The following is a 461,373-nucleotide window of genomic DNA, read 5'->3' as shown; positions in this document are numbered from 1 at the left end:
TCGCGCTCGATGTGGATCTCTTGCAGGATACCACCGTCGATATAAGCAACTCGCGTTTCAGACGGTGTGATATTAACCAGTAGCTCAGCTGTCATGTTTTCTCCTCAGAGCCGGTCGATAATGCCTGCCTCTGCCTCTTTCAAGCAAGTCTATTGGCCGGTTCTTACATCTCGTAATGCGACAAAATGACTGAGCAGCTCATGTGTTTCGACCAGCGGCAAACCCATTACCGCGTGATAACTCCCGGTTATCGTTCTGACGAAACAACCACCCTTTCCTTGAATTCCATAGGCGCCCGCTTTATCCATCGGTTCGCCTGTTGCAATATAGTCGCGAATATCCTGTGATGACAGGCTGCGGAATACGACATCCGTCACCACCAACTGGCGCAAGACATCATGCCGATCGGCGATCGCCACGGCGGTCATCACCTGATGCCGTTTGCCGGACAAGGCTGCCAGCATCTGTGCGGCATCCTCTTTGTCTCGCGGCTTTTCCAATATCTGGCCATTCAGCACCACAATGGTATCCGCCCCCAGCACCGGCCAATCCTGCGCTGCCAGCGCCACTCCCGCCACGGCTTTTTCCTGCGCCAGACGGCAGACATAGTTTTCCGCTCCCTCACCGCTCCGGCGTTGCTCTTCGGTATGCGTCAGAAGGATTTCAAACGGAACGCCTAACAGGGTCAGTAATTCATGTCGACGTGGGGAACCGGATGCAAGATAAAGCGAAATCATTGATATATCTCTCATCCTTCAAGCAGCAACTTGAAATTCATTGGGTATATCCTTGTTATTGTACGGCAAACTGGCGGCGAATCTTGCGCATCAGCAGGAACAGCCACGGCCAGAGCACACCGTTTACCACACTACTCCAGAATACCTCGGGGCGGAAAGAGACGTTGATCACTAAAAACTCAGCCCAGAAGACCACCACGTCCATCGCCAACGACAGCAGCACCACGATTAAAGCCTGCTGCCACAGCGCCATATTACGGAACAGTTGGAATTTAAAGGCCACCAGATAGGCAATGATCCCCATCGCCAGCGCACGTACGCCAAGGGTTGAACCCAGGATCAGATCCATCACCAGCCCCAGAATAAAGCCGGTACCGACGTTAACCCGATGCGGCAGCGCCATCACCCAGTAGGTCAGGATCAACAGCAACCAGGATGGCCGGAACATGTAGATTTGCTCCGGCCACGGCATAATCTGCAACACCAATGCCACAAGAAATGACAGCCAGATTATCCAACGCCCGTTGCTGCGATAGCGGTTCATCGTGTTGCTCCAGAGCCCGTAGTTGCCCCCGTAGCAGCCGGTGGCACGGTGTTACTGGTGGCCGGTAATGGCGCTGGCGGGCCCATGGCATCCGCTGGCGGCAGCACCTGCGGCATCATCTGCATCAGGCGTTCGTTCGCGACGCGATGAACTTCGTCTGGCGGTAGCGGCAAGGTGCCGTTACGATCGGCACCCCACAGTAGCAACAGATAACGCAGGCGTTGCAGACCGGCCGTTGGCCGCGCCTGAATCACCGTATAGGCACGCTGGTTATCCACTTTTACCGAGGAAACCACCGCCACCGGATAACCTTCAGGGAAGCGGCCGCCCAAGCCTGAGGTGACCAACACATCGCCGACGCGAATATCGGTATTGCCTGGCAGATGCTCCAGTTGCAGATCGTCAGCACAGCCGCTACCTGCGGCAATCACGCGGATGTCATTACGCAACACCTGAATCGGCAACGCATGCGAGGCATCACAAATCAGCAAGACGCGGCTGGTCATTTTGGCCACCGCCACCACTTGACCAACCACACCTTTATCGCTGATCACCGGCTGGCCTTCATAAACGCCGTTATCGGAACCTTTGTCGATCACCACCTGATCGCTGTAAGGATCGGAACCGGTCGACATCACCTGGGTGACCATTTTGTGTTCGTCTTGACGCAACGGCGAACCTAACAGTTCCCGCAAGCGAGCATTTTCCTGCTTGAATTGGCCAAGAAGAAGGATATCGCTGTTTTTCAGCAGCAGTTCCTGCCGCAGAGCACGGTTTTCCAGCTCAAGCTGTTGGCGGGTAGCCAGCGTTTCTGAAACGCTGTCCAAAACTTTACGCGGCCCATTGGCCAAAAAATAAAAAGGACTGACGGCGGTATCCATGTAGTTTCGTATTTTAGCGAACGTACCGAGCCGGCTGTCGGCAACGATCAGGGCAATGGCCGCGATCACTGCCAAAAAAAGTCGTAGTTGCAGGGAAGGCCCCCTGCTAAAAATGGGCTTCATAAATTATGCGAGTTCCTCGACAACAGAAAGGGGGATCGCACCTGATACCATGCGACTACCGTTATCCGATACGATCCCACCGATCTGGGGCTGACTATTCTTCGCTGAACAAATCGCCGCCATGCATGTCGATCATTTCCAACGCCTTACCACCACCGCGTGCCACACAGGTCAACGGATCTTCTGCAACCACTACCGGGATGCCGGTTTCTTCCATCAACAGGCGATCCAGGTTACGCAACAGCGCACCACCACCGGTCAGCACCATACCGCGCTCGGAAATATCAGAAGCCAGTTCTGGCGGGCACTGTTCCAGCGCGACCATGACCGCGCTGACGATACCGGTCAACGGTTCCTGCAAGGCTTCAAGGATTTCATTGGAGTTCATGGTGAAGCCACGCGGCACACCTTCGGCCAGGTTACGGCCACGAACTTCAATTTCGCGCACTTCATCATCCGGATAGGCTGAACCGATGCCGTGTTTGATACGTTCTGCGGTGGCTTCACCGATCAGTGAACCGTAGTTACGACGCACATAATTAATGATGGCTTCGTCGAAACGATCGCCGCCGATACGTACAGAAGAGGAGTACACCACGCCGTTCAGCGAGATCACCGCCACTTCAGTGGTACCGCCACCGATATCGACCACCATGGAACCGGTTGCTTCCGATACTGGCAAGCCAGCACCGATAGCCGCAGCCATAGGTTCTTCAATCAGGAACACTTCGCGAGCGCCTGCACCCTGAGCGGACTCACGGATCGCACGGCGTTCCACCTGAGTTGCCCCAACGGGAACGCAAACCAGCACACGCGGGCTTGGGCGCATGAAGCTGTTGCTGTGAACCTGTTTGATAAAATGCTGCAACATCTTTTCAGTCACAAAGAAGTCGGCAATAACGCCGTCTTTCATTGGACGAATCGCTGCGATATTGCCAGGCGTACGCCCCAGCATCTGTTTGGCGTCATGGCCCACGGCCGCAACGCTCTTGGGTGAACCGGCACGATCCTGGCGAATGGCAACCACCGACGGTTCATTCAATACAATGCCTTGTCCTTTAACATAAATCAGGGTATTGGCGGTACCCAAGTCGATGGACAAGTCATTAGAAAACATGCCACGAAATTTCTTAAACATAACGAAAGGATAATCCTGCAAGCTGGGGGCGGAAAATAAAATCCGCCTACTTTACCAACCACACGAAGCAGCGACAAGGCGCAAAAATGTTCTGCTTCGGTGAAAAATAGTCTGTGTTGTTTCTAACCGAATGCACGGAAAACGAATGGAGGCTGAAATCCCTCAATAAAGGCTCAGTTTCCCACCAAATCAACGTAGCAGGCGGCGTAACACAGCTCATAAAATCTAACATTTTTCCTGATTGTCATCGGTGTTAAGCACCTATTGACGCCCACAGGAAAAGACGGGCCATTCTACGTTAATTTTTGCCCGGTCATCAGGTTAAACACGATAACGACGCGAATATTTTTTACGACTGACATCGATCGGCTCAGGCGAGGCAAAAAAATCGCCCTGCCCGCCAAGAATTCCACACTCTTTCAGCGTCTGCCATTCATTGCGCGTACGCACGCCCACGGCGAAAACCTGCGTATGGGTCCCTTCACAGGCTCCGGTCAGGCTCTGAGCAAACAACTGGTTCTCATCCCGCCGATCAATACTCCTCACCAAACCCGGGTGAAGCTTGACGATCTCCACCGGTAACGACTTGATATAAGAGGTACTTACCACGGTCAACCCTGCCTGAGAAACCACCAAACGGCAGCCCAAACCCGAGAACAAACGTAACACCGGACGCAAACGGTCGATATGTTGACACACTTCTGCCTCAGCAAGTTCAATCAGAATTCGTCGGCGAGAACTTTTTTCACACTGTAGCAGGATATCACGCACCCAACGCTGAAAACTGCGCTGTAATAATGAATCGACACACAGCGGAAATGCCAGCGTCTCTTCAGGCCAAAGGGACAATAACGGAATTATCCGACTCATATGCTGGCGATCGTAGCTTTCTGCCAGCCCGAACTGCTTGATCAGGGGTAAATATTCGGCGGGCAACAGTTCCTGCACACCATCATGGATCCGGCTCATCACCTTACGATGATGCACTTCGCCTTCCACCGTGATCACCGGTTGTAAATAAAGGCGCGGCCCACCGCGAGCCAATACCTGTTCGAGCAAGGTACGCCATTTGACATTACCGCGCCCCTTTTCCGGCACTTCGCTGTCATAGATATACCAACTATTTTCCCCTTGGAGCGCAGCATTACGGGTGGCCTGCTCGGCGTTATCAATAATCTGCTCGGTGGTTTGCCCGCTACGATAGGCAACAATACCAATATGCAGGAAGGCCTCACGATCGATAAGCGTCGTGGAAGGTAATGAATCAATAGCGTTAATCAGCTGCGCAGCAATGCCGTCGGCTTCTTTCAGGGTACGGTGCGGCAGCAATACGGTAAAGTCGCTGTGAAAATAGCGGGCCAGCAATGCGTCGGAGTAACGCATGACAAACGTGGATAGCAGGTTCACCAGCGAGTACATCAACTCTTGTACCGCTGCGTTACCGTGAATTTCACGCAGCGTGTCGAAATCAGGCAGGCGCACCATCATGACGATGCCATGTGCTCCCCCTTCTTCCAATTGCGTCGTCAGCTGATTATCAAAAAACAGACGGTTGTTAAGGCCGGTTTTCGCATCCTGTGCGGCAAAGGCGCGGATCAGGGTATCGACACGGTTGCGCTCCTCACGCGCCTCGGCCAGATCAGCCAGTAGACGATCAAGAGCACCACTGACGTTGGCTGGCCACTCGCGCACATCCCCCTTGAGCACTTCTTCACGTTCACCATTGAGAATACGCCGGGCACGGCGCTCAAGACGATCTTCACCGTCGGCCTGTTCACGTAGCCAGCGCAGGCTGAACAGCAGGATGATCACCATGATGATGATCGACAGGGTAACTGCCACCGTAGACTGTAGTGAGCGAATGTCGCTGGCAAGAGGATCGAGATAGGTGATATTCAGCGTGGTTCCAGGGTGGTGCATCATCATCAGCGAAGTCTGCCGATAACCATTGAGCGATTCCCAGGGCATTTTTACCGTTGGCAGGCGGTAGGCAAAAAGATTGCTTTTCCCGGCATCCACGCTGATGGCCACAATACCGAGTGGCCGCATGACCAGCGGTAGCCAGTGATCCTGTGCCTGAGGAGCATCATGCAACATCGCCTGATCGAGAGAAGTCGCCAATGCATCGAAACGGCGCTCAAGACGCTCTTGAGTCACGTAAAAGAAACTGTAAGAGCACCCCATCAGCATGAGAAACATAGCCAAGGCAACGAGCAGGGTGATCAATGCAGAGAGTTTAGTGGTAAATCTCATCCCCGAGCCTTGTCCGCAATAGTTAAACGAAAATCATCCTTTAATCGATAAAGGCCCGTAACTGCTCGAATCAATACAACGCAATAGCCTGATTTTAAAAAAATTAAGAAAGTGTTTTTTTTCCTTACCCAGCATTAGGTTACCCTTACCAACCTATCAAGCATAGCTGACGAAGAAAACTATTAAGCACCATTTTTTTGTCCTTTGTCAGGACACGTATTTTTATTATGCATATAGTCAAACCCAATCGGTTCAAACATTCATATCAAATATGAAACCAAGAGGAAGAGTGACATGCGAGCATTGTTATTGGAACAGCAAGACGATCAAACCCTGGCGCAGGTCAAAGATATCGACAGTGCTCGGTTGCCAGAAGGCGATGTGACGGTCGACGTCAACTGGTCCAGCCTGAATTATAAGGATGCTCTGGCGATCACCGGCAAGGGCAAGATTATTCGCCACTTCCCGATGATACCCGGTATTGACTTTGCTGGCCGGGTGCATAGCAGTAAAGATCAACGATTTAAAGCAGGCCAGAGCGTGGTGCTCACCGGCTGGGGAGTCGGTGAAAACCACTGGGGCGGCTTGGCCGAACAGGCCCGAGTCTGCGGCGAATGGCTGGTCCCCTTGCCAGCAGGGTTGAATGAGCGTAAAGCGATGATCCTCGGCACTGCGGGTTTCACCGCTATGCTTTGCGTGATGGCGCTGGAAGAAGGTGGGGTAAAACCCGCAGACGGTGACATTCTGGTTACCGGTGCCAGCGGCGGCGTGGGCAGCACCGCCATCGCTCTGCTCGCGGCGTTGGGCTACAGCGTAACGGCAATCAGTGGCCGCGACAGTAATACTGGCTATTTGAAAGCGCTCGGGGCCAAAGAAGTATTACCGCGCAGCGATTATCTCGACACACCACGCCCGCTGGAAAAACAGCTGTGGGCCGGGGCAATTGATACGGTGGGCGACAAATTGCTGGCCCGCGTTCTGGCCCAGATGAACTACAACGGTACGGTTGCCGCCTGCGGTCTGGCGGGTGGCTATCAGTTACCCACCACGGTAATGCCTTTTATTCTGCGCAACGTGCGTTTACAGGGGATTGACTCGGTGCATACTCCCTTCCCGCGCCGTCAGGCGGCCTGGGAACGCCTGGCCAGCATTCTGCCAGACAGCTTCTATGAGCAAGCTACGCAGGAGATCTTGCTCGAAGAAGTGCCCGCCGCTGCCGCTGCGCTGATGAACAATCAAATCACCGGCCGTACGCTGGTGAAAGTCCGCTGAAAACAGTGTCGAACCTATTCCCTTTTTGGTGCTAAACCATCCAGGGGCTCTCTCTATCGTGGCCCCTTAAATTTTCGAATTCGACAATCTCCTTACACTGCCACATCAGCCAGGGACTGGATTGGAATATCTCTCCCAACCACCAGACATAACGGGCTCGTTGATACCACGAATTAACGACAGCGGTCAGGAACTGAAAAATTGTATTTTGAGGTTCCTTGTATATATATTTGGTAAAGCGTAATCTCTTTTCTTGACATCATTTTCAGCGCGCTCACATAACCGCCATAAAAATAGGGATATTAGTTTATATTTTATGAAAAAGATATTATTGACTTTATTTATGCCATTTTTTTTACTCAACGGATGTAATGACTCACAAATACTCTCCACTCCACCGGCAAGCAATGCGATTGTCTTAGGGATTGATCAACCCCAAGTTTATGGACCATTGTTATCAGGTAAGCGGGTGGGGTTAATGGTTAATCAAAGTTCCATTGATTCATCAGGGCAGCATGCGATTGAGAAATTAATAACGCTACAGGCTAAATATAACTTTACCGTCACCACGCTATTCTCGGTGGAGCATGGGTTACGAGGTAATGAAGAGGCTGGATTTGGCGATAAAGATTATATCGATCCCGCAACTGGCTTACAGGTCTGGTCGCTGTATGGCAATGATGCGAATGGCAAACGGTTGGCACACCCTTCCGAAGAGAAATTAGCTAACGTCGATGTGGTTATTTTTGATCTACAGGATGTCGGGGTGCGATTCTTCACCTATACCATCTCAATGCATTGGATGATGGAAAGTATTCAGGCTTATGGCAAAGAGTTTATGGTGTTTGATCGCCCCAATCCTAATGGGGACTCTATTTATGGCCCGTTACTGGAACAGGATAATGTCTCTAATATCGGTATCGCCCCGGTTCCTATGGTTCATGGTTTAACCTCCGGTGAATTCGCTCAGATGATTGCCGGTCAAGGGTGGCTAAAAGGAGTCGACAATGCCGATAATCGTTGGGATTTGTTTGGGCTGCCGGAATATCGTCTTCCTGCCGACCGGTTGCATGTGATTACCATGAGGAATTATACCCATGCCACTCCTTATTCATTGCCTAAACCTCCATCGCCTAATTTAAGAACCGACATGGCTATCCGTATGTATCCCTCATTGGCGCTGTTTGAATCCACCAGCGTGAATATGGGGCGCGGCTCTGACTATCCACATGAGCAAACGGGATATCCTGATAGCCAATTTTATATCAATGCTGAGTATCAAATTGAACCAGGGCTGACAGCATTTGGCTGGCCCCAGGGTGGGGAATATGTTTGGGGTCAGACCTATCGCCAAGAGGCAACAGGGATTTCCCCTCAACAGAGAACCCCATCAATTCGGCCATTTGTGCAATGGTGGTTCAACATGGAAAAATATGGCTACAAAACCGATGTGAGCTATGAGCAGGAAAGACAATATTTACAGAATGCGGATCGTTACTATGTGATACGCCCTGCATGGTTGGCAAAACTGGTGGGGAGCAAATCATTTCTGGAGGAGTTAAAAGCCGCCAGTGAGAATAATCTCACTGAAGAAGAGACTATCCAGAAAATAGAAACTGGCTGGCAATCAGGTTTACAGACTTATAAGGCTATGCGTCAGAAATATAGGCTATATCAAGATGAGCTTTAATTTTTGGTGATTGATCTTTAGTTTGCCATGCTCGCCGACCATGATAGGGGCTGCTTTAGCCCCTATACCCTAATAACTTGAGTTTCAGCAAGCGAAAAATCCAGCGCCCACCATGACTCATTCTGGATCACCGCAACAGCACTACTGGTACAGGGAGAGTGCGGATTGTCACAGGATTCAAGATATTTAGCGGCCGAAATAAATACTCTCCCCCTATCTCTCGCATTACGTTGGCTTTCACGCCATGCTTAGGCCGTCACCTGCGGAGAACAAATAATGGACAAACGACGAAAACTCACCGAAGCCGATGTCACGCCGGAGAGCGTGTTCTACCAGCGGCGCAAAGTGCTCCAGGCATTGGGCATCACCGCCGCCTCTCTGGCTTTACCCACCAATGCGCAAGCCGATTTGCTGTCATGGTTTAAAGGTAACGATCGGCCCAAAGCCCCGCCGGGCAAAGCGCTGGAATTCAGCAAACCGGAGATCTGGCAGGCTGACCTGCCGCTGACGCCAGAAGAAAAAGTCACCGGCTACAACAATTTCTATGAATTTGGGCTGGATAAAGCCGATCCGGCGGCTAACGCTGGCGATCTGAAAACCGCAGGCTGGAAGGTGAAGATCGACGGTGAGGTCGGCAAACCGATCACGCTGGATATCGACGATCTGATGAAGCGTTTCCCGCTCGAACAGCGTATTTATCGCATGCGCTGCGTAGAAGCCTGGTCGATGGTGGTGCCCTGGATCGGCTTTGAGCTGGGTAAGCTGCTTAAACTGGCGGAGCCTAACAGCAACGCGCGCTATGTGGCATTTCAAACGCTGTACGACCCTGAGCAGATGCCCGGCCAGAAAGATCGCTTTATCGGCGGCGGCCTGAAATACCCTTATGTGGAAGGATTGCGGCTCGACGAAGCCATGCATCCGCTGGCCCTGCTGACCGTGGGCGTGTATGGCAAAGCCTTGCCGCCGCAGAATGGAGCCCCATTGCGGCTGATCGCTCCGTGGAAATACGGCTTCAAGGGCATCAAATCAATCGTGCAGATCAGCCTGACCCGCGAACAGCCACCGACCACCTGGAATCTGTCGGCCCCCAATGAATACGGCTTTTACGCCAACGTGAACCCGCATGTCGATCATCCGCGCTGGTCGCAGGCTACCGAGCGTTTCATCGGCTCCGGCGGTATTCTGGACGTTCAGCGCCAGCCAACGCTGCTGTTCAATGGCTATGCCGATCAGGTGGCCTCGCTGTATCGCGGCCTGGATTTACGGGAGAACTTCTGAGTGCGCTTAACCCCAACGCATATCCGCTGGCTGAAGGTGGTGATCACTTTGGCGGCTTTTCTGCCGTTCCTGTGGCTGATCCTGGCGGTCGATCAGGGCTGGTTCAGCGCCGATCCGGCCAAAGATATCCAGCATTTTACCGGCAGAATGGCGCTGAAATTGCTGCTGGCGACCTTATGCGTCACGCCTCTTGCCCGTTATACGCGCCAGCCGATGCTGATCCGCTGCCGCCGTCTGCTGGGTTTGTGGTGTTTTGCCTGGGCTACTTTACATTTGATCAGCTATTCGACGCTGGAACTGGGGCTGAACCATATCAACCTGCTGGGGCGCGAACTGGTTACCCGCCCGTACCTGACGCTCGGTATCATCAGTTGGCTGCTGCTGTTGGCGCTAGCCGCCACTTCAACGCTTTGGGCACAGCGCAAGTTGGGAGCAAAATGGCAGAAGTTGCATAACTTCGTCTATCTGATCGTTATTCTGGTCCCAATTCACTATCTGTGGTCGGTAAAAACCTTTTCGCCGCAGCCCTTTATTTACGCTCTGCTGGCGCTGCTGTTACTGGTCCTGCGTTACAAGAAATTCCGTCGGGGTGGCCATCAATCCAGCCGGAACAGCGTCGATTGACGGCGAAAATCAGCGCTTTCGGCACGGAACTTTTCTGTGTTCTATCCCTCATAATCCGATAATGAGGTTATCTGTTTGTCAATTCAGGGTTGAATATCTTCGCTGATAAGACCAGTATTTAGCTGCGAATTGCTACGATATCGTTATAATGCCCGCCCTTGCACCTGCTGACAGCGTGAAATCGTCACCTGGCAGGTGACAAATCGGTGACATCGGGTTATTTTCTTCAATGATGGTTTTATTGCCGGAGATACCAGCACAATGGCGGATAAGTTTCACATTTTGCTCTTGAACGGCCCCAATCTGAATCTGCTGGGGACGCGTGAGCCGGAGAAGTACGGCAGCACGACGTTAACCGAGATTGTTAGCGGGTTGGAAAACCAGGCGTTCGCGCTGAATACTACCCTGAGCCATCTGCAATCCAACGCCGAACATGCGCTCATCGATCGCATTCATCAGGCACGCGGTAATACGGATTTTATTCTGATTAACCCTGCCGCGTTCACGCATACCAGCGTGGCGCTGCGCGATGCGCTGTTGGCGGTGCAGATCCCGTTTATCGAGATCCACCTGTCCAACGTGCATGCCCGCGAGCCTTTCCGTCATCACTCTTACCTCTCTGATATTGCGGTAGGCGTGATTTGCGGTCTCGGCGCGGATGGCTACACATTTGCTTTACAGGCAGCGGTTCGCCGTTTGTCAAAATCCAACTAAAAAAGAGTCGGAATCACACTCATGGATATTCGTAAAATCAAGAAACTGATCGAACTGGTTGAAGAATCAGGCATTTCTGAACTGGAAATCTCTGAAGGCGAAGAGTCAGTTCGCATCAGCCGTGCCGCACCGGTGCAGGCTTACCCGATGATGCAGCAGTACGCCATGCCAGCCCAGCAGCAACCCGCTCTGGCTACTGCCGTTGCCCCAACTGCCGCAGAAGCCCCAGCAGCACCCGCGGCCGTGAGTGGCCACATCGTTCGTTCCCCAATGGTCGGTACTTTCTACCGCACACCAAGCCCGGATGCGAAATCCTTCGTGGAAGTGGGCCAGAAAGTGAACGTTGGCGACACCCTGTGCATCGTTGAAGCAATGAAAATGATGAACCAAATCGAAGCCGATAAATCAGGCGTGGTGAAAGCCATTCTGGTAGAAAACGGCCAGCCGGTTGAATATGACGAGCCATTGGTCGTCATCGAATAACGAGGCGCATCATGCTTGATAAAATTGTTATCGCCAACCGTGGCGAGATTGCGCTTCGCATTCTGCGTGCCTGTAAAGAGCTGGGCATCAAGACCGTGGCCGTTCACTCTGCCGCCGATCGCGATCTGAAACACGTACTGTTGGCCGACGAGACCGTGTGTATCGGTCCTGCGCCTTCGGTTAAAAGCTATCTGAACATCCCGGCCATCATCTCTGCGGCAGAAATCACCGGCGCAGTGGCGATCCACCCCGGTTATGGCTTCCTGTCCGAGAACGCCGATTTCGCCGAGCAGGTTGAACGCTCCGGCTTTATCTTCATCGGCCCGCGCGCTGAAACCATCCGCCTGATGGGTGACAAGGTTTCGGCTATCAGCGCGATGAAAAAAGCCGGTGTGCCTTGCGTACCAGGCTCTGACGGCCCGCTGACCGACGACATGGATAAAAACCGTGCCTTCGCCAAGCGCATCGGTTATCCGGTGATCATCAAGGCTTCTGGCGGCGGCGGCGGCCGTGGCATGCGCGTTGTGCGCAGCGACAAAGATCTTGAGCAATCCATTTCCATGACCAAAGCGGAAGCCAAAGCGGCTTTCAACAACGACATGGTTTATATGGAAAAATACCTGGAAAACCCGCGCCACATCGAAATTCAGGTGTTGGCAGACGGCCAGGGCAATGCCATCTATCTGGCGGAGCGTGACTGCTCAATGCAGCGCCGCCACCAGAAAGTGGTTGAAGAAGCGCCAGCACCGGGGATCACCCCGGAACTGCGCCGTTACATCGGCGAGCGCTGCTCGAAAGCCTGTGTGGAGATCGGCTACCGCGGTGCCGGTACCTTTGAGTTCCTGTACGAAAACGGCGAGTTCTATTTCATTGAAATGAACACCCGTATTCAGGTAGAGCACCCGGTAACGGAAATGATCACCGGCGTGGATCTGATCAAAGAGCAGCTGCGTATCGCTGCCGGTCAGCCGCTGTCGATCAAACAGGACGAAGTGAAGATCCAGGGCCACGCGGTGGAATGCCGTATCAATGCCGAAGATCCAAACACCTTCCTGCCAAGCCCAGGCAAGATCACCCGCTTCCATGCGCCAGGTGGTTTTGGGGTGCGTTGGGAATCTCATATCTACGCCGGTTATACCGTACCGCCGTACTATGACTCCATGATCGGCAAACTGATCACTTACGGTGAAAACCGCGATGTGGCGATTGCCCGCATGAAGAACGCGCTGGCTGAACTGATCATCGATGGCATCAAAACCAACGTTGAGCTGCAACAAAAGATCATGAATGACGAAAACTTCCAGCACGGTGGCACCAACATCCACTATCTGGAGAAAAAGCTGGGTCTGCAAGAGACCTAAGCCCGCAGGTTGTAGATTATCTGACCAAGGCCGATGATTCATCGGCCTTTTTCTTTGTGGCGGCCGCCAACTTAACGCTGGGCAAATGCCGATCTTGTCGTAAAATCCCCTCCTTTGCCAATCCATCACCGTAAACCCCCTGGAGGCACGGATGGAACAACGCTTTGTTCAAGCTCATCGCGAGGCGCGCTGGGCGCTAGGTCTGACGCTGCTTTATCTGTTGGCATGGTCATTGGCGGCCTACCTGCCGGATAACACCACGGGCATCACCGGCCTGCCGCACTGGTTCGAAATGGCCTGCCTGTTGGTACCGCTGCTGTTTATCGGCCTGTGCTGGCTGATGGTGCGCAGCGTTTTCCGCGATATTCCCCTGGAGGATAGCGATGCAAATTGAAGTGATCTTGCCGCTGATTGCCTACCTGCTGCTGGTTTTCGGCCTGTCGCTCTATGCCTACAGCCGCCGCCAGACCGGCAACTTCCTCAGCGAATATTTCCTCGGCAACCGCTCAATGGGCGGCTTTGTGCTGGCCATGACGCTCACCGCCACCTATATCAGCGCCAGTTCGTTTATCGGCGGGCCGGGAGCCGCTTATAAATATGGCCTCGGCTGGGTGCTGCTGGCGATGATCCAACTGCCCGCCGTATGGCTTTCGCTCGGGGTGCTGGGCAAAAAATTCGCCATTCTAGCGCGCCGCTACAATGCCATTACCCTGAACGACATGCTGTTCGCCCGCTACCAAAGCCGCCTGTTGGTATGGCTGGCCAGTCTTAGCCTGTTGGTGGCCTTTCTAGGGGCCATGACGGTGCAATTTATCGGTGGGGCGCGCCTGTTGGAAACCGCAGCGGGCATCCCTTACGATACCGGCCTGCTGATTTTTGGCATCAGCATTGCACTGTACACCGCGTTCGGCGGGTTCCGCGCCAGCGTGCTCAACGACGCCATGCAAGGATTGGTAATGCTGCTGGGCACCGTGTTGCTGCTGGTGGCGGTGATCCATGCGGCGGGCGGCTTGCACAGCGCGGTGGATAAACTACAGCAGATCGATCCGGCGCTGGTGACACCGCAGGGCGGCGAGCAGATCCTCAGCCTGCCGTTTATGGCTTCGTTCTGGATCCTGGTGTGCTTCGGCGTGATCGGCCTGCCGCACACCGCCGTGCGCTGCATTTCCTACAAAGACAGCAAAGCGGTGCACCGTGGGATCATCCTCGGCACCATCGTGGTGGCAATTCTGATGTTCGGTATGCATCTGGCCGGAGCCTTGGGGCGTGCGGTGATCCCGGATCTGAAGATCCCCGATCAGGTGATCCCGACGCTGATGATCACCGTGCTACCACCTTACGCCGCCGGGATCTTCCTGGCAGCCCCCATGGCGGCGATCATGTCAACCATCAATGCCCAACTGCTGCAATCCTCCGCCACCATCATCAAAGATCTTTATCTGGGTGTGCGACCGCAGCAGATGGGCAACGAGAAGATGATCAAACGCTTCTCCAGCCTGACCACGCTGATCCTTGGGCTGCTGGTGTTGCTGGCCGCCTGGCGGCCGCCGGAAATGATTATCTGGCTGAACCTGCTGGCCTTCGGCGGCCTGGAAGCCGTGTTCCTGTGGCCGCTGGTACTGGGCCTGTACTGGGAGCGCGCCAACGCGCAGGGAGCGCTTAGCTCAATGGTCACAGGTGCGTTATGCTATACGCTATTGGCCAGTTTCAAGCTGCAACTGGCAGGGCTGCACCCGATTGTGCCTGCGCTGCTGCTCAGCCTGTCGGCGTTTTATATCGGTAACCTGTGCGGCGAAAAGCGTCGGCTGGCGTCATCCTTACCCTCTTGAAGAGAATTGTTATGCCTTGGATCCAACTAAAACTGAACACCACCGGCAAGCAGGCAGAAGACCTGAGCGATGCACTGGTTGAAAGCGGTGCCGTGTCGGTGACCTTTCAGGACACCCACGATAATCCGGTATTTGAACCTTTGCCGGGCGAAACCCTGCTGTGGGGCGATACCGATGTAATTGGCCTGTACGACGCCGAAACCGACATGGCTAACGTGGTCGCCATGCTGGAACAGCACCCGCTGCTGGGCACCGGTTTCCGCCACAAAATCGAGCAGTTGGAAGATAAAGACTGGGAACGTGAATGGATGGATAACTTCCACCCGATGCGTTTCGGCGAGCGGCTGTGGATCTGCCCAAGCTGGCGCGATGTGCCGGACCCGGATGCGGTTAATGTGATGCTCGATCCGGGCCTGGCGTTCGGCACTGGCACCCACCCCACCACGGCGCTGTGCCTGCAATGGCTCGATGGCCTGGATCTCGCGGGCAAAACCCTCATCGACTTTGGCTGTGGCTCCGGCATTCTGGCGATTGCCGCCCTGAAACTCGGTGCCGCACGCGCGATTGGCATTGATATCGATCCCCAAGCCATTCAGGCCAGCCGCGACAACGCGCAGCGTAACGGCGTTTCTGAGCGCTTGGAGCTGTATCTGCCAAAAGACCAACCGGCCGATCTGCTGGCCGACGTCGTGGTCGCCAACATTCTGGCAGGCCCGCTGCGTGAACTGGCTCCGCTCATCGGTTGCCTGCCAAAAGCCGGTGGCTATCTCGGCCTCTCCGGCGTTCTGGCCACGCAGGCCCAGAGCGTGGCTGACGCTTACGCGGATAAATTCGATCTCGACCCGGTTGCCGAACGCGAAGAATGGTGTCGCATTACCGGCCAACGTAAATAGTTACATTTTTCCTTACCGACAAAAACCACCAGAAATTTAATCACTTCCGGTGGTTTTGTTTATTTTCGTCTTAAATCCCTAGTTTATACTGATAAATCGCGAGCGTATTCTCCTGCGCGAGCGATGGCAACCCGTGCGTTGCACGCCAAGGGTTATTCACACTTTTGTTTTGAAAGGATTGAAAATGAAAAGAAAATTATTGCTGGCCGCCATGCTGGTGGCCAGTTTCTCAATCGGTGCAGCCGAACAACATCAGCATTGGAGTTATGAAGGTCAGGAAGATCCGGCACATTGGGGTAAACTCTCACCCGATTTCTCACTGTGTGAAACCGGCAAGAACCAGTCACCGGTCAATATCCAGGGTGCATTGAAGACCCATCACGGCAAGCTCGAACTGGCTTTCCAGCCGGGTAAGCAGCAAATCATCAATAACGGCCACACCATTCAGGTCAACGTCAGCGAAGGCAATACCCTGCGTTTGGATAACGATACCTTTACGTTGCAGCAGTTCCACTTCCACGCTCCGAGCGAAAACGAGATCGACGGCAAGCAGTTCCCGCTGGAAGCGCACTTCGTCTTTAAAGACAAAGACGGTGCTCTGGCAGTATCGGCGCTGATGTTCAAGGAAGGCAAAGCCAACCCGCAGCTGGCGCAGGCTTGGCAGCAGATGCCCGCTCAGGTTGATCAGACCGCAGTATTGACCAAGCCGGTGGATATCAAGGCGCTGTTGCCTAAAGAGTTCAACTTCTACCGCTTCAGTGGTTCACTGACCACGCCACCTTGCTCTGAAGGTGTTAGCTGGATGGTGCTGGATCAGCCTGTAAACGCTTCTGCCGAGCAGATCAGCCAATTCCGTTCAGTTGTCCACCATGCCAATAATCGTCCGGTACAGCCGCTGAATGGCCGCGTTATCGTTGATTGATGTCTAAGGCATGCTCACCGCTGCCCCCTCTGGGGAGGCGGTGGGCCGCTAAAACGATTCAATCACAGGTTTCCGACTGGAATTTTTAACGTATTGTCAAAGCATTACCCTGATAATTCTGCTGTACACCTGATGTTGCATGCTCAAATTCGTACTGTTTAAAGATAAAATCCTGTTGTGCCGGGAATATTTTATTGCACACAAATCAAGCATAAAACGTCAAGCCTTTGTTAAATAACTATAATATTTTCATAAATCGCTGTGAGCCGCGTTTTCATTGGTAAATAGCAGCAAATTGGTCAAAGTTTGGCCTTTCATCTCAGCGAAAAAATGCGTAATATACGCGCCCTTGCGGACACAGTATGGTCAGTCTTTGTCTATGCGCATTGGAAACCACCAGTTAACAAATTGCTTGATTGCGGCCCCGATGGCCGGGATCACCGATCGCCCGTTCAGAACCTTATGTCATGCAATGGGTGCTGGGATGGCTGTATCTGAAATGCTCTCCTCCAATCCGGAGGTGTGGCGCACGGATAAGTCACGTCTGCGTATGGTACATAGCGATGAACCAGGGATCCGTTCCGTGCAGATTGCCGGATGTGATCCTGATGATATGGCTGCCGCGGCGCGCATTAATGTGGCCAGCGGCGCACAGATCATCGATATCAATATGGGATGCCCGGCCAAGAAAGTGAACCGGAAGCTTGCAGGGTCTGCGCTGTTGCAGTACCCGGATCTGGTTAAACAGATCCTCCACGCGGTGGTTAACGCGGTGGATGTGCCGGTAACACTTAAGATTCGTACCGGCTGGGCACCAGAACACCGTAACTGTGTAGAGATTGCCCAACTGGCCGAAGACTGTGGTATACAGGCCCTGACGATTCATGGCCGAACCCGTGCCTGCCTGTTCAACGGCGACGCGGAGTACAACAGCATTCGGGCAGTTAAGCAGAGTGTTTCCATTCCGATTATCGCGAATGGCGACATTACTGACCCGCATAAAGCCAGAGCAGTGCTTGACTACACCGGGGCCGATGCCCTGATGATAGGCCGTGCTGCTCAGGGGAGACCCTGGATCTTCCGGGAAATCCAGCATTATCTGGACACAGGGGAGCTGCTGCCACCGATGCCACTGGGCGAAGTGAAGCGCTTGTTGATAGAGCATATTCGGGAATTGCACGGCTTTTACGGCCAAGGCAAGGGATTCCGGATTGCTCGTAAGCACGTATCCTGGTACCTACAGGAGCACGCCCCAAATGACCAGTTTCGGCGCACATTCAACGCCATAGAGGATGCCAGCGAACAGCTGGAGGCGTTGGAGGCATATTTCGAAAATCTAGCGTAAAAAAAGAGCTGACAGAACTATGTTCGAACAACGCGTAAATTCTGACGTACTGACCGTTTCAACCGTGAACTCACAGGATCAAGTAACTCAAAAGCCTCTGCGTGACTCGGTTAAGCAAGCACTGAAGAACTATTTTGCTCAACTGAATGGTCAGGATGTGAGTGACCTGTATGAGCTGGTATTGGCTGAAGTTGAACAGCCATTGTTGGACATGGTGATGCAATACACCCGTGGCAACCAGACCCGTGCAGCCCTGATGATGGGTATCAACCGCGGTACGCTGCGCAAGAAATTGAAAAAATACGGCATGAACTGATACTAATCAGTTAACGTATTGATAAAAGGCGCTTTTCCTCATTGAGGTAAGCGCCTTTTTCTTTGCTTGTGATACACCACGTGATACACAGACAAATGTCATCCTCTAAACAGCAGTAAACAGAAAGCAAGCCGTGCTTACCTACTCCATAAAAAATCGTGGGCATTTCCGCAAGAGAGAAAGTGCCCCGGCTCTCCTGGCGGGTTTATCAATTTTGCTCAATACGATCGGAAGAACTGGCCCAGTTAGCGGTAAGTGCGCTGGATCAGTTCAGAGATGCGTAGATATCGACATGAACTAAAAACGTGTCGAATTAAGTGATTTTTATCGACATATAAAGAGGACATGTTTATGGTATCAACATATGCGCTAGACGTGTCGAAATAAAGAGTTTTTATCGACACATTATTGAAATATGTCTATGGCACGCCATGAACCAAAAGCGTGTCAATAAAACAGGAGGACAAACCTATACAATGGGATCCTGAAAAACCTTTTAACCAACTCCCCCCCCCCTTCATACCCCGATATTGTATGCTACAATACCCGTTCCAAGAGCCCCTTCCGCTGGCAAGCAGCCGTTCTTTGAAACCTGATAGCAGTGCGAATTGCCCTTCGAATATAAATACTTTGCTAATGCTACAATTTGGCTAAACGATCACCATGACTGGTTGTCTGAACCTTGTACCGCTATCGAGTCGCTTCTTTATGCGTTACAGGTTTTCGTACCCAATCGCATAATGAGTTAATGATGAAGCCCCCGCAAAAATTCCAACGTGCTTTTCTGCACCCACGCTATTGGCTGACCTGGTTTGGCTTGGGTGTTCTATTCCTGCTGGTGCAACTCCCCTATCCGTTACTGCACAAGCTCGGTATGTGGATGGGCCGCACCTCGATGCGTTTCCTGAAGCGCCGCGTCACCATTGCTCGCCGTAATCTTGAACTGTGCTTCCCTGATATGGACGCAGAACAACGTGAGCGCCAGGTGGTCGGTAATTTCGAATCCCTCGGCATGGGCCTGATGGAAACCGGTATGGCCTGGTTCTGGCCCGACCAACGCGTCAAGCGCTGGTTTAGCGTTTCCGGCCTCGAACACCTGCAAGCGGCGCAGCAGAACAATCGCGGCGTGTTGGTCATTGGTGTGCATTTTATGTCGCTGGAACTCGGTGGCCGAGCGATGGGCCTGTGCCAGCCGATGATGGCGATGTACCGCCCACACAACAATAAAGCCATGGAATGGGCCCAGACCAAAGGCCGTATGCGCTCCAACAAGGCAATGCTGGATCGCAAAGACCTGCGTGGTATGGTGAATGCCCTGAAACGCGGCGAAGCCGTCTGGTTCGCGCCAGACCAGGATTACGGCCCGCGCGGCAGCGTATTTGCTCCACTGTTTGCGGTCGAGCAGGCCGCCACCACCAGCGGTACTTTTATGCTGATGCGCTTGGCCAAGCCAGCACTGCTGCCGGTAGTGCTGATTCGTCGCCCTGAGGGCCGTGGCTACGATCTGCTGATCCAACCCGCGCTGGAAGACTACCCCATCAGCGATGAAATTGCCGCCGCAACCTACATTAACAAAGTGGTGGAAAAAGAGATCATGCGCGCGCCAGAGCAGTATCTGTGGCTGCACCGCCGTTTCAAGACCCGCCCGGCAGGCTCACCTTCGCTGTATTGAGCATCACATTCTGGGGTGCAGCCAACTGTGCCCCAATCTATTCTCCCTCTCAGGCATTTTGTGCTCCCCGTCGAAAAACCCACTGAACAGATTTTAACTTTGCTGTAACCTCCTTTTTTACCCGCACAGGAAAAGGAAATGATGAAAACTCAGGTTCGTCTTGCTCTGGTCGGTGATTACAAACCAGCCGCTGTCTCCCACCAAGCTATCCCCGTCGCTCTGCAACTTACTGCCTCACACCTCAATATCGATCTTCAGTTCCAGTGGCTTGCCACAGAAACCCTTACCGAAACCTCGGTATTACAGGGTTATGATGCAATCTGGGTGGTTCCCGGTAGCCCCTATCACTCTGATGATGGCGCTTTTATGGCCATCCGCTACGCGCGTGAACAGAACGTGCCGTTTCTGGGATCTTGCGGCGGCTTTCAGTACGCGATTGTGGAATATGCCCGCAATGTGATGGGCTGGCACGATGCCGGACATGCGGAAACCGATCAAGGTGGCCGGTTGGTGATCGCCCCGCTAAGCTGTTCGCTGGTTGAACAAACCGGCACCATCCTGTTCCAGCCGGAAACGCTGATCGCCCGCGCCTATGGCAAACTGGAAACGTACGAAGGCTACCACTGTAACTTTGGCGTAAACCCTGAGTTTGTTGCGGACTTGGAGCAGCACCCGCTGATCGTCAGCGGCCATGACACCGAAGGGGATGTGCGTTCGATAGAACTGCCGGGGCACCGTTTTTATGCCGCTACGCTGTTCCAGTCGGAACGCGCGGCGCTGCGTGGCGAACTGTCACCGCTGGTGGTGGCCCTGATCCAGGCCGCGCGCTGAGCCCATGCAGGGGCAGAACTGCCGCAACAAAATTAAGCAAACAGCCTGTTACGCCAAGGAATTCACCTCAAAATCGCCTGCTATACTTCGGCTAAAGGTTGCAGAAAGCACCTAGAAATACGCTGGCTGTCTCTTCCCTGCCTGTTACCAGCCAATGGAAGAGACAGCCTGACGTCAGCGTTCCCATTCTTATGCCTGATGGAAAATATATGCAGTGGAAATCCGTCCAGAATCTGACTCCCGGCTTGATGAATCTGCTCGCTTATGAGCGTAGTTGGCTGAAACCTGATATTCGCGCTGGCCTGTCCGTCGCGGCGGTGGCGTTGCCGGTGGCGATTGCCTACGCCGAATTGGCCGGTGTGAGCGCGATCGTCGGGCTTTATTCCTGCATTCTGCCGATGATCGCCTACGCCATCTTTGGATCGTCACGGCAACTGATCGTCGGCCCTGATGCGGCAACCTGCGCGGTGATTGCCGCCGTGGTCACGCCGCTGGCCGCTGGCAACACCGAACTTCACTGGCAGTTAACCATCGTGATGACCCTGATGATGGGCACATGGTGTCTGATCGCCAGCCGTTTCAGGCTGGGAGCGATTGCGGATCTGCTGTCTCGCCCGATATTGAATGGGTTGCTGAACGGCGTTGCCCTGACGATTATCGTCAACCAGATCAGCAAAGTGTTTGGCTATACATCGCCTTCCAGTGAGCTGATTGAGCGCATTCTGGCGCTGCCGGAAAACCTGCTCAACAGCCACTTGCCCACCGTAGGTATCTCGCTGCTGACGCTGTTGATCCTGCTTGGTGTGCATTATGCCCGGCCTAATTGGCCAGCACCGCTGTTCGCCGTGGTGTTGACGACGGCATTGACCTGGGCGACGAATTTACCGCGCTTTGGCATCGAAACGGTATCGGGCTATACCGGTGGCGGTTTGCCCATGGTGTCATGGCCTGATTTTAAACCAGGGCTGCTGCGCGATCTGGTGATCCCCGCGTTAAACCTGGCGGTAGTCAGTTTTGTCAGCATGATGCTCACCACACGCAGCTTTGCGGCCAAAAATGGCTACGAGGTGGATGCCGACAGTGAGTTTCGTGCGCTGGGGTTGGTCAATATCGTCTCTGGGCTTTCGCAGGGGTTTGCTATCAGCGGGGCCAATTCCCGTACCGCGGTTAACGATGCCAACGGCGGCAAAAGCCAGTTGGTTTCAGTGATTGCCGCGCTGGCGATCGCTCTGGTGGTGCTGTTCTTCAGCGAGCCGCTGCAATTTATTCCTATACCGGTGCTGGGCGTGGTGCTGATTTACGCGTCCTGGTCGTTACTGGACATGCGCAGTATTTTCCGGCTGCGCAAGCGCAATCGTTCCGCATTCAATCTGGCGCTGTTTACTTTTCTGAGCGTTCTGCTGGTGGGGATCATTCCCGGCATCGGGCTGGCGGTTCTGCTGGGCCTGCTGCAATTTCTACAAACGGTGTTCCGGCCTACCGAACAACTGCTCGGGGTAAATGATGACGGAATGATCCATTCGATTGCTGATGGTAACGGCATTAAGCCGGTCGACGGGGTGATTATGTATCGCTTTAACTCACCGTTGACCTATTTTAATGTGGCCTATTTTAAGCGGCGGATCACCAATCTGGTGGATAGCAGCTCTGCAAAACCGCGCTGGGTGGTGATTGACGCGGTGGCCAGCTTCACCCATGCGGATATCAGCGTGCTCGCAGCGATCAACGAATTGAAGCAGGAGCTTAAACTGCGTGGTATCAGCCTGGTACTCGCGGGCAGACGTACCGAGTTGACTCGCTGGTTTCGTCTGCATCGCGCTGGCAGTGATGAGCGCGATCTGATCCTGGTTCCCGACCTGTATCTGGCATTGAGGCTGATTCAAAGTAAAGAATTCAAGGCTGAAGGAATGCGAGATGCCGAAGCACTGCTGAAAGTTTAGCTACATAAAGGGCCGCGCGCGGCCCTTCCAACCCGCTCTAACCTTCCCGCTCTACCAGCAAGGCTTCGAGCAAATCGAGATCGTGCAGCAACTTTTGCAGCGTCTCATTACTGATTTTCTGCGTGGCGCGCAGGTGATAAAGCTCACCCCGTTCGGCCCGCAATGCGGTCAGGCGGAAACGTCGCTCCAGGTTTTCCAGCGCCAGCGCATTCTCGATATCATCTTTATTGGCAATGCGCCGCCGCAGCGCACCAATCACCCGCGAGCTGACCTCTTTCAGAATCTGTGGATCGAAGTTTTCTTCGGTGTCAGCGGCCAAGCGCTCTTCCATCTTGTTGATACTTTCGATCGCCACTTCCGCCACGATGGCAATGGCCATACGCTCCTCATCTTTGCTGACGCTTTTGTCAGCCATCTGCACACCACGCAGCAGCAATGGCAACACCAGCACACCGATAATCAACGACAGCAGAATCACGCCAGTGGCAATAAACACCAGTTGATAACGGGCAGGGAAAGCAGTGCCGTCGCTGAGTAACAGAGGGATAGAAAGCACACCCGCCAGCGTGATCGCCCCGCGAACCCCGGCAAATGACGCCACCCACAGATCACGCGTGCTGTAGTCACCAAATTGCAGCGGGCGTTTTTTCATAAAGCGTTTGCTGGCGTTTTTCATCAACCACAGCCAGGTGAAACGCAGCATCAGTAGCGCAGCGTAGATAATCGCCACGTCGGTAAACAGATACCAGGTCTCAATGGTGGGATCCAACTCAGCCTGCAAAATGGAGGTTTCTATAATACCCGGCAGTTGCAGCCCCAACATGATGAACACCGTGCCGTTGAACACAAATTCCAACATTGCCCAAACGCTGTTAGCTCGCAGGCGCATCGCCAGCGGAGCATTACGGATCACGCCAGACTGGCTGATGGTCATCCCGGCCGCCACCGCCGCCAAAATGCCGGAAACACCGATATGTTCGGCGATCAGATAAGAAGCGAACGGCAACAACAGCAGGAAGACGATCTGCGTTGCCGGATCATCACCGCTCCAGCGGCTCATCACCCGCAGTGATTTACTGTAAACCCAGGTCACCGCCACCCCGGCCAACAGGCCACCGATAGCCACCTTCAAAAACTCCATGGTGGCACCGCCCACGGTAAACACCATGGTGCCCATGGCTACCGCGATGGCAAACTTCAGCGATACCAGACCGGAAGCGTCGTTCATCAGCGCTTCACCTTCCAGCACGCCCATGATCGACTTCGGGATCCGCCCTTTGCCGACAATCCCCCCCAACGCCACCGCATCGGTTGGCGACAATACCGCCGCCAGCGCAAACGCCGCCACCAGCGGGATCCCTGGCACCATCAGGTAAATGAGATAACCCACCCCGACCACGGTAATCAGCACCAGAACCAGCGCTAATCCGAGGATTTCGCGCCCATGATGCAAAAACTCACGCAGAGGGGTTTTCCAGCCATCAGCAAACAGCAATGGCGGGATAAACAGCACCAGAAACAGTTCAGGATCAAAATCAACATGCAGGCCGAAATGCGGCCAGGCCAGCAAAGCCCCGATGAGGATCTGCATTAACGGCAGTGGCACCTGGAACGGCAACATACGCGTCACCACCCCAGAAAGGGAAACCACCAGGACCAAAATGAGGATTGTAAAAAAGATTTCCATGCTTTCCCTAGACTCTATGGTTTAGAACAGTGCCAAGATATGCCGAATAATAGATCACTTTTTTCGCCGTAGGAAAAGCTTGTTATGCCTTTTAAAACAATGCGCAGGAAGAAGGAGACTTATCTGAAGAGGAATGCCCTCTCACGCAAGAGAGGGCATATAAATGATTAAATAGCCCAGCCACCGGCATAAAACGCCACCAGCGCGACAGCAATCAACACGGTCCCGAGGTTCAGCCTGCGCCACTCGCCCGAGAAGATGCGGCCAATCACCAGGGAGCTGAAGCCCAGCATAATGCCGGTCACAATGTTACAGGTCAGCACGATAAACACCGCACACAACAAGCCCGCCATCGCATCAACAAAATCGTCGAAATCCAGCTTGCTGACGTTGCTGAGCATCAGCAAACCCACGTACATCAATGCAGGTGCGGTAGCATACACCGGCACCAGATAAGACAACGGTGACAGGAACAGGATCAGCAGGAACAGGATCCCGACCACGGTGGCCGTCAGGCCGGTTTTACCGCCTGCCGCCGTACCGGCCGCAGATTCGATATACACCGCCGCAGGAGCCGCCCCAACCAGCCCAGAGAAAATGCTGCTCAGGGAATCTGACGTCAGCGCCTTGCCACCATTAATAATCTGGCCGTCTTTATCCAACAGGTTGGCCTGCCCGGCCACCGCACGGATGGTACCTGTGGCATCGAACACCGCAGTCATCACCAACGCCAATACACTCGGCAACACCACAGGCTGCAAAGCCCCCATGATATCCAGGCTGAAAATCAGGGATTTGCCGTCAGCATCCGCCAGGCTAGGCATGGCGAACAACCCTTGATACTTCACCGCCGGGTCAAAAATCAGGCCGATCACGGAAATGGCGATAATCACCAGCAGAATGCCACCCGGCACGCGCAACTTTTCCAAACCGAAAATCACGGCCAGCCCCAGCAGCGTCATCACCACCGGGAAGGAAGTGAACGCCCCCAGCGCCACCGGCAGGCCATCCAGCGGGTTCTTCACCACCAGACCGACACCGTTGGCGGCGATCAACAGCAGGAACAGGCCGATACCAATCCCGGTGCCGTGCGCAACGCCCATCGGCAGATTACGCAAGATCCAGGAACGAATACCGGTCACGGAGATAATGGTGAACAGTATCCCCATCAGGAATACCGCACCTAACGCCACAGGAATACTGATGTGCTGGCCCAACACCAGGCTAAAAGCGGTAAAGGCCGTCAGGGAAATCGCACAGCCAATCGCCATCGGCAGGTTGGCCCACAACCCCATCAGCAGAGAACCCAAACCCGCCACCAGGCAAGTGGCCACAAACACGGCGGTCGGCGGGAAGCCTGCTTTGCCCAACATGCTGGGCACCACGATCACCGAATAGACCATCGCCAGGAAAGTGGTTAAACCCGCCACCACTTCCTGCCGCACGTTGGTGCCTCGTTCTGAAAGTTTAAAATATGCATCAAGCCCGCCTTTAGGTTTCGCGGCGTTGTTCGCTTGAGAATTCGACATGTTGCTATCCCCTGTGTTTCATTGACATCTGGTATAAATATGGCTGGTTATTCCACTCATGCATGGCCATTACGAAACCGTTTCCGTCACGTTCGCTGCTATACCCTTCTTGAACGCCACAAAAGACGCCGTGTAAAAAAGCAAACGTTTAACTCTTATTGCATGAAGTGGGTGATTTATGGCGGTTTTTGCCCAACAGATCCCAAGTAAAGCCAGCAGGGCTAAGGCTTGAAATGTGGAGGCTCTATGTGAAGCAAACGATTATCCAGCCTTCCATGCCGTCTGATCAACTAAAGATCGCGACAATTTATACAAAAAGGCATCGGGTACTCACTCAAGTATGTTCAATGGCCCGCCCTGTTCCAGCGCCCGCTGATAGGCTGGCCGAGCGTGGATACGTTGCAGATAGTCCTGCAATTTCGGGCAACCTTCCAGCCCACCGCGTGCCGCCATTGCCTCCACCGGGAAGCTCATCTGAATATCCGCAGCGCTGAATTCATTACCGGCAAACCACAGGCTTTTATTTAAATGCTGCTCCAGATAAGCCCGATGGGTAGCGATCTGCTTATCCAGATATTCCTTTTGCACCCCTTTACCGATCGCTCCGGCTACCGGGCGAATCAGCCACGGGATCGGCGGATGCCCTAAACGGCTGAACACCAGTTTCATCACCAGCAGCGGCATCAGCGAACCTTCGGCATAATGCAGCCAATAACGATACTCCTGACGGGCATGAAAATCGGTAGGGGTGAATAATCCGTGCGCATCATAAACCTCTTGCAGGTATTCGATAATGGCGGCAGATTCCGCCAAAGCTAGATCGCCATCGACAAGCACCGGTGATTTCCCCAACGGGTGAATTTTTTTCAGTTCCGGTGGTGCCAGCATCGTAGCTTTATCACGCGCATAGTGTTGTACCTGATAGGGTACGCCTAGCTCTTCGAGGAACCACAAAATACGCTGCGAGCGCGAGTTTTCCAGGTGATGGACGATTAGCATGCGTTTTCTCCGGTAATAGTTCCGTTAAAGGTAGCGGTGATCTCAACCTCTCGCCAATTAGGGGCTAGACGTGGCACATCATTTTCGGGGGATCGACTTCGATTGAAGGAGGTTTAACAGAGTAGTTATTTCATATGAAAAATAGGGAGTTGGTACAATCCCAAGTAAAACGCGACAGTGTGTAGATTACAATAAATGGCGTTTATGATTCATCTGTTGGTGCAAAATACGCGCAATCAGAATCTCTCTATCACGAACAGTATAAAAAATAGTATTTCGCTGAAATTCAATGTGCATTACGCCAGAGACAGCATGGTAGTTCCGCCCCATATTCGGCATTCCAGACAGCGTTTCAAAGAATGCCTCAAGGGCATCTGTATAGTAGTCTGCCTGAGCTTCACCGAATTGAAGAAACGTATAGTCATAAATTCCGATGAAGTCTTCTACGGCGAGTTCACTCAGTTTATACACGATGTTTCAGCTTTCTTTGTGCTGCAATATCCCGCAGTGACAACGGGCTCTCAGCGCTTTCCAACCCGGCAATAACAGCCTGACGGACAACTTCATCATTGGCTTCCTGCTGTTCCAGCAAGCGCAATGCAGAACGCATCACTTCACTCGCAGAGCCGTAACGGCCGCTCTCTATCAATCGACTGATAAACGAATCGAGTTGCTCACCAATCGTAACACTTGTTGTTCTGGCCATAACGCCTCCTGTGTTAACTATCAACACAATAATAAGAACACTTATTCTTAGTGTCAATGAAGGCATCTAACGGGATTTTGCCCTCTTCACCGGATTAGCACTAACAGTATAAAACCCCGAAAAATCGGGGTTTTATATCAAATACTTTAACAATATTGCCTAAGTTCAATCCTAGAACGGAATATCGTCATCAAAATCCATTGGTGGTTCATTGCTGCTGGCTGGCGCACTATTCTGTGCCGGACGAGCCGGAGCCGCCTGCTGGCCACCGCTGAACTGGTTGCCGCCCTGTGGCTGCTGAGGCTGGCCCCAACCGCCCTGTTGGCCGCCTGCTGGCTGACCACCGCCTGCCGGAGCACCGCCGCCCTGACGGCCACCGAGCATCTGCATGGTGCCACCCACGTTAACCACGATTTCGGTGGTGTATTTTTCTACGCCAGCCTGATCGGTCCACTTGCGAGTCTGCAAAGCACCTTCGATATAAACCTGAGAACCTTTACGCAGGTATTCACCCGCCACTTCTGCCAGCTTGCCGAACAGCACCACGCGGTGCCATTCCGTTTTTTCTTTCTGCTCGCCAGTCGCCTTGTCACGCCAGCTTTCAGAGGTCGCCAGGGTAATGTTGGCAACCGCGCCGCCATTAGGCATGTAACGGACCTCAGGGTCTTGGCCCAGATTCCCGACCAGAATTACTTTGTTTACGCCTCTGCTGGCCATGTTAGATCTCCTGATGAATCATTAAGTGGGTTTAAACCACATTTTGCGTAGTCTAAACCACAAATTGTAGCATGCCACCTGCTTAGATTATACCTGCGAAGCACCTTGCAAAATTGTCTCCGCACTCGACCTTGTTGCATACCTATACTGGATATTCATTCAGGTTATTTTGTGTCATAATTATGCGTTTCGTACTGACCGTGCCGGTTTTTTGCGCGTTAGATCACATAATTTCCCGCGAAAGAACCCAGACAAGCACGGTGTATCATCATGACGGGAAGTGTAAATGGACAATATTGAAGTTCGTGGTGCTCGAACCCATAATCTCAAAAACATTAGCCTGACTATCCCGCGCGACAAGCTGATTGTCGTCACCGGTCTGTCGGGTTCCGGCAAGTCTTCACTGGCTTTTGATACGCTGTATGCCGAAGGGCAGCGGCGTTACGTTGAGTCGCTTTCCGCCTACGCACGCCAGTTTCTTTCGCTGATGGAAAAACCGGACGTCGACCATATTGAAGGTCTGTCACCGGCGATCTCCATTGAGCAGAAATCTACCTCGCATAACCCGCGTTCCACCGTCGGGACCATTACCGAGATCCACGATTACCTGCGCCTGCTGTTTGCCCGCGTTGGCGAACCACGCTGCCCGGATCATCACGTTCCGCTGGCGGCGCAGACGGTCAGCCAAATGGTGGATAACGTACTCAACCAGCCTGAAGGCAAGCGCCTGATGCTGCTGGCACCGGTGGTGAAAGATCGTAAGGGCGAGCACACCAAAACGCTGGAAAACCTGGCTACCCAGGGTTACATCCGCGCGCGCATCGACGGCGAAGTGTGCGATCTCTCCGATCCACCGAAGCTGGAACTGCAAAAAAAGCACACCATTGAAGTGGTGGTGGATCGTTTCAAGGTGCGTGACGATCTGGCACAACGCCTGGCGGAGTCGTTTGAAACCGCGCTGGAGCTTTCCGGTGGCACCGCGGTGGTGGCCGATATGGACGATGCTAAAGCCGAAGAGCTGTTGTTCTCTGCCAACTTCGCCTGCCCGATCTGTGGCTACAGCATGCGCGAGCTGGAACCGCGCCTGTTCTCGTTCAACAACCCGGCGGGTGCCTGCCCCACCTGTGACGGGTTAGGCGTACAACAGTTCTTCGATACGGAACGCGTGGTGCAGAACCCCGAGCTTTCGCTGGCTGGCGGTGCGATCCGTGGCTGGGATCGCCGCAATTTCTATTACTTCCAGATGCTGCGCTCGCTGGCGGAGCATTATCAATTCGACGTGGAAGCGCCATTCAACAGCCTGAGTGCCAGCGTACAGAAAGCAGTGCTCAGCGGTTCCGGCAAAGAAACTATCGAATTCAAATATATCAACGATCGCGGTGACACCACCGTGCGCCGCCATCCGTTTGAAGGCGTGCTGCACAATATGGAACGCCGTTACAAAGAAACGGAATCCAGCGCGGTGCGCGAAGAACTGGCGAAGTTTATCAGCAATCGCCCTTGCGCCTCGTGCAGCGGCACCCGCCTGCGCGAAGAAGCGCGTAACGTGTTCGTGGAAGACACCACTCTGCCGCAAATCTCCGATCTCAGCATCGGCCATGCCATGACGTTCTTCCAGAATATGAAGCTGAGCGGGCAACGCGCCAAGATCGCCGAGAAAATCTTGAAAGAGATCGGCGATCGCCTGAAATTCCTGGTCAACGTCGGGCTGAACTATCTGTCACTGTCGCGCTCGGCAGAAACGCTGTCCGGTGGTGAAGCGCAGCGTATCCGCTTGGCCAGCCAGATCGGCGCGGGCCTGGTGGGCGTAATGTACGTGCTGGACGAGCCTTCCATCGGCCTGCATCAGCGCGATAACGAACGCCTGCTGGAAACGTTGATCCACTTGCGCAACCTGGGCAACACGGTGATCGTGGTCGAGCACGACGAAGATGCGATCCGCGCGGCCGACCATGTGATCGATATCGGCCCCGGTGCCGGTGTACACGGCGGCCATGTGGTGGCAGAAGGCACCGTTGACGACATCATGGCCGAGCCAGAATCGCTGACCGGCCAGTTCCTCAGCGGCAAGCGTGAGATTGCTATCCCGGCGGAACGCGTGCCTGCGGATCCGAGCAAGGTGCTGAAACTGAGCGGTGCGCGCGGTAACAACCTGAAAGATGTGACGCTGACGCTGCCGGTCGGGTTGTTTACCTGCATCACCGGGGTTTCCGGCTCCGGTAAGTCCACGCTGATCAACGATACCCTGTTCCCGATCGCCCAGCGCCAACTGAATGGTGCCACCATTGCCGAGCCGGCACCTTATCGCGAAGTCACCGGGCTGGAGCATTTTGATAAGGTGATCGATATCGATCAGAGCCCGATTGGCCGCACACCGCGTTCTAACCCAGCGACCTATACCGGCATCTTTACGCCGGTGCGTGAGCTGTTTGCGGGCGTGCCGGAATCGCGCACGCGCGGTTATACGCCAGGCCGTTTCAGCTTTAACGTGAAAGGCGGCCGCTGCGAAGCCTGCCAGGGCGATGGGGTGATCAAAGTAGAAATGCACTTCCTGCCGGATATCTACGTGCCTTGCGATCAATGCCGGGGCAAGCGTTATAACCGCGAAACGCTGGAAGTGAAGTACAAAGGCAAAAGCATTCACGAAGTGTTGGAAATGACCATTGAAGAAGCCCGTGATTTCTTCGATGCGGTACCGGCGCTGGCGCGCAAGCTGCAAACGCTGATGGACGTGGGGCTGTCTTACATTCGCCTCGGCCAGTCGGCCACCACCCTTTCCGGCGGTGAAGCGCAGCGCGTGAAGCTGGCGCGTGAGCTGTCGAAACGCGGCACCGGTCAGACGCTGTATATCCTCGATGAGCCCACCACCGGCCTGCACTTTGCGGATATCCAGCAGTTGCTGGCGGTGCTGCATCAGTTACGCGATCAGGGCAACACCATCGTGGTGATTGAGCACAACCTGGACGTGATTAAAACCGCAGACTGGATTGTCGATTTAGGCCCGGAAGGCGGCAGCGGCGGCGGTGAGATCCTGGTCTCCGGCACGCCAGAGACCGTGGCGAACTGCAAAGAATCGCACACCGCCCGTTTCCTGAAGCCAATACTGAATAAAAAGTGATGTGTTGCCGCTCCTGTAGCCAGCAGGAGCGGTTTTTACTCTCAGATCCCCAGTTCCTGGCGCTTCTTGTTCGTTAATCCGGCCACCACCAGTTGATATGAAATATCGATCAGCTGATAAAACTGTGAGTCCGGCAAGGCACCATCCAGATAGACACTGTTCCAATGCGCTTTATTCAAATAGTAACCGGGGATAATTTCCGCATGTTGCTCACGCAACTGCTCCGCCAGCTCTATGCCGCACTTTAACGAGATCACCGGCCGACCATAGGCTTCACCAATGAGTGCAAACATTTTGTCAGCGACTTTGACCCGATCGGCCTGCCAGTCACTCTGATAATCCTGTTCACTACCCGGTTTGGCCAAGCAGTAATCCAGCAGTTGCTGTTTGTTCACGGTTATCTCCTCTGATAAAGCCCCAGATCTCATTTACTGCACGGCGGCAAATGCCTCAGCGACCTGACGAACGTTATGGTGATTCAGCCCCGCCACGCACATGCGGCCACTGTGGATCAGATAAACGCCGAACTCTTCGCGCAGGCGATCAACCTGTTCCGCAGTGAAACCGGTGTAGCTGAACATGCCACGCTGTTCCAGCAGATAGTCAAAGTTACGCTGCGGCAACGCGCTTTTCAGTGACTCCACCAGCACCTGACGCATCTCAAGGATGCGGGTACGCATCGTTTCCACTTCCGCCAGCCACTGTGCGTTCAGTTGTGCATCATTCAGTACCTTGGCGACCACCTGCGCACCAAAGTTCGGCGGGCTAGAGTAGTTACGGCGCACGGTCGCTTTCAATTGGCCCAGCACGCGCTCGGCAGCTTCGCTGCTTTCACACACCACTGAAAGCCCACCGACACGCTCACCGTACAGCGAGAAAATTTTCGAGAACGAGTTGCTCACCAGGCATGGCAAGCCCGCAGCAGCGATGGCGCGAATGGCGTAAGCATCCTGATCTATCCCACCGCCGAACCCCTGATAGGCGATATCCAGGAACGGGATCAAATCACGTTCAGCAACGACTTTGACCACTTCATCCCACTGTGCCGCCGTGAGATCGGAACCGGTCGGGTTATGGCAGCAAGGGTGCAATAGCGCGATGCTCTTGGCGGGCAGTTTTTTCAGCGCGCTCAGCATGGCATCAAACTTCACACCCAGGCTTTCGCCGTCAAAATACGGATAGGTATTGACCGTGAAACCAGCACCACCAAAGATGGCGACGTGGTTTTCCCAGGTCGGATCGCTGACCCATACCTGCGAATCTGGGAAATAACGCTTGAGGAAATCGGCACCCACCTTCAACGCGCCGGAACCGCCCACGGTCTGAATAGTCGCAATGCGCCCCTGCTGCAACATTGGGTGTTCGGCACCGAACAGCAGTTGCTGGATCGCACTGCGGTAGGGTTGCAAGCCTTCCATCGGCAGATAGACCGATGCGCCGTGCTCAACGCTGTTGAGCTGCGCCTCTGCGGCGGCCACGGCCTGCATCTGTGGTATGATGCCCTGCTCGTTGTAGTAAAGGCCGATACTCAGGTTTACCTTGTGCGCACGGGGGTCTTTCTTGAATTTTTCCATCAGCGACAGGATCGGGTCACCGGCATAGGCATCAACATTCTGGAACACGGGTTGGTTCTCCTGATTTTAGGGGGTCAAGGTACAATATATACTCTTCGTCTTGTAAACAGCAGTATCGCGCTTAGAAGCCAGCGCTTTATTTCGCCAACGGCAGTAAACCGTTCTCTTTAATGCGATTGAGCACCACCGCCGTTTTAATCCGCGCCACGCTGTTATGCCGCGAGAGCGTCTGGCTGATGAAATCACTGAGCGCAGGCAGATCGGCCACGGCCACTTTCAACAGATAGTCGGCATCACCGGTGGTTTTATAAGCGTCAAGAATAGCATCCACGTCTTCCAGCATCTGATGAAAGCTGTCGATCTGTTCCTGCGTGTGGGTCAGCAGGCTCACCTCAATCAGGCTCACCAGCCCAAGCCCGACCGCTTCTGGAGCCAGCCGTGCGTGATATCCCCTGATCAGCTGTGCCTGCTCCAGGCTGATCCGCCGACGTGAACATTGCGAGGCCGAAAGCCCGACCAGTTCGCTCAGTTCCTGATTGGTCAAGCGGCCATTGGCCTGTAACAGCGTCAGGATTTTCATATCAAAATCGTCAATGTTGTACATAACCACCTGTAAACTGTGTTAATAAATGTTGACGTTACAGCCTATCAGTTTTTTTAGCGTTGAAACCATCGCCCCTGGCGGGTTGTGAGATGCACAGCAGCAAAGCCGAGATCTCCACTCATCGATGGCATAAAAAACGGGTAAATCACGCAAACCAACAACAATTAACGGCTAAATAGCGCATAAAACCATTAATATAAGGATGTTTATGAAGAGAATACTCCCCTTCGTTTTGCTGGTTGCCACCGGGAGCGCCAGCGCTCAATCGTATCTGGATAAGGTGCTACAGCAAAAAACCCTCAACGTTTGCACCACCGGTGATTACAAGCCCTATACCTTCCTGAAGGAAGATGGCAGCTATGAAGGTATTGATATCGCCATGGCAGAATCGCTGGCCAAAAGCCTGGATGCCAAAGTGAAATGGGTGAAAACCAGTTGGAAAACCCTGATGCCTGACTTTGTCTCTGGCAAATGTGACATCGCCATGGGCGGCATCTCGGTGACGTTACCGCGCCAAAGACAGGTGTTTTTCGCCGAACGCCTGGATACCGACGGCAAGATCCCGCTGGTGCGTTGTACCGACGTGAAGAAATATCGCACCGTTGAGCAGATCAACAAGGCTTCGGTACGGGTGATCGAACCGGCTGGCGGCACCAACGAAGCCTTTGTCCGCGCTCATTTGCCGAAGGCCAGCCTGACGCTGTCGCACGACAATATGGGGATTTTCCAGCAGTTGGTGGATCGCAAGGCCGACGTGATGATTACCGATGCCTCAGAAGCGCTGTATCAGCAGAAACGCTACCCGAAACTCTGTGCCGTGAACCCAGACAAACCGATGCAGTACGGCGAGAAGGCTTACATGCTGCCGCGCGATGATATGAGTTGGAAGCTGTATGTGGATCAGTGGTTGCACTTGAGCAAAGCGACTGGGGAATATCAGCAGATTATCGATCAGTGGCTGGCAGTGAAGAAGTAAGCTGACGAATGCCCCCTCACCCTAACCCTCTCCCACAGGGAGAGCAGCTGTGTTTAAAGTCAACGGGTGATGATTAATTTGTCACCCATTTTTTATTATCCCGCAACATCGCATTCAGGATGGTTAGCAGCTTTCTCACGCAGGCGGTCACCGCCACCTTGAACGGTTTGCCACGCCCTGTCAGGCGCTCGTAGAACTCCCGGATTGTCGGGTTGTACCGCACCGCTGACAAGGTCCCCATGTATAGCGCTGAACGCACCGCGCTTCGCCCTCCCCAGATACTTCGCTTCCCTTTCATTTTTCCACTGTCATGGGCATAGGGACACACGCCAACCAACGCGCTTATCTTGTGCCGATTCAGCTTCCCCAGCTCCGGCAACATCGCAAGAAGCACCGCCATCGTTGTCGGCCCGATACCTTTGACTTCCTCCAACAACGTCGCCTTTTCCTGCCACAGTGGCATTACTTTTATTTGCCTGTCGATGTCGTCATCGGCATCCCGGATTTCAGCGGTCAGCCAGTCGATATGCCGTTTGATGCCCGCTGAGACCACCACGTCATCGCAGCTTTTATAGCGGTTTATCTCCATGGTCCGGTTATCGACCAGTTGGCGACGGCGGGTCACCATCCCGGCCAGACGCTGCGTCTGTTCGTCCGGTGTGGCGCGGGCTTCGGGCTCCATTCTCCGGCCAAACTCGCAGATGATACGCGCATCATTCGGGTCGGTTTTGTACAGGGTCCCTAGCGCACGAGCGAAGTTCTTCACCTGGCGTGGATTGACCACGGCCACAGGTAACCCAGCCAACTCAAGCGTGGCGGCCAGTAATGAGTGATATCTGCCTGTCGCCTCCATCACGACAAGCTTGACGGTGATGGCAGAGAGCGAACTCAGCAGCTGTTGATGGCCTTCCGGTGTGTTATCCAGATGCAGAAGCTGACGAGTTGGGTCGATGTATACGTCAAAAGTGTCTTTGGCAATGTCGATACCGACGGTTGCATGTTCAGTCATTTCAAGTCTCCCGGCCTTGTAAGATACGGGCTGGCTGATGCCGCCCTGGCAGCTGTTCGGGTTAACAGGAAAACTGACGCCACGCCATAAGCTCTCCCACGGGCTTGTTGTCCCAGAGGGAAATCGGGCTGTAGCGTCAGGTACAACTCGGTTAAAGTCTATCCGCCTTTGGGCGGCTAACTAACTTAAGTGCCTTTAAACATACAAGGGAACCGATCGAACGCGCTATCAGTCAGGAAACTTACCTGATCACGGCATTCAATCAGCCTTATTTGCAAAGGGATACAGATCGAGTCGGACTGAAAGTCTAGGGATTCATCCTGAGCACCGACTATCTCATCTTAGGTTGCCAAGATTATCTGATTACTACCAAAAGAGCAGAGGCTATCAGCTCCCTCTCCCTGTGGGAGAGGGCTGGGGTGAGGGGACCTTACTCGCCGATATATTCCATCTCGACGCGCTGGGTAAGTTTGGTGATCAACTCATAGGCGCTGATGCCGCTACAGGCCGCAACCCGTTCAACCGGCAACGGGTTGCCCCACAGCACCACTTCGTCGCCCACTTTATCGGTAGCATCCGGCCCTAAATCCACCGAAACCATATCCATCGATACGCGGCCAACGATCGGCACTTCGCGGCCATTCAGCCAGACCGGCGTGCCAGAAGGCGCACTGCGCGGATAACCGTCGCCGTATCCAATCGCCACCACGCCCAAACGGGTGTCACGCTCGCTTACCCAGATGCCGCCGTAACCCACCGGTTCACCGGCTTTATGCTCGCGCACCGCAATCAGGCTGGATTTCAGCGTCATTGCCGGTTGGAAACCAAAGTCAGCAGCACGCGAGTTATCCATCGGCGAAGCGCCATACAGGATAATGCCCGGCCGCACCCAGTCACGATGCGCCTGCGGCCACAGTAAGATCCCGCCAGACGCGGCGATCGACTTCTGGCCCGGTTTATCATTGGCAAAACGTTCGAAACAGCTGATTTGCTTCGGTGTAGCGTCCACCTGCGGCTCATCGGAACGGCTGAAGTGGCTCATGATATTGACCGGCTGTACCACATTGCGGCAGGCGCACAAACGCTGATAAAACGCCTCGGCCTGTTCTGGGCGCACCCCCAAACGATGCATACCGCTATCAAGTTTCATCCACACCGGCACCGGATGCGCCAGTTCGGCCTGCTCCAACGCTTCAAGCTGTTCAATACAATGCACGGCGGTTTCGATGTTATTCGCCACCAGCACCGGTAAATCTTCGGCACAGAAGAACCCTTCCAGCAGCAGGATCGGCTTGACGATACCGCCGGAGCGCAGCATCAGGGCTTCGCCGATACGGGCTACGCCGTAGCAGTCGGCATCTTGCAGGGTATGCGCCGTTTCCAGCAGGCCATGTCCATAAGCGTTGGCTTTCACCACGGCAATCAGGCGGCTTTGCGGCGCCAGGCGGCGCACCTGTTGCAGATTATGTCGCAGAGCGCGGCGGTCAATAACCGCAGTTGCCGCTTTCATTGCAATTCCTTAGCTGATTATTCGTCGTCATATTGTGGCCCCGCGTAGTTATCAAAACGCGACCACTGGCCGTTAAAGGTCAGGCGCACCGAGCCAATCGGGCCGTTACGCTGCTTACCCAAAATAATTTCAGCCACCCCTTTCAGATCGCTGTTCTCGTGATAAACCTCATCACGGTAGATGAACATAATCAGGTCAGCATCCTGTTCGATGGAGCCGGATTCACGCAGGTCGGAGTTAACCGGGCGTTTATCGGCGCGCTGCTCCAGACTACGGTTCAACTGCGACAGCGCCACTACCGGCACCTGCAACTCTTTCGCCAACGCTTTCAGAGAACGGGAAATTTCAGCAATTTCCAGCGTGCGATTGTCGGACAATGCCGGTACGCGCATCAGTTGCAGATAGTCGATCATGATCAGGCTCAACCCATCATGCTCACGGAAGACGCGGCGCGCGCGGGAGCGCACTTCGGTAGGCGTCAGGCCGGAGGAGTCGTCGATATACATATTGCGCTTCTCCAGCAGGATCCCCATGGTGCTGGAAATCCGCGCCCAATCCTCATCGTCGAGCTGGCCAGTACGGATACGGGTTTGATCCACGCGCGACAGCGAAGCCAGCATACGCATCATGATCTGGTTGCCGGGCATCTCAAGGCTGAAGATCAGCACCGGTTTTTCCTGCGTCATCGCGGCATGTTCACACAGGTTCATCGCAAAGGTGGTTTTCCCCATCGACGGACGGGCGGCCACGATAATCAGGTCAGACTTTTGCAGGCCCGCCGTTTTCTTATTGAGATCGTGATAGCCGGTGTCCACCCCGGTCACGCCGTCATGCGGCTGCTGATAAAGCTGCTCAATACGTGCAACGGTATCTTCCAGAATACGCTCAATACCTTTCGGGCCTTCATCTTTGCTGGCACGGTTTTCAGCAATCTGGAAGACACGGGATTCGGCCAGATCGAGCAGATCCTCGCTGCTGCGCCCTTGCGGATCGTAACCGGCGTCGGCGATCTCGTTAGCCACGGAGATCATCTCACGTACCACCGCACGTTCGCGCACGATGTCGGCATAAGCGCCGATGTTGGCAGCACTTGGGGTGTTTTTCGACAGTTCAGCCAAGTAAGCAAAGCCACCGACCGATTCCAGTTCCCCCTTCTGTTCCAGCGACTCGGACAGGGTGATCAGATCGATCGGCCGGTTCATCTCCAGCAGGCGCTGCATCTCGGTAAAGATCAGGCGGTGCGGGCGGCTGAAGAAGTCATTGGAAACCACGCGTTCTGCCACGTTGTCCCAGCGTTCGTTATCCAGCATCAAACCGCCCAACACGGACTGTTCTGCCTCCAGCGAATGCGGCGGCATCTTCAGCCCTTCCATCTGGCGATCTCTGGGTTCGTTCGCGAATGTTTTGTTGGTTGGTTTTTTTCCTGCCATGAAGCGTATTCTTTATCCAGTGGCGAATGGAGGATCCTGACGCGAGAGTATACGTGATTTTTATCCATGATTCTTGCGCCATCACCATGGCACAAAACGATTAATCACTGCGCTACAGGCTGGATAGCCGATACGGGAAAGAGTAGGGTGGAGTCAGACATCTAGACGAGGTAATGACATGGCAAAGCGTATTCAATTCTCCGCCACCGGCGGCCCAGAAGTGATGCAGTATGTTGATTTTACGCCTGTCGATCCGGCAGCCGGTGAAGTTCAGGTTGAGAACCGAGCTATCGGCATCAACTTTATCGATACTTACGTGCGCAGCGGTTTGTATCCACCGGCCACCTTGCCGAGTGGCCTGGGCACTGAAGCTGCCGGGGTGGTGATCAAAGTCGGAGCGGGCGTCAGCGCGCTGAAACCGGGCGATCGCGTGGTTTATGCTCAGTCTGCACTCGGCGCTTACAGCGAGATCCACAACATCCCGCTGGAAAGGCTGGCGATCCTGCCGGATAACCTGAGCTTTGAACAAGGTGCCGCCGCCTTCCTCAAGGGCCTGACCGTGCACTATCTGCTGCGCCAGACCTATGAGATCCAGCCCGGTGAAGTCTTCCTGTTCCATGCCGCCGCCGGTGGCGTTGGGCTGATCGCCTGCCAGTGGGCCAAAGCCTTGGGTGCCAGACTGATCGGCAGTGTAGGCTCTGATGAAAAGGCGGAACTGGCCAAGCGCGCCGGAGCTTGGGCCACTATCAACTACCATCAGGAAAACATTGCCCAGCGCGTAGCGGAACTGACCAACGGCGAAAAAGTCGGCGTGGTGTACGATTCCGTCGGTAAAAGCACCTGGCAGGATTCCCTGAACAGCCTAAAACGCCGCGGATTGATGGTCAGCTTCGGTAATGCCTCCGGCCCGGTGACCGGGGTCGATCTGGGGTTGTTGAACCAGAAAGGTTCGCTGTATGTTACCCGCCCTTCGCTCTACGGCTATATCACCAACCGTCAGGAGTTGCAGTTTGCCAGTAATGAACTGTTCTCCTTGATCGGCAGCGGTGCGATCAAGATCGAGGTGAAGGAAGAACAGAAATTTGCGCTGGCAGAGGCACAACGGGCTCATCAGGTGCTGGAAAGCCGCAAAACCAGCGGCTCTTGCCTGTTGATTCCAGGGCGTTAAAACAAAAGAAAAGGGTTCCGCGAGGAACCCTTTCAGATTGATGACAAAGTCCTGGCCGTGAGGCCAGGACTTTGATCTAATAAGGTCAGTGCAAAAAATGGACTGACTGCCATGCTCAAAACACCCTCTCCCCAGCAATATCAGTTTGAAACCATCACCCTGGATGAGTTGGTCCCTGAAGACCATCTGGTTCGCCAAATCGATGCCGCCATCGATTTTGAATTTATCCGCGATGCCGTTGCTCATCTCTATTGTCCTGATAACGGCAGACCCGCTATTGACCCCGTTCGCCTGATTAAAATGATGCTGCTGGGTTATCTCTTCGGTATCCCCAGCGAGCGCCGTCTGGTCAAGGAAATACAGGTCAATGTCGCTTATCGCTGGTTCCTGCGTATGGCCCTCACCGAAAAAGTCCCTGACGCCTCGACCCTGAGCCAGAACCGCCTCCGCCGCTTCAACCACAGCGACGTCTTCCAGCAGATTTTTGACCACATCGTGGAACAGGCTCTCAGCCGCGGCATGGCCAACGGGCGTGTTCTTTACACTGACAGCACGCACTTGAAAGCCGACGCCAACCCTCGCAGAGCGGTGAATGAAGAACGTCCGGTGGGCATCAGTGAATATCTGGAGCAGCTTGATGCTGCTGTAGAGGCCGACAGGAAGAAGCACGAAAAAAAGCCGCTGCCCGCCGTAAAAAAGACACCCGAAAACGCCGTCGCCGTTAAGAACACCAAAGTCAGCACCACTGACCCGGAAAGCGGCTTTATGCACCGGGACAACAAACCGAAGGGCTTCTTCTATCTGGACCACCGCACGGTGGACGGGAAGCACGGCATCATCCTGGATACGCATGTGACACCGGGTAATGTCCATGACAGCCAGCCCTTTATCGGGCGACTTGAGCGGCAGGTAGAGCGCTTCGGTCTGGAGCCGGTGGCGGTGGGCGTGGACGCGGGTTACTTCACCGCCGCGGTGTGCCATCTGACACAGGAAATGGGTATCGCGCTGGTTCCCGGCTATCGGCGGCCGCACAAAGGTCAGAATGACTTCCAGAAAAAGCACTTCAGGTACGATGAGAAGCGTGATGTGTATGTGTGCCCGGCAGACACGTTGCTGGTCTACAGCACGACAGACCGTAACGGTTATCGGCATTACCGTTCACCCCCGGCAGTGTGCCAGCGGTGTGAGCAGAGGCAGCAATGTACGCAGAACAGCAAGGCACAGAAAACGATAACGCGGCATGTGTGGGAAGAGGCGAAAGAGGAAGCCAACAGGTTACGGCTGACGAAATGGGGCAAGAAAATCTACGCGCGGCGCAAAGAGACAGTGGAGAGAAGCTTCGCGGATGCGAAACAGCACCATGGCCATCGATATGCGCGGTTCCGTGGCCTGTCAAAAGTGCAGATGCAGTGCCTGCTGGCGGCCACAGCGCAGAATATGAAAAAGATGGCGCTGCTGGCGCTTCTTTATTGTCTTTACCGGTGGTGGAAAGCGTCTTGGGAAGGCCAGAAAGGTGCCTTGGGCGAACAGAAGTTGCCAATGACGGGGTTATGGAAAAATATCGCGATCGCGACCTGCGGTCGCTAAAAAAGAAGAACCCCACCTGAAGAAGTGGGGTTAGTCAGCAGTCTGAAAGGGTTCCGCGAGGAACCCTTTCTGTTACTGCGTTTTGTAGGGGTAGAGCAGAGTCCACAAGAAACACGAGGGGTTGCTTAAGCAACACTATTATTGTCTCTCGCGGTGATGAAATCATCGGCATCACTGCTGTTGGGAAGTATCCTAACAGCCGCTGAAAGTAAAACATACGCTTAACGTGCCGTATTCATCTCTAAAACATCAAGGTGTGATCTCTGCCGCATCGTGCAAGCAAACTGCCACGTAATTTTCAGTGTGACTGACTGATAAATCAGCAAAAAATGTTAATAGCGGCGTATCTGCGGTTTTTGCATTGAACGGTATAGCCACACGCCAATCACCGCCAAAATCAGCCACGGCAGCAGTTTAATCACCATGGCGAACAACCCGCCCAGCAGCATAAAGGCCATAGCCACGAACAGCGCCGCGATAACACCCAGCAGAGAAATACCGGTTACCAGCAGCATGACCACAAAACCGACAATAAAGAAAAGTTCTAGCATAGGTTGCTCCTTGGCAAAACAATGTGTCTACATTGCTATTTACAAGAAGCATGCCAACTTGGCGGGAAATTTAACTGATTGAAATACAGGGAGATGAGCGCCAGAGCCTATGGCGCTCTTAGTCAAAAAAACCAAATCTTGGTCAAATTAATTAACGATTACGCCATTTCGGTACGTGGTGAGCGCACCAGAGCTAGCGCCTGCTCAACCACTCGGGCATCAGCGCCCGGTTTATGGGCGTTTTCACTCAGATGACGACGCCACTGGCGCGCCCCCGGCACGCCCTGGAACAGGCCCAGAATATGGCGGGTGATATGGCCAAGATAAGTCCCGTTGGCCAGTTCACGTTCGATGTACGGGTACAGCGATTCGATAATCTCCACGCTGCTGAGCACACTGGCCGCAGAGCCAAAAATTTCGCTGTCGACACGCGCCAGAATATCCGGATTCTGATACGCCTCGCGGCCCATCATCACGCCATCCAGATGCTGCAAATGCTGTTGCGCCTCTTCCAGCGTTTTCACCCCGCCGTTAATCGCGATAGTGAGCTGCGGGAAATCACGTTTTAGCTGATAAACGCGCGGATAGTCCAGCGGCGGCACTTCGCGGTTCTCCTTCGGGCTGAGCCCAGAAAGCCAGGCTTTGCGCGCATGAATGGTGAACATCTCGCACTCACCGCGCCCGGCAACCGTGCCGATAAAATCACACAAAAAAGCATAGCTGTCCTGATCGTCGATACCGATGCGGGTTTTCACCGTCACCGGGATCGAAACCACATCACGCATCGCCTTGATACAGTCAGCAACCAGCGTCGCCTGCCCCATCAGGCAGGCACCAAACATCCCGTTCTGCACCCGATCGGACGGGCAACCGACGTTAAGATTGATCTCATCATAACCACGCTGCTCCGCCAGCTTGGCGCAGTGCGCTAATGCTGCCGGATCGCTGCCGCCCAGTTGCAACGCCACCGGATGCTCTTCTTCGCTATAGGCAAGATAGTCGCCTTTGCCATGGATAATCGCGCCGGTGGTCACCATCTCGGTGTACAGCAGCGTTTGCTTGGTCAGCAGACGGTGAAAGTAGCGGCAATGACGATCGGTCCAGTCGAGCATTGGCGCGATGGAGAAACGATTGGCGGCGTATTGAGAGGCGTGGTTGTCTGTCGTCATGCTGAATTACTGGCTACCTGAAATGTCTGGAGTTCAACAACCGGCGGTCTGTGCCAGTGTCGCAAACGGCTATTATAACGACAATCGGCGGTCTTGGGAAAACTGCCTAAAAAGAAATGAATAAATCGGCGTTCACAGGTGTTCTCTCCCTAACGGCATAACACAGAACGCCTTACCCCACCGAGGAACACACCATGAACCGTTTCATCAAAAACCTGTTGCTGCCTGCCATCGCCAGCGCTCTGTTGTTTTCCGGCTTTACCCATGCCATGGGCGACAACAGCCAGAGCACGCCAACCTGCCCGAAAGGCCAAATCTACGACAGTAAAACCAAAACCTGCACGGTGGAAAAAAGCAGCATGCTTAGCGACGGCGATCGAACTAACTATGCCTACATGCTGGCGAAAAGCGGCCATTATCAGGAGGCTCTTGATGTCCTCAACACGTTACAGGATCCCAACACCGCCGTAGCGCTGAATTATCGCGGTTATGCCACCCGCAAACTCGGCCGCACCGATGAAGGTATCAGCTACTATTTAAAATCAGTGGCGTTGGATCCGAACTACCCGAAAGTCCGCGAATATCTGGGTGAAGCCTACATGATTAAAGGCCGCCCGGATCTGGCAAAACAGCAGTTAGCGGTGATCAAATCACTGTGCGGAACCGGTTGTGAAGAGTATCGCGATCTGGCTGCGGCTATCGACCATCACCCTGAATCATGAGGTTGCACCCCGGAGGCCGCTATCAGCAACGACGCGATCCGCAACGATATCGGGCAATACCTTTCCCGCCTGTGGCGCTATGGTTTGGTGCTTTGCCACCGGCGGGATCTTGCCGACGATTTGGTTCAGGCCACCTGCGTGCGGGCGCTTGAGCGTGCCGCACAGTTTACCGTGGGTACGCGCATGGATCGCTGGCTGTTCTCGATCCTGCACTCCATTTGGCTCAATGAAATGCGGGCGCAGCATATTCGCCAGGGGCAAGGCTTTGTCGATGCGGATGAATTTGCTGATTCGGCTAGCAACAACGATCCGATCTGGGCCAATCAGGTGATGCAGCGCGTTAATCGGCTGCCAGAGGCCCAGCGTAATACGGTCTTTCTGGTGTATGTGGAGGAGCTTTCCTACCGGGAAGCAGCGGAAATGCTTGGTGTGCCAGTCGGCACCATCATGAGCCGCCTGGCTGCCGCACGCCTGAGGCTGGCGAACGACGGTGCGTTGCAAAGCACACCTGCGCGGTCAAAAGGAGAACGATCATGAGCGCTCATCGCGATCTTGACGAACTGCTGGTCGCTTATCTGGATGACCAGTTGGAGCGTTCACAACGGCATAATCTGGAACAACGGCTCACCAAAGAACCAGAACTGGCCGCTCGTCTGGCCTGGCTGGCTGGCAGTAACCTGCCGTTCAAAGCCGCTTTCCAGCCACTGCTCGACGAAGCGCCGAAGAAGCGGCTACAGGCGGGTCTGCAAACTCTCTTGCAACCTGCACCACCCAGGATCACCCGCCGCAAGCTGATCGCCGCCGCGATGGGCTTACTGGCTTTAGGGGTAGCAGGCGATCGCGCCTTCCTGCGCTTCAACCAACCGGAAGAGAACTGGCGCGGCCTAGTGGCACAATACATGGCGCTGTATACGTCTGAAACGCTGGCTGGCAATCCCCCTTCCCCTCAGGAGCTCGCCGCTCAGTTGCAACATACCGGCGAACAGCTCGGCATCACCTTACTGCCACAGTTGCTGGCATTACCGGGAGCGACGCTGAAAAATGCCCGGATCTTGGCCTACGATGGCAAACGCATCGCCCAGTTGACCTATCTTGATGAACAATATGGGCCACTGGCCTTGTGCATTATTCAACAGCCCGGTGAAGATTCACCAGAGAATGAACAGCGCATGGGCATGAACCTGGTGTTCTGGACTGGCGGCGATCACAGCTTTATGCTGATTGGTCATAATCCGCCCCAGCAGATGAGCACGCTTGCCGAACAACTACGGCAAGCGCTGGCAGGCTAAAACGGTTATTCCAGCTCGCGGATCACCCGGCACGGCTGCCCCAGCGCCAATACGTTGGCCGGGATATCCTCGGTAACCACGCTGCCTGCGCCAATGGTGGTGCCATCGCCGATAGTTACGCCCGGCAGGATCACCACGTTCCCGCCGATCCAGACGTTACTGCCGATAACTACCGGTTTAGCCGAGGTTTGAAATGGGAAATCAGGATTGCCGCTAAAGCGTTCGCTGGCCTTGAGCGGATGGCTTGGCGTGTAGATTTGCGCATTCGGGCCGATCAGCGTGTTATCGCCAATGGTAATGGTATTGCAGTCAAGAAACACCGCATTGACGTTGATAAAGCAGTTTTTACCGATGCTGATATGTTGGCCGTAGTCACACCAGAACGGCAATTCGATCCAGCTTTCATCCCCCCAAGCAGAGAACAGTTCACGCAGCAGGCTTTTCTTCTCTTCGGCCTGATGCGAATCCAGCGCAGCAAGCTGTTTGGTCAGGCCGCGCGCCCGGTGATACAGGGCAATCAGTTCTTCATCACGGCTGTTATAGACTTCGCCGCGCAGCAATTTTTCTCTTTCTGTCATGCTAAAGCTCCTGAGAAGTATCGTTCTTGCTGCGCGTTATACCGCTCCCCCATGCCAGAACCTACCCCAGAAGGCAGTAAAAGTGGCCTGTTCAGGTAGAACAGCGGTAAATCGTGATCTGCTTCTCACTTTAAGCCTAATGGTCGCCCAGATGTTGTCGATTAATACCGCATTATGTGGGGAAAAGGGCACAACCCTCGGCGATTCCACTGAAACATGTTAAAATCAGCTTCTTTGCGTACCGGAATATTTGCTATGAACTCAACCAACCAGGAAAAGCTGCTCGCGCAGGCTGAACGACTCTGTCAGCAGCGTAACGTGCGACTGACCCCGCAACGGCTGGAAGTGTTACGCCTGATGGCGGAGCAACCCGGTGCCATCAGCGCCTACGATCTGCTCGACTTGCTGCGTGTGGCTGAACCCCAGGCTAAACCCCCCACCGTGTACCGTGCGCTGGATTTTCTGTTAGAACAGGGATTTATCCACCGCGTCGAATCCGCCAACAGCTATGTGCTGTGCCATCACTTCGAACAGCCGATGCACACCTCTGCGCTGTTTATCTGCGATCGTTGCGGGCAGGTTACCGAACGCACGACGGAAGGCGTGGAAGAAATGTTGCAGAAACTGGCAACAGAATCAGGATTTGCGCTGCGCCACAGCGTGGTTGAAGCCCATGGCCTGTGTTCTGGCTGCGTTGAGGTAGAAGCCTGCGAAAACAAGCATAATTGCGATCACGACCACAGTATTGTGATCAAGAAGAAATAAGCGGTGCGGTAGCAATACCGCAGCGCCGCGCTCATCTATTTTCAGACGTTATAGCTAGCCGGAAACCAGGTGCCGCGCACCCGGTGGCGGTGCCAAATCCAACCCAGTGCCGCCCCGCGCAAGGCCAGAAACACCATCAGAGCCAACCATAAACCATGGTTACCCAATACCGGCAGTGTGAATAACGTCAGCCCATAACCGGCAGCGGCCACCGCCATGCTGTTGCGCATTTCTGCCCCGCGAGTCGCGCCGATAAACATGCCGTCCAGCAGATAACACCAGACACCCACCAAAGGCAGCACTACTTGCCAAGGCAGATAATGATTCGCCAACGCACGTAATTCGGGCAGCGAGGTTAACGCCGCCACGATGTGCTGCCCGGCAAACACATAAATCAGGGCAAAACCGAGCGCCACCAGGCACGCTTGCCTGCAAGCCGCACGCCATACTGTATGCAGTTGGCGATCGTCCCGCGCCCCGTAGGCATGGCCGGAATGTGCTTCAACCGCATAGGCAAAACCATCCAGCGCGTAAGCGGTGAACGTCAGCAGGTTCATCAGCACCGCGTTAACCGCCACGATTTCACTACCCATGCGCGCACCCAGAATGGTCAGCGAGGCAAAACACAGTTGCAGCAATAACGAACGCAGCATGATGTCGCGGTTGAGCGCCAGCAAACGGCGCAGATTGCCGCGCCAGGCGTGGTGCAGCATCGCCAGAGTAATCCCGCGCATTCGTAACACCCGCCACGACAGCCACAGACCCAGCAACAGCGTGGCATACTCGGCAATCGCCGTCGCAGCCGCGGCGCCCTGCACATTCCAGCCCAGCCCCATCACCAGCCAGATATCCAACACAATATTCAGCAGGTTACCGACGATCAGCAAGATCACCGGTGCCCGCACATACTGCACGCCCAACAGCCAGCCAAGCAGCACCATATTGGCTAATGCCGCTGGCGCGCTTAACCAGCGGATCTCCAGAAACAACCGCGCCTGCGCCAAGACTTCTTTATCGCCCCCGACAATCTGCAGGGCCAGTGCGATCAGCGGCGCTCGCAGCAGCACAATCGCCACCCCGGCCACCAGCGCCAATAGCAGCGGTTGCATAAAAGCCTTGGCCAGCCGTTGCGGATCCTGCGCGCCCAATGCCTGCGCTGCCAGCCCGGTGGTACTCATACGCAGGAACAGTAGCAACATGAACAGGAAACTGGTCGCCATTGAGCCCACGGCAACCCCGCCGAGATAAGTCGGGCTATCGAGATGGCCGATAACGGCGGTATCCACCAGGCCAAGCAAGGGAACGGTGATATTGGAAAAGATCATCGGCAACGCCAGGCGCCACAACGCTTTATCGGTGTCGCTGGTAAAAGCAGAAATCAGGCGCATAGTGAAATGTCCCGTGGCCGTGCGGTGGTTTAGAAAAGGTATCGCCCCAGAGTTGGGGCGATATAATTCTTATTAATTGAAATATCAATCAGGGGTATAACGCTTAGATCCAGTCGCCGTTGCGGATCACACCGACGGCTAAGCCTTCGATAGTGAAATTCTGCTCGCGCAGATCGACCACGATCGGCTGGAAATCGCTGTTTTCCGGCAGCAGTTCAACCATGTTGCCATGCTTTTTCAGGCGTTTGACCGTCACTTCATCTTCGATGCGTGCAACCACCACTTGGCCGTTACGCACGTCCTGAGTTTTATGCACCGCCAGCAGATCGCCGTCGAGGATACCGATATCACGCATCGACATACCGCTAACGCGCAGCAGGAAATCAGCGTTGGGTTTAAACAAAGAAGGATCAACTTTGTAATGCCCTTCAATGTGTTGCTCGGCCAGCAAAGGTTCACCGGCAGCAACGCGGCCAACCAGAGGTAACCCTTCTTCATCTTCCATCAGCAGACGGATACCGCGCGAAGCACCGGAGATGATTTCAATCACCCCTTTGCGGGCCAGCGCTTTCAAATGCTCTTCGGCGGCATTAGGCGAACGGAATCCCAGACGCATGGCGATCTCGGCACGTGTTGGTGGCATGCCCGTTTGCGCAATATGATCGCGAATCAGGTCGTAGACCTCTTGCTGTCTGGTAGTTAGTGCTTTCATTCCGCCCCCCTGTTTGTTTATACAGTCTTGCTGTGAGTATATACAGGTAAGACGAGATTGGGAACCGAAGAATAAATAAAAATCAGGGATTAGCGAAGCGGTTCGCAACATTGCGCCCCTTTTCAACGTCAGCTGAAATGCTGCCACAGCACCGAACCCCAGACGAACAGCGCCAGAATAATCGTCAGCGAAACCGCCGCCGATCCCATGTCTTTTGCCCGGCCAGACAGCTCATGGTAATCCGTCCCTACGCGATCGACGATGGCCTCAATCGCGCTGTTGAGGATTTCGACAATCATCACCAGCAGCACCGATCCGATCAATAAAATGCGCGCTATCGCACCCACATCCAGCCAAATCGCCAGTATGATAGCCACGATGACCGCGATCGCTTCCTGGCGGAATGCGGCTTCGTTCTGCCAGGCTGCGGTTAAGCCTTTATATGAATAGCCTGCCGCCTTAATGATGCGTGTCAGGCCCGTTGCTTTATTTGCCATGTTAAGAGCACCTTTCTCTAAGGTGAGTCATAATTTACCTATGTGTTTCCAGAGCCGTTAACGGCTTTGGAATTCCCAACACCACAGATCTGCTACCTGGTTTCTGGTATGCTTGCGGCGCATTGCTAACAAGAGGCTTTATGTTGTTATGTTAGGTTGGCGTAAAATATATTATAAACTATTGAATTTACCACTGAAAATGTTGGTAAGAAGTAAGGTTATCCCTTCGGATCCGGTCACGGAGTTAGGGTTAGATCCCTCACGGCCAATTCTGTATGTTTTACCTTATAATTCCAAGGCAGATTTGCTCACCTTGCGCACCCAGTGCCTGGCGCAGGATCTGCCCGACCCCCTTAACTCGCTGGAGATCGACGGCGCCGTTCTGCCAAGCCACGTGTTTATCCATGAAGGCCCGCGCGTCTTCCGCTATTACACGCCAAAAGAAGAATCGGTAAAACTGTTCCACGACTATCTGGATCTGCACCGCAGCAATCCGGATCTCGACATTCAGATGCTCCCGGTATCAGTGATGTTCGGCCGCTCGCCGGGGCGTGAAGGGCACGGAACACCGCATCTGCGCCTGCTGAATGGCGTACAGAAATTCTTCGCCATACTGTGGTTAGGGCGTGACAGTTTTGTCCGCTTCTCCAATACCGTTTCTCTGCGGCGCATGGCCACCGAGCACGGTACTGATAAAACCATCGCGCAGAAACTGGCGCGTGTCGCGCGCATGCACTTCTCGCGTCAGCGCTTGGCCGCCGTTGGGCCAAGCCTGCCAGCCCGCCAGGATCTGTTCAACAAATTGCTGGCTTCCAAAGCAATTGAGAAAGCGGTCGAAGACGAAGCGCGCAGCAAAAAGATCACTCACGAAAAAGCCCAGCAGAATGCGATCGCGCTGATGGAAGAGATTGCCGCCGACTTCTCTTATGAAGCCGTGCGCCTTTCCGATCGCGTGCTGAGCTGGACCTGGAACCGGTTGTATCAGGGCATCAACGTCACCAAAGCCGAGCGAGTGCGCCAACTGGCGCAAGACGGCCACGAGATCGTCTACGTGCCCTGCCACCGCAGCCACATGGATTATCTGTTGCTGTCTTACGTGCTTTACCATCAGGGGCTGGTGCCGCCACATATCGCCGCGGGCATCAACCTGAACTTCTGGCCCGCCGGGCCGATTTTCCGCCGTTTGGGTGCGTTCTTTATCCGCCGTACCTTCAAGGGTAACAAGCTCTATTCCACCGTGTTCCGTGAATATCTTGGTGAGCTGTTCACCCGCGGCTATTCGGTAGAATATTTTGTGGAAGGTGGCCGTTCTCGTACCGGGCGCTTGTTGGAACCGAAAACTGGCACCTTGTCGATGACCATTCAGGCGATGCTGCGCGGCGGGACTCGTCCAATCACCTTAGTGCCGGTTTACATCGGTTATGAGCATGTGATGGAGGTAGGAACCTACGCCAAAGAGCTGCGCGGTGCAACCAAAGAGAAAGAGAGCCTGTTGCAGATGCTGCGCGGCCTGCGCAAACTGCGCAACCTCGGCCAGGGCTACGTCAACTTTGGCGAACCTCTGTCGTTGACCTCTTACCTCAATCACCATGTGCCACAGTGGCGCGAGTCTATCGATCCGATCGAAGCCCAGCGCCCAAGCTGGCTGACGCCAGCCGTCAACGATCTGGCTGCCCGGATCATGGTGCGTATCAACAATGCGGCGGCGGCCAACGCCATGAATCTGTGTGTTACCGCCTTATTGGCCTCGCGCCAGCGTGCACTGACCCGTGAACAGTTGATTGAGCAGTTGGATTGTTACTTGCAGTTGATGCGTAATGCGCCTTATGCGCCCGATGCCACCGCGCCAGCACAAACGCCGGAGCAGTTGCTGGATCACGCGTTGAACATGAACAAGTTCGAGGTGGAAAAAGACAGCATCGGTGACATCATCATCCTGCCGCGTGAGCAGGCGGTGCTGATGACCTATTACCGCAACAACATTCACCACATGCTGGTTTTGCCTTCGCTGATTGCCACTATCGTGATGCATCACCGCCGCGTCTCACGCGATGAGTTGCTGCGCCAGGTCAGCCTGATCTATCCAATGCTGAAAGCCGAACTGTTCCTGCGCTACGAAAAGGAACAGTTACCGGAGGTTCTGCAACCGCTGATCGACGAACTGGCCCGCCAACAGTTGATTTGCAACAAAGGTGACGAACTGGTGCTGAACCCGGCGCGCATTCGCCCGCTGCAACTGCTGGCGGCCGGTGTACGCGAAACCTTGCAGCGCTACGCGATTACCATGTCGATCCTCAGTGCCAACCCAAGCATCAACCGCGGAGCGCTGGAGAAAGAGAGCCGCATCATGGCTCAGCGCCTGTCGGTGCTGCACGGTATCAACGCGCCGGAATTCTTCGACAAGGCGGTTTTCTCCACCCTGGTGGCGACGCTGCGTGAAGAAGGCTATATCAACGACATCGGCGATGCGATCCGTGAGCACACCATGGAGGTTTACACCATGCTGAGCGATCTGATCACGCCGGAAATCAAGCTGACCATCGAAAGCGTCAGCACGCCGGAAGAGACCGACGATGTGCCGGAAACGGTAGAGGCGGCAAGAGAAGACGAGTAATTTCAGCATGTTATAGAAAAAGGCACCGCACGGTGCCTTTTTTGTCTCCACAGCTGAGCCATCAGAGATAGCTCAGCGCAATGCCGATAAACAGCACCAAACCAACGTAATTGTTGTTCAGGAAGGCAGTAAAGCAGGCATCGCGATCGCGGCTGGCAATCTGTTTCTGCTGATGGATAAACAGCGCTCCGGCCAGCAGCAACGACCAATAATAAGCTCCGCCAAGCTGCATCAGGTAGCCCACCCACAGCATCAGCAACAGCGTGGCAAACTGCAATAACCCGACGATCAGCTTGTCATGGCGGCCAAACAGCACGGCGGTGGACTTAATGCCGATTTTCACATCATCATCACGATCCACCATGGCATACAACGTATCGTAAGCCACCGTCCAGCAGATATTCGCCAGGAACAACAACCAGCAGCTCAGCGGCAATGATTCACTGACGGCGGCATAGGCCATCGGGATCGACCAGCCGAATGCGGCCCCCAACACCACCTGCGGCAGGTTGGTCACCCGCTTCATAAACGGATAAACCCAGGCCAGAGCCAGGGCCGCCAGCGAGAGCCAAATGGTCATGGCATTCAACGTCAGCACCAGGGCAAAGGAGATCAGCACCAGCGCAACAAACAGAATTTTGGCTTCTTTTTCACTGACCCGACCACTCGGCAACGGGCGGCCAGCGGTGCGCTTTACATGCCCGTCAAAGGCACGATCGGCATAGTCATTGACCACACAGCCAGCGGCACGCATCAGGAATACGCCAAGCACGAACACCAGCAATACAGACAGCGACGGCACCCCTTGCCCGGCCAGCCACAATGCCCACAGCGTCGGCCACAGCAGCAACAGCGTACCAATCGGTTTATCGATGCGCATCAGGTGGCTATAGGCCTGCCATTTGCTTTGAGTCACGCTTCCTTCCAAGATCCTTTTCTCCCCTATTTTGCCGAAATACCGTTCTACACCGCATACAACGGAGAAGACGGTAAAAACAGTTCAGTCAGCAACAGCGGTTTATCCGCCAGGCGTAAGCGGGAACGCCGCGCCCACAATTCGCCCTGCTGGCCAACATAAATATAATCGCGAGTTAACGTATTGTTGCTGAACAGATAGCGGCCCAGCGGCAAGGTGCCCAGATCGACCAGCGCCTGATCCGGGCCGGTCAGCGTTTCCTGCGGGATCACCGTTCGCCCCAACAGCCAGGGCTGACCATCCCCCAACAGCACTATCTCACGCAGCCAATAACGCTCGCTGTAGGGTAAATGTTCTGCTTCTTCGCCCAACTGCTCGCAGGTCACGAAGCATTCGCGCTGGGGCTCAACCTGCACCAGGCCACAATGGCGCTCAAAACGGCGGGTCATGGAGCCCAACTCCATCAGCCAATCGCTAATGGCGGCGGGTATCGGGGAGTTTTCAGGCAACCACGCAATGGGCGGCAGGATGGAATCCCTATTGCCAGACATGTTCTACTCCATGGCAGAAACCACACTGAACGAGCAGTTCCTGATCCTACAAATCGTTAACAGATCGCCATTGTAACGCAGAAACCCGAAAGCGGCAGGTGGATTCGCAGTGAAATCAGTAGAGTTTTTAACAGGAAGGGAACGGGTAAAACAGAAGAACAGCCATTGGAAAAGCCCCTGCCATGCAGGAAAAAAGGTGCGCTGGAGGCGCACCAATCATCAAGCCAGCATCAGCAGCGTGGGGATTACCCCTTGCCTTTCACACTGCCAATAAACGTTTCACGTGCGGTGGTAGAACCCAGTTTTTCGGCCTCATTCATCAGTTTCAAGGCCTTATCGATATCACCAGCCTTAACCGCCTGTTTGATACCTTTATTGAAGTAGGCTTCGGTGTCATTGAGCATCGGTTCTGCTGGAGCAGCAGGTGCCGGGGCGGCGACAGGTGCAGCAGGTGCTGGAGCCGTTGAACCCACCACCACCGGCGCAGGTGCTGAAGAGTTTGTCAGCGGTAAGCCAATCATGACACTGCCCATATTTTGCTCTGAGCGAACTTTCAGGTTCAGCTCACCCGTTGGGCTGTGGCGGGCGATGGGGTCTGGAATATCCGGGACCGCATTCCCCACCCCCATGGCGTAAGCTTTGGCAGGGTCAAGGAGTTGGGTGGTAGCCGCTAAATCCTGGCGGGTGGTGTACACCAATACGTAGATCTGCTTCTGCCCCAGAGCGGGCGTCAGCTTCATCGTGCCTTCCAAGCGATCGCTAGACATCACGCCAGCGCGTTCATACGGGAAATAACTGCTGGGATAAAACGCGGCGGGCCGCATTTGCTCATCCAGAACCAGCACGCTCGGTGCAAAAACGCTACGATCGTTCACCAGGCTACTGAGGGTAATTTCCAGCGAACCGCGATCCGCTGGCAACGTAAATGCGGCTACCTGACCCTGAATATCGCCTTGGCTAACCTGCGGGTTGGCCTCGGTGATCTTAAAACTTTCGCTGGCTGGTGGCACTACCGGTTTCCAAGGGAGCTTTTGCAGCGTGTCATGGGAAATCGCCGGGGCAACCGAGACATCGGCCTGCGCGTTAAACGCTGTGGCGTGCGCCATCAATGGCAGTGCGGAACCACAGACCAGTGACAGATAAAAAGCGAGTAGATTTTTTTTCATTGTGATGGCCCTTTCGAAAAGAGGCGAGGAAGCTGACGCGCAACTGGCAAGAAGAACGCGTCAGCCAAACAGATTAACGAAAAGTTGATGCAGCCGAACTTACGTTCGGCTGCGAGATTGCTTACCACCAGGCTTCGAATTGCGCACCGAAGGTCACTTCACTGTCGCTACCGCGGCCGCCGTTATTGACCGCAGCTCCATTGTTGTCATAGCCCCACTTCTCATCCCAGTTGGCATAGGTGGCGAAAACGCGCAGTGCCGGACGTGACCAGATGCTGTCGCCAGCCTGCCACTGTTGGGCTAAGGTCAGTTTGTACTGGCTGTTACGATCGTCGGTTCTCTGCGATTTGACGTTGTCATAGCCCGCTTCAAACAGGGTGCTCATGATAGGAGTCCACTTGTACATAGGGCGGATACCGACGGTATACCAGGTAGTACCGTTGTTGTTGTCCAGATTGATGTTCTGGTACATACCAACGTACATCATTTCCCAATCGTCGCTCAGCTTCACCGCACCATGATCCAACAAGCGCAGCAGATGGCCGTCGTTATTGACGCTGGCACCTTGGCTGTGACCCGTATTCCATGAGGTCATAGAGTCGGTAGCGTACTGTACAACAAACTTGTTAAAACCGCCGAGCATGCTCTGAGTGTGTTCCGCCGTGGCCATTACGCCGTTTTTCGAAGCGCCTGGTTGCAGTTCAACACCATCTTTAGTGTTGGCATTGCCATAATCAACGCCGAACTCCAGCGTACCGCCAGGGTTGGTTTCCATGCCTGCCAAACGCACGTCATAGACATCATTGTAAACGTCGGCTGTATTTCTGACCTCCCGACGTTGTAAAGTCGATTGGGTCGGATCAACGTAGTACTCAATTCGAGTATCACCAAAGGCCGCTGAACCACCGGCCTCGGTATTACGAGTCACGGCAAACGACAGTTTACCAAAGCCCAGATCGACGTTTTCCAGACCTGCACCTGGGCCGGAGATATCCCAGTAGTAGAAGTCGATCATGTGAACGTCATGGCGTTGATAAAAACGCTTACCTGCCCACATATTGGCACCAGGCAATGCGGCAATCAGGTTTTTACCCTGTACGTTCATTTCACGGAAGGCCGGACTGGTAGCTTCCCAATCATTGGCCTGATTGACGCTATAGGCAACGTTTGAGTCCAGGTAAAAGCTTTTATCACCGTCTTTCCACAGTTCCTGACCCAGCTTTATTTCCGCATAAGTCTCACATTCGTTACCAAGACGGTACTTGCTTTGAGCACCGGTAGCCTGGAAACACTGCTGTGCGCCACCGCTGCCGGTCCAACCAATACCAGAACGTGCGTAACCATGAAAATCCACTGCCATTGCTTGCGTAGATAAAACTCCCGCGGCGACAGCTAGTGCCAAAGGAAGTTTGCGCAGAGTAGTCATCATTATTCTCCTGTTATAGTTGCCTGTCGGCATGCGTGCTTAAACGCCCGGTTCCTGATGCAGCCTGCGGCATGCCGTACCGTCCTCACGGAACAGATGGCAGCGGTGAGGCGGCAACCCGATAGCGAATGTTGCACCTTCTTCTACCAGCACTACGTCATTCTGGCGGTACACCAGGTTCTGACGAATTTCTGGAATTTGAATATGAATCTGGGTTTCGTTGCCCAGTTGCTCTACGACCTGCACTTCGCCCATCAGCGCTACCGCAGATTCGGAGCTCGGTAACAGATGTTCAGGGCGAATGCCCAACGACAGGTTGGCCCCAACCACGACGCCCTCAGACTCAACCGGTAACCACACCAGTTGGCGATTAGGCATCGGCAGTTCAACCTGCACGTTATTGTGTTCAACGGCCGTGACTTTAACTGGCAGGAAGTTCATCTTCGGCGAGCCGATAAAACCGGCGACAAAACGGTTGGCCGGGTAGTGATACAGCTCCAGCGGCTTGCCGATCTGAGCGACACGCCCGGCATCCAGCACCACGATTTTGTCTGCCAGCGTCATCGCTTCGACCTGATCGTGGGTGACGTAAATCATGGTGCGCTGCAAGCGCTTGTGCAGGCGCGAGATCTCGATGCGCATCTGCACACGCAGGGCGGCATCCAGGTTAGAAAGCGGCTCATCGAGCAGGAACACATCCGGTTCAGCAACCAGAGTACGACCGATCGCGACCCTCTGGCGCTGGCCGCCTGACAGGGCTTTTGGCCGCCGATCAAGCAAATGCGCCAGTTGCAGCACTTCTGAAACCTGGTTGACCCGCTGGGTAATTTCCGCTTTTTTCGCCCCGGCCAGTTTCAGACCGAACGACATGTTGTCGGCCACCGACAGGTGCGGATACAACGCATAGGACTGGAACACCATGCCGATACCGCGTTCGGCAGGCGGCACTTCGTTCATGCGTTTTTCACCAATGAACAGATCGCCGGAGGTAATATCCTCAAGCCCGGCAATCATGCGCAACAGCGTCGATTTACCACAGCCCGATGGCCCGACAAACACCACAAATTCACCGTCATCGATGGTCAGATTAACGTCCCTGGAAATCACGGCCTCACCGAAGGCCTTATAAACGCTGCGCAGTGTGACGCTAGCCATGCGTTACTCCCCTGCTTTCGCAGTTAACATTTCGTGTAAAAATGGCAGATGCAAAACCCGCCAAAACCCATTGCTGATCCTCTTGCTGCGCACCGTGCTGCCAAGCCAAAGGAATAGTTGCCTCAGACGGCACGGCCGGCTGAGTATATGGCTGCAGGTTGATTAGCGCTTCAAGGCATTGATCCTGATGGGTAATGAGTAAACGAATTACGCCATCCTGCTGGCTGACCGAACTCAGTTCACCGTGCTGAATCACCGGCAACTGGCGCAAAGCCAACAAAGCCTGGCAGTAACGTAACGTTGAGTTGTTGTCATGCTGCTGGCGGCTGATCGCCAACGCACGATGTTCGATAGCCACCTGCTGATACCAGTGGATTTCACCGGCAGTCACCTGCTCCGGGGCTTCGTGCCAGGGCATTGGCGTTTGTGCGCCGTGCGGCTCTTGCAAACCGGCTGCGTGCGGCAGGCCAAGTTCTTCCCCCTGATACAGGCAGATAGGGGCTGGCAGCAACGCTAGCAACGTCAGAAAAGCCTGGGCGGAACGCAGGTCACCCTGCCCCCAGTGGCTGACCACGCGCGGCTGATCGGCTTCACCGGTACTCCAGACGTTTTCCGCCAGCCGGTGACGGTGGGTATTAAGGACCGCCACCAGTTTCTCAACGCTGAATGGCATCACCTCCAGCGCCAGCACACCACGGGCATAGTGCTGATCGGGTGCTGCGCTACGGCAGATACGGTTTGGCCCTTCGCTGTGCCAGAGCGCCAACCCGTGCCCCGCTACTTCCGCACCGGCCTCTGGTGGCAACGCCTGCGGCAGCAACAAGCCATCCACGGCCAGCATCTTCAGATAGGGCAACGCCGCCATCATGCCGGGTACATCACCAACGCCATCGCCGTTTCCATCGCGGAAACTGACCGGATGGATCCGGTACAACGTCGGGTGAGTGGCAGTACGCATTAACGACATAAGTCTGGGTTCCTGCTGTACATGGCGAAAAAATCAATGTTGCTGATAGTGAGGTAATGGCAGGAAGGGGTAATCATCCGTAACAGGATTTTTCATGGGGGAGGAGATGGGAGGATGAGGGAACTACGGTTCCCGGTCAAAGTTCCCGGTATAAGGCAAATCTGTGATCCTCCTTGCAAAAATCGCCCCCCCTTTCTGTGCCTGACACCACAGAATAGGGCGCAATGTTAGCTGGATCACACTACTCAACCATGGGGCGTAGACGGGGGGAGGATGAGAAAGTATCCGGTTGTGACCCACTATGAGCGCGAAATTGCTCTCCTTATCGCAGTGCCTACATGAAGGATGGAATTATGAATCTCAGAATGAAAAAAAGCGCACGCATACTGGCGCTTTCGGCCTTAACCACGCTGGTGCTGTCTTCTTCTGCCTTTGCCAAGATCGAAGAAGGCAAACTGGTTATCTGGATTAACGGTGATAAAGGCTATAACGGCCTGGCCGAAGTCGGCAAAAAGTTCGAGAAAGACACCGGCATTAAAGTGACTATTGAGCACCCGGACAAACTGGAAGAGAAATTCCCGCAGGTTGCCGCTACCGGTGACGGCCCGGACATCATCTTCTGGGCACACGACCGTTTTGGCGGTTACGCACAGTCTGGCCTACTGGCAGAAATCCATCCTTCCAAAGCCTTCCAGGAAAAAATCTATCCTTTCACCTGGGATGCAGTTCGCTTTGACGGCAAGCTGATCGGTTACCCAATCGCAGTTGAAGCCCTGTCACTGATTTATAACAAAGATCTGGTCAAAGACGCACCAAAGACCTGGGAAGAGATCCCGGCACTGGATAAAGAGCTGCGCGCCAAAGGCAAGAGCGCCATCATGTGGAACCTGCAGGAACCCTACTTCACTTGGCCAATTATCTCAGCCAACGGCGGTTATGCCTTTAAATTTGAAAACGGCAAATACAATGTTAAAGACGTGGGCGTAGCCAACGCAGGTTCACAGGCCGGTTTGCAGTTCATCGTCGATCTGGTGAAGAACAAGCACATCAACGCCGATACCGATTACTCGATTGCTGAAGGCGCGTTCAATAAAGGCCAGACCGCCATGACCATCAACGGCCCGTGGGCCTGGTCAAACATCGAACAGAGTAAAATCAATTATGGTGTGACTCTGCTGCCAACCTTCCAAGGTAAACCGTCTAAACCGTTCGTCGGTGTACTGACCGCAGGCATCAACGCCGCCAGCCCGAACAAAGAACTGGCCACCGAATTCCTGGAAAACTATCTGATCACCGATCAGGGCCTGGCTGACGTCAACAAAGACAAACCGCTGGGTGCCGTGGCGCTGAAATCGTTCCAAGAGCAACTGGCGAAAGATCCACGCATTGCTGCCACCATGAAGAACGCGCAAAACGGCGAAATCATGCCAAACATCCCACAGATGAGCACCTTCTGGTATGCGATGCGCAGTGCCGTGATCAACGCCATTACCGGGCGCCAGACGGTGAAAGCCGCACTGGAAGATGCGCACACCCGTATCATCAAGTAATACCCGGCAACCGGTGGGCTCTGTGCCCACCTTGCCCTTAAGCTGTGCGGGATGCAGCAGCATCCCGCTGTAATACCCCAGAAAGGAATGCCCTATGCAATTAGCTCACGCCGGTTCGCCCGCGCGAAAAAAATCGAAGTGGTGGCAAAGTGACATTCTGAAATGGCTGTTCGTCGGCCTGTTCAGCCTGGTGACTTGCTATCTGATTGTGTTGATGTATGCACAGGGAGAATACCTGTTCGCGATTCTGACGCTGGTGCTGGTCAGTGCCGGGCTGTATGTGTTCGCCAATCGTCGTGCCTATGCCTGGCGCTATGTGTACCCAGGCGTTGCCGGGATGGGGCTGTTCGTCCTGTTCCCGCTGATTTGTACCATCGCCATCGCGTTTACCAACTACAGCAGTACCAACCAGTTAACCTTTGAGCGGGCCCAGTCAGTACTGATGCAACGCCAATTCCAGACCGGTAAAACCTTTACTTTCGAGCTTTATCCAACGGCAAATCAACAGTGGTTGATGCAGTTAACCCACCCGGATAGTGGCCAGTTACTGATTTCTGAGCCGTTCAGCCTGAATGGCAACGAACCGCAGACGCTGAAACTGAGCGCTGAAAGTGCTGCCCCTGCCAGCGAGCGCGCTACGCTGCGGGTGATTACTCAAAACCGCCAGGCGATGAGCCTGATCGTTGCGAAATTACCGGACGGCGGTGAGCTGCGCATGAGTTCCCTGCGTCAGTTCTCAGGCACCAGCCCTTTATATACACTGGGTAAAGACGGCAAAACGCTGACCGATAATCAGACCCGGATCCAATATCGCCCTAATCCGCAGGTCGGTTTCTACCAGGCGATTAATGCCGACGGCAGTTGGGCGAAAGATACCCTTAGCCCAGGTTATACCGTCACCACCGGCTGGAAAAACTTCCTGCGCGTGCTGAACGATGAAGGCATTCAGAAACCTTTCGTCTCGATCTTCGTCTGGACCATTATTTTTTCGGTGCTAACCGTGATTTTCACCGTCGCAGTCGGCATGGTGCTGGCCTGCGTGGTGCAGTGGGAAGCGCTGAAAGGTAAAGCCGTCTACCGCGTGCTGCTGATCCTGCCTTACGCCGTACCGTCGTTTATCTCGATCCTGATCTTCAAAGGGTTGTTCAACCAGAGCTTCGGGGAGATCAACCTGATGCTCAGCGCGCTGTTTGGCATCAAACCCGCCTGGTTCACCGATCCGATCACCGCCAAGAGTATGATCCTGATCGTCAACACCTGGCTGGGCTATCCGTACATGATGATCCTGTGCATGGGGCTGCTGAAAGCCATTCCTGACGACTTGTACGAAGCCTCGGCGATGGACGGTGCCACCCCGATGCAGAACTTCTTCCGCATTACGTTGCCGCTGCTGATCAAACCGCTGACGCCGCTGATGATCGCCAGCTTTGCCTTTAACTTTAACAACTTTGTCCTGATCCAACTGCTGACCCGTGGCGGGCCGGACATGATTGGCACCACTACGCCAGCCGGTTATACCGATCTGTTGGTGAGCTACACCTATCGCATCGCCTTTGAAGGCGGCGGCGGGCAGGACTTTGGCTTGGCAGCGGCCATTGCTACGTTGATCTTCCTGTTGGTAGGCGCATTGGCGATCTTGAACCTGAAAGCCAGCAAGATGAATTTTGATTAAGGGAGAACGATAATAATGGCCATGGTACAACCCAAATCCCAGCGCGTGCGTCTGTTGATCACCCATATTCTGATGCTGAGCTTTATCGCTCTGATCATGTTCCCGCTGTTGATGGTTATCGCGATATCGCTGCGTTCTGGGAACTTCGCTACCGGCAGCCTGATTCCGGATCAGATCTCCTGGGATCACTGGCGGTTGGCGCTCGGTATGAGCGTGACCCATGCTGACGGCAGTATCACCCCACCGCCTTTCCCGGTGCTGCTGTGGCTGTGGAACTCGGTTAAAGTGGCGGCGATCACCGCCGTGGGTATTGTGACGCTCTCTACCACCTGCGCCTACGCCTTTGCCCGCATGCGCTTTCGCGGCAAGAGCACCCTGCTGAAAAGTATGCTGATTTTCCAGATGTTCCCGGCCGTCCTGTCCTTGGTGGCGCTGTATGCCCTGTTCGATCGCTTGGGCCAATACATTCCGTTTATCGGCCTGAATACCCATGGCGGCGTGATTTTTGCCTATATGGGCGGCATAGCGCTGCATGTCTGGACGATTAAGGGCTACTTCGAAACCATCGATAACTCGTTGGAAGAAGCGGCTGCGTTGGATGGGGCAACTCCGTGGCAGGCATTCCGCCTGGTGCTGTTGCCGCTTTCAGTGCCGATTCTGGCAGTGGTGTTTATTCTGTCATTTATTGCGGCGATCACCGAAGTTCCGGTCGCTTCTCTGTTGTTGCGTGATGTAAACAGCTACACGCTGGCCGTCGGTATGCAGCAATACCTGAACCCGCAAAACTACCTGTGGGGCGACTTTGCCGCCGCTGCCGTACTGTCAGCTATTCCGATCACCGCGGTGTTCCTGCTGGCACAACGCTGGTTGGTGGGTGGCCTGACTTCCGGTGGTGTGAAGGGGTAATTTTTACCGAGTTCGGTGAATTCCGGGCTCGGTGAGTGTTAAATCCTGTGTTTTGTCTACTGCAATACGTTTGATGTACTTTGCTTTATCTGATCAATACCTGTGTCTTGGGCGGCCTGCGCTAGGCCGCCATTTTTATGTCTGTGATTTCAGGCTGAAGCCAGAGGACAGTTGAATTCATCTGCAAAGGCAAAACGAGTGAGTAGAATGAACGATGGGTGAAGCAGATAGGTTTGGGGGATTAGCAATCCCCCAAATTGAGAAGCGACCAACGATTAACGGAAGCGAACATCCCGATCGGACGTCAAACCATACAGTTGATATTTGCGGCCCAGCATTTGCCCGCCATCGCGGGTGAGCGGAGTCCAGCCAACCTGCATACGACTGCGGGAAGGTGAAGTGGTCATCAACTCCAGCGGGATGGAAATGTAGAAGCCCTTGGTAAATGAACCCTCACCATATTCTTCCCGAGTAGCATCCGTAAACGTAGCATACACACCCGCCACAACTCCGCTGTCGAAACGTTTAGCCAGATCGATCGTCGCACCTTTGTCTTTAGCCAGATACTGACCCACGCTCAAAGCCACCAGCACGCCATCAGCAAAAGGCGGTTTCCAGTAACCGGTGATATGCCCGGTAACGACATCGTAATCAGCGAAACGCATCATATCGTCCCAGTCACGCTGTTTAACCCAGTTGGCATTAACCCCTACCGCCCAGTCAGTGTCTAGCGGACGATACAGCATTTCCGCACCGACGCCACCGAACATGCTTTCCAGATATCCGCCATACACCTGACCATAGATACCATCACCAAATGATTGGAAGTAATTGGCTTGGAGATCGTTGAGGTACACATCATTCTGAACATACTCGCGAATATGCGTACGAACCCGTGGCAGTTGGGAATCAGGAGGTGGTGCCGTATAGTTGAATCGATCGTAGTTGTTCGCCAGGTTAGCAAAGACGCTGCCGCTGGTTAATAAATGGTCGGTCACCCACAAATTAGCGCTGCCCAACAGGCCAATCTGGTACATATAAAATGATTCTGCACCGCCCACCGACTGGGTTAACGTCGGCGCAAAGCTGAAACTAAGTCTATCGTCGTCAATGTGATAGCCTTGCTCAGTATTTTCTGGCAACAGGGGCTCAAGGCGTTGTTGCTGCAACGTTTGTTCGTGCCCCAGTGGATAGCCTTCCAACTGCGCACGTAAACTGCTTACATCCGTCTTGGTTGTCACCTGCGGTAAATTATAACGGGTCTCGGTCACCGCCAGCGTATCAACACCTTCTGGAAGATGATTCATCAGAATAATGTTGGCCCGCTCGACCCCATCTTCGCTATAGCGATACTTGGACTGCGTTCCCGTCATGTACAGCGTATTATCTTTCACCTGAATATTAGGCGCAGAGAAACCCGCCTGACTTTCAAGCTCGGAAAGCTGGTTAGCCACCACATCCTGCTGTAACTGCTTACCCTGAGGCTCAGGCTGATAAGCTGGCTTTGACTGATCAACATGAGAAGGCTGTAATTCATTGAAGTTAGTGCGTAAGGTAAACCCTGCCATCAAGGTATTACCGCGCTCATAACTCATATTGACGTCGGCCCAATTTGTTACGCGATAAACCGCGCCGAAATTGAATTTACTGTCTTGCTTGAGCCTACCGGCAAAATCGCCCTGATAATCGTTCCCTTCGTATTCCAGCTTCAGACGTAGCGGTTGCCAAGGGGTTTGATATTCCACACCGCCGAAGATCGCCGCAGGCCCGCGGAAAGACTCGCCAAGATCGACAGTCCCCCCTGTCGTCGTATGACCGTTATCACGCTTACAGAAGCGATCGCTGGCATCACAGAATGGGTTCCTGACATTGCCACTGTTACCCAGATAGCCCCATCCCATGCCTAGTGTAAAATCGAGAGGCCCCCACGCTTTACTGGCCACCAGATATTCACCATCGAACAGCCCGGTACCACCGATATCACGCACCCCAACAGACATCTCAGGCAGCCAATACCCTTCTTCCCAAAGACGTAATTTCACATCAAAAGATTTGTCTTTATAGGTTTGATCGCCGCTGAACGTGGGGTCATGACTGTATTTACGCGTTCGCACATCGGTATAACGGATAGTGGTTTCCAACCATGGTATCGGCTGAACAGAAATCGAATAAAAGCGGTATTGGTCGTTATCACGGTAGTTAAAACTGAATTCGCCCTCTTTTGCCATGCGCGCAGTCGGGGTTTGCAGCAAGCCAGCGCCACCGAAGTCAGTCTGAGAGGGCCCCAGAGGGGCAGGATATGAAGCCGCCTGGCAAGCGTTCGCGACAGACAGCGCAACCAAGCTAAATAAGTAACGTTTTTTCATCAGTCTGGGATCCGGTGCGTCAATAACGAAATAATTTGCTCGTTGATGTCTTTGAAATCGTCAGGCAATGCGGAAACAGCAAACCCCAGAAATAAAAGACTCCCTGGCGTCATTTCATTATGCCGCCGGTTCCAGTAAGCGATAGGGACAGGCTGCACCTCACCCTGAGGAGTGATAATCCAGGCGGTATCATGTTCAGCCCCCTCAAGACGCTGAAGCCCGGTAAAATAGTCACTGACATCTTTTCCCGGTAAGAAATCACGTTTGCCATGCGGTGCCAATGCGCCCACCAACCTGACATTTTTCGGCTCTGGTGCGACATAGAGCTGATATTCACCCAGCAACCGACGATCAAGCACTGGATCTAATCGGATCATGTCAGGATCAAGCGGTACAAACTGGCGACCGATGACTTTAAGCTCAGCAAGCTGTGCATGCACGCTGTCTACCGTTGCTGCCAAAGACGTATCATCCTCCTGCCGCAAAGCCGAACTCAGTGCGGTCAAACGTGCTAACAATTGCTGCTGCTTCTGTTGTTGGGTCCGGGTCGCACTTTGCTCCGCAATCGCCGCGCCCGGCCACCAAATTTTACCTTGTAGAGCCGGGTTCACCACCAGGCTCTCTAACGTAGGCACATTTTCGAGTGTGACTGACGCCTTATCCGGATAAAAAACGGTGATCCGATTTTCTGCATAGGCAGAATTCAGCGAAAGGCACAGGAATGCACTCAAAAGCAGATTAATTTTTTTCATTATGCCTCTGCTTCAATAATGTAATTTCAATCGGGAAATAGTCCGCGCCCATGGATTGCACTGATTTCACTACCGTGCCCGTTTGCGGATCCAACCAGAAGCGGTTCACCCAGCTTTTACCCAAGTCATCGACATTAACCGTCTCTTCAATGACGTGATAATTCTGGCTCTTACCGCCAATAACAAGAGGTTTATCTTCTAATCGATGAAATACGGATTCAGCATAACCAGAGCGAACCTGGCCTTCTTCCGTCCAGGAGATCAGAGATGACCAGCGTGCTCCATCAACCAATCGCCGTGAATCTGCCAAAGGATCCTGCTCAAGATTAGACATGCTGAGCAAATTATCCTTCCACCCCAGTGTTTTAACTACGCGCCCGTTTCTTAACGTCATCAGAGTACGGTCCTGACTCACCCATTTCTCTTCGCCGTTTTCAAACGCCCCAAGCACCATCAAAATCTGTAGCTGATCGTTAATACGGACATACGCACTAGGGCTGGATAGGCTCTGGACTTCTTGGTCTGTCAGTTCAACGTCCGATGACTCAAACACCAAATGATAAATTGAATCGTTAACGTTTTTTTGGGCTGACGTACAGGCCTGGAGGGATAAGCATATGATTAACAAAGGTAGATAGCGCAATTGAGCAATCCCGGCACGTAGATAAAAAAAAGAATAACCGCTGTTATACCCTTGGTACCGGAAGCCGCAGCACAAGTGTTGACTCGACTAAACTCATCAAGCTCTACTCAATCCTCTGCAACACCAAGTACTGTAGCTATATGCGGTTATTCTTTTACCATTTATTTCGTTCTGGTGGTGGTGGTAGTGGTTTGGTTAATTGAGAGACCATCATCATCACCACCACGGTTCTCTGCAACTAATGCGCACGCGGCAGCAACCGCAACAGCGCTGGTCCCTGCAGCAACCGCCTTACCTTTTGCCCCGAGAGCAACAAAAGGAGCCCCCCAAGAATTGGAAGCGCCGAACAAAGCAAGCGCGACTAATACCGGACACAATACCTTTTTCATACACAACCCTCTTAATAGTAGTAAATCAAGTGCTTAAAGAACACTTTCTTAAACTTATAGTACACCCTTCGAACTTGTAGCCGTAACGATCCCATTGAGGCTACGCCACCGATAGGTCGATTACAACTAACACCCTACAGCTTTAAAGGAAAAGGGTATATACCCGATTAACTTGAAGACGCTTGCTTTAGCACCTGAAAATTGTCATTCAGCCGGGACGATAATGAACCCGCCATCTCAGGGAGCGTTGTCGTAAAAAAGTTAAATATAGCCGTTCGGAAATCAGGCTTACTGGCAAAGTAACGGTTGTTCCTTGCACATTCGTGCATCAGCTTCCATAACCGTTCTATGGGATTCAAGTTGGGGCTGTAAGGTGGCAGGGAATGCAATTTTATATTGCAGACAAATGCCCAATCTTTGACCAGGTTTGTTTTGTTATACCCCGCGCCATCCAGAATAATATGAATTGGCTGCTTATAGTCGGGATAACATGTTCTTATCTCATTGAAAAATTGACAGATAGTGTATTCATTAATCGTTTCGTAATCATGAATGACTGGATGGGCAGCATCATTCAGATCCAGCGCGCCCAGAATGTTCATCCGAGTACGGCTTCCTGTTGTTTCAACAGTCTTTTTTTCCCCTTTTTTTATCCAGCCGAAGCTCAGTTTTGTCGCCTGAGTCGGATGCACTGCATCCAGAAAAAGGATCGGTTCACCTCTCGTGGCAACTTTTAATTCTTCATAATATTCAATGAACTGTTGCTGTTTCTCTTCACTGAATTTATGGGGTACGCCTGAGGGTTTCTTATAGCTGAAGCCATGCCGGTGCAGCCATTTGTTCATTCCTGGGACGCTGTATATGACACCCCATTTTTGTGCCACGTAGGCCACAATCTGGACAGTATGATGGAATAAATGTTGAGTTAAGTGGCTGATAAGCTGTTCGGTTTTTTCTGTGCTGAGCATGCCATCAGAGCCACCATTTTCGGGTTTCAACTTCCCTTTATTCAGATATTCGCTGATATGGTGGTCAACAGTGGTCTGATGCAGGCGCAGAGCCTGAGCAATCATGACCGAACTCCAACCTTCGGAGGCGAGAAGTACGGCTTTAATACGATCGCAAACGTGTTTGTCCCGGCTGGAATCATGCCGGCGTTCGAGTTCGATTTTTTGCTCAGCGGTGATAAATATCTTCATGGGATGAAAGCATGATCCTCTTCATCAACAAAATCAAGCATCTTCAATGATCACGGGTATAGCCAGTAAACTTAATTTTTATAACATAATAAATAATAAAAACAAACTTCGTATGAAATTTAGGAAAAAGCTCACCACTATAATAAATCTTATATTTCTGACGAAATATATTTATTACGCATTAAATATATAAACCAACTATAGCCGGAGTATTTCATATCGCAACTGTATGGCAACTGAAAGAATCTTCTATACCCTTCATACTTCAAGTTGCATGGACATTGACTTTGTTACTCAGGCCATCTGTAGCCTCGCTGCGTCGTCAGCTTGCTACTGCTCGAATTGTTCAGAATATAGAATCTAGTCAAACTAGCGTTCAGAGTATCTCATTTGCCAATTTACTTCTGTTGGGAAGGATGAGCCTCATTACTGGGGCTCATCCTTTAGGCTAGCGCAGGCTGGTTTTAAGCAACACGCTTAACGCCACGCTTTAAAACGATTGATCAGGCCGTTGGTTGAACTATCGTGGCTCGCCACGGCCTCTTTACCTGCCAGTTCTGGCAGAATACGGTTTGCCAGTTGTTTACCCAACTCCACACCCCATTGATCGAAGGTGAAGATGTTGAGGATAACGCCTTGGGTAAAGATCTTGTGCTCATACAGAGCAATCAGGCTGCCCAGGCTGAACGGCGTGATTTCACGCAGCAAGATGGAGTTGGTCGGGCGGTTGCCTTCAAACACCTTGAATGGCGCAACGTGCTTGACCTCTTCAGGCTTTTTACCCTGTACCGCAAACTCTTCTTCTACCACTGCCAGCGATTTGCCAAACGCCAGCGCTTCCGTCTGGGCAAAGAAGTTCGATAGCAACTTGGCGTGGTGATCGCTTAACGGATTATGGCTGATAGCCGGAGCGATAAAATCACAAGGAACCAGCTTAGTGCCTTGGTGAATCAGCTGATAGAACGCGTGCTGGCCGTTGGTGCCTGGTTCACCCCAGATAATTGGGCCAGTCTGGTAATCCACCGGATTGCCGTTGCGATCGACATATTTACCGTTGGATTCCATGTTGCCCTGCTGGAAATAAGCAGCAAAACGGTGCATGTATTGATCGTACGGCAAAATGGCTTCGGTTTCTGCGCCGAAGAAGTTGTTGTACCAGATGCCGATCAAGGCCAGCAGCACCGGCAGATTGTTCTCGGCAGGCGTCTGCGCAAAATGCTGATCCATCTCGTGCGCACCGCTCAGCAGTTGCTCGAAGTGGTCAAAGCCAAGCGACAGTGCGATAGACAAACCGATCGCCGACCACAGAGAGTAGCGGCCGCCCACCCAGTCCCAGAACTCGAACATATTGTCGGTATCAATACCAAACTCAGCCACCGCTTTACCGTTGGTGGACAGCGCGGCAAAGTGCTTCGCCACGTGTTTCTGGTCACCGGCGGTTTTCAGGAACCAGTCACGCGCGCTGTGGGCATTGGTCATGGTTTCCTGAGTGGTAAAGGTTTTAGAAGCCACCAGGAACAGCGTAGTGGCAGGATCCAGCGGCTTCAGCGTTTCGGCAATGTGGGTGCCATCCACGTTAGAAACGAAGTGCATATTCAGATGGTTTTTATACGGACGCAGCGCTTCGGTCGCCATATAAGGGCCGAGATCAGAGCCACCGATGCCGATATTCACTACATCGGTAATCGGCTTGCCGGTGTAACCTTTCCAATCACCGCCAATCACGCGGTCACAGAACTGTTTCATTTTTGCCAGCACCGCATTCACTTCCGGCATTACGTCTTTGCCGTCAACGAGGATTGGCGTGTTGCTGCGGTTGCGCAGTGCGACATGCAGCACGGCGCGATCTTCGGTACGGTTGATTTTCTCACCGGCGAACATCGATTTGATCGCGCTTTGCAGATCGGTTTCTTTCGCCAGCGCCTGAAGTTTTTCCAGGGTTTCTGCGGTGATGCGGTTTTTGGAATAATCCACCAGCATCTGATCGTTGAAGGTGGCAGAGAACGTGGAGAAACGCTCGCTATCCTGAGCAAACAGATCGCGGATCTGGACGTCTTTCATCTGTTCAAAATGTTGCTGCAAGGCTTGCCAAGCAGCGGTTTGACTAGGATTGATATTTTTCATAGCAACGCTCTTATGCTTGAGAATAAAAAGGGAGGTGATTGGCCGATTGTAGCCTGTTCACCTGTGATTACGATCTCTTTTCTTGCGATAGGGATTAACGGGCAAACGGGAACGCTCTCTTTTTACCTTTCCACAACAAACCCTCTGTCCTTCAGGTAACAACCTGTTATCACCACGATAAAAGTGGGGCTAAACACCCACAGTTTTGCCCTCGCTCAGCACGCAAGAGGCCCCGCACGCTGACAAGATGAATATCCCTCAACGTTTGCTCGTTGACAGCGGCACATAAACCCGTTATTCCTAACATCCTACTTGCGCACCCGGTGCGCAAGCCAGAAGAGGCGCGTCGCCCAGGTAGAGTGTCAGAGGAGCCGTTATCCGATGACGACATTTGAGGGGGAGCGACGCCGAGGCGCGGTGAATGCGGCAATCATCACGTCGGCTACAGGGGCTGAATCCCCTGAGTTGTCACCATGGGTCACCCTGCACGGGTGGTTCAGCAAGGTGGGGCGCTTCTGGGTGTACCGTAGTCTTAACCTCTACGCTTGCTCCCTGTTTACCGCTCTTCCCTTGTGCCAAGGCTATGGAAATAAATTGCCATCTGAAATGGCATCCCTGACACGAGGTTTTACATGATTCAAGCAGCATCCCTGAACAATACCGTAGTGGCAAAATTCGGCGGTACCAGCGTGGCCGATTTCGACGCGATGAACCGCAGTGCCGATGTCGTGCTGTCCAACTCTAACGTGCGTCTGGTGGTCCTTTCCGCCTCTGCTGGCATTACCAACCTGCTGGTGGCCTTGGCTGAAGGCTGCAACACCGAAAAACGCACCTACCAGCTCGATGAAATTCGCCGTATTCAATATGCCATCCTCGATCGCCTCGACAATCCGGCGGTGATCCGTGATGAAATCGACCGTATGCTGGAAAATATCGCCATGCTGTCGGAAGCCGCTGCGCTGGCCACGTCCCTGGCACTGACCGACGAACTGGTCAGCCATGGCGAACTGATGTCCACCCTGCTGTTTGTTGAGATCCTGCGCCAGCGCCGCGTACAGGCGGAGTGGTTCGACGTGCGCAAAGTGATGCGCACTGACGATCATTTCGGCCGTGCGGTACCAGACAATGCAGCCTTGACTGAACTGGCCCAGACGCTGTTGAAACCGCGCCTGCGGGAAGCCCTGGTTGTTACCCAAGGCTTTATCGGCAGCGAAGCGAAAGGCCGCACCACCACACTGGGCCGTGGCGGCAGCGACTACACCGCCGCCCTGCTGGGGGAAGCGCTGAGCGTCAGCCGCGTGGATATCTGGACCGACGTGCCAGGCATTTACACCACCGATCCGCGCGTGGTGCCTGCTGCCAAGCGCATCGATAAGATCGCCTTCGAAGAGGCGGCAGAAATGGCCACCTTTGGCGCGAAAGTGCTGCATCCGGCAACGCTGTTACCCGCCGTGCGCAGTGATATCCCGGTGTTTGTCGGCTCGAGCAAAGATCCTGCCGCAGGTGGCACGCTGGTGTGCAACACCACCGAAAACCCACCGCTGTTCCGTGCTCTGGCACTGCGCCGCAAGCAAACGCTGCTGACGTTGCACAGCCTGAACATGTTGCACGCACGCGGTTTCTTGGCGGAAGTGTTTAACATCTTGGCGCGCCACAATATTTCCGTCGATCTGATCACCACCTCCGAAGTCAGCATTGCGCTGACCATGGATACCACCGGTTCTACCTCAACCGGCGGCAGCCTGCTGACCACGTCTCTGCTCACCGAGCTGTCTTCGCTGTGCCGGGTTGAGGTGGAAGAGAATCTGGCGTTGGTTGCCTTAATCGGCAACAAACTTTCTCAGGCCTGCGGCGTGGGCAAAGAGGTGTTTGGCGTGCTGGATCCGTTTAATATCCGCATGATCTGCTACGGGGCCAGCAGCTATAATCTGTGCTTCCTGGTACCGGGTGACGATGCAGAGCAAGTGGTAAGAACGCTGCACCGCAACCTGTTTGAATAACGCGAAATGCCTTGTGAAGGGAAACACTATCAATGCTGGCAAAAATAACCCGTTTGTTCCCGCTGTGGGCCGTGCTGCTTTCCGTTGCGGCTTATTACACACCAGCCACCTTCACGGGCATCAGCCCCTATATCAGCCCGCTGCTGATGCTGATCATGTTTGCCATGGGCGTGACGCTGCGTCTGGATGATTTCAAACGCGTGCTATCGCGCCCCGGCCCGGTCGCCGCAGGGATCTTCCTGCATTACCTAATTATGCCGCTGGCGGCGTGGCTCCTGGCAATACTGTTCCGTATGCCGCCGGACCTTTCCGCCGGTATGGTGCTGGTGGGCAGCGTCGCCAGCGGTACGGCGTCCAACGTCATCATTTATTTGGCGAAGGGCGATGTCGCTTTGTCGGTAACCATTTCTGCGGTTTCTACGCTGGTTGGCGTATTTGCTACGCCACTGCTGACGCACCTGTACGTCGACGCCAAAATCAGCGTCGATATTATGGGGATGTTGTTAAGCATTCTGCAGATCGTGGTGATCCCAATCGGCCTTGGCCTGGTCATCCACCATACTTTTACCAAAACGGTGAAACGCGTCGAACCCTTCCTACCAGCGCTGTCGATGGTTTGTATCGTGACCATCATCAGCGCGGTGGTGGCGGGCAGCCAGAGCCATATTGCTTCGGTTGGGCTGGTGGTGATTGTAGCGGTGATCCTGCATAACGGCATCGGGTTACTGAGTGGTTACTGGGGCGGTAAACTGTTCGGCTTCGATGAGTCCACCTGCCGCACGCTGGCGATTGAAGTGGGTATGCAGAACTCCGGGCTGGCAGCCACGCTGGGTAAGATTTACTTCTCGCCGCTGGCGGCGTTGCCCGGCGCGCTGTTCTCGGTGTGGCATAACCTTTCCGGTTCCCTGCTGGCCGGTTACTGGTCTGGCCGCCCCACCAAGAAAGAGTGATCGCCACAAAGTCATGCCACTTCGCGTAATGTCACGGTTTCTAACCGTAGCCCGATTTCACTGCCATCAGCGTGCAGGTCGGCCATGGAACGGTTGAGCACGTCCACCCACAGCTCAACGCCATGGGCCTGCACGCGGTAACGCACGACATTGCCCAACAGGCTGTGGCGGAGAATGGTGGCGGCAATGCCTTGCCCAGCGGGCAGTAATTGGATCGATTCTGGGCGGATCGCCACCTGCCCCAAGTAGGTTTGCCCGGTTAGAGCCTGCGCCTGTTCAGCGCTCAGCAGGTTGTAACTGCCAATAAACCCGGCGGCAAAGGCATTGGCCGGTTGGGTATACAGCGTTTCTGCGTTGCCGCTTTGCACAATCTCCCCCTTGTTCATCAACACGATGCGATCGGAAAGCGTTAACGCTTCTTCCTGATCGTGGGTGACAAAAATCGCCGTCAGGTTCAGTTCCCGCTGGATACGGCGGATTTGCTCACGCAGATGCTTACGAATGCGGGCGTCTAATGCCGACAGCGGTTCATCCAGCAGCAGCAGGCGTGGCCGCGTCACCAGCGAGCGAGCCAGCGCCACGCGTTGGCACTGGCCACCAGAGAGCTGATGCGGGTAGCGCTTCACCAGTTCGGTTAACTCTACCAGCGCCAGCGCTTCCTGTACCCGCAGGCGGATCTGCTCGGCGGGCAACTTCTGCATCTTCAGGCCAAAGGCCACGTTACCTTCCACTGTCATATTAGGGAACAGCGCGTAGCTCTGGAATACCATACCGATACCGCGCTTTTGCGGCGGCAGAGGCACCAGATCCTGCCCTTGCAGCAGGATCTGCCCACTATCCACCGGGGTCAGCCCTGCCAGGCAACGCAGCAATGTCGATTTACCGCAACCGCTTGGCCCAAGCAGGGTGACAAACTCACCCTCTTCGGCGCTGAAATCGATATTGTGAAACACCTGGGTATGGCCATAATGTTTGTTAAGGCGGGTGACGTTGAGATAAGCCATGCGATTACCCTTTGGTTTTATTCAGCAGATTTGCCAGCCAGGTGACGAGCAGCACCACGGCAAAATAAGAGATGACCAATGCGCTGGTGAAATGGCCGCTGCCATTACGCATATTGAACAGGTAAACCTGCAGCGTTTCATACTGGCTGCCCACCAGCAGGTTAGCGAATACAAACTCACCAATCAGAAATGAGAACGACAGCAACACTGCGATCATCCCACCTTTGCGCAAGTTTGGCAGCACCACCAGCAGCGCAGCCTGCCATGTACTGGCCCCCAGCAGATGCGCGGCATCCATCAGATCGTGCAGGTTGATCGCCTGCATATTGTTGCTGATGGCGCGGTAGATAAACGGCAGAGCGATAGTGAAATAGCAGCCAATCAGGATCCAGGGTGTGCCCAGCAGCGGCAGCGGATCGGCAGCGAACAGTTGCATCAGGCCCACAGAGGACACCACCGGCGGCACGGCAAACGGCAGCAGGATCAGTACGTTCATCACCGCATCGAGCTTAAGAAAATAGTAAGCAATCACAAACATCAGCGGCAGGATCACCACCACCGCCAGCACCAGCGTGCCAAAACAGATCAGCAGCGAGTGCCACAGCGCTTGTAGAAAGCGCGGATCGCTCCATAACGCCACCAGCCACTTCAGGGTAAAACCCTGCGGCAGAATGGTCGCGCCCCACTGCGTCGCTAAGGCATACACCAGCGTCGCCGCCAAGGGCAGCAACAGGATCAGAAATAACAGGGTCACCACCAGCCGGTGATAAACCCTTTCAAAACGCCGCATAGACATCCCCTGCCAACTCACGAGCGTGCATTCAGGTAACTCCTGCGCAGCAGCCATTGATGCATCACCGTGATCAACCCCATCATCACCACCAGCATCATGGCTAACGCGCTGGCCAGGTTCGGATCGAGAGCAATATCCCCGGCCACCAGCGCTGAAATACGAATCGGGATCACGTTGAAATTACCGGTGGTCAGCGCATACACCGTGGCGTAAGCCCCCAGCGCGTTGGCCAGCAGAATGACAAAAGTGCCCATCAGCGCCGGTGCCAATACCGGCAGGCCGATATAGCGCCAAAAGTGCCATGGCCCTGCCCCCAGCAACGCCGCAGACTCACGCCAGTCCTCACGCAGCGCATCAAACGCCGGGTACAGCAGCAACACGCCGAGCGGGATCTGGAAGTAGGTGTAAAGCACAATCAGCCCGCTTTTCGAATAGAGGTTAAAACTGTCTATCAGGCCACACTTGTGCAGCAATAGGGTCAGGCAACCATTCAGCCCCAGCAGAATGACAAACGCGAACGCCAGCGGCACTCCGGCAAAGTTGCTGGTCATATTGGTAAATGACATCACAAAATCATGCAGCCGGGTTGGGCCAAGCTGGCGAAGTGAGTAACTGCCTACTAACGCAATCAGCAGGCCGTAAACGCTTGACCACCATGAGATCTCCAGCGAGAACAGGAATGCCTGTAGGTAAAACGGCGAGGTCAGCACATCAACATAGTTACCCCAGCCCCAGCCGCTGCTTTCACTGAAAAAGCTGCTGACCGCAATCCATATCAGCGGGGCAATCTGAAACGCGCCAAACAGCGCGATAAACGGCAGCAGGCACAGCGCAGCAATCCACTTGGCTTTCATCTCTTCACCTTCATGCCAGCAACGCCCGGCAGCGAGGCTTGTCGTGTACCACCTGCAACAGTTCACACAGGGTGCCACACAGCTCGGTCTGTTGCGGATTGGCATCGTTCTGGCTGAAGGCCTCACCAAACACAAACAGCGGTACCTGCCGCTCTTCCGGCAATACCCCGCCGTGGCTATGATCGTCATTCATGCCGTGATCGGCAGTGATCATCACCTGATAACCCGCGGCCAGCCAATCCGCCAGATAGCGTGCCAACAGGCCGTCGGCATTGCGGGCCGCATTGCGATACTGGGGGGAAGACAGCCCATGGCGGTGCCCGGCATCATCAATATTCATCGGATGGATCAGCAGAAAATCAGGATGGTAACGGCGGCGCAGATTTTCCGCATCGTCAAACAGATGTGAATCCGGGTAGCGGTCGTCGTAATAGAAATGGCCATGCTGGATCGGCAATGCCGGGTCATCGGTATGGCGATCGCGGGCGGCATCGAACGGCGTGCGGTTATACAGTTCACTGAACCAGTGATAGGCCGCCGCCGCAGTGGCCAACCCGGCAGCACGCGCATAATGAAATACGCTTTTCTCACACGACAGCCGTGCTACCTGATTGTGTACCACACCGCTTTCCACCGGCGTTACGCCGGTGAGAATACATTCATACAATGGCCGGGAGAGCGAGGGCAACTCGCTCTCCATCAGATACAACCGCCCGCGCCCTGCCACACATTCCGCCTGTAGGTAGCCCATAGCATCATGCGCTACCTGATAGTTGAGGCCGTCCAGTAGGACGAGGATCGTCTTCATCGTGCGTTAACTCACTGCTGCATCAGCATAATGACGTTTTCCTGCCACAGGCGTGGTAGCTGTTTGGCGCTCTTTTCCCAAGCGGCCGGATCGGCAATCGGGTGGGCGTTGTTATACTGTTCCGCCGGTAGCAGCTTGGCCTTCACGTCGTCCGGCAGCGTAATGTGTTCAGCGCGGATCGGGCGGGCATAGCCGCGCGCCAGGTTGATCTGGCCTGCATCAGAGAAGATATATTCACGCGCCAGTTTGGCGGCATTCGGGTGTTTGGCGTATTTATTGATGACGGTGGTATAGCCGGAGGTGATCGAGCCATCAGACGGGATCAGCACTTCGAAACGGGTTTTGTCGATCTGATCGCGGTAGTTCAGGCCGTTAAAGTCCCACACCACGCCCACCTGCACTTCACCTTTCTCCAATGATGCAATCACCGGGTTGGTCATGCTCAAACGCCCGGCTTTGGCCAGCTTGCCGAAGAACTCCAGCCCCGGTTTGAGGTTTTTCTCGTCGCCGCCCATGGCATAGGTTGCCGCCAATACGCCGCTGGCCGCCTGCGAGGCGGTGCCCACATCACCGATGGTGACGTGGTAATTGCCTTTCAGCAGATCGGCCCAACTGCGCGGAATATCCGGCACCTGCTGTTTGTTGACGATAAAGGCGATAGTGCCGGTATAGGCCAATGCCCAATGGCCGTCTTGGTCTTTCGCCCAATCGGGAATCTGCGCCCAAGTGGTGGGTTTATACGGCTGGGTTACCCCTTTTTGTACCGCGATCGGGCCGAAAGCCGCTCCCACATCGCCAATATCTGCCGTGGCATTGCCTTTTTCAGCATCAAACTTGGCGATCTCCTGCGCTGAACTCATGTCGGTATCTATATGCTTAAGATCGTATTGGCTCAGCAGATCGGCCCAGGTTCCTTTCCAGTTAGCCCAACTGTCCGGCATGCCGACGCTGTTGACTTCCCCTTCCTTCTTGGCCGCCTGAATCAGCGCGGCCAGATCGCTGTCAGCGGCCCAGCTCATCTGGCTGGTCAGCACAATGGCACTGGTTAACACGCAAGCGCACAAACGTTTCATAACTGATGCTCCAGGTGGTGTGAGATAAACCGGATATATACCCAAGGCTGTAACATCGGGTAAGAAGGGTATAGCGAACAATTGTGATCGTTATATGTCAGTGGAAAAATCCGCGGCTTTATTACATTTCAAACTTGCTGATTCTTCACTTGTGGGAACGATCGGCCCCAATCGCGCAGAAACTGTGCAGAATCAATAAAGCCGTGGCAGCAGGTGTTATTCTGACGAGCTTACTCGCTAAATGCAGGAGCTAGCGACAATGTTCGACGTCAACGGCTCGGCGCCCTCCCCACTGCACAAACTGCTGTGGCGGCATGCGCGCCGTATTGGCCTGAGGCACTTGCTGAAAGATACCGTCAATGGAATGCGTAGTTTATGAACAAACCCGATCTGAGTCACAATCACTATCGGGTGGATAATACCCGACCGCACATTATTCTGGCCGGTGCACACGATCGCAAAATGCTGATGCGTTTGGTGATTGCCTGCCCGGCCGGGCTGTTCCAGCTCCAACCGGACGGCAGTCTGTTCTTCGATGTGCAGGGTTGCCTGGAATGTGGCACCTGCCGTCTGCTGTGCGGGGAGGAGACCATTGCCCGTTGGTGCTATCCCGATGCGGGCTACGGCATTGAGTTCCGTTTTGGCTGAAGAACGTTGGCCAATTCATTCATCACCACTGGCAGGATACGCTGCCCGCCGCTGAGGCCTATCACAACATGTGGTTGATGGGCTCCCTGATGGTGTTCACCTTTTTGCTGTTCAACAGTAGACAAGGTGTTCCCCTGAAAAACAACCCGCGGTGATGCATGCCGGTCAGTTAATGAGAAACCCCTTTCCCAAAGGAAAAGGGGCTTTTGCCTTAAGCGATCTAAATCCTGTTAATCCGCGTCGTATCCTAGGTTAGGAGCCAACCAACGCTCAACTTCGCTGACTTTCATCCCTTTGCGCGCCGCGTAATCTTCTACCTGATCGCGCTGGATTTGCGCCACGGCAAAATATTTGCTCTGCGGATGGCTGAAGTACCAACCGGAAACCGCCGCCCCCGGCCACATGGCAAAGGATTCGGTCAGTTGCATACCGGTATGGCGGTTAACGTCCAGCAACTGCCAGATCTCGGCTTTTTCGGTATGTTCCGGGCAGGCCGGATAACCCGGTGCCGGGCGGATACCCTGATAATTTTCCCGGATCAGCTCTTCGTTACTCAGGTTTTCATCTGCCGCAAAGCCCCAATGCAGCTTACGCACCTGTTCATGCAGGTATTCGGCAAAGGCTTCCGCCAGGCGATCCGACAAGGCTTTGACCATGATCTTGTTGTAATCATCGTGCTTAGCGTCATAGGCGGCCGCCAGCGCATCCTCTTCCAGCCCACCGGTGACGGCGAACGCGCCAAAGTAATCGGCCTTGCCGCTGCTTTTCGGTGCTACGAAATCCGCCAGACAGTAGTTCGGGAAGTCGGTTTTTTCAGTTTGCTGACGCAGATGACGGCTCACCACCAGCACCTCGTCGCGGCTTTCATCGCGATAAACTTCTACATCGTCGCCCACGCGGTTGGCCGGGAACAGGCCATAAACGCCGCGCGGATTGAGGCTGCCGCTTTCCGCCAGCCTATCCAGCATCTGGTTAGCATCCTGGAGCAGGCGTTTGGCTTCTTCACCCACCACTTCATCTTCCAGAATGCGTGGGTATTTACCCGCTAGCGACCAGGTCATAAAGAACGGCGTCCAGTCGATATAGTGGCGCAACTGGTTAATACTCGCCGTCACCGGGAATACGCCCAGCTTGTTTGGCACCGGCGGCTGGTAGTTTTCCCAATCCAACGCCATGGCGTTATCCCGCGCCTGCTGCAAACTGACCGGCGGGGTGCGCGGCTTTTTGCGTCCGTGCTGGATGCGCACGGTTTCATACTCTTTGCGCGTACGGGCGACAAACTCGTCACGCTGGGTATCCGACAGCAGTGCCGACACCACGCCAACGGTGCGTGAGGCGTTTTGCACGTAGGTGGTCGGGCCGCTGTAGTTCTGCTCGATCTTCACTGCGGTATGCGCTTTGGAGGTGGTCGCGCCGCCGATCAGCAACGGCAAGGTAAAGCCCTGGCGCTCCATCTCCTTCGCCACGTTGACCATCTCATCCAGCGACGGGGTGATCAGGCCCGACAGGCCGATAATATCCACCTTCTGTTCGCGTGCGGTCTTGAGGATTTTGTCCGTCGGCACCATCACGCCCAGATCGATAATTTCGTAGTTATTACATTGCAGCACCACGCCGACAATATTCTTGCCGATGTCATGCACATCGCCCTTCACCGTCGCCAGCAGGATCTTGCCTGCGGTGGTGCCTTTCTGCTTGCTGGCCTCAATGTAGGGTTCGAGGTAAGCCACCGCCTGCTTCATCACGCGGGCAGATTTCACCACCTGCGGCAGGAACATTTTCCCTTCGCCGAACAGATCGCCCACCACGTTCATCCCAGACATCAGCGGGCCTTCGATCACTTCGATCGGGCGATCCGCTTGCTGGCGCGCCTCTTCGGTGTCGAGTTCAATAAACTCGGTAATGCCCTTAACCAGGGAATATTCCAGGCGCTTTGCCACCGGCCAGCCGCGCCATTCCGCCTGTTGCACCGCCACTTCATTGTCTTTGCTGCCCCGGTATTTTTCTGCCAAATCCAGCAAGCGTTCGGTGCCGTCCGGGCGGCGGTTGAGCACCACATCCTCTACGGCTTCACGCAGTTCGGTACTCAGATCGTCGTAGATCGCCAGTTGCCCGGCGTTGACGATCCCCATATCCATGCCGTTACGGATGGCGTGATACAGGAACACCGCGTGGATCGCCTCGCGCACCGGATCGTTGCCACGGAACGAGAACGACACGTTGGAGACGCCACCGGAGATCATCGCGTGCGGCAGATGGGTTTTGATGTCGCCGCAGGCTTCGATAAAGTCGACGGCATAGTTGTTATGCTCTTCGATCCCGGTCGCGACGGCAAAAATGTTCGGGTCAAAAATGATGTCTTCCGGCGGGAAGCCAACGCGTTCGGTAAGGATCTTATAGGCTCGGCGGCAGATCTCGAACTTGCGCTCGCGGGTATCGGCCTGGCCGACTTCGTCAAACGCCATCACCACCACCGCCGCTCCGTAGCGGCGCACCAGTTTGGCATGGTGAATAAAGGCTTCTTCGCCCTCTTTCATCGAGATCGAGTTAACGATGCCTTTACCCTGAATGCATTTCAGGCCTTTTTCGATCACGCTCCATTTAGAGGAGTCGATCATGATCGGCACGCGGGCAATATCCGGTTCACCGGCAATCAAGCTGAGAAAGCGCACCATCGCCGCTTCGGCGTCGAGCATGCCCTCATCCATGTTGATGTCGATGATCTGCGCGCCGCTTTCCACCTGCTGGCGCGCCACCGCTAGCGCCTCACTGTATTTCTCTTCTTTGATCAAGCGTTTGAAGCGGGCCGAACCGGTAACGTTAGTGCGTTCACCCACGTTGACGAACAGCGATTTGGCATCAATATTCAGCGGTTCCAGGCCGGACAACCGGCAGGCCACCGGCAACTCTGGCAGCTTGCGTGGCGGCACACCGGCTACCGCTTTCGCCATCGCGGCGATATGGGCTGGCGTGGTGCCACAGCAACCGCCGATGATATTCAGGAAACCGGCCTGCGCCCATTCGCCGACCTGTTTGGCCATCTCTTCGGCATCCAGATCGTATTCACCAAAGGCGTTGGGCAAACCGGCGTTGGGGTGCGCGGTCACGTAGCTTTCAGAAATACGCGCAAGTTCCGCCACGTATTGGCGCAGCTCATCCGGGCCGAGCGCACAGTTCAGGCCAAAGGTCAGCGGTTTAACGTGGCGCAGCGAGTTGTAAAAGGCTTCGGTGGTCTGGCCGGACAGGGTGCGACCGGAAGCATCGGTAATGGTGCCAGAAATCATGATCGGCAACGCCACGCCCAAGGCTTCAAATTCGGTTTCTACCGCAAAAGCAGCGGCTTTGGCATTCAACGTGTCGAAGATGGTTTCGATCATGATCAGATCGACGCCGCCCGCTACCAGCGCGCGGGTCGATTCGCGGTAGGCTTCCACCAACTGATCGAAAGAGACATTACGGAATGCCGGATCGTTAACATCGGGTGAGATCGAAGCGGTACGGTTGGTCGGACCCAGCACCCCGGCAACATAACGCGGTTGTTCCGGGGTACGCGCGCTCCATTCATCGGCACAGGCGCGCGCCAGCAACGCCGCCTGATAGTTAATCTCGGCAGACAGCGACTCCATATGGTAGTCGGCCATGGCAATAGTGGTGGAGTTGAAGGTGTTGGTTTCCAGGATGTCGGCACCGGCCTCCAGGTAGCCGTTGTGGATCGCCGTGATCACCTCCGGCTTGGTCAGCACCAGCAGATCGTTGTTGCCTTTCAGATCGCTTTGCCAATCAGCAAAACGTTCACCGCGGTAATCCTGCTCCTCTAGCCGATAGCTCTGGATCATGGTGCCCATACCGCCGTCCAACACTAAAATACGCTGCGCTAACTGCTCACGCAGTTGTTCTACTCGATTCGTCACTGTCACCCCTTATACCCGCCGACGTTTAAATTGCTCTTAAAATCTACCGGATATAGATAATCGCCATCGCCCAAATGCCATAAAAATAAACGAGCCATCCTAGCACAGGTTATGCGGGCAAAGGTGTGAGCGGGCATTGAGAGTTTTTCATGCTCATTGGGCAACAGATCCGATGAGCAAAGATGCGCCTTGCAATTCATACTCAAAAAACGAAAATGAATTCCACCATACGGAAAATAGAAGGTGAATCATGGCCACACCCGTACCCGCCAAGCGAGGCAAGAAGCCGCGCACCGCAGCACCCGCCGCCAGTGCCGCAACCGGCCAGGTTCAGTCACTGACTCGTGGCCTGAAATTACTGGAATATATTGCCGAAGCGCACGGTAACGTAGCGCTGACCGATCTGGCCCAGCAGGCTGGATTGCCTAATTCCACCACTCATCGCCTGCTCACCACCATGCAACAGCAGGGGTTTGTACGCCAAGTGGGCGATCTTGGCCTGTGGACCATGGGCGCGCACGCGTTTGTGGTCGGCAGCAGCTTCCTGCAAAGCCGCAATCTGCTGGCGATGGTACACCCGACGCTGCGCCGCCTGATGGAGGAATCGGGCGAAACGGTTAACCTGGCGGTACTGGATACCAGCGAATATCAGGCGGTGATTATCGATCAGGTGCAGTGTACCGCGCTGATGCGCATGTCGGCCCCGATTGGCGGCAAGCTGCCGATGCACGCTTCCGGCGCGGGCAAAGCGTTTCTGGCCACGCTTTCAGACGCTCAGGTCACCAAGTTACTGCATAAAAAAGGCATGCACACCTATACCGCGCACACGCTGACACCGCATAACCTGAAAGAAGGGCTGGCGCTGATCCGCAAACAGGGTTTTTCATTTGACGACGAAGAACATGCGCTCGGCCTGCGCTGCGTGGCGGCCTGTATTTTTGATGAGCATCGCGAGGCCTTTGCGGCGATCTCCATCTCTGGCCCGGTTTCACGCATCACCGACGATCGCGTAACGGAACTCGGGGCGCTGGTGATACACGCAGCCAAAGAGATCAGCCTCGAATATGGTGGCGTGCGTTAACGTTCTCACCTCCTACCCCCGTCTTAGCCAGCAGGCCGAGATGGGGCCAGCTTCCTCTGTTGTATTTCTGTGACCACCTGTAGAGATCTTGTTTCCCTGCTCACTAAAACCATGAAGCCGATCACAGTTAGCGATCCTGCCTGCTGAAGCCGATTGCCTCCGGTAAAATTCTCCTCGATATTGTTACCGATAACATGTTACCGGTAACTTCAATCAACAGTAACAACATAACCGGCCCTCAGCAATCGCGTATCAGGGCTGCCATGCGAGGACGGAATGATTAACCACAGCCTATCGCGCGTAACACAGCGCATCATCGAACGTTCAAAACAGAGCCGCTCTGCCTATCTGGCGCGCATCGCCGAGGCCCGATCGCAGACCGTACACCGCTCGCAGTTAGCCTGCGGTAATCTGGCGCACGGCTTTGCCGCCTGCCAGCCCAGCGATAAAGCCGCGCTGAAAAATAGGGTGCGTAGCGATATCGCCATCATCACTGCCTATAACGATATGCTTTCTGCCCATCAGCCTTATGAAAATTACCCGCAGCGGCTGAAACAGGCGCTGCACAGCGTGGGGGCGGTTGGCCAGGTGGCCGGTGGCGTGCCCGCCATGTGCGATGGCGTGACGCAGGGGCAGGATGGCATGGAGCTTTCGCTGATGAGCCGTGATGTGATTGCTATGTCCGCCGCCATCGGGCTGGCGCATAACATGTTTGATGGTGTGCTGTTCCTGGGGATCTGCGACAAGATCGTACCGGGGCTGGTGATGTCTGCCCTATCTTTCGGCCATCTGCCTGCGGTATTTGTGCCTGCCGGACCGATGAGCAGCGGCCTGCCGAACAAAGAGAAAGTGCGGGTGCGCCAGCTCTATGCCGAAGGCAAGGCCGACCGTCACGCGCTGTTGGAAGCCGAAGCAGCGTCTTATCACGGTATCGGCACCTGCACCTTCTACGGCACCGCCAACACCAACCAGATGATGATGGAAGTGATGGGCCTGCATCTGCCGGGAGCCTCCTTTGTGCACCCAGACACGCCGCTGCGTGATGCACTGACCGACGCCGCCGCACGCCAGGTAACCCGGCTGACCGAAACCAGCGGCCATTATTTACCGATCGGCCAGTTGATTGATGAAAAAGTGGTGGTTAACGGCATTGTTGCTCTGTTGGCCACCGGCGGTTCAACCAACCTGACCATGCATATGGTCGCCATGGCGCGGGCTGCGGGCATTATCATCAACTGGGATGATTTTTCTGAACTTTCTGACGCCGTACCGCTGCTATGCCGTATCTATCCCAATGGCCCGGCCGATATCAACCAGTTCCAGGCCGCCGGAGGCGTACCATTGGTGATCCGTGAACTGCTGAAAAACGGCCTGCTGCATCAGGATGTTCACACCGTTGCCGGTTTCGGCCTGGAGCGTTACACCCAGGAGCCGTGGCTGGATAATGGCCAACTAGCCTGGCGCGCTGGGGCGCAAAGCTCACTGGATAACAACGTGATTGCCAGCATCGCCGCACCGTTCGAGCACCACGGCGGTACCAAAGTGCTTTCCGGCAATCTGGGGCGCGCGGTGATGAAAACCTCGGCGGTGCCCGCTGATAACCAGATTATCGAAGCACCGGCGATAGTATTTGAAAGCCAGCACGATATCGTACCCGCATTTGAAACCGGCAAGCTGAATCAGGACTGTGTAGTGGTGGTGCGCTTTCAAGGGCCGCAGGCCAACGGTATGCCGGAGTTGCATAAACTGATGCCACCGCTCGGCGTACTGATGGATCGCGGCTTTAAGGTGGCGCTGGTGACCGATGGCCGCCTGTCGGGGGCCTCCGGTAAAGTACCTTCGGCGATCCACGTCACGCCGGAAGCCTATACCGGCGGGATGTTGGCAAAAGTACAAAACGGCGATCTGATCCGCGTTAATGGCCAGACCGGCGAATTGCAGTTGCTGGTTGATGCCGCCGAACTGGCCCAGCGCGCCGCTTACCAACCGGATCTGAACGCCGGGCGTGTTGGCTGTGGCCGTGAACTGTTCAGCGCATTACGCAGCCAGCTTTCCGGCGCGGAACAAGGGGCCTGCTGCATCCCGTTTTAAGGCTCAAAAATCAGCCAGCCCGGCCAATGACTTCAGCCTGCGGAACCTCTGCATAACCTGAAGTCAGCCGCTGGCTGAAACGGCGCTTTTTACGATAGGCAAACACGTCTTCTACATGCCCATCTTTGATTCTTTGCTGAAGCCCGCGCCAGTAATCCGCTTCGAACAGATCGCTGTGCATCTCTTCGAATACCTGGCGAATGCGCCGATCGCCACACAGGAAATGGCGAAACTCTTCTGGAAAGACATCGTTCGGTGAAACGCTGTACCAGGGCTCACTGGCCATTTCGTCTTCCGGGTAACGCGGCGGTGGAATATCGCGGAAATTCACCTCGGTCATATAGCAAATTTCGTCATAGTCGTAGAACACCACGCGCCCGTGGCGCGTCACGCCGAAGTTTTTAAACAGCATGTCGCCGGGGAAGATATTCGCCGCCGCTAACTGTTTGATCGCATTGCCATATTCTTCTATCGCATCATGCAGTTGCTGGTCGTTGGCCTGTTCCAGATACAGATTCAGCGGCGTCATCTTACGTTCCATGTACAGATGCTTAATGACCACGCGATCGCCGAGATCTTCCAGCTTTTCCGGCACTTCCAGCTGTAGTTCCGCCCACAGTTCCGGGCTAAGGCGCGCTTTATCGACCACGAAGTTCTCATACTCCTGCGTATCCGCCATGCGGCCCACGCGATCGTGTTCTTTAACCAACTGATAGCAGGCCATCACCTGAGCTTGCGTGACCTCTTTCTGCGGGGCGAATTCGTCTTTAATCACTTTGAACACCCGATCAAAAGACGGCAGAGTAAACACCAGCATCACCATGCCTTTCACGCCCGGAGCAATAATGAACTGCTCCTGAGATTGCGCTATAAAGGTCAGATACTCGCGGTAACATTCGGTTTTACCGTGCTTCTGGCAGCCGATCGCCATATACAGCTCGGCGGTGGTTTTGCCCGGCAGGATCTCACGCAGCCATTCCACCATCGCCGCCGGTAATGGCGCATAAACCATAAAGTAGGAACGGGCAAAGCCAAACACGATGCTGGCCTCGGCTTTGCTGGTCAGGCAGGTATCAATAAACAAAGCGCCGGAATCGCTGCGGTGGATCGGCAGCAGGAACGGATAAACGCCGTCTGCCAGCCGCAGTTTGCCCACCAACCAGGCGGCTTTATTACGGTAAAACAGCTCATTGGCCACCTGAAGCGTCGCTCCGGTCAGTTGCTCGAGGTTGAAGCCCCGCTGCAATGCCTGAGTGATATAACCGATATCACGCGGCAGATCTTCCCACGGCAGCCGCAGCGGCAGATCGGTCAGCAGGCTGTGCAGCATCGCCGCCATATCGCCATTAGGCAGGAAATTGCGCGACAGCGGCCGTGGAATATCACGAAAACGCCGTTCGGGCTGCGAGCTGAAAACAAACAGTTTGTCCGGGGTTAAATCACGGTGTTTAAACAAACGGCAGTAAACCGAATTGAAAAAACTCTCGGCAATTTCAAAGCGTGGATAATCTGGCAGTAATTCGGTGTACACCGCCTTTACCCGGCTGGGGAAATCCGCATCGTAATAGCGTTGCCCGGTGATGCATTTCAACTGCTCCACCACCAGGCCCACATGGTGATCGTAAAGATGGATACGCTTTTTCATCGCCTGCTGTACGGCGGGCCAGTCGGCCTGCTCAAAACGCTGCTGCGCCCCGGCGGTGACCTCTAGAAAGCGACCATATTGTGCATCAAATCCCTGCAAGATCGTCTGTGCGATCAACAACTCCCGTTTTGCCACCATCTTTACCCCTCCCTGCCCACGAGGCAGAGCCTGCAAATGCAGGCCCTGAATAACGCATTGTTACGGTGGTGAGATTAGAACTGCTGTTCTTCGGTCGAACCGGTCAGCGCCGTGACGGAAGAGGCCCCGCCCTGAATAACGGTGGTGACTTTGTCGAAGTAGCCAGTACCCACTTCCTGCTGATGCGAGGCAAAGGTATAGCCACGTTCGACGGCCGCAAACTCCGGCTGCTGCACTTTTTCAACATAGTGCTTCATGCCTTCGCCGCGAGCATAGGCATGTGCCAGATCGAACATGTTGAACCACATGCTGTGAATACCGGCCAGGGTGATGAACTGGTATTTGTAACCCATGGCAGACAGCTCATCCTGGAAGCGGGCGATGGTCTGATCGTCCAGGTTCTTCTGCCAGTTGAAGGACGGTGAACAGTTGTAGGCTAACAGCTTGCCAGGGAATTTGGCATGAATGGCGTCGGCAAAACGCTTCGCTGCGGCCAGATCTGGGGTTGAGGTTTCGCACCACACCAGATCGGCGTAGGGAGCATAAGCCAAGCCACGGCTAATCGCCTGTTCAATGCCAGCATGGGTACGGAAGAAACCTTCTGCCGTGCGCTCACCCGACACAAAGGCGCTGTCGTACGGATCGCAATCGGAAGTCAGCAGATCTGCCGCATCGGCATCAGTACGCGCAATCAACAGGGTTGGCACACCGAGCACGTCGGCAGCCAGACGCGCAGCGACCAGTTTCTGGATCGCTTCCTGGGTCGGCACCAGAACTTTACCGCCCATATGGCCGCATTTTTTCACTGCCGCCAGTTGGTCTTCAAAGTGTACCCCTGCGGCACCGGCTTCAATCATCGCCTTCATCAGTTCGAATGCGTTCAGCACGCCGCCAAAACCGGCTTCTGCATCAGCCACGATCGGCAGGAAATAGTCGGTATAACCTTTGCTGCCCGGTTCAATCTGGTTCGCCCATTGGATCTGATCGGCGCGGCGGAAGGTATTATTGATACGCTCGACCACCGCTGGAACAGAATCTACCGGGTAGAGTGACTGGTCTGGGTACATGGCAGAGGCGGTATTCGCATCCGCAGCCACCTGCCAGCCAGACAGATAAATCGCTTCTACGCCCGCTTTCGCCTGCTGTAACGCCTGGCCACCGGTTAGCGCACCTAAGCTGTTAACGTACCCTTTGCGGGATTTACCGTGCAGCAACTCCCACAGTTTGGCCGCACCGTTTTGCGCCAGCGTGCAGACCGGATTGACCGAACCGCGCAGGTTGATCACGTCTGCGGCACTGTATGGGCGGGTGATGCCTTCCCAACGTGCTGATTTCCATTCCTGTTCCAGCTGTTGGATCTGTTGGGTACGAGAGGTTGTCATATTTTTATCCTTTGCGATTAATGTAGGGTTAATAGTCAGGAACGGTTTATCAGGCCAGTAATTCGTAGCCGGGTAAGGTCAGGAAATCGATCAGCTCATCTTGCGTAGTGATACGCTCCATCAGGCGCGTCGCTTCTTCAAACCGGCCAGCGTTGTAACGCGCCTCACCCAATTCTTCACGTACTACCAACATTTCTTCTTTCAGCATTTGGCGAAAGAGCACTTTGGTCACCAGTTGGCCGTTGCTGAGGCTCTTTTCATGGTGGATCCACTGCCAGATAGAGGTACGGGAGATCTCGGCGGTGGCGGCATCTTCCATCAGGCCATAAATCGGCACGCAGCCATTGCCGGAGATCCAGGCCTCAATGTATTGCACCGCGACACGGATATTGGCGCGCATCCCCGCTTCTGTACGCTCGCCGTCACAAGGCTCCAGCAACTGGGCTGCGGTGATCGGTGCGTCCTGCTCACGCAGCACTTCTAACTGGTTGCGGCGATCGCCCAGAATGCGGTTAAACACTTCCATCACCGTATCGGCCAACCCCGGATGCGCCACCCAGGTGCCGTCGTGGCCGTTAGTGGCCTCCAGCTCTTTGTCTGCACGCACTTTGCCGAGCACGATGGCATTCTGCTCTGCATCTTTGCTCGGGATAAATGCTGCCATGCCGCCCATAGCAAAAGCACCGCGCTTGTGGCAGGTCTTGATCAGCAAGCGTGAATAAGCGCTGAGGAAAGGTTGGGTCATGGTGACGGATTGGCGATCCGGCAGTACCCGCTCACCGTGGTTCTTCAACGTTTTGATATAGCTGAAAATGTAATCCCAGCGGCCGCAGTTCAGCCCGACGATATGATCGCGCAGGTGATACAGGATTTCGTCCATCTGGAATACGGCGGGCAAAGTCTCGATCAGCACGGTCGCTTTGATCGTCCCACGCGGCAGTTCGAAGCGATCTTCGGTAAAGCTGAATACTTCACTCCACCAGGCTGCTTCCTGCCAGGATTGTGTTTTTGGCAGATAGAAATACGGGCCGCTGCCTTTTGCCAGCAACTGGCGGTAGTTATGGAAGAAGTAGAGGGCAAAATCGAATAACCCACCGGGAATGGCTTCGCCTTGCCACTGCACATGTTTCTCTGGCAGGTGCAGGCCACGAACGCGGGCGATCAATACCGCCGGGTTCGGTTTGAGCTGGTAAATCTTGCCCGCTTCGTTGGTATAGGAAATGGTGCCGTTCACCGCATCGTGCAGGTTGATTTGCCCTTCGATCACTTTGTCCCAGCTTGGGGCCAGCGAATCTTCGAAGTCGGCCATAAACACTTTGACGTTGGCGTTCAGCGCGTTGATCACCATCTTGCGCTCAACCGGGCCGGTAATCTCAACCCGACGATCGCGTAAATCGTCAGGAATGCCGCGGATTTTCCAACTTCCATTACGAATGGAATCAGTTTCCGAAATAAAATCCGGCAGACCGCCACGATCGATGTTTTCCTGCCAGCAGGCGCGCGCGGCCAATAGCTTGTTGCGTTGTGGAGTAAACTTCGCCACCAGTTCCGCCAGGAATTCGACGGCATCATCCGTTAACACCTGTCGCTCAGCCGCACTGAAACCCCGCGTAAACGTTAACTCCGTGCCTGCTATCTGTTGCATCATTGTCTTGCTCCTTCCCATCATCCCGCTCCGTCATTGCTGACTGAACAAAGTATTATTGTCGGAAACCACGGCAACTCAGGGTGAAAACACAACCGCTAATTGGTTAGATATCAGCCCTTTTGCATCTTAGAATAACCAACAAAAACCAAAAATCAAAAACGATTTCCATTTTTTTATTAAATATTTTATTAACCTTTTATTATCAATAAATTACAGAATTTATCATTGATAACAAACCAGGAACCCGATTCCGTTAAGACGTTCCAAGTGGTGTAATGAGTTGTTTTAAAAGGAATTATTGATGATAAAGCGTTGAAAAATAGAGGGGGAAATTGCAGAACAGACCATGGCGGCCTCGATTCAGCCACCATATGCCAGGAAGAAATGTTACTCGAGGGTAGGATTCATGTGACGCAGATCGAACGGAGTAATCTGATAGACGTAGTAATTCAACCAGTTGGCAAACAGTAAGTGGCCATGGCTGCGCCATGAAGCTTTGGGGGGGAGTTCAGGGTTGTCGTTAGGGAAGTAATTCAGCGGAACGCTCGGATTAAGGCCTGCATCGTTATCGCGACAATACTCACCCGCAAGCGTCAGGGTGTCGTATTCAGGGTGTCCGGTAACAAATGCCAAGCGCTTGTCACGACTGGCGAACAGGTAGGCACCGGCCAGCTCCGATTCGGCCAGAATATCCAGATCCGTATACTGGCGGATAACGTCGGCAGGGAAGTCGGCATAGCGCGAATGTGGAGCCAGGAAGGTTTCATCAAAACCACGGGTCAGCAAGGCGTGCTGTTGCAGCGTCTGATGTTGATACACCCCAGAGAGCTTCACCTCGCGGGTCATCTTCGGAATGCCGTACAAGATGTTTAACGCTGCCTGGACCGCCCAGCAGACAAACAGCGTGGAGGTTACGTGGTGCTTGGCCCAGTCGATCACACGTTCGATCTGCGGCCAATAGGCCACATCGCAGAAATCAACTAGGCCCAAAGGCGCGCCGGTGACGATCAGGCCGTCGAAATTCTCATCCTGAATATCTTCAAAGTTGCAGTAGAAATTGTTCAGGTGCTCAGCAGGCGTGTTCTTCGATTCACGGCTGTCGATACGCAGCAGTTGGATATCGATTTGCAGTGGAGAGTTGGAGAGCAAGCGCAGAAACTGGTTCTCAGTCTCGATTTTTTTTGGCATCAGATTGAGGATAAGCACTTTTAACGGCCTGATTTCCTGTGTTTTTGCTCGTGAAGATGTCATTACAAAGACATTCTCATTGCGCAAAAAACTCACCGCAGGTAACTCATCAGGAACACGAATCGGCATTGCCAAACCCTCACATATCCATTTATACGTTTAGACTTCTAGATGCCTGAAGATAGCGTTTTTTTAGCACCATGTCGAGTCTTCAACAGGAAGGTGAAAATGTTTCATTGCCAGAGAGGAAAAGGAGGATTTGGTAGACTAGAAAAGCAAAAAGGCCATCCTTGCGGATGGCCTCTCGGCTTAATTGATGCTTGGCAGTGTCCTACTCTCGCATGGGGAGGCCCCACACTACCATCGGCGCTACGGCGTTTCACTTCTGAGTTCGGCATGGGGTCAGGTGGGACCACCGCGCTATTGCCGCCAAGCAAATTCTTTTAATTTTTTTCTGCCGAACTTCTAAACCACTTCAATAAAGTGGTGCTGATACCCAGAGTCGAACTGGGGACCTCACCCTTACCAAGGGTGCGCTCTACCAACTGAGCCATATCAGCACACAAATTTGATGCCTGGCAGTGTCCTACTCTCGCATGGGGAGACCCCACACTACCATCGGCGCTACGGCGTTTCACTTCTGAGTTCGGCATGGGGTCAGGTGGGACCACCGCGCTATTGCCGCCAGGCAAATTCTGTTTCATTCCAAGCCGTCACATGTCTTCACACGCAACCACCGGAACCAATCTAGGAACATCGCTGAAAATTAAAACTTCAATATTTCGTCTCTAAAAACACCTTCGGTGTTGTAAGGTTAAGCCTCACGGTTCATTAGTACTGGTTAGCTCAATGCATCGCTGCACTTACACACCCAGCCTATCAACGTCTTAGTCTTAAACGTTCCTTCAGGAGCCTTAAAGGCCCAGGGAAGACTCATCTCGAGGCTAGTTTCGCGCTTAGATGCTTTCAGCGCTTATCTGTTCCGCACTTAGCTACCGGGCAGTGCCATTGGCATGACAACCCGAACACCAGTGGTGCGTTCACTCCGGTCCTCTCGTACTAGGAGCAACCCCTCTCAATCTTCCAACGCCCACGGCAGATAGGGACCGAACTGTCTCACGACGTTCTAAACCCAGCTCGCGTACCACTTTAAATGGCGAACAGCCATACCCTTGGGACCTACTTCAGCCCCAGGATGTGATGAGCCGACATCGAGGTGCCAAACACCGCCGTCGATATGAACTCTTGGGCGGTATCAGCCTGTTATCCCCGGAGTACCTTTTATCCGTTGAGCGATGGCCCTTCCATTCAGAACCACCGGATCACTAAGACCTACTTTCGTACCTGCTCGAGCCGTCACTCTCGCAGTCAAGCTAGCTTATGCCTTTGCACTAACCTCACGATGTCCGACCGTGATTAGCTAACCTTCGTGCTCCTCCGTTACTCTTTGGGAGGAGACCGCCCCAGTCAAACTACCCACCAGACACTGTCCTCACCCCCGATTAGGGGGCCGAGTTAGAACATCAAACATTAAAGGGTGGTATTTCAAGGTTGGCTCCATGCAGACTGGCGTCTACACTTCATTGCCTCCCACCTATCCTACACATCAAGGCTCAATGTTCAGTGTCAAGCTATAGTAAAGGTTCACGGGGTCTTTCCGTCTTGCCGCGGGTACACTGCATCTTCACAGCGAGTTCAATTTCACTGAGTCTCGGGTGGAGACAGCCTGGCCATCATTACGCCATTCGTGCAGGTCGGAACTTACCCGACAAGGAATTTCGCTACCTTAGGACCGTTATAGTTACGGCCGCCGTTTACTGGGGCTTCGATCAAGAGCTTCGCCTTGCGGCTAACCCCATCAATTAACCTTCCAGCACCGGGCAGGCGTCACACCGTATACGTCCACTTTCGTGTTTGCACAGTGCTGTGTTTTTATTAAACAGTTGCAGCCAGCTGGTATCTGCGACTGGCTTCAGCTCCATCCGCAAGGGACTTCACCTACGCGCCAGCGTGCCTTCTCCCGAAGTTACGGCACCATTTTGCCTAGTTCCTTCACCCGAGTTCTCTCAAGCGCCTGGGTATTCTCTACCTGACCACCTGTGTCGGTTTGGGGTACGATTCTGTGTTACCTGGAGCTTAGAGGCTTTTCCTGGAAGCTTGGCATCAACTGCTTCTGCACCGTAGTGCATCGTCATCACGCCTCAGGGTTGAATAAGAGAACGGATTTACCAATTCTCTCCCCCTACACGCTTAAACCGGGACAACCGTCGCCCGGCCAGCCTAGCCTTCTCCGTCCCCCCTTCGCAGTAACACCGAGTACGGGAATATTAACCCGTTTCCCATCGACTACGCCTTTCGGCCTCGCCTTAGGGGTCGACTCACCCTGCCCCGATTAACGTTGGACAGGAACCCTTGGTCTTCCGGCGAGCGGGTTTTTCACCCGCTTTATCGTTACTTATGTCAGCATTCGCACTTCTGATACCTCCAGCAGCCCTCACAGACCACCTTCAACGGCTTACAGAACGCTCCCCTACCCAACAACGCCTAAGCGTCGCTGCCGCAGCTTCGGTGCATGGTTTAGCCCCGTTACATCTTCCGCGCAGGCCGACTCGACCAGTGAGCTATTACGCTTTCTTTAAATGATGGCTGCTTCTAAGCCAACATCCTGGCTGTCTATGCCTTCCCACATCGTTTCCCACTTAACCATGACTTTGGGACCTTAGCTGGCGGTCTGGGTTGTTTCCCTCTTCACGACGGACGTTAGCACCCGCCGTGTGTCTCCCGTGATAACATTCTTCGGTATTCGGAGTTTGCATCGGGTTGGTAAGCCGGGATGGCCCCCTAGCCGAAACAGTGCTCTACCCCCGAAGATGAGTTCACGAGGCGCTACCTAAATAGCTTTCGGGGAGAACCAGCTATCTCCCGGTTTGATTGGCCTTTCACCCCCAGCCACAAGTCATCCGCTAATTTTTCAACATTAGTCGGTTCGGTCCTCCAGTTAGTGTTACCCAACCTTCAACCTGCCCATGGCTAGATCACCGGGTTTCGGGTCTATACCTTGCAACTAGACGCCCAGTTAAGACTCGGTTTCCCTACGGCTCCCCTATACGGTTAACCTTGCTACAAAATATAAGTCGCTGACCCATTATACAAAAGGTACGCAGTCACCCCATAAAAGAGGCTCCCACTGCTTGTACGTACACGGTTTCAGGTTCTGTTTCACTCCCCTCGCCGGGGTTCTTTTCGCCTTTCCCTCACGGTACTGGTTCACTATCGGTCAGTCAGGAGTATTTAGCCTTGGAGGATGGTCCCCCCATATTCAGACAGGATGTCACGTGTCCCGCCCTACTCATCGAACTCACAGCTGATGCATTTTAGTGTACGGGGCTATCACCCTTTGCTGCGCGACTTTCCAGACGCTTCCACTAACACACCAACTGATTCAGGTTCTGGGCTCTTCCCCGTTCGCTCGCCGCTACTGGGGGAATCTCGGTTGATTTCTTTTCCTCGGGGTACTTAGATGTTTCAGTTCCCCCGGTTCGCCTCATGCCACTATGTATTCATGACATGATAGTGCAACGGATTGCACTGGGTTTCCCCATTCGGGTATTGCCGGTTATAACGGTTCATATCACCTTACCGACACTTTTCGCAGATTAGCACGCCCTTCATCGCCTCTGACTGCCTAGGCATCCACCGTGTACGCTTAGTCACTTAACCTCACAACCCGAAGGTGTTTCCTGTAAACAGAAGACAACAGTCGTGCTGTAAATCATTGAGAGACTCTCTGACAGGGTACTTCTTACCCCAATAACGCTACGGAGGGATAAGGTTCTGCTGTCAGGTTTCAATTTTCAGCTTGTTCCAGATTGTTAAAGAGCAATATCGTAAACACGACTCGTGAGAGTCATCTTTACGATTTTTTCGGTTTAAATAACCGGTGATAATGTCTTTCACGCATTATCGGATGGCGTCCCCAAGGGGATTCGAACCCCTGTTACAGCCGTGAAAGGGCAGTGTCCTAGGCCTCTAGACGATGGGGACACAAAATCCGATTAAACCCAGGGTTTAACCGTTTCTCGTATCAGCATGAGTCCAGGACTCATTACCTCAACAGGTCGCGCTTTTGCTCGTTACTTTTTCATCAGACAATCTGTTGTGAACACTCACTCAATCAATATCGTTCGGTAAGGAGGTGATCCAACCGCAGGTTCCCCTACGGTTACCTTGTTACGACTTCACCCCAGTCATGAATCACAAAGTGGTAAGCGCCCTCCCGAAGGTTAAGCTACCTACTTCTTTTGCAACCCACTCCCATGGTGTGACGGGCGGTGTGTACAAGGCCCGGGAACGTATTCACCGTAGCATTCTGATCTACGATTACTAGCGATTCCGACTTCATGGAGTCGAGTTGCAGACTCCAATCCGGACTACGACATACTTTATGAGGTCCGCTGGCTCTCGCGAGTTTGCTTCTCTTTGTATATGCCATTGTAGCACGTGTGTAGCCCTACTCGTAAGGGCCATGATGACTTGACGTCATCCCCACCTTCCTCCGGTTTATCACCGGCAGTCTCCTTTGAGTTCCCACCATTACGTGCTGGCAACAAAGGATAAGGGTTGCGCTCGTTGCGGGACTTAACCCAACATTTCACAACACGAGCTGACGACAGCCATGCAGCACCTGTCTCACGGTTCCCGAAGGCACCAAGGTATCTCTACCAAGTTCCGTGGATGTCAAGAGTAGGTAAGGTTCTTCGCGTTGCATCGAATTAAACCACATGCTCCACCGCTTGTGCGGGCCCCCGTCAATTCATTTGAGTTTTAACCTTGCGGCCGTACTCCCCAGGCGGTCGACTTAACGCGTTAGCTCCGGAAGCCACGCCTCAAGGGCACAACCTCCAAGTCGACATCGTTTACAGCGTGGACTACCAGGGTATCTAATCCTGTTTGCTCCCCACGCTTTCGCACCTGAGCGTCAGTCTTTGTCCAGGGGGCCGCCTTCGCCACCGGTATTCCTCCAGATCTCTACGCATTTCACCGCTACACCTGGAATTCTACCCCCCTCTACAAGACTCTAGCTTGCCAGTTTCAAATGCAGTTCCCACGTTAAGCGCGGGGATTTCACATCTGACTTAACAAACCGCCTGCGTGCGCTTTACGCCCAGTAATTCCGATTAACGCTTGCACCCTCCGTATTACCGCGGCTGCTGGCACGGAGTTAGCCGGTGCTTCTTCTGCGAGTAACGTCAATGCATGGCGCTATTAACACCACACCCTTCCTCCTCGCTGAAAGTGCTTTACAACCCGAAGGCCTTCTTCACACACGCGGCATGGCTGCATCAGGCTTGCGCCCATTGTGCAATATTCCCCACTGCTGCCTCCCGTAGGAGTCTGGACCGTGTCTCAGTTCCAGTGTGGCTGGTCATCCTCTCAGACCAGCTAGGGATCGTCGCCTAGGTGAGCCATTACCCCACCTACTAGCTAATCCCATCTGGGCACATCCGATGGTGTGAGGCCCGAAGGTCCCCCACTTTGGTCCGAAGACGTTATGCGGTATTAGCTACCGTTTCCAGTAGTTATCCCCCTCCATCGGGCAGTTTCCCAGACATTACTCACCCGTCCGCCGCTCGTCACCCAGGAGCAAGCTCCCTGTGCTACCGCTCGACTTGCATGTGTTAGGCCTGCCGCCAGCGTTCAATCTGAGCCATGATCAAACTCTTCAATTAAAAGTTCGATTTGCTTAAACCAGTTAAGCGATGCTCAAAGATTACTTTCTGCAAATAGACATTTGAACCGAAGTTCAAATGCTTACTGCTTTGGTCACTCTTCAAGACTTGATATTTTTTTGCTGCCGAAGCAGCTGGATATCGTCTTGTGAGTGCCCACACAGATTGTCTGATAAATTGTTAAAGAGCAGTGAGTTACGCGCTTTCGCTTGCTAACTCGAGGTGGCGTATATTACGCGTTCCTCTTTCAGAGTCAACCTTAATTTTCAGGTTTTTTCCTTGCGACCCTGGAGACTCTGTGAAGTTGTTCACATGTTCCTGGTCGATGGAGGCGCATTATAGGGATCCTCGTTTTTTCCACAAGCCCTTTTTAGATCTTTTCTTTCTGACTGCGTACTTTTCAGCCCTTTAGCGTGGATCTTATCCGATCCGGGCTGTTTTCCACAGGATCCGGCGTGTTACCTGGTTGTAATTCCATCATCAAAGTCTAGTATTGCCGGTAAATATGATCCTGACGCGAGGCTATACCATGTCCGATACAGTACGTTCTTATCTTCATTATTCTCCCCAGTTCGGTCAGCGTGTGATGATCGATCCTTCCAGCGTCGTGATCGGTAACGTTGAACTGGCCGATGACGTCAGTATCTGGCCGTTGGTTTCCATCCGCGGAGATGTAAATGCCGTGAGGATTGGTGCACGTAGTAACATCCAGGATGGCAGCGTCCTGCATGTGACACATCAATCCGACTACAATCCAGCAGGTTACCCTCTATTGATTGGTGAAGATGTCACCGTCGGGCATAAAACCATGCTGCATGGCTGTATTATCGGCAACCGGGTTTTAGTAGGGATGGGTTCGATCCTGTTGGACGGGGCAGTCATAGAAGATGATGTGATGATTGGCGCTGGCAGTTTGGTTGCCCCGGGCAAACGTCTAGAGAGCGGTTATCTCTATGTCGGCAGCCCAGCACGACAGGTAAGGCCATTAACGCTGGCTGAACGGGAAGGGTTAGTCTACTCATCCAACAATTATGTACGCTGGAAAGACGAATACCTTTCCAAAGATATCTAATCCAATATTAAACGCCCCACTCCAATTCCCTAGAGCGGGGCCGTTATTTAAACCGCCATTTCTCTGCGCAACGTGAATAGCACTGGCTCGATCTCCGGCATAACACCATGCCATAACAGGAAAGCATGTGCTGCCTGCCCCACCAGCATCCCCAAGCCGTCGGCATAATGTTTCACCCCCTGTTTTTTTGCCCAAGCAAGAAATGGTGTCTCTCCTTGCTGATAGAACATGTCGTAACAACGGGTTGTGCTATTCACAATACTTGCTGGCAGCGCCGGGATCTCACCACTGATCCCTGAAGCGGTTGCATTGATCACCAAGTTAAAGTGTGGTTGATCGAGTTGATCCATCGGCAATGACACGATCTCACCCAAATGTTGAAAGAGCATCACCAATTCTTGTGCGCGGCTGGGGGTACGGTTGGTAAGCACCACTTCACAGCCAAAAGAGAGTAATGGCAGGATAACTCCCCGTGCAGCACCACCCGCCCCCACCAGCAGAATACGATCGCCGGGCTGGATCAGTTGTTGACGTTCAAGATCGGTCAACAGGCCAATACCGTCGGTGTTATCACCTAACAAACGGCCATCCGGCAATACCTTGAGCGTATTCACCGCACCCGCTATTGCCGCCCTGTCACTTAACTCACTTGATGCTTCGTAGGCACGCTCTTTAAAAGGGACGGTGACATTGGCTCCCTTTCCCCCCTCAGTAATAAACTGTTGTAGCACTGACTCAAATCCATCCAACGGTGCCAGCACGGCCCCATAGGGATGATCTATCTGGGTTTGTTCGGCAAACAGCGCATGAATGCGGGGAGATTTGCTATGAGCAATGGGATTACCGAATACCGCGAACTTCTCCATTAACATGACCTCTATCCCTGACGGATTTGCTCGCCCGTCAAAGCATTTCTGATTTCAGAAGGATTCAGGCGCCCGCCAACGTGGCCAGCCAGCACCGGGAAAGATTCGCCAAACTGCAGCTTCACTGCTGCAACAGTACGGCACGGCTCCTGACCGCTTAAGTTGGCACTGGTTGAGACCAGCGGTTTACCAAACTGACGGCAGAGCTGTTGCACCAGGGGATGAGCGCTAACGCGAACCGCCAGCGAGTTGAAGCGGCCGGTCAGGAATCGCGGCGTTTGCTGCTTGGCGGGGATCACCCAAGTCACCGGGCCAGGCCAACTGGCAAAAATCGCCGCACGCTGCTGTTCACTCAATACGTGTTCATCAATATAAGGCGTTAATTGCGAATAATCAGCAGCAACCAGGATCAAGCCTTTTTCCCAAGGGCGCTGCTTCAATGCCAGCAACTCACTGACAGCCCGTTCACTGTCTGGGTCACACCCCAAACCGAATACAGCCTCTGTTGGATAAGCAATGACCAGCTGATTTTTCAGCGCTTCTATAATAGGCGCAAATGCGGAAGTTTGTTCTGAGCTCATAGCGTGATTATTCTGTGGTAACGACGGGTTTTCCGCACAATTTACTGGCGCAAAAGAGGGTTGGGCCTTTTGCCGTACGCTTTTCCATCAGCAACGGATAGTGGCAAAAAGCACACTCACCGGCGATAGGCTTAAAGTTGAGGGCAAATTGGCAGGCCGGATAGCGATCGCAAGAGTGGAACACCTTGCCATAACGTGATTTGCGTTGCAGCAATTTACCCTGACCGCATTGTGGGCAGGCAATGCTGGTTTCATCCGGTTTATCGATCACTTCGGTATGATCGCACTCGGGATAGTTTCCGCAACCGATGAACATGCCATAACGCCCCTGGCGTAACACCAGCGTCGCCTGACATTTTGGGCACGCCTGCCCCTCCAGAACCTTGACAATATGGCCGTCAGCCTGCGCTTTCAACGGCCGGATATATTGGCATTCAGGATAGTGGGAACAGCCAAGAAAGGGGCCGTGGCGACCACTACGGATCACCAATTCGGCCCCGCATTCCGGACAGGGTTCATTTTGCCTGGTGGCAAAAATCGCTGGTTTTGTCATAACTTCTTTCTATGCTTGTTATCGGCTCAGTGCAGATAACCTTCGTTTACTTCAAATAACAGTTCTTCCATTTGCTGATAAGCACTTTCATATCCGGGGATATTAAACAGCACCATCAACACCACCCATTTCAGATCTTCGAGATCAAATTCCGTGTTATCCAAAGCCATAACACGATCGATGACCATTTCACGGGTTTCGAGGTTCAATACTTGAATCTGTTCTAGGAACAAGAGGAAACCACGGCAACCGGCATCCAAACGCACACTTTCCTCTTCGGTGTAGATCCGCATTGCCAGCGGATCGGCATCCATAAAGTAGGGCGCATTCTCACCTTCCTGGAGGTCTGCAAGCTTCTCGAGCCAATTCAACGCGTTGTAGATATCATCCCGATCGAATCCTGCTTCGGCAAGATCGGCGGTCAAGGTATCCTGATCAACAGACATCTCTGGCTCATTGTGGATATACGTTTCAAACAAGTACATGAGTACGTCGAACATGGCCTGCCCTCCTTAATCGGACATAGCCGCCGGGTACAGCTGCGATCCACCCTGCTAACTCCAGATCGAGTAACTTGATTACCACCTCTGGCACAGGTTGGCCGGCACGTTCAGCGACGACGTCAACAGGTGTCACCTCATCTCCTACGTTAGCCAACACATCGGCAAATGGCAATTCAACTTGGGCCTCAGATGCAGAAATAGTTGTATTTTCGTTCACGGACAACCAATGCAGGCCACTTCCCAGTTGTTCAGCGATATCTTTCGGGCCGGTAACCAAGCTCGCTCCCTGCTGAATCAACCAGTGTGTCCCCTCACTCATCGGGTTACCCAGCGCTCCCGGCAGGGCGAAGACTTCACGCCCCTGATCCAACGCACAACGTGCGGTAATCAAGGAACCGCTGCGCAATGAAGCTTCAATGACCACCACTCCCATGCTCAAGCCACTGATAATTCGGTTACGACGGGGAAAATGGTCGGCCAGAGGTAAATCCGTAGCCAGATGTTCAGAAACCACCGCACCGCCCTGCTCAACAATTTGTTCAGCAAGATGCCGGTGGCGGCGCGGATAGATATTGGCCAGGCCACTGCCCAATACGGCAATCGTCACTCCTTGAGCTGCCAAGGCTGCACGGTGGCAAATACCGTCAATGCCGATGGCTAATCCGCTGGTGATGGCGAAACCACAATGCACCAACCCGGTGGCAAAGTGATTTCCCCAATGCTCGCCATAGTGGCTGAACTGGCGGCTGCCCACCATGGCGATTTGCGGTAACTGTAAGGCTGTGGGATTTCCTTTCACCATCAGCAATAGCGGCACATCGGCAATATGAGTCAAAAGCTCAGGGAAACCAGGCTCACCGTAAATCATCATCTGATTTCCTGCCTGCTCCAACCATTTGAGCGTTACCCGCAGATAATGCGCGGGGACATGACGGAATTGCTCCTGTTGTTTATTATTCAAACCCAGCGGCTTTAATAGCGGGTAAGGATCGCTACCTTCTGCGATCAACTGAACGATAACTTGGCTGGCTTGCTGCGCACTTATCCCCGTCACAGCATGCATACGTAGAGCGATTTCCTCTGGCTGCATCGCGCATTCCCTCGCTGAAAATGTGGTATTGCCCATGGGTGCAATTGGTCAACGATGCTGTCAATCAGGCCAGGAAATGTCTAGAATAGAAGCTAACTACCTTTTATCACTCGGATACAGATCTAAAGATATATGTCAGTCTTGCAAGTATTACATTTCCCAGACGAGCGGCTGCGCAAAGTTGCAACCCCGGTAAAAGAATTCAATGCAGATATCCAGCGCATCGTGGATGATATGTTTGAAACCATGTACGCAGAGGAAGGTATTGGCCTCGCTGCAACACAGGTAGATATTCATCAGCGCATTATCGTCATTGATATTTCTGAGAACCGCGACGAACCGCTGGTGCTGATCAACCCGGAACTGCTGGAAAAACACGGTGAAACCGGGATCGAAGAAGGTTGTCTTTCCGTTCCTGAGCATCGCGCTCTGGTGCCACGGGCAGAGAAAGTAAAGGTCCGTGCGCTTAACCGCGAAGGGCAATCTTTTGAGCTCGAAGCCGATGAGCTATTGGCTATTTGTATCCAGCATGAAATGGATCATCTGGTCGGTAAGCTGTTTGTCGATTACCTTTCTCCGCTTAAACGCCAGCGTATCCGTCAGAAACTGGAAAAAATGGCCAAGCTTAACGCCCGTGCCTAACCGATCAGGAAACTAACGTGTCTGACTCTTTACGGATTATTTTCACCGGAACTCCAGACTTCGCAGCGCGTCACCTCGACGCGCTGCTGTCATCTGAGCACCAGATTGTTGGCGTTTTCACTCAGCCCGATCGCCCAGCGGGCCGTGGTAACAAACTGACGCCAAGCCCGGTCAAAGTGTTGGCGGAACAGCATCAGATCCCGGTGTTTCAGCCTAAATCACTGCGCCTGGAAGAGAATCAGCACCTGGTTGCCGATCTCAACGCCGATATCATGGTGGTGGTTGCTTATGGCTTGATACTGCCGAAAGCCGTTCTGGAGATGCCGCGCTTGGGTTGCATCAATGTTCACGGTTCCCTGCTTCCACGCTGGCGTGGCGCGGCACCGATCCAACGTGCTTTGTGGGCTGGCGACAACGAAACTGGCGTAACGATCATGCAGATGGATGTGGGTCTTGATACCGGTGATATGATGCACAAGATCAGTTGCCCGATCGAAACCACTGATACCAGCGCCAGCCTGTACAACAAGTTGGCGGAGCTGGGGCCACAAGGGTTGCTGGCAACGCTGCAACAATTGGCTTCCGGTACGGTGAAACGCGAGGTGCAAGATGAAACGCGGGTCACCTACGCTGAAAAGCTGAGCAAGGAAGAAGCACGACTGGACTGGAGCCTGTCAGCGGCACAGCTTGAGCGCTGCATTCGTGCTTTCAACCCATGGCCAGTCAGCTATTTCACCATCGAAGATCAACCGGTGAAAGTCTGGCAAGCGACGGTTTTGGCCGAAACATCCGGCGCGCAGCCAGGTACTATCGTTCATGCCGACAAACAAGGCATTCAAGTTGCCACCGCTGACGGTATTCTGAACCTGACACAATTGCAGCCAGCAGGTAAAAAGCCGATGTCGGCGCAGGATTTGTTAAATTCACGCCGCGAATGGTTCACTCCGGGTAACCGGTTATAAAAACGCCCCTTGCCCGGTTACCGTTGCCGGGCTGTTTCTCTCTTAACGCCGATCGTTATCAGCTTCAGCCTATGAAAAACAATTACAATCTCCGAAGCCACGCAGCCAAAGCCATCGGCCAAGTGCTGGATCAAGGGCAGTCACTCAGCACGATTCTGCCAGCATTACAAAAGAACATTTCCGACAAGGATCGTGCGCTGTTGCAGGAACTTTGTTTCGGCACGCTGCGGGTACTGCCGCAGCTCGAATGGTGCATTCAGCAATTAATGGCCAAACCGATGACTGGCAAGCAGCGTACGCTGCATTATTTGCTGATGGTCGGCCTGTATCAGTTACTGTATACCCGCATTCCACCCCATGCAGTGCTGGCGGAGACCGTAGAAGGCGCAGTTGCCCTGAAACGCCCGCAGTTGAAAGGCCTGATAAATGGCGTTCTGCGTCAGTTTCAGCGCCAACAGGAAGAGTTACTGCAACGCGCCGCCAATAACGAAAGCCGTTACCTGCACCCAAGCTGGCTGCTCAAGCGTATCAAACAGGCCTATCCTGCCAACTGGGAACAGATCGTTGATGCCAACAATCAGAAACCCCCAATGTGGTTGCGCGTTAATCGCCTACACCATAGCCGTGAAGAATACCTACAGTTGATGCAACAGGCAGGCATCGCCGCTGAGCCACATAATGAATATCGCGATGCGGTACGTTTGCTGGTTCCTTGCGCCGTGACGGATCTGCCGGGTTTTGCTGACGGTTGGGTCACCGTGCAGGATGCTTCCGCTCAGGGCTGTGTCGATCTACTGGATCCACAAGACGGCGAACAGATCCTCGATCTATGTGCTGCGCCGGGTGGCAAAACCACCCATATTTTGGAAGCCGCACCGAAAGCCCATGTAATGGCCGTCGATATTGATGAGCAACGTTTGGGCCGGGTAAAAGAAAACCTGCAACGCTTGCGTCTTCATGCTGAAGTAAAAGTGGGCGATGGCCGTACGCCCGCGGAATGGTGCGGCGATAAGCAGTTCGACCGCATTTTGTTGGATGCCCCCTGTTCCGCTACCGGCGTCATTCGCCGCCACCCAGATATCAAATGGCTACGCCGGGACAGCGATATCGCCGAGTTAGCCAGCCTACAGGGCGAAATTCTGGAGGCTATCTGGCCACATTTAAAATCAGGTGGCGTGATGGTATATGCGACCTGTTCTATTCTGCCGCAGGAGAACAGTGAACAGATAGCCGCTTTCCTACAGCGCCATAGCGATGCCAAATTGGTAGAAACGGGTGATAATCAATCACCAGGCAGGCAAAATCTTCCTCATCCTGAGGATGGTGATGGCTTCTTTTACGCTAAGCTGATTAAAATGTAACTATCAGGGCGCACTTCAGTGCGCCTACAAATAGCGGCCACGGCCGTTGCAGTGTGAAGCAGAGAACCCGATGAAAATAATTATTCTTGGCGCTGGTCAGGTCGGCGGGACACTGGCAGAAAACCTGGTTGGTGAAAACAACGATATCACCGTAGTCGATACCGACTCTGGGCGTTTGCGTCAGCTACAGGATAAATTCGACCTGCGCGTCGTTCAGGGGCATGGCTCTCATCCGCGCGTCTTGCGCGAAGCCGGGGCAGAAGATGCCGACATGCTGGTTGCTGTCACCAACTCTGACGAAACCAATATGGTTGCCTGCCAGATAGCCTATTCACTGTTTAATACCCCAAACCGTATCGCCCGCATCCGTGCGCCGGAATATATTCGTGAGTCCGAGAAGTTATTCCATCCAGAAGCAGTTCCAATCGATCATCTGATCTCACCGGAACAGTTGGTTATTGATTACATCTATAAACTGATTGAATACCCTGGCGCATTGCAGGTGGTGAATTTCGCCGCCGGTAAAGTCAGCATCGCAGCGGTGAAAGCCTATTATGGTGGCCCACTGGTCGGTAATGCCTTATCTTCCATGCGCGAGCATATGCCGCACATTGATACCCGCGTTGCCGCTATCTTCCGCCAGGACCGTCCGATACGCCCGCAAGGCTCAACCATCATCGAGGCTGGTGATGAAGTGTTCTTTGTGGCCGCTTCCCAGCATATCCGCGCGGTAATGAGTGAGTTACAGCGGCTGGAAAAGCCCTACAAGCGCATCATGATTGTTGGCGGGGGCAATGTGGGAGCAGGACTGGCGCAGCGGTTGGAAAAATCATACAACGTGAAGCTGATTGAACGTAATCAACAGCGCGCCGCTGAACTGGCAGAACACCTGCACGATACTATTGTGTTTTACGGTGATGCTTCCGACCAGGAACTGCTTGCCGAAGAACATGTGGATCAGGTAGACGTATTTATCGCCATCACCAATGATGATGAAGCCAATATCATGTCTGCCATGCTGGCCAAGCGCATGGGTGCCAAAAAAGTCATGGTGTTGATCCAGCGCCGTGCCTATGTTGATTTAGTGCAAGGCAGCGTAATTGATATTGCTATTTCACCACAGCAGGCGACGATCTCAGCATTGCTAGGACACGTGCGTAAAGCCGATATCGTCAGCGTTTCTTCGCTGCGCCGTGGTGTCGCAGAAGCCATCGAAGCCATTGCCCACGGAGATGAAAGCACCTCTAAAGTGGTTGGCCGTATGGTAGAAGAGATTAAATTGCCACCAGGAACCACCATTGGCGCTATTGTGCGTGGGGATGATGTCATTATTGCTAACGGCAATAGCAAAATTCAGCAAGGCGACCACATAATCATGTTTATTACCGATAAGAAATTCGTGCCGGACGTTGAACGCCTGTTCCAACCAAGCCCGTTCTTCTTATAGAAACATTGACTATGTGAATGTTTCCCCACTGTGTTGGCGTGGGAAAACCATAAACTTTTCTATACTCATTGTGGCGAAAGGAAATCGCTTTGTTAAACTTGTACCACTAGTTTTTAAGGAGTGTTTTTATGGGTATCTTGAAAGAGTTTCGCGAGTTTGCCATGCGTGGCAACGTGGTCGACTTGGCGGTGGGTGTCATTATCGGTGCCGCATTTGGCAGAATTGTTTCTTCACTGGTTTCCGATATTATCATGCCACCTTTAGGCATGCTGCTCGGAGGTGTCGATTTCAAACAATTCCATCTGGTATTACGCGAAGCTGAGGGTAGTATCCCCGCCATTGTCATGAATTATGGTTCGTTTCTGCAGAACATTTTTGACTTTATCATTGTTGCCTTCGCTATCTTTATGGCCATCAAATTAATGAACAAAATGCGCCGTAAAGAAGTAGAAGAACCAGCAGCTCCGCCAGCACCTACTGCTGAAGAGAAATTGCTGACGGAAATCCGTGATTTACTGAGCCAACAGCAGCACCCCAAACAATAAACCAAGCTCTTCACTACGATAGAAGCCACCTTATCCCGGTGGCTTTTTTATGCCTCAAAACCAGAAGGCCAGTGGTAAGTTGTTATTGAATAACTTACCACTGGCCTCCCAGTTACCACCTTTTGCGTGCTTATCTTTACGCCGGTAACTGCCTTTTCCTTTGATATTCTTTTCTACGCGCTGACGGAAAAGAGGGTCATGCAGCAACGCCTCAATGGCGTTTTCCTGTATTTGGCCTTTAGTGTGCCGATATTTAGTCATCATAGTACTCCTTGTAAATTATATGGGCTTAAAACGGGCTGATGATACTGCTGCACAGATAAAAATTAAAGTACCGCGAAGCATTCAGCCTGATTTTTTACTCTTCTCTTCACTCGCGCCTTGCTCCAAAGCCTCCAGAATAGAGCAGTAGTTCGTGGTGTGAGCACTGCCACAGCAGGCATCGCTGAGCCTTTTGAGTGACTCACGCATTCTCGTCAGTTCCATCAGCTTGTTTTCTACTTCAAGCAACCTGGCATCAACGATGGACTTAGACTCTTGGCAGGTATGATGTTCTGGATCTACACGGATCGACAATAATTCCGCAATGGTTTCCAGCGTGAAGCCCAATTGCTTGGCATAGCGGATAAAGCGTAAACGCTGCAGATCCCGATCGCTGTACAAACGATAGCCACCCTCGGTACGGACATTATGGTCCATCATGCCTTGCTTCTCGTAATAGCGGACAGTATCTGGTGTAACATCAGCAAGCTTTGCCAGTTGGCCGATTTTAAACATCTCTACTCCTCGGGCTTTCCACCCATAGCGTTCGGTATTCCCAACTCGGGCATCAAGCCACCGTATAGCAAGAATCCTCAGTCCCAATTAACCTGATTGATAGTATTAGCATAACGGATAAAAAGAAGGAGCTTAAGATGTGCGGTGTCAGTTCTGGGGAATATTTTCGTGCTGATAATGGGCGTAAAAAAACCGGGCAAGCCCGGTTTTTTTACGCTCTCACAGATATTACTCTGCAGTTGCTACTTCTGCTTGAGACTCAGCACGATCAACCAGCTCGATGTATGCCATCGGCGCGTTGTCGCCTGCGCGGAAGCCACACTTCAGAATGCGAGTGTAACCACCGGCACGGCTCGCAAAACGCGGGCCTAGCTCGTTAAACAGTTTTGCCACGATCTCGTTATCACGAGTGCGGGCGAATGCCAGACGACGATTAGCTACGCTGTCGGTCTTGGCAAGAGTAATCAGCGGCTCAACAACGCGACGCAGCTCTTTCGCTTTTGGCAAGGTCGTCTTGATGATCTCATGACGAACCAAAGAGCCGGCCATGTTACGGAACATAGCCTGGCGATGGCTGCTGTTACGGTTCAGTTGACGACCACTCTTACGATGGCGCATGACCTTATCCTTCTCAGTAAAACCTTAACCTGTGATCCGGTTACTCGTCAGCAATGCTTGCCGGTGGCCAGTTTTCCAGGCGCATGCCCAGAGACAAACCACGCGAAGCCAGCACGTCTTTAATCTCAGTAAGAGATTTTTTACCCAGGTTAGGCGTTTTCAGCAGCTCAACCTCGGTACGCTGTACCAGATCACCGATGTAGTGGATAGCTTCTGCCTTGAGGCAGTTAGCAGAGCGGACAGTCAATTCCAGATCGTCAACAGGGCGCAGCAGGATCGGATCGAATTCTGGTTTCTCTTCTTTTACTTCCGGCTGACGAACATCACGTAAGTCAACGAAAGCTTCCAGTTGTTCTGCCAGAATGGTTGCCGCACGGCGGATCGCCTCTTCAGGATCGATCGTGCCATTGGTTTCCATTTCGATTACCAGCTTGTCCAGGTCAGTACGCTGTTCTACACGCGCTGCTTCAACATTGTAGGCAATACGCTCTACAGGGCTATAGCAGGCGTCAACCAACAGACGACCAATCGGGCGCTCATCTTCTTCCGAATGAATTCGGGCAGAAGCCGGCACATAACCACGACCGCGCTGAACTTTGATACGCATACTGATAGCAGCGTTCTCATCGGTCAGGTGGCAGATCACGTGCTGCGGCTTGACGATTTCGACATCACCATCATGGGTAATGTCGGCAGCGGTCACAGGGCCAATGCCAGATTTATTCAGGGTAAGAATAACTTCATCTTTGCCTTGAACTCTCACCGCCAGCCCTTTCAGGTTGAGCAGGATCTCCAGGATATCTTCCTGTACGCCTTCTTTGGTGCTGTACTCATGTAGTACACCATCAATCTCAACCTCGGTCACCGCGCAACCCGGCATAGATGAAAGCAGAATACGGCGCAGTGCGTTGCCAAGAGTATGGCCAAAGCCACGCTCTAAAGGCTCAAGGGTCACCTTGGCGTGCGTCGAACTGACTTGCTCGATATCTACCAGGCGCGGTTTTAGAAACTCTGTCACAGAACCCTGCATTGTGTCCTCTCTTTGAAACTCAAGCTTTACTTGGAGTAAAGCTCGACGATCAGGTGTTCGTTAATGTCGGCGGACAGATCAGTACGTTCAGGAATACGTTTGAACACACCCTCCATCTTCGCAGCATCAACTTCCAGCCAAGTCGGCTTTTCACGCTGCTCAGCCAGCTCCAGAGAAGCCTTAACACGAGACTGCTTTTTAGCTTTCTCGCGGATGCTGACTACGTCATTCGGAGATACCTGATAAGAAGCGATGTTAACAACGCGACCATTTACCATAACTGCTTTGTGGCTAACCAACTGACGTGATTCTGCACGAGTGGCGCCAAAGCCCATACGATAAACTACGTTGTCCAAACGGCCTTCCAGCAGTTGCAACAGGTTTGCACCAGTGTTGCCTTTCAGACGTGCTGCTTCTTTGTAATAGTTACGGAACTGGCGCTCCAGAACACCGTACATACGGCGAACTTTTTGCTTCTCACGTAACTGTACACCATAGTCAGACAGACGCGGTTTACGCGCACCATGTTGACCAGGCGGTTGCTCAATTTTGCACTTTGAATCTATCGCGCGAACGCCAGACTTCAGGAACAGGTCTGTGCCCTCGCGGCGGCTAAGCTTGAGCTTAGGACCCAAATATCTTGCCATTTTCTTTCTCCAACAATCCGAAAAGCAGGGGCGTTACACGCGACGCTTTTTCGGCGGACGACAACCGTTATGAGGAATCGGAGTCACATCAGTAATATTAGTGATGCGGAAACCAGCCGCGTTAAGAGCGCGGATAGTAGACTCACGACCAGGACCAGGTCCTTTAACCATAACTTCCAGGTTCTTGATACCGTATTCTTTTACTGCGTCAGCACAACGTTCGGCTGCAACCTGAGCTGCAAACGGAGTTGACTTACGAGAACCACGGAAACCGGAACCACCGGCAGTTGCCCAACCCAAAGCATTACCCTGACGATCGGTAATAGTTACAATGGTGTTGTTGAAAGAAGCATGGATATGAGCCACGCCGTCAGAGACTTGTTTTCTTACACGCTTGCGTGTACGAACAGGTGCCTTTGCCATTATTCAATCACCCCGATTATTTCTTGATCGGTTTACGCGGACCCTTACGGGTACGTGCGTTGGTCTTAGTACGCTGACCGCGCACTGGCAGACCACGACGATGGCGTAAACCACGGTATGTACCAAGATCCATCAGACGCTTGATGCTCAGGGTAACTTCACGACGCAAATCACCTTCAACAGTGAATTTGGCAACTGCTTCACGCAATTGTTCAATTTGCTCTTCAGACAGCTCACTGATCTTAACATTTTCAGCAATACCCGTAGCAGCACAGATGGACTGTGAACGAGTTTTGCCGATTCCGAAGATCGACGTTAACGCGATAACGGTATGTTTATGATCAGGAATGTTAATGCCTGCTATACGGGCCACTATGCACTCCTACTTATTTTTACGGCAACACCATTCTGAAAAGCCCGTTTTCAGGATACTCAAATAATGTTGCAGCTACATACAAAAGATTGGCTGGCTAATCTAGCCAGCTCAACCCAACTTTGCAAGAAAAATATGCGAGATAATCAGCCTTGACGCTGTTTATGCTTCGGCTCGGCACTGCAAATCACACGAACGACACCGTCACGCTTAACGATTTTGCAGTTACGACATAATTTCTTGACGGAAGCACGAACTTTCATTTTTACTCTCCGTAACTTCTCAAACGCGCCTGATTAGCGGTTATAGCCTTTCAGGTTTGCTTTCTTCAATGCAGACTCGTACTGACTTGACATCATCAGAGTTTGCACTTGAGCCATAAAGTCCATGATGACGACAACCACGATCAGTAGCGAGGTACCACCAAAGTAGAATGGTACTTTCATTGCATCACGCATGAACTCCGGGATCAGGCAGATGAAAGTAATGTACATCGCGCCCACCAGGGTTAAACGCGTCATTACTTTATCGATATACTTCGCCGTTTGCTCTCCCGGACGAATTCCTGGTACGAAGGCACCGGACTTCTTCAGGTTATCTGCTGTTTCACGCGGGTTGAAAACCAACGCCGTGTAGAAGAAACAGAAGAAGATGATTGCAGACGCATAGAGTAACACATAAAGCGGTTGTCCAGGCTGCAAATACAGCGAAATCGTTGTCAGCCAGTTCCAACCGGTACCGCCCCCAAACCATGATGCAATCGTGGCAGGGAACAGAATAATACTGGAAGCGAAGATTGCAGGTATTACCCCTGCCATATTCACTTTCAGTGGTAAGTGTGTGCTCTGTGCTGCGTAAACACGACGACCTTGTTGACGTTTTGCATAGTTAACGACGATACGACGCTGACCACGTTCAATGAAAACAACGAAGAAGGTTACTGCAAACACTAATACTGCAACCAACAGCAACAGGAGGAAGTGCAGGTCGCCTTGCCGAGCTTGCTCAATAGTATGGCCAACTGCCGGCGGTAAACCCGCCACAATACCCGCGAAGATAATGATCGAAATACCGTTACCGATACCACGTTCAGTAATTTGCTCACCCAGCCACATCAGGAACATAGTCCCGGTAACCAGACTCACCACCGCAGTAAAGTAGAATGCAAAGCCTGGGTTTAACACCAGGCCCTGCATACCAGGCATATTCGGCAGACCGGTAGCAATACCGATCGACTGGAATATGGCTAATACCAGCGTACCGTAACGGGTGTACTGGCTAATCTTGCGACGGCCAGCCTCCCCTTCTTTCTTGATCTCCGCTAACGTTGGATGAACCACCGTCAACAGTTGGATAATGATCGATGCCGAAATATACGGCATGATCCCCAGAGCAAAGATAGAAGCACGGCTGAGAGCACCACCAGAGAACATATTAAACATTTCAATGATGGTGCCTCTTTGCTGCTCAAGCAATTTGGCAAGCACAGTGGCATCGATACCAGGAATCGGAATGAAAGAGCCGATGCGGAAAACAATCAGCGCGCCGATAACAAACAAAAGTCTGCGCTTCAGCTCGCCGAGTCCGCCTTTAGCACTTTGAAAATCTAATCCTGGTTGCTTAGCCATCTGCTACTTATTCCTCAATTTTACCGCCAGCAGCTTCGATAGCAGCACGAGCGCCTTTGGTGACACGCAGACCACGCAGGGTAACCGGACGAGCGATTTCGCCAGAAAGCATAACTTTCGCGAATTCGATCTGGGTACCAACAACGTTAGCGGCTTTCAGCGTGTTCAGGTCGATTACGTCGCCTTCAATCAGAGCTAGTTCAGACAGACGAACTTCTGCCGTAATCATAGCTTTGCGAGAGGTGAAGCCGAATTTCGGCAAACGACGATATAAAGGCATCTGACCACCTTCAAAACCACGACGTACGCCACCGCCAGAACGAGACTTCTGACCTTTGTGACCACGGCCGCCGGTTTTACCCAGGCCAGAACCAATACCACGACCTACACGCTTCGGCGCATGCTTGGCACCTTCAGCCGGAGACAGAGTATTTAAACGCATCTGTTACTCCTCAACTTTAACCATGTAGGAAACCAGGTTGATCATACCGCGTACAGCAGGAGTATCCTCGCGCTCTACGGTGTGACCAATACGACGCAGACCCAGACCGAGCAGTGTAGCTTTATGCTTCGGCAGACGGCCAATGGAGCTGCGAACTTGTGTTACTTTGATAGTCTTAGCCATGGTCAATTACCCCAGAATGTCTGCAACGGATTTACCACGCTTGGCAGCGACCATTTCAGGGGACTTCATATTTGCCAAAGCATCGATAGTTGCACGAACCACGTTAATCGGGTTAGTGGAACCATAAGCTTTAGCCAATACGTTGTGCACCCCAGCGACTTCCAGGACGGCGCGCATTGCACCACCGGCGATAATACCGGTACCCTCGGAAGCCGGCTGCATGAACACACGGGAACCCGTATGAGCACCTTTAACAGGATGCTGCAGGGTGCCGCTGTTCAGCGCGACATTCATCATGTTGCGACGGGCTTTTTCCATCGCTTTCTGGATCGCTGCTGGAACTTCGCGTGCTTTGCCGTAGCCAAAACCAACGCGACCGTTACCATCACCAACAACTGTCAGTGCGGTAAAGCTGAAAATACGGCCACCTTTTACGGTTTTAGATACGCGGTTTACCGCGATCAGCTTTTCCTGCAGTTCGCCAGCTTGTTTTTCGATGTGAGCCATCTTAAACCTCTTCCTTAGAACTGAAGGCCAGCTTCACGGGCAGCATCTGCCAGTGCCTGGACTCGACCATGATATTGGAAACCGGAACGGTCAAAGGATACTTTCGCAATCCCTTTTTCCAACGCGCGCTCAGCCAGAGCTTTACCTACGGCTGCTGCTGCGTCTTTGTTACCGGAATACTTCAATTGCTCAGAAATAGCTTTTTCTACAGTAGAAGCGGCTACCAGTACTTCAGAACCATTAGGAGCAATTACCTGTGCGTAAATATGACGCGGGGTACGATGTACCACCAGGCGGGTTGCCCCCAGTTCTTTAATTTTACGGCGTGCGCGGGTCGCACGACGGATACGAGCAGATTTCTTATCCATAGTGTTACCTTACTTCTTCTTAGCCTCTTTGGTACGCACGACTTCGTCGGCGTAACGGACACCCTTGCCTTTGTAAGGCTCAGGACGGCGGTAGGCACGCAGATCTGCAGCAACCTGGCCAATAACTTGTTTATCAGCGCCTTTCAGCACGATTTCAGTTTGGCTTGGGCATTCAGCAGTAATACCTGCTGGCAGCTGATGATCGATTGGGTGAGAAAAGCCGAGGGCTAAATTCACCACATTACCTTTAACGGCAGCACGATAACCAACACCTACCAGTTGAAGCTTCTTGGTGAAGCCTTCGGTAACACCGACAACCATTGCGTTCAGCAAAGCGCGCGTAGTACCCGCTAAGGCCCATGCGTTGGCAAAACCTTCGCGCGGAGCGAAAGTCAGTGCGTTAGCTTCTTGCGTAACGATAACGGCGTCGTGGACTGTACGAGTCAGCTCGCCGTTCTTACCCTTAATCGAAATAACCTGACCGTTGAGTTTTACCTCTACGCCGGCAGGAATGACGACGGGTGCTTTTGCAACACGAGACATTCTTTCCTCCCGAATTAAGCTACGTAGCAGATAATCTCGCCACCAAGACCAGCTTGGCGAGCTGCACGATCGGTCATAACACCTTTAGAGGTAGAAATAACAGCGATACCCAAACCGGCCATAACTTTTGGCAGCTCATCTTTTTTCTTATAGATGCGCAGACCTGGACGACTGATACGCTGAATGCTTTCTACCACTGCCGCGCCCTGGAAGTACTTCAGTACCAGTTCCAGAACAGGCTTGGTATCGCCTTCGATTTTGAAATCTTCAATAAAACCTTCTTCCTTCAGCACGTTGGCAATTGCCACTTTCAGCTTGGAGGAAGGCATGGTGACCGCAACTTTGTTCGCGGCTTGACCGTTACGGATACGGGTCAGCATATCCGCGATCGGATCTTGCATGCTCATCTGTCTTTACTCCCGTGATTCAATTGGTAATTACCAGCTAGCCTTTTTCAAGCCTGGTACTTCACCGCGCATGGCGGCTTCACGTAGCTTGATACGGCTCAACCCGAATTTGCCCACATAACCATGTGGACGGCCAGTTTGGCGGCAGCGTTTACGCTGACGAGACGGGCTGGAATCACGCGGCAGACTTTGCAGCTTGAGAACAGCATCCCAACGATCTTCGTCGGAAGAGTTCACACCAGAAATGATAGCTTTCAATTCCTCGCGCTTAGCGCGGTACTTGTTAGCCAGTTTCACGCGAACAACTTCGCGTGCTTTCATTGATTGTTTAGCCATCAGTAACCCTGCCTTACTTGCGGAACGGGAATTTGAAAGCAGCCAACAGCGCGCGGCCTTCATCATCAGATTTCGCAGTAGTGGTAATGGTAATATCCAAACCACGAACGCGATCGACTTTGTCGTAGTCGATTTCTGGGAAGATGATTTGCTCACGCACACCCATGCTGTAGTTTCCACGACCATCGAATGACTTAGCGGACAAGCCACGGAAGTCACGGATACGTGGAACAGCAATGGAAATCAGACGCTCAAAGAACTCCCACATGCGTTCGCCACGCAGAGTTACTTTACAGCCGATCGGATAGCCCTGGCGGATTTTGAAGCCTGCAACAGATTTGCGTGCTTTGGTGATGAACGGTTTTTGACCGGAGATTGCTGCCAAATCAGCTGCTGCATTATCCAGCAGTTTCTTGTCGGCGATCGCTTCACCAACACCCATATTCAGGGTGATCTTCTCGACCCGAGGGACTTGCATGACAGAGTTGTAATCAAACTGAGACATCAGTTGTTTGACTACCTCGTCTTTGTAGTAATCATGCAGTTTCGCCATCGTCATACTCCAAATTACTTGATAGTTTCGCTATTTGACTTGAAGAAACGGACTTTTTTGCCGTCTTCGAATCTAAAGCCTACACGGTCAGCCTTACCAGTAGCCGTGTTAAAGAGCGCAATGTTAGAAACTTGAATAGCAGCTTCTTTTTCAACAATGCCACCTGGTTGGTTCAGGGCCGGAACAGGCTTCTGATGTTTCTTAACCAGGTTAATCCCTTCAACAATGACCTTACTAGCAGACAGGACATTTTTTACTTTACCGCGTTTACCTTTGTCTTTCCCGGTAATCACGATAACTTCGTCATCACGACGGATTTTCGCTGCCATGGTTCGCTCCTTAGAGTACTTCTGGTGCCAGAGAGATAATTTTCATGAACTTCTCATTACGCAGTTCACGAGTTACCGGCCCAAAAATACGCGTACCGATAGGCTGCTCGCTGTTATTGTTTAAAATAACGCATGCATTACCATCGAAGCGAATGACAGAACCGTCCGGGCGACGTACACCCTTCTTGGTGCGCACCACTACCGCCTTCAGCACATCGCCTTTCTTCACCTTACCGCGAGGAATTGCTTCCTTGATGGTAATTTTGATGACGTCGCCGATGCCTGCGTAGCGACGGTGCGAGCCACCTAGAACCTTGATACACATTACGCGACGTGCACCGGAGTTGTCGGCCACGTTCAGCATAGTCTGTTCTTGGATCATGTTAGTGCTCCGCTAATGTCAACTACAACTTTAGGACCTATTACTAGGTCGTTGAAAAGCCCCATAACTGAGGGCGCAGCATTATAACACCGCTTCCAAAGTATGGGTAGAAAAAATAAACGGCTCACTTTCTGAGCCGTTTATTAAGTTAGAGCCAGCTACTCTATTACAGAATCGCTTTCTCTACAACGCGAACCAACGTCCAAGACTTAGTCTTAGACAGTGGACGGCATTCGCGGATTTCTACCACGTCGCCGATCACACATTCGTTGTTCTCGTCATGTACATGCAGCTTAGTCGTACGCTTGATGAACTTCCCGTAAATTGGGTGTTTCACCGTACGTTCGATAGCAACAACCATGGATTTCTCCATTTTGTCACTAACAACACGACCTTGCAGAGTACGGATAATATCAGTCATTTACGCACCCGCCTTTTCAGTCAGTAAAGTCTTAACACGTGCGACATTACGACGCACTTGCTTCAACAGGTGAGTTTGTTGCAGTTGGCCACTCGCCGCCTGCATGCGTAAGTTAAATTGCTCACGCAGCAGGTTGAGCAGCTCAGTGTTCAGCTCTTCAACACTTTTTTGACGCAGCTCTTGTGCTTTCATTACATCACCGTCTTAGTTACAAAGGTGGTTTTGATCGGCAGTTTCGCTGCTGCCAGCTTGAACGCTTCACGGGCGATTTCTTCCGGCACACCGTCCATTTCGTACAGGACCTTACCAGGTTGGATCAGGGCAACCCAATACTCCACGTTACCCTTACCTTTACCCATACGCACTTCAAGCGGCTTCTCGGTGATCGGTTTGTCCGGGAATACACGGATCCAGATCTTACCTTGACGCTTAACTGCACGAGTCATTGCACGACGAGCTGCTTCGATTTGACGAGCAGTCAGACGGCCACGGCCAACAGCTTTCAGACCGAAAGTGCCGAAGCTAACATCCGTACCTTGCGCCAGACCACGGTTGCGGCCCTTGTGCACCTTACGGAATTTTGTACGCTTTGGTTGTAACATCAGCGACTCTCCTTACTTGCGGCCTTTACGCTGCTGCTTTTTAGGTTGAGCAGCCGGTTCCGGTTGTTCAACTGCAGCCATACCACCCAGGATCTCACCTTTGAAGATCCATACCTTAACGCCGATTACACCATAAGTGGTGTGCGCTTCAGATGTGTTGTAATCGATATCCGCACGCAGTGTATGCAACGGAACACGACCTTCACGGTACCATTCGGTACGCGCGATTTCAGCACCGCCAAGACGGCCGCTTACTTCAACTTTGATACCTTTAGCGCCAAGACGCATTGCGTTCTGTACAGCACGCTTCATAGCACGACGGAACATAACGCGACGTTCCAGCTGTGAAGTGATGCTGTCAGCAACCAATTTAGCGTCAAGTTCCGGTTTACGGACTTCGGCGATGTTAATTTGCGCAGGAACGCCAGCGATATCCGCTACGACCTTACGCAGTTTTTCGACATCTTCACCTTTCTTGCCGATAACGATGCCTGGACGAGCGGTGTGAATAGTCACACGGATGCTCTTCGCAGGACGCTCGATAACGATGCGCGAAACGGAAGCTTTCGCCAGTTCTTTAGTCAAGAATTGGCGAACTTTAAAGTCGCTGTCCAGGTTGTCAGCGAATTCTTTGGTATTCGCATACCAAGTAGAGTTCCAAGGTTTGACAATACCCAGGCGAATACCATTAGGATGTACTTTCTGACCCATTGCTAGTCTCCAGAGTCTCAGCGATCGGACACAACCACAGTAATGTGGCTGGTGCGCTTCAGGATGCGATCTGCACGACCTTTTGCACGCGGCATAATGCGCTTCATGCTTGGGCCTTCGTCGACGAAGATTTTCGTGACTTTCAGATCATCGATGTCAGCGCCATCGTTGTGTTCTGCGTTAGCAATGGCAGACTCCAGCACTTTCTTAACCAGACCAGCAGCTTTCTTGTTGGTGTAGGTCAGAGTTTCCAGAGCTTGCGACACTTTCTTACCGCGGATCAGGTCTGCAACAAGGCGAACCTTCTGAGCAGAAGAACGAGCGTGGCGATGTTTAGCGATAGTTTCCATCTCTTCCTCCTACCTTAGCGCTTTTTAGCTTTTTTATCAGCCGCATGGCCGCGATAAGTACGAGTCGGCGCGAATTCACCCAGTTTGTGACCGACCATTTCATCGGAAACGAACACTGGTACGTGCTGACGACCATTATGGACAGCGATGGTCAAACCGATCATGTTAGGAAAGATCGTTGAACGACGGGACCAAGTGCGCAAAGGCTTCTTGTCACCGCTTTCCACCGCTTTCTCTACCTTCTTCAGCAAGTGCAGGTCAATAAAAGGACCTTTCTTGAGAGAACGTGGCATGGCTTATCCTCTAATTATTTTTTACTACGGCGACGTACGATGAACTTGTCAGTACGCTTGTTGCTACGGGTCTTCTTACCTTTGGTCTGAACGCCCCACGGAGTTACCGGGTGCTTACCAAAGTTACGACCTTCACCACCACCGTGCGGGTGATCGACTGGGTTCATCGCCGTACCGCGAACGGTAGGACGAACACCACGCCAACGTGCAGCACCTGCTTTACCCAGAACGCGAAGCATATGTTCAGCGTTACCGACTTCACCCAGGGTGGCGCGGCAATCAACTGGAACTTTACGCATTTCGCCAGAGCGCAGACGCAGAGTTACGTAGGAACCATCACGTGCAACGATCTGAACGTAAGCACCAGCAGAACGAGCCAACTGGCCGCCTTTACCTGGTTTCATTTCTACGTTATGAACCGTTGAACCGACTGGAATGTTGCGCATCGGCAGGGTGTTACCCGCTTTGATTGCAGCATCAACACCAGATTGGATCTGGTCACCAGCTTTCAGGCCTTTCGGCGCCAGGATGTAACGGCGTTCGCCGTCTTTGTACAGAACCAGCGCGATATTCGCGGAACGGTTCGGATCGTACTCCAGACGCTCAACCACAGCAGGGATACCATCTTTGTTGCGTTTGAAGTCAACCAGACGATAGTGTTGCTTGTGGCCACCACCGATATGACGGGTGGTGATACGACCATTGTTGTTACGGCCACCGCTTTTGCTCAATTTCTCGAGCAACGGGGCGTAAGGTTTACCCTTGTGCAGCTCAGGGTTAACCACTTTAACAACATGGCGACGACCCGGAGATGTAGGTTTACATTTAACAATTGCCATTGTTCTTACTCCTCCGACTTACTCTGCGCCGCCGATGAAGTCCAGATTCTGGCCTTCTTTCAGGGTGACGTAAGCTTTTTTCCAGTCGCTACGACGACCAACACGCTGACCGTGACGCTTCACTTTCCCTTTAACGACCAGGGTGTTAACGTCTTCGACTTCGACTTCAAACAGTTTCTGCACTGCAGCTTTGATTTCTGCTTTGGTCGCGTCTTTGGCAACTTTGAGAACGATGGTGTTACTTTTTTCCATCGCAGCGGATGCTTTTTCAGATACGTGCGGTGCACGCAGCACTTTCAGCAAACGTTCTTCACGAATCATGCCAGCATCTCCTCAACTTGCTTCACAGCATCAGCAGTCATAACCACTTTGTCGAAGGCGATCAGGCTAACTGGGTCGATACCTGCTACATCGCGCACGTCAACCTTGTACAGGTTACGCGCAGCCAGGAACAGATTCTCATCCAGTTCACCGGTCACGATCAGCACATCTTCCAGAGCCATATCTTTCAGTTTCTGTGCCAGCAGCTTAGTTTTAGGTGCTTCTACAGAGAACTTCTCGACAACGATCAGACGATCTTGACGTACCAGTTCGGACAGGATGCTTTTCAGCGCGCCGCGGTACATCTTTTTGTTTACTTTCTGACTGTGGTCCTGTGGCTTGGCAGCGAAGGTCACACCACCGGAACGCCAGATCGGGCTCTTTACAGAACCTGAACGCGCACGGCCGGTACCTTTCTGACGCCACGGTTTTTTACCGGAACCAGTTACTTCAGCACGGGTCTTCTGAGCACGAGTACCTTGACGGGCACCTGCTGCATAAGCAACAACAACCTGGTGTACCAGCGCTTCGTTGAAATCACGACCGAAGGTAGTTTCGGAAACAGTCAGCGCGCTTTGCGCGTCTTTCAATACTAATTCCATTGCTATCCCCTTACGCCTTCACAGCTGGTTTAACGATCAGGTTACCACCGGTTGCGCCCGGTACAGCACCCTTAACCAGCAGCAGGTTGCGCTCAGCGTCAACACGTACTACGTCCAGGCTTTGAACGGTTACACGCTCGTCACCCAGGTGGCCAGCCATTTTCTTGCCTTTGAACACTTTGCCCGGAGTCTGGTTCTGACCGATAGAACCCGGAACGCGGTGAGACAAGGAGTTACCGTGGGTAGCATCTTGGGTACGGAAGTTCCAGCGCTTTACAGTGCCAGCAAAACCTTTACCTTTAGAAGTACCGGTAACGTCGACTTTTTTAACATCAGAGAAAATCTCAACGCTAATTTCTTGACCTGCAGCGAACTCTTGACCTTCTTCAAGGCGGAATTCCCACAGACCACGGCCAGCTTCAACGCCAGCTTTAGCGAAATGACCTGCTTCCGGTTTGGTCACACGGTTAGCTTTTTTGCTACCGGTAGTGACCTGAATGGCACGGTACCCGTCGCTCGCCAGGTCTTTAACCTGAGTCACGCGGTTCGCTTCAATTTCAATTACGGTTACTGGGATAGAAACGCCATCTTCAGTGAAGATACGGGTCATGCCCACTTTTTTACCGACTAAACCAATCATTGTTTCAACCTCTCAATCGCTCAATGACCTGATTAACCCAGGCTGATCTGCACGTCTACACCGGCAGCCAGATCCAGACGCATCAGAGCATCAACGGTTTTCTCGGTTGGCTCAACGATGTCAACCAGACGCTTGTGAGTGCGAATCTCGTACTGATCGCGCGCATCTTTGTTGACGTGCGGAGAGATCAGAACAGTAAAGCGCTCTTTGCGAGTTGGCAGCGGGATCGGACCACGAACTTGCGCACCAGTGCGCTTGGCAGTCTCGACGATTTCCGCAGTTGATTGATCGATCAGACGATGATCAAACGCTTTCAGGCGGATACGGATTCTTTGGTTCTGCATGAGACCAGAGCTCCAATTATTTATAAACGTAAATAATTACTCCTCGCACCCATTTCGATTGATGGGGGAGTGTAATCGTCAACATATAACCCCCATATCGGGAGTATTGTTCGAAAGGCAAAACGGACTTGCCAATCGACTGATTCGCTAAAATCAGGCCTACCTTGATTAGGTAAGCCCGCGCATTATACGCAAAACGCGCCAGGTTGCAAGTAACAGATGGAAATATGCTCAGGATTACGGCGATTCTGGCAGATTGGGATTTGCAGCGGTGAACTAGGGCAAAAGAAGGATCACACAATGATAGTGATTAGTTGCTCCCCTTACCTGGCCTGCCAGCTTTGAAACACGAACCAAATGGGGAGCAATAAAAAAGATGAACAATCAATCTTTACGTTCGAGCACCTGTGCTTGGGCATAATTTTGGATGCCAAGGCGTTCAATCAGACTCAACTCGGTTTCCAGCCAGTCGATATGCCCTTCTTCATCAGCCAACACATCCCTCATCAGGTCACGGCTGACATAATCATGGATGGAGTCGGCATAAGCGATACCTTCACGCAGGTTCTTGGCACCTTCCAACTCCAACGCCAGATCAGACCTCAACATCTCTTCAATATCTTCGCCAATATTCAACTTGCCGAGATCTTGAAGATTAGGTAACCCCTCAAGGAATAAAATACGCTCGATATAACGATCGGCATGTTTCATTTCGTCGATAGACTCGTGATATTCCTTATCATTGAGGCGCATCAGCCCCCAGTTTTTGAACATTCGTGCGTGCAGGAAGTATTGATTGATGGCAACCAACTCGTTACCGAGCAGTTTGTTAAGATGAGCAATGAGTTTTTTATCGCCTTTCATAGGTATGTCCTCCTGGGCAGTTCTAGAAGTGTAGAACCTGCTAACCAAGAGTCAAAAAATAACCTGACCTTTTCTTCGATTAAGCGACTTCGTGCATATGAATAATGATCGCCCGTTCCTCCACCATAATTTGTCTTGCCTGACGAATGCACTTCCCACAGTCGGTACCAATCGGCACCAAATCACATAATTGCTTCATGGTATGGGGATTATGCTGACGAACCGCTTTACGGATCGCTTTATCAGTCACGGCATTACACAGGCATACGTACATAGAAACACTCACTTCTTAAGCAATGAGTTAATTCTAAATAGGAATCATTTTTATTTCAATTAAGATTTGAAAAAATTGTATAAAAAAAGGGCACCGAAGTGCCCTCAGACTGCTGACTAACCCCACTTCTTCAGGTGGAGTTCTTCTTTTTTAGCGACCGCAGGTCGCGATCGCGATATTTTTCCATAACCCCGTCATTGGCGACTTCTGTTCGCCCAAGGCACCTTTCTGGCCTTCCCAAGACGCTTTCCACCACCGGTAAAGACAATAAAGAAGCGCCAGCAGCGCCATCTTTTTCATATTCTGCGCTGTGGCCGCCAGCAGGCACTGCATCTGCACTTTTGACAGGCCACGGAACCGCGCATATCGATGGCCATGGTGCTGTTTCGCATCCGCGAAGCTTCTCTCCACTGTCTCTTTGCGCCGCGCGTAGATTTTCTTGCCCCATTTCGTCAGCCGTAACCTGTTCGCTTCTTCTTTCGACGCCTCCCAGACGTGCCGCGTTATCGTTTTCTGCGCCTTGCTGTTCTGCGTACACTGTCCTCTCTGCTCACACCCTTGGCACACTGCCGGGTCTGAACGGTAATGCTGATAACCGTTACGGTCTGTCGTGCTATATATCAGCAATTCGCCTGCCGGGCACACATACACTTCCCGTGCCTCATCATACCTGAAGTGCTTTTTCTGGAAGTCATTCTGACCTTTGTGCGGTCTGCGATAGCCGGGAACCAACGCGAGACCCATTTCCTGTGTCAGATGGCACACCGCAGCGGTGAAGTAACCCGCGTCCACGCCCACCGCCACCGGCTCCAGACCGAAGCGCTCGACCTGCCGCTCAAGCCGTCCGATAAAGGGCTGGCTGTCGTGCACATTGCCCGGTGTCACATGCGTATCCAGGATGATGCCGTGCTTCCCGTCCACCGTGCGGTGGTCCAGATAGAAGAAGCCCTTCGGTTTGTTATCCCGGTGCATGAAGCCGCTTTCCGGGTCGGTGGTGCTGACTTTGGTGTTCTTAACGGCGACGCTTTCTGGCATCTTTTTTACGACGGGCAGCGGCTTTTTTTCGTGCTTCTTCCTGTCGGCCTCTACAGCAGCATCAAGCTGCTCCAGATATTCACTGACGCCCACCGGACGTTCTTCATTCACTGCCTTGCGAGGGTTGGCGTCAGCTTTCAGGTGGGTACTGTCGGTGTAAAGAACACGCCCGTTGGCCATGCCGCGGCTGAGAGCCTGTTCCACGATGTGGTCAAAAATCTGCTGGAAGACATCGCTGTGGTTGAAGCGGCGGAGGCGGTTCTGGCTCAGGGTCGAGGCGTCAGGGACTTTTTCGGTGAGGGCCATACGCAGGAACCAGCGATAAGCGACATTGACCTGTATTTCCTTGACCAGACGGCGCTCACTGGGGATACCGAAGAGATAACCCAGCAGCATCATTTTAATCAGGCGAACGGGGTCAATAGCGGGTCTGCCGTTATCAGGACAATAGAGATGAGCAACGGCGTCGCGGATAAATTCAAAATCGATGGCGGCATCGATTTGGCGAACCAGATGGTCTTCGGGGACCAACTCATCCAGGGTGATGGTTTCAAACTGATATTGCTGGGGAGAGGGTGTTTTGAGCATGGCAGTCAGTCCATTTTTTGCACTGACCTTATTAGATCAAAGTCCTGGCCTCACGGCCAGGACTTTGTCATCAATCTGAGGGCACCGAAGTGCCCTCTTTTCGTGCTTATAAGTTACTGGCTATTAAGCGAGAACTTTAGCAACCACGCCCGCACCTACAGTACGGCCACCTTCACGGATTGCGAAACGCAGGCCGTCATCCATTGCGATTGGGTGAATCAGGGTAACAACCATGTTCACGTTATCACCTGGCATTACCATCTCTATGCCTTCTGGCAGTTCGATGGTACCGGTCACGTCAGTCGTACGGAAGTAGAACTGTGGACGGTAGCCTTTGAAGAATGGCGTATGACGACCACCTTCTTCTTTGCTCAGGATATACACTTCTGAGTCAAATTTGGTGTGTGGCTTGATAGAACCTGGTTTAGCCAGAACCTGACCACGTTCGATATCTTCACGCTTGATACCACGCAGCAGAACACCTACGTTCTCGCCTGCACGGCCTTCGTCCAGCAGTTTGCGGAACATTTCAACGCCGGTACAGGTAGACTTAACGGTGTCTTTGATACCAACGATTTCAACTTCTTCGCCAACTTTAACGATACCGCGCTCAACACGACCGGTAACTACGGTACCACGACCAGAGATGGAGAATACGTCTTCGATTGGCAGCAGGAACGGCTTGTCAATCGCACGCTCTGGTTCTGGGATGTAAGAATCCAGGTGACCAGCCAGCTCAATGATCTTCGCTTCCCACTCTGGCACGCCATTCAGCGCTTGCAGAGCTGAACCGCGAACGACCGGCAGATCATCACCAGGGAAATCATAAGCAGACAGAAGTTCACGCACTTCCATTTCTACCAGTTCCAGCAGCTCTTCATCATCAACCATGTCACATTTGTTCATGAATACGATGATGTAAGGAACGCCAACCTGGCGACCCAGCAGGATGTGCTCACGGGTCTGCGGCATTGGGCCGTCAGTCGCAGCAACAACCAGGATTGCGCCGTCCATCTGAGCAGCACCGGTGATCATGTTTTTCACGTAGTCGGCGTGCCCTGGGCAGTCAACGTGCGCGTAGTGGCGGCTCGGGGTGTCATATTCAACGTGAGAAGTGTTGATGGTGATACCACGGGCTTTTTCTTCTGGCGCGTTATCGATCTGGTCGAAAGCACGTGCGTTACCGCCGTAGGTTTTAGCCAGTACGGTGGTGATTGCAGCAGTCAGGGTAGTTTTACCGTGGTCAACGTGGCCGATAGTACCAACGTTAACGTGCGGTTTGGAACGTTCAAATTTTTCTTTAGACACGGCTATATTCCTTACTCTTATGCTCCCCCCTCATGGAGAGAGCACTGATCAATGTGTTAAACCCGAAAGCTTATTTACCACGGGCTTCAATAACGGCCTGAGCGACGTTGTTCGGCGCATCATCGTACTTCAGAAACTCCATGGAGTAAGAAGCACGGCCTTTGGTCAGAGAACGCAGTTGAGTCGCGTATCCAAACATCTCGGACAACGGAACTTCAGCGTGAATCTGAACGCCAGTAGCGTTGGATTCCTGACCTTTCAGTTGACCACGACGACGGCTAAGGTCACCGATGACGTCACCAGTGTTCTCTTCCGGCGTTTCAACTTCAACCTTCATGATAGGCTCAAGCAAAACGGGTTTCGCTTTCTTAAAGCCATCTTTAAAGGCGATAGAAGCGGCCAGTTTAAACGCCAATTCGGAGGAGTCAACATCGTGGAAAGAACCGAAATGCAGACGCACACCGAGATCGACTACCGGATAACCGGCCAGTGGACCAGACTTAAGCTGCTCCTGGAGACCCTTATCAATGGCAGGGATGTATTCCGTTGGGATCACACCACCTTTAATGTCATTGATGAACTCGTAGCCTTTCGGATTTGAGCCCGGCTCCAGCGGGTACATGTCGATCACGACATGACCATACTGACCACGACCACCAGACTGCTTGGCGTGTTTACCTTCGATATCGGTAACTTTCGCGCGAATCGCTTCACGGTAAGCAACCTGTGGTTTACCGACGTTAGCTTCAACGTTAAATTCGCGGCGCATACGGTCAACCAAGATATCCAGGTGAAGTTCACCCATACCTGCGATGATGGTCTGACCTGATTCTTCGTCAGTCCACACGCGGAATGATGGGTCTTCTTTCGCCAGACGGCCCAGAGCCAGACCCATTTTTTCCTGGTCAGCTTTGGTTTTTGGTTCTACCGCAACGGAGATTACCGGTTCAGGGAACTCCATACGCTCCAAAATGATCACGTTGTTCGGATCACACAGAGTGTCACCGGTAGTAACGTCTTTAAGACCGATAGCCGCAGCGATATCGCCTGCACGAACTTCTTTAATCTCTTCACGCTTGTTAGCGTGCATCTGAACGATACGGCCCAAGCGCTCACGCGCGGCCTTCACGGAGTTCAGAACGGTGTCGCCGGAGTTAACTACGCCAGAGTACACACGGAAGAACGTCAGGTTACCCACGAATGGGTCGGTAGCGATTTTGAACGCCAGTGCAGAGAACGGCTCGGCGTCGTCAGAATGACGCACAGCCGGCGTGTCTTTACCGTCATCCAAAATACCGTTGATAGCTTCAACGTCATCTGGTGCTGGCAGGTATTCGATAACCGCATCCAGCATTGCCTGTACGCCTTTGTTTTTAAACGCAGAACCACAGGTTACCAGAATCACTTCGTTGTTCAGTACGCGGCTTCGCAGGGCTTTCTTGATTTCTTCCTCGGTCAGCTCTTCGCCGCCCAGGTATTTGTCCATCAGCTCATCTGACGCTTCAGCAGCGGATTCAACCAGATTCTGGTGCCACTCGGCAGCCAGTTCTTGCATATCGGCTGGGATCTCTTCGTATTCGAAGGTCACACCCTGATCTGCTTCGCTCCAGTTGATGGCTTTCATTTTCACCAGGTCAACAACACCGGTGAATTTCTCTTCTGCGCCGATCGCCAATTGCAATGGAACTGGATTCGCACCCAGACGAGATTTGAGCTGACCGACAACTTTCAGGAAGTTGGCACCCATACGGTCCATTTTGTTAACGAACGCGATGCGTGGCACTTTGTATTTGTTAGCCTGACGCCATACGGTTTCAGACTGTGGCTGAACACCACCAACCGCACAGTAAACCATTACCGCGCCATCAAGCACACGCATGGAACGTTCTACTTCGATGGTGAAGTCAACGTGCCCTGGGGTGTCGATGATGTTTACACGGTGTGGCTCAAACTGCTTGGCCATACCAGACCAGAAAGCAGTCGTCGCTGCAGAAGTAATGGTAATACCACGCTCCTGCTCCTGCTCCATCCAGTCCATGGTCGCGGTGCCTTCGTGCGTTTCACCAATTTTATGGTTTACACCGGTATAGAACAGAATACGTTCAGTGGTAGTGGTCTTACCAGCGTCAATGTGCGCACTGATACCGATGTTCCGGTAGCGCGAAATGGGTGTTGTACGAGCCATTTGATTCCTCTATTACCTTAGGCGGTTCGGTGAAACCAAGCGGGTTGGCTTCTTGAAGCGCCCACTTGGTTAGCAAAACTACTGCATGGATTACCAGCGGTAGTGGGCGAACGCCTTGTTGGCTTCTGCCATACGGTGAACGTCTTCACGCTTCTTAACAGCAGAACCTTTGTTCTCTGCTGCGTCAGACAGTTCGTTCGCTAGGCGCAGAGCCATGGATTTATCACCACGTTTACGAGCAGCATCAACGATCCAACGCATTGCCAGGGCATTACGGCGAACCGGGCGAACTTCAACTGGAACCTGATAAGTAGAGCCACCAACACGGCGAGACTTAACTTCTACAGTCGGGCGAACGTTGTCGAGAGCGACTTCGAAAGCTTCCAGGTGGCCTTTACCAGAACGCTGGGCCAGGGTTTCCAGCGCGGTATAGACGATTGCTTCTGCAGTAGATTTTTTACCATCTACCATCAGGATATTGACAAATTTGGCCAACAGCTCGGATCCGAACTTAGGATCTGGCAGGATTTTACGTTGACCAATAACGCGACGACGTGGCATGGAAATACTCCGTTGTTAATTCAGGATTGTCCAAAACTCTATGAGTTTATTTTGACATTTAAAGTGAAAATGTTTGGCCTTACTTAACGAAGAACCATTAAGCCTTTGGCTTCTTCACGCCGTACTTGGAACGAGCTTGCTTACGGTCTTTAACACCGGAGCAGTCAAGTGCGCCGCGAACGGTGTGGTAACGCACACCTGGCAGGTCTTTAACACGACCGCCGCGGATCAGGATCACGGAGTGTTCCTGCAAGTTATGGCCTTCACCACCGATGTAGGAAGACACTTCGAAACCGTTAGTCAAACGCACACGGCATACTTTACGCAGTGCGGAGTTTGGTTTTTTCGGGGTAGTAGTATACACGCGGGTACATACACCACGTTTCTGCGGGCAGGCTTCCAGCGCTGGAACGTTGCTTTTAGCAGCCTTCACAGAGCGTGGTTTGCGAACCAGCTGATTAATTGTTGCCATTAAAAAGCTCCTGGTTTTTGCTTCGTTTGTTGCTTCGTAAACATGTGATAAATCCCCTCGTATGCACTACTGGCAAAGTACGAGGACGCAGAATTTTATGGCTGACCAGTAGAGGTGTCAAGAAATATACAACATCCTGTTCATTACCAGGCTATTTGACTACGGTGCCTTTCGGTTAATTCAACGAAGTGAGTATAGCTGATGAGCGTGATATTGTGCGAAATATGACCAGATAGTCCTCTGGCATCCACATCGTCCTGCAGCGCATAAAGGGATATGGAGGCATTGAGCAGCAAATCAAAGTGGCTGCTGCCGGTGAGGCCCGCCAACACGCCATCCTGCAGCAGCAGCAAGGCATCCTCTGGCGTGGTGAGTCGTAACAAGGCAGGCAAATCGCAATGATTCGGAGAGTGGCTCAGGGTATACAACATCAGAATATCCTACTAAAAAGTCATCACCACATCATAACTGGCCAACTTCTGGCGCAGCATATCGGCGGGCAGAATCTCAGCCTCCAGCACCCAATCGGTGACCTGCTGCAACCCACGCTCCCGCAACGCGGTTTCGCAGAGATAACAGTTTTCAACGTCGTACAGCGGCAACACACCGAAAGTGGCGATGTAATTACGGGCCAGAATCTTTTCAGGCTGCTGACCCGGCAAAAGCTGTAGCACGCCGTCGCCGATAAAGAATACGCCGATCTCCTCGCTCAGTGCCGAAGTCGCCAGCAGCGCATCCAGCCCCTCTCTACCGGCGGAACTACCATGGGGCCCATGGGTAAAAACAAACGCCACTCGCTTCATTTTACTCTCTTAAAACTGCACCAGGCGATCGCAACTCAGCGCGGCTTCCGCCAGCGATCCCAAACCACTGAGGGTGAACCCCTCCTGCAAATTAGCCGAACTCAGCCCAAGCTGTGCAGCTTCCTGCTCATCGGTGATACCTCGCCGCAAAGCGGCAGCCACGCAGACGTTAAGTTCAATGCAGTGCTGTTTGGATAACGTTGTCCAAGCCCGTACCAAATCAAACTCATCGCTCGCCGGAGAAATCAGCTGATTGGCGTTCAATACGCCCTCACGATAAAAAAACACGCTGGAGATCTCGTGCCCGGCAGCCAGCAGCGCCTGAGCAAACTGCCAGGCACTGCTGGCCTGCTGAGTCCCATAAGCCGGGCCGGTGACCAACAGGCAATAATTCAGCATCAACGCTCATTTCCCAGCAGATCGCCGCTTTTAAACTGGCGAATATACAGATACACGGTATGTTTGGAGATATTCAGGCGATCGGCAACCTGGTTAATCGCGTCCTTGATATCAAAGATGCCTTTTTCGTAGAGATTGAGCACTATCTGGCGATTTTTGGCGTTATTGGACACGTTGCGATCGACATTCACCTCTTCAATGGTGAATTCCAACGTTTGCGCGACCAGATCGTCAACCGAAGAGGCGAAGTTGACTGAAGAGGCCACTTCTTGCATTTCTGGTGGCATAAACGTCTGTATCACCTGCGAGAACGGCACATCGAGATTCATGTTGATACACAGTAAGCCAATCACGCGTTGCTCGCGATTGCGGATAGCGATAGTCACCGACTTCATCAGCACGCCGCTTTTGGCGCGAGTGAAATAGGCGTTGGAGACGCTGCTGTCGGCACCCGCCATATCGTGCAGCATACGCAGCGCCAGGTCGGTAATAGGCGAACCGATTTTACGCCCGGTATGTTCACCATTGGCAATACGCACCGCTGAACATTTCAGGTCTTCCAACGAATGCAGCACAATTTCACAGTGGGCACCGATCAGCATCGCCAGACCGTCGACCACGGCTTCGTACGATTTCAGGATTTCATGATCCGTCTGGCTAAACGGACGCTCATTCAGCAAATCAAGTTCGCTGGCTTCGCCGGATAAAAGCGAATTAGACATTGAAGATACCACCCTCATAGATCGCCTGAGCCAGGGGACGCAGCTAAAACTGCTCGTGCAGATTCCGTTCCATCAGCGGGAGGCCAGAAACAGCTTTAGATACACGCCCTAAGGGGCAGACGCATGATTCATAAATCCAGACCCTGAGTCTAGCAAAACTGCCAGATCAAAATCCTTGCATTTGCGCGTGATAGTGACGTTAAGCCCGATGCCCGGCAGGCGTCAAGCGATCAGTAAGGGGAGAAATAAAAAGTTGCAGGGAATTTTGCATTATTCGGTGAGGCGGAAATGACAACCGCCGCGAAGGGCATGCGCGGCGGTTGGGGGAAAAATACGCTTATTTTGCTTTAGCGTCTGCTGCTGGCTCTTCAGCCCCTTTCTCTGCTGCTTTTTCCTCTACGGCTTTCTCTTCTACGGCTTTTTCGTCCGCTTTAGCCGCTGGTTTCACATCCAGCAACTCAACGTCAAAGACCAGAGTAGAGTTAGCCGGGATGCCCGGGACGCCCGTTTTACCGTAGGCCAGCGCCGGTGGGATAACCAACTTGATTTTGCCGCCTTTCTTGATCTGCTTCAGACCTTCGGTCCAGCCAGGGATCACACCGTCCAGACGGAACGACAGCGGCTCACCGCGGGTATAAGAGTTGTCAAACTCAGTACCGTCGGTCAAAGTCCCTTTGTAGTTCACTACCACGGTATCGCTGTCTTTCGGTGCTTCACCGGTACCTTCTTTCTCTACCAGGTACAGCAAGCCAGACTCAGTTTTCTTCACGCCTTTCTCTTTGGCGAAGGCTTCACTGTATTTAGCGCCTTTTGCTTCGTTTTCTTTCGCGTCCTGTTCCATCTTCGCCTGAGCAGAAGCCTTCACGCGCGCTTCAAAACTCTGCAGAGTTTTCTCGATATCTGCATCGTTCAGTTTGCTCTTGTTGGCAAATGCATCCTGAACACCGGAGATCAACTGGTCTTTGTCCAGTGCGATACCCAGTTTTTCCTGCTCTTTCAGCGAGTTTTCCATGTAGCGGCCCAGTGAGGCACCCAGCGCGTAAGCAGCCTGTTCATCATCATTTTTGAACTTGCCAGTGCTCGGTGCTTCTGCTGGTTTAGCGGCTTCAGCAGCGGGTGCAGCCGCAGTGTCAACGGGTTTAGCGGCATCAGCAGCCATTACCTGAGTGGTACCCAGAGCGAAAGCCATGGTAGTTGCCAGAAGCGTGACTTTAAACAAAGATTTCATCCATTTCTCCAGTGTTTGAAGCAGTGCCTCAAACGATCATTAAGTAAGTTAACCGGGTTACTATAGCTGCCTGAAACAAAACAAAACAGTCACACAGCTAACCAATCGAGTCAAGGTGTGACCCTAGATTTGCCTATAAGTTTCCAGCGCCTGCCTAGCTGGCTGATAATTCAGAACTTTCGCCTATGGCAGACACGCTGAATTATCAACCTTACGGCTTGAAGCGCCCTTTATTCTCAGCACATCCTAGAGAGGCGGCGGGAGCGACAAACACCACGTTCACAAATAGCGCAGCGCAAAGCTGGCAGCTGCTGTTAACATAGCGCCAGTATCCCAGATTGAACAGTGCCAGAGGTAATATCATGCACAATGCCGACAACGAGAGTCTGTTAAAACGGCTGGAAGAGTTGGAAAGCCGTCAGGCTTTTCAGGAAGTCACGATTGAAGAACTTAATCAAACCGTCGTACAGCATCAGCTTGAAATGCTGAAGCTGCAAGAGCATCTGCGTTTACTCACCGATAAACTGCGCGCGACACAGCCTTCAATGATCGCCTCGCAGTCAGAAGAAACGCCGCCGCCACATTACTAAAAAAGGCCGCCGAAGCGACCTTTCTTTGCAGTGACGATGCCAGGATTAATGGCAACCGCAACCACCGTTACCACCACAACCGCCTTTCTTGCCATGGTCATGGCCTTCATGATCATGACCATGGCCACCGCAGCAACCGTCACCGTGTTCGTGGTGATGGTCATGTTCGCCGTGCACGTGCCCATGAGCCAGTTCTTCTTCAGTGGCTTCGCGGATCGCAACCACTTCTACGTGGAAGTTCAGGTTCTGGCCAGCCAGCATATGGTTACCATCAACCACCACGTGATCGCCATCCACTTCGGTGATCTCAACCGGAACCGGGCCCTGATCGGTATCAGCCAGGAAGCGCATGCCTACCTGCAGTTCGTCAACGCCCATAAAGACGTCTTTCGGCACGCGCTGCACCAGGTTTTCGTCATAGTCGCCGTAAGCTTCGTTCGCGCCGACATGTACATCAAAACTATCGCCCGCATCGTGGCCTTCGAGTGCTTTTTCCAGACCTGCGATCAGAGAACCATGCCCGTGCAGATAGTCCAGCGGTGCACTCACCGGAGACTCATCAACCAAAACACCGTCTTCTGTACGTACCTGGTAAGCCAAACTGACCACCAAGTCTTTTGCTACTTTCATGATATCTCCTACCGTTGGAAACTAAAATCGGTGAAGATTGTATAGGAAATCTGCACCGCTGTACCCTCCAGCATAAAAAATCACGGCAGATAACGCTACTCGGGATGGAAAATACCGATCACCTGTTCCTGCGGGCGAACGTGCTTTTCCACCTGCTGTTCGGTTTGGCGCTGATGGTGACCACATTTGACGCATTCCACCGCTTCAACCTGATCTTCGCGCCAAACCGCCAGCGTATCCATTGCGTTACAGCTTGGGCAAACTGCCCCGGCGATAAATCTTTTACGTGTTGCAGACATCATTGCGCTCCCAGTTATTCATGCTCATCCCAACCATCATACTGCCGTTTTTCTTTTTGCATTTCTCGATGGAACAGCTCTTCCAGTTCACGCCGGGCTTCCTTCACGCGGGAAATCTGCGCCACGTCGCCCTGGTGAGGCGGCATCAGCTCACGCAGCATCCGCATGTCCAAGCGGCGGAAATGCTGCTGCGCACGATAAGCCTGATGCGGATGCATGCCGAGCTCCGTCAACGCTTTGCGCCCCAACTCCAAGGCGCTGGAGAAGGTTTCGCGGCTGAATTGCTTCACACCAGCCTGTAATAGCTCATGCGCTTCCACACGGCCACGGGCGCGCGCCAACAGGGTGAGATTAGGGAAATGTTTCTGGCACAGATGAACAATCGCCATCGTGTCTTCCGGTTCATTACAGGTAATCACGATAGATTTGGCTTTCTCTGCCCCGGCGGCGCGCAGCAGTTCCAGTTCCGTCGCATCACCATAATAGACCTTATAACCATAGCGGCGCAGCACACCGACCGCGCTGACATCGCGCTCCAGCACGGTGATACGCATCTTGTTGGCCATCAGCAGGCGGCCGATCACCTGGCCAAAACGCCCGAAACCGACGATGATCACCTGCGGATTGTCATCTGCAACGTACGGTGCTTCTTCACCCTCATCTTTTTTGGCGTTGTAGCGGCGCACCAGAATGTGGTCAATAACCTGCATCAGCAGCGGCGTGGTCATCATCGATATCGTCACCACCACCATCAACAACGCAAGCTGCTCGCTATCCAGCACGTGCAGGGTCGAAGCAGCGGAGAACAGCACAAAGGCAAATTCCCCCCCTTGGCTCAACACGCCAGCAAATTGCAGGCGAACCGAACTCCGCAAACCGAAAATACGCGCCAACCCGTACAGCACGCCTGATTTAACCGTCACCAACATCAGCACGCCCAGCAGCACTTCCGCCAGGTGGGTATACAGCACACCAATATTGAGTACCATCCCCACCGAGATAAAGAACAGCCCAAGCAACAGCCCCTTGAACGGCTCAATAGCGATTTCCAGTTCGTGGCGATACTCACTTTCGGCCAACAGTACGCCAGCGATAAAGGTCCCGAGCGCCATGGAAAGACCGAGAGTTTCCATGAACAGCGCCGCCCCCAGCACCACCAGCAACGCTGCGGCAGTGAAGATTTCACGCACGCCAGAAGAAGCGATATAGCGGAACAACGGGCGCAGCAGAAAGCGGCCACCGATCAGCATGCCGCCAAACGCCGCCACCTTAATAGCGATTTTTGCCCAATCATCGCTGGTGCCACCGCCACCGGCCAGAATCGGGATCAGGGCTAATGCGGGGATCACCGCCATATCTTGGAACAGCAGCACCGAGAACCCCAACTGCCCCCCTTCGTTGCGATTCATGCCTTTTTCGCGCATCAGTTGCAGTGCCATAGCGGTGGAGGACATCGCCAGACCAATCCCGCCAATCACTGCCGCCTGCCAGGCAAAGTGGCTAAAATGCAGCAACGCTCCCAGTATCGCCGCAGTGAGCAACACCTGCCCGGCACCCACCCCGAAGATCGAACGGCGCAGTTCCCACAGCTTGGCCGGGTTCAGCTCCAGCCCGATGATAAACATCAGGAATACCACGCCCAGCTCAGAAAAGTGCAGGATCTCATCCACATCGCGGATGAACCCTAATCCCCAAGGGCCAATCGCGATACCGGCGATCAGATAGCCCAATACCGCCCCGATCCCCAAACGGCGGGCGATGGGCACGGTCACTACGGCAGCGAACAGGAACAGCAGTATCGCTGTCAATAAAGACGACCCCTCCATCACACTCTCCCTGTATGCGGTAACGGGTTACGCAGCCAATCACCGTAAGCGGTGGCATGACTTTTCAATACTTCAGGTTTTTGCCGACGCGCCCAATAGACAACCATCGGTGTCAGCCAGTGCATATGGCACATGGCGGCAGTCAGCTCAAACGGGCGCAGGATATCTTCGATCGAATAACGGTTATAACCCTCGGTACGATAAGCACCTTCCGGTTCGCCGGTGGTGACCACCGAACGCCAGTATTTACCTGCCAGCACATTACCGCCCACGCCGCTGGCAAAGCCACGCGACAGCACGCGATCCAGCCACTCTTTCAGCAAAGCCGGGCAGCTATAAGTGTAGATAGGGTGTTGAAAAACAATAACCTGATGTTCGCGCAGCAGTTGTTGTTCATGGTGGATATCAATAAAAAAATCGGGATAGTGCGCGTAGAGATCGTGCACGGTGACATGTTCCAACTGCTGTGCCGGTTGTAACAAAACCCGGTTTGCTACCGAGTCCTGGGATTCCGGATGGGCATACAGCAGCAAAACCTTGAGCGGCTGCGACATCATTCCCCTCCAAAGCGTCGTCAGGGTAGCGGATTTCCGTTACCATGCAGCGCAAAGACCAAAAAGGCTAATAATAGGACAGCAAGCGTCCTGTTAACTTACAATCATCCCAATTTAACATACTCTGAACATACGGCGCTTTATGATTGTTTTCTCCTCGCTACAAATCCGACGCGGCACTCGCGTCCTGTTGGACAACGCCACGGCGACGGTTAATCCCGGTCAGAAAGTCGGCTTGGTGGGTAAAAATGGCTGTGGAAAATCCACGCTGCTGGCCATGCTGAAAGGCGAAATCGCCGCAGACGGCGGCAGCTACACCTTCCCTGGCAACTGGGCGCTGGCCTGGGTGAATCAGGAAACGCCCGCGCTGGATGTTCCCGCCATTGAGTATGTGATCGATGGTGATCGGGAGTTTCGTCAGCTCGAAGCCGAATTACAGCTGGCAAACGATGTCAATGACGGCCATGCCATTGCCACGCTGCACGGCAAACTTGATGCCATTGATGCCTGGACCATCCGTTCCCGCGCCGCCAGCCTGCTGCACGGTTTGGGCTTCTCCAACGAACAGTTGCAAAGCCCGGTACGCGCCTTTTCGGGCGGCTGGCGTATGCGCCTTAATCTGGCGCAGGCGTTGGTTTGCCGCTCCGATCTGCTGCTGCTCGACGAACCGACCAACCACCTGGATTTAGACGCGGTGATCTGGCTGGAGCGCTGGCTGAAAAGCTATTCAGGCACCTTGGTGCTGATTTCGCACGATCGCGACTTCCTCGATCCGATCGTCGATAAAATCCTGCATATCGAAAATCAGACCATCAACGAATACACCGGTAACTACTCCTCGTTCGAGCGCCAGCGCGTCACCAAACTGGCCCAACAGCAGTCGCTTTATCAGAGCCAGCAGGAAAAAGTGGCACATCTGCAAAGCTACATCGATCGCTTCCGCGCCCAGGCCACCAAAGCCAAACAGGCGCAAAGCCGCATCAAAATGCTGGAACGCATGGAGCTGATCGCCCCGGCGCACGTCGATAACCCGTTCAGCTTCAGCTTCCGCCAGCCCGAAAGCCTGCCGAACCCGTTGCTGCGGATGGAAAAAGTCAGCGCCGGTTATGGCGATAAAGTGATCCTGCAATCGATCAAACTCAATCTGGTGCCTGGCTCACGCATCGGCCTGCTGGGGCGTAACGGCGCCGGTAAATCGACGCTGATCAAGCTGCTGGCCGGTACGCTCGACCCGCTGAGCGGTGAGATTGGCTTGGCAAAAGGCATCAAGCTCGGGTATTTCGCCCAGCATCAGTTGGAATTCCTGCGTGCCGATGAATCGCCGCTGCAACATCTGAGCCGCATTGCGCCACGGGTGTTAGAACAGCAGTTGCGTGATTACCTCGGCGGCTTCGGCTTCCAGGGCGACAAAGTCACCGAAGTGACCGAGCGTTTTTCCGGTGGCGAAAAGGCGCGGCTGGTACTGGCGCTGATCGTCTGGCAGCGCCCTAACCTGCTGCTGCTCGATGAACCGACCAACCACCTGGATCTGGATATGCGTCAGGCGCTGACCGAAGCGCTGATCGATTTCGAAGGCGCACTGGTGGTGGTTTCGCACGATCGCCACCTGCTGCGCTCCACCACGGACGATCTGTATCTGGTACACGATGGCCAGGTGGAGCAATTCGCCGGGGATTTGGACGATTACCAGCAGTGGCTGAGTGATTTGCAAAAGCAGCAGGCCCAGCAGGATGCCGCGCCTAAACAAGATAACGGCAACAGCGCGCAGGCGCGTAAAGACCAAAAGCGCCGTGAAGCCGAATTCCGCACGCAAACCCAGCCGCTGCGCAAGCAGATCGCCAAGCTGGAACAGCAAATGGAAAAATTGGGCGCCGAATTGGCGGCGGTGGAAGAACAACTGGCAGACTCGGCGCTGTATGACATCAGCCGTAAAGCCGATCTAACCGAATGCCTGCAAAAGCAGAGCCAGGCTAAATCCGCGTTGGAAGAGACCGAAATGACCTGGCTGGACGCACAAGAACAGCTAGAGAGTCTGACTCAGCTATTTGAATCAGAGAGTTAGTCATCCCTTTATGAAATAAAATGCCACAGAACGCGGGAGTTCACCTTGCAGAGCAGGGTGAACGGGTTATTTAAAGTTGAGTAGGCCAAATAACCCGGAAAATACGCTTAAATCTCTCTCGCAATATACCCACATCAGACTTCAACTCGCCTATGTACTGGTTTTGATGCAATTCATATTATTTAATATATATTTTTTGATACTCAATTTTTTTGAATATCATGCTCAATCTTATGGCTGGTGTTCTCATTGAAAATAGTCTAAAAACACATTTTCACTCACCTCCAGGTAAATAAAATAATGCAATTAACGAAAGTAATATTTCTTGCTGCCATTGTCGCCTCAAGCTCTTTTAATTTATACGCCCAAGAAAATAAGGGAAATGTTGATTTATCAAAATTCAGATTTAGTTACGCAGAAATGCAACAGATTGCCAACCCTACATTACTGTCGCACCGTATTTTCTATGAGAAAGCCTCTGTAGGTCCAGATGCTGCCTGGTTCGATGCGGTTAAACAAGGCCATTTAGCCACGGTTAAAAAGATGGTCGCTGCGGGGCAAAATCTTGAAGCCAAAGATGAAGCCTCCTTGGGGCAAACCGCATTAGGCTGGGCCGCGTTCATCGGTTATTTCGATATCGTTCAATATCTGACGGAACAAGGGGCTGATATTCGCGCCACCGATAGAGCCGATGTTTACAATACGGTTAAATCTGCCGTTATGGGTAACAATGTAGAGGTAGTTAAATATCTGCATGAGCGTTTAAAGAACGAAGTAAACTGGGATGCTAAAGAGCAAGACGGTGAAACATTATTTATGGTCGCCGCTGTGGATGGGAGACTCGACACCGTCAAATACATTCTGCAATTTAGCCCTGATTTAAATGTCGTCGCGGTAAACGAGAATCCTAAAATTAACGCCAGCCCTCTCAGCGGTGCCTGCGAACACGGCTTTACCGATGTAGCAAACCTGTTGATAGAAAAAGGGGCGATCAACCATAAAACGGGTAAATCAAGCTGCAACTAATGTATTCATATCATTGACCCACCGAGCGGCAACAGGCGCACGCAAAGTGCGCCTGTACCGTTATCCTCAAGCCCGATAAAACGGCTTATCCCCCAAGATGGTCGCACGGTGCATAATGCGCCGCTGCGGCAGATAATCCGCGTTGGCGTAATGCTGCGTCACGCGGTTATCCCAAATCGCAATGTCATTGGCCTGCCAGCGCCAGCGCACCTGGAATTCCGGCTTGGTGATATGTGCAAACAGGAAATTCAATAACGCGTCACTCTCTTTTGCGGCCAAACCGACAATGCGCGTAGTGAACCCTTCATTGACGAACAACGCCTGCTTATCCGTGACCGGATGGGTGCGGATCACCGGGTGCCGCAGCGGCGGGTTATTCTGCACCGCCAACTGCCAGCGTTGATGCTCTTCTTCGCTACCACGATGCTTGTACTCCGGGAATGACTTGGTGAAATCATGTTCCGCCTGCAAACCGGCCAGCAACTGCTTAACCGGCTCGGACAGCGCCTCATAAGCGGCAATACCGCTGGCCCACAGGGTATCACCACCGGTCGTCGGTAATTGTTTAGCGGCTAAAATCGCCCCCAGCGGCGGGTTGGCAATAAAGGTCACATCGGTATGCCAGTTATCGTTGTCAGGGGGATTATCGTCATGAGTATCCAGCACGATAATTTCTTCTACATCGACAGCATGCGGATAAACCGGGTGAATATGCAGATCGCCAAAGCGAGCGGCCAGCCCGCGCTGTTGTAACGGCGTAATCGGCTGGTTACGCAAGAACAACACCTGATGCTTCAATAACGCATGGTAAAGCTGCTCAAACTGGCCATCGCCCAACGGCCGCGCCAGGTTAACGTTTTCCACCAACGCGCCGATATACGGCCCCAAAGGGGTGATCGCCAGACGTTCGTTCATTGTTGTACTCCATACCACGGAGTTAAGCGGCGCTGCAACGCGCGTAGCCCTAACTCCAGACCAAATGCGATTATCGCAATCACGCTGATACCGGCGACCACCACGTCGGTCGCCAGAAACTCACCGGCGGATTGCACCATAAATCCTAAGCCGCGCGTGGCGGCAATCAACTCAGCAGCCACCAGCGTTGACCAGCCAACACCCAGCCCAATGCGGATACCGGTGAGAATTTCTGGCAGCGCACTTGGCAGCACCACAAAGCGCAGCACCTGCCAATGGCTGGCCCCCAGCGCCTGCGCGGCGCGAATGCGTACCTGTTCTACGCTGCGCACCCCCGCCACGGCGGAAAGCGCCACCGGGGCAAAAATAGCCAAATAAATCAGCAGGATTTTTGAAGTTTCACCGATGCCGAACCAGATCACCATCAATGGCAAATAGGCCAACGGCGGCACCGGGCGATAAATCTCAATCAACGGATCGAGGATGGCACGCACCTTCTCGTTCAGCCCCATCGCGATACCAACCGGAATACCGATCATCACCGCCGCCAGCAGCGCCACCAGAATGCGCCCCAGGCTGGCCGCCAAATGCTGCCATAAGGTGGCACCCATAAAGCCCTGCGGGCTGGCGATGATCATCAGCTGATGTAATACCTGCTGCGGTGCAGGCAGGAACAACGGGCTGATAAGCTGCAAAGCGGTAACTGCCCACCACAACAGCAGGATCCCCAGCAATGTAGCAACACTCAGCCAAAGATTACCTGGCCAGTTAAGGTAAAATCGCCGCAAAATTAACGGTTTTACCGTGGTTTTCAGGGTTGAATGCAGGCTCATAGCAATGCCTCACGTTGCTGGAAGACTTTGCCCAGCACATATTCACGTTGGGCGATAAATTCAGGGTCGGATTTGATCGCACGGCACGCTTCACCGGCGGCATAACGTTGACCAAAGTTCAGCGTCAACCGCTCCATCACCTGCCCCGGTCCCGGTGAAAGCAGCAAGAGTTCGCTGGCGAGAAACACTGCCTCTTCAATATCATGCGTAATCAGCAACACCTGTTTGCCAGTATCGCGCCAGATCGTCAGCAACAGTTCCTGCATCTGTTCGCGAGTGAAAGCATCCAGCGCGCCGAAGGGTTCGTCCAGCAACAGCAGGCGCGGATCGGCCGCCAGCGCACGCGCAATGCCCACGCGCTGGCGCATACCGCCGGACAGCTGCCAGATAAAATGTTGTCCGTAACCCGCCAGCCCAACGCGTTGCAGCATCTGCTGCGCAACCTGATGGCGCTCCGCTTTGCCCACCCCGGCCAGTTGCAGGCCGAATGCCACGTTATCCACCACGTTGCACCACGGCAGTAATCCCTCATGCTGGAACACCACGCCGCGCTCAGCCCCTGGCCCCTGCACCGGAACGCCATCCAGCGTAATGCTGCCTGCGGAAGGCGCGATAAACCCGGCCAAAAGATTCAACAACGTGGTTTTGCCGCAGCCCGAAGGCCCAAGAACCACCACCAGTTGCCCGGCAGCAATCTGGAACGAGACATCATGCAGCGCTGGCCGCCCTTGGTACTCGGCTGAAAGGTGGCTGACGTTTAGCATCTGGGCCCCTTACGACTGCGGCGCAGCCTGTAGTTGTTTAACAAAGCGATCGGTCACGTAAGCGCTGTAATCGCTGTCAACCTGCGGGATTTTGCCTTGCAGCTTAAGAAACTCGGCGGTATCGCGAATGGCTTTATTCACCGGTTGCCCAAGCTGAGTAATTTGATCCGCAACCGGCAGATAGCGGTTACCTTTCACCAGTATCGGCACCTGATCCTCCGCTACTCCGCTCAAGCGAGCCAACGTACTGAGATGATGTTTATCCTGTAGCCACTGTTCCGGTTGTGCCAGATAGGCTTTTTGCGCCTTGAGCGCACTGGCGGCAAAGGCGGTGACAACTTCTGGATGTTGTTTGGCGAAATCTTTGCGCACTACCCACACATCCAGCGTCGGCGCGCCCCATTCACCCACCTGCTCAGAATCAGCCAGCACTTTGCCCTGCTTGGCGAGTTCATTCACCACCGGTGCCCAAACGTAAGCACCATCGATATCACCGCGTTGCCAGGCGGCAGCAATCGCCGGGGGTTGCAGGTTAAGGATCTGCACCTGTTCCGGTTTGATACCCCAATGTTTCAAGGAAGCCAACAGGCTGTAATGGGTGGTGGAAATGAAGGGTACTGCGATGCGTTTGCCGATCAGATCCTGGGGGGATTTGATCTCCTTTTTCACCACCAAGGCTTCGGAGCTACCGAGTTGCGAGGCGATCAGGAATACTTCAATCGGGAGTTTCTGGCTGGCGGCAACCGCCAATGGGCTGGAGCCGATATTGCCGATCTGCACGTCGCCGGAGGCCAACGCACGCAGCACGCCGGAGCCGCTGTCAAACTTGCGCCAATCAACGGTCGCACCAGACTGCTTGGCGAAACTGTTTTCCGCCTGCGCCACTTTGGCCGGTTCGGCGGAAGTCTGGTATGCCACGGTCACATCCACCGCTTGAGCACTGGCCGCACCAAGCGATAAAACCAGCAGCGCCACGCTGCGTAATGAAAAGAGTTTGCCCGCCATATTTCCGCTCCGTTGATAAACTGCTGTTCAGTGGCTGACAGTTTTATCCGAGCAGTAACAAGCAACAAAGGAATAAAAAAATATTCTTTATTTCTTATGGGAATATAAATGCGGGCTATAACACCATCAGAGGCTGATTTCTCCCCGCAGGAAAATACGCGCATAGCCACCCAGCATTGTACGTTCCTCTTTCAACTCGCAGAACAGCTCGCCGCCGCGCGATGAGATCTGTTTGGCGTGTAGCACATGGCGGCCAAGACGCGCGGTCCAGTAAGGCATCAGCGTGCAATGGGCGGAGCCGGTGACCGGGTCTTCGCTGCGATCCAGCGAGAAATAGCGCGAGACAAAATCCACCTCATCGCCCGGCGCAGTGACAATCACGCCACGGCCAAGCTGAGCGATCAGCGCCGGAATATCCGGCTGTAACGCCCGCACCTGTGATTCATTCTCCAGCACCACCAACAGCGCGGTGGCCTGCCACACTTCCAGCGGTTGAGCGCCCAGCAACGCTGCCAGTTGCGCAGGTTCAGCCACCTTCTGCGGCGACCGGGATGGGAAATTCAGAATCAAACGTTCGTGATCCTCAGCATCCCTTGTGACATGCAGTTCGCCGCTGGCAGAGCGAAAGCGAATATCACGCAATGCCGGATTCACCACGCTTAACAGCACATGCGCCGTTGCCAACGTGGCATGCCCGCACAGATCCACCTCTCGCGTGGGGGTGAACCAGCGGATCCCATGCATATCGCCATCTTCCCAAACAAAGCTGGTTTCCGGCAGGTACAGCTCATTGGCAATGGCCTGCATCTGTGCGGTTTCTAGCGGGTGTTTCAGCAGGCAAACGCCTGCCGGGTTGCCGCGCAGGCCTGCGCCGATAAACGCATCAACATGGAAATAATTTTCGCTCATCCCTCTTCCTCAGTGCCAGATCAGTAACACACAGGCTGCGGTTAACAACCCCATGGAAACGTTAAAAATAATCCAGGCCTTCTTACTGCGCAGCAGGCGGCCAATCACCGTACCGAAACCCAGCCAAATCACCCCGGCAATCATATTCACCACAAACAGACCAAAAGCGATCGCCAAGATGGAATGATTGTATTTTTCCCCTTCCAGGCTGAAGCTCGCCACCGCTCCCAAGCCCATCAACCAGGCTTTCGGGTTGAGGAACTGCAACAGCCAGCCCTGATACAAACGAATCGGCTTGGGCGGTGCCACATCGGTTTCCAGTTTTTCATAAGCGGCGGTGGCGACTTTCCACGCCAGCCACAGCAGATACAGGCTACCGAGGATCTTCAAAATCAGGTGCAACGAAGGATAAATCAGGATCAGACCACCCACGCCAAACGCCACTAACAGCATGATACTTTGCATGCCAAGCATGATGCCGATCATCAGCCACAACGAACGCATAAAGCCGAAATTGGCCCCGGAAGTGGTGAGCAGCATGTTGTTTGGGCCAGGTGTAATTGCGGCAACCCACAGGAAGCCTAACATCGAAAGAAATAAACTCAGTTCCATGAAGCGGGTGCTCCTCACCCAAATGATTTTTTGCAGTATTATTGTTAATACATGACATTGAAGCTAACAGTGCGGTATTGATCACACAATAGCCGCCAACAAGATTTTTATTCAACTATGCATGAATCCTTTCGCCCTTTGACCGGGGCCAGTAATCCACATCTGCAAACCCTGCTGCCACGGCTGGTACGTCGCCATGTGTTGCTAAAGCCCCACTGGCAACGGCTGGAGTTGCCCGACGGCGATTTTGTCGATCTCGCCTGGAGCGAAGATCCGCAGCTCGCCCGCGAAAAACCGCGCGTGGTGCTGTTCCACGGATTGGAGGGGAATTTCTACAGCCCGTACGCACACGGCCTGCTCAACGCCTGGCGCGAGAAAGGCTGGCTGGGCGTGGTGATGCATTTTCGTGGTTGCAGCGGCGTGCCCAACCGCAAGCACCGCATCTATCATTCCGGCGAAACCGAAGATGCCCGCTTCTTTCTGCGCTGGCTGCGTAGCAGCTTTGGCGAAGTGCCCACGGCGGCGGTGGGTATTTCTCTTGGCGGTAATATGCTGGCGTACTATCTGGCGCAGCAAGGCAATGACAGTCTGCTGCAAGCGGCGGTAGTGGTATCGGCCCCGCTGATGCTGGAGCCCTGTTCCCTGCGCATGGAACAAGGTTTTTCGCGCGTTTATCAACACTATTTGCTGGGCCAGTTGAAGCAGAACGCCATGCGCAAGCTGCTGTATTACCCCGGTACCTTGCCGCTGAATCTGCCGCAGTTGAACAACCTGCGCCGCATCCGTGAGTTTGACGAGGTGATTACCTCGCGCTTGCACGGCTTCGACGGCGCGATCGATTATTATCGCCGTTGCAGCGCCCTGCCCCTGCTGCCGCAGATCACCACACCCCTGCTGATCATCCACGCCAAGGACGATCCGTTCATGACCGACGAAGTGATCCCCGATCTCACCCAGCTACCCGCCAATATCGAATATCAACTGACTGAGTGTGGCGGCCACGTCGGCTTTGTCGGCGGCACTTTGAACAAACCGCAAATGTGGCTGGAATATCGTATTCCTGCCTGGCTTTCCCCTTTTCTGGAATCAACAACGTGATTATCCCTTGGCAAGAACTGGAACCAGCAACCCTGAGCAGCCTGATCGAATCCTTCGTGCTGCGCGAAGGCACCGACTACGGCGAGCACGAACGATCGCTGGAACAGAAGGTGGATGACGTGCGCCGCCAGTTGAAAAGCGGTGAGATCGTGCTGGTGTGGTCGGAGCTGCACGAAACCATCAATATCATGCCGCGCGGGCAGATCCGCGCGGGGCAGGAAGAGATGTAGTCGCCATTCTGCCGACACGGTTCTTCGCTATCTTGAAAGGCAGCGGGTCACGGCGACAATCTCTAAGCGATCGCCTACTTTGCTTTGCTCTTTTGGCGACGGATTGCCGTCAAGAGTAAACGTCGGAACTTCGGACATTCAAGATGTGACGGTGCCGGGCAGTCGGCAACATGACGCAGAGCGTTTTTCAAGACCGTGAGATTGTCGATCTGGCGTTCTAACTCGTCTGCTTTGAGATGCAGGCTGGCGCGCGGTAGTTCCGGCAGGCCGTCTTTGCCAAACATGCCAGAAATCTCAACCAGTGAGAAACCTGCGGACTTACCGAGCGCCACCAATGAGAGCCGCAGCAGAACGTCCGCCTCAAACTGCCGCCGCAACCCATGCCGCCCAACGGATGCGATCAATCCTATTTCTTCGTAATAGCGCAATGTCGAAGGCGATACGCCGGATTGTTGCACTACCTCGCCGATATCCAGAATTTTCATGCTTGACCTCAAGTTGACTTGAGTTTGTAAGATGCATCAACACACAAACTCTTGCAATAGGAATACAGAGCATGAAACAAGATCCGGCCCATCTCAAAACAGCCGTCTGGCGAGATCCAAGAGCCATCGCTCTTTTGATGGCGGCGAGTTTGACCGTGATGGCGAATGCAACGATCAGCCCCGCGCTGGCGGGGCTTGAGGCCGCCTTTTCCGACACCCCAAACGCGGGCATACTGACGCGCCTGCTAGTGCCAGCCCCTTCCTTAAGCGTGGTTCTCTGCGCTCCGCTTGCGGGTATTTTCTCTGACCGTTTTGGGCGACGCTGGATGCTGCTGGTCGGCGTGATCCTGTTCATCATCACAGGCAGTGCCGGTCTCTATCTTCCCAGCCTGCCTGCAATTTTTGCCAGCCGCCTGGCGCTGGGTGTTGCCGTGGCGATCATCATGACAGCGGGAACGGCCCTGATCGGTGACTACTTCACCGGCGACCAACGCAGCGATTTTGTGGGGCTACAGGTATCGGCACGAAATTTCGGCGGTTTTCTGTTTATCTCTCTGGCGGGATACGTGGCAGCCATCTCACCCCGGCTCCCCTTCGCGATCTATGGCCTGCCGGCCCTTTTCCTGCCACTGATGTGGGTGGCCATTACCGAGCCAGCCAAACCCGCCCCACGTGCCAAAATATCCGGGGATAACGGAGCTCCCGCATGGAAACTCCTCACTGTAGCTTTAGCGTGCTTGCAAATGATGACAAACATGATCTTCTTCGTTATGCCGACGCAGTTGCCCTTTTTCTTCAATGCACAAGGTGGCAACAGCGCCGTGATGACCGGTTCGGCTCTGGGCGTATTAACGCTAACGGGTGGCTGTACAGCCTTGCTCTATGCCCGGATGAAACGTGCGATCGGCTTTTTTGGCAATTACACCTTGGGTTATGCCATGATGGCCCTTGGGTTTACGCTCATCGGCACGGGGAGAAATCCCTGGATCATCTTTGCTGGCGCAGCGGCAATCGGTGCAGGTTATGCCACGGTTTCGCCGAATTTCGTCGCCATTGCGCTCAGCCTGGTGCCAGAACGGCGCAGGGGCTTCGCTGGGGGAATCTTGACCACATCAATATTTCTTGGTCAGTTCCTTTCCCCTTTGTGCAGCACTCCGTTGATTTCCGCATTCGGATATGATGCAACATTTTCTAACCTCTCACTGCTGCTTGGTGCGATGGCGGTGGTTACGGGTATCGCCGGGGGCCGCAAATTCCTGCGCCTCTCCATTTGAAATTAGACTTAATGGCAAACTGGGTATCTGCAACGTCAAGAAATAGAGGTATATTTCGTCGAGGACGAATCGAAGCCTTCTACCCTCGCACACTTAATGGAGTTTTCCACTTATGTCTGCCAAACATCCCGTCATTGCGGTGACCGGCTCCAGCGGTGCCGGTACCACTACCACCAGCCTGGCGTTTCGCAAGATTTTCCAGCAGTTGAATATTCGCGCCGCCCAGTTGGAAGGGGACAGTTTTCATAACTACACCCGGCCGGAAATGGATGCGGCCATCCGTAAGGCGCGCGATCTTGGCCGCCATATCAGCTATTTTGGCCCAGAAGCCAATAACTTCGGCCTGCTGGAACAAAGCTTTATCCAGTACGGCGAAAATGGCACCGGTCGTTCGCGCAAATATCTGCACACCTACGATGAAGCCGTACCCTACGATCAGGTGCCAGGCACCTTCACGCCGTGGGAGCCGCTGCCAGCCCCTACCGATGTGTTGTTCTACGAAGGGCTGCACGGCGGCGTAGTCGCCGATAAGGTCGACGTGGCCAAGCATGTCGATCTGCTGGTGGGTGTGGTGCCGATCGTCAACCTGGAGTGGATCCAGAAATTGGTCCGCGATACCGGCGAGCGTGGCCATTCCCGCGAAGCGGTGATGGATTCCGTCGTGCGTTCAATGGAGGATTACATCAGCTACATCACACCACAGTTCTCGCGCACCCATATCAACTTCCAGCGGGTACCGACGGTCGATACATCCAATCCATTTGCCGCCAAAGCCATCCCCTCGCTGGATGAAAGCTTTGTGGTGATCCACTTCCGCGGTCTGGATCAGATTGATTACCCTTATCTGCTGGCCATGCTGCAAGGCTCTTTTATCTCGCACATCAATACGCTGGTGGTGCCGGGCGGCAAAATGGGGCTGGCGATGGAGCTGATCATGGCACCGTTGGTGCAACGGCTGCTCGAAGGCAAAAAAATCGAATAACTCTTTTGGGCGCGGCCAATCACCGCGCTTAACCCTCTGTCATCCTGCACCAGCCACTCCCTCACAAACGACAAAAAATCATTAATGAATGATTTCTCATCGCCGATATTCCTTCTGCGGGCAAGGTGAAATTATCGTTTTAAGCGATTAAGGAGAGGCACAAATGCGCCAATTACCAAAGTTGCAGCAGCTAAAAGCCTTTCAGCAAGTGATACGCTGCGGCAGTATTCGTGGCGCTGCGCGCGCCTTGGCACAGTCTCAACCGGCGGTCAGCCGCTCTATCCAAGAACTGGAACAGACGCTGAAAACCCAGTTGATCGTGCGCAGCAGCAAGGGGATGACGTTGACCGAAACCGGCCACACTTTTGCTGTACGAATGCAATTAGTGATTGAGGAATTACAGCGCGCCACCGAGGAGATCCAACAGTTGCACCAGCATTCGCAGGGCAGCGTGGCGATAGGCTGCTCCTCGCTACTGGCCGTGACGGTACTCCCAGAACTGGTCGATCTCTTCAAGGCTTCCGCCCCGCAGGCCAATCTGCTGATCCGTGAAGCACAGCTCTCCACTCTGTTGCCAGCCTTGCACACAGGCCAACTGGATTTTGCCATCGGCACGGTGACCCCAGACATGCCGCTGCAACATTTAATCTGCACCCCACTGTTCACAGCCCCGTTTTGCATTATTGCGCGCCGCGGGCATCCTCTGGCACAGGCGACATCACTGGATGAACTGTACGGAGCCAAATGGCTGCTGCCAGAAACCGACATGGGTTATTATCAACAGCTGCAATCGGTACTCGGCAGCTTTTATCAGCAATTGACCAATAGGCCCATTCGTTCGGATTCGGCGGTATGCGGATTGAATATGGTGTTGGAGGCAGACTATCTGACCATTGTCGCGCGGGCGATGAACACGCCTTTCCATTTGCAGCAAAAACTGGTGACGTTGCCGATCGACAGCCTGCCGCAGGCGCAGTACTGCGTGCTGTACTCACAAAAATCGCCGCTAACCATCACGGCGCGGCGATTTTTGCATTTATTGAGCAACCACTGCCACAGTTACCTCTGGTAGCTTCAGGCAACGTCGCAGATTTCAAAGCTGTGGGTCACGCTGGCGGCCTTGCTCAGCATCAGCGAGACCGAGCAATACTTCTCGGCAGAGAGGTTAACCGCACGCTCAACAATCTTGTCGGTCAGCCCTTTGCCGGTGACGATAAAATGCAGGTTGATATGGGTAAACAGACGCGGTGCTTCTTCACGGCGCTCCGAGGTCAGTTTTACCTCACAGTCACGAACATCGTTACGGCCTTTTTGCAGGATGGCGACGACATCAATGGCGCTACAGCCGCCAACCGACATCAAGACCATTTCCATCGGGCTTGGCGCTTTATCGCCCGCGTTACCGTCCATTAATACCTGATGGCCGGACGCAGACTCACCCAAGAATGTCAGTCCTTCTACCCACTTAACTCTTGCCTGCATTTTGTACACTCCCGTTAATTTCTCAAAATCAGGGTACGCTTTCGCATAGAAACTGGCAACGGAACCTGATGCTAATCATGCTGAAGCGAGACAACACAAGACACCCGCTTCACTCTGTGCTACAAACAGAGCCGCAAGAACTCTTTCCAGGTCACCGATTTCAGGGAAATGTCCGAGGAAAGGACCCTATATTGGTATGTTAACAGAATGTAGCTTGCAGCACTTGGCGCAAGTTAATATGCTAAGGCACAAGCGTATTTCTATAACATGCCTCAAAACCTGTTGATAGCCACTCTATAAAACACCGGGCTATAAGCACGTTTTACAGGGAACTCTGACCCCTGTGATACAAGGCAGCGATAACAACAGAGGATAACAGCGAATGGTTCTCGGCAAACCGCAAACAGACCCGACTCTTGAATGGTTCCTGTCTCATTGCCATATCCACAAATATCCATCAAAGAGTACGCTGATTCACCAAGGTGAAAAGGCCGAAACGCTCTACTACATCGTGAAAGGCTCCGTGGCGGTGCTGATCAAGGATGAAGAAGGCAAAGAGATGATTCTGTCCTACCTTAACCAGGGGGATTTCATCGGCGAGCTTGGATTATTTGAAGAAGGCCAGGAGCGCAGTGCCTGGGTTAGAGCGAAAACAGCCTGTGAAGTGGCTGAAATTTCCTATAAGAAATTCCGCCAGTTGATTCAGGTTAATCCGGATATCCTGATGCGCCTGTCTGCGCAGATGGCAAACCGCCTGCAAATCACCTCAGAGAAAGTGGGTAACCTCGCCTTCCTTGACGTTACCGGCCGCATTGCACAAACCCTGCTGAACCTGGCGAAACAACCCGACGCCATGACTCACCCGGATGGCATGCAAATCAAGATTACCCGCCAGGAAATTGGTCAAATCGTCGGTTGCTCACGTGAAACCGTCGGTCGTATTCTGAAAATGCTTGAAGATCAAAACCTGATTTCTGCCCACGGCAAAACTATTGTCGTTTACGGCACGCGTTAATTATTGAAGAAACGGCGTAGCGATACGCCGTTTTTTTTAACTCCCCCCATTCATCATGTGGCGGCGCCTGATCTACCACCCGGAAGTCAACTATGCACTGCGGCAAACGCTGGTGCTGTGCCTGCCGGTGGTTTTCTTCCTGCTGATGGGCAACCTGCAACTCGGCCTGCTGTTCTCTCTGGTACCTGCCTGCTGCAACATCGCCGGGTTGGATACGCCGCACAAACGCTTTTTCAAACGTCTGGCCGTTGGCGGCTCCCTGTTTGCTCTCAGCAGTTTGCTGCTGCAACAGGCGCTGCTGTGGCATATCCCGTTACCCTTACTGATGCTGGCAATGGCGCTGTTGCTGGGCGTCAGCGGTGAAATCAGCCCGCTGCACGCACGTCTGCTGCCCGCCGCGCTGGTCGCCGCCATCTTTTCTCTCAGCATGGCCGGACACGTGCCGATCTGGCATGCGCCGCTGCTGTATCTGGTCGGCACCGCCTGGTACGGGCTGTTCACCTGGTTCTGGTTCAAACTGTGGAAAGAGCAACCGATGCGCGAATCCCTGAGCCAGCTCTATATCCAGTTGGCAGACTATTTCGAAGCCAAATATTCGCTGCTGACCCAGCACATCGATCCAGAAACTGCACTGCCGCCGCTGCTGCAACGCCAGCAAAAAGTGATGGATCTGATCAGCCTGTTATATCAGCAGTTGAACTTTCTGCCCCATGCCAATAATCAGGAGCAAAAACGCCTGCAACGCACTTTTCAGGTGGCACTCGATCTGCAAGAACACATTACCGTCAGCCTGCATCAGCCAGAAGAAGTGCAAAAACTGGTGGAACAGAGCCAGGCCGAAGCGATTATCCGCCGCAACGCTCAGGTAATTGCCGGGCGTTTGCGCATCGTGGCCAACGATATTCTCTATCACCGGCGTTCAGCGCGTTTCAGTATGAAGAATGAGCTGGCGGCGCTGGAAAAGGTGGCCACGCAGCATGCCGAAAACCCGGTGGGACAGTTCTGTTTTTACCACTTCAGCCGCATCGCCCGCCTGTTACGCAGCCAGCGTCCACTGTATCAGCGCGATCTGATGGCCAACCAGGCGCGATTACCGTTCTGGCCCGCGGTGGTGAGCTATCTGTCGTTGAAGTCCAACGCCCTGCGCAATGCCGCCCGGCTGGGCATCATACTGGCGGTGGGCAGCAGCCTGGGTATGATTTTCAACCTGCCGAAGCCCTATTGGATCCTGCTAACCATTATGCTGGTCAGCCAGAACGGCTATAACGCCACGCGCGTCAGGATCCAACATCGTGCCCTCGGCACGCTGGCCGGGTTAGCGATCGCCGCCGGGCTCTTACAACTGCAACTGCCGGAGCACCTGACGCTGAGCATCATGCTGGCGATCACGCTGGCTGCCTACCTGATATTACGCAAAAACTATGGGCTGGCGGTGATGGGGTTTACCGTCACCGCGGTGTATACCCTGCAATTGTTGGCGCTTAACGGCACCCATTTTCTGGTACCGCGCCTGCTCGATACGCTGATTGGCTGCGTGCTGGTGTTTGGCGGGAGTATCTGGCTGTGGCCGCAATGGCAGAGCGGTCTGCTGCGTAAGAACGCCCATCAGGCGCTGGAGCAGGATCAAACGGCATTACGCCTGCTGCTGCAAGAACAGGAGGCGGATCCTGCTACGCTGGCCTACGCGCGGATGCAGGTCAATCAGGCGCACAATGCGCTGTTCACCTCGCTCAATCAGGCGATGCAGGAACCAGGGTTTGAGTCGGATTATCTGGCGGATATGCGCTTATGGATCACGCACAGCCAGTTTATTGTTGAACACCTGAATGCGCTGACCATTCTGGCGCGCGAGCACGACACCTTGACGCCAGAGATGGCGAAAGAGTATCTGCAAAGTTGCGAAATTGCCCTGCAAAGCTGCCAACAAAGGCTGGAGTATGATGGCCCAAGCACCAGCAAGATCGTTATGCAGCCCCCAACGCTGCATAACGATCGACCGCCAAGCGAGATGGAACGCCACCTGCTGCGTATTCTTTCGCACCTGAGCGTGATGCACACCATTTCGTCGCTGGCCTGGCGCCAGCGCCCACATCACGGTATCTGGCTGAAACGGAAACTGCGGGAAAGCTGATGTTGCAGGGGCCAACACCCCTGCAAATGGCTTAAGCGTTAATCACATCCTGCACTGCCAGTTCGAAGCGCGCCATACCTTCATCGATATCTTTCAGTTCCACCACCAGCGAAGGCGCAAAGCGAATCACGTTTGGCCCGGCGTTGAGGATCATCAAACCCCGAGCCGCCGCAGCGGTCAGGAAGTCCCGCGCCTTGCCGTGATATTCCGGCGTCAACTCCGCGCCGATCAGCAGGCCCATGCCGCGAATGTCGCTGAAAACGCAGTATTTCTCACCGATTTTCTGCAATGCCTTCACATATAAATCATGACGCAGCTCAATACCGCTCAATACTTCCGGCGTATTGATCACGTCCAGCGCCGCTTCTGCCACCGCGCAGGCCAGCGGGTTGCCACCATAGGTGGTGCCGTGAGTGCCCACATGCATCACCGAAGCGATCTCTTCCGTGGTCAGCATCGCGCTCACCGGGAAGCCGCCGCCCAGCGCTTTAGCGGTGGTGAGGATGTCCGGCGTAATACCGTAGTGCATATAGGTAAACAGCTTACCAGTGCGGCCCATACCGCTTTGCACCTCATCAAACACCAGTAGCGCCTGATGTTTGTCGCACAGTTCACGCACCCCTTGCAGGAAAGCCGCATCCGCTGAAGTAATCCCGCCCTCGCCTTGGATCGGCTCCATCACCACGGCGCAGGTGTGATCGTCCATCACCGCTTTCACCGCCGCCAGATCGTTGAACGGCACATGTACAATATCAGCCGGTTTCGGCCCGAAACCGTCGGAATACTTAGCCTGACCGCCAACGGAAACCGTGAACAGCGTGCGGCCATGGAAGGCGTTATTGAACGCAATAATCTTGGTTTTGTAAGGGCTGTGGCGGCTGATGGCATAATGACGCGCCAGCTTGAATGCGGCTTCGTTAGCCTCCGCCCCCGAGTTGGCAAAGAACACGCGGTCGGCAAACGTGGCGTTGATCAGCTTGGTTGCCAGGCGCAGCGCAGGCTCATTGGTAAAGACGTTGCTGGTATGCCACAGGGTTTCACCCTGCTGTTTCAACGCGGCGACCAACGCAGGATGGCAGTGCCCCAGCGCGGTTACGGCAATGCCGCCAGAGAAGTCGATATATTCTTTTCCCTGCTGATCCCATACCCGGCTGCCCTTGCCCTTCACCGGCACGAATTGAGCCGGTGCATAAATAGGTAGGATAACCTGATCAAAGGTGCTGCGGTCGACTGCGATTTTTTCGCTCATTATGGGCTCCATCCTGAAATTGGCTCAGTGTTATTGTTGCAAACAATTGAAAATATAATCACAAAATATGCATAAAAAACCAATCAAGGGCAAACCAAAATCACCAATAGCAGCAAAAAAATCCTAACCTGCTAACTTTTAAGGAAATTATCCAGCAGTTGATGACCTTGTTCGCTCAGGATGCTTTCTGGGTGGAATTGTACCCCTTCCAGCGCCAGCGTCCGGTGGCGAATGCCCATAATCTCATCCCGCTCACCGTTGCGTTCGCTCCAGGCGGTCACCTCAAAACAGTTTGGCAAGGTCGCGGCGTCCAGCACTAACGAATGGTAACGAGTGACGGTTAGCGGGTTATTCAGGCCGCTAAATACGCCCTGATGATTATGGCGAATGGCGGAGGTTTTGCCGTGCATCACCTCACGGGCACGAACCACATCGGCACCCAATGCCTGACCAATCGCCTGATGCCCAAGGCAAACTCCGAGGATCGGCAGTTTGCCAGCAAAATGACGGATCGCCGCCAGCGAAATACCCGCCTCGTTCGGCGTGCAGGGGCCAGGGGAGATCACTAAACGCTGCGGAGCCAGCCGCTCAATATCGGCCAGTTGCAGCTCATCATTGCGCTTTACCAGCACTTCTGCACCCAGTTCGCAGAAGTACTGATAAAGGTTATAGGTAAAAGAGTCGTAGTTATCGATCAGCAGCAGCATGTTTAAATTAACTTAGTGATTAAAAAAACCGTATCAAATATAACGCTTGAACCTATAACTCAGGCCTTAGCGGAGTTTAGCGAACCTTCTTTGCCACGCCCATAGCTGCGCTCGAACTATCTAACGATAGTTGCTTAAAAAGCAGGCCCGTCTTACAGACTTGACGCACTTTGAATCGGCTAAAAAAGGGAGTAAGCTAGCACTAAGTGCTATAGTTAAGGTAACAGGATGTCAGCCTGATGCGCGTATTTAAAACCAAATGGTTTGCCAAAACGGCCAAATCTCATGGCATCAAAGATAGGGAATTATGTCAGGCAATTGATGCATTGTTAGAAGGAAAGGCCGACGACCTAGGGGGCGGGGTATACAAAAAACGCCTGAGTGAGAACCGTGATAGAGCCGTAATATTAGCCAAAGGTGGTATACATTGGTTTTACACATTCCTGTATGCCAAACAGGATATGGCGAACATTGACGATCGCGAACTGGCCGCATTTCGCGAATTGGCAAAGCACTACGCTGCTCTTGCAGATGAAAAGATTACGGCATTAATTAAGAGTAAAGAACTGGTGGAGATTTGCCATGACCACAAAAAATAAATTCAAAAGTCCTGCATTTGAAGCCATCCATAGCGCGGCTTCCGGATTATTCAGCGTTGATGCCATCCCGCAGGAAACAATGCGTAGCTTCGATCAAGCCTGCATCAGTAGCGTTAATGAGCTGCAACCAATTGAAATTAAGGCACTACGTGAGAAGTTGAATGTCAGCCAGCCGGTTTTCGCCCGCTATCTAAATACCAGTGTTTCAACGGTGCAGAAATGGGAAAGCGGTGTAAAACGCCCGAGTGGATTGTCACTAAAGTTGCTTACTGTAGTACAGAAGCATGGGCTTAATATATTGATTTAACGAACTTAAAACTCATAAAAATCGCTTAAATAATACGAAAACACCAAGAAACCTAACTGGCAGCCTTAATAAAGGCTGCCAGTTAATATTAATGCAGGGTCTACTTTTTGCGGCCACCCATAATCGAACCCAAGACGCCACGCAGGATCTGGCGGCCCAGATCGCGCGCCATGCTTTTGGCGGCAGTCTGGACGATACCATCGCGTTTACCCCCGCGCGGGCCAGTGGAGCCAAACAGGATGTCATTCAAGCCGCCCATCAACCCGCCACCGCTCTCCTGCCCGGCGGCAGATTGTTGCTCAGGCTGGCCCGGCTGCGGTTTGCCCATGGTGGCAAAACCTCCGGCAGAAAGCTTCTCATAGGCAGATTCACGATCCACCCCATCTTCGTAGCGCCCGTAGAGCGGCGACTTATTGATGGCGCTGTTCAGCCCTTCGGCCCCCAGCATGCCCATTTTCGATTCAGGCGCGATCACCATCGCACGCTCCACCACATTCGGCCGCCCTTTCTCATCCAGGAAGGACACCAACGCCTCCCCCACGCCTAATTCGGTAATCGCCGTTTCTGCATCAAAAGCCGGATTGGCACGCATAGTTTGTGCTGCTGCCTTCACCGCTTTCTGATCGCGCGGTGTAAAGGCTCGCAACGCGTGCTGAACGCGGTTACCTAGCTGGCCCAGCACGCTGTCTGGGATATCCAGCGGGTTCTGGGTAACAAAGTAGATCCCCACCCCTTTCGAGCGGATCAGCCGCACCACCTGCTCGATTTTGGTCAGCAGAGCCGGTGGGGCATCGTTAAACAGCAGGTGGGCCTCGTCGAAGAAAAACACCAGTTTTGGCTGTTCGGGGTCGCCCACTTCGGGTAAATGCTCAAACAGTTCAGCCAGCAGCCACAACAGGAACACCGAATAGAGTTTCGGTTGGTTAATCAACTTATCCGCCGCCAGCAGGTTGATGATGCCGCGCCCATCGCCGTCGGTTTTCATCAGATCGTTGATATCCAACATCGGTTCACCAAAAAACTGATTGGCGCCCTGCTCTTCCAGAGTCAGCAAACCACGTTGGATCGCGCCAACCGAGGCAGAAGAGATATTGCCATACTGGGTCTGGAACTGTTTGGCGTTATCCCCCACAAACTGCACCATCGCCCGCAAATCTTTCATATCCAGCAGCAGTAGCGCATTGTCGTCGGCGATTTTAAATACCAGTTGTAACACGCCGCTTTGCACATCGTTCAGATCCAGCAGGCGGCCAAGCAGCAGCGGGCCAAGATCGGAAATGGTGGCACGGATCGGGTGGCCCTTTTCGCCAAAAATATCCCACGGGATCATCGGGCAGGCCTGCGGTTGCCAGTCGGTAACGCCAATGGCCGCCAAGCGCGCCTGGAGTTTTTCGGAAGGCACACCTTCAGCCGCAATGCCTGACAGATCCCCCTTAACATCGGCCAGAAACACCGGAATACCGATGCGCGAAAACTGCTCCGCCATCTTTTGTAGCGTCACCGTTTTACCGGTTCCGGTCGCCCCGGTGATCAAGCCGTGGCGGTTGGCCAAGGCGGGTAAAATCACCAGTTCCTGTCCTGGCTTACCATCGTGCATTGCTTTGGCAATAATCCGTGCTTCGCTCATGTGCTTTTCCTTTGATCTTATGCGGCGCAAAAACACCCGTTGATGCTATTAAAGCTATAAGCATGACGAAATACCGTCAAGGCGCGTTAACCGCGCAGCCCCAACTCTTCCTTCAGCGATTTCAGGTAGCGGCGGCTGACCGGCACTGGATCGCCTACCGGCATAATCATCTCCGCCGCGCCGCTTTCTTCAAAACGGATCTCCCTGACCTGTTCGAAATTGACCAGATACTGCCGATGACAGCGCACCAGCGGCGTGCGGCTTTCCAGCGTGCGCAGCGTCAATTCGGTGAAGCACTCCATCCCATCATTGCGCACCACATACACCCCGGTGGAACGCGAACGGATCGCGATCACCTCATCAAAACGCAGTAGATAAATACGGCTATGGCCGGTACAGGGAATATATTTCAGATAGCCCGCGCTCTCTTCCAGCGCAGCAACATTCTGCGGGGTTCGACGCTGATGCAGACGCTGCAACGTCTTGTTCAGCCGTTTCGCGTCGGTCGGCTTCAGCAGATAATCGAAAGCGTGTTCCTCAAAGGCCTGCACCGCGTATTCGTCATACGCGGTCAGAAACACGATATACGGCATACGGTTGGGATCGAGCATCCCCACCATTTCCAGCCCGCTGATGCGCGGCATCTGGATATCCAAAAACACCACGTCCGGTTGCAGGCGGTGGATCTGGCTGATGGCTTCAATCGCATTGGCGCATTCGCCGATAATGGTGACGCCCTCTTCCTCTTCCAACAGATGGCGCAGGTTATCGCGGGCGGACGGCTCATCGTCAACAATCAATATGGTTAACATTATGCAGCCCTCGCCAACGGCACGCTCAGGGTAATGCAGGTAAACGCTTCCGGTTCGCAGGCCACTTGCACCCCATAACCTTCACCGTAGCGCACGCGAATGCGCCTATCCACCAGATTCATTCCCAGCCCGCTGCCACCCACCTGTTGGCGGAACAACCCGGCATTATCGGTAACCTGCAACAGCAGATTGTCCCCTTCCCGCCGCGCGCCGATATCGATCCGGCCAATCCCCAGCAGGTGCGAAGTGCCATGCTTGATGGCATTTTCCACGATCGGTTGCAGCGAAAAGGCGGGCAATCTCACTGCCAATAGCTCTTCCGGTAGCGACACGGCGATTTCCAGCCGATCGGCAAAGCGTGCTTGTTCTATCTGCAAATAGGCATTCACATGCTCAATTTCATCTGCCAGGCTCACTTCGTCATCAGAGCGCTTGAGGTTTTTGCGGAAAAAGGTGGAAAGGTACTGCACCAGTTCGCAGGCCCGTTCGCCGTCGCGGCGGATCACCGCCACCAGCGTATTCAGCGCATTAAACAGGAAGTGCGGGTTCACCTGCGCGTGCAGCAGCTTGATTTCCGACTGTGCCAACAGCTGTTTGTGCCGCTCATATTGCCCGGCCATGATTTGTGCCGACAGCAGGCTGGCGATCCCTTCCCCCAGCGTGCGATTGATGGTGCTGAACAGTTTGGTTTTCGGTTCGTACAGTTTGATAGTGCCGATCACCCGATGATTTTCACCGCGCAGCGGGATCACCAGCGTCGAACCCAGCTTGCAACTGGCGTTGATCGAACAGCAGTAAGAAAGCTCGTTACCATCGGCATACACCACCTCGTTATGATCGATGGCGCGATGGGAATGCACCGAAGAGATCGGCGTACCCGGCAAGTGGTGATCGTCGCCAATGCCGATAAAGGCCAGCAGTTTGTCGCGATCGGTGATCGCCACTGCGCCAATACCCAACTCCTGATAAATGACGCGCGCCACCTTCATGCTGTTTTCCTGATCGAACCCCTGCCGCAGGATGCCTTCGGTGCGCTCGGCAATCTTCAACGCTTTGGAGGAGAATGCGCTGGTGTATTTCTCAAACATCGCCCGCCGATCCAGCAGGATCTGCATAAACATCGCCGCACCGAGCGTATTGGCGATCAGCATCGGTAAGGCGATATATTCCACCAGCCGCAGCGCCTCTGGGAACGGCCGGGCGATCGCCAGGATGATGGCCATTTGCAGCACTTCCGTGACCAAGGTAATCCCCGCCACAAATAGCGGGTTGAACAGCAGATCGATGCGCCCACGCCGCATGGCGATACTGTGTACGATACCGCCCACCAGCCCTTCAGCCACCGTCGACACCGCGCAGGCCACATCGGTCATGCCCCCCAGCGTGTAGCGGTGCAAACCGCCGGTCAAACCGACCAGAAAGCCAACCGAAGGCCCCCCGAGCAATCCGCCCAGCACGGCACCGATCGCACGGGTATTGGCAATCGAATCCTGAATATGCAGGCCGAAATAAGTACCCATGATGCAGAATACGGAGAAAATGACGTAGCACAGTAACTTGTGTGGCAGGCGAATGGTCACCTGCGTCAGCGGAATAAACAGCGGCGTTTTGCTTAATAAATAGGCGATAACAAGATAAACACACATCTGCTGTAACAGCAGCAAAACCTGGTTAAATTCGTACATAAACAGCAGCTCATCATAACAACAAAGGCAAACAAAAGGGTCTGGTTATGGGCGCTGATTAAAACATGCCAGTGGGTATAAAACAGTGATGCAGGCAAAGCTTCGGCAGGAAGAAAGCGCGCCAGCCCCCAAGCAGAGGCCGGCACATATCCCACACGCTCGGAGTGGCAGCCAACAGCGCTACAGCTTCAAGCAATAAAGAGCAGGCCGGTTTATTGCAGCACTTTGGCCGACAGGATCACGATCGGTTTGCTTGGCACGTTCTGATATGGCCCAACGTTGCTGGTTGGCACCTGGGAAATCTTATCCACTACGTCCATCCCCTTCACCACTTTACCGAATACCGCATAACCAAAGTCACGCTGGCCGTGATCGAGGAACGCATTATCCGCCACGTTGAGGAAGAACTGGCTGGTCGCGCTGTCTTTATCGGCAGTGCGCGCCATAGAAATAGTGCCACGCAGGTTGCGCAAGCCGTTGTCAGCTTCGTTTTTGATCGCAGCACCGGTGGCCTTCTGCTGCATGTCCGCCGTGAAACCGCCGCCCTGAACCATAAAGCCAGGGATCACGCGGTGGAAAACGGTGTTGTTGTAATAACCTCTGTTCACGTAGTCAATGAAGTTCTTGGTGGAAACTGGAGCCTTCTGGCTGTCGAGCGCTAATTCGATATTCCCTGCTGAGGTAGTCAGCATGACGTGAGTTTCACCGGCGGCCAGTGCGGCGGGGGCCATTGCGGTCAGGGAACACAGCGCAACAAAGGTCACTAAAGTACGTTTGAACATGAACGGGTCCTTTCTCTGAGAGACAAACAACGGAAAAGCGCTTTGATTCTAAAGAGCTACCCCTGATAGCGCCAGCCATTTACCAATATTTAAGTAATTGCCGGATATTTCTTACAGGTACTAATTTTTTCTTGCCGACAGTATGATCGCCGTACTCATTTTTGCCAAGCCGATCACGCATTATTCATCCGTTTTCTCTCCTCCTCATTTTTTGCGACCTAACTCCCGGTTTGATTCTGCAATCTCGCTAGGCTGCGCAAATGAGAGCGCTCTCATTTGCGCTTAAAGCCACAATAATAACGGGGGAGCAAGAATGATAAAGATTGTGCTGTGTTGTGCCGCAGGAATGTCCACCAGCATGCTGGTCAAACGCATGCAGACCGAAGCGCAGAAACGTGAACTGAACGTGGAGATCGTCGCAATACCTGCTGCCGATTTTGCAGCCGAACTGCTAACCGCCAACGTTGTGCTGCTGGGGCCGCAGGTGAAATACGAACTGGCGCGCTTCACCAAACTCGCTGAACCCCACGGCCTGCCGGTGGCCGTCATCGACATGATGGATTACGGCACTATGCGTGGTGATAAGGTGCTGGACAAAGCCCTCAGCCTGATTGCCTGACTCTGCGGAGAGAATCATGAGCCTTTACGCTTCCCTGATGCGCGTGGTGGAAAACCATGTCGCCCCGTTGGCTGGCCGGATCGGCAGCCAGCGCCATATTATTGCCATCCGCGATGGTTTTATTTCCGCCATGCCGTTCCTGATTGTCGGCAGTATTATGCTGATCGTCGCTAACCCGCCGTTTGATGCCACTACCACCTCCCGTTTCGGCCAAGCCTGGCTGAGTTTTGCCAGAACCCACTGGAACACTATCACCATGCCGTTCTTCATGACCATGGGCCTGATGGGCGTCTTCGTTGCCATTGGCACCGCCTACAGCCTGGCAAAGCATTACGGTTTGGATGCCCTGACCGCCGGATTACTGTCGCTGATGGCATTTCTGCTGGCCGCAGCACCGCAGGTGGATAACAAGATGTCGCTCGATTTTCTGGGTGGCCAAGGGGTATTTACCGCCCTGATCTGCGCGATCTGGTCGGTCGAACTGATCCGCCTGCTGAAGAAATACCACATCACTATTCGGATGCCGGAACAGGTACCACCGGCGATTGCCCGCTCGTTCGAACTGCTGTATCCGGTGGTGGGTATTCTGCTGACGGTGTATCCCATCAGCATTCTGATGCAGAGTGAATTTCAGCTCCTGCTGCCTGATGCCATCATGCACCTGTTCCAGCCGCTGATTTCTGCGGGGGATACCCTGCCTGCCATCCTGCTGGCGGTGCTGATCGCCAACCTGCTGTGGTTTGCCGGTATTCACGGTGACAACATCGTGACCGGCCTGCTCAACCCGATCTTTATGGCCAACCTGGCGACCAACGCCGCTCTGGTGGCGCAGGGTGCGGCCAGCACGCAAACCCTCACCGCGCCATTCTGGTCGTTCTATGTCTGCATCGGCGGTTCCGGCTCCACGCTGGTGCTGGCCTTCCTGTATATGCGCAGCCGCTCCATTCACCTGCGCACCATCGGCAAGCTGAGCGTGGTGCCCGCGGCCTTTAACATCAACGAACCTTTGTTGTTCGGTTCGCCGGTGGTGATGAACCCCACGCTGTTTATCCCGCTGATCGTCGTTCCGATGGTCAACGCTACGCTGGCCTACTTCGCGCTGAACTGGGAGTTGGTGGAAAAAATGGTGGCCATGGCCCCCTGGACCGCACCGGCACCGCTGGGGGCGATGATCTCGGCCTCCTGGGATGTCCGTGCCGCGTTACTGGTGCTGGTTTTGATGGTGATCGATCTGGCGATCTGGCTGCCGTTCTTCAAAGTATATGAAAAGCAATTATTGGCGCAGGAACAGCAGCAGGCCGACACCGAACGCGAAACGGCCGATGCCGCTACCGCGCAGTAACGGGAGAATTGACGTGACAGAACGGATGGCTGATATCAGCCCGGATTTTGAAAGCACCATTATGGAGCTGTTGGTATTCGCCGGTAGCGCACGCAGCAGCGCACTGATGGCGTTGCAACAGGCACGAGCCGGTGATTTTACCGCCTCGGCTGAGCATATGGCTGAATCACAGCTGGCGGTGAAACACGCGCACCATATCCAGACCCAACTTATCGGGCTGGACGAAGGCTGCGGCAAACTGCCTATCAACCTGATCACCGTGCATGCGCAGGATCACCTGATGAATGCGATGGTCATTCAGGACTTGGCAGGCGACATGATTGAACTTTACCGCCGTCAGGCACAGCAGGAGGCCCGTTCATGAGTTCGTTGAAAATCGCCATTATCGGCGGTGGCAGCAGCTACACGCCGGAGCTGGTGGAAGGGCTGATCCAGCGCATTGAAGAACTCCCCGTCACCGAACTGGCGTTGGTGGACGTCGAGCCCGGCCGCGAAAAAGTGGCGATCATTGCCGCCTTGACCCGGCGTATGCTGGCACGCAACGGTTTGGAACAGGTAAAGGTCAGCGTGCATTTCGATCTGGACGAAGCCATTCGCGGTGCCCAATTTGTGCTGACCCAACTGCGCGTCGGGCAGTTGCCGGCACGCGCCGCCGATGAGCGCTTGGGCCTGAAATACCGGTTAATCGGCCAGGAAACCACCGGCATCGGCGGTTTTGCCAAAGCACTGCGCACCATCCCGGTGATGCTGAACATCGCCCGTAAAGTAGAACGGTTGGCACCAAGTGCCTGGATCATCAACTTCACCAACCCGGCGGGTATCGTCACCGAGGCAGTTTCGCGTTATACCCAAGCGAAAATCATCGGCCTGTGCAACGTGCCTATCAGCATGCACCATATGATTGCCAATATGCTGCAAGCCCCTTACGACCAGGTGCAGTTGCAGTTTGCCGGGCTGAACCACATGGTCTGGGTACATCAGGTACTGCACAACGGCCAGAACGTCACCAATAAGGTGATCGATATGCTGTGTGACGGCGCGACGTTAACCATGAACAACATCAAAGAAGAGCCGTGGCCGCCGGAATTCCTGCGGGCGGTCGGTGCTATTCCCTGCCCCTATCATCGTTATTTCTACCAGACTCAGCAGATGCTGGCAGAAGAAACGGCCGCCGCTGCCGAGCGCGGCACCCGCGCCGAACAGGTGATGAACGTGGAGAAAGAGCTGTTCGAACTGTATGCCGACCCGCATCTGGACAGCAAACCCGAGCAGCTCAGCTTCCGTGGTGGTTCTTTCTATTCAGAGGTCGCTCTGGAGCTGATTCGTGCGATTCACAATAATCTCGGGTCGCAATTAGTCGTAAATACCGAAAACCGTGGCGCTATTCGCGGTTTACCGGACGATGCTGTGATAGAAACCAACTGTATCGTCGATGCCCAAGGGGCGCACCCGCTCGCTTTCGGTCAGCTACCGGAATCGATGCACGCACTGACTCAACAGGTAAAAACCTACGAGCGCCTGACGATCGAAGCCGCCGTACATGGCGATCGCCGCAGCGCGCTGCTGGCGCTGGTGACCAACCCATTGATCGCCAATGCCCAGATTGCCCAACCGTTGCTGGAAGAGGTGTTGGAGGTCAACCGGGCCTATTTGCCGCAGTTTAAATAAACGTCGTACACCACACTGAGAAGACGAGCCAACACAGCCCTCAACGCTGTATGCAGCTTGAAAAACCAAGGGGGGATACGTAATCAGGAGCAGAATAATGGTGACACTGGAAGATGTCGCAGCGTTAGCCGGAGTATCCCGAGCCACCGTGTCGCGCGTGGTGAATGGTGACAGCAACGTTAAACCCCTCACCCGTGAGAAAGTGGCCAAAGCCGTGGCCGCACTGGGTTATACACCTAATCCGGCGGCCAGAGCGCTGGCCTCCAGCCACAGCAACACGCTGGGCCTGGTCACCACCTCTTACCGCGGTGGTTTTTTTGGTGCGCTGATGGATTTTGTGCAAACCGAGGCGGAATCACAGGGTAAACAACTGCTGGTGACCCAAGGCCGCAACAGCGCAGAGAACGAACTGTTGGCGATTCGGCGCCTGTTCAGCCTGCGCTGCGATGGCGTGATCCTGCACGTGCGTTTTCTTTCTGACGAGCAACTCCGCCAGTTAGCCGCAGAACAGCGCCACTTTGTGCTGCTGGATCGCCTGGTGCCGGGTTTGGAAGATCGCTGCATTACGTTTGATCACGTACGCGCCAGCCAGATGGCGACACAAGAGCTGATCGATGCCGGTCATCGGCGCATCGCCTGCATCAGCGGCCCACCGCAGCGCGCCTCGAGCCAGCTGCGGTTACAAGGGTTTCTTAACGCCATGCAGGCCGCCAATCTGCCACCGGTGGATTGCCTGACAGGGGTTTACGATCTGCAAAGCGGTTATGACTGTGCCGACCAGCTACTGCGCCGTGAAACACTGCCGAGCGCCCTCTATTGCTGTAACGAAGAGATGGCCATCGGTGCCCTGCTGGCGATTAATGAGCACCACCTGCGCGTGCCACAGGATATCGCGCTGATTTGCTATGACAGCGGCGAGCGTGCGCCTTTTGTGCGCCCGGCCCTGACCAGCGTGCATTTCCCGATTACCGAGATGGCGCAATATGCCACTCGCCGGTTGATCGATCCGCTCACGCCTGCGGTTACCTTTGAGCCAACGATCGTGCGCCGTGATTCGATCGTGCCGGTTGCCGGTTAGATCACAAGGAAATTTATTAACTTTCATTCTTTGCATCATAAAGCAGATGTTCATCACAAAAACTCCCGTTGGCTATGCTAGGATCCGCTCCCTGGTGGCCTGAACGGGATTTTTCTGTCTTGCCAGAAAAAATCTGCGGCCTTATGCCAGTTGTGCACCTCAACCGAAACAGTCATCAATCAGGCCTATACAATGAATGACAGCAACCGCATCCGGCTAACATGGATCAGCTTCTTTTCTTACGCGCTGACCGGAGCTTTAGTGATCGTCACAGGGATGGTGATGGGCAACATTGCAGAATATTTCAATCTGCCAGTTTCCAGCATGAGTAACACCTTTACCTTTCTTAACGCCGGTATTCTGATTTCGATCTTCCTCAATGCCTGGCTGATGGAAATCATCCCGTTGAAACGTCAGTTGCTGTTTGGTTTTGTCCTGATGCTGCTGGCGGTTGCCGGGCTGATGGTCAGCAAAAGCCTGGCCCTGTTCTCACTGTGCATGTTTGTGCTTGGCGTGGTCAGCGGCATTACCATGTCGATCGGCACCTTCCTGATCACCCATATGTACGCTGGCCGCCAGCGCGGTTCACGCCTGCTGTTCACCGATTCGTTCTTCAGCATGGCCGGGATGATTTTCCCGATCGTCGCCGCCATGTTGCTGGCCCGCAGCATTGGCTGGTATTGGGTTTATGCCTGCATTGGCCTGCTGTACGTTGCGATCTTCGTGCTGACCCTGTGCTCTGAGTTCCCGGTGCTGGGCAACAAAGGGCCGAAAAGCGCTGAACCGGTCGTGAAAGAGAAATGGGGTATCGGCGTGCTGTTCCTGTCGATCGCCGCACTGTGCTATATCCTCGGCCAGTTGGGCTTTATTCAGTGGGTGCCGGAATACGCCACCAAATCCTTCGGCATGGATATCGGCCAGGCGGGTAAGCTGGTGAGCGATTTCTGGACCTCTTATATGATCGGCATGTGGGTGTTCAGCTTTATCCTGCGCTTCTTTGATCTGCAACGCATCGTGACCGTGCTGGCAGCGCTGGCCACCGGCGCGATGTACCTGTTCGTCAGTAGCGACAATCCACAACATCTGAGCTACTTCATTATGGCTTTAGGTTTTGTTTCCAGCGCTATCTACACCACGCTGATCACCCTTGGCTCGCTGCAAACCAAGGTTTCTTCACCGAAGCTGGTCAATTTTATCCTGACCTGCGGCACCATCGGCACCATGCTGACCTTTGTGGTTACCGGCCCGCTGGTGGCCAAAGGCGGCGCACATGCGGCGCTGACCGCCGCTAACGGCCTGTATCTGGCGGTGTTTGTGATGTGTCTGCTGCTGGGTTTTGTCACCAAGCACCGCAGCCATGGGCATGTCACACACTAAGTTCTGCTGACTGCATATAAGGGTTCTGCCACCGCAGAACCCTTTTTCATGACATCTAGCGCCGGAAATCCACCTTCTCTTCAGCTTGCAGATACAGCGTGGTGGTGGCTGGTTGGGTTGCAGCAATCACCGCGCCGTGGCGAATGGAATAGCGTACCGGCGTTTGGCGGCGTACCGCATCAAAACCGTTTTCCGCAGGCAGGATCACCAGATTGGCGCTGTTGCCTACTTTCAGACCATAATCCTGCAAGTGCATGGTTCGCGCGCTGTGGCTGGTGATCAGGTTCAGCCCGTCGTTGATTTGGCCGTACCCCATCAGTTGGCAGACGTGCAGCCCCATATGCAGCACCTGCAACATATTGGCGGTGCCGAGCGGATACCAGGGATCGAACACGTCGTCATGACCAAAACAGACGTTGATGCCCGCCTCCAGCATCTCTTTCACCCGCGTAATGCCACGCCGTTTCGGGTAAGTATCGAAACGCCCTTGCAGATGAATATTCACCAGTGGATTGGCAACAAAGTTAATCCCAGACATCTTCAACAAGCGGAACAGGCGCGAAGTGTAAGCTCCGTTGTAGGAATGCATCGCCGTGGTATGGCTGGCGGTGACCTTGCTGCCCATTTCCAGCTTCAGCGCCAACGCCGCCACGGTTTCGACGAAGCGCGATTGCTCATCGTCGATCTCATCGCAATGCACATCCACTAGCCGATCGTACTTCTGCGCCAGAGCAAAAGCCTTATGCAGTGATTCCACGCCGTATTCGCGGGTGAATTCAAAATGCGGGATCGCCCCAACCACGTCGGCACCCAGGCGCAACGCCTCTTCCATCAGCGCTTCGCCATTGGGATAAGACAGGATCCCTTCCTGTGGGAAAGCCACAATTTGCAGCGTCACCCAAGGCGCAACTTCCTGCTTCACCTCCAGCATGGCGCGCAGTGCGGTCAAGGTGGGATCGGAAACATCGACGTGAGTACGCACATACTGCACGCCGTTGGCGATTTGCCATTTTAGCGTCTGCCAGGCGCGCTGCTTCACGTCCTCGTGGGTCAGCAGTGCCTTGCGCTCGGCCCAACGTTCAATGCCTTCAAACAGCGTGCCGGACTGATTCCAGGCGGGTTGCCCGGCGGTTTGGGTGGTATCCAGATGAATATGCGGTTCGACAAACGCGGGCAGTGCCAAACCGCCCTCGGCATCCAGAGCATCGCTGCGCCGCTCCAACCCACTCGGTTGCGGAATGATATGAGTAATACGCCCCTGCTCAAACGCCAGTTGCCACAACCCTTCCTGCCCACTCAGGCGCAGGTTATCGATAAACTTCACGGGATGATTTGCCACCTTGCTACCTCTGTTCTGCCAAACGTTCTATTCATCATACGGGTGGCGGTAGTGGCTGACAAAGCGGCGGAATGTTCATAACCTCGCCAACGGTTAGCAAATTGCTCATTCCGTCATTAACTGGCTCGATTCAGCTAAAGTTGAATAAAAACCACAACTTAACAAATATTTATAAAAATCATGTATATACCACATTAGAGGTATATGGAAGGCGAATTGATTTGTATCAATAAACGGATGTCAGGGAAGAATAAGGTACGCCTAGGAAATCAGAATTTTGAGGCAATAATGAGCAGAGTTAAACTCGCTGTCATCGGCAACGGCATGGTCGGCCACCGATTTATCGAAGATCTGCTGGAGAAGGCAGACAAAGACCAGTTTGAAATCACCATCTTTTGTGAAGAACCCCGTATCGCCTACGATCGCGTGCATCTCTCCTCCTACTTTTCTCACCATACTGCCGAAGAACTTTCGCTGGTGCGCGAAGGCTTTTACGAAAAACAGGGCGTGAAAGTGCTGCTGGGCGAACGCGCCATCACCATTAACCGGGCGGAGAAGGTGATCCACTCCAATACCGGCCGCACGGTGTATTACGACAAACTGGTCATGGCCACTGGCTCCTACCCGTGGGTTCCGCCAATCAAAGGCTCCGAAAGCCAGGATTGCTTCGTTTACCGCACCATTGAAGATTTGAACGCTATCGAATCCTGCGCGCGCCGCAGCAAACGCGGCGCGGTGGTTGGCGGTGGCCTGCTCGGCCTGGAAGCCGCCGGAGCACTGAAAAGCCTGGGCGTGGAAACTCACGTGATCGAATTCGCCCCGATGCTGATGGCCGAACAGCTCGATCCGATGGGGGGCGATCAGCTGCGCCGCAAGATCGAACGGATGGGCGTTAAAGTCCATACCGGTAAAAACACCACCGAGATCGTCAACGGCGGGCAGAACGCGCGCAAAACCATGCACTTTGCCGACGGCAGCGAGCTGCAAGTCGATTTCATCGTTTTCTCCACCGGCATCCGCCCACAGGACAAGCTGGCGCACCAATGCGGGCTAGCAACGGCTCCGCGCGGCGGCATTGCGATTAACGATAGCTGCCAGACCTCTGATCCGGACGTCTACGCCATCGGCGAATGCGCCTCATGGCGCGAGCGTACCTTCGGGCTGGTCGCTCCAGGTTACAAGATGGCGCAGGTCACTACCGATCATCTGCTAAGCCGCGAAAACGCCTTCCAAGGTGCCGATATGAGCGCCAAGCTGAAGCTGCTGGGCGTTGACGTTGGCGGGATCGGCGATGCCCATGCGCGTACCGCTGGCGCACGCAGCTACGTCTATCTGGACGAGAGCAAAGAGGTCTACAAACGTCTGGTGGTCAGCGCAGACAACAAAACCCTGCTCGGCGCGGTATTGGTCGGTGACACCAGCGACTACGGCAACCTGCTGCAACTGGCGCTGAACAACATCGAACTGCCGGAAAACCCGGACAGCCTGATCCTGCCAGCCCATGCGGGCAGTAAACCGGCGATCGGTGTCGATTCGCTGCCGGAAACCGCGCAGATCTGTTCATGCTTTGACGTCACTAAAGGCGACATTATCAAAGCGGTGAACCTGGGTTGCCACACCGTAGCGGCCATCAAGTCTGAAACCAAAGCCGGGACCGGCTGCGGCGGCTGCGTTCCGCTGATCACCCAAGTGCTGAACGCCGAGCTGAGCAAACAGGGCATCGAGGTGAATAACCACCTGTGCGAACACTTTGCCTATTCACGCCAGGAGCTGTACCACCTGATCCGCGTCGAAGGCATTAAAACCTTTGCGGAGCTGCTGGCAAAATATGGCAAAGGTTACGGCTGCGAAGTGTGTAAACCCACCGTTGGTTCGCTGCTAGCATCCTGCTGGAATGAGTATGTGCTCAAGCCGCAGCACACGCCGCTGCAAGACACCAACGATAACTTCCTGGGCAACATCCAGAAAGACGGCACCTATTCGGTGATCCCACGCTCTGCCGGGGGTGAAATCACGCCGGAAGGTCTGATCGCCGTCGGCCAGATCGCTAAAGACTATAACCTGTACACCAAGATGACCGGTTCAATGCGTATCGGCATGTTCGGCGCGCAGAAGGACGACCTACCAGCCATCTGGAGCAGGCTGATCGCCGCCGGTTTCGAAACCGGTCATGCCTATGCCAAAGCGCTGCGCATGGCGAAAACCTGCGTTGGCAGCACCTGGTGCCGTTTCGGCGTCGGCGACAGCGTCGGCTTCGGCGTACAGCTTGAACACCGCTACAAAGGCATCCGCACCCCGCACAAAATGAAGTTCGGCGTTTCCGGCTGCACCCGTGAATGTGCCGAAGCGCAGGGGAAAGACGTGGGCATTATTGCCACCGAAAACGGCTGGAACCTGTATGTATGCGGCAATGGCGGAATGAAGCCGCGCCATGCCGATCTGCTGGCGGCAGATCTCGACAGCGATACGCTGATGCGCTACCTCGACCGCTTTATGATGTTCTACATCCGCACCGGCGATAAACTGCAGCGCACGTCGGTCTGGTTGGAAAGCCTGGAAGGCGGCATCGATTATCTGCGCAAGGTGATCATCGACGACAAACTGGGGATCAACCAGCAGTTAGAAAGCGAAATCGCCCGCCTGCGCAGCGCGGTGATCTGCGAGTGGAAAGCCACCGTCGAGGATCCTGCTGCTCAAGTGCGTTTTTCTCACTTCATCAACAGCAGCCAGCGCGACCCGAACGTGCAAGTGGTGCCTGAACGCGAACAGCACCGCCCGGCGCGCCCGGATGAGCGCATCCCCGTCGTCTTGCTTGAAACCGAGGAGAGCAACGCATGAGCCAGTGGATTTCCGTTTGCCCGATCGCCGATATCCTGCCCGGCACTGGCGTGTGTGCATTGATTGGCGAACAACAGGTGGCCATCTTCCGCCCCCGCGCCGATGAACAACTGTATGCCATCAGCAATATCGACCCGTTCGCTCAGGCCAGCGTGCTGTCACGCGGCCTGATTGCCGAGCATCAGGGTGAACTGTGGGTAGCCAGCCCGCTGAAGAAACAGCATTTCCGCCTGCACGATGGGTTGTGCATGGAAGACGAAAGCCGTTCCGTGGCCAGTTTCACCCACCGAATCGTCGATGGCATGGTGCAAGTAGCAGCTCAGTAATACTCCCCCCTCTCCTCGAAAGAGAGGAGAGGGGTTACCGCTTATTGCCTTTACACTTTTTGTTTTTAATTTCCAGGGAAATCTATGTTTACCGATACCATCAATAAATCTGCCGCCAATGCGGCGCGCATCGTCAAATTGGCGCAAGAGAGCCCGCTCGGCTTCTGGATCAGTTCAGCCATGGCCGGAGCCTATGTCGGCCTTGGCATCATCCTGATCTTCACCCTGGGTAATCTGGTGGATCCGTCGATCCGCCCATTGGTAATGGGAGCCACCTTCGGTATCGCGCTAACGCTGGTGATCATCGCCGGTTCCGAACTGTTCACCGGCCACACCATGTTTCTGACGCTCGGCGTGAAGGCGGGCACCATCAAACAGAGCCAGATGTGGGCCGTGTTACCGCAAACCTGGCTGGGCAACCTGCTCGGCTCGGTGCTGGTGGCGCTGATGTATTACTACGGCGGCGGCAGCCTGTTGCCGGTCGACACCAGCCTGGTCCATACCGCAGCGCTGGCGAAAACCACTGCCTCGGCAGAAGTGTTGTTCTTTAAAGGGGTGCTGTGTAACTGGCTGGTTTGTTTGGCGATCTGGATGGCGCTGCGCGTTGAAGGTGCTGCCAAGTTCATTGCCATCTGGTGGTGTTTACTGGCGTTTATCGCTTCTGGCTACGAACACTCGATTGCCAACATGACGCTGTTTGCCCTCTCCTGGTTCGGTAATCATAGCGAAGCCTATACCCTGAGCGGTATCGGCCATAACCTGCTGTGGGTAACGCTGGGGAATACGCTGTCTGGCGCGGTCCTGATGGGCCTCGGTTACTGGTATGCCACACCGCGTGCGCAACGCCCGCAGGCTGCAAGCGCCGCCGTTCGCCAAACCGCTTAATCAAGCAGGGGCGAGTTATCGCCCCGTTAGCCACTTCCCCAAGGATTGCCGATGGATTACTTACCGATTTTCTGCCAACTGCAACATAAAGCCTGCCTGCTGGTCGGCGGTGGGGAAGTCGCCGAACGCAAGGCGCGCCTGCTGCTGGATGCCGGTGCCCGGCTGACGGTCAATGCCTGTCAGTTCAATGAACAATTTCTGGCCTGGGCCGCACAGGGGCAAGTGACGCTGGTGGAAGGTGAGTTCTATGCCGAACTGCTGGCAGAAAAATGGCTGGTGATTGCCGCCACCGATCGGTTAGAAATGAACGCTTTGGTCTATCAGTGCGCCAATCAGCAGCGGGTATTCTGCAACGTGGTGGACGATCCGAAACGCGCCAGCTTTATTATGCCTTCGATTATCGATCGCTCTCCGCTAATGGTCGCCGTCTCTTCCGGCGGCAAAGCCCCGGTGCTGGCGCGCCTGCTGCGGGAAAAGTTGGAGGCAATGCTGCCGCAGCACCTCGGCAAGCTGGCTCAGTTGGGCGGTTCGCTGCGCCAACGGGTGAAACAGCAGTTTAGCGGCATCGGTGCGCGCCGCCGTTTCTGGGAAAAGCTGTTCGCCCACGATCGGCTGGCGCAATCGCTGGCTAACAATGATGTTGCTTTGGTTGATCAACAGGTTGAGCAGCTATTTGCGCATCAGCCGGAAGAACATGGCGAAGTGGTATTGGTGGGTGCCGGGCCGGGCGATCCCGGGTTACTGACGCTGAAAGGCTTGCAGCAGATCCAGCAGGCCGACGTGGTGGTTTACGATCGCCTGGTTTCTGACGAGGTGATGGCGCTGGTGCGCCGTGATGCGCAGCTAATCTTCGTAGGCAAACGTGCCGGGCATCACTGCGTGCCGCAAGAGCACATCAATCAGATCCTGCTAGAACAGGCTCAACAGGGCAAACGCGTGGTCAGGCTGAAAGGCGGCGATCCGTTTATCTTCGGTCGCGGCGGTGAAGAACTGGAAACCTTGGCCGAAGCGGGTATTCCGTTCTCGGTGGTGCCAGGGATTACCGCCGCGTCCGGCTGTTCCGCCTACAGCGGTATTCCCCTTACCCATCGCGATCACGCCCAGAGCGTGCGGCTGGTCACCGGCCACGCCAAGGCCGATGGCGGGCTGGATTGGGCCACGCTGGCCGCCGGGCAACAAACTCTGGTGTTCTATATGGGCCTGGCACAGGCAGCAGAGATCGAGCAGCAACTGATAGCACATGGTATGGCAGCGAGTACACCGATCGCGTTGGTGGAAAATGGCACATCCCCCCGCCAGCGGGTGATTGAAGGGGAACTGGATCGGTTGGGAGTGCTTGCGCAACAGGCCGCCAGCCCAAGCCTGATTATCGTTGGCAGCGTAGTCAGCCTGCGCAGTAAACTGAACTGGTTCTCCAGCCGGGAACTGCCGGAAAACCTTAGCAAAATGGCATAAAAAAGCGGCCATTCACTGAATGTTAACGCCCCGAAAAAGCCGGTGTGATGGATTTGTAGCACGGTTATACCCCTCACCCTAGCCCTCTCCCCAAGGAGAGGGAATGGGTGAGCGACTACGGATGTGGCACAAAACCCACCGCTTCATACACTTTCGCCAGCGTTTCCTGCGCACGAGCACGGGCTTTTGTCGCACCATCGCGCATCACCTGTTGCAGGAATGCCTCATCATTGCGGAAGCTGTGATAACGCTCTTGCAGTTCACTCAGCATACCGGACACCGCCTCTGCCACCGCACCCTTCAGGTGGCCATACATCTGGCCTGCAAATTCCGCTTCCAACTGGGCAATACTCTTGCCGGTGACACCAGACAAGATATCCAGCAGGTTGGAAACGCCCGCTTTGTTCGCCACGTCGTAACGGATAACCGGTGGCTCTTCCGAATCGGTCATCGCACGTTTGATTTTTTTGGTCACCGCGCTCGGATCTTCCAGCAGGCCGATCACGTTGTTGCGGTTATCATCCGACTTGGACATCTTCTTAGTCGGTTCTTGCAGTGACATCACGCGCGCGCCAGACTTGGGAATAAAAGGTTCTGGTACTTTGAACACGTCGCCGTACAGGGCGTTGAAGCGCTGGCCAATATCGCGGCTCAGTTCCAGATGCTGTTTCTGATCTTCACCCACCGGCACCTGATTGGTCTGATACAGTAAGATGTCCGCTGCCATCAGCACCGGATAGCTGAATAGACCAGCGTTGATGTTTTCGGCATAGCGTGCCGATTTGTCTTTAAACTGGGTCATACGGCTCAGTTCGCCGAAATAGGTATAGCAGTTGAGCACCCAGCTCAGTTGCGAGTGTTCTGGCACATGGGACTGAACAAAAATGGTGCTTTTTGCCGGGTCAATACCGCAGGCCAGGTACAGCGCCAGCGTATCCAGCGTGGCTTTACGCAGTTTTTCCGCATCCTGACGCGCGGTAATCGCGTGCAGGTCAACGATGCAGTAAATGCAGTCATAATCGTCCTGCATTTGAACCCACTGACGCAGCGCACCCATGTAGTTGCCAATGGTCAGTTCACCAGACGGCTGCGCGCCGCTAAATACGATGGGCTTAATCATGATTAAATTCCTGATTCTCTAAAGATGACAGCCCGAGAGCGGGCAACAAATCGGCAAAGCGCTCCAACACGCGATCGGGATGGCTCAGGGCGATCGCTTCACCGTAGTTATATCCGTAAGTCAGGCCAACGCTCAGGCAACCTGCCGCCTGCGCCGCCTGAATATCGTTGCGTGAATCACCGACGAACAACACCTCGCCAGCCCGCAGGCCGAGCTTGCCGAATACCAGATACAGTGGCGCAGGGTGTGGTTTTTTCGCCACCACGTCATCGCCACCGATGATCAGCGAGAAAGTATCGATAATACCGAGTTCAGTCAGCAACGGAGCCACAAAGGGCGTCGGCTTATTGGTCACCAGCGCCATCGGGTAGCCCAGTTCCACCAAACGGCAGAGGGTGGCTTTCACCTGCGGGAACAGGCGGCTGCCGCTGCTCACGGTTTGTGCGTAAAAATGGTCGAAACGCTCACGCATCTGCTGGCAATGTTCCGGTGTGGCGTCCACTTCCGCCCAGCGCAGCGCACGTTGCACGAGAACGTCCGCGCCATTACCGATCCAGGTGCCGACACGCGCCTCACCGGCCTGCGGTAAGCCCATTTCTGCCAGCGCCAGATCGATAGCCGCCGCCAGCCCTGGAGCACTGTCAACCAGCGTGCCGTCCAGATCAAAAGCCAAACCGCGAATGGCGCTAAAATCAGCCATGACTCACCTTCGCCAGTTCACGACGCATTTCATCAATCACTGCGCGGTAATCCGGCTTGCCAAAAATAGCGGAACCGGCGACGAACATGTCAGCACCCGCGGCGGCGATCTCGGCAATATTGTCCACCTTAACCCCACCGTCGACTTCCAGACGAATATCAAACCCGCTGTCGTCGATCAGCTTGCGCACCTGACGCAGCTTATCCAGCGTGCCTGGGATAAACGACTGGCCACCAAAACCGGGGTTAACCGACATCAGCAGGATCACATCAAGTTTATCCATCACATAATCGAGATAGCTCAGCGACGTGGCCGGGTTAAACACCAAACCGGCCTTACAGCCGTGCTCTTTGATCAGTTGGATAGTGCGGTCAACGTGTTCGGAGGCTTCGGGATGAAAAGAGATGTACGTCGCACCGGCTTTAGCGAAGTCTGGCACGATACGATCGACCGGTTTAACCATCAGATGAACGTCGATGGGAGCAGTGATACCGTAATTGCGCAGCGCTTCACAGACCATTGGCCCAATCGTCAGGTTGGGAACATAGTGGTTATCCATGACGTCAAAGTGCACCACGTCGCTACCGGCGGCCAGCACCTTGGCAGTATCTTCACCTAACCGGGCAAAATCTGCCGACAGAATGGACGGGGCAATCAAAAACTTTTTCATCCGCTTCTCCAAACGTAGGGTTCGAGTTGTTATACGTCGGGGCGCAACCCCGGCTTAGCGATATATAGAGCCAAAAGTTCGTTCACTTTACTGCGGCCGAGGATATTACGGCTGATCGTCCGGCGTGCCGACACTTCAAAGAATTCAGCATGCTGATACCAGTCACGCGTCAGTTCGGTATCATGATTGGAAATCAATACCGGCACCTGGCTTTCTACCGACAGTTGATGCGCCAGCTGCGCCAGCCCTTGCTGATCGGCCAGGCTGAAGCTGTTGGTATGATAGGCGGTAAAATTCGCCGTCGCCGAAAGCGGCGCATAAGGCGGATCGCAATACACTACCGCGCCACGCGTTGCCTTGGCCATGGTATCGCGGTAATGCTCGCAGACGAAAGTGGCATTGCGGGATTTTTCAGCAAACCAGTACAGTTCATCTTCCGGAAAGTACGGCTTCTTGTAACGCCCAAACGGGACGTTAAACTCACCACGCAGGTTATACCGGCACAGGCCGTTATAGCAGTGGCGGTTCAGATAGAGGAACAGTTGCGCCCGACGATAAGCATCGTCGCTAGCATTAAACTCTTCGCGCAGCAGATAAAACTGTTCCGAGACATTGTATTCATCGGCGAACAGAATGTGGGCATCACGCACGAAGTCATCCGTGCGCAGCTTAACGATGTTATACAGATTAATAAGATCGCTGTTGATATCGGCGAGAATATAGGCGTCGTATTCCGTGTTCAAAAAGACTGAACCCGCACCCACGAAGGGCTCAATTAAGCAGTCACCCGCTGGCAGATGACGACGGATCTCGTCAACCAGCGGGTATTTTCCACCAGCCCATTTTAAAAAAGCGCGGTTTTTCTTCATGCCGTCAGTTAGCTACTTATACAATTCAGAGCGGCGGATTGTACTCTGTTTCAGACAGCACATCAGCGCACAAAATTAAATGGTTTATTTTTTAAGGTCTTGCTGTACTTGATGTACAGGTCGGACCCATGGTTTTTTCGCCTGAACCTCTGCCGGTAACGTCGCCACTGCGCGCTTCGCGTCCGCCGAAGAAGCATAGTTCCCGCTCACCAACACGAACCACGGCTTACCGTCGCGCTTGGTTTCATACACGGTAAAATTCTGTAGATTCTGCTGTTTAGCGAAAGCCTTCAGCGTATCGGAACGAGAAGCACTGCTCAGTTGCAGTGTGTAATGGCTGCCCGGTGCCGCTGCAACTGAGCCAGCGCTACCGCTCACCACACCGCTTTTTACCGTTGCAGGTGGTGTATAAACCGTGGTGGTGGTTGCAGAAGGTTTAGCTGACGTCGCCGGTTTAACTGCGGTTTTGGCCGGTGTTTTATGCTGCTGGGCCGCTGGAGTGGCACTGTTATGCACCGGACGCGTGGTTTCTCGCGCACCGGCACCGCTCATCACGGTCGCTGGCGCGGTTGGCAACCCGGAAACCGAGCTGTTCATACTCTGTGCGGCAGCATCAACCTGATTCTGCTGCGATGACAAGGCGTCAGTCATGTTGCCCGGCAGATCGACACGCTGCTGCGCACCGCCCTGTGGCGGCAGTGGCTGTGCTTCGCTCGGCGTGCTGGAAATAGGCGGAACACTGATGTTCTGCGGCTGCTGCTGACCAACACCGTTGTTATCGTGGGTATCGGTCGTCCCTCCCGGAACACCATTGTTACTGGTGGTCAGCGACGAAGAACCCGACAGGTTGATATCACGGGCTGCACCCTGCTGCGCCGTCTCATGCTGGGTCGGTGCTTTCAACGCCGATCCGATACCCAGGATCAGCACCAGCAGAACCAGAATACCGACACCAATCATCAAATGCTGACGCGATAAGGAAAAACTCGGCCCTGTTGCTGGCCGCCGCGAACGTGAAGGACGACGATCGCTAGCATCAGGTCTGAGATCGTCTTCCGGTTTAAACTCGTCCATCTGAAATCCTCCAACTAGAGGCAAAAGCCCGCCACCCTGAACCCGGTATGGTTCGAGACTATTAACCCGATGATGGCAAAGCGATGCTCGTATTGCTTTGCACATTAATTAATAACAGATGCAAACAGCGGCGAAGCCACTGTCAGTTATTCCGATTGACTCACGCGTGCTGCAACGGCAGGCAATCCGCAATTGCAGCCAGCACTATATCATGTGCCACACCGCCGCGAACTTCCGCTTCACCCAGCGCCTTCGGTAATACCAAGCGTAGCTCCCCTGCCAGTACTTTCTTGTCGCGCATCATGTGCGGCAAATAGGCGTCAGGTGTCATTTCCTGCGGCCCGCACACGGGCAACCCGGCACGCAGCAACAGCGCTTTAATACGTTCAATATCGGCGGCAGAAAACTGGCCCAGGCGGCGCGCGGTGTGCGCAGCCATCATCATGCCAGCAGCCACGGCTTCACCGTGCAACCATACACCGTAGCCCATTTCAGCTTCAATGGCATGACCGTAAGTATGGCCCAGATTGAGCAGCGCACGCAGACCGCTTTCGCGTTCATCGGCAGCGACCACCTCGGCCTTCAATTCGCAACAGCGGCGGATGCAGTACGCCAACGCGTCCATATCCAATGCCACCAGCGCATCAATATTGTTTTCCAGCCAGACGAAGAAATCACCATCGAGAATAATCCCGTACTTGATCACTTCCGCCAGACCAGAGGAAAGTTCACGCGCCGGTAAGGTTCGCAGGCAGTCGAGATCTACCACCACCGCAGCGGGTTGGTAGAAAGCGCCGATCATGTTTTTACCGAGCGGGTGATTGACGGCGGTTTTACCGCCAACGGAAGAGTCCACCTGCGAGAGCAGCGTGGTAGGAACCTGGATAAAACGCACACCGCGTTGATAGCACGCCGCGGCAAAGCCAGTCAGATCGCCAACCACACCACCGCCAAGGGCGATAAGCGTGGTGTCGCGACCGTGTGGCTTTTCCAGCAGCGCTGAGAACACTTGCTCAAGTACGGCAAGAGATTTGTACTGTTCGCCATCAGGCAGTATCACCTGATCCACCACTACACCACCTTGCTCCAGCACCTTGCGGACAGGCTCCAGATACAGCGGAGCCAGGGTCTGGTTGGTGACCAGCATGACCTGTTCACCCGCCTTGAGCGGCATAAAAGAAGCCGGATCGTTAAACAATCCGGCGGCTATGGTAATCGGGTAGCTACGCTCCCCAAGCGTTACGGTAATTCTCTCCATGTCGCGCTCAGTTCTCGGTGTGGTTTATCCCCGCCAACGCGGGGAACACAATCAGAATTTCCGCATTTGCCCGTAGCCAACACGGAAACCGCTAATCAGTTACTTTCCAGCATGTTAATTATCTGGTTGGCAACCACTTTAGCGCTTTGATCGTCTGTGCGGATAGTGACATCTGCAATTTCTTCGTATAGCGGATTGCGCTCTTTAGCCAGCGCTTCCAGCACTTCACGCGGAGGAGAATCAACCTGCAACAGCGGACGCTTTTTGTCACGCTGGGTACGGGCCAATTGCTTCTCGATAGTGGTTTCCAAATAGACCACAACACCACGCGCCGACAGGCGGTTACGCGTTTCACGCGACTTAACCGAGCCCCCGCCGGTAGCCAGCACGATCCCCTGCTTTTCCGTCAGTTCATTAATGACTTTTTCTTCACGATCGCGGAAGCCTTCTTCCCCTTCCACGTCGAATACCCAGCCCACGTCAGCTCCGGTACGTCGCTCAATTTCTTGATCGGAGTCGAAAAACTCCATATTGAGTTGCTGAGCTAACTGACGGCCAATAGTGCTTTTGCCGGCACCCATAGGCCCAACCAGAAAGATATTGCGTTTCTCTGCCATGTTTTTCGGTATTACTAAGACAATTCGTTAATGATAACCCGCCCCGCCAATCAAATTAGCGGCGGGACCTAAACTGAAACCTCATAAGCGATAGTGCGAGATCAGACGGAAAATTATCTCAACACTCTTGGTAGTTTGGCAACCGAATAAATCGCTATCCACGCCGCAGGAGGGAAACCATACGTTTTTAACGGCGTCTTAATACCCTATGGATTTCGAGTTACAGCCAGACAACAAGCGTAGACACCTCAGAGGCTTACCACGATAAGTGACTGGGGGATTACGTGCAGCCTACAACACTGTAGCTTGAAAGACGCCGGGTATAGCATTAACAAAAAAACCTCGGAGCCTAATTCGGTAACCCTTGTAAGCTAAATCGGCCGCAGCGTCAAACGCAGATGCCCCTAAGGCGAGAAAAAAAGTCTATCTGACCATTAACTTTCGCCTTTTCTGCTAGCCGCGGCCCCGGTAAATCAGACCTTGATCAGCGTTGGAGTAATAAATATCACCAGCTCACGCCTTTTATGCTGTTTGCTGCTGTGTTTGAACAACGATCCCAGCCATGGCACGTCCCCCACGCCTGGAACTTTGTTAGCGCCATTCACGTTCTGCTGCTGAAATATACCACCCAATACAATGGTTTCACCGTTTTTTACCGTCACTTGAGTTTTGATTTCCTGCTTGTCGATAGCCAACGCCTCCCCAGCCCCCTGTTTTATCGAACGGCCAGGCATGTTCTGGCTGATTTGCAGCGTTAACGTAATACGGCCATTGGGCAGGATTTTAGGGGTGACCTCCATCCCCAATACCGCCTCTTTAAACTCCACCGAGGTCGCACCACTGGTGCCGCTCGCAACCTCATAGGGGATTTCAGTGCCCTGTTTAATACTGGCCGTTTGCTGATGTGCCGTCAGCAGGCGTGGGCTGGCGATGATTTCCACCTCATTTTCCTGTTCCAGCGCCGACAGTTCCAGATCCAGAATACGCCCACTGATGCGCGCCAGATGAAAACCAGCCGCGACGGCGTTGTTCTCTACCGGCAAACCCACGCTGAAATTATCTATCCGCAGAGACTGCGGCGGTTTTTCATCCGCTAACAACCCCCAGCGCACACCAAGCTCACGCAGATTCTCGCTGCTGATGGTGACAATATGTGCCGCCAGTTGCACCTGCTCCAGCGGTGTATCCATATCCGCCACCCAGGCTTTCATCTGAGCAAGCGCCGGTGCGGTATCACGCAGTAATAACGCATTGGTACGCTTATCTACCACCACGCTGCCGCGTTCGGTCAGCAACTTGCCGCGCTGGCTATCCAGGCTCTGGGCAATCTCTCCGGCATCGGCATTTTGCAGCGAGATCGTCAGGTTCTCCAATGGCAGTTGTTGCGCCAGTGCCTGCTGCCGACGCTGTTGTTCCTGCTCGTCCGGCTCGGGGAAAACCAGCATCACATTACCATCGAGAGTCATCGTCAGTTTCCCTATGCGCAACACCACCGCCAGCGCCTGCCGCCAAGGGACATTATCCAAACGCAGCGTCAGATTGCCATCCACACCCTCGGCGGCAACCAGATTCAGTTGCTGATATTCCGCCAAGGCCTGTAAAACCAGGCTGACCGGCGTATCGTGAAACTCTAGAGAGATCGGTTTTTCCTGCTGCACTTCCTGCTGTACTTCCCCCATCACCATGAAGGGAAACGCCAGCAGCAGCGCCACAAGCCAGTGACATTTTTTCATTCCCATTTCCTTATGGTTTGCCCAACGTCAGAACAATGTTGCCCTTGGCTGGGGGGCAAACGCGCTCTGTGCCAACTTCACTGAACTCAAGCTGTCGCGCCTGGATTTGCGCCACCTGCCAAAGCCCATCCAGCAACGTTTGCTGTGGTTGCAACCTTAACCACTGCCCTTGCGGCGTCATCAGCCAGCCATGGCGCGAACCAGGTTCACCAATAGTGCCTTTTAGCTGCCAATTGGCCGGTGAAACGGCTGGCGCAATGCAGGGCGCTACCAAAGGCTGTTGGAACGGATCACGATCTTGTGCCGCCCAAACCGGGGTGGTGAGCATCAGCCACAGCCAATATCTTTTCCTCATTCACTTCTCCCTTCAGGTGCGAGCAAAATCAGTTGGGTAATCAACCCTTCCGCTTGCTTTTCGATCGCCATCTGGCCAATGCGCTGCGTGGGCGACAAACCTTCCAGCAAGCGCAGTAGCCCAGGGTAATCCACCTGTAACTTCACGATTTGCTGGGCGGGCTGCTCCTGTTGTTGCCAGCGCAGCAACACACCGCCCACCCGATAGAGCCTGCTGCCAAAGCTCTCCGGCTTTGTGGGTAACGCCAAGGTTTGCTCCTGCAAACGCCTTTCCAGCTCCTCCAGCGCCGGTAGGTGGGCCAGTTGTTGCTGGCGTTCGGTAATCTGTAATTCCAACTGCTGCTGTTGCGTACGCAACTGCTCCAGCTGTTGCCATTCGCCGTAGACCAGCAACGCGCTGGTCAGCAGTATCAGGCCGACCAAAAGCAGCCATTGAGCCACCAGCAACTGCCAGCCGGGCCGATTGAGCCAGGGTTTAATCCAATTCGGCAGCGGCTTATCCATCTTTCCCCCAGCGTGCCGTCAGGGTGAAAGCCAATATCCCGTTTTTATGCTGTGTCACCTCCGCCAAGCGATGACTTTCCAACAAAGGCGAGGCAGCCAAGCGCTGTTCAAACAGGGTAATCGCTGCGTACTGCCCGCTAAAACCGCGCAAAGAGATGCCCTGTGCATTCTCTTCCAGCGCCGTCAGCCATAGCTCATCAGGTATCACTGCCGAGAGTTGTTGTAGTAAATACAGGTAACGTCGGTTATGTATTTCATTCTGCTGGCGACGTGTCTCTTCAGCGGTTAACCGTGCCAGCGTTGCCATCACCTGCTGCGTCTGCTGGATCCGCCCAGCCAGCACTTGGTGCTGTTGCGTCAGCGTCTGCAAAGCGCTCTGCTGCTGTTCCTGTTGATAACGCAGCAGGAGGAAAGCCGTGGCTGGAAGGGCTAAGGCAACCAACAGCTGGATGCTGAACACTCGCAGCCAAAACCCGTAGCGTTGCCGTTGTGCCCTGAGGCGCCAAGGCAAAAGATTGACCTGATACATCAGCGATCCTCACGGCGTAAGGCAAGCCCAGCGGCCAGAACAAAAGCCATAGGCTGTGCTGGCAACGGAGGATGCAAATAGCTGAAGGCGGTGAAAGGTGACCAAGACACAACTCCGGCAGGCAAGGCTTCGTCTAAGACGCTGCTGTAATACACCGGTTGGTCGCCCAGATCCAGGCAGGCCATACGCATGGCTTCCAGCGCCTGTTGCGCGCTCTCGATCTCCCCAACAGGCATTACGCCGTAGGCAAATGGCGTACTGCGCGGAGCCACCCACAGCCACTCCTGTTCCAGACGATGCAACAGGCCCGCGTCGCGTGTCAGGCCTGCAAAAGCCGCCATGGCACACAAAACGCTGGGAGTAATATCAATAACCTGCGGCTGAAGATCGGCTTCTTGCAGGCAATGCAACCACTGCTGGAGTTCTTGTTGGCGAGCGGCGGTGAGCAGCAGTTGGTTGGTATTCGGCGGGGCGATACGGTAATCCATCGCCAAAGTCTGGCTGTCGAGCGGGAATTGTTTCAGCCCCTGGGTGGTGATGTAGTCATGGCGAATCGGTTCTCGCAAACGATAATCCGGTAACGGTAACCGGTGCTGTAAAACCCGTTGCGCAGGCAAAGCAATGCGTAAGGAAATATGTCTTGGTAACCGAATACGCCACTGCTTTAGCAGGGTGATCAACATTTCGGATTTCTCAATATAACCGTCGCGTAACACCGGCTGCGGCAGCGCCTGTTGCCACCAATGACGCAGTTGCCAACCGCTGCGGCGAGGCTGTGCCGCCAATGCCCTCACACAGTTGCTCTGTATATCCAGGCCTACCTGCCATGCTTGAGAGAACATATTTCACCCCGCCTCCGTATCGTCAAATGATAAAAGAACATATCCATGTCGCAGGCTTGCCTTTATACTACCGCGCGGTTGTTTATAAACTGCCCAAATGACATGAAATGGGAAATCTCAGGTGAAGTTCGTAAAGTATTTTCTAATCCTTGCAGTGTGTTGCATCTTGCTGGGAGCAGCCTCGATTTTTGGCTTGTACAAATATGTTGAGCCACAGCTGCCCGACGTCGCAACGCTGAAAGACGTGCGGCTACAAATCCCAATGCAGGTTTACAGTGCCGATGGCGAACTGATCGCTCAATTCGGTGAGAAACGTCGTATTCCGCTTAAGTTGGAACAAATTCCACCGGTGATGATGCATGCCTTCATCGCGACAGAAGACAGCCGTTTCTATGAACACCATGGTGTTGACCCGGTCGGTATCTTCCGTGCCGCGTCTGTCGCCCTGGTTTCTGGCCGAGCGTCACAAGGTGCCAGCACCATCACCCAACAGTTGGCAAGAAACTTCTTCTTGAGCCCGGAACGCACCCTGATGCGTAAGCTCAAAGAGGTTTTCCTGGCGATACGCATTGAACAGATGCTGTCCAAAGACGAAATTCTTGAGTTGTATCTGAACAAAATCTACTTGGGCTACCGCGCTTATGGCGTCGGGGCGGCCGCACAGGTTTACTTCGGCAAGGATGTCAGCCAGCTCAGCTTAAGCGAAATGGCCACCATCGCCGGTCTGCCTAAGGCACCGTCGACCTTCAACCCGCTGTACTCGCACGATCGTGCCGTTGCGCGCCGTAACGTGGTGCTGTCGCGTATGTTGGATGAAAATTACATCACGCAGGCGCAATACGATCAGGCCCGCAGTGAGGAACTGGTTGCCCACTACCATGCGCCGGAAATCAGCTTCTCTGCGCCCTATCTTGCGGAGATGGTGCGCCAGGAAATGATCGCCCGTTACGGTGAGAACGCCTATACCGACGGTTACAAGGTTTACACCACCATCACCAAGAAACTGCAGTTGGCAGCGCAGGAGGCGGTGCGTAACAACGTACTGGACTACGACATGCGCCACGGTTATCGCGGCCCGTCGAACGTGCTGTGGAAAGTGGGTGAAGCAGCTTGGGATCAGAAACAGATTGTTGATTCGCTGAAAAACCTGCCGAGCTACGGCCCGCTGGCGCCTGCGGTAATCACCCAGGCCGATGTCAACCAGGCCACCGCGATGTTGGCCGATGGCAGCAACATTGCGCTGACGATGTCCGGTATGCGCTGGGCACGCCCGTTCAAATCCGACACCCAGCAGGGCCCAACGCCGAAGCGCGTCACCGACGTGGTTCAGGCTGGCCAGCAGGTGTGGGTACGCAAAGTGAATGATAACTGGTGGCTGTCGCAGGTGCCGGATGTCAACTCGGCGCTGGTTTCTATCGATCCGAACAACGGTGCCGTCAAAGCGCTGGTCGGCGGTTTCGATTTTAACCAGAGCAAGTTCAATCGCGTAACTCAGGCGTTGCGTCAGGTCGGTTCCAACATCAAACCCTTCCTGTATACCGCCGCGATGGATAAAGGCCTGACGCTGGCGACCATCCTCAACGATCTGCCCATCACCCGCTGGGATGCCGGTGCCGGTACTGATTGGCGGCCGAAAAACTCACCGCCTACCTATGACGGCCCAATCCGTTTACGTCAGGGTTTGGGGCAATCGAAAAACGTGGTGATGGTACGTGCAATGCGCGCGATGGGCGTTGATTACGCGGCGGAATATTTGCAGCGTTTCGGCTTCCCGGCACAGAACATTGTGCATTCAGAATCGCTGGCGCTGGGTTCGGCCTCCTTCACTCCATTGCAGGTGGTGCGTGGTTACGCAGTGCTGGCCAATGGCGGTTATCTGGTTGATCCCTACTTCATTACCAAGATTGAAGACGACAGCGGCAAGGCCCTGTTTGAAACCAAGCCGAAAGTGGTGTGTGAAAGCTGCAATCTGCCGGTGATCTATGGCGATACCCAGCGTGCGGCCATGCTTTCTGATGATAACGTTGAGAACGTGGCGGTATCGCAGGAAAACAGCAACGCCAATGTGCCGATGCCACAATTGGAGCAGGTAACACCAACCCAGGTACAGCAGGATAACGATCAGCAGTATGCACCGCACGTAATCAGCACACCTCTGGCGTTCCTGATGCGCGATGCACTGAATAGCAACATCTTTGGTGAGCCAGGTTGGATGGGCACCGGCTGGCGTGCGGGGCGCGATCTGAAACGCCGTGATATCGGGGGTAAAACCGGGACTACCAACAGTTCAAAAGACGCCTGGTTCTCCGGTTATGGCCCGGATACCGTGACGTCGGTCTGGATCGGTTTCGACGATCATCGCCGCGATCTGGGGCGTGCAACCGCTTCTGGGGCGATTGAGGATCAGATCTCCGGCGGCGAAGGCGGTGCGAAGAGTGCGCAACCGGCGTGGGATGACTTTATGAAAGTGGCACTGGACGGCGTTCCAGAACAGAAAGTCACACCACCAGCGGGCGTTGTCAGCGTGACCATCGACAAGAGCACCGGCAAGCTGTCCAATGGCGGCGGTGGTAGCCGTTCCGAGTTCTTTATCGACGGTACCCAGCCGACAGGATTCTCGGTGCATGATGCCGGTACTACCTTGACGGATCCCGGCGGTGAAAGCCACGAGCTGTTCTAAACATGACAATGGCCAGAGCAATCTGGCCATTTTTTTAGCTGAAAGTTATCTGGAAATGTTAACGCGAGTGACGCAAAAAGGCTGCGGCCAGGAATAGCGCACTGACGTTACGGGCCTCACGGAAATCTGGCTCATCCAATAACGCCATCATGTTGGCAATTGGCCAACGCACCTGCACCAACGGCTCCGGTTCATCGCCTTCCAAGCTTTGCGGGTAAAGATCGTGCGCCAGCACGATATTCATCTGGCTGGAAAAATAAGAGGGGGCCATCGTCAGTTTGCTCAGGAAATCAAAGCGTTTCGCGCCAAAACCCACTTCTTCCATCAATTCACGATTGGCCGCTTCCAGCACCCCTTCACCGAGATCGATCAGGCCCTTCGGAAACCCTAACTCGTAAGATTCGGTGCCCACCGCATACTCGTGGATCAGCAGCAGATCGTCCCCCACCACCGGTACAATCATCACCGCTTCACGCTCCGAAGGCCGCATACGCTCGTACACCCGCCGGACACCATTACTGAACTCCAGATCGACCGACTCCACGTTGAATAAACGCGAGCGCGCGACCGTTTCTACTTTCAGAATTTTAGGTTTTTGCAGGTGTTTATGCATGATTGCCTCAAATGGGCTACCCGCTCAGAAAGCAGGCAACCAGGATAATGATGGGCGTGCTGCACCAAACTGGGGCGCACAAACTCGATCTTGATCACATTGTGCGTTAATGAGAACCCCTGTCGCAACGAACTTAAGCGTTAATTTACTTTTTTTTAACAAGCGTAGCCAGTACGAAGCCATTTTCCCAAAAAACCCACTAAAAACTGAATAATAAAATAGGATAAAGCCGATATCAGGTCCGTGGCATGGTTGCTATCATCATATAAGTTATGGGTTACAGGGTTCATCCCTGTGGTATGTCCATGATTCTGTATCCAAGTTGCCGCCTATCAGCAGCTTCAAACATGAAGGGTATACATATCCCTTGGAAGCTAACTCCGTATAATAGGCAGCAGATGATGAGTGAGGTTGGCAGGTTTCATGGGTTCACGATGAGGGCAGCATGAGCACAATAGCGTTAATATTGGTCTTGGTGCTAGCTTGCCTGATCGCTGCTGGCCTTTATTGCTGGTTTAAATTCCGCAAACAGCCTGTGTTGGCGCGCTCCCTACCGTTCATTAAACCAACGCACCGCAAACTGACTGCGGATGAACGTGCGGCTGTTGAATATTACTTCAATCAGCAGAACAGGCTGGGTAACAAATTTTTGCCCGCCTCCCCGGCGCTGCCTTCCGTCAGGCTGGCACTCATACCACAGAGCGACAAGGTTTACCCCATCACCCATGCCATTACCCGCTATGGCTTGGCTAACGATGAACCCAATAACTACCGCTATTATCTCGATTCCGAAGAAATACATCTGCCGCCATTCTGGGAACAATACATCAGCGCCGATAATCATGTGGAAGTGATCCGAACCCAGACGCTGCCACTGGTTATCTCACTCAATGGCCATTCGCTGCTCGATCATATTCACGAGCGCCCACAACCGCCAGTAGTGACGACTGCGATGCCAGTAAAGAACGCCTCTATCCGCCAGGAAGAGAGTGAACATATTGAACTGGTCAATATCCGTAAGGAAACCCCTCAGGAACATGCGCTGAATCGCCCGAACGGTATCAAGGAAGCGGCCACCATTTCCGCCGCCCTGTTGCTGCTGTTCTTCAGCCTGATCAGCCCGGTGATGGTCATCCCCTGGATGATCTTTGTTGCGGTATTGATGATCATCTGGGGCTGCTGGAACCTGCTGCGCCACCCGACCGAAAGTGAACTGAAAGAAGTCCACTGCCTGCGCGGCACGCCAAAACGCTGGGGGTTGTTCGACGAAACCGATCAGGGGCAGCTCAGCAATATCTCGCTGGGGGTGATCGATTTGACTTACCCGCCACACTGGCAGCCTTACCTCACGTCCGATCTGGGCAAAGTCACCAATGTGGATATCTACCTCAACCGGCAAGTGGTGCGCCAAGGGCGTTATCTCTCCCTGCACGATGAGGTGAAAAATTTCCCTTTGCAGCCATGGGGGAAGCACGCCGTGCTGGCCGCCAGTGCCTTAGTAACGATGCTGTTGCTACTGACCTACGTACCGCTCAGCCTGCCGGTCAAACTGAGCAGCGCGTGGCTACAGGGCGCACAGAAAACCGATGTCACCAGCGTACAGGCGCTGGAGGCCACCCCATTGCGCATTGGTGATACCCTGAAAATCCAGGGCTACGGCATGTGTTATGTGCCATCAGGCAACGGGAGTGCTGCGCAGCCCGGCTTTATGCCTTTCGATTGCTCTGGAGTCTACTGGAACAATGCCGCCCCGTTGCCACAGCCGGAGTCGGAGGTGATCGACAAGGCCTCCGCCCTGCTGGCCACGATTAACCGACAGTTACACCCCAGCGGAGCTGATCAGAAACTGAACCCGCAACTGGCCAGTGCCATTGAGAAATCCGGTATGATCCTGTTGGATGATTTCTCGGATATCGTGCTGAAAACCCAGGATCTCTGCGACATGGAAAACGACTGTGTCCGGCTGAAAAACGCCCTGGTCAATCTGGGGAACGCCAAAAACTGGGCCAGCCTGGTGAAACGCGCCAAATCAGGCACTCTTCAGGGCGTTAACGTCCTGCTGCGGCCAGTCAGTGCAGAATCGCTGGAAAGCCTGAGCAACGCAGCCACCTCGTCGTTTGTCACTAATGAAACCCGCCAGGCCGCTGCCGCACTCAACAGCCCACCACCGGGTGGCTTTCTGATCACCAGCGATGAAGGCAAACAACTGGTCGATCATCCGCTGCCCACTCAACCACTGAACGAATACAATGCGCTCGACCAGTGGAGCGAACTGCAACGTCTCTCCAGCCTGCTACTGCATACGCCGTTCCGCGCTCAGGGGGTCATCACCAATATCTCTGTTGATGCCAATGGCACCCGCCATATCGCCTTACACAGCGAACCCGATATGATCACCCTGTGGCGTTACCTTGGCACCAGCCTGTTACTGCTGGCGCTGGTGGCCAGCCTTGGCTATAACACCTGGCGGCTGGTACAGCGCTGGCGCAAAAATCAGCATCGTCTTGCTGACATCCAGCGCTACTATGAAAGCTGCTTCAACCCTCAGCTCACTCCGGTTGCCATACGCCCGGTGGTTTAGGCTGTATCCCACCATTACGCGTGCACTCCCCAGACTCTGCTTATGCTACGCTAACACTATTGGCCGCCACTGGCCTGCCTATGGAGTTTTTTCATGGTTCCTGAATTCGACTGGCGCGATATTGATACCGTGCTGCTGGATATGGACGGTACTCTGATCGATCTGGAGTTCGACAGCCATTTCTGGCTAACGCTAGTTCCGCAAGCGCTGAGTGAACAGCGCGCCATCCCGTTTGATGACGCCCGTAAAATCATTCATGCCGAATATCTCGCCGTGCAGCACACCATGAATTGGTATTGCTTTGATTACTGGAGCCATCGGCTGGAGCTGGATATCTACCGCATGACCAGCGAAGTGGGTAGCCGCGCGCGGTTGCGTGAAGATACCGAGCCGTTTCTACAGGCTTTGCGCCATGCAGGCCGCAGGACCATTCTGCTGACCAATGCGCATCCGCATAGCCTGGCGGTAAAAATTGAGCACACCGGGTTGGATCAGCACCTTGATTTATTGCTTTCTACCCACACATTTGGTTATCCAAAAGAAGATCAGCGCCTGTGGCAGGCGGTGCAGCAGCAAACCGGTTTTGATCCACAGCGTACGCTGTTTGTTGATGACAATGAGCCCATTCTGGATGCTGCCCAAACCTTTGGTATCCGCCACTGTCTGGGGGTGCAAAACCCGGACTCCAGCATGGTGAGTAAAACTTTCCAGCGTTATCCATCAATGAGCGACTATCGCCAGTTGATACCGGCGCTGCAACAGGGGGAGCAATGAATGAAAGCCAAGGCAACGCAGGATGATGCTGCCGTCCGTCTGGACAAATGGCTGTGGGCGGCACGTTTTTATAAAACCCGTGCGATGGCGCGCGAAATGATCGACGGCGGTAAGGTGCATTACAATGGGCAGCGCGGCAAGCCGAGCAAAATCGTTGAGATTAATGCCGAGATCAAACTGCGCCAGGGCAATGAAGAACGTACCGTGGTGGTACTGGCCGTCACCGGCCAGCGGCGAGGAGCCAGCGAGGCCCAACAGATCTATCAGGAAACCGAGGTCAGCATCGCCAACCGCGAAAAAGTGGCGCTGGCCCGCAAGATGAACTCACTGACCATGCCGCATCCAGATCGCCGTCCAGACAAAAAAGAGCGGCGTGATTTGATTAAATTCAAGAGCCAGCCCCAGTAGGGCTGCACATAAGATAGCCTGGTGAGCCGGAATCATCCCTCACTTTAATGAGAGAAAACTATGTCCAACCATGACCAATTACACCGTTACCTGTTCGAAAACTACGCGGTGCGCGGTGAGCTGGTTACCGTCAATGAAACCTATCAGCAGATTCTGACCAATCATGACTACCCGGCACCGGTACAACAACTGCTCGGTGAACTGCTGGTTGCCACCAGTCTGCTGACTGCCACGCTGAAATTCGACGGTGACATCACCGTGCAGCTACAGGGTGACGGCCCGCTCAAGCTGGCCGTTATCAACGGTAACAACCGCCAGGAAATGCGCGGCGTAGCCCGTGTAGAAGGCCCGATCGTTGAAGGCAACACGCTGCATCAGATGCTCGGCAACGGTATTATGGTGATCACCATCAGCCCGACCGAAGGCGAGCGCTATCAGGGCGTCGTCGGGTTGGAAGGTGAAACCCTGGCAGCCTGCCTGGAAGGTTATTTCCGCCAGTCTGAGCAGTTACCGACCCGCTTGTTTATCCGTACCGGCGAATCGGCAGGTAAGCCCGTGGCGAGCGGCATGCTGCTGCAAGTGCTACCGGCACAGGACGGCAGTGCCGATGACTTCGATCACCTGGTACAACTGACCGCCACCATCAAGAATGAAGAGTTGTTCAACCTGCCAGCCAACGAAGTGCTCTATCGCCTGTATCACCAGGAAGAAGTGACGCTCTACGAACCGCAGGATGTCACCTTCCGCTGTACCTGTTCGCGCCAGCGCTGTGCTGATGCGCTGATCACGCTGCCAGCGGAGGAAGTGACCAATATGCTGGAGCAGGACGGTAACATCGACATGCATTGCGACTATTGTGGCAACCATTACCTGTTCGATGCCGTGGACATTGCCGCACTTTATAGTGGTAATACCGACAGCAGCCCACAGTTACACTAAGTTGCACCACGCTCTGGCGAGCGCGTTCTGGCGCTCGCCAAGCTTCACCGTTTGCACGCTTGCTTTTTTCCGTGTGCTATATCTCATAACGTAGCTAAAAAACGTTTAAAACGTTAAATATTTGATAGCTATCGCGGTTACTCCCTGCTGAATCCCTACAATTGTTGCCAGAAATTCTGTGATCAAGGAGCAGTGACATGCGTGTTAAAGGTATAACCCACCAGGATCTTGCCGCTTATGGTATTCATAACGCTGGTGAAATCGTTCACAATCCGAGTTATGAATTACTGTTTAAGGAAGAAACCGATCCTTCACTGAAAGGATTTGAGCGTGGCGTCGTAACCAGCCTGGGAGCCGTTGCCGTTGATACCGGCATCTTCACCGGCCGTTCTCCAAAAGATAAATACATCGTCCGCGACGATATCACCCGGAACACCGTCTGGTGGGCCGATCAGGGTAAAGGCAAGAACGATAACAAACCTCTCAGCCCCGAAGTCTGGGCAGACCTGAAACAGCTGGTCACCGAGCAACTCTCTGGCAAACGCCTGTTTGTGGTTGATACCTTCTGTGGTGCCAACGCAGATTCCCGTCTGAAAGTCCGCTTCATCACCGAAGTCGCCTGGCAGGCACACTTTGTGAAAAACATGTTCATCCGCCCAAGCGAAGAAGAGTTGCAGGATTTCGAGCCTGACTTTGTGGTGATGAACGGTGCCAAATGCACCAACCCGAACTGGCAGCAACAGGGGCTGAACTCGGAAAACTTCGTGGCGTTCAACCTGACCGAACGTATGCAGTTGATCGGCGGTACCTGGTACGGCGGCGAAATGAAGAAAGGGATGTTCTCGATGATGAACTACCTGCTGCCGCTAAAAGGCATTGCCTCTATGCACTGCTCGGCCAACGTGGGCGAGAAAGGCGATGTGGCAGTATTCTTTGGTCTGTCCGGCACCGGTAAAACCACGCTCTCTACCGATCCGAAACGCCAGTTGATCGGCGATGACGAACACGGCTGGGACGACGATGGGGTGTTCAACTTCGAAGGTGGCTGCTACGCCAAAACCATCAAGCTTTCCGAAGAGGCTGAGCCGGATATCTATCACGCCATCAAGCGCGATGCGCTGCTGGAAAACGTCACCGTACTGGCCGATGGCACCGTGGATTTCAACGACGGTTCGAAAACCGAGAACACCCGCGTTTCCTATCCGATCTACCATATCCACAACATCGTTAAGCCGGTTTCAAAAGCGGGCCATGCCACCAAGGTGATCTTCCTGACCGCCGATGCCTTTGGCGTACTGCCACCGGTATCACGTCTGACGGCCAACCAGACCCAGTACCACTTCTTGTCCGGTTTCACCGCGAAGCTGGCCGGTACCGAGCGCGGTGTTACCGAGCCAACGCCGACCTTCTCCGCCTGCTTTGGTGCCGCCTTCCTGTCGCTGCACCCAACCCAATACGCCGAAGTCTTGGTTAAACGCATGCAGGCGGCCGGGGCGCAGGCTTATTTGGTGAATACCGGTTGGAACGGCACGGGTAAACGTATCTCGATCAAAGATACCCGCGGCATTATCGACGCCATCCTGAACGGTGAGATCGATAAAGCAGAAACCATCACGCTGCCGATTTTCGATCTGGCGATGCCTACCGCCTTACCGGGCGTTGATCCGGCGATCCTCGACCCACGCGCCACCTACGCCAAGGTAGAGCAATGGGAAGAAAAAGCGCACGACCTGGCGAATCGCTTTATCACCAACTTCGATAAATATACCGATACACCGGCTGGCGCAGCACTGGTCAGTGTAGGGCCGAAGCTGTAATACCCTCTTGTAGGGGGTGTTGTCTCGATGTTTAGCCCCCTACACTTTCTACCTTAAGGCGCGATTTCGCGCCTTTTTTCATTTCAGTAGCTTGTTTTTTAATCAGCCCGATAGGATAATCATGCAATGCAATCATTGCTAGCAAAGGGGGGATCAATGGCTACCATAACCGTCAGGAATCTGGATGATGAAATAAAAGAATTGCTGCGTATCTCAGCGGCTAAAAATGGCCATTCCATGGAGGAGGAAGCACGCATGATTTTAAAACAGGCACTGGTGAAAAAACCACCGCGCTATGGGTTGGGAACGCGCCTACAGCAGCATTTTGCTGAATTCGGCGGCGTTGAACTGGAAATCCCACCGCGCGATGCAACACCGCCACGCATTATTAATTTTGACGATGATGATGACCAAGCATGATCATTCTCGATACCAATGTCGTTTCAGAGTTACTGCGCCCAGCCCCTCATTACACCGTTTTGAGGTGGCTGGATGAGCAGGACACTTATCAATTTTATTTAAGTGCGATCGTAGTTGCAGAACTCTATACCGGTATCACCTGTATGCCCGCAGGGAAAAGGCAGCTCGAACTGCGGAACCGTTTAGATGTGATGCTACAGGAAGAGTTTCCTGAGAGGATTTTACCTTTTGACGTTGACTGCGCCATACAACATGCAGAACTAATGGGTGCCAATCGCCGTCGCGGTACTCTTGTCAGCATGGCAGACAATCAAATCGCCGCAACTTGCCTGCATTATGGTGCCGCATTGGCAACGCGTAACACCAAGGATTTCATTCATAGTGGTGTTACCCTTATCGACCCTTGGCAGGCCACCACCGGCAGGCGTTTGCATGAAGATGCAGCAGAATATTACGTGATGAGCAGAAAGCCCTGACCGAGCCGCGGCCCGGTCAGGAAGCTATGCCGTGTCTTTCACCGTTTGATGGCCGTTGGCCGATTCTCTCTTTTCCATCGGCAGCGGAATATAGGCGCGGATGCGCAACCCACCGCGTTCACTGGTGCCGATATCCAACACCCCAGCATGAGCATCAATAATGCGTTGCACAATCGCCAACCCTAGCCCGGTGCCGCTGGTGCTGCGCGCGCTATCGCCGCGCACAAAGGGTTGGAACAGGTGTTTGAGCTCTTCCGGCTTGATCCCTGGACCGTCGTCTTCCACCTGGAACCAGCCGCGCTGCAACTCGCGCCCGCTGCTGACCTTGATCCAGCCATTGCCATAGCGGGCAGCATTCACCACCATGTTGGCCGCCGCGCGCTTGATTGATAACGGATGCACATTCATCATTAATTCGCCCGGTAGGATGTCCGTTTCAATGACCCGCTCATAACCACTTTCTGCCGCTACCACTTCGCCCAGAATGGCGTTCAGATCGCTAATCTCGGTCTGCATTTCCTGGCCAGTGCGCAGGTAATCAATAAACTGCTCGATGATGGCATTACACTCTTCGATATCTTTATTGATCGACTCCGCCAGATAGCCATCTTCGGTGCTCATCATTTCGGTCGCCAGCCGGATACGCGTCAACGGCGTGCGCAGATCGTGACTCACCCCGGCCATCAGCAGCGTACGATCGTCGGCAAGTTGCTTCACGCCAGCCGCCATCTGGTTAAAGGCCCGGGTCACGGAACGCACCTCAGAGGCACCATATTCGCGCAACGGCGGCGGAATAATCCCTTTTCCCACCTGCAAAGCCGCGTGTTCAAGCTCAACCAGGGGGCGATTCTGGATACGGATAAACAGCCAGGCACCGCCAATCGCCAGCAGCATGATCGCCAAGGTGTAACGGAACAGCGGTGAGAAATCACCCTGATGAATTTCGGTCAGCGGAACGCGCACCCAGATGTCCGGTTGCAGCCAGGTTTTCAGCCAAACCACCGGCGAGTTTTTGTTCACCTCAACGCGGACGTCAGTCGGCCCACCCAGTTGCTGCGCCATCTGCTGGCTGAGGAATTGATAGTGCTGCGCCCAGCGCAAGCCACTCTCCTCCGCCGCAGCGTTGGTATACAGGGAAATACCCAGCTCACGGTAGATTTCACGGCGGAACGCCGGTGGCACTTCCAGCAGCGTGCCATCCTCCAGTTGCAGCCGATCGGTCATCAGCATACGGACTTCATAGGCCAAAACCTTGTTGAACTGCTGCAAACTTGGCAGGATGGCGAAGTTGAGCACCACCAGATAGGTCGTCACCAGGCTGACGAACAGCAAGGTGACAATCAACAGTAAAGTTCTGGCAAACGAGCTACGCGGTGAAAAGCGCAATCGCTTCATGCCTTAGTGCCGTCCGGCACGAAGACGTAACCCAGGCCCCAAACGGTCTGAATATAACGAGGATGGGCCGGATCTTCCTCGACCATGCGGCGCAGGCGAGAAATTTGCACGTCGATGGAGCGCTCCATCGCGCTGTATTCGCGGCCACGAGCCAGGTTCATCAGCTTATCGCGTGATAACGGTTCGCGCGGATGGCTGACCAACGCCTTCAACACCGCAAACTCACCGCTGGTGAGCGGCATAGGTTCATCTTCGCGGAACATTTCGCGCGTGCCCAGGTTCAGTTTGAATTTGCCGAAGGCGATCACCGCTTCTTCTTGCGAAGGCGCACCAGGCAGTTCATTGGCCTGACGGCGCAGCACCGCACGAATACGGGCCAACAGTTCACGCGGGTTGAACGGTTTAGGAATGTAGTCATCGGCACCGATTTCAAGCCCGACAATGCGATCCACTTCTTCACCCTTGGCGGTGACCATGATGATCGGCATCGGGTTGCTTTGGCTGCGCAAGCGGCGGCAGATAGAAAGCCCGTCTTCACCCGGCAGCATCAGATCCAACACCATCAGATGGAAAGATTCGCGCGTCAGCAAGCGATCCATTTGCTCAGCGTTGGCCACGCTACGAACCTGAAAGCCCTGCTCCGTTAAATAACGTTCTAAAAGCGCACGCAGGCGCATGTCGTCATCGACGACCAGAATCTTATGATTTTCTTGCATTGTGTTACTCCCAAAGGCTGTATTGCCTGATTCTAGGCTGTGGCCGGCACAGATGTGTAAGCACTGCTGGCGACGGTTTGGCAACAGCCTTGTATTGTTAAAAAACCCCGTCATTACTGACAGCATTTAATGGTATACATTCTAGCCGAAATTGTTACAAAGCTTATTCTTTTGCTCAGATATCAACTGTTTTCACTTAAGTATCGGGCCAGGGCTCATCAAAAAAACCCTTGCTTGCGCTTGTTTACACCGGCAGCAGAAAATCCCAAAGCAGTGGTTTTGGCAGTGTACCGTAGAGATACCGATAAAAAACTCACCCAATGACCCGTTTATGCGAGAATCCCCAGATTAACGGCTGACTGCAAGGTGGATAACGATGAAAACATTGCTGATTACCCGTGAGGGGTACGACAAGCTGAAGCAAGAACTGGACTTTCTTTGGCGTGAAGATCGCCCGGAAGTGACCAAGAAAGTCACCTGGGCCGCCAGCCTGGGTGACAGAAGTGAAAACGCCGATTACCAGTACAACAAAAAGCGGCTGCGTGAAATCGATCGCCGCGTGCGCTACCTCACCAAATGCCTCGAGCAGTTGAAAATCGTTGATTATTCGCCGCAGCAGGAAGGCCGGGTGTTTTTTGGTGCCTGGGTGGAGATCGAAAACGATGAGGGTGAGATCAAGCGCTTTCGTATCGTCGGTTACGATGAGATTTTCGGCCGTAAAGACTACATCTCCATCGATTCACCGATGGCCCGCGCGCTGCTGAAAAAGGAAGTGGGCGATAGCGCCACGGTGCAAACGCCTGCCGGTGAAGCGTTTTGGTCGGTCAATGAGATCACCTATGTGAAAGAGTAAAGGAGCATGTCAGCCCGCTGCGCTGGCATTTTATCCCTGCAAACCGTATAACTATCCCCCTCTTGATTATCGTGCTGAACAGATACCCGACTTATGAATGACCCACTGAGCCGCATTATTGCAACAGAATTGCAGGCCCGGCCGGAGCAAGTTGACTCCGCCATCCGCCTGCTGGATGAAGGTAATACCGTGCCGTTTATCGCACGCTATCGTAAGGAAGTCACCGGAGGCCTGGACGACACCCAACTGCGCCAGTTGGAAACCCGCCTGGGTTACCTGCGTGAACTGGAAGATCGCCGCCAGACCATCCTCAAGTCCATCGACGAGCAAGGTAAACTGACCGAACAACTGGCCGGGGCAATTAACGCCACCCAGAGCAAAACCGAACTCGAAGACCTCTACCTGCCGTATAAACCCAAACGCCGCACCCGTGGCCAGATCGCTATTGAAGCCGGTCTGGAGCCGCTGGCCGACTTGCTGTGGCAAGATCCGCAGCAACAGCCAGAACAGGCGGCCGAACGTTATGTCGATGCCGACAAGGGCGTTGCCGATGTCAAAGCGGCGCTAGACGGTGCGCGCTATATCCTGATGGAGCGCTTCGCCGAAGATGCCACGCTGCTGGCTAAAGTGCGCGACTACCTGTGGAAAAACGCCCATCTGGTGTCCAAGGTGGTGGAAGGCAAAGAAGAGGAAGGCGCGAAATTCCGCGACTACTTCGATCACCACGAACCGATTTCACAAGTGCCTTCTCACCGTGCGCTGGCGATGTTCCGTGGCCGCAATGAAGGGGTACTGCAACTGGCGCTGAATGCCGACCCGCAGTTTGAAGAAGCACCGCGCGAAAGCCAGGGCGAGTTGATCATCATCAACCACCTGAACCTGCGGCTGAATAACGCACTGGCCGATGCTTGGCGCAAAGCGGTGGTTAACTGGACCTGGCGCATCAAGGTGCTGTTGCACTTGGAAACCGAACTGATGGGCACCCTGCGTGAGCGTGCGGAAGACGAAGCGATCAACGTTTTCGCCCGCAATATGCACGATCTGCTGATGGCCGCCCCGGCCGGTATGCGCGCCACCATGGGCCTGGATCCAGGCCTGCGTACCGGTGTCAAAGTGGCGGTGGTCGATGCCACCGGCAAGCTGGTGGCGACCGATACCGTCTATCCACACACCGGCCAGGCCGCCAAAGCGGCTGCGGTGGTTGCCGCATTGTGCATTAAGCATAAAGTGGAACTGGTGGCGATCGGCAACGGCACCGCCTCCCGTGAAACCGAGCGTTTCTTTGCCGAACTGCAACAGCAGTTCCCAGAGGTCAAAGCGCAGAAAGTGATCGTCAGCGAGGCCGGTGCTTCGGTGTATTCCGCCTCCGAACTGGCGGCGCTGGAATTCCCGAATCTCGATGTTTCGCTGCGCGGTGCAGTGTCTATTGCTCGCCGCTTGCAGGATCCGCTGGCCGAACTGGTGAAGATTGACCCTAAATCCATCGGCGTTGGCCAATACCAGCATGACGTCAGCCAAAGCCAGTTGGCGAAGAAGCTGGATTCAGTGGTGGAAGACTGCGTAAACGCCGTGGGTGTTGATCTGAATACCGCGTCCGTGCCTTTATTGACCCGCGTGGCCGGTTTGACGCGCATGATGGCGCAGAACATCGTCACCTGGCGTGATGAGAACGGCCGTTTCAGCAACCGTGAACAGCTGCTGAAAGTCAGCCGTCTGGGGCCAAAGGCCTTTGAACAGTGCGCGGGCTTCTTGCGTATCAACCACGGTGATAACCCGCTGGATGCCTCAACCGTTCACCCGGAAACCTACCCGGTGGTGGAACGCATTCTGGCCGCCACCCAGCAGGCGTTGCAGGATCTGATGGGCAACTCGAACGCCATCCGCAACCTGAAAGCCAGCGATTTTACCGATGAGAAATTCGGTGTGCCAACGGTGACCGACATCCTGAAAGAGCTGGAAAAACCGGGCCGCGATCCGCGCCCAGAATTCAAAACCGCCACCTTTGCTGAAGGCGTGGAAACGCTGAACGATCTGCAAGTCGGGATGATTCTGGAAGGTTCGGTCACCAACGTCACCAACTTCGGCGCGTTTGTGGATATCGGCGTGCATCAGGATGGCCTGGTGCATATCTCCTCGCTGGCAGATAAATTTGTGCAGGATCCACACACCGTGGTGAAAGCCGGTGATATCGTCAAAGTGAAGGTGATGGAGGTCGATCTGCAACGCAAGCGTATTGCACTCAGCATGCGCCTGGATGAGCAGCCGGGCGAAGGTTCATCGCGCCGTGGCAGCAACAGCGCTCCAGCACGCGACAACGCTTCACGCGCGCCTGCCAATAAAGCCGCGAAACCACGCAGCACCAGCACCACACCGGCCAACAACAGCGCCATGGGTGACGCTCTGGCTGCCGCATTCGGCAAAAAACGCTAAGCCTAACGGCAGAGGGTGGCGCTCACTCCGCCCTCTGCCACACAATATTTCCACTAATTTTTGATACACCGCAAGAAAGTAGTACAATTAGCGGTCAATAACCCTGTTTTTTGTATTGATTACGATAATCGTTCTCACTATTATTGTGTTGCGTGTTTATTGGGCCATGCCATGGCTCAGCTGTTTTGGCTCTATTTACCTCCTCGGGTAGCCTGGGCAAAACTGTTCTGAAAGTGCGTTCCAACGGGAACGCTTTGATCACCAAGAAGGTAATATGCATCTTCTTCCTAAACAGACTTATAAAATTACCGGTTTCTCCAGTGAAATCAGCCCCGCTTACCGGCAGAAGCTGCTGTCGCTCGGGATGCTGCCCGGCTCATTATTTGAAGTAGTCCGCATTGCACCACTCGGCGATCCAATAGAAATAAAAACCCGCCGCGTCAGCCTGGTGCTGCGGAAAAAAGATTTGGACCTGATCCTGCTCGACGGCCAGTAATCACACGCCGCCCCCCGCCTCAGGCTTTTGCCGTGCTTCTGCGCATGGCCGGTACTTAATTTACTGATATCACGTTGGATTATGAAAAAAATCACCATTGGCTTGATAGGTAATCCGAACTCAGGGAAAACCACACTGTTCAACCAGCTTACCGGTGCGCGCCAGCGGGTCGGTAACTGGGCCGGGGTTACGGTTGAACGCAAGGAAGGCCAGTTTGCTACAGCGCAATCGCAGGTCACTCTGGTCGATTTGCCCGGCACTTATTCGCTCACCACCATCTCCGAACAGACTTCTCTTGACGAGCAAATCGCCTGCCATTACATCCTGAGTGGCGATGCAGACTTGTTGATCAACGTGGTAGACGCGTCAAACCTGGAGCGCAACCTTTACCTGACGCTGCAACTGCTGGAGCTGGGCATTCCCTGCATCGTGGCGCTGAACATGCTGGATATCGCCAGAAGCCAGCGTATCGAGATTGATCTTGCGGCCCTGTCTGAGCGCTTGGGTTGCCCGGTCGTACCGCTGGTTTCCACCAAAGCCGACGGCATTGGCGTGCTGAAACAGATGATCGACGGTCATCGGTTCAATCAGCTCAAAGCGTTGGTGAATTACCCGCCGCTGCTGCTGCATGAAATCAATCGGCTGACCGATGCCATGCCGCAGAACTTGCCCACCGAACAGCGCCGCTGGCTGGCGCTGCAAATGCTGGAAGGGGATATTTATAGCCACCAGTTGGCCGGAGATGCCGTCGCTTTACTGCCGGATGCCAGGCAAGCGCTGCAACAGCAGCAGCAGGAAGATCCGGCACTGGTGATTGCCGATGCCCGCTATCAGTCGATCGCCACCCTTTGCGATGCCGTCAGCAACGCGCAGCAAGCCCTGCCGAACCGCCTGACCGAAATGCTGGATAAAGTGATCCTCAACCGCTGGCTCGGCGTGCCGATTTTTCTGCTGGTGATGTACCTGATGTTTCTGCTGGCGATTAACATCGGTGGTGCGCTGCAACCGATCTTCGATCTCGGTTCGGCGGCCATCTTTATTCAGGGGATCCAATGGATCGGTTATACCCTGCATTTCCCAGAATGGCTGACCATTTTCCTGGCGCAGGGCGTCGGCGGCGGTATCAATACCGTGCTGCCGCTGGTGCCGCAGATCGGCATGATGTACCTGTTCCTGTCCTTTCTGGAAGACTCCGGCTACATGGCACGCGCCGCCTTTGTGATGGATCGCCTAATGCAGGCGCTCGGCTTGCCGGGGAAATCCTTCGTGCCGCTGATCGTCGGTTTCGGCTGCAACGTACCGTCGATCATGGGGGCACGCACGCTGGATGCCCAGCGTGAACGCCTGATCACCATCATGATGGCTCCGTTTATGTCCTGCGGTGCGCGGTTGGCGATCTTCGCCGTATTCGCTGCGGCGTTCTTCGGCCAAGATGGCGCTGGCGTGGTGTTCTCGCTGTATATGCTGGGTATCGTGGTCGCTATTCTTACCGGTCTGGTGCTGAAATACACCATCATGCGCGGTGAAGCGTCACCGTTCGTCATGGAGTTACCGGTCTATCACGTACCCCACCTGAAAAGCCTGCTGTTGCAGACCTGGCAACGCCTGAAAGGTTTTGTGCTGCGCGCCGGGAAAGTGATCGTCATCGCCAGTATCTTTATTGGCGGCCTGAACAGCTTCTCGTTCAGCGGCAAGCCGGTAGACAGCATCAATGATTCAGCGCTGGCCTCGGTTTCCAAAGTGCTCACACCGCTGCTGCAACCGATGGGCGTGCATAGCGATAACTGGCAGGCGACCGTCGGCCTGGTCACCGGAGCAATGGCCAAAGAAGTGGTGGTGGGCACGCTCAACACGCTGTACACCGCCGAACACATCACCAATCAGCCGTTCGACGCCGCCAATTTCAACCTGCTGGATGAATTGGCGGCCGCCCTAGATGAAACCTGGCAGGGTCTGAAGGGCACTTTCAGCCTCAGCGTACTTGCCAACCCGATCGAAGCCAGCAAGGGCGATGGTGAAATGGGCGCAGGCTCCATGGGGGTAATGAGCAGCAAATTCGGCACCTCAATTTCTGCTTACAGCTATCTGATCTTCGTGCTGCTGTACGTGCCGTGCGTTTCGGTGATGGGTGCGATTGCCCGCGAATCGAGCCGGGGTTGGATGACCTTCTCCATCCTGTGGGGGCTGAATGTGGCCTACTCGCTGGCCACCCTGTTCTACCAGGCAGCAACCTTTAGCCAGCATCCGCAATACAGCCTGGTGGTGATCCTGTCGGTACTGGCCTTCAATGCCCTGCTGTTGCTGGCATTACGTAAGGCTCGTAGCCGCGTGACCATCCGCCTGCGCAACGCAACGCCTGCCGCCTGCTGTCAAAACCCGCAAGGTGATTGCCACTGATGGCCAGCCTGTTACAGATCCGTGATGCGCTCGCCTTGCAGGGCAGCGCTCAGGCGCAGCAGTTGAGCCACCAATTGGCAACGCCGCTGCCGCTGGTTGAAGCCATGCTGGAGCGTTTAACCGATCTGGGTAAAGTGGAGCGTATCGAGCAGGATAACAGCGAATGCCTGAGCGGCAGCTGCAAGCGCTGCCCGGAAAGATGCAGTACGGTAGTTTATCGCTTGAAAAACTAGAGACAAAAAACAGGGGCGCACGCTATGCGCCCCTCGTTAGCAGATTATTTCTTATCTTTGTACACTTCGGCGGCCGCACTGAACTTGCCGTGCTCGCGAGCAGCCACAACCACGTAGTACTGCCCACCTTTCTCGTCAGCCAGTTTGGACAATTCCTCTTTCAAGTCCATTGGATCGGTGGCTTGGGCAGTTGAAGTGATCATGCCAATTTTCTCGTACTTGCCTGGTGCCTTATCCAAATCTTCCTGAGTGAGCAATGTTGCCGCCATTGTGCTGAAAGACGCGAAACCCACAACCAATGCTGCAACCGTCATCTTCAATGATTTCATGACCATACCTCTAAGCGGATAAATGAGTTGTTATGAAAGCCGTTAACAATAAATAAAGGATCGATACGCCACGACATGCAACAACCCCAGTGAAAAATACATGCAGTTTTCTCACCGTTCGCCACACATCTAGCCCTTCATATATCGAATCAGCCTGCTTTTTTATCCGCCAATTAGTTGACCTTGTAGCGCTATTTTGTGCCTTTTTTAGCCGCAATCAGGGTGATATCAGCGCGAAGCCGCGCGCCTACCGGGTTGCAGCAAATTGATTAATAATGCTGGTGAATTCTTCAGGGTGAGAGATAAAAGGCGCATGGGCCGCTTTAGGGATCACCACCGAAGATGACTGTGGCCACCACTCATCCAGCAGTGCTGCCACCTTGCGTGGCACCAAACCATCCAGGTAACCATAAATGCGCAGCACCGGCATCGCTGGTTTGGCCAATTGCTGCCGCTGATCCACGGTACGCAGCATATCAAGCCCGCTATTGAGCACCGCGACACCCGGTGTCGGTTGATTGAGCACCACGGCTTTTAACAGGCGCGCATCCTGGCGGGCACTTTCGGTCCCCAAGGTTTGCAGCGCCAGAAAGCGCTCTACGGTACGGTTGAAATCCTCGCTGAGCTGCTGCTTGAAACCGCTCAGCACTTCTGGGCGGATCCCCGGCCAGTCATCCTGCGCAGCAAAGCAGGGCGAAGAGGCCACGGTAATCAACCCTGCTACCCGCTCAGGCTGCATCAGTGTAATCTGCCCGGCCACCAGCCCGCCCAATGACCAGCCCAGCCAATACGCGCGCGCGGGGGCTGCCGCCAGCAGGATTTCCGCCATCTGTTGCAGCGATAACGCGCCATAACCCTGGCTGCGGCCATAACCCGGCAGATCGACCAGGTGAACCCGAAAATGCGGCGTCAATCGCGCCAATGTGCAACCCCATACTTCAGCGTTCAATCCCCATCCGTGCAGCAGCACAAGATCGCAATCGCCCTCGCCCATTGTTTGCCAATACAGCGCTGTCATCAGTTATTGTCCTTCTGAACTCGTTCCGTCACGGAGGACGGCTATGCTATCAATCTACAGCCGCTGTTGGCTATGTCGGCAACCATTACGGCTGATGCAGCAGGGCATTTGCAGTTACTGCCTGCGCGAACTGCCCGCCAAACCCATCAGTTGCCCACGCTGTGGTTTACCTAGCGGCGATCCGCACCAGCCTTGTGGCCGCTGCCTGCAACGGCCACCGCCCTGGCAGGCACTGGTTTTTGCCACCGACTATCGCCTGCCTATCAGTAGCTTAATCAAGCGTTTCAAATTCCAGCGCACGCCGGAACTGGCCCCAACGCTGGCGCGGTTGCTCCTGCTGCATTGGCTGCAAGCGCACCGAGAGCAACATCTGAACAAACCGGACATCATTTTAGCGGTACCCTTACAGGATCGGCGTTGTTGGCGCAGGGGTTACAATCAGAGCGATCTGCTGGCCCGGCCACTGGCACACTGGTTAGGGTGTGAATATCGGCCCGCCGCGCTGCGCCGGATCAGGGCTACCTCGCCACAGCAGCAATTAATCGCCCGCGCGCGGCGGCGCAATTTACGCGGCGCATTCCGTTGTGATGAAAATCTGGCAGGAAGGCATATAGCGCTGCTGGATGATGTGGTGACCACCGGTAGCACGGTGGCAGAAATCGCTAAATTATTGCAGAAACAGGGCGTCGCATCATTGCAGATCTGGTGCGTCTGCCGCACATTGTAGTACCACCGCAATGGGCGTATTATATCCTACTATAGCAGTCAACTATTGAGTCAATGCCATGATCCGTATAACAGATGCAGCACAGGAACATTTTGCCAAACTGTTGGCAAACCAAGAAGAAGGCACCCAAATCCGCGTATTCGTGATTAATCCGGGTACACCAACGGCTGAATGCGGTGTCTCTTATTGCCCGCCCGATGCGGTAGAAGCGACAGACACCGAACTGAAGTTCGAAAAGCTGTCTGCCTACGTCGATGAATTAAGCACGCCGTATCTGGAAGACGCCGAAATCGACTTTGTCACCGATCAACTCGGTTCCCAGCTCACGCTGAAAGCGCCAAACGCCAAAATGCGCAAAGTCGACGACAATGCCCCGTTGATGGAACGTGTGGAATACGTGCTGCAATCGCAGATCAACCCGCAGTTGGCGGGCCACGGCGGCCGCGTTACGCTGATGGAAATCACCGATGACGGGCTGGCTATCCTACAGTTTGGCGGCGGTTGCAACGGTTGTTCGATGGTCGACGTGACGCTGAAAGAAGGGATCGAGAAAGAGCTATTGCAGAAGTTCCCAGAACTGAAAGGGGTACGCGATCTCACCGAGCATCAGCGTGGCGAACACTCCTATTATTGATGTGTATAGGGCGCCAATACGGCGCCCTAACTTAATACATTATCCAGCCGACACCTTCTTGCGCCGTTTATCCAAATCCTTCAGTAAACGATTCACATGCCGATCGGCAAACATCTCTTCCAGCGTATGGCTCAGCTTGCGCCGCCAGTTTGGATATTCATTGCTGGTGCCTGGGATATTGACCGGATCGGCCATATCCAGCCAATCCTCCGGTTGCAGGCCCAGCAGCGCGCTGGCGCTGTCCGCTACGTAGCGCTGCAACCCGCGGTTCAGCAACGGACTCATCGCCAACAAGGAGGCCTTTTTACCCACCTTCTGCGGCACACAGCCGTAACGGTGCAACCCATCCAGCAAGCCCTGCTTGGCGCGTTCACGATCGGCAAACAGCGTTTTGAGCACCTCGGCATCCGGGTATAGCCCCAGCGTTTTCCCCAGCGTCAAATCACCGCTTTGCCAGTAGCCGCGCAGCGTGGGCAGATCGTGCGTGGTAATGGTGGCCATCGCCTGCACCGGATAAGACTGCGGCGCACGGAACTGGCTTTCGCTATCACGTTCGAAATACAGCACCTTGTAGGAGTAAACCCCGCTGTCACGCAGCTTGCCGACGATCTCCACCGGTACGGTGCCGAGATCTTCACCAATCACCATGCAGCGATGACGCTGGCTTTCCAGCGCCAACAGCGCCAGCAGATCGTCAACCGGATATTTGACGTAAGCCCCGTGATCGGCGGTTTCACCGTAAGGGATCCACCATAAACGCAACAGCGCCATGACGTGGTCGATGCGCAAAGCGCCACAGCTGGTCATGTTGGCGCGCAGCAAATCGATAAACGGCTGATAGCCGCGCGCCACCATCACATGGGGATCCATCGGCGGCAGACCCCAGTTTTGCCCCAGCGGGCCAAGGATATCCGGCGGAGCCCCGACAGACGCCCCCAGGCAATACAGCTCACGTTCACACCAGGTTTCAGCGCCGCCTTCTGCCACGCCCACCGCCAGATCGCGATAGAGGCCGATCGGCATCTGCTGCGCCTGGCTCTGGCCAAAACACTCAGCAAACTGGCTGGCGGCCAGCCATTGCAGCCACAGATAGAAGGTCACTTCATCCGTGTGCTGTTGGCAGAAAGCCGCTACCGCGGCCCCATTGCCCTGCCGGTATTCTTCCGGCCAAGCTGGCCAGCCCCACATGCTGTTATCGTTGGCAGAAAGATGCGCATGCAGCGCATCATAGGCCGCCTGTTGGTACAGGCTGCTGCCTCCTTCACTCACGAAACGTTCAAACGCCTGCTTCAACGCATCGCTGGCTTTGCGGGCCTGAAACTGTGGAAAAGCCAGCTTCAGCGCCGCCAGCTTCAACTGGGTGACCGCGCTGTAATCCACTTGCTCACTGCTGCGCGCTTTCGCCAGCAGCTTCTGTGTCGCCGCCTTCTGCCACCATTTCTGCGCGGCTGTGCTGTGCTGGAAATCCTCCACCGCGTTGACGTCGATATACACCACGTTCAACCAACGCCGTGAAGAGGGGCTGTAAGGGCTGGCACTTTCCGGATTGGCCGGATACAGCGCATGGATCGGGTTCAGCCCAACAAAGGCACCGCCGCGTTCCCCCACTTCGCTGACCATCACACGCAGATCGCCAAAGTCACCGATGCCCCAGTTACGATCGGAACGCAACGTGTAGAGCTGCACACAGGCACCCCACAGTTTTTTTCCGGTCAGCAAGGCCTTAGGTTCATAGCAGCGTTTCGGCGCGACAATCAACCGACACTGCCATTGTTGCTCGCCCTGCGTCAGTTGGAGCTGGTGATAGCCCTGCGGCAGTTTCCCCGCCAGGGTCAAGGTTTTGCGCGCGCTGGCACGGCCCTGTTGCTGGCTACCGTCCTCGCATTGCAGCACCCAGTGGTACTCACCGCTGCCGCCCAGCGGCAAAGCCACCGGGTTGCCGTGATAAAACACTTTCACTACCGGTAACGGCACTTCCTCCGGGCGAAGCGAGGCGTTGCTCATGGCATCCAGCAGCTTACGCTTGGTTTCCGGCGAGATAGCCTGCTGTTTACCATGGGTATTGATGTAATCAGCCGCAATCCCTGCCTGAGAGGCCGCCTGATCGATACCTTTACTCATTCGTACTCCTTAACGCTTGGCTTGCCAGATGCGCTGCTGGTAGTCACGGATCGAACGATCGGAACTGAACATGCCCACGCGCGCGGTGTTAAGGATGGTACGGCGCGTCCATTCGTCGCGGTCACGATACAGTTGGTCTACCTGCCGTTGAGCTTCACAGTAGGAAGCGAAGTCTGCCAGCACCAGATACGGATCGCCACCTTCCAGCAGGCTGTGCAGCATCAGATCGAAGGCGTGCTTGTCGCCATGGCTAAAGGCACCGCTGGCCAGTTCATCCAGAATCGCTTTCAGGTGTTTGTCTTTCTTACGGTAACTCAGCGGATCATAACCCTTCTTCAGCAACGCTTTAACCTGTTCCACGGTATTGCCGAAAATAAAGATATTGTCTTCGCCCACCTGCTCGGCGATCTCGACGTTGGCACCGTCCAGCGTCCCAACGGTCAAGGCTCCGTTCAGCGCCAGCTTCATATTGCCGGTGCCGGAAGCCTCTTTACCGGCGGTGGAGATCTGCTCAGAGACATCGGCCGCCGGGATCATCAGCTCTGCAACCGAAACGCGATAGTCAGGAATAAACACCACTTTCAGACGATCCTTCACGATCGGATCGTTGTTGATCTTCTCCGCTGCCTGGTTGATCGCATAGATGATATTTTTTGCCAGGTAGTAACCCGGAGCCGCTTTGGCACCGAACAGGAACACGCGCGGCGCGATATCCAGATGCGGGTTATCGCGCAGTTGGCGATACAGCGACAGGATATGCAGCAAGTTCAGGTGCTGACGTTTGTATTCATGCAGACGTTTGATCTGCACGTCGAAGATGGCATCCGGGTTGAGCGTCAGGCCCATCACGCTATGCACGTAATTGGCCAGAGCCACCTTGTTATCGCGTTTAATCTGCTGATACTGCTGGCGGAACGCCGCATCGTCAGCATACTTTTCCAGGCCTTTCAGCGTATCCAGATCGTTGGCCCACTCCACTTTCAACGTGTTGTCGATCAGGCCGGACAACGCCGGGTTGCACTGCTTCAACCAGCGGCGCGGCGTGATACCGTTGGTGACGTTGTGGAATTTGTTCGGCCACAACTGGTGATATTCCGGAAACAGATCCTTCACCACCAGATCCGAGTGCAGCTGCGCTACACCGTTAACCGCAAAACCGCTCACCACGCACAGGTTCGCCATGCGTACCTGCTTGTTGTGGTGTACCGCCAGTTTGGCCCAAACGGCGTCATCGCCCGGCCAATGTTGGTCCACCAGCTTTTTAAAGTTGGCGTTGATCTGCTTGATGATGGTGAAATGGCGTGGCAGCAGGCTGCGCACCAGTTTTTCGTCCCAGCACTCCAGGGCTTCCGGCATCAGCGTATGGTTGGTATAGGCAAAGGTCTTGCTGGTGATCGCCCAGGCCGCATCCCAATCCATCTGATGTTCATCCAGCAGGATGCGCAGCATTTCCGGAATGGCGATAGTGGGGTGGGTGTCGTTCAACTGGATCACTTCGTACTTCGGCAGATCGGCAATCTTGCGGCCCGCCTGATGGTGTTTACGCAGGATATCCGCCACCGAACAGGCGCACTGGAAATACTGCTGCATCAGGCGCAGGCGTTTGCCAGCCTGATGATTATCATTCGGATAGAGCACTTTAGTCAGCTTGGCCGCTTCAACGCCCTGCTTTTCTGCCTGCAAGAATTTGCCATCGTTGAAATCATTCAGATCGAACGGATGCGCGTGCGTTGCCTGCCACAGGCGCAGCGGCTGAGTCACCCCGTTGCGGAACCCCAATACCGGCAGATCCCAGGCTTCGCCGCGCAGGGTGAACTCCGGGTGCCACAGTTCGCGGCCATCGGCCAGTTTTTCCACCTTACCGCCGATACCAACATCCACCGCCAGCGCCGCATTATGGCGGAACCACGGATAGCTTTCGCGCTGCCAGTTGTCTGGCGCTTCCTGCTGGTGGCCCTCTTTGAACGACTGGCGAAACAGCCCGTACTGATAGTTCAGGCCATAACCGGTGGCCGGTTGTTCTACCGTCGCCATCGAATCGAGGAAGCAGGCCGCCAAGCGCCCTAACCCGCCGTTACCCAGCGCCGGATCGGTTTCCTGCTCCAGTAAATCCGCCAGTTTGACGTCCTGCTCGGCCAGCGCCGCTTCAACCGTATCGTACCAGCCGAGGTTGATCAGGTTATTGGCGGTCAGGCGGCCAATCAGGAATTCCATCGAGATATAATTCACGTGGCGCAGCGATTTGCTGCTTTTACGCGGTGCAGGCTGTGCCGCCAGTTGCTCGGCAAGCGCAGCACTGACGGCCTCCCACCACTGATGTTGGGTCATCTGCTGTGCGGAACTGAGGCCAAAACGCTGCCACTGACGAGTCAGCGCAGCCAGAAAAACGTCCTTTTTAAGCATAGACTGTGACATAGGGAAAACTCTCTATCCGATAAATGGGCCAATTTTTCGCTATCGTGCCGGGGAGAACGCGCAACGGCATCATCCCGCCTGGGGATTAGCGAGGGAGGAGGGTTGGGGCGTAGTCGGAATTGTGATCTCGGGCACTTTTTACCCCCCGAAAAGGGGGCCAACATCGCCTATCAGGGCTACCGTTGCGCACAAAAACAGCGGCAGGATGCTGTGCTATGACGTTAACATAGTGACTTCGGCCGTTGAAGTTTTGTACTGACCTCGTCATGCGACAACATTGCCACTACAGTTACCCAGTGCCATTAAACGTCTCGATAAAAAACGTCTTGGTTGCGGGGCATAAAAAAGTGTGACCGATAGCAACTTAACTCCAAGCCAAAGCGTAAGCTTGTTGCAATACGTTTGGCGATGTTCGAAGTTATTGAGGGGGATTAATTACGAGCCACAAAATAATTAATTGCCACCCCGGTCCCGAAGAAGATTCGCGACAAAAAACCTTCGGGCAGTCCTTCGGCGGCGGGAACCGCACTTTACATCTGGAATATTATGCTGATCCCATCAAAACTGAGCCGTCCGGTACGGCTGCAAAATACCGTGATACGCGATCGCCTGCTGGTCAAATTAGCCAGCGCTGCAAATTATCGCCTGACATTGGTCAATTGCCCGGCAGGATATGGAAAGACCACGCTGGTTGCCCAATGGGCGGCGGGCAAATCGGATCTGGGGTGGTACTCACTGGATGAAAGCGACAACCAGCCAGAGCGCTTCGCCAGTTACCTGATCGCCGCATTGCAGCAGGCCACCGGCGGGCACTGCGTGAAAAGCGAGGCGCTAAGCCAAAAACACCAGTACGCCAGCCTGTCTGCGCTGTTCGCTCAGCTGTTTATCGAGCTTTCCGACTGGCATCACCCCCTGTATCTGGTGATTGATGATTATCATCTGATCACCAACGATGTGATCCACGAAGCGATGCGCTTTTTCCTGCGCCATCAGCCAGAAAACCTGACGCTGATCCTGCTGTCGCGCACGCTGCCCGCTCTCGGCATCGCCAACCTGCGGGTGCGCGATCAACTGCTGGAATTAAGCACGCAGCAGTTGGCCTTTACCCACCAGGAAGCCAAGCAGTTCTTTGACTACCGCTTGAGTTCACCGCTTGAACACCACGACAGCAGCCGCCTGTGCGACGAAGTGGAAGGATGGGCCACCGCATTGCAGTTGATCGCGCTGTCTGCCCGCCAGTCCACCTCTTCCGCTCAGCAATCCGCCAAGCGTTTAGCCGGGCTGAATGCCAGCCATCTTTCCGATTATCTGGTGGATGAGGTGCTGGATCGCGTCGATGCCGATGCCCGCGCCTTCCTGTTGCGCTGCTCGGTTTTGCGCTCGATGAACGACGCGCTGATCGTGCGCCTGACCGGCGAAGATAACGGCCAACAGCGCCTCGAAGAGTTGGAACGCCAAGGGCTGTTTATCCACCGCATGGACGATACCGGTGAGTGGTTCTGTTTCCACCCGTTATTCGCCTCATTCCTGCGCCAGCGCTGCCAGTGGGAACTGGCGTTGGAGCTGCCGGGCCTGCATCGTGCCGCCGCCGAAGGCTGGCTGGCGCTCGGTTACCCAGCAGAGGCCATCCACCATGCGCTGGCGGCCAGCGACGTCAGCATGTTGCGCGATATCCTGCTGCAACATGCCTGGTCGTTGTTCCACCACAGTGAGTTGGCGCTGCTGGAAGAGTGCCTAAAGGCACTGCCGTATGAACGGTTGATCCAAAGCCCGAAACTGGCGTTGTTGCAGGCTTGGCTGGCACAAAGCCAGCACCGCTACAGCGAGGTCAACACCCAGTTGGAACGTGCCGAACAGGCCATGCACGAACAGAAAATCGCTATCGATCAAACCCTGCATGCCGAATTTGATGCATTGCGCGCGCAGGTGGCGATCAACGCTGGCAAGCCGGAAGAGGCCGAACGGTTGGCCACCGAGGCGCTGAAGTTCCTACCGCTTTCCAGCTATTACAGCCGCATCGTGACCACCTCGGTCACTGGCGAAGTTCACCACTGCAAAGGCGAGTTGGCGCGCGCGCTGCCGATGATGCAGCAGACCGAACAGATGGCACGCCGCCATCAGGCTTATCATTACGCGCTGTGGGCGCTGTTGCAGCAAAGCGAAATTCTGATCGCCCAAGGCTTCTTGCAGGCCGCTTACGAAACGCAGGAAAAAGCCTTTGAGCTGGTGCGCGAACAGCATCTGGAGCAGTTGCCAATGCATGAGTTCCTGCTGCGTATCCGCTCGCAGGTGCTCTGGTCGTGGTCACGGCTGGATGAAGCCGAAGATGCGGCGCGTGAAGGGTTGAAGGTGCTGGCCAACTACCAGCCACAGCAGCAGTTGCAATGCCTGGCGATGCTGGCGAAATGTTCACTGGCACGCGGCGATCTGGATAATGCCAATAGCCACCTGCTGCGTTGCGAAGTCCTGCTGCACGGCTCGCAATATCACCGCGATTGGCTGACCAACGCCGATAAACCCCGGGTGATCCATTGGCAGATGACCGGAGACACCGCCGCGGCCGCCAACTGGCTGCGCCATACCGAAAAACCGGGCATGGCGAACAACCACTTTATGCAGGGCCAGTGGCGCAATATTGCTCGCGTGCAGATTATGCTCGGCCAGTTCGAAGAAGCCGAAGTGGTGCTGGACGAATTGAATGAAAACGCCCGCCGCCTGCGGCTGGTGAGCGATCTCAATCGCAACCTGCTGCTCAGCAATCAGCTTTACTGGCAGATGGAGCGCAAAGGCGACGCGCAACGGGTGCTGATCGAAGCGCTGGCGCTGGCAAACCGCACCGGGTTTATCAGCCACTTTGTGATTGAAGGGGAAACCATGGCGCAGCAACTGCGCCAGTTAATCCAACTCAATACGCTGCCCGAGCTGGAGCAGCACCGCGCGCAACGCATTTTGCGTGATATCAACCAGCACCATCGCCACAAATTTGCCCATTTTGACGAGAGTTTCGTTGATAAACTGCTAACCCACCCGCAGGTGCCAGAGCTGATCCGCACCAGCCCGCTGACCCAACGCGAATGGCAGGTGCTCGGCCTGATTTATTCCGGTTACAGCAACGAGCAGATCGCCGGTGAACTGGCGGTAGCCGCCACCACCATTAAAACCCATATTCGTAATCTGTATCAGAAACTGGGGGTTGCCCATCGGCAGGAAGCGGTGCAGCAAGCACAGCAACTGCTAAAAATGATGGGCTATGGGGCATAACGGGGAATTAACGGCATTCGGTGTTCAGCCGCTTTGTGAGCTGAACACCGCCGCTTGAAAATTGACGGGTATATAGCCAAAATAATCCGTGTTGCTTGTAAGCAGCGGCCCCGAAGGGGCAAGGCCCAGCATGCGCTGAGTCACGCAGCCAACACCCAAACAACTTGAAATATGACGGGTGTCTTCTTATTTTGTAACATACCCAATGACATTAGCTCTTGCTCTAAGTAATATTGCCTAATATTTTCCATAAGGAGTTGGAATAATGGCAATAACCAGGATGTTTCTAATTACCGCTGGCCTTTCTTGCGCTATTTCCCCAGCAATAGCCAGTGAAGATACGACCACCGATTATAGCTATCGCGCCGATGCAGGTACTTATCTGGGTAATCAGATAGCCGCACGCTCATTATTTTCCCAAACCTTGCACCAACGGAAAACATCACCAGGCAGCGATCAGTTATGGTTACGTGCCTCCACTTACCACACCAAAAACCTGAGCGCAGCCGATGATAATCTGCCGATCGATATGAATCGCCAGGTGTTCCAGTTAGGTGGGGATATTTTCGCGTTACAGCAGGAAAACGAAGAGTGGACCTTGGGCCTCATGACGGGATATGGCCGCGCTGATACCGAATCGCACTTCGCAAACTCCACATCTGACGGCCGAGTAAACGGTTATTCTGTCGGGATTTATAGCACTTGGTATCAAGACAGTAAAAACCATGACGGCGCTTATATTGACTCGTGGCTACAGTATTCCTGGTTTAACAATAGTGCGGGGCAAGAGGATTACAACAGCAACAATTTTAGTCTCTCTTTAGAAACTGGTTATGCTTTCCAACCTTTCTCTGAGTGGGAATTGATTGTCGAGCCCCAGCTTCAGCTTATCTATAATGATTTCCGTACCGATAATTATCGTGATGCCACAGACACATTCATTCGGCAGAGTGATGCACCAGATTTCACTTCGCGGGCAGGCATCCGTTGGTATAGCAACCAAGACGACAATATTACCGCCTATCTGGCCACCAACTGGTGGCACAATAATGGCAGCAATGCGGTCTATTTTAATGACTCGCGAGTAGAAGCCGGTTCCCTTAATAATCTATTCGAAGCGAAAGTCGGCATAAAAACACCAACTTCCAGTCAATTCCAGCTCTGGATGGAAGGGGGCACCACCATGGGCAGCAACAGTTATCAGGATTACGGCGCCTCATTGGGCCTAAGCTATCGCTGGTAACCTGCCTGCCGGAAAACCCACAGGGTTGCTCTGGTCATAAATGGGGTGGATTTGGTTACACTAATCAGATCCCCCCAATTACGAGGCAGTCTGAAGTCATGGAACAGTTTGAAGCGATCGGCGTTGAGCAGGCCCATACCCGCTGGAAAGAAGGCAGCGCAGCGCTGGTCGATATCCGCGATCCGCAAAGTTTTGCCGCTGGGCACACGCCGGGCGCATTTCATCTTACCAACGCCAGCCTGCCGCTTTTTATGCAGCAAAATGAGTTCGAGCGCCCGGTGATGGTGATGTGTTACCACGGCAACAGCAGCCGCAGCGCGGCGCAGTACCTGCTGCACCAGGGGTTTGACGCGGTTTACAGCATCGACGGTGGCTTTGAAGCCTGGGCACGCCAGTTCCCGCAGGATGTCGAAACCTCCGCGTGATTCTTTACAGGCCGTTCATGTGGGCGGCCTGCTCAATTCTCCGCTGTTTTTATCGCTGCGTTCAGTATTTCAACGGTATAATCTGCCATCAATGCCGCAGAGGGTTAAACTCGCGGATAAAATCATCTACTTAGACGGAAAATCCATGGTTCGAGTGATCGCCGTATCCAACCCTCGTCTGGCACAAGCCTTTGTTGATTACATGGCAACGCAAAATATCCCGCTTGAGATCCGCAATACCGGCGAAGCGGCAGAAATCTGGCTGGCGGACGACGGCCACTTGGAACAGGTGCAACATGAGTTGCAGCAGTTTCTGCTCGACCCTTTGAATAGCCGCTATCAGGCGGCCAGTTGGCAGGCGGGCAGTACCGACGCCGGTTTGCACTACCAACAATTCTCTTACCTGCAAATTATCCGCAGCAAAGCCGGGCCGCTGACGCTCACGGTCATGTCACTGTGTATTCTGGTGTATATTCTGATGCAGATACTGGGGGATGACACCGTGATGTACTGGCTCTCCTGGCCGCAGAACAGCTCGCAATACAGCCAACTGTGGCGCTGGTTCAGCCATGCGTTCCTGCACTTCTCGCTGTTGCACATTACCTTTAACCTGCTCTGGTGGTGGTATCTTGGCGGCCCGGTAGAAAAACGCCTCGGCGCGGGAAAGCTGTTTGTGATCGCCGTGGTTTCGGCCTTTTTCAGCGGCTGGGCGCAATCTTTGTTCAGCGGTGCGCTGTTTGGTGGGCTTTCCGGCGTCGTTTACGCGCTGATGGGCTACGTCTGGCTGAGCGGTGAACGCAATCCGGAAGGCGGCCTCAATCTGCCACGCGGTTTGATGGTGTTTTCCGTGCTGTGGCTGGTCGCTGGCTATTTCGATATTTTAGGAATGTCGATCGCCAATGCGGCACACGTAGCCGGTTTAGTGTTAGGGTTATTAATGGCATTCTGGGATACGCGTCATCGCACGCATAACGAAAAATAATTTACTCTGCGGATTTCGGGCGGCAGCCGATAAGTCGGCGGCTTGAAAGACACCGGGCGTTTTAGGGGATTATCGTGAAGCAGACACAGCGTCATGACGCCATTATCGAATTGGTGCGTCAGCAGGGTTACGTCAGTACGGAAGAGTTGGTCGAGCATTTTGCCGTCAGCCCGCAAACTATTCGCCGTGATTTGAATGACCTGGCCGATCAGAACAAGATACAACGCCATCACGGCGGCGCGGCGCTACCGTCCAGCTCGGTCAATGCCGCCTACCACGATCGCAAAGTGATGTGGTCCGAAGAGAAAGCGCGCATCGCCCAACGCGTCGCCAGCCAGATCCCCGATGGCGCCACGCTGTTTATCGATATCGGCACCACCCCGGAAGCGGTGGCCCATGCGCTGATGAATCATAAAAACCTGCGTGTCGTGACCAACAATCTGAACGTCGCCACCCTGCTCACCGCCAAAGAGGATTTCCGTCTGATCCTGGCCGGTGGCGAAGTGCGTACCCGCGACGGCGGTATTATGGGTGAGGCCACGCTGGACTTTATTTCCCAATTCCGCCTGGATTACGGCATTCTCGGCATCAGTGGGATCGATATGGACGGCTCGCTGCTCGAGTTCGATTATCATGAAGTACGCACCAAACGCGCAATTATCGAAAACTCCCGCTGCGTGATGCTGGTGACTGACCACTCCAAGTTCGGCCGTAATGCGATGGTTAACCTGGGCAATATGAACCTGATTGATTACCTGTTTACCGACCAGGCTCCGCCGCCGAGCGTAATGAAGATCATCGAGCAGTACGACGTGCAGTTGGAACTCTGCTAACCCCCTCCCCTATCCACCCTCTCCACCGTGGAGAGGGAACTGAAGCGTTCTCCTAAAAGAGGCAGAGCGGCACAGCGATACCCCTTCAGTTTGTATACCTATCATCACTGAATCGTTACCTCTATCACGCAAAAATGTTTTTGTTTGGTTAACTCTTGGCTTGTTTGTTGGTTTCTGATTACAATGATGAGCGAAAACGAACATTAAAGAGCTATTCCGAACATCTGGAGGAAGTTAACGTGGAAACCAAAGACTTGATCGTGATCGGTGGCGGCATTAACGGTGCTGGCATCGCGGCAGATGCGGCCGGGCGTGGGCTGTCCGTTCTGCTACTGGAAGCGCAAGATTTGGCCTGTGCGACATCTTCCGCCAGTTCAAAACTGATCCACGGTGGCCTGCGCTACCTGGAGCACTACGAATTCCGCCTGGTGAGCGAAGCACTGGCCGAGCGTGAGGTCCTGCTCAAACTGGCACCGCACATCGCCTTTCCAATGCGCTTCCGCCTGCCGCACCAACCGCATTTACGCCCAGCCTGGATGATCCGCACCGGCCTGTTCCTGTACGATCACTTGGGTAAACGCACCAGCCTGCCAGGCAGTAAAGGTTTGCGTTTTGGACCAGAATCGGTACTGAAGCCGGAATTAACGCGCGGTTTCGAATATTCAGACTGCTGGGTAGACGATGCACGCCTAGTGGTATTGAACGCGCAGGAAGTGGTTGAACGTGGCGGCGAGGTGCGTACCCGCACTAAAGTCACCCGCGCCTGGCGTGAAAATGGCCTGTGGATGGTGGAAGCCACCGATATCGACAGCGGCAAAACCTTGACCTGGCGCGCCAAAGGGTTGGTCAATGCCACCGGCCCGTGGGTGAAGCATTTCTTCGACGACGGCCTGAAACTCAAATCCCCTTACGGTATCCGCCTGATCAAAGGCAGCCACATTGTGGTACCGAAGGCGCATAACCAGCCGCAGTCTTACATTCTGCAAAACGAAGATCACCGCATTGTGTTCGTGATTCCATGGCTGGATGACTTCTCCATCATCGGCACCACCGACGTGGAATACCACGGCGATCCGAAAGACGTGAAGATCGACGACAACGAAATCGACTATCTGTTGAAGGTATATAACGATCACTTCAAGAAACAACTGGGCCGTGACGATATCGTCTGGACCTACTCTGGCGTGCGCCCGCTGTGTGATGATGAATCGGATTCGCCGCAGGCGGTCACCCGCGACTACACGCTGGATGTCCACGACGATCAGGGCAAGGCTCCCCTGCTTTCCGTGTTCGGCGGCAAACTCACCACCTACCGTAAGCTGGCTGAGCATGCGATGGAAAAACTGGCGCATTACTACCCTGGCGCTGGCCCGGCGTGGACCAAAAATGGCGCGCTGCCCGGTGGCGACATCGGCGGCGATCGTGACAGCTATGCCGCCAAACTGCGCCGCCAGCACAGTTGGCTGCCAGAGTCGCTGGCGCGCCGCTACGCCCGCACTTATGGCAGCCACAGCGAACTGATCCTGGCGAACGCCGGTAGCCTGAGCGAACTGGGCGAAGACTTCGGTCATGGTCTGTATGAGGCGGAACTGAACTATCTGGTGGAGAAAGAGTGGGTGGTTGAGTTGGATGATGCCATCTGGCGCCGCACCAAGCTGGGCATGTGGCTCGATCAAGCACAGCAGGCGCGGGTGAAAACCTGGCTGGCAGAACACGCGAAACCGAAAGCGCTGTCGCTGGCCTCTTAATCTCAAGAAAAAAAGAGAGGCCCAGCACGCTGAGCCTCTCTCTCTTTTCACTTACAACTTGATCGGCTTGATGTTCCAGATCTCATCCGCGTACTCCTGAATAGTACGGTCAGAAGAGAAATAGCCCATATTGGCGATATTCAGTATCGCACGCCGCGTCCAGTCGTCCTGATTGAGATACACCTCATCCACTTTGTCCTGCGTATCCACATAGCTGCGGTAATCCGCCAGCAGCTGATAGTGATCGCCCAGATTAACCAGTGAATCAAACAGGTTGCTGTAGCGCTGTGGCTCTTCCGGGCTGAACGCACCGGTGGCAATCTGCGTCAGTGCCTGATGCAACTCGGCATCCTGCTCATAATATTGACGCGGGTTATAGCCAGCACGGCGCAGATCTTCCACCTGATCGGCGGTATTACCGAAAATGAAGATATTCTCTTCCCCGACATGCTCCAGCATTTCGACGTTAGCGCCGTCCAGCGTGCCGATGGTCAACGCGCCGTTGAGGGCAAACTTCATGTTACTGGTGCCTGAGGCTTCCGTACCCGCCAGCGAGATCTGCTCGGAAAGATCCGCCGCCGGAATGATCATCTGCGCCAGACTTACGCCATAGTTCGGAATGAACACCACTTTCAAATCGTCATGCACACGCGGATCGTTGTTGATCACCTTCGCCACATCGTTGATCAAACGAATGATCTGCTTGGCCGCGTAATAAGCCGAAGCCGCTTTACCGGCAAAAATCACCACGCGTGGCACACGTTTGGTTTCCGGATCCTGCAACAGACGGTTATAGCGAGTGATCACATGCAGCACGTTAAGCAGTTGACGCTTATATTCGTGAATACGTTTGATCTGCACGTCAAACAACGCATCCGGGTTCACCACCACGTTGAGTTTCTTAGCAATGTAGCTCGCCAAACGCTCTTTGTTCTGGCGCTTAGCCGCCTGTACCGCTTGCAAGAAACTCGGGTAATCCACGTTAGGTTTGATGTCACTGAGTTGGCTGAGATCGGTACGCCAGTTGTGGCCAATGCTGTCATCCAGCACTTCCGACAGTGGCCGGTTAGCCAGGCCCAGCCAGCGGCGCGGCGTTACCCCGTTGGTTTTATTGCAGAAACGATCGGGGAATACGCGGGCGAAATCAGCAAACAGCGACTGCACCATCAGCTCAGAGTGCAATGCGGAAACGCCGTTGACTTTATGGCTGGCCACCACCGCCAACCATGCCATACGCACCCGGCGGCCATTGGTTTCGTCAATGATAGAGACACGCGCCAACAGTTTGTTGTCATTTGGAACCACTTCCTGAACATGCTTAAGGAAATGATCGTTGATTTCGAAAATAATCTGCAAGTGACGCGGCAGGATCTTACCCAGCATATCGACCGGCCAGGTCTCCAACGCTTCGCTCATCAGCGTGTGGTTGGTATAAGAGAACACCTTCTCCACCACCGCCCAGGCATCCAGCCAACTGAATTTATGCTCATCAATCAGCAGATGCATCAGTTCAGGAATGGACAATACCGGGTGGGTATCATTGAGGTGGATAGCGATCTTATCGGCCAGATTGTCGAAGGTTTTGTGCATCGTCCAATGGCGGCTGAGAATATCCTGCACCGTTGCCGACACCAGAAAATACTCCTGCCGCAGACGCAATTCACGACCAGAATAGGTGGAATCATCAGGATAGAGCACGCGCGATACGTTCTCGGAGTGGTTTTTGTCCTCCACTGCGGCGAAGTAGTCGCCCTGGTTGAATTTACCCAGGTTGATTTCGTTACTGGCCTGGGCACTCCACAAGCGCAGCGTGTTGGTGGCGTCGGTATCAAAACCTGGGATCACCTGATCGTAAGCAATGGCCACGATCTCTTCGGTTTCTACCCAGCGCGCTTTCGCGCCCTCATGCTGGATACGCCCGCCAAAACGGATTTTATAACGGGTATTGTGGCGCGGAAACTCCCATGGGTTACCGTATTCCAACCAGTAATCCGGTGATTCCATCTGCTGGCCATTAATGATGTTCTGCTTGAACATGCCGTATTCATAGCGAATACCATAGCCCCGCCCTGGCAACGCCAGCGTGGCGAGCGAGTCAAGGAAACAGGCCGCCAAACGCCCCAGGCCACCATTACCCAGACCAGGATCGTTTTCCTCTTCGAGCAACTCACTCAGGTTCAGGCCCATTTCATCCAGAGCGTTTTCAATATCCTGATAAATCCCCATGGATAACAATGAGTTTGATAGCGTACGGCCGAGCAGGAACTCCATCGACAGGTAATAGACCTGCCGCACATCCTGCGAAAGCTGGGCGCGGTTCGAGCGCAGAAAGCGCTCCACCATCCTGTCGCGCACCGCAAACAGCACGGCGTTCAGCCAATCGTGCTGGGTGGCGATCGCCGGATCTTTGCCGATAATAAACATCAGTTTATAGGCAATAGAGTGTTTCAGCGCTTCCACACTGACCGTAGGTGAGGTGTAACTAAACGGTGAAGTCATAATGATTCGATCCCAAGTGCGTAATTACAACAAGCGTTGATAAAGCGACAGATAATCCTTTGCCGCAACCTGCCAACCAAAGTCCAGGCCCATGGCGTGGCGTTGTACGTGGCGCCAGTGTTTCGGCCTGCTCCACAGTACCAAGGCGCGTCGGATCGCGTTACTCAAGGCAACGGCGTCACAATCATCAAACACAAATCCGCTGGCAGTGCCGTCGGCCAGATTCTCCAGCGCGCAGTCCACTACCGTATCCGCAAGCCCGCCAGTGCGACGCACCAGCGGCAACGTTCCATATTTCAAACCATAAAGCTGAGTCAAGCCGCAAGGCTCGAAACGGCTCGGCACCAAAATCACATCCGCCCCGCCGATAATCCGGTGAGAGAACGCCTCATGATAGCCAATCTGTACACCGACCTGCTCTGGATAATCGGCCGCAGCCGCCAGAAAAGCCTGCTGCAACACCGCATCACCGGCTCCCAGCAACGCCAGTTGCCCTCCTTGATCAAGCAGCGCGGGCAAGGCATCCAGCACCAGATCCAACCCCTTTTGGCTGGTCAGGCGGCTGACCACGGCAAACAGCGGCAAAGACTCATCCACCTGCAAACCCATGGCCTTTTGCAGGTGAATCTTGTTCTTCGCTTTGTCTTTCAAGCGATCGGCGTCATAACGGGCGGTCAGACGTGCGTCGTGGGACGGATCCCAGATCTTGTCATCCACACCGTTAAGAATGCCGCTCAACCGGCCTTGCCGCTGACGATCCTGCAACAACCCTTCCATGCCGTAACCAAACTCCGCGCGGGTGATTTCACGCGCATAGGTCGGGCTGACGGTAGTGATATGATCGGCATAAAACAGCCCGGCTTTAAGGAATGAGATCTGACCGTAGAACTCTAAACCGTAAAGATTAAGGAACGACGGTGGCAACCACAGCTCCGCCATATGATGGGCAGAGAACAACCCCTGATAGGCCAGGTTATGCACGGTGAAGATAGAGCGTGCAGGATAACCATTGGCCGCCAGATAGGCGCAGGCCAACCCGGCATGCCAATCATGCGCATGCACTACCTTTGGCCGCCAGTAATGATCCAGCCCTTTCGCCAGTTCGCAGGCAATCCACCCCAGCAACGCAAAGCGGCGATGGTTATCCGGATAAGCGTTCATTGACTGATCGTGATACGGGCTACCCGGCCGGTCATACAGCCAAGGCGCATCAATCAGGTAAACCCCGACGCCGTGATAGGTGCCATACCGCAAACCCACCCGCCCGGCGAAAGAGTCGATCTCCGCCACCAGTACGGTGTCCGGAATACCGTTACGGATATCAGGAAAAGCCGGTAACAACACCCGAACGTCCGCACCTGCGGCAATTTGTGCCGCCGGTAATGCACCAACAACGTCTGCAAGACCACCCGTTTTAAGCAGAGGGAACATTTCAGAACATACGTGTAAAACCTGCATTCTCACTCCTGAAATTCGGCAAAAACTTCTTTGCAGAGATAGAGGGCGCAGCGAGCGCCCACGGGTTCAGCCAATGCCTACAGCTTTGACAGCATTTCACGCGTCACCAGCACAATGCCTTCTTCTGAACGATAAAAACGTCTGCTGTCATCTTCAGCGTTCTCGCCGATCACCATCCCTTCCGGAATTTGGCAGGCACGGTCGACAATGCAGCGACGCAGGCGGCAAGAGCGGCCAACGTTCACATCAGGCAGTAATACTGAAGAGTCAATGGTGCAGAAAGAGTTCACTCGCGCACGCGAGAACAGCACCGAATGCACGACCACCGAACCGGAAACAATACAGCCGCCAGCCACCAGCGAGTTCATGGTCATACCGTGGCTGCCGGAACGATCCTGCACAAACTTGGCAGGCGGCAATGGCTCCATATAGGTGCGAATTGGCCAGGCGCGATCGTACATATCCAGCTCCGGCGTTACCGATGCCAGATCAAGGTTAGCACGCCAATAGGCATCCAGCGTCCCGACATCACGCCAATACGGCGGTGCATCCGGGCTGGAAGTGACGCAGGACATGGTGAATGGATGCGCCCAGGCTTCCCCTTGTGCGGTGATTTTCGGGATCAGATCCTTGCCGAAATCGTTAGTGGAATCCGGCGTCGCCATATCCTCTTCCAGTAACCGGAACAGATATTTCGCATTGAAGACATAAATCCCCATGCTGGCTAACGCCATCTCCGGATTACCCGGCATGGCGGGCGGATTTTCCGGCTTCTCAAGAAACTCCAGGATCTGGTCGTTATCGGCCACCTTCATCACACCAAACTCGCTGGCCTGGCTGATCGGCACCGGAATACAGGCCACGGTACACTGCGCCCCTTTCTCCACGTGGTCGATCAGCATGCGCGAGTAATCCATTTTATAAATATGGTCACCGGCCAGGATCACCACGTATTCCGCATCGTAACGGCGGATAATATCCAGGTTCTGGTACACCGCATCGGCGGTGCCTTTGTACCAGTGATCGGAACTCTGGCGCTGCTGGGCAGGCAGCAGATCGACAAACTCATTCATCTCTTCATTGAGGAACGACCAGCCACGCTGAATATGCTGCACCAGCGTGTGGGAATGATATTGGGTGATCACGCCCATCCGGCGGATCCCCGAATTCAGACAGTTCGACATGGCAAAATCAATGATGCGAAACTTACCGCCAAAATGCACGGCCGGTTTGGCACGGGTAGAGGTCAAATCTTTCAAACGCGAGCCACGGCCACCAGCCAATATCAGGGCAACGGTTTTATTCGGCAGTTGGCGCGCCAACATCAGGGGGTCTTTACTCTCAAACCTAACCATAGCTGACTCCTTTTAATTTTTCTTTTCTGCCAGCACGCAAAGCGAATGCGCAGCCTGGCACCAGGCGGGTAACTCCGCCCGTGAATCTTCTTCCTGCGTAAAGGGGGCAACAACCTGCCAATCCCCTTCAGGTAACGTCATCTCAACGGCTTGCGGCGTGGCATTGATCACCAGCAGCCAGCCTTGTGACAGGCGGATCTGTAACAGCCGATCGCCCTGTTCCCACTCCTGCGCACTGAGCGGTTGCCCATGCACATTCAGCCACTGCACGCTGCCGTCTCCCTCTTGCCACCAGCAATCTTGCTGCAAAGCAGGGATTTGCTGGCGCAGGCGGATCAGCGCGGCGGTGTATGCGGTGAGGGAATCATCCGCCTTGGCCCAGTTGAGCCAGGTGGTTTCGTTATCCTGACAATAGGCATTGTTGTTGCCTTGCTGGCTGTGTCCATGTTCATCGCCGGCCAGCAACATCGGCGTTCCCTGAGCCAGCAGCAACGTGGCAAGCAGCGCCCGCTGACTGACCCTACGGTGTTGCACAATGGCGTCGTCAGCGACTGGGCCTTCAACACCGTGGTTGTAGCTAAAGTTATGGTCACTGCCATCACGGTTTCCTTCGCCGTTCGGCTGGTTGTGCTTCTGGTTGAAACTCACTACATCCTGCAGGGTAAATCCGTCGTGGGCCGCCAGCATATTGATGCTGGCATAAGGCGCGCGCCCACGTTGGTTGAACACATCGCTGGAGGCAGCAAAACGCCGGGCGAACTGACCGAGTGACAGATGCCCTTGCAGCCAGAAGCTGCGGATATCATCACGGAAATGGTCATTCCATTCGGCAAAACGACCGGGAAACGCCCCAACCTGATAGCCGCCGGAACCAATGTCCCAAGGTTCGGCAATCAGTTTGCAACGCCCCAGCGTATCGTCCGCCAGCATCGCCTGAAACAGCGGTGCGTCGCGGTCAAACGCCGGTGTACGGCCTAACACGGTGCCAAGATCGAAACGGAAACCGTCAACATGGCACTCACGTACCCAAAAACGCAGGCAATCCATCACCCACGCCACTCCTGCTGGCTGATCCAACCGCAGCGTATTGCCACAGCCGGTGGCGTTAACGTAGTCGCCATCGGGTTCAAGCCAGTAATAACTCGGATTATCGATGCCGCGCAGTGACAGCGTCGGCCCGTCGAGATCCAATTCTGCGCTGTGGTTGAACACCACATCGAGAATCACTTCAATCCCCGCCTTATGCAGCGCCTTTACCGCATCACGAAACTCACGCAGCGGCGTCATCTCGGTTCTCAGGCTGGAATAGCGATTATCCGGCGCATAGGGCGCCAGTACGTTGTAGCCCCAGTAGTTGATCAACCCCAGGCGCTGCAAACGCGGCTCCGTGGTGTGCTGCTGCACCGGCAGCAGTTCAAGCGCGGTAATCCCCAGCCGCTTGAAGTAGGCGATCATCACCGGATGCCCGAGGGCGGCGAAGCTGCCGCGCAACACCGGCGGGATTTCCGGGTGCAGCAACGTCAAGCCACGCACGTGGGCTTCGTAGAGCACCGTTTTACGCCACGGCGTTGCCGGTGGGCGATCGTCTTCCCAATCGTAGCGTTCATCGATCACAATGCATTTTGGCATCAGCGACGCGCTGTCCTGCGGATCCGGCTGGTCATAACCGCCATGCAGATGCAGGTGATCGGCCACCGGCCCTTCTACCGCGCGGGCGGCAGGGTCGAGCAGCAGCTTATTGGGGTTAAACCGCAGCCCCTGCTGCGGTTCGAACGGGCCATACACCCGGAAACCATAACGCAACCCCGGCTCACCACCCGGCAAATAACCATGCCAGATGTCACCGCTGCGTGCCGGTAACGGCAAACGTGTTTCCCGCAGCTCGGCGTCGAACAGGCATAATTCCACCTGCGTGGCGTGGGCAGAAAACAGCGTAAAGTTGATGCCATTACCATCGTAATAAGCCCCTAAAGGCGCAGCGAGGCCGGGGGTCAGTGCAATCATTGCACCTCCCGCAGCAAATACACCGTTGCCAACGGCGGCACCATGATGCTGATCGAATACTCACGGCCATGGCTGCCGATCGATTCCGCAATCACCCGCCCCTGATTACCGGCATTACTGCCGTGGTAATGGTGCGAATCGGTATTGAGGATTTCACGGTATTCACCGGGGCGAGAAACGCCGATGCGATAATGATGGCGCGGCACCGGGGTAAAGTTGCTGATGGCAATCAGTTCATTGCCATGCGAGTCGTAACGCGTAAAAGCAAACACCGAGTTTTCATGATCATCCACCACCAACCACTCAAAACCACCGGCTTGATAATCACGCTCATACAGCGGCGCATGGTTCTGGTAACAGTGGTTGAGATCGCGCACCAGGCGCTGTACACCGTTGTGCCAACCATCCGTTCCTTCCAGCAGGTGCCAATCAAGGCTGGTATCGAAATTCCATTCCCGGCCCTGAGCAAACTCGCAGCCCATAAACAGCAGCTTTTTGCCCGGATGTGCCCACATGAAGCCGTAGTACGCCCGCAGGTTAGCGAATTTTTGCCACGCATCGCCCGGCATACGGTCCAGAATAGAACGTTTACCGTGCACCACTTCATCGTGCGATATCGGTAACACAAAGTTCTCGGTGTGGGAGTAGAGCATGCCGAACGTCATCATGTTGTGATGATATTTACGGTGTACCGGATCGCATTTCATGTAATCCAGCGTGTCATGCATCCAGCCCAGATCCCACTTGTAATGGAACCCCAAACCGTTGGCCTCCGGCGGCAGCGTTACCCCCGGATAGTCGGTAGACTCTTCCGCCAGCGTCACCGCCCCTGGCCGCTCTTTGCCCAACGTCTGGTTGGTGTAGCGCAGGAAGGAGATGGCCTCCAGGTTTTCATTACCGCCGTAATAGTTCGGCACCCACTCGCCGTCGGCACGGCTGTAATCGCGGTAGATCATCGAAGCAACGGCATCCACACGCAGCCCATCGATGCCAAAACGTTCCAACCAATAAAACGCATTGCCCGCCAAATAGTTACGCACTTCGTGGCGGCCATAGTTGTAAATCAGGGTATTCCAGTCTTGATGGAACCCTTCGCGCGGATCGGCATATTCATACAGCGCCGTGCCGTCGAAGTTCGCCAACCCATGGGCGTCGCTTGGGAAATGCCCCGGCACCCAATCGAGTATCACGTTAATCCCGGCTTTATGCGCCGCAGCCACAAAGGCTTTGAACTCCGCAGGAGTACCGAAACGACGCGTCGGCGCATACAGCCCTAACGGCTGATAACCCCAACTGCCGTCAAACGGATGTTCGTTGAGCGGCAGCAGTTCAATATGGGTAAAACCCATCTCTTTGACGTAAGGGATCAGCTGATCGGCCAGTTCCTGGTAACTGAGCCAGAAATTGTTGTCGGTATGACGCCGCCATGAGCCAAGGTGCACTTCGTAAATTGAAATGGGGCGATCAAAATCATTGGCCCGCCGCCGCTCGGGGGTATTTTCCACCACGGCGGGCAGAGGGGTAATCAGCGACGCCGTATCCGGCCGCATCTGCGCTTCAAAAGCATAAGGATCGGCTTTCAGTTGGACATTGCCGTAGCAGTCAATAATCTCGTATTTATACAATTGCCCGGCCTTGACGCCCGGCAGGAACAGTTCCCAAATCCCATTCTCTCTGCGCAGGCGCATTGGGTGGCGTCGGCCGTCCCAGAAGTTAAACTCGCCAACCACAGAAACGCGCTGCGCATTCGGTGCCCACACGGCAAAGCTGACACCTTCTACGCTATCGAGTTCGCCGGGGTGAGCCCCCAATCGTTCATAGGGCCGCAGATGGGTGCCCTCTGCCAGCAACCAACTGTCGATATCCTGCAACAGAGTGCCAAAACGGTAAGGGTCTTCGATAATTTGCTGGTGATCGCGCCAACTGGCTTCGAGCTGATAGCGGAAAGGGGTTTTACGGCGCGGTACGATGGCACTGAAAAAGCCGCGCGCATCGTCACAATTGAGCTGAACCAAACGGTTACCGGTTTTGCTCTCCACCAGCCACACGGAACCTGCGTCCGGTAATAGAGCGCAAATTTGCAACCCGCGCTCTGTAACATGCATACCCAGCAGGGCAAAAGGATCGGCATAGTGGCCGGAAATTATCTGATTGATCACGTCACGATCGGGAAGTACAGGCATGGCATTCTTCCTTAGATTAAGAGCATGACTCTTAAGGGGCTACACCTAAAAGCAGCCGTTGTGTCTATCATGCAATTCATTCAGAACCTAAAGCGTGATTTCGGTCGGTTATTGATTAATTTGCATCCTTAAAAGCCGAAATAACGCTCTTTATGTCTACTTTTCAGACAAATACTCACCGTTAATCGGTATGAATTCGCCAGCCTAACAAGCATAGCCAAAGTCTGTTGAAGCATTGATGATTACAAAGGAAAATTTTGCATTGGAAAAACGGCAGATCGGGTAGCCTCTTTGCGCTGCTACCGGCTTTGTGACATGCATGTTACGGCAGTGTTTCATTCCCTCTTTCAGCGATTTTTCCATGTCCCCTTGCACCAGAAACGACAAAGGGTGGGTTGCATGTACAGAGAACAGACATTGTTGAAAACAGGGTGTTAAAGGGCCGAAAGAGACCAGCCCTCAGGAAGTTCAGCTTATCCCACTGGACCTCAGGATACAGTGCATCCTGAGGTCTGTTGGGCAAAGGTTTACAGCAGAATACGGATTGAGACTTTAAGCCCTTACACGAAGCGGGCGGCAACTTCATCTAGGTAAATTGGGTACAAATAGGGGTACACATCAAAACAGAGTACCTCCTAGTTGGCTTATTCCGATTCTGTCAAACAGACTAAAACCTCACTCCCCCACCTTACCAAAAGTGATTGCTGTTAATCTAATCAAACAGCATCTTTTTATGCCTCAGCATGTTGGTATTGATAAACATTCGCCCGCTGGTGGATCATTAATTCCAGCGCCAGCAGGTCAAAGCCGATTACCTGGATAGGGTAAGAGCTACACTTATCTGATTACACCAGCGCAGTGACGGCAGTCATAACCCTAACAGTTCATGGGTGATTGTGCCGCTGATTTCAAAAAGCAAAATCGCCAGCCAAGAGAAACCTTCCTAGCTGGCGGTGGCTTGGCTAATTACAGGCTTACCAGCACACTTCTGAGGTAGGCAGGAAGGTCACCGCTTTAACCCGATCATCCAAATCGTAAGTAATACGCATGCTGGTAGGTATCCGAAAATCCATCATGGTGAACAGGTCTTTCCATCCGAATTGTCTTTTCATGATGATTTGCGGCGGATGTGATTTATCTGGCGATCCAAACTGCTCATGCACCCATAAACGCGTCATTTCAGGCACCAACGGCGATGGTAGTTCATTGGGGAATCTGTATTTTGGCTTTTTCTCATCAAGCAAAGTGAGCGTCATTTCTGTAAAGACTTTATCACTTCGATTAAATGACAGGTAAAGCCCTTCCCTTGCCATGTCTATACTCAAGTCTGGGTCACCGGAAAAACCCGTTGGCTTTGTTTTGTAAGGTATAAGCCCTACTTCAAAAATTTCCTGATAGGTTTTACCTAGGCTGTTGATTAGCGCTTCAATATTGACGGTCATTCGTATAACCCCTGCTCCTGGTTAAGTTTGTGCATCTTGACCTTGGACTCGTCGATCTGCTCATCCGTTACACCATACTCTTTCAGAGCTGGGCGGATGGTTTCAATGTCGCGTTCCAGTGCCGCCCGTAAGTCTCTGGAGTCCTGATCTATCTGCTCTGGGGTATTCCTGCCGCCATACGTGGCACTCAGCTTTTGATGAATATCAGCAGGGATAACTATCGCGGCAACGTCTTTCGCCATGACGTCATATTCTTTTTTGTCCAGCCCTGGATATTTACGCTTTAGATGCGCCTTAACCGCTGCCGCCGATGGCATATGATCCGCATGTGTACCCTGCCGCGGTCGTCCATTCAGATTGCTGTATAGATCCACGTCTAGCAAGTTCACTGGCGGCTTGCTCAGGTAGATATAAACCGGCGGCATATCCGGTATAGGCAATATCAGGATGTAATCCCGAAAATCCCTCTCTTCCGGGGCCGGGTAAACTTCGATATCACTCCCCACCTTCTCCGGGATCGGCAACACCGTGATTGTCGTCGGTAGATACGGTTCATCCTGATGGCCGGTGTGCGGCGGAACCTCAAAATCCAGCTTGGCCGGGTTCCAGTAGATGGTGATCGCGCCCGGGCCGTCCGTGGTGAACTCATAGTTCCCGCTGTAGCTGTTGAACGTCATTTCGCGTACTGGCACCTGATCTAACCCGCTGCCCTCGCGGGTATGATACCCCTTCGGCTGCATACGGCCATTACCCGCATCTTCCCAGGCAAAACGCACCCGCGTCGGGGCAACTCCTTTCATGCTCGCAATCTGCGACAGCCGCATCTTGTCGATAAAGTCCTGCTCCCCCTCGTTCAGCTTGCCCGGCATCATGCCGACCACGGCAGCGGCGACCGGCGCCCCCACTCCCGCAGCCGCCACTTCTCCAAACGCTGTCGCCGCACGAATGGCCCAACTGCCCTGCGTCGCAAAGCGGCCGCCCAGCCACTCCAGCGCCGCCGAACCGGACGGAAACACCTTACTGGCTGGCACTGCGACCGCAGCCGCAGCCACGTTCTCACCCTCACCAAACAGCCAGGTATACCAGCCCGGTTTCGCTTTCTTCGCCGCCACTGGTGCGGGTTTGACACGCTTCGCCGCCTGTGCATTCTGTTCAGGCTCAGGAAGCGGCACCGCCCGGAAATAGCCTACTGGCGCAAAGTTGGTATGCGGTTCTTGCTGCTCTCCGGCATCAGTACAACCATCTCCACGCTCACAGGACTTGGCAAACACTCGGCTACGCTCTCGCGTTTCCACCAATTGCTTTTCCTCTGCCGCCTGTCGCTCGACCAGCAGCGCGGCCTGCTTTTCCCGTGCCACCTTCTCGGGCGACGGTCCTGGCCCCAACCAACTCCCCAGTGGGGCAATTATCCGGTTGCTACCATCCGGACAACCACAAATCACCTTGCACCCATCTACCGCAATATTAATCCCCATGAAAGAACGATTTCTTTTGGCAGTCTCCACTATCCGCCCGGTTTTCCCGCATTTCGGGCAGGGGGTCGTCCGGTCATCCTTCCTTATGATGCTACGACCATTGATATTCACCCGACTAAGGGGGATCGACGAGATAAGACGGGCACCCGTCGTCGTTTTATCATCACCCAGCGCCTGCCCCAGCCCGTCTATATCAGGACGGTAGCCCATCATTCACCCCCTGGCACACGCAGAAAATCCTCCGGCATCGCCACACCAGCATGACGGGCTAGCAGACCTAAAGACTGTGGTGTACTGATGATCTCATCTCCGTTATCGAGCACACTGCCAACCAACGCGACACCAAGCCCTCCTATCGAATGCGCACTCCCGGCGCTGCTGACAATCCGCGCCGTCGTCCCATCTGGATAGCTGACGGTGCAGCCTTCCGTTAGAATGCTCGTCAACGGCCCATTATCCCTCGCGATCTTGCATCCCTCTCCCGGTTCCGGGTTGAATTCATCGGCCACACCGCCCTGCCGCGTCAGACTCCCCGCGATTGCGATCCGGTAAATGGTCGTCACCGGATGCTGCTGACGAAATGTGATCTGCTCGTCAATCACGGCGCGGTATTCCTCGCTCATCTCGGCCAGTTCCGCCGCAGTGAACGGGGAGGTGTCCAGGCTACTCAAAATCTCCGGTGTCAGTGCGTTGGTGTGCTGCTTTTCCATGCCATATCCTTGTTTATGAGAGAGCAAAAATCCGTTAATCACAGATCTCCATCCGTGAAGCATAGAAACGCTTAACATGCTCAAGCGTCCTTACGGTAAGACTACATCAAGATATGTCGAGTTATTAAGCGCAACTTAATTAAACAGAAGCGACCGGCGCGGTGCTGGCTTCTTCAACTGATAGAGCGGTGCGGTCATGCGCTGCTTGTGGCGTTCCTTAGTGGCCAGTAATGCTGCTACGCTGGTGCGGATCTCCAGCAAGTATTTGCCGTCCAGGGTGAAACCTTTTTGGTAGGCTGCACTGATTAGCGTCTGATCTACGGCTTGGTGGTCTAACATGGCATTGCTCCGGCAGGTACAAACTAAATGTGCGCTTTGGTGAGGGCCATAATGCCATGCACATAAAAAAGCCCGCTATATGTGCGGGCTATTGAGTTTTTTGTGGCTTAGTGATTATTCATGCAATGCAACTAAATATCCTACAACAGAATACGCAACATGCGGCGCAGCGGTTCAGCAGCCCCCCACAGCAACTGATCGCCGACGGTGAACGCAGAAAGATATTCCGGGCCCATATTCAGCTTACGCAGACGGCCGACCGGTGTGTTCAGCGTACCGGTCACCGCCGCAGGCGTCAGTTCACGCATGGTCAGTTCGCGGTCGTTCGGGATCACGCGCACCCAGTCGTTGTGCGTTGCCAGCATCTGTTCGATTTCCGCCAGCGGCACATCTTTTTTCAGCTTCAGGGTGAATGCCTGGCTGTGGCAGCGCAGCGCGCCGACGCGGACACACAGACCATCGACAGGAATAATCGCCGAAGTATTGAGGATCTTGTTGGTTTCCGCCTGGCCTTTCCACTCTTCGCGGCTCTGGCCGTTATCCAACTGTTTGTCGATCCACGGGATCAGGCTGCCAGCCAAAGGCACGCCAAAGTTATCGGTCGGCAACTTGCCGGAACGGGTGGCTTCAGTGACCTTACGCTCGATGTCCAGAATGGCCGAAGCCGGGCTTTGCAGCTCTTTTGCGACGTCGGCGTGCAGCATGCCCATTTGCATCAGCAGTTCACGCATATGACGTGCGCCACCGCCGGATGCCGCCTGATAGGTGGCTACCGACGCCCACTCCACCAGGTTGTTGGCAAACAGGCCACCCAGTGACATCAGCATCAGGCTGACCGTGCAATTACCCCCAACAAAGGTCTTGATGCCTTTATTCAGCCCTTCCTGGATCACGTCGTGGTTCACCGGGTCAAGGATGATAATGGCATCATCTTTCATGCGCAGAGAGGAAGCAGCGTCGATCCAGTAACCTTTCCAACCGGTTGCACGCAGCTTTGGATAGATTTCGTTGGTGTAATCACCGCCCTGGCAGGTGATAATAATGTCGAGTGCGCTCAGCGCCTCAACATCATACGCATCTTGCAGCGTACCCTGTTGGCCGCCGAAAACCGGGGCGGCAGCGCCGTGCTGCGAGGTGGTAAAGAATACCGGGCGAATGGCGTCAAAATCGCGCTCTTCTGTCATGCGTTGCATAAGTACAGAGCCGACCATACCGCGCCAACCGATGAAACCAACGTTTTTCATAATTTACAGTCCTGCCTTGGGGATAAACGACACTGTCGTAAGTGGTGTGCAATATCTACCCACCTTACAAAATGTCGACGCAGGCGCAAAGTGAATTTATTCGATGACTGAGCGATTCTCAGCAATGCTTCTTATATATCTGCCATTCTTCTAAGAGATGGGGATGTAGAGACCAGGGTGCTGCCGGAGCCATCGGTGCATTTTTCAGATTTTGAGGTAATGATGACAGAGATGATTTCGGCCACGGTGCTGCTGTTTTTAATCATGGATCCGCTGGGTAACCTGCCGATTTTTATGTCGGTGCTCAAGCACCTGGAGCCCCGTCGCCGCCGGGTGGTGCTGATCCGCGAACTGCTGATCGCCTTGCTGCTGATGTTGGTCTTTCTGTTTGCCGGTGAGCGTATTCTGGCGTTTCTCAACCTGCGTACCGAAACCGTATCGATCTCCGGCGGGATTATCCTGTTCCTGATTGCCATCAAGATGATTTTCCCGTCTCAGGAGGGCAACAGTACCGGCCTTTCTGCCGGTGAAGAACCTTTCTTGGTGCCGCTCGCCATTCCGCTGGTGGCCGGGCCGTCGATTCTGGCGGCGCTGATGCTGCTTTCGCATCAGTATCCTAACCAGTTATCACATCTGGTGGTGGCGCTGTTGATTGCCTGGGGGTTGTCGGCGGCGATCCTGCTGATGTCGAGCCTGTTCCTGCGCCTGCTGGGCAGCAAAGGGGTGAACGCGCTGGAAAGGTTGATGGGGTTGATTCTGGTGATGCTCTCCACCCAAATGTTTCTGGACGGTATCCGAGCCTATATGAAGCTGTAGCCACGCTAGGGCGCTGCTGCGCCCTAGCGTTAAAGCGTTAAATCACCATCGCCAACAGCAGGCAGCCGATCAGGCCGCAAACTGAGATGATAGTTTCCAGCACCGACCAGGACTTGATGGTTTCCATAATGGTCAGGTTGAAGTATTCCTTGAACAGCCAGAAGCCTGGGTCGTTAACGTGCGAGAAGATCACGCTGCCTGAACCCACGGCGATCACCATCAGCTCCGGGCTGACCCCGGTGGTAGCGATCAACGGTGCAACGATACCGCCTGCGGTAATCGCCGCGACGGTGGCAGAACCCAGCGCAATACGCAGTATCGCCGCAATCGACCAGGCCATCAGGATCGGCGAAACGCCGCTGCTCTGCATCATGCTGGCGATGTACTTATCCACCCCGCTATCCACCAGCACCTGCTTGAACGCACCGCCACCGCCGATGATCAACAGCATCATGGCAATGATTTTGATGGATTCCGTCACGGTCGCCATCACTTCATCCATGCTACGGCCACGGTTCAGGCCGAAGGTGAAGATCGCGATCAACACCGCAATCAGCGTCGCCATTACCGGATCGCCGAAGAACTCAGCATAAGGCAGAACGGCATGGCCTTTTGGCAGCACCATTTCCGCCACCGCACGCAGTGCCATCAGGATCACCGGCACCAGCGAGGTTGCCACGCTGACGGCAAAGCCAGGCATCTCTTCTTCGGTAAAGGTTTTCGGGTTGTACAAACCTTCAGGGATCGGTTTATCGATGCCTTTCAGGAAGCGGGCATACACCGGGCCCGCCAGAATCACGGTTGGGATCGCCAGCAAGGTACCGAACAGCAGGGTTTTACCCATGTCCGCATGGAAAATGGTGGCGATAGCGGTTGGACCAGGGTGCGGCGGCAGGAAACCGTGGGTCACGGACAGCGCCGCAGCCATTGGCACCCCCACATACAGCAGCGGAATACGCGCAGAAGCGGCGATGGTGAACACCAGCGGCAGCAGCAACACGAAACCCACTTCGTAGAATAACGCAAAACCAACGGTAAAACCGGTGAGCACAATCGCCCATTGAATATGCTGTTTGCCGAATTTGTCGATCAGAGTGGTAGCGATGCGCTGTGCTCCGCCGCAGTCCGCCAACAGTTTGCCGAGCATGGCACCAAAGCCCATGATCAGCGCCAAACCACCCAACGTACCGCCAACGCCGGCCTTGATGGAACCAATCACCTTATCCACCGGCATGCCCTGCATGATCCCAACCGCTAGCGCGACCAGAATCAGCGAGATAAAGCCGTTCAGTTTAAAGCGGATCATCAGTAGCAGTAGCATGGCTACGCCGACTGCAACAATCACTAATGGCATAATTTTTCTCCAACTCTTTTATCACTTAGCCTCTTCGCAAAACGGCAGCGAAAGAGGGTGTTTGGTTTTAGTTTTACGGCCCTTTCCTGGTGTTATTGGGCCACTTGAGTGCGATTGAGTACAGACGACTGCCCCTGGTTCTATCCTTTGTGATGATAGTCACATCTCCATTTGTTACCCGTATCATGATACCGGTAACATGATAAGATTCGGAACCATCAACCTAGGCAAAATTGTTATTCTGAGATAGAGATCAAACTTATGGCGGGAAAAAGCATCATCCTGATGGGCGTCTCCGGTAGCGGTAAATCCACGATTGGCGCGGCTGTCGCACGGGAAATCCAGGCAAAATTCATTGATGGCGACGATCTGCATCCGCGCGCCAATATCCAGAAAATGGCCAGCGGGCAACCGTTGAATGACGATGACCGTGTTCCTTGGTTGCAGCGCCTTAATGATGCGGCGTACAGCCTGAATCACAAAAATGAAAATGGGATCATCGTCTGCTCCGCGCTAAAGCGCCGCTACCGCGATCTGCTGCGCAAAGATAACGAAAACATGGTGTTTATTTATCTGAAAGGCAGCTTCGATGTGATTCTGGCGCGCCTGAAAGCGCGTTCCGGGCACTTTATGCCGACCGACCTGCTGAAAAGCCAGTTTGACGCTTTGGAAGAACCCACAATCGACGAGCAAGATGTGATCTGCATTGATATCGACACCGATATCGAAGGCGTGGTCAGCCGTTGCGTGGCCGAACTACAGAAATAAATGGGCTAAGGGCGCAGATGTGCGCCCTGGTTCAGATACTGCCGCCGGGGATCACGGTGAAACCGACGTCAACCATACGCGGGCCAACCGTTTCACCACGCAGACGGGCCAGCAGGCGTTCCGCGCCGATCTGCCCCATACTCTCACGCGGCGTCAGCACACTCGCCAGCTTCGGCACCATCACCTGGCCGATATCGTGGCCGTGGAAACCGGCAATCGCCATATCCTGCGGGATCGACAGCCCCTGACGCTGGCATTCAAACGCCGCGCCAATCGCCAAGTCATCGTTGGTGCAAAAAATACTGTCGATCTGCGGGTAATCACGCTGTGCCTCAAGCAACAGTTCGCCACCGGCAGAATAGGAAGACGAGCGCGCGGTCATGATACTGTGCGGTTCAAGGCCGGATTCACGCATCGCCTGTTCATAGCCCTGCTGTTTGATCAGAGTACGCTCATCCTGCCGCGCGCCGAAATACACCACATGGCGATGGCCGCGCGCGATAATTTGCTGCGTCATCTGCCGGGCGGCCTCAAAGTTGTTGAACCCTACCGCCAAATCGATGCATGGCGATACGCAGTCCATCAATTCGACCACCGGGATCCCGGCGACTTCGATCATTTTCAAGGTGCGCGGGGTATGATTACGCTCGGACAGGATCAGCCCGTCAATGTTGTAAGACAGCAAAGACGTCAGGCGTTCTTCTTCACGCTCCGGCAGATAGCCATAGTGCGCCAGCATGGTCTGATAATTATGCGCATCGGTCACGCTCTCAATGCCACGCAGCACTTCGGCGAACACCTGGTTGGTCAGCGACGGCAGCAGCACACCAATCGCGCGGCTGGTGGAATTGGAAAGAATATCTGGAGCACGGTTGGGGATGTAGCCAAGATCGTCCAGCGCGATCGCAATTTTCTGCTGTAAAGCCGCAGAAACCTGATCGGGGTTACGCAAATAGCGGCTCACCGTCATCTTGGTGACGCCAACCTGATCTGCGACATCTTGGAGCACCGGCCGTTTTTTCTTCATTATCAATGAACTGGCTTACCGTGAATGGGTGGCCATTCTAGCAAAAAAAACGGCAGGCCGATATTGTTGGTTACGCGGCCTGCGGGCAAGAAAAAGGGGCCAACACGCTGGCCCCTACTCCATTATACCGGTGGCAGATCGAACAGCAGTATCTCGCTGTCTTCGTCGGCATGAATCGATAATGCGACTTCATCCCACACGGCCAGCGCATCGCTGGTGCCCGCTTTGTGGCCGTTGATGGTGACATTACCGCGCACCACCTGGATCCAGACTCGGCGCCCAGCCTGAATCTGGTAGACCGACTGCTCCTCTTTTTTCAGCGCCCAGCGCGATAGCGTCATATCTTGGAACACTTTCAATGAGCCTTCGCGAGCATCCGGTGACAGTACCAGTTGGCGGCCTTGCGGCGCGTCAAACATGCGCTGCTCATAACGCGGTGCCAACCCGACCTGATTTGGGATAATCCAGATCTGATAAAGATGCAGCGGCCGATCGTTATTGGCGTTGTACTCAGAGTGACGTACCCCGGTACCGGCACTCATAATCTGAAACTCACCGGCATGGATCTGCTCTTTATTCCCCATGCTGTCCTGATGCTCCACCGTACCGCTCAGGATGTAGGTGAGGATCTCCATATCTTTATGGGGATGGGTACCAAAACCCTGACCGGCGTCGATCACATCTTCATTGATCACCCTCAGTGCCGAGAACCCCATAAAATTAGGATCATAGTAGTCAGCAAATGAGAAGCTGTGCCAGCTATCCAGCCAACCATGATTGGCATGACCGCGATCTTCTGCTTTACGTAAATAGATCATATTCAACTCTCCTCAACGTTTTCTACAGTCTAGCCCTGGCGGCAGAATAAGAAAGCGTAAAAATCTCACTCCTCTCTTCAAAAAATTAGATGGAGTGTTCAACGGAGTGGCAAATAAATTGACGAGTCGGCAGGCAGGGAAATTTGGGCAAAAAAAAAGCCAGCACCCGAGCTGGCTAAATAAACACTGGAAGCAATGTGAGCAATGTCGTGCCTTCAAGCGACAGTATCAAAGGTTGATGCTTTCCCCTGAACGCGAGTTAATAATAATCATTATCATTCGCACTTGTAAAGCGTTTTTTTTGAACAGTGAATAAGAATATTGACTCCCTAGGGTAAACAGATAATTTTAGAGGTTATTCAATAAGGTAAACTCACAGGAGAAGCAATAATGCGCGAGATTGTGGTTCGTCACGTAGAAAATAAAGATGCCGAAGCGTTGCATCAACTGTTCTCGCACCCTGCCGTTTACCGTGACACGCTACAACTGCCGCTACCGTCAAAAGCCCACTGGCAACAGCGCATTGCCGACCTGAAACCAGGGACTTACAGCCTGGTGGCCTGTATTGATGAGCGGGTGGTCGGCCAGCTGACGGTAGAACTTATCCAGCGCATCCGCCGCCGCCATGTGGCCACTTTTGGCCTTTGCGTCGATGCCAGTTACCACGGCCAGGGCATTGGCAGCGCGCTGATGAAAGCGATGCTCGATATTTGCGACAACTGGGGTGCCATCGAACGCATTGAGCTAACGGTGTTCACCGATAATCAGAGCGCGATCGCGCTGTACCGCAAATTCGGTTTCGAGATTGAAGGCACCAGCCGCCACTTTGCCTTCCGCGACGGCGAACTGGTTGATGCCTACCATATGGCACGGTTACGTTCGGTTTGAGATCATCACGGGGCGCGATGATGCGCCCCGTCGAGCTTAAAGACCCGCAGTTTCACGCAGATAGCGCCGTGCCTTAAGCGCATATTCAAATGGGTTAGCAAGCGCCGGATCCTGCTCGGCCTCGACCACCAGCCAACCTCGGTAATCACCTTCGTCCAACAGCTTAAACACCGGGCGGAAGTCGATCACCCCATCTCCCGGCACGGTAAAGGTGCCTTTCTTCACGCCATCGAGGAAGCTCAGCCTGTTGGCTTTCACTGCGGCAACCACGTCATCACGTACGTCTTTCAAATGCACATGGTTGATGCGCGGCAGGTATTTTTCCAGGATCGCCAACATCGCGCTTTGGCTGCCCTCAGAATAGTAGGCGTGCCCAGTATCAAACAGCAGATAAACATCATCGTTCACCATACTCATATAGTGGTCGATCTCTTCCGCCGTCTGAATGCCGGTGCCCATATGGTGATGCAGGCACACCTGCATACCTTTGCTGGCAGCAATGTTCGCCAGTTCGTTATAGCCTGCGGCGACGCGTTGCCACTCTTGGTCGCTGAAAGAAGGTTTTTCTTCAAACACCCCTTTGCTGGTGCCCTGAATGCTGCGGCTCTGTTCAGAACAACCGATCACTTTCGCCCCCATGGCATGCAGGAAATTCATATGGTTCACAAATTCATCGATGGTTTTCTCTTTTAAACCCTCGGCAAAGAAGGTGCTGAACCAGGCATTGCAGACTTGGATGCCACGGATATCCAGCATCGGTTTCAGCACTTTTGGGTCGCGCGGGTATTTACTGCCCACCTCACAACCGGTGAACCCCGCCAGCGCCATTTCGCTGATGCACTGCTGGAAGGTGTTTTCTTGCCCTAACTCGGGCAGATCGTCATTGGTCCAGCCAATCGGGGCGATGGCTAACTTCACATGTTCTTGATTCATTTTCAGCCTCGGTAATCGGTTAATGCCAGCCACTTGCGGTAATGCCGGTCAGTTAAGGCTAACCAGTTCCCTCTCCCACAGGGCTGTCTCTTATACACATCTCAAATTGCGGTCAAATAGCCGCAATTTGAGAAACATAGCAGGCTGATTTTAAAGATAATTTTTTCGAGCGGAAAATTGACAGGCTTAAAATAATTACATTAAAAAACAGCAAGATGCCGAGTTGTGTATAAGAGACAGCCCACAGGGAGAGCAGCTGTGTTTAAAGTCAATGGGTGATGATTAATTTGTCACCCATTGCCTATTATCTCGCAGCATCGCGTTTAATATCGTTAACAGCTTTCTGATGCATGCTGTTAACGCCACTTTCTTCGCTTTACCCCGTGCAACCAGCCTGTCATAGAACTCTTTTATCGTCTTATTGCTACGCGTTGCCGACAACGTTGCCATGTAAAGCGCCGCTCTCACCGCTGAACGCCCGCCCCAGATCGTTCGCTGCCCTTTCATTTTCCCACTCTCATGGGCGTACGGGCACACGCCAACCAAGGCACTGATTTCTCGCCGTGTCAGCTTACCTAGCTCCGGTAACAACGCCAGTAACGTCGACACCGTCACTTTACCTAACCCTTTCACCTCTTCGAGCAACCTGGCTTTCTCCTGCCAGACTGGCATCACCTTCAGTTGTCGGTGTATATCATCGTCAATATCGCTAATCTGCTGATTCAGCCAATTAACATGGGCATGTATCGATTGGCTGGCCTCGTATAACGCACCCTCAAGCCTGTTAAGCTCCGCTGTGCGGATCTCTATCAACTGACGCCGCCGCGTTACCACTCCCGCCAGACGTTGAGTTTGAACATCGTTTTGTTCCCTCACTGGCGGCTCTATCGCCTGGGCAAAGCGGCATAACACTGCAGCATCTATCGTATCTGTTTTCGCCCGTTTTCCCAACGCACGGGCAAAATTCTTGACCTGCCGAGGATTAACGACCGCTACGGGCAATGTCTTCAACGTGAGCGCTGCGCAAAGTGGCCCATGATATTTACCTGTAGCCTCCATGGCGATCAGCTCCACCTCATAGGTCTCAAGCAAGGTGATTAACGCCTGATGCCCAGAGGGCGTATTGTCAAATTGAGCAATACGATGGTCTGTGTTGATAAACACGTCGAACTTCTCTTTGGCGATATCAATACCGACGTAAGTCTTTTGCTTCATCTCATGTCTCCCAGCCTTGCGTGATACGGACTGACAGCATCGTCGTCCAGGCAGCTGTTCGGGCTCATCATGAAACCGACGTGGCGCAATAAGCTCTCCCACGGGCTTGGTGTCCCAGAGGGCGTACGTGCTGCCACGCCGGGTAAGAACACGGTACAACCTATCTTTTTACATCAACTACAAACATACAAGGGGGCGACTCCTTTAGCAATTGCGCATGATTATACAGTTTTGCGCTTAACTGACCGGCATTACGCCACCCTCGGCCCATTTATTTACCGTAAAAATCAGGGCGGGCAGGCAACCTGATCGGCACAATTTCGCCGCTGAGCTGGGCGGCAATACAGGCATCGGCAGCAACCGCTGCGGCATAGCCATCCCAGGCGGAAGGGCCGGTCAGCCTGCCGGTTTGCACGTCGTTGATAAAAGCTTGCAGCTCAACGTCATAGGCATCGATAAAGCGCTCTTTCCAGTCGGTCAGAATCTCGGTGGAAAGCCTGGCACCACTGCGCATTTGCACCGAAGAAGGCTCCGGTAACTTGGCAATGCCGCTTTCACCGACGATTTCGCACTGAATGTCGTAGCCGTACTGGCAGTTCACAAAGATTTCCACATCGATGCGGGTGCCTTTGGCCGTTTCAAGCAGCACAACCTGCGGATCTTTAAGGTGTGAATAGGCTTTGGAGGATTTACGAGGGAACACCACCTGCACAGAGACGTAATCATCGTCCAACAACCAGCGCAGCACGTCGATCTCGTGGATCAGAGTATCGGTAATCGCCATATCGGTGGTGTAGGCTTCGCCGACCGTCGGGTTACGGTGCGCACAATGCAGTATCAAGGGTTCGCCAATCTGGCCGCTGGTCAGCACCTGCTTCAGCGCACGGTAGCCTTGATCGTAAGGGCGCATAAAACCGACCTGCACCAATCGCTTGCCCTGTTTGGCTTCGGCTTCCACGATGTTTTTACAGCCCTGCGCGGTAACCGCCAGCGGCTTCTCGCAGAACACCGGTTTACCCGCCGCAATCGCCGCCAGCACAAACTCTTCATGGCTTGGGCCCCATGAAGTGACCAACACCGCCTGCACATCGGCAGCGCGGATCAGATCGTGGCCGTTGTCGTACACCTGCGCATCCAGCTTTAGCTCACTGACCACCTTGGCTGCGCTATCACGGTTAATATCATTCACCGCCACAATCCGGCTGCCCTGCAACACCTTGCTGCAACGGCGAATATGATCTCTGCCGATGGCTCCAGTACCAATCACCCCAATATTCAATGTCATTCTCGCTCTCCTCGCCTATGTACGGCAGATGTAATGTCTGGCAATTAGTAGTCTCGGGCTTTATCGATGTTCTCTTGCTGCCTGCGGACAGCGGCGGCAATCTCTTCATTTTCGGCCACCTGAGCCCCGCCGACGCGCCACCAACTGAGATAGTTATGCACCATGGTTTTGGGCAGCACTTTGATATCCAGCAGGGTAGAAACCTGTTGCTTGCGCGCCTCCGCCAGCGCGTCGATCAGTTGCTGCTCGTTGGTAACGCTATAGGTTTTGCAGCCGTAGGCTGCCGCCAGCATGGCGAAGTTGACCGGCACCAGTTCGCCATCCAACTTGCCGCCCTGCGGGTTGCGGAAGCGGAATTCGGTGGTGTAACTGCCCATGCCGTTGCCCATTTGTAGATTGTTGATGCAGCCGTTGGTCATGTTATCGAACAGCAGCACGTTGATTTTGCAGCCTTCCTGGATCGAGGTGACCAGTTCGGAATGCAGCATCATGAACGCGCCATCACCCACCATGGCATACACTTCACGCTGCGGTTCGGCGAGCTTGACGCCCAGCGCGGCGTTAACTTCGTAACCCATGCAGGAGTAACCGTATTCCACGTGATAACCGTGCTCACTGCGGTTTTGCCAGACGCGCTGTAGGTCACCCGGCAGGCTACCGGCAGCGGCCACAATGATGCTGTCTGGCGGCAGGTGCTGATTCAACACGCCCAGCACCCGGCTTTGGGTCAGCACAGAGTCGGTTTTTTCGATAAATTCGGCAAATACGCGTTCACGATCAAGGGCATCTTCGATTTCCGGCACAAAGTCGGCACCGGTATAGGTCGCCTGATAGACGCGCCTAGTTTCTTGCTGCTGTTCGTTGAGTGCGTTGCGGATAGCATCGCCCCAGCCGGAACGGTAATCCGTCTGCGCCAGTGCGTTGCTCAGGGCAGCCAGCGCTTCACGCGCATCCGCCAGCACCTGCACTGCGTCCAGCTTCCCGGCATCAAACGCGCTGACGTTGATATTGAGGAAAGCCACCTGCGGATTCTGGAACAGCCACTTTGATGAGGTGGTGAAATCGCTATAACGGGTGCCGACGCCAATCACCACATCGGCCTGTTTTGCCAACATGTTGGCCGCCAGGCAGCCGGTTTCACCGATACCGCCAAGGTTATAAGGGTGATCGGAAGGTATGGTGCCTTTCCCGGCCTGGGTTTCTGCAAACGGAATATGAAACTGCTCGGCAAACTGCTTCAGCGCCTGCCCAGCTTGGGAATACTTTGCGCCACCGCCGCAGATCAGCAGCGGTTTGCGTTTGCCTGCCAGCAATGCCAACGCATCAGCCAACATGCCTGTGCTGGCCGGGCGGCGATCGAGGCGATGCACCTGTTTCTGGAAGAAGTAATCCGGGTAGTCGTAGGCTTCACCCTGCACGTCCTGCGGTAAACACAGCGTAACGGCACCGGTTTCGGCCGGATCGGTGAGCACCCGCATGGCATTGATGCAGGCGCTCATCAATTGCTCTGGGCGCACAATACGATCCCAATATTTGCTGACGGCGCGGAAAGCATCGTTGGTGCTGATGCTGAGATCGTAAGGCTGCTCAATCTGCTGCAATACCGGGTCCGGCTGACGCGAGGCAAACACATCGCCCGGCAGCAGCAGTAGCGGAATACGATTGGCCGTGGCAGTAGCCGCAGCGGTGATCATATTGGCTGCGCCGGGGCCGACGGACGAGGTGCAGGCATAGATCTGCCGCCGCAGTTTCTGTTTGGCAAAGCCGGTGGCAGCATGCGCCATGCCCTGCTCGTTGCGCCCCTGATGCACCCGCAGATCGCCACAATCCTGCTCCAGCGCCTGCCCCAGACCGAGCACGTTACCGTGGCCAAAGATCGCGAAAATGCCTTTGACGAACTTGGTTTCTACGCCGTCTGCCAACAGGTACTGGTTATCGAGAAATCTGACCAGCGCCTGTGCCATGGTTAACCTGATCTTCCCCATTTACTCACCCTTTCGATTCGTTATCCGTAGGTGCCCTGCAACGGGATGCCATGCCTGGGCCTGAGAAACCGTGCGATATCGAACAATCTGAAACGCCATCGATTATAAACAAATATATTTTCCATAAAATTTAATAACAGAAAAAATATTTCATTTTGCGATAAGGATCGCAGAACCAGTGAATCAGAAAGCCTATTTATAGTTGTAATTCATAAGGTTATTAATTTTCTTTATCGTGAGGATGCAAAAAACGCCAATCTATTACCACCAAATTGTCCAGCAACCCCCGTCAGGCTTGGGTTTGTTCAGCGATCGCCGTAGGCCAGCAATAGCGCGGTCTAGCTGCCGCTCCGCCCGGTTTTACGCCATTGTCAGCCATCTCATACTTTCGGGGTTTAAATTTCATTCAATATTGAAATTGAAATTTTTATTCCTCATAATTTACTCATCGCTTTGACCGGATCGCAGTCGGGCTTCGCTTAATACAGAAGGAAACGGGTATGGCTACACAACACAAGCAGCTTGATGTCATCTGCCTGGGGCGCATCGCTGTCGATTTCTATGCGCAACAAATTGGCGCACGCCTGGAAGATGCCAGCACCTTTGCCAAATACCTTGGCGGCTCGTCCGGCAACGTGGCATACGGTACGGCGATTCAAGGGCTCAGGTCCGGCATGCTGGCCCGCGTGGGGGATGAGCACATGGGCCGTTTCCTGCGTGAAGAACTGCAACGCGTTGGGGCCGATACGCAATACCTGATCACCGACCCACAGCGCCTGACCGGGTTGGTGATCCTCGGCATCAAGGATCAGGAAACCTTTCCGCTGATTTTTTACCGCGAAAACTGCGCCGATATGGCCCTAACGCCCGAGGATATCGATGAAAGCTACCTCGCCTCGTCCAGAGCGCTGGCGATCACCGGCACCCACCTTTCGCACCCCAATACCCGCGCGGCGGTGCTGAAAGCACTGGAGTATGCGCGCTACCACGGGTTGCGCACCGCGCTGGACATCGATTACCGCCCGGTGCTGTGGGGGCTGACCTCGTTGGGGGACGGTGAAACCCGCTTTGTCGAATCAGAAAAAGTTACCCGCGAACTGCAAGAGGTGCTGCATCATTTCGATCTGATCGTCGGCACCGAAGAAGAGTTCCATATTGCCGGTGGCAGCACCGATACCCTGACCGCCCTGCAAAACGTGCGTAAAACCACCCAGGCCACGCTGGTGTGCAAACGCGGGGCACAGGGTTGTTCAGTCTTTGAAGGGACGATCGCCGAAGATTGGCAGCAGGTGAAACTGCACTCCGGCGTGCGGGTCGAGGTGCTCAACGTGCTGGGCGCGGGTGATGCCTTTATGTCCGGCCTGCTGCGCGGCTACCTGAATGACGAAGGTTGGGATCAGGCCTGCCGCTACGCCAATGCCTGCGGCGCGCTGGTGGTGTCGCGCCATGGCTGCGCACCGGCGATGCCCACCAAGCTGGAGCTGGATGACTATTTGCAGCGTGAACAGCAAGTGCCGCGCCCGGATCGCGATGTGCGCCTGAATCATCTGCACCGGGTGACCACGCGTAAGCAGCAATGGCCCGAGCTGTGCGTATTTGCCTTCGACCACCGTAAGCAGTTGGCGGATATGGCAGATCAGGCAGGTGTTGATCACGATCGTATTCCCCGTTTGAAAACCCTGCTATTAACCGCGGCGCAGGCAGCGGCGGCAGAAGGCGGTCTTAAGGGCAACAGCGGCATTCTGGCAGATACCACCTACGGCCAGGCGGTGCTGAACGAAATCACCGGCCAAGGCTGGTGGATTGGCCGCCCGGTTGAGCAACCAGGTTCGCGCCCATTGCGGCTGGAACACGGCAATATCGGCTCACAGTTGCTCGATTGGCCGCAGGAACATGTGGTGAAATGCCTGGTGTTCTATCATCCGCAGGATGCGGCGGAACTGCGCCGTGAGCAGGATGAATGGATTAGCGAGGTGTATCGCGGCTGCTGCAAATCCGGCCACGAACTGTTGCTGGAGGTGATTTTACCGGAGAACAGCGCCGATAAAGACCAGCGCCACTATCTGACTATGCTGGAACATTTCTACCGCTTGGAGATCAAGCCCGACTGGTGGAAACTGCCTCCGCTGAGCGCCGCCCACTGGCAGCAAGCAGGCGCACTGATTGAGGCTCAGGATCCGTTCTGCCGAGGGGTACTGATCCTGGGGCTGGATGCGCCGGAAGCCACGCTGCAAGCCGGTTTTGCCGCCGCCGCAGACGCCCGCTGGGTGAAAGGGTTCGCGGTTGGCCGCACCATCTTTGGCCCCCCTTCCCGTCTCTGGCTACAGGGGGAGATCGACGATGCCGCCTTAATCGAACAGGTGAAACAGAAATACCTGAGGCTGATCGGCCTATGGCGGCAGTATCGCCCGCAGCCTGATGGAAAAACCGTTCCTCGCTAGATCCCATTTTTCCCCTTAAGGTGCTTTTCGCCGCTTTAAGGGGGTTTTTTGCCGATTTTCTGTGAGGCAACGCAGCTTGCGATGGAATAAATCGCTTTTTGATGAAATGAAATTTCCGCTCCATCTGTTAGAATGGCCTGCCGATAATTCAGGCGTATACACCGATACGCTTCCTCCCCCTACTGCGAGCCGAATGGATGAATAACCCAACTCAACTTTCGCTGTTACAAGATGAGATCCGCCGCCGTTATGAAACGCTCAGCAAGCGTTTAAAACAGGTGGCGCGCTATATTCTGGATAACAGTAACAGCATTGCTTTCGATACCGTTGCCTCCATCGCCGCACAGGCCAGTGTCCCGCCGTCTACCCTGATCCGTTTCGCCAGCGCCTTTGGCTTCAGCGGCTTTAACGAAATGAAACAGGTTTTTCGCCAGCATCTGATGGAAGAAACGGTTAACTATACCGAACGCGCACGGCTGTTCCGCCAAACCTCTTCCGATGACAGCGTCGCGCCAGAAAAACCCGCCGAAATCCTCAACGTCTTCACCATGGTTAACGCGCAGGCGCTGCAACAGCTCGCGATGCAAACCAGCGCCGAGCAGTTGGATCGGGCGGTAGAGCTGTTGAATAACGCGGAAAATATCTATGTGATTGGCCTGCGCCGCTCGTTCAGCGTGGCGTCTTACCTCACCTACGCGCTGCGCCACCTGGAAAGGCGCGCATTCCTGATCGACGGGTTAGGCGGGATGTTTACCGAGCAACTCAGCATGGTGAAGCCCAAAGACGTGGTGATCGCCATCAGCTACTCGCCGTACGCCAAAGAGGCGATCGAACTGGTGGAGTTGGGGGCCAAGCAGGGTGCATTGCAGATCGCCATTACCGACAGCCAGGTCAGCCCGCTGGCCGCCTTCAGCGATGTCTGCTTTGTGGTGCGCGAAGCACAGGTTGATGGGTTCCGCTCACAGGTAGCCTCGATGTGCCTGGCACAAACGCTGGCGGTGTCGCTGGCGCTGAATAACGCTAAGGAGTTGTAGGGGGTAGTTTTAGCCCGAGACTCTATCAATACAGCCCTTACGGCGGGCGATCCCCTGTAGATAACGTTTTGGTGTCACTGGCCGCGAATCCCCTAAACGGCCATTGCAGGGCTCAAGGCAGAGCCCTGCAAACCGTCCTTGCCACATCTGCTGTTATTTATCGTGAATTGAGTTAAATTATTTAGCAATAAACCCGATAAGGAAAACGGTAAATGAGTGACGCGATAAAGGATCCATCAGCTACGAACGAGAGTGAATACATTTCCTATCACCTCCCGAAATGGACAGATAACGGAAAAGTATTTTGGGATGATATTCAGACTCAGCCTAAATCTAAAAACGCCATCGCCAGGAGCATCGTGCCGCCAACCAAGATTATTCCGGTGATCTTTATCCCTGGAGTGATGGGGACGAATTTGATGTCTACTGATGATACGTCCAAACTTCCTATTTGGCGAGGAGACAGCCCGGCAGGTACATATTTAGAATGGGCAAATAAAAATGGTAAAGAACGGCGGGAACTATTAAATCCTGAGACAACAAAGGTAGATGGGCGGGGGCAAATTAGTCAGAACCTCTATTCTGAATTTTCGGATGACGGCAAGCTGTTCCCAACGCGAGCAAAAAGGCACTGGGGTGATGTTTTATTTTTTAGCTACGGTCAGTTTTTAAGTGTATTCCAGGGCGCATTGCTGGACGACTGGCAAAAAATGTTGCGTCATGCGGTGGATAAATCAAAAGATAAACAAGGTGTGCTAAATCATTTAGCAGGGGAAACATTAGGGGCAGATAACGAATCTGCAATGACCCCAGAAGAATTACTGCACTTCGGCAAGTTTCTATTTCCGGTTCATGTGTTTGGCTATAACTGGCTTCAGGATAATAAAAAGTCGGCAGAAGAGTTGGCCAAATATATTAATGATATCTTCAGCATATACAAACATGAACATGGCCATGGGCTGGCATTTCCGGCAGGTCAAGAAAAAGTCATCATAGTCACGCATTCAATGGGCGGGCTGATTGCGCGTTACGCCTCTCAGGTTTTGGGTTGCAAAGACAAAATACTGGGGATTGTGCATGGGGTAATACCCGATCTCGGCTCTCCGGCTGCCTACCGGCGTATGAAAATCGGCGCGAAACAAGAAGGACTCGCTGGAAAAGTACTAGGCGCGACGGCCAAGGAGCTGATGCCGGTGCTGGCGCGGGCACCGGCGGCGCTACAGTTATTACCTTCACCGAAATATATGAACGGTAACTCCTGGTTGACGATAAAGGGTGGCGATACCGAAGGTAAAGATTTAAAACTGCCGAAGACTGGCGATCCGTTCAGCGAGATTTATTTATCGACGAATGAATTATATCGGCTTTACGAGCCAGATATTATTGATAACGATAAGCCGGTTATTGACGGTAATTGGAATTATTTTGTGAGGTTAGTTGATAGACCTGTTCGCAAATTTATTGCTGAGCTAGAGAAAGGTCAATACCATCCTAATAGCTATGTTTTTTATGGTAAAGAGATCAAGTCGGATGGTGCATTGGCATGGAATAAAACCATGTCACCGATCAACAGTGGAGAATTGCCCAATACCCATAAGGAAATTAAATTACCCTATAACCGCTCCCAGAAATACGAACTAGTCTCGTCGAAAACCGCAGGCGATGGCACCGTCCCGGTAGAGTCGTTAGCAATTATTAAAACACATAGTGCAATTAAAAGCGTGTTGGCAACCAACGTTGATCATCAGAATGCGTATGCGGTTAAGGATATGAACTATGCCAATTTCAGCCCTGCGATTAAGTTTACGCTAAGGGCAATTGTAAAAATGGTTCAGGAGATCCCTTCTCCATGTTAATCAAACTCCGAATGAAGAATCTATGCAATCTGCTAGCTATTGTCGTAGTGGGTATGGTTTTTTCTACTCAGCAAGCACAGGCAGCATATAAACAAAAGGAAAATCCGGTGATAGACGCATTATTTACAAACACAAAACCACAATGTATTGGTCGGTACCTTATTGATGTCCCTGAATCATTCAACAACCAACTTAAGGATATGGTCTTTATTGATGATTTTAAAATTGAGAGTAAACCGATTTATGCACCTGCCTTCCGGCAGAGGGTAATGCTGCGGGAAAAGGAGTTACGGGAAGCCATTAATAAACCGGGTAATTCCCCTGAGAATGCCCCATTTTTAAAAGAAGTGATCCCCCTACCTAACGATAAAGGTGTTATTTTCGATAGAAATATATCAGGGGATGATGATTTAGGCAGGGTATTAGAAGCTCATGTTTATGTGAATAGCGTGGCATTCATTATTACAACGGAAATTTTGGATTTGTCTTCCCCTAAATACATAGAAAGGAAAAAAACGTATGTGAATGCTGGCTTTACAGAAGCAGAAATGAATACAAAACCGGCTAAACTGGCCGCATTGCAATCGTTAATTACGAGATTAAGTGGTCGTAAGGACGAAGAGATCCCGACAGATAAAGGCCTCTGTATTCCAAATGGGTTTATCAAGGATGATGGTGGACAACATAGTGAAAAGCTGACTTTCAGATATGAAAATGAGGATTTTACTTTTGGCGTCCGTACTGATACGACCTTTTCAGGTTCAAATGATACCCTACTAAGTCGAAGTGCTAAGATTGACGAGGCTTTAGTGGGGTCTAACAAACACACGATCAAAAAGGGAAAACTGTCACCCGGAGGAATACCGTCACAAGAATGGCTATTTGGCGGCAAGAAAGAGTTCAACAATCCGGAGACGGGTAAAGAAGAAACGATTTCTATCTATGATTTTACATTTTACGCTAACGAAGAAATTGCTACTTCAACTAAACCCTGGCTCAAGATTGGGTTAAACAGTGAATATAATAGAACCCAATACAGCGAGTCCCAGATGATTGAAATCTGGGATAGATTAGTGGGTTCACTGCGATACCGCCCTAATGCATTTTGATATGCTGTTCGTTAAGCTAGAAAAATGCCCCTGTGCGGCTTCAGGGGCTTGTTTAAACGATCGTCCAACTTATTTTTTATAAAACGAGCAGGACCACATCCCAGGGGATAAAAATGGTTCAGGAGGAACCTTCACCATGCTAATTGGGAAAAGGATATATAATAGATTCAAAACGTTAACCATCATCATAGCCAGTATGGTCTTTTTTGCTCAGGGAATGCAAGCATCAGCATTAGCTCAGAAAAATGATAAAATGATAGAGGCATTATTTACAAACACAAAACCGCACTGTATTGGTCGATACCTTATTGATGTCCCTGAATCATTCAATAACCAACTCAGGGATATGGTCTTTATTGATGATTTTAAAATTGAGAGTAAACCGATTTATGCACCTGCCTTCCGGCAGAGGGTAATGCTGCGGGAAAAGGAGTTACGGGAAGCCATTAATAAACCGGGTAATTCCCCTGAGAATGCCCCATTTTTAAAAGAAGCGATCCCCCTACCTAATGATAAAGGCATTATTTTTGATAGTAACAAATCAGGTTCTGATGATTCATTTCGAAAATTAGAGGCTCATGTTTATGTGGATAGTATAGCGTTCATTATTACGACGGAAATTTTGGACTTGTCTGCACAGAAATATATTGAGGAAAAAAAATCTTATTTAAATTCTGGATTTACAGAGTCAGACACCAATACAAAACCCGCCAAGCTGGCCGCGATGCAATCGTTAATTGCAAGATTAAATGGTCGTAAAGATGAAGAGATCCCGACAGATAAAGGCCTCTGTATTCCAAATGGGTTTATCAAGGATGATGGGGGACAACATAGTGAAAAGCTGACTTTCAGATATGAAAATAGCGACTTTATTTTTGGCGCTGAGATGAACAATACTATGTTAGGTTCAAAGGACACACTATTGAGTCGAAGCGCACAGATCAATGAAGCTCTCGTTGGTTCTAAAAAATATACGATTAAAAAAGGTGAACTGTCTCCCGGAGGAATACCCTCACAGGAATGGTTATTCGGTGGAAAACAGGAGTTTGAAGGTACAGATACGAGCAAAAATGAAACGGCTCCTATCTACGATTTCACTTTCTACGCGAATGAAGCTAGCGCAACATCAACAAAGCCGTGGTTAAATATAGAGCTAAGCAGTGCGTATAAAAACACTCGTTATACTGATGCTCAGATGATTGAAATCTGGGATAGATTAGTGGGTTCACTGCGATATCGCACCAATGCTTTTTGATATGCTGTTCGTTAGGCTAGAAAAATGCCCCTGTGCGGCTTCAGGGGCTTGTTTAAACGATCGTCCAACTTATTCGAGCAGGACCACATCTCAGGGGATAAAAATGGTTCAGGAGGAACCTTCACCATGTTAATTGGGAAAAGGATATATAATAGATTCAAAACGTTAGCCATCATCATGGCCAGTATGATCTTTTTTGCTCAGGGAATGCAAGCATCAGCATTAGCTCAGAAAAATGATAAAATGATAGAGGCATTATTTACAAACACAAAACCGCAGTGTATTGGTCGATACCTTATTGATGTTCCTGAGTCATTCAATAACCAACTCAGGGATATGGTCTTTATTGATGACTTTAAAATTGAGAGTAAGCTGATTTATGCGCCTGCCTTCCGGCAGAGGATAACACTTCGGGAACAGGCACTACGTGAGGCAATCAATAATCCAGGGAACAACGCTGAGTACGCTCCATTTTTAAAAGAAGTAATTCATCTCCCAGAAAACAAAGGGGTTATTTTCGACCATAACGAGCCTGGCTCTCCTGATATATATCGACAACTGGAAGCGCACGTTTATGTAAACGGGGTAGCATTTATCATAACAACAGATATACGCGACTTTTCAGATCCCAAACATCAGGAGAAAAAAGCCAAATACTTGAGTAGAGGATTCACGGAGGCAGACACCAATACAAAACCCACTAAACTGGCCGCATTGCAATCGTTAATTACGAGATTAAGTGGTCGTAAGGACGAAGAGATCCCGACAGATAAAGGCCTCTGTATTCCAAATGGGTTTATCAAGGATGATGGGGGGAAACATAGCGAAAAAATCACATTCCGTTATGAAAATGAGGATTTTACTTTTGGCGCTGAGATGGACAATACTATGTTAGGTTCAAAGGACACACTATTGAGTCGAAGCGCACAGATCAATGAAGCTCTCGTTGGTTCTAAAAAATATACGATTAAAAAAGGTGAACTGTCTCCCGGAGGAATACCCTCACAGGAATGGTTATTCGGTGGAAAACAGGAGTTTGAAGGTACAGATACGAGCAAAAATGAAACGGCTCCTATCTACGATTTCACTTTCTACGCGAATGAAGCTAGCGCAACATCAACAGAGCCGTGGTTAAATATAGAGCTAAGCAGTGCGTATAAAAACACTCGTTATACTGATGCTCAGATGATTGAAATCTGGGATAGATTAGTGGGCTCACTGCGATACCGCCCTAATGCATTTTGATATGCTGTTTGTTAAGCTAGAAAAATGCCCCTGTGCGGCTTCAGGGGCTTGTTTAAACGATCGTCCAACTTATTTTTTATAAAACGAGCAGGACCACATCTCAGGGGGTAAAAATGGTTCAGGAGGAACCTTCATCATGCTAATTGGGAAAAGGATATATAATAGATTCAAAACGTTAGCCATCATCATAGCCAGTATGGTCTTTTTTGCTCAGGGAATGCAGGCATCAGCATTAGCTCAGAAAAATGATAAAATGATAGAGGCATTATTTACAAACACAAAACCGCAGTGTATTGGTCGGTACCTTATTGATGTCCCTGAATCATTCAATAACCAACTCAGGGATATGGTCTTTATTGATGATTTTAAAATTGAGAGTAAACCGATTTATGCACCTGCCTTCCGGCAGAGGGTAATGCTGCGGGAAAAGGAGTTACGGGAAGCCATTAATAAACCGGGTAATTCCCCTGAGAATGCCCCATTTTTAAAAGAAGTGATCCCCCTACCTAACGATAAAGGTGTTATTTTCGATAGAAATATATCAGGGGATGATGATTTAGGCAGGGTATTAGAAGCTCATGTTTATGTGAATAGCGTGGCATTCATTATTACAACGGAAATTTTGGATTTGTCTTCCCCTAAATACATAGAAAGGAAAAAAACGTATGTGAATGCTGGCTTTACAGAAGCAGAAATGAATACAAAACCGGCTAAACTGGCCGCATTGCAATCGTTAATTACGAGATTAAGTGGTCGTAAGGACGAAGAGATCCCGACAGATAAGGGTCTCTGTATTCCAAATGGGTTTATCAAGGATGATGGGGGGAAACATAGCGAAAAAATCACATTCCGTTATGAAAATGAGGATTTTACTTTTGGCGTCCGTACTGATACGACCTTTTCAGGTTCAAATGATACCCTACTAAGTCGAAGTGCTAAGATTGACGAGGCTTTAGTGGGGTCTAACAAACACACGATCAAAAAGGGAAAACTGTCACCCGGAGGAATACCGTCACAAGAATGGCTATTTGGCGGCAAGAAAGAGTTCAACAATCCGGAGACGGGTAAAGAAGAAACGATTTCTATCTATGATTTTACATTTTACGCTAACGAAGAAATTGCTACTTCAACTAAACCCTGGCTCAAGATTGGGTTAAACAGTGAATATAATAGAACCCAATACAGCGAGTCCCAGATGATTGAAATCTGGGATAGATTAGTGGGTTCACTGCGATATCGCACCAATGCTTTTTGATATTTTGCTCGTTAAGCTAGAAAAATGCCCCTGCATGGTTTCAGGGGCTTATTTACACATCTGCTATAAACTGCCTCAGGGCACCTTTAAGAACGGTTAGATGAAAGCGTATGTACTAACCTATCTACCCCCATTCCTACAACGAATAACTCTCGCTATTAATCCAGGCGTGATCCTTTTCCCAGGTGAATTTCCACTGGCGCACCGGCCCGGCCATCACGTTGAGATAGTAACTGTCATAACCCGCTAACGTCGCCACCGGGTGATAACCGCGCGGTACTTTCACCACATCACGGTTATAGACCGGCATGCATTCATCCAGCGCACGATCGTCGGTATACACCCGTTGCAGGCAAAAGCCCTGCTCGGGGTTAAGGCGGTGGTAATAGGTTTCTTCCAGATAGGTTTCATCTGGCGAATCTTCCAGATCGTGCTTGTGGCTCGGGTAGGAACTGGTATTACCTTCATCGGTATAGACTTCAACCACCAGCAGGCTGTCGGCAGGGGCGCTATCGGGCAGGATATTATGCACCAACCGCTGATTACGGCCCTTGCCCCGCCGCTCAACGCCGACGTCTGCCGGGGTGATTAAGCGTGAAGGTAAATGCCCGTTGCCCGGTGCGCTGCAAACGGCCAGTTCCAGATCGCTTTCAGCCCGGATTTCTACACGATCCTGATGCGGAACATACACCGCATAAGGCGGGGTGCGTTCAAACGGGCTCATGCGTTTGCCGATGTGCGGATATTCCGCATGCTGGGTCACTACCGAGGCAATACCCGCCACCAGCACCAGGCACAGTTCTTGATCCGCACTTGCCAGTTGTAGCGATTGCCCGGCCTGCAAGCGATAAACCTCAAACCCGACATAACGCCAGCCTGCGTTCTCTGGCGTCACCGCTTGGATGCGCCCCTGCGCATCCGGCGGCTGGCATTTGGCCAGTAATAAAGACATGGTGATTATCCTCTCAATTACCCCAGCGTGGGCATGCTGTATTCAGACAGCGTCTGCTGGCCGGTTGGCCAACGGGCGGTGGCGGTTTTCATACGAGTATAGAATCGCACGCCGTCGGTGCCGTGTACGTTAAGCGCGCCGAATACCGAGCGCTTCCAGCCGCCAAAGCTATGAAAAGCCATCGGCACCGGTACTGGCACGTTGACCCCCACCATTCCGGCCTGCACTTCTTGCACAAACTGGCGGGCATAGTGGCCGCTGCTGGTAAAAATCGCGCTGCCGTTACCGAATTCATGGCTGTTTACCGTGTCGATGGCGGTCTGATAATCCGGTACGCGCACAATGCCCAGCACCGGCCCGAAGATCTCTTCACGGTAGATACGCATGTTCGGCGTGACATGGTCGAACAACGTGCCACCCACGTAATACCCCTGCGGATAGCCTGGCACCTGATAATTGCGGCCATCGGCCACCAGCGTGGCCCCCTCTTGCACACCGAGATCGATATACCCCAGCACTTTTTTCTGGTGAGCCGATGAAACCAGCGGCCCCATTTCGTTTTCTTCTCCGCCCTGCTGCATGCCTGGGCCAACGCGCAACTGGGTAATCAGCGGTTTGAGCCTGGCGATCAGCTTATCGGCGGTGCTATCGCCGACCACCACTGCCACCGGTAGGGCCATACAACGCTCACCAGCAGAGCCAAATGCGCCGCCCATCAGGGCATTGACCGTGGCATCCAGATCGGCATCCGGCATCACGATGGCCTGATTCTTCGCCGCACCAAACGCCTGCACGCGTTTGCCGTGGGCGCTGGCGGTGGTGTAAACCTGTTCAGCCACGGTGGACGACCCGACAAAACTCACCGCCTGAATACGCGGCTCGGTACACAACTGCGCAGCTTCTTCGTTAGCACAGTGCACCACGTTGAATACCCCATCCGGCAGCCCGGCTTCTTGCAGCAGTTGCGCCAGGCGAACCGAGGCGGAAGGCACCAGCGCAGGCGGTTTCAGTATAAAGGTGTTGCCGCAAACCAGCGCGATCGGGAACATCCACATCGGCACCATCGCCGGGAAGTTGAACGGGGTGATCCCCGCCACCACGCCCAGCGGCTGCATCAGTGAAAAACTGTCGACGCCGGTTCCTACATCCGCTGAATATTCCCCTTTGATCAGATGCGGAATACCGCAGGCAAACTCCACCACCTCGATCCCGCGCGTCAGTTCACCCTGCGCATCGGAGTAGACCTTGCCGTGTTCGCTGACGATCATCTGCGCCAACTCTTCACGATGTTGCTCCAGCAAGGTTTTGAAATTGAACATGATGCGCGCCCGGCGCAGCGGCGTGGTGCGCGACCAATCACTGAATGCCTGATGAGCGACATCAATCGCCAGTTTCACCTCGGCGGCGGTGCTTTGCGTAACGCGGCGTTCAACCTGACCGGTGGCCGGGTTGTGTACGTCCGCGGTTTGGCTACTGCTGCTCAGGCACACCTGCCCGCCAATAAAGTTACCTACAGTTTTCATCTCCCCACCCTCTTTAAGTCCGCGCTGCGACAGACAGGCGAAATCCTACCCATATGCTAAGGACTCTATTTCAATGAAAAATATATTTCAAATAAATTATTTTAGAAAATTTAATTTTAGCGCGGAGCATCGCAAATCTTAGTCACCCCTTCGGTTAAAGCTCGTTTTACCCGCTAGTGTCTTGCTGATTTCTTGAACCCGATCAAACAATAAAATTTCAAATTAATATAAATATGAAATAAATATTCTTTTTAAAGATTGGATAGAAGCCCGGAGTGCAGCAGCAAGTTGCGCGAATCCCCGTTACATACAGGAGTAAAACAGGATGGCCATTGCCTTAGAACGTTTTTGCATCAACCGTAAGATTGCCCCCAAGCTCAACCTGGAAAGTTTCTTCCGCCTGGTAAAAAGGTGCGGGCTCAACAAGGTTGAGTTGCGCAACGATATGCCGAGCGGCAGCGTCACCGACCATCTGAGCTATGAGCAGACCAACGCGCTAGCCGCCGAATACGGGATTGAGATCGTCACCATCAACGCCCTTGGGCAATTCAACCTGTTGGCAGATAAAGCTGCGCTGTTGGCCAGAACCGAAACCCTATTGGCGCAGGCAAAAACCCTCCACTGCCGGGCAGTGGTGCTGTGCCCCAACTGCAACGCGGGCGATCGCCGCAGCGAGGCACAAAAGCGCGAAGATACGCTGGAATCACTGCAACTGCTGGCACCGCTGTTCAAGCAATACGATGTTGCGGGTTACGTCGAACCCTTGGGTTTCGGCATCAGTTCTCTGCGCTCTTCGCTACTGACCCAGGCGCTAATCCGCGATTCTGCTGCCCCCTATAAAATGGTGCTGGACACCTTTCATCACTACCTGAGCGAGGTGAGTCAGGCGGACTTCGATACGCAGGTTCAGGTCGAGCAAATTGGTCTGGTGCATCTTTCCGGTGTGGAAGATCCGATGAACAAAAGTGCGTTGAGCGATGAGCAACGCATTATGCTGAGTAATAAGGATCGCTTGAAGAGTAAAACGCAGGTGCAGAACCTGGAGCGTTTGGGTTATCGCGGGCTCTATGCTTTCGAACCCTTCTCTTCGCAGTTGGATACATGGACGGAACAGGATATTGAGCGCGAGATCCGCCAAAGTATTGCGCTGTTGCAGGATTGATATGGGCAATTCTGGACTGCAAAGAGACTCTGAACTCGCCATTGGTTCGACCAATGCAACCGTGCAAGTTCAGCGTGATGTACAATTTAGTCGCCGAAAACCGAGCATCAAGGTGTAGTTAGAACGCAAACCGCATTACTCTGTTTTGATGGCTGGCATATCTGTAGATATCACAGCCATCTGCGCTCCCTTTATTTCAACCGCTCCACCAGCAATTGCTTACGCGAATTGTAGAACTTCCGATACGCCAAATAGCAGGCAATGATGGTCGACAGGCTGGCGGTGGAAAGCAGCATAAAGGTCACCATAATCTGGTATTTGATCGCCTTTACCGGATCGATACCGGCAAAGATCAGCCCCGACATCATCCCCGGCAGGCTCACCAGACCGACGGTTTTGGCCGAATCCACCGTGGGGATCAGCGAAGCACGGATGCTGTCACGGATCAGCGCCGCAGAGGCAAACTTGGGGGAGGCCCCCAGGCTGAGCATTTCCTGGATTTTCTGCTGCTCGCTGTTAAAACGCTGCCCCAGATTGTTGTAACACAGCCCTACGGCCACCATGGCGTTACCGGCGATCATGCCGGAGATGGGGATCACCTGCATCGGCGTAAAGGTGATGGCGCGGGTTAACACCAACACCACCAGCGTCAGCACCGCCCCAGTGGTAATGGCAATCAACGAGATGGCAAACGCGTGATCGATATATTTGCTGCGCTTTTGCGCGTTGTAAGCCGCATTGAAGCAGATAAACAACACCATCAGCACAGTCAGGATTTCATTATTTAAATCAAAAAGATACTTCAGCACATAACCGACGATGATCAGTTGCACCACCGCGCGGCACATGCTCCAGATAATCTCTTTTTCTAACGCCAGCTTTTCTCTGTGGCTGATCAAAATGGTGACAACCACCAAAACCATCGAAAGCCCCAATGACTCATTGGTAATGCTAGGCTGATTCATCGGTGCTCTCCTGAGTATTAGCGCGGTTTACCGGCAGGGTAATCACATCGTCTGCGTGGCTGATTTCATCTCGATCGTGCGTTACCCACAGCACGGTCAGCCCCTGCTCAGCCACCAACTGGTGGATCAGTGTATTGACGTTACGCTTGTTATCCTCATCCAACGCGCTGGTGATTTCATCCAGCAGCAATACCTTGGGCATAAACTGCAGGTTACGAATCAGGGAAATACGCTGTTTCTCACCGCCAGATAACTCGTTAATCCCTTTTTTCAACATACTGCCAGGCAAAGCAAGGCGCTCAAGATCCCGCTGCATTTTCTGTTCATCCGGCTTCAGTTTACGAATTTGGTAAGGCAGCGCGAGGTTGTCATAGACCGTGGCACCGAACAGCGATGGCGTCTGGAAACAGTAAGACACCTGTTTGCGATACTCTTCTGGCGCAATATCATTGATCGATTGACCGTCAAACAGAATGCAGCCGCGAGTCGGGCTGATTAAAGAAGAGACAATTTTTAGCAGCGTACTTTTCCCACACCCTGAAGGCCCGGCAATCAGCTTGAATTCGCTCGGTTTCAGCGTGAAAGAGACGGAATCCAGAATAGTCACATTCCCAATTTGATAATGGATATCATCCAATACCAGTATGTCGTTACTGCCCTGCATGGTGGCTCCAGTTTTTTACAGGATTACCCATTATACCTTTCATCTTGCAAGCGACAGCCAAGCTATACCCTAAATAATTCGAGTTGCTGGCTCCGAAGGGGCGAGGCCCAGACTTGGGCCGAGTAACGCGACAAACTTAAGAAGCCCTAGGAGCATAGATAACTATGTGATCAGCGTGAGCAAGTGCAGCTAACGCACATGCAACTTGAAGTATGACGGGTATATCACTTTCTATTCAGTGCAAATGTACCAACGCAATGAGTTATTGATGCTGCGATGAGTGCAGTGAACCTTGCCCTCTTTCTCTAGCGCCAGGAGCAGCGTGCGCGCCACATAGATGTTCTCGCCACACCGGTCTGCCAGTTCCCGCGTTTTCGGCCACAGTTCCGGCGGCGGCAGAGCTTGCAACTCTCCTGGCGCCATGTGCAGCGAACACAAATCTTGTAACACCTTTAGCATATGCCGTTTTTTGAGTTCATATTTGATGGCTGTTTTCCCCATAGTGTTCTCCCAATCGTGACTTTTAAGCATCTCTATGCGGCACCCATACGCAGGCTATCGATGAAATCCTCTCTTGCTCGGCAACAGCTGGTTACCACCTTCATCAATAGTGACATAACGGTTCTCTCAATTGGCTAAACGGTGGTGACCCACTGCTCTCTCTCAATACAGAGACCGCATTCCCGAACGTTTTACCGACTAATACCGCTCAGAAACCCGACTCTATTTATAGAAGCATAATCCGCACGCCTCACCGACTCATTAACTGAGAGTTTTCTGTGATTTTTTTTGCACAGATTATTATCCATCGTGGTTAATTAAATTAATTCACACTTTTTTAATGGTTATTAAAACGATGCTAAACGCACGTACCAAGCCTAAGTTCACGAATTTATCACCCATAATAAAAGAGCATTCCCATTGAATTAATAACGACAGAGAACCCCTAAATAAGGGGTTGAGAAATAGCATAATTACAGAAAAATCCTAAACCTGAAAATGGTTAAAAAACAGCTTTTTATGACAAAAATCAGAATAACAAAAACCACCATTACAAATGTTAGTTTATTGTTAAAACACCGCCAGGCCACAATCTATTATCATATATAATCAACATTATAAAAAACAAAATATTGCCATAAAAAACATAAAGTTAAAAATCATCACCCCATTATAAAAACCAGAATAAAACCACCTGAACAAAGCGATTTAAGCAAATAAATCGTGTTGATTATATGGAAAATCAAACCATTTTCGATCTTAAAATCCAAAATATTAACACAACTAAGTTAATTATTCTAATATGTACTTCTATACGATCTATTGGTTTTGAACGGCATATTTTTTTAATCGTTTTTGGTTTTATATTCTGAATTTACTGAAATACAGTAAAACCTATTTTCAATGACGTCACTTATTTGCAAGAATATTCCCAGCAGGAAGCTATGGTGATATTCATATTTTTATATTTTATGATGGCGATTTTAAGCGTCTCTCAAGCCTTGCGGAGTTTACATTTGGTTGCGCAAGGTGGTGTATTGCCCGAGCTAAAGGAATTGGCTCCGACTGTAGCAGCCATGACATGACGTTGTGGCTGATACAGGTGATTTAGATGTGTTCTTCTTTTTATTTAAATATACCTATCGTCTTTCAAGATGCAGGGGTGTTGGCTGCCTATCTGCATTTGAAATCCATTGGGTATACCTCTCTACAGGAAATTGAGAAATGAAACTGAATAAATTAATGCTGGCAACCGTGATTGCTTTCTCTACGGCATCTGTTGCCCAGGCCGCATCTAACCAGGGCAGCGGTACCGTAACCTTCACCGGTGACATTATTGATGCACCTTGCAGCGTCGCGCCGGAATCCGTCGATCAGACGGTCAAAATGGGCCAGATCAGCAGCCGTGTGCTGGCTAACCAGGGCAAATCCCAGTCTGAGAAGTTCAGCATTCTGTTGAAAGATTGTGATATCGCCGTCAAGAAAAGCGTGAAAGTGGCTTTCACTGGCCAAACCGCTGAAGGTAACAGCGAGTTGCTCGGGCTGGCAGGTACGGCAAACGGTGCCGGTATCCAGTTGATCGACGGCGCGGGCAAGAAAGTAAACCTGAACGGCACACCAACCGATGCCATCGCCCTGCTGACCGGTGATAACACCCTGCAATTTGCCGCTTATCTGCAAGGCAGCACCGCCGCTGGCGAGGTAGAGCCTGGTGATTTCACCAGCGTGGCGAACTTCACGCTGGCTTATCAGTAATGCCCCTGGGGATGCCTGCCGGGCATCCCCACACTTGATGCTCGCTGGCAATGAGTGAAGGAACAAGCCGCAACAGGGAGAGGCCAACATGACAACCCGGTTCTTGGGCGCACTGCTTGCTACGCTCAGCGTCTTCAGTGTATCAGCAGCAGAAAACCAAGACTCTGGCAGGGTCCATCTGGGGGGCGAGATCGTGGAAGCCCCTTGCGGTATCGCTAGCGACAGTCTGGATCAAACCATTGATTTTGGCCTGGCGTCGATGATCAACGCCACACCGGGTTCACAGCCCTTGCTCATCAGTAGCCGCCGTGATTTTCACATCAAACTGGTGAATTGCCTCTTGGCAAGTTCGACCAAACCCGGTTTTGGCTACCGCACGATGAACGTCACTTTTGACGGGGTGGCAGACGAAGAAGAACCCGAGTTATTGGCCATTAGCGGGGAAGCCAAAGGGGTTGCTATTGAATTGCTCACCGGAGCCGGTAACAGGCTGCCATTGGGCAACAGCACGGCGGATTATCTGCTGCTTGACGATCGCAATGTGCTGAACTTCAGCGCGCAGTTAAAGCTCCACCCCGACTCTGCGCACGCTGGCGAATTCAATTCTCTGGTGAAATTCACCCTGTCTTATCTTTAGCTTTATTTTCTGCCAGTGCCAGCTTAATACACTGAATAACAATAATAATTCACATATCCAGATCGTACGGATGACCTGTTGTAAGGCGCGGATTTGCCATGAGTGATTATTCTATGACGTCATTAATGACCAGGAAAAAAACACAAACCATCGTCATGCTCTCTTTCCTCTGTGGACATCCGGTGTTTGCCGACACGGAGTTCAATACCGACGTGCTGGATGTCGGCGATCGCAGCAAAGTGGATTTATCACGTTTCTCTGACGCCAATTACGTGATGCCCGGCACTTATCTGCTGGATATCAAGATCAATCAGAAGACATTGCCGCAGCGCAGCATTCAGTATCTGGCAATATCAGACCGGAAGAGCCAGGCCTGCCTGCCGCCGGATCTGATTGAAAAGATGGCGCTGAAAGCCGATGTCACCAACAAGGTCAGGCTGTGGCACGACAATCAGTGCGCCGATATCAGCGCCATTCAAGGTGCCGCCGTTTCCAACCGCATCAATGACGGTGTGCTGGCGATCACCATTCCACAGGCCTGGATGAAATATTCCGATCCGAACTGGACGCCACCGGAACAGTGGGACGACGGCATCCCCGGCCTGTTGCTGGACTACAGCGTCAGCGGCCAGCTCGGCAGACAGAGCCACAACGGCACCACGTCGCAAAACTTCAGCAGCTACGGCACGTTAGGGGCCAACCTGAGTTCCTGGCGGTTGCGGGCCGATTATCAGGCCAACGCCAGCCAACAAGACGACCAGCACAACAGCAATTTCGACTGGAACCAGATCTATGCCTATCGCGCTCTGCCAATGCAGGCCGCCAAGCTGACCGTCGGTGAAATCTTCCTCGACTCCAACGTGTTCGACTCGTTCCGCTTCACCGGGGTCAATCTGGCCAGCGACGAACGCATGCTGCCGCCCAGCCTGCAAGGCTATGCGCCGGAAGTGCGGGGGATCGCCAGAAGCAACGCCAAGGTCACCGTCTTGCAGGAAGGCCGCACGCTGTATCAAACCACGGTGCCCGCCGGGCCGTTTGTGATCCAGGATCTCAACAGTTCGGTACGCGGCAGGCTGGACGTGCGGGTGGAAGAGCAGGACGGCAGCGTCTCCACCTTTCAGGTCGACACCGCCACCATCCCCTATCTGACGCGCCCCGGCTATGTGCGCTACAACACCGCGCTGGGTCGGCCTTCGACTTACAACCATAGTCTGCAAGGGCCGCTTTTTTCTGCCAATGATTTCTCTTGGGGGATCACCAACGCCTGGTCACTGTATGGCGGTGCCCTTCTGGCCGGGAACTATAACGCCTGGGCGCTGGGCCTGGGCCGCGATCTGAACGCCTTTGGTGCGATGTCGGTGGATGTGACGCAGTCCTTCGCTCGTCTGCCGGATGAGCCAACGACGTCTGGCATGTCGTTCCAGGTTAACTACGCCAAGCGGTTTGATGAGTACAACAGCCAAATCACCTTCGCCGGTTACCGCTTCTCGCAACGCAAGTTTATGAGCATGGCGCAGTACCTGCAGGCGCGCTACAACGACTACGACGATCGCTACAGCGGGCGGGAAAAAGAGCTGTATACCCTCACCGCCAGCAAAACCTTTATGGCACAGGACAGCGTCAAAGCCATCACGGCCTATCTGAGCTATTCGCACCAGACCTATTGGGATGCGCGGGCGCAGAACCGCTATGGGCTTTCCGCCAGTAAAATGTTCAACATGGCCGATATCAATAATATCACTGCCTCCCTGGCGGCGTTCCGTACCACCTACCTCGGCAAAACTGATGACAGCATTATGCTGAGCTTTACCCTGCCGATTGGCGATCGCCGCCGCGTGGGCTACTCGCTGCAAACCAACAACAGCGACGTCACTCAAACCGCCTCTTATACCGATTACACCAACCCGAACCAGACCTGGCAGGTCAGCAGCGGCGTCAATCAGGATGGCAAACCCTTGGCGCGTGGGTTTTACACCTACGACGCCCCTTACGGATCGCTCAACGCCAACGTCTCTTATCAGCAGGATAACTACTCCTCGGTGGGCGGAACCTTCCGCAGCGGGATCACCGCCACTCAACACGGTGTTGCCGCGCACCAGAACGCCAGCAACGGCGGTAGCCGGATGATGCTGGATACCGGCGGCGTTGCCGGGGTGCCGATCAACAACGGCCGCGCCTACAGCAACGGTTTGGGCCTGGCGGTGATTTCCGATATCACCAGCTACTACAACACCGATACGCGGATTGACGTCAACCAACTGGCAGACGACGTCGAAGCCACCCGCGCCGTGGTACAGGGCACGCTGACCGAAGGCGCGATTGGCTATCGCCGCTTTGAGGTGGTGAAAGGCAGCAAGTTGCTGGCGGTAATCAAGCTGGCGGACGGCAGCGAACCGCCGTTTGGTGCCACGATCCTCAATCAGCAAGGCCGTGAAATGGCGGTGGTGAGCGACGAAGGTTCGGTGTTCCTGACCGGCATACAGCCGGAGGAACAGCTAGATGTGGCTTGGGAAGGCCAGCGTCAATGCCGCATCGCGATTCCAAGTACCGCCAAGCCGCTGGATCAACTGCTGCTGCCGTGCACGAAACTTTAATCCATCACACAGAGCCTGCTGACGTGGGCTCCAATGAGAATTGATCAGTATGAATAACAAACTGTTAGTCACCATGGCCTCGGCCAGCCTGATGCTGGTGACCGCCACCCCTGCCGCTCACGCAGCGATAGCGCTGGATCGTACCAGGGCGATTTATATCAGCGATGCGAACTCCATCAGCCTTAACATTATTAATGAAAACAAAGAACTGCCATTCCTGGCCCAGTCGTGGTTGGAGGATGAGCAACACCAGAAAATCACCGCACCGCTGGTCGTGCTGCCGCCGTTGCAGCGGGTAGAAGCCGATGAACGTAGTGTGGTGCGGGTGACCAAAACGGCAGGGGCCGATCGTTTGCCGCAGGATCGGGAATCGCTGTTCTATTTCAACCTGCGCGAAATCCCACCCAAAAGCAGCAAAACCAACGTGATGCAGTTGGCCTTGCAGACCCAGATCAAACTGTTCTACCGGCCAAAGGCGATTGTGGCCCCCAAAGGCCAGATCTGGCAGGAGAAACTGGTGTTCCGCAGAAATGGCAGCGGGATGACGATTGAAAACCCGACGCCGTTTTACATCACCCTTGCAGGCATGACGCGCAATAGCCAGAAACAGGGGGGCGGCACGATAGACGACTTCCAGGCACTGATGTTGGCCCCCAAATCCAGCGAAACGGTGACACTACGTGACACTAACTTCAGCAGCTTTGTCGTGACCTATATCAATGACTACGGTGGCCACCCGGAGCTGCGCTTCGTGTGTAACGGCAATCTCTGCCACGCCGCGCCAGACGCCAAAAAATAGGGAGCAACGGTATGGAAAAATTCACCAACGGCCGTGTAGCGAAGCGCTTCATGCCTAGATTATTGACGGGTAAAACGCTCACCCTGCTGGCCTGCCTGAGTGCCTCTTTCAGCGCGCAGGCGCTGGAATGCCACTTGAACACCGAAAACGGCATTACTGAAGAATCGGAAGACATTGGCCAACTGAAAATCCCAGCCACGCTGGAGATTGGCAGCAGGCTGTGGACCTCACAACCAATGAACCGCAGCGTAGTGTGCTGGGGGTATAGCAGCGTACCGGAGGGAGAATGGGTTTATTTCTATCCTAATCCCGCCAACACGCAAATCGCTGCCGGTGTTTCCATGGGGGTCATTTATAACGGCGTCGACCTGGGGATCCTGAATACCAAAGCGCAGACCGATATGTTCCGCTACCCAAACAGGCCACAGTTGGGCAATGTCCGCTATCAGGTCTATCTGCAAAAAACCGGAGACATTGTTCCCGGCGGTGCCAGTCAGATCTCGGTATTCCAACTCGACGGAGTTCTCGGCATCAACAATAAGCCAGGAAAAAACTACCGCTTCACCCTGACCGGGCTGGATAAAATCCAGGTGATCCAATGCTCCGCGTCGGTTGAACTGACCACGCCGGAAGGGGTGGACTTTGGTGAGATCCCATCCTGGCAGGCTGGCGCAGGTACGGTGGCCAGCAAAGACTTCACCGTTGTCATCCGCAAAAACGGTTGCAGCGACAATTTCAGCCTGAACGCCAACTTTATGGTGAAAAACGGTTCACTGGTGGATCTGACCGGCTTGAATATGGATAACGGCTCGACCATGCGTATTTACGACAACTCGAACCCAAAATGGATTAAATATAATCAATTTGACAGTTTTGCCGATATGAATGGTAAGGACGTAGTGCAGAAATCCTATACCGCATCATTGCAGGCGTCGGGCGAAGGCCAGGAAGGCGATTTTAAAAAGACCCTGATCCTGCTGATTAACTATATCTAGGAGCAAAGATGAAGATATCAATACTCCTGACAACACTTTGCAGCGTTCTGAGTTTCTTTTGCACGCAATCTAGGGCCGATAATAAAGAAATTGATTTTTTCGGCACCGTGGTTAATCGCCCCTGCAATATTGCACCGCAATCGGTCGATCAGCGGGTGGAGATGGGCACAGTCATTATCAAGACCCTGTATCGCTATCAGCACACACCACCGGTGCCGTTCAACATTAAATTAACCGACTGTAAAACCACCGTATTCAATGCAGTGACTGTCACCTTCAGTGGTACGGAAGACCCTATTCTGCCGGGTAAGTTGGCCATTAATCATGGCACCCAGGGTGTAGCCATTGCCTTATTCGACAGCAAAGGGGCAGGGATTAATTTAAACCAGCCGACGGAGGCGAGCGTCTTACAAACCGGAGCCACCACCCTGTCGTTTTCTGCTTATGTTCAGGGGCATCCGTCCGCTATCAATAATAGAACTATTACCGAAGGTGAATTCAGCTCCGTCGCCAATTTTGTACTGGCTTACCAATAAAGATATTAGCTAGCCGATTATTACAGCAGCCGCAACGAGCCATTGCTTTATGACTGAAAGCCCGGCGGCTGTTTCCGGAAGACATACGCTTTAAGGAAGAATGATGCTTAATATTCAATTCACTCTGTTCGACAGCGATAACTTCTATCAGCAGGGGCTACGGTATGTATTGCAGGATTATGTTCATTCCCTGAACGAGCGTTATCGCCGTTCCCCACAGTTGATGCCGGTGGAGCTCGATGCCCTGAACAACATGGAGATTATTTTCCGTTCTCAGGAAGACAGCCTGGGCTGTGCCAGTTGCTATAAAAGCGCGCATCGTACACCCCGTCATCGGCAAATAACGGTAATGATTGTCGACACCCCAGAGACGTACTGTTCAGCAAAACACCCGGCACCGTTCAGTATCACCCGGCAAGACTCGGTTTCGCTGGTGCACCAGAAGCTGCAACTGGTACTGGAACGTTTCTGCCATCACCCCTGGACGGTAATGCACGCCAGCAGCCTGCATAAATGCCAGAAATGCCGTCTCGCGGCGTTGAGCGCCTGCGAAAAGCAAATACTCAAACTGATGAGCACTGGCATGTCCGCCTCAACCATCGCCGACATGCTGCAACGCAGCCAGAAAACCATCAGTTCCCACAAACGCTCAGCCATGCGCAAGCTCAACGTCAACAAGAGCAGCGAGTTGCATAAAGTCTTGCTGAGCCAGATAAGGTTAGGGTAACTGCACGCATAAAATAACGGTGGCTACCTAAGCGGCCACCGTTATTAAGCACAGTGGTAATTCAGAGCCTGAACTCTAATCACTTCAGATAGCGCTGGACGGGATCTCGAATAACATAACCAGGTCACCCATATAAAGGCCTTGCGTGGCCCCCCGATCGGCGGTGGTGGGAGAATTGGCTTTGATTTTCAAGTGATAGACGCTTTGGTAGCCGTTGCCTACTCTTATCTTCTGAACAAACGTCTGAGAGCCATTGCCAGCGTTGAGGTCTTTGCCTGCACCAGCATCACCAAACTTAACGTTAACCTGTTCCATTTTGTAGGCCGCATCAGTGCGAGTGAGATCAAGAGGGTGAACCAGAGAGACATCAACACCTGGCGTGCTGGTCCACACTTGAACCGGGATATCGGCCGCGAACGATTTCTGCGTACCGTCCGTGGCCGCCAGGCTTACCGTGCCGTACCATCCACCGCCGTCTGGCCGTGAAACAAAAATACTGTCACTGATATTCGCGGTGATCTTGATGGTTTTCATCACGCCGGGGTGCGTTTCTTGTGCATAACTCATTCCTGAGAAAAATACGAGTCCGCCGACTATCGCCAGTAATGGTTTGTTAATACGCATATTTGATTACCCATTAAAATACATTAAGTATTACCGACATGGCCGCAGACGATTCAATTCATCAGCATTAAATGCAATTTGCTACTGAAATATCGTTTACAGACATATGGCTGGGGTCCAACCCTTCCAAAAAATCCTATTAAATAAATAACTCGAACGGCAGGAAAACTGACGCATATGTCACTTGAAGTGCGGTGAATCTAGCAGTTGATATTAAACTGATATTGTAAGGGGTTGATTTATTAAATATTTACCTGCACAAAATAGATTATAGATGAATTTATAGCTTTTACTTGAATTACCCCTATATGATTTTGCTATCACCGATAAATAAAACACATACCGTGCTGAGTTCTGCTCACTGCAAAATAGTGGGATAACCTTAACGGTGTTCTCATTTTTTACGGCAATTATTGGGGGGAGTGCTCCTGTTATTCTTCAGGAATATACGCCGCCAGAGAAACACGGCACATGCCCAGTAACCCGCTAATCGGTACAATTTGCCTATCTGTAAGCTTTGTTACTCGGCGCTTCGGGGCGAAAGAGCCGATTGGCAGTGTTACTTCGCCAAAACAGCGGCCACCGCCTGCGCGCAGGCCCAGGCGGAACTCCAGGCCCACTGGAAGTTATATCCCCCTAACCACCCTGTCACATCTACCACTTCGCCGATAAAGTACAGGCCCGGCACGCTGTTCGCCTCCATGGTTTTGGAAGAAAGCGCTTTGGTATCCACGCCGCCCAATGTCACTTCTGCGGTGCGATAGCCTTCGGTGCCGTTCGGCTGTACCCGCCAGTTTTGCAGGCTCTCGACCAATGTGGCCTGCTGGGCTGGGGTGAGCTGTTTCAATGTCGCTTCCGGCAGTTGCCCCAGCGTTTGCAAAAACTCAACCAGGCGTTTTGGCAGGTGCAGCGCCAGGGTGTTTTTCAGGCTTTGGTTAGGATGGGCCTGCCGCTGCTCATTCAGAAAGCCCATCAGGTCTAGCGTAGGCAGTAAGTTAATACTCACAAACTCACCCGGTTGCCAATAGCTAGAAATCTGCAAAACCGCTGGGCCAGAAAGGCCGCGATGGGTAAACAGAATGCTTTCGCGGAAGCTGGTGCCATTTTCCGCTGTGACCACCGCAGGCACCGAAACGCCGGAAAGCGTCTGGGATTGCTCTAACAACGGTTTGTGCAGGGTAAACGGCACCAATGCGGCACGGGTGGGCAAGACTTTCAGGCCAAACTGCTCCGCCAGCTTGTAACCGAAGGGCGATGCCCCCAAGCCCGGCATTGAAAGCCCACCGCAGGCGACAACAAGTGAGCGAGCACTCACTTTTTCACCATTCAGCGCCAGCTCGAACCCACCGTCGGTTTTTTCTACGCTCAGCACTTCGCTGCGCAAACGCATCGTCACCTGGCCGAGTTCGCACTCCTTCACCAGCAGATCAACCACCTGTTGCGCCGACTCATCGCAGAACAACTGCCCCAGCGTTTTTTCGTGGTAAGCAATGCCGTGGCGATTAATCAGATCGATAAAGTCCCACTGGGTATAACGCGCCAGCGCAGATTTACAGAAATGTGGGTTGTTCGAGAGATAAGCCGCCGGTTCGGTATACAGATTGGTAAAATTACAGCGCCCACCGCCGGACATCAGGATCTTGCGGCCCGGTTTTTTGCCGTTGTCGAGCAGCAGCACCCGGCAGCCGAGAAGCCCAGCCTGCGCAGCACAAAACATCCCCGCGGCACCCGCACCTATCACTACGACATCAAACTGTTCCACCTGAGCCTCTCTGAGCAAAAAAATCACCATCGCGGTAAAAGCGCGCTATTTTACGCCGTTTCGCTGCCTGCAACCGTTAAATCTGCGGCGGAGGATTGTAAAGGCATCAGACCACCAACGCTACCGTAAGAAAATGTTAGCAGGCGTAAATATCGGTAATATGCTGATAGTTATTCGATTAGTCAGGCCGCTAACGTTCTTTTGTCACATTGAAATCAAAAAAACGTCATATTTTCCTTTTCCCCGACACCGGTTGTCACAGATAATGCGCGGCGTTCATGTCCACCAACCTGGCGTAACGCTTATGCTACATTTGTTCACTGGCCTGGATTTCCATACCGGCCTGATGTTAATCCTCGCATTGATGTTTGTATTGTTCTATGAAGCCATCAACGGCTTTCACGATACGGCCAATGCGGTTGCTACTGTAATTTATACCCGTGCTATGCGCTCGCAAGTTGCGGTCGTGATGGCGGGCGTGTTCAATTTCCTTGGCGTCATGCTCGGCGGCCTGAGTGTTGCCTACGCCATTGTTCATTTGCTACCCACCGATCTGTTGTTGAACGTCAGTTCAACACACGGGTTAGCCATGGTCTTCTCCATGTTGTTGGCGGCAATCATCTGGAACCTCGGTACCTGGTATCTTGGGATACCGGCGTCCAGTTCGCACACGCTGATTGGCTCCATCATTGGGGTCGGGTTAACCAACGCGCTCGTTACCAGCACATCGGTAGTTGACGCGCTGAACGTGCCGAAAATGATCAGCATCTTCCTGTCATTAATCTTCTCCCCGCTGATTGGGTTGATTATTGCCGGGCTGATGGTGTTTGTGCTGCGCCGTTATTGGAGCAAGACCAAAAAACGCCAGCGCATCCATATGACCCCGGCAGAGCGTGAGAAGGTCGACGGCAAACGTAAGCCGCCGTTCTGGACGCGTATTGCCCTGATCCTGTCGGCTATCGGTGTGAGTTTCTCGCACGGTGCCAACGACGGTCAGAAAGGTATCGGTCTGATCATGCTGGTGCTGATCGGCGTTGCTCCGGCCGGTTTTGTACTCAATATGAGTGCCACCGGTTATGACATCACCCGTACGCGTGATGCCGTCGCTCACCTACAGCAATTCTATCAGCAGCATGGGGATTCCCTTTCCCATGTGATCGCCCAGACTCCGCGAGTCCCTACGCCGGAGGAAGCGTCTCAGACGCCTAACCAACCGGCTGAGTTCCATTGCGACAGTTCACGCGCCATGATCGCCGTAGAGCGTTCCCTCGAGCTGCTGAACAATCTGCAAAGCTACGATCAACTGACGGTGGAACAACGCAGCCATCTGCGCCGCCTGCTGATGTGCGTAACGGATACGGCTGGCAAAGTGGCCAAGCTGCCGGAAACCTCTGCGGACGACCAGCGTTTCCTGAAGAACCTGCGTTCAGACCTGCTGGCAACCGTTGAGTATGCGCCGATGTGGATTATCGTTGCGGTAGCCTTGGCGCTGTCCCTCGGTACCATGGTGGGCTGGCGACGCGTTGCCACCACTATCGGTGAAAAAATCGGTAAGAAAGGCATGACCTATGCACAGGGCGTGTCGGCTCAGATGACTGCCGCACTGTCGATTGGCGTGGCCAGTTACACCGGTATGCCCGTTTCCACCACCCAGGTGCTTTCTTCGGCGGTTGCCGGGACTATGCTTGTGGATGGCGGCGGCGTACAGAGTAAAACCGTGAAGAACATCGCGCTGGCTTGGATACTGACCCTGCCGGTGTCGATTCTGCTTTCCGGTGGCCTGTACTGGCTGGCTCTGAAGCTGATTTAAGCATCAGGCATGACGTAAGAAAGGCGGCCCAGGCCGCCTTTCTTTATGCTAATAAATCAAGCATCTAATACCAGATCGCCATGGCTAGCAGGCTAAGAAGCACCAACCCGCACAACTCTGTCGTCAGCAGAAACTGACCGCGCACACGCTGGCAACGGCGGATAAACTCTGGATCGTGATGCTCGCAATAACGTTGCGCAAAGATATAGCGCACCAGGCGTATCTGTTTACTCGGTTGGCCGTGCGAAGTAAAAAACCCCCCGCCATCGACGTATTGATACAGCAACGGGTCGCAGCCGCGTAAAACCACCAGCAGCGCACGCAGAGAAGAGTAATAACGAGCCATATTAATCACACATACCACACACAAAGCCCAAAATAGCGCGACGGTACTCATCATGATTGCCCCCTCAAGGGCGTTGCGATCCCGGCCAACCGCCGGGCCAACGGCCCTAACTCTACCCAATGCTGCCGGAGCCTGTGGCTCCCATCCTCCTAGCACCTTTAAATGGCCACGCATTATCACAACCTCTGGCCGACGGGGCATCGATACGCAAAGTGCGTATGAAGCACCTTGCGGCTCAGAGGGGATAGGGTGAAGCCCATATTCACTATTGTAGGACACTGAAATGCAAACTGACTTGAATCCTGTATAAAATTTAACGCAATGGCTAAATTTGTCATCTACCGCTTGGTTATAAATCATAACCGTAACCACCATGCGGAGGAGAATGTAAACTCCTCTTTACTCAAGAACGCTGATAACTCAACGGGTAAAACGGTAGATAACCACATAAACAATAGGATTTTTTGTTACATCAGTGTAAAACTAAAGAGGTAGACGTCAGTAAGGTTGATACCCTAAATAACGCATCTGCAACTTGAAGTATGACGGGTATATTGATGCAATGCAGTGTGATCGCACATACATATCACTGTGTTATCTGAATGGTACTATGCAGGTAAGGCGCAAGCGCCAAGCTGGAACACTGAATGCCTGCCAACCCTTTAATCGGCATTATCTGGAAGGAGTATTCTCATGGCTTACAAACACATTCTGATCGCGGTTGACCTATCACCGGAAAGCAAAATTCTGGTAGAAAAAGCGGTATCCATGGCGCGACCTTACAATGCCAAAGTCTCCCTGATCCACGTTGATGTTAACTATTCTGATCTGTATACCGGCCTGATCGATGTCAATCTCGGCGATATGCAGAAACGTATCTCCGAAGAAACTCACCAGGCGTTGACCGAACTGTCGCAAAATGCGGGCTATCCGATCAGCGAAACCCTGAGCGGCAGCGGCGATCTGGCACAGGTGCTGGTCGATGCCATCAAGAAATATGACGTGGATCTGGTGCTGTGCGGCCACCACCAGGATTTCTGGAGCAAGCTGATGTCTTCTGCACGCCAGTTGATCAACACCGTACACATCGACATGCTGATTGTGCCGCTGCGTGACGAAGAAGAAAAGTAAGTATTTGCTAACCCCGCTTGCCAGCGCCCGCCTAATGCGGGCGTTTTTCGTTGTATAACCCTTATTTATTACTTGTTATTCAGCCTCCCCCCGGTGATATAGTCGATATAGACACAACATCCTCCCCAACTGTGAGCTACATCTATAAAAACAGGGGAACCCAAATGCTAAAAGGAGTTTATTCATGGAACAAGCTGTATCACTGGAATCGTTTCTAACCTCGCTAAAGCGCCATAACTCGCATCAACCGGAATATTTGCAGGCAGTACGTGAAGTTTTCACCTCATTGTGGCCCTTCATCGAACGCAACCCACATTACCGTGATCACGCATTGTTAGAGCGCCTGGTAGAGCCTGAGCGCATTATTCAGTTCCGCGTCAGCTGGGTGGACGATCGTGGGCAGGTGCAGGTAAACCGTGCTTACCGCATCCAGTTCAACTCGGCCATCGGCCCGTATAAAGGCGGCATGCGTTTCCACCCGTCGGTCAACACCTCTATTCTGAAGTTCCTCGGCTTTGAGCAAACCTTCAAGAACGCCCTGACCACGCTGCCAATGGGCGGTGGTAAAGGCGGTTCAGACTTTGATCCGAAGGGCAAAAGCCAGAGAGAAATCATGTGCTTCTGTCAAGCGCTGATGACCGAGCTTTATCGCCACCTGGGCCCAGACACCGATGTGCCTGCTGGGGATATCGGCGTAGGCGGCCGCGAAGTCGGCTTTATGGCTGGCATGATGAAGAAACTGTCCAACAACACCTCTTGCGTGTTTACCGGCAAAGGCCTGTCGTTCGGCGGCAGCCTGATTCGCCCGGAAGCAACCGGTTACGGCCTGGTTTACTTTACCGATTCAATGCTGCAACGCCACGGCCTGGGTTTTGAAGGCATGCGCGTAGCGGTATCCGGCTCCGGTAACGTGGCGCAATACACCATTGAGAAAGCGTTGGAACTGGACGCTCGCGTGATCACCGTTTCCGATTCCGGCGGCACCGTGGTGGACGAAGCGGGCTTCACCACCGAGAAACTGGCTCACCTGGCAGAAATCAAGAACCAGCGTTATGGTCGCGTAGAAGATTACGCTCGTGAGCGTGGCTTGACCTATCTGGCAGGCCAGCAACCGTGGAACGTGCCGGTGGATATCGCTCTGCCTTGCGCCACCCAGAACGAACTGGATCTGGACGCGGCAAAAACGCTGATCCGCAACGGGGTAAAAGCCGTAGCAGAAGGCGCCAATATGCCAACCACCATTCAGGCTACCGATGCCTTCCTCGAAGCGGGCGTGCTGTTCGCACCGGGCAAAGCAGCCAATGCCGGTGGCGTGGCCACTTCCGGGTTGGAAATGGCGCAGAATGCCGCGCGCATTAACTGGAAAGCCGAAAAAGTGGATGTTCGCCTGCGCCATATCATGGCGGATATCCATCAGGCCTGCGTCGAATACGGCGGCGAAAGCAAGCAAACGCATTACGTTCACGGTGCCAATATTGCCGGGTTCGTTAAAATTGCTGACGCGATGCTGGCTCAGGGCGTGCTCTAATCCCTGCTCAGAGTGATCTATTTAATGCCGGTGCTCCAGCCGGCATTAATTTTGCCTGATTGATTCCCTTCTCTGCTGAGCCAACCTCAGTTAATCGCCTCAATAATCACTAACCGATCGTGCAACCGCTGTTTGAGCACCGGATCGGTCGCCGCCTGCGCCTGTTGCTCCAATACCGCAATCTGCTGCCGCATCGCCTGCGAATCGCTGAACAACAGTTCCTTCACGTTGATGGAAGCCACATTGCTGTAACGACCATCGTCAGTAGTGGGTATGCTGATTTTGCCGTCGTTCAGCAGTTTTTCGACGATCTTGCGCTCACGTTCATAACCTTCCAACCCGACCAGTTTCCAGCGCTGCATCGCTTTGCCCTGATATTGGCCCTGCTTCACCTCGGTCAGATAACGGATAGTGAGATTACGGATCGTGCCCGCCTCTTCGCCATATTCGGCCTTGGTATCTGAAAGCACCGGGAACTGCATACCTGCCAATACGCCGTCTTTCTGCGTCAGGTGGCCCATACGATAGCTGTTCATCCCCAGGCGAATCGGCATGCTGTCGGTTACAGGGGTGCCGTCGTTCAGTTTCAGATCGGTGATCCGTTGCCCAACCGGTTTACGCAGATCGATGGTATAGGTCACGCCGTCAAAGAAGTCGTTGGTGGAATATTTGGAGGCGCGGCGCTGGGGGTTAAAACTGTAGGTCACATCACCGTCATGCTGTTGATTGAAGTAATCTGCGGACCACTCCATATACTTTTTCAACTCTTTGCCGGTAAGTTGGTAAACGGTGATTTCACCCCCAGCATATTGATAGTTAAAAGCGATATCTTTGGCGGTAATAGTACCCACGTTCAGCTTTGGCCGATCGTTATCGATCTGTAACGCGATCACCTGCGCCTGCGGTGCATAGTAGCGAGCGGCTTCCTGATACAGCGCGCTGATGCCGGTATCCTGAATATGTACCTGCGGGATGCCCTTCACCGCATCCGCTGGCACCAGATCCTGCCCCGTCAGTTGCGCAATCGGCCGGTTAGCATTGGCGCGCAGAACGGTATGGAACGGCTGATAGATCTCTTCCAGCTTTTTGTCGGACGCCATTCCTGTGATCGGATAGGTGTAGCTGTCTTTATTGATCAGCACATACTTGCCGTTCTGCTGCTCGAATTGCAGATCGATACGCGATAGCGCACGGCCATATTTATCCGGTTCGGTAACAATCACGCCATTGATCAGCTCTTTATCCACTTTGACGTGCATATGCCCGGCCACGATCGCCGCCAGTTCCGGATTGGCGCGCGCAATATCCCCCACGCCGGTGCCTGGCCGCTGGTTCTCATTATCGATCCCCATATGCGCTACCAGCACGATCGCATCCACCTGGCCTTGGATCTGCTGGATCACGTTTTTCACCGCCTGCACCGGATCGGTAAATTTCAGGCCATCAATGCGATCGGTCCCTTTGGCAAACTCGGCGGTCATCGGCGTATCCATGCCGATAATGCCTATTTTCACCCCTTGCCGTTCAACGATTTTGTAGGCGGGCAGGTAAGGCTTGCCGCTTTGCCAGAAAATATTGCCCGCCAGCGCTGCCCCGTTAAATTGGCTAATCGGGGTTGCCAGCACTTTCAAACCAAAATCAAACTCGTGGTTGCCCATCACCCACACGTCGTAATTCAGCGCGTTAAAACCCAGGATCATCGGGCTGGTTTGGTCATTCTTGAAGGTTTCAACAAAGTTGCCCTGGATGGTGTCACCAGCATCCACCAGAATCACGTTCGGCTGCTGGGCACGTACCTGGTGCACCTGAGTCGCGATCTGGCTCAGGCTACCCGCCAGATTTTCGGTATCCGTGGAGTAATCCCAAGGCACAAAGGTGCCATGCAGATCGGAAGTGCCCAGAATGGTGATATTTACCGGTTCAGCGGCCATCGCAGAGGTGCTCAAGCAAAGTAGCAAGGACAGAAGCGTCTTTTTCATAATGTGATTTAATCATAGGTAATTGTAATTAAATGGGATTATGCGAGGCACATTCCAAACTTACCAGCAGCATTGCAGAAAGAGCCTAGGAAGTGTGAGAGGGTTCAATGATTGACCGGCAACTTTCCCCCTACCAACGAAAGGTTAGGGGGAAAATCTCTTGGCCAAATAATCTGCCGCTTTATAGCGGCATATAAATATCGAAACGGTGATTTTTGGTGGTGGTTGCGGCATGAGCGGGAACATCCGCCAGCGGTGGCGCGTAGTCCGGGCGTTTCACCACAATGCGCTTGGTGGCCAAGCGGCGAGCCGGTTCAAGCAAACCGTCTGCATCATCATCACTGCCCACCAGCGACTGAAACACCCGCATTTCTTTTTTCACCAGCGCACTTTTCTGCTTATGCGGATACATCGGATCGAGGTACACCACTTCCGGGCGCGGCTCGAGATCCGCCAGCGCCGTCAGGCTGGAAGCGTGCAGCAGCGTCATGCGTTCGCGCAGCCACAGGCCGATCTCGGCATCCTGATAGCCACGCTGCAAACCGTCGTCCAACAAGGCAGCCACCACCGGATTGCGCTCCAGCATGCGCACCTGGCAACCGAGCGCCGCCAGCACAAAGGCATCGCGCCCCAGCCCGGCGGTAGCATCCACCACGCTGGGCAAGTAGTTGCCCTTAATGCCCACCGCTTTGGCAACCGCTTCACCACGGCCGCCGCCGAAACGCCGCCGGTGCGCCATCGGGCCTGCGACAAAATCAACGTAGATCGCGCCAAGTTTCGGCTCATCGCGCTTGCGCAGCTCCAACCGCTCCGGCGTCAATACCAGCGCCACCAGCGCATCGTCGTCGGAAGTCAGCTGCCAGCGCTCCGCCAGAATAGACAAGGCGCCGGGATCGGCGCCTGCTTCACACAATAAAAACACGCTCACGTGGCGAGTTATCCTTTAATACCGTAATGGCGCAGCATAGCATCCAGCTTTGGTTCGCGGCCACGGAAGCGTTTGAACAGTTCCATTGGTTCTTCAGAACCGCCGCGCGACAAGATGTTATCCAAGAAGGATTTACCGGTTTGTGCGTTGAAAATCCCTTCTTCTTCAAAGCGTGAGTAAGCATCTGCCGACAGCACTTCTGCCCACAGATAGCTGTAGTAACCCGCCGCGTAGCCACCGGCAAAGATGTGGCTGAACGCATGGGGGAAACGGCCCCAGCTTGGCGAAGGCACGACCGCCACGGTTTTCTTCACGTCAAACAGCGTTGGCAGGATCTGCGCGCCGCTCGAAGGGCTGTATTCTGCATGCATACGGAAATCGAACAGGCCGAACTCCAACTGGCGCAGGATAAACAGCGCCGCCTGATAATTTTTTGCTTCCAGCATCTTATCCAGCAAGGCTTTTGGCAGCGGCTCGCCGGTCTCGAAATGACCAGAGATAAACGCCAGCGCTTCCGGCTCCCAGCACCAGTTTTCCATAAACTGGCTAGGCAGCTCGACCGCATCCCACGGCACACCGCTGATACCAGCCACACCGGCGGTATCGATCTGCGTCAGCATATGGTGCAGGCCGTGGCCAAACTCGTGGAACAGGGTGGTAACTTCGTTATGGGTAAACAGCGCCGGTTTATCACCCAGCGGGCGGTTAAAGTTGCAGGTGAGATAAGCCACCGGCTTTTGCAGCTCGCCATTCGCCTTGCGCAGGCTGCCGACGCAGTCGTCCATCCACGCCCCGCCGCGTTTGTTCTCACGGGCGTACAGATCCAGATAGAAGCTGCCGCGCAGTTCACCGTTAGCGTCGAACAAATCGAAGAAGCGCACTTCCGGATGCCAAGTATCCACATCTTTACGCTCTTTGGCGGTAATGCCATAAATACGTTTCACCACTTCGAACAGCCCTTCGACGACGCGCTGTTCTGGGAAGTATGGGCGCAGTTGTTCGTCGCTGATCGAGAACAGATGTTGCTTCTGTTTTTCACCGTAATAGGTGATGTCCCAGGCCTCAAGTTCGTCCACACCGTAATGCTGCTTGGCGAACGCACGCAACTGCGCCAGTTCCTGCTCCGCCTGCGGACGCGCACGCTTGGCCAAGTCGTTCAGGAAACCCAGCACCTGTTCTGGGTTTTCTGCCATTTTGGTGGCGAGGGATTTATCGGCATAGCTGGCAAAACCCAACAGCTCCGCCAGTTCATGGCGCAGCGCCAGCGTTTCTGCCATCACTGCGCTGTTATCCCATTTACCGGCGTTCGGCCCCTGATCGGAAGCGCGAGTAGCAAAGGCGCGGTACATCTCTTCGCGCAGCGCCTGGCTGTCGGCATAGGTCATGACCGGCAGATAGCTCGGCATATCCAGCGTCAGCAGCCAGCCTTCCTGCTCTTTGGCCTGGGCCATCGCCTGCGCTTGCGCCAACGCGCTTTCCGGCAGGCCACTCAGTTCATTAACGTCGGTAATCAGCTTGCTCCAGCCCATGGTGGCATCGAGCACGTTGTTGCTGTAGGTGGAGCCCAATTCAGAAAGGCGCGCAACGATCTCACCGTAGCGTTTTTGTTTCTCTACCGGCAGGCCAATGCCCGACAGTTCAAAATCACGCAGCGCGTTTTCCACCGATTTACGCTGTGGCGTAGTCAGTTGAGCGAAGCCTGCGCTCTCTTTCAGGCTGCGATAGGCCTGATACAAACCTTCGTGCTGGCCCACCCAGGTACCGTATTCAGACAGCAGCGGCAGCGCCTGCTCGTAGGCTTCGCGCAGCTCTGGGCTGTTTTTCACCGCGTTCAAATGGCCAACCGGCGACCAGATGCGTGACAGACGATCGTCAGACTCTGCCAGCGGCTGACACAGGTTTTCCCAGGTAAACGGCCCCGGCTGAGCGACCACGCGCTCCACCGCAGCACGGCAGTCAGCCAGCGCGGATTGCACCGCAGGCACGATATCTTCAGGGCGAATCGCCGAAAATGGCGGCAGGGAAAACGGGGTCAGCAACGGATTGGTCATAAGGGCAGTCCTGATTGGCGTTGTGGGCCGGATGCGGACATCAGGCCGAGTAAATACGAATGTCTTACTAACATGGTGCCAAATGGCAGGAAAATCAATGGCGGCGATTGAGGGAAAGTGCCATTAGGGGGCATAGGGTCTTTTATGGTTTGAACTTTAAGCAGTATATAGTTATGATTAGATCATAAGTATCACAAGGAAGCGATATGCAACATGATTCTAGTTTAGAGTATCCACTTGAATTACATGGGCAAAAAGTCAACCGAGAAGATGGTTACTGGTGGAAAGTTGAAGCATGGCGGGTTAAACCCAATAGTTTTATTCCACATGGCATTCGATACAGCCTTACGGTGCATGATAAGCACAATACGAGGGTATTTGGTATGGATAATGCCCATGCCATCAAGCCACCGAAAAAAGGCAAACATGCGGGCCGATTGGTGTATGACCATATTCATAGAACCCCCAGTGATAAGGGATACCCTTACGAGTTTACCTCCGCGTCCCAACTGATTCAGGATTTCTTTGAGAAGATGGATGAAGTCATCGCGGAAAGAGAAAAGAGAGGTTAGCACAATGAAAGCACTGATCGGTGTAATGCCAGAAGAACTCATTCGCAAAAGAACGCTGGCGATCGCCAAAGGTGAATACAAACCTGAACCTAATGAGCCAAAGGTCTGGTTTACCTCCATGATTGCTTTAGCGCAGGTGCTAAGCAACGAGAATATTTCGCTGCTACGCATGATGGATGAACAGAAACCGGAAACGCTAACGGAGTTAGCCGAGCTCTCAGGACGAAAAGTCAGCAACCTGTCGGTTACCCTGAAAACACTTAGCTCACATGGCTTTGTTAGGCTGGAAAAAACCGGGCGCAGCGTGAAACCTGTGGCACTGTTTACTGACTTCGATATCCAGGTAGACCAAAAATATGCCACAATGCAGGCACAGAAAGTCGCATAACCATAAGCCTGGTTTGCCCGGGCTTTTCACATCTAGATTCATCAGCCTGCCAGAATAAATGCTTTCGATAATAGTATTTTAAATTCAATCGGATAAATACAAATGTTAAGTTACCGCCACGGTATGCATATTGTGTTTTTGTGTTATAGCCATTTTTAACTCATTCATTATATTTCAATAAGTTAACCTTAAAATATACCTGTATATTGTTTCAGTGTTTTTTGTGGTTTCTGTAGTTATGTGCAACACTGTGAGGTAATCCGTGGGGTAACAAAAAGCGAGATGAAACCCAATCATGGCAACCTCGATCAATCGGCTGACAGATAGAAAATTAAAGTCACTGCTTGGCGTTCGCGCTGAGAAGCTCACCAAGATATCGGACGGTGGTGGGTTGATGGTACGCATCACCAAAGCGGGGGCTATCACCTGGCTGTACAAGTACCGCCTTGGTGGCCGTGAGACTGAGGCTATTCTCGCCACGCTGGGCAAGTATCCTGATCTCACTTTGGCAAAAGCGCGTGAAATGCGTGACCAGTGCCGCCGCTGGCTGGCCGAGGGCCGCGATCCGCAACGGATGCTCAAATTAGACCGCGAAACCACACTGAAGCCCGTCACCGTTAAAGATGCCCTGGAATATTGGCTAACTGAATATGTTGACGGCAATCTTGTTAACGCCGTTCGATATAGAGAAAGGTTCGAGATCCACGTTTACCCCCATATCGGGGATATGGCCCTATCTGATTGTGAAACCCACTATTGGCTAAAATGCCTTGCCCGTACAAAGAAGAAAGCGCCAAGCGTTGCGGGCATGATCCTGCAAATGTCACAGCAGGCGTTTAAATTCTGCCGTATTCGTCGCTATGCCGTTTGTAACGCCCTTGACGGATTATCAGCGCAAGATATTGGTGTAAAGCATAATAAGCGAAAAAGAGTTTTAACTAATCGCGAATTAACCGATCTGCTGGTGGCTCTGAATAGTGATTTCTTCTCACCTTATTATCAGGAATTGTTCTACCTGCTGGTGGTCTTTGGTGCTCGAACCGTTGAAGTTAGATTGTCTGGCATGAACGAATGGGACTTAAACGCAATGCTGTGGACGGTTCCAGAAAAACACAGCAAAACGGGTGAGAAGATAATAAGGCCAATTCCCGAAAGAATATTACCTAGAATTAAACGACTCAAAGAGGTTAATAAAAACTCCGGGTATTTGCTTGGTGAGTTCAAAGAGAATACCGCCGTTAGCTCTACAGGTGGTCGAGTCTGTGAAAGGCTGGGCCATTCCGAACACTGGCGCTTGCATGACCTCCGTCGCACCTTCTCAACCGGCATGAATGATCTGGGTGTCCCTCCGCATATTGTTGAGTTGTTGCTAGGGCATACCCTAGGCGGCGTTATGGCCGTCTACAACCGCAGCCAGTACCTACCGGAGAAACTGGACGCGCTAAACAAGTGGATAGACCGGCTGGAAGTGCTGGCGGGTAATCATGAAAACGTTGTTATTTTAAAGGCTGGTGAAAAATGAATAATGAAAATAAAATTTCATTACCAGAAAGGGATTACTACCCTTTAAATAAAGTTGCAGAAAGATTAGGTTGTGACATTCAAGATTTATTCCATTTTGCTGCGAGAGGAAATCTAACAATTAGCATGATGATGCCTTTTCTTGTCGGCGCAAGGATATCAGTTCATGGGGATATGACATTAAATGTTTTAAGCGACATCAATCTTGAGAGAATAGAAGAAAAGCAAATGATTGATGAGATAATGATTACAAACCTTTCAACAATATACGACGTCTCAATAAGTTCAGAGTACAATGGTTGTTTAGCTGCCACTATTGGTGGCGTATGGGACTTAAATATGGGGGGCGCTGAAATGTTTGAATGCTTTGGTTATGCAACGACAAAAACCATAGGTTCGATTTATCCAACTGGATTAGATGAAAGTATTGATTTTTATGCTCACTTTGAAAGTAATCACGCGGAAATAAAAAGTAACCATCTCTGTGTCACTAAGGAAAACCTTTCATTCATATGTGGGGAAGAAATTATTAGTAATATTAAAAAAGATAACAAGAGACCGCATCTGACAGAGTATCATTCTAAAAAAAGAGAATCTGTGCTGATGGCAGCTGTTTATATGAAGGTTAACCACCCGAATTTATGTAATAACAATACGAAATGGGCGGAGGCAATAAATGAACATGCTCACAAATTCTGGGAGAATGGAGTGCCACCATTAGCAATAGACACCATTACCGACTTATTAGGTAAAGCTCAATCAGTTTCTAAGTGACCCCCGAGTTAGGCTAACTTCCCCCTCAGTTAGCCTAACTTCCCTACCAAGTGGGTTGCAAAACATAAAGAATAGCTTTCACGGAAAAACAGTAAAACAGTGAGAGCAATATGACTAATCAATATACCCCACCCACACCAGAGCAGCGCCGCGCTATCCTTGCTGAATCTGGCCATATCTACGACAAGCGTATTCGTGAGCGTGAATGCCAGGACATTACCAGTTTATCCCGTACAACCCGCTGGAAGTTGGAGAACGAAGGCAAATTCCCGCCTCGCTGCCACTTTGGCCGTAATTCCTGCGCCTGGCTTCTCAGTGATGTGCTGTGGTGGGTTCGCAATCCTCCGGCAGTGGAAAACGTCAATAACCCATACAGCCGCCGTTCTGCTTAATTAAGGACTGAAATATGAAAACTGAAAATATGGCGATTTCGCCAGGGCAATCTGTTGTCAAAATTCAGGAAAGCGATATTAGCTCTTTCGAGTTTAAGTCTGTAGGCGGTGAGGTATTGGCAGCGGTGCGCACCGCGCTTGTCGGCCAGGCACCGTGGTTTTTTGCCGTTGATGTCTGTGAAGCATTGGATCTGAAAGATACCAATAAGGCGCTACTTGCCGTTGATGATGAGGATAAATGCGAACACGAACAGTATTCGGGTTCAGGTCGCAAACCTTTACTGGTCAATGAATCCGGCCTCTATTCGTTAATCATAAAAAGCCGTAAGCCCCAGGCAAAACGCTTTAAGCGCTGGATCACGGCAGAGGTGCTACCGGAAATTCGCAAGACCGGTGGCTATCTCCTCCCGACCATGAAGACCGAGTTACCTGATTTTACAGATGAAGTGGCCGCTGCCCGTGCGTGGGCTGATGCTCGCGAAGAGGGCCGCAAGGCTCTGGCCCTGAGCTACCAGCAGGCTGAATACATTCACCACCTGGAAAGCCTATTTGCTGACGGCTTGAGCCCCGTTCAGTTCTGCAAGCGTTTAAACGGCGTTAACACCAGCCGCATTAATGCCTGGCTCTCTGATAAAGGCTGGCTTTTCGATGAAAACCCTAATGGACGTCACGCACGCTGGCGCGTGTATGCGTATGCCAGGGATCGGTACCTAACGGAAAAGAATACTCGGGTTGCTCACGGTGAGGGCTTCACCGCCTTCACACCAGTTCTACTGCGTAAAGGGGCTGCATGGATTTACCGCCATTACCTGAAGGGTGAATTACCCATGAAGGCTAACTGGAACGGGGAATATACACACGATAAGGAACTGGCAGGGGGCGACAATGCAGGAGCTGAATAAAACAAAAGCGGCCTTGCCGGGCCGCCAATGTCACTACACAAAACAAAGTCAGCTTATCACACTGATCGATCAGGTCAACCGGTGCGATTATGTTCGCATCGCTGGTGGTTCTAAAGCCGGGATTTCCCGGTTTTTAGCTGACGGCTCTAAAGGTGAGATTTCTCACCTTTTCGCTGACGGTTTTAAATGGGAGTTTTCTCCTCTTTTAGCTGGCGGAACCCAGCCGGTGGCTGAGTTCGATATCAGGCGGGTTTTAGCCAGAGTGCATAATTGCACTTTGGAACAAAATCAATCAGTTACTAATTCTGGCACTGAGCAGGAATTAATAAATATCAATTGGTTACTTTTAACCGCGCCATCGGCGCAGTTCAATAAATTAGTAGCTCAAATTGAGCCGCTAAAACCAGCCTTGGAAACTACAGGAATTCCTGTAGTTACCTTTTACTCAGTCAGAGGACAAGTACCTGTTACCGGAAATCCGGTATCGGCGCATACCCATAAATACACGGCTGGTTTTTACATGTGGGATTTTCCCATATCTAACCGGCTGATAAGCAAGCAAACCTCAAATCTGAGGTTCGTCACTCATTTAACCGCGCCGCTGGCGCAGTTCGATCTGGTGGTGTATGCGGCATTGCCGTACACCCCTTTTCTACCTAACCGGCTGATTGGAAAGCAAAGCGTAAAATTGCGCTCTGTCACTCATTGGAACTACGAAACTTTCGTAGTTCAGTCTTTCGGTTCTTCCTTGGCTTTCTTGCGCTGGCGGCGTTTGATCTCACCTTTGATTGAGGCAACCACGAAGCCCGCTGTGCTTTCGCCTTCTTCTTTTACTTTTTCAAGTTCATCAATTAGTTCTAAAGGAACTCTTGATACAATTTGTTGTGACTTGTTGTTTCTTGAACCCGTTGCCATGACTGAATTTCCTTCTTATAGGTGGCATTCAGTATATGCAAAAATAAAATACAATCAATACTTGAAAGTGGCATTCACTTTGTTCTATGGTAAGTGCATGCCACCTGCTATGGTGCAGCATAAAACGCAACGCCCCGGAGTGCTAGGAACACTACCGAGGCGTCTAACCACCACGTTAGAAGGACTAACGCTATGGCTGACATCAAGTCTACCCAAACTCGCCCTAACTTTACATTCCTGTTCCTGGCTATTCACTCCACTGGTGGAAAGCCAACCGTGTTACGCACCGAAGCTGACACAGAAGAAGGAGCCCGCCTCAATTTTGAGGGCGCTGATTTCACTCTTATTTTTGCTGCACAGATCCGCACCGAAAGCCCGTTGCAGCTTCACAGGATTGATCTGGATGCTAACCGTATCGAGTTCATTCACCAGCGCTACCAAACCTCTACGGAGGTGCGCCATGTCTAACCTGGTCGATAAAACCCCGCTCACTGCCACAGAGCTGGCGTTTCAGTGCCTGGCGCTGACCCATGCCGCCCTATTCTCGGATGAGCCTGCCGTAAAAGAATCGCTGCTGTTCGTCCTGCTGGACAGGGTAGACACACTGCATGAAATGTTGCCGGAAAAATGCCAGACCTGCAGTGAGCTGCCAGCAGTAGGCGATCGTTACACGCAAAACGATGGCGGAATGGCGGCAATCGTCAAAGAGCTTGCCAGTAACCGCGTGTTGTTCTCCTATGAGCAATACCCAGGAGCCAGCCATGATTATCCGCTGGAAGGCTTCATTAGTGAGTTTACCCGGCAGGGGGTGAGCCATGTCTAAGGAATTAACGCTTACCCGGGCATCAGAAAAAGCCTACCAGTTAGCCTCGCTCTTATCCGTGGTATCAGCGCATCGGTTTGATGGGGTTGATTCCGCAGATGGTGGAAACCTTGTGGATCTTGCCAGCGATCTAGCTGGAGAGGTGGCGGTATTTCTGGGTGACCTCTCAGCAGAAGAACGCCAAAACGTTGCAAATTCACGCCAAACGGGAGGTCACCATGCGTAAAGATGCTTATTGGCTGGTCAATGACTGCCGCACCGTGCCTCTGGAGGAAGCCGCAGAGCTTGAGCAAACAGCGAAAGTAGTTCATGACAGTATTATCGATGGGATCTCTGCCATTGGTAGCGTGATGTTTTGGGCTGCTGAAAGTGAAAATTATGACGCTGAACAGGCAAAAATAGACATGCTCAAGTTAGGTGACATGCTCAAAAACCTTGCCCGGATTGCCGAAGGTGTCAAATGTGCAGAGGAAAACCTCGCTTACCGGTTACGGGGGAAAAAGCAATGATCAGCCCACTGAAATACAACGAACTGGTAAAGCGTGTAGAAGCGCTTGAGCTGGCTTTAACCTCCCTGCTGCGTAAAGACACTCTGCCGGAAGGCATGGCCCCATTAACCACCCTGGCTGCTGAAATGGGCCTTTCCACCAGCAAGGCGGAAGAACTGGCGCGCAACTGTGGCGTAATGATTGTGAAGCAGGGCCACGGCCACATTGTGCATGAAGCTAAGTTCCGTGAAGCGGCGCTGATCATCATCAAGGGAGCCAAGCGCAAATACGGCAGTAAATACTGGTATCACCCGCTGATCGGCAAATTCACCATGACCAGGGGGCCGCAGCTATGAGCAAACCGCAGAGGGTTAATACCAGCCAATGGCCTGATGAGCTGTTTTCCTGCGTCTACCGCTGGGTTAATGGCCGCCCGGTAGAGAAAGCCATAGCAGCAAAAGCCATCCTACGGACAGCAGCAGGAACGCCGCTCAATGAGCTGGCAAAAAGGCTCAGTACGTTTGCAATCGGTAACATCACGCCTGAATGGCTGACAGAGAACGGTTTTGCTTCCAATCTGGCCCCCGAACCGGCCAGGGAGAAGCGCGAAGCGGTAGTACTGGAATTTATCGACCGTAAAGAGCTGGTGACCTTACTGGCTGATGCTGATCGGATTAACAGTATATTTAACGCAGTACCCCCAGCGGTTATTAAAGGTAGGAAGACACTCGCCAAACCCAAAGACGACATGAAGCCGTATGTGGATGAACGTAAGGGCGGCATGTATTGGATTGAACCAAAGCTTGATAAAGAAACCGGCGAGATTACCGAGAAAGAGAGCTGGTTAAGTGCGCCTCTGGCTGTCACTGGGATCGGAGAAGATGAAAACGAGCGATATCTGGTGTTGAGCTGGAAGCCAGAGGGTGGTAACCGCGAACGTATAGAGGCGTTGCCGATGCGTGATATTGGTGAGCGTGATGGTTGGGCGAAGTTACGTTCGGGTGGGCTGTCTATCACGGCAAAAAGCAGCTTGCGCGCCATTCTGGCCGATCACCTGCAACGCAGTGGCAACCGTGAGATGTGGGCCATTGCCAGCGCGTCCGGGTGGCAGTGTGGCGCGTACATCATGCCGGACGGTGAAGTCATCGGGGAGCCTAAAACCCCGGTTCTGTTCAACGGCAGATCAGCTGCGGCTAGAGGTTACACCGTCAAAGGTACGGTGGAGAGTTGGCGTGAAAGTGTGGCGATGCTGGCCCAGGGGAACCCGTCAATGATGTTGGGTATTGCCTGTGCGCTTGCTGCACCATTGATCGGCATCGCTGGGGCTGATGGTTTCGGCGTCCATCTGTTCGGTGGATCGTCAGCAGGTAAAACCACCACCGGCAACGCAGCCAGCACCGTCTACGGTGAGCCAGATGCACTAAAACTCACCTGGTACTCTACCGCGCTGGGGCTGGTAAACGAGGCAGCAGCGCACAATGACGGCTTTATGCCGCTGGACGAAATCGGGCAAGGGAGTAACCGCCGCGCGGTGGCTGATGCTGCTTATGCCCTGTTTAACGGCGTGGGTAAGATCCAGGGGGCAAAAGAGGGTGGTAACCGAGATGTGAAACGCTGGCGAGCAATGGCATTCAGTACCGGCGAAATCGATATGGAAAGCTATATCCGGGCCGATGGGGGCAAGGTAAACGCGGGTCAATTGGTGCGCCTGCTGAACGTACCGATCAGCAAGGCAGCGGTGTATCACGGTCATGCAGACGGTAAGGCCCATGCGGATGCAATGCGCGACGCCTGCAAGGATCACTATGGTGCGGTGGGCCGGGCGTGGATAAAACAGCTTGCCAGCCAGAAAGAAGCCTCAGGCGAAGCTGTGCGGGTTGCGGAACGCCGTTGGTTAGGATTGTTGCCTGAAGAGGCCAGCGAGCAGGTGCGGCGTGTTGCATCACGTTTCGCCGTTCTGGAAGCTGCGCTGATCCTTTCACTGCCCCTGACTGGCTGGGAAGCTCAGGAATGCCGGGACGCGCTCCAGCATAGCTTCAACGCCTGGGTGAATGAGTTTGGTATGGGAAACCGTGAGGCTAAGGCCTGGGTAGAGCAGGCAGAAGCATTCTTGCAGCGCTATGGATACAGCCGTTACTTACCCTATCAGAATGCCGATCCGCGTGACTTACCGATAAAGGATCTGGCTGGGTATCGCGTAAAGAGCCGGACAGGCGAGGAAATGATTTTCCATACCTGGCCGAGCGTCTTCAAGGATGAGATAGCGATCGGTGCCAACTATATCGCCTTTGCTCAAGTTCTGGCTGATGCCGGTATGCTGGACAAGCCGAAAAAGGGGATAACCAAAAAGACGTTGGTTCACGAGGGCAAGCAATGCCACTTTGTTGTAATGACCCTGCCTGTGGATGATGAAGAGTAATTTTCTCACATGGGATAAAAACAGGTCGGGTAAGTCGGGTAGTCGGGTACTTCTTTATAGTGTGTTGAGTATTAAGGGATTATTTTTGGAAATCTACCCGACCTCTACCCGACTTTGTAGCCATTTACCCGACCTGTAAAAAAGAGGTTTTTCTCTGGCTGGCCTATTTACCCGACCTTGAAGGGATTTACCCGACCTTAAAAAGGGCTAAAGTCGGGTAGATTTAAAAATTAAAAGCATTATTAATTAACTAGTTACGGAGATTTACCCGACTACCCGACCTAACCGACCCACTTTTGCTTATATATATAAAAATTTCGGCAGCAATCCATAATCAAGTGTTAAATAGCTGTTCGGAAGTTAACCTGTCAGTTCTGAGGCTTTTCTCTGGCTGGCTTAAATTCAAGCTAACTAATTAATATAGTAATCGGAGAGTGAAATATGAGTGAGATAGCAGAGTATCTTGATGATCGAAACATGGGAGATCTTGAGACAATGTCTCTTGATGAATACAAATATCATCTGGAGTGTGAGCATTTTTTATTTGTCGAAGGGCATGGTTTTCTGGTTGATGATTTTACAGGGCGGCGCTTTGCTGCTAGCCAAGAGCAACTTGACTTGCTGATCGCTTATTTGCAGAAACAGAGAGAAGGGATGTCGGAGCATGATAAGCGGTATCTTTAAATGAATAGTTTTGTAAATGTTCTGTTCGCGATTGTTTACTAGCGTTCAGGACAAAAACAGCCTGTTTACTATTATATTCTGCTGTATATGTTGAGGGGTGACACTCCGACGGGAGCCGTCACTTTAGCCGTTTAACACCCACCTTTCCGCACTGGAAATCTGTTAAGCGGCTTCCCTCTCTGAGTTGGTTTCCCGTCTGTATTCACACTATACGGAAACCGCTATGAAGAAATTGATTGAACTCCGCCAAAAGAAAGCCGAACTCGCCACCCAGATGCGCTCCCTGCTGACCAAGGCCGAAGAAGAGAAACGCAGCCTTAACCCAGACGAAGCCAAACAGTTTGACGAACTCCGCACCCAGACCGACGCCTTACAGGCTGATATTGGTCGTTATGAATCCCTGGCTGATGAAGAACGTACCCAAGGTGGCAATGCCAAACCAGCCAAAGACGGCAAGACCGTGACCAATGAAGAACTGCGCCACTACATCATGACCGGTGAAACCCGCATGCTGTCTACCACCGTCAATGAGAGCGGCGGCTATTCCGTTATCCCTGAGCTGGATACCGAGATCATGCGCATGTTGGCCGATGAAAGCGTCATGCGCCAGATCTGCACGGTGAAGACCACCAAATCCAATGAATACAAAAAACTCGTGTCCGTAGGCGGCGCGGCGGTAGGACGTGGCATTGAAGGTGAAGCCCGTGACGAAACCGCGACGCCTAAGCTCGAAGAGGTCAGCATCAAGCTAAACCCTATCTACGCTTACCCGAAAACCACCCAGGAAATCCTCGACTTCAGTGATGTGGATATTCTGGGCTGGCTGACCGAAGAGATTAGCGACACGTTCGCCGAAACCGAAGAAACCGACCTGGTGAGCGGTGACGGCACCAAGAAATCCAAAGGGTTCCTGTCCTATCCGCGTGCCGCTACTGGCGATCGTACCCGCCCATTCGGCACCATCGAAAAAATGGTTTCCGTTGGCACCACCCCTACCGCTGACGAACTGATCGATCTGGTCTTCAAGCTGCGCCGCCGTTACCGCAGAAATGCAGTGTGGGCGATGAATTCCAATACTGCCGCCATGCTGCAAAAGCTGAAGAACGGCAACGGGGATTACATCTGGCGCGATCGTCTGCAAGCCGGTGATCCCGATATGTTGCTGGGCCACCCGGTTCACTACCTGGAGAACATGCCGGACGCTGCCGCAGGTCTGCCGGTGATTGCTGTCGGTGACTTCAAGCGCGGCTATTTCATCGTGGATCACGATACCGGCACACGTACCCGTCCGGATAACATCACCGAGCCGGGCTTCTACAAGGTTCACACCGATAAATACCTGGGCGGTGGGCTGGTGGACTCCAACGCCATCAAGGTACTGGAAATCAAAAAGTAAGTACCAGCAGAGGGGCTACGGCCCCTTTTCTGTCTGAGGTAAGTCAACGATGAAAAATAATGATTTTGAAATCCGTACTGCCACACTTTCCGCCGCCGATAAAAAGCTGGTGGGCTATGCCGTGAAGTGGAACAGCCGTTCAGAAGTGCTGTGGGATGAGTTTGTAGAGCAATTTGCGCCTAACGCCTTCAAAGACAGCCTGGCAGCCGGTACTGATGTTCGCGCTCTGTACGAGCATGACCATACCGCGCTGTTGGGCCGCAACACCTCCGGCACCCTGGTACTGAGTGAAGACGCCACCGGCTTGCGCTTTGAGCTGACGCCGCCCGATACCCAACTGGGGCGTGATGTGCTGATCTTGGTTGAGCGGGGCGACATTTCCGGCATGTCCTTCGGGTTCCGGGCGCTGAAAGACCAGTGGGACAGCACCCAACAACCGTATGTCCGTACCGTGCTGGCCGCCGAGCTGCGCGAAATCACCGTGACCAGCTTACCGGCCTACCGTGAAACCGACATTCAGATCGCCAAGCGTTCACTGCTGACCCAGCACCCGGAGCTGGTGGGTCTGCGCTCCCATTGGGCTTATCTGGCGGGGTTGTGATATGTGGCCATGGAAACGCAAGACCGAAAACCGCAGCATGACTATTGATGAATTTCTGGCGCTGGCCGGTATCCCTAACACCGGTTCAGGTGAACATGTCTCATCGGGCAATGCTGAAACACTGCCTGCCGTCTTAAACGCCGTGGCGGTGATCAGTGAAGCGGTGGCCTCCATGCCCTGCTACCTGTACCGAGTAACCCGCACTAACGGCGTAGAGGCCCGTACCTGGTTAGCCGATCACCCCGTTGATGTGTTGCTGAATGAGCGCCCGAACGATTGCCAGACACCTTACCAGTTCAAGCGCACCCTGATGCGCCATTGCCTGCTGAACGGTAACGCCTACGCGGTGATCAAGTGGGGCAAAGACGGCCAGCCGCAATCCCTGCACCCATACCCACCGCGTGCCGTGGTACCGAAACGCCTGGATGAGCACCGCTATGCCTACACCATTACCGAACCCTTCAGCGGGCGCGTGCGTACCTATCTGCAGGAAGAAATCTTGCACCTGCGTTACTCCACCGATGATGGCTTCCTGTCCCGTTCTCCGGTCAGCATCTGCCGGGAAACCCTGGGGCTGGGCATGGCCCAACAGCGCCACGGTGCCAGCATCATGCGCGATGGCCTGATGGCCGCAGGCATCATCAAATCAGGCGAATGGTTCGACAGCATCAAAGGCGCAAAAGCGATGGAGGCGCTAGAACGTTACAAAGGGGCCAAGAATGCCGGTAAAACGCCCATTCTTGAAGGGGGCATGGATTACCAGCAATTAGGCATGAGCAATCAGGACGCTGAATGGTTGGCCTCCCGCCGCTTCACCATTGAAGACGTTGCCCGGATCTTCAATATCAGCCCGATCTTCCTGCAAGAGTATTCCAACAGCACTTATAGCAACTTCAGCGAAGCCAGCCGCGCTTTCCACGCAATGACGATGCGCCCCTGGTTAACCAACTTTGAACAGCAACTTAAAGCTGCCTTGCTGTTGGTTTCCCCGTCTTCCGGTTCCCGTTACCTGGTGGAGTTCGACACCACCGACCTGTTGCGCGCCAATCCGCAGGATCGCTTCAAGAGTTACGAGACGGCGATCAAGTCTGGCGTGATGTGTCCGAACGAAGCCCGCGAACGTGAAGGGATGTCGCCACGCGAAGGCGGTGAAGAGTTTAGCCAGGCTTGGAAACAAACGGTTGAGGTAAAAGGCGGTAAAGAAAATGACTGAATTAATCAGCCTGGAAGAAGCCAAGCTGCACTGCCGCATTGATGATGACTATGAAGACGACCTGCTTAAGGGGTATATCGCTGCATCGTTGGAAGTCTGCCAGAAGCACATCGGTAAACGCTTCGGCGATGATCTGGCGTTTAACCCGGCCATTAAAGTGGGGTGCCTGATGTATATCAGCCTGCTTTATGAAAATCGGGAGATGATTTCTGCTGTGACGCTCGAAGAAGTGCCGCTGACCGTATCCCACCTGTGGAGTATGTACCGTGATCCGGGAGTTTATTAAATGCCAGTCCATCCATTGAAACGTTGTACCTATCCCGGCTGCCGCAATCGCGTGAAGTCTGGCCGCTGCCCTGAACACAAGCGCCAGGCAGATCGCCAGCAAGATGTAAAACGTGGATCACGGCGTGAGCGTGGCTATACCCCACAGTGGGACAAGTACCGCCTGCTCTATCTCAAGGCGCACCCGCTTTGTGTGATGTGCGAGAAGGAAGGGATCTACACCCCGGCCAGGATAGTCGATCACATCATCCCGATCGAAGGTGGCAGCGATGTGCTGTTCTGGCCTGCCAGCAATCATCAAGGGTTATGCCAATCCTGCCACAGCCGCAAGACCACCACCCAAGACCCACTCACCAAGCAGCAGCGCAAGGCCGGTATGTTCCGTGAGCAGGAAGAAGCCGCCAGCCACCGCAATGACTGGATACACGAATACAACAAAAATACGGGGAGCGTCTCTGATGGGTAAACGCAGGTATACCGAGATTAGCGCCACCTACAGCCCTCCGACCGAGGGAGAGCTTAACCGCCGCGCCCAATTCCGCACGCGTGAAGACGTGCCAGGTGCTGGGCATATGGGGGTTGATACCGTCTATCACAATACATTCAGCGTTTGGGCAAAGCTGGCAGCGGTGGGTGACTCCGTGCGCATTGACTCCATGCAGGTTGATGCCGCGATCACTCACCGGATCGTCATCCGCTTTCGCCGTGGTGTAACTACCGATGATGAGGTGGTGATTGCCGGAATGGTTTACCGCATCAAAGGAATAAAAGACCTGAACGACGAACGCCGCTTCCTGGTTATCAGTGCCGAGGAACTGGGCACCGTAGGCGCGATAGGGCGATAGCGTGGAGTGGTTGCATGAAGGTAACGAACATGACTGAACAAGAGATTAATCAGTTGGTTAGAGGCTTACAGCGTAGCCGTGATGGGTTCATCAAACGTCATGAGAAGACACCTGAGCAGGCCACTGGCAAGCGTATGTCAGAGCGTGACCGGGAGCTTGCCGAAGCATTCAGAAACCGATAGTGGGCAGCTCAGGCCGGGTGGGGGGCGTTTTCAGGACAAAGCCCCCTACCGCTGGCACCACCCGCCCCCTCAAATTTTTACGCGCGGCATTTTTTTTCACAGCAGTAAGGCACAGGAAACAGAAACGTTATGGCAAGACCGCCCAAGCCTCCCGCTTATTTTGACGAGATCGCCACCGCAGAGTGGAAAGCGAGAGCCAAGCAAATGATGGAACGCGGCGATTTAATTGATGCTGATTGGCGCAACCTGGAATTGTATTGCCTCAACTACTCGATGTACCGCAGCGCCGTGGCAGACCTTGCGGCCCGTGGTTTTTCGGTTGAAGGTTCACGCGGTGCCACCACCACCAACCCCGCGCTGAAGGCCAAATCGGACGCCGAAAAAATCATGATCAAAATGTCTTCCCTGCTGGGCTTTGATCCGGTATCCCGCCGCCGTAATCCGGTAGAAATTGACGAGGAAGACGAACTTGACCGCCTGGGATGAATACGCAGAAGCGATAAAAAGCGGTGAAATACCGGCGTGTAAGCGGCTAAAACAGGCCGTAAACCGCTACTTTTCCACCCTTAACAACCCCCTTTACGTGTTCGATACGGCCACTGTAGAGCGTTTTGTCGCTTTTTCTCGCCTCTGTCCGCACGTCAAAGGCCCGTTGCGCGGCAAGCCTATAGTGCTTGAACCGTGGCAGCAGTTCGCCTTTGCCAACCTGCTGGGCTTCAAGGTGGCGGCCACTGGTCGCCGCAAATACCGCAGTGCCTACATTCAGGTACCGCGCAAGAACGCCAAATCCACGGTTGCCGCGATGCTGGCTAACTGGTTCCTGGTGATGGAGCACGGCCAGCAGGACATTTACACCGCCGCCGTGAGCCGGGATCAGGCCCGTATCGTGTTTGATGATGCCCGGCAGATGTGCCTGCTCTCCAAACCGCTGCGCAAGCGGGTGGCTATCCAGCAGCACAAGCTGATTTACGCCAAATCCAACAGCCTGTTAAAGCCGTTGGCGGCCAGAGCCTCCACCATTGAAGGGACTAACCCGAGCCTGGCGGTGGTCGATGAATACCACCTGCACCCGGATAACGGCGTGTATTCAGCGCTCGAACTGGGGATGGGTGCGCGCCCTGAAGGCATTCTGTTTGCCATCACGACAGCCGGTAGCAACATCGTATCGGCCTGCAAGCAACACTATGATTACTGCTGCCAGATATTGGCCGGGGAAGAAGAGAATGAGTCCCTGTTTGCGCTGATCTACGAGCTGGACGACGAAAAGGAAGTGGACGACCCGGCGCGGTGGGTGAAGGCCAATCCTAACCTGTCGGTGTCCGTTGATGTAGCCGCGTTGGCTGATACCATCCAAAAAGCCCGCGGCATTCCCTCGCAATGGGTAGAAATGCTGACCAAGCGTTTCAATATCTGGTGCCAGGGTGCAACACCGTGGATGGGGGAAGGGGCCTGGAAAGTCTGCGCCGCCGACTATACCGAAGCCGATCTGGAAGGGCTGACGTGTTACGCCGGTATGGATCTCTCTTCCACCAGTGACATTACCAGCGTTTGCTATACCTTCCCGCTAGAACGCCGTGTGCGCCTACTGACGCGCCACTATATCCCCGAAGCCCAACTGCTGAACCCGGCCAATAAGAACCGCACCTTGTACCGCCAGTGGGTGAAACAGGGCTGGCTGCGCGTCACGCCGGGGGATTGCATCGACTATGACCGCATCCGTGATGATGTGCTGGCCGACGCCGAGCGCTTCAACATCGATCTGGTGGGCTTCGATACCTGGAACGCCACGCAGATCCGCACCCAGCTTCAAGGGGCCGGCCTCGATGTGGAGCCGTTCCAGCAAACCTATGTGAAATTCAGTCCGGTAGCGAAATCGGCGGAGGTGTTTGTTAACCGCAGGGTGATCGAGCACAACGGCGATCCGGTGCTGGCCTGGGCAATGGCTAACGTGGTGATGGAAACCGACGCCAACGCCAATATCAAGCCGAACAAGAAGAAGGCCGCAAACAAGATAGACCCCGCTGTCGCCTTCCTGATGAGCTTCGGCACTTATCAGCTACAGCATGAAGAATTTGCCTTCGACCTGAGCGAAGAACAGCAACAGCGCCTAGCGGAGTTCAACGGTATTTAACAATGGTGACAGTGACAGGAAAGATAACCAAAGGCCCTAAACGGGTACAGAGTCGCACAGGTAAGGTTATGGCTGTAGCGACAATTCTCGCATTGAGCGATAGGCGCAGTGCCTACCCGTTACGTGTGATTGCCTTCGATCTGTTAGCGCTGGAGTTAATGCTTTATCAGTTCGGCCAAACGATTATCGTTAATGGCAGGACTGCATACTGGAATGGGTATCAGGTTACAGCAAGCCACATAAGCCACTAAGACGAAGATCGCCAGCCAATACAATCCCACCTTTGGCTGGCCTCTTTGAATCCTCCATCACCTTTGAGTCGGTCATAAAGCAGATCTGCCTTATACTAACGGCAATCGTCCTCAAGTTTTCGCCGCTGTGCGGTAATCCGTGGGGTAATCTGTGGGGTAATAAATGGTAAAAACCTAAAAAATCACAGATTAAAAACAAATAAAATCAAATGGATATATAGAATATGCTCAGTTACCGCCACAGTTTTCACGCTGGCAACCACGCCGACGTGCTCAAGCACACCGTTCAGAGCCTGATCATTGAAGCGCTGAAAGAAAAAGAGAAACCGCTGCTGTATCTGGATACCCACTCCGGTGCCGGGCGTTATCAGCTGAGCGGTGAACACGCCGAGCGCACCGGGGAATACCTGGAGGGCATCGGCCTGCTGTGGCAGCGTGACGATCTGCCGGAAGAGTTAGCGGCTTACATGAGCGTGGTACACAACTTCAACCGTTCGGGCACCCTGCGTTATTACCCAGGTTCACCGCTGATTGCCCGCCAGCTGCTGCGCCCGCAGGATAAAATCCATCTCACCGAACTGCACCCGAGCGATTACCCACTGCTGCGCAGTGAGTTCCAGAAAGATGAACGCGCCAAAGTGCAGCGCGCAGACGGCTACCAGCAGATCAAATCCCAGTTGCCGCCGCAATCACGCCGTGGCCTGATCCTGATGGATCCGCCGTATGAGATGAAGACCGATTATCAGGACGTAGTGAAAGGCATTCAGGAAGGTTACAAACGTTTCGCCACCGGCACCTATGCGCTGTGGTATCCGGTGGTGCTGCGCCAGCAGATCAAACGCATGCTGAAAGAGTTGGAAGCCAGCGGCATTCGCCGCATTCTGCAGATCGAACTGGCGGTCAAGCCCGACAGCGATCAGCGCGGCATGACTGCCTCCGGCATGATCGTGATTAACCCGCCGTGGAAGCTGGAGCAGCAGATGAACAACGTGCTGCCGTGGCTGCACAAGGTGTTGGTGCCGTCCGGCATCGGCCACCATCTGGTGAACTGGGTGGTTCCCGAGTAATCCCCAACATGGCCGCCTGCCTGGGCGGCCATGCTCATTCCCTTGTTTCTCCTCTGCAAACCCGCATTTTTATCACGATCTTTTCCCGATCCAGATCACAACCGCAAAATAACCATTTGCTTATTTTTTCTTTCGATTTGATTATATATACGAAATTTATCGTAAGTTAAGCAAACAGGAGGCGTGCGGTGTACATCATTTCGACCAAAAATATGCTGCTGAAAGCACAACAACAGGGCTATGCCGTACCGGCCTTTAATATTCATAATCTGGAAACCATGCAGGTAGTGGCAGAAACGGCAGCAGAGATGCGTTCACCAGTGATCCTGGCCGGTACGCCGGGCACTTACCTTTATGCAGGCACCGCCAATGTTGTCGCCATCGTCAAACAACTGGCGGCCGAGCATTGCATCCCGCTGGCAGTGCATCTCGATCACCATGAAACCTTACAAGACATTGAAAGTAAAGTGAATGCTGGGATCCGCTCGGCGATGATCGACGGTTCCCACCTACCGCTTGCGGAAAATATCGCGCTGGTGCGGCAGGTGACCGAGTTTTGCCACCGCTATGATGCGAGCGTTGAGGCAGAACTGGGGCGGCTGGGCGGTATTGAAGACGGCATCAGCGTTGATGCCAAGGACGCACGCTATACCTCACCGGAACAGGCCGAGGAGTTTGTACGTGCCACCGGCATAGATTCACTGGCGGTGGCGATCGGCACGGCGCACGGGCTTTATCAAGGTACGCCGGAGCTGGATTTCACCCGCCTGGGGCAGATCCGCGCCAAGGTCAGCGTACCGCTGGTGCTGCATGGAGCTTCGGGCTTACCAGACAGCGATATTCAGCACGCTATTCGGCTGGGTGTCTGCAAGGTCAACGTTGCAACAGAGCTGAAAATCGCCTTTTCAGATGCGCTGAAGCAGTATCTGGCGCAACACCCGCAGGCCAGCGATCCGCGCCACTATCTGCAACCAGCCAAACAGGCGATGCAGCAGGTGGTGAGAAAGGTCATTCACGTGTGCGGTTGTGAAGGCAAACTCTAAACGAACTCAAGCCCGTTCCTTTTTGTTGAAAATCCTCCCCCAAGCGGCGCTTATGCCGCTTTCGTTTTATTTCCCCTCTCTGCATAGAAAGCCAATTTATTGATTATAAAAAATAAAAACCAACTCTTTGACCTGGGATATCTACCATAGCGAAAGATCCGCAGGTTGAAGACAGCAGCAAAGTTTTCGATCTTGATCACGAATAATACCAAAGAGCATTGCTAACCCTTCGAAACATTACGATTATATTCGTAAGAAAACGGAGGGTAGAATGAAAAATATAATGGCAAGACACAAATCAGGCGAGCCGATCGGTATTTGCTCTGTCTGTTCGGCACACCCGTTAGTTATTGAAGCCGCGCTACGCCTGGATTTACACAGCAATCGCCAGGTGCTGATCGAGGCAACATCCAACCAGGTTAATCAGTTTGGCGGTTACACCGGCATGAAACCGGTCGATTTCCGCCAGTTTGTCAGTGATATTGCGGCAACCGTCGGTTTCCCAACCTCGCGGCTGCTGTTGGGGGGCGATCACCTGGGGCCCAACTGCTGGCAGCATGAACCGGCGGCCAACGCCATGGAAAAGGCAGAAGTGCTGATCGCCGATTACGTTAAAGCCGGATTCAGCAAGATCCACCTGGACGCTTCCATGTCCTGCGCCGACGATCCGATCCCGTTGGATCCCCACACCGTGGCAGAGCGCGCCGCACGCCTGTGCCGGATCGCCGAACAGGTCGCCACGCCAGAGCAAAAACAGCAGTTAACCTATGTGATCGGCACCGAAGTGCCGGTCCCCGGTGGCGAATCCTCCGCCATTGGCAGCGTGCATATTACTCATGCAGCAGATGCCGCCGCCACGCTGGAAACCCACTACCAAGCGTTCCGCCAAGCCGGGCTGGAAGCGGCTATCCCAAGGATCATCGCAGTCGTGGTACAACCGGGCGTTGAGTTCGATCACTCGCAGGTGATCGCTTACCAACCGGAGCTGGCACGCGAGCTTTCCCAGTTCATCACCACTACGCCACTGGTTTACGAAGCGCATTCCACCGATTACCAGACGCGGGAAGCCTATCAGCAACTGGTACGCGACCACTTCGCGATTCTGAAAGTCGGCCCGGCGCTGACTTTCGCCCTGCGCGAAGCGGTGTTTGCGCTGGCCAATATCGAACAGGCCTTAATCGCGCCGGAAAAACGCAGCCAGATCCTGGCGGTACTTGATGCCGTGATGCTCGACGAACCGGATTACTGGAAGAAGTACTATCACCCCACTTTCAGCCGTTCGTTGATCGACCTGCATTTCAGCCTGTCGGATCGCATTCGTTATTACTGGCCGCACCCGCGCATTGCGCAAAGTATGGCCACGTTGCTGGAAAACCTCGGTCAGCAGGAGATCCCCGGCGGCCTGCTCAGCCAGTATTTCCCATTGCAATATCAGCGCGTGATGGAGCACAAGCTGGCGAAAGAACCCCATGCGCTGATCATCGACAAAATTCAGGATGTGCTGCGCGCCTACCGCTTCGGTTGTTCCTCGGCAGAGCCGCAAAACAGCACCAGGGAGGCCAGCCATGCATAGCAGCCAACTGTTCGTTCGCACCGGCATCCACTTTGCCGATGCGCAGCAGGCGCTGGAGCACATTGGCACCGCCATGCTCAACGCCGGAGTGGTGCACAGCAGCTACCCGCAGGCGTTGCTGGCGCGGGAAGCCAGTTACCCCACTGGCATCGCGCTGGAGCAACATGCGGTAGCAATACCGCATTGCGAAGCCGAACACGCCCGCACACCGGCGATTTACCTGATCCGCCCAGACCAGGCGGTGCCGTTCGCTCAGGCGGATGATGACGGCACCATCGCGGCTGCGCTGATTATCGCGCTGATCGTCACCGATCCAGCCGCACAACTGGTCTTGCTGCGTAAGCTGTTCAGCCAGCTACAGCACCCCGAATTTATCAATGCGTTATTGACTGCACCGGAAGAAAAATTGGGCGAGATTTTTGCGCAGCAAATTTTCACTTCGCCCGCAGCCACCCAACAACCTGCCTATGAAGGAGCCACACCGTGAAGCGTAAAATTATCGTTGCCTGTGGTGGTGCCGTTGCCACCTCAACCATGGCCGCAGAAGAGATTAAAGAGCTGTGCGCAGAGCACAATATCGAGCTGGATCTGGTGCAGTGCCGCGTGACCGAAATTGAAACCTATATGGACGATGCCGATCTGATCTGCACCACCGCGCGCGTTGATCGCCAATTTGGCGCGATACCGCTGGTGCACGGCATGCCGTTTGTTTCCGGCGTCGGTATCGACGCGCTGAAACAAAAAATCCTCACCATTCTGACGGAGTAGCCCCATGTTTACCGACATCATGCGTTACATCCTCGATCTCGGCCCGACGGTGATGCTGCCGATCGTGATCATCATCTTCTCGCTAATTTTGGGCATGAAGCTGGGGGATTCGTTTAAATCCGGCATACATATCGGCATCGGCTTCGTGGGTATCGGGCTGGTGATTGGCCTGATGCTGGATTCCATCGGCCCGGCGGCTAAATCAATGGCCGAACAGTTCCAGATTAACCTGCACGTGGTGGATATCGGCTGGCCCGGTTCGTCGCCAATGACTTGGGCGTCGCAGATCGCCCTGATCGCCATCCCGGTGGCGATTGCGGTGAACATCGTGATGCTACTGACGCGCATGACGCGGGTGGTTAACGTGGATATCTGGAACATCTGGCACATGACCTTTACCGGCGCCATGGTGCATTTGGCCACCGGCTCCTACTGGCTGGGGATTCTGGGCGTGGTGGTACATGCTGCGTTCGTCTACAAGCTGGGGGATTGGTTCGCCAAAGATACCCGCGACTTTTTCGGGCTGGAAGGCATCGCCATTCCGCACGGAACCTCTGCCTATATGGGGCCGATCGCCGTGCTGGTCGATACCGTGATCGAGAAGATCCCCGGTCTGAACCGCATTCACTTCAGCGCAGACGACGTGCAGAAACGCTTTGGGCCGTTCGGTGAACCCGTCACCGTCGGCTTTGTGATGGGGCTGATTATCGGCGCACTGGCCGGGTACGATCTGAAAGGCATCCTGCAACTGGCGGTGAAAACTGCCGCAGTAATGCTGCTGATGCCACGGGTGATTAAACCGATCATGGACGGCCTGACGCCGATCGCCAAACATGCGCGCAAACGCCTGCAGGCGCGCTTTGGTGGCCAGGAATTCCTGATCGGCCTTGACCCGGCGCTGCTGCTGGGCCACACCGCCGTGGTGTCCGCCAGCCTGATCTTTATTCCGTTGACCATCCTGATCGCGGTTATCGTGCCGGGCAACCAGGTGCTGCCATTTGGCGATCTGGCCACTATCGGCTTCTTCGTCGCCATCGCCGTGGCAGTGCATCAGGGCAACCTGTTCCGCACGCTGATCTCCGGCTTCATCATCATGAGCATTACGCTGTGGATCGCCACCCAGACCATCGGGCTGCATACCCAACTGGCGGCCAATGCCGGTGCGCTGAAGGCGGGTGGCGTGGTGGCTTCGATGGATCAGGGCGGTTCGCCGATCACTTACCTGCTAATCCAACTGCTGACCTGGCAAAACATGGTGGGGTTGCTGGTAATTGGCTGCATCTACGCCATCGGGGTGTTCCTCACCTGGCGCCGCGCCCGCCAGTTTGTGTAGGCAGAAGCCGCTGCCAAACAGCAAAGCCTCAACTCTCTTTCCTGATTACACGGGGAGCCTGCCTCCCCCCTCTTTTTCTGCGGAGTTCAAGTTATGAAATCAGTCGTGATTCACACGGAGGGGCAGGTGTGCGTTGAACAACGCCCGGCCCCTTCTCTTCAGGCCGCCGATGAGGTGTTGGTACGGGTGGCTTATTCCGGCTTATGCGGTTCAGACATCCCGCGTATCTTCGCCGAGGGGGCACACTTTTACCCGATCACCCTCGGGCATGAATTCAGTGGCCGGGTGGTCGCCTGGGGTGAGCAGGTCACTGACCTGCAAGAACATGATGCGGTGGCCTGTGTTCCGCTGCTGCCGTGCTTTAAGTGCCCAGAATGCCAGCGGCACTACTATTCATTGTGCAAGAATTACCAGTTTATCGGTTCACGCAGCCACGGCGGCAACACCGAGCGGGTGGTGGTAAAGCGCGCCAATTTGGTGAAACTGCCAGCCAACGTCAGCCTGCTGCAAGGGGCATTTATTGAGCCGATCACCGTCGGCCTGCACGCCATCCAGTTGGCCGGTGGCTGCCAAGATAAAGAAGTGATCATCATCGGGGCCGGAACTATCGGCCAACTGGCGATCCAGTGTGCCAAAGCGATGGGCGCACGCAGCGTCACGGCGATCGACATCAACGAGGAGCGGTTGCAGCTAGCACGCCAAATCGGTGCGGGGAAAACCTTTAACAGCGCAGAACTCAGCGCACAACAGATCGGCGAACACTTGCAGGAAATGCGTTTTGATCAACTGATCCTGGAAACCGCCGGTACGCCGCAAACGGTCGGCCTGGCGCTGGAGATCGCCGGGCCACGGGCACAAATCGCGCTGGTCGGTACGCTGCATAAGGATTTGCACCTGTCTTACACCACCTTCAGCCAGATACTGCGCAAAGAACTGACGCTGTTGGGCAGTTGGATGAACTATTCCGCGCCTTGGCCGGGGGAGGAATGGCAACAAGCCATCAAACTATTCCAAGCGGCTGAACTGGCGTTGGAGCCGCTGATTGCCAGTATTGCCTTACCGGAGCAGTACGCCGAAAACGTGTCTGCCCTAGCTGGCGGGCCGATGCAGGGCAAAATAATGCTCAAATTCGCTGACGATTAACCCCCAATGGCTGCCCGGTGCAGCCATTATTTTTGCTTCATCTCTCATCTCCTTTATCTTTATGCTCCCCTTTCATATCCCTTTCGCATAAAATAAAAGCAAAACATTTCGATAGGTCAGGATGATGAATTCTTTTGAAAGACGAAACAAAATTGTCGACTTAATCCAGCAGAACGGCAGCATCTTGGTAAGCGATCTTTCGAATTCCTTCGGAATATCTGAAGTCACCATCCGTGCCGATCTGCGCTTGCTGGAAGAAAAAGGCCTGCTGATCCGCTTTCACGGCGGCGCAGCCCGGCTAGGCAGCCCACTGGAGCAGGAGGCCGAGGTGGCGAAAAGCAGTGACGAAATTATCCTGGAAGAACGCTATCAACTGGCGCAAGACCCGAAAAAGCGTATTGCCTTAAAAGCCGCCGCGCTAGTCAACTCCGGCGATACGGTGATTCTGGACAGCGGCAGCACCACCATGTTGATCGCCGAAGAGCTGGTGAAACTGGGTAATATCACCGTGATCACCAATAATCTGCCCGCCGCCTTCGCCCTTTCCGATAATAAAGACATTACGCTGGTACTCTGCGGCGGCACGCTGCGCCACAAAACCCGCTCGCTGCACGGTTCCATCGCCGAGCTTTCCTTGCAAGGTATTGCGGGCGATGTGATGTTTGTTGGCGCCGATGGGCTGGATGCCACCAACGGCATCACCACCTTTAATGAGGGTTACTCCATCAGCAGCGTCATGGCGCAGGCGGCAAAACGCGTAGTAGCCGTGGTGGACTCCACCAAGTTTGGCCGTCGCGGCTTTAATCTGGTGCTGCCGATGAGCAAGATCGACATCATCATCACCGATACCGGCATCAACAGCGATGATCGCAAAGCGCTTGGCCAGGCAAAACCTGAACTGATCATTGTTTAACATCGGGCAGGCAGAGGCCCAAACCTCTGCCTATCGCAGCCATCGACGCAATCTTTGCGACAACCCCCTGTCAGGCGTTAAACTCTACCTCTTCGAATTACACAACTCATGGAAAACCCAGATGACGAAACATTACGATTATCTAGCAATTGGCGGCGGCAGCGGCGGTATCGCATCGATCAACCGGGCAGCCATGTATGGCCAGAAATGCGCATTGATTGAAGCCAAAGAACTGGGCGGCACCTGCGTCAACGTGGGTTGTGTACCGAAAAAGGTCATGTGGCACGCGGCGCAGATCGCCGAAGCCATCCATCAATACGGCCCGGACTACGGCTTTGATACCACCGTCAACGCGTTTGACTGGAAGAAGCTGGTGGCTAACCGTACCGCGTACATTGATCGCATCCATAATTCCTACGACAACGTGCTGGGTAAAAACAAAGTTGATGTGATCAAAGGTTTTGCCCGTTTCGTTGACGCGCACACGGTAGAAGTCAACGGCGAAACCATCACTGCCGATCATATCCTGATCGCCACCGGCGGCCGCCCGAGCCACCCGACGATTCCTGGTGCAGAATACGGCATCGATTCTGACGGTTTCTTCGAGCTGGACGCGATGCCGAAACGCGTCGCAGTGGTGGGTGCAGGTTACATCGCGGTGGAAATTGCCGGGGTGATGAACGCGCTGGGAGCGGAAACCCACCTGTTCGTGCGTAAACATGCACCGCTGCGCAGCTTTGATCCGATGATTGTGGAAACCCTGGTTGAGGTGATGAACACCGAAGGGCCACAGTTGCACACCGAATCGATTCCAAAAGCCATCGTGAAAAACGCCGATGGCAGCCTGACGCTGCAACTGGAAAACGGTAAAGAGTTCATCGTCGACAGCCTGGTGTGGGCGATTGGCCGCGAACCGGCCACCGACAACCTGAATCTGGCGGCTTCCGGGGTGAAAACCAACGCCAAAGGTTACATTGAAGTCGATAAATTCCAGAACACCAACGTGAAAGGCGTCTACGCCGTTGGCGACAACACCGGCGCGGTCGAGCTGACCCCGGTGGCGGTTGCCGCAGGCCGTCGCCTGTCTGAACGCCTGTTCAACAACAAGCCGGACGAGCATCTGGATTACAGCAATATCGCCACCGTGGTATTCAGCCACCCGCCGATCGGCACCATTGGCCTGACCGAGCCGCAGGCAAAAGAACAGTTCGGCGAAGATAACGTGAAGGTCTACAAATCTGCCTTTACCGCTATGTACAGCGCGGTAACCCAGCATCGCCAGCCGTGCCGCATGAAGCTGGTGTGCGTGGGTGCAGAAGAGAAGATCGTCGGCCTGCACGGTATTGGCTTCGGCATGGACGAGATCCTGCAAGGTTTCGCCGTGGCGATCAAAATGGGCGCGACCAAGAAAGATTTCGACAACACCGTGGCGATCCACCCAACCGCTGCGGAAGAGTTTGTTACCATGAGGGGTTAGTGTAGGAAAAGCATCTTACACACGTAAATAAATCTGGAAAATAATCAATCACTGTCCATTTATGTATACATGGACAGTGATATTTTTCAGGATAATTTATGACATGCCTTGAGCACTCCAGCGATATTTTCAAAGAGTAGCGAAACCAAACGATGGCTGACACTCGCAAGAGCGAGTGAACGAAGGCAGAGAAACCACAAATAGACAACCTGGCTGCACCGTATATCCCGATGAAATCACCCGGTAAGCTAAAAACTCTTAACGTGGGATAATTTCCGAATTCCAAGCGAACACCTATTTTCTCGCCTTTGCCCGCACTGCATACTATTGGTATATACTCATAGTACTCACTTGAGGAAATACCCTATGAAACACAGAATCAGCGTGACCGTGGACAAAGAGCACTACCAGGCATTACACGCCGCAGGCGTGAACATTTCCGGGCTGGTTAATGACGCGATTGGGCGGGAAGCTCGCCGCATACAGACCGAACGCTGGAAGACGGAGAACCGGGAAGGCATGGAAGAAGTGGCAAATTTCATTGCACAACACGGCTCCTTTGCAGACGAAAACCGGAACTGGTGACATGCAATTCACGGTCTATGAATACAAACGCGAGAGCCACTACAAATTGTTTGTTGATGTGCAGAGCGACATTATCGAGACACCAGGGCGACGCATGGTGATCCCTTTGCTGGAATCCAGGCATTTTTCGCAGAAGGTCAACCGCCAGTTGTTCCCAGTGGTCAGCGTCAACGGCAGAGATTACCGGGTCATGACCACCGAACTGTCCAGCGTCTTGGTCAGTGTCACCGGCGAGGCACTGGCGGATGTTAGCGCGGATGCAGAGGCCATCAAAAACGCCCTCAATCTGATGTTCTGGGGTATCTGATAACGGCGAACGGTCGAGAGCCGTTTTTCTGGAAAACACTCATGCACCTTGTAGGTTAAGGTTTTACAGAAACCTTGAACCGCCCCGGTAATGCCTGACCATGCGGTAATAGGCCGCCTTTTATCGAACGCCATTATCCAAGCCAGATGCCACCGCATCCTGCCCAAGATGCTCCACGCAGTTCACAGACAGGATCTTAGCTTTTCTATATTCTCAACTGCATGGCTCCAGACGCGGCATTGAGATGCAATAATGAACAGCTTTGACCTGTCATTGTTAAAATATATTCAGGAACACAGCCCGGTATTAATCGAGGATGTCACGTCCAGATTTGGCAAAACTACCTCGACGCTCAAGCGAGCGATGAAAGAGATTAACGATCTGCTTGAACCTGACTACCACCTGCACCTTGATGGGCAGTCGATCGTCACGGCCATTACCTATCGGGAGTATATTGCCTTTCTGGAACAGATTCCGTTTAACCGCTATATCACCACCGCCGAGGAACGTATTAAGGATCTCAGCGTGGCGCTGTGTTTGCAGGAGGTGGTGAACAAAAGCGAGTACTACCGCAAGTTCAACGTCAGCCCGACCACGCTTAAAAACGATAACCAGGCGCTGCTGACGTTTTTACAGGCCAATCATCTCAGCGTTACCGCCGTTCCCAAGCAGGGATCGCGGCTGGATGGCGACGAAATTCTGCTGCGCATCGCGGTATGCCTGACCATCCTCAAAACGGTGGAAATTGGCGAAGATCACCTGCTGGTGCCGCACAAGGCCAATGAGCCGATTAATCGCTCCATTGCCACGCAGTTTCTGCGCGAGTGCCAGCAGGAAATTGGCGCGGCCGCCGAGCTTTATCAGCAACGGCTCAGCCGCCTCATTACGCTGGGCTACAACAGCAAGAAATACTTTCTGGTGTATATGAGCATTGCGCTGCACCGGATGCGGCGCGGGCATGGTATTACCGGCAGCGATAATCTTAGCTTTATTCAGTCCTGCGATTTTGCGCTGCTCGGCAGTGAACATGAGAATCGCTTTCTCGATCTGCTGATTTCCTCACTGACCTCTACCTGGCGGCCGTTCGACGTCTACGATCCCACGCTGATAACGCTCGTTAAGCGCCTGTGTGACTATATTTCCCCGCTGTTAAGAGCAGAGATACACAACGCGTCGCCGTTCTTCGCCGAGGTTTATCAGTTCATCTATGCGACCATCGTGCAAAGCCGGTTCAATTTATACTTTGATGATAAAAAACTGCATCAGGTGAAGACCCGGCATGCCCTGCTCTATCAGGGCGTGGCTGAAGCCACCGCGCCCATCGCCCAGCACTATCGCACCACCTTTTCCACCGTGCATCTGTCGACGCTGGTCTTGATCCTGAAAAAATATGAGCTGCAAAACCGCATCCACAGTGAATATAAACAGCGCGTGATTATCGTCACCAATTCGTCGGAAAGTAAGGTCGGTTATTTTAAAGAGGTGCTGAAATCGCACTTCCATATTGAGATTGTCGGCTGCGTCAATATCAATGAATTACACACGCTGGAACAGACCCCTTTTGATTTACTGATTACCTTCACCAATAAAATCTCCAGCTATCTGAAGTATTACCAGCTGGATTATCTCAAGGTGAATTTCTATCTGAGCCGCGATGATATTTCGCTGTTGGGTAAGTACGGGCTTTCGCGTGCGAAAAAGAAGATCCCCGCAGAGGCGTTTATTCAGGAAACCGCAGGGTTGGATCGTCAGCAACTGCGTGCGCTGTTAGAGCAGAAATACCCCGACTTTTTCATTTGAAACGGAACGGCCGCTGAATATTGGCCGTTCCGTTTTGCCCCATATCAGAAGTCGATTTTTAATTTGGCATAAAAACCGTTTGAGGTGACATCGCTATTATATGCGCCGGTATAGGAAATACCGAACGTCGCCGCTTTATTGAGCTTGGCTTCAATGCCCAGCCCCACGCCAACCAGAGTAGACAATTTGCCGCCTTGGATTGTAGCCACTCCGCTATCGGCCAGGCGCATCGTCGCTTCCGGTGTGGTGTCACCAAAGAAGTGCATGCCATACAGATCGCCTTTCACTGCCATCTTCGTTTCACCCAAGGTAAAGGGAACCGCAGTACGAACGCCAAGCGTGGTGACCTGTAGATCCTGGTTAGCAACGTCGGTGGTAAACTGCATATTGTTAACCGTTTCAGCATAGCCGTCGGATTTAAGATGCAGCCAACTGAAACCGGCATACGGCTCAATGGAATAAGTATCCGTCGTCAATCCTGAATAGGCCGCCTCGGCAAACAACTGGGTAATATCCACATTCGGGGAAACTGAATTGCTAGCCATTTGATCGCCAACCCGCAAAGTACGATTGGCATCACGATTTTGCCGGGTGTGCATCACACCATAATTCAGCGCAGCCACATCAGAGAGGTTGGAAACACCGTACACCCCAAAGTGCAGATCATCGCTGTCGATTCTACTCTGCCCATTCCCTTTAAAATCGGTGCTGCCTGCGCCGAAATACAGGCCCAGCTTGGTGCTAGCGCTGGCATCAATTTCACCACCGATCAAAGCCGCATAGAAATCGACGTCGATACTGGATTGGCCGTAATCCACCTTGGACCAGCTACCGATCGGCGCAACCCAAAGGCGACCTGCACCATCAGCGGTTTCAACATAGCGACCACCGCCCACGCCAACGGCCTGATCCTTAATCACGCGCGACAAAGTCATTGAATTAACAATGCTGGCATTCTGCGTATTCAGGTACATATCACTGCCGAGTGAATCATGAGTATTGCGAACCTCATCGCCAGACGCCATTAACAGGCTATCGAACAGCGCACCAGAACCGCTGCCTTCAATCGCTTGGCCAATAGACCGGCCATTGTGGCTTGATGCATAAGAGGCAAAGGTCACGTCCTTATTACGGCCAAAGCTGGCAGTGAGCGAATTGCCAGAGATATCGACATTGGTTTTGAAGAACGCATACTGAGGTGTGGCGACGGCTTTATCAGCCCCGGTTAACCTATCCGCCGTGACGGTTCCGCTAGCCACGGTGCCATGATTAAACACCTCCTCGAACACGTCTTTATTGGTGGAGCCCACCGTAATCATTGAGTCGTTATTAAAGGTGAGCTGGCCTACGTTGACACTTTCACCCGTACTGACCACATAAGTCCCCCCCGCATTAACGGCAATATTCGCCTTATGGCTTGCGGTTGAGGTCAGTTCGCCCTTCAGCGTAAAGGTATCGTTATAGCGGGAGATAACACCGAACTTACCGCCGTTGACCGCCACGGTTCCGCTGCCAAATGATTCAGTGAAACCATACAGTTCGCCCTGATCCACGCGGGTGCCGCCCTGATAGGTATTATCGCCGGTCATGATCAGCGTGCCTGCGCCGAGCTTAACCAGAGAACCGGTATAAAGATCGGCATCAATCCTGGCCTGAATAGCCGCAGCACGCTGGCTGTAATAGTCTTGTCGCCATTGTTCGGCATCCGCCTGGCTAACGAGGTGATCCGTTGGATCACTGTTACCGTCATTGACCACGAAGCTGTTACCTAACTCGTAGGCTCCGCCCGCCGCAATACCCTGCGCTTGATAGCTCTGTAACCAGGCCAGATCTTCCTGTTCGCGCGCATCCAGCGCTTGCTGGCTGATATTATTGCTCCAGACGTCAAGCGGCGTGCTGGCGATATTGTATGTAAACTTGCCGAGGAATTGACCAGGCCCATACATGCCTTTATCCAGATCGGGCACACCCCAGCCGTAACGCACATCAGGCACGCCGTCAGCCGCCGTCCAGTTATCCAAAGTGCTGCCGTCTGGGTTCTGGTGGCTGGCGGTGGTGAACAGCACATCGCGCACCTGTAGCGCACTCATATCCTGGTAACGCGAGAGCAGAACACCCATGGCACCGGCAACGTGCGGCGCAGACATCGAGGTGCCGGATGAATTACCCCAGCCAGCCGCACCGGTTGTCGCATTCACCGTAGTTGAGTAAATGCCACTTCCCGGTGCCGCCACGGTCCACCATTTGGCCTCGCCAGCCTCATTCCAGGTATAAGACAGCGCGTATTTGTCGGTACCCGTTACCCGCTGTAACCCGGCAACCGCAATCCAGTGCTGTTCGGCCTCAGGATGATAATAAGGGTAAAGCGCGCGATAGAATGGATTGGCGAAGTCGCGGTTGCCGGTGGTAAATATCTGTACCACCGTCGTGCCCTTCACGGCATCGTAGGCGGCATCAACAAACGAGGGATTCGCGCCATACGTTTTGTTGAAATAAAAATATTCATATTCCGACTGGGTCATATTATTTGCCGGGAGATGAACGCCGGTGTTGCCGCCGTCATTACCGGTTGAGCCGTTGTCAGTAATGCGAATGTTGGTGCCCCAACTGTTATTAATCACTTCCGCACCGGAATCCACCAGCGCTTTCCAACCGGTATAGAAGAACTGATAATCCTGGAACGGGCCATAGTTATTGCCATCGGTCCCGCCGGTATTACCGACATAAATATCAGCGCCCCAGGCAACGCCGTGCATCCCTTCGCCGTCACGATTAGCCCCAACGGTGCCGGTGACGTGGGTTCCGTGCCCGTCGTTAACCCCGGCTATCCATTGGCCGGAAAGATCAAATGCTTCGCCCTCGGTATATTCCCCCTGTGCACCCACCGCCGACTGAGGATAACGCAAGCCAGAAGAACCGTAGGTGCCAGCCGCTTCAACCGCGTGGAAGCGATCGCTATTAAGATCCTGATGAATAAAGAGCAGCGCACCGGAATCCATCACGCCAACCTTAACCCCTTGCCCGGAAAACCCCAGCGCATAGGCACCGGAGGCTTTCATCGCGGTCAAACCCCAATCTTTACCGTACTCTTCGGTTTCCCAACTGGCTTTATCGCCAATCTGGCCAGGCTCTGCATAGGCGGCAACGGCCGAACCCGCCATCGGCAACATGGCGGCGGTAATCGCCAAGGCAATCAGAGATTTATTGGGTGTGACTTTTTCCCTTTGGGTTCTGTTATGTTCCTGGTAAGCCCGGTAAAAAAATATCTTTGAAATCAATTTCATGCTGATATTCCTTTTAATGATGCTTATAGACATGTTCTTTGCGCCCAGTGGCACCGCTGATGTTCTCGCTTTTTAATCTGTCACACATTGATAAGTATCAACATATTTTTTTACAAATTTCAGAGATTAGCTGCTGCAATGGCCTTTATTAATCAGCATGTTGGCTATTCACGTGCCAGCACTCGCTCGGCCAGTTCATCGGCCAGTACGGCGCACAAACCGGTATAGCGGGCGGGATCCAGCAGCTCCGCGATCTCATCGGCGGTGAAGTTTTCCGCCATCAGCGGATCGTTGCTCAATATTTCGCTGTATTCGAGATGCTCATGCGTGCTGCGCATGGCCATGTGGTAAACCAGTTCGTGAGCCGGATCCTTGCCCAGCTTATCCACCAGTTTCATCATGATTTTTTCGCTGTTAATCAGCCCATGCGTCAGCATCACGTTGTCATGCATCCGTTCGGGGTTAATCACCAGCGTGCGCGTCAGTTCTTCGGCGCGCAGGATGATTTCAGCCATCAACTCAATACTTTCTTGCAGGCTGGCATCAAAGATAAAGTAGGCGGAGCTGTCGGCCTCAAACGGCCGTGGGCAGACATACAGCGCCGCCGTCAGCACCGAATACAGCTTCTGCGCGTTGGCAATAATGCCTTTGGCCAGCTTGGGGTTGACCTTCTGCGGCATGGTGCTGCTGCCCACTGTGCCCTTGGTGAACGCCTCTGATACCTCGCCAAACTCTTCGCTGGAGGTCTGATAAACTTCTTCAGCGATTTTATGCAGGGTTGTCGCCAGCAGGCACAGATTGGTGATGTACTCGGCGCGGAACACCCGAGCATTGCGCGAAGGCACCATCATCGAGTGCATGCCGAGCTGTTCGGCAACCAGAGCCTGCACCGTTCTGCCCGGCTCACCCGTGGCGTGAAACGCCCCTACCGCGCCGCCCATCATTACGGTAAACACCCGTTTTTCCGCCTCTTGCATGCGCTCCACCGCCGCCAACAGTTCATAAATCCACACCGAAACCTTATAGCCATAGGTGATGGGCAAAGCGTGTTTACCGTGAGTGCGCCCCGCCATCAGGGTGTTTTTATGCGCTTTCGCCAAGCGAGCCAGATTGACCAGCGTGTCATCCACGAACTTCATCAGCTTGTGGTGGAATTTTTTTACGATCAGCAGGTGGGCCGTTTGCTGAATGTTCTGGGTGGTCACGCCGTAATGCACATACTTACCGCTTTCCGCATCACAGGCTTTGACCAACACCTTGATCACCGGCACAAAGCCGTGGCCAATTTGGCGCATCAGGCGATCAATCTCGGCGAGATCGATCCGCTCCAAGCGGCAGTTGGCGGCAATATTTTCAGCCGCCGCGGCGGGGATCATGCCAACCTTGGCCTGCGCCAGCGCCAGTGCGCCTTCCACGTCGAGCCATGACTGCACCCTGGCTTCGTGGGTGAACAGAGCTTTCATGCCCTGATGATCGATGGTTTTACTTTTAGAATCATAGAGTGCGCGCATGCTGTTTCCTCTTAGCGTTGCGTAATGCCAGCCAGTTGATCGTCTACCGCATTGCGGACAAACTCGACGTGTGGCCCAAAGACGACGTGAATATGGTTGCTGGAGGGAATAAAGGTTCCCAATGAGCCCGCATCTTTCAGCAGATCCATATTCAGCAGCTTCTGATCGCCAAGATCGATACGCAGCCGTGATACACAGTTTTCCACCCGCTTGATATTGCTCTTACCGCCCAAACCTTCCACCACCAGCTGCGCCACTTTGTCGTACTCTTTGTTATTCAGCAGAGCGCTGTCCGCCATTTCATTTTCACGGCCCGGCGTTTTAATGTCGAACTTGCCAATGGCGTAGCGGAAGAAGAAATAGAACACCACGAAGTTAACCATCCCCAAAAGAATCAGGTTCACCCAGTGGGTGTGCTCATACATCAGCCCAAAAATGCCGAAGTCAAAGATCGTGCCGCGAATATAGCCAATCGAGACTTCCAATATTTGCAAAGGAATGGTTAACAGGCCACACAATATCGCATAGATAATAAACAGCTTCGGAGCAATAAACAGGAAAGAGAACTCCAGTGGCTCGGTAATATTGCCGAGGAATGCGGTCAGCACCACGGTCAGGATCATCCCCTTGGCAAACTTCTTGTTTTTCAAATAGGCCATGTGGTACATCGCCAGGCCGATAGCCGGTACGCGGAACAAGGTAGTCAACATCTGTGACGAGGCCAGGTAGCTCGACAGCGTCGGCATAAACTCATTCCATGCCGGATGATTTGGCCCCAGCTCAAACAGGATTTTATTCATCGCGGGCAGAATGCCGACGTAGGTTTGCCCGTCGATCAGATAGGTGCCGCCCGCCTCGGTAAAGCGCACCGTCGAACTCAATACGTGGTGTAAACCAAACGGGATCAGCAAACGGTTCAAAGTCATGTAGATCCCGGCACCAATGTTCGGTGCCATCATGATGGTGGAAATACTCCTCATCCCGTAGGTAAACAGATCCCAGACAAAGGGCAGCAGCAGGCCGATCGGAATGGTAAAGGCGATTGACAGGATGGCGACCGACTTTTTACCGCTGAAAAAGGCAAATGCCAATGGCAGTTGCAACCGATAGAATCTGTCGGTCACCTTGGCCGCTAACAGGCCAGCAATAATGCCCCCCAGCGCCTCTATTTTCAGCGTGTGTATTCCCAGCACCATTCCCTGCCCGGCCAGCGCCATATTATCCGTAATCAACTGATCCATTAATTTCAGATGCACATGCATTGAGATCAAGAGCGTTAAATAAGCGATAACCGAGGCAAAAATCGCAATGCCTTTTTCTTTCTTCGACATGCCATAGGCAACCCCCATGGCAAACAGTAATGGGATATTCTGGAATACCACGCTGCTGATTAACCCCATTGAAGACAGTATCGCTTTGCAATAGGCATTTCCCAGAAACGGCAGTTTGTCGATCATATACGCCTGACCGAGCGCGCTACAGATCCCCATTAACATCCCTACTGGTGCTAAAACGGCAATAGGCAATAATAGGGAGCGTCCGAATGTCTGTATTTCGTTTTTAAAGTGAGATGTCATAATCTGGACCCCTGGTTTACTTAACCCCCCTATCAAACAATGCCGGTGCGGCCACCATCAAGGCCAAATACTGGCTGATTCAAGGCTCATTTTTTGCCCGTCAAAAAGCCGACCAACGTCACGTTTCTTCTCGCCGGAGTTGCAAGAGCTCAATATTGACGCATGATGGCGCTTCGAACGGTAAATTGGCTGTTCTCTGCAACGCGGCGGCCTGATAAATTCGTAACCCTAAAATCTTTACCGATAATGATTGGGATACACTGATGTTCACCCATTTGCTCAGAATGATCACGTTGGCATTAGCTGCCCTGGTGATCGGCCAACCCTCTGCATTAAGTTTTACGCTGGAAGTCACAGGGAATATCAGCCACTTCACTGATGAGGAAAATCACAGCTATATCTTTACCGATCAACAGCTATTTTCCATGCCGGTACACACCATTACCACCACCACATCATGGACCCAACTGGAAAAATTTGAAGGCATCTCGCTGGCTGAACTATTGACCACGGTAGGATCCAAAGGGGCCACAATGACGTTTTACGCATTGAATGATTACTCCACCACTATCCCCATCACCGATGTCGAAAAATATCGCATGATCCTGGCTTATAAGATGGGAGGCGCCATGCTGAAAATAAGAAATTTTGGCCCCTTATTTCTCGTTTACCCCCGCGATACCGGTGGAAATGAATTAAATTCCCCGCTGTATAACTCGCGCTTTATCTGGCAAATCACTCGGATAGATATCAAATGACGCTGATGCCATTTAAAAATGGCCGCAGGTTGGCTATTCCGGCCATTTTTGCTGCCCTGTTTTTGGTCGCCTCTGCGGTAACGCTGTATTCTTACAGCGCGATCCTATCCCAAAGAGGGCTGTATGCGATTGCTGGCACTCAGGAAAACTACTCGTGGTCGATCGCCAAATTTGCCATCAAGCTTGCCGAGTTTGAAACCTTTATTGAGCAACAGAAAAGTGCCAGCCAATATAACGCTGAAGAGTTGAGACTGAAATTCGAGATCCTGTACTCGCGCTTTTATGTCCTTGAAACCGTTTCAGAATCTACGCAGCCTTTGTATCGCGAGCCCGGTTACCCACAAGTCATCACCGACATACGCCAGCAGATGGATAGTCTTGATACGCTGATTAGCCATCTGAACGTTAACTTTCAGCAGATTTCACAAACCTTAGCCCGACTCAAACCATTATCCATTGAGATGGCCAACCTGACAGATCATGCGGAAGTGAAACAACGCACCGAGGCTTATGAAGACTTTATTGAGAAACGCCGCATTATTTTCTCTGGGTTGGTCATTATCATATTTTCGGTCATCGCCCTGATCGTGATTACTTTGCTGGTTTTGCGCCAGCAACGCCTGACCATTCGGCAACAGGCGCAGGCCATTGAAGCAGAGAAGGCCACCCGTACCAAAAATGCCTTCTTAGGCGCCATCGGCCACGAGTTACGGACTTCTCTGCAAAGCATCATGTCCGCCATTGACGTGCTGGTGAATACTAAATTCTCGGCTGAACATGGGGATACTTTTCAGCGGTTGGAGAGCGCTGCACAGCAAATTGAAAGCCAGATGAAAGATTTAACCGATTATGCCCATCTGGAAAGCGGCATGATGGAACTGCGCATCGTGCCGTTTAACCCACAAAAACTGATTGAAGAGACTGCCGGTGAAATTGCCCTGCTATCGCACAAGAAACACATCAAATTAATCGGTGAGTTGGAGCTCAACACACCGCTGATTGATTCCGATCCGCTGCGTATCCGGCAGATTCTCATCAATCTGCTGACCAACGCCTTTAAATACACCGAACACGGCACGATCACCTTACGCAGTTGCCTGAGTCACCAACCGGGTGGCGTTGTGCTGATTATCGAAGTGACAGACACCGGGATCGGTATTGAAGAGGCGGTGCTGCCACAGATTTTTCAGCCATTCACCCAGCTGGATCAGTCACATACGCGCCGATACAGCGGCGTTGGCATGGGGCTGGCGATCGTCCACGGCCTGGTCGCGTTGCTCAAAGGGACGATCACAGTCTCCAGCAAAGTGAACAAAGGCAGCACCTTTATCGTCAGCATTCCTGTTGAAATCAGTGCGGAAGAGTTGCCCGCAGCAAGCCCGCGGCTCGAAACAACCTCATTGAAGAAAGCACAACAGATTCTGGTGGTGGATGATAACCCGGCCGCCGGTCATGCGTTTATCACCTTGCTCGACAAACTGGGGTATCAGTATGAATTGTGCGATTCATCGGAACGAGCGTTGCAAAAATTGCTGCGACGCCCTTATGACGCGCTGCTGCTCGATCTGCAGATGCCTGGGATTGATGGGACTACGGTAGCAAAACAGTTGCGCAGCCAGCGTGGCCCGAACCGCAACATTCCAATTGTCGGTATCAGCGCCTACGCGCCTGAATTACTTGCCACCGAGCAGCGCGCCATGTTTGATGACTACCTGATGAAGCCCGTGCGCATGGGCACACTGTCCACATCATTGGCAGCCTTGTTTGCCACTAAAGATTAAAACAGCGCTGTAATGCGGCTTCGATCACATGAAGCCGCACCGGTTTTTCATAAGGGCCAAGCACGTCGTAATCACGCATCGCCCTGGCAATTTCAGACTCGCGCAGATCGGTTCCCAATTGCCCGGTCAATACCAATACCGGCGCATCAGGGTGATCTGAGGTGCGAATGGTTTCGATGCACTGTTGTGCCGTTTCCTGCCCAATCAGCCAATCCACTACGTAGCCATCAAACGGGCTTTTATGCAGCGCCTGACAGAGACTGGCAACGTCGTAGAAAGCAACGGCGCTAAAACCCTGAGCATTAAGATACTTGGTCAATTCGTCAGCCGCCTGATGGGCATCATCCAACACCGCAATACTCAGGCGCTCATCGTCAACGCTGCCTGGACGGATCTCAATCAGCTCTACGCAAAAACGCGGGCCCGCGGGAGCTTCATCGGCACGGTAGATAGTCCATTGCCCTTCCTGCTGCAAGGCAACAAATTCCGCCAACCGGCCCCCGGCGAGCTCATCACCGATGTGGCCGGTACAAGGCAGTTCGACACCCGCAACCGAAAAGATGGCATCCTGCACCATAGTTTGTGCCAGCACGTCGTTTTCGGGAAGGATATCAACAATGGCCGCCAGATTTTCTCCCAGCGCCACGGCCACCCGATTGATTTGCTCCAACGTCCAGGGGCTCTGCCCTTTCAGCTTACGATGAGCGTGAGAAAAACTCAGATCCAGAATGCGGCTGAGTTCCTTTGCCTGCTGACGCTTACCAACCCCATGGTGTAGAAAGAGTTCCCTGACCTTGCCTGCAATCGACTGCGAATCGAATTTTTGATGATTGTTATACATTTTATCCTTCGATCTTTTTACTGATTTATCAGTCGCTTTGATGCTTTCTATGTAGAAACGTTATCGAAAACTTACCTATTATGCAATCTTAAAACCAAAAGCTTGCTTGACATGCCATTTTTTATGGTCAAACATGGTATGAGAAACAACATATTATAAAAACGATACTAGACCTATCTGTTCATAATAACCATAACGACACCAGGGAAATTTTGAACCGGTCGCAGTTCCTGAGAATGGATGTATGCATCAGGATGTTCTGCAAGCCGTGTGTAGTTTAGCCATCGTGCTAGCCGTTTTACCCATTGTTAAACCGGGCCCCGCAAGGGTTCCGGTTTTTTATTTTGGGCGGCTTAACGGTGAGAAAGGAGAGTATTGCTTGGGCGGGTAGTGCCGGTTTATTTGCCACCGCTTATCGCATCTTCTTCGGCCTGACGAATGATGGCTTTTGCCATCCATTGAGTCACATTCTGAATGCCGTCGAGTTCTAAACCCCAAATATCTTTCAGCACCAGAAAAACTTCCGAACCATAAATCAGCGAAAAAGCATGAATCACGCGCTGTAGGGCTTCGGATGGCAGTTTATCCTGCAAGGGCTCTACCGCCAGTTTCAGCAGGCGCTTACGGTTGCCACGCACAAACTTTTCACCCGGTACGGCATGGGCCCACTGCTGCAACGACAGTTGTAACGCCGCACGCAACGCCCCCTCATGCCGTTCCATCTGCGGGTAGGCAAACGCCAGCAACTGCTGAATACGCTTCAGCGCATCGTTATCCTGCGGTTGCCATTCAAGAATGGGCCCCAGGCTTTCCGCTACCACGGCGGCGATCAACGCACTCTGAGTGGGGAAATAGCGATAAGCGGTGGCACGGGAAACCTGTGCGTGGGTAGCCAGTTCAGTGATCGAGGGGAAAACTCCGCCATCATAGAGTTCCATTGCGCTGGTCAGCAGCAATTGACGGGTTTTGGCCCGGGTATGCGTCAAAGATTCATCCCGCGGCGCGGGGAATGCGGTTATTGGCACGTCAACCTCGAACTTCCTCGTATCATCCACCCTGGAACAAATACGATGAAAAGCGTAACCGGCAGGATCCTGGTCTACCAGCACAAAAACCAAGCTAAAATAGCCAATAATGAGACGGGCGTCGCATTATTGGCTAATTAACACTTGCATAAATGATACGGCAGTCTCATTATGTCTACAAAATAATCTGCTGTATCTTATTGTCCAACACCAGGGTTCCAAACTTAAAATAATAATTATCTTTATAAACAAACTGTTCGGACGCTTGTCCGAACCTTTTTCAGGAACAGACGATGAGAAACACCCCGGCTTTTGTCTATATTGCTACCACAGCAGATACCAAAGGACAAGAGTTGGAGTATGTCCGCAATCTGATCGCCAATCTCGGTTTACCCCCACTGACCCTTGATCTTTCCACTTCAGGCACGCCGTCTCCTTATCAGGTTGACGTTTCTGCTGCGGAAATTGCCAGTTATCACCCCGAAGGTGCGCAGGCCGTTTTTTGCCGCAACCGTGGCTTGGCCATCGCGGCGATGGCGGTTGCCTTCGAACGTTTCATGCTGACACGCAACGATGTCGCCGCCCTGCTCGGTTTAGGGGGTTCTGGCGGAACCGCAATCATAACACCAGCCATGCAGCAATTGCCGATTGGCCTGCCAAAATTAATGGTTTCCAGTATGGCGGCAGGCGATGTTTCCGGCTATGTCGGGGCCAGCGATATCGCCATGCTGTATTCGGTTACCGACATCGCCGGGTTGAATCGGATTTCACGCAAGGTATTGAGCAATGCTGCAAATCAGATCGCCGGGGCGATACGCTTTCATGTGGATGACGATGCCGACAGCAAACCTGCAACCGGTTTGACCATGTTTGGTGTCACCACGCCCTGCATCAAAGCCGTTACCCGTGCGATCGAAGCTGACTGGGACTGCCTGGTGTTTCATGCCACCGGCAGCGGCGGTCGGGCAATGGAAAAACTGATCGACAGCCATTTGCTCAACGCCGTGTTGGATCTGACCACCACTGAAGTCTGTGATTATCTGTTCGACGGTGTTTTAGCCTGCAACGAAGATCGCTTTGGTGCCATTGCCCGCACCGGCATCCCTTGTGTGATGTCCTGCGGCGCGCTGGATATGATCAACTTCGGCCACCCGAAAACCATCCCTGCGCGCTATGCCGATCGGCATTTCTACAACCACAATACCCAGGTGACGCTGATGCGCACAACGGTAGAAGAAAATACCCATATGGGCCATTGGATAGGTGAAAAGTTGAATGCTTGTGAGGGCGATATACGCTTTGTGCTGCCGGAAGGCGGCGTTTCTGCGTTGGATGCCCCAGGGCAGCCCTTCTGGGATCCGGTTGCGTTGAGTGCCTTTGCCCATTCACTGGAGCAGACGCTGGAACAAACCGACAAACGCCGATTGATTAAAACGCCCTATCACATCAACGATCCACAATTTGCTCACGTGATCGTCGAACAATTTCATGCCATTTCTCCTGTGGCTGAATAATGATAATTCGCACGCCTCACCAGGGAAATCCATTTTAATGGAAAGCGAAATAAAAAGGGCCGGATAATTAATCCGGCCCTTTTTATATGGGGTGAATTCTTAATTATTGCGCGGCAGGCGATTCCTTCATTTTATTCATATGCTCCATCATTTTCTGCTCGCGCTTTTGATAATTGTCATTGTATTGCTTTTTTTGCTCTGGAGTCAGCAGGTTATACATTTTATTTTCAGCTTTGGCACGCTCCAACATCCGCTCAGATTGCGCTTTACCGATCGCATCAATTTGCGCCTGGGCTTTGGCTTCATCAAAACTGTCGGAGGCAACCAGGTTATGTAGTGCCTGACGCTCATCTTTCGCCCCCGGCCCACGATTCTGGTGCGACTCCTTCATAATGTCACGCATCTGCTGGCGCTGTTGTTCCGTCAGATTCAAACCGGCAAACGGGCCGCCTTTACCGGGGCCATTGTGGTGCATCATTTTCATTGGTGCGCTACCCGTGGCAGGCGCTGTCGCAGTATCCGCAGCAAATGCCGCAGAAGCAGAACCCAGAGCCAAAGTAGAAGCAATAAATAAAGCCGTCAGTTTACGCATGATTATTTCCTTAAGATTACTCTTCATCAGGAGCGCTGTACGTTAACAGGCTCATCGTGTCGTCGGAAATAATAGTAGGCTGATAAACATAGAGTAATGCGATGGAGTGTAAACTTTTTAAAACCTTAAATAGCTTTATGCATCAATTATGAATAAATTATGGAGAAGGTGTCAGTGATATGGAAATTTGCGTTGCACCAGAAAGATAAACCGCTTTATTTCTGCCTGCAACGGCGTTTGGCATAATTTAACCACCTTAGCAGCAATCCTGGTTCAACAAGGTGGAAAAATACCGATTTTCGCGCAGTTTGCGGTTCTCTTTTACACTCTATTGCAGGCGTCACTCTGCAAAAGTGACCTATCAAAGCGAAAATTGCCTCTATAATTGTTCCACTGCCACCCCAATGATTCGCAAAGGCGTTTTACTTGATGGGATACCCGCATTACCGGGCCTGAAGTCAGCCGTTTTACCCATCAAAAACGCCCGGTTGCTCTGCTTTTTGAGGAATGATCATGCTCGCAGACCAAGGACCGATGCTACTTAGCGCCCACTTTGGCACCAGCAGCCCCTATTGGCATCTGGCGTTTGACAGTAATGCCCTGGAACTGACCGCGGTTAAAGGCAAAACGCATATCGCCGTGGCGCTCAGCGATATGCAGGCGGCAAAAATCCGCCGCCTGAGCGGGATCACCGCCAGTCTGGATATCACTATTCAGCTAGGTGGCCAGCCCATTCACCTGCATCTGGTCGGCCGCCGGGTCAATAAACACGAATGGGCAGGCACTGCCTCTGCCTACACCGACACTCAGGCCGTTGCTCGCGATCTGGTACACGGCCTGTCGTTTGCCGAACAGGTGGTTTCAGAAGCCAACTCCGTGATCGTGATTGTTGACCAGCATGGCCGCATTCAGCGCTTTAACCGCCTGAGCGAAGAGTACACCGGCCTGCAAGAGCAGGATGTGATCGGCAAAAACGTCTTCCAGATGTTTATGAGCCCGGAAGAAGCCAGCGCATCACGCCGTAATATCGCCGGTTTCTTCCGTAACGGTTCCTCTTACGAGGTGGAACGCTGGATCAAAACGGTCAAGGGCGAGCGCTTATTCCTGTTCCGCAATAAATTCGTGCACAGCGGCAGTGGCAAGAAAGAGGTTTTCCTGATCTGTTCCGGCACCGATATTACCGAAGAGCGCCGGGCCCAGGAACGCCTGCGGGTGCTGGCCAATACCGATACCATTACCGGCTTGCCGAACCGTAACGCCATCCAGGATTACGTCAGCCAGGCAATTAACGAGCGCGGTGATCACAACGTCGGGCTGGTGTATCTCGATCTCGACAACTTCAAGAAAGTGAATGATGCCTATGGTCATATGTTTGGTGACCGTTTGCTGGTCGAAGTTTCACGTGCCATTCTCGGCTGCCTTAAGCAAGGCGAATTGCTGGCCCGGTTGGGGGGCGATGAGTTCCTGGTGCTGGTGCATCAGGCCGACATCCCCATACTGCAAGAATTATCACAGCGCATTATCGATCGCCTGAAAATACCGTTCCGCATCGGCCTGATTGAGGTCTATACCGGTTGTTCGATCGGCATTGCTCTGTGCCCAGAACACGGTAAGGATCTCGATGATCTGATCCGCAGCGCGGATACCGCCATGTATGTCGCCAAAGAAAATGGCAAACGCACCTTTACCGTGTTTTCGCCGGAAATGAACCGGCGCGTCGCCGAATATATGTGGCTGGACACCAACCTGCGCAAAGGGCTGGAGCAGAACCAACTGGTGGTGTATTACCAGCCGAAGATCGACAGGCGCAGCGGTGTCGCATGCAGCGTAGAGGCTTTGGTGCGCTGGGACTCACCAGAGCGCGGGCTGATCCCGCCGATGCAGTTTATCTCCTATGCCGAAGAGTCCGGGCTGATCGCCCCGCTTGGCCGCTGGGTATTGCAAACCGCCGCCAAACAGGCGGCCAAATGGCAGCAACAGGGGCTGAATCTGCGGGTTGCGGTGAATCTCTCGCCCCGGCAACTGGTGGACGATAGCATTGTTGACGATTTCATCAACGTACTGAAAGAAAACCAGCTCACGCCGTGCATGCTGGATTTCGAACTAACGGAAAGCAGCCTGATTGAAGATGAAAACCGCGCGCATGAGGTGATCAGCCGGTTGCGATCGCTGGGGGCACAGGTTCACCTGGACGATTTCGGTACCGGTTATTCCTCACTGGCGCAGTTGGCACGTATTCCGCTTGATGCCATCAAGCTGGATAAAAGCTTTGTGCGCGGAGTCAATCTCGCTCCGGTATCGCAATCATTGATCCGTGCGATCGTCGCCACGGCCGAAGCGCTACAGTTCCGGGTGATTGCCGAAGGTGTCGAAACGGAAAGCGAAAACCAGTTTCTGGACTGCGTCGGAGTTGACGAAAAACAGGGCTTCCTGTTTGCACAACCCATGCTCCCAGAACAGTTGGAGCAGTGGGTGAAATCATATAGCCCGCACCATCAGCAAGAAGATGCGGGCTAGCGTTAATTACCCAGCACGAAGCAGGTTCTGCGCATGACGATCCTGCAGCATCACCAATCGTTCAATGTAGGCAATATCTTTCTCCTCAATGGTAAAGGCCGCCTGCACCCAGTCCTCGGTAATATCCATCAGCTCCGAGCGCGTCAGTTGCAATACCCGTTGACGGGCACGCAGCATGGCGCGCATACCGTTCAGCTTGGGCCGAATGGTATCGATGAAGGTACGGGTCGCCATATAGCCATCATCCGGCTGGAACAGATAGTCCACCAGCCCGCGGCTTTCAAACCATTCCGCCGTGTGGGATTCCCCGCTCCAGATCAGCTCTTCCGCCAGCTTCATACCGCCTTTGCGCGCCACCAGCGAATATCCCCCCATTCCAGGGAACAGGTTGAAGGCAATCTCAGGGAAGCCCATGCGCGCATTGTTCTGGGCCAGCACAAAGTGATGCGCCAACGCCGCCTCAAAACCGCCTCCCAGCGCGCTACCCTCCACCATGGCGATACTGATAGCTCCGGTATCAAAACCACGAGCAGCGGCGTGAACGCAGTCAATACAGGCGCGTGCATAGGCCATCATCGATTCACGCTTGCGGTTTTTGATCGATTCGGCAAAAAAGCTCAAATCGCCCCCCACGTTAAACATGTTGGGAACCAGCGAGCCGGTTACCCAAAAATCGAACTGCAACGTCGATTCCTTTGCCGCCTGGCCCAGCGTCATGATGTCTTCAATCAGAGCATGATTGAAGCAAGGACGTGGTTCAGCACGTAACAGCATCCACATGATGTGCCGCTCCTCCTCATAATAAGCAGAGAGCTGTGACAGATTGCCCGCTTCAAGAAACGGACGACAGTTTGGATGATTGAATAATTTCATATGACCTTCCATTTTTTCTATTGATGAGAGATAAAACCGTTTCAGCCCCTACGGCTGCTACAGGCGCAAACAGCGTGAAAACGCTGCGCCCTATGATGAGTAAACGTCTTCTTGAGGGGTCAATAGATAAAAATTGAAGGTATGCGGCAGAAAGAATATGTGTAGTGAATGGTACAGCGCGGGGATAACGGCCACATTCCAGGCTCATTTTGGTATAATTAACGCGACAATCTCTGCGGCTTGAAAGAAGTGGCTGTGTTTATCGCTAAGGAATCGTGACGTAATGCTTACAGGATCGGATAAAAAAACCCATCAGCCGCAGCATAAAACCCTTTCTGGTTTTTCCCGTTTAGTCGAGCGTGTTAAAACCTGGCCCAGCGTCGCCCATCTGCTGCGCGCCGCCGAACGTTTTAACGATCGCATGGGCAGCCAGTTTGGTGCCGCCATTACCTATTTCTCCTTTCTCTCGCTGATTCCGATCCTGATGGTGTCGTTCGCCGCCGTGGGTTTTGTGCTGGCCTCCAACCCGGATTTGCTGGCGGAACTGATCGGCAAAATCGTCAACAGCATCAGCGATCCGACGCTCGCCAGCACGCTGAAAAACACCGTGAATACCGCGATCCAGCAGCGCACCACCGTCGGCCTCACCGGTTTGGCGCTGGCGCTGTATTCCGGCATCAGTTGGATGGGCAATTTACGTGAAGCGATCCGCGCCCAGTCGCGCGATGTCTGGGAACGTAATCCGCAGGATCAGGAGAAAATTTACTTCCGCTACACCCGCGACTTTATTTCCCTGATCGGCCTGCTGGTGGCGCTGATCGTAACGCTCTCGCTGACCTCGATCGCCGGTTCCGCCCAGGCCGCCATTGTGCATGCACTCGGGTTAGGCGGCATCGAATGGCTACGGCCAGCCATGACGCTGATTGCGCTATCCATTTCGATCTTCGCCAATTATCTGCTGTTTCTGTGGATCTTCTGGATGCTGCCGCGCCACAAGCCGAAGAAAAAGGCCCTACTGCGCGGTACGTTGCTTGCCGCGATCGGCTTTGAAGTGATTAAGTTTGTGATGACCATGACGCTACCGCAGGTGGCGAGATCCCCTTCTGGCGCAGCCTTTGGCTCCGTGATTGGGCTGATGGCATTCTTCTACTTCTTTGCCCGCCTGACGCTGTTTTGCGCCGCCTGGATCGCCACAGCCCAGTACCAAGAGGATAAGACCCTGCCACAGGTGAAGTGAATCCCGACCGTTCATGCCAGCCATAAAGTGATGGCTGGCTTTTTATCCTAAAAATAACGGTAAAAATGAGTGTATAGTTTCAGTAACAAACCAACCACACGGCAAAAACCAGCATAACCCACTAGCCTACAACTTTTCTTTTCTCATTTCACAGCCGTTATATCTGTATATTTATTATTTAGCCGTGTTTAAAACCAAATAAAAACCGCCCATTAAAACATTAGTCTTTTTAACAGGTTATTTACCGAATTGTACAAAGTCCCGCCATTGAAAAGGCATTTTGCTGTGATTAAAATGGATTTTTACAAATCCAGAATATAAGAAACAACTATGCAAGCCTCCATCGCAACTCTGGACGCCGAAGAAGCGTCCACACCGGTTAATTCCCGGGGAAAAGTTATTGTCGCCTCGCTGGTCGGTACCGCCATTGAGTTCTTCGATTTCTATATTTACGCCACCGCCGCAGTTATCGTCTTCCCACATATCTTCTTCCCACAGGGCGATCCTGCTGCGGCAACGCTGCAATCGCTGGCCACCTTCGCGATCGCCTTTATTGCCCGGCCGATCGGTTCTGCCGTCTTCGGCCACTTCGGTGACCGCGTCGGGCGCAAAGTCACGCTGGTTGCCTCCTTGCTGACCATGGGGATCTCTACCGTGCTGATCGGCCTGCTGCCAACCTATGAAACCATCGGCATCTTTGCGCCGATCCTGCTGGCGCTGGCGCGTTTTGGCCAAGGGCTGGGGTTAGGCGGTGAATGGGGCGGTGCTGCCCTGTTGGCCACCGAGAATGCGCCAGCACATAAACGCGCGTTGTACGGTTCTTTCCCTCAGTTGGGTGCGCCCATCGGCTTCTTCTTCGCCAACGGTACTTTCCTGCTGCTCTCCTGGCTGTTGACCGACCAGCAGTTCATGAGCTGGGGCTGGCGCGTGCCGTTTATCCTGTCTGCCGCGCTGGTGTTGGTTGGCCTGTACGTGCGCGTTTCGCTGCATGAAACCCCGATTTTTGCCAAAGTGGCCAAAGCCGGTAAACAGGTGAAAATCCCGCTCGGCACGCTGCTGAGCAAGCATATGAAGGCCACTATCCTCGGCACCTTTATCATGCTGGCCACCTATACGCTGTTCTACCTGATGACCGTCTATTCGATGACTTACGGTACGGCGGCGGAACCGCTGGGGCTGGGTTATTCGCGCAACAGCTTCCTGTGGATGCTGATGGTCGCGGTAATTGGTTTTGGCGTGATGGTGCCGATCGCCGGTTTGCTGGCGGATGCCTTTGGCCGTCGCAAAACCATGATTGTGATCACCCTGCTGATGATCGCCTTTGCCTTCGTGTTCCCAAGCATGCTGGGTTCCGGCAATCAGGTGCTGGTGATGGCCTTCCTGCTGTGCGGCCTGAGCATCATGGGCCTGACCTTCGGCCCGATGGGCGCACTGCTGCCGGAACTATTCCCGACCGAAGTGCGTTATACCGGGGCTTCTTTCTCATATAACGTGGCCTCGATTCTGGGTGCCTCTGTCGCCCCGTACATTGCTACCTGGCTGGCAAACAATTATGGGCTGTTCTACGTTGGCCTGTATCTGGCAGCGATGGCGAGCCTGACGCTGATCGCCCTGTTGCTGATGAAAGAAACCCGTTACCAGTCGTTGTAATCCCTGCCCGGCCTCTGACTACAGAGGCCATTTTTATTTTCCTTTTCGTCAGCATATCGCTGCCAGAGTTGGCTATTATCGGTGTCTACCCTGACCAATAAAAAGAGGAATAACGATGCCCTACGTCAATATCAAGATTACCCGTGAAGGCGCGACTGCGGAGCAGAAAAAACAGCTGATCGCCGGTGTTACCCAGTTGCTGGTCGATACGCTGGGTAAAAACCCGGCGACTACCGTGGTGGTGATCGAAGAGGTGGATACCGATAACTGGGGTATCGGCGGCAAGAGCGTGACTGACCTGCGCGCAGCCGCCAAATAGCCCGTCTTTCACTCATCGACGACGGGAAACGCGGTGTTTCCCGATCGCGATCATAAAATAATTAAAACGCCGTTTTATTTCTATTGACTGCCCCCGCCCTTGCGTTGAGACTAAACGTATCTCACATCAGTCAGACTCAACTCTTCAGTCAGGGATTATCATGAACAGCAAAAATCTCGCCGTGATCGGCGAATGCATGATCGAACTGTCGCAGAAAGGCGCAGATCTCAGCCGCGGATTTGGTGGCGACACTCTTAACACTGCCGTCTATATCGCCCGTCAGGTTCCGCAGCAGGCGCTGAACGTGCATTACGTTACCGCGCTCGGCACCGACAGCTTCAGCCGGGAGATGTTGCACGCCTGGCAGCAGGAACAGGTGAAAACCGATCTGATTCAGCAACTGGAAAACAAGCTGCCAGGGCTGTATGTGATCGAAACCGACAACACCGGTGAGCGCACCTTCTACTACTGGCGTAACGACGCCGCAGCCCGTTACTGGCTGGATGGCCCGCAGGCGGAAGACCTGTGCGCGCAACTGGCGCAGTTTGACTATATCTATCTCAGCGGCATCAGTGTGGCGATCCTCAATCCTGCCAGCCGGGCAAAACTGCTGAACCTGCTGCGCCAGTGCCGGGCCAACGGCGGCAAAGTGATCTTTGACAACAACTATCGGCCGCGCCTGTGGCAAAGCAAAGACGAAACCCAGCAGGCCTACCGCGATATCCTGTCCTGCACCGACATTGCCTTCCTGACGCTGGACGATGAAGATTTGCTGTGGGGCCAACTGCCGGTTGAGCAGGTGGTGAGCCGCACGCGCGATTTCGGCGTGAGTGAGATCGTCATTAAGCGGGGCGCGGATTCCTGCCTGGTATTCTGCGCAGATGGGGCAACGCACGATGTGCCTGCGGTGAAACTGCCGAAAGAGAAAGTGATTGATACCACCGCGGCCGGTGACTCATTCAGCGCCGGTTATCTGGCGATTCGCCTGACCGGCGGTGATGCCGTCAGCGCCGCACAGCGTGGCCACCTGACCGCCAGCACGGTGATTCAGTACCGTGGTGCCATCATCCCGCGTGAAGCCATGCCGCAGTAATTTTTCTGCCCGCTAGAACGCCAAAAGGCCAGCGATGATGCTGGCCTTTTTGTTGGGCTCAGCATGCTCTGAGCCCGGCAGTATTGGCGTTTAGCCTGCAACCGCGATGCGTTTCATATCGGTCATATAGCCACGCAGTTTGCGGCCAACAGATTCGATTGGGTGGTTGCGAACGGCTTCGTTCACGTCACGCAGTTGCGCGTTGTCAACGGAAGTGCCTGCAACAGATTTACCCAGATCGCCCGCTTGCAGGGTCTTCATGAAATCTTTCAGCAACGGTACTGCCGCGTTAGCGAACAGGTAGTTACCGTATTCCGCAGTATCCGAGATCACCACGTTCATTTCATACAGACGCTTACGCGCGATGGTGTTGGCGATCAGCGGCAGCTCGTGCAGTGATTCGTAGTAAGCAGACTCTTCGATGATGCCGGAATCCACCATAGTTTCGAACGCCAGCTCAACGCCCGCTTTCACCATAGCCACCATCAGCACGCCGTTATCAAAGTATTCCTGCTCGCTGATTTTGCCCGCAAACTGTGGTGCGTTTTCGAAGGCCGTTTTACCGGTCTCTTCACGCCAGGTCAGCAGTTTCACGTCGTCTTCTGCCCAGTCGGCCATCATACCGCTGGAGAAGGCGCCAGAGATGATGTCGTCCATGTGTTTCTGGAACAGCGGAGCCATGATGCCTTTCAGTTGCTCAGACAGCGCGTAAGCACGCAGTTTCGCTGGGTTAGACAGGCGATCCATCATCAGGGTGATACCGCCCTGCTTCAGCGCTTCGGTGATGGTTTCCCAGCCGAACTGAATCAGTTTTTCTGCATAAGCCGCGTCGGTGCCTTCAGCCACCAGCTTGTCGAAGCACAGCAGAGAACCCGCCTGCAACATACCGCACAGAATGGTCTGCTCGCCCATCAGGTCAGATTTCACTTCTGCCACGAAGGAAGATTCCAGCACGCCCGCACGGTGGCCGCCGGTGGCCGCTGCCCATGCCTTGGCAATCGCCATACCTTCGCCTTTTGGATCGTTTTCCGGGTGAACGGCGATCAGCGTTGGTACACCGAAACCACGCTTATATTCTTCACGCACTTCGGTACCTGGGCACTTAGGCGCTACCATCACCACGGTGATGTCTTTACGCACTTGCTCACCCACTTCAACAATGTTGAAGCCGTGGGAGTAACCCAGCGCTGCACCGTCTTTCATCAGCGGCTGTACTGCGCGAACTACAGAGGTGTGCTGCTTGTCTGGAGTTAAGTTAACTACCAGATCCGCCTGTGGGATCAGATCTTCGTAAGTGCCTACCTTGAAGCCGTTTTCAGTCGCTTTGCGCCATGAAGCACGTTTCTCTGCGATAGCTTCTTTACGCAGCGCATAGGCCACATCCAGGCCGGAATCACGCATGTTCAGACCCTGGTTCAGCCCCTGCGCGCCACAGCCGACAATCACCACTTTTTTGCCTTTCAGGTAGCCCGCTTCATCAGCAAATTCGTCACGCGCCATGAAACGGCACTTACCCAATTGCGCCAACTGCTGACGCAGGTTCAATGTGTTGAAATAATTAGCCATGGTTTACTCCGGTAAGATGTAAGGTTCATTCCCCGCTCTGTTTATGCGGGATAGGTTGCGTTCAATGTATAACAGGAATTGCGTTGCTTAAATTGATATATTACGAATGTGATATTGCAGTTTATGCAACACTCTCGCTGCGAGCGTACTGATATGGATTTGCGTGATCTAAAACTGTTCCTGCATCTTGCTGAAAGCCATCACTTTGGTCGTACTGCCAAGGCGATGCACGTCAGCCCGTCCACGCTTTCCCGCCAGATCCAACGGCTGGAGGAAATTCTTGGGCAACCGCTGTTTCTGCGTGATAACCGCACCGTGCAACTGACCGATGCCGGTGAACAACTGAAAGTATTTGCCCAGCAAACGCTGCTGCAATATCAGCAGCTAAAGCATGCGCTCGGCCAGCACGGCCCTTCGCTAAGCGGCGAACTGCGGCTGTTCTGTTCGGTTACCGCCGCCTACAGCCACTTACCGCCGATCCTGGATCGCTTCCGCGCCCAGCATCCGCTGGTGGAAATCAAATTAACCACCGGCGATGCTGCCGATGCGGTGGACAAAGTGCAGTCCAACGAAGCCGATCTCGGTATTGCCGGGCGGCCGGAAACCCTGCCCACCAGCGTGGCGTTCACCCAAATCGGCGAAATTCCGCTGGTGCTGATTGCCCCGGCCCTGCCCTGCGCGGTTCGCACTCAGGCTTTTGCCGAACAACCGGATTGGGCCAATATGCCGTTTATCCTGCCGGAGCATGGCCCTTCGCGTAAACGTATCGAACTGTGGTTCCGCCGCCAGCGTATTACCAACCCGCTGATTTATGCCACCGTCGGCGGCCATGAAGCGATTGTTTCGATGGTCGCCCTCGGCTGCGGCATCGCGCTGATCCCCAGCGTGGTGGTGGACAACAGCCCGGAACCGGTACGCAACCGCATTTCAACGCTGGATCATATTTCCATGGTTGAACCGTTCGAACTGGGCGTTTGCGTGCAGAAAAAACGCCTCAACGAACCGCTGATCGAGGCGTTTTGGCAATTGCTATCATAAGTCTGCTGGATCGACCTGCTTCATCGCTTCCACCTGCATCAGCCAGTGGTAAAGCGGTTCAAGCTGGTGAAAAGCCTGCGTCAGCAGGGAAATCAGATCGGCGCTGAATAACTTTTCCACCTGGCTGTCGGTGACCATCACCGCAAAAGACTTGCGGTTGTACCAGGTGGCGATCTCGGGAGCCTGCTCTTTCACCAGCGGTCGTTTGTAGCTTTCGCCCACCAGTTCAAACGGCGCACGGCAGCACGCGGCCACCTCTAAAAACGGCTGCGGCCGCTGCCGCAGGGTGTGGCGGAACAGATCCATCGTCGGTTTATTGGCGCTGTAATACCCCAGCCCATAACGCAGCATGTCTGGCCCCAGTTCAAAGAAATACACCGGCGCATCTTTCCAGTCTTTGCTTGGCCGTTTGAAGGTCAGCCACATGCGGCTGCGATAACGCGATTTATCATGGGAGAAACGCGTGTCGCGATGAATACGCGACAGCGTTTTACCGATCACTGGCCGGGTTTCGAAGTACGGATCGATAGCCAGCATCGCCGGGCTGAGTGCCTCCACCAACGCGCGGAACGGCGTTAACAGCTCACGATCATACACATCGCGATTCGCTTCAAACCATTCTTTGTCGTTCTCAATCCGCACCTGCTGAAGAAAATTCAGCCCTTGCTGACTGAAACCGGTGAACTCATTAGCCATGCGCTGTCCTTGTCGCTGATTTCAGCCTTGCAGGAAGAAACGGAATGACGGGTTGTTGGTTTCATCGTGGCAATCATAACCCAGTGCCGTCAGATGCTGATCAAACTCCGGCTCGCTCTGCGACAGCTCAAAGCCCGCCAGCACGCGGCCAAAATCGGTGCCGTGGCTGCGGTAATGGAACAGGGAAATATTCCAGTGGGTCCCCAGCGTTTGCAAAAACTTGAGTAACGCACCGGGCGATTCTGGGAATTCGAAGCTGTACAGGCGTTCGCGCAAAGGTTTTGATGGTCGCCCACCGACCATATAACGCACATGCAGTTTCGCCATTTCATCATCAGACAGATCCACTACCTGATAACCACCGCTGTTCAGTTCGTTAATGATCTCTAACCGTTCAGCGCGGCCACGCGTTAAGCGCACACCGACGAAGATGCACGCATGATCGGCATCGGCGTAACGGTAGTTGAACTCGGTCACCGCACGGCCGCCCAGCAGTTGGCAGAACTTCAGGAAGCTGCCTTTCTGTTCCGGAATGGTCACCGCCAACAGCGCTTCACGCTGTTCACCCAGTTCGCAGCGCTCGGAAACATAGCGCAAACCATGGAAGTTCACGTTGGCACCGGAAAGGATGTGCGCCAAGCGCTCGCCCTGAATATTGTGCTGCTGCACGTATTTTTTCAGCCCAGCCAGCGCCAACGCGCCAGAAGGTTCGGCAATCGCCCGCACGTCTTCGAACAGATCTTTCACCGCCGCGCAGATCGCATCGCTGTCGACGGTGATCACATCGTCAAGATACTCGCTGCACAGGCGGAAGGTTTCGTCACCAATGCGTTTCACCGCCACGCCTTCGGCAAACAGCCCGACACGCGCCAGATCCACCGGATGACCCGCATCCAGCGCCGCACGCAGGCAGGCTGAATCCTCGGCTTCCACGCCAATCACTTTAATTTGCGGCATCAGTTGTTTGATCAGCACCGCCACGCCCGCCGCCAGCCCACCGCCGCCGACCGGAACAAAAACCCGATCCAGATGCGCGTCCTGCTGCAACAGTTCCATGGCCAACGTGCCCTGCCCGGCGATCACCATCGGGTGATCGAACGGCGGCACAAAGGTCATCCCCTGCTGCTGTGAAAGTGCGATTGCCTTGGCTTTAGCTTCATCGAAGTTGGCGCCGTGCAGCAGCACTTCGCCACCAAAGCTGCGCACCGCATCCACTTTGATGTCCGCGGTGGACACCGGCATCACGATCAGGGTTTTGATCCCCAACCGGTTACCGGAAAACGCCACGCCCTGCGCGTGATTGCCCGCCGAAGCGGTGATCACGCCGTGGGCTCTCTGCTCTTCATTCAGGCTGGCAATCATCGCGTAAGCCCCGCGCAGCTTGAAGCTGTGCACCGGCTGACGATCTTCGCGCTTCACCAGAATGGTATTGCCGAGGCGCGCAGAAATTTTGTCCATCGCCTGCAACGGGGTGACCTGAGCCACCTCGTAAACCGGCGAGCGGAGCACCGCTCGCAGATACTCCGCGCCACAGGGGGCACCGGATAAGGGAAGGGATTCCGCCATTTTTATCAGCCTCCCAGCTTGCTTTTATCACGTACCGCGCCTTTATCGGCGCTGGTAGCCAGCGTTGCGTAAGCGCGCAGCGCATAAGAAACCTGACGCACACGGGCTTTCGGCGTCCAGGCTGCGTCGCCGCGCGCCAGTTCCGCTTCACGACGGGCAGCCAGTTCGCTGTCCGACACATCCAAGGCAATACCACGCTGCGGAATATCGATAGCGATCATATCGCCGTCCTGCACCAGGCCAATCAGGCCGCCGCTGGCCGCTTCCGGTGAAGCATGACCAATCGACAGGCCAGACGTACCGCCGGAGAAACGACCATCGGTGATCAGCGCGCAGGCTTTGCCCAGGCCCATGGATTTCAGATACGTGGTCGGATAGAGCATTTCCTGCATGCCCGGCCCGCCTTTCGGCCCTTCGTAGCGGATCACCACGACGTCACCAGCCACCACTTTGCCACCGAGGATCGCATCTACCGCATCTTCCTGGCTCTCGAACACTTTGGCCGGGCCACGGAAGATCAGGCTGTCTTTATCCACGCCTGCGGTTTTAACGATACAGCCGTCTTCTGCCAGGTTGCCGTACAGCACCGCCAAACCACCGTCCTGGCTGTAAGCATGCTCACGCGTGCGGATACAGCCTTCCTGACGGTCGGTATCCAGCGAATCCCAGCGGCAATCCTGTGAGAATGCCTGCGTGGTGCGGATACCTGCTGGGCCTGCGGAATACATTTTTTTCACCGCTTCGTCTTTGGTCAGCATGACGTCGTAGGCTTCCAGCGTCTGCGGCAGGTTCAGCCCCAACACATTATCTACATCGCGGTTCAGCAGCCCGGCGCGATCCAACTCACCGAGGATGCCGATCACGCCACCCGCACGGTGTACGTCTTCCATATGGTATTTCTGCGTGCTCGGTGCCACTTTGCACAGGTGCGGCACTTTGCGCGACAGGCGATCGATATCCGCCATGGTGAAGTCGACTTCGCCTTCCTGTGCCGATGCCAGCAGGTGCAATACGGTGTTGGTGGAACCGCCCATGGCGATATCCAGCGTCATGGCGTTTTCGAACGCCGCCTTGTTGGCAATATTACGCGGCAGTGCGCTTTCGTCGTCTTGCTCGTAGTAACGCTTGGTCAGTTCAACAATGCGCTTACCAGCATTGAGGAACAGCTCTTTACGGTCGGCGTGGGTCGCCAGCAGCGAACCGTTCCCCGGCTGCGACAGGCCAAGCGCTTCGGTCAGGCAGTTCATTGAGTTGGCGGTGAACATGCCAGAACAGGAACCACAGGTCGGGCAGGCGGAGCGTTCAATCTGCTCGCTGTCGGCATCGCTGACGTTCGGGTTCGCACCCTGGATCATCGCATCAATCAGATCCAGCTTGATGATTTTGTCCGACAGCTTGGTTTTACCGGCTTCCATCGGGCCGCCAGAAACGAAGATCACCGGAATGTTGAGGCGCATTGCCGCCATCATCATCCCTGGGGTGATTTTGTCGCAGTTGGAGATACACACCATCGCATCGGCGCAGTGGGCATTCACCATGTATTCCACCGAGTCGGCGATCAGCTCGCGCGACGGCAGGGAATAGAGCATGCCGCCGTGACCCATGGCGATCCCATCATCCACGGCAATGGTGTTGAACTCTTTCGCCACACCGCCGGAGGCTTCGATCTGTTCGGCAACCAGTTTGCCCAAGTCGCGCAGATGCACATGGCCCGGGACGAACTGGGTAAAGGAGTTGACCACCGCAATAATCGGTTTGCCGAAATCGGCGTCGGTCATCCCGGTCGCGCGCCATAATGCGCGGGCACCCGCCATGTTGCGGCCGTGGGTGGTGGTAGCGGAACGGTACTTAGGCATGCTTTTTTTCACTCCAAATATATTCATTTTACCGGCGGCGAACGGGCCGCCCGTTTACTGATGTCGGTCGTTATTGATTCACCGGATCCAGCCAACCGTATTTATCTGCGGTTTTGCCGGTGAACAGGCCAAAGAACGCCTGCTGGATCTGTTTGGTGATGGGGCCACATTTGCCAATGCCGACCTGGATGCCGTCAACGCTGCGCACCGGGGTGATTTCCGCCGCCGTGCCAGACATAAACACTTCGTCCGCCAGATACAGTGACTCACGAGAAAGCACCTGCTCGCGCACTTCGAAGCCCATGTCTTTCGCCAGCTTGATGATGGCGTCACGAGTGATGCCCGGCAGCGCAGAAGAGGTGAACGGCGGAGTAAACAGCACGCCATCTTTCACTTCGAACAGGTTCTCACCGGCACCTTCAGAGATATAGCCGTGAACGTCCAGCGCGATGCCTTCCTGATAGCCGTGGCGGCGTGCTTCGCTACCCACCAGCAGGGAAGAAAGGTAGTTACCCCCCGCTTTGGCAGCGGTTGGAATGGTGTTAGGTGCCACACGGTGCCAGGAAGAAACCATCGCATCGATACCTTGGTCCAGCGCCTCTTCACCGAGATACGCGCCCCAAGGAAACGCGGCGATAATCACGTCAGTTTTATAGCCGGGTGGTGGGTTAACGCCCATCCCCACATCGCCGATAAACACCAGCGGACGAATATACGCGCTCACTAGCTTGTTTTTACGCAGCGTGGCACGGCAGGCTTCCATCAGTTCGTCGATGCTTTGCTCCACCGGCATACGGTAGATTTTGGCCGAATCATGCAGGCGCTGCATGTGTTCACGGTGGCGGAAAACTACCGGGCCCAGGTGGGAATCATAGCAACGTACGCCTTCAAATACCGAGGTGCCGTAATGCAGCGCATGCGACATCACGTGTACCTTGGCGTCAGCCCAGGGAACCATCTCACCATTGAACCAAATATAATCGGCTTTCTTTGTCATTGTTCCATTCCTTGTGGCGCAATCAGGCGCGTATTTGTTGTGATAGTTGTTGCTGAACCTCAACGCTGGACACATCCATCAGCTTACTTAACTGTGATGACAGTAAATCCACAGAGCGCTGGCTGGCAACGGTCAATTCAATACTAATATTGTCAGGATTGATACCCGCAGCCATATTCATGGCGCAAACCTGAAAGCCACGGTGGCGTACCACGCGCAATACGCGCTCCAACATTTCGGGGCGGAAGCGGGCCTGGATCGAGAGTTGATGCTGCATCATGATACTTTCTCCAACATAGTTTCGTTACCTGCGCCCGGCGGCACCAGCGGCCAGACGTTCTCGAGCTCATCAATGGAAACCTGTAGCAGATAAGGCCCTTCGCTGTTGAGCAAGGCATCGAGCGCGTCTGCGACCTGGTCTTTACGGGTAATACGCTGGCCGGGGATGCCGAAGGCGCTGGCCAACATCAGGAAATCGGGGTTATCGGAGAGGTTGGTTTCGCTGTAACGCCCATCAAAAAACAGTTGCTGCCACTGACGAACCATCCCTAAACGCTGGTTATCCACTAAAACGATTTTCAGCGGCAACTGCTTGCGTTTGATGGTGCCCAGTTCCTGCACGTTCATCATGAAAGAACCGTCGCCGGAGACGCAGATCACCATGTTCTCAGGGTGCGCCATCTGGGCACCCACCGCCGCAGGCACGCCAAAACCCATCGTTCCCAGGCCGCTGGAGGTGATGAAGTTCTCCGGGCGATCGAAGGTCATATGTTGCGCAGCCCACATCTGGTGCTGGCCCACGTCAGTGGTCACAATGGTATTGGCCGGTTTGCGCTCAGAGAGTTGCTTCAGTAACAGTGGTGCATAGATTGGCTGGCCGGGATGATCGTAGCGCCAGGCATGGATCTCTTTCAGCTCGGCCACCCGTTGCTGCCAAGCGCTGATGTTTACCGGCTGTTGCAGAGCTGGCAGCAAGGTTTTCAAATCACCGTGCAGGGCAACATGCACCTGACGCAGTTTGCTCATTTCCGCCGGATCGATATCCATGTGGATCACTTTGGCATACGGCGCAAAAGCGTTCAGCTTGCCGGTCACTCGGTCGTCAAAGCGGGCACCCACGGCGATCAGCAGGTCACACTCCTGTACCGCAAAGTTGGCCGCTTTGGTGCCGTGCATGCCCAGCATGCCGAGATAGTATGGATGGTCGGCATCGGGTGCGCCCAGCCCTTTTAGGGTAGCAACGGCAGGCATCTGGGTCACCGCGATAAACTCACGCAGTGCCGGTACCGCCTGCGCCATACCGACACCACCACCGATGTACAGCATTGGCCGCTGCGCCTGCGCCAGCAGCCGCGTGGCCTGCGCCAGTTCTGCAACCGGGTGTTCCAGTTCGGCTTCTACCGGCATCAGGTGAGGCGGTAAATCGCCCTGTGCCAACTGGATGTCTTTCGGGATATCGATCAGGACTGGCCCTGGGCGGCCGCTGGTGGCAATAGCAAAGGCTTCTGCCATGATGCCCGGCAGCGCTTCCAGTGATTCCACCAGAAAACTGTGTTTGGTACAGGCCAAGGACAGGCCCAGAACATCGACCTCCTGAAAAGCATCGGTGCCGATCAGCGCAGAGCCGACCTGACCGGTAATGGCCACCACTGGCACCGAATCCAGCAGCGCATCCGCCAGGCCGGTAATCAGGTTGGTGGCACCAGGGCCGGAAGTGGCAATACATACGCCGACTTTACCGCTGGAACGGGCATAACCGATGGCGGCTATCGCGGCACCCTGTTCATGGCGACACAGTAGGTGTTCTACCCCGCCGTCATACAATGCATCGTAAACCGGCATAATTGCGCCGCCCGGATAGCCGAATACCGTATCCACTCCCTGCGCACGCAACGCTTGAACTACCCACTGAGCACCATTCATGGTTATTTCTCCGCCTTACTGCGGGAAAGGCAGGGTTTTATTCCGTTGTTCATTCTCTGCTCCTCGTTTTGCTTTTCTCTTGGCATAAAAAAACCCCCGGACCTGACGGTGCGGGGGTTCTCTTGCGATTCCGGCTTGTTTTTTAAGCCTTTATTCGTTCAAGTGCAGCCCCGCACGGTGGGATAATAATCACCACCACGCTAATCACGACTAGGCTAATCACTTGGGTAAAGGCGTTCATAATCGGTTTGTTCACTGTGCTCGCGTCGAACTAATGCCTACAGAGTTACCATAGCAGCAGGTGGTATGACAACATTTTTTTGCGTTATTATTCATCGCGATCTGGTCATACCTCGAACAAACTACCGGTAATTCAAACGTTAACACGCTAACCCGATGCCTTGGCACTCAGCGCGCTCGTCACCCGTAACGAATTGCGAAAGAGCATTGCGGCAAGATGCGTACAGCTTCGCACGTTGATGTTCACCAACTGAAGTAAACAAATTTTAATTGCACAGCGTTGCGCAAATCAGCCATTCCCAACGCGCATCTCTTCCGCAGCTCCCGCATCATGTGACCTTCAGCAAGGAGAGCACTATGTCACTGGCGGTCGTTTATACCCGCGCCACTATCGGTGTTCAGGCACCGTCGGTCACCGTGGAAGTTCATATCAGCAATGGCTTACCCGGCCTGGCATTAGTCGGCCTGCCGGAAGCCACGGTAAAAGAGGCGCGCGATCGGGTGCGTAGCGCGCTGATCAACAATGGCTTCACCTTTCCGGCCAAGCGGATCACCGTCAACCTGGCCCCCGCCGATCTACCCAAAGAAGGCGGTCGTTACGATTTACCGATTGCACTGGCGATCCTCGCAGCTTCAGAGCAGCTTCCTGTCGACCAACTGATGCGCTATGAATTTCTCGGCGAATTGGCGCTTTCGGGCGCGCTACGAGCCGTCAACGGGGCGATCCCGGCAGCAATAGCGGCAACAGAAGCAGGCCGGGGGCTGATTCTGGCGACAGCCAACGGCAAAGAAACCGGCCTGCTGCCAGATAACAACACGCGGGTAGCGGAACACTTGTTGGAAGTGTGCGCCTTCCTGCAAGGAAAAGGAGAGCTACCGAACGCTGTCGCTCCACCCGCTGTGGAGGCTCCGACAGAAACCGCCGATCTGCAAGAGATCATCGGCCAAGAGCAGGCCAGGCGTGCATTGGAAATTGCCGCTGCCGGTGGTCATAACCTGTTATTGCTCGGCCCGCCGGGTACGGGCAAAACCATGCTGGCCAGTCGGCTCAATGGGTTACTGCCCCCGTTGAGCGATCAGGAAGCTCTGGAGAGCGTTGCGATTGCCAGCTTGCTGCATCACCCTGATGAAACGCTGCCGTGGCGACAGCGGCCGTTCCGCGCCCCCCATCACAGCGCTTCTATGGCGGCCCTGGTCGGCGGAGGTTCTCTACCCCGACCAGGGGAAATTTCTATGGCGCATAATGGCGTTCTGTTTCTTGATGAGTTGCCGGAATTCGAGCGGCGGGTATTGGATGCCCTGCGAGAACCGCTGGAGTCGGGCGAGATCGTGATTTCACGCGCCGCAGCCAAAGTGCGCTTTCCAGCACGAGTGCAGCTCATCGCGGCCATGAACCCCAGCCCGACCGGCCACTACCAAGGAGTGCATAACCGCACGCCGCCACAGCAGATCCTGCGCTATCTTGGGCGGCTCTCCGGCCCGTTTCTCGATCGTTTTGATCTGTCGATTGAAGTCCCGCTGTTACCGCCGGGAATGCTGGGCAAACAACGTAGCGTCGGTGAAAGCAGCCAGCAGGTACGCCAGCGGGTGTTGCAAGCACGCGAACGGCAACTGACCAGGGCGGGCAAAGTGAATGCACTATTGAATAACCGCGAAGTGGATCGGGATTGCCACTTGCCAGCGGCAGAAGCGGATTTTCTGGAGGCGACATTGAGTAAGCTGGGGCTATCGGTGCGTGCCTGGCATCGCATCCTGAAAGTGGCGCGCACGTTGGCAGATTTAGCCGGGGAGAAGGATATCGATAAACGCCACCTGAGCGAAGCCCTCAGCTATCGCAGCATGGATCGGCTGTTACTGCAACTGCACCGCAGCCTGGAATAAAAGAATGGGGCCCAAAGGCCCCATGGTGATCAATCGTCGCTGTCGGTGTAATCTTCCACCGCATCAGCCTGCGGCTTGCCGCCTGACAGCGTATGGAATTTTTTCGGGCGGCGGGTGCGCGCCAGATACTTGGCCCATACTTTCTCTTGCTCGGTGGCAGCCTCACGCTCACCGCGGCACACTGCGACGAACTGTTGTTCTTCTTCAGTGGCTGGCTGACGTTTACCTGCATCCAACTCGTTGAACGCATACCCGAAACGCTCTAGCAATTGCGCTTCTTTAATGGTGAAATCGCCGTGACGGGAGAACCCGCGAGGATAGTGTTTATTATCAAAAAAACGATTGGTCGTGATGAAGCTATCCGCCATCTGACACGCTCCTAATTCTCTCATGGCCGTGCTGTTTATGGCGCGGAGTATTAGATAGGCTTGACATTGTGTAAAACAAAACATTTAAATCCTAACGACAAAAAAAATTGGAGAAAGGTGTGGATACCGAATTACTGAAAACCTTTTTGGAGGTCAGTAGAACGCGTCACTTTGGCCGGGCAGCGGAATCCCTGTACTTAACGCAGTCCGCGGTGAGTTTCCGTATCCGCCAGCTTGAAAATCAATTAGGTGCAAATTTATTCACCCGTCACCGTAATAATATCCGCCTGACGCCAGCTGGCGAGCGGCTGCTACCCTACGCTGAAAGCCTGATGAACACTTGGCAACTGGCAAAAAAGGAAGTCGTGCGATCGTTGCAGCACACCGAGCTTTCGATCGGCGCAACCGCGTCGTTGTGGGAGGCTTATCTGACCCCCTGGCTGCAATCGCTCTACCAACAGCGGGAAGCGTTGCAACTGGAGGCCAGAATCGCGTTACGCCATTCTCTGGTGAAACAGTTGCATGAGCGGCAACTCGATTTACTGATTACCACCGAGCCGCCAAAAATGGATGAGTTGGCGAGCCAACTGCTGGGTAACTTCTCGCTACGGCTATTTTCTTCCGCCTTGCGCGACAAGCTGGCACCAATGCCTTATATCAAGCTGGAATGGGGGGCTGACTTTCACCAACAGGAAAGCCGTATGCTGGACAGCGAAACCATGCCGGTACTGACCACCACCTCGGCACACTTGACGCGCCAACTGCTGGAAACCACCGGGGGTTGCGCTTTTCTGCCCAGTCAGTGGGAAAAAGAGTATCCACAGTTGGTTGTGGCGGCCGATACGCCAGCCATTATCCGCCCACTGTATGCCGTGTGGCTGCAAAACAGCGATCAGCAGCCGCTCATCCGCCAACTGCTGAAAATACCTTTAAATACCGCAGCCTAAAGCGCTATAACGGCTTCAGGCGTGGTTGACTAGGTTTCGCCCTTCTTGTCAGCAAAAACGCGCTCATCGCCTTCTGGAGGCCGATAAAACAGAACAGCAAGATGCCGATGACGATTTTGGTCCACCAAGAGCTTAAAGTACCGTCGAAAGTGATATAGCTCTGGATTAGCCCTTGAATTAACACACCAAACAGGGTTCCCAATATGGTGCCAACACCGCCAGTCAGCAGCGTGCCGCCGATGACTACCGCTGCAATGGCATCCAGTTCAACGCCGCTGGCCGCCAGCGCGTAGCCCGCCGAGGTATACAGCGAAAAGACAATGCCGGACAGCGCGGCCAACGTGCTGGAAAGCAGGTAAATCAATACCGTCGTGCGCTGCACCGGCACGCCCATCAATGCCGCAGAAACCGGGTTGCCGCCAATGGCATAAACGTTATGGCCAAAGCGCGTGCGGTGCGCCAGAATCATGCCGATTGCCACCACCAACAGCATCACCAACGCCAGCAAGGTAAGCCGCCCGCCACCCGGTAATTTCCAGGCATAGTTTGCCAGCGTGGCATACAGCGGGTGATTGATCGGTATCGACTCTTCCGAGACAATAAAACTCATGCCGCGCACGAAGAACATCCCCGCCAGAGTGATAATAAATGCCGGGAGCTTAAGCGCATCAATGATCCACCCCATCAAGGCACCAAATGAGGCTCCCATCAGCAGCGCAATCATAAAAGCATAACCGGGGGCAATACCGTAACTGCCTATCAGCTTCGCCAGTAGCACACCGGTAAAAGCGATCACTGAGCCTACAGATAGATCGATCCCGCCAGACAAGATCACAAAAGTCATTCCCACCGCGACAATACCGAGAAACGCGTTATCGGTCAGCAGGTCGCACCACACGCGCGTTGAGGCAAAACTAGGAAACTGGCTGAGACAAAAAGCGTAGCCAAGCAGGAAAACCGCGATCGTGATTAACAACGGCAAATTACGTTTCATCATGGTTTGCGTCTCCGCCATAGCCGATGTAATGAAACACTCGGGGATTGCACCATCAGCACCGCCAATACCACCATCGCCTTCAGCACCAGATTGAACTCAGGTTTATAGCCAGAAAGCAGAATGCCGGTATTCATTCCCTGAATAATCAAGGCTCCTACCACCGACAACAACAGGTTGAAACGCCCACCTAATAGCGATCCTCCGCCAATCACTACCGCCAGAATCGCATCTAACTCCAGCCACAGGCCAGCATTGTTGGCATCAGCGCCACGGATATCCGCCGTAACGATAATACCGGCCACCGCCGCGCACAGGCCGCAGATAACATACACCGCGATAACGACCCACTGCGTGCTGACACCCGCATTGCGCGCCGAGCGTAAATTGATACCTACCGCTTCGATAAACAGCCCCAGCGCCGTTTTGCGCGTTAACAACCAAATCAGCAACAGCATTACCGCAGCAATAATCACCGGCATCGGCAGATACATCAGCGTGCCACTGCCTAGTTGTGCCAGCCCTTCACGTTCGAAGGTGACAATCTGCCCCTCAGTAATCAGTTGGGCGATGCCACGCCCGGCCACCATCAGCATTAATGTGGCCACGATCGGTTGTATCTGTAACACTGCCACCAGAAAACCGTTCCACAGGCCGCACAGTGCCCCCACAATCAATGCCGCCCCCAGCACATAGGCCAGTGGATATCCTGCACTGGTCATCGTAGCAGCAGTCGCGCCCGCGATCGCCATGACTGCGCCAACGGACAAATCAATGCCACCGGTGGCAATCACCAACGTCATTCCTAGCGCCAATAATGCAACTGGGGCTCCGCGATTGAGAATATCGATAACGCTGCCAAATAGGCGACCATCCTGAATATGAATCGAGAAAAAATTCGGGGCGACCAGGCTGTCGATGATCAAAATGACCGCCAGCGCCCCCAACTGCGTTGCTCCAGCAGGCATAGCCCATCTGATCTTGCGCGGCTCACCGGTCATGGGAAAACTCCTGTGGCTCATCCTGCCCCCTGTTGCACTGCAATAGCCTGCATAATGGCGGGAACCGTAATGGCATCGTGATCGAGCTGCGCTACGTGCTTTCTGTCACGCAGCACAACAATGCGATCGGCGTATCCTGCCAGTTCTTCCAGTTCTGAGGAGATCACCAGCAGTGCCAGCCCTTCATCGCACAACCGTTCTATCAGGCGGATAATTTCCGCATGCGCCCCTACATCAATACCGCGCGTAGGTTCATCCAAAATAAGAAAACGAGGTTTGGTGGCCAACCAACGTGAAAGCAGCACCTTCTGCTGGTTACCGCCAGAAAGATACTGAATCTGCTGTTCCGGCCCTGGCGTACGGATACCCAGTAATTGAATAAAACTTTCGGCAATTCGGGTTTGCTCACGCAGGGGTAGCGGTTTGAGCCAACCACGCTGCGCTTGCAGGGCCAGAATGATGTTTTCTCTTACCGTTGCGGCACCGACAATCCCGTCGGTTTTACGATCCTCCGGGCAATAGCCAAATCCCAGGCTGGCAGCTTTACGTGGCGTGCGGATCGCTACCGTTTTACCTTCGACGGTTGCCTGGCCTTTGTCCGGTGCCTTGATACCAAATATCAACTGTGCGGTTTCGGTGCGGCCTGAGCCCAGTAAACCTGCCAGGCCGACAATTTCACCTGGGCGCAGCGCCAGATCGAACGGCTCAACCATGCCACGCCGGCCATAGCCGCTAAACGCCACCAACGGCGCAGCCTGTACCGCCTCATGCGCAGCGCGCTTCAGCAACGTTTCATCAAAACTGTGCCCCAGCATCATCTGCACCAGTTCAAGCCGGGGTAATTCAGCGGTAATGCGGGTTCCCACCAGTTTGCCGTTACGCAATACGGTAATACGATCGCTAATGCGATATACCTGCTCGAGGAAATGGGTGACAAAAATCATCCCCATTCCCTGCGATCGAAGCTGGCTCAGGATGTCCAGCAGCATGGTGACTTCTTTCGCATCCAGGCTGGCAGTGGGTTCATCCAGAATCAACACTTTAGCGGAAAGATCGACCGCCCTGGCAATGGCAACAATTTGCTGAATAGCGATCGAATAATTACCCAATGGCTGGCTGACATCCAACTCCAGGCCATAACCCTTGAGCAACTGCCGCGCATTACTCAGCATGGTTTTTTGATCAATCAGACCAAAACGGGTGGGTTCACGGCCAATAAACAGGTTAGCTGCGACCGAAATATTCGGCAGCAGGTTAACCTCCTGATAAACCGTGCCAATACCCAGCGCCTGCGCCTGAGCGGTACTTTGCGGCGCAATGGCTTTACCCTCCAAGCGAACCTCACCGGCGGAACGCGGGTAAACCCCGGTTAATGCTTTGATTAACGTCGACTTTCCTGCACCATTTTCACCCAGAAGCGCCACAACCTCGCCGCGCTGTAACGTAAAATCAACCTGATCCAGCGCTTTTACGCCCGGAAACTCAACGGATAAACCGTTTATTACTAGTAACGTTGTCTGAGGTGTGGCCATCATCTGTTCCGCCCGTTACCCATCAATAACCCATACTTTTCTTCATTTCGAATTCCTGCTTGGCGGTGTCAGGTTGCAGCAGTTTTGATTCGGTTTGGATGAATTTGGTTGGTTGGGTACCGTCTTTTTTCATCGCCAGGAGAGCATCAAACGCTGGGCCTGCCATGTTTGGCGTCAGTTCAACCGTAGCGTTGGCCTCGCCGTTCATCATGGCTTTGAAGATATCCGGTACACCGTCGATGGAAACAACCTTGATTTGTGAGCCTGGTTTAAGACCCGCTTCTTTAATAGCCTGAATAGCGCCAATCGCCATATCGTCATTATGGGCATAAACGGCGCAGATGTTTTTACCGTTCTGTTCAGCCTTAATAAAGCTTTCCATCACTTCTTTACCTTTGCTGCGGGTAAAATCACCGGATTGTGAACGAATTATTTTGACGTTATCGGCAGACACAATGCCATCAGCGAAACCTTTCTTGCGGTTGATCGCCACGCTGGATCCGACCGTACCCTGTAGTTCCACAACGTTACAAGGTTTGCCAGCCACTTCTTTTACTAGCCATTCCCCTGCTACCTTGCCCTCATGCACGCTATCTGAAGCAACAGCAGCGGTATACAGCGATGGATCGTTCACTTCGATCATGCGATCCAGCAAGAAGACCGGGATTTTGGCTTCCTTCGCTTCTTGCAGCACCGGGGTCCAGCCGGTAGCGACCACGGGTGCAATGAAAATGGCATCAACACCTTGTGCAATAAAAGATCTTACCGCTTTAATCTGGTTTTCCTGTTTCTGTTGCGCATCAGCGATCTTCAGCGTAATACCACGTTTCTCCGCTTCCTGTTTCGACACTTTGGTTTCTGCCGAACGCCACCCTGATTCAGAACCGATCTGAGAAAAGCCGACAACCAATGGTGCAGCCTGAGCCGCCCCCATCAACACACCGCTTACGGCGGCCGCTAACAGTAAACGCTTATACATGTTTTTCTCCTTGCTCTGCTCAGCATGCAACAAGCTCAGGCAGAGATGGCTGTTGGTATATTCGCTTTAGTGAGATGTGCCCAGAAAACTTTAGGGCTAATAAGATGTAGCTGAACTACAGATTGGAATGATGAGCGGTATCACACCCTAGTATTACAACCAATTTGTGCATGGATTCAGCTAAAAATGTCTAAAATGGGAACGGTTTCGGCAGGAGTATTAGGCAAGATGCTGCGGCAGTGAGATTGTGTGAGGAGAATTTAAAGCAAAAAAAACCCTTCACTTTCGCAAAGGGTTTCTAATATGGCAGGGGCGGAGAGACTCGAACTCGCGACACCCGGTTTTGGAGACCGGTGCTCTACCAACTGAGCTACGCCCCTAAATCGTGCTTAACATTATGCCTGCTAAAATTAGCAGGCATAATCTAAATAAGTGGCGGAACGGACGGGGCTCGAACCCGCGACCCCCTGCGTGACAGGCAGGTATTCTAACCAACTGAACTACCGCTCCACCGATTCTTTCATGCGGTATCTTTTGATACCGGCAAAATCACCGTGGCGATTTTGCTATTACCAGATGTCACTCTGATAACCTTTGTTTGATGCCTGGCAGTGTCCTACTCTCGCATGGGGAGACCCCACACTACCATCGGCGCTACGGCGTTTCACTTCTGAGTTCGGCATGGGGTCAGGTGGGACCACCGCGCTATTGCCGCCAGGCAAATTCTGTTTCATTCCAAGCCGTCACATGTCTTCACACGCAACCACCGGAACCAATCTAGGAACATCGCTGAAAATTAAAACTTCAATATTTCGTCTCTAAAAACACCTTCGGTGTTGTAAGGTTAAGCCTCACGGTTCATTAGTACTGGTTAGCTCAATGCATCGCTGCACTTACACACCCAGCCTATCAACGTCTTAGTCTTAAACGTTCCTTCAGGGGCCTTAAAGGCCCAGGGAAGACTCATCTCGAGGCTAGTTTCGCGCTTAGATGCTTTCAGCGCTTATCTGTTCCGCACTTAGCTACCGGGCAGTGCCATTGGCATGACAACCCGAACACCAGCGGTGCGTTCACTCCGGTCCTCTCGTACTAGGAGCAACCCCTCTCAATCTTCCAACGCCCACGGCAGATAGGGACCGAACTGTCTCACGACGTTCTAAACCCAGCTCGCGTACCACTTTAAATGGCGAACAGCCATACCCTTGGGACCTACTTCAGCCCCAGGATGTGATGAGCCGACATCGAGGTGCCAAACACCGCCGTCGATATGAACTCTTGGGCGGTATCAGCCTGTTATCCCCGGAGTACCTTTTATCCGTTGAGCGATGGCCCTTCCATTCAGAACCACCGGATCACTAAGACCTACTTTCGTACCTGCTCGAGCCGTCACTCTCGCAGTCAAGCTAGCTTATGCCTTTGCACTAACCTCACGATGTCCGACCGTGATTAGCTAACCTTCGTGCTCCTCCGTTACTCTTTGGGAGGAGACCGCCCCAGTCAAACTACCCACCAGACACTGTCCTCACCCCGGATCACGGGGCCGAGTTAGAACATCAAACATTAAAGGGTGGTATTTCAAGGTTGGCTCCATGCAGACTGGCGTCCACACTTCACTGCCTCCCACCTATCCTACACATCAAGGCTCAATGTTCAGTGTCAAGCTATAGTAAAGGTTCACGGGGTCTTTCCGTCTTGCCGCGGGTACACTGCATCTTCACAGCGAGTTCAATTTCACTGAGTCTCGGGTGGAGACAGCCTGGCCATCATTACGCCATTCGTGCAGGTCGGAACTTACCCGACAAGGAATTTCGCTACCTTAGGACCGTTATAGTTACGGCCGCCGTTTACTGGGGCTTCGATCAAGAGCTTCGCCTTGCGGCTAACCCCATCAATTAACCTTCCAGCACCGGGCAGGCGTCACACCGTATACGTCCACTTTCGTGTTTGCACAGTGCTGTGTTTTTATTAAACAGTTGCAGCCAGCTGGTATCTGCGACTGGCTTCAGCTCCATCCGCAAGGGACTTCACCTACGCGCCAGCGTGCCTTCTCCCGAAGTTACGGCACCATTTTGCCTAGTTCCTTCACCCGAGTTCTCTCAAGCGCCTGGGTATTCTCTACCTGACCACCTGTGTCGGTTTGGGGTACGATTCTGTGTTACCTGGAGCTTAGAGGCTTTTCCTGGAAGCTTGGCATCAACTGCTTCTGCACCGTAGTGCATCGTCATCACGCCTCAGGGTTGAATAAGAGAACGGATTTACCAATTCTCTCCCCCTACACGCTTAAACCGGGACAACCGTCGCCCGGCCAGCCTAGCCTTCTCCGTCCCCCCTTCGCAGTAACACCGAGTACGGGAATATTAACCCGTTTCCCATCGACTACGCCTTTCGGCCTCGCCTTAGGGGTCGACTCACCCTGCCCCGATTAACGTTGGACAGGAACCCTTGGTCTTCCGGCGAGCGGGTTTTTCACCCGCTTTATCGTTACTTATGTCAGCATTCGCACTTCTGATACCTCCAGCAGCCCTCACAGACCACCTTCAACGGCTTACAGAACGCTCCCCTACCCAACAACGCCTAAGCGTCGCTGCCGCAGCTTCGGTGCATGGTTTAGCCCCGTTACATCTTCCGCGCAGGCCGACTCGACCAGTGAGCTATTACGCTTTCTTTAAATGATGGCTGCTTCTAAGCCAACATCCTGGCTGTCTATGCCTTCCCACATCGTTTCCCACTTAACCATGACTTTGGGACCTTAGCTGGCGGTCTGGGTTGTTTCCCTCTTCACGACGGACGTTAGCACCCGCCGTGTGTCTCCCGTGATAACATTCTTCGGTATTCGGAGTTTGCATCGGGTTGGTAAGCCGGGATGGCCCCCTAGCCGAAACAGTGCTCTACCCCCGAAGATGAGTTCACGAGGCGCTACCTAAATAGCTTTCGGGGAGAACCAGCTATCTCCCGGTTTGATTGGCCTTTCACCCCCAGCCACAAGTCATCCGCTAATTTTTCAACATTAGTCGGTTCGGTCCTCCAGTTAGTGTTACCCAACCTTCAACCTGCCCATGGCTAGATCACCGGGTTTCGGGTCTATACCTTGCAACTAGACGCCCAGTTAAGACTCGGTTTCCCTACGGCTCCCCTATACGGTTAACCTTGCTACAAAATATAAGTCGCTGACCCATTATACAAAAGGTACGCAGTCACCCCATAAAAGAGGCTCCCACTGCTTGTACGTACACGGTTTCAGGTTCTGTTTCACTCCCCTCGCCGGGGTTCTTTTCGCCTTTCCCTCACGGTACTGGTTCACTATCGGTCAGTCAGGAGTATTTAGCCTTGGAGGATGGTCCCCCCATATTCAGACAGGATGTCACGTGTCCCGCCCTACTCATCGAACTCACAGAATGTGCATTTTAGTGTACGGGGCTATCACCCTTTGCTGCGCGACTTTCCAGACGCTTCCACTAACACACAAACTGATTCAGGTTCTGGGCTCTTCCCCGTTCGCTCGCCGCTACTGGGGGAATCTCGGTTGATTTCTTTTCCTCGGGGTACTTAGATGTTTCAGTTCCCCCGGTTCGCCTCATGCCACTATGTATTCATGACATGATAGTGCAACGGATTGCACTGGGTTTCCCCATTCGGGTATTGCCGGTTATAACGGTTCATATCACCTTACCGACACTTTTCGCAGATTAGCACGCCCTTCATCGCCTCTGACTGCCTAGGCATCCACCGTGTACGCTTAGTCACTTAACCTCACAACCCGAAGGTGTTTCCTGTAAACAGAAGACAAATTCGTGCTGTAAATCATTGAGAGACTCTCTGACAGGGTACTTCTTACCCCAATAGGTCTACGGAGGGATAAGTTTCTGCTGTCAGGTTTCAATTTTCAGCTTGTTCCAGATTGTTAAAGAGCAATATCGTAAACACGACTCGTGAGAGTCATCTTTACGATTTTTTCGGTTTAAATAACCAGTGATAATGTCTTTCACGCATTATCGGATGGCGTCCCCAAGGGGATTCGAACCCCTGTTACAGCCGTGAAAGGGCAGTGTCCTAGGCCTCTAGACGATGGGGACACAAAAATTGCCAGCAACGCATGCGTTGCTATTTTTGTGTAAAGGTGAGATTTTTCCAGAAAAATCGAACGCCCTTGTTGTTTGTTACTGCACTCGACAGCCGCAAACGCCTCAGCACTCAGGAATCATCGCCAACCTTTATCAACAGGTAGCGCTTTTGCTCGTTACTTTCTATCAGACAATCTGTTGTGAACACTCACTCAATCAATATCATTCGGTAAGGAGGTGATCCAACCGCAGGTTCCCCTACGGTTACCTTGTTACGACTTCACCCCAGTCATGAATCACAAAGTGGTAAGCGCCCTCCCGAAGGTTAAGCTACCTACTTCTTTTGCAACCCACTCCCATGGTGTGACGGGCGGTGTGTACAAGGCCCGGGAACGTATTCACCGTAGCATTCTGATCTACGATTACTAGCGATTCCGACTTCATGGAGTCGAGTTGCAGACTCCAATCCGGACTACGACATACTTTATGAGGTCCGCTGGCTCTCGCGAGTTTGCTTCTCTTTGTATATGCCATTGTAGCACGTGTGTAGCCCTACTCGTAAGGGCCATGATGACTTGACGTCATCCCCACCTTCCTCCGGTTTATCACCGGCAGTCTCCTTTGAGTTCCCACCATTACGTGCTGGCAACAAAGGATAAGGGTTGCGCTCGTTGCGGGACTTAACCCAACATTTCACAACACGAGCTGACGACAGCCATGCAGCACCTGTCTCACGGTTCCCGAAGGCACTCAGGCATCTCTGCCAAATTCCGTGGATGTCAAGAGTAGGTAAGGTTCTTCGCGTTGCATCGAATTAAACCACATGCTCCACCGCTTGTGCGGGCCCCCGTCAATTCATTTGAGTTTTAACCTTGCGGCCGTACTCCCCAGGCGGTCGACTTAACGCGTTAGCTCCGGAAGCCACGCCTCAAGGGCACAACCTCCAAGTCGACATCGTTTACAGCGTGGACTACCAGGGTATCTAATCCTGTTTGCTCCCCACGCTTTCGCACCTGAGCGTCAGTCTTTGTCCAGGGGGCCGCCTTCGCCACCGGTATTCCTCCAGATCTCTACGCATTTCACCGCTACACCTGGAATTCTACCCCCCTCTACAAGACTCTAGCTTGCCAGTTTCAAATGCAGTTCCCACGTTAAGCGCGGGGATTTCACATCTGACTTAACAAACCGCCTGCGTGCGCTTTACGCCCAGTAATTCCGATTAACGCTTGCACCCTCCGTATTACCGCGGCTGCTGGCACGGAGTTAGCCGGTGCTTCTTCTGCGAGTAACGTCAATGCATGGCGCTATTAACACCACACCCTTCCTCCTCGCTGAAAGTGCTTTACAACCCGAAGGCCTTCTTCACACACGCGGCATGGCTGCATCAGGCTTGCGCCCATTGTGCAATATTCCCCACTGCTGCCTCCCGTAGGAGTCTGGACCGTGTCTCAGTTCCAGTGTGGCTGGTCATCCTCTCAGACCAGCTAGGGATCGTCGCCTAGGTGAGCCATTACCCCACCTACTAGCTAATCCCATCTGGGCACATCCGATGGTGTGAGGCCCGAAGGTCCCCCACTTTGGTCCGAAGACGTTATGCGGTATTAGCTACCGTTTCCAGTAGTTATCCCCCTCCATCGGGCAGTTTCCCAGACATTACTCACCCGTCCGCCGCTCGTCACCCAGGAGCAAGCTCCCTGTGCTACCGCTCGACTTGCATGTGTTAGGCCTGCCGCCAGCGTTCAATCTGAGCCATGATCAAACTCTTCAATTAAAAGTTCGATTTGCTTTAACAAGTAAAGCGATGCTCAAAGATTACTTTCTGCAAATAGACATTTGAACCGAAGTTCAACTGTTTACTGCTTTGGTCACTCTTCAAGACTTGATATTTTTTTGCTGCCGAAGCAGCTGGATATCGTCTTGTGAGTGCCCACACAGATTGTCTGATAAATTGTTAAAGAGCGTTGGTTACCGGCATGTTTCTCGGTAACGCGGGAGGCAGATAATACGCTTTCCCGCTGAAGAGTCAACCTTTTTTCTCTGCCGAGATGCGGTGTTTTCACCGGGTTGATACTTCCTGGCTGGGCGACCTTATCAGTCGTTGTTCCCGGTCAGTGGAGGCGCATTATAGGGAGTTCTCAGAGCGCCGCAACCCCTAAATTCACTTTTTCTGCCGACCGTTGAATGTTTAATCAAAATGTATTTAAAGTGGCAGTTTTTTCAACGATTTGAAGCCGTAACCCTGTAAAACGGGCAATAAAGCGTCAGTATCTTCATTCAATGCCATGCAATAGGCCAGATTCTCTTCCTGGGTTGAGACCAAGCCTTCTTGCGCCGAGATAAGCCAAGCGGCCCGACGGGCGATGGCCGCACCGGAATCCACCAGTCGCGTCCCCTCTGGCAGGACCTGCATCAGTTCTTCAGATAAAAGAGGGAAATGGGTACACCCCAGCACCACCGTATCCGGTGGCTCGCGCATACTCAACCACGGCTGCAGGATTTTCTTCAGCGTCGCCAGTGGCACTTCTTCACCATGCAGTTTGGCCTCTGCCAACTCCACCAGCTCCGAAGAACCCAGCAGTTCGATTTTACAATCGGTCGCGAAACGAGAAATCAGCTCATGAGTATAAGAACGCTGAACCGTACCGCGTGTCGCCAGCAAGCCAACGATGCCATTCGCCGTCAGTTTAGCCGCAGGCTTGATCGCTGGCACCACACCAACCACCGGGAAAGTAAAGCGTTCACGCAAAGCAGGCAAGCAGGCGATACTGGCGGTATTACAGGCGATGATGACAATCGCCAGAGGATGGCGCTGCTGAACGGCAGTGACGATCTCCAGCACACGTTCCACGATGAACTCTTCGGATTTCTCACCATAGGGAAATGCCACGTTATCGAAGGCATAAATATAGTGGAGATCCGGCAACAGTTGCCGAACCTCCTGATACACCGATAACCCGCCGACGCCGGAATCAAATATCAGCACCGTCGGGCGTGGTGTCACGGTGCTTTTAGAAGATATAGCTTCCAGTGAGGTAATATTCTCTTCCTGGAGTAACGTAGCCATAAGCCGTCTCGTAATCTTTATCAAACAGGTTGGCAATTCTACCACGAACTGTCAGATGAGATGTGACCGGATACGAAACTGCGAGATCCCACAGGCTGACACCGCCCAGTTGGACACGCTGCTCTGGGTAGGTGCTGTAATCAGTGTCATAGCGCTCCCCAAGATACTGATAAGTGACTGCCCAGTCGAAATCCTTGAGTTGCCAGTCCAGTTCGTACTTGACCTGTTGTTTGGAACGACGAACCAACACCTCATTCGTCTTGGCATTGCGCGGATCAACATAGTCATAGCTGATCTGATGGGTGAATAGCCCGGTATCAAAGGAGGCCGTGGCTTCGATACCTTTAATCGTAGCCTGATCCACATTGTAATAAGCAGGAGCGGAACTGCTGGACGAATAACCAATCAGGTTATCAATATCGTTACGATACCCCGTCACACGCCAGGTCACCGGGCCAGTCAGCCCTTCAAAGCCCCCTTCCCACTGCTGGCTCTCTTCCGGCTTCAAATTCGCGTTACCACCAAAGTCGCCATATTGCTGCCCGAGAGTCGGCGCTTTAAACGCAGTGCCGTAAGATGCAATCGCACGATAGCCTTCAACAAACTCCCAAGCGGCGCTGGTTTGCCAGGTATTGTGCCAACCAAATTGTGAGTTATCGTCACCACGCACCGCTCCTTCCAGGGTAATAGCGTCAAACTGCTGTTGTGCAGTCAGATACAGCCCGGTATTGCGCTGGCTTTTGCTGTCGGTGATATAAGCGGTGCCTGGTTCGAGCTTCTGCTCCTGCCAATCAACGCCGGTGCTGACACTACCTTGAGCCACCTGGAAGTTATTTCCCCACTGCACATTATATTGTGTGGCGTCATCCAGGGTCGATGAGGCGGAATAGCGACCATATTTCGGGTCATAATTATAGTCTTTGCTGTGGCTGTAACTGGCCGTTAACTGCGTGGCATAAATCCCCTCGCGATAGCGCAGGCCGCTGTCCCACGACTGACTATAGAGCTGGCGAGTATCGGGCAAAGCATCAGGATGCAGGGGATCTTGATAGTTATAGCTACCATCATAGGCCGTGCGGTTGTCATAGCCATAACCACGCACAAATCCGCCCAACTGCTCGGTAAACTGGTGTTGCAGTTCGCCATACAGCGATTTGCTCATAAAGCCGTCACGATCGGGCTGTGCCGGATTGCCAAAGCTGTCCGGCAAGTTGGCCACTACGTCAAACCCTCTGGTATAGGTATAATTGCCAGCCAAGGTAGCGACGGTATTTTGCCCCAGTTGCTGTTGCGTAGCACCGTCGTACTCCTGATAGCCATTCGAGCCGACACCGGCAGAAAGTGAGGAACCCGCCTTCTCACGAGTAGTAATGATGTTGATCACCCCACCAATGGCGTCGGAACCGTAGACGGCAGAGCGAGCACCGCGGATAAATTCGACTTTTTGCACCAGCGAAATCGGGATCTGGCTCAGATCAGAGGAACCCGTGATACCGGCCTGATTCAGGCGGATACCGTCAATCAGCAACAACACATGTCGGGATTCGGTACCGCGTATAAAGACGGCGGAACTCTGCCCCAGGCCGCCACTTTGTGCGATATCCACCCCCGGCAATCGGCGCATTACGTCGACTACGCTCTTGGCCTGCCAGCGATCGATATCATTGCGGGTGACGACCGAGGTCGGGGCCAGCACGGAAGAAACTGGCTGCGGGAAACGATTGGCACTCACCACCAGGGTGTCGCTATTATGGGTTGTGGTGTTGTCTTGCGCCCAGCCAGAAACTGCCGTCACGGAGGAAACCACCGCCAGCAGTGTATTTTTTATCATTGTCATAAAGAAAAGCATCCAAACTTAATTGGCGGATGCCGCAGGATCACAGCCGATAATTCGCGACGGCCATGGATTTTGCGACGTACACCGGCAGGTTTTCGGGCTTGGGATTTGCAGATTGCCGTGGGCAACCGGCACCGGGCGATGACTTCCCATCCAGCAGTGGACAGTGTCTGCGTAAAAACGCTATCGCCGTGACTTCCCCATACCGCTGCGCGTCAGCTCCAGATTTGCACTGGATTCCCTTTTCACTCGCTGCTTGAGGCCGGATGAACATGCTACGATCAATGAAAATAGATGTCTAGACAGCCAATAAGGTCGCGAACCTAACAAAACTGGACTTCACGGCTTGATTCCCTACAATCCACGCTGATCCAATTTGCCTGACGAGAAGAGCCATGACGCCCGAGATTTTGCCCACTGAACGCTATGACGACCAACTGGCGGAGAAAACTGCCCGTCTGAAAACGATGATGTCACCGTTCAGGGCACCTGAGCCGGAAGTGTTCCGCTCACCCGTCAGCCACTACCGTATGCGTGCGGAATTTCGTATCTGGCATGATGAAGACGAGATGTACCACATCATGTTCGATCAGCAGACCAAACAGCGCATCCGCGTCAACAGCTTCCCAGCCGCCAGCGAACTGATTAACCGGCTGATGCACGCGCTGATCGCCGCCATCAAACCCAACCCGGTGCTGCGCCATAAACTGTTCCAGATTGATTACCTGTCCACGCAGAGCGGCAAAATCATTGCCTCACTGCTGTATCACCGCAAGCTGGATGAACAATGGCAGCAGGATGCGGCGGCACTGCGCGATGCGCTACGCGCACAGGGCTTTGATGTGCAGCTGATTGGCCGTGCGTCGAAGATGAAAATCATGCTGGATCAGGATTATGTCGACGAAGTATTGCCGGTCGCCGGTCGCGACATGATTTATCGCCAGGTAGAAAACAGTTTTACCCAACCCAATGCCGCGATGAACGTGCAGATGCTGGAATGGGCGCTGGACGTTACGCAGGGTTCGCAGGGCGATCTGCTGGAGCTGTATTGCGGTAACGGCAACTTCTCACTGGCGCTGGCGCGCAACTTCGAACGCGTGCTGGCCACCGAAATCGCCAAGCCTTCCGTTGCCGCAGCTCAGTACAACATTGCGGCCAATCAGATCGACAACGTGCAGATCATCCGCATGGCAGCAGAGGATTTCACTCAGGCGATGAACGGCGTACGTGAATTCAACCGGCTGAAAGGGATTGATTTAGCGAGTTATAATTGCGAGACGATTTTTGTCGATCCACCACGCAGCGGGCTGGATGACGATACTCTGAAGATGGTGCAGGCCTATCCACGCATTCTGTACATTTCCTGCAACCCGGAAACGCTGTGCACCAACCTGGAAACACTGCAGGCAACCCACAACATCAGCCGTCTGGCGCTGTTCGATCAGTTCCCTTACACCCACCATATGGAATGCGGTGTGTTGCTGGAACGCCGCTGATAGATTATCAGGCGGGCTCGATGCCCGCCATTTCATTGAAAATAAAGCTTATTGCGCGGCAGAATCACGTCTCTTCAATTGGAATCCAATCCAGAATACCAGTGCAACACAGACAATGGATGGCAGGAAGTTAGAGCCAATCTGCGGGTATTCCACTCGGACGATCGCACTGTACCCCAGGATACCCAGCAGGAAACAGGCGGCGGCCAGCTTCGGCATCCCCTCCGGCATGGGTCGGCTCAGGTAACGTTGATGCAGGCAATACACCGCCAGCACCAAAGCAATCAACGGGAAGATCGAAAACGGCACCACCGAGCTGAACAGCGCGGCAAAAGAGCCGTTAATCGACAGACCGGCAATCAACGCCAGCAGTAAAGTACCATTCTCACGACAGGATTTTTCCATTATTTTCACCTTGTTATACGCGGGATACAGATGCTTTTTCTTGCTCGCGACGATACCAGTAATAAGCCCCTTTGGAAATCATCCGCAATTGCAACACTAACCGCTCCTCGAGCTTCCGCCGCTGTTCGATATCCACATCCAGCGCTTCCGCACCGGCACTGAACACAATGGTCACCATCGCTTCCGCCTGCGCTTCGGTAAAGCTGCGCGGCATATGGTTTTCCAGCTCGAGGTAATCCGCCAGTTCGGCGATAAAATGTTGGATTTCACGCGCTACCGCCGCGCGAAACGCTGCGGAAGTCCCGGAGCGCTCACGCAGCAGCAGCCGGAATGCATTGGGATTGTTACCGATAAATTCCATAAAGGTGGATACCGACGTGCGGATCACGCTGCCGCCTTTGGCAATGCGTTGACGTGCCTGGCGCATCAGTTGGCGCAGCATCAGGCCGCTTTCGTCGACCATGGTGAGCCCCAGTTCATCTACGTCGCGGAAGTGGCGATAGAACGAGGTCGGCGCAATACCGGCCTCCCGCGAGACTTCGCGCAGGCTCAGGCTGGCAAAACTGCGTTCGGCACTGAGCTGGCTGAAAGCCGCTTCAATGAGAGAACGGCGCGTCCGTTCTTTTTGTTGTGCTCTGACGCCTATGTGCATATTCAGATAAATTCCATCCACTCAGTCTAACGTCGTAGAGCTGGCAATATAGCAAATTTATTGCAACGGCATTTATACAAACGCGCTCTGTGCGGTGCCAACAGCGCTTTATAGGGAGCTGCTTAGGAAACGGTAAATATCCCACACCAACGCGTTTTTTGTAGCAAGAGTGATGTTATACCTGATTTACCCTTCTGATTCGTCAAAATACCCCGTTACGCGTGCAGACAGTTTTCCTGGTGCTCCTACCTACGTTCACTGTCACCAATCATGCTCAGAAGTTAGGGGCAAAAAAATCCGCCCCTCCCGATTACTGTAATGCCTTTAAAATTTGCATCGCGGCTTTTACCCGCTCGGTATTCGGATAGTTTTTATTCGCCAGCATAACGATCCCTACCTGCTTTTCAGGGATAAAAGCGACATAGGCACCAAACCCGCCGGTTGCTCCCGTCTTGTGAACCCATGATGCATCCACACGAGGATGTGATTGCGCATCCAACACCTGCTGCGGCCCGATCGCGATCGGGTTATCGGCACCCCTCACTGCCATTGCGGCCTGAGCTGGCCAGTTAAGCATCTCCCAACCCAGCCCCTGATATAAGGCCTCGGTGCGATAAAAACGCGTTTGCGCCAGATCCAACGCTTGCTGTAACGTGTTATCTGCGACCTGTTGCGGGTCCATATTCGCCTGCATCCAGCGCGACATATCTTTTATGGAGGACTTCACGCCATAGGATTCTGCATCTAGCATGCCCGGTGATACACGTACGGGTTTGCCATCGCGATAGCCCCAGGCGTAAGAATTTTTGACCGCATCCGGTACAGTAATAAAGGTGTGATTGAGCTTAAGCGGCGTGAACACGCGTTGTTGCATGGCTTGCTCAAAGGAAAGCCCGCTGGGTTTTGCCGCTAAAACCCCAAAAAGACCGATACTGCTGTTCGCATACTGACGCGTTTTTCCCGGTGACCACTGTGGTTGCCACTGTTGATAGAGGTTTACCAGCCCATTCTCGTCAGTGACTGCGTCCGGAACCTGCAACGGCAAGCCACCTGCGCTGTAAGTCGCCAATTGCAGCAGAGTGACGTCGCGCCACTGCGGCGTGTTAAGTGCCGGCCAGTATTGGCTGGCCGGATCGCTAAGCGCAATCTCGCCTTTTATCACGGCGACGCCACCCAGTACCCCGGTGAAGGTTTTGCTCACAGAGCCCAGTTCAAAGAGGGTGTCTTCTGTCACCGGACGATGCTGTGCTTCATCAGCCATACCCCAGGTAAAGTAGTAAGGCTGGCCTTTAACGATCACCGCCACCGCCATGCCGGGGATACCTTGCTGCTGCATCAGCGGTTTTATTGCCTTACTCACGGTAGTTTCCACATCAGGAGTGGCTGCAATACTCATAGAGCATACCGATGCCAATGCCGTCGCTATCAACGTTCGAGAAATTAATTTCACTGTGTTTAACCTTCCGGGTTGTTGTTTCGCGTGCAGTTTGCCCAGTTTGACAGGCAGCAACAAACTGTTAATTTTAGCGTCTGACAAAAGAAAATCTTACAGGTGAAATCGTGGTTCGCCCTTACATTCCGCTCAATGCGCTCAGATCTTTCGAAGCAGCTGCGCGTCATCTAAGCTTTACTAATGCTGCGATTGAACTGCATGTCACCCATGCGGCAGTCAGCCAGCAGGTGAAATCACTAGAACAGCTACTGGGTTGCCAACTGTTTGTGCGTGTTTCGCGCGGACTGATGTTAACCACCGAAGGCGAAAGTCTGTTGCCGGTGTTAAATGACTCTTTCGATCGTATTGCCAATACCCTGGATCGCTTCTCTGCCGGGCAAGTGCGCGAAAAACTCAAAGTGGGTGTGGTGGGAAGCTTTGCTGTAGGTTTGCTGTTACCGCGTTTGGACGATTTCAACCGCCATCATCCGCATATTGAACTGCAACTCTCCACCCACAATAATCGCGTTGATCCGGCCGCCGAAGGCCACGATTACACCATTCGCTTCGGTAGCGGTGCCTGGCACGGCACAGAGGCACGGTTTATTTGCGATGCCCCACTGTCTCCGCTGTGCACTCCAGCGATTGCCCAGCAGTTACAGCAACCTGCTGACGTGCATAAATTTACGCTGCTACGTTCTTTTCGCCGTGATGAGTGGAGTCACTGGTTGCAGAGCATTAACGAACATCCGCCTTCGCCCGCGCACCCGGTGATGATATTCGACTCTTCCTTGACCATGATCGAAGCCGCGCTTTTGGGGACGGGTATCGCGCTCGCTCCCTGTAAGATTTTCAATCACCTGCTGCAAACGGAGAGACTTGTGCGCCCTTTTCCCGCTGCAATCAACCTTGGAGGCTACTGGCTAACGCGGTTGCAATCGCGAGCCGAAAGCGCCGCCATGATGGCGTTTTCCGGCTGGCTCAGCGCACAGTTTAGGGTGGGATAACGTGATTTCGCAGGCAACGGGTTTTTAAGCCTGCTGCCACAATAATCTTAAACTGGGGTCTGGAAAATACCGGTCATAACGCGCAGTTGATAGCCGCCGGTACAAGAAACTGTCTTGAAAAGGCTACTGGTCATTGGGCACACAGCGCTATGATGTTAAGATACCGTTGTAATCTTGTATAAGAACAGGTCTCTCCTACATGCAACAGCACTATCAATTTGACGCCATTGTTATTGGCTCGGGCCCTGGTGGTGAAGGCGCCGCTATGGGGCTGGTGAAACAAGGTGCCCGCGTGGCCGTGATTGAACGGTACAACAACGTGGGCGGCGGCTGCACTCACTGGGGCACTATCCCCTCAAAAGCCCTCCGCCACGCGGTCAGCCGCATCATCGAATTCAACCAGAACCCGCTTTACAATAACTCCCGCACCCTCAGTGCCACTTTCCCTGACATTTTACGCCACGCCGACAGCGTTATTAACCAGCAAACTCGCATGCGCCAAGGGTTTTATGAGCGCAACCAGTGCAAGCTGTTTGCCGGTGATGCCCGCTTTATCGACGCCAATACCGTCAGCGTTCGCTATAAAGACGGCACTCAGGACACCATTCGCGCCGACAATATCGTGATCGCCTGCGGTTCACGCCCTTACCATCCGGCCAGCGTTGATTTTAAACATCCACGCATTTACGACAGCGATTCCATTCTCGAGCTGAACCACGAACCACGCCACGTGATTATCTACGGTGCTGGGGTGATTGGCTGCGAATATGCGTCGATCTTCCGCGGTTTAAACGTAAAAGTGGATTTAATCAACACGCGCGATCGTCTGCTGGCGTTTCTCGATCAGGAAATGTCGGATTCGCTGTCTTATCACTTCTGGAATAACGGCGTGGTGATTCGCCACAACGAAGAGTTCGAGAAGATCGAAGGCACGGAAGATGGCGTGATTGTGCACTTGAAGTCGGGCAAAAAAGTGAAGGCCGACTGCCTGCTGTACGCCAACGGCCGCACCGGCAATACCGATTCGCTGGGGCTGGAGAATGTCGGCCTGGAGTCTGACAGCCGTGGCCTGCTGAAGGTCAACAGCATGTATCAGACGGCGGTGGCCCATATTTACGCCGTGGGTGACGTGATTGGCTATCCGAGCCTGGCTTCGGCCGCCTACGATCAAGGCCGCATCGCCGCGCAGGCGATTTCCTCCGGTGCCGCCAGCGGGCACCTGATCGAAGATATCCCAACCGGCATTTACACCATTCCGGAAATCAGCTCCGTCGGTAAAACCGAGCAGGAGTTGACCGCCATGAAGGTGCCGTATGAGGTAGGCCGCGCCCAGTTCAAACATTTGGCTCGGGCGCAAATCGCCGGGATGAGCGTCGGCAGCCTGAAGATCCTGTTCCACCGCGACACTCTGCAGATCCTGGGGATCCACTGCTTCGGTGAGCGTGCGGCAGAGATCATTCACATCGGCCAGGCGATCATGGAACAGAAAGGTGAAGGTAATACTATCGAGTATTTCGTTAATACCACCTTCAACTATCCGACCATGGCCGAAGCTTATCGTGTTGCCGCGCTGAACGGTTTAAACCGCCTGTTTTAAGGCTGCGCCGAGGTAATTCTGCATGTGTTCGCGGATCGCTTCGGCTAACTGCTCATAACGGCCACGCAGCGGGGAACCGGGGCGATACACCAACGCAATGGTGCGCTTCGGTTCCGGCTTGTAACAATCCAGATAGCAAACGCCATCGCGCTCGCGCTCATTGGGCACCGCCAGCGCTGGCAACAGCGTAATTCCGCTGCCCGCCGCTACCATATTGCGCAGCGTTTCCAAACTGGTGGCGCGGAAGTGGGTATCTTCATCCGCACCGGCCTGGAAGCAGAAACCCAACGCCTGATCGCGCAGGCAGTGGCCATCTTCCAGCATCAGCAGTTTTTCCCCGGCTAAATCCGGCATCGCCACGCGCTCACGCCGCGCCCAAGGGTGATCGGAATACACCGCCAGTTTCATCGACTCGTCAAATAACGGCACTTCGATGAAGGCTTCGGTTTCTTTCACCAACGCCAGAATCGCGCAGTCCAGCTTGCCGCTGTCGAGCTGTGCCAGCAGTTGATGGGTTTGCGCTTCATGCAGGTACATTTCCAGCTTGGGAAAGGTTTTATGCAGCGTTGGGATAATCTGCGGCAGCAGATAAGGCCCCACGGTGGGGATCAGGCCGATATGCAGCGGCCCGGACATGGCTTCACCCTGCTGGCTGGCCATTTCTCTCAGAACCTTGACTTCGCGCAGCACGGTACGCGCCTGCTCCACCAGCAATAAGCCCGCCTGAGTGAATAACACTTTACGGCTGGTGCGTTCGAGCAGCATCACACCGAGTTCATCTTCCAGCTTGCGGATCTGCCCGCTCAACGTGGGCTGGCTGACGTGGCATGAATCGGCAGCACGCCGGAAATGGCGGTGCTCAGCCAAAGCAACCAGGTACTCTAAATCACGAATATTCATTATTTACCTCCTAGCCATGATAGCTCATGGCGATAGATAAGATAGCAATGAGTGATTAGAACTATCAAGCACAAGCATGAATAATGTCCCCCAACGAAGCGATACCGCGTGAAAAGCAAAAAAAATTATTTTCTAATTAAGGGGTTAATCCATGTTTACCAGTCAAGAAGGCAAAAAAGTCCCTCAGGTTACTTTCCACACCCGCCAAGGCGACCAATGGATTGATATCACCACTGATGACCTGTTTAAAGACAAAACCGTGATCCTGTTTTCTCTGCCAGGCGCATTCACCCCAACCTGCTCCTCCAGCCATCTGCCGCGCTATAACGAGCTGTCCGGCGTGTTCAAGCAGCACGGCGTTGACAGCATTCTGTGCGTTTCGGTCAACGATACCTTCGTGATGAACGCTTGGAAGGCAGACCAGCACGCAGAAAACATTACCTTTGTGCCAGACGGCAACGGCGAATTCACCAAAGGGATGAACATGCTGGTTGAGAAAGCCGATCTGGGCTTTGGCCCACGTTCATGGCGTTACTCCATGCTGGTGCGCAATGGAGTAGTGGAAAAAATGTTCGTCGAACCCAACAAGCCAGGCGACCCGTTTGAGGTCTCTGACGCTGACACCCTGCTGAAATACCTGGCTCCAGAGTTCAAAGTGCAGGAATCCGTTTCCCTGTTTACCAAGCCGGGCTGTCCATTCTGCGCCAAAGCCAAGCAAATGCTGCAAGAACGCGGTATGCAGTACGAAGAGATCGTCTTGGGCCAAGATGCCACCACCGTCAGCCTGCGCGCTGTTAGCGGCCGCGCAACCGTGCCACAGGTATTTATCGGCGGTCGCCATATCGGTGGCAGCGACGATCTGGAAGCTTTCCTGTCAGCCTAATAAGAAAAAATACCCGACGGGTTTCATTCGATACTCAACAATGTGCCGTTTGAAAAACACGTGAACTTTTGGCGGGCACTGGCTCGCCCTTTTTTATACCAGATGACTTTGAAAAATCAGGGTATTCAGGAGTGGATATGAAACAGTTGAATGTTGATGTGGCAGTGATCGGCGGTGGCACAGCCGGATTGGGTGCCTATCGCGCAGCCAAACTCTCTACCCCTAATGTGGTGATGATTGAAGGTGGGCCTTACGGCACCACCTGCGCACGCGTTGGCTGCATGCCCTCCAAACTCTTGATTGCTGCGGCAGAAGCGGTGCATCAGATTGAACGCGCACCGGGTTTTGGCGTACATCCTGCGGGCAAAACCACCATCAATGGCCGCGAAGTGATGGATCGCATCAAACGTGAACGCGATCGCTTTGTCGGTTTTGTGCTGGAAGGCGTCGACAGTATCCCGGCAGCCGACAAAATTCAGGGTTATGCCCGCTTTATCGACGACAATACCCTGCAGGTAGATGAACATACGCGTATTGTGGCACAGCGTATCGTGATCGCGACCGGTTCACGCCCAAGCTGGCCTGCGCCGTGGAACGAGTTGGGCGATCGCCTGATCGTCAATGACGACGTATTCAACTGGGATGATTTACCGCAGTCGGTCGCCGTGTTCGGGCCGGGCGTCATCGGGTTGGAACTGGGCCAGGCGCTGCATCGCCTCGGGGTAAAAACCAACGTGTTTGGCGTTGGTGGGGGTGTTGGCCCGCTAACTGACAGCATCGTGCGTGAATATGCTGCTAAAACGCTGGGGGAAGAATTCTATCTCGAGCCCGACGTGAAGGTAGACCTCATGCAGCGCGAAGGCGAAAAAGTGTTTATCCGCTACCAGGATAAACACGGCCAGACGCAGGAAATACTAGTGGACTACGTGCTGGCCGCCACTGGTCGTCGCCCGAATGTGGACAACCTCGGTCTGGAAAATACCCGCCTGGAGCTTGATGCCAAAGGCGTGCCACAGGCCAATCGCCTGACCATGCAAACCAGCGTGCCACATATTTTTATCGCCGGGGATGCCAGCAACCAGTTGCCGCTACTGCACGAAGCCAGCGATCAGGCACGTATTGCCGGGCAAAATGCCGGTAGCTACCCGGAAGTTAACCCAGGCCTGCGCCGTAGCGCGATTTCCGTGGTATTTTCCGATCCGCAAATCGCCATGGTCGGTTCGACCTCCCGCGAACTGAGCCAGAAATTCAGCGCCTGTGGCTGCTTTGAAGTGGGTGAAGTGTCATTCGAAAATCAAGGCCGTTCCCGCGTAATGCTGCGTAACAAAGGTATTCTGCACGTCTATGGTGAACAAGGTACTGGGCGCTTTTTAGGTGCCGAGATGATCGGCCCGGACGTGGAACATATCGCTCACCTGCTGGCCTGGGCACATCAGCAGCAGATGACTATTAACCAGATGTTGGATATGCCGTTCTACCATCCGGTGATTGAAGAAGGCCTACGTACCGCACTGCGTGATCTGCAAGCCAAACTGAAATTGGGTGAAACCGAAGCAGAGCGCTGCCAACGTTGCCCAGGTGAATAAATATTCATCTCTGCAAACCCCCAGACCGGGCCACTGCGCCCGGTTTTTGCGTAATACACTCCAGATTGATAATCCCCTGGTTGCCGAAACCTTCTTCTGCCGTCATTTTTATCCGTAGATATCTTGAATGATACTATTAATGATACTATATTGAGAGCGCACGGATGAAAGAACTCAGCGATGTCATAGCCAGTCTTCGCCAACGGCAGACCAATATCAAATTTCATGAACTGGCAAAAATCTGTAACCGTTGGTTTGGCACCCCACGGATGAGTAGTGGTAGTCACAAAGCTTACAGCATGCCATGGCCGGGGGATCCGCGAGTTAACATCCAACGTGCAGACAGCGGTATGGCAAAGGTTTATCAAGTCAGGCAGGTGATAGCGGCACTGGTCAGATTGGAGGAAGAAAATGGCAATGCATGAGCATTACACTTACCGGATCACTTGGTCAGCAGAAGACGGCGAATACGTTGGGCTATGTACAGAATTCCCTTCGCTGTCCTGGCTGGCTCCAACCCGCACCGGTGCGCTGGATGGTATTGAACAACTGGTAGCGCAGGTGGTGGCAGATATGATCGCCAACGGCGAAACCCCACCGGAAGCGCTGGCGGAGAAGAATTTCAGTGGGAAATTGGTATTACGCCTGACACCAGAGCAGCATCGACGCTTGACGATCAATGCCATGGAAGAAGGTGTCAGCCTGAACCGTTACCTGTGTGCCCGGCTGGCAGGGTAGTAATACGGTTTCAGTCAGGGCCGAGCAGGCTCGGCCCTATTAAGCTCATCACGCCAACCGTTTCTTCGCCTCAGAAATCGCACTCGCGACCTGCTGCGGCGAAACACCGCCCTTGGCCGCACGCTTGTCCAAACAGGATTGCAGCGCCAGAACCGGATACACATCGCTGCCAATCACAGAATTAAATTTCTGTAGGTCTGCCAGTGGCAGATCTTCCAGCGGTTTGCCCTGACGAATCGCCTCAACCACCGCTTCGCCCACAATGTGGTGCGCTTCACGGAACGGCACGCCTTTGGCCACCAGATAATCGGCCAATTCGGTGGAGTTGGCATAACCCTGTTGTGCCGCTTCCTGGCAGCGTGGGCGTTTTACCTGAATACCGTCCAGCACCAGCGCTGCCATCTGCAAGCAATCCATCCAGGTGTCGAGCGCATCAAACAGCCCTTCTTTGTCTTCCTGCATGTCTTTATTGTACGCCAGTGGCAGCCCTTTCAAGGTCATCATCATGCCGGTCAGCGCACCCTGTACGCGCCCACATTTGCCACGGATCAGTTCCAGCGCATCCGGGTTTTTCTTCTGCGGCATCAGGGATGAACCTGAAGTCACGCGATCGGAAAGCTCAACAAATGCCGCTTCGCCGCTGTTGAAGAAGATCAGGTCTTCGGCAAAGCGCGATAAATGCACCATGCTGATGGAGGCGTTGGACAGCAGTTCCAGCACGTGGTCACGATCGGAAACGCTATCCAAGCTATTACGGGTCGCAGAGGCAAAGCCTAACCAGCCGGCCAGTTGCTCACGATCGATCGGATAAGCCGTCCCCGCCAGCGCACCGCTGCCCAGCGGGCTGATATCCAGGCGCTTCAAGGTATCTTGCAGGCGGCTTTCATCCCGCGCCAGCATCTCCACATAGGCTAAACACCAGTGAGCAAAAGTGATCGGCTGCGCACGCTGCAAGTGGGTATACCCCGGCATCACCGCATCCTGATTAGCCTCGGCGGTTTCTACCAACGCTTGTTGCAGTTGAACGATCGCCTGATGCAGTTCGCTGACCTGATGTTTGCACCACAGTTTCAGATCGGTAGCCACCTGATCGTTACGGCTGCGGCCGGTATGCAGCTTTTTACCCAGATCGCCGACTTTATCGATCAGCTTCTGCTCTACCCAACTGTGAATATCTTCCGCATCGCTTTTGATGATCGCCAACGGATCGGCCTGCACTTCTACCAGCAACGCATTCAGCGCCTGCTCAAGCTGCTGTTGCTCCGCCGCCGTCAGCACATTCACGGTCACCAGCGCTTTTGACCAGGCGACGGAGCCAACAATGTCCTGTTCCGCCAGGCGATAATCGAAGCGCAGAGAATCGTTTAATTGTTTGAACCGCTGATCCGCTGCCTGACTGAAGCGTCCGCCCCAAAGTGCCATAATCTTGCTCCTGAATAAGTATGCGAAAGGGCGCAGCATGCTGCGCCCCTCAAATTGACGCTAAACTAGGGTTACTTTTTCTTCTCGTTCAACGCACGAATACGGGAAGAGAGCGAGAACAAGCGGATAAAGCCGCCTGCATGGCTGTGATCGTAAACTTCGTCTTCGCCGAAGGTCGCAAACTCTTCGGAGTACAGGCTGTTGGCGGATTTTTTCTGAATCGCCGTCACCTGGCCTTTATACAGTTGCAGTACCACTTCGCCATTAACTTCTTCTGCCAACGCTTGGGCCGAAGCCTGAATGGAACGGCGCAGCGGCGCGAACCAGCGGCCATCGTATACCACGTAAGACATTTCCAGGCCCAACTGCTCACGCCATTTGAAGCTGTCGCGATCCAGAACCAGTTGCTCGACACCACGCAGTGCAGCCACCATGATGGTGCCCCCTGGGGTTTCGTAGCAACCGCGGGATTTGATACCCACCAGGCGGTTTTCTACGATGTCGATACGGCCAACGCCATGTTTGGCACCCAGCACGTTCAGGGTTTCCAGGCATTTGTACGGGCTCATCGCTTCGCCGTTCACCGCTACCACACAGCCTTTCGCCACGGTCACCGTTACTTGTTCAGGCTGATCCGGCGCTTCTAACGGGTCTACGGTCCATACCCAGCAATCTTTGTTCGGCGCATTCCATGGGCTTTCCAGCACACCGCCTTCGGTTGAAATATGCCAGGCGTTTTCATCACGGCTGTAAATTTTTTCCAGCGATGCGGTGGTCGGGATATTACGCTCTTTCAGGTAATCCAGCAGCGCTTCGCGGGAACGCAGGTTCCACTCACGCCATGGCGCTACCACTTTCAGATGTGGAGCCAGCGCGGTATAGGTGGTTTCAAAACGCACCTGATCGTTACCTTTACCGGTCGCACCGTGGCACAGCGCGTCTGCACCCACTTTCAGCGCCAGCTCAACCTGGGCTTTAGCGATGATCGGGCGCGCCATAGAGGTGCCCAGCAGGTAGCTGCCTTCATACAGCGCACCGGTTTGCAGCACCGGATAAACATAGTCACGGATGAATTCTTCACGCAGATCAACCACATGACACTCAGAGGCACCGGATTGCAGAGCTTTTTGCTCAACGCCTTCCAGATCGCTGCGCTCCTGGCCGATATCTGCCACGAAAGCTACCACTTCGCAGCCGCCGTAGTTTTCTTTCAGCCATGGAATGATGGCCGAAGTATCCAAGCCGCCAGAGTACGCCAGAACGATTTTCTTGATGCCTTTGTTTTGCATTGTGTTATTCCTTTTTAATTCTAAATTTAAGCGAGGATCCGGGTGCCAATCGACACACCATTAAACAGAGCAGGAAGCTTTTCGGCATTGCGCCAGCTGGCGATATCCACCGGGCGGCCAAGGGTACGCGCTGCATCCAGTGCCGCATTCACCTTCACTACCATACCATCAGTAATGATGCCCTGAGCAATCAGTTGTTCTGCTTTTTGCGCCGTCATTTCCGCGATGCGCTGCCCTTTACCGTCGAGAATGCCACTGACATCCGACAGTAGGATCAAATCCGCACCTAAGGTTGCGGCCAGCGCCGTAGCAGCCTGATCGGCATTCACATTCATCAGTTGGCCTTCGGCGGTAATACCGATGGAACTGATCACCGGCAGATAGCCAGCCGCCAGCAGCGTATTGAGCAGCGCAGGCGAACCCGGCTGTGCATTGCCAACGTGGCCCAACGCCGGATCGAGCTGCGTTACCGCAACGCTGCCGCCGTCGGCCAGGCTCAGCCCAACCGCACTGATCTTGTGTTTAACCGCCCACGCCAACAGAGTTTTGTTGGCAGTACCGGCCAGTGCGCCGGTAATGATGTCGATCTGATCGGCAGGCGTTACGCGCAGGCCGTTCTTCTTCACCACTGGCAGAGAAAGCTGCTTCATCAGTTCATCCACTACGCAACCGCCACCGTGGACGATCACCAGCGGGCGCTGATGTTCCTGGCGATAGATATCCAGCGCGGTAAACAAACGCTCCAGCGCTTCTTCACTGTCCAGTAACACGCCACCGAGTTTAATAATTAATGGGTTCATCGCTGTTTACTCAAGGCTGATTTAAATTAATGATTGGGTTTCCGGGAACCCGAAACGGATATTCAGGCACTGCACCGCCTGAGCGGCTGCGCCTTTCAACAGGTTATCTTCCGCCGCTACGGCGATCAGATGCTCGCCCTGCACGGCAAAACCGATATCGCAGAACGGCAGGCCCACCACCGACTTCAGCGCTGGCACACCCTTGTCGTACAACCGCACCAGCGGTTTATCGTCGTAAGCCGCGTGATAGGCCGCTGCCACATCCTGCGCGGTGACGCCCGCTTTCAGGCGGCAGGTGATGGTTTCCAGAATACCCCGCGGGAAGCTACCCAGATGCGGCGTAAAGATCACCGGGATGCCCAAATGCGCGGTGATTTCTGGATGGTGACGATGGTTGAACAAGCCGTAGGGTTGCAGGCTGACTTCGCAGAAGCTGGTGGTGACGCTGGCTTTACGCCCGGCACCGCTGACACCGCTGACGGCGTTGATTACTGGCCATTGGTCCAGATTCAGCAGTTGTTTGTCGATCAGCGGTTTCAGCGTTAACTGAGCCGCGGTTGGGTAGCAACCCGGTACGGCGATCAGCTGTGCTTCTTTGATTTTTTCGCTCTGCCATTCGGCCAGGCCGTATACCGCCTTGGCCAGCCAGTCGGCATGCTGATGTTCAAAGCCATAATATTGGCGATAAAAATCGGTGTCCTGCACGCGGAACGCACCAGAGAGATCGAACACCACGCAGCCTGCCGCTAAAAACTCTGGGGCAATATCGTGGCTGACTTCGTGTGCCGTTGCCAAGAACACCACGTCGATCCCTTTTGCCGCTTCCGCCACGTTCACCAGCGGCTGCAACGGCAGATCAACGATGCCTTTTAACTGCGGATGCAGCTCAGAAAGTAATTTTCCTGCATCTGCACTTTGCGCTGAAACCGCTAAAGCGGTTATGTTCATGTGTGGGTGGCGATTCAGATAAGCCGTGAGCTCCGCTCCGGCGTAACCGCTGGCTCCAACAATCAGCGTATTCAACATGTGGCCTTTCACCTTTTTGGCTTAAAGTAGAGGCACTTGCGCCCCGTCAGCAGGGCTTGGTCGCGTTGTTGCGCCGTTCACCCACGTGGTCGAGCGTTGATGTTTTTATCAACATCCAGGGTTCGTATTCCCTTACGCTCCAGCTTAATGTATTTTTATTCAGAATAAATGCATGAATATTGATACTATCCTAACCAAAGGCTGTCAACAGTGAAGATGAAATTACCCCCATTTATTGAGCTGTACCGGGCGTTGATCAGAACGAAGTCGATCAGCGCCACCGATGGTGCCCTCGATCAGAGTAATGAAACATTAATCAACATGCTGGCCGGTTGGTTCGCTGATTTAGGCTTCCGCGTTGACGTGCAGCCCGTACCGGATACGCGCAACAAATTTAATCTGCTGGCCAGCATTGGCACAGGCAGCGGCGGCCTGCTGCTGGCGGGCCATACCGACACCGTGCCTTACGATGAAGGCCGCTGGACGCGCGATCCGTTCACCCTGACCGAGCACGACAACAAACTGTACGGGCTGGGCACCGCCGACATGAAAGGCTTCTTCGCCTTTATTCTGGACGCGGTACGGGATATTGATGCCGCCAAGCTGACCAAGCCGCTGTACATTCTGGCCACCGCAGACGAAGAAACGACCATGGCCGGAGCGCGCTATTTCGCCGCCTCCACCAAAATCCGCCCGGACTTTGCCATTATCGGTGAACCAACGTCGCTGCAACCGGTGCGCGCCCACAAAGGCCATATCTCCAATGCCATCCGCATCGTTGGCCAATCGGGCCATTCCAGCGATCCGGCACGCGGCGTCAACGCTATCGATCTGATGCATGAATCCATCGGGCATTTGATGGAATTGCGCAAAACGTTGCAAGAACGCTACAACAACCCGGCGTTTGCGGTGCCTTATCCCACCATGAACTTCGGCCATATCAGCGGCGGAGATGCAGCCAACCGTATCTGTGCCTGTTGTGAACTGCATATGGATATCCGTCCGCTGCCGGGCATGACGCTGGATAACATCAACGAACTGCTGCACGACGCGCTGGCCCCGGTCAGCCAACGCTGGCCTGGGCGTTTGTCGATTGATGAGTTGCATGCGCCGATCCCTGGCTACGAGTGCCCAACCGATCATCATATGGTGGCGGTGATTGAGAAACTGCTCGGTTCGCGTACTGAAGTGGTCAACTACTGCACCGAAGCGCCGTTCGTGCAGGAAGTGTGCCCGACGCTGGTGCTGGGGCCAGGCTCGATCAATCAGGCGCATCAGCCGGATGAGTACCTCGACACGGCGTTTATCGAACCCACCCGCCAGTTGCTGGGGCAGTTAGTCGATCATTTCTGCCAGCAATAGAAAACAGGGCGATGAACGATCATCGCCCTACCCGTTAGGCGCAGAAAATTAAGCCGATAAGCCAGACTGATAACCAGTGGCCCGTAATTAAATTTCACAAAATGCGCCGATTTTGATGTTTTTTTGCTAAAAATAGTGTCAATTAACGATTGGGCAGGAGCGTGGTGAGATAAAACCGGCAGTCTTTACCTAACACGTGAAATTTACTTACAAGATGAAAATCAGGTACCCACAGATTTCAAGTTGTGGTTAACAACACGGCAACTTGAGTGATGGAGGTATACAGAGAATTGAGCCAGGGGTTATATGAACGAACAATATTCGGCAATGCGAAGTAATGTCAGTATGCTCGGCAAATTGCTCGGCGATACCATCAAAGACGCGCTGGGCGAGCATATTCTCGATCGCGTTGAAACTATCCGTAAGCTTTCCAAATCTTCACGTGCTGGCAATGAAGCACACCGCAAGGAACTGCTGTCGACGCTGCAAAACCTGTCCAACGACGAATTGCTGCCAGTCGCGCGCGCGTTCAGCCAGTTCCTTAATCTGACCAACGTGGCCGAGCAGTATCACAGCATCTCGCCACACGGCGAGGCGGCGAGCAATCCAGAAGCCTTGGCTCAGCTGTTTACCCGGCTGAAAGACAAACAGCTCAGCACTAAAGAGCTGCAAAATGCGGTAGACGAAATCTCTATCGAGCTGGTGTTGACCGCACATCCGACGGAAATCACCCGCCGTACCCTGATCCACAAACTGGTTGAGGTAAATACCTGCCTCAGCCAACTCGACCATAACGATCTGGCCGACTACGAGCGCAATAAAATCATGCGCCGTTTGCGCCAGTTGGTGGCGCAATCCTGGCATACCGACGAGATGCGCAAAAACCGCCCATCGCCGGTCGACGAAGCCAAATGGGGCTTTGCGGTAGTAGAAAACAGCCTGTGGGAAGGTGTGCCAGCGTTTCTGCGCGAATTTAACGAGCAGTTGGAAAACTCAATCGATTACCGCCTGCCGGTAGAGGCCGTGCCAATTCGCTTCACCTCCTGGATGGGCGGCGACCGCGACGGCAACCCGAACGTGACGGCAGAAATCACCCGTCACGTGCTGTTATTAAGCCGCTGGAAAGCCTGTGACCTGTTCACTCGCGATATTCAGGTGCTGGTCTCCGAGCTGTCGATGACCGAATGTACCCCAGAGCTGCGTGAACTGGCCGGTGGTGACGACGTACAGGAACCCTACCGTGAGTTGATGAAGCGCCTGCGCAGCCAACTGATGAGCTCCCAGGCGTATCTGGAAGGGCGGCTGAAAGGTGAGCGCGTGCTGCGTCCGCACGATCTGCTGGTAAACAACGAGCAGCTGTGGGAACCGCTGTACGCCTGTTATCAATCGCTGGTGGCCTGTGGCATGGGGATTATTGCCAACGGCCAACTGCTGGATACTCTGCGCCGCGTGCGCTGTTTCGGCGTGCCGCTAGTGCGCATCGACGTGCGCCAGGAAAGCACCCGCCATACCGAAGCCATCGCCGAACTGACCCGCTATCTGGGGCTGGGTGATTACGAAAGCTGGTCTGAGGCCGATAAACAGGCCTTCCTGATCCGCGAACTGAACTCCAAGCGCCCGCTGGTGCCACTGAAGTGGGATCCGAGCGCCGATACGCAGGAAGTGCTGGAAACCTGCCGCGTCGTCGCGGAAGCACCACAGGGTTCGATCGCCGCCTATGTGATCTCCATGGCGCGCACGCCGTCTGACGTACTGGCAGTGCATTTGCTACTGAAAGAAGCCGGTTGCCCATTCCCACTGCCGGTAGCACCGCTGTTTGAAACCCTCGACGACCTGAACAATGCCGATGACGTGATGACCCAGTTGCTGAATATCGACTGGTATCGCGGCTTTATCCAAGGCAAACAGATGGTGATGATTGGCTATTCCGACTCGGCGAAAGACGCTGGCGTGATGGCGGCCTCCTGGGCGCAGTACCGTGCGCAAGATGCGTTGATCAAAACCTGTGAAAAAGCCGGTGTGGCACTGACGCTGTTTCATGGTCGTGGCGGTTCGATCGGCCGTGGTGGTGCACCGGCCCATGCCGCTCTGCTGTCACAACCGCCGGGCAGCCTGAAAGGCGGCCTGCGCGTTACCGAACAGGGCGAGATGATCCGCTTCAAGTTTGGTCTGCCGGAAGTCGCCATCAGCAGCCTGGCGCTGTATACCGGCGCGGTGCTGGAAGCCAACCTGTTGCCACCGCCAGAGCCGAAAAAAGAGTGGCGCTCGCTGATGGATGAACTGTCCGAAACCTCATGCAAAATGTATCGCGGTTACGTGCGTGAAAACCCAGACTTCGTGCCCTATTTCCGCGCTGCAACGCCGGAGCAGGAACTGGGCAAGCTGCCGCTGGGTTCGCGCCCGGCCAAGCGTCGCCCGAACGGTGGCGTTGAGAGCCTGCGTGCCATTCCGTGGATCTTCGCCTGGACGCAGAATCGTTTGATGCTACCGGCCTGGCTGGGTGCGGGGGCAGGTTTGCAGGAAGCGGTGAAGGCGGGTAAGCAAGATCAGTTGGAAGCCATGTGCCGCAACTGGCCGTTCTTCTCGACCCGTATCGCCATGTTGGAAATGGTGTTTTCCAAAACCGATCTGTGGCTGGCGGAATACTACGATCAGCGCTTGGTAGATAAATCGCTGTGGCCGTTGGGCAAGCAGCTGCGCGATCAGTTGGAAAGCGATATCAAAGTGGTATTAACCATCGCCAACGACGATAACCTGATGGCAGATCTGCCGTGGATCGCCGAATCCATCGCGTTGCGTAACGTTTATACCGATCCGCTCAACGTTCTGCAGGCCGAATTGCTGCACCGTTCACGCCAGCAGGAGCAGCCGGATGCGCGGGTTGAACAGGCGCTGATGGTAACCATTGCCGGTGTCGCCGCCGGGATGCGTAATACCGGCTAGTTATTCCACCGGTAAATAAGAAGCACTGCAATTTGCGGTGCTTTTTTTATTGGTAAAACTCACATAAAAAAAGCGCAGTGATCGCACTGCGCTCAGACTGCTGACTAACCCCACTTCTTCAGGTGGGGTTCTTCTTTTTTAGCGACCGCAGGTCGCGATCGCGATATTTTTCCATAACCCCGTCATTGGCGACTTCTGTTCGCCCAAGGCACCTTTCTGGCCTTCCCAAGACGCTTTCCACCACCGGTAAAGACAATAAAGAAGCGCCAGCAGCGCCATCTTTTTCATATTCTGCGCTGTGGCCGCCAGCAGGCACTGCATCTGCACTTTTGACAGTCCACGGAACCGCGCATACCGATGGCCATGGTGCTGTTTCGCATCCGCGAAGCTTCTCTCCACTGTCTCTTTGCGCCGCGCGTAGATTTTCTTGCCCCATTTCGTCAGCCGTAACCTGTTGGCTTCCTCTTTCGCCTCTTCCCACACATGCCGCGTTATCGTTTTCTGTGCCTTGCTGTTCTGCGTACATTGCTGCCTCTGCTCACAGCACTGGCACACTGCCGGGTCTGAACGGTAATGCTGATAACCGTTACGGTCTGTCGTGCTATATATCAGCAATTCGCCTGCCGGGCACACATACACTTCCCGTGCCTCATCATACCTGAAGTGCTTTTTCTGGAACTCATTCTGACCTTTGTGCGGCCGCCGATAGCCGGGAACCAGCGCGATACCCATTTCCTGTGTCAGATGGCACACCGCGGCGGTGAAGTAACCCGCGTCCACACCCACCGCCACTGGCTCCAGACCGAAGCGCTCTACCTGCCGCTCAAGTCGCCCGATAAAGGGCTGGCTATCATGGACATTGCCCGGTGTCACATGCGTATCCAGGATGATGCCGTGCTTCCCGTCCACCGTGCGGTGGTCCAGATAGAAGAAGCCCTTCGGTTTGTTATCCCGGTGCATAAAGCCGCTTTCCGGGTCGGTGGTGCTGACTTTGGTGTTCTTAACGGCGACGCTTTCTGGCGTCTTTTTTACGGCGGGCAGCGGCTTTTTTTCGTGCTTCCTCCTGTCGGCCTCCACGGCAGCATCAAGCTGCTCCAGATATTCACTGACGCCCACCGGACGTTCTTCATTCACTGCCTTGCGAGGGTTGGCGTCAGCTTTCAGGTGGGTACTGTCGGTGTAAAGAACACGCCCGTTGGCCATGCCGCGGCTGAGAGCCTGTTCCACGATGTGGTCAAAAATCTGCTGGAAGACGTCGCTGTGGTTGAAGCGGCGGAGGCGGTTCTGGCTCAGGGTCGAGGCGTCAGGGACTTTTTCGGTGAGGGCCATACGCAGGAACCAGCGATAAGCGACATTGACCTGTATTTCCTTGACCAGACGGCGCTCACTGGGGATACCGAAGAGATAACCCAGCAGCATCATTTTAATCAGGCGAACGGGGTCAATAGCGGGTCTGCCGTTATCAGGACAATAGAGATGAGCAACGGCGTCGCGGATAAATTCAAAATCGATGGCGGCATCGATTTGGCGAACCAGATGGTCTTCGGGGACCAACTCATCCAGGGTGATGGTTTCAAACTGATATTGCTGGGGAGAGGGTGTTTTGAGCATGGCAGTCAGTCCATTTTTTGCACTGACCTTATTAGATCAAAGTCCTGGCCTCACGGCCAGGACTTTGTCATCAATCTGGCGCAGTGATCGCACTGCGCTTCTTTCAATAACAATCTATAAATCAGGCGATTGCCGGACGAACCCCTAACGTGTGGCAAATGGCATAGCTCATTTCCGCACGATTCAGCGTATAGAAATGGAAATCCTTCACCCCTTCGCGGCTGAGGATCTTCACCATATCCATCGCGATATTGGCACCGACCATTTTGCGGGTTTCCGCATCGTCGTCCAGCCCGGCAAACATGCTGGTCATCCAGCTTGGTACTCGCACATTGGTCATGGTGGCAAAGCGTTGTAGTTGCTTGAAGTTGGAAACCGGCAGAATTCCCGGCACGATCTCCACGTCAATCCCGGTCGCCACACAGCGATCGCGGAAACGCAGGTAACTTTCCACGTCGAAGAAGAACTGGGTAATCGCCCGGTTGGCACCGGCATCAATTTTGCGCTTCAGGTTGATCAAGTCTGCCTGGGCGCTTTTCGCTTCCGGATGCACTTCCGGATAGGCCGCCACAGAGATATCGAAATCGCCGACGTCTTTCAGCAACGTGACCAGATCGGCAGCATACATTTCCGGCTTGCCGCTATCCGGTGGCAAATCACCGCGCAGGGCAACGATATGGCGAATACCGCTGTTCCAGTAATCGGCAGCAATATCCCGCAACTGCGCCGGGCTGGCGTCGATACAGGTCAGATGCGGTGCGGCATCCAGGCCGGTACGCTCTTTGATGCCTTTGATGATGCTGTGGGTGCGATCGCGCTCGCCAGAGTTGGCACCGTAGGTCACGGAGACAAATTTGGGTTTGAGGCTGCTCAGACGATCGATCGACTGCCACAAGGTGTCTTCCATCTCGCTGGTACGCGGCGGGAAAAACTCGAACGACACATTAATCTGGCCGCTTAACTCCGCCAGATTCTGATTCAGCGCTTCCCGCTGGTTTGCGTGAAAAAAACTCATACCCTGTCCGCCTTTTATCGATCACTGTTTTGCTTTATTTTAGTAAGCGTCTATACGTTTAGACGTCTAGATAGAAAATGCCGTATGTGACCTAAAGAGTCAACAGGAAAGTGAGGGTAATACGATGAGTAATCCTCACACAACATGAGAGAATTTCATGATAGTACTCAAGGAGAGAGAAACCGGGCGCCATCCGTTGCGCCCGTTGAGGATTAAAGCAGTTGTGCCAAGCGGTTAAGATCCGACTGGATCGCACCGGCGGTCACATCGCGCCCCGCCCCTGGCCCACGGATCACCAGCGGGTTATCACGATACCAGCGGCTTTCGATGGCAAACACGTTGTCGCACGGCAGCAGTGAGGCCAGCGGATGTTCTGGGCGTACAGCTTCTACACCAACGCGCGCCTTGCCATTGGCATCAAAACGCGCCACGTGGCGCAGAACCAATCCCATTTCGCTGGCGGCTTCGAAGCGTTGCAGCATTTGCTGGTTCAGCGCATCGCCGTTTTCGAAGAACTGATCGATGGAGCCTTGATCCGCACCAGCAGGCACCAGCGATTCCACGCGCACCTGATTCGGTTCAATGTCGTAACCCGCCTCACGCGCCAGGATCACCAGTTTGCGCATTACGTCCTGCCCAGAGAGATCGACACGCGGATCCGGCTCCGTCAGGCCCTGTTGCCAAGCCTGGTCCACCAGTTCGGTGAACGGCACCGTGCCGTCAAACTGCAAAAACAGCCAGGAGAGCGTGCCGGAGAAAATACCGCTGAGCGCCAAGATACTGTCGCCGCTGTCACGCAAATCGCGCACGGTATGGTTCACTGGCAAACCGGCACCCACGGTGGCGTTATACAGCCAGTGGCCGCCGGTTTTAGCGAACGCATCACGAATCTGCCGGTAGTTAGCGCTGCACGAGGCTCCCGCCAGTTTGTTGGCGCTGATGACGTGGAAACCGTAGCTGGCAAAATCCAGATACTGTTCTGCCAGGTTTTCGCTGGCGGTGACATCAAGTACCACCAGATCGTCGAACGGATGAGCACGCATCCACAGGAACAGCGATTCTTCATCCAGCTCCTGTGCTTCTTCTTCAAAGAACGCCAACGCGCGGCTGGTATCCAACCCCTCGTAATTCAACAGGCTACGGCTGCTGTCCACCACGCCTGCCAAAGTGAATTCAAAACCGCTGCGCGCCGAGAGATTTTTCTGCTCGCGGGCAAACAGCTCCAGCCAGCGTGAACCGATGTTGCCCTTGCCGAACAGCACCAAGCCAATGCGTTTTTCCGCGCGGAATAATGTTTGATGCAGGCCCTGAATCAGCAAACCCGTTGGCCCTTGGCGCAGCACCGCCACCAAGCTGATGCCATCCTCCGCCTGCCAGATGAATTCTACCGGCTGATCGTTCAACTGTTGGTAAAAGCGGTGGCTGTGCAACGGATTCTTGCATACGCCAGCACCGACCAGCGCCACCAGCGCCAACCCTTCACGCAGTTGCAGCTCACCCGGCAGCACCGCCTGTTGCAGAACGCGCAAAACGCTGTTCACCACTTCCGAGGTGTAGCACAGTTGGATCAGGTTACGATCAGGATGGATACCCACGGCCAGCGGTTTGATCTGCGCACGCTTCAGCACCAGTTCCAGCTCTTTCTGCGCCAGTTTGAAGTCATGCCGTGGAGCCACGCTGAGTTCAATCAGGCAAACATCATCATGGCTGGTAACAATTTTGGCACCGGTACCGGAAGCCAATACGCGTTCGATGCGTGTCGAGCCTTGTTCCGGCTGATAGCTGCAACGCAGTTGCAGATCAATGTCACTGCCGGAAACCGGCTGCAACGTGCGGGTATGCAACACCGGTGCCGCCAAACGCGCCAGTTCGCTGGCTTCGTCCAAGCGCAGCAGCGGCAACAGGCAGGCATCTTTCACCTTACGCGGATCGGCGCTGTAAACCCCGGCCACGTCACTCCAGATGGTGACGCGCACCACACTGGCCAATGCGCCGATCTGCGTAGCGGAATAGTCACTGCCGTTACGCCCGAGCAGCACGGTTTCACCAGCGTCGTTGCGTGAAATAAAACCGGTCACCACCAAGCGCTTGCCTGGGTGTTGCGCCAGCAACTGCTGCAATAAAGGATAGGAACGGCCTTCGTCCACCTGCGGCTGCGCCGCACGTTCAGCGCGCAGAAAATCACGCGCATCCAGCCATGCTGCCTGCATATCCTGCTTGTTCAGCACGGCGGCCATCAGACGTGCCGACCAGATTTCACCATGGCCGACCACTTCGGCGTACACCGCATCATCGACTTTGCCGTCCAGCAAGGCTGCCAGGCGCTCAAGATCGTGAATGAATTCGGCAATCAACGGCTCAGCCGTTTCCGGCGGCAACAAACCGCCGATCAGTTCGCTGTGATAACGGCGCAGCGTTTGCTGCACCTGATGTGCGGAAAGGCGATCGCCCTGGCTCAGTTTCAACCAGCTAATCAATTGGTTAGTGGTGCTGCCAGCCGCCGAAACCACCATCATGTCACCCGGCTGGCTGTACTCGGCCATAATCCCGGCCACCCGCTGATAACACTTCACATCGGCCAGGCTGCTGCCACCAAATTTGTGCAGTTGACGCCCATTCACCGCCCCTGCTACCGCAATTGCATTCATGCTTACCTCGTTGCCGCCGCCTGGAAGGCTTGTTCCAGATCGGCAATCAAATCATCACAGTCTTCAATACCCACGGAAATACGCAACAGGCTTTCGGAAATACCGGCTGCGGCACGGGCTTCTGGCGCCATCCCGGCGTGAGTCATGGTCGCCGCATGCGAGATCAGGCTTTCTACGCCACCCAATGATTCCGCCAGCGTAAACAATTCCAGAGCAGAGAGGAAACGCCGTAGCAGCGCTTCGTCACCATCCAGTTCAAAGCTGAGCATGGCACCAAATCCAAGCTGCTGACGGCAGGCAATCTCATGGCCTGGGTTTTCCGGCAGAGAAGGATGATACAGCTTTTTGACCAGCGGTTGCTGCTGTAAATAGCTGACAATCGCCCCGGCATTGTGCTGCGCGGCCTTGATACGCGGCGACAGCGTGCGGATGCCGCGCAGCAGCAGATAGCTGTCGAACGCAGCCCCGGTGACACCTATATTATTCGCCCACCACGCCAGTTCCACCGCCAGATCCTTGTCTTTAGCGATCACCGCACCGGCAACCACGTCAGAATGGCCGTTAAGGTATTTGGTGCAGGAATGCACCACCAGATCGGCACCCAGCGTGAGCGGTTGTTGCAATGCCGGGCTGAGGAAGGTGTTATCTACTACCGTCAGCGCACCCGCTTCATGCGCCGCGTGACAGATAGCCGCAATATCCACCACGCGCAGCAGCGGGTTGCTTGGGCTTTCGATCAGCACCAACTTCGGCTTTTGCGCCAGCGCCTGTTGCAGCTCAGCTTCATTCCCTTGATCGACAAACAGCACCCGATAGGCACCGCGCTTGCTCAGGCTATCGAACAGGCGATAGCTGCCGCCGTAACAGTCGTGCGGAGCCACCAGCAGATCGCCCGGCTTCAGCAGCACGGTGGTCACCAGATGGATCGCCGACATCCCGCTGCCGGTCATGACCGCGCCTGCACCGCCTTCCAGCTCCGCCAGCGCACGCTGCACCACATCACGCGTCGGGTTACCACGGCGTGAATAATCATGGGTTCGGGGCTGATTGAAATCGATGAAGTTATAAGTGCTCGAAAGGTGGATCGGCGGAACGACACAGCCGTACTGTTCGTCGTCATTCAGACCGCTACGCACGGCAATGGTGGCTGGTTTACGCGTCATAGGGTGGCTCGGCTCTCGGAAAGTGGGTAAATGAGGCCTAAAGATTACTCGTAGCGGAAATAGACGTCAATACATCTGGACATCTAAACTTCTTTGCGTATAGATTGAGCAAAGCACCAATACCCGCTAAAATTGTAGCGGTTTGTGATGACGACAAGATGTTAATGCAAAAATGCAGAGATAGGGTCTATTGAGAGTCGCAATTCGGTGAATCTTATCGCGTAAAATTGACATTTATTTAGTGAGAACAGTGAAGATCGGGCATAATTGGCCGGTTTCTAGAATATGGTAGTTTTTCTGACAAATTTTAAGGTGTCCCATGGCTGAGTGGAACGGCGAGTATGTCAGCCCTTACGCTGAACACGGTAAAAAAAGCGAGCAAGTAAAAAAAATCACGGTCTCCATTCCGCTGAAGGTCCTGAAGATCCTGACCGATGAACGGACCCGCCGCCAGGTCAACAACCTGCGCCACGCGACCAACAGCGAATTGCTGTGCGAAGCATTCCTGCACGCTTTTACTGGCCAGCCGCTGCCGAACGATGAAGATCTGCGCAAAGAACGCAGCGATGAAATCCCGGAAGCCGCGAAAGTGCTGATGCGTGAATTGGGTGTGGATCCCGATACCTGGGATTACTGATCCCTGAAACGAAAAAAGGCGCCGAAGGCGCCTTCAGATTGATGACAAAGTCCTGGCCGTGAGGCCAGGACTTTGATCTAATAAGGTCAGTGCAAAAAATGGACTGACTGCCATGCTCAAAACACCCTCTCCCCAGCAATATCAGTTTGAAACCATCACCCTGGATGAGTTGGTCCCCGAAGACCATCTGGTTCGCCAAATCGATGCCGCCATCGATTTTGAATTTATCCGCGACGCCGTTGCTCATCTCTATTGTCCTGATAACGGCAGACCCGCTATTGACCCCGTTCGCCTGATTAAAATGATGCTGCTGGGTTATCTCTTCGGTATCCCCAGTGAGCGCCGTCTGGTCAAGGAAATACAGGTCAATGTCGCTTATCGCTGGTTCCTGCGTATGGCCCTCACCGAAAAAGTCCCTGACGCCTCGACCCTGAGCCAGAACCGCCTCCGCCGCTTCAACCACAGCGATGTCTTCCAGCAGATTTTTGACCACATCGTGGAACAGGCTCTCAGCCGCGGCATGGCCAACGGGCGTGTTCTTTACACCGACAGTACCCACCTGAAAGCTGACGCCAACCCTCGCAAGGCAGTGAATGAAGAACGTCCGGTGGGCGTCAGTGAATATCTGGAGCAGCTTGATGCTGCTGTAGAGGCCGACAGGAAGAAGCACGAAAAAAAGCCGCTGCCCGTCGTAAAAAAGATGCCAGAAAGCGTCGCCGTTAAGAACACCAAAGTCAGCACCACCGACCCGGAAAGCGGCTTCATGCACCGGGATAACAAACCGAAGGGCTTCTTCTATCTGGACCACCGCACGGTGGACGGGAAGCACGGCATCATCCTGGATACGCATGTGACACCGGGCAATGTGCACGACAGCCAGCCCTTTATCGGACGGCTTGAGCGGCAGGTCGAGCGCTTCGGTCTGGAGCCGGTGGCGGTGGGCGTGGACGCGGGTTACTTCACCGCTGCGGTGTGCCATCTGACACAGGAAATGGGTCTCGCGTTGGTTCCCGGCTATCGCAGACCGCACAAAGGTCAGAATGACTTCCAGAAAAAGCACTTCAGGTATGATGAGGCACGGGAAGTGTATGTGTGCCCGGCAGGCGAATTGCTGATATATAGCACGACAGACCGTAACGGTTATCAGCATTACCGTTCAGACCCGGCAGTGTGCCAAGGGTGTGAGCAGAGAGGACAGTGTACGCAGAACAGCAAGGCGCAGAAAACGATAACGCGGCACGTCTGGGAGGCGTCGAAAGAAGAAGCGAACAGGTTACGGCTGACGAAATGGGGCAAGAAAATCTACGCGCGGCGCAAAGAGACAGTGGAGAGAAGCTTCGCGGATGCGAAACAGCACCATGGCCATCGATATGCGCGGTTCCGTGGCCTGTCAAAAGTGCAGATGCAGTGCCTGCTGGCGGCCACAGCGCAGAATATGAAAAAGATGGCGCTGCTGGCGCTTCTTTATTGTCTTTACCGGTGGTGGAAAGCGTCTTGGGAAGGCCAGAAAGGTGCCTTGGGCGAACAGAAGTCGCCAATGACGGGGTTATGGAAAAATATCGCGATCGCGACCTGCGGTCGCTAAAAAAGAAGAACTCCACCTGAAGAAGTGGGGTTAGTCAGCAGTCTGAAGGCGCCGAAGGCGCCTTTTTCATCTGACGGTAAGAAATCTTATTTCTTAGCGCCTGGTACGCTGAAACGCTTGTTAAAGCGGTCAACGCGGCCACCGGTAGCAACATCACGCTGCTTGCCAGTGTAGAACGGGTGGCATTCGCCACAAACGTCCAGGTTCAGATCGTGACCCACGGTAGAGCGGATTTTGATCACGTTACCGCAAGAGCAGTTAGCAGTAACTTCTTCGTATTTTGGGTGGATACCTTGTTTCATGGGAAACCTCAGTTAAGGCCGTGTCGCTATCCAGCCCTGTTCCGCCAGACACCACACGTGGTTGATAAATTTTGATATGGAATTATATCAAAGGCGGCAAATTATACAGAATTAAATGGGCTGCGCAAACGGATCCGTACATTTAGCGGCCCGCAGTGTAAACTAGCCACCACTTTTTTCTAGCTGGATCGCCACATGCCCGTTGTACAGGTTGCTTTACCGGTTCCCCTTGCCCGTACCTTCGATTATCTGCTGCCAGAAGGCCTGCAGCCGGTTACCGGCGCGCGCGTGGGTGTGCCCTGGGGAAAGCAACGGGCGATCGGGATTGTTGTCGGTTGTAGCGCAACCAGCGAACTGCCGCTGGAAAAGCTGAAACCCATCGACAGCCTGCTGGATAGCGACTCACTGTTCTCCCCCAGCCTGTGGCGCATCCTGCTGTGGGCGGTTGAATACTACCATTACCCGATTGGTGAAGTGCTGTTCCACGCGTTGCCGATCCTGCTGCGCCAGGGTAAACCCGCGGAGACAACCCCGCTGTGGCAATGGTTTGCCACCGAACAGGGGCGCGCCACGCCACCGGAAAGCCTCAAACGGGCCGCCAAGCAACAACAGGCGCTGGCGGCGCTGCTGCAACGCCCGGTCTATCGCCATCAGGTCAGCGAGCTGGAACTGACCGACAATGCACTGCAAGCCTTACGCGCCAAAGGCTTGGCCGATCTCCGCGCTCAGGTTCTGGCAACGCAGGACTGGCGGCCCGGCTTTGAGGTCCTCGGTGAACGGCTGCGGCTCAATACCGAACAGGCTACCGCGGTAGGTGCCATCCGCAGTGAAGACGATCACTTCGCCGCTTGGCTGCTGGCAGGGGTAACCGGCTCCGGCAAGACCGAAGTTTATCTCAGCGTGCTGGAAAACATTCTGGCCAAAGGCAAACAGGCGCTGGTATTGGTGCCAGAAATCGGCCTGACGCCGCAGACCATTGCCCGTTTTCGCGAACGGTTTAACGCGCCGGTGGACGTGCTGCATTCCGGCCTGAACGACAGCGAACGGCTGGCGGTCTGGCTGCGCGCCCGCAGCGGTGAAGCGGCCATTGTGATCGGCACCCGTTCGGCGCTGTTCACTCCGTTTTCGCGCCTTGGGGTGATTATCATCGATGAAGAACACGACAGTTCCTATAAACAGCAGGAAGGCTGGCGTTACCATGCCCGCGATCTGGCGGTGTTCCGTGCCCACGCCGAAGACATTCCGATGGTAATGGGTTCTGCCACCCCGGCGCTGGAAACGCTGCACAACGTGCAACTGGGTAAATATCGCCAGCTTAAACTGACCCAGCGGGCAGGCAATGCCAAACCGGCCAACCAGCACCTGATCGATCTGAAGGGCCTGCCGCTGAAGGTTGGGTTGTCGCAACCGCTGCTGAAAAGCATGCAACACCACCTGAAGAACGGTAATCAGGTAATGCTGTTCCTCAACCGTCGTGGCTATGCACCTGCGCTGTTATGCCATGAATGTGGTTGGATCGCCGAGTGCCAACGTTGTGACCACTACTACACTATCCACCAGAATCAGCGCCAGCTGCGTTGCCACCACTGCGACAGCCAGCGCCCGGTGCCGCACCAGTGCCCGCAGTGCGGTTCCACGCATCTGGTTTCGGTCGGCGTTGGTACCGAACAACTGGAAAACGAGCTGGCACCGCTGTTCCCGGAAACGGCCATCACCCGTATCGATCGCGATACCACCAGCCGCAAAGGCTCGCTGGAACAACATCTGGCGGATATCCACCGCGGTGGCCCGCGCATTTTGATCGGCACCCAAATGCTGGCAAAAGGCCACCACTTCCCCGATGTGACGCTGGTTGCGTTGCTGGATGTCGATGGTGCCCTGTTCTCCGCAGACTTCCGCTCTGCCGAGCGTTTCGCCCAGTTGTATACCCAGGTTTCTGGCCGGGCCGGGCGCGCGGGCAAACAGGGCGAAGTGCTGCTGCAAACCCATCACCCCGAACACCCTCTGCTACAGATCCTGTTGCAACAAGGCTATGACGCCTTTGCCAAACAGACGCTAGCGGAGCGCAACAGCGTATTTCTGCCGCCTTATACCAGCCACATTATTGTCCGTTCGGAAGATCACGATAATCAGCAGGCACCGCTGTTCTTGCAACAACTGCGCAATCTGTTGGAAGCCAGCCCGCTGAAGGATGATTCGCTGTGGGTCATGGGCCCGGTTCCGGCATTACAGTCGAAGCGCGGCGGCCGTTTCCGTTGGCAGTTGCTGCTGCAACACCCTTCCCGGCGCTTGCTGCAACACTTGATGAAAACCACGCTGCCGCTGATTGGCACCCTGCCCCAAGCACGCAAAGTGAAGTGGATGTTGGACGTCGATCCGATCGACAGTTGAAGCCAGAGTGCAGACGTTTACCCTTGAATTTGCGAGGTAACACGAAAAAACCTTCCTAACTCACACTTTTTATGAAATTTAGGTAACAAAAGCCGGGCGTAATCTGTTTAGAATGTCGGTGCAGGCAAGCAGCATGATGGAAGCTTTGAACGTGGATGGCGCTAACAATAACAACACCACCGCACGCCAGAATGTATGAGTCAATCCCAGTTGTCGCGTTGGCATGGGGCTAACGCAAGGAGAAAGGCGTTGGAACACAAGAAAGAACTATCCATGGCCACCATGAAAGACGTTGCTGAAATGGCCGGCGTTTCAACGGCAACCGTGTCCCGTGCGCTGATGAATCCAGAAAAGGTGTCAACGCCGACGCGCCAGAAAGTAGAACAGGCCGTGCTGGCCGTGGGTTACTCCCCTCATGCCCTCTCACGCAATATCAAGCGCAATGAATCCCGCACCATCCTGGTGATCGTTCCCAATATCTGCGATCCGTTTTTTGCCGACGTGATCCAGGGGATCGAGCAAACCGCAGCGCAACAGGGATATCTGGTCCTGATCGGCGACTGTGCGCAACAGAACCAGCAGGAGCGCACTTTTGTTAACCTGATTATCACCAAGCAAATTGACGGTATGCTGCTGCTCGGCTCTAACCTGCCGTTCGACGCCAGCAAGGAAGAACAGCGCAATCTGCCACCGATGGTAATGGCCAACGAATTTGCGCCAGAGCTGGAACTGCCGACGGTGCATATCGATAACCTGACCGCCGCCTTCGAAGCCGTACATTATCTGCATCAGCTTGGCCACAAGCAGATCGCCTGCGTGGCGGGCCCGGAACACATGCCGCTGAGCCATTATCGGTTGCAGGGCTATATTCAGGCGCTACGCCGGAATGGTATTAGCGTTGAAAGCAGTTATATTACCCGGGGTGATTTCACCTACGAGGCGGGCGCTCAAGCCCTGAAATCGCTGATGTCACTGCCTAAACCTCCTACAGCCATCTTCTGTCACAACGACATTATGGCCATTGGCGCGCTGTTTCAGGCCAAAAAGCTGGGCTTGCGGGTACCGCAGGATCTCTCCGTTGTCGGCTTTGACGATATCAAACCGGCACAGTATTGTGATCCACCGTTAACCACGGTGGCACAGCCCCGTTTCCAGATCGGCCAGCAAGCCATGCTGCTGCTGCTGGAACAATTGCACGGGCAGACGGTGAACAGCGGATCCCGGCTTTTGGACAGCGAATTGATTATCCGCGACAGCACCGCGGCCCCGAAACGCTAGTCAAACATTTTTGGGTTAAGTAACATGGCGGACTCAAAACCTATCAGATAGGTATAATTATTGTTGTGGTCATTTCTGCCGAAGCAGCAAAGGTGGCCAATCAAACAGCCTAGAGGATAGGCTTTAACCTCATCAGGACACAGCGGAATTATAGTGGCACAGAGAGACTATGTAAGCCGCGGGCGCTCAGGGGCAGCGCGGCGCAAGACCCCCAGCCGTAAACGCAGTTCTCCGAAGGTATCCAAAACCGTGGTGGCGCTTGCCGTTGCCCTTCTGGTTGTCTTTATCGGTGGCCTCTATTTCATTACGCACAACAAACCGGACGATGCCCCGCTGCTGCCTACGCACGGCACTCGCCCAGGTAACGGCCTGCCGCCGAAGCCGGAAGAGCGTTGGCGCTATATCAAAGAGCTGGAGAATCGCCAGATTGGCGTGCAAACACCGACTGAACCCGGGGCCAGTAGCAATGATACCAAAACTCAGTTGACCGCTGAACAGCGCCAACTGCTGGAACAAATGCAGGCTGACATGCAGCAGCGCCCGACGCAGTTGTCTGAGGTGCCCTATAACGATCCGTCACAGCTCCGCAGCAACGGTCGCCAACAGCAACAGATACCGCAACAGCAAATACCGCAGCCAGTGCAACAGCAGCAGCCGGTGAGCCAACCGCGTAACCCGTTCAATAACGACGCGGCACCAGTACAGCAGCCGCATCAGCAACACCAACAACCGGTGCAACAGCCGAAGCCACAAGCGGTCACGCCGCCGGTCCCAACCCGGCAACCGGAGCCAAAACCCCAGCCGAAACCGGAAGTGAAGCCCGAAGTGAAAGCGGAAACGGCCAAGCAGGAAACCAAGCCCGAGCAGAAACAGAAGTGGATGGTGCAATGTGGTTCGTTCCGTGCCACGGATCAGGCCGAGTCAGTGCGCGCACAGTTGGCGTTTGAAGGCATCGAAAGCCGCATCACGGCGGGTGGTGGCTGGAACCGCGTGATGCTCGGCCCCTACAGCAGCCGTGCTGCCGCCGACAAAACCCTGGCACGCCTGAAGGGCTCCGGCATGTCAAGTTGCATTCCCCTTGCCGTCGGGGGTTGAAAAGCGTCACTCCTCCCCCAACTATATTCTGCATATGCCCCGTTGCTTCTGCATAAGCAGAGACAGCGGGGTCTTCTTTCCGTCTGCAACGAGGGTCTGCTCGTGACAACAATTGTAAGCGTACGCCGCAACGGCCAGGTAGTGATCGGTGGCGATGGCCAGGCCACACTGGGCAATACGGTCATGAAGGGCAACGTCAAGAAGGTCCGTCGCCTGTATAACGATAAAGTGATTGCCGGTTTCGCTGGGGGTACTGCTGACGCCTTCACGCTGTTCGAGTTGTTCGAGCGCAAGCTGGAAATGCACCAAGGCCACTTGGTGAAAGCCGCCGTTGAGTTGGCAAAAGACTGGCGTACCGATCGTATGCTGCGCAAACTCGAAGCGCTGCTGGCGGTCGCCGATGAAAACGCCTCGCTGATCATCACGGGTAACGGTGATGTGGTGCAGCCAGAAAATGATTTGATCGCCATCGGCTCCGGCGGCCCCTACGCCCAGTCGGCGGCCCGCGCCCTGTTGGAAAATACCGAACTGAGCGCCCGCGAAATCGTTGAGAAATCCCTCAGCATCGCCGGTGACATCTGTATTTACACCAACCATTTCCACACTATTGAAGAATTGCCTTCCAAAGCGTAAGGATCGAATACTATGTCTGAAATGACCCCGCGCGAGATCGTCAGCGAACTGGACAGCTACATCATTGGCCAGAACAAGGCCAAACGCGCTGTTGCCATTGCCCTGCGCAACCGCTGGCGCCGGATGCAGCTCAACGAGACGCTGCGCCACGAAGTCACCCCTAAAAATATCCTGATGATCGGCCCGACCGGCGTCGGTAAAACCGAGATCGCCCGTCGCCTGGCCAAACTGGCCAATGCACCGTTTATTAAAGTGGAAGCCACCAAGTTCACCGAAGTGGGCTATGTCGGTAAAGAAGTGGATTCCATCATCCGCGATCTGACCGATGCCGCCGTGAAAATGGTGCGCTTGCAGTCGATCGAGAAAAACCGCACCCGCGCCGAAGAAATGGCCGAAGAACGTCTGCTCGACGTGCTGATCCCACCGGCCAAAAACAACTGGGGCCAGGCCGAAGAGCAGCAGGAACCTTCTGCTGCACGTCAGGTATTCCGCAAGAAATTGCGTGAAGGCCAGTTGGACGACAAAGAAATCGAAATCGATCTGGCCGCCGCGCCGATGGGCGTCGAAATCATGGCCCCTCCGGGCATGGAAGAGATGACCAATCAGTTGCAGTCGATGTTCCAGAATCTCGGCGGGCAGAAACAGAAACCCCGCAAGCTGAAGATCAAAGAAGCCTTCAAACTGCTGGTGGAAGAAGAAGCCGCCAAGCTGGTGAACCCGGAAGAGCTGAAAGAGCAGGCAGTGGAAGCCGTTGAGCAGCACGGCATCGTGTTTATCGACGAGATCGACAAAATCTGTAAGCGTGGTGGCCAAAGTTCCGGTCCGGACGTTTCCCGTGAAGGCGTGCAGCGCGATCTGCTGCCGCTGGTGGAAGGCTGCACGGTATCCACCAAGCACGGCATGGTGAAAACCGATCACATCCTGTTTATCGCTTCCGGCGCTTTCCAGACCGCCAGCCCTTCCGATCTGATCCCGGAGCTGCAAGGCCGCTTGCCAATCCGCGTTGAGCTACAGGCGCTGACCACGGAAGATTTCGAACGCATCCTGACCGAACCCAGTGCCTCGCTGACCGAGCAATACAAAGCGCTGATGGGCACCGAAGGCGTGACGATCGACTTCACTGCCGAGGGCATCCGCCGCATCGCCGAAGCCGCCTGGCAGGTGAATGAGCGCACCGAAAACATCGGCGCACGCCGTCTGCACACCGTGCTGGAACGTCTGATGGAAGATATTTCTTATGACGCGAGTGAAATTAACGGTCAATCCATTACAATTGACGCCGATTACGTGCGCAATCACCTGGATGAACTGGTAGCGGATGAAGATCTGAGTCGTTTTATCCTATAATCGCGCTATCACTGTCCTGTCAGTTATCGTTGTGGGAGGCCTTGCCTCCCGCATTTATTTCGAACGGACACCGCCTTTTGACTTACTGAAGCGAAACATGAGCTTATCAACCCCCACCACCCCGGCTAAAGCCTGGCTGGAAAGTTTACGACCGCGCACCCTGCCGTTGGCGTTTGCCTCCATCGTTGTCGGCTCCGCTATCGCCGCCTGGCAAGGCAGCCTCAAACCGGGTGTGGCCCTGTTGGCCTTGCTGACCGCGGGCCTGTTACAGATCCTCTCCAATCTGGCCAATGACTACGGCGACGCGGTAAAAGGCAGTGATAAAGAAGATCGCATCGGCCCACTGCGCGGCATGCAGAAAGGGATGATCACTCAGGCCCAGATGAAACGGGCGTTGGTGCTGACGGTGCTCCTGATTACCCTTTCCGGTTGCTGGCTGATTGCTGTCGCCTGCGAAAAACCCGGTGATGTGGTCGGTTTCCTGGTGCTGGGTGGCCTGGCGATCGTCGCCGCCATTACCTATACCGTGGGTAACAAACCCTATGGCTATTTGGGATTGGGTGATATCTCGGTGCTGGTGTTTTTCGGCTGGCTCAGCGTGGCGGGCTCGCACTATCTACAGACGCACACCTTTGACAGCATCGTGATGCTGCCAGCCACCGCCTGCGGCCTGTTGGCGGCAGCGGTGCTCAACATCAATAACCTGCGCGATATCGAAAGCGATCGCGTCAACGGTAAAAATACCCTGGCAGTACGCCTCGGGCCACAGAAAGCACGTTACTACCACGCTTTTCTGTTGATCGCTGCCGTGGTGTGCTTCGCTCTGTTTACCCTGCTTAACCTGCACAGCCTGTGGGGCTGGCTGTTTGTGCTGGCCATACCGCTGCTGTTGCGCCACGGTATGCGCGTACTGCGCGATCCCACCGCTATCGGCATGCGCCCGATGCTGGAGCACATGGTGAAGGCCGCATTACTGGCCAACCTGTTATTCGCTATTGGCGTGGTGCTCAGTTAAAAACTGATGATTTTGCCAACAGGGCGAATAAAGGGATATACTGACTATTCCAGCGGCAAACTGACGTAAAATCCTATGAAATACGATACTTCCGAACTCTGTGATATTTATCAGGAAGAGGTCAACGTAGTTGAACCTCTGTTCTCTAATTTTGGCGGGCGTACTTCATTTGGCGGGCAAATCACTACGGTGAAATGCTTTGAGGATAACGGCCTGCTGTTCGAACTGCTCGAAGAAAATGGCCGTGGCCGCGTGTTGCTGATCGACGGAGGTGGCTCTGTGCGCCGTGCGCTGATCAACGCTGAGCTGGCACGCCTGGCAACCCAGAACGAATGGGAAGGCATCGTGGTTTACGGTGCAGTACGCCAGGTGGACGATCTGGAAGAGTTGGACATCGGCATTCAGGCCATGGCCGCGATCCCGGTGGGAGCCACCAGTGAAGGCGTTGGTGAGAGTGATATCCGCGTCAACTTCGGTGGCGTCACCTTCTTCTCTGGCGATCATTTGTACGCCGACAATACCGGTATCATTCTTTCCGAAGATCCTCTTGATATCGAGTAACCGCAGAATATGAGAAAGGGCGCCCAGGCGCCCTTTTCGATCTCAGCTAACGGACGAGATTAGACCTCTTCCATTTTGCCCAGCAGTGCACGCAGGCGATCTTGCCAAACATGCTGTTCTTCTTTCAATTGCTGATTCTCACGCGCCAGCGCTTCGTGGTTACCCGCAGCGTTCTGAACGTCCTGAGACAGCGCGTTATTCTTCTCTTTCAGTTCTTCAATTTCCATCTGCAACAGCGTGATGGTATCAATCGCCTGCTGAACTTTTGCTTCCAGTTTTTCAAATACTTCAAATGACATTCTTCAGTCCCCTCATGATAGCAAGGCGTACATCTATAAGTAGCGCCGCAACGTCAGTTGCAGCGGCTGCGAATATGCATCGCGCCGAATGACACGCGCTGTTATGGAAAACGCGCTTGTCTCAATAAAACGCTTCTTTCGATAAAAACGATTGTATGTAGCCTGCCTCTCACTGTCTAGCAACATACCGGCCCAACGCGCAGTCTGTTGCAATTTTCCTGCCGTCACTTTTGTAGTTGTTAACAGATGGCAATCAAATCCATGGTCAGATCACACTTTTATGGTTCATAAAAAACACTAAATAACGCGAATTCGCTCAATTTTATGACGAAGTACACACATTTTGATTTCGCTATTTCTCGTTTATGTTCGTTAACGATAAATTTACATCACGTCCTCAATTCATAAGTGGACGAGATGAAAAACTGTACCTCAGGCTACAGCGCGAAACGCGCCAAGCCTGTATACCCAGCAGGGTATAAACCTATAACCGCCGTTTGCAGGACAATAACATTATGAGCCAAACCACCAGTCCGACTTTAAAAGGCCAGTGTATCGCGGAATTTCTCGGTACCGGCCTGTTGATCTTCTTTGGCGTAGGCTGCGTTGCAGCGCTGAAACTGGCCGGTGCCAGCTTCGGCCAGTGGGAAATCAGTATCATTTGGGGCCTGGGCGTTGCCATGGCCATCTATCTGACCGCCGCGATCTCCGGCGCACACCTGAACCCGGCCGTCACACTGGCGCTGTGGTTGTTCGCTTGCTTTGATGGCCGCAAAGTCCTCCCTTACATCGTGGCGCAGATTGCCGGTGCCTTCTGCGCCGCAGCACTGGTCTACGGATTGTATTACAACCTGTTTTTCGACTTTGAGAGCGCCCATCAGATGGTGCGCGGCAGTGACGAAAGCCTGGCGCTGGCCGGTATCTTCTCCACCTATCCCAATGCCCATATCTCCGTCGGCCAGGCCTTCCTGGTAGAAACGGTGATCACCGCCATTCTGATGTGCCTGATTCTGGCCCTGACCGACGACGGCAACGGCATTCCACGTGGCCCGCTGGCACCGCTGCTGATTGGTATTCTGATTGCCGTCATCGGTGCCTCTATGGGACCATTAACCGGCTTCGCACTGAACCCGGCGCGTGACTTCGGCCCGAAACTGTTCGCTTATCTGGCAGGCTGGGGTAGCGTGGCCTTTACCGGTGCGCGCGATATCCCTTACTTCCTGGTACCGATCTTCGGCCCTATCGTCGGTGCCGGTCTGGGTGCTTTCGGTTACCGCGCGCTGATTGGCCGCCATCTGCCTTGCGACGTTTGCGTCGAAGAAGACCAACCCACTGCCAAGCCAGAACAGCGTAACGCGTGATTGGCAACGTTTTCACGGTTAACAACAACAGGATTAAGCTCATGACAACAGAAAAAAAATACATTGTCGCTCTCGATCAGGGAACCACCAGTTCACGTGCCGTAGTGCTCGATCACGATGCCAACATTGTTGCGGTATCACAGCGTGAATTTACCCAAATCTACCCGAAGCCCGGCTGGGTGGAACACGATCCGATGGAGATCTGGTCCTCGCAGAGCTCTACGCTGGTGGAAGTGCTGGCCAAAGCGGACATCAGTTCTGATCAGATCGCCGGTATCGGTATTACCAACCAGCGTGAAACCACCATCGTCTGGGAAAAAGAGACCGGCAAGCCGATTTATAACGCCATCGTCTGGCAGTGCCGCCGTACCGCAGAGATCTGCGAAGAGCTCAAACGTGACGGGCTGGAAGAGTACATCCGCCACAATACCGGCCTGGTGGTTGACCCGTATTTCTCGGGTACCAAAGTTAAATGGATCCTCGATCACGTCGAAGGTGCCCGCGAACGCGCCAAGCGCGGCGAACTGCTGTTCGGCACCGTCGACACCTGGTTGGTGTGGAAAATGACCCAAGGGCGGGTGCATGTGACCGATTACACCAACGCCTCGCGCACCATGATGTTCAACATCCATCAGTTGGACTGGGATGAGCGCATGCTGGAAGTGCTGGATATCCCACGCGCCATGCTGCCGAAAGTCCGCCCGTCTTCAGAAGTTTACGGCCAGACCAACATTGGTGGTAAAGGCGGTACGCGTATTCCTATTGCCGGGATCGCCGGTGACCAGCAAGCGGCGCTGTACGGCCAGCTCTGCGTCCAACCGGGCATGGCGAAAAACACCTACGGCACCGGCTGCTTCCTGCTGATGAATACCGGTACCGAAGCCGTGCGCTCCAACCATGGCCTGCTGACCACCATCGCCTGTGGCCCGCGTGGTGAAGTGAACTATGCGCTGGAAGGTGCGGTATTTATCGGTGGTGCTTCGATCCAGTGGCTGCGCGACGAGATGAAACTGATTAGCGACGCGGCCGACTCCGAATACTTTGCCACCAAGGTCAAAGACAGCAACGGAGTGTACGTAGTACCCGCCTTTACCGGCCTGGGTGCGCCATACTGGGATCCGTATGCTCGTGGTGCCATCTTTGGCCTGACGCGCGGCGTGAACAGCAACCACATTATCCGTGCCACGCTGGAATCCATCGCCTACCAGACCCGCGACGTGCTGGATGCGATGCAAGCCGATGCCAACACCCGCCTGCAATCGCTGCGTGTGGACGGTGGCGCGGTGGCCAACAACTTCCTGATGCAGTTCCAGTCCGACATCCTCGGTACCCGTGTGGAGCGCCCTGAAGTGCGTGAAGTCACAGCGTTGGGGGCGGCCTACCTGGCAGGCCTGGCGATTGGCTACTGGAACGATCTGGACGAAGTGAAGAGCAAAGCCAACATTGAACGTGAATTCCGCCCAGGTATCGAAACCACCGAGCGCAATTTCCGTTACAGCGGCTGGAAAAAAGCCGTGGCTCGTGCGCAGGCGTGGGAAGATCACGACTAAGTTCACCGGCTGCTTTTGCCCTGACAATGCGCTGCCTGCGGGCGGCGCTTTTTTTGCCCCGCCCGACCGCCGCCGCCCTGTGATAAACTTTGTTGATATTTTCTTCCCTTTAATCACTCACAGGTTTGCCATGAAACGTGAATTAGCCATCGAATTTTCCCGCGTTACCGAAGCCGCCGCTCTGGCGGGTTACAAATGGTTGGGGCGCGGCGACAAAAATGCTGCTGACGGCGCCGCCGTCAATGCCATGCGCATTATGCTCAACAGAGTGGATATCGATGGCCGGATTGTGATCGGCGAGGGTGAAATTGATGAAGCCCCGATGCTGTACATCGGTGAGCAGGTCGGTACCGGTCAGGGCGATGCCGTGGATATCGCCGTCGATCCGATCGAAGGCACCCGGATGACGGCCATGGGCCAATCCAACGCGTTGGCTGTGTTGGCGGTGGGCGATCGCGGCACCTTCCTGCATGCCCCAGATATGTATATGGAAAAGCTGGTGGTTGGCCCGCAGGCACGTGGGGTTATCGATCTCAATCTGCCGCTGGCAGCAAACCTGCACAATATTGCTGCCCGCCTTGGCAAGCCGCTGGCAGAACTGACAGTGATCACGCTGGCGAAACCACGCCACGACGCGGTGATCGCCCAGATGCAGCAGCTTGGCGTGAAAGTGTTCGCCATTCCTGATGGTGACGTGGCCGCCTCTATTCTGACCTGCATGCCGGACAGCGAAGTGGATGTGATGTATGGTATCGGCGGAGCGCCGGAAGGCGTGATATCCGCCGCGGTGATCCGCGCGCTGGATGGTGACATGCAGGCCCGCTTGCTGCCACGCCATCAGGTGAAGGGCGATAGCGCAGAAAACCATCGTATCGGTGAGCAGGAATTGGCCCGTTGCCAAGAGATGGGCATCGAAGCCGGTAAGGTGCTGATTCTGGACGACATGGCGCGCAGCGATAACGTGATCTTTTCCGCGACCGGCATCACCAAAGGCGACCTGCTGGAAGGCATCACCCGCAAAGGCAATATGGCCACCACCGAAACCCTGTTGATCCGCGGTAAATCGCGCACCATCCGCCGCATTCGCTCGACCCATTATCTGGATCGCAAAGACGCTGCGCTGCACGAATTCCTGCTGTAAATATCAAGGGCACCGCATACGGTGCCCACCTCTTCTTGTCAGGCCGCATTGCCATTTTCTCATCATCGTCGCTAACCTGTTCACTCCTCATTACACCCATTCCTACTCAAAGCGTCAGAGATAAACCTCATGGCACTATTTTTGCGCCGCACAAGTTAAAAAATCTGATTTTTCAGCGAAATTCAGACAGATATTGATCATCGTCATACTGGTAGAAATCGCCGCCAATCTCGTAAATTAAACTGTACGAATAGCTAGAAAGAGTTAAGAATGTCAGGGGATTGCATTCATCGGCTTTAGCATTTAATCGATAATTATTTTCATCAACTTGAAATAATATGACAGCCACAGGGATTTGGTTTATGAAAACACCAGAACTGATTTTATTGCAGCTGAAAACCTTAGGCCCTCACTCCGCCAAAATGTTGGCCGAACGGCTTGAGATCACGCCGATGGGTATCCGTCAGCATCTGCATTCCCTGGAAAAGCGTGAGTTGGTTTGTTACGAGGAAACGCGCACCAAAGTGGGCCGCCCGACGCGCTTTTGGTCGCTCACCCAGCAGGGCCATGCCCAGTTTGCCGATAGCCATGACCGGCTTGCGACAACGTTGCTGGAGTCGACCCATGAGCTGTTCGGCACCGAAGGATTAGAGAAACTGATTCTTGCACGGGAAGAAAAACTCTTCCGCCGCTATGCTGATGAATTGGCAGAAGAGGAAAACCCGCTCGGTAAGCTTGCTCGCCTGGTGCGCCTGCGCCAGCACGACGGTTACATGGCGGAACTGCTTGAGCATCCGCAGGGTATGCTGCTGGTGGAAAATCACTGCCCCATCGGCGTGGCGGCCAATGCTTGCAGCAAGCTGTGCAACTCGGAACTGCAACTGTTCCATCGCCTGCTTGGCCAGAGTTACCGGATAGAGCGCACGGCACATGCCATTTCCGGCTCACGACATTGTGCTTATTTGATTCAAACGCAGGAGCTTTAAACAGTATGGCTGAATGGGTTAATGGCAAAGTCACGCAGGTCACACACTGGACGGATGGATTGTTCAGCATCACCGTCAATGCCCCAATCGATAACTTCAGCGCAGGGCAGTTTGCCAAACTGGCGCTGGAGATCGACGGTGAACGCGTTCAGCGCGCCTATTCGTATGTTAACGCCCCCAGCGATCCCAGCCTGGAGTTCTATCTGGTTACCGTGCCAGAAGGGAAACTCAGCCCAAGGCTCCACCAGTTGCAACAGGGTGCCGACGTGATGGTCACCAAAGAGGCCGCCGGTTTCTTTGTGCTGGAAGAGGTGCCGGATTGCGACACGCTGTGGATGCTGGCCACCGGTACCGCCATCGGCCCTTATCTGTCGATTCTGCAACAAGGCCAAGGGCTGGAGCGATTCAACAACCTGGTGCTGGTTCATGCAGCACGTTTTGCCCGCGATCTCAGCTACCTGCCATTGATGCAACAACTGCAACAGCGCTATCACGGCAAGTTACGCATTCAAACGGTAGTCAGCCGCGAAGAAGTGGCCGGATCGTTAACCGGGCGTGTGCCGGGCCTGATCGAAGATGGGCGGCTGGAAGCGGCCGTGGGTTTAACCCTCGATGCCGAAACCAGCCATGTGATGCTGTGCGGTAACCCGCAGATGGTGCGTGACACCCAGCAAACGCTGAAAGAACACCATCAGATGCGTAAGCACCTGCGCCGCAAACCAGGGCATATCACCAGCGAGCATTACTGGTAATTCAGCGGAATTTTACCGGCTCGGCCTCCGGGCCGAATCGGTTATCCCCTGGTGTGCCGACAAAAGCGCCCAGATCGAGCGCCATCATCACCATAATCAACGACGGGATAAACCGGCCAACGCCCCACTGCCAGATCGGTGCCAACATCTGCCAGTTCCCCGCCGCCAGTATCCATGCCAGAATCAGCAGCAACGACCACCAGCCCGCCTTGTTGCGATCGTGCAGGCGTTTAACCAGCACCGCCGCCGTTGGCCATAGCAATACCACAATAAAAAAGGCAATCGACTGGATCGCCACCAGATGATAGTTGGCCAGCGTGAAAGCAACAGCCATCAGCGCCAGCCAGATACCGATCCAGATCCAGAAATCACGCCGCCCGATGCGGCCCTTAAATGAGAAACACCACTGTTGTAAGGTCATTGATTCATGCACTCTTGGCCTGCCCATATTCAGCGACGCAGTGTAACATAGGCCATACCGGGTTGAGATTTCTGCCCGGTAGAAAGCGGGCCATCGCACATGCAACTTGAAGTATGACGAGTATATCGCTTTAATCGGAGTCATCCTTGTTACCGATACCGCCTATCATGCTGAGAAAAATCATCGCTATTGCCTGCCTGTTATCCGGTATCGGCAATGCCTGGGCCGATCCGCCAGATGCCGTTGCTGGTGCGCCACCGAACGCGCCTTATCTGCTGGCCGGGGCACCGACATTTGATTTGACGGTGGTGCAATTTCGCGAAAAATATAACCGCGATAATCCGATGTTACCGATCGGTGAGTTCCGTGTGATTGCCTCCAAGGAAGACGATTCCCCGCTGTTGACCCGCGCCGCCAGTAAGCTGAACGAAAATCTGTACGCCTCGACCGCGCTGGAAAAAGGCACCGGTAAAATCAAAACGGTGCAAATCACCCACTTGCCCTTGCAGGGTAACGAAGAAAAAGCCGCACGGGCGATCTCGGTCAATTACATGGCTGCCCTGATGCGCCAGTTCGAACCCGCGCTGACCGTGGAAGAAAGCATCATCAGGGTGAGCAATCTGCTGGAAAAAGGTAAAGGTCTGCACTTTTATCAGCATCAGGTTGGCGCAATACGTTATGTGGTGGCAGATAACGGCGATAAAGGGATAACTTTCGCTGTTGAACCGATTAAGCTGGCGCTATCTGAACCCTGATACCCCGGCAATTAATGACAAAAAGCAAAGCCTTTGCGTTTATTGATCTCTATACTGTTGGGCAGGTAAATTGCCGGTCCGGCAGTGGTTATTTCGACTCTCGCGTCCCTTTTTTGGAGAAAAACACATGCGTCATCCATTAGTTATGGGTAACTGGAAGCTTAACGGCAGCACCAATATGGTCAATGAACTGATTGCTGGCCTGCGCAAAGAACTGAGCAGCGTTGATGGCTGTGGCGTTGCTATCGCACCTCCGGTGATGTATCTGGATCAGGCCAAGCACGCGCTGGGCGGTAGCCGCATCGCGCTGGGCGCACAAAACGTCGACGTTAATCTGTCTGGCGCTTTCACCGGTGAAGTCTCTGCCGACATGCTGAAAGACATCGGTGCGCAATACATCATTATCGGCCACTCTGAGCGCCGGACTTATCACAAAGAAACGGATGCTGCGATCGCTGAGAAATTTGCCGTGCTGAAAACCGCTGGCCTGATCCCAGTGCTGTGCATCGGTGAAACCGAAGCAGAAAACGAAGCTGGCAAAACCGAAGAAGTTTGCGCGCGTCAGCTCGACGCCGTGCTGAAAACCCAAGGCGCTGAAGCCTTTAAAGGCACCGTGATTGCGTATGAGCCAGTATGGGCCATCGGTACCGGCAAATCTGCCACCCCTGCGCAGGCACAGGCAGTACACAAATTTATCCGCGATCATATCGCCAAGCAGGATGCTGCCGTGGCCGCTGAAGTGATCATCCAGTACGGCGGTTCTGTGAACGACAAAAATGCCGCAGAGCTGTTTGCTCAGCCAGATATCGACGGCGCGCTGGTTGGCGGTGCTTCACTGAAGGCTGACGCTTTCGCCGTGATCGTCAAAGCCGCTGCCGCAGCGAAAAAAGCCTGATTTTTTCCGGCCTGAAATAGCAAAACCCCGGCGCGCCGGGGTTTTTTGTTTATATCTTCAATAAATTACCGTTTACTGATCTCGTCAAACACGCCGCCGGTCGCAAAATGGATCTTCTGTGCGCTAGTCCAGCCGCCGAACGTATCATCCACGGTGAACAATTTCAGTTTCGGAAACTGCTCGGCAAATTTGGCGGCAATCGCCTCATCACGTGGGCGATAGTAATTCTTCGCGGCAATAGTCTGGCCTTCGGTAGAATACAGATATTTCAAGTAGGCATTGGCCACCTCACGAGTGCCGCGCTTATCAGCCACTTTATCAACCACCGACACGGTAGGTTCAGCCAGGATCGACTCACTCGGGGTAATGATTTCAAATTTATCCTTACCCAACTCTTTCTCCGCCAATAACGCTTCGTTTTCCCAGGCGATCAGCACATCCCCGATCCCACGTTCAACAAAGGTGTTGGTTGCGCCGCGCGCACCGGAATCCAACACTTCCACGTTTTTGTACAGGTTTTTGACAAACTCCTGCGCCTTGGCTTGATCGCCATTATTGTGATGCAGGGCATAGCCCCAGGCCGCCAGATAGTTCCAACGCGCGCCACCGGAGGTTTTTGGATTCGGCGTAATCACCGATACGCCAGATTTCACCAGATCGGGCCAATCATGGATCTGCTTGGGATTGTCTTTACGCACCAGGAATACGATGGTGGAAGTATAGGGTGCTGAGTTGTCTGGCAGGCGCTTGATCCAGTCTTTATCGATACGACCGCGCTCGGCAATGGCATCCACGTCATAAGCCAACGCCAGCGTAACCACATCGGCCTCAATGCCGTTGATCACCGAGGTGGCTTGTTTGCCGGAACCGCCGTGTGACTGACGCACCGTAACATTATCACCGGTCTGTTGTTGCCAGTATTTACCGAACGCGGTGTTGTATGCCTGATAGAACTCACGCGTTGGATCGTATGAAACGTTCAGCAGTTGAATATCTTTCGCCATAGCACCCGATACCAACAGCAGTAAAGTCACACCTACACCCCATTTACGCATTGCCTACTCCCCCAGAAAAATGACCGCAACCTCAGTAGGTTGATTTAGCATCAGAGCCTGCCAGAAATTTCCCTCACCATTAAAGAATAAAAAATTTTTGGCTAGACCATTCTGGAATATGAAGATCAACGCATAAAAAAAGCCCCCAGTAAACGGAGGCTTGTTTGCAGCAAATAAATTGCGTATCAGTACAGCTTTTTCGCCGTTTCCAACCAGTCGATGTTGAACGGACGCTTCATGTTTTCGATAGCGTCGATGATGTCATGGTGCACCATCTTCTCGTTCTGAATCCCCACGCAACGGCCGCCGTAACCTTGCAGCAGCAGTTCAATGGCGTAAGCACCCATGCGAGACGCCAGGATACGGTCATAAGCCACCGGCGAGCCACCACGCTGGATATGGCCCAACACGGTTGCACGGGTTTCACGACCGGTTTCCTGCTCGATATAGCGCGCCAGTTCGTCGATATCACAGATGTGCTCGGTGATGGCCACGATGGCATGCTTTTTACCTCTGGCGATACCGGCTTTGATTTCATTAACCAGATCGTCGCGGCTGAACTCGATTTCTGGCAACACGATAAATTCACAGCCCCCGGCAATGGCGGCAGACAGCGTCAACTCACCGCAGTAACGGCCCATCACTTCAACGATGGAGATACGCTGGTGTGATGAAGAGGTGTCACGCAGGCGGTCAATCGCTTCTACCACGGTTTCCAACGCCGTGAAATAACCGATAGTGTAGTCAGTGCCCGCCACATCGTTATCGATGGTGCCTGGCAGACCGATACATGGGAAACCCTCTTCGGTCAGGCGCTTCGCCCCCATATAGGAACCGTCACCGCCGATGACAACCAGCGCATCAATCCCACGCTTTTTCAGGTTCTCAATTGCCTTGGCACGTACGTTTTCATCTCTGAATTCAGGGAAACGCGCAGAACCCAGGAAGGTGCCGCCGCGGTTGATCATGTCAGACACGCTGTAGCGGTCCAATTTATCCATGCGATCTTCGTACAAACCAAGGTAGCCATCGTAAATACCAAAAACTTCCAGACCTTCTGTGAGTGCAGCACGCACAACGCCGCGAATGGCAGCGTTCATACCTGGCGCGTCGCCGCCACTCGTCAGTACACCGATTTTCTTGATCATGACTACCTCTGAACTTGTAAAGAATTCTGTATTCGCCGATTACCCTGGACTCTTTCCGACTGCGGAAAACCAGCTTTACGGCTTTTATTGCTGGATATTATAACAAAAAGACTTAGCTGAATTGATTCAGGTCACGCAATATCGAGGAAAAAACTGCGTATAGCACACCGAGCTAAGGTGATATTCTCACAACGCCTACCCTATTGACCCAAATCAGCTAATTATAGTTCCCAATGACCCTGCCGACCTACTGGCACCACAGAGCAGGGATCCTGGTGAATAATCACGTCCGCCCCCGGAAAACGATGCAACAGCGCCTGCTCAACCTGCTCAGCCAGAATATGCGCCTGCATCAGCGGCAGCGAATCTTCCATTTCCAGATGCAGCTGAATAAACCGCGTCGGCCCGGACTGCCGGGTTCGCAAGTCGTGCGCCCCTTTCACCCCCGGCCAGGAGGATACCACGTCGATAATCGCCTGGCGCTCTTCATCCGGCAAGGCGCGATCCAACAGGGATTGTACCGCTTCATACCCCATGCGCAGTGCACTGTAGAGGATATAGACCCCGATACCCAAAGCAAACAGCGCATCCGCACGGTGAAATCCGTACCAGCTGAGCCCCAGCGCCACTAGAATAGCACCATTCATCAGGACATCTGACTGATAATGCAGCATATCTGCTCGCACTGCCTGACTGCGCGTTTTTCTTACCACCCAGCGCTGATAGCTGACCAGAACCAGAGTGCTGACCAACGCGATGAGAGTCACCGCAATACCGATACCGGGAGCGTTGAGCGGCTGTGGTGAATAAAGGTGCTGAAAACCGGTCAGGAACAGGAACAGCGCAGAACCGGAAATAAACATGCTCTGTGCCAGCGCCGCCAATGACTCGGCCTTGCCGTGACCAAAAGTATGTTCCTCGTCCGCAGGTTGCAGTGAATAACGCACCACAAACAGGTTGGTTAACGAAGCAGCAATATCAACCAGAGAATCCACCAGCGCCGCCAGCAAACTCACCGATCCGGTGAGATACCAGGCAACGATTTTGATTAGCAGCAAAACAGAAGCCGTCGCGGTGGCGGCTAAAGCAGCGGATTTCACCAGACGCGCATATTGCTGTTCCATAAAGAACCCCAACTAAAACTCATGGCGTTAGTATAACGGAATGTCAGGCAAAAAAAGCCCCGCCGTAAAGGCGGGGAAGACAGGGATGGTGTCTATGGCAAGGAAAAAACAGGGGACTACTCAGTCGTACTCAACTTCTGGGCAGAAGTTTGCTGCAAACCAGAAATCTGTTGCTCCATCTGCTGCATACGCTGCTGATGCTGCTGATGCTGCTGATGCTTCTGGTCTAAAACACTTTTTTGCTCTGGCGTCAGCAGGTTATACATCTGGTTGCGTATGCGGGCCATTTCGACCTGGCGCTTAACCTGTTCCTGAGCCATCTTTTCCGCCTGGGCATAAACGGCGGTTTCATCAAACTTGTCTGCGGTTATCAGCCGATGCATGGCTTCAATTTCCGCTACCTTGACATCGAGCAGATCGTGGCGAGCCTGGCGCATTAAATCGCGCATTTGCTGACGCTGCTGCTCGGTTAGGCTGATACCCTCAAACATGTGGTATTGGCCGGGTGTTCTTATCATCGCATCATTGGCAGGAGCTTGAGCAGTTTCCGGTGTAGTATCGGCAGCAAAGGCAGCGGAAGAACCTATCGCCAACATTGATGCCATTGCTACTACGGTAAACTTACGCATTTTCACTCCTCACGCATTCTCTCTTTGCGAATCAACGAGGAGCAGTGTACTGCTGCACCTGCAAACATGCGTCAGTGCATGTAAAACTACGTAAAGTCATGGAATGTCAACAGTTGATGACGTATTTTGCGTCAGGAGGTAAATCATAATGAACAAAATTCTGTTAGTTGACGATGACCGCGAGCTAACCTCGCTGCTGAAAGAACTGCTTGAAATGGAAGGCTTTAACATCGTCGTGGCCCACGACGGTGAACAGGCGTTGTCGTTGCTGGACAGCTCCATCGACCTATTGTTGCTTGATATCATGATGCCGAAGAAAAACGGTATCGATACGTTGAAAGAACTGCGCCAGCATCACCAGACTCCGGTGATCATGCTGACCGCGCGTGGCAGTGAACTGGATCGGGTACTTGGCCTGGAATTGGGTGCCGACGATTATCTGGCGAAACCCTTTAACGATCGCGAACTGGTGGCCCGCATCCGCGCCATTCTGCGCCGTTCCAACTGGAGCGAGCAGCAGCAGAATGTCGATACCAGCGCCCCTACGCTGGACGTAGACGGCCTGCAGCTCAACCCTGGCCGCCAAGAGGCGACTTTTGACGGGCATGCTCTCGATCTCACCGGCACCGAATTTACCCTGCTCTACCTGCTGGCACAGCATCTTGGCCAGGTCGTTTCACGTGAATTACTGAGCCAGGAAGTGTTGGGCAAACGCCTGACGCCGTTCGATCGCGCCATTGACATGCACATTTCCAACCTGCGGCGTAAGCTGCCGGATCGCAAAGACGGCCACCCATGGTTCAAAACCCTGCGTGGACGGGGCTATTTGATGGTATCAGCAGCATGATCAACAGTTTGACGGCACGCATCTTCGCCATTTTCTGGTTCACATTAGCCCTGGTGCTGATGTTGGTGTTGATGGTGCCTAAGCTCGACTCCCGCCAGATCACCTCGCTGCTGGACAGCGAGCAGCGGCAGGGGCTGATGCTGGAACAACACGTCGAGGCCGAGTTACAAAACGATCCGGCCAACGATCTGATGTGGTGGCGCCGCCTGTTTCGCGCTATCGATAAATGGGCCCCCCCAGGCCAACGCCTGATTCTGGTCACCAGCGAAGGGCGGGTGATTGGCGCTCAACGCAATGAAATGCAGATTGTGCGCAACTTCATCGGCCAATCGGATAACTCAGATCTGCCGAAAAAGAAAAAATACGGCCGCGTTGAGCTGGTCGGCCCATTCTCGGTGCGCGATGGCGAAGACAACTATCAGCTGTACCTGATCCGCCCGGCGAACAGCCCGCAATCCGATTTTATCAACCTGATGTTTGACCGCCCGTTGTTGCTGCTGATCGTCACCATGCTGATCAGTGCCCCACTGCTGTTGTGGCTGGCCTGGAGCCTGGCAAAACCGGCGCGTAAGCTGAAAAATGCCGCCGACGATGTGGCGCGCGGTAATCTGAAACAGCATCCAGAACTGGAGTCTGGGCCGCAGGAATTCCTCGCCACCGGTGCCAGTTTCAACCAGATGGTGAGCGCGCTCGAAAGAATGATGACGGCGCAGCAGCGGCTGATTTCCGACATCTCTCATGAACTGCGCACCCCGTTGACACGCCTGCAATTGGCTACCGCTTTGATGCGCCGCCGCCATGGCGAAGGGCACGAACTGGCGCGCATTGAGACCGAAGCCCAACGGTTGGATTCGATGATCAACGATCTGCTGCTCCTGTCGCGCGGGCAACAGAAAAGCGAGCTGGTGCGCGAACTGCTGAAAGCGAACGAACTGTGGGCCGAAGTGCTGGACAATGCCCGCTTCGAAGCCGAACAGATGGGCAAACATCTGGAGGTTACTTCCCCTCCTGGCCCCTGGACGATTTACGGCAACGCAGGCGCTCTGGATAGCGCGCTGGAAAACATTGTGCGTAATGCCCTGCGTTACTCCCACACACGCATCACGGTGGCCTTCAGCGCTGATAGTCAGGGGGTCACCATCGTGGTCGATGACGACGGCCCTGGCGTCAGTGCGGAAGATCGCGAGCAGATATTCCGCCCGTTCTACCGCACCGATGAAGCCCGCGATCGTGAATCTGGCGGCACCGGCCTGGGGTTGGCGATCGTCGAAGCCGCCGTCAACCAGCATCGCGGCTGGGTAAAGGCCGAAGACAGCCCGTTGGGTGGTTTGCGTCTGGTGCTGTGGCTGCCGCTGCATCAGCGTTAATCGCCAGCACGCCAAGAGTTTGCTATTCTGCGCCCCTCATCATGAGGGGCCTGTTACATGCTGAATATCGTTTTATTTGAACCCGAAATTCCACCCAACACCGGCAATATTATCCGCCTGTGTGCCAATACCGGCTTCCAGTTGCACCTGATCGAACCGATGGGCTTCCCATGGGATGACAAGCGCCTGCGTCGTGCCGGGCTGGATTACCATGAATTTGCCAGCATCAAACGCCATGCCGATTACCCCACGTTTCTCGCCAGCGAAAACCCGCAGCGGCTGTTTGCCCTGACCACCAAAGGCACTCCGGCGCACAGCGCGGTGAGCTATCAGGCGGGTGACTATCTGCTGTTCGGCCCGGAAACCCGCGGCCTGCCCGCCAGCATCCTTGATGCGTTGCCCGCGCAACAGAAAATCCGCATCCCGATGCAGGCCCAGAGCCGCAGCATGAATCTGTCAAACGCAGTTTCCGTGGTGGTGTATGAGGCTTGGCGTCAACTAGGTTACGCGGGTGCCTTGCTCAAAGAATAAAACCTGCCACCTCAAGGCGATGGCCTGCCGTACAGACATCGCCCTGAAGCATTCTCGCTAAATCTGTGATCGTCGGCATACACACCCGCTGAATTTTGCCATGCTCTTGTGCCATCCGGCAGCCACCCGAAGGTTCCCTTTGCCACCTCTCTTTAGACTTCCTGTTCATCCGTGGTCTTACCGCGCCAATAACAACGAAGGATAACAAGATGAACAACGCCATTATGCTAGGGATCCTCTGGCACCTGGTCGGGGCAGCCAGCGCTGCCTGCTTCTACGCACCATTCAAACAGGTAAAAAACTGGTCCTGGGAAACCATGTGGTCGATCGGCGGCTTCGTTTCCTGGTTGATTCTGCCTTGGGCAGTCAGCTATGTGCTGCTGCCTGATTTTTGGCAGTATTATGGCTCCTTCAGCGCAGCGACCCTGCTGCCAGTGTTTCTGTTTGGCGCCATGTGGGGCATTGGTAATATCAACTATGGCCTGACCATGCGTTATCTCGGCATGTCGATGGGGATTGGTATCGCTATCGGCATCACGCTGATCATCGGGACGCTGATGACTCCATTGCTGCAAGGCCGGTTTGAATTGCTGTTTGGTACCGCCGGTGGCCGCATGTCGCTGCTTGGCGTGTTCGTTGCGCTGATCGGCGTGCTAATCGTCAGCTACGCGGGCTTGCTGAAAGAGCGGGCTATGGGCATCCGCGCCGAAGAATTCAACCTGAAGAAAGGGCTGGTGCTGGCCGTGATGTGCGGTATTTTCTCGGCCGGGATGTCGTTTGCCATGGACGCCGCCAAACCGATGCACGAAGCGGCGAGTGCCTTGGGTATCGATCCGCTGTACGTCGCATTGCCGAGCTACGTGGTGATTATGGGCGGCGGCGCACTGATTAACCTCGGTTACTGCTTTATCCGCCTGGCAACCCTGAAGAACCTGTCGGCCAAAACGGATTTCTCGCTGCCGAAACGGCTGCTGGTGATCAACGTGCTGTTTTCCATGCTGGCTGGCCTGATGTGGTATCTGCAATTCTTCTTCTACGCCTGGGGCCACGCCAAGATCCCAACGCAATACGATTACATGAGCTGGATGCTGCATATGAGCTTCTACGTACTGTGCGGCGGTATTGTCGGGCTGCTGCTGAAAGAGTGGAAATGCGGCACCAGAAAACCGGTTGCCGTCCTGTGCATCGGCTGCCTAGTGATCATTCTGGCGGCCAACATTGTGGGTATGGGGATGGCGTCTTAAGGGCTGACGATTACAGCGACTCTTCCGTCGCCACAAACCGCTGACGATATTCGCGTGGGGTCATTCCGGCCTCACGCGCAAACACCACAGAAAAATAGTTACTGTCCTCGAATCCGCAACGGGCCGCAATGTCGCTGATGCGGAACTCGCTGCGGCGCAGCAAGCGCTTGGCCTGGCATAGCCGGATCTGCCGCAGATAGTGGTTGATGGTCATGCCGGTTTGCTGGCGGAACAGCAGCTTCAGCGCCCGCTCCGTTAAATGGTGCTCCTGGCAAAATAGCGCCAGCTCAAAATGCCCGTCGATACCGCTTTGCAGCGCCGCCATCAACAGATCCAACTGTTCGCCATCTGGCAGCATATGCGCTTTATCCACCGCATAGCGATGACGTTTCAGTACGATCGCCAGTTGCAGCAGCAACACTTCGGTGAATTGCAGCGACAGCGAATCGGTTTTGCGGCTCTCTTGTGAAAGCTGAGCGATGATCGGCCGCGCCTGTGCCATCCCCTGAGTGGATAGCCGCCAGTAACGCTCGTCCGCAGTTGCAAACGGCGGCAACAGGCTTTCCCATTGCGCATTCAGCCGCAGGCGTTCGGGGCAGTAAATGATGTTATCCAAGACCAGATCGTGTACCGATTCATAGCTGTGGCAATCACTGGCGCGCACATAAAAAATATCCCCGCAGGTGATACGGTAAGGGCGATCGTTCAGCACATGCAGGCCATTACCGCGCCAGACGATCACGATCTCGCAAAACTGGTGAGTATGGGTGGCAAATCCCTCCTGAGGATAACGCTCCGCCACCGCGACCGGCATCTGCTCAGAGGGCAGATAGTCGCGGCTCTCCAGCAGTAATGTTTCCCTCATCTGCACACCTTTTTCTATTGTTCACCATCAGCATTATTGCCGAACGTAGATCGAGGAAAATTGACGCAGTCGCGGTTTCACGCCGCTAACGCAAACCCCGCAGCGCCCGCGGCGGGCAGGTAAACTCACGCTTGAACAGCGTTGAGAAGTGGTTACTGTCGCCAAAACCGCAGCGGAACGCGATATCGGTAATGCTGCTGTCGCTATGGCACAGCATATGGCGCGCCTGCAACAGGCGCAGGTGGGTCAGATAACGCTGCGGCGTCATATTGGTATGGCCCTTCAACTGCCGGTGCAGCGTGCGTAACGGTATGGCAAAGCGTTCTGCCAGTTCCGGCCACTCGATCTGTTCGGCGTAATGGCTTTGCAACCAGTCCAACAGTTGGTGTAAACGCCCTTCCTGATCGTCGCCCTGCCGCGCCATGCACCCGCGCCACAACTGCACCAGCAGTTGCATAAACCAGCTTTCATGCAGCGCAATATCTTCCGGCTGGTCACCTGCTGGCGCACTCATCAGTAATGCAATCAGCTGTTTAACCTGTTGTAACACCTGATGGTTGATACGCCAGTGCGCGGGATAAATGCCGTCGCGCTCGCGGGGCAGAAATTGTTCCACGCCGGAAATAAAGCGGAACGCCCCTGGAGCGCGGAACAGAATATTGGTCAGGATTAAACCATCGGTCTGCTCAAACAGATGGCGATCGTGATCGCGCACAAAACAGACGCAGCCACTGTTAAGGGTATAGGGGTTGCCGTTGAACACATGGACACCGGCCCCCTGCTCAACAATCACGATTTCGTAAAAATCATGATGATGTTCTGGAAAAGCCTGCTGCGGTTCACGGGGTTCAATCACCACGGGCGCGCTACAGGAAGGGAAAAAATCACTACTGTGTAATAGATTCATCTTACCCCCCGCTCCTTGGCGCGGCGGGATTACCGCGCAACGTCGGTTAACGATAGTAAGAGAAGCATCAAGGAAGATACCTTAAGGTTTTGACCAAAAAGCACGCTAAATCGGTGCGTTTTTTAAGAAAGCCGCAGCAATGTTGAGAAATGCGAGCAAGGTCACAACCCGCAGAAAACCGGGCTGAATGGCAAACTGTGAGCTGCTTCACCTTTACCTTTGCCATTTTGCCAACCCACTCTCGGCCTTGGCAGTAGCGAGAAGGCTTCGCTACCCGCAACTTTCTACACTGCCCGTCATCAAGCAATAACGGGCTTTCTCTCATGACTACACGCAACATTGCTGCCATCGATCTGGGTGCCTCTAGCGGGCGCGTGATGCTGGCCAGTTATCAACCGGAACAACAACGGCTCCAGCTACGCGAAGTCAGCCGTTTTACCAACCGTTTGCAACAGCGGAATGGGCAGGACTGCTGGGACTTGGATGCGTTGGAGCACCACATCCGCCAGGCGCTCGCGCAGCTTGATGAGCAGGGCATCGTGCTCGACAGCATCGGTATCGACACATGGGGAGTGGATTTTGTGCTGCTGGATGCCCAGGGCGAGCGTGTCGGCCAAGCGGTTTCTTACCGCGATGCCCGCACGCAGGGCGTGATGGCGCAAGCCCAACGCACGCTCGGGCGGAGCAATATCTATCAGCGCACCGGCATTCAATTTTTGCCCTTCAACACCTTGTATCAACTACGGGCCTTGCGCGAGCAGCAGCCTGAGTTGCTGGAGCGCGTGGCGCACCTGCTGCTGATCCCAGACTATCTGCACTTCCGGCTGACCGGGCAATTGAACTGGGAATACACCAACGCCAGCACCACCCAATTACTGAATATCGAGACTGACCAATGGGATGCCGAACTGCTGGCCTGGGCGGGTGTGCCATCACGTTGGTTCGGTAAACCGACCCCGCCGGGCAACCGTGTGGGTTACTGGACCAGCGCCAGCGGCCAGCAAGTGCCAGTGATTGCCGTGGCGACTCATGATACTGCCAGCGCGGTGCTCGCCACGCCGTTGCAGGATGCCAATGCCGCCTACCTCAGTTCCGGCACCTGGTCGCTGATGGGCATTGAAAGCCCGGTACCAATTGTTAATTCCCGCTCGCTAGCAACCAATATCACCAACGAGGGCGGCGCAACCGGTTATCGGGTGCTGAAAAACATCATGGGCCTGTGGCTGCTGCAACGTGCCACTCAGGAACTGAATATCAGCGATTTACCGGCGTTGATCGCCCTGGCTGCGCAACAACCCGCCTGCCGCTCGTTGATCAACCCCAATGACGATCGCTTTATCAACCCGGCCAATATGTGCCAAACCATTCAGGCTTATTGCCGTGAACAGGACATGCCGATACCGAAAACGCCTGCACAGTTGGTGCGCTGTATCTTCGACAGCCTGGCCATGCTCTACCGCCAGGTGGCACAGGAGTTGGCCACCCTGCATGGCCGCCCGCTGAGCCATTTGCATATCGTCGGCGGCGGCAGCCAAAACCATTTTCTCAATCAGCTGTGTGCCGATGCCTGCGGGCTAGCCATCAGCGCCGGGCCGATCGAAGCCTCTACGCTGGGCAACGTCGGCTGCCAGTTGATGGCCTTGGATGCCGTCGCCGATATCGGGCAATTCCGCCGCATCGTGGCGCAGAATTTCCCGCTGCAACATTTCACCCCTCGCGACAATCCCGACTTTGCCGCCCACTGGCCGCAATTTCAGTCGTTGAGTCAATTACCTAAGGAACTTTGCATATGAAAAGCTCTATTGAACAAGCCTGGGAACTGGCAAAACAGCGCTTTGCCGCCGTTGGCGTTGACGTTGAGGCCGCCATTCAAGCGCTGGATACTCTGCCAGTTTCTATGCACTGCTGGCAGGGTGATGACGTGGCCGGTTTTGAAAACCCGGAAGGCTCGCTGACCGGCGGCATTCAGGCCACCGGCAACTACCCCGGCAAAGCGCGTAATGCCAAAGAGCTACGTGCCGATCTGGAGCAGGCATTGGCGCTGATCCCTGGCCCGAAACGCCTGAATCTGCACGCGATTTATCTCGAATCCGAGACGCCGGTGGCACGTAACCAGATTGAACCGCGCCATTTCAAGAACTGGGTGGAATGGGCAAAACGGCACCGGCTGGGCCTGGATTTCAACCCTTCGTGTTTCTCGCACCCGCTGAGCGCGGACGGTTTTACCCTGTCACACGCCGATCCAGACATCCGCCAGTTCTGGATTGAACACTGCCAGGCCAGCCGCCGGGTTTCTGCCTATTTCGGCGAACAGCTCGGCACGCCTTCGGTGATGAATATCTGGATCCCGGATGGCATGAAAGACACGCCGATCGATCGCTTGGCCCCACGCCAGCGTTTGCTGAGCGCGCTGGATGAAGTGATCGCCGAAAAACTCGACCCGGCTCACCATATCGACGCCGTAGAAAGCAAGCTGTTCGGCATCGGTGCAGAAAGCTACACCGTCGGCTCCAATGAGTTCTATCTCGGCTACGCCACCAGCCGCCAGACCGCGCTGTGCCTAGACGCCGGGCACTTCCACCCCACCGAAGTGATCTCCGACAAAATCTCCAGTGCCATGCTGTACGTACCGCGCCTGTTGCTACACGTCAGCCGCCCGGTGCGCTGGGACAGCGATCACGTGGTATTGCTGGATGACGAAACCCAGGCCATCGCCAGTGAGATCGTGCGCCACAACCTGTTCAACCGCGTACATATCGGCCTGGATTTCTTCGATGCCTCGATCAATCGCATCGCTGCCTGGGTGATCGGTACGCGCAATATGAAAAAAGCGCTGCTGCGCGCCCTGCTTGAGCCAACCGAAATGCTGCGGCAGGTCGAACAGCGCGGCGATTACACCGCACGCTTGGCCCTGCTGGAAGAGCAAAAATGCCTGCCGTGGCAAGCCGTGTGGGAAACCTACTGCCAGCGTAACGATGTCCCGGCCGATGCCAGTTGGCTCGATAACGTGCGCAGTTACGAACAACAGATTCTCAGCCAACGTTAAGGACACACCGCAATGCAACAGCTACTTTCCTCCTGGTTTATCCAGGGCATGATCAAGGCCACCAGCGATATGTGGCTCAAAGGCTGGGATGAACGCAACGGCGGCAATATCAGCCTACGGCTGACGGCGGAAGACGTCGCCCCCTTCCGTAGCGACTTCGCTGCCCAGCCGCGCTGCGTAGAACTGACGCAACCGGCCAGCGAACTGGCCAACTGCTGGTTCCTGGTGACCGGATCCGGCAAGTTCTTCCGCAACGTGCAACTGGCCCCAGAAGAAAATCTGGTGCTGCTGCAACTCAACCATAACGGCACCGCCTATCACATCCACTGGGGGCTTTCGCAAGGCGGCCTGCCGACCTCGGAACTGGCCGCCCACTTCCAGTCGCACATCGTGCGTATGCAGGTTAGCGGTGGCAGCGATCGCGTCATCATGCACTGCCACGCCACCAACCTGATCGCGCTGAGCTTTGTGCAGGAGCTGGATAATGCCCGCTTTACCCGCCTGTTGTGGGAAGGCAGCACCGAATGCCTGGTGGTGTTCCCGGATGGCATCGGCATCGTGCCGTGGATGGTGCCGGGCACCGACGGGATCGGCACCCAGACCGCCGAACAGATGCAGGCGCACAGCCTGGTGCTGTGGCCGTTCCACGGCATTTTCGGCACCGGCCCAACGCTGGATGACGCTTTCGGCCTGATCGATACCGCAGAAAAATCTGCCGAAATCATGGTGAAAGTGCTGTCGATGGGCGGCAAGAAGCAGACCATTTCTGGCAGCCAGTTAGCCGCGCTGGCCCAGCGCTTTGGCGTCACGCCGCTGGCAGCGGCGCTTGAGGACTGAGAATGCATTCCCTGCGTCCACGTAGGTGGGCGCATCACAATGCATTCTCACTTCAGGAGTAATACATATGAGTTTCATGCTGGCATTACCGAAAATCAGTTTACACGGCTGTGGCGCCATCGAAGATATGGTTAAGCTGCTGGCGCAAAAACAATGGGGCAAAGCGCTGATCGTCACCGATGGTCAGTTGGTTGAGCTTGGCCTGCTGGAAGGGCTGCTCAGCGCCCTGCAACAACAGGCACTGCCCTACGCGATGTTCAGTGAGGTGTTCCCCAATCCAACCGAAGAACTGGTGCAAAAAGGCTGGCAAGCGTTCAAGCAACACCAGTGTGACTACCTGATTGCCTTCGGCGGCGGTAGCCCGATCGACACCGCCAAAGCGATCAAAATCCTCACCGGCAACCCTGGCCCTTCCACCGCCTATTCCGGCGTCGGTAAGGTCAAACAGGCGGGTGCGCCGCTGGTCGCCATCAATACCACCGCAGGCACCGCGGCCGAGATGACCAGCAATGCGGTAATCATCGACAGCCAGCGCCACGTCAAAGAAGTGATTATCGACACCAATATCATCCCCGATATTGCCGTGGACGATCCGGCTGTGATGCTGAACATTCCCTCCAGCGTGACCGCCGCCACCGGCATGGATGCACTGACTCATGCAATAGAAGCTTATGTTTCTGTCGGAGCCCATCCGTTGACCGATCATTCGGCCTTGGAAGCGATTCGCCTGATTGGTACCTGGCTACCCGCCGCAGTGGACGACGGTAAAAACCTGCAGGCGCGGGAAATGATGGCTTATGGCCAATATCTGGCGGGTATGGCGTTCAACAGTGCCGGGCTTGGTCTGGTGCATGCGCTGGCCCACCAGCCCGGCGCCACCCACAATCTGCCGCACGGCGTGTGTAATGCCATTCTGCTGCCGGTGATTGAGGCGTTTAACCGCCCCAATGCTGTTACACGTTTCGCCCGTATCGCGCAGGCGTTGGGCGTGGATACCCAGGGAATGGATGAAGAGTTGGCCAGCCATCAGGCGATCGCCGCTATTCGCGCGCTTTCGTTGCGCGTAGGGATCCCTGCCGGGTTCTCGGCGCTCGGTATCAAAGAAGCCGATATTGAGAACTGGCTGGATAAAGCGCTGGCCGACCCTTGTGCACCGTGCAACCCACGCCCGGCCGATCGCGAACAGGTGCGTGAGCTGTATTTAGCGGCGCTGTAATGGCGGAGGAAAATCCATGATCCGTAAAGCTTTCGTGATGCAGGTTAACCCGGGCGCTCACGCGGAATATCAGCAGCGCCATAACCCGATCTGGCCAGAGCTGGAACAGGTGCTGAAAGATCACGGTGCGCACCACTACTCCATCTTTCTGGACGAAGCGCGCAACCTGCTGTTTGGCTATGTTGAGATCGAGTCGGAAGAGCGTTGGAACGCCGTGGCTAATACCGACGCCTGCCAGCGCTGGTGGCGTTTTATGGGCGACGTGATGCCGAGCAACCCGGATCACAGCCCGGTCAGCTCGGCACTACGTGAAGTGTTTTATCTGGAGTAACAATGATAAGGCGGCGGGTCAAATCCCGTCGCCATATTCAAACCCATGATTCACGCCGTTGAAATACTGATCCATATCCATTGATGGCGTATCGCTTTCAGGCCGCCCGACGAGGCGGGCAGGCACGCCCGCGGCAGTGGTATGAGGTGGCACAGAGTGCAGTACTACCGAACCGGCACCGATTTTCGCCCCTTTGCCCACTTCGATATTGCCGAGAATTTTGGCACCTGCGCCAATCATCACGCCTTCACGGATTTTAGGGTGGCGATCGCCGCTGGTTTTACCGGTCCCGCCGAGGGTCACCGATTGCAGGATAGAGACGTTATTCTCCACCACCGCGGTTTCACCGATCACAATGCCGGTCGCATGATCGAGCATGATGCCGCAGCCGATGGTGGCCGCCGGGTGGATATCCACGCTAAAGGCGACAGAGATCTGATTTTGCAGGTAAACCGCCAGGGCCTGCCGCCCCTGCATCCACAGCCAGTGCGCAATGCGGTAGGCCTGTAAAGCGTGAAAACCTTTGAGGTACAGCAGTGGCGTAGAGTATTTATCCACCGCCGGGTCGCGCAGCCGCACCGCAAGAATATCGCGGGCCGCCGAAACAATCATTTGGGAATCAGAGCGGTAGGCGTCTTCAGCCACTTCACGCACGGCAATTGCTGGCATGATCGGATTGGCCAGCTTGTTGGCTAGGATATAACTGAGCGCACTGCCCAGGTTTTCATGCTTAAGCAACGTCGCGTGGAAAAAGCTAGCCAGCATCGGTTCACAATCAGCCAGTGCTCTCGCCTCTGATTTTATATTGCTCCAGACCTGCTCTAACTCTTCTACTGACATCGCTTTCCTCTCTGCCTTACAAAACAAGCCACCTTGCCAGGGTTTCCGGCAAGGTGGCTCAATCCAATCCTGAGGCACAAGACTTCTGGTCCTGAACCCTTCCTTAGGTCAAGCGCTGTGTTTTTCGTCTTTTCTGGTACGCCCAAGCAGACTCAGCGCAGCCTCGCGGGCATTTTTATCACAGTACAGCACCTGATAGATCTGCTCGGTAATCGGCATTTCCACACCATGGCGTTGCGCCAGCGCCAACACCTCTTTGGTATTGCGATAGCCTTCCACCACTTGCCCAATGCTGGCCTGTGCTTCATTCACATCCATACCCTGCCCCAGCATAATACCGAAACGCCGGTTGCGCGATTGATTATCCGTGCAGGTTAACACCAGATCACCCAACCCCGCCATGCCCATAAACGTCGATGGATCGGCTCCCAACGCGGAACCAAGACGGCTCATTTCCGCCAGCCCACGGGTGATCAACGCGGTACGCGCGTTGGCACCAAAACCGATGCCGTCGGACATCCCAGCGCCGATGGCGATGACGTTTTTTACCGCGCCGCCCAACTGCACCCCGATGAAATCGGGGTTGCTGTACACGCGAAAGCTTTTGCCGCAGTGCAGCAACTGCTGCAAATCTTCGGCAAACTGCTCATCGGTGGCCGCCAACGCGATCGCCGTCGGCAGCCCGGCAGCCAGCTCTTTGGCAAACGTCGGCCCAGAGATCACCGCCAGCGGAATATTTTCTCCCAGTGCTTCGCGCGCCACGTCTTGCAGCAACCGGCCGGTTTCCGCTTCCAGGCCTTTGGTGGCCCACACGATGCGGGCATCCGGGCGCAGATGCGGTTTCAACTGGCGCAGCACGTCACCAAATACATGGCTCGGCACCACCACCAGCACATCACGGCTGGCCGCCAGCGCGCGGGCCAGATCGGCTTCGAGCAGCAAGGTATCGGGGAAAGCAACGTCGGGAAGGAACGCCTGATTGCAGCGATCGCGCTGCATAATCTGAATTTTTTCGGGGATATGCCCCCACAATATGACCGGGTGGCCGTTACGCGCCAGCGTAATCGCTAATGCGGTGCCGTACGAGCCGGCACCGATAACAGTCATTGAAGCATTGACGGTGTTCATCAGGCATCCTGATGTGGTTCGGCACCTTCGCTTTCGGCCTGCTGTTGCTGCTGTTGCAGATAGCTCATGAACAGCGCGTCAAAGTTGACCGGTGCCAGGTTCAGTTGCGGGAATGTACCGCGAGAAACCAGGCTGGTGATGCACTCACGCGCATACGGGAACAGGATGTTCGGGCAGTATGCACCCAGGCAGTGCGCCAGCTGCGTCCCTTCGATCCCGGCAATGGAGAAGATGCCCGCCTGCTGAACTTCACACAGGAACGCAGTTTCTTCGCCCAAAGACGCCGTTACGGTTACGCGCAGTACCACTTCATACACGCCATCAGTCAGTTGACTGGAAGCAGTATCCAGATCAAGTTTAACTTCTGGCTGCCATTCCTGCTGGAATACTTGCGGAGCGTTTGGCGCTTCGAAAGAGATATCTTTGGTGTAAATACGTTGGATCTGGAAAGCCATCTCTGTGGTGTTTTGTTCTGACATTTGTCTGATACCCTTAGTTAAATATCCTTATTGACACTCAGTAACCGGTATACCCTGGTGGCTTGAAACTGCAAGCCGCAGCACCAAGCCCTGTGGGTATAACTACCCGCTTAAAGCAGCGGATCAAGGCCACCGCGAGCATCGAGTGCATGTAAATCATCGCAGCCACCCACGTGCTGGCCGCTGATGAAAATCTGAGGCACGGTGGTTCGCCCACTGCGCGCAATCATCTCTTCGCGCTTCACGTTATCGCCATCGATGGCGATCTCGTTGAACGCAGCTCCCTTACTGTTCAGCAACGCTTTGGCGCGATGGCAGAATGGGCAGGTTGCCTTGGTGTAAATATCGATGTTAGCCATGGAAAAAACCACCTTAAACTACAACTACGTGAACAAATTACTTGCCGCGTGCCAATGGCAGGTTTTCACCGCTCCAGCCCGCAATACCGTCTTTCAGGGTATAAACGCTGGCAAAACCGGCTTTGCCCAGGTTTTCTGCTGGCTCGCGCGACGTAGTGCCGTTGGCGCAAGCCACAATGATCGGCTGGGCTTTGTGCTTTTCCAACTCGCCGAGGCTGCCACTTTTGATCTCACTCGCCGTCAGATTGATGGCGTTAGCGATGTGACCTTTACGGAAATCATCCCGGCTGCGGGTATCCACCACCACAGCATCTTCTTTGTTGATCAGGCGAATAGCTTCGCCGCGGGTGATCTCTTTCACTCTGGAGAAACGGCTCTTGATGGTCATGACGATCACAGCAGCCAACAGCACAACCCAAGCCAGACTCAGTATGGGATGCCTGCTAACAAATTGCATAATTTCTTGCAGCATGGGGTGTAACAACTCCCGTCAGTTAAGGGAAAATAAGTCAAGGTTTCAGAGTATACCTGCCGAATGCGGCAAATACAGCCAATAAGCAAACGTGAATGCAGAAACTGCGGTCTGCGCCGAAAAATTACCGCAACGGCACGAGGAAAGTCGCCATTGTTCAACGCAACTTTGATCTTTCTAGGCTCTTTTTGCCCGGCTTTGTTGTAAAATCATTCGGTTCTGGAGGGTGAATAGCCATCATTCCAATGGGTTGATGGCTATTCACAACTTAAGCGATCATAACGAGGTTATAGCAATGTCGAGTACGAAAAAGCCCATGGTTCTGGTGATCCTGGACGGTTATGGCCACCGGGAAGAACAGCAGGACAACGCGATCCTGAATGCCAACACGCCGGTCATGGATCGTCTGTGGCAAAAACAGCCGCACACCCTGATTGCCGCCTCCGGCCTGGATGTTGGTCTGCCTGATGGCCAGATGGGCAACTCGGAAGTGGGCCACGTCAACCTGGGAGCTGGGCGCATCGTTTATCAGGATCTGACCCGCCTGGATAAAGAAATCAAAGACGGTGACTTCTTCACCAACGCCACCCTGACCGCTGCGGTAGACAACGCGGTGAAAGCGGGCAAAGCAGTCCACATCATGGGCCTGATGTCCCCTGGCGGCGTGCACAGCCACGAAGACCACATTCTGGCGATGATCAAACTCGCCGCACAGCGTGGTGCCAAAGCCGTTTACCTGCATGCGTTCCTGGATGGGCGTGATACCCCGCCGCGCAGTGCTGAAAACACACTGAAACGTTTCAGTGATGAGTTCGCCAAACTGGGCGCCGGGCGTATTGCTTCTGTGATTGGCCGTTACTACGCCATGGACCGCGATAACCGTTGGGATCGCGTGCAACTGGCTTACGATCTGATGACCCAGGCCAAAGGCGAATACACCGCCGATAACGCCGTTGCCGCGCTGCAAGCCGCCTATGCCCGCGATGAAAACGATGAATTCGTGAAGCCAACCGTGATTCAGGCCGCAGGCGAAGCCACGGCACAGATGAACGACGGCGATGCGTTGATCTTCATGAACTTCCGTGCCGACCGCGCGCGCCAGATCACCCGCGCCTTTATCAATGCCGACTTCGACGGTTTCCCTCGGTCCAAAGTAGTGAAATTCGGTGATTTCGTGATGCTGACCGAATACGCCGCCGACATCCAGACCACCTGTGCCTATCCACCGGCTTCGCTGGCGAACACCTTCGGCGAGTGGCTGATGAAGCACGAAAAAACCCAGCTGCGCATTTCAGAAACCGAAAAATACGCTCACGTCACCTTCTTCTATAACGGCGGTGTTGAAGAGCCGTTCAAAGGTGAAGAGCGCGTGCTGATCAACTCACCAAAGGTGGCGACTTACGATCTGCAACCGGAAATGAGTTCCGCAGAGCTGACCGAAAAGCTACTGACCGCCATCCACAGCGGCAAATACGATGCCATTATCTGTAACTACCCGAACGGCGATATGGTGGGCCATACCGGCGTTTATGATGCGGCAGTCAAAGCGGTAGAAACGCTGGACCACTGCATTGCGCAGGTGGTTGATGCGGTGAAAGCCGTTGATGGCCAATTGCTGATCACCGCGGACCACGGTAACGCCGAGCAGATGCGCGATCCGGCTACCGGCCAGGCGCATACCGCGCACACCAGCCTGCCAGTGCCGTTGATTTACATCGGCAAACCGGCCAAGGCGGTTGAAGGTGGCAAACTTTCCGATATCGCACCGACCATGCTGGCACTGATGGGCATGGAAATCCCGCAAGAGATGACTGGTAAGCCGCTGTTCATCGTGGAATAATCCTTCTCCATGAGGGAGAAGGCGAATTTTGCACGACCAAGGGTCATCCGAAGTGCAAGCTCAGGCAGCCAATTACTGCCTGAATGCTCTGCGCTACGCACGTTGACCACCGTCTGCGCCAGCGTACTTTTCGCTGGCGCACTGCTATTGCCGTTAACCAGCCATGCGGCAGAAGACAACAAATCCCAGCTCAAAGACCTGCAACAGAGCATCGCCGAAAAAGAAAAGGCGGTTAAGCAACAGCAACAACAACGCAGTTCATTGCAAGAACAACTCAAACTGCAAGAAAAAACCATCGCGCAGGCCAGCCGTTCGCTGCGTGATACGCAAGGCACGCTCAGCGAACTGGGCAAAGATATTTCCGGCCTGAATACCTCGATCGCCAAACTGCAAAAACAGCAGTCTACCCAGCAGGAAATGCTCGCCAAACAGCTCGATGCCGCATTCCGGCAGGGGCAACACAGCGCGTTGCAACTGATCCTCAGCGGTGAAGAGAGCCAGCGCAGCGAACGTATTCTGGCCTATTTCAGCTATCTGAATGTGGCACGCCAGCAATCCATTGAACAACTGCAACAAACCCGCACGCAGTTGGCCGAGCAGAAAGGCACGCTGGTGGCCAAACAGGGCCAACAGAAATCGTTACTCGGCGAGCAGCAAACCCAGCAACAGAAGCTGGAACAGGCACGCAGCGCACGCAAGAAAACCCTGACTTCACTGGAAGCCTCGCTGGAGAAAGATCAGCAGCGGCTGGTGGAACTGCGCCAGAACGAAACCCGCCTGCGTGATCAGATCGCCCGCGCCGAGCGTGAAGCCCGGGCCCGCGCAGAACGCGAAGCGCGTGAGGCAGCCAAAGTGCGTGAACAGGTTAAAGCCAAAGAACAGCAGGCGAAGAAAACCGGCACTCGCTATCAGCCAAGTGAAGGTGAGCGTTCACTGATGGCGCGCACCGGCGGTTTAGGTCGGCCTGAAGGGCAGGCCGTTTGGCCAGTGCGCGGCCGTACCGAGCATCGCTTTGGCGAACAACTGCAAGGTGAATTACGCTGGAAAGGCATGGTGATCTCGGCAGCCGAAGGCAGCGAAGTAAAAGCCATCGCCGATGGCCGCGTCCTGCTTGCTGATTGGCTGCAAGGCTATGGTCTGGTGGTGGTGATCGAGCACGGAAAAGGCGATATGAGCCTGTATGGTTACAACCAGAGCGCACTGGTCAACGTCGGTGCGCAGGTGCGCGCAGGCCAGCCTATCGCGCTGGTAGGCACCAGCGGTGGTCAGGGAACGCCATCGCTCTATTTCGAAATCCGTCGCCAGGGTCAGGCCGTTAACCCACTGCCGTGGTTGGGAAGATAGAGTGCACGATACCAAATTGCGTACTGCCATCCTGCTGGGCTCTCTGCTGCTGGCCTGTGCCGCACAGGCCGGGAAGCTCTCTATCGTGATTGACGATGTCGGCTATCGCCCGCACGAAGAAAACGCCGTGCTGCAAATGCCCACGGCCATCTCCGTCGCCGTACTGCCCAACGCGCCCCACGCCCGGATGATGGCGACCAAAGCCCACAGCCAGGGGCGCGAAGTGCTGATCCATATGCCAATGGCGCCGCTCAGCAAACAATCACTGGAACCCAATACGCTGCAACCCTCAATGAGCAGCGAAGAAATTCAGCGCCTCATCCGTAATGCGGTCAATAACGTGCCCTATGCCGTGGGGATGAACAACCATATGGGCAGCGCGATGACCTCCAGCCTGCCGGGGATGCAACGGGTGATGCAGGCGCTCGACGGTTATCAGCTTTATTTTCTCGACAGCATGACCATCGGCAACAGCCAGGCGATGCGCGCTGCGGCCGGTACCCATGTCAAAGTGATCAAACGCAAAGTGTTTCTTGACGATACCGCCAATCCGGACGATATCCGCCGCCAGTTCAACCGTGCGGTAGAGTTGGCACGCCGCAGCGGTTCCGCCATCGCCATCGGCCACCCGCGCCCGGCCACGGTGAAAGTGCTGCAACAAATGCTGGCCACGTTGCCGAGCGATATCGTGCTGGTAAAACCCAGCGCCCTGCTGAATGAACCGCAGCAAAGCGGTGGCAGCTATGTTCCACCGCCGAAACCGCACACAACACAACCGAAGAATCCGTTTACCGGCGCAATCAAGCAGTGCAAGATTAAGCTGCCGAAAGAAAAAGTGAATGCCAGCAAAGCGCTGATGGTGATTGGGGAGAGCGTGGCGCAGTCACCGGTGGTGCTGTTGCTGAAACACCATTGGCAGTATTGGATGGGTTCGGAGCAGACTACGCCATAAGATTAATAGGCGGAGCGCAAGCTCCGCCTATTACATTAATCCCAGCTCAACACCACTTTCCCAGACAACCCCGAACGCATGGCATCAAAGCCCTGCTGGAAGTCGTCAATTGAGAAACGGTGAGTGATCATCGGGGTCAGATCCAGACCAGACTGGATCAGTGCCGCCATCTTGTACCAGGTTTCGAACATCTCACGGCCATAAATCCCTTTGATAAACAGCCCTTTGAAGATCACCTGATTCCAGTCGATAGACATGTCCGATGGCGGGATCCCCAGCATCGCAATGCGGCCACCGTGGTTCATGGCATTGAGCAGCGTGCGGAAGGCCGGTGGCGCGCCAGACATCTCCAGGCCCACGTCGAACCCTTCGGTCATGCCCAACTCGGCCATCACATCGTTCAGGTTTTCTTTGCTGACGTTAACCGCACGCGTCACGCCCATTTTGCGCGCCAACTCCAGGCGATACTCATTCACATCGGTGATCACCACATGGCGCGCGCCCACGTGTTTGCACACCGCAGCCGCCATAATGCCGATCGGGCCTGCGCCGGAAACCAACACGTCTTCACCCACCAGATCGAAAGACAGCGCGGTATGCACCGCATTACCAAACGGATCGAAGATCGAGGCCAGTTCGTCGGAAATATTGTCCGGGATTTTGAACGCGTTGAAGGCCGGAATCACCAGATATTCCGCGAATGCCCCTGGGCGGTTCACCCCCACGCCGATGGTGTTGCGGCACAGATGCGTGCGGCCAGCGCGGCAGTTGCGGCAGTGCCCGCAGGTGATATGCCCTTCGCCGGACACGCGATCGCCGATGCTGAAACCTTTGACTTCCTGACCGATCGCCACCACTTCACCGACGTATTCGTGGCCGACTACCATCGGTACCGGAATGGTTTTCTGCGACCAGTCGTCCCAGTTGTAGATATGCATATCGGTGCCACAAATCGCGGTTTTGCGGATTTTGATCATCACATCGTTGTGGCCCAGTTCAGGCTCGGGCACATCGGTCAGCCAGATACCTTCTTCCGCTTTCAGCTTTGCTAATGCTTTCATGCAATGACTCCAAGTTCTTTACCGATACGGATGAACGCAGCAACAGCACGCTCAATCTGCTCCGGTGAGTGATCGGCAGACATCTGGGTGCGAATACGTGCCTGGCCTTTCGGTACCACCGGATAGAAGAAGCCCGTCACATAAATGCCTTCCTTAAGCAAAGCATTGGCGAAATCCTGTGCCAATTTCGCCTCACCCAGCATCACCGGGATGATGACGTGATCGGCACCGACAAGCGTAAAACCTGCCGCGGTCATTTTTTCACGGAACAGGCGCGCGTTGGCCCACAGGCGATCGCGCAGCGCGTCGCCGTCTTCAAGCAGTTCCAGCACCTTGATTGACGCGGCAACGATCGCCGGTGCCAGTGAGTTGGAGAACAGGTACGGACGCGAACGCTGGCGCAACCACTCCACCACCTCTTTCTTCGCAGCGGTATAGCCGCCGGAAGCACCACCGAGCGCCTTGCCCAATGTGCCGGTAATAATATCGACGCGGCCCATCACTTCGCAGTATTCATGCGTTCCACGCCCGTGCGCACCGACAAAACCCACCGCGTGAGAGTCGTCTACCATCACCAGCGCATTGTACTCATCGGCCAGATCGCACACGCCTTGCAGGTTGGCGATCACGCCGTCCATTGAGAACACCCCGTCGGTGGCGATCATAATGTGGCGAGCGCCATCGGCCTTAGCCTGCTTGAGCTGTTCAGCCAGCTCCTGCATATCGTTGTTGGCATAGCGGTAACGCTTGGCTTTGCACAAACGCACCCCGTCGATAATCGAGGCGTGATTCAGCGCATCAGAGATGATGGCGTCTTCTGGGCCGAGCAGGGTTTCAAACAGGCCGCCGTTGGCGTCGTAACAGGATGAGTACAGAATGGCATCTTCCATGCCCAGAAAATCGGCCAGTTTCTGCTCCAGTTGTTTATGGCTGTCCTGCGTGCCGCAGATAAAGCGCACCGATGCCATACCAAAACCGTGGCTGTCCATGCCCGCCTTCGCGGCAGCAATCAGTGCCGGATGATTCGCCAACCCCAAATAGTTGTTGGCGCAGAAATTGATCACATGACGGCCATCAGCGACGGCGATATCGGCCTGTTGCGCAGAAGTGATAATACGTTCTTCTTTAAACAACCCTTCGGCACGGGTAGTCGCAAGCTGCTGTTCCAGTTGCTTGTAAAAGGACACGGACATTCGGTAATCTCCAGAATAGGGACGTTTTCAACATATTTTACTGATTTACCGGCAAACTGACGACAATGCACGGTAGAGAATATGAAAAATGCAGCAGATATCACGGCAAAATAGGGCATTCGCCAGTAGGGCGGGAGATTAAGAGCCGTTCCGCTGTTCCCGCTGGCATGAAATGCTATTATAGGCAGCATATCGGGTGGAGCATGGTGCGTCACCGGCAAGAATACAGGGGTAAACCCAATGATTATCGTCACTGGCGGCGCTGGCATGATCGGCAGCAATATCATAAAGGCACTGAATGACACTGGGTATCGCGATATCCTGGTGGTGGATAACCTGAAAGACGGTACCAAATTCGTCAATCTGGTGGATCTGGATATTGCCGATTATGTGGATAAAGAAGATTTCATCGCCAGCATCATGGCCGGTGACGATCTCGGCGACATCGACGCCATTTTCCATGAAGGTGCCTGTTCATCCACCACCGAGTGGGACGGCAAGTATATGATGGATAACAACTATCAGTACTCCAAAGACATCCTGCATTTCTGCCTGGATCGCCAAATCCCGTTCCTGTATGCCTCTTCCGCCGCCACCTACGGTGGCCGCACCGATAACTTCATCGAAGAACGCCAGTACGAGCAGCCACTGAACGTTTACGGTTACTCCAAATTCCTGTTCGACCAATACGTGCGTGAAATCCTGCCAGAGGCGGATTCGCAGGTGTGCGGCTTCCGTTACTTCAACGTTTACGGCCCGCGCGAAGGCCACAAAGGCAGCATGGCCAGCGTAGCGTTCCATCTGAACAACCAGATTAACCGTGGCGAGAACCCGAAGCTGTTCTCCGGCAGCGAAAACTTCAAGCGTGATTTCGTCTATGTCGGCGACGTCGCGGCGGTTAACCTGTGGTTCTGGCAAAACGGCGTGTCCGGCATCTTCAACTGCGGAACCGGCCGGGCAGAAACCTTCCAGGCAGTGGCCGATGCGGTGGTGGAATACCATCAATCAGGCGCAGTGGAATACATTGAATTCCCTGAAAAATTGAAAGGCCGTTATCAGGCGTATACCCAGGCCGATCAGACCAAACTGCGCGCTGCCGGTTACAACGCGCCGTTTAAAACGGTCGCTGAAGGCGTCAAAGAATATATGGCCTGGCTGAATCGCACCGCTTAAGCGGAAGGAACCTGCAAAGGGTATGAAAATACTGGTTATCGGCCCTTCGTGGGTTGGCGATATGATGATGTCGCAAAGTCTCTACCGCACCCTGAAGGCCGAATATCCGTCAGCGGAAATCGATGTGATGGCACCCACGTGGTGCCGCCCGTTGCTGGCGCGTATGCCGGAAGTCAATCAGGCGCTGGCGATGCCGCTGGGCCACGGTGTGCTGGGGTTGGGCGAACGCCGCCGTTTGGGGTGCAACCTGCGTGCCAACGGTTACGATCGTGCCTACGTGTTGCCCAATTCATTCAAATCCGCCCTGGTGCCGTTCTTCGCCAACGTGCCGCAGCGCACCGGCTGGCGCGGTGAAATGCGCTACGGCCTGCTCAATGATCTCCGCGTACTGGATAAAACCGCTTTCCCGCTGATGGTGCAACGCTATGTCGCGCTGGCCTACGACAAGCAACGGGTGCAGCAGGCCGCAGACTTACCGCAGCCGTTGCTGTGGCCACAATTGCAGGTAAGCGACGAAGAGATTGCCGAAACCACTTCCGCCTTTAACCTCACCGATCACCGGCCGATTATCGGCTTTTGCCCAGGGGCGGAATTTGGCCCGGCGAAACGCTGGCCGCATTATCACTACGCCACACTGGCACAGAGGCTGATCGACCAAGGCTATCAGATCACCCTGTTTGGTTCGGCTAAAGATCACGACGCCGGTGAGCAGATCCGTTCGGCGCTGGCCGAAGAATCGCGTGATTTCTGCCGCAATCTGGCCGGGGAAACCCAGCTGGAACAGGCGGTGATTCTGCTGGCTTCCTGCCAGGCGGTGGTCAGTAATGACTCAGGATTGATGCACGTTGCCGCAGCGTTGAACAAACCCTTGATAGCCTTGTATGGCCCAAGTAGCCCAGACTTTACGCCGCCGCTCTCTGCCAGGGCAAAAGTCATCCGCCTGATCGGTGGATATCATAAAGTCCGCAAGGGTGATGCCGATCAGGGCTATCACCAGAGCCTAATCGATATTCAACCACAGCAGGTGTTGGACGCGCTGACGCCGTTACTTGCCGCCAGCGAGGAATAAACATGCAGGTTCTGATCGTCAAAACCTCATCCATGGGGGATGTGCTCCATACGCTGCCGGCATTGACCGATGCGATGCATGCCATCCCCGGCATCCGTTTCGACTGGGTGGTGGAAGAAGGGTTCAGCCAGATCCCCACCTGGCATCCGGCGGTGGACCGCGTTATTCCGGTGGCCATTCGCCGCTGGCGCAAAAACTGGTTCGGCCCCGAAGCCCGCCAGCAGCGCTGCGATTTTAAGCGCCAGGTGCGGGAGCGCAGTTATGATAGGGTGATCGACGCTCAAGGCTTGATGAAAAGCGCCGCGTTGATAACCCGCATCGCGCGCGGCAGCAAACACGGCCCAGACTGTAAAAGCGCCCGCGAGCCTTTTGCCAGTTGGTTCTATAACCATCGCCATGAGATTGATAAACAACAACATGCGGTGGAACGCCTTCGTGAGCTGTTTGCCAAAAGCCTGGGCTATGAAAAGCCACAGAGTGCGGGTGATTACGCCATTGCCGCCCGTTTTCTCAGCCAGCCACCAGCGGATGCTGGGCAATATCTGGTTTTCCTGCACGCTACCACGCGTGATGAGAAACACTGGCCGGAAGCAAACTGGCGTGAACTGATTGAGTTGGTTGCCGCGACCGGGCTGAAGATAAAATTGCCATGGGGAGCAGCGCATGAACATCAGCGCGCCTTAAGGCTGGCGGAAGGGTTTGCGCATGTTGAAGTGCTGCCAAAACTCAGCTTACAGCAGGTAGCGGAAGTGCTGGCCGGTGCAAAAGGCGTGGTATCGGTGGATACCGGGCTCAGCCATCTGACCGCCGCGCTGGATCGCCCGAATATCACGCTGTTTGGCCCGACCGATCCGGGGTTGATTGGGGGGTATGGGCGGAATCAGTGCGCCTGCCGCCCTGATACGGGGAATAGTATGGTGGATATCAGCGCACAACAGGTAATGGGGCTGTTAGCACCCATTCTGACCAACGAGGATGCACGTTAATATGCCCACGCAAAACATTTTGCTCAGCATTATTATTGCCGCCCACAATAGCAGCCACTACTTGCGTGCAACACTGCAAAGCCTGCTTGACGCACTGGGCGAAAGCATTACAAGGTGCGAAATCATCTTGGTTAATGATGCTTCCACTGATGATACTGGGGCATTGCTTGATGAGTTCGCCCAGGCAGTTCCTCAAGCACGTTATTTCAGCGTAGAATTCAAAAATATCGGCAAGGTGCGTAATTTTGCCATTGCAAACAGCCATGGTGAATACGTCACCATGCTCGACAGCGATGACCTGCTAAAAAGCGATTCCCTGAATGAAATAAGCATTTTTCTCGACAACAAAAAGCCTGATCTATTGTTGACAAAACTGCATGAGGTGCGTGAACTTGCCCAGGCAGATAAGAGCTGGAACGGTTTACAAACAGAGTGTTTGACTCAGGATGATGCGATAACGCGTTTTCTGCTCCATAAAGATTTTCAGGCACATTTGATCGGGCAATTTATCAAGCGTACTCTGCTGCTGGCTAATCCTATTCCAAGCTTTACCTGTTACGAAGATTTCTATGTGTTCCCACAAATTCTCACGCAATCCAGAAATATTATCTTCTCACGCGAGAGCCATTATTTATATATAAAGCGGAGCTCCAGCCTATCGAATTCACCGTCAGCAGAGAAGATACATAATCTATTTTTATGCACGGAAAAAATGGATACGCTTTTCGGTCAAAAATTTCATGACTTAGTTCTGTGCCACTGGCTGGATATCGAATTAAAACAGAAAAAGTGGATCACACAAAGCGTACAATTGGATACACTCAATAAGAAAATACGTGAAACTCGTTGCCTTGGTTTTTTTATCAATCCAACGATAAGATTCAGCTATAAGAAGAAAGCGGTAAAATTATTATGGAAAAAATAGGGCAAAGATTGTATTTCATCAGTTTTATACTGGCCGTTTTATCCGTTGTTTTTACTTTGATTATTACTGCCCGTCAACGGGAGCTTTTCTATTTCTCTTTCTACGTTGCTATGTTTGGCCTTTTCGTCGAAAGAAAAAATATCCGCTTACCAAAGATGGATATATCCTACGCCATCATCATGATAGGGCTAGTGAAAATTATCTGGACGCTGGTGTCTTACCGCCATATGCAGGGTTATGGTTTCGGAGTGACCCAGCTAGATGCCGGTAAGAAACTGGTAGTGGGTGGAGTGTTGATTTTTTATATCACCCACTTCTCGCACTATTTAGCTACATTCAATTATCGCCGGTACTTGCTTGCAGCCTTTGCTTTGGCTTTTGTGCTAGCGACAGGTTACGGTATCTATCAGGTTTATCACGGTATTGAACGTGTTGAACTCAGCACTAACCGCGCAACCATAGCGGCGTATATTTACTCAACGCTGTCTATTTTGCTTATCTACCTGCTGATCAAGTTAAAACGCAGTACAGGCTACCGTATTGCAACAGCGGCGATCATTATTATTTCATTCCTGATCGTGGTTATGACGGGAACCCGCGCCGCAATACTCTCGCATCTGTTGCTTATTCTGCTGATGATGCTGTTCCATTTCCGAAAAATCCATCTTAAGCCGCTGCTGATCGTCATGGTATTGGTGGGACTGGCAGGCATGGCCTCCTACGGTAAATATATTAAGCCCAAGATCGAACAAACCAGCACCGAAATTATGCTGTACCAGAAAGGTGACGACCTCTCATCGCTTGGTTCCCGTTTCTCATTATGGCGTGTCGGGCTAGAAATCTTCTCACAGCATCTTTTCGGCAATACCGTTGAAGCACGCCATACGCAAGCAGCCGAGATCATCGCTAACAATCCGAAAAACCAGACGGCGCTGATCTATATCGACTCACATCTGCATGACGAACTGCTCGAGGCCGCCTCCCTGCAGGGCATTGTTGGCTTACTGGCGGTACTGTTTTTCTATGGGTATATCATCACGAAGTCGTTGGTACAAAAAAACACCCCGCTGCTGATGATTGGTTGCTGCATGATTGTTTACGGTTTAACAGACGTCTTGTTAATCAGTTCAGAGTCAATACTGTTCTATATGGCATGTATTGCGTTCTTCGCAAAAAAAGATCCGATGACAACTAGCCAATAATAATTTCACCCGGCCAGGGATCCTGAGCCGGGTTAATACGTTATTTGCCTTGATAATTCAGCATGATACTGTCCAGAGCTTGTTTGAAATTCAAGTAGTAGCTGTCGTCATAAAACTTGGCAATCGAATGTTTGATCTGCGCTTGGTCAATTATGATTTCCCCATCAACCAATGCCTGCAAAATCTCTGTCAACTTTGTCAGTTGATTAACAGCATACAAATGGCCGTTGGTGCCATCAATAACGTCTGCCGGGCCCGTTGGGCAATCTGAACTCACGCAATATACGCCATGAGCCATGGCTTCCAGCAAGGTCATTGGTAGCCCTTCAAATGCAGAAGTGAGCACCAATGCCTTCAGATCGCCAATATTCGCTTTAACATAGAGCCAAGGTTGTGCTTGCCAGCCATGCCATAGAATTCGGCCAGAAAGCCCCAATTGTTCAGCATGTTGCTGGCATTGAGTCAAATCCTCACCACTCCCCACAACATGCAGTCGCCAATCTCCTTGCAGGGCGACCAACGAGTCCAGCAAGTCTTTCAGACGCTTTTGCCCTTCGAAAATGACACGACCAATATAAATGAAATTGGCAGGTGAATGGCTGACCGGAATAGTGTCCTCGGTTTTTTCTACCGGATTAAAAACGGTATAAATATCCCTTTCTTTTACCCCGAGTTCCTGTACCTGCTGATTAATTCCGTGGCTGATCACCAAGTGAGCGTCGGCCTTCAAGATATAAGTGTATTTGTATAGGTCGTACAATGAGAAATGCAGCCAGGAAGCAATAGGGTACCGGCCCAGACACAGTTTTCTGGCAACGTTGGCGATATAACAGGAAAGGGTGTCCAAAGCGATAACCAAGTCCGGCTTATTTCTACGCAACAAACCGGATAAGGCAAAAGCGAAACACAACCGCCTTAGCTTAGTGTTACGCACGGTTGAGGAAACCATCTGGGCGCTTAACCCTGCATACCACTGCTCATCTACCTCTCCCTTTTCATTGAAGAAGATAAAATCAACCTTGGCACCAGGATTATTTGCCACAATCAGTTCAACCAGCCTTTTGCATACGGTTTCCATACCACCGTAACCACCCAAGGCATATCCTGTAATAACAATGTTCATTTCAACCCTTCACTGTATTAGAGCTAGTCTGCTGCGGAAGTCATGTGCATTTTTTCTAATATTCCATACACCTGTTCCACAGAGATAATCGATAATGGCTGTTCAGGATGGGTGCTCAACGCATTATGGTGGCTGCTGGAGAGATCGATCACATGATGTAACTCTCTATTCTGATAAGGGCCGGTAAATTTGGGGCTGGCAGTCACAAACAGGCTGATGGTCGGCACTTTCAACGCCACAGCCAAATGCAGCGGGCCAGTATCACCGGTTAACAGCACGTCTAGAGAATCAATCACGCCAATCAATTGTGGTAACGAGGTCTTGCCTACATAATTGCTCACCCGCTGCTGTTGGCCACTGTCCAGATCGGCCAGCAGAGAAGCAACCAGATCGTGATCGGCGCGAGAACCAATGATCACGACCTCGCACTTATCACCATGAAAATCAATCAGTCTCTTAGCCAACTCAGTAAAGTAATCCACTGGCCAGCAGCGCTCCCGGGTTGAAGCACCCATATTGAATCCTACCCGTATCCGCCCGGCGGGTTTTATTAACTTCTCAAATGAGCAGGGGATTTCCATCTCAATCTTGGAGGAATCCCCTCCTAGAAACTGCATCAAATCCAGCTTACGTTGGATCAGATGGCCACTGAAATTCAGTGAACAACTTATCACCCAAGAATTTAACTCTTTGGGTAACGTCAGATAATTATCTCTAAGGATATATTGGCAGCCCGCCAAAGCAGCGCTGAGAATATCGTAAGGAAGATGACCATGCAGAATGACGGCCAGTTCAGGTTTGTGTTTTCGGATTTTACACACGGCCTGCATCATATCCCGAAATCTATTATTCCAGAAAATAACCTCATCAAAGCACGGGTAATCCTTCACCATCCCATAATTAACGGTGCCTGCCACCAGCGTAATATGAGCATCAGGATAACGTTGGCGTAAGGCCCGCATCGTTGGGGTATTGAACATAAAATCCCCTAACGCCGTTGTAGAATACACAACGATACGTTTGAACGGGTAATCAGCGCTCAACGACTCTTTCGGTTTTAAATTGCCAAACAGCAAATTATAAACAGATAAAAACCAATGAGCGTACTTCATCTTTCTGATTTTCATGTTATGAACCAGTTTTCATCTGCTTTTGATAATATTCAGCCAACGTCATTCCCACCGTGCGTTGCTGCAACCAGGCAAAAAGCTGCTCTAAATCGCGATACAAAGCTTCAATATCCTGCTCGGTTTTAAACGTCGGGCTGCCACCGGGCATAAACTCGGAGGAGTGCAGCATAAACTCCACGTAATCGTGCCCTTGAGCCAAAGAACGTTCGGCCACAAGCTGCATTTTTTCCAGGTTACCACCCGTTGGGCGCAACCAATGCACCGACGGCGAACGTTTTTTACCCCGTAGGCTATCATAGCCCTGTTTTACCGCATTCATCAGCGCCGAGTGTTTATACTGGATGCTCATCGGCACCTCCAACAGCGTCGAATGACCCGGTTTGGCAATATCTTGCGGATCAATAAAATAAGCCTGCGACGGGAAGTGGCGATAATCGGTGCCGCCCTTGCCCTGCGGACTACCCGGCGAAGACTGCCAGTTGACGCGCGGCGTAACGGAACAATCCACCTGATAACCGTACTCCAGCAACAGTGAGGCATAAAACTCATTAAATGCCCAACGCCCGGCCCGGTGGCTGAGCATTTTGGTCTGGAAAGCATCTTCCAGCAGTTTGGTCATATGATCGACCTTGGCACGGATCTGCTCGGCAGGATATTCAATCAAATAGGGTTTATGACGCCAGTCATCATCGGTGAGCGGCACCAGCGGCGGGCTGTTCCAGGCGTGCAGATGCATCCCCACTTCACCGGTTCCACGCGCAATCACATCGCGGGCAAATTCGACGTATTCCGCATCCACCGCCATTTCATAATTGGTGAGATAAACCGGCTTGAAGGCGTATTTTTCACACAACGCCTGAAAGCGCGGCAAAAAACGCGTGTTCTCGGTCGAAATGCGATCGTGGTTTTGCCACAGGTTATCGCCTTCGGTATCAATAGTGATAAGAAACGCCGGTTTGGTCATAAATATCGAGCCTGATATCAACGGAATACATTATGTTACGCAGCCTGTTTAGCAAGGGCAAACATCTTTGCTGCCTCGTTTGGACAACGTTGCGCCACGTTTATCTCCAGAACCGATTATTTTTTCGTTACCAGCAAGAAAATTGAGCAACAGTAGCCACATGCAATCGGGTCATTTAGAATCAGTGATTGGTTTCCCTGAAAGCGACTCATGATGAACGACGCGCCAGCCTTAGCTTTTGCCACGCCAATACAGCGTATTTTGATCGTTAAACTCCGCCATCATGGCGATATGCTGCTAACCACACCGGTCATCAATACCCTGCGGCAAAACTACCCTGATGCACAGATTGACGTCCTGCTCTACCAAGAGACGCAGGATATGCTGGCCAGCAACCCGGCGCTGTCGCAGATATTCGTTATCGATCGCCAATGGAAAAAACAGGGAACCAAGGCGCATCTCGGCCACGAACTGCGGCTAATCCGCCAGTTAAAAGCACAGCGTTACGATCTGGTGGTCAATCTCGCCGATCAATGGCGTAGCGCACTGCTCGCCAAACTGACCGGCGCGCGCATCCGTTTAGGCTTTGACTTCCCTAAACGCCGCGGCTTTTTATGGCAACATTGCCATACGCATCTGGTGCCGGTGGCCGATCATGCCCATCTGCATACCGTTGAGCAAAACCTTTCACTGCTGCAACCGCTCGGTTTACCCACCGTCAGCCAGCAGGTGACCATGAGCTATAGCCCGCAGGACTGGCAAACCAGCCTTCAGCTTCTGCAACAAAAGGGCATCACCGGCAGTTATATTGTGGTACAACCCACTTCGCGCTGGTTTTTCAAATGCTGGAGTGAAGAAAAGATGGCTGCTACCATCAGCGCACTGCGGGCCGATGGGCACCAGTTGGTGATCACTTCAGGGCCAGACGCTAAAGAACAACAAATGGTGGCTCGGATCCTAGAGCAATGCCCACCGCATGGCGTGGTTTCTCTGGCCGGGCAGTTGACCCTGCGCCAACTCGCGGCGCTGATCGATCACGCAACCTTATTCCTCGGTGTGGATTCCGTACCGATGCATATGGCCGCTGCGCTGCAAACCCCTTGCATTGCGCTGTTCGGGCCATCCAAACTGGTATTCTGGCGCCCCTGGCAGGCGATTGGCCACGTTATTTGGGCCGGAGACTACGGCACGTTGCCCGACCCTGATGCCATCAATACCGGTACCGATGAGCGTTATCTCGACCTTATTCCTACAGACGCGGTGATTGCAGCCGCGCGGAGCACGCTTGCATGAAAGCATTTCGTTTGGCGATTGTCCGCCAAAAATACCGCCCGGACGGCGGGGCAGAGCGTTTCGTTTCCCGTGCCCTGGAGGCGCTGGAGCAACAAGATCTGGATCTGAACGTCATTACCCGCGAATGGCAGGGTGATGTTAATCCGAATTGGCATATCCACCTGTGTAACCCGATGAAGTTCGGGCGCATCAGCCGCGAACGCGGTTTTGCCGAAGCGGCCAGAGCCTTGTGGCAGAAAGAAGATTTCGATTTGGTGCAAAGCCATGAGCGCATTCCCGGTTGCGATATCTACCGCGCCGGTGATGGTGTGCACCGCCGCTGGCTGCTGCAACGCGCACGCCTGCTGCCCGAGTGGCGGCGCAAATGGCTGTTCTCCAACCGCTATCATCGCTATGTGATGTGTGCCGAACGCGCCATGTATGCCGCACCCGAGCTGAAAGCCGTGATTTGCAACGCAGAGATGATCAAGCAAGAGATCATTGCCGATTTCGGCGTGCCTGCCGACAAAGTCACGGTGATCTATAACGCTATCGACAACCAGGCGTTTTTACCGGCCAGCGAACAACAGCGGCAACAATTGCGCATGCAATACCAGATTCCCCAGCAGGCACATTGTCTGATCTTTGTCGGCTCGGGTTTTGAACGCAAAGGGCTGGCGGCGGCGATCCGCGCGATCGCCCCGACCGAGAGTTACTTACTGGTCGTAGGCAAAGACAAAGCAGAGAAACGTTACCGCGCGCTGGCGCAATCATTGGGCTGTGGCGATCGGGTGCGCTTTATGGGCGTGCAGAAACAGACGTTGCCGTTCTATCAGGCTGCGGATGCCCTGCTGCTGCCAACGCTGTACGACCCCTTCCCCAACGTGATTCTGGAAGCGATGTCATGCGGATTACCGGTGATCACCAGCACCACCTGCGGCGGCGCTGAATTTATCACGCCGGGGAAAAACGGTTTTGTCACCGACGCGCTGGATGTCAGTGCCCTCACCGACGCCATCCACGCCTTGCCACAGCAGGCGCTGGGTTCAAGCATGGGGGAAGCTGCCAGGTTACGCATCATGCCTGCCACGCCAACCCATCTCTCGCAGCAACTGATTGATCTTTATAACCGACTGTTGGACTAACTATGCGTATCCTGATGATTATCGACGGTTTACCCGGTGGCGGCGCAGAGAAAGTGGTGCTGACACTGAGCCAGGGCATGCAGCAAATGGGGCATAACGTCAGCCTGATTTCACTGCGTGACGTGTGTAACTACCCGATCCCTGGCGGCATTAATTATCAGGTGGTGGCAGATACCTGCCGCAAACCCTGGCGGAAACTGACAGAGCTTGCGCGCCGCGCCAACATGCTAGACCAAGCGATCGCCACCAACGAGCAGCAGAACGGCCGTTACGATCTGGTGTTTTCAAACTTGCATAAAACCGACCGTATCGTCAGCCACAGCAAAGTGCTTTCTTCCGAACGGCTGTGGTTCTGTATTCACGGTATTCTATCGACGTCCTACCTGGGCCACCGTACCGGTCTCGATCGCTGGCTGAAGCGGCGCAAAGTTGCCCGTGTTTATCAGGGGCGGAATATCGTTGCCGTCTCGCGGGCGGTGGGGAATGACCTGCGGCAAAACCTGTCGATTCAGCCCAAGCAGTTGGCCGTGATTAACAACCCGTTCGATATTGATGCGATCGAGCAACAGGCGGCGGAACCCTGTGAACTGGCGGGCCAAGATTATCTGATCCACGTAGGCCGTTTTCATCCGCATAAGCGTCATGATCGCTTGCTGAAAGCCTATGTGCTTTCCGGCATCCAGGCTCCGCTGGCTTTGGTGGGAACGGGCAATGAACAGCACATTCATGCTATCAAGCGCCTGGCGACTGAACTGAATATTGCCGATCGGGTGTTGTTCCTCGGTTTTCAGGCTAACCCTTACCCCTTGATCAAACACGCGGCGATGCTGGTGCTCAGTTCAGATAGCGAGGGCTTCGGTAACGTACTGGTTGAAGCATTGCTGTGCGATACCCCGGTAGTCAGCACCCGCTGCCCTGGCGGGCCTGAGGAAATTCTGGAAAATGCGGGTATGAGTCAGGCTCTGGCGGAATTAAATGAAAAATCACTGGCGGAGAAAATGGCAGAAATTTATGCCCGGCCACCAGAAATTAATCGCCAACAGTTATTAAGCTACGGCCTGAAACCTATTTGCCAACAATATCTGGCATTGAAGAATTAACTAAAACGGCAGGGTATTCTCTGCCACCAGAATTTATTTCATCGCTTCAATACTGCGCCACACCTCTTCGACCGGAATATCACTACAGTCACCCGATTCTGCCTGTAATATTTGATATTTCCCTGACCACGGATGCCACTCTTCCTGGCTAGTCTCACCAAAAAACACCACTTGGTTTTTATTCAACGCAGCAGCCAAATGCATCTGACCACCATCGCTGCATAACACCAGATCGCAGAGATCGAACGCGGCTAACAGCTCGCGCACCGAGGCTGTGGGGTAGAGAGCGACACGCCCATTCTGGCACTGCTCCAGCAGTTGTTCAGCCCGCCGCTGATCGCCGATATCATCTGGGGCCAAGGTGCCCTGCGGTGACCAGAAAATCAGCACCGAGGTTTGCGGATCAGCGGTCAAACGGCGGATGATCTCGGCATAACGCTCCAACGGCCATGTGCTTTTCTCTCTTCGGTTACTGAAATGCACCGCACAAATATTTGAGTTCTCTGGCAGCAAGGCCTTTAAACGTTGGGCAGCGGCCTGGCATTCATCCTCACTGAGATAAACACGCACAGGTGGAATCGGGATGGTTTTATCGGTGATGGCAGAAAGATAACTGAAGGCATATTCAACCTGATGCTTGCCGTGAAAATCCTCTTTACGAAAAGCACGAGTAATTTCAGGCTTGCCCAGATCAGCGCCAATAATGTATTTCACACCAGCCATCTTTGCCAGCCGCAAGCTATATTTACAGGGGACAGGGTTAGCTAGGATCGCCGCATCAAACTTTATTTTTCGCAGCTGCAAAAATACCATTAAGCGCTCAAAATAGACGCCCAACGTAGTTTCATTCTTTGCCCTGTGTTTTGCTTTTTTATAAACAAACACTTTTTCGATATTTGGGTTATTTTTCACCACATCTTGGCAAGCTTTATTGATCAACAAATAAATTTTGGCTTCTGGATAGGCAATTTTCACCCCTTCAATCAGTGGTGTGGTACAAACGAGATCGCCAATGTTGTCGCGGCGAATAATTAAAATATTCTTCATTATTCCAAGCCTTGCGGCGAAACTCTCGCCTGTTGTCCCAACCTTAGCCCCAGATTACCAAATTAGCACCTTTCCCTTGCGGTTATGATACTATTCTGGATAACCCATATAAATGAAATTGATAGAATGCTGCTCCGTTTATATCAGGTACTACTCTACCTTATCCAACCCCTGATCTGGCTTCGCTTACTGTTGCGCAGCCGCAAAGCTCCAGCCTACCGTAAACGCTGGGCAGAACGCTATGGCTTCTGCGCCGGTAAAGTGGTGCCGGGCGGTATTATGCTGCATTCCGTTTCTGTCGGCGAAACGCTGGCCGCTATTCCGCTCGTGCGCGCATTACGCCACCGCTACCCTTATTTGCCGATTACTGTGACCACAATGACGCCGACGGGTTCCGAACGCGTGCAATCTGCTTTCGGTAACGACGTGCACCATGTTTATCTGCCTTATGATCTGCCCGGCTCTATGCGCCGTTTCCTCGATCAGGTGAATCCGAAGCTGGTAATCATTATGGAAACCGAACTCTGGCCGAATCTGATCAATGCGCTGCATCAACGCCAAATTCCGCTGGTGATTGCCAATGCCCGTCTTTCTGTCCGTTCAGCCGCCGGTTATAAGAAAATCAGCGGATTCATTCGCGATATCCTGCGCCGCATTACGCTGATCGCGGCGCAGAACGAAGAAGACGGTGAACGCTTTATCGAACTGGGCCTGAAACGTTCGCAACTCACCGTAACCGGCAGCCTGAAATTCGATATTTCCGTTACGCCAGAATTGGCGGTACGCGCGGTAACGCTGCGCCGCCAATGGGCACCACGCCGCCAGGTGTGGATCGCCACCAGTACTCACGAAGGCGAAGAGGCCATTCTGCTGGAAGCGCATCGTAAACTGCTGGAAAAGCACCCTGATCTGCTGCTGATTCTGGTGCCACGCCACCCGGAACGCTTCCTCACCGCCAAAGAGCTGACACAGAAAGCGGGTTTCAGTTACACCACGCGCAGCAGCGGCGAAATCCCTTCCAGCAGTACGCAGGTGGTGGTTGGCGATACCATGGGTGAATTGATGCTGCTGTACGGTATTGCCGATCTGGCCTTTGTCGGCGGCAGCCTGGTGGCACGCGGTGGGCACAATCCGCTGGAAGCGGCAGCGCATGCTATCCCAGTGCTGATGGGCCCGCATATCTTCAACTTCAAGGATATCTGTGCCAAGCTCTCGCAGGCTGGCGGGCTGATTGCCGTCACCGATGTGGATTCTCTAGTGAAAGAAATAACAACGCTGCTGACCGATGAAGATTATCGCCGTTACCATGGCCGCCATGCGGTTGAAGTGCTGTATCAGAATCAGGGAGCGCTGCAACGCCTGCTGCAATTGCTGGAGCCCTACTTGCCGCCGCGGAGCCACTAGATGAGCGAGCGTAAAAGCCTGTCGGTGGTGATGATTGCCAAAGACGAAGCCGAACTGCTGCCTGAGTGCCTGCAATCGGTGGCCTGGGCTGATGAAATCATCGTGCTTGATTCCGGCAGCCAAGACGGTTCCGTCGCTCTGGCCGAAAGCCTGGGCGCCAAAGTCTTTAGCCATACCGATTGGCAAGGTTTCGGCAAACAGCGGCAGAAAGCGCAAAGTTATGCCACAAAAGATTACGTTCTGATGATTGATGCCGATGAACGCGTGACGCCGGAGTTGCGCCAATCAATCGAACAAGCGCTGGCAGCCGCAGACAACAGCGTGGTTTACAGCCTTGGCCGCCGCAACCTGTTTCTGGGCCGCTTTATGCGCCACAGCGGCTGGTATCCCGATCGGGTCAACCGCCTTTATGCCAATCAGCGTTACCGTTACAACGACGATCTGGTGCATGAATCCCTCAATATCAACGGCGCAAAAGTGGTGCCACTGAAGGGCGATCTGCTGCATCTGACCTGCCGCGATTTTTTTGCTTTCCAGCGTAAACAGCTGCACTACGCCGAACAGTGGGCCATCCAACGCCATCAGGCTGGTAAACGCTGTAGCTTTCTGTCGATTATCACCCACACGCTGGGCGCTTTCTGCAAAACCTGGCTGCTACGCGCTGGTTTCCTCGACGGTAAACAGGGCTTGCTGTTAGCCGTGGTCAACGCGCAATATACCTTCAATAAATATGCCGCATTGTGGGCGTTGGATCGTAATTATCAAGAGAAGTGAATCATGACCACTAAAGCCATCTACCCAGGAACGTTCGATCCGATGACCAACGGCCATCTGGATTTGGTGACCCGCGCCTCATTGATGTTTGATCATGTGATTCTGGCCATTGCCGCCAGTTCGAGCAAAAAACCCCTGTTTACCCTGAAAGAACGTGTGGCGCTGGCTATGCAGGTGACATCGCATCTGGATAATGTGGAAGTGCTCGGTTTCAGCGAGTTGATGGCGCACTTTGCCGCTCACCAAAACGCCAACATTCTGGTTCGCGGGCTGCGAGCGGTATCTGATTTCGAATATGAATTACAGTTGGCGAATATGAACCGCCATCTGATGCCAACTCTGGAAAGCGTGTTCCTGATGCCGTCCGAAGAGTGGTCGTTTATCTCTTCTACGCTGGTGAAGGAAGTGGCACGCCATGGCGGCGACATCGCACCATTCCTGCCGGATGTCGTCACCAAGGCATTGATGGAAAAGCTCGCCGCAGAGTAAATCAGTGCTGGCAGTAGCGGCAGAAAAAGGTGCTGCGCTGCCCATGTTTGGCGCTTTCAATCGGGGTTCCGCATACGCGGCAAGGCTCACCTGCCCGGCCATAAACCTGCAATTCCTGCGCAAAATAGCCTGGTTTACCGTCTGATTGCAGAAAATCACGCAGCGTGGTGCCACCTTGTTCAATCGAACGCAACAAGACTGCCTTGATGGTGCCCACCAGAAGATCCGCTTCCGCCTGACTCAGTGAACTGGCTTGACGATCGGGCAGGATCCCGGCGGTAAACAGCGATTCGCTGGCGTAGATATTCCCAACGCCCACCACCAGCTTGTTGTCCATCAGCCAGGGTTTGATCAGCGTGCGTTTATTACGCGATTTTTCATACAGATAGTTGCCATCGAATGCCTCGCTCAGCGGCTCTGGGCCGAGATGGGCCAACACGTTGCTCGTTGCCAGATCTTCGCACCACAGCCAGGCACCGAAACGGCGCGGATCGGTATAGCGCAGGATCATGCCGTTGCTCATCACCAGATCGACGTGGTCATGCTTACCCGCTTCGGTTTCTTCCGCCAGCATGCGCAAACTGCCAGACATCCCCAAGTGCACGATAATCCAGCCGTAATCCAGCTCGATCAGCAGATACTTGGCACGGCGCTGTACGCTACGCACCGGCCGATCGCTCAACGTCAGGATCTGCTCGGAAACCGGCCAACGCAGGCGAGCATTACGCACCACCGCATACTGGATGTTATGCCCGACAAGATAAGGTTCAATGCCGCGGCGGCTGGTTTCGACTTCTGGTAATTCAGGCATAGCGCGCTCCCTTTCAAATACCTCAACCTTATATAACAAAAAACCCGGCCTAGGCCGGGTTTTTATTAATCCACTAAAATTACTTGATTTTAGCTTCTTTGTAGATCACGTGCTGACGGACAACTGGATCGAATTTCTTCAGTTCCAATTTTTCCGGCTTAGTACGCTTGTTCTTCGTGGTGGTATAGAAGTGACCAGTACCAGCAGAAGAAACCAGCTTGATCTTCTCGCGAACACCTTTAGCCATGATTCAGTTCCTTAATACTTCTCACCACGGGCACGCAGATCGGCCAAAACCGTCTCAATACCCTTCTTATCAATAACACGCATACCTTTAGCAGATACACGCAGAGTTACAAAGCGCTTCTCAGCCTCAACCCAAAAACGGTGTGAGTGCAGGTTAGGCAGAAAACGGCGTTTGGTCGCGTTCATTGCGTGGGAACGGTTGTTACCGCTCACCGGGCGCTTGCCAGTAACTTGGCAGACTCGGGACATGTCTATTCTCCAAAAATCAAATCAGCTCGAGCTTCGTATAGGGTATGGCCGCCTCGTCAGGCTTTTAGAGCCCATCTCAGCAAACTTCACACTGAGGAGACTCTCGTCATCAGGTCAGAAACTACAACATCAGGTTAGAAACCTGCTGAGATAGGCTCTTAACGCCAAACCCAAGATTCTCAAAGGTGGCGTAGTATACGCTCTGAAGCGTAAGTGCTCAAGTCCCGAACAGCTAAAGATCCCTCAAGGATCGCGAAAAAATGGCTTAAAGCCATCCGCGCTCGGCAAAAGAAACGCATTCACCCCGGCCTATAACCAAATGATCGAGCACTCGGATCTCCAATAACCGGCAGGCATTGACCACTTGCTCGGTTATCAAACGGTCGGCGTGGCTGGGTTCAGCCTTACCCGAAGGGTGATTATGCGCCAGAATGATGGCGGCTGCATTAGCCTTCAACGCTTCACGCACAATTTCTCTTGGGTGTACGACGACGCTGCTGATGGTACCAGCAAACATCTCCTGATGGCGAATAACCCGGTGCTGATTGTCCAAAAACAACACTAAAAACACCTCGCGCTCATGGTGAACCAGCAAACTGTGCAGATAATGCTGGGTGACTTTCGGATTCAGTAATGCGTTTTCCAGCAAATGCGGGCCAGAAAACAGCCGCAAAGCCAATTCCGAAATGGCCTGCAACTGGGCATAGGTGGCATTTCCCAACCCTTTCTGACTGGAGAATTGCGCATAATCTGCCGAAATCAGATGGTATAGCGAACCAAAATGAGCCAGTAGCTGTTCAGCCCGTTGCAAAACGTGAATACCAGGCAAACCGGTGCGCAGGAAGATCGCCAACAGCTCCACGTCTGACAGCGCCGCCGCACCATCACGCATCAATTTCTCTCTCGGGGCCAACTCTCCCGGCCATAACGACATATCCTGGCTGCTCATCACTACCTCCCTGCAATCAACCGAGCATGCCATGAGGTATTCTGAATCACGACAGGTAATTGATAACATTGCGAAGTATTGCGCAAACCAGAATGTAACTGGCTGCATACACAGCAGAATCGCTCACCTCGTCAACGGTTATGCTAAAATGCTGCATCTTTCGGTTTTCAATCGGACAATCATGATGACGGGACTTTCCGGCAAACATATTGTGCTTGGCATCAGCGGCGGCATTGCCGCCTATAAATGTCCTGAGCTGGTACGCCGCCTGCGCGACAGGGGCGCCGAGGTACGGGTCGTCATGACCACAGCGGCAAAAGCCTTTATCACCCCGCTCACATTGCAGGCCGTTTCCGGTTACCCGGTTTCTGACGATCTACTGGATCCCGCAGCAGAAGCCGCCATGGGCCATATTGAATTAGGCAAATGGGCCGATCTGGTGATTCTGGCACCGGCCACTGCCGATCTGTTGGCACGCATCGCCACCGGTATGGCTAACGATCTGTTGACTACGGTCTGCCTGGCAACCGCGGCACAGATCGCCGCTGCACCGGCCATGAATCAGCAGATGTACCGTGCCGCAGCCACACAGACCAATCTGCACACTCTGCAAGCGCGTGGTATGTTGCTCTGGGGGCCAGACAGCGGCAGCCAGGCCTGCGGTGACGTCGGGCCGGGCCGTATGCTGGATCCGCTAGGCATCGTCGAGCTGGCTAACGGCTATTTCACCGCGTCACAGGATCTGCAACATTTAAAGCTTATGATCACCGCTGGCCCCACGCGCGAAGCGCTGGATCCCGTGCGTTTTATCAGCAATCACAGCTCCGGCAAGATGGGCTTTGCTATCGCCCACGCGGCGGCGGCTCGTGGTGCGCAGGTCACGTTGGTTGCCGGACCAGTCAGCCTATCAACGCCGCCCAAGGTGACTCGGGTGGATGTGATCAGCGCTCTGGAGATGGAACAGGCGGTGCAGCAACGTGCCGCGCAGCAGAATATTTTCATCGCCTGTGCCGCCGTGGCGGATTACCGCGCAGAGCAGATTGCCGATGAGAAAATCAAAAAACAGGGTGATGAAATTACCCTCAAGATGATAAAAAACCCCGATATCGTCGCCGGTGTTGCCGCAATGAGCAAAAATCGTCCGTTTGTTGTCGGGTTTGCGGCCGAAACCCAGAATGTGGAAGAATACGCGCGACAAAAACTGGCGCGGAAGAAACTGGATTTAATCTGCGCTAACGATGTATCGCTTGCAGAGCACGGTTTCAACAGTGATACCAATGCCCTGCATCTTTTTTGGCAGGATGGAGAAAAGCGCCTTCCGCACAGCGACAAGGCACTCCTTGGCCAACGTTTATTAGACGAGATAGTCAGCCGTTATGATGAAAAAAATCGACGTTAAGATCCTCGACCCGCGTATCGGTCAGGATTTCCCTTTACCGACCTACGCCACCCCTGGTTCTGCTGGCCTGGATCTGCGCGCCTGCCTGGATAGCGCTGTTGAACTGGCTCCGGGTGAAACCACCTTGCTGCCTACCGGCTTGGCTATTCACATCGCCGATACCGATCTTGCGGCGGTGATCCTGCCGCGTTCCGGGCTGGGGCATAAGCACGGCGTGGTGCTGGGTAACCTGGTAGGGCTGATCGATTCCGATTATCAAGGCCAGTTGATGGTATCCGTGTGGAACCGTGGCCAGAAATCTTTCACCATCGAACCGGGTGAACGCATCGCACAGATGGTGTTTGTACCGGTTGTGCAGGCCGAATTCAATCTGGTAACCGAATTCGACAGCAGCGAACGCGGTGCCGGTGGTTTTGGCCATTCTGGCCGCCACTAAACTCAGCCAGTAATGTTAGGGTCGGCATGCCACGTCAGAGAGAAGGATATCTTTATGGCAAGGTTCCCGATCGCACAGAGAATAATGGTTGAACAGACCATTGACCCAAACACCATAAAAAACGATGACATAAGCCGCCTGGAGTTTGCTCTGCCGCGGTCAGTGTTTGGGTTCTAGAGAATCTATACCCATATGGATTGCAAAACACAGGGTATAAGTCGTTTTAGCAAAGGTCTAATCAAACATGGCAGAAAAAGAAAATACGAAAAGGAATCGGCGCGAGGAAATACTACAGGCGTTAGCCCAGATGCTGGAATCCAGCGATGGCAGCCAGCGTATTACCACAGCAAAGCTTGCCGCAAACGTTGGTGTCTCTGAGGCTGCCCTTTACCGGCATTTTCCCAGCAAAACACGGATGTTTGACAGCCTGATCGAGTTCATTGAAGACAGCCTGATATCACGCATCAATCTGATCCTGCAAGATGAGAAAGAGACGTTCAACCGCCTGCGCCTGATTCTGCTGCTGATACTCGGGTTTGCTGAGCGTAATCCGGGCCTGACACGCATCATGACCGGGCACGCATTGATGTTTGAACAGGATCGTCTACAGGGCAGGATCAACCAGCTGTTTGAACGTATCGAGGCACAGCTGCGCCAGGTTCTGAAAGAACGGAAACTGCGCGAAGGCAAAGGTTTTAGCGTGGATGAAACGTTGCTGGCCAGCCAGTTGCTGGCCTTTTGCGAAGGTATGCTGTCGCGCTATATCCGCTCAGAATTCCGCTACCGTCCGACGCAGGATTTCGACGCTCGCTGGCCATTATTGGCGTCGCAACTGCAATAATCGCTACTATTGCAACGTAAAAGATCATGATAGCGCCGGGTTTATGCCCGGCGTCATCATGTTAAACACCGTATTGTTCGCGATACGCTCGTACTGCCGCTAAGTGATCCGCCATTTCCGGTTTCTCCTCCAAATAGGCAATCAAATCTTTCAGGGTAATAATCGAGATCACTTTGCAGTGATAATCACGTTCCACTTCCTGAATCGCAGAAACATCGGCACGGCCACGCTCCTGACGATCGAGAGAAATCAGCACCCCTGCCAGAGTAGCGTTATTGGCACTGATGACTTCCATTGATTCACGGATTGCCGTACCCGCCGTGATCACATCATCCACCAGCATCACTCGCCCTTGTAACGGGCTACCCACCAGCAGGCCGCCTTCGCCATGATCTTTGGCTTCTTTGCGGTTGAAGCAATACGGCACATCAAGCTCATGGTGTTCCGCCAACGCCACCGCCGTGGTGGTAGCGATCGGGATGCCCTTGTAGGCCGGGCCAAACAGCAGATCAAAATCAATGCCGGAATCGACCAACGCTTCGGCATAAAAACGCCCTAACAGCGCCAGATCGCGCCCGGTGTTAAACAAACCGGCATTAAAGAAATACGGGCTGACGCGGCCGGATTTCAGGATAAATTCGCCGAATTTCAATACCTGTTTGTTAAGCGCAAATTCGATAAACTGGCGCTGATAGGCTTTCATTACTGCTTCTCCTCGTCTGGTCTGTTACATCTGTTCTACTGCCGCCCGATCGCCGGGCGTAAAAAAGGCGACTTCTCCGTCGCCTTAAAAAATCAATCTGCCAGCGCCGCTTTCTGCGCTTGGAAAATGGTTTCGATGCCCCCTCGGGCCAGTGCCAGCAACGCCAGCAACTCATCATGGCTGAACGGCTCACCTTCGGCGGTGCCTTGCACCTCGATCATGCGGCCATCTTCCATCATCACCACGTTCATATCGGTTTCTGCGGCGGAATCTTCAACGTATTCCAGATCGCACAGCGCTTCGCCGTTAACGATACCCACTGAAACCGCCGCCACCAGCCCTTTCATCGGATTAGCCTTCAACTTGCCAGCAGCCACCAACGCGTTAAGCGCATCGGCCAATGCCACACAGGCTCCAGAAATAGACGCGGTACGGGTGCCACCATCGGCCTGCAACACGTCGCAGTCCAGGGTTATCGTGAACTCACCGAGTTTTTTCAGATCTACCGCTGCCCGCAGCGAACGGGCGATCAGGCGCTGGATTTCCAGCGTACGGCCACCCTGCTTACCTTTGGCGGCTTCGCGGGCATTACGGCTGTGGGTAGAACGCGGCAGCATGCCGTATTCTGCGGTGATCCAACCCTGCCCCTGGCCTTTCAGGAAGCGCGGAACGCCTTCTTCAACCGTGGCGGTGCACAAAACTTTGGTATCGCCAAACTCAACCAGCACTGAACCTTCAGCGTGTTTCGTATAGTGACGGGTCAATGTCAGGGGGCGAACTTGTTGTGGTGCTCTGCCTGCAGGACGCATGGGCTCTCTCCGGCTTCTAATCAACGTTTGGCTGCGCATTATACGGGCTTCGTGACGTTATGCCTATCTTGGCCGCAGGTGCAACGCTATAATCGTTTCATCTTTTCCTATTACGGGTACGCATCAATGATCCGCAGCATGACCGCCTACGCCCGGCGTGAAATCAAGGGTGAATGGGGCAGCGCAGTTTGGGAGCTGCGTTCCGTTAACCAACGCTACTTAGAAACCTACATCCGCCTGCCAGAGCAGTTCCGCAGCCTTGAGCCGGTGATCCGTGAGCGTATCCGTGGCCGCCTGACGCGCGGAAAAGTGGAATGTAATCTGCGTTTCGAGCTCGATCCCAGCGCGCAAAGCTCGCTGATTTTGAATGAAAAGCTGGCTAAACAGCTAGTTGAAGCTGCGAACTGGGTCAAAATGCAAAGTGACGAAGGGGAAATCAATCCTATCGACGTCCTGCGCTGGCCAGGCGTGATGTCCGCTCAGGAACAGGATCTGGATACTATCAGTGCGCAATTGATGGAAGCATTGGAAGGCGCGCTGGATGATTTCATTACCGCGCGCGAAAGCGAAGGTACCGCGCTGAAAGCCCTGATCGAGCAACGCCTTGACGGCGTGAGCGCCGAAGTGATTAAAGTGCGTGCACAGATGCCAAACGTTCTGCTCTGGCAACGCGAACGCCTGGTCAGCAAGCTGGAAGAAGCACAGGTTCAGTTAGAAAACACCCGCCTGGAGCAGGAGCTGGTGCTGATGGCACAGCGTATCGACGTGGCCGAAGAGCTGGATCGCCTGGAAGCGCACGTAAAAGAAACGCACAACATCCTGAAGAAGAAGGAAGCCGTTGGTCGCCGCCTCGACTTTATGATGCAGGAGTTCAATCGCGAATCGAACACGCTGGCCTCGAAATCCATTAATGCCGATGTCACCACTTCAGCCATTGAGTTGAAGGTGTTGATCGAGCAGATGCGTGAGCAGATTCAGAATATCGAGTAAGTATTCAGGAAGAATCAATAAGCCGCAAAAACCATTGAAGCCCGCAATGCGTCGGGCTTTTTTGTTGTCACGAGCTAGCATAAAGAAGCAAGAAAGCGCACTATTGCGGTGTACCCAAAGGTGTACCCATTTGCATTTTGATAAAGCTGTTTGGGTACACCCAATATTCAATGTTCAGGGCTTCACTATGCCAAAGCTAACCGACATGCAGATCCGGGCATGGATAAAGGCCGGAGAACGATTTGAGGGCCGCTCAGACGGTGGTGGGCTTTATCTGCGTTTCAGGGAGGCAGATAGAAGCCCATCATGGCGGTTCAGATACAAGCTGGCAGGAAAAACACGAGTAATGCTGATTGGCTCCTATGTTGAGCTGTCGTTAGCAAAAGCACGTGAAACAACCAAAGAACTTTCTGCGCGTGTTGCCCTGGGCTATGACGTGGCCGGAGAGAAGCAGGAACGCAAATCCGAAGCGCTGAATAAGATGGAGCTGGAGAAGCACGCTCTAAAAGTGTCAGCACTTGCCGCCGAATACTTTGAGCGCCAGATCCTGCCACGCTGGAAGCACCCGGACATACTGCGCCGCCGTATCGACAAAGATATAAACCCGTCGATCGGTCACATGAAGGTTGAGGACGTAAAACCCCGCCATATCGACGACATGCTGAAAAGCATTGTTGACCGCGGAGCGCCAACCATAGCAACGGACGTTCTACGCTGGACTCGCCGCATATTCGATTACGGCATTAAGCGGCACGCGCTGGAGATCAACCCCTGCTCAGCCTTTGAGGTTTCCGACGCTGGCGGCAAAGAGATAGCGCGGGACAGGTGGCTAACGCGTGAAGAACTCATCCGGCTGTTCCAGGCCATGCGCACCGCTAAGGGATTCAGCAGGCAAAACGAACTCACGTTTAAGCTATTGCTGGCGCTGTGTGTGCGCAAGATGGAGCTGTGTGCGGCGCGGTGGGAGGAATTTGACCTGGACGCCGCCATCTGGCATTTGCCAGAAGAGCGCAGCAAGAACGGCGACGCTATCGACATCCCATTACCTCCACCAGCAGTTGAGTGGTTGAGAGAGCTTTACACATTCTCATGTAATAGCGCCTGGGTACTGCCAGCCAGGAAGATGCAAAACAGAATGATCCCCCACATCCAAGAAAGCACCCTGCCCGTAGCGCTGGCAAAGGTACGGGCAGAAATGCCGGACGTGCCTAATTACACCATTCACGACTTCCGGCGCACGGCACGCACTCACCTTGCAGCTTTAGGGGTTGATCCGGTTGTTGCAGAACGCTGCCTGAATCACCGTATCAAGGGCGTTGAGGGAATTTATAACCGGCACCAATACTTTGATGAGCGTAAAGCGGCACTGGCACAGTGGGCAGCGTTGCTGTTGGCCTTGGAGCGTGGTGAGGAATACAACGTTAACGGCGCGTGAGGTGGTAGCCTGTAAGCAGGTTTTACCCTGAACAGCCGAAACATAAACCATTCGATACTATTGAGCATTTAATCAGCACTCTTTATGCTATTGCATGCGCTTTAATGCCCTTCCTTGCATTGAATAGATGTACCACCCCATTACACGGCCGAAAGGATGCGTTATGAACGAACATCACCAACCATTTGAGCAATTCAGACAGCAAGATGGCAATGGCATTGAATTTTGGTCTGCCCGTGATCTATCTAAGATTCTGGATTACTCGGAATACCGACACTTTGCTCCAGTGTTAGAACGCGCAAAAGAGGCTTGTTTAAACAGTGGTCATTCTGTCGAAGACCATTTCGAGGATGTCCTCGCAATGGTCAAAATTGGCTCAGGTGCGTTAAGGGAGCTTAAAGACGTCAAGCTCTCCAGATATGCTTGCTATCTTGTCGTGCAGAATGGTGATCCAAACAAGATTGTGATTGCGGCCGGGCAAACCTACTTTGCGATGCAAACCCGCAGGCAAGAACTTGCTGATGACGAAACATTCAAGCGCCTTCGCGAAGATGAAAAACGGCTGTTCCTGCGCAATGAATTAAAAGAGCACAACAAACAACTGGTTGAGGTCGCACAACAAGCAGGGGTAGAGACAACGTTGGATTTTGCCATATTTCAGAACCATGGCTATCAAGGCCTATACGGTGGGTTGGATCAAAAGGCTATCCACCAGCGCAAGGGGCTAAAAAAGAGTCAAAAAATACTCGACCATATGGGCTCTACTGAGCTTGCTGCCAACCTATTCCGAGCAACACAGGCCGAGGAAAAATTGCGCCGAGATCAGGTGAAATCAAAACAACAGGCAAATCAGACTCATTTTGATGTTGGCAGAAAGGTGCGACAAACCATCCAGGAGCTAGGTGGTACCATGCCGGAAAATCTTCCCTCACCAGAAAAAAGCATCAAGCAACTCGAATCAGCGGCCAAACGACTGGATAAGAAATAAACCAATCAGGCGAGCACTCCGTTTTACCTTGTACACAAGGGTGTACCAACCACAGTTCTAGTTAAATGTATTGGGTGCACTCCCTATTTTAGTGCTTAAATCCATATATGAAAAATCAAAAAATAGTATTGCAACTAAATCCATGTCGAATTAGATACTTGCAAGCAACTCTATTCTTTAATTTTCACTCAAAAAAACACTCTCAATAATACTTTCCTCATCTTAACAGTGAGAATAATAAAGAATCTCTCTGTTAAAATTTATCACAGGAAATATTACAGGTTTGATGTCCAATCAAGTGATTTTATACGATAAATTGGACTTCCCAATCCACATGCTTTTATGACGTAACCTGTGCGCGCAAATACGCCAATGCACTCTGGCTATAGCTCTCATCTTGGGCCAGTTTAGGGATGAGGCCCTGAGCTTCCAGAACCGTACCAATACGGTGCAATTCTTGATGCTGTGGGAGCACATCGGCAAAAGCATTGAGTAGGATAATCGATGGCATGATCTTGTCTGCGCAAGTGCCAACCGCACCAGGTTCATCCCCTCTGGCTGGGCAAGGAAGATTATCTGCATTACGACACTGACATGCCTGTAACAAAGTAATTGCCTGTTGAATCTCATGACTCCATGGCATAACCACATTCCCCTAGATTTATCTCTATGCCAACCTATAAATAACGATCATTAGCACGTGTTAATTATTTATAGCAGAAGAGCAACTGGTAAACCAAGCTGGCTCCGTGTGACAAGATAAATTTTTCCAAGAATTGCACATTGATGTAGGTCACATTGCATAAAGATAGCTAAGGCTTTTCTATTCTTAGGCAATCTTAAGCGATTTAAGGCTACGCAGCCCACCAAACCTCTATTTATTACTCAATTGCTCAACCAGCGCCTGGCTCTGCTGAATAAAATGACGGCTCTCTTCACTGTTCTGCTGCATAAGGCTGACAAACAGCAAATCAATGATGGTGTTTTGCGCCGTCCTGGCAGCAATCGAGGAGCTGCGCCAGCGTGTCTCATCGGCAATGGTATCCAGCGTGTAGTCCGCTAGCTCTCTCAGAGGATTGTGCTGCAAAGAAGTGATGGCAATCAGCGTGGCCCCCCTTTCCTTGGCGACATCTGCCGCAATCAGTATCTCCCGGCGCTTGCCGGAAAATGAAATAATGATCTGCACATCGGCTGGGCTCAGAGACTGGGCCACCGTGATTTGAACATGGCTGTCCAACTCATTCATGACCGAATAACCAATCTTCATCAGCTTATAGGCGAGATCTTTGGCAATTAACGATGAGCCACCCACGCCGATAATCTGAACACGCTTGGCCGCCTGAATATGTGACACCACCTGCTGCAACTGAGCAAAATCGAGGCTGTCGGTGGTATCGCGCAATGCCTGCTGTTTCTCCAGAAATAGCTTCTCGGCAATATCCGGCAGGCTGTCATTGCTGTTGATACCATTATGAATGTGCGAAATCTGTAACTTCTGCTCTGATGCCTGCTGCCCCCACTCTTCAATTAGCGCTATTTTTAGGTGAGTAAAACCTTTCATTCCCAGCTTCTGAGCAAATTTAATAATGCTGGATTGACTAACCCCCAAAATCATCGCCAAACTCTGTGAGGAGAGTTGTTTTAGCTTATCAGGGTTTTCCAATACATAATCAGCGATCTTACGCTCGCCGGGGGTAAATAACTCTTTGTTATGAATTATCTTCTGCGTGTATCTCATCGCGGTGGTGACTCACATTGTCAACAAAAAAGCAGGCTTTACCGGGCTATCTTACGCTGCCAGTGCTTAAAAACAACCTAGGGTCTAAACAGAGGCCATGGCAAGTTGATAGCGGTCACATAACCATCATAAAAATAAAATATTTGTTGATTTAATTATTGTTGGAATTAATTATTCCAACATTATTCGGATATGTTCTGAGACAGCAATGAAAATTGATTTATCTACCCTGGTTACCGAGAGCCGGAATCAGGCCAGTGAAAATATTGATACCTTATCAACGCTGGAGATGCTTAAGGTTATCAATGCCGAAGATCAAAAGGTTACCTTGGCGGTAGAGTTGGTGTTACCACAGGTGGCGCTGGCGGTGGATGCCATTAGCGTGGCCTTTACCCACGGCGGCCGCTTGATTTACTGCGGTGCGGGGACTTCCGGGCGCTTGGGTATTCTGGATGCCAGCGAATGCCCACCAACCTATGGTACACCACGCGAGCAGGTGATCGGCCTGATTGCTGGGGGGCATCCCGCTATTTTACAGGCAGTAGAAAACGCCGAAGACAACGAAGCCCAAGGGGAACAGGATCTGCGTGACCTGAACTTTAATGCCAACGATGTGCTTGTCGGCATCGCGGCCAGCGGGCGCACACCTTACGTCATGGGTGCCATGCGTTACGCCCGTACTCAAGGGGCAACGGTGGTGGCTCTGAGCTGCAACCGGAACAGTGAGATGAGCCAGTTGGCCGATATTGCCATCGAACCGATAGTGGGGGGCGAAGTGGTTACCGGCTCATCACGTATGAAGGCGGCGACGGCACAAAAATTGGTGCTTAATATGCTGAGTACCGGTGCGATGATCCGCATCGGTAAAGTCTATGGCAACCTGATGGTGGACGTTGAGGCCACCAACGCCAAGCTGGTGCAACGGCAAGTGAACATCGTCATGCAGGCAACGGCGTGCAGCCACCAGCGAGCCTCTGAAGCCTTGGATGCCTGCGGGCGCCACTGTAAAACGGCGATCGTCATGATACTGGCCAACCTTTCGGCCACCGAAGCCAGTACGATTTTAAAACACAATAACGGTTTTATCCGCGCAGTCTTATCAGGAACAGGACGTCAATCCGATGGCGAAAATCAATGAAGCAATGATCGAACAAATTTTGGGTCATGTTGGCAGTAGCAATAATATTGCTATTTGCGGTAACTGCATGACACGGCTGCGCCTGACCCTGAGGGACAGGGAGCAGGTAGACCGCGATGCGCTGAAAAAAATCGCTGGCGTGATGGGTGTGATTGAAGGGGACGATCAGTTGCAAATCGTCCTGGGCCCCGGCAAGGCACAAACCGCCGCTGAAATGATGAATACCTTGCTGAGCCGTACTGAGCAGAACACCGCTGACGCGCCCAAAGATCTTAATGCAATCGCTTCGGAGAATAAAAAGCAGCTCAAATCGAAGCAAGGCAGCGCTATCCATCAATTTTTCAGCAAGTTTGCTACCATCTTTACCCCGCTGATCCCCGGTTTTATTGCCGCAGGGCTGCTGCTGGGGATTGCGACTCTGCTCGAACAAAGTATGGTTCTCGGCGTTGAGTCTCCCAACCCCTGGCTGATCAGCGCCATTGGCTATATGAAAGTATTCAGTAAAGGCCTGTTTGCCTTCTTGAGTATTCTGATCGGCCATAATGCACAAAAAGCCTTTGGCGGTACGGGAGTGAATGGAGCCATCATCGCTTCGCTGTTTGTACTGGGTTACGTACCTGATGCCAAAGTGGGTTACTACTCCGGTATCGACAACTTCTTTGGTCTGCCTATTGATCCTAGAGGCAGCATTATTGGCGTGCTGATCGCCACTATTATGGGAGCCTGGGTTGAACGGACAGTACGGAAATTTATCCCCGATAATTTGGATATGATACTGACCTCAGTCATCACTCTGCTGATTATGGGCGCGGTGACTTTCGTGGTCATCATGCCAGTTGGAGGGGAACTGTTTAAAGGAATGTCGTGGCTGTTCTTACACCTGAATGGCAACCCGTTTGGCAGCGCCGTTCTGGCAGGCCTGTTCCTGCTGGCGGTTATGTTCGGTATTCATCAGGGGTTTGTTCCAGTCTATTTCGCTTTGATGGATGCGCAGGGTTTCAACTCGCTCTTTCCGATCCTGGCCATGGCTGGCGGCGGGCAAGTGGGTGCTTCAATGGCGCTTTTCGCCAGAGCAAAAGCAGGCTCGGTGCTGCGTACCCAGATCAAGGGTGCCATCATTCCAGGTATTCTTGGCATTGGTGAACCACTGATTTATGGCGTGACGTTGCCTAGAGTGAAACCTTTTATCACCGCCTGTCTCGGTGGGGCCGTTGGTGGGTTCTTCATCGGGATGATTGCGTACTTGGGATTACCGGTTGGTCTCAACACCGTCTTTGGCCCATCAGGCATCGTATCTATTCCGCTGATGACGTCTGCACAGGGCATTTATGCCGGGATCATGGTCTACGTTGCCGGGCTACTGGTGTCTTATACAGCAGGTTTTATTTTCACCTGGTTCTTCGGCAGCAAGAATGTTGATTTGAGTTAACGGCCTGATAACCGGGGGAACGGACTCCCCCGGTTACCCTCATGCTGACGAGCGGCTGCAAATTAGGTATAAGTAACTTTTTTCTAGCCTGCATGCTGTTCGGACTGTCTATGTCGCAAATTCTGCACTTTACTTTGGCGTTGGTGGTTATCATCGCCCTCGCGTTATTGGTCAGCAATGATCGTAAGAAAATCCGCCCACGCTATATTATCCAGCTTCTGGTGATTGAAGCGATTCTGGCCTATTTCTTCCTGCATTCGGAAAGCGGCCTGGGTGTGATTAAGCACGTGGCTAGTTTCTTTGAAACCCTGTTGACCTTTGCTGCACAGGGCTCTGACTTCGTTTTCGGTGGTATGAGCAAAGAGGGGCTATCGTTTATTTTCCTCGGCGTTTTGTGCCCGATTATCTTTATCTCTGCGTTGATCGGTATTTTGCAGCATTTCCGTATCTTGCCGCTGATTATCCGCGCGGTGGGTACGCTGCTCTCCAAAGTGAATGGCATGGGCAAATTGGAGTCTTTCAACGCCGTCAGCACCTTGGTGCTTGGCCAGTCTGAAAACTTTATTGCTTACAAAGGCATCATTGCGGATATCTCTCCGCGCCGGATGTACACCATGGCTGCCACTGCCATGTCGACGGTATCAATGTCGATCGTCAGCGCTTATATGGTGATGATTGACGCCCGATACGTGGTAGCCGCGTTAATCCTCAACATGTTCAGCACCTTTATCATTCTTTCTATTATCAATCCCTATCAGATCGAAGATGAGCCGGAACTGAAGCTGAACAAACTGCATGAAGACCAGAGCTTCTTTGAAATGCTGGGGGAATACATTCTGGCAGGTTTCAAAATTGCCATGATTATTGCCGCCATGCTGATCGGGTTTATTGCGCTCATCGCAGCGGTGAACGCCATCTTTGCGGCGATTTTCGGCATCAGTTTCCAGCAGATCCTGGGTTACGTGTTCTATCCGCTGGCCTGGTTGATCGGGATCCCGGCAGGTGATGCACTACAGGCTGGCAGCATTATGGCTACCAAGCTGGTCGCCAATGAGTTTGTCGCAATGATTGAATTGAAAAAAATCGCCGCAGAAATGTCCCCGCGTGGATTGGGTATTCTTTCGGTCTTTCTGGTGTCCTTCGCCAACTTTGCCTCCATAGGCATCGTGGCCGGTGCCATCAAGGGCCTGAACGAGCAACAGGGCAACGTCGTTTCCCGTTTCGGCCTGAAACTGGTTTATGGCTCAACGCTGGTCAGCCTGCTTTCAGCGGCGGTCGCCGGGTTGGTGCTCTAAACCGATATTCCGGCTTGTTGCACAAGCAGCAAGCCGGAAACTTATCAAAACGCCACGCACACCGGCGTATCAACCCGCATCACAGAGTCCTGCACAAACTGCTGTTTATAATGGTTACGCAGCGCTTCAATCTTCTGCTCGCTTTGCGCATCTGGTGTATGAATCAACATCAGCGCTTTGCTGTTTTCGCGCGCCAACTTGCCATCGTTACCCAACCATTGCCCTTTGCCATCAAATACCGATAGCCCTTCCTTAAAGCGTGGAGTTACTTGTTGATCGACAAAAGACTGCCACTCCGCTGCGGTAATCGCTGGTCCTACCGGGCGGTTCAAGCCAAAATAGAGCGTGGTCTGCGTCAGCGGATCGCCAACGCTGCAGAATGGTACCGATTTTTGCGGCGTAACCTTCTGGGCTGGTGCGACACAGCCGTTCAACAACATGGCTATTGCAACAACCGCTGCCAGCATTACGTTATGTCTCATTTTATTTTCACTTTCCTTAAAAGGGTTACTCTGGAACAGAACTGAATATCATAGAAAACAGCCCAACTAGAATCCGTTGATTTCTTGCTCTGCCAAGGTTTTTGCCAACCCGAGCATAACCGGTGATTGCAAAAAGGCATCGAGCTGCCCGGCTCTTTTAGCGCCAATGCCAGCCACTTTCTGCCATTCTCCTGGCGTTATCTGCTGCATTTGTTGCCAATTTCGTGCTTGTGCCCCGGTAATCTGAATCGATGAAAGCGGTGCCCCTAGCGCGATCAACCAGCGTTCGAAGGGTTGCTGCCGCGCCTGGTGAAACCGCTGATAAAGCGCCTGCGCACGCTTGTTGCCTATGCCCGGTATGCCGTTTAACTGCTCTGGGGTTAATACTAACCAATCGAGCAAATCATCAACCAGCCCCTGATCGATGAGCGATTGCCATCCGGCCTCATTCAAGCCACTCATGTTCAATCCATGAGTGCTACTCAACCATACCAAGCGGGCCAGAAACTGCTGACGACAACCGGGTTGTAGCGTAAAACAGCTCAACGGATGGTAGCTCTCCGGATTGGGGGCTACGGGAATATGTCGTTCAACCGCACGCCACACGACACGATTAAGATGTGGAATGCCGTGCCCCATCAAGCTGATGGCAATATGGTCACCCGGCGCAATCTCCCATTTCTGCCATAGTGACAACGAGCCAACATTAACGCGCCGGATCCATTTATCGTCCATCCGTACCGGATCCAGAAGCAATATCACGGTGATTTTTCCGGTACGACCAATGCCAAATTCTACATCCGCCACCTTGGCGACCTGCTGGGCCGGTGGGTATTTCCAGGCAACCGCCCAATCACCAGGTTTAGCTTGCCAGTAACGCCCCTCAGGGGCTGACCCTTGGTGGATAACAATACCATCAGTCACAAATGGCAAAGGGTCACGATGCCAAGATGTGCGCCACTGCTCCACCTCATCCAGCGTCTTGACCGGTTTTGAGTATTGCTGGGTGAGCGTAAAACCCATCGCAGTAAGCTGCTGCAAACGTTCGGCCATATTCGGCGGGCCATCGGGCCACGCCCAAACAAACAGGCCAAGCTGTTTCAGTTCCGGAGAAAGTTGCTTGCGCATCAGCATACCGGCAACTTTTGCCCGCGCATTAATCCCCCCAAGCGTTTGTTGGCGGTGATCGTTCACCATCAGGAACAACTCCCCCTGTAACACTAATTGTGCGGGAGCCTTCGGCAATTTTTGGGGAACTACGGGAATGGCTTTAGCCTTTTCCAACCAGTCTTCGCCTTTCTCTCCGTTGCCCCTGCTGATAGCGCTGACCAGTTTTCCCTGCTGATAGACCAACGTAACGGCCACGCCATCAATCTTGGGTTGAACCCACAAGTCACTGCGCCCCTGCATCCATTGCCCTACGGCCACGCGATCTGGCAGCTTGCGCAAACCGGTCTGGGCAACAGGATGCCGCGTTTTACCTTCCGGTAAAGCTTGTCTGACGCCTTCCAATGGCTTCTTACCGGCGCAATTTTGCCAATGTTGCAGTTGCTGCAACAAACTGTCGTAAATCTCGTCATCAACCAAACTGTGGCCTTGGCGGTAATAAGCCTCATCCCAGCGCTCCAACTGGCTATTTAATGCCGTTATCTCCAACTGTAGCCTCTCTGGCCGCCAGTTTGGGCAAGTTTGAGCCCATGCCGTGCTACACAGCAGCCCCACGGCTATCAGCATAATCCTGATGTGATTACTGTACCCCGACATCATGCACCTCCTTGGTTCAGGGCAGTAAAAACAGAAATTGAATGATTGGCGATGGCTAATACTCAGAAATGCTAAGTGGTTCCAGAAAGGAATGAACGTTTGCTGCAAACGTCGAAAACTTCCAGATACGCTGCGCAAATTGGCTTTTTTCCTCTGTTTTTAACCGAAAGCAGCAGCCAAAATGCGACCCAACGCTGCATACCGGGCTTTAGCCGTGTATACTGTGCGGAGAAAATACACATCTGCTGTTACTGGCTTATCAACCGCTATCAACGAACATCATCATGGCTCAAGGCACGCTTTATATTGTCTCTGCACCTAGCGGCGCAGGGAAATCAAGTCTGATTCAGGCTTTGTTAAAAACGCAACCGCTGTACGACACGCAGGTTTCGGTTTCACACACCACGCGCGCAAGTCGCCCGGGTGAGAATCATGGCGAACATTATTTCTTCGTCTCTAAAGACGAATTTCGCCTTATGATTGAGCAGGATGACTTTCTTGAGCACGCCGAAGTGTTCGGCAACTATTACGGCACGTCGCGTGTTGCAATTGAGCAAGTGTTATCGACCGGTGTCGATGTCTTTCTGGATATCGACTGGCAAGGGGCGCAACAGATCCGTGCCAAAATGCCCCAGTCGCGCAGCATCTTTATCCTGCCGCCGTCAAAGGAAGAGCTGGGCCGCCGCCTAAGGGGCCGCGGGCAAGACGCTGATGAGGTGATCGTCAGGCGCATGGCGCAAGCCGTTGCAGAGATGACGCACTACGCGGAGTATGATTATTTAATCGTGAATGATGATTTCGATCTGGCACTGTCCGATCTGAAGACCATTATTCGCGCCGAACGCCTGCGTTTGGGCCGACAAATGCTGCGGCATGACGCTTTAATCAGCAAACTATTGGCAGACTGAAGACAGTTTCAGTATTATGCCCAGTCTTTTCGTCACCTGTGGAGTAGCACAAATATGGCACGCGTAACTGTTCAAGACGCTGTAGAGAAAATTGGTAACCGTTTTGACCTGGTGTTGGTCGCTGCTCGTCGGGCGCGTCAAATCCAGACCGGGGGTAAAGACGCTCTGGTACCCGAAGAAAATGATAAGTACACCGTTATCGCTCTGCGCGAAATCGAAGAAGGGCTGATCAACAGCCAGATCCTCGATGTTCGTGAGCGCCAGGAGCAGCAAGAGCAGGAAGCCGCAGAAATTCAAGCGGTTACCGCCATTGCTGAAGGTCGTCGTTAATTAGACTGTGAGTCTGCCTTGTACCTGTTTGAAAGCCTGAATCTGCTGATTCAACGTTACTTGCCTGAGGAGCAGATTAAACGCCTCAAACAGGCATACCTTGTTGCACGTGATGCTCACGAGGGACAGACACGCTCCAGCGGTGAGCCCTATATTACTCACCCGGTTGCCGTGGCCTGTATTCTGGCGGAAATGCGTCTCGACTATGAGACGCTGATGGCAGCCCTGCTGCACGACGTCATCGAAGACACCCCGGCCACCTATCAGGATATGGAACAACTGTTTGGCAAGAGCGTTGCCGAACTGGTTGAAGGCGTATCCAAGCTCGACAAGCTGAAATTCCAGGATAAGAAAGAAGCGCAGGCGGAAAACTTCCGCAAAATGATCATGGCGATGGTGCAAGACATCCGCGTCGTTCTGATCAAGCTGGCGGACCGTACCCACAATATGCGGACGCTCGGCTCGCTGCGCCCCGACAAACGGCGGCGCATCGCGCGCGAAACCCTGGAAATCTACAGCCCGCTAGCCCACCGCTTGGGTATTCATCATCTGAAAATCGAGCTGGAAGAGTTGGGTTTCGAGGCGCTCTATCCGAACCGTTACCGTGTCATTAAAGCCGTGGTGAAAGCCGCGCGCGGTAACCGTAAGGAGATGATCCAGAAGATTCTTTCTGAGATCGAAGGGCGTTTAACCGAAGCGGGTATTCCCTGCCGCGTCAGCGGGCGGGAAAAGCATCTTTATTCCATCTACTGCAAGATGCACCTGAAAGAACAGCGTTTCCATTCAATTATGGATATTTACGCGTTCCGGGTGATCGTGAAAGAAGTCGACACCTGTTACCGGGTTCTGGGCCAGGCGCATAGCCTGTATAAGCCACGTCCGGGGCGAGTGAAAGACTACATCGCCATCCCTAAGGCCAACGGCTACCAATCATTACACACATCGCTGATCGGCCCACACGGCGTACCGGTTGAAGTGCAGATCCGTACTGAAGACATGGATCAGATGGCAGAAATGGGGGTTGCCGCGCACTGGGCCTATAAAGAAAGGGTTCCGGGCGAAACAACCGGCACCACCGCACAAATCCGCGCTCAGCGCTGGATGCAGAGCCTGC

The 461,373-nt window shown here is 53.7% G+C and carries 432 protein-coding genes, 5 tRNA genes, 7 rRNA genes, 1 pseudogene and 2 riboswitches (2 of these 447 running past the window's edge); of the genes and pseudogenes, 209 read left to right on the top strand and 236 right to left on the bottom strand.

Features of this window, described 5'->3' with window-relative positions; genetic code table 11:
* From rng to csrD, 6 genes are all read right to left on the bottom strand, one after another.
* Nucleotides 1-95, bottom strand: the 5' portion of a protein-coding gene (rng, locus tag ACX9GT_RS02470) for a ribonuclease G (protein ID WP_473189663.1). Its footprint begins 1,375 nt before the window's first position; 95 of the gene's 1,470 nt are visible here — the first part of the coding sequence; it begins with the start codon at nt 93-95; its stop codon lies beyond the left edge, outside the window.
* A gap of 54 nt (nt 96-149) precedes the next feature.
* Nucleotides 150-737: a Maf family protein gene (locus ACX9GT_RS02465; protein ID WP_473189662.1), complete on the bottom strand. Its 588-nt coding sequence runs from the start codon at nt 735-737 to the stop codon at nt 150-152.
* 55 nt (nt 738-792) lie between these two features.
* Nucleotides 793-1,281, bottom strand: a complete 489-nt coding sequence (gene mreD, locus ACX9GT_RS02460; RefSeq protein WP_473189661.1) for a rod shape-determining protein MreD — start codon at nt 1,279-1,281, stop codon at nt 793-795.
* Entirely contained in the window at nt 1,278-2,285 is a 1,008-nt protein-coding gene (gene mreC, locus ACX9GT_RS02455; protein ID WP_473189660.1) for a rod shape-determining protein MreC, read from the bottom strand. Before mreC ends, mreD begins: the two co-directional genes overlap by 4 nt.
* Nucleotides 2,286-2,379: 94 nt before the next feature.
* Nucleotides 2,380-3,423 (bottom strand): rod shape-determining protein MreB, encoded by a 1,044-nt coding sequence (gene mreB, locus ACX9GT_RS02450; protein ID WP_021180765.1) that lies wholly within the window; start codon nt 3,421-3,423, stop codon nt 2,380-2,382.
* Between the two features lie 321 nt (nt 3,424-3,744).
* Entirely contained in the window at nt 3,745-5,676 is a 1,932-nt protein-coding gene (gene csrD / locus ACX9GT_RS02445) for an RNase E specificity factor CsrD (RefSeq protein WP_473189659.1), read from the bottom strand.
* Between the two features lie 294 nt (nt 5,677-5,970).
* Between csrD and acuI the strand changes: the two genes are divergently transcribed.
* The 16 genes from acuI (at nt 5,971) to ACX9GT_RS02365 (ending at nt 22,846) form a co-directional block, all read left to right on the top strand.
* Entirely contained in the window at nt 5,971-6,948 is a 978-nt protein-coding gene (acuI, locus tag ACX9GT_RS02440) for an acrylyl-CoA reductase (NADPH) (protein ID WP_473189658.1), read from the top strand.
* A gap of 316 nt (nt 6,949-7,264) precedes the next feature.
* Nucleotides 7,265-8,638, top strand: a complete 1,374-nt coding sequence (locus ACX9GT_RS02435) for an exo-beta-N-acetylmuramidase NamZ family protein (RefSeq protein ID WP_473189657.1) — start codon at nt 7,265-7,267, stop codon at nt 8,636-8,638.
* 276 nt (nt 8,639-8,914) lie between these two features.
* Nucleotides 8,915-9,916 carry a protein-methionine-sulfoxide reductase catalytic subunit MsrP gene (gene msrP, locus ACX9GT_RS02430; protein WP_473189656.1) on the top strand — a complete coding sequence of 334 codons (1,002 nt, stop codon included), beginning with the start codon at nt 8,915-8,917 and terminating at the stop codon, nt 9,914-9,916.
* The gene (gene msrQ, locus ACX9GT_RS02425; RefSeq protein WP_473189655.1) at nt 9,917-10,540 is read left to right on the top strand and encodes a protein-methionine-sulfoxide reductase heme-binding subunit MsrQ; all 624 of its coding nucleotides are present in this window, start codon (nt 9,917-9,919) and stop codon (nt 10,538-10,540) included.
* A gap of 261 nt (nt 10,541-10,801) precedes the next feature.
* A complete protein-coding gene (gene aroQ, locus ACX9GT_RS02420) occupies nt 10,802-11,254 on the top strand; it encodes a type II 3-dehydroquinate dehydratase (RefSeq protein ID WP_473189654.1) in 453 nt (150 codons plus the stop codon).
* A 21-nt stretch (nt 11,255-11,275) separates the two neighbouring features.
* On the top strand, nt 11,276-11,737 hold the full coding sequence (gene accB / locus ACX9GT_RS02415) for an acetyl-CoA carboxylase biotin carboxyl carrier protein (protein ID WP_473189653.1): 462 nt from the start codon (nt 11,276-11,278) through the stop codon (nt 11,735-11,737).
* 11 nt (nt 11,738-11,748) lie between these two features.
* Nucleotides 11,749-13,098: an acetyl-CoA carboxylase biotin carboxylase subunit gene (accC, locus tag ACX9GT_RS02410; protein WP_473189652.1), complete on the top strand. Its 1,350-nt coding sequence runs from the start codon at nt 11,749-11,751 to the stop codon at nt 13,096-13,098.
* Between the two features lie 151 nt (nt 13,099-13,249).
* On the top strand, nt 13,250-13,492 hold the full coding sequence (locus ACX9GT_RS02405; RefSeq protein WP_473189651.1) for a YhdT family protein: 243 nt from the start codon (nt 13,250-13,252) through the stop codon (nt 13,490-13,492).
* Nucleotides 13,482-14,927, top strand: a complete 1,446-nt coding sequence (panF, locus tag ACX9GT_RS02400) for a sodium/pantothenate symporter (protein WP_473189650.1) — start codon at nt 13,482-13,484, stop codon at nt 14,925-14,927. Before ACX9GT_RS02405 ends, panF begins: the two co-directional genes overlap by 11 nt.
* A gap of 11 nt (nt 14,928-14,938) precedes the next feature.
* Nucleotides 14,939-15,820: a 50S ribosomal protein L11 methyltransferase gene (gene prmA / locus ACX9GT_RS02395; RefSeq protein ID WP_473189649.1), complete on the top strand. Its 882-nt coding sequence runs from the start codon at nt 14,939-14,941 to the stop codon at nt 15,818-15,820.
* A 184-nt stretch (nt 15,821-16,004) separates the two neighbouring features.
* On the top strand, nt 16,005-16,742 hold the full coding sequence (locus ACX9GT_RS02390; protein ID WP_473189648.1) for a carbonic anhydrase: 738 nt from the start codon (nt 16,005-16,007) through the stop codon (nt 16,740-16,742).
* Between the two features lie 379 nt (nt 16,743-17,121).
* Complete coding sequence (gene dusB / locus ACX9GT_RS02385; RefSeq protein WP_473189647.1) at nt 17,122-18,087, top strand: tRNA dihydrouridine synthase DusB; 966 nt, start codon at nt 17,122-17,124, stop codon at nt 18,085-18,087.
* Between the two features lie 19 nt (nt 18,088-18,106).
* Nucleotides 18,107-18,403: a DNA-binding transcriptional regulator Fis gene (gene fis / locus ACX9GT_RS02380; RefSeq protein WP_003855228.1), complete on the top strand. Its 297-nt coding sequence runs from the start codon at nt 18,107-18,109 to the stop codon at nt 18,401-18,403.
* 751 nt (nt 18,404-19,154) lie between these two features.
* A complete protein-coding gene (gene lpxP / locus ACX9GT_RS02375; RefSeq protein WP_473191486.1) occupies nt 19,155-20,075 on the top strand; it encodes a kdo(2)-lipid IV(A) palmitoleoyltransferase in 921 nt (306 codons plus the stop codon).
* Nucleotides 20,076-20,213: 138 nt separating this feature from the next.
* Nucleotides 20,214-20,906, top strand: a complete 693-nt coding sequence (locus ACX9GT_RS02370; RefSeq protein ID WP_473189646.1) for a CTP synthase C-terminal region-related (seleno)protein — start codon at nt 20,214-20,216, stop codon at nt 20,904-20,906.
* A gap of 209 nt (nt 20,907-21,115) precedes the next feature.
* Nucleotides 21,116-22,846, top strand: a complete 1,731-nt coding sequence (locus ACX9GT_RS02365) for a SulP family inorganic anion transporter (protein ID WP_473189645.1) — start codon at nt 21,116-21,118, stop codon at nt 22,844-22,846.
* 37 nt (nt 22,847-22,883) lie between these two features.
* Here the strand turns inward: ACX9GT_RS02365 and ACX9GT_RS02360 are convergent, their stop codons facing one another.
* From ACX9GT_RS02360 to ssb1, 6 genes are all read right to left on the bottom strand, one after another.
* Nucleotides 22,884-24,533 carry a Na+/H+ antiporter gene (locus ACX9GT_RS02360; RefSeq protein WP_473189644.1) on the bottom strand — a complete coding sequence of 550 codons (1,650 nt, stop codon included), beginning with the start codon at nt 24,531-24,533 and terminating at the stop codon, nt 22,884-22,886.
* A 167-nt stretch (nt 24,534-24,700) separates the two neighbouring features.
* On the bottom strand, nt 24,701-26,062 hold the full coding sequence (locus ACX9GT_RS02355; RefSeq protein ID WP_473189643.1) for an NCS2 family permease: 1,362 nt from the start codon (nt 26,060-26,062) through the stop codon (nt 24,701-24,703).
* Nucleotides 26,063-26,392: 330 nt separating this feature from the next.
* Nucleotides 26,393-27,061 carry a glutathione S-transferase family protein gene (locus ACX9GT_RS02350; protein ID WP_473189642.1) on the bottom strand — a complete coding sequence of 223 codons (669 nt, stop codon included), beginning with the start codon at nt 27,059-27,061 and terminating at the stop codon, nt 26,393-26,395.
* A gap of 186 nt (nt 27,062-27,247) precedes the next feature.
* Nucleotides 27,248-27,532 carry a type II toxin-antitoxin system RelE/ParE family toxin gene (locus tag ACX9GT_RS02345; protein ID WP_473189641.1) on the bottom strand — a complete coding sequence of 95 codons (285 nt, stop codon included), beginning with the start codon at nt 27,530-27,532 and terminating at the stop codon, nt 27,248-27,250.
* Nucleotides 27,525-27,767: a type II toxin-antitoxin system ParD family antitoxin gene (locus ACX9GT_RS02340; RefSeq protein ID WP_473189640.1), complete on the bottom strand. Its 243-nt coding sequence runs from the start codon at nt 27,765-27,767 to the stop codon at nt 27,525-27,527. The genes ACX9GT_RS02345 and ACX9GT_RS02340 overlap by 8 nt, the downstream gene beginning before the upstream one ends.
* Before the next feature lie 171 nt (nt 27,768-27,938).
* A complete protein-coding gene (gene ssb1 / locus ACX9GT_RS02335) occupies nt 27,939-28,484 on the bottom strand; it encodes a single-stranded DNA-binding protein SSB1 (protein ID WP_473189639.1) in 546 nt (181 codons plus the stop codon).
* Between the two features lie 286 nt (nt 28,485-28,770).
* Here ssb1 and uvrA point away from each other — a divergent pair, with 286 nt between their 5' ends.
* Entirely contained in the window at nt 28,771-31,602 is a 2,832-nt protein-coding gene (uvrA, locus tag ACX9GT_RS02330; RefSeq protein WP_473189638.1) for an excinuclease ABC subunit UvrA, read from the top strand.
* A gap of 41 nt (nt 31,603-31,643) precedes the next feature.
* On the opposite strand, the gene ACX9GT_RS02325 is transcribed toward uvrA, so the two are convergent.
* The 3 genes from ACX9GT_RS02325 to ACX9GT_RS02315 all read right to left on the bottom strand — a co-directional run bounded on the left by ACX9GT_RS02325 (nt 31,644) and on the right by ACX9GT_RS02315 (nt 33,780).
* Nucleotides 31,644-31,997, bottom strand: coding sequence for an MmcQ/YjbR family DNA-binding protein (locus tag ACX9GT_RS02325; protein WP_473189637.1), 354 nt, complete (start codon nt 31,995-31,997; stop codon nt 31,644-31,646).
* Nucleotides 31,998-32,030: 33 nt separating this feature from the next.
* Entirely contained in the window at nt 32,031-33,224 is a 1,194-nt protein-coding gene (locus ACX9GT_RS02320) for an amino acid aminotransferase (RefSeq protein ID WP_473189636.1), read from the bottom strand.
* An 88-nt stretch (nt 33,225-33,312) separates the two neighbouring features.
* Nucleotides 33,313-33,780, bottom strand: a complete 468-nt coding sequence (locus ACX9GT_RS02315; RefSeq protein ID WP_459400263.1) for an Lrp/AsnC family transcriptional regulator — start codon at nt 33,778-33,780, stop codon at nt 33,313-33,315.
* Between the two features lie 208 nt (nt 33,781-33,988).
* Between ACX9GT_RS02315 and ACX9GT_RS02310 the strand changes: the two genes are divergently transcribed.
* Complete coding sequence (locus ACX9GT_RS02310) at nt 33,989-34,756, top strand: transporter substrate-binding domain-containing protein (protein ID WP_473189635.1); 768 nt, start codon at nt 33,989-33,991, stop codon at nt 34,754-34,756.
* A 73-nt stretch (nt 34,757-34,829) separates the two neighbouring features.
* Here ACX9GT_RS02310 and ACX9GT_RS02305 read toward each other — a convergent pair whose 3' ends face one another.
* The 3 genes from ACX9GT_RS02305 to dnaB form a co-directional block, all read right to left on the bottom strand.
* Nucleotides 34,830-35,765, bottom strand: a complete 936-nt coding sequence (locus ACX9GT_RS02305; RefSeq protein ID WP_473189634.1) for an IS110 family RNA-guided transposase — start codon at nt 35,763-35,765, stop codon at nt 34,830-34,832.
* A gap of 430 nt (nt 35,766-36,195) precedes the next feature.
* On the bottom strand, nt 36,196-37,275 hold the full coding sequence (gene alr / locus ACX9GT_RS02300) for an alanine racemase (RefSeq protein ID WP_473189633.1): 1,080 nt from the start codon (nt 37,273-37,275) through the stop codon (nt 36,196-36,198).
* Nucleotides 37,276-37,292: 17 nt separating this feature from the next.
* Entirely contained in the window at nt 37,293-38,705 is a 1,413-nt protein-coding gene (gene dnaB / locus ACX9GT_RS02295; RefSeq protein ID WP_473189632.1) for a replicative DNA helicase, read from the bottom strand.
* Between the two features lie 178 nt (nt 38,706-38,883).
* On the opposite strand from dnaB, the gene ACX9GT_RS02290 reads away from it, so the two are divergent.
* Together ACX9GT_RS02290 and ACX9GT_RS02285 are read left to right on the top strand one after the other, a co-directional pair.
* Nucleotides 38,884-39,873 (top strand): NADPH:quinone reductase, encoded by a 990-nt coding sequence (locus ACX9GT_RS02290; RefSeq protein WP_473189631.1) that lies wholly within the window; start codon nt 38,884-38,886, stop codon nt 39,871-39,873.
* 111 nt (nt 39,874-39,984) lie between these two features.
* Nucleotides 39,985-41,460: an IS1182 family transposase gene (locus ACX9GT_RS02285; protein WP_473188488.1), complete on the top strand. Its 1,476-nt coding sequence runs from the start codon at nt 39,985-39,987 to the stop codon at nt 41,458-41,460.
* Between the two features lie 332 nt (nt 41,461-41,792).
* On the opposite strand, the gene pspG is transcribed toward ACX9GT_RS02285, so the two are convergent.
* Both pspG and dusA read right to left on the bottom strand, forming a co-directional pair.
* Entirely contained in the window at nt 41,793-42,011 is a 219-nt protein-coding gene (gene pspG / locus ACX9GT_RS02280; protein WP_473189630.1) for an envelope stress response protein PspG, read from the bottom strand.
* 158 nt (nt 42,012-42,169) lie between these two features.
* Entirely contained in the window at nt 42,170-43,180 is a 1,011-nt protein-coding gene (dusA, locus tag ACX9GT_RS02275; protein ID WP_473189629.1) for a tRNA dihydrouridine(20/20a) synthase DusA, read from the bottom strand.
* 194 nt (nt 43,181-43,374) lie between these two features.
* Here dusA and ACX9GT_RS02270 point away from each other — a divergent pair, with 194 nt between their 5' ends.
* The 3 genes from ACX9GT_RS02270 (at nt 43,375) to ACX9GT_RS02260 (ending at nt 45,191) form a co-directional block, all read left to right on the top strand.
* Nucleotides 43,375-43,902 carry a tetratricopeptide repeat protein gene (locus ACX9GT_RS02270; RefSeq protein WP_473189628.1) on the top strand — a complete coding sequence of 176 codons (528 nt, stop codon included), beginning with the start codon at nt 43,375-43,377 and terminating at the stop codon, nt 43,900-43,902.
* Between the two features lie 87 nt (nt 43,903-43,989).
* On the top strand, nt 43,990-44,439 hold the full coding sequence (locus ACX9GT_RS02265) for an RNA polymerase sigma factor (protein WP_473191485.1): 450 nt from the start codon (nt 43,990-43,992) through the stop codon (nt 44,437-44,439).
* The gene (locus tag ACX9GT_RS02260; RefSeq protein WP_473189627.1) at nt 44,436-45,191 is read left to right on the top strand and encodes an anti-sigma factor family protein; all 756 of its coding nucleotides are present in this window, start codon (nt 44,436-44,438) and stop codon (nt 45,189-45,191) included. The genes ACX9GT_RS02265 and ACX9GT_RS02260 overlap by 4 nt, the downstream gene beginning before the upstream one ends.
* A 5-nt stretch (nt 45,192-45,196) precedes the next feature.
* Here the strand turns inward: ACX9GT_RS02260 and ACX9GT_RS02255 are convergent, their stop codons facing one another.
* Nucleotides 45,197-45,769, bottom strand: coding sequence for a sugar O-acetyltransferase (locus ACX9GT_RS02255; protein ID WP_473189626.1), 573 nt, complete (start codon nt 45,767-45,769; stop codon nt 45,197-45,199).
* A 255-nt stretch (nt 45,770-46,024) separates the two neighbouring features.
* Here ACX9GT_RS02255 and zur point away from each other — a divergent pair, with 255 nt between their 5' ends.
* Nucleotides 46,025-46,534 (top strand): zinc uptake transcriptional repressor Zur, encoded by a 510-nt coding sequence (gene zur, locus ACX9GT_RS02250; protein WP_473189625.1) that lies wholly within the window; start codon nt 46,025-46,027, stop codon nt 46,532-46,534.
* A 41-nt stretch (nt 46,535-46,575) separates the two neighbouring features.
* Here the strand turns inward: zur and dinF are convergent, their stop codons facing one another.
* From dinF to ACX9GT_RS02235, 3 genes are all read right to left on the bottom strand, one after another.
* Nucleotides 46,576-47,922 (bottom strand): MATE family efflux transporter DinF, encoded by a 1,347-nt coding sequence (gene dinF / locus ACX9GT_RS02245; protein WP_473189624.1) that lies wholly within the window; start codon nt 47,920-47,922, stop codon nt 46,576-46,578.
* Nucleotides 47,923-48,025: 103 nt separating this feature from the next.
* Entirely contained in the window at nt 48,026-48,634 is a 609-nt protein-coding gene (gene lexA / locus ACX9GT_RS02240) for a transcriptional repressor LexA (RefSeq protein ID WP_473189623.1), read from the bottom strand.
* A gap of 128 nt (nt 48,635-48,762) precedes the next feature.
* Nucleotides 48,763-49,131: a diacylglycerol kinase gene (locus tag ACX9GT_RS02235; RefSeq protein WP_473189622.1), complete on the bottom strand. Its 369-nt coding sequence runs from the start codon at nt 49,129-49,131 to the stop codon at nt 48,763-48,765.
* Nucleotides 49,132-49,279: 148 nt separating this feature from the next.
* Here ACX9GT_RS02235 and plsB point away from each other — a divergent pair, with 148 nt between their 5' ends.
* Nucleotides 49,280-51,745 (top strand): glycerol-3-phosphate 1-O-acyltransferase PlsB, encoded by a 2,466-nt coding sequence (gene plsB / locus ACX9GT_RS02230; RefSeq protein WP_473189621.1) that lies wholly within the window; start codon nt 49,280-49,282, stop codon nt 51,743-51,745.
* A gap of 61 nt (nt 51,746-51,806) precedes the next feature.
* On the opposite strand, the gene ubiA is transcribed toward plsB, so the two are convergent.
* The 6 genes from ubiA to ACX9GT_RS02200 all read right to left on the bottom strand — a co-directional run bounded on the left by ubiA (nt 51,807) and on the right by ACX9GT_RS02200 (nt 57,926).
* Nucleotides 51,807-52,673: a 4-hydroxybenzoate octaprenyltransferase gene (gene ubiA / locus ACX9GT_RS02225; protein ID WP_473189620.1), complete on the bottom strand. Its 867-nt coding sequence runs from the start codon at nt 52,671-52,673 to the stop codon at nt 51,807-51,809.
* Nucleotides 52,674-52,708: 35 nt separating this feature from the next.
* A complete protein-coding gene (gene ubiC / locus ACX9GT_RS02220; protein ID WP_473189619.1) occupies nt 52,709-53,212 on the bottom strand; it encodes a chorismate lyase in 504 nt (167 codons plus the stop codon).
* 245 nt (nt 53,213-53,457) lie between these two features.
* Nucleotides 53,458-54,378 (bottom strand): maltose operon protein MalM, encoded by a 921-nt coding sequence (malM, locus tag ACX9GT_RS02215; protein ID WP_473189618.1) that lies wholly within the window; start codon nt 54,376-54,378, stop codon nt 53,458-53,460.
* Between the two features lie 121 nt (nt 54,379-54,499).
* Nucleotides 54,500-55,804, bottom strand: coding sequence for a maltoporin (locus tag ACX9GT_RS02210; protein ID WP_473191484.1), 1,305 nt, complete (start codon nt 55,802-55,804; stop codon nt 54,500-54,502).
* A 39-nt stretch (nt 55,805-55,843) separates the two neighbouring features.
* Complete coding sequence (gene malK / locus ACX9GT_RS02205; protein WP_473189617.1) at nt 55,844-56,959, bottom strand: maltose/maltodextrin ABC transporter ATP-binding protein MalK; 1,116 nt, start codon at nt 56,957-56,959, stop codon at nt 55,844-55,846.
* Entirely contained in the window at nt 56,952-57,926 is a 975-nt protein-coding gene (locus tag ACX9GT_RS02200) for an alpha-amylase family glycosyl hydrolase (RefSeq protein WP_459400281.1), read from the bottom strand. Before ACX9GT_RS02200 ends, malK begins: the two co-directional genes overlap by 8 nt.
* A 353-nt stretch (nt 57,927-58,279) precedes the next feature.
* On the opposite strand from ACX9GT_RS02200, the gene malE reads away from it, so the two are divergent.
* From malE to malG, 3 genes are all read left to right on the top strand, one after another.
* Nucleotides 58,280-59,476, top strand: coding sequence for a maltose/maltodextrin ABC transporter substrate-binding protein MalE (malE, locus tag ACX9GT_RS02195; protein WP_473189616.1), 1,197 nt, complete (start codon nt 58,280-58,282; stop codon nt 59,474-59,476).
* Nucleotides 59,477-59,570: 94 nt separating this feature from the next.
* Complete coding sequence (malF, locus tag ACX9GT_RS02190; RefSeq protein ID WP_473189615.1) at nt 59,571-61,148, top strand: maltose ABC transporter permease MalF; 1,578 nt, start codon at nt 59,571-59,573, stop codon at nt 61,146-61,148.
* 15 nt (nt 61,149-61,163) lie between these two features.
* Nucleotides 61,164-62,054 carry a maltose ABC transporter permease MalG gene (gene malG, locus ACX9GT_RS02185; protein ID WP_473189614.1) on the top strand — a complete coding sequence of 297 codons (891 nt, stop codon included), beginning with the start codon at nt 61,164-61,166 and terminating at the stop codon, nt 62,052-62,054.
* A gap of 275 nt (nt 62,055-62,329) precedes the next feature.
* Here malG and ACX9GT_RS02180 read toward each other — a convergent pair whose 3' ends face one another.
* From ACX9GT_RS02180 to pgi, 6 genes are all read right to left on the bottom strand, one after another.
* A complete protein-coding gene (locus ACX9GT_RS02180) occupies nt 62,330-64,420 on the bottom strand; it encodes a YjbH domain-containing protein (protein ID WP_473189613.1) in 2,091 nt (696 codons plus the stop codon).
* Nucleotides 64,420-65,172, bottom strand: a complete 753-nt coding sequence (locus ACX9GT_RS02175; protein WP_473189612.1) for a capsule biosynthesis GfcC D2 domain-containing protein — start codon at nt 65,170-65,172, stop codon at nt 64,420-64,422. The genes ACX9GT_RS02180 and ACX9GT_RS02175 overlap by 1 nt, the downstream gene beginning before the upstream one ends.
* Complete coding sequence (locus ACX9GT_RS02170) at nt 65,159-65,815, bottom strand: YjbF family lipoprotein (RefSeq protein WP_473189611.1); 657 nt, start codon at nt 65,813-65,815, stop codon at nt 65,159-65,161. The genes ACX9GT_RS02175 and ACX9GT_RS02170 overlap by 14 nt, the downstream gene beginning before the upstream one ends.
* A 161-nt stretch (nt 65,816-65,976) precedes the next feature.
* Nucleotides 65,977-66,204, bottom strand: coding sequence for a hypothetical protein (locus tag ACX9GT_RS02165; RefSeq protein WP_473189610.1), 228 nt, complete (start codon nt 66,202-66,204; stop codon nt 65,977-65,979).
* A 167-nt stretch (nt 66,205-66,371) separates the two neighbouring features.
* On the bottom strand, nt 66,372-67,403 hold the full coding sequence (locus ACX9GT_RS02160; protein WP_473187389.1) for an IS630 family transposase: 1,032 nt from the start codon (nt 67,401-67,403) through the stop codon (nt 66,372-66,374).
* Between the two features lie 477 nt (nt 67,404-67,880).
* Nucleotides 67,881-69,527, bottom strand: a complete 1,647-nt coding sequence (gene pgi, locus ACX9GT_RS02155; RefSeq protein ID WP_473189609.1) for a glucose-6-phosphate isomerase — start codon at nt 69,525-69,527, stop codon at nt 67,881-67,883.
* A 328-nt stretch (nt 69,528-69,855) separates the two neighbouring features.
* Nucleotides 69,856-70,050, top strand: a riboswitch (Lysine riboswitch).
* Between the two features lie 109 nt (nt 70,051-70,159).
* Between pgi and lysC the strand changes: the two genes are divergently transcribed.
* Together lysC and panS are read left to right on the top strand one after the other, a co-directional pair.
* Nucleotides 70,160-71,527, top strand: coding sequence for a lysine-sensitive aspartokinase 3 (lysC, locus tag ACX9GT_RS02150; protein WP_473189608.1), 1,368 nt, complete (start codon nt 70,160-70,162; stop codon nt 71,525-71,527).
* Nucleotides 71,528-71,559: 32 nt separating this feature from the next.
* Nucleotides 71,560-72,477 carry a ketopantoate/pantoate/pantothenate transporter PanS gene (gene panS / locus ACX9GT_RS02145; protein ID WP_473189607.1) on the top strand — a complete coding sequence of 306 codons (918 nt, stop codon included), beginning with the start codon at nt 71,560-71,562 and terminating at the stop codon, nt 72,475-72,477.
* Between the two features lie 11 nt (nt 72,478-72,488).
* Here panS and ACX9GT_RS02140 read toward each other — a convergent pair whose 3' ends face one another.
* From ACX9GT_RS02140 to ACX9GT_RS02120, 5 genes are read right to left on the bottom strand one after another with little or no spacing between them, the layout of a single operon-like run.
* A complete protein-coding gene (locus tag ACX9GT_RS02140) occupies nt 72,489-73,481 on the bottom strand; it encodes an ABC transporter ATP-binding protein (RefSeq protein WP_473189606.1) in 993 nt (330 codons plus the stop codon).
* A 4-nt stretch (nt 73,482-73,485) separates the two neighbouring features.
* Nucleotides 73,486-74,271: an ABC transporter permease gene (locus tag ACX9GT_RS02135; protein ID WP_473189605.1), complete on the bottom strand. Its 786-nt coding sequence runs from the start codon at nt 74,269-74,271 to the stop codon at nt 73,486-73,488.
* Between the two features lie 17 nt (nt 74,272-74,288).
* Nucleotides 74,289-75,128: an ABC transporter permease gene (locus ACX9GT_RS02130; protein ID WP_473189604.1), complete on the bottom strand. Its 840-nt coding sequence runs from the start codon at nt 75,126-75,128 to the stop codon at nt 74,289-74,291.
* A 10-nt stretch (nt 75,129-75,138) separates the two neighbouring features.
* Nucleotides 75,139-75,936, bottom strand: coding sequence for an alkaline phosphatase family protein (locus tag ACX9GT_RS02125; RefSeq protein WP_473189603.1), 798 nt, complete (start codon nt 75,934-75,936; stop codon nt 75,139-75,141).
* Between the two features lie 11 nt (nt 75,937-75,947).
* Nucleotides 75,948-77,009, bottom strand: a complete 1,062-nt coding sequence (locus tag ACX9GT_RS02120; RefSeq protein ID WP_473189602.1) for an ABC transporter substrate-binding protein — start codon at nt 77,007-77,009, stop codon at nt 75,948-75,950.
* Between the two features lie 241 nt (nt 77,010-77,250).
* Here ACX9GT_RS02120 and ACX9GT_RS02115 point away from each other — a divergent pair, with 241 nt between their 5' ends.
* The 3 genes and pseudogenes from ACX9GT_RS02115 to ACX9GT_RS02105 form a co-directional block, all read left to right on the top strand.
* Nucleotides 77,251-77,388, top strand: coding sequence for a hypothetical protein (locus ACX9GT_RS02115; protein ID WP_473189601.1), 138 nt, complete (start codon nt 77,251-77,253; stop codon nt 77,386-77,388).
* Nucleotides 77,385-77,657: a ferredoxin family protein gene (locus ACX9GT_RS02110; protein ID WP_473189600.1), complete on the top strand. Its 273-nt coding sequence runs from the start codon at nt 77,385-77,387 to the stop codon at nt 77,655-77,657. The genes ACX9GT_RS02115 and ACX9GT_RS02110 overlap by 4 nt, the downstream gene beginning before the upstream one ends.
* Nucleotides 77,658-77,683: 26 nt before the next feature.
* A pseudogene (locus ACX9GT_RS02105) lies at nt 77,684-77,812 on the top strand (hypothetical protein); the annotation flags it as partial.
* Nucleotides 77,813-77,887: 75 nt separating this feature from the next.
* Here the strand turns inward: ACX9GT_RS02105 and metH are convergent.
* Complete coding sequence (metH, locus tag ACX9GT_RS02100; RefSeq protein ID WP_473189599.1) at nt 77,888-81,568, bottom strand: methionine synthase; 3,681 nt, start codon at nt 81,566-81,568, stop codon at nt 77,888-77,890.
* Between the two features lie 250 nt (nt 81,569-81,818).
* Between metH and iclR the strand changes: the two genes are divergently transcribed.
* The gene (gene iclR, locus ACX9GT_RS02095; RefSeq protein WP_473189598.1) at nt 81,819-82,649 is read left to right on the top strand and encodes a glyoxylate bypass operon transcriptional repressor IclR; all 831 of its coding nucleotides are present in this window, start codon (nt 81,819-81,821) and stop codon (nt 82,647-82,649) included.
* 276 nt (nt 82,650-82,925) lie between these two features.
* Nucleotides 82,926-84,740: a phosphogluconate dehydratase gene (gene edd, locus ACX9GT_RS02090; protein WP_473189597.1), complete on the top strand. Its 1,815-nt coding sequence runs from the start codon at nt 82,926-82,928 to the stop codon at nt 84,738-84,740.
* Between the two features lie 10 nt (nt 84,741-84,750).
* Here the strand turns inward: edd and aceK are convergent, their stop codons facing one another.
* The 10 genes from aceK to ACX9GT_RS02040 all read right to left on the bottom strand — a co-directional run bounded on the left by aceK (nt 84,751) and on the right by ACX9GT_RS02040 (nt 96,470).
* A complete protein-coding gene (gene aceK, locus ACX9GT_RS02085) occupies nt 84,751-86,523 on the bottom strand; it encodes a bifunctional isocitrate dehydrogenase kinase/phosphatase (protein ID WP_473189596.1) in 1,773 nt (590 codons plus the stop codon).
* A 74-nt stretch (nt 86,524-86,597) separates the two neighbouring features.
* Nucleotides 86,598-87,905, bottom strand: coding sequence for an isocitrate lyase (gene aceA, locus ACX9GT_RS02080; protein WP_459400303.1), 1,308 nt, complete (start codon nt 87,903-87,905; stop codon nt 86,598-86,600).
* A gap of 49 nt (nt 87,906-87,954) precedes the next feature.
* The gene (aceB, locus tag ACX9GT_RS02075) at nt 87,955-89,553 is read right to left on the bottom strand and encodes a malate synthase A (RefSeq protein WP_473189595.1); all 1,599 of its coding nucleotides are present in this window, start codon (nt 89,551-89,553) and stop codon (nt 87,955-87,957) included.
* 387 nt (nt 89,554-89,940) lie between these two features.
* Nucleotides 89,941-90,870 (bottom strand): homoserine O-succinyltransferase MetA, encoded by a 930-nt coding sequence (gene metA, locus ACX9GT_RS02070; protein WP_473189594.1) that lies wholly within the window; start codon nt 90,868-90,870, stop codon nt 89,941-89,943.
* A 189-nt stretch (nt 90,871-91,059) separates the two neighbouring features.
* Nucleotides 91,060-91,175 (bottom strand): 5S ribosomal RNA (gene rrf / locus ACX9GT_RS02065).
* 50 nt (nt 91,176-91,225) lie between these two features.
* Nucleotides 91,226-91,301: transfer RNA gene (locus ACX9GT_RS02060), tRNA-Thr, on the bottom strand.
* 13 nt (nt 91,302-91,314) lie between these two features.
* Nucleotides 91,315-91,430: ribosomal RNA gene (rrf, locus tag ACX9GT_RS02055) — 5S ribosomal RNA — on the bottom strand.
* Nucleotides 91,431-91,551: 121 nt separating this feature from the next.
* Nucleotides 91,552-94,461 (bottom strand): 23S ribosomal RNA (locus tag ACX9GT_RS02050).
* Between the two features lie 248 nt (nt 94,462-94,709).
* Nucleotides 94,710-94,785, bottom strand: a tRNA-Glu gene (locus ACX9GT_RS02045).
* A 144-nt stretch (nt 94,786-94,929) separates the two neighbouring features.
* Nucleotides 94,930-96,470 (bottom strand): 16S ribosomal RNA (locus tag ACX9GT_RS02040).
* Together the 16S, 23S and 5S rRNA genes with 2 tRNA genes alongside form the textbook arrangement of a ribosomal RNA operon.
* Before the next feature lie 529 nt (nt 96,471-96,999).
* Between ACX9GT_RS02040 and ACX9GT_RS02035 the strand changes: the two genes are divergently transcribed.
* Entirely contained in the window at nt 97,000-97,542 is a 543-nt protein-coding gene (locus ACX9GT_RS02035; RefSeq protein WP_473189593.1) for a gamma carbonic anhydrase family protein, read from the top strand.
* A gap of 47 nt (nt 97,543-97,589) precedes the next feature.
* Here ACX9GT_RS02035 and aroE read toward each other — a convergent pair whose 3' ends face one another.
* Genes aroE through dprA form a run of 5 tightly spaced genes read right to left on the bottom strand, consistent with a single transcriptional unit; the run spans nt 97,590 to nt 101,135 of the window.
* Complete coding sequence (aroE, locus tag ACX9GT_RS02030; protein WP_473191483.1) at nt 97,590-98,408, bottom strand: shikimate dehydrogenase; 819 nt, start codon at nt 98,406-98,408, stop codon at nt 97,590-97,592.
* Nucleotides 98,409-98,419: 11 nt separating this feature from the next.
* Nucleotides 98,420-98,989: an L-threonylcarbamoyladenylate synthase type 1 TsaC gene (tsaC, locus tag ACX9GT_RS02025; RefSeq protein ID WP_473189592.1), complete on the bottom strand. Its 570-nt coding sequence runs from the start codon at nt 98,987-98,989 to the stop codon at nt 98,420-98,422.
* 7 nt (nt 98,990-98,996) lie between these two features.
* Nucleotides 98,997-99,542 carry a DNA topoisomerase family protein gene (locus ACX9GT_RS02020; RefSeq protein WP_473189591.1) on the bottom strand — a complete coding sequence of 182 codons (546 nt, stop codon included), beginning with the start codon at nt 99,540-99,542 and terminating at the stop codon, nt 98,997-98,999.
* Nucleotides 99,543-99,568: 26 nt separating this feature from the next.
* The gene (locus ACX9GT_RS02015) at nt 99,569-100,042 is read right to left on the bottom strand and encodes a DUF494 family protein (protein ID WP_473189590.1); all 474 of its coding nucleotides are present in this window, start codon (nt 100,040-100,042) and stop codon (nt 99,569-99,571) included.
* On the bottom strand, nt 100,014-101,135 hold the full coding sequence (gene dprA / locus ACX9GT_RS02010; RefSeq protein WP_473189589.1) for a DNA-protecting protein DprA: 1,122 nt from the start codon (nt 101,133-101,135) through the stop codon (nt 100,014-100,016). Before dprA ends, ACX9GT_RS02015 begins: the two co-directional genes overlap by 29 nt.
* Nucleotides 101,136-101,267: 132 nt before the next feature.
* Between dprA and def the strand changes: the two genes are divergently transcribed.
* From def to mscL, 5 genes are all read left to right on the top strand, one after another.
* Nucleotides 101,268-101,777: a peptide deformylase gene (gene def, locus ACX9GT_RS02005; RefSeq protein ID WP_473189588.1), complete on the top strand. Its 510-nt coding sequence runs from the start codon at nt 101,268-101,270 to the stop codon at nt 101,775-101,777.
* A 17-nt stretch (nt 101,778-101,794) separates the two neighbouring features.
* Entirely contained in the window at nt 101,795-102,739 is a 945-nt protein-coding gene (fmt, locus tag ACX9GT_RS02000; RefSeq protein WP_473189587.1) for a methionyl-tRNA formyltransferase, read from the top strand.
* Between the two features lie 71 nt (nt 102,740-102,810).
* A complete protein-coding gene (gene rsmB, locus ACX9GT_RS01995) occupies nt 102,811-104,100 on the top strand; it encodes a 16S rRNA (cytosine(967)-C(5))-methyltransferase RsmB (protein WP_473189586.1) in 1,290 nt (429 codons plus the stop codon).
* 70 nt (nt 104,101-104,170) lie between these two features.
* Nucleotides 104,171-105,547, top strand: coding sequence for a Trk system potassium transporter TrkA (trkA, locus tag ACX9GT_RS01990; protein WP_473189585.1), 1,377 nt, complete (start codon nt 104,171-104,173; stop codon nt 105,545-105,547).
* A 128-nt stretch (nt 105,548-105,675) separates the two neighbouring features.
* The gene (mscL, locus tag ACX9GT_RS01985) at nt 105,676-106,092 is read left to right on the top strand and encodes a large-conductance mechanosensitive channel protein MscL (protein ID WP_473189584.1); all 417 of its coding nucleotides are present in this window, start codon (nt 105,676-105,678) and stop codon (nt 106,090-106,092) included.
* A gap of 54 nt (nt 106,093-106,146) precedes the next feature.
* Here mscL and ACX9GT_RS01980 read toward each other — a convergent pair whose 3' ends face one another.
* The 42 genes from ACX9GT_RS01980 to fkpA all read right to left on the bottom strand — a co-directional run bounded on the left by ACX9GT_RS01980 (nt 106,147) and on the right by fkpA (nt 131,200).
* Nucleotides 106,147-106,353 carry an alternative ribosome-rescue factor A gene (locus ACX9GT_RS01980; protein WP_473191482.1) on the bottom strand — a complete coding sequence of 69 codons (207 nt, stop codon included), beginning with the start codon at nt 106,351-106,353 and terminating at the stop codon, nt 106,147-106,149.
* 84 nt (nt 106,354-106,437) lie between these two features.
* Complete coding sequence (zntR, locus tag ACX9GT_RS01975; protein WP_473189583.1) at nt 106,438-106,869, bottom strand: Zn(2+)-responsive transcriptional regulator; 432 nt, start codon at nt 106,867-106,869, stop codon at nt 106,438-106,440.
* A gap of 228 nt (nt 106,870-107,097) precedes the next feature.
* On the bottom strand, nt 107,098-107,487 hold the full coding sequence (rplQ, locus tag ACX9GT_RS01970) for a 50S ribosomal protein L17 (protein ID WP_004929726.1): 390 nt from the start codon (nt 107,485-107,487) through the stop codon (nt 107,098-107,100).
* Nucleotides 107,488-107,527: 40 nt separating this feature from the next.
* Nucleotides 107,528-108,517: a DNA-directed RNA polymerase subunit alpha gene (locus tag ACX9GT_RS01965; protein ID WP_002919219.1), complete on the bottom strand. Its 990-nt coding sequence runs from the start codon at nt 108,515-108,517 to the stop codon at nt 107,528-107,530.
* Nucleotides 108,518-108,543: 26 nt separating this feature from the next.
* Entirely contained in the window at nt 108,544-109,164 is a 621-nt protein-coding gene (gene rpsD / locus ACX9GT_RS01960) for a 30S ribosomal protein S4 (protein ID WP_473189582.1), read from the bottom strand.
* 33 nt (nt 109,165-109,197) lie between these two features.
* Entirely contained in the window at nt 109,198-109,587 is a 390-nt protein-coding gene (gene rpsK, locus ACX9GT_RS01955) for a 30S ribosomal protein S11 (RefSeq protein ID WP_004929731.1), read from the bottom strand.
* Nucleotides 109,588-109,603: 16 nt separating this feature from the next.
* On the bottom strand, nt 109,604-109,960 hold the full coding sequence (gene rpsM, locus ACX9GT_RS01950) for a 30S ribosomal protein S13 (protein WP_025123454.1): 357 nt from the start codon (nt 109,958-109,960) through the stop codon (nt 109,604-109,606).
* 146 nt (nt 109,961-110,106) lie between these two features.
* On the bottom strand, nt 110,107-110,223 hold the full coding sequence (gene rpmJ, locus ACX9GT_RS01945; protein ID WP_037402687.1) for a 50S ribosomal protein L36: 117 nt from the start codon (nt 110,221-110,223) through the stop codon (nt 110,107-110,109).
* A gap of 33 nt (nt 110,224-110,256) precedes the next feature.
* On the bottom strand, nt 110,257-111,588 hold the full coding sequence (gene secY, locus ACX9GT_RS01940; protein ID WP_473189581.1) for a preprotein translocase subunit SecY: 1,332 nt from the start codon (nt 111,586-111,588) through the stop codon (nt 110,257-110,259).
* A 7-nt stretch (nt 111,589-111,595) separates the two neighbouring features.
* The gene (gene rplO, locus ACX9GT_RS01935) at nt 111,596-112,030 is read right to left on the bottom strand and encodes a 50S ribosomal protein L15 (protein WP_024912197.1); all 435 of its coding nucleotides are present in this window, start codon (nt 112,028-112,030) and stop codon (nt 111,596-111,598) included.
* A 3-nt stretch (nt 112,031-112,033) separates the two neighbouring features.
* Nucleotides 112,034-112,213 (bottom strand): 50S ribosomal protein L30, encoded by a 180-nt coding sequence (gene rpmD, locus ACX9GT_RS01930; RefSeq protein ID WP_004956161.1) that lies wholly within the window; start codon nt 112,211-112,213, stop codon nt 112,034-112,036.
* Nucleotides 112,214-112,219: 6 nt separating this feature from the next.
* Nucleotides 112,220-112,720, bottom strand: coding sequence for a 30S ribosomal protein S5 (gene rpsE / locus ACX9GT_RS01925; protein WP_004956164.1), 501 nt, complete (start codon nt 112,718-112,720; stop codon nt 112,220-112,222).
* Nucleotides 112,721-112,734: 14 nt separating this feature from the next.
* Nucleotides 112,735-113,088: a 50S ribosomal protein L18 gene (gene rplR / locus ACX9GT_RS01920; RefSeq protein ID WP_459400347.1), complete on the bottom strand. Its 354-nt coding sequence runs from the start codon at nt 113,086-113,088 to the stop codon at nt 112,735-112,737.
* A gap of 9 nt (nt 113,089-113,097) precedes the next feature.
* Nucleotides 113,098-113,631 carry a 50S ribosomal protein L6 gene (gene rplF / locus ACX9GT_RS01915; RefSeq protein ID WP_473189580.1) on the bottom strand — a complete coding sequence of 178 codons (534 nt, stop codon included), beginning with the start codon at nt 113,629-113,631 and terminating at the stop codon, nt 113,098-113,100.
* Between the two features lie 14 nt (nt 113,632-113,645).
* A complete protein-coding gene (rpsH, locus tag ACX9GT_RS01910; RefSeq protein WP_473189579.1) occupies nt 113,646-114,038 on the bottom strand; it encodes a 30S ribosomal protein S8 in 393 nt (130 codons plus the stop codon).
* 30 nt (nt 114,039-114,068) lie between these two features.
* On the bottom strand, nt 114,069-114,374 hold the full coding sequence (rpsN, locus tag ACX9GT_RS01905) for a 30S ribosomal protein S14 (RefSeq protein ID WP_076943279.1): 306 nt from the start codon (nt 114,372-114,374) through the stop codon (nt 114,069-114,071).
* 13 nt (nt 114,375-114,387) lie between these two features.
* The gene (rplE, locus tag ACX9GT_RS01900) at nt 114,388-114,927 is read right to left on the bottom strand and encodes a 50S ribosomal protein L5 (RefSeq protein WP_459400350.1); all 540 of its coding nucleotides are present in this window, start codon (nt 114,925-114,927) and stop codon (nt 114,388-114,390) included.
* A 14-nt stretch (nt 114,928-114,941) separates the two neighbouring features.
* Nucleotides 114,942-115,256, bottom strand: a complete 315-nt coding sequence (gene rplX, locus ACX9GT_RS01895) for a 50S ribosomal protein L24 (protein WP_459400351.1) — start codon at nt 115,254-115,256, stop codon at nt 114,942-114,944.
* Between the two features lie 10 nt (nt 115,257-115,266).
* A complete protein-coding gene (gene rplN, locus ACX9GT_RS01890) occupies nt 115,267-115,638 on the bottom strand; it encodes a 50S ribosomal protein L14 (protein WP_020837240.1) in 372 nt (123 codons plus the stop codon).
* A 166-nt stretch (nt 115,639-115,804) separates the two neighbouring features.
* Entirely contained in the window at nt 115,805-116,059 is a 255-nt protein-coding gene (gene rpsQ, locus ACX9GT_RS01885; RefSeq protein WP_459400352.1) for a 30S ribosomal protein S17, read from the bottom strand.
* A complete protein-coding gene (gene rpmC / locus ACX9GT_RS01880; RefSeq protein ID WP_024912203.1) occupies nt 116,060-116,251 on the bottom strand; it encodes a 50S ribosomal protein L29 in 192 nt (63 codons plus the stop codon).
* A complete protein-coding gene (gene rplP, locus ACX9GT_RS01875) occupies nt 116,251-116,661 on the bottom strand; it encodes a 50S ribosomal protein L16 (protein WP_076943277.1) in 411 nt (136 codons plus the stop codon). Before rplP ends, rpmC begins: the two co-directional genes overlap by 1 nt.
* Nucleotides 116,662-116,673: 12 nt before the next feature.
* Nucleotides 116,674-117,372, bottom strand: coding sequence for a 30S ribosomal protein S3 (gene rpsC / locus ACX9GT_RS01870; RefSeq protein WP_004956187.1), 699 nt, complete (start codon nt 117,370-117,372; stop codon nt 116,674-116,676).
* A 17-nt stretch (nt 117,373-117,389) separates the two neighbouring features.
* Nucleotides 117,390-117,722, bottom strand: a complete 333-nt coding sequence (gene rplV, locus ACX9GT_RS01865) for a 50S ribosomal protein L22 (RefSeq protein WP_002223844.1) — start codon at nt 117,720-117,722, stop codon at nt 117,390-117,392.
* A 14-nt stretch (nt 117,723-117,736) separates the two neighbouring features.
* A complete protein-coding gene (gene rpsS, locus ACX9GT_RS01860; RefSeq protein ID WP_004929772.1) occupies nt 117,737-118,015 on the bottom strand; it encodes a 30S ribosomal protein S19 in 279 nt (92 codons plus the stop codon).
* A 14-nt stretch (nt 118,016-118,029) separates the two neighbouring features.
* Nucleotides 118,030-118,854 (bottom strand): 50S ribosomal protein L2, encoded by an 825-nt coding sequence (rplB, locus tag ACX9GT_RS01855; RefSeq protein WP_024912205.1) that lies wholly within the window; start codon nt 118,852-118,854, stop codon nt 118,030-118,032.
* Between the two features lie 18 nt (nt 118,855-118,872).
* Nucleotides 118,873-119,175 (bottom strand): 50S ribosomal protein L23, encoded by a 303-nt coding sequence (gene rplW / locus ACX9GT_RS01850; RefSeq protein WP_004951179.1) that lies wholly within the window; start codon nt 119,173-119,175, stop codon nt 118,873-118,875.
* Nucleotides 119,172-119,777 carry a 50S ribosomal protein L4 gene (rplD, locus tag ACX9GT_RS01845; protein ID WP_004929779.1) on the bottom strand — a complete coding sequence of 202 codons (606 nt, stop codon included), beginning with the start codon at nt 119,775-119,777 and terminating at the stop codon, nt 119,172-119,174. Before rplD ends, rplW begins: the two co-directional genes overlap by 4 nt.
* Nucleotides 119,778-119,787: 10 nt before the next feature.
* Complete coding sequence (rplC, locus tag ACX9GT_RS01840) at nt 119,788-120,417, bottom strand: 50S ribosomal protein L3 (RefSeq protein WP_473189578.1); 630 nt, start codon at nt 120,415-120,417, stop codon at nt 119,788-119,790.
* 32 nt (nt 120,418-120,449) lie between these two features.
* Nucleotides 120,450-120,761 carry a 30S ribosomal protein S10 gene (gene rpsJ, locus ACX9GT_RS01835; protein ID WP_001181005.1) on the bottom strand — a complete coding sequence of 104 codons (312 nt, stop codon included), beginning with the start codon at nt 120,759-120,761 and terminating at the stop codon, nt 120,450-120,452.
* A 384-nt stretch (nt 120,762-121,145) separates the two neighbouring features.
* Entirely contained in the window at nt 121,146-121,625 is a 480-nt protein-coding gene (bfr, locus tag ACX9GT_RS01830; RefSeq protein ID WP_473189577.1) for a bacterioferritin, read from the bottom strand.
* A gap of 79 nt (nt 121,626-121,704) precedes the next feature.
* A complete protein-coding gene (gene bfd / locus ACX9GT_RS01825) occupies nt 121,705-121,899 on the bottom strand; it encodes a bacterioferritin-associated ferredoxin (RefSeq protein ID WP_473189576.1) in 195 nt (64 codons plus the stop codon).
* Nucleotides 121,900-122,049: 150 nt separating this feature from the next.
* On the bottom strand, nt 122,050-123,522 hold the full coding sequence (locus tag ACX9GT_RS01820; protein WP_473189373.1) for an IS1182 family transposase: 1,473 nt from the start codon (nt 123,520-123,522) through the stop codon (nt 122,050-122,052).
* 123 nt (nt 123,523-123,645) lie between these two features.
* A complete protein-coding gene (gene tuf, locus ACX9GT_RS01815) occupies nt 123,646-124,830 on the bottom strand; it encodes an elongation factor Tu (RefSeq protein WP_473189575.1) in 1,185 nt (394 codons plus the stop codon).
* A 70-nt stretch (nt 124,831-124,900) separates the two neighbouring features.
* Nucleotides 124,901-127,015: an elongation factor G gene (fusA, locus tag ACX9GT_RS01810; protein WP_473189574.1), complete on the bottom strand. Its 2,115-nt coding sequence runs from the start codon at nt 127,013-127,015 to the stop codon at nt 124,901-124,903.
* Between the two features lie 90 nt (nt 127,016-127,105).
* Nucleotides 127,106-127,576, bottom strand: coding sequence for a 30S ribosomal protein S7 (gene rpsG, locus ACX9GT_RS01805; protein ID WP_021181637.1), 471 nt, complete (start codon nt 127,574-127,576; stop codon nt 127,106-127,108).
* A gap of 97 nt (nt 127,577-127,673) precedes the next feature.
* On the bottom strand, nt 127,674-128,048 hold the full coding sequence (gene rpsL / locus ACX9GT_RS01800; protein ID WP_024914452.1) for a 30S ribosomal protein S12: 375 nt from the start codon (nt 128,046-128,048) through the stop codon (nt 127,674-127,676).
* Nucleotides 128,049-128,191: 143 nt separating this feature from the next.
* The gene (gene tusB, locus ACX9GT_RS01795) at nt 128,192-128,479 is read right to left on the bottom strand and encodes a sulfurtransferase complex subunit TusB (RefSeq protein WP_473189573.1); all 288 of its coding nucleotides are present in this window, start codon (nt 128,477-128,479) and stop codon (nt 128,192-128,194) included.
* 12 nt (nt 128,480-128,491) lie between these two features.
* Entirely contained in the window at nt 128,492-128,851 is a 360-nt protein-coding gene (gene tusC, locus ACX9GT_RS01790) for a sulfurtransferase complex subunit TusC (protein WP_473189572.1), read from the bottom strand.
* 9 nt (nt 128,852-128,860) lie between these two features.
* Nucleotides 128,861-129,250, bottom strand: a complete 390-nt coding sequence (tusD, locus tag ACX9GT_RS01785) for a sulfurtransferase complex subunit TusD (protein ID WP_473189571.1) — start codon at nt 129,248-129,250, stop codon at nt 128,861-128,863.
* A complete protein-coding gene (locus ACX9GT_RS01780; RefSeq protein ID WP_473189570.1) occupies nt 129,250-129,972 on the bottom strand; it encodes a helix-turn-helix transcriptional regulator in 723 nt (240 codons plus the stop codon). Before ACX9GT_RS01780 ends, tusD begins: the two co-directional genes overlap by 1 nt.
* Before the next feature lie 337 nt (nt 129,973-130,309).
* Nucleotides 130,310-131,200: an FKBP-type peptidyl-prolyl cis-trans isomerase gene (gene fkpA, locus ACX9GT_RS01775; RefSeq protein ID WP_473189569.1), complete on the bottom strand. Its 891-nt coding sequence runs from the start codon at nt 131,198-131,200 to the stop codon at nt 130,310-130,312.
* A 362-nt stretch (nt 131,201-131,562) separates the two neighbouring features.
* Between fkpA and ACX9GT_RS01770 the strand changes: the two genes are divergently transcribed.
* Nucleotides 131,563-131,790, top strand: coding sequence for a protein SlyX (locus ACX9GT_RS01770; RefSeq protein ID WP_459400362.1), 228 nt, complete (start codon nt 131,563-131,565; stop codon nt 131,788-131,790).
* 45 nt (nt 131,791-131,835) lie between these two features.
* Here the strand turns inward: ACX9GT_RS01770 and slyD are convergent, their stop codons facing one another.
* The 4 genes from slyD to kefG all read right to left on the bottom strand — a co-directional run bounded on the left by slyD (nt 131,836) and on the right by kefG (nt 135,099).
* Nucleotides 131,836-132,420, bottom strand: a complete 585-nt coding sequence (gene slyD, locus ACX9GT_RS01765) for a peptidylprolyl isomerase (protein WP_473189568.1) — start codon at nt 132,418-132,420, stop codon at nt 131,836-131,838.
* Between the two features lie 95 nt (nt 132,421-132,515).
* Nucleotides 132,516-132,719, bottom strand: coding sequence for a YheV family putative zinc ribbon protein (locus ACX9GT_RS01760; RefSeq protein ID WP_459402885.1), 204 nt, complete (start codon nt 132,717-132,719; stop codon nt 132,516-132,518).
* 14 nt (nt 132,720-132,733) lie between these two features.
* Complete coding sequence (kefB, locus tag ACX9GT_RS01755) at nt 132,734-134,545, bottom strand: glutathione-regulated potassium-efflux system protein KefB (RefSeq protein WP_473189567.1); 1,812 nt, start codon at nt 134,543-134,545, stop codon at nt 132,734-132,736.
* Entirely contained in the window at nt 134,545-135,099 is a 555-nt protein-coding gene (gene kefG, locus ACX9GT_RS01750) for a glutathione-regulated potassium-efflux system ancillary protein KefG (protein ID WP_473191481.1), read from the bottom strand. The genes kefB and kefG overlap by 1 nt, the downstream gene beginning before the upstream one ends.
* A gap of 142 nt (nt 135,100-135,241) precedes the next feature.
* Here kefG and ACX9GT_RS01745 point away from each other — a divergent pair, with 142 nt between their 5' ends.
* Nucleotides 135,242-137,161 (top strand): ABC transporter ATP-binding protein, encoded by a 1,920-nt coding sequence (locus ACX9GT_RS01745; protein WP_473189566.1) that lies wholly within the window; start codon nt 135,242-135,244, stop codon nt 137,159-137,161.
* 300 nt (nt 137,162-137,461) lie between these two features.
* Nucleotides 137,462-138,187, top strand: coding sequence for an ankyrin repeat domain-containing protein (locus tag ACX9GT_RS01740; protein ID WP_473189565.1), 726 nt, complete (start codon nt 137,462-137,464; stop codon nt 138,185-138,187).
* 66 nt (nt 138,188-138,253) lie between these two features.
* Here the strand turns inward: ACX9GT_RS01740 and tauD are convergent, their stop codons facing one another.
* The 6 genes from tauD to ACX9GT_RS01710 form a co-directional block, all read right to left on the bottom strand.
* On the bottom strand, nt 138,254-139,102 hold the full coding sequence (gene tauD / locus ACX9GT_RS01735; protein ID WP_473189564.1) for a taurine dioxygenase: 849 nt from the start codon (nt 139,100-139,102) through the stop codon (nt 138,254-138,256).
* Nucleotides 139,099-139,935 carry a taurine ABC transporter permease TauC gene (gene tauC / locus ACX9GT_RS01730; protein WP_473189563.1) on the bottom strand — a complete coding sequence of 279 codons (837 nt, stop codon included), beginning with the start codon at nt 139,933-139,935 and terminating at the stop codon, nt 139,099-139,101. The genes tauD and tauC overlap by 4 nt, the downstream gene beginning before the upstream one ends.
* The gene (gene tauB / locus ACX9GT_RS01725; protein ID WP_473189562.1) at nt 139,932-140,699 is read right to left on the bottom strand and encodes a taurine ABC transporter ATP-binding subunit; all 768 of its coding nucleotides are present in this window, start codon (nt 140,697-140,699) and stop codon (nt 139,932-139,934) included. Before tauB ends, tauC begins: the two co-directional genes overlap by 4 nt.
* A 9-nt stretch (nt 140,700-140,708) precedes the next feature.
* Nucleotides 140,709-141,704, bottom strand: coding sequence for a taurine ABC transporter substrate-binding protein (tauA, locus tag ACX9GT_RS01720; protein ID WP_473189561.1), 996 nt, complete (start codon nt 141,702-141,704; stop codon nt 140,709-140,711).
* A 126-nt stretch (nt 141,705-141,830) separates the two neighbouring features.
* A complete protein-coding gene (locus ACX9GT_RS01715; protein WP_473189560.1) occupies nt 141,831-142,613 on the bottom strand; it encodes a PhzF family phenazine biosynthesis protein in 783 nt (260 codons plus the stop codon).
* 9 nt (nt 142,614-142,622) lie between these two features.
* Nucleotides 142,623-143,225: a LysE family translocator gene (locus ACX9GT_RS01710; RefSeq protein WP_473189559.1), complete on the bottom strand. Its 603-nt coding sequence runs from the start codon at nt 143,223-143,225 to the stop codon at nt 142,623-142,625.
* A gap of 117 nt (nt 143,226-143,342) precedes the next feature.
* On the opposite strand from ACX9GT_RS01710, the gene ACX9GT_RS01705 reads away from it, so the two are divergent.
* The gene (locus ACX9GT_RS01705; protein ID WP_473189558.1) at nt 143,343-144,323 is read left to right on the top strand and encodes a hydrolase; all 981 of its coding nucleotides are present in this window, start codon (nt 143,343-143,345) and stop codon (nt 144,321-144,323) included.
* On the top strand, nt 144,320-144,553 hold the full coding sequence (locus tag ACX9GT_RS01700; protein ID WP_473189557.1) for a YheU family protein: 234 nt from the start codon (nt 144,320-144,322) through the stop codon (nt 144,551-144,553). Before ACX9GT_RS01705 ends, ACX9GT_RS01700 begins: the two co-directional genes overlap by 4 nt.
* A gap of 74 nt (nt 144,554-144,627) precedes the next feature.
* Here the strand turns inward: ACX9GT_RS01700 and ACX9GT_RS01695 are convergent, their stop codons facing one another.
* Entirely contained in the window at nt 144,628-145,038 is a 411-nt protein-coding gene (locus ACX9GT_RS01695) for a helix-turn-helix domain-containing protein (RefSeq protein WP_473189556.1), read from the bottom strand.
* 71 nt (nt 145,039-145,109) lie between these two features.
* Between ACX9GT_RS01695 and ACX9GT_RS01690 the strand changes: the two genes are divergently transcribed.
* The 3 genes from ACX9GT_RS01690 (at nt 145,110) to ACX9GT_RS01680 (ending at nt 148,366) form a co-directional block, all read left to right on the top strand.
* Nucleotides 145,110-146,312, top strand: coding sequence for an MFS transporter (locus tag ACX9GT_RS01690; RefSeq protein ID WP_473189555.1), 1,203 nt, complete (start codon nt 145,110-145,112; stop codon nt 146,310-146,312).
* A 112-nt stretch (nt 146,313-146,424) separates the two neighbouring features.
* Nucleotides 146,425-147,294 carry a phosphoribulokinase gene (locus ACX9GT_RS01685; protein WP_473189554.1) on the top strand — a complete coding sequence of 290 codons (870 nt, stop codon included), beginning with the start codon at nt 146,425-146,427 and terminating at the stop codon, nt 147,292-147,294.
* A gap of 163 nt (nt 147,295-147,457) precedes the next feature.
* Complete coding sequence (locus ACX9GT_RS01680; protein ID WP_473189553.1) at nt 147,458-148,366, top strand: LysR substrate-binding domain-containing protein; 909 nt, start codon at nt 147,458-147,460, stop codon at nt 148,364-148,366.
* 2 nt (nt 148,367-148,368) lie between these two features.
* On the opposite strand, the gene ACX9GT_RS01675 is transcribed toward ACX9GT_RS01680, so the two are convergent.
* Complete coding sequence (locus ACX9GT_RS01675; RefSeq protein WP_473189552.1) at nt 148,369-148,776, bottom strand: OsmC family protein; 408 nt, start codon at nt 148,774-148,776, stop codon at nt 148,369-148,371.
* A 382-nt stretch (nt 148,777-149,158) separates the two neighbouring features.
* On the opposite strand from ACX9GT_RS01675, the gene crp reads away from it, so the two are divergent.
* Nucleotides 149,159-149,791, top strand: a complete 633-nt coding sequence (gene crp, locus ACX9GT_RS01670) for a cAMP-activated global transcriptional regulator CRP (RefSeq protein WP_004718520.1) — start codon at nt 149,159-149,161, stop codon at nt 149,789-149,791.
* Between the two features lie 55 nt (nt 149,792-149,846).
* Nucleotides 149,847-151,922 (top strand): YccS/YhfK family putative transporter, encoded by a 2,076-nt coding sequence (locus ACX9GT_RS01665; RefSeq protein ID WP_473189551.1) that lies wholly within the window; start codon nt 149,847-149,849, stop codon nt 151,920-151,922.
* A 31-nt stretch (nt 151,923-151,953) separates the two neighbouring features.
* On the opposite strand, the gene argD is transcribed toward ACX9GT_RS01665, so the two are convergent.
* The gene (gene argD, locus ACX9GT_RS01660) at nt 151,954-153,171 is read right to left on the bottom strand and encodes a bifunctional acetylornithine/succinyldiaminopimelate transaminase (RefSeq protein WP_473189550.1); all 1,218 of its coding nucleotides are present in this window, start codon (nt 153,169-153,171) and stop codon (nt 151,954-151,956) included.
* 131 nt (nt 153,172-153,302) lie between these two features.
* Nucleotides 153,303-153,878 (bottom strand): aminodeoxychorismate synthase component II, encoded by a 576-nt coding sequence (locus ACX9GT_RS01655; RefSeq protein WP_473189549.1) that lies wholly within the window; start codon nt 153,876-153,878, stop codon nt 153,303-153,305.
* 239 nt (nt 153,879-154,117) lie between these two features.
* Between ACX9GT_RS01655 and ACX9GT_RS01650 the strand changes: the two genes are divergently transcribed.
* Both ACX9GT_RS01650 and ACX9GT_RS01645 read left to right on the top strand, forming a co-directional pair.
* Nucleotides 154,118-154,477 carry a type II toxin-antitoxin system RelE/ParE family toxin gene (locus ACX9GT_RS01650; RefSeq protein WP_473189548.1) on the top strand — a complete coding sequence of 120 codons (360 nt, stop codon included), beginning with the start codon at nt 154,118-154,120 and terminating at the stop codon, nt 154,475-154,477.
* Nucleotides 154,461-154,784 carry a helix-turn-helix domain-containing protein gene (locus ACX9GT_RS01645; protein WP_473189547.1) on the top strand — a complete coding sequence of 108 codons (324 nt, stop codon included), beginning with the start codon at nt 154,461-154,463 and terminating at the stop codon, nt 154,782-154,784. The genes ACX9GT_RS01650 and ACX9GT_RS01645 overlap by 17 nt, the downstream gene beginning before the upstream one ends.
* Before the next feature lie 100 nt (nt 154,785-154,884).
* On the opposite strand, the gene ACX9GT_RS01640 is transcribed toward ACX9GT_RS01645, so the two are convergent.
* From ACX9GT_RS01640 to ppiA, 4 genes are all read right to left on the bottom strand, one after another.
* Complete coding sequence (locus ACX9GT_RS01640; RefSeq protein WP_473189546.1) at nt 154,885-156,411, bottom strand: helicase HerA-like C-terminal domain-containing protein; 1,527 nt, start codon at nt 156,409-156,411, stop codon at nt 154,885-154,887.
* Between the two features lie 86 nt (nt 156,412-156,497).
* Nucleotides 156,498-157,223, bottom strand: a complete 726-nt coding sequence (btsR, locus tag ACX9GT_RS01635) for a two-component system response regulator BtsR (protein ID WP_473189545.1) — start codon at nt 157,221-157,223, stop codon at nt 156,498-156,500.
* Nucleotides 157,223-158,908 (bottom strand): LytS/YhcK type 5TM receptor domain-containing protein, encoded by a 1,686-nt coding sequence (locus tag ACX9GT_RS01630; protein WP_473189544.1) that lies wholly within the window; start codon nt 158,906-158,908, stop codon nt 157,223-157,225. Before ACX9GT_RS01630 ends, btsR begins: the two co-directional genes overlap by 1 nt.
* A 212-nt stretch (nt 158,909-159,120) precedes the next feature.
* A complete protein-coding gene (gene ppiA / locus ACX9GT_RS01625; RefSeq protein ID WP_473189543.1) occupies nt 159,121-159,690 on the bottom strand; it encodes a peptidylprolyl isomerase A in 570 nt (189 codons plus the stop codon).
* Nucleotides 159,691-160,003: 313 nt separating this feature from the next.
* Between ppiA and ACX9GT_RS01620 the strand changes: the two genes are divergently transcribed.
* The 6 genes from ACX9GT_RS01620 (at nt 160,004) to tsgA (ending at nt 165,774) form a co-directional block, all read left to right on the top strand.
* The gene (locus ACX9GT_RS01620) at nt 160,004-160,309 is read left to right on the top strand and encodes a PTS sugar transporter subunit IIB (protein ID WP_473189542.1); all 306 of its coding nucleotides are present in this window, start codon (nt 160,004-160,006) and stop codon (nt 160,307-160,309) included.
* A 16-nt stretch (nt 160,310-160,325) separates the two neighbouring features.
* Nucleotides 160,326-161,651, top strand: coding sequence for a PTS sugar transporter subunit IIC (locus ACX9GT_RS01615; protein ID WP_473189541.1), 1,326 nt, complete (start codon nt 160,326-160,328; stop codon nt 161,649-161,651).
* Between the two features lie 25 nt (nt 161,652-161,676).
* Complete coding sequence (locus ACX9GT_RS01610; protein WP_473191480.1) at nt 161,677-162,015, top strand: PTS lactose/cellobiose transporter subunit IIA; 339 nt, start codon at nt 161,677-161,679, stop codon at nt 162,013-162,015.
* Complete coding sequence (locus ACX9GT_RS01605; protein ID WP_473189540.1) at nt 162,012-163,319, top strand: 6-phospho-beta-glucosidase; 1,308 nt, start codon at nt 162,012-162,014, stop codon at nt 163,317-163,319. Before ACX9GT_RS01610 ends, ACX9GT_RS01605 begins: the two co-directional genes overlap by 4 nt.
* A gap of 97 nt (nt 163,320-163,416) precedes the next feature.
* Entirely contained in the window at nt 163,417-164,397 is a 981-nt protein-coding gene (locus ACX9GT_RS01600; RefSeq protein WP_473189539.1) for a LacI family DNA-binding transcriptional regulator, read from the top strand.
* Nucleotides 164,398-164,589: 192 nt separating this feature from the next.
* Entirely contained in the window at nt 164,590-165,774 is a 1,185-nt protein-coding gene (tsgA, locus tag ACX9GT_RS01595) for an MFS transporter TsgA (RefSeq protein WP_473189538.1), read from the top strand.
* Between the two features lie 55 nt (nt 165,775-165,829).
* On the opposite strand, the gene ACX9GT_RS01590 is transcribed toward tsgA, so the two are convergent.
* The gene (locus tag ACX9GT_RS01590; RefSeq protein WP_473191479.1) at nt 165,830-167,098 is read right to left on the bottom strand and encodes a cytosine deaminase; all 1,269 of its coding nucleotides are present in this window, start codon (nt 167,096-167,098) and stop codon (nt 165,830-165,832) included.
* Nucleotides 167,099-167,401: 303 nt separating this feature from the next.
* Here ACX9GT_RS01590 and nirB point away from each other — a divergent pair, with 303 nt between their 5' ends.
* The 4 genes from nirB (at nt 167,402) to cysG (ending at nt 172,617) form a co-directional block, all read left to right on the top strand.
* A complete protein-coding gene (gene nirB / locus ACX9GT_RS01585; protein ID WP_473189537.1) occupies nt 167,402-169,951 on the top strand; it encodes a nitrite reductase large subunit NirB in 2,550 nt (849 codons plus the stop codon).
* Nucleotides 169,948-170,277 (top strand): nitrite reductase small subunit NirD, encoded by a 330-nt coding sequence (gene nirD / locus ACX9GT_RS01580; protein WP_473189536.1) that lies wholly within the window; start codon nt 169,948-169,950, stop codon nt 170,275-170,277. Before nirB ends, nirD begins: the two co-directional genes overlap by 4 nt.
* 84 nt (nt 170,278-170,361) lie before the next feature.
* Complete coding sequence (gene nirC, locus ACX9GT_RS01575) at nt 170,362-171,162, top strand: nitrite transporter NirC (protein ID WP_473189535.1); 801 nt, start codon at nt 170,362-170,364, stop codon at nt 171,160-171,162.
* Between the two features lie 51 nt (nt 171,163-171,213).
* Nucleotides 171,214-172,617 carry a siroheme synthase CysG gene (gene cysG / locus ACX9GT_RS01570; protein WP_473189534.1) on the top strand — a complete coding sequence of 468 codons (1,404 nt, stop codon included), beginning with the start codon at nt 171,214-171,216 and terminating at the stop codon, nt 172,615-172,617.
* Nucleotides 172,618-172,732: 115 nt separating this feature from the next.
* Here the strand turns inward: cysG and trpS are convergent, their stop codons facing one another.
* The 12 genes from trpS to pilM form a co-directional block, all read right to left on the bottom strand.
* The gene (trpS, locus tag ACX9GT_RS01565) at nt 172,733-173,737 is read right to left on the bottom strand and encodes a tryptophan--tRNA ligase (RefSeq protein ID WP_473189533.1); all 1,005 of its coding nucleotides are present in this window, start codon (nt 173,735-173,737) and stop codon (nt 172,733-172,735) included.
* A complete protein-coding gene (locus ACX9GT_RS01560) occupies nt 173,730-174,437 on the bottom strand; it encodes a phosphoglycolate phosphatase (protein ID WP_473189532.1) in 708 nt (235 codons plus the stop codon). Before ACX9GT_RS01560 ends, trpS begins: the two co-directional genes overlap by 8 nt.
* Nucleotides 174,430-175,107, bottom strand: coding sequence for a ribulose-phosphate 3-epimerase (rpe, locus tag ACX9GT_RS01555; RefSeq protein ID WP_473189531.1), 678 nt, complete (start codon nt 175,105-175,107; stop codon nt 174,430-174,432). The genes ACX9GT_RS01560 and rpe overlap by 8 nt, the downstream gene beginning before the upstream one ends.
* Before the next feature lie 29 nt (nt 175,108-175,136).
* On the bottom strand, nt 175,137-175,976 hold the full coding sequence (gene dam, locus ACX9GT_RS01550) for an adenine-specific DNA-methyltransferase (RefSeq protein ID WP_473189530.1): 840 nt from the start codon (nt 175,974-175,976) through the stop codon (nt 175,137-175,139).
* A gap of 84 nt (nt 175,977-176,060) precedes the next feature.
* Nucleotides 176,061-177,050: an SPOR domain-containing protein gene (locus ACX9GT_RS01545; protein ID WP_473189529.1), complete on the bottom strand. Its 990-nt coding sequence runs from the start codon at nt 177,048-177,050 to the stop codon at nt 176,061-176,063.
* A gap of 160 nt (nt 177,051-177,210) precedes the next feature.
* Complete coding sequence (aroB, locus tag ACX9GT_RS01540; RefSeq protein ID WP_473189528.1) at nt 177,211-178,308, bottom strand: 3-dehydroquinate synthase; 1,098 nt, start codon at nt 178,306-178,308, stop codon at nt 177,211-177,213.
* A gap of 95 nt (nt 178,309-178,403) precedes the next feature.
* Nucleotides 178,404-178,925 (bottom strand): shikimate kinase AroK, encoded by a 522-nt coding sequence (gene aroK / locus ACX9GT_RS01535; RefSeq protein ID WP_004391482.1) that lies wholly within the window; start codon nt 178,923-178,925, stop codon nt 178,404-178,406.
* Between the two features lie 473 nt (nt 178,926-179,398).
* Nucleotides 179,399-180,658 carry a DNA uptake porin HofQ gene (hofQ, locus tag ACX9GT_RS01530; RefSeq protein WP_473189527.1) on the bottom strand — a complete coding sequence of 420 codons (1,260 nt, stop codon included), beginning with the start codon at nt 180,656-180,658 and terminating at the stop codon, nt 179,399-179,401.
* Between the two features lie 10 nt (nt 180,659-180,668).
* Nucleotides 180,669-181,013, bottom strand: coding sequence for a hypothetical protein (locus tag ACX9GT_RS01525; RefSeq protein WP_473189526.1), 345 nt, complete (start codon nt 181,011-181,013; stop codon nt 180,669-180,671).
* Entirely contained in the window at nt 181,010-181,516 is a 507-nt protein-coding gene (locus ACX9GT_RS01520; protein WP_473189525.1) for a hypothetical protein, read from the bottom strand. The genes ACX9GT_RS01525 and ACX9GT_RS01520 overlap by 4 nt, the downstream gene beginning before the upstream one ends.
* Complete coding sequence (locus ACX9GT_RS01515; RefSeq protein WP_473189524.1) at nt 181,509-182,045, bottom strand: PilN domain-containing protein; 537 nt, start codon at nt 182,043-182,045, stop codon at nt 181,509-181,511. Before ACX9GT_RS01515 ends, ACX9GT_RS01520 begins: the two co-directional genes overlap by 8 nt.
* Nucleotides 182,045-182,887, bottom strand: coding sequence for a type IV pilus biogenesis protein PilM (pilM, locus tag ACX9GT_RS01510; protein WP_473189523.1), 843 nt, complete (start codon nt 182,885-182,887; stop codon nt 182,045-182,047). The genes ACX9GT_RS01515 and pilM overlap by 1 nt, the downstream gene beginning before the upstream one ends.
* Nucleotides 182,888-183,008: 121 nt before the next feature.
* Between pilM and mrcA the strand changes: the two genes are divergently transcribed.
* A complete protein-coding gene (gene mrcA, locus ACX9GT_RS01505; RefSeq protein ID WP_473189522.1) occupies nt 183,009-185,567 on the top strand; it encodes a peptidoglycan glycosyltransferase/peptidoglycan DD-transpeptidase MrcA in 2,559 nt (852 codons plus the stop codon).
* A gap of 58 nt (nt 185,568-185,625) precedes the next feature.
* On the opposite strand, the gene nudE is transcribed toward mrcA, so the two are convergent.
* Nucleotides 185,626-186,180 (bottom strand): ADP compounds hydrolase NudE, encoded by a 555-nt coding sequence (gene nudE, locus ACX9GT_RS01500; RefSeq protein WP_473189521.1) that lies wholly within the window; start codon nt 186,178-186,180, stop codon nt 185,626-185,628.
* 445 nt (nt 186,181-186,625) lie between these two features.
* On the opposite strand from nudE, the gene ACX9GT_RS01495 reads away from it, so the two are divergent.
* The 7 genes from ACX9GT_RS01495 to ACX9GT_RS01465 all read left to right on the top strand — a co-directional run bounded on the left by ACX9GT_RS01495 (nt 186,626) and on the right by ACX9GT_RS01465 (nt 193,595).
* A complete protein-coding gene (locus ACX9GT_RS01495) occupies nt 186,626-188,761 on the top strand; it encodes an intracellular growth attenuator family protein (protein WP_473189520.1) in 2,136 nt (711 codons plus the stop codon).
* Nucleotides 188,762-188,854: 93 nt separating this feature from the next.
* Entirely contained in the window at nt 188,855-189,535 is a 681-nt protein-coding gene (gene yrfG, locus ACX9GT_RS01490; protein ID WP_473189519.1) for a GMP/IMP nucleotidase, read from the top strand.
* A complete protein-coding gene (gene hslR / locus ACX9GT_RS01485) occupies nt 189,536-189,943 on the top strand; it encodes a ribosome-associated heat shock protein Hsp15 (RefSeq protein WP_473189518.1) in 408 nt (135 codons plus the stop codon). It begins immediately after the preceding gene.
* Between the two features lie 60 nt (nt 189,944-190,003).
* A complete protein-coding gene (gene hslO, locus ACX9GT_RS01480; protein ID WP_473189517.1) occupies nt 190,004-190,882 on the top strand; it encodes an Hsp33 family molecular chaperone HslO in 879 nt (292 codons plus the stop codon).
* Between the two features lie 197 nt (nt 190,883-191,079).
* Complete coding sequence (gene pckA / locus ACX9GT_RS01475; RefSeq protein ID WP_473189516.1) at nt 191,080-192,699, top strand: phosphoenolpyruvate carboxykinase (ATP); 1,620 nt, start codon at nt 191,080-191,082, stop codon at nt 192,697-192,699.
* A 156-nt stretch (nt 192,700-192,855) separates the two neighbouring features.
* Nucleotides 192,856-193,119, top strand: a complete 264-nt coding sequence (locus ACX9GT_RS01470; RefSeq protein ID WP_473189515.1) for a FitA-like ribbon-helix-helix domain-containing protein — start codon at nt 192,856-192,858, stop codon at nt 193,117-193,119.
* On the top strand, nt 193,116-193,595 hold the full coding sequence (locus ACX9GT_RS01465; RefSeq protein WP_473189514.1) for a PIN domain-containing protein: 480 nt from the start codon (nt 193,116-193,118) through the stop codon (nt 193,593-193,595). Before ACX9GT_RS01470 ends, ACX9GT_RS01465 begins: the two co-directional genes overlap by 4 nt.
* Before the next feature lie 24 nt (nt 193,596-193,619).
* Here the strand turns inward: ACX9GT_RS01465 and envZ are convergent, their stop codons facing one another.
* Nucleotides 193,620-194,990 (bottom strand): two-component system sensor histidine kinase EnvZ, encoded by a 1,371-nt coding sequence (gene envZ / locus ACX9GT_RS01460; RefSeq protein ID WP_473189513.1) that lies wholly within the window; start codon nt 194,988-194,990, stop codon nt 193,620-193,622.
* Nucleotides 194,987-195,706: an osmolarity response regulator transcription factor OmpR gene (gene ompR / locus ACX9GT_RS01455; RefSeq protein WP_037402839.1), complete on the bottom strand. Its 720-nt coding sequence runs from the start codon at nt 195,704-195,706 to the stop codon at nt 194,987-194,989. The genes envZ and ompR overlap by 4 nt, the downstream gene beginning before the upstream one ends.
* 376 nt (nt 195,707-196,082) lie before the next feature.
* On the opposite strand from ompR, the gene greB reads away from it, so the two are divergent.
* From greB to ACX9GT_RS01430, 5 genes are all read left to right on the top strand, one after another.
* Nucleotides 196,083-196,559, top strand: coding sequence for a transcription elongation factor GreB (gene greB / locus ACX9GT_RS01450; RefSeq protein WP_473189512.1), 477 nt, complete (start codon nt 196,083-196,085; stop codon nt 196,557-196,559).
* Nucleotides 196,560-196,652: 93 nt separating this feature from the next.
* Nucleotides 196,653-198,989, top strand: a complete 2,337-nt coding sequence (locus tag ACX9GT_RS01445) for a Tex family protein (protein WP_473189511.1) — start codon at nt 196,653-196,655, stop codon at nt 198,987-198,989.
* A 274-nt stretch (nt 198,990-199,263) separates the two neighbouring features.
* Nucleotides 199,264-199,485 (top strand): ferrous iron transporter A, encoded by a 222-nt coding sequence (feoA, locus tag ACX9GT_RS01440; protein ID WP_473189510.1) that lies wholly within the window; start codon nt 199,264-199,266, stop codon nt 199,483-199,485.
* A gap of 81 nt (nt 199,486-199,566) precedes the next feature.
* Nucleotides 199,567-201,882, top strand: a complete 2,316-nt coding sequence (gene feoB, locus ACX9GT_RS01435; RefSeq protein ID WP_473189509.1) for a Fe(2+) transporter permease subunit FeoB — start codon at nt 199,567-199,569, stop codon at nt 201,880-201,882.
* A complete protein-coding gene (locus ACX9GT_RS01430) occupies nt 201,882-202,115 on the top strand; it encodes a FeoC-like transcriptional regulator (RefSeq protein ID WP_473189508.1) in 234 nt (77 codons plus the stop codon). Before feoB ends, ACX9GT_RS01430 begins: the two co-directional genes overlap by 1 nt.
* Before the next feature lie 44 nt (nt 202,116-202,159).
* Here the strand turns inward: ACX9GT_RS01430 and ACX9GT_RS01425 are convergent, their stop codons facing one another.
* Both ACX9GT_RS01425 and bioH read right to left on the bottom strand, forming a co-directional pair.
* Nucleotides 202,160-202,444: a YdgH/BhsA/McbA-like domain containing protein gene (locus ACX9GT_RS01425; protein WP_473189507.1), complete on the bottom strand. Its 285-nt coding sequence runs from the start codon at nt 202,442-202,444 to the stop codon at nt 202,160-202,162.
* 247 nt (nt 202,445-202,691) lie between these two features.
* Nucleotides 202,692-203,462, bottom strand: coding sequence for a pimeloyl-ACP methyl ester esterase BioH (gene bioH, locus ACX9GT_RS01420; protein ID WP_473189506.1), 771 nt, complete (start codon nt 203,460-203,462; stop codon nt 202,692-202,694).
* Between the two features lie 43 nt (nt 203,463-203,505).
* Between bioH and gntX the strand changes: the two genes are divergently transcribed.
* Nucleotides 203,506-204,189, top strand: coding sequence for a DNA utilization protein GntX (gene gntX / locus ACX9GT_RS01415; RefSeq protein ID WP_473189505.1), 684 nt, complete (start codon nt 203,506-203,508; stop codon nt 204,187-204,189).
* Nucleotides 204,190-204,247: 58 nt separating this feature from the next.
* Nucleotides 204,248-204,823, top strand: coding sequence for a Fe-S biogenesis protein NfuA (nfuA, locus tag ACX9GT_RS01410; protein WP_473189504.1), 576 nt, complete (start codon nt 204,248-204,250; stop codon nt 204,821-204,823).
* Between the two features lie 39 nt (nt 204,824-204,862).
* Here nfuA and malQ read toward each other — a convergent pair whose 3' ends face one another.
* Both malQ and malP read right to left on the bottom strand, forming a co-directional pair.
* Complete coding sequence (gene malQ / locus ACX9GT_RS01405) at nt 204,863-206,944, bottom strand: 4-alpha-glucanotransferase (RefSeq protein ID WP_473189503.1); 2,082 nt, start codon at nt 206,942-206,944, stop codon at nt 204,863-204,865.
* Between the two features lie 9 nt (nt 206,945-206,953).
* Nucleotides 206,954-209,359 carry a maltodextrin phosphorylase gene (gene malP, locus ACX9GT_RS01400; RefSeq protein WP_473189502.1) on the bottom strand — a complete coding sequence of 802 codons (2,406 nt, stop codon included), beginning with the start codon at nt 209,357-209,359 and terminating at the stop codon, nt 206,954-206,956.
* A 546-nt stretch (nt 209,360-209,905) separates the two neighbouring features.
* On the opposite strand from malP, the gene malT reads away from it, so the two are divergent.
* The 6 genes from malT to glpD all read left to right on the top strand — a co-directional run bounded on the left by malT (nt 209,906) and on the right by glpD (nt 217,851).
* Nucleotides 209,906-212,620, top strand: coding sequence for an HTH-type transcriptional regulator MalT (gene malT / locus ACX9GT_RS01395; RefSeq protein ID WP_473189501.1), 2,715 nt, complete (start codon nt 209,906-209,908; stop codon nt 212,618-212,620).
* A gap of 265 nt (nt 212,621-212,885) precedes the next feature.
* Nucleotides 212,886-213,863 carry an autotransporter family protein gene (locus tag ACX9GT_RS01390; protein WP_473189500.1) on the top strand — a complete coding sequence of 326 codons (978 nt, stop codon included), beginning with the start codon at nt 212,886-212,888 and terminating at the stop codon, nt 213,861-213,863.
* 98 nt (nt 213,864-213,961) lie between these two features.
* Nucleotides 213,962-214,288, top strand: a complete 327-nt coding sequence (glpE, locus tag ACX9GT_RS01385) for a thiosulfate sulfurtransferase GlpE (RefSeq protein ID WP_473189499.1) — start codon at nt 213,962-213,964, stop codon at nt 214,286-214,288.
* Nucleotides 214,289-214,433: 145 nt separating this feature from the next.
* The gene (gene glpG / locus ACX9GT_RS01380; protein ID WP_473189498.1) at nt 214,434-215,270 is read left to right on the top strand and encodes a rhomboid family intramembrane serine protease GlpG; all 837 of its coding nucleotides are present in this window, start codon (nt 214,434-214,436) and stop codon (nt 215,268-215,270) included.
* A 74-nt stretch (nt 215,271-215,344) separates the two neighbouring features.
* A complete protein-coding gene (locus ACX9GT_RS01375) occupies nt 215,345-216,103 on the top strand; it encodes a DeoR/GlpR family transcriptional regulator (RefSeq protein ID WP_459400433.1) in 759 nt (252 codons plus the stop codon).
* Nucleotides 216,104-216,342: 239 nt separating this feature from the next.
* On the top strand, nt 216,343-217,851 hold the full coding sequence (gene glpD, locus ACX9GT_RS01370; protein ID WP_473189497.1) for a glycerol-3-phosphate dehydrogenase: 1,509 nt from the start codon (nt 216,343-216,345) through the stop codon (nt 217,849-217,851).
* 51 nt (nt 217,852-217,902) lie between these two features.
* Here glpD and glgP read toward each other — a convergent pair whose 3' ends face one another.
* From glgP to asd, 11 genes are all read right to left on the bottom strand, one after another.
* Nucleotides 217,903-220,350, bottom strand: a complete 2,448-nt coding sequence (glgP, locus tag ACX9GT_RS01365) for a glycogen phosphorylase (RefSeq protein WP_473189496.1) — start codon at nt 220,348-220,350, stop codon at nt 217,903-217,905.
* A 24-nt stretch (nt 220,351-220,374) separates the two neighbouring features.
* Nucleotides 220,375-221,808, bottom strand: a complete 1,434-nt coding sequence (gene glgA / locus ACX9GT_RS01360; protein WP_473189495.1) for a glycogen synthase GlgA — start codon at nt 221,806-221,808, stop codon at nt 220,375-220,377.
* A 77-nt stretch (nt 221,809-221,885) separates the two neighbouring features.
* Entirely contained in the window at nt 221,886-223,163 is a 1,278-nt protein-coding gene (gene glgC / locus ACX9GT_RS01355) for a glucose-1-phosphate adenylyltransferase (protein ID WP_473189494.1), read from the bottom strand.
* Nucleotides 223,164-223,175: 12 nt separating this feature from the next.
* The gene (gene glgX / locus ACX9GT_RS01350) at nt 223,176-225,167 is read right to left on the bottom strand and encodes a glycogen debranching protein GlgX (RefSeq protein WP_473189493.1); all 1,992 of its coding nucleotides are present in this window, start codon (nt 225,165-225,167) and stop codon (nt 223,176-223,178) included.
* The gene (gene glgB, locus ACX9GT_RS01345) at nt 225,164-227,350 is read right to left on the bottom strand and encodes a 1,4-alpha-glucan branching enzyme (RefSeq protein ID WP_473189492.1); all 2,187 of its coding nucleotides are present in this window, start codon (nt 227,348-227,350) and stop codon (nt 225,164-225,166) included. Before glgB ends, glgX begins: the two co-directional genes overlap by 4 nt.
* 204 nt (nt 227,351-227,554) lie before the next feature.
* On the bottom strand, nt 227,555-227,713 hold the full coding sequence (locus ACX9GT_RS01340; RefSeq protein WP_473189491.1) for a hypothetical protein: 159 nt from the start codon (nt 227,711-227,713) through the stop codon (nt 227,555-227,557).
* 611 nt (nt 227,714-228,324) lie between these two features.
* On the bottom strand, nt 228,325-228,792 hold the full coding sequence (locus tag ACX9GT_RS01335; RefSeq protein ID WP_473189490.1) for a DUF6392 family protein: 468 nt from the start codon (nt 228,790-228,792) through the stop codon (nt 228,325-228,327).
* Nucleotides 228,789-230,480, bottom strand: a complete 1,692-nt coding sequence (locus tag ACX9GT_RS01330) for an S-type pyocin domain-containing protein (protein WP_473189489.1) — start codon at nt 230,478-230,480, stop codon at nt 228,789-228,791. Before ACX9GT_RS01330 ends, ACX9GT_RS01335 begins: the two co-directional genes overlap by 4 nt.
* A complete protein-coding gene (locus ACX9GT_RS01325; protein ID WP_473189488.1) occupies nt 230,477-231,004 on the bottom strand; it encodes a hypothetical protein in 528 nt (175 codons plus the stop codon). Before ACX9GT_RS01325 ends, ACX9GT_RS01330 begins: the two co-directional genes overlap by 4 nt.
* Before the next feature lie 108 nt (nt 231,005-231,112).
* Nucleotides 231,113-231,316, bottom strand: a complete 204-nt coding sequence (locus ACX9GT_RS01320; protein WP_473189487.1) for a hypothetical protein — start codon at nt 231,314-231,316, stop codon at nt 231,113-231,115.
* Nucleotides 231,317-231,456: 140 nt separating this feature from the next.
* A complete protein-coding gene (asd, locus tag ACX9GT_RS01315) occupies nt 231,457-232,560 on the bottom strand; it encodes an aspartate-semialdehyde dehydrogenase (RefSeq protein WP_459400447.1) in 1,104 nt (367 codons plus the stop codon).
* A 222-nt stretch (nt 232,561-232,782) separates the two neighbouring features.
* Between asd and ACX9GT_RS01310 the strand changes: the two genes are divergently transcribed.
* On the top strand, nt 232,783-233,376 hold the full coding sequence (locus ACX9GT_RS01310; protein WP_459402891.1) for a YhgN family NAAT transporter: 594 nt from the start codon (nt 232,783-232,785) through the stop codon (nt 233,374-233,376).
* 37 nt (nt 233,377-233,413) lie between these two features.
* On the opposite strand, the gene gntT is transcribed toward ACX9GT_RS01310, so the two are convergent.
* Complete coding sequence (gene gntT, locus ACX9GT_RS01305) at nt 233,414-234,730, bottom strand: gluconate transporter (protein ID WP_459400448.1); 1,317 nt, start codon at nt 234,728-234,730, stop codon at nt 233,414-233,416.
* A 261-nt stretch (nt 234,731-234,991) separates the two neighbouring features.
* Between gntT and ACX9GT_RS01300 the strand changes: the two genes are divergently transcribed.
* Nucleotides 234,992-235,498 (top strand): gluconokinase, encoded by a 507-nt coding sequence (locus ACX9GT_RS01300; protein WP_473189486.1) that lies wholly within the window; start codon nt 234,992-234,994, stop codon nt 235,496-235,498.
* 31 nt (nt 235,499-235,529) lie between these two features.
* On the opposite strand, the gene gntR is transcribed toward ACX9GT_RS01300, so the two are convergent.
* On the bottom strand, nt 235,530-236,525 hold the full coding sequence (gene gntR / locus ACX9GT_RS01295) for a gluconate operon transcriptional repressor GntR (RefSeq protein WP_473189485.1): 996 nt from the start codon (nt 236,523-236,525) through the stop codon (nt 235,530-235,532).
* 122 nt (nt 236,526-236,647) lie between these two features.
* The gene (locus ACX9GT_RS01290) at nt 236,648-237,343 is read right to left on the bottom strand and encodes a pirin family protein (protein ID WP_473189484.1); all 696 of its coding nucleotides are present in this window, start codon (nt 237,341-237,343) and stop codon (nt 236,648-236,650) included.
* 390 nt (nt 237,344-237,733) lie between these two features.
* Between ACX9GT_RS01290 and ACX9GT_RS01285 the strand changes: the two genes are divergently transcribed.
* Nucleotides 237,734-238,231 carry a GNAT family N-acetyltransferase gene (locus ACX9GT_RS01285; RefSeq protein ID WP_473189483.1) on the top strand — a complete coding sequence of 166 codons (498 nt, stop codon included), beginning with the start codon at nt 237,734-237,736 and terminating at the stop codon, nt 238,229-238,231.
* A 36-nt stretch (nt 238,232-238,267) separates the two neighbouring features.
* Here the strand turns inward: ACX9GT_RS01285 and iolE are convergent, their stop codons facing one another.
* The 4 genes from iolE to iolD all read right to left on the bottom strand — a co-directional run bounded on the left by iolE (nt 238,268) and on the right by iolD (nt 243,649).
* On the bottom strand, nt 238,268-239,164 hold the full coding sequence (iolE, locus tag ACX9GT_RS01280) for a myo-inosose-2 dehydratase (protein ID WP_473189482.1): 897 nt from the start codon (nt 239,162-239,164) through the stop codon (nt 238,268-238,270).
* Between the two features lie 282 nt (nt 239,165-239,446).
* Complete coding sequence (locus tag ACX9GT_RS01275; protein WP_473187475.1) at nt 239,447-240,379, bottom strand: IS110 family RNA-guided transposase; 933 nt, start codon at nt 240,377-240,379, stop codon at nt 239,447-239,449.
* A gap of 271 nt (nt 240,380-240,650) precedes the next feature.
* Entirely contained in the window at nt 240,651-241,664 is a 1,014-nt protein-coding gene (gene iolG / locus ACX9GT_RS01270; RefSeq protein ID WP_473189481.1) for a bifunctional inositol 2-dehydrogenase/D-chiro-inositol 1-dehydrogenase, read from the bottom strand.
* A gap of 44 nt (nt 241,665-241,708) precedes the next feature.
* A complete protein-coding gene (gene iolD / locus ACX9GT_RS01265; protein ID WP_473189480.1) occupies nt 241,709-243,649 on the bottom strand; it encodes a 3D-(3,5/4)-trihydroxycyclohexane-1,2-dione acylhydrolase (decyclizing) in 1,941 nt (646 codons plus the stop codon).
* A gap of 500 nt (nt 243,650-244,149) precedes the next feature.
* Between iolD and ACX9GT_RS01260 the strand changes: the two genes are divergently transcribed.
* The 7 genes from ACX9GT_RS01260 (at nt 244,150) to ACX9GT_RS01230 (ending at nt 253,844) form a co-directional block, all read left to right on the top strand.
* Complete coding sequence (locus tag ACX9GT_RS01260) at nt 244,150-246,090, top strand: bifunctional 5-dehydro-2-deoxygluconokinase/5-dehydro-2-deoxyphosphogluconate aldolase (RefSeq protein ID WP_473189479.1); 1,941 nt, start codon at nt 244,150-244,152, stop codon at nt 246,088-246,090.
* A gap of 197 nt (nt 246,091-246,287) precedes the next feature.
* Nucleotides 246,288-247,124: a MurR/RpiR family transcriptional regulator gene (locus tag ACX9GT_RS01255; protein WP_473189478.1), complete on the top strand. Its 837-nt coding sequence runs from the start codon at nt 246,288-246,290 to the stop codon at nt 247,122-247,124.
* Nucleotides 247,125-247,336: 212 nt separating this feature from the next.
* A complete protein-coding gene (locus ACX9GT_RS01250) occupies nt 247,337-248,980 on the top strand; it encodes a lipase family alpha/beta hydrolase (RefSeq protein ID WP_473189477.1) in 1,644 nt (547 codons plus the stop codon).
* Complete coding sequence (locus tag ACX9GT_RS01245; RefSeq protein ID WP_473189476.1) at nt 248,974-250,089, top strand: T6SS immunity protein Tli4 family protein; 1,116 nt, start codon at nt 248,974-248,976, stop codon at nt 250,087-250,089. Before ACX9GT_RS01250 ends, ACX9GT_RS01245 begins: the two co-directional genes overlap by 7 nt.
* A gap of 136 nt (nt 250,090-250,225) precedes the next feature.
* On the top strand, nt 250,226-251,344 hold the full coding sequence (locus ACX9GT_RS01240) for a T6SS immunity protein Tli4 family protein (RefSeq protein ID WP_473189475.1): 1,119 nt from the start codon (nt 250,226-250,228) through the stop codon (nt 251,342-251,344).
* A 126-nt stretch (nt 251,345-251,470) separates the two neighbouring features.
* A complete protein-coding gene (locus ACX9GT_RS01235) occupies nt 251,471-252,589 on the top strand; it encodes a T6SS immunity protein Tli4 family protein (RefSeq protein ID WP_473189474.1) in 1,119 nt (372 codons plus the stop codon).
* Nucleotides 252,590-252,725: 136 nt separating this feature from the next.
* Nucleotides 252,726-253,844, top strand: coding sequence for a T6SS immunity protein Tli4 family protein (locus ACX9GT_RS01230; protein ID WP_473189473.1), 1,119 nt, complete (start codon nt 252,726-252,728; stop codon nt 253,842-253,844).
* Nucleotides 253,845-253,980: 136 nt separating this feature from the next.
* Here ACX9GT_RS01230 and iolB read toward each other — a convergent pair whose 3' ends face one another.
* Together iolB and ACX9GT_RS01220 are read right to left on the bottom strand one after the other, a co-directional pair.
* Entirely contained in the window at nt 253,981-254,796 is an 816-nt protein-coding gene (gene iolB / locus ACX9GT_RS01225) for a 5-deoxy-glucuronate isomerase (RefSeq protein WP_473189472.1), read from the bottom strand.
* A gap of 17 nt (nt 254,797-254,813) precedes the next feature.
* Entirely contained in the window at nt 254,814-256,319 is a 1,506-nt protein-coding gene (locus tag ACX9GT_RS01220) for a CoA-acylating methylmalonate-semialdehyde dehydrogenase (protein ID WP_473189471.1), read from the bottom strand.
* Between the two features lie 325 nt (nt 256,320-256,644).
* Between ACX9GT_RS01220 and ACX9GT_RS01215 the strand changes: the two genes are divergently transcribed.
* Nucleotides 256,645-257,481, top strand: coding sequence for a TIM barrel protein (locus ACX9GT_RS01215; protein ID WP_473189470.1), 837 nt, complete (start codon nt 256,645-256,647; stop codon nt 257,479-257,481).
* Nucleotides 257,482-257,672: 191 nt separating this feature from the next.
* Here the strand turns inward: ACX9GT_RS01215 and fetB are convergent, their stop codons facing one another.
* From fetB to ACX9GT_RS01200, 3 genes are all read right to left on the bottom strand, one after another.
* Nucleotides 257,673-258,446: an iron efflux ABC transporter permease subunit FetB gene (gene fetB, locus ACX9GT_RS01210; RefSeq protein ID WP_473189469.1), complete on the bottom strand. Its 774-nt coding sequence runs from the start codon at nt 258,444-258,446 to the stop codon at nt 257,673-257,675.
* The gene (gene fetA / locus ACX9GT_RS01205) at nt 258,433-259,110 is read right to left on the bottom strand and encodes an iron efflux ABC transporter ATP-binding subunit FetA (RefSeq protein ID WP_473189468.1); all 678 of its coding nucleotides are present in this window, start codon (nt 259,108-259,110) and stop codon (nt 258,433-258,435) included. Before fetA ends, fetB begins: the two co-directional genes overlap by 14 nt.
* Before the next feature lie 231 nt (nt 259,111-259,341).
* Complete coding sequence (locus ACX9GT_RS01200) at nt 259,342-259,611, bottom strand: FaeA/PapI family transcriptional regulator (RefSeq protein WP_473189467.1); 270 nt, start codon at nt 259,609-259,611, stop codon at nt 259,342-259,344.
* Nucleotides 259,612-260,835: 1,224 nt separating this feature from the next.
* Between ACX9GT_RS01200 and ACX9GT_RS01195 the strand changes: the two genes are divergently transcribed.
* From ACX9GT_RS01195 to ACX9GT_RS01165, 7 genes are all read left to right on the top strand, one after another.
* Nucleotides 260,836-261,366, top strand: a complete 531-nt coding sequence (locus ACX9GT_RS01195) for a fimbrial protein (RefSeq protein ID WP_473189466.1) — start codon at nt 260,836-260,838, stop codon at nt 261,364-261,366.
* 88 nt (nt 261,367-261,454) lie between these two features.
* Entirely contained in the window at nt 261,455-262,003 is a 549-nt protein-coding gene (locus ACX9GT_RS01190) for a fimbrial protein (RefSeq protein ID WP_473189465.1), read from the top strand.
* 98 nt (nt 262,004-262,101) lie between these two features.
* Nucleotides 262,102-264,597 carry a fimbria/pilus outer membrane usher protein gene (locus tag ACX9GT_RS01185; RefSeq protein ID WP_473189464.1) on the top strand — a complete coding sequence of 832 codons (2,496 nt, stop codon included), beginning with the start codon at nt 262,102-262,104 and terminating at the stop codon, nt 264,595-264,597.
* 73 nt (nt 264,598-264,670) lie between these two features.
* Nucleotides 264,671-265,396 (top strand): fimbrial biogenesis chaperone, encoded by a 726-nt coding sequence (locus tag ACX9GT_RS01180; RefSeq protein WP_473191478.1) that lies wholly within the window; start codon nt 264,671-264,673, stop codon nt 265,394-265,396.
* Between the two features lie 11 nt (nt 265,397-265,407).
* Nucleotides 265,408-266,391, top strand: coding sequence for a fimbrial protein (locus tag ACX9GT_RS01175; protein ID WP_473189463.1), 984 nt, complete (start codon nt 265,408-265,410; stop codon nt 266,389-266,391).
* Nucleotides 266,392-266,399: 8 nt separating this feature from the next.
* A complete protein-coding gene (locus tag ACX9GT_RS01170; RefSeq protein WP_473189462.1) occupies nt 266,400-266,927 on the top strand; it encodes a fimbrial protein in 528 nt (175 codons plus the stop codon).
* A gap of 103 nt (nt 266,928-267,030) precedes the next feature.
* The gene (locus tag ACX9GT_RS01165; RefSeq protein ID WP_473189461.1) at nt 267,031-267,654 is read left to right on the top strand and encodes a helix-turn-helix transcriptional regulator; all 624 of its coding nucleotides are present in this window, start codon (nt 267,031-267,033) and stop codon (nt 267,652-267,654) included.
* Nucleotides 267,655-267,738: 84 nt separating this feature from the next.
* Here the strand turns inward: ACX9GT_RS01165 and ACX9GT_RS01160 are convergent, their stop codons facing one another.
* Together ACX9GT_RS01160 and ACX9GT_RS01155 are read right to left on the bottom strand one after the other, a co-directional pair.
* On the bottom strand, nt 267,739-268,278 hold the full coding sequence (locus tag ACX9GT_RS01160) for a CS1 type fimbrial major subunit (RefSeq protein ID WP_473189460.1): 540 nt from the start codon (nt 268,276-268,278) through the stop codon (nt 267,739-267,741).
* Nucleotides 268,279-268,837: 559 nt separating this feature from the next.
* Nucleotides 268,838-270,040: a BaiN/RdsA family NAD(P)/FAD-dependent oxidoreductase gene (locus tag ACX9GT_RS01155; protein WP_473189459.1), complete on the bottom strand. Its 1,203-nt coding sequence runs from the start codon at nt 270,038-270,040 to the stop codon at nt 268,838-268,840.
* Nucleotides 270,041-270,344: 304 nt separating this feature from the next.
* Between ACX9GT_RS01155 and pitA the strand changes: the two genes are divergently transcribed.
* Nucleotides 270,345-271,850, top strand: a complete 1,506-nt coding sequence (gene pitA, locus ACX9GT_RS01150; protein WP_473189458.1) for an inorganic phosphate transporter PitA — start codon at nt 270,345-270,347, stop codon at nt 271,848-271,850.
* 64 nt (nt 271,851-271,914) lie between these two features.
* Here the strand turns inward: pitA and uspB are convergent, their stop codons facing one another.
* Nucleotides 271,915-272,250: a universal stress protein UspB gene (gene uspB / locus ACX9GT_RS01145; protein ID WP_459402892.1), complete on the bottom strand. Its 336-nt coding sequence runs from the start codon at nt 272,248-272,250 to the stop codon at nt 271,915-271,917.
* 639 nt (nt 272,251-272,889) lie between these two features.
* On the opposite strand from uspB, the gene uspA reads away from it, so the two are divergent.
* On the top strand, nt 272,890-273,327 hold the full coding sequence (gene uspA, locus ACX9GT_RS01140) for a universal stress protein UspA (protein WP_459400469.1): 438 nt from the start codon (nt 272,890-272,892) through the stop codon (nt 273,325-273,327).
* Between the two features lie 184 nt (nt 273,328-273,511).
* On the top strand, nt 273,512-274,855 hold the full coding sequence (gdhA, locus tag ACX9GT_RS01135) for an NADP-specific glutamate dehydrogenase (protein WP_473189457.1): 1,344 nt from the start codon (nt 273,512-273,514) through the stop codon (nt 274,853-274,855).
* An 86-nt stretch (nt 274,856-274,941) separates the two neighbouring features.
* On the opposite strand, the gene ACX9GT_RS01130 is transcribed toward gdhA, so the two are convergent.
* From ACX9GT_RS01130 to prlC, 3 genes are all read right to left on the bottom strand, one after another.
* Nucleotides 274,942-276,834 carry a 5'-nucleotidase C-terminal domain-containing protein gene (locus ACX9GT_RS01130; protein WP_473189456.1) on the bottom strand — a complete coding sequence of 631 codons (1,893 nt, stop codon included), beginning with the start codon at nt 276,832-276,834 and terminating at the stop codon, nt 274,942-274,944.
* A 181-nt stretch (nt 276,835-277,015) separates the two neighbouring features.
* Nucleotides 277,016-277,762: a 16S rRNA (guanine(1516)-N(2))-methyltransferase RsmJ gene (gene rsmJ / locus ACX9GT_RS01125; RefSeq protein ID WP_473189455.1), complete on the bottom strand. Its 747-nt coding sequence runs from the start codon at nt 277,760-277,762 to the stop codon at nt 277,016-277,018.
* 8 nt (nt 277,763-277,770) lie between these two features.
* On the bottom strand, nt 277,771-279,813 hold the full coding sequence (gene prlC, locus ACX9GT_RS01120; RefSeq protein ID WP_473189454.1) for an oligopeptidase A: 2,043 nt from the start codon (nt 279,811-279,813) through the stop codon (nt 277,771-277,773).
* A gap of 206 nt (nt 279,814-280,019) precedes the next feature.
* On the opposite strand from prlC, the gene ACX9GT_RS01115 reads away from it, so the two are divergent.
* The 33 genes from ACX9GT_RS01115 (at nt 280,020) to ACX9GT_RS00955 (ending at nt 308,604) form a co-directional block, all read left to right on the top strand.
* Nucleotides 280,020-280,385 (top strand): toxin-antitoxin system TumE family protein, encoded by a 366-nt coding sequence (locus tag ACX9GT_RS01115; protein ID WP_473189453.1) that lies wholly within the window; start codon nt 280,020-280,022, stop codon nt 280,383-280,385.
* 4 nt (nt 280,386-280,389) lie between these two features.
* Nucleotides 280,390-280,773 (top strand): HVO_A0114 family putative DNA-binding protein, encoded by a 384-nt coding sequence (locus tag ACX9GT_RS01110; protein WP_473189452.1) that lies wholly within the window; start codon nt 280,390-280,392, stop codon nt 280,771-280,773.
* Between the two features lie 295 nt (nt 280,774-281,068).
* Complete coding sequence (locus tag ACX9GT_RS01105) at nt 281,069-282,295, top strand: tyrosine-type recombinase/integrase (protein WP_473189451.1); 1,227 nt, start codon at nt 281,069-281,071, stop codon at nt 282,293-282,295.
* On the top strand, nt 282,292-283,068 hold the full coding sequence (locus ACX9GT_RS01100; RefSeq protein ID WP_473189450.1) for a hypothetical protein: 777 nt from the start codon (nt 282,292-282,294) through the stop codon (nt 283,066-283,068). Before ACX9GT_RS01105 ends, ACX9GT_RS01100 begins: the two co-directional genes overlap by 4 nt.
* 110 nt (nt 283,069-283,178) lie before the next feature.
* Nucleotides 283,179-283,460 (top strand): helix-turn-helix transcriptional regulator, encoded by a 282-nt coding sequence (locus ACX9GT_RS01095; protein WP_473189449.1) that lies wholly within the window; start codon nt 283,179-283,181, stop codon nt 283,458-283,460.
* A gap of 14 nt (nt 283,461-283,474) precedes the next feature.
* Nucleotides 283,475-284,362, top strand: coding sequence for a BRO family protein (locus ACX9GT_RS01090; RefSeq protein WP_473189448.1), 888 nt, complete (start codon nt 283,475-283,477; stop codon nt 284,360-284,362).
* A complete protein-coding gene (locus ACX9GT_RS01085) occupies nt 284,346-286,100 on the top strand; it encodes a hypothetical protein (protein WP_473189447.1) in 1,755 nt (584 codons plus the stop codon). The genes ACX9GT_RS01090 and ACX9GT_RS01085 overlap by 17 nt, the downstream gene beginning before the upstream one ends.
* A complete protein-coding gene (locus tag ACX9GT_RS01080) occupies nt 286,093-286,326 on the top strand; it encodes a hypothetical protein (protein WP_473189446.1) in 234 nt (77 codons plus the stop codon). The genes ACX9GT_RS01085 and ACX9GT_RS01080 overlap by 8 nt, the downstream gene beginning before the upstream one ends.
* A complete protein-coding gene (locus tag ACX9GT_RS01075; protein WP_473189445.1) occupies nt 286,319-286,609 on the top strand; it encodes a hypothetical protein in 291 nt (96 codons plus the stop codon). Before ACX9GT_RS01080 ends, ACX9GT_RS01075 begins: the two co-directional genes overlap by 8 nt.
* Nucleotides 286,606-286,944, top strand: coding sequence for a hypothetical protein (locus ACX9GT_RS01070; RefSeq protein ID WP_473189444.1), 339 nt, complete (start codon nt 286,606-286,608; stop codon nt 286,942-286,944). The genes ACX9GT_RS01075 and ACX9GT_RS01070 overlap by 4 nt, the downstream gene beginning before the upstream one ends.
* Nucleotides 286,941-289,007, top strand: a complete 2,067-nt coding sequence (locus ACX9GT_RS01065) for a DUF927 domain-containing protein (RefSeq protein ID WP_473189443.1) — start codon at nt 286,941-286,943, stop codon at nt 289,005-289,007. The genes ACX9GT_RS01070 and ACX9GT_RS01065 overlap by 4 nt, the downstream gene beginning before the upstream one ends.
* A gap of 441 nt (nt 289,008-289,448) precedes the next feature.
* On the top strand, nt 289,449-289,691 hold the full coding sequence (locus ACX9GT_RS01060) for a hypothetical protein (RefSeq protein ID WP_473189442.1): 243 nt from the start codon (nt 289,449-289,451) through the stop codon (nt 289,689-289,691).
* 223 nt (nt 289,692-289,914) lie between these two features.
* Complete coding sequence (locus tag ACX9GT_RS01055; protein WP_473189441.1) at nt 289,915-291,087, top strand: phage major capsid protein; 1,173 nt, start codon at nt 289,915-289,917, stop codon at nt 291,085-291,087.
* A gap of 49 nt (nt 291,088-291,136) precedes the next feature.
* Nucleotides 291,137-291,688, top strand: a complete 552-nt coding sequence (locus ACX9GT_RS01050) for an HK97 family phage prohead protease (RefSeq protein ID WP_473189440.1) — start codon at nt 291,137-291,139, stop codon at nt 291,686-291,688.
* A gap of 1 nt (nt 291,689) precedes the next feature.
* Nucleotides 291,690-292,901 carry a phage portal protein gene (locus ACX9GT_RS01045; RefSeq protein WP_473189439.1) on the top strand — a complete coding sequence of 404 codons (1,212 nt, stop codon included), beginning with the start codon at nt 291,690-291,692 and terminating at the stop codon, nt 292,899-292,901.
* Nucleotides 292,894-293,187, top strand: a complete 294-nt coding sequence (locus tag ACX9GT_RS01040; RefSeq protein WP_473189438.1) for a head-tail connector protein — start codon at nt 292,894-292,896, stop codon at nt 293,185-293,187. The genes ACX9GT_RS01045 and ACX9GT_RS01040 overlap by 8 nt, the downstream gene beginning before the upstream one ends.
* The gene (locus tag ACX9GT_RS01035; protein WP_473189437.1) at nt 293,188-293,652 is read left to right on the top strand and encodes an HNH endonuclease signature motif containing protein; all 465 of its coding nucleotides are present in this window, start codon (nt 293,188-293,190) and stop codon (nt 293,650-293,652) included.
* Complete coding sequence (locus tag ACX9GT_RS01030; RefSeq protein WP_473189436.1) at nt 293,645-294,031, top strand: phage head closure protein; 387 nt, start codon at nt 293,645-293,647, stop codon at nt 294,029-294,031. The genes ACX9GT_RS01035 and ACX9GT_RS01030 overlap by 8 nt, the downstream gene beginning before the upstream one ends.
* Before the next feature lie 29 nt (nt 294,032-294,060).
* On the top strand, nt 294,061-294,213 hold the full coding sequence (locus tag ACX9GT_RS01025) for a hypothetical protein (RefSeq protein ID WP_473189435.1): 153 nt from the start codon (nt 294,061-294,063) through the stop codon (nt 294,211-294,213).
* Between the two features lie 129 nt (nt 294,214-294,342).
* A complete protein-coding gene (locus tag ACX9GT_RS01020; protein ID WP_473189434.1) occupies nt 294,343-294,699 on the top strand; it encodes a phage terminase small subunit P27 family in 357 nt (118 codons plus the stop codon).
* A complete protein-coding gene (locus ACX9GT_RS01015; protein ID WP_473189433.1) occupies nt 294,683-296,344 on the top strand; it encodes a terminase large subunit in 1,662 nt (553 codons plus the stop codon). Before ACX9GT_RS01020 ends, ACX9GT_RS01015 begins: the two co-directional genes overlap by 17 nt.
* Nucleotides 296,345-296,819: 475 nt before the next feature.
* On the top strand, nt 296,820-297,662 hold the full coding sequence (locus ACX9GT_RS01010) for a 23S rRNA (adenine(2030)-N(6))-methyltransferase RlmJ (RefSeq protein WP_473189432.1): 843 nt from the start codon (nt 296,820-296,822) through the stop codon (nt 297,660-297,662).
* Nucleotides 297,663-297,850: 188 nt separating this feature from the next.
* The gene (locus ACX9GT_RS01005) at nt 297,851-298,705 is read left to right on the top strand and encodes a tagatose bisphosphate family class II aldolase (RefSeq protein WP_473189431.1); all 855 of its coding nucleotides are present in this window, start codon (nt 297,851-297,853) and stop codon (nt 298,703-298,705) included.
* Between the two features lie 271 nt (nt 298,706-298,976).
* Nucleotides 298,977-300,278, top strand: coding sequence for a tagatose-bisphosphate aldolase subunit GatZ (gene gatZ / locus ACX9GT_RS01000; RefSeq protein ID WP_473189430.1), 1,302 nt, complete (start codon nt 298,977-298,979; stop codon nt 300,276-300,278).
* The gene (gene gatA / locus ACX9GT_RS00995; protein ID WP_473189429.1) at nt 300,271-300,765 is read left to right on the top strand and encodes a PTS galactitol transporter subunit IIA; all 495 of its coding nucleotides are present in this window, start codon (nt 300,271-300,273) and stop codon (nt 300,763-300,765) included. The genes gatZ and gatA overlap by 8 nt, the downstream gene beginning before the upstream one ends.
* The gene (gene gatB, locus ACX9GT_RS00990) at nt 300,762-301,046 is read left to right on the top strand and encodes a PTS galactitol transporter subunit IIB (RefSeq protein WP_473189428.1); all 285 of its coding nucleotides are present in this window, start codon (nt 300,762-300,764) and stop codon (nt 301,044-301,046) included. The genes gatA and gatB overlap by 4 nt, the downstream gene beginning before the upstream one ends.
* A 4-nt stretch (nt 301,047-301,050) precedes the next feature.
* Complete coding sequence (locus tag ACX9GT_RS00985; RefSeq protein ID WP_473189427.1) at nt 301,051-302,379, top strand: galactitol-specific PTS transporter subunit IIC; 1,329 nt, start codon at nt 301,051-301,053, stop codon at nt 302,377-302,379.
* 93 nt (nt 302,380-302,472) lie between these two features.
* Nucleotides 302,473-303,522 (top strand): galactitol-1-phosphate 5-dehydrogenase, encoded by a 1,050-nt coding sequence (gene gatD, locus ACX9GT_RS00980; RefSeq protein ID WP_473189426.1) that lies wholly within the window; start codon nt 302,473-302,475, stop codon nt 303,520-303,522.
* 124 nt (nt 303,523-303,646) lie between these two features.
* The gene (locus ACX9GT_RS00975; protein ID WP_473191477.1) at nt 303,647-304,435 is read left to right on the top strand and encodes a DeoR/GlpR family DNA-binding transcription regulator; all 789 of its coding nucleotides are present in this window, start codon (nt 303,647-303,649) and stop codon (nt 304,433-304,435) included.
* Nucleotides 304,436-304,556: 121 nt separating this feature from the next.
* A complete protein-coding gene (gene gorA, locus ACX9GT_RS00970) occupies nt 304,557-305,912 on the top strand; it encodes a glutathione-disulfide reductase (RefSeq protein WP_473189425.1) in 1,356 nt (451 codons plus the stop codon).
* A 366-nt stretch (nt 305,913-306,278) separates the two neighbouring features.
* Nucleotides 306,279-306,497 (top strand): type II toxin-antitoxin system antitoxin CcdA, encoded by a 219-nt coding sequence (gene ccdA, locus ACX9GT_RS00965; RefSeq protein WP_473189424.1) that lies wholly within the window; start codon nt 306,279-306,281, stop codon nt 306,495-306,497.
* 1 nt (nt 306,498) lies between these two features.
* On the top strand, nt 306,499-306,804 hold the full coding sequence (gene ccdB / locus ACX9GT_RS00960) for a type II toxin-antitoxin system toxin CcdB (protein ID WP_473189423.1): 306 nt from the start codon (nt 306,499-306,501) through the stop codon (nt 306,802-306,804).
* A 252-nt stretch (nt 306,805-307,056) separates the two neighbouring features.
* Nucleotides 307,057-308,604, top strand: a complete 1,548-nt coding sequence (locus ACX9GT_RS00955) for a BglG family transcription antiterminator (protein WP_473189422.1) — start codon at nt 307,057-307,059, stop codon at nt 308,602-308,604.
* A gap of 44 nt (nt 308,605-308,648) precedes the next feature.
* Here ACX9GT_RS00955 and ACX9GT_RS00950 read toward each other — a convergent pair whose 3' ends face one another.
* The 3 genes from ACX9GT_RS00950 to ACX9GT_RS00940 all read right to left on the bottom strand — a co-directional run bounded on the left by ACX9GT_RS00950 (nt 308,649) and on the right by ACX9GT_RS00940 (nt 314,976).
* Nucleotides 308,649-311,888, bottom strand: a complete 3,240-nt coding sequence (locus ACX9GT_RS00950) for a S8 family serine peptidase (RefSeq protein WP_473189421.1) — start codon at nt 311,886-311,888, stop codon at nt 308,649-308,651.
* 164 nt (nt 311,889-312,052) lie between these two features.
* Complete coding sequence (locus tag ACX9GT_RS00945) at nt 312,053-313,399, bottom strand: class-II fumarase/aspartase family protein (protein WP_473189420.1); 1,347 nt, start codon at nt 313,397-313,399, stop codon at nt 312,053-312,055.
* An 11-nt stretch (nt 313,400-313,410) separates the two neighbouring features.
* Complete coding sequence (locus tag ACX9GT_RS00940; protein WP_473189419.1) at nt 313,411-314,976, bottom strand: PTS transporter subunit EIIC; 1,566 nt, start codon at nt 314,974-314,976, stop codon at nt 313,411-313,413.
* Between the two features lie 263 nt (nt 314,977-315,239).
* Here ACX9GT_RS00940 and ACX9GT_RS00935 point away from each other — a divergent pair, with 263 nt between their 5' ends.
* Both ACX9GT_RS00935 and ACX9GT_RS00930 read left to right on the top strand, forming a co-directional pair.
* Nucleotides 315,240-315,734, top strand: coding sequence for a putative pterin-binding protein (locus ACX9GT_RS00935; protein ID WP_473189418.1), 495 nt, complete (start codon nt 315,240-315,242; stop codon nt 315,732-315,734).
* Nucleotides 315,731-317,515: an ATP-binding response regulator gene (locus ACX9GT_RS00930; protein WP_473189417.1), complete on the top strand. Its 1,785-nt coding sequence runs from the start codon at nt 315,731-315,733 to the stop codon at nt 317,513-317,515. The genes ACX9GT_RS00935 and ACX9GT_RS00930 overlap by 4 nt, the downstream gene beginning before the upstream one ends.
* Here ACX9GT_RS00930 and ACX9GT_RS00925 read toward each other — a convergent pair.
* Both ACX9GT_RS00925 and ACX9GT_RS00920 read right to left on the bottom strand, forming a co-directional pair.
* Nucleotides 317,505-318,356: a helix-turn-helix domain-containing protein gene (locus ACX9GT_RS00925; protein ID WP_473189416.1), complete on the bottom strand. Its 852-nt coding sequence runs from the start codon at nt 318,354-318,356 to the stop codon at nt 317,505-317,507. The two genes, ACX9GT_RS00930 and ACX9GT_RS00925, sit on opposite strands and share 11 nt — an antisense overlap.
* Before the next feature lie 398 nt (nt 318,357-318,754).
* Nucleotides 318,755-319,294, bottom strand: coding sequence for a TetR/AcrR family transcriptional regulator (locus ACX9GT_RS00920; RefSeq protein WP_473191476.1), 540 nt, complete (start codon nt 319,292-319,294; stop codon nt 318,755-318,757).
* Nucleotides 319,295-319,674: 380 nt separating this feature from the next.
* Here ACX9GT_RS00920 and ACX9GT_RS00915 point away from each other — a divergent pair, with 380 nt between their 5' ends.
* Nucleotides 319,675-320,895 (top strand): Tm-1-like ATP-binding domain-containing protein, encoded by a 1,221-nt coding sequence (locus ACX9GT_RS00915; RefSeq protein WP_473189415.1) that lies wholly within the window; start codon nt 319,675-319,677, stop codon nt 320,893-320,895.
* A 103-nt stretch (nt 320,896-320,998) separates the two neighbouring features.
* Here the strand turns inward: ACX9GT_RS00915 and spy are convergent, their stop codons facing one another.
* Entirely contained in the window at nt 320,999-321,487 is a 489-nt protein-coding gene (spy, locus tag ACX9GT_RS00910; RefSeq protein ID WP_473189414.1) for an ATP-independent periplasmic protein-refolding chaperone Spy, read from the bottom strand.
* Between the two features lie 513 nt (nt 321,488-322,000).
* Here spy and pdeR point away from each other — a divergent pair.
* The gene (gene pdeR / locus ACX9GT_RS00905; protein ID WP_473189413.1) at nt 322,001-324,004 is read left to right on the top strand and encodes a cyclic di-GMP phosphodiesterase; all 2,004 of its coding nucleotides are present in this window, start codon (nt 322,001-322,003) and stop codon (nt 324,002-324,004) included.
* Nucleotides 324,005-324,010: 6 nt separating this feature from the next.
* On the opposite strand, the gene ACX9GT_RS00900 is transcribed toward pdeR, so the two are convergent.
* Nucleotides 324,011-324,877: a crotonase/enoyl-CoA hydratase family protein gene (locus tag ACX9GT_RS00900; RefSeq protein ID WP_473189412.1), complete on the bottom strand. Its 867-nt coding sequence runs from the start codon at nt 324,875-324,877 to the stop codon at nt 324,011-324,013.
* Between the two features lie 283 nt (nt 324,878-325,160).
* Between ACX9GT_RS00900 and yhjD the strand changes: the two genes are divergently transcribed.
* The 4 genes from yhjD (at nt 325,161) to kdgK (ending at nt 329,176) form a co-directional block, all read left to right on the top strand.
* Complete coding sequence (gene yhjD / locus ACX9GT_RS00895) at nt 325,161-326,114, top strand: inner membrane protein YhjD (RefSeq protein ID WP_473189411.1); 954 nt, start codon at nt 325,161-325,163, stop codon at nt 326,112-326,114.
* Nucleotides 326,115-326,444: 330 nt separating this feature from the next.
* The gene (locus ACX9GT_RS00890; RefSeq protein WP_473189410.1) at nt 326,445-327,764 is read left to right on the top strand and encodes an MFS transporter; all 1,320 of its coding nucleotides are present in this window, start codon (nt 326,445-326,447) and stop codon (nt 327,762-327,764) included.
* Between the two features lie 115 nt (nt 327,765-327,879).
* Entirely contained in the window at nt 327,880-328,083 is a 204-nt protein-coding gene (locus ACX9GT_RS00885; RefSeq protein ID WP_337263595.1) for a 4-oxalocrotonate tautomerase family protein, read from the top strand.
* 160 nt (nt 328,084-328,243) lie between these two features.
* Nucleotides 328,244-329,176, top strand: coding sequence for a 2-dehydro-3-deoxygluconokinase (kdgK, locus tag ACX9GT_RS00880; RefSeq protein ID WP_473189409.1), 933 nt, complete (start codon nt 328,244-328,246; stop codon nt 329,174-329,176).
* Between the two features lie 90 nt (nt 329,177-329,266).
* On the opposite strand, the gene ilvC is transcribed toward kdgK, so the two are convergent.
* Entirely contained in the window at nt 329,267-330,742 is a 1,476-nt protein-coding gene (gene ilvC, locus ACX9GT_RS00875) for a ketol-acid reductoisomerase (RefSeq protein ID WP_473189408.1), read from the bottom strand.
* Nucleotides 330,743-330,895: 153 nt separating this feature from the next.
* Between ilvC and ilvY the strand changes: the two genes are divergently transcribed.
* Nucleotides 330,896-331,780: an HTH-type transcriptional activator IlvY gene (gene ilvY, locus ACX9GT_RS00870; RefSeq protein ID WP_473189407.1), complete on the top strand. Its 885-nt coding sequence runs from the start codon at nt 330,896-330,898 to the stop codon at nt 331,778-331,780.
* Here the strand turns inward: ilvY and ACX9GT_RS00865 are convergent.
* From ACX9GT_RS00865 to ilvL, 7 genes are all read right to left on the bottom strand, one after another.
* On the bottom strand, nt 331,775-332,476 hold the full coding sequence (locus ACX9GT_RS00865) for a DUF2461 domain-containing protein (protein ID WP_473189406.1): 702 nt from the start codon (nt 332,474-332,476) through the stop codon (nt 331,775-331,777). The two genes, ilvY and ACX9GT_RS00865, sit on opposite strands and share 6 nt — an antisense overlap.
* A gap of 21 nt (nt 332,477-332,497) precedes the next feature.
* The gene (gene ilvA, locus ACX9GT_RS00860; protein ID WP_473189405.1) at nt 332,498-334,042 is read right to left on the bottom strand and encodes a threonine ammonia-lyase, biosynthetic; all 1,545 of its coding nucleotides are present in this window, start codon (nt 334,040-334,042) and stop codon (nt 332,498-332,500) included.
* A gap of 5 nt (nt 334,043-334,047) precedes the next feature.
* The gene (gene ilvD / locus ACX9GT_RS00855) at nt 334,048-335,898 is read right to left on the bottom strand and encodes a dihydroxy-acid dehydratase (protein WP_473189404.1); all 1,851 of its coding nucleotides are present in this window, start codon (nt 335,896-335,898) and stop codon (nt 334,048-334,050) included.
* A 70-nt stretch (nt 335,899-335,968) separates the two neighbouring features.
* Complete coding sequence (locus ACX9GT_RS00850; RefSeq protein ID WP_473189403.1) at nt 335,969-336,895, bottom strand: branched-chain amino acid transaminase; 927 nt, start codon at nt 336,893-336,895, stop codon at nt 335,969-335,971.
* Between the two features lie 22 nt (nt 336,896-336,917).
* Nucleotides 336,918-337,175, bottom strand: a complete 258-nt coding sequence (gene ilvM / locus ACX9GT_RS00845; RefSeq protein WP_473189402.1) for an acetolactate synthase 2 small subunit — start codon at nt 337,173-337,175, stop codon at nt 336,918-336,920.
* The gene (gene ilvG / locus ACX9GT_RS00840) at nt 337,172-338,818 is read right to left on the bottom strand and encodes an acetolactate synthase 2 catalytic subunit (RefSeq protein ID WP_473189401.1); all 1,647 of its coding nucleotides are present in this window, start codon (nt 338,816-338,818) and stop codon (nt 337,172-337,174) included. The genes ilvM and ilvG overlap by 4 nt, the downstream gene beginning before the upstream one ends.
* A 142-nt stretch (nt 338,819-338,960) precedes the next feature.
* Entirely contained in the window at nt 338,961-339,059 is a 99-nt protein-coding gene (gene ilvL, locus ACX9GT_RS00835) for an ilv operon leader peptide (protein WP_473189400.1), read from the bottom strand.
* A gap of 356 nt (nt 339,060-339,415) precedes the next feature.
* On the opposite strand from ilvL, the gene ACX9GT_RS00830 reads away from it, so the two are divergent.
* Nucleotides 339,416-340,939, top strand: a complete 1,524-nt coding sequence (locus tag ACX9GT_RS00830; RefSeq protein WP_473189399.1) for a YifB family Mg chelatase-like AAA ATPase — start codon at nt 339,416-339,418, stop codon at nt 340,937-340,939.
* Between the two features lie 29 nt (nt 340,940-340,968).
* On the opposite strand, the gene ACX9GT_RS00825 is transcribed toward ACX9GT_RS00830, so the two are convergent.
* Nucleotides 340,969-341,307, bottom strand: a complete 339-nt coding sequence (locus ACX9GT_RS00825) for a MaoP family protein (protein WP_459400511.1) — start codon at nt 341,305-341,307, stop codon at nt 340,969-340,971.
* Nucleotides 341,308-341,426: 119 nt separating this feature from the next.
* On the opposite strand from ACX9GT_RS00825, the gene hdfR reads away from it, so the two are divergent.
* Nucleotides 341,427-342,254, top strand: coding sequence for an HTH-type transcriptional regulator HdfR (hdfR, locus tag ACX9GT_RS00820; RefSeq protein WP_473189398.1), 828 nt, complete (start codon nt 341,427-341,429; stop codon nt 342,252-342,254).
* 4 nt (nt 342,255-342,258) lie between these two features.
* Here hdfR and yjfF read toward each other — a convergent pair whose 3' ends face one another.
* From yjfF to btuB, 12 genes are all read right to left on the bottom strand, one after another.
* The gene (gene yjfF / locus ACX9GT_RS00815; RefSeq protein ID WP_473189397.1) at nt 342,259-343,251 is read right to left on the bottom strand and encodes a galactofuranose ABC transporter, permease protein YjfF; all 993 of its coding nucleotides are present in this window, start codon (nt 343,249-343,251) and stop codon (nt 342,259-342,261) included.
* The gene (ytfT, locus tag ACX9GT_RS00810; RefSeq protein ID WP_473189396.1) at nt 343,248-344,270 is read right to left on the bottom strand and encodes a galactofuranose ABC transporter, ATP-binding protein YtfT; all 1,023 of its coding nucleotides are present in this window, start codon (nt 344,268-344,270) and stop codon (nt 343,248-343,250) included. The genes yjfF and ytfT overlap by 4 nt, the downstream gene beginning before the upstream one ends.
* Nucleotides 344,267-345,781 (bottom strand): galactofuranose ABC transporter, ATP-binding protein YtfR, encoded by a 1,515-nt coding sequence (gene ytfR / locus ACX9GT_RS00805; protein WP_473191475.1) that lies wholly within the window; start codon nt 345,779-345,781, stop codon nt 344,267-344,269. The genes ytfT and ytfR overlap by 4 nt, the downstream gene beginning before the upstream one ends.
* A 22-nt stretch (nt 345,782-345,803) precedes the next feature.
* On the bottom strand, nt 345,804-346,760 hold the full coding sequence (gene ytfQ, locus ACX9GT_RS00800) for a galactofuranose ABC transporter, galactofuranose-binding protein YtfQ (protein WP_473189395.1): 957 nt from the start codon (nt 346,758-346,760) through the stop codon (nt 345,804-345,806).
* Between the two features lie 304 nt (nt 346,761-347,064).
* A tRNA-Trp gene (locus tag ACX9GT_RS00795) sits at nt 347,065-347,140 on the bottom strand.
* 53 nt (nt 347,141-347,193) lie between these two features.
* A tRNA-Asp gene (locus ACX9GT_RS00790) sits at nt 347,194-347,270 on the bottom strand.
* Between the two features lie 93 nt (nt 347,271-347,363).
* Nucleotides 347,364-347,479: ribosomal RNA gene (gene rrf / locus ACX9GT_RS00785) — 5S ribosomal RNA — on the bottom strand.
* A gap of 121 nt (nt 347,480-347,600) precedes the next feature.
* Nucleotides 347,601-350,510: ribosomal RNA gene (locus tag ACX9GT_RS00780) — 23S ribosomal RNA — on the bottom strand.
* A gap of 247 nt (nt 350,511-350,757) precedes the next feature.
* A tRNA-Glu gene (locus ACX9GT_RS00775) sits at nt 350,758-350,833 on the bottom strand.
* 218 nt (nt 350,834-351,051) lie between these two features.
* A 16S ribosomal RNA gene (locus ACX9GT_RS00770) occupies nt 351,052-352,592 on the bottom strand.
* A gap of 429 nt (nt 352,593-353,021) precedes the next feature.
* Nucleotides 353,022-353,885, bottom strand: coding sequence for a glutamate racemase (gene murI, locus ACX9GT_RS00765; protein ID WP_473189394.1), 864 nt, complete (start codon nt 353,883-353,885; stop codon nt 353,022-353,024).
* The gene (gene btuB, locus ACX9GT_RS00760; protein WP_473189393.1) at nt 353,830-355,722 is read right to left on the bottom strand and encodes a TonB-dependent vitamin B12 receptor BtuB; all 1,893 of its coding nucleotides are present in this window, start codon (nt 355,720-355,722) and stop codon (nt 353,830-353,832) included. Before btuB ends, murI begins: the two co-directional genes overlap by 56 nt.
* A gap of 70 nt (nt 355,723-355,792) precedes the next feature.
* A riboswitch (cobalamin riboswitch) is annotated at nt 355,793-356,004 on the bottom strand.
* A 113-nt stretch (nt 356,005-356,117) separates the two neighbouring features.
* Here btuB and trmA point away from each other — a divergent pair.
* On the top strand, nt 356,118-357,218 hold the full coding sequence (gene trmA / locus ACX9GT_RS00755; protein ID WP_473189392.1) for a tRNA (uridine(54)-C5)-methyltransferase TrmA: 1,101 nt from the start codon (nt 356,118-356,120) through the stop codon (nt 357,216-357,218).
* Between the two features lie 48 nt (nt 357,219-357,266).
* Here trmA and ACX9GT_RS00750 read toward each other — a convergent pair whose 3' ends face one another.
* From ACX9GT_RS00750 to ampC, 3 genes are all read right to left on the bottom strand, one after another.
* Nucleotides 357,267-357,623: a YijD family membrane protein gene (locus ACX9GT_RS00750; RefSeq protein ID WP_473189391.1), complete on the bottom strand. Its 357-nt coding sequence runs from the start codon at nt 357,621-357,623 to the stop codon at nt 357,267-357,269.
* Between the two features lie 13 nt (nt 357,624-357,636).
* Nucleotides 357,637-358,269 (bottom strand): HTH-type transcriptional repressor FabR, encoded by a 633-nt coding sequence (gene fabR, locus ACX9GT_RS00745; protein WP_459402896.1) that lies wholly within the window; start codon nt 358,267-358,269, stop codon nt 357,637-357,639.
* A gap of 316 nt (nt 358,270-358,585) precedes the next feature.
* The gene (gene ampC / locus ACX9GT_RS00740) at nt 358,586-359,671 is read right to left on the bottom strand and encodes a class C beta-lactamase (RefSeq protein ID WP_473189390.1); all 1,086 of its coding nucleotides are present in this window, start codon (nt 359,669-359,671) and stop codon (nt 358,586-358,588) included.
* 164 nt (nt 359,672-359,835) lie between these two features.
* On the opposite strand from ampC, the gene ampR reads away from it, so the two are divergent.
* Together ampR and sthA are read left to right on the top strand one after the other, a co-directional pair.
* On the top strand, nt 359,836-360,714 hold the full coding sequence (gene ampR / locus ACX9GT_RS00735) for a LysR family transcriptional regulator AmpR (protein WP_473189389.1): 879 nt from the start codon (nt 359,836-359,838) through the stop codon (nt 360,712-360,714).
* 199 nt (nt 360,715-360,913) lie between these two features.
* Complete coding sequence (sthA, locus tag ACX9GT_RS00730) at nt 360,914-362,311, top strand: Si-specific NAD(P)(+) transhydrogenase (protein ID WP_473189388.1); 1,398 nt, start codon at nt 360,914-360,916, stop codon at nt 362,309-362,311.
* Here the strand turns inward: sthA and oxyR are convergent.
* Nucleotides 362,294-363,211 carry a DNA-binding transcriptional regulator OxyR gene (gene oxyR, locus ACX9GT_RS00725; protein WP_473189387.1) on the bottom strand — a complete coding sequence of 306 codons (918 nt, stop codon included), beginning with the start codon at nt 363,209-363,211 and terminating at the stop codon, nt 362,294-362,296. The genes sthA and oxyR overlap by 18 nt on opposite strands.
* Before the next feature lie 151 nt (nt 363,212-363,362).
* Here oxyR and ACX9GT_RS00720 point away from each other — a divergent pair, with 151 nt between their 5' ends.
* The 4 genes from ACX9GT_RS00720 to ACX9GT_RS00705 all read left to right on the top strand — a co-directional run bounded on the left by ACX9GT_RS00720 (nt 363,363) and on the right by ACX9GT_RS00705 (nt 366,418).
* Entirely contained in the window at nt 363,363-364,094 is a 732-nt protein-coding gene (locus ACX9GT_RS00720) for a glutathione peroxidase (protein WP_473189386.1), read from the top strand.
* A gap of 137 nt (nt 364,095-364,231) precedes the next feature.
* Complete coding sequence (locus tag ACX9GT_RS00715; RefSeq protein WP_473189385.1) at nt 364,232-365,680, top strand: dihydrolipoyl dehydrogenase; 1,449 nt, start codon at nt 364,232-364,234, stop codon at nt 365,678-365,680.
* A 164-nt stretch (nt 365,681-365,844) separates the two neighbouring features.
* Nucleotides 365,845-366,105: a toxin HicA gene (locus tag ACX9GT_RS00710; protein ID WP_473189384.1), complete on the top strand. Its 261-nt coding sequence runs from the start codon at nt 365,845-365,847 to the stop codon at nt 366,103-366,105.
* Nucleotides 366,092-366,418: a type II toxin-antitoxin system HicB family antitoxin gene (locus ACX9GT_RS00705; protein ID WP_473189383.1), complete on the top strand. Its 327-nt coding sequence runs from the start codon at nt 366,092-366,094 to the stop codon at nt 366,416-366,418. The genes ACX9GT_RS00710 and ACX9GT_RS00705 overlap by 14 nt, the downstream gene beginning before the upstream one ends.
* Nucleotides 366,419-366,466: 48 nt before the next feature.
* On the opposite strand, the gene argH is transcribed toward ACX9GT_RS00705, so the two are convergent.
* From argH to argC, 4 genes are all read right to left on the bottom strand, one after another.
* On the bottom strand, nt 366,467-367,840 hold the full coding sequence (argH, locus tag ACX9GT_RS00700) for an argininosuccinate lyase (RefSeq protein ID WP_473189382.1): 1,374 nt from the start codon (nt 367,838-367,840) through the stop codon (nt 366,467-366,469).
* A gap of 71 nt (nt 367,841-367,911) precedes the next feature.
* Nucleotides 367,912-369,129: an argininosuccinate synthase gene (locus tag ACX9GT_RS00695; protein WP_473189381.1), complete on the bottom strand. Its 1,218-nt coding sequence runs from the start codon at nt 369,127-369,129 to the stop codon at nt 367,912-367,914.
* A gap of 26 nt (nt 369,130-369,155) precedes the next feature.
* Nucleotides 369,156-369,929 (bottom strand): acetylglutamate kinase, encoded by a 774-nt coding sequence (gene argB, locus ACX9GT_RS00690; protein WP_459400528.1) that lies wholly within the window; start codon nt 369,927-369,929, stop codon nt 369,156-369,158.
* Between the two features lie 21 nt (nt 369,930-369,950).
* Nucleotides 369,951-370,955 carry an N-acetyl-gamma-glutamyl-phosphate reductase gene (argC, locus tag ACX9GT_RS00685; RefSeq protein WP_473189380.1) on the bottom strand — a complete coding sequence of 335 codons (1,005 nt, stop codon included), beginning with the start codon at nt 370,953-370,955 and terminating at the stop codon, nt 369,951-369,953.
* A gap of 216 nt (nt 370,956-371,171) precedes the next feature.
* Between argC and argE the strand changes: the two genes are divergently transcribed.
* Nucleotides 371,172-372,317 (top strand): acetylornithine deacetylase, encoded by a 1,146-nt coding sequence (gene argE, locus ACX9GT_RS00680; protein WP_473189379.1) that lies wholly within the window; start codon nt 371,172-371,174, stop codon nt 372,315-372,317.
* Between the two features lie 306 nt (nt 372,318-372,623).
* On the top strand, nt 372,624-375,260 hold the full coding sequence (gene ppc / locus ACX9GT_RS00675) for a phosphoenolpyruvate carboxylase (RefSeq protein WP_473189378.1): 2,637 nt from the start codon (nt 372,624-372,626) through the stop codon (nt 375,258-375,260).
* A 138-nt stretch (nt 375,261-375,398) separates the two neighbouring features.
* Here ppc and ACX9GT_RS00670 read toward each other — a convergent pair whose 3' ends face one another.
* From ACX9GT_RS00670 to metB, 4 genes are all read right to left on the bottom strand, one after another.
* Nucleotides 375,399-376,871: an IS1182 family transposase gene (locus ACX9GT_RS00670; RefSeq protein ID WP_473189377.1), complete on the bottom strand. Its 1,473-nt coding sequence runs from the start codon at nt 376,869-376,871 to the stop codon at nt 375,399-375,401.
* 121 nt (nt 376,872-376,992) lie between these two features.
* The gene (gene metF, locus ACX9GT_RS00665) at nt 376,993-377,886 is read right to left on the bottom strand and encodes a methylenetetrahydrofolate reductase (RefSeq protein WP_473189376.1); all 894 of its coding nucleotides are present in this window, start codon (nt 377,884-377,886) and stop codon (nt 376,993-376,995) included.
* A 212-nt stretch (nt 377,887-378,098) separates the two neighbouring features.
* Nucleotides 378,099-380,534 carry a bifunctional aspartate kinase/homoserine dehydrogenase II gene (locus ACX9GT_RS00660; protein WP_473189375.1) on the bottom strand — a complete coding sequence of 812 codons (2,436 nt, stop codon included), beginning with the start codon at nt 380,532-380,534 and terminating at the stop codon, nt 378,099-378,101.
* A 2-nt stretch (nt 380,535-380,536) separates the two neighbouring features.
* Nucleotides 380,537-381,697: a cystathionine gamma-synthase gene (gene metB / locus ACX9GT_RS00655; RefSeq protein ID WP_473189374.1), complete on the bottom strand. Its 1,161-nt coding sequence runs from the start codon at nt 381,695-381,697 to the stop codon at nt 380,537-380,539.
* A gap of 319 nt (nt 381,698-382,016) precedes the next feature.
* Here metB and metJ point away from each other — a divergent pair, with 319 nt between their 5' ends.
* Both metJ and ACX9GT_RS00645 read left to right on the top strand, forming a co-directional pair.
* The gene (gene metJ, locus ACX9GT_RS00650) at nt 382,017-382,334 is read left to right on the top strand and encodes a met regulon transcriptional regulator MetJ (protein ID WP_024913974.1); all 318 of its coding nucleotides are present in this window, start codon (nt 382,017-382,019) and stop codon (nt 382,332-382,334) included.
* 112 nt (nt 382,335-382,446) lie between these two features.
* Nucleotides 382,447-383,919 carry an IS1182 family transposase gene (locus ACX9GT_RS00645; RefSeq protein WP_473189373.1) on the top strand — a complete coding sequence of 491 codons (1,473 nt, stop codon included), beginning with the start codon at nt 382,447-382,449 and terminating at the stop codon, nt 383,917-383,919.
* 86 nt (nt 383,920-384,005) lie between these two features.
* Here the strand turns inward: ACX9GT_RS00645 and rpmE are convergent, their stop codons facing one another.
* Nucleotides 384,006-384,221 (bottom strand): 50S ribosomal protein L31, encoded by a 216-nt coding sequence (gene rpmE / locus ACX9GT_RS00640; RefSeq protein WP_012147462.1) that lies wholly within the window; start codon nt 384,219-384,221, stop codon nt 384,006-384,008.
* Nucleotides 384,222-384,416: 195 nt separating this feature from the next.
* Between rpmE and priA the strand changes: the two genes are divergently transcribed.
* The 7 genes from priA (at nt 384,417) to rraA (ending at nt 392,541) form a co-directional block, all read left to right on the top strand.
* Nucleotides 384,417-386,612, top strand: a complete 2,196-nt coding sequence (gene priA, locus ACX9GT_RS00635; RefSeq protein WP_473189372.1) for a primosomal protein N' — start codon at nt 384,417-384,419, stop codon at nt 386,610-386,612.
* A 249-nt stretch (nt 386,613-386,861) separates the two neighbouring features.
* Nucleotides 386,862-387,890, top strand: coding sequence for a DNA-binding transcriptional regulator CytR (cytR, locus tag ACX9GT_RS00630; protein WP_473189371.1), 1,029 nt, complete (start codon nt 386,862-386,864; stop codon nt 387,888-387,890).
* 153 nt (nt 387,891-388,043) lie between these two features.
* Nucleotides 388,044-388,985, top strand: coding sequence for a cell division protein FtsN (gene ftsN / locus ACX9GT_RS00625; RefSeq protein WP_473189370.1), 942 nt, complete (start codon nt 388,044-388,046; stop codon nt 388,983-388,985).
* A 102-nt stretch (nt 388,986-389,087) separates the two neighbouring features.
* Entirely contained in the window at nt 389,088-389,618 is a 531-nt protein-coding gene (gene hslV / locus ACX9GT_RS00620) for an ATP-dependent protease subunit HslV (RefSeq protein WP_037404291.1), read from the top strand.
* A 12-nt stretch (nt 389,619-389,630) separates the two neighbouring features.
* Nucleotides 389,631-390,965 (top strand): HslU--HslV peptidase ATPase subunit, encoded by a 1,335-nt coding sequence (gene hslU, locus ACX9GT_RS00615; RefSeq protein ID WP_473189369.1) that lies wholly within the window; start codon nt 389,631-389,633, stop codon nt 390,963-390,965.
* A 97-nt stretch (nt 390,966-391,062) separates the two neighbouring features.
* Nucleotides 391,063-391,980, top strand: a complete 918-nt coding sequence (locus tag ACX9GT_RS00610; RefSeq protein ID WP_473189368.1) for a 1,4-dihydroxy-2-naphthoate polyprenyltransferase — start codon at nt 391,063-391,065, stop codon at nt 391,978-391,980.
* Between the two features lie 75 nt (nt 391,981-392,055).
* Entirely contained in the window at nt 392,056-392,541 is a 486-nt protein-coding gene (rraA, locus tag ACX9GT_RS00605; protein WP_076943998.1) for a ribonuclease E activity regulator RraA, read from the top strand.
* 59 nt (nt 392,542-392,600) lie between these two features.
* Here rraA and zapB read toward each other — a convergent pair whose 3' ends face one another.
* Nucleotides 392,601-392,840, bottom strand: a complete 240-nt coding sequence (gene zapB, locus ACX9GT_RS00600) for a septal ring assembly protein ZapB (RefSeq protein ID WP_459400541.1) — start codon at nt 392,838-392,840, stop codon at nt 392,601-392,603.
* Nucleotides 392,841-393,355: 515 nt separating this feature from the next.
* Between zapB and ACX9GT_RS00595 the strand changes: the two genes are divergently transcribed.
* The 5 genes from ACX9GT_RS00595 (at nt 393,356) to fpr (ending at nt 398,630) form a co-directional block, all read left to right on the top strand.
* Nucleotides 393,356-394,201, top strand: coding sequence for an MIP/aquaporin family protein (locus ACX9GT_RS00595; protein WP_473189367.1), 846 nt, complete (start codon nt 393,356-393,358; stop codon nt 394,199-394,201).
* 41 nt (nt 394,202-394,242) lie between these two features.
* Nucleotides 394,243-395,751 (top strand): glycerol kinase GlpK, encoded by a 1,509-nt coding sequence (gene glpK, locus ACX9GT_RS00590; RefSeq protein WP_473189366.1) that lies wholly within the window; start codon nt 394,243-394,245, stop codon nt 395,749-395,751.
* Between the two features lie 130 nt (nt 395,752-395,881).
* Entirely contained in the window at nt 395,882-396,892 is a 1,011-nt protein-coding gene (gene glpX / locus ACX9GT_RS00585) for a class II fructose-bisphosphatase (RefSeq protein ID WP_473189365.1), read from the top strand.
* Nucleotides 396,893-397,254: 362 nt separating this feature from the next.
* Entirely contained in the window at nt 397,255-397,878 is a 624-nt protein-coding gene (locus tag ACX9GT_RS00580) for a helix-turn-helix transcriptional regulator (protein ID WP_473189364.1), read from the top strand.
* A 5-nt stretch (nt 397,879-397,883) separates the two neighbouring features.
* A complete protein-coding gene (fpr, locus tag ACX9GT_RS00575; protein WP_473189363.1) occupies nt 397,884-398,630 on the top strand; it encodes a ferredoxin--NADP(+) reductase in 747 nt (248 codons plus the stop codon).
* Nucleotide 398,631: 1 nt separating this feature from the next.
* Here fpr and ACX9GT_RS00570 read toward each other — a convergent pair whose 3' ends face one another.
* Nucleotides 398,632-399,051, bottom strand: coding sequence for a DUF805 domain-containing protein (locus ACX9GT_RS00570; RefSeq protein WP_473189362.1), 420 nt, complete (start codon nt 399,049-399,051; stop codon nt 398,632-398,634).
* Nucleotides 399,052-399,218: 167 nt separating this feature from the next.
* Between ACX9GT_RS00570 and ACX9GT_RS00565 the strand changes: the two genes are divergently transcribed.
* Both ACX9GT_RS00565 and tpiA read left to right on the top strand, forming a co-directional pair.
* Entirely contained in the window at nt 399,219-399,806 is a 588-nt protein-coding gene (locus ACX9GT_RS00565) for a DUF1454 family protein (RefSeq protein ID WP_473189361.1), read from the top strand.
* A gap of 127 nt (nt 399,807-399,933) precedes the next feature.
* Nucleotides 399,934-400,701, top strand: coding sequence for a triose-phosphate isomerase (gene tpiA / locus ACX9GT_RS00560; RefSeq protein WP_473189360.1), 768 nt, complete (start codon nt 399,934-399,936; stop codon nt 400,699-400,701).
* Between the two features lie 65 nt (nt 400,702-400,766).
* Here the strand turns inward: tpiA and ACX9GT_RS00555 are convergent, their stop codons facing one another.
* The 4 genes from ACX9GT_RS00555 to cpxP form a co-directional block, all read right to left on the bottom strand.
* Nucleotides 400,767-401,756, bottom strand: a complete 990-nt coding sequence (locus tag ACX9GT_RS00555) for a sulfate ABC transporter substrate-binding protein (protein ID WP_473189359.1) — start codon at nt 401,754-401,756, stop codon at nt 400,767-400,769.
* Nucleotides 401,757-401,941: 185 nt separating this feature from the next.
* Nucleotides 401,942-402,904 (bottom strand): 6-phosphofructokinase, encoded by a 963-nt coding sequence (pfkA, locus tag ACX9GT_RS00550; RefSeq protein WP_473189358.1) that lies wholly within the window; start codon nt 402,902-402,904, stop codon nt 401,942-401,944.
* Nucleotides 402,905-403,125: 221 nt separating this feature from the next.
* Nucleotides 403,126-404,028, bottom strand: coding sequence for a CDF family cation-efflux transporter FieF (gene fieF, locus ACX9GT_RS00545; protein WP_473189357.1), 903 nt, complete (start codon nt 404,026-404,028; stop codon nt 403,126-403,128).
* Between the two features lie 116 nt (nt 404,029-404,144).
* On the bottom strand, nt 404,145-404,657 hold the full coding sequence (gene cpxP / locus ACX9GT_RS00540; protein WP_473189356.1) for a cell-envelope stress modulator CpxP: 513 nt from the start codon (nt 404,655-404,657) through the stop codon (nt 404,145-404,147).
* Nucleotides 404,658-404,805: 148 nt separating this feature from the next.
* Here cpxP and cpxR point away from each other — a divergent pair, with 148 nt between their 5' ends.
* From cpxR to rhaT, 4 genes are all read left to right on the top strand, one after another.
* Nucleotides 404,806-405,504, top strand: coding sequence for an envelope stress response regulator transcription factor CpxR (gene cpxR, locus ACX9GT_RS00535; RefSeq protein WP_473189355.1), 699 nt, complete (start codon nt 404,806-404,808; stop codon nt 405,502-405,504).
* Nucleotides 405,501-406,871, top strand: coding sequence for an envelope stress sensor histidine kinase CpxA (gene cpxA, locus ACX9GT_RS00530; protein WP_473189354.1), 1,371 nt, complete (start codon nt 405,501-405,503; stop codon nt 406,869-406,871). The genes cpxR and cpxA overlap by 4 nt, the downstream gene beginning before the upstream one ends.
* A 57-nt stretch (nt 406,872-406,928) precedes the next feature.
* Nucleotides 406,929-407,402 carry a tRNA (uridine(34)/cytosine(34)/5-carboxymethylaminomethyluridine(34)-2'-O)-methyltransferase TrmL gene (trmL, locus tag ACX9GT_RS00525; protein ID WP_473189353.1) on the top strand — a complete coding sequence of 158 codons (474 nt, stop codon included), beginning with the start codon at nt 406,929-406,931 and terminating at the stop codon, nt 407,400-407,402.
* A 209-nt stretch (nt 407,403-407,611) separates the two neighbouring features.
* On the top strand, nt 407,612-408,646 hold the full coding sequence (gene rhaT / locus ACX9GT_RS00520; RefSeq protein WP_473189352.1) for an L-rhamnose/proton symporter RhaT: 1,035 nt from the start codon (nt 407,612-407,614) through the stop codon (nt 408,644-408,646).
* 10 nt (nt 408,647-408,656) lie between these two features.
* On the opposite strand, the gene rhaR is transcribed toward rhaT, so the two are convergent.
* Together rhaR and rhaS are read right to left on the bottom strand one after the other, a co-directional pair.
* Nucleotides 408,657-409,511: an HTH-type transcriptional activator RhaR gene (gene rhaR, locus ACX9GT_RS00515; RefSeq protein WP_473189351.1), complete on the bottom strand. Its 855-nt coding sequence runs from the start codon at nt 409,509-409,511 to the stop codon at nt 408,657-408,659.
* Nucleotides 409,512-409,596: 85 nt separating this feature from the next.
* Nucleotides 409,597-410,418: an HTH-type transcriptional activator RhaS gene (rhaS, locus tag ACX9GT_RS00510; RefSeq protein ID WP_473189350.1), complete on the bottom strand. Its 822-nt coding sequence runs from the start codon at nt 410,416-410,418 to the stop codon at nt 409,597-409,599.
* A 377-nt stretch (nt 410,419-410,795) separates the two neighbouring features.
* On the opposite strand from rhaS, the gene rhaB reads away from it, so the two are divergent.
* From rhaB to rhaM, 5 genes are all read left to right on the top strand, one after another.
* Nucleotides 410,796-412,211, top strand: a complete 1,416-nt coding sequence (rhaB, locus tag ACX9GT_RS00505; protein ID WP_473191474.1) for a rhamnulokinase — start codon at nt 410,796-410,798, stop codon at nt 412,209-412,211.
* Nucleotides 412,208-413,464, top strand: coding sequence for an L-rhamnose isomerase (locus ACX9GT_RS00500; RefSeq protein WP_473189349.1), 1,257 nt, complete (start codon nt 412,208-412,210; stop codon nt 413,462-413,464). Before rhaB ends, ACX9GT_RS00500 begins: the two co-directional genes overlap by 4 nt.
* Nucleotides 413,465-413,476: 12 nt before the next feature.
* A complete protein-coding gene (gene rhaD / locus ACX9GT_RS00495) occupies nt 413,477-414,301 on the top strand; it encodes a rhamnulose-1-phosphate aldolase (protein ID WP_473189348.1) in 825 nt (274 codons plus the stop codon).
* A 67-nt stretch (nt 414,302-414,368) separates the two neighbouring features.
* Nucleotides 414,369-415,517: a lactaldehyde reductase gene (fucO, locus tag ACX9GT_RS00490; RefSeq protein ID WP_473189347.1), complete on the top strand. Its 1,149-nt coding sequence runs from the start codon at nt 414,369-414,371 to the stop codon at nt 415,515-415,517.
* A 16-nt stretch (nt 415,518-415,533) separates the two neighbouring features.
* The gene (gene rhaM, locus ACX9GT_RS00485; protein ID WP_473189346.1) at nt 415,534-415,848 is read left to right on the top strand and encodes an L-rhamnose mutarotase; all 315 of its coding nucleotides are present in this window, start codon (nt 415,534-415,536) and stop codon (nt 415,846-415,848) included.
* Between the two features lie 18 nt (nt 415,849-415,866).
* Here the strand turns inward: rhaM and cysE are convergent, their stop codons facing one another.
* The 5 genes from cysE to ACX9GT_RS00460 all read right to left on the bottom strand — a co-directional run bounded on the left by cysE (nt 415,867) and on the right by ACX9GT_RS00460 (nt 419,126).
* The gene (gene cysE / locus ACX9GT_RS00480; RefSeq protein WP_473189345.1) at nt 415,867-416,688 is read right to left on the bottom strand and encodes a serine O-acetyltransferase; all 822 of its coding nucleotides are present in this window, start codon (nt 416,686-416,688) and stop codon (nt 415,867-415,869) included.
* 108 nt (nt 416,689-416,796) lie between these two features.
* The gene (gene gpsA, locus ACX9GT_RS00475) at nt 416,797-417,816 is read right to left on the bottom strand and encodes an NAD(P)H-dependent glycerol-3-phosphate dehydrogenase (protein WP_473189344.1); all 1,020 of its coding nucleotides are present in this window, start codon (nt 417,814-417,816) and stop codon (nt 416,797-416,799) included.
* The gene (secB, locus tag ACX9GT_RS00470; RefSeq protein WP_473189343.1) at nt 417,816-418,295 is read right to left on the bottom strand and encodes a protein-export chaperone SecB; all 480 of its coding nucleotides are present in this window, start codon (nt 418,293-418,295) and stop codon (nt 417,816-417,818) included. Before secB ends, gpsA begins: the two co-directional genes overlap by 1 nt.
* 110 nt (nt 418,296-418,405) lie before the next feature.
* Nucleotides 418,406-418,654, bottom strand: a complete 249-nt coding sequence (gene grxC, locus ACX9GT_RS00465) for a glutaredoxin 3 (protein ID WP_473189342.1) — start codon at nt 418,652-418,654, stop codon at nt 418,406-418,408.
* A gap of 37 nt (nt 418,655-418,691) precedes the next feature.
* The gene (locus tag ACX9GT_RS00460) at nt 418,692-419,126 is read right to left on the bottom strand and encodes a rhodanese-like domain-containing protein (protein WP_473189341.1); all 435 of its coding nucleotides are present in this window, start codon (nt 419,124-419,126) and stop codon (nt 418,692-418,694) included.
* A gap of 295 nt (nt 419,127-419,421) precedes the next feature.
* Here ACX9GT_RS00460 and gpmM point away from each other — a divergent pair, with 295 nt between their 5' ends.
* The 3 genes from gpmM to ACX9GT_RS00445 are packed head-to-tail and all read left to right on the top strand — an operon-like array spanning nt 419,422 to nt 423,262.
* The gene (gpmM, locus tag ACX9GT_RS00455) at nt 419,422-420,966 is read left to right on the top strand and encodes a 2,3-bisphosphoglycerate-independent phosphoglycerate mutase (protein ID WP_473189340.1); all 1,545 of its coding nucleotides are present in this window, start codon (nt 419,422-419,424) and stop codon (nt 420,964-420,966) included.
* Between the two features lie 9 nt (nt 420,967-420,975).
* Nucleotides 420,976-422,310, top strand: coding sequence for a murein hydrolase activator EnvC (envC, locus tag ACX9GT_RS00450; RefSeq protein WP_473189339.1), 1,335 nt, complete (start codon nt 420,976-420,978; stop codon nt 422,308-422,310).
* A gap of 1 nt (nt 422,311) precedes the next feature.
* The gene (locus ACX9GT_RS00445; protein ID WP_473189338.1) at nt 422,312-423,262 is read left to right on the top strand and encodes a divergent polysaccharide deacetylase family protein; all 951 of its coding nucleotides are present in this window, start codon (nt 422,312-422,314) and stop codon (nt 423,260-423,262) included.
* A 35-nt stretch (nt 423,263-423,297) separates the two neighbouring features.
* Here the strand turns inward: ACX9GT_RS00445 and tdh are convergent, their stop codons facing one another.
* Nucleotides 423,298-424,323: an L-threonine 3-dehydrogenase gene (tdh, locus tag ACX9GT_RS00440; RefSeq protein WP_473189337.1), complete on the bottom strand. Its 1,026-nt coding sequence runs from the start codon at nt 424,321-424,323 to the stop codon at nt 423,298-423,300.
* Nucleotides 424,320-425,516 carry a glycine C-acetyltransferase gene (gene kbl / locus ACX9GT_RS00435; protein WP_473189336.1) on the bottom strand — a complete coding sequence of 399 codons (1,197 nt, stop codon included), beginning with the start codon at nt 425,514-425,516 and terminating at the stop codon, nt 424,320-424,322. The genes tdh and kbl overlap by 4 nt, the downstream gene beginning before the upstream one ends.
* Nucleotides 425,517-425,756: 240 nt before the next feature.
* Here kbl and rfaD point away from each other — a divergent pair, with 240 nt between their 5' ends.
* The 5 genes from rfaD to ACX9GT_RS00410 are packed head-to-tail and all read left to right on the top strand — an operon-like array spanning nt 425,757 to nt 430,871.
* Complete coding sequence (rfaD, locus tag ACX9GT_RS00430; RefSeq protein ID WP_473189335.1) at nt 425,757-426,689, top strand: ADP-glyceromanno-heptose 6-epimerase; 933 nt, start codon at nt 425,757-425,759, stop codon at nt 426,687-426,689.
* A gap of 22 nt (nt 426,690-426,711) precedes the next feature.
* A complete protein-coding gene (rfaF, locus tag ACX9GT_RS00425; protein WP_473189334.1) occupies nt 426,712-427,758 on the top strand; it encodes an ADP-heptose--LPS heptosyltransferase RfaF in 1,047 nt (348 codons plus the stop codon).
* A gap of 2 nt (nt 427,759-427,760) precedes the next feature.
* Entirely contained in the window at nt 427,761-428,744 is a 984-nt protein-coding gene (gene rfaC, locus ACX9GT_RS00420) for a lipopolysaccharide heptosyltransferase RfaC (RefSeq protein ID WP_473189333.1), read from the top strand.
* Between the two features lies 1 nt (nt 428,745).
* A complete protein-coding gene (locus ACX9GT_RS00415) occupies nt 428,746-429,669 on the top strand; it encodes a glycosyltransferase family 2 protein (protein WP_473189332.1) in 924 nt (307 codons plus the stop codon).
* Nucleotides 429,657-430,871 carry an O-antigen ligase family protein gene (locus tag ACX9GT_RS00410; RefSeq protein WP_473189331.1) on the top strand — a complete coding sequence of 405 codons (1,215 nt, stop codon included), beginning with the start codon at nt 429,657-429,659 and terminating at the stop codon, nt 430,869-430,871. Before ACX9GT_RS00415 ends, ACX9GT_RS00410 begins: the two co-directional genes overlap by 13 nt.
* Nucleotides 430,872-430,911: 40 nt before the next feature.
* Here the strand turns inward: ACX9GT_RS00410 and ACX9GT_RS00405 are convergent, their stop codons facing one another.
* Genes ACX9GT_RS00405 through ACX9GT_RS00395 form a run of 3 tightly spaced genes read right to left on the bottom strand, consistent with a single transcriptional unit; the run spans nt 430,912 to nt 434,088 of the window.
* The gene (locus tag ACX9GT_RS00405; protein ID WP_473189330.1) at nt 430,912-431,994 is read right to left on the bottom strand and encodes a glycosyltransferase; all 1,083 of its coding nucleotides are present in this window, start codon (nt 431,992-431,994) and stop codon (nt 430,912-430,914) included.
* Between the two features lie 23 nt (nt 431,995-432,017).
* Nucleotides 432,018-433,121: a glycosyltransferase family 9 protein gene (locus ACX9GT_RS00400; protein WP_473189329.1), complete on the bottom strand. Its 1,104-nt coding sequence runs from the start codon at nt 433,119-433,121 to the stop codon at nt 432,018-432,020.
* A 1-nt stretch (nt 433,122) separates the two neighbouring features.
* A complete protein-coding gene (locus tag ACX9GT_RS00395) occupies nt 433,123-434,088 on the bottom strand; it encodes a polysaccharide deacetylase family protein (protein ID WP_473189328.1) in 966 nt (321 codons plus the stop codon).
* Between the two features lie 210 nt (nt 434,089-434,298).
* Between ACX9GT_RS00395 and rfaQ the strand changes: the two genes are divergently transcribed.
* Genes rfaQ through ACX9GT_RS00380 form a run of 3 tightly spaced genes read left to right on the top strand, consistent with a single transcriptional unit; the run spans nt 434,299 to nt 437,605 of the window.
* Entirely contained in the window at nt 434,299-435,381 is a 1,083-nt protein-coding gene (gene rfaQ / locus ACX9GT_RS00390) for a putative lipopolysaccharide heptosyltransferase III (protein ID WP_473189327.1), read from the top strand.
* Nucleotides 435,378-436,505: a glycosyltransferase family 4 protein gene (locus ACX9GT_RS00385; RefSeq protein WP_473189326.1), complete on the top strand. Its 1,128-nt coding sequence runs from the start codon at nt 435,378-435,380 to the stop codon at nt 436,503-436,505. The genes rfaQ and ACX9GT_RS00385 overlap by 4 nt, the downstream gene beginning before the upstream one ends.
* Before the next feature lie 2 nt (nt 436,506-436,507).
* Nucleotides 436,508-437,605, top strand: a complete 1,098-nt coding sequence (locus ACX9GT_RS00380) for a glycosyltransferase (RefSeq protein ID WP_473189325.1) — start codon at nt 436,508-436,510, stop codon at nt 437,603-437,605.
* 33 nt (nt 437,606-437,638) lie between these two features.
* Here ACX9GT_RS00380 and ACX9GT_RS00375 read toward each other — a convergent pair whose 3' ends face one another.
* Complete coding sequence (locus tag ACX9GT_RS00375; protein ID WP_473189324.1) at nt 437,639-438,652, bottom strand: glycosyltransferase family 9 protein; 1,014 nt, start codon at nt 438,650-438,652, stop codon at nt 437,639-437,641.
* A gap of 126 nt (nt 438,653-438,778) precedes the next feature.
* Between ACX9GT_RS00375 and waaA the strand changes: the two genes are divergently transcribed.
* Genes waaA through coaD form a run of 3 tightly spaced genes read left to right on the top strand, consistent with a single transcriptional unit; the run spans nt 438,779 to nt 441,319 of the window.
* Nucleotides 438,779-440,056, top strand: coding sequence for a lipid IV(A) 3-deoxy-D-manno-octulosonic acid transferase (gene waaA / locus ACX9GT_RS00370; protein ID WP_473189323.1), 1,278 nt, complete (start codon nt 438,779-438,781; stop codon nt 440,054-440,056).
* Nucleotides 440,057-440,830 carry a glycosyltransferase family 2 protein gene (locus ACX9GT_RS00365; RefSeq protein WP_473189322.1) on the top strand — a complete coding sequence of 258 codons (774 nt, stop codon included), beginning with the start codon at nt 440,057-440,059 and terminating at the stop codon, nt 440,828-440,830.
* 3 nt (nt 440,831-440,833) lie between these two features.
* Nucleotides 440,834-441,319 carry a pantetheine-phosphate adenylyltransferase gene (coaD, locus tag ACX9GT_RS00360; RefSeq protein WP_473189321.1) on the top strand — a complete coding sequence of 162 codons (486 nt, stop codon included), beginning with the start codon at nt 440,834-440,836 and terminating at the stop codon, nt 441,317-441,319.
* Nucleotide 441,320: 1 nt separating this feature from the next.
* On the opposite strand, the gene mutM is transcribed toward coaD, so the two are convergent.
* From mutM to radC, 4 genes are all read right to left on the bottom strand, one after another.
* Nucleotides 441,321-442,130 carry a bifunctional DNA-formamidopyrimidine glycosylase/DNA-(apurinic or apyrimidinic site) lyase gene (gene mutM / locus ACX9GT_RS00355; protein WP_473189320.1) on the bottom strand — a complete coding sequence of 270 codons (810 nt, stop codon included), beginning with the start codon at nt 442,128-442,130 and terminating at the stop codon, nt 441,321-441,323.
* A gap of 79 nt (nt 442,131-442,209) precedes the next feature.
* Nucleotides 442,210-442,377, bottom strand: a complete 168-nt coding sequence (gene rpmG / locus ACX9GT_RS00350) for a 50S ribosomal protein L33 (protein WP_004392084.1) — start codon at nt 442,375-442,377, stop codon at nt 442,210-442,212.
* 11 nt (nt 442,378-442,388) lie between these two features.
* Nucleotides 442,389-442,625: a 50S ribosomal protein L28 gene (gene rpmB, locus ACX9GT_RS00345; protein WP_004931195.1), complete on the bottom strand. Its 237-nt coding sequence runs from the start codon at nt 442,623-442,625 to the stop codon at nt 442,389-442,391.
* 265 nt (nt 442,626-442,890) lie between these two features.
* Nucleotides 442,891-443,574 carry a RadC family protein gene (gene radC, locus ACX9GT_RS00340; RefSeq protein WP_459400591.1) on the bottom strand — a complete coding sequence of 228 codons (684 nt, stop codon included), beginning with the start codon at nt 443,572-443,574 and terminating at the stop codon, nt 442,891-442,893.
* Between the two features lie 181 nt (nt 443,575-443,755).
* On the opposite strand from radC, the gene coaBC reads away from it, so the two are divergent.
* The 3 genes from coaBC (at nt 443,756) to slmA (ending at nt 446,250) form a co-directional block, all read left to right on the top strand.
* Nucleotides 443,756-444,973, top strand: coding sequence for a bifunctional phosphopantothenoylcysteine decarboxylase/phosphopantothenate--cysteine ligase CoaBC (coaBC, locus tag ACX9GT_RS00335; protein ID WP_473189319.1), 1,218 nt, complete (start codon nt 443,756-443,758; stop codon nt 444,971-444,973).
* Nucleotides 444,951-445,409, top strand: a complete 459-nt coding sequence (gene dut / locus ACX9GT_RS00330) for a dUTP diphosphatase (RefSeq protein ID WP_473189318.1) — start codon at nt 444,951-444,953, stop codon at nt 445,407-445,409. Before coaBC ends, dut begins: the two co-directional genes overlap by 23 nt.
* Before the next feature lie 244 nt (nt 445,410-445,653).
* A complete protein-coding gene (slmA, locus tag ACX9GT_RS00325) occupies nt 445,654-446,250 on the top strand; it encodes a nucleoid occlusion factor SlmA (RefSeq protein ID WP_473189317.1) in 597 nt (198 codons plus the stop codon).
* A gap of 61 nt (nt 446,251-446,311) precedes the next feature.
* Here the strand turns inward: slmA and pyrE are convergent, their stop codons facing one another.
* Complete coding sequence (gene pyrE / locus ACX9GT_RS00320) at nt 446,312-446,953, bottom strand: orotate phosphoribosyltransferase (protein ID WP_473189316.1); 642 nt, start codon at nt 446,951-446,953, stop codon at nt 446,312-446,314.
* A gap of 92 nt (nt 446,954-447,045) precedes the next feature.
* Nucleotides 447,046-447,762, bottom strand: coding sequence for a ribonuclease PH (gene rph, locus ACX9GT_RS00315; protein ID WP_076943943.1), 717 nt, complete (start codon nt 447,760-447,762; stop codon nt 447,046-447,048).
* Nucleotides 447,763-447,888: 126 nt separating this feature from the next.
* Between rph and ACX9GT_RS00310 the strand changes: the two genes are divergently transcribed.
* From ACX9GT_RS00310 to dinD, 3 genes are all read left to right on the top strand, one after another.
* The gene (locus tag ACX9GT_RS00310; RefSeq protein WP_473189315.1) at nt 447,889-448,752 is read left to right on the top strand and encodes a YicC/YloC family endoribonuclease; all 864 of its coding nucleotides are present in this window, start codon (nt 447,889-447,891) and stop codon (nt 448,750-448,752) included.
* 187 nt (nt 448,753-448,939) lie between these two features.
* Entirely contained in the window at nt 448,940-450,187 is a 1,248-nt protein-coding gene (locus tag ACX9GT_RS00305) for a tyrosine-type recombinase/integrase (RefSeq protein WP_473189314.1), read from the top strand.
* Nucleotides 450,188-450,350: 163 nt separating this feature from the next.
* A complete protein-coding gene (gene dinD, locus ACX9GT_RS00300; RefSeq protein ID WP_473189313.1) occupies nt 450,351-451,175 on the top strand; it encodes a DNA damage-inducible protein D in 825 nt (274 codons plus the stop codon).
* A 340-nt stretch (nt 451,176-451,515) separates the two neighbouring features.
* On the opposite strand, the gene ACX9GT_RS00295 is transcribed toward dinD, so the two are convergent.
* The gene (locus ACX9GT_RS00295) at nt 451,516-451,686 is read right to left on the bottom strand and encodes a hypothetical protein (protein ID WP_473189312.1); all 171 of its coding nucleotides are present in this window, start codon (nt 451,684-451,686) and stop codon (nt 451,516-451,518) included.
* Between the two features lie 363 nt (nt 451,687-452,049).
* Nucleotides 452,050-452,913: an SIS domain-containing protein gene (locus ACX9GT_RS00290; protein ID WP_473189311.1), complete on the bottom strand. Its 864-nt coding sequence runs from the start codon at nt 452,911-452,913 to the stop codon at nt 452,050-452,052.
* A gap of 208 nt (nt 452,914-453,121) precedes the next feature.
* Between ACX9GT_RS00290 and murQ the strand changes: the two genes are divergently transcribed.
* The 3 genes from murQ (at nt 453,122) to ACX9GT_RS00275 (ending at nt 456,775) form a co-directional block, all read left to right on the top strand.
* A complete protein-coding gene (gene murQ, locus ACX9GT_RS00285) occupies nt 453,122-454,051 on the top strand; it encodes an N-acetylmuramic acid 6-phosphate etherase (RefSeq protein WP_473189310.1) in 930 nt (309 codons plus the stop codon).
* The gene (gene murP / locus ACX9GT_RS00280; RefSeq protein WP_473189309.1) at nt 454,035-455,480 is read left to right on the top strand and encodes a PTS N-acetylmuramic acid transporter subunit IIBC; all 1,446 of its coding nucleotides are present in this window, start codon (nt 454,035-454,037) and stop codon (nt 455,478-455,480) included. The genes murQ and murP overlap by 17 nt, the downstream gene beginning before the upstream one ends.
* Before the next feature lie 110 nt (nt 455,481-455,590).
* On the top strand, nt 455,591-456,775 hold the full coding sequence (locus ACX9GT_RS00275; protein ID WP_473189308.1) for a NupC/NupG family nucleoside CNT transporter: 1,185 nt from the start codon (nt 455,591-455,593) through the stop codon (nt 456,773-456,775).
* Nucleotides 456,776-456,819: 44 nt separating this feature from the next.
* Here the strand turns inward: ACX9GT_RS00275 and ACX9GT_RS00270 are convergent, their stop codons facing one another.
* Both ACX9GT_RS00270 and ligB read right to left on the bottom strand, forming a co-directional pair.
* On the bottom strand, nt 456,820-457,257 hold the full coding sequence (locus tag ACX9GT_RS00270) for a DUF3574 domain-containing protein (RefSeq protein WP_473189307.1): 438 nt from the start codon (nt 457,255-457,257) through the stop codon (nt 456,820-456,822).
* A gap of 66 nt (nt 457,258-457,323) precedes the next feature.
* Nucleotides 457,324-459,021 carry an NAD-dependent DNA ligase LigB gene (gene ligB, locus ACX9GT_RS00265; protein WP_473191473.1) on the bottom strand — a complete coding sequence of 566 codons (1,698 nt, stop codon included), beginning with the start codon at nt 459,019-459,021 and terminating at the stop codon, nt 457,324-457,326.
* 284 nt (nt 459,022-459,305) lie between these two features.
* On the opposite strand from ligB, the gene gmk reads away from it, so the two are divergent.
* The 3 genes in view from gmk to spoT are tightly spaced (at most 54 nt apart) and all read left to right on the top strand, a layout consistent with a single transcriptional unit that may run on beyond the window.
* Nucleotides 459,306-459,929: a guanylate kinase gene (gene gmk, locus ACX9GT_RS00260; protein ID WP_473189306.1), complete on the top strand. Its 624-nt coding sequence runs from the start codon at nt 459,306-459,308 to the stop codon at nt 459,927-459,929.
* Nucleotides 459,930-459,983: 54 nt separating this feature from the next.
* A complete protein-coding gene (gene rpoZ, locus ACX9GT_RS00255; protein WP_024482945.1) occupies nt 459,984-460,259 on the top strand; it encodes a DNA-directed RNA polymerase subunit omega in 276 nt (91 codons plus the stop codon).
* An 18-nt stretch (nt 460,260-460,277) separates the two neighbouring features.
* Nucleotides 460,278-461,373 carry the 5' portion of a bifunctional GTP diphosphokinase/guanosine-3',5'-bis pyrophosphate 3'-pyrophosphohydrolase gene (spoT, locus tag ACX9GT_RS00250; RefSeq protein WP_473189305.1) on the top strand. 1,019 nt of this gene lie beyond the right edge of the window, so only the first 1,096 of its 2,115 coding nucleotides appear in the window; it begins with the start codon at nt 460,278-460,280; its stop codon lies off the right edge, out of view.

The sequence above is a fragment of the Serratia sp. YWN4 genome (assembly GCF_055790845.1).
The sequence above is the reverse complement of the archived record's forward strand: the minus strand, read 5'-3'. Positions and strand labels throughout refer to the sequence as shown.

Coding starts and splice junctions, on each gene's coding strand:
- ACX9GT_RS02465 (WP_473189662.1), bottom strand. CDS start 737: ATGATTTCGCTTTATCTTGCATCCGGTTCCCCACGTCGACATGAATTA.
- mreD (WP_473189661.1), bottom strand. CDS start 1,281: ATGAACCGCTATCGCAGCAACGGGCGTTGGATAATCTGGCTGTCATTT.
- mreC (WP_473189660.1), bottom strand. CDS start 2,285: ATGAAGCCCATTTTTAGCAGGGGGCCTTCCCTGCAACTACGACTTTTT.
- mreB (WP_021180765.1), bottom strand. CDS start 3,423: ATGTTTAAGAAATTTCGTGGCATGTTTTCTAATGACTTGTCCATCGAC.
- csrD (WP_473189659.1), bottom strand. CDS start 5,676: ATGAGATTTACCACTAAACTCTCTGCATTGATCACCCTGCTCGTTGCC.
- acuI (WP_473189658.1), top strand. CDS start 5,971: ATGCGAGCATTGTTATTGGAACAGCAAGACGATCAAACCCTGGCGCAG.
- ACX9GT_RS02435 (WP_473189657.1), top strand. CDS start 7,265: ATGAAAAAGATATTATTGACTTTATTTATGCCATTTTTTTTACTCAAC.
- msrP (WP_473189656.1), top strand. CDS start 8,915: ATGGACAAACGACGAAAACTCACCGAAGCCGATGTCACGCCGGAGAGC.
- aroQ (WP_473189654.1), top strand. CDS start 10,802: ATGGCGGATAAGTTTCACATTTTGCTCTTGAACGGCCCCAATCTGAAT.
- accB (WP_473189653.1), top strand. CDS start 11,276: ATGGATATTCGTAAAATCAAGAAACTGATCGAACTGGTTGAAGAATCA.
- accC (WP_473189652.1), top strand. CDS start 11,749: ATGCTTGATAAAATTGTTATCGCCAACCGTGGCGAGATTGCGCTTCGC.
- ACX9GT_RS02405 (WP_473189651.1), top strand. CDS start 13,250: ATGGAACAACGCTTTGTTCAAGCTCATCGCGAGGCGCGCTGGGCGCTA.
- panF (WP_473189650.1), top strand. CDS start 13,482: ATGCAAATTGAAGTGATCTTGCCGCTGATTGCCTACCTGCTGCTGGTT.
- prmA (WP_473189649.1), top strand. CDS start 14,939: ATGCCTTGGATCCAACTAAAACTGAACACCACCGGCAAGCAGGCAGAA.
- ACX9GT_RS02390 (WP_473189648.1), top strand. CDS start 16,005: ATGAAAAGAAAATTATTGCTGGCCGCCATGCTGGTGGCCAGTTTCTCA.
- dusB (WP_473189647.1), top strand. CDS start 17,122: ATGCGCATTGGAAACCACCAGTTAACAAATTGCTTGATTGCGGCCCCG.
- fis (WP_003855228.1), top strand. CDS start 18,107: ATGTTCGAACAACGCGTAAATTCTGACGTACTGACCGTTTCAACCGTG.
- lpxP (WP_473191486.1), top strand. CDS start 19,155: ATGAAGCCCCCGCAAAAATTCCAACGTGCTTTTCTGCACCCACGCTAT.
- ACX9GT_RS02370 (WP_473189646.1), top strand. CDS start 20,214: ATGATGAAAACTCAGGTTCGTCTTGCTCTGGTCGGTGATTACAAACCA.
- ACX9GT_RS02365 (WP_473189645.1), top strand. CDS start 21,116: ATGCAGTGGAAATCCGTCCAGAATCTGACTCCCGGCTTGATGAATCTG.
- ACX9GT_RS02360 (WP_473189644.1), bottom strand. CDS start 24,533: ATGGAAATCTTTTTTACAATCCTCATTTTGGTCCTGGTGGTTTCCCTT.
- ACX9GT_RS02355 (WP_473189643.1), bottom strand. CDS start 26,062: ATGTCGAATTCTCAAGCGAACAACGCCGCGAAACCTAAAGGCGGGCTT.
- ACX9GT_RS02350 (WP_473189642.1), bottom strand. CDS start 27,061: ATGCTAATCGTCCATCACCTGGAAAACTCGCGCTCGCAGCGTATTTTG.
- ACX9GT_RS02340 (WP_473189640.1), bottom strand. CDS start 27,767: ATGGCCAGAACAACAAGTGTTACGATTGGTGAGCAACTCGATTCGTTT.
- ssb1 (WP_473189639.1), bottom strand. CDS start 28,484: ATGGCCAGCAGAGGCGTAAACAAAGTAATTCTGGTCGGGAATCTGGGC.
- uvrA (WP_473189638.1), top strand. CDS start 28,771: ATGGACAATATTGAAGTTCGTGGTGCTCGAACCCATAATCTCAAAAAC.
- ACX9GT_RS02315 (WP_459400263.1), bottom strand. CDS start 33,780: ATGTACAACATTGACGATTTTGATATGAAAATCCTGACGCTGTTACAG.
- ACX9GT_RS02310 (WP_473189635.1), top strand. CDS start 33,989: ATGAAGAGAATACTCCCCTTCGTTTTGCTGGTTGCCACCGGGAGCGCC.
- ACX9GT_RS02305 (WP_473189634.1), bottom strand. CDS start 35,765: ATGACTGAACATGCAACCGTCGGTATCGACATTGCCAAAGACACTTTT.
- alr (WP_473189633.1), bottom strand. CDS start 37,275: ATGAAAGCGGCAACTGCGGTTATTGACCGCCGCGCTCTGCGACATAAT.
- dnaB (WP_473189632.1), bottom strand. CDS start 38,705: ATGGCAGGAAAAAAACCAACCAACAAAACATTCGCGAACGAACCCAGA.
- ACX9GT_RS02290 (WP_473189631.1), top strand. CDS start 38,884: ATGGCAAAGCGTATTCAATTCTCCGCCACCGGCGGCCCAGAAGTGATG.
- ACX9GT_RS02285 (WP_473188488.1), top strand. CDS start 39,985: ATGCTCAAAACACCCTCTCCCCAGCAATATCAGTTTGAAACCATCACC.
- pspG (WP_473189630.1), bottom strand. CDS start 42,011: ATGCTAGAACTTTTCTTTATTGTCGGTTTTGTGGTCATGCTGCTGGTA.
- dusA (WP_473189629.1), bottom strand. CDS start 43,180: ATGACGACAGACAACCACGCCTCTCAATACGCCGCCAATCGTTTCTCC.
- ACX9GT_RS02270 (WP_473189628.1), top strand. CDS start 43,375: ATGAACCGTTTCATCAAAAACCTGTTGCTGCCTGCCATCGCCAGCGCT.
- ACX9GT_RS02260 (WP_473189627.1), top strand. CDS start 44,436: ATGAGCGCTCATCGCGATCTTGACGAACTGCTGGTCGCTTATCTGGAT.
- ACX9GT_RS02255 (WP_473189626.1), bottom strand. CDS start 45,769: ATGACAGAAAGAGAAAAATTGCTGCGCGGCGAAGTCTATAACAGCCGT.
- zur (WP_473189625.1), top strand. CDS start 46,025: ATGAACTCAACCAACCAGGAAAAGCTGCTCGCGCAGGCTGAACGACTC.
- dinF (WP_473189624.1), bottom strand. CDS start 47,922: ATGCGCCTGATTTCTGCTTTTACCAGCGACACCGATAAAGCGTTGTGG.
- lexA (WP_473189623.1), bottom strand. CDS start 48,634: ATGAAAGCACTAACTACCAGACAGCAAGAGGTCTACGACCTGATTCGC.
- ACX9GT_RS02235 (WP_473189622.1), bottom strand. CDS start 49,131: ATGGCAAATAAAGCAACGGGCCTGACACGCATCATTAAGGCGGCAGGC.
- plsB (WP_473189621.1), top strand. CDS start 49,280: ATGTTAGGTTGGCGTAAAATATATTATAAACTATTGAATTTACCACTG.
- ubiC (WP_473189619.1), bottom strand. CDS start 53,212: ATGTCTGGCAATAGGGATTCCATCCTGCCGCCCATTGCGTGGTTGCCT.
- malM (WP_473189618.1), bottom strand. CDS start 54,378: ATGAAAAAAAATCTACTCGCTTTTTATCTGTCACTGGTCTGTGGTTCC.
- ACX9GT_RS02210 (WP_473191484.1), bottom strand. CDS start 55,804: ATGACTACTCTGCGCAAACTTCCTTTGGCACTAGCTGTCGCCGCGGGA.
- malK (WP_473189617.1), bottom strand. CDS start 56,959: ATGGCTAGCGTCACACTGCGCAGCGTTTATAAGGCCTTCGGTGAGGCC.
- ACX9GT_RS02200 (WP_459400281.1), bottom strand. CDS start 57,926: ATGTCGTTAATGCGTACTGCCACTCACCCGACGTTGTACCGGATCCAT.
- malE (WP_473189616.1), top strand. CDS start 58,280: ATGAATCTCAGAATGAAAAAAAGCGCACGCATACTGGCGCTTTCGGCC.
- malF (WP_473189615.1), top strand. CDS start 59,571: ATGCAATTAGCTCACGCCGGTTCGCCCGCGCGAAAAAAATCGAAGTGG.
- malG (WP_473189614.1), top strand. CDS start 61,164: ATGGCCATGGTACAACCCAAATCCCAGCGCGTGCGTCTGTTGATCACC.
- ACX9GT_RS02180 (WP_473189613.1), bottom strand. CDS start 64,420: ATGAAAAAACGTTACTTATTTAGCTTGGTTGCGCTGTCTGTCGCGAAC.
- ACX9GT_RS02175 (WP_473189612.1), bottom strand. CDS start 65,172: ATGAAAAAAATTAATCTGCTTTTGAGTGCATTCCTGTGCCTTTCGCTG.
- ACX9GT_RS02165 (WP_473189610.1), bottom strand. CDS start 66,204: ATGAAAAAGGTATTGTGTCCGGTATTAGTCGCGCTTGCTTTGTTCGGC.
- ACX9GT_RS02160 (WP_473187389.1), bottom strand. CDS start 67,403: ATGAAGATATTTATCACCGCTGAGCAAAAAATCGAACTCGAACGCCGG.
- pgi (WP_473189609.1), bottom strand. CDS start 69,527: ATGAAAAATATCAATCCTAGTCAAACCGCTGCTTGGCAAGCCTTGCAG.
- lysC (WP_473189608.1), top strand. CDS start 70,160: ATGATTCAAGCAGCATCCCTGAACAATACCGTAGTGGCAAAATTCGGC.
- panS (WP_473189607.1), top strand. CDS start 71,560: ATGCTGGCAAAAATAACCCGTTTGTTCCCGCTGTGGGCCGTGCTGCTT.
- ACX9GT_RS02140 (WP_473189606.1), bottom strand. CDS start 73,481: ATGGCTTATCTCAACGTCACCCGCCTTAACAAACATTATGGCCATACC.
- ACX9GT_RS02135 (WP_473189605.1), bottom strand. CDS start 74,271: ATGCGGCGTTTTGAAAGGGTTTATCACCGGCTGGTGGTGACCCTGTTA.
- ACX9GT_RS02130 (WP_473189604.1), bottom strand. CDS start 75,128: ATGAAAGCCAAGTGGATTGCTGCGCTGTGCCTGCTGCCGTTTATCGCG.
- ACX9GT_RS02125 (WP_473189603.1), bottom strand. CDS start 75,936: ATGAAGACGATCCTCGTCCTACTGGACGGCCTCAACTATCAGGTAGCG.
- ACX9GT_RS02120 (WP_473189602.1), bottom strand. CDS start 77,009: ATGAAACGTTTGTGCGCTTGCGTGTTAACCAGTGCCATTGTGCTGACC.
- ACX9GT_RS02115 (WP_473189601.1), top strand. CDS start 77,251: ATGCAGGAGCTAGCGACAATGTTCGACGTCAACGGCTCGGCGCCCTCC.
- ACX9GT_RS02110 (WP_473189600.1), top strand. CDS start 77,385: ATGAACAAACCCGATCTGAGTCACAATCACTATCGGGTGGATAATACC.
- iclR (WP_473189598.1), top strand. CDS start 81,819: ATGGCCACACCCGTACCCGCCAAGCGAGGCAAGAAGCCGCGCACCGCA.
- edd (WP_473189597.1), top strand. CDS start 82,926: ATGATTAACCACAGCCTATCGCGCGTAACACAGCGCATCATCGAACGT.
- aceK (WP_473189596.1), bottom strand. CDS start 86,523: ATGGTGGCAAAACGGGAGTTGTTGATCGCACAGACGATCTTGCAGGGA.
- aceA (WP_459400303.1), bottom strand. CDS start 87,905: ATGACAACCTCTCGTACCCAACAGATCCAACAGCTGGAACAGGAATGG.
- aceB (WP_473189595.1), bottom strand. CDS start 89,553: ATGATGCAACAGATAGCAGGCACGGAGTTAACGTTTACGCGGGGTTTC.
- metA (WP_473189594.1), bottom strand. CDS start 90,870: ATGCCGATTCGTGTTCCTGATGAGTTACCTGCGGTGAGTTTTTTGCGC.
- ACX9GT_RS02035 (WP_473189593.1), top strand. CDS start 97,000: ATGTCCGATACAGTACGTTCTTATCTTCATTATTCTCCCCAGTTCGGT.
- aroE (WP_473191483.1), bottom strand. CDS start 98,408: ATGGAGAAGTTCGCGGTATTCGGTAATCCCATTGCTCATAGCAAATCT.
- tsaC (WP_473189592.1), bottom strand. CDS start 98,989: ATGAGCTCAGAACAAACTTCCGCATTTGCGCCTATTATAGAAGCGCTG.
- ACX9GT_RS02020 (WP_473189591.1), bottom strand. CDS start 99,542: ATGACAAAACCAGCGATTTTTGCCACCAGGCAAAATGAACCCTGTCCG.
- ACX9GT_RS02015 (WP_473189590.1), bottom strand. CDS start 100,042: ATGTTCGACGTACTCATGTACTTGTTTGAAACGTATATCCACAATGAG.
- dprA (WP_473189589.1), bottom strand. CDS start 101,135: ATGCAGCCAGAGGAAATCGCTCTACGTATGCATGCTGTGACGGGGATA.
- def (WP_473189588.1), top strand. CDS start 101,268: ATGTCAGTCTTGCAAGTATTACATTTCCCAGACGAGCGGCTGCGCAAA.
- rsmB (WP_473189586.1), top strand. CDS start 102,811: ATGAAAAACAATTACAATCTCCGAAGCCACGCAGCCAAAGCCATCGGC.
- trkA (WP_473189585.1), top strand. CDS start 104,171: ATGAAAATAATTATTCTTGGCGCTGGTCAGGTCGGCGGGACACTGGCA.
- mscL (WP_473189584.1), top strand. CDS start 105,676: ATGGGTATCTTGAAAGAGTTTCGCGAGTTTGCCATGCGTGGCAACGTG.
- ACX9GT_RS01980 (WP_473191482.1), bottom strand. CDS start 106,353: ATGACTAAATATCGGCACACTAAAGGCCAAATACAGGAAAACGCCATT.
- zntR (WP_473189583.1), bottom strand. CDS start 106,869: ATGTTTAAAATCGGCCAACTGGCAAAGCTTGCTGATGTTACACCAGAT.
- rplQ (WP_004929726.1), bottom strand. CDS start 107,487: ATGCGCCATCGTAAGAGTGGTCGTCAACTGAACCGTAACAGCAGCCAT.
- ACX9GT_RS01965 (WP_002919219.1), bottom strand. CDS start 108,517: ATGCAGGGTTCTGTGACAGAGTTTCTAAAACCGCGCCTGGTAGATATC.
- rpsD (WP_473189582.1), bottom strand. CDS start 109,164: ATGGCAAGATATTTGGGTCCTAAGCTCAAGCTTAGCCGCCGCGAGGGC.
- rpsK (WP_004929731.1), bottom strand. CDS start 109,587: ATGGCAAAGGCACCTGTTCGTACACGCAAGCGTGTAAGAAAACAAGTC.
- rpmJ (WP_037402687.1), bottom strand. CDS start 110,223: ATGAAAGTTCGTGCTTCCGTCAAGAAATTATGTCGTAACTGCAAAATC.
- secY (WP_473189581.1), bottom strand. CDS start 111,588: ATGGCTAAGCAACCAGGATTAGATTTTCAAAGTGCTAAAGGCGGACTC.
- rplO (WP_024912197.1), bottom strand. CDS start 112,030: ATGCGTTTAAATACTCTGTCTCCGGCTGAAGGTGCCAAGCATGCGCCG.
- rpmD (WP_004956161.1), bottom strand. CDS start 112,213: ATGGCTAAGACTATCAAAGTAACACAAGTTCGCAGCTCCATTGGCCGT.
- rpsE (WP_004956164.1), bottom strand. CDS start 112,720: ATGGCTCACATCGAAAAACAAGCTGGCGAACTGCAGGAAAAGCTGATC.
- rplR (WP_459400347.1), bottom strand. CDS start 113,088: ATGGATAAGAAATCTGCTCGTATCCGTCGTGCGACCCGCGCACGCCGT.
- rplF (WP_473189580.1), bottom strand. CDS start 113,631: ATGTCTCGTGTTGCAAAAGCACCCGTCGTCATTCCTGCCGGCGTAGAG.
- rpsH (WP_473189579.1), bottom strand. CDS start 114,038: ATGAGCATGCAAGATCCGATCGCGGATATGCTGACCCGTATCCGTAAC.
- rpsN (WP_076943279.1), bottom strand. CDS start 114,374: ATGGCTAAACAATCAATGAAAGCACGCGAAGTTGTTCGCGTGAAACTG.
- rplE (WP_459400350.1), bottom strand. CDS start 114,927: ATGGCGAAACTGCATGATTACTACAAAGACGAGGTAGTCAAACAACTG.
- rplX (WP_459400351.1), bottom strand. CDS start 115,256: ATGGCAGCGAAAATCCGTCGTGATGACGAAGTTATCGTGATTACCGGG.
- rplN (WP_020837240.1), bottom strand. CDS start 115,638: ATGATCCAAGAACAGACTATGCTGAACGTGGCCGACAACTCCGGTGCA.
- rpsQ (WP_459400352.1), bottom strand. CDS start 116,059: ATGACTGATATTATCCGTACTCTGCAAGGTCGTGTTGTTAGTGACAAA.
- rpmC (WP_024912203.1), bottom strand. CDS start 116,251: ATGAAAGCACAAGAGCTGCGTCAAAAAAGTGTTGAAGAGCTGAACACT.
- rplP (WP_076943277.1), bottom strand. CDS start 116,661: ATGTTACAACCAAAGCGTACAAAATTCCGTAAGGTGCACAAGGGCCGC.
- rpsC (WP_004956187.1), bottom strand. CDS start 117,372: ATGGGTCAGAAAGTACATCCTAATGGTATTCGCCTGGGTATTGTCAAA.
- rplV (WP_002223844.1), bottom strand. CDS start 117,722: ATGGAAACTATCGCTAAACATCGCCACGCTCGTTCTTCTGCTCAGAAG.
- rpsS (WP_004929772.1), bottom strand. CDS start 118,015: ATGCCACGTTCTCTCAAGAAAGGTCCTTTTATTGACCTGCACTTGCTG.
- rplB (WP_024912205.1), bottom strand. CDS start 118,854: ATGGCAATTGTTAAATGTAAACCTACATCTCCGGGTCGTCGCCATGTT.
- rplW (WP_004951179.1), bottom strand. CDS start 119,175: ATGATTCGTGAAGAACGTTTGCTGAAAGTGCTGCGTGCACCGCACGTA.
- rplD (WP_004929779.1), bottom strand. CDS start 119,777: ATGGAATTAGTATTGAAAGACGCGCAAAGCGCGCTGACTGTTTCCGAA.
- rplC (WP_473189578.1), bottom strand. CDS start 120,417: ATGATTGGTTTAGTCGGTAAAAAAGTGGGCATGACCCGTATCTTCACT.
- rpsJ (WP_001181005.1), bottom strand. CDS start 120,761: ATGCAGAACCAAAGAATCCGTATCCGCCTGAAAGCGTTTGATCATCGT.
- bfr (WP_473189577.1), bottom strand. CDS start 121,625: ATGAAAGGCGATAAAAAACTCATTGCTCATCTTAACAAACTGCTCGGT.
- bfd (WP_473189576.1), bottom strand. CDS start 121,899: ATGTACGTATGCCTGTGTAATGCCGTGACTGATAAAGCGATCCGTAAA.
- ACX9GT_RS01820 (WP_473189373.1), bottom strand. CDS start 123,522: ATGCTCAAAACACCCTCTCCCCAGCAATATCAGTTTGAAACCATCACC.
- fusA (WP_473189574.1), bottom strand. CDS start 127,015: ATGGCTCGTACAACACCCATTTCGCGCTACCGGAACATCGGTATCAGT.
- rpsG (WP_021181637.1), bottom strand. CDS start 127,576: ATGCCACGTCGTCGCGTTATTGGTCAACGTAAAATCCTGCCAGATCCT.
- rpsL (WP_024914452.1), bottom strand. CDS start 128,048: ATGGCAACAATTAATCAGCTGGTTCGCAAACCACGCTCTGTGAAGGCT.
- tusB (WP_473189573.1), bottom strand. CDS start 128,479: ATGTTGTATACCCTGAGCCACTCTCCGAATCATTGCGATTTGCCTGCC.
- tusC (WP_473189572.1), bottom strand. CDS start 128,851: ATGAAGCGAGTGGCGTTTGTTTTTACCCATGGGCCCCATGGTAGTTCC.
- tusD (WP_473189571.1), bottom strand. CDS start 129,250: ATGCTGAATTATTGCCTGTTGGTCACCGGCCCGGCTTATGGGACTCAG.
- ACX9GT_RS01780 (WP_473189570.1), bottom strand. CDS start 129,972: ATGTCTAATTCGCTTTTATCCGGCGAAGCCAGCGAACTTGATTTGCTG.
- fkpA (WP_473189569.1), bottom strand. CDS start 131,200: ATGAAATCTTTGTTTAAAGTCACGCTTCTGGCAACTACCATGGCTTTC.
- ACX9GT_RS01770 (WP_459400362.1), top strand. CDS start 131,563: ATGCACAATGCCGACAACGAGAGTCTGTTAAAACGGCTGGAAGAGTTG.
- slyD (WP_473189568.1), bottom strand. CDS start 132,420: ATGAAAGTAGCAAAAGACTTGGTGGTCAGTTTGGCTTACCAGGTACGT.
- ACX9GT_RS01760 (WP_459402885.1), bottom strand. CDS start 132,719: ATGTCTGCAACACGTAAAAGATTTATCGCCGGGGCAGTTTGCCCAAGC.
- kefB (WP_473189567.1), bottom strand. CDS start 134,545: ATGGAGGGGTCGTCTTTATTGACAGCGATACTGCTGTTCCTGTTCGCT.
- kefG (WP_473191481.1), bottom strand. CDS start 135,099: ATGTCGCAGCCGCTCAAGGTTTTGCTGCTGTATGCCCATCCGGAATCC.
- ACX9GT_RS01745 (WP_473189566.1), top strand. CDS start 135,242: ATGATTGTTTTCTCCTCGCTACAAATCCGACGCGGCACTCGCGTCCTG.
- ACX9GT_RS01740 (WP_473189565.1), top strand. CDS start 137,462: ATGCAATTAACGAAAGTAATATTTCTTGCTGCCATTGTCGCCTCAAGC.
- tauD (WP_473189564.1), bottom strand. CDS start 139,102: ATGAACGAACGTCTGGCGATCACCCCTTTGGGGCCGTATATCGGCGCG.
- tauC (WP_473189563.1), bottom strand. CDS start 139,935: ATGAGCCTGCATTCAACCCTGAAAACCACGGTAAAACCGTTAATTTTG.
- tauB (WP_473189562.1), bottom strand. CDS start 140,699: ATGCTAAACGTCAGCCACCTTTCAGCCGAGTACCAAGGGCGGCCAGCG.
- tauA (WP_473189561.1), bottom strand. CDS start 141,704: ATGGCGGGCAAACTCTTTTCATTACGCAGCGTGGCGCTGCTGGTTTTA.
- ACX9GT_RS01715 (WP_473189560.1), bottom strand. CDS start 142,613: ATGAGCGAAAATTATTTCCATGTTGATGCGTTTATCGGCGCAGGCCTG.
- ACX9GT_RS01710 (WP_473189559.1), bottom strand. CDS start 143,225: ATGGAACTGAGTTTATTTCTTTCGATGTTAGGCTTCCTGTGGGTTGCC.
- ACX9GT_RS01705 (WP_473189558.1), top strand. CDS start 143,343: ATGCATGAATCCTTTCGCCCTTTGACCGGGGCCAGTAATCCACATCTG.
- ACX9GT_RS01695 (WP_473189556.1), bottom strand. CDS start 145,038: ATGAAAATTCTGGATATCGGCGAGGTAGTGCAACAATCCGGCGTATCG.
- ACX9GT_RS01690 (WP_473189555.1), top strand. CDS start 145,110: ATGAAACAAGATCCGGCCCATCTCAAAACAGCCGTCTGGCGAGATCCA.
- ACX9GT_RS01685 (WP_473189554.1), top strand. CDS start 146,425: ATGTCTGCCAAACATCCCGTCATTGCGGTGACCGGCTCCAGCGGTGCC.
- ACX9GT_RS01680 (WP_473189553.1), top strand. CDS start 147,458: ATGCGCCAATTACCAAAGTTGCAGCAGCTAAAAGCCTTTCAGCAAGTG.
- ACX9GT_RS01675 (WP_473189552.1), bottom strand. CDS start 148,776: ATGCAGGCAAGAGTTAAGTGGGTAGAAGGACTGACATTCTTGGGTGAG.
- crp (WP_004718520.1), top strand. CDS start 149,159: ATGGTTCTCGGCAAACCGCAAACAGACCCGACTCTTGAATGGTTCCTG.
- ACX9GT_RS01665 (WP_473189551.1), top strand. CDS start 149,847: ATGTGGCGGCGCCTGATCTACCACCCGGAAGTCAACTATGCACTGCGG.
- argD (WP_473189550.1), bottom strand. CDS start 153,171: ATGAGCGAAAAAATCGCAGTCGACCGCAGCACCTTTGATCAGGTTATC.
- ACX9GT_RS01655 (WP_473189549.1), bottom strand. CDS start 153,878: ATGCTGCTGCTGATCGATAACTACGACTCTTTTACCTATAACCTTTAT.
- ACX9GT_RS01650 (WP_473189548.1), top strand. CDS start 154,118: ATGCGCGTATTTAAAACCAAATGGTTTGCCAAAACGGCCAAATCTCAT.
- ACX9GT_RS01645 (WP_473189547.1), top strand. CDS start 154,461: ATGACCACAAAAAATAAATTCAAAAGTCCTGCATTTGAAGCCATCCAT.
- ACX9GT_RS01640 (WP_473189546.1), bottom strand. CDS start 156,411: ATGAGCGAAGCACGGATTATTGCCAAAGCAATGCACGATGGTAAGCCA.
- btsR (WP_473189545.1), bottom strand. CDS start 157,223: ATGTTAACCATATTGATTGTTGACGATGAGCCGTCCGCCCGCGATAAC.
- ACX9GT_RS01630 (WP_473189544.1), bottom strand. CDS start 158,908: ATGTACGAATTTAACCAGGTTTTGCTGCTGTTACAGCAGATGTGTGTT.
- ppiA (WP_473189543.1), bottom strand. CDS start 159,690: ATGTTCAAACGTACTTTAGTGACCTTTGTTGCGCTGTGTTCCCTGACC.
- ACX9GT_RS01620 (WP_473189542.1), top strand. CDS start 160,004: ATGATAAAGATTGTGCTGTGTTGTGCCGCAGGAATGTCCACCAGCATG.
- ACX9GT_RS01615 (WP_473189541.1), top strand. CDS start 160,326: ATGAGCCTTTACGCTTCCCTGATGCGCGTGGTGGAAAACCATGTCGCC.
- ACX9GT_RS01610 (WP_473191480.1), top strand. CDS start 161,677: ATGGCTGATATCAGCCCGGATTTTGAAAGCACCATTATGGAGCTGTTG.
- ACX9GT_RS01605 (WP_473189540.1), top strand. CDS start 162,012: ATGAGTTCGTTGAAAATCGCCATTATCGGCGGTGGCAGCAGCTACACG.
- ACX9GT_RS01600 (WP_473189539.1), top strand. CDS start 163,417: ATGGTGACACTGGAAGATGTCGCAGCGTTAGCCGGAGTATCCCGAGCC.
- tsgA (WP_473189538.1), top strand. CDS start 164,590: ATGAATGACAGCAACCGCATCCGGCTAACATGGATCAGCTTCTTTTCT.
- nirB (WP_473189537.1), top strand. CDS start 167,402: ATGAGCAGAGTTAAACTCGCTGTCATCGGCAACGGCATGGTCGGCCAC.
- nirD (WP_473189536.1), top strand. CDS start 169,948: ATGAGCCAGTGGATTTCCGTTTGCCCGATCGCCGATATCCTGCCCGGC.
- nirC (WP_473189535.1), top strand. CDS start 170,362: ATGTTTACCGATACCATCAATAAATCTGCCGCCAATGCGGCGCGCATC.
- cysG (WP_473189534.1), top strand. CDS start 171,214: ATGGATTACTTACCGATTTTCTGCCAACTGCAACATAAAGCCTGCCTG.
- trpS (WP_473189533.1), bottom strand. CDS start 173,737: ATGATTAAGCCCATCGTATTTAGCGGCGCGCAGCCGTCTGGTGAACTG.
- ACX9GT_RS01560 (WP_473189532.1), bottom strand. CDS start 174,437: ATGGCTGATTTTAGCGCCATTCGCGGTTTGGCTTTTGATCTGGACGGC.
- rpe (WP_473189531.1), bottom strand. CDS start 175,107: ATGAAAAAGTTTTTGATTGCCCCGTCCATTCTGTCGGCAGATTTTGCC.
- dam (WP_473189530.1), bottom strand. CDS start 175,976: ATGAAGAAAAACCGCGCTTTTTTAAAATGGGCTGGTGGAAAATACCCG.
- ACX9GT_RS01545 (WP_473189529.1), bottom strand. CDS start 177,050: ATGGACGAGTTTAAACCGGAAGACGATCTCAGACCTGATGCTAGCGAT.
- aroB (WP_473189528.1), bottom strand. CDS start 178,308: ATGGAGAGAATTACCGTAACGCTTGGGGAGCGTAGCTACCCGATTACC.
- aroK (WP_004391482.1), bottom strand. CDS start 178,925: ATGGCAGAGAAACGCAATATCTTTCTGGTTGGGCCTATGGGTGCCGGC.
- hofQ (WP_473189527.1), bottom strand. CDS start 180,658: ATGAAAAAATGTCACTGGCTTGTGGCGCTGCTGCTGGCGTTTCCCTTC.
- ACX9GT_RS01525 (WP_473189526.1), bottom strand. CDS start 181,013: ATGAGGAAAAGATATTGGCTGTGGCTGATGCTCACCACCCCGGTTTGG.
- ACX9GT_RS01520 (WP_473189525.1), bottom strand. CDS start 181,516: ATGGATAAGCCGCTGCCGAATTGGATTAAACCCTGGCTCAATCGGCCC.
- ACX9GT_RS01515 (WP_473189524.1), bottom strand. CDS start 182,045: ATGTATCAGGTCAATCTTTTGCCTTGGCGCCTCAGGGCACAACGGCAA.
- pilM (WP_473189523.1), bottom strand. CDS start 182,887: ATGTTCTCTCAAGCATGGCAGGTAGGCCTGGATATACAGAGCAACTGT.
- nudE (WP_473189521.1), bottom strand. CDS start 186,180: ATGCATAAACACCTGCAAAAACCTAAAATTCTGAAAGTAGAAACGGTC.
- ACX9GT_RS01495 (WP_473189520.1), top strand. CDS start 186,626: ATGAGCACAATAGCGTTAATATTGGTCTTGGTGCTAGCTTGCCTGATC.
- yrfG (WP_473189519.1), top strand. CDS start 188,855: ATGGTTCCTGAATTCGACTGGCGCGATATTGATACCGTGCTGCTGGAT.
- hslR (WP_473189518.1), top strand. CDS start 189,536: ATGAAAGCCAAGGCAACGCAGGATGATGCTGCCGTCCGTCTGGACAAA.
- hslO (WP_473189517.1), top strand. CDS start 190,004: ATGTCCAACCATGACCAATTACACCGTTACCTGTTCGAAAACTACGCG.
- pckA (WP_473189516.1), top strand. CDS start 191,080: ATGCGTGTTAAAGGTATAACCCACCAGGATCTTGCCGCTTATGGTATT.
- ACX9GT_RS01470 (WP_473189515.1), top strand. CDS start 192,856: ATGGCTACCATAACCGTCAGGAATCTGGATGATGAAATAAAAGAATTG.
- ACX9GT_RS01465 (WP_473189514.1), top strand. CDS start 193,116: ATGATCATTCTCGATACCAATGTCGTTTCAGAGTTACTGCGCCCAGCC.
- envZ (WP_473189513.1), bottom strand. CDS start 194,990: ATGAAGCGATTGCGCTTTTCACCGCGTAGCTCGTTTGCCAGAACTTTA.
- ompR (WP_037402839.1), bottom strand. CDS start 195,706: ATGCAAGAAAATCATAAGATTCTGGTCGTCGATGACGACATGCGCCTG.
- greB (WP_473189512.1), top strand. CDS start 196,083: ATGAAAACATTGCTGATTACCCGTGAGGGGTACGACAAGCTGAAGCAA.
- ACX9GT_RS01445 (WP_473189511.1), top strand. CDS start 196,653: ATGAATGACCCACTGAGCCGCATTATTGCAACAGAATTGCAGGCCCGG.
- feoA (WP_473189510.1), top strand. CDS start 199,264: ATGCATCTTCTTCCTAAACAGACTTATAAAATTACCGGTTTCTCCAGT.
- feoB (WP_473189509.1), top strand. CDS start 199,567: ATGAAAAAAATCACCATTGGCTTGATAGGTAATCCGAACTCAGGGAAA.
- ACX9GT_RS01430 (WP_473189508.1), top strand. CDS start 201,882: ATGGCCAGCCTGTTACAGATCCGTGATGCGCTCGCCTTGCAGGGCAGC.
- ACX9GT_RS01425 (WP_473189507.1), bottom strand. CDS start 202,444: ATGAAATCATTGAAGATGACGGTTGCAGCATTGGTTGTGGGTTTCGCG.
- bioH (WP_473189506.1), bottom strand. CDS start 203,462: ATGACAGCGCTGTATTGGCAAACAATGGGCGAGGGCGATTGCGATCTT.
- gntX (WP_473189505.1), top strand. CDS start 203,506: ATGCTATCAATCTACAGCCGCTGTTGGCTATGTCGGCAACCATTACGG.
- nfuA (WP_473189504.1), top strand. CDS start 204,248: ATGATCCGTATAACAGATGCAGCACAGGAACATTTTGCCAAACTGTTG.
- malQ (WP_473189503.1), bottom strand. CDS start 206,944: ATGAGTAAAGGTATCGATCAGGCGGCCTCTCAGGCAGGGATTGCGGCT.
- malP (WP_473189502.1), bottom strand. CDS start 209,359: ATGTCACAGTCTATGCTTAAAAAGGACGTTTTTCTGGCTGCGCTGACT.
- malT (WP_473189501.1), top strand. CDS start 209,906: ATGCTGATCCCATCAAAACTGAGCCGTCCGGTACGGCTGCAAAATACC.
- ACX9GT_RS01390 (WP_473189500.1), top strand. CDS start 212,886: ATGGCAATAACCAGGATGTTTCTAATTACCGCTGGCCTTTCTTGCGCT.
- glpE (WP_473189499.1), top strand. CDS start 213,962: ATGGAACAGTTTGAAGCGATCGGCGTTGAGCAGGCCCATACCCGCTGG.
- glpG (WP_473189498.1), top strand. CDS start 214,434: ATGGTTCGAGTGATCGCCGTATCCAACCCTCGTCTGGCACAAGCCTTT.
- glgP (WP_473189496.1), bottom strand. CDS start 220,350: ATGACTTCACCGTTTAGTTACACCTCACCTACGGTCAGTGTGGAAGCG.
- glgA (WP_473189495.1), bottom strand. CDS start 221,808: ATGCAGGTTTTACACGTATGTTCTGAAATGTTCCCTCTGCTTAAAACG.
- glgC (WP_473189494.1), bottom strand. CDS start 223,163: ATGGTTAGGTTTGAGAGTAAAGACCCCCTGATGTTGGCGCGCCAACTG.
- glgX (WP_473189493.1), bottom strand. CDS start 225,167: ATGATTGCACTGACCCCCGGCCTCGCTGCGCCTTTAGGGGCTTATTAC.
- glgB (WP_473189492.1), bottom strand. CDS start 227,350: ATGCCTGTACTTCCCGATCGTGACGTGATCAATCAGATAATTTCCGGC.
- ACX9GT_RS01340 (WP_473189491.1), bottom strand. CDS start 227,713: ATGGAAAAATCGCTGAAAGAGGGAATGAAACACTGCCGTAACATGCAT.
- ACX9GT_RS01335 (WP_473189490.1), bottom strand. CDS start 228,792: ATGACCGTCAATATTGAAGCGCTAATCAACAGCCTAGGTAAAACCTAT.
- ACX9GT_RS01330 (WP_473189489.1), bottom strand. CDS start 230,480: ATGATGGGCTACCGTCCTGATATAGACGGGCTGGGGCAGGCGCTGGGT.
- ACX9GT_RS01320 (WP_473189487.1), bottom strand. CDS start 231,316: ATGTTAGACCACCAAGCCGTAGATCAGACGCTAATCAGTGCAGCCTAC.
- asd (WP_459400447.1), bottom strand. CDS start 232,560: ATGAAAAACGTTGGTTTCATCGGTTGGCGCGGTATGGTCGGCTCTGTA.
- ACX9GT_RS01310 (WP_459402891.1), top strand. CDS start 232,783: ATGACAGAGATGATTTCGGCCACGGTGCTGCTGTTTTTAATCATGGAT.
- gntT (WP_459400448.1), bottom strand. CDS start 234,730: ATGCCATTAGTGATTGTTGCAGTCGGCGTAGCCATGCTACTGCTACTG.
- ACX9GT_RS01300 (WP_473189486.1), top strand. CDS start 234,992: ATGGCGGGAAAAAGCATCATCCTGATGGGCGTCTCCGGTAGCGGTAAA.
- gntR (WP_473189485.1), bottom strand. CDS start 236,525: ATGAAGAAAAAACGGCCGGTGCTCCAAGATGTCGCAGATCAGGTTGGC.
- ACX9GT_RS01290 (WP_473189484.1), bottom strand. CDS start 237,343: ATGATCTATTTACGTAAAGCAGAAGATCGCGGTCATGCCAATCATGGT.
- ACX9GT_RS01285 (WP_473189483.1), top strand. CDS start 237,734: ATGCGCGAGATTGTGGTTCGTCACGTAGAAAATAAAGATGCCGAAGCG.
- iolE (WP_473189482.1), bottom strand. CDS start 239,164: ATGAATCAAGAACATGTGAAGTTAGCCATCGCCCCGATTGGCTGGACC.
- ACX9GT_RS01275 (WP_473187475.1), bottom strand. CDS start 240,379: ATGAAGCAAAAGACTTACGTCGGTATTGATATCGCCAAAGAGAAGTTC.
- iolG (WP_473189481.1), bottom strand. CDS start 241,664: ATGACATTGAATATTGGGGTGATTGGTACTGGAGCCATCGGCAGAGAT.
- iolD (WP_473189480.1), bottom strand. CDS start 243,649: ATGGGGAAGATCAGGTTAACCATGGCACAGGCGCTGGTCAGATTTCTC.
- ACX9GT_RS01260 (WP_473189479.1), top strand. CDS start 244,150: ATGGCTACACAACACAAGCAGCTTGATGTCATCTGCCTGGGGCGCATC.
- ACX9GT_RS01255 (WP_473189478.1), top strand. CDS start 246,288: ATGAATAACCCAACTCAACTTTCGCTGTTACAAGATGAGATCCGCCGC.
- ACX9GT_RS01250 (WP_473189477.1), top strand. CDS start 247,337: ATGAGTGACGCGATAAAGGATCCATCAGCTACGAACGAGAGTGAATAC.
- ACX9GT_RS01245 (WP_473189476.1), top strand. CDS start 248,974: ATGTTAATCAAACTCCGAATGAAGAATCTATGCAATCTGCTAGCTATT.
- ACX9GT_RS01240 (WP_473189475.1), top strand. CDS start 250,226: ATGCTAATTGGGAAAAGGATATATAATAGATTCAAAACGTTAACCATC.
- ACX9GT_RS01235 (WP_473189474.1), top strand. CDS start 251,471: ATGTTAATTGGGAAAAGGATATATAATAGATTCAAAACGTTAGCCATC.
- ACX9GT_RS01230 (WP_473189473.1), top strand. CDS start 252,726: ATGCTAATTGGGAAAAGGATATATAATAGATTCAAAACGTTAGCCATC.
- iolB (WP_473189472.1), bottom strand. CDS start 254,796: ATGTCTTTATTACTGGCCAAATGCCAGCCGCCGGATGCGCAGGGGCGC.
- ACX9GT_RS01220 (WP_473189471.1), bottom strand. CDS start 256,319: ATGAAAACTGTAGGTAACTTTATTGGCGGGCAGGTGTGCCTGAGCAGC.
- ACX9GT_RS01215 (WP_473189470.1), top strand. CDS start 256,645: ATGGCCATTGCCTTAGAACGTTTTTGCATCAACCGTAAGATTGCCCCC.
- fetB (WP_473189469.1), bottom strand. CDS start 258,446: ATGAATCAGCCTAGCATTACCAATGAGTCATTGGGGCTTTCGATGGTT.
- fetA (WP_473189468.1), bottom strand. CDS start 259,110: ATGCAGGGCAGTAACGACATACTGGTATTGGATGATATCCATTATCAA.
- ACX9GT_RS01200 (WP_473189467.1), bottom strand. CDS start 259,611: ATGGGGAAAACAGCCATCAAATATGAACTCAAAAAACGGCATATGCTA.
- ACX9GT_RS01195 (WP_473189466.1), top strand. CDS start 260,836: ATGAAACTGAATAAATTAATGCTGGCAACCGTGATTGCTTTCTCTACG.
- ACX9GT_RS01190 (WP_473189465.1), top strand. CDS start 261,455: ATGACAACCCGGTTCTTGGGCGCACTGCTTGCTACGCTCAGCGTCTTC.
- ACX9GT_RS01185 (WP_473189464.1), top strand. CDS start 262,102: ATGAGTGATTATTCTATGACGTCATTAATGACCAGGAAAAAAACACAA.
- ACX9GT_RS01180 (WP_473191478.1), top strand. CDS start 264,671: ATGGCCTCGGCCAGCCTGATGCTGGTGACCGCCACCCCTGCCGCTCAC.
- ACX9GT_RS01175 (WP_473189463.1), top strand. CDS start 265,408: ATGGAAAAATTCACCAACGGCCGTGTAGCGAAGCGCTTCATGCCTAGA.
- ACX9GT_RS01170 (WP_473189462.1), top strand. CDS start 266,400: ATGAAGATATCAATACTCCTGACAACACTTTGCAGCGTTCTGAGTTTC.
- ACX9GT_RS01165 (WP_473189461.1), top strand. CDS start 267,031: ATGCTTAATATTCAATTCACTCTGTTCGACAGCGATAACTTCTATCAG.
- ACX9GT_RS01160 (WP_473189460.1), bottom strand. CDS start 268,278: ATGCGTATTAACAAACCATTACTGGCGATAGTCGGCGGACTCGTATTT.
- pitA (WP_473189458.1), top strand. CDS start 270,345: ATGCTACATTTGTTCACTGGCCTGGATTTCCATACCGGCCTGATGTTA.
- uspB (WP_459402892.1), bottom strand. CDS start 272,250: ATGATGAGTACCGTCGCGCTATTTTGGGCTTTGTGTGTGGTATGTGTG.
- uspA (WP_459400469.1), top strand. CDS start 272,890: ATGGCTTACAAACACATTCTGATCGCGGTTGACCTATCACCGGAAAGC.
- gdhA (WP_473189457.1), top strand. CDS start 273,512: ATGGAACAAGCTGTATCACTGGAATCGTTTCTAACCTCGCTAAAGCGC.
- ACX9GT_RS01130 (WP_473189456.1), bottom strand. CDS start 276,834: ATGAAAAAGACGCTTCTGTCCTTGCTACTTTGCTTGAGCACCTCTGCG.
- prlC (WP_473189454.1), bottom strand. CDS start 279,813: ATGACCAATCCGTTGCTGACCCCGTTTTCCCTGCCGCCATTTTCGGCG.
- ACX9GT_RS01115 (WP_473189453.1), top strand. CDS start 280,020: ATGCAACATGATTCTAGTTTAGAGTATCCACTTGAATTACATGGGCAA.
- ACX9GT_RS01110 (WP_473189452.1), top strand. CDS start 280,390: ATGAAAGCACTGATCGGTGTAATGCCAGAAGAACTCATTCGCAAAAGA.
- ACX9GT_RS01105 (WP_473189451.1), top strand. CDS start 281,069: ATGGCAACCTCGATCAATCGGCTGACAGATAGAAAATTAAAGTCACTG.
- ACX9GT_RS01100 (WP_473189450.1), top strand. CDS start 282,292: ATGAATAATGAAAATAAAATTTCATTACCAGAAAGGGATTACTACCCT.
- ACX9GT_RS01095 (WP_473189449.1), top strand. CDS start 283,179: ATGACTAATCAATATACCCCACCCACACCAGAGCAGCGCCGCGCTATC.
- ACX9GT_RS01090 (WP_473189448.1), top strand. CDS start 283,475: ATGAAAACTGAAAATATGGCGATTTCGCCAGGGCAATCTGTTGTCAAA.
- ACX9GT_RS01085 (WP_473189447.1), top strand. CDS start 284,346: ATGCAGGAGCTGAATAAAACAAAAGCGGCCTTGCCGGGCCGCCAATGT.
- ACX9GT_RS01080 (WP_473189446.1), top strand. CDS start 286,093: ATGTCTAAGGAATTAACGCTTACCCGGGCATCAGAAAAAGCCTACCAG.
- ACX9GT_RS01075 (WP_473189445.1), top strand. CDS start 286,319: ATGCGTAAAGATGCTTATTGGCTGGTCAATGACTGCCGCACCGTGCCT.
- ACX9GT_RS01070 (WP_473189444.1), top strand. CDS start 286,606: ATGATCAGCCCACTGAAATACAACGAACTGGTAAAGCGTGTAGAAGCG.
- ACX9GT_RS01065 (WP_473189443.1), top strand. CDS start 286,941: ATGAGCAAACCGCAGAGGGTTAATACCAGCCAATGGCCTGATGAGCTG.
- ACX9GT_RS01060 (WP_473189442.1), top strand. CDS start 289,449: ATGAGTGAGATAGCAGAGTATCTTGATGATCGAAACATGGGAGATCTT.
- ACX9GT_RS01055 (WP_473189441.1), top strand. CDS start 289,915: ATGAAGAAATTGATTGAACTCCGCCAAAAGAAAGCCGAACTCGCCACC.
- ACX9GT_RS01050 (WP_473189440.1), top strand. CDS start 291,137: ATGAAAAATAATGATTTTGAAATCCGTACTGCCACACTTTCCGCCGCC.
- ACX9GT_RS01045 (WP_473189439.1), top strand. CDS start 291,690: ATGTGGCCATGGAAACGCAAGACCGAAAACCGCAGCATGACTATTGAT.
- ACX9GT_RS01040 (WP_473189438.1), top strand. CDS start 292,894: ATGACTGAATTAATCAGCCTGGAAGAAGCCAAGCTGCACTGCCGCATT.
- ACX9GT_RS01035 (WP_473189437.1), top strand. CDS start 293,188: ATGCCAGTCCATCCATTGAAACGTTGTACCTATCCCGGCTGCCGCAAT.
- ACX9GT_RS01030 (WP_473189436.1), top strand. CDS start 293,645: ATGGGTAAACGCAGGTATACCGAGATTAGCGCCACCTACAGCCCTCCG.
- ACX9GT_RS01025 (WP_473189435.1), top strand. CDS start 294,061: ATGACTGAACAAGAGATTAATCAGTTGGTTAGAGGCTTACAGCGTAGC.
- ACX9GT_RS01020 (WP_473189434.1), top strand. CDS start 294,343: ATGGCAAGACCGCCCAAGCCTCCCGCTTATTTTGACGAGATCGCCACC.
- ACX9GT_RS01010 (WP_473189432.1), top strand. CDS start 296,820: ATGCTCAGTTACCGCCACAGTTTTCACGCTGGCAACCACGCCGACGTG.
- gatZ (WP_473189430.1), top strand. CDS start 298,977: ATGAAAAATATAATGGCAAGACACAAATCAGGCGAGCCGATCGGTATT.
- gatA (WP_473189429.1), top strand. CDS start 300,271: ATGCATAGCAGCCAACTGTTCGTTCGCACCGGCATCCACTTTGCCGAT.
- ACX9GT_RS00985 (WP_473189427.1), top strand. CDS start 301,051: ATGTTTACCGACATCATGCGTTACATCCTCGATCTCGGCCCGACGGTG.
- gatD (WP_473189426.1), top strand. CDS start 302,473: ATGAAATCAGTCGTGATTCACACGGAGGGGCAGGTGTGCGTTGAACAA.
- ACX9GT_RS00975 (WP_473191477.1), top strand. CDS start 303,647: ATGAATTCTTTTGAAAGACGAAACAAAATTGTCGACTTAATCCAGCAG.
- gorA (WP_473189425.1), top strand. CDS start 304,557: ATGACGAAACATTACGATTATCTAGCAATTGGCGGCGGCAGCGGCGGT.
- ccdA (WP_473189424.1), top strand. CDS start 306,279: ATGAAACACAGAATCAGCGTGACCGTGGACAAAGAGCACTACCAGGCA.
- ccdB (WP_473189423.1), top strand. CDS start 306,499: ATGCAATTCACGGTCTATGAATACAAACGCGAGAGCCACTACAAATTG.
- ACX9GT_RS00955 (WP_473189422.1), top strand. CDS start 307,057: ATGAACAGCTTTGACCTGTCATTGTTAAAATATATTCAGGAACACAGC.
- ACX9GT_RS00950 (WP_473189421.1), bottom strand. CDS start 311,888: ATGAAATTGATTTCAAAGATATTTTTTTACCGGGCTTACCAGGAACAT.
- ACX9GT_RS00945 (WP_473189420.1), bottom strand. CDS start 313,399: ATGCGCGCACTCTATGATTCTAAAAGTAAAACCATCGATCATCAGGGC.
- ACX9GT_RS00940 (WP_473189419.1), bottom strand. CDS start 314,976: ATGACATCTCACTTTAAAAACGAAATACAGACATTCGGACGCTCCCTA.
- ACX9GT_RS00935 (WP_473189418.1), top strand. CDS start 315,240: ATGTTCACCCATTTGCTCAGAATGATCACGTTGGCATTAGCTGCCCTG.
- ACX9GT_RS00930 (WP_473189417.1), top strand. CDS start 315,731: ATGACGCTGATGCCATTTAAAAATGGCCGCAGGTTGGCTATTCCGGCC.
- ACX9GT_RS00925 (WP_473189416.1), bottom strand. CDS start 318,356: ATGTATAACAATCATCAAAAATTCGATTCGCAGTCGATTGCAGGCAAG.
- ACX9GT_RS00920 (WP_473191476.1), bottom strand. CDS start 319,294: ATGGAACTCTATGATGGCGGAGTTTTCCCCTCGATCACTGAACTGGCT.
- ACX9GT_RS00915 (WP_473189415.1), top strand. CDS start 319,675: ATGAGAAACACCCCGGCTTTTGTCTATATTGCTACCACAGCAGATACC.
- spy (WP_473189414.1), bottom strand. CDS start 321,487: ATGCGTAAACTGACGGCTTTATTTATTGCTTCTACTTTGGCTCTGGGT.
- pdeR (WP_473189413.1), top strand. CDS start 322,001: ATGCTCGCAGACCAAGGACCGATGCTACTTAGCGCCCACTTTGGCACC.
- ACX9GT_RS00900 (WP_473189412.1), bottom strand. CDS start 324,877: ATGAAATTATTCAATCATCCAAACTGTCGTCCGTTTCTTGAAGCGGGC.
- yhjD (WP_473189411.1), top strand. CDS start 325,161: ATGCTTACAGGATCGGATAAAAAAACCCATCAGCCGCAGCATAAAACC.
- ACX9GT_RS00890 (WP_473189410.1), top strand. CDS start 326,445: ATGCAAGCCTCCATCGCAACTCTGGACGCCGAAGAAGCGTCCACACCG.
- ACX9GT_RS00885 (WP_337263595.1), top strand. CDS start 327,880: ATGCCCTACGTCAATATCAAGATTACCCGTGAAGGCGCGACTGCGGAG.
- kdgK (WP_473189409.1), top strand. CDS start 328,244: ATGAACAGCAAAAATCTCGCCGTGATCGGCGAATGCATGATCGAACTG.
- ilvC (WP_473189408.1), bottom strand. CDS start 330,742: ATGGCTAATTATTTCAACACATTGAACCTGCGTCAGCAGTTGGCGCAA.
- ilvY (WP_473189407.1), top strand. CDS start 330,896: ATGGATTTGCGTGATCTAAAACTGTTCCTGCATCTTGCTGAAAGCCAT.
- ACX9GT_RS00865 (WP_473189406.1), bottom strand. CDS start 332,476: ATGGCTAATGAGTTCACCGGTTTCAGTCAGCAAGGGCTGAATTTTCTT.
- ilvA (WP_473189405.1), bottom strand. CDS start 334,042: ATGGCGGAATCCCTTCCCTTATCCGGTGCCCCCTGTGGCGCGGAGTAT.
- ilvD (WP_473189404.1), bottom strand. CDS start 335,898: ATGCCTAAGTACCGTTCCGCTACCACCACCCACGGCCGCAACATGGCG.
- ACX9GT_RS00850 (WP_473189403.1), bottom strand. CDS start 336,895: ATGACAAAGAAAGCCGATTATATTTGGTTCAATGGTGAGATGGTTCCC.
- ilvM (WP_473189402.1), bottom strand. CDS start 337,175: ATGATGCAGCATCAACTCTCGATCCAGGCCCGCTTCCGCCCCGAAATG.
- ilvG (WP_473189401.1), bottom strand. CDS start 338,818: ATGAATGGTGCTCAGTGGGTAGTTCAAGCGTTGCGTGCGCAGGGAGTG.
- ilvL (WP_473189400.1), bottom strand. CDS start 339,059: ATGAACGCCTTTACCCAAGTGATTAGCCTAGTCGTGATTAGCGTGGTG.
- ACX9GT_RS00830 (WP_473189399.1), top strand. CDS start 339,416: ATGTCACTGGCGGTCGTTTATACCCGCGCCACTATCGGTGTTCAGGCA.
- ACX9GT_RS00825 (WP_459400511.1), bottom strand. CDS start 341,307: ATGGCGGATAGCTTCATCACGACCAATCGTTTTTTTGATAATAAACAC.
- yjfF (WP_473189397.1), bottom strand. CDS start 343,251: ATGATGAAACGTAATTTGCCGTTGTTAATCACGATCGCGGTTTTCCTG.
- ytfT (WP_473189396.1), bottom strand. CDS start 344,270: ATGAGCCACAGGAGTTTTCCCATGACCGGTGAGCCGCGCAAGATCAGA.
- ytfR (WP_473191475.1), bottom strand. CDS start 345,781: ATGGCCACACCTCAGACAACGTTACTAGTAATAAACGGTTTATCCGTT.
- ytfQ (WP_473189395.1), bottom strand. CDS start 346,760: ATGTATAAGCGTTTACTGTTAGCGGCCGCCGTAAGCGGTGTGTTGATG.
- murI (WP_473189394.1), bottom strand. CDS start 353,885: ATGGCTACGTTACTCCAGGAAGAGAATATTACCTCACTGGAAGCTATA.
- btuB (WP_473189393.1), bottom strand. CDS start 355,722: ATGACAATGATAAAAAATACACTGCTGGCGGTGGTTTCCTCCGTGACG.
- trmA (WP_473189392.1), top strand. CDS start 356,118: ATGACGCCCGAGATTTTGCCCACTGAACGCTATGACGACCAACTGGCG.
- ACX9GT_RS00750 (WP_473189391.1), bottom strand. CDS start 357,623: ATGGAAAAATCCTGTCGTGAGAATGGTACTTTACTGCTGGCGTTGATT.
- ampC (WP_473189390.1), bottom strand. CDS start 359,671: ATGAGTATTGCAGCCACTCCTGATGTGGAAACTACCGTGAGTAAGGCA.
- sthA (WP_473189388.1), top strand. CDS start 360,914: ATGCAACAGCACTATCAATTTGACGCCATTGTTATTGGCTCGGGCCCT.
- oxyR (WP_473189387.1), bottom strand. CDS start 363,211: ATGAATATTCGTGATTTAGAGTACCTGGTTGCTTTGGCTGAGCACCGC.
- ACX9GT_RS00720 (WP_473189386.1), top strand. CDS start 363,363: ATGTTTACCAGTCAAGAAGGCAAAAAAGTCCCTCAGGTTACTTTCCAC.
- ACX9GT_RS00715 (WP_473189385.1), top strand. CDS start 364,232: ATGAAACAGTTGAATGTTGATGTGGCAGTGATCGGCGGTGGCACAGCC.
- ACX9GT_RS00710 (WP_473189384.1), top strand. CDS start 365,845: ATGAAAGAACTCAGCGATGTCATAGCCAGTCTTCGCCAACGGCAGACC.
- ACX9GT_RS00705 (WP_473189383.1), top strand. CDS start 366,092: ATGGCAATGCATGAGCATTACACTTACCGGATCACTTGGTCAGCAGAA.
- argH (WP_473189382.1), bottom strand. CDS start 367,840: ATGGCACTTTGGGGCGGACGCTTCAGTCAGGCAGCGGATCAGCGGTTC.
- ACX9GT_RS00695 (WP_473189381.1), bottom strand. CDS start 369,129: ATGCAAAACAAAGGCATCAAGAAAATCGTTCTGGCGTACTCTGGCGGC.
- argB (WP_459400528.1), bottom strand. CDS start 369,929: ATGAACCCATTAATTATTAAACTCGGTGGCGTGTTACTGGACAGTGAA.
- argC (WP_473189380.1), bottom strand. CDS start 370,955: ATGTTGAATACGCTGATTGTTGGAGCCAGCGGTTACGCCGGAGCGGAG.
- argE (WP_473189379.1), top strand. CDS start 371,172: ATGAAATTACCCCCATTTATTGAGCTGTACCGGGCGTTGATCAGAACG.
- ppc (WP_473189378.1), top strand. CDS start 372,624: ATGAACGAACAATATTCGGCAATGCGAAGTAATGTCAGTATGCTCGGC.
- ACX9GT_RS00670 (WP_473189377.1), bottom strand. CDS start 376,871: ATGCTCAAAACACCCTCTCCCCAGCAATATCAGTTTGAAACCATCACC.
- metF (WP_473189376.1), bottom strand. CDS start 377,886: ATGAGTTTTTTTCACGCAAACCAGCGGGAAGCGCTGAATCAGAATCTG.
- ACX9GT_RS00660 (WP_473189375.1), bottom strand. CDS start 380,534: ATGAATGCAATTGCGGTAGCAGGGGCGGTGAATGGGCGTCAACTGCAC.
- metB (WP_473189374.1), bottom strand. CDS start 381,697: ATGACGCGTAAACCAGCCACCATTGCCGTGCGTAGCGGTCTGAATGAC.
- metJ (WP_024913974.1), top strand. CDS start 382,017: ATGGCTGAGTGGAACGGCGAGTATGTCAGCCCTTACGCTGAACACGGT.
- ACX9GT_RS00645 (WP_473189373.1), top strand. CDS start 382,447: ATGCTCAAAACACCCTCTCCCCAGCAATATCAGTTTGAAACCATCACC.
- rpmE (WP_012147462.1), bottom strand. CDS start 384,221: ATGAAACAAGGTATCCACCCAAAATACGAAGAAGTTACTGCTAACTGC.
- priA (WP_473189372.1), top strand. CDS start 384,417: ATGCCCGTTGTACAGGTTGCTTTACCGGTTCCCCTTGCCCGTACCTTC.
- hslU (WP_473189369.1), top strand. CDS start 389,631: ATGTCTGAAATGACCCCGCGCGAGATCGTCAGCGAACTGGACAGCTAC.
- ACX9GT_RS00610 (WP_473189368.1), top strand. CDS start 391,063: ATGAGCTTATCAACCCCCACCACCCCGGCTAAAGCCTGGCTGGAAAGT.
- rraA (WP_076943998.1), top strand. CDS start 392,056: ATGAAATACGATACTTCCGAACTCTGTGATATTTATCAGGAAGAGGTC.
- zapB (WP_459400541.1), bottom strand. CDS start 392,840: ATGTCATTTGAAGTATTTGAAAAACTGGAAGCAAAAGTTCAGCAGGCG.
- ACX9GT_RS00595 (WP_473189367.1), top strand. CDS start 393,356: ATGAGCCAAACCACCAGTCCGACTTTAAAAGGCCAGTGTATCGCGGAA.
- glpK (WP_473189366.1), top strand. CDS start 394,243: ATGACAACAGAAAAAAAATACATTGTCGCTCTCGATCAGGGAACCACC.
- glpX (WP_473189365.1), top strand. CDS start 395,882: ATGAAACGTGAATTAGCCATCGAATTTTCCCGCGTTACCGAAGCCGCC.
- ACX9GT_RS00580 (WP_473189364.1), top strand. CDS start 397,255: ATGAAAACACCAGAACTGATTTTATTGCAGCTGAAAACCTTAGGCCCT.
- fpr (WP_473189363.1), top strand. CDS start 397,884: ATGGCTGAATGGGTTAATGGCAAAGTCACGCAGGTCACACACTGGACG.
- ACX9GT_RS00570 (WP_473189362.1), bottom strand. CDS start 399,051: ATGACCTTACAACAGTGGTGTTTCTCATTTAAGGGCCGCATCGGGCGG.
- ACX9GT_RS00565 (WP_473189361.1), top strand. CDS start 399,219: ATGCTGAGAAAAATCATCGCTATTGCCTGCCTGTTATCCGGTATCGGC.
- tpiA (WP_473189360.1), top strand. CDS start 399,934: ATGCGTCATCCATTAGTTATGGGTAACTGGAAGCTTAACGGCAGCACC.
- ACX9GT_RS00555 (WP_473189359.1), bottom strand. CDS start 401,756: ATGCGTAAATGGGGTGTAGGTGTGACTTTACTGCTGTTGGTATCGGGT.
- pfkA (WP_473189358.1), bottom strand. CDS start 402,904: ATGATCAAGAAAATCGGTGTACTGACGAGTGGCGGCGACGCGCCAGGT.
- fieF (WP_473189357.1), bottom strand. CDS start 404,028: ATGGAACAGCAATATGCGCGTCTGGTGAAATCCGCTGCTTTAGCCGCC.
- cpxP (WP_473189356.1), bottom strand. CDS start 404,657: ATGCGTAAGTTTACCGTAGTAGCAATGGCATCAATGTTGGCGATAGGT.
- cpxR (WP_473189355.1), top strand. CDS start 404,806: ATGAACAAAATTCTGTTAGTTGACGATGACCGCGAGCTAACCTCGCTG.
- cpxA (WP_473189354.1), top strand. CDS start 405,501: ATGATCAACAGTTTGACGGCACGCATCTTCGCCATTTTCTGGTTCACA.
- trmL (WP_473189353.1), top strand. CDS start 406,929: ATGCTGAATATCGTTTTATTTGAACCCGAAATTCCACCCAACACCGGC.
- rhaT (WP_473189352.1), top strand. CDS start 407,612: ATGAACAACGCCATTATGCTAGGGATCCTCTGGCACCTGGTCGGGGCA.
- rhaR (WP_473189351.1), bottom strand. CDS start 409,511: ATGAGGGAAACATTACTGCTGGAGAGCCGCGACTATCTGCCCTCTGAG.
- rhaS (WP_473189350.1), bottom strand. CDS start 410,418: ATGAATCTATTACACAGTAGTGATTTTTTCCCTTCCTGTAGCGCGCCC.
- rhaB (WP_473191474.1), top strand. CDS start 410,796: ATGCTGGCCAGTTATCAACCGGAACAACAACGGCTCCAGCTACGCGAA.
- ACX9GT_RS00500 (WP_473189349.1), top strand. CDS start 412,208: ATGAAAAGCTCTATTGAACAAGCCTGGGAACTGGCAAAACAGCGCTTT.
- rhaD (WP_473189348.1), top strand. CDS start 413,477: ATGCAACAGCTACTTTCCTCCTGGTTTATCCAGGGCATGATCAAGGCC.
- fucO (WP_473189347.1), top strand. CDS start 414,369: ATGAGTTTCATGCTGGCATTACCGAAAATCAGTTTACACGGCTGTGGC.
- rhaM (WP_473189346.1), top strand. CDS start 415,534: ATGATCCGTAAAGCTTTCGTGATGCAGGTTAACCCGGGCGCTCACGCG.
- cysE (WP_473189345.1), bottom strand. CDS start 416,688: ATGTCAGTAGAAGAGTTAGAGCAGGTCTGGAGCAATATAAAATCAGAG.
- gpsA (WP_473189344.1), bottom strand. CDS start 417,816: ATGAACACCGTCAATGCTTCAATGACTGTTATCGGTGCCGGCTCGTAC.
- secB (WP_473189343.1), bottom strand. CDS start 418,295: ATGTCAGAACAAAACACCACAGAGATGGCTTTCCAGATCCAACGTATT.
- grxC (WP_473189342.1), bottom strand. CDS start 418,654: ATGGCTAACATCGATATTTACACCAAGGCAACCTGCCCATTCTGCCAT.
- ACX9GT_RS00460 (WP_473189341.1), bottom strand. CDS start 419,126: ATGCTGCAAGAAATTATGCAATTTGTTAGCAGGCATCCCATACTGAGT.
- gpmM (WP_473189340.1), top strand. CDS start 419,422: ATGTCGAGTACGAAAAAGCCCATGGTTCTGGTGATCCTGGACGGTTAT.
- envC (WP_473189339.1), top strand. CDS start 420,976: ATGAGGGAGAAGGCGAATTTTGCACGACCAAGGGTCATCCGAAGTGCA.
- tdh (WP_473189337.1), bottom strand. CDS start 424,323: ATGAAAGCATTAGCAAAGCTGAAAGCGGAAGAAGGTATCTGGCTGACC.
- kbl (WP_473189336.1), bottom strand. CDS start 425,516: ATGTCCGTGTCCTTTTACAAGCAACTGGAACAGCAGCTTGCGACTACC.
- rfaD (WP_473189335.1), top strand. CDS start 425,757: ATGATTATCGTCACTGGCGGCGCTGGCATGATCGGCAGCAATATCATA.
- rfaF (WP_473189334.1), top strand. CDS start 426,712: ATGAAAATACTGGTTATCGGCCCTTCGTGGGTTGGCGATATGATGATG.
- rfaC (WP_473189333.1), top strand. CDS start 427,761: ATGCAGGTTCTGATCGTCAAAACCTCATCCATGGGGGATGTGCTCCAT.
- ACX9GT_RS00415 (WP_473189332.1), top strand. CDS start 428,746: ATGCCCACGCAAAACATTTTGCTCAGCATTATTATTGCCGCCCACAAT.
- ACX9GT_RS00410 (WP_473189331.1), top strand. CDS start 429,657: ATGGAAAAAATAGGGCAAAGATTGTATTTCATCAGTTTTATACTGGCC.
- ACX9GT_RS00405 (WP_473189330.1), bottom strand. CDS start 431,994: ATGAACATTGTTATTACAGGATATGCCTTGGGTGGTTACGGTGGTATG.
- ACX9GT_RS00400 (WP_473189329.1), bottom strand. CDS start 433,121: ATGAAAATCAGAAAGATGAAGTACGCTCATTGGTTTTTATCTGTTTAT.
- ACX9GT_RS00395 (WP_473189328.1), bottom strand. CDS start 434,088: ATGACCAAACCGGCGTTTCTTATCACTATTGATACCGAAGGCGATAAC.
- rfaQ (WP_473189327.1), top strand. CDS start 434,299: ATGATGAACGACGCGCCAGCCTTAGCTTTTGCCACGCCAATACAGCGT.
- ACX9GT_RS00385 (WP_473189326.1), top strand. CDS start 435,378: ATGAAAGCATTTCGTTTGGCGATTGTCCGCCAAAAATACCGCCCGGAC.
- ACX9GT_RS00380 (WP_473189325.1), top strand. CDS start 436,508: ATGCGTATCCTGATGATTATCGACGGTTTACCCGGTGGCGGCGCAGAG.
- ACX9GT_RS00375 (WP_473189324.1), bottom strand. CDS start 438,652: ATGAAGAATATTTTAATTATTCGCCGCGACAACATTGGCGATCTCGTT.
- waaA (WP_473189323.1), top strand. CDS start 438,779: ATGCTGCTCCGTTTATATCAGGTACTACTCTACCTTATCCAACCCCTG.
- ACX9GT_RS00365 (WP_473189322.1), top strand. CDS start 440,057: ATGAGCGAGCGTAAAAGCCTGTCGGTGGTGATGATTGCCAAAGACGAA.
- coaD (WP_473189321.1), top strand. CDS start 440,834: ATGACCACTAAAGCCATCTACCCAGGAACGTTCGATCCGATGACCAAC.
- mutM (WP_473189320.1), bottom strand. CDS start 442,130: ATGCCTGAATTACCAGAAGTCGAAACCAGCCGCCGCGGCATTGAACCT.
- rpmG (WP_004392084.1), bottom strand. CDS start 442,377: ATGGCTAAAGGTGTTCGCGAGAAGATCAAGCTGGTTTCTTCTGCTGGT.
- rpmB (WP_004931195.1), bottom strand. CDS start 442,625: ATGTCCCGAGTCTGCCAAGTTACTGGCAAGCGCCCGGTGAGCGGTAAC.
- radC (WP_459400591.1), bottom strand. CDS start 443,574: ATGAGCAGCCAGGATATGTCGTTATGGCCGGGAGAGTTGGCCCCGAGA.
- coaBC (WP_473189319.1), top strand. CDS start 443,756: ATGATGACGGGACTTTCCGGCAAACATATTGTGCTTGGCATCAGCGGC.
- dut (WP_473189318.1), top strand. CDS start 444,951: ATGATGAAAAAAATCGACGTTAAGATCCTCGACCCGCGTATCGGTCAG.
- slmA (WP_473189317.1), top strand. CDS start 445,654: ATGGCAGAAAAAGAAAATACGAAAAGGAATCGGCGCGAGGAAATACTA.
- pyrE (WP_473189316.1), bottom strand. CDS start 446,953: ATGAAAGCCTATCAGCGCCAGTTTATCGAATTTGCGCTTAACAAACAG.
- rph (WP_076943943.1), bottom strand. CDS start 447,762: ATGCGTCCTGCAGGCAGAGCACCACAACAAGTTCGCCCCCTGACATTG.
- ACX9GT_RS00310 (WP_473189315.1), top strand. CDS start 447,889: ATGATCCGCAGCATGACCGCCTACGCCCGGCGTGAAATCAAGGGTGAA.
- ACX9GT_RS00305 (WP_473189314.1), top strand. CDS start 448,940: ATGCCAAAGCTAACCGACATGCAGATCCGGGCATGGATAAAGGCCGGA.
- dinD (WP_473189313.1), top strand. CDS start 450,351: ATGAACGAACATCACCAACCATTTGAGCAATTCAGACAGCAAGATGGC.
- ACX9GT_RS00295 (WP_473189312.1), bottom strand. CDS start 451,686: ATGCCATCGATTATCCTACTCAATGCTTTTGCCGATGTGCTCCCACAG.
- ACX9GT_RS00290 (WP_473189311.1), bottom strand. CDS start 452,913: ATGAGATACACGCAGAAGATAATTCATAACAAAGAGTTATTTACCCCC.
- murQ (WP_473189310.1), top strand. CDS start 453,122: ATGAAAATTGATTTATCTACCCTGGTTACCGAGAGCCGGAATCAGGCC.
- murP (WP_473189309.1), top strand. CDS start 454,035: ATGGCGAAAATCAATGAAGCAATGATCGAACAAATTTTGGGTCATGTT.
- ACX9GT_RS00275 (WP_473189308.1), top strand. CDS start 455,591: ATGTCGCAAATTCTGCACTTTACTTTGGCGTTGGTGGTTATCATCGCC.
- ACX9GT_RS00270 (WP_473189307.1), bottom strand. CDS start 457,257: ATGAGACATAACGTAATGCTGGCAGCGGTTGTTGCAATAGCCATGTTG.
- ligB (WP_473191473.1), bottom strand. CDS start 459,021: ATGTCGGGGTACAGTAATCACATCAGGATTATGCTGATAGCCGTGGGG.
- gmk (WP_473189306.1), top strand. CDS start 459,306: ATGGCTCAAGGCACGCTTTATATTGTCTCTGCACCTAGCGGCGCAGGG.
- rpoZ (WP_024482945.1), top strand. CDS start 459,984: ATGGCACGCGTAACTGTTCAAGACGCTGTAGAGAAAATTGGTAACCGT.